Source organism: Polycyclovorans algicola TG408, from assembly GCF_000711245.1.
GTDB classification, from domain to species: domain Bacteria; phylum Pseudomonadota; class Gammaproteobacteria; order Nevskiales; family Nevskiaceae; genus Polycyclovorans; species Polycyclovorans algicola.
The window spans coordinates 2,962,283-3,422,581 of sequence record NZ_JOMH01000001.1 but is presented as its reverse complement, the minus strand read 5'-3'; the positions used below and the strand labels follow the sequence as shown (position 1 = coordinate 3,422,581).

Here is a 460,299-nt window from a genome sequence, read left to right as displayed (position 1 = left end):
GAAGAGCTGCGTTACCGCAAGAGTGAACTGCGTCCGCAGATCATCGCGGCGGTCGAAGAAGCGCGTGCCCACGGCGATCTCAAGGAGAATGCCGAGTATCATGCCGCCCGTGAGCAGCACGGCTTCAACGAAGGCCGTATCACCGAAATCGAAGGCAAGCTCAGCACGGCACAGATCATCGACGTGACTCAGCTCAACGCCCACGGCAAGGTGGTGTTCGGGACCACCATGGACCTGGCCGATGCCGATACCGGTGAGGAACTGCGCTACCAGATCGTCGGCGAGGACGAGGCCGACATCAAGGCCGGCATGATTTCGGTGAATTCTCCGATCGCCCGCGCGCTGATCGGCAAGGGCGAGGGCGATGTCGTCGATGTTCAGGTGCCCAGCGGCATCCGCCAGCTCGAAGTGGTGGCATTGCATTACATCTGAGCCTGCCAAGCGGTCGGTCCCGGGCGCACGTCAGCCATGAGCCGAAAGCGCAGCGCCAGTTCGGCGCGCTGGCTGTACGAGCACCAGAACGACCCTTATGTGGCCGAAGCGCGCAAGCGCGGGTACCGGTCACGCGCGGTGTTCAAGCTCGAGGAAGTGCAGCAGCGCGACCGTATTTTCAAGCCGGGCATGGTGGTGGTTGACCTGGGCGCCGCACCCGGCGGTTGGGCGCAGTATGCGCGGCCGCTGCTGGGGCCGGCCGGCCGGGTGTTTGCGCTCGACATTCTCGAGATGGACAGCCTGCCCGAAGTTGATTTCATCTGTGGCGATTTTCGCGAACAAACGGTGCTCGATGCCCTGCAGGCGCAGGTCGGCACGCGCGCGGTCGATGTGGTGTTGTCTGACATGGCGCCGAACCTTTCGGGCATCGGCACGGTCGATCAGACCGCCAGCATCTATCTTTGTGAGCTGGCGCTGATGTTCGCGCTTGAAAATCTCAAACCCGGCGGCACCTTCCTTGTGAAGGTTTTTCAGGGCGAGGGGTTCGAGGACTACTTGAAACAGGTGCGCGAGGGCTTTGCCCAGGTTGCCATTCGCAAGCCAAAGTCCAGTCGTCCTCGCTCGAAAGAAGTCTATTTGTTGGCGCGGTCCCGTCGTCAGGTGTAGTTTGAAGTCCAGAAGTGCCCAACTTTCAGGTATCCGGCATTGAACGATCTAGCGAAAAACTTATTGTTGTGGGTGGTCATTCTCGTCGTGCTGATGAGCGTGTTCCAAGGCTTTTCGGGCAATAACCGCTCGACACCGGAACTGGCTTATTCCGACTTTCTCACACAGGTTCGCAGTGGCAACGTGACCGATGTGGTGATCCAGGACCAGACCATCACCGGCAAACTGCAGAGCGGCAGCCCGTTCACCACCATCAGCCCCGAGACCGATAACCGGTCGATGATCGGCACGCTGATCGAAAACGACGTCAAGTTTGACGGCGTCGTCCCCCGTGAAACGCCGCTTTTACTGCAACTGCTGTTCAACGCCTTCCCGATTCTGCTGCTGATCGGCGTGTGGATCTACTTCATGCGCCAGATGCAGGGCGGTGGTGGCGGCGGCCGTGGCGCCATGAGCTTCGGCAAAAGTAAGGCCCGTATGCTCAGCGCCGACCAGGTGAAGATCACCTTTGCCGACGTGGCCGGTGTTGAAGAAGCCAAGCAGGAAGTGGGCGAACTCGTCGACTTCCTCAAAGACCCGGGCAAGTTCCAGAAACTGGGCGGCAAGATTCCGCGCGGCGTGCTGATGGTGGGCTCGCCGGGCACCGGTAAAACCCTGCTCGCCAAGGCCATTGCCGGTGAGGCTGGCGTGCCGTTCTTTGCCATCTCGGGCTCGGACTTCGTCGAGATGTTCGTCGGCGTCGGCGCGTCGCGCGTCCGCGACATGTTCGAGCAGGCCAAGAAGCATGCGCCATGCATCATTTTCATTGACGAAATCGACGCCGTCGGTCGTCATCGCGGTGCCGGTCTGGGCGGCGGTCATGACGAGCGCGAACAGACCCTCAACCAGTTGCTGGTCGAAATGGACGGCTTCGAGGGCAACGAGGGCGTGATCGTCATCGCCGCGACCAACCGGCCCGACGTGCTCGACCCGGCCTTGTTGCGCCCCGGTCGTTTTGACCGCCAGGTGGTCGTGCCATTGCCCGACGTGCGCGGCCGTGAGCAGATTCTGAAGGTGCACATGCGTGCCGTGCCGCTGTCCGATTCCGTCAAGCCGGGGATCATCGCGCGCGCCACGCCCGGATTCTCCGGCGCCGATCTGGCCAACCTGGTCAACGAGGCCGCGTTGTTCGCAGCGCGCGCCAGCAAGCGGCTGGTTGATCACGATGACTTCGAGCGTGCCAAAGACAAGATCATGATGGGCGCCGAGCGGCGTTCCATGGTCATGAACGACGACGAGAAGAAATTGACGGCCTACCACGAGGCGGGCCACGCGGTGGTCGGGTTGACCGTGCCGGAGCATGACCCCGTCTACAAGGTGTCGATCATTCCGCGCGGCCGCGCGCTGGGCGTCACCATGTTCCTGCCCACCGAAGATCGCTATAGCTACACCAAGACGCGGCTCAATTCACAAATTTCCTCGCTGTTTGGCGGGCGCTTGGCCGAAGAGATCATCTTCGGTCTTGACAAGGTCACCACGGGCGCCTCGAACGATATCGAGCGCGCCACTGAGATCGCCCGCAACATGGTGACGAAGTGGGGTTTGTCCGATCGCCTCGGTCCGCTGTCTTATTCCGAGGACAACGGCGAGGTGTTTCTGGGCCGCAGCGTCACGCAGACCAAGAGCATCTCGGACGAGACCTCGCATGTCATCGACCTTGAGATCCGTGAGGTCATCGACAGCAACTATCGCCGCGCCAAGCAGATTCTCGAGAACAATCTCGACAAGCTGCATTGCATGGCCGAGGCGCTGATCAAGTACGAGACCATCGACAGCGACCAGATCGCCCGCATCATGAAGGGCGAGCCGCCGGGCGAGCCGAGTTCCTGGTCGGAATCTTCGGGGCCGCCGCCGAGCGCGCCGACGGCGCCCTCCACCGACGTCGGTGACAGCCCGGCACCGGCACCCGGCTCGACGCCACGTCCGGCCAGCCAGCCCTGATCGAGGGATTGCGCGCAGTGACTTCAGGGCCGCTTAATGCGGCCCTTTTTCATGCTTGAGACCCTCTGACCTTGTTCCTGCAACTGAAAACCCGCCGTCTCGATTTGGACGCCCCCAAGGTGATGGGCATCATCAATGTCACGCCCGACTCGTTTTCTGATGGCGGCCGGCATCAAAGTGTCGATGCGGTTGTTGACCATGCACGGTGTCTGGTTGACGCCGGGGCGGCGATCCTCGATGTGGGCGGTGAATCGACCCGGCCAGGCGCCGCACGGGTGGACGAGCAGGCCGAGCTGGACCGGGTGATTCCGGTTATTGAGGCGCTGTCGTCGCGGTTTGATGTGGCCGTCTCGGTCGACACCAGCAAGCCGGCTGTCATGGTGGCCGCTGGTCAAGCGGGCGCCGAAATGGTTAACGACGTTCGCGCGCTGCAAGTGCCCGGCGCCCTGGACGCCGTGGCAAAGGCTGGCATGGCGGCCTGCCTGATGCACATGCAGGGAGAGCCGCAGACCATGCAGGCGGCGCCCAGCTATGGGCGGCCGATCGTTGATGAGATCTTCGATTTCCTCGCCCAGCGCCTGCAGCGGGCGCTGGCTGCGGGCATCGCGCTCGATCGCATTGCGCTGGACCCCGGTATCGGCTTTGGCAAGACGCTGGCGCACAATTTGGCGCTGCTGGCGGCCACGGAGCGGTTCGCGGCACTGGGGCGCCCTCTCTTGCTGGGCGTTTCGCGCAAATCCATGTTCGGGCAACTACTGGGCCTGGCCGTGGACGCGCGCGATCCTGCCAGCGCGGTGACGGCCGCGCTGGTCGTGGCACGAGGCGCGCACATCATCCGCAGTCATGAGGTTGCGCACACCGTTCACGCGCTCACCATCGCCAGCGCACTGCGCAACGCGCGATAATCACAACTGAACAATGGCAGTGAGGCGGGATATGGGGCGTCGTTACTTCGGGACCGATGGCATTCGCGGACGGGTTGGCGTCACGCCGATGACCGCCGAGTTTGCCGTCAAGCTCGGTTGGGCTGCAGGTCGGGTGCTGGGTGGTTCGGACGGCGCGCGCGTGGTCATCGGTAAAGACACCCGTCGCTCTGGCTACCTCCTCGAATCGGCGCTCGAAGCCGGACTGTCCAGCGCGGGTGTCGAAGTCCTGCTGCTGGGGCCGATCCCGACACCCGCCGTGGCCTATCTCACGCGGGCCTTGCGGGCTGATGCCGGCATCGTCATTTCGGCCTCGCACAATCCGCATCACGACAACGGCGTGAAGTTTTTCGGCCCGCAGGGCGGCAAGCTCAGCGACGCGATCGAGACTGAGATCGAAGCCCTGATGGAGCAGCCGATGGAAACCGTCGCGCCGGAGACCATCGGTCTGGCACGGCGCATCGACGATGCCCAGGGGCGCTACATCGAGTACTGCAAGGCCAGCTTTGGCGACGGCCGTCTCGACGGCCTGCGTCTGGTGCTGGACTGTGCCAATGGCGCGGCGTACCGCACTGCACCGGCGATATTCGATGAATTGGGCGCCGACATCGTCGAGGTGATTGGCGGTGAGCCGAATGGCTTCAACATCAACCTCGATTGCGGCAGCACCCACTTGCAGGCCTTGCAGGCCTCGGTACGGGCGCACGGTGCCGACCTGGGTATCGCACTGGACGGCGACGCCGACCGCTGCCTGCTGGTCGACGCCGATGGCGAGGTCGTCGACGGCGACCAGATTCTTTACGCACTGGCCGTTGACCGTCATCAGCGTGACCTGCTGCGCGGGCCGGTGGTCGGCACGCTGATGAGCAATCTCGGCCTTGAGCAGGCCTTGCAGGTGCGCGGCATCGGTTTCGAGCGGGCAGCCGTGGGGGATCGCTACGTCATGGAACGGCTGCTGGCCGGCGGCGGTTTGCTGGGCGGGGAGACCTCGGGACACACGCTGTGCCTCGACAAATCATCGACCGGCGACGGCTGTGTGACCGCACTGCAGATGCTGTCGGTCATGATCGGGGCGGGGTGTACACTCCGCGCGCTCGTCGAGGGCATGACCCGATGCCCGCAGGTGTTGATCAACGTCCGCGTGGCCGGATCGGCCAAGCCGCTGCTTGAAACCCCATCGGTCAAAGCCGCTGAGGCCGCCGCCAAGTCGGCCCTCGCCAAGGGTGGGCGTATTCTGCTCAGGGCCTCGGGTACCGAGCCTCTGATCCGTGTGATGGTGGAGGCGACCGATGCCGAAAGCGCCCACCAGCACGCCGAAAAGATTGCTGACGCCGTAAGGGATGCGGCGCAAACAGTGCACGCGTAAATCAGGAGAAGCCGCATGAAACGCAGCCTTACGGTGATGGGAAATTGGAAAATGAACGGCACGCGAGGTGACAACGAGTCACTGCTGCGCGAGCTGGTCTTCGAGGGTAAGAAGTTTCCGTCGGTCGAGGTGGCGGTATTTCCGCCGTCGGTGTTCATCGAGTCGGTGGCCCAGCAGCTGGTCGGCAGTCCGGTGCGGGTGGGCGCGCAGGATTTGTGTGAACAGCTCAAGCCTGGCGCGTTCACCGGCGAAGTTCTGGGTGCCATGCTCAAGGAGCTGGGCTGCCGTTACGCGCTGGTCGGTCACTCCGAGCGGCGCCACGTTTACGGCGAGACCGATGAGCGGGTGGCCGCCAAGTTCGTGGCCGCCCAGCACAGTGGTTTGACCCCCGTGCTGTGCGTTGGCGAACAGCTTGCCGAGCGCGAAGCCGGGCAGACCGAAACCGTACTCGACCGTCAGCTTCTGGCGGTAATCGATCAGGGCGGCGTCGCCAGCCTGCGCGGTGCGCTGATCGCGTACGAGCCGGTCTGGGCGATCGGCACCGGCAAGACCGCGAGCCCGGAGCAGGCACAGGCCGCGCATGCGCACATTCGCGGGCTGATCGCCGCGCGAGATGCTAAAATCGCGAATTCCATTTGCATTCTCTACGGCGGCAGCGTCAAGGCTGACAACGCGGCCGAGCTGTTTGCCCAAGCCGATGTTGATGGCGGCCTGATTGGCGGTGCATCGCTCAAGGCTTCCGAATTTCTTGCGATCTGCGCGGCCGCGCAGGCGCTACACGACGAGTAGATTTATTTCATGTACACCGCATTGGTCATTGTTCAGGTCCTCATTGCCATCGGGCTGGTCACGCTGATCTTGCTCCAGCACGGCAAGGGTGCCGATGCAGGCGCTGCGTTTGGTGCCGGCGCCTCCGGTACGGTCTTTGGTGCGCGCGGCGCCTCCAATTTCCTGTCACGCGCCACGGCGTGGCTGGCCACCGGATTCTTCGCGATCAGTTTGGCACTCGCCTATGTGGTGCAGACGGCCGCACCGGGCAGCTCAATTGTTGACCGCATGGGCGACACGCCCGAAGCCACCACCCCGGAAACCCCGGAAGCGCCCGCACAGCCGGTCATTCCGGAGTAAGGCGTTTTTCTGCGGTTCCCTTGGAGTTGGGCGCGATCTTCTCTATAATCCGCCACCCGATCAGGACCCATGTGGTGGAATTGGTAGACACGCTACCTTGAGGTGGTAGTGGCGAAAGCCTTGGGAGTTCGAGTCTCCCCGTGGGTACCAAGGTCGGGCGCTGTAACTTTCGACAAATTCAAAGGCTGCACCGAGATTCTCGGTGCAGCCTTTTTTTGTGGTCCGGTCTCAGCCGGTGATGTCGCGGCCAAAGATCTGCCGGGCAATCACCCAGTTCTGGATCTCGTTGGCACCTTCGTAAATCTCGCCAATTTTCGCATCGCGATAAATCGACTCGAGCGGGAAAGGCGTGCCCGGGCCGCGCAGCTCCTTGACAAAGCCGTAGGCGCCGCAGGCTTGAATCGCGTCGCGCGCCACATCGCAGGCGAGCCGGCTGCCCACCACCTTGGCCATGGCGGCCTCCAGATCAGCGCGGCCCTCCTTGTCATGGAGCAGGGCGGCTTTCTGATAGAGCGTGCGGGCCATTTCGATCTGCGTGGCGTGTTCGGCAAAGCGGAACTGCCAATGCTGGAACGCGGCAATGGGCTTGCCAAACACCTTCCGCTGGCTGATGTAGTGGGTGGAAAAATCGAAGGCCGCCTGCGCCATGGCCACGCCGATGGCGCCAATGCCCATTCGGCCCAGCACCAGGGCGCCGACCGCTGTTCGCAGGCCGCTGCCGACACTGCCGACAACGTGGTCGTCCGGCACGAACACCTTGTCCAGCGTGACGTCGGCGGTGAGCTGCACGTGATTGCCCATCTTCAGGTCTGGCGCGCTGACACTGACGCCCGGATGACGCATGTCAGCCAGCAACATGGTCAGCGACTCGCCCGCCTTGCACAGCACCAGAATATGATCGGCCACCGGCGAGTTCGTGATCCAGCGTTTGACGCCGGTCACGCTGAAGCCGCCTTCGACCTTCTCGGCGACGGTTTGCATCGAAGCGACCGACAGGTCGGTGCTGGCTTCGGGCTCGCTGGTGGCGAATGAACCAATGAACTCGCCGCGAATCAGCTTGGGCAAATAGACGTCACGCAGGTGGGCAGGTGCGCGCTCCAGGGTTTTGCCGACCAGAATGGCCTGCCCGTCGAACAGCGCCGAGGCAAAGCTTGGCGAGTAGTAGGCCAGCTCTTCGAGCACGGTTACGGTGGCGAGGGTGGGGAACTCCAGCCCGCGCCCGCCCACATCGGCGGCGTAGGGAATCTGATAAATGCCCGCCGCCGCCATGGCCTTGAAGGCGGCGTGCGGAAAGGCGTCGACCGACTCGGGTGTGGTGTTGAGCCGATGCGCGATGGGCCGCAGAACGGTGTCGGCGAAGTCACGCACCTCAGCACGGATGCGTCGGGTTTCGTCAGGAAACCAAAGATCACTGAACAGGGTGTCGGCGCGGCGTGGGGCAGGGGTTGTCATGGACTCTCGCTCGAATGGGCTTTGGCGTGCAGTGCGCGCCAGCGTCAGGGGTACTTCGCAATTATCACAGCCTGGCCGGCCGCCGGCCCCCCACTATGGAATGGTTGATTCGTCGCCCGCTCCCGGCATCGGGTCACAGGTCAGTCGCTCGACTATGCTTCGCCGCATGGGGTTTCTTTCGGAAAGGTCAGAATGAACGCGTCGCACGGTCGGCTGGAGCCACCCAACTTCTCGTTCCCGTTGGTGCAGACGGCTGCCCTCACGCGGCTTACGGGTGGCGGCCCCCTGGCCAAGCTGACCCTGATCGCTGCACCCACCGGCTACGGCAAAACCGTGCTGCAGACCGCGTTGTTCCGGCACATGCGTGCCAAGGGCCTGGCGGCGCAGTGGATCGGTCTGGATGAGCGTGACCAGACCGTTGAGGTGCTGCTGTCGCTGCTGGAAAGCAGCTTCTTCGAGGTCGGAGGTGCACTCGACACCACGCCCGCCATGCACCAGAGCGACGAGCCGCCGGACGAGCGTATTGAGGCGCTGCTCGGACACCTTTCGCGGCTCAGTGAGCCCTTGGTGTTGTTCATCGACAACATCAGCTTTTGCGATGACGAAACCCTGGGCCCGGTGATCGACGCCCTGGTGTTTCGAACCCCGGAGGACTTCAAAGTGATCATCGCGGGCACCCGCGAGCCACCCATGAACATGGCGCGCGCCCGCCTCGAGGGCAACCTTGCAGCCATCGGCTTCGCTGATCTGGCGATGGGCGAGGCCGAAATCAGCGCCCTGTTCGGTGCGCCTTTGTGTGCACGGCTCGGCGCCCCGGCACTACAGGCCATCGCCCGTCAAACCGAAGGGTGGCCGGCGGCGATTCGCCTGATGCAGATCATCTTGCAGGCGGCGCCCGACCCGCTGCAAACCCTCAAGGCGTTCAGCGGTGCGGACGAAGACCTCGCCGACATGCTCAACCGCCAAGTCCTCGCCGACTTTGACGCCCCGGCACGTCAGTTTCTGCTGGAAATCGCCTTGCTGCGCAGCTTCTGCGTGCCGCTGTGTCAGCACGCCACCGCCGACCCCCAAGCGGCTGAGCATCTGGCCCGCGTGCTACGACAAAACCTGTTCATCATTCCGCTGGACCGCAACCGCACCTGGTACCGGCTGCACGGACTGTTCCGTGAATTTCTGATTGGCGAAGCTGAGCGTGCCGTGAGCACAGAGCGCCGCCAGGCGGTGTTGCTGCGGGCCGCCGAGTGGTGCGAGCAAGCCGGGCACTGGAGCGACGCGGTCGACTACGTGCTCAGTGCCGGGGCCTTCGATGCCGCCGCCGGCATGCTCGAGCGGGTCGCAGCGCACTTCGTTCGTGATCGCGGTGACTTGCGGCGCTATATCCGTTGGATTGAGCGGCTCTACCAGGCCAACGTCGATCTCGGCTGGGAGGCGGCGTTTTGGTACGTCTGGGCACTGGTGTTTCATCGCCGCTACGAGGCGGCACGTCAGCAGGTCGAGCACCTGGCCGAGCGCGTCGAGCAGGGCGGCAGCGTGGAGTTGCTGCGCCGTATTGAGGTGATCCGCATCATCATTGCCACCTACACCGATCACTTGCGTGAAGCGCAGGCGCGCGGCCGGGCGTGGCTGGCGCAGCGTGGCGCCGACGACCCGTTCGACGTGGCCACCGTGGCCTCGGCCATCGGCATCAGCAACGGCGCGCATTTTGACCTCGCCTCGGCGCGCGAGACCTTTCTGGTCGCACAAACCAGCGTGCTACAGGCCAACAGCGCCTACGGCGTGGGCTGGGTCACGGCGCTGTCGACCATGGTGCAGATTCACGAGGGTGATTACGCCCAGGCGTGGCCGATCTTCGAAACCGCGCTTGCGCGGGTCCGCGAGGCCCTCGGTGACAGTGCGGGCATGACCGGCACGGTGGCGCTGGTCACCGCCAAATGTGCGGTTGAGCGCGGCCTTGATCGCGAGGCGCGTGACGCCCTGACCATCGGCATGCGCCGCGCGCAAAGCCACGGCGTGGCCGACACCGCCCTGTGCGGGCTGGATGCGGCGGTGAAGCTCTGGGCGTCGCCGTCCGGCGAGGGCATCTCAATCACCGAGCTTCGGGAAATCGCCGCCAGTTACGTGCCGCGACTCAGTCACATGCTGTCGTGCCTGATCGTGCAACGCCTGTTGCGGTTGGGGCGGCTCGACGATGCGTTGCTGGAAGCTGCGCAGATCGGGCTCCACCTGCACCCGGCAAAATCGCCGCCTGCGGCCCTGCTGGAATACCCGATTGGCCGCAGTCTCTATACCCACACCGCCATCGATCTCGACATTGCCACCGGCCGCCTGCGACAAGCCGAACAGCAGATCGCCGAAGAAGCGCGCCTCGCCAAGGCCGAAGGCCGCTGGGGCCATCTGGTCGAGTTGGCCCTCGCCGAGATGAGCGTCAGCCTCTGTACGCAAAACCCCGCGCCGGCCGCGCGGCATCTGACGCGCGCCATCAGCTATGCGGCCAAGCGCGGTTACAAGCGGCCGTTTCGCGACCGCGCCGAGCAGATCGCCAGCCTGGTCAATGAAACTCGGCCGCAAAGCTGGGGCTTTGCGCTGGACGAAGAGCGCAGCTTTTTCAGTGAAATCTGTCGCCAGTTGCCGATTGCCAACAGTCACCTGCTGGAGCAACTTGAAAGCCTCGACGTCAAGGCTACCCTGCTGGAAACCCCCACCTCGCGCGAGCTGGAACTGCTGTCACTGATCGAGGTAGGTCTGTCCAACCAGCAACTGGCCGACCGGCTGTCGGTGTCGGTGGCAACGGTCAAATGGCACCTTTACAACCTCTACGCCAAGCTCGGTGTGTCCAGCCGTTCGGCCGCCTTGGCGAAGGGGCGCGCGCTGGGGCTGCTCTCCCGTTAAAAATAGGGGAGATTCGGCTAACCCAACTATGGTTTGGGGCGTCTGGACCAAGGTGTGAAATGCTAATAACCACGAAAAAGCGCTGATTAGCTGATTGACGGCGCGCCCGCTTCCCGGCAGGAGAGATCACATGACCGACTACTTCAAATATTTACTGTCCCCGGCGATTCTCAGCCTCCATGCCTGGGGCATGTGGATGGGTGGCAACTACACCTGGATCGGGCTGGCGGCACTGGTGGGTGTGTTGTGCTTCGACGCCTTCTTGCCGCGCGACTACTCCATGCGCGATCAGCGTTACGTGCGGATCTATGACGTGATCTGCGCGATGACGGTGCTGGCCAGCTTCGGCAACATTTTTTTCTACGCGTGGCTGGTGGGTTCCGGGCATTTCGAGACCACCGCCTCGTCGATTGGCGCCTTTGTCAGCATGGTGTTCATCGGCTTCGTGATCGGTGCGCCACCGGTGCACGAGTTGTTTCATCGCGAGGAGTTCGTGCTGCGCTGGTTGGGCCGCACCGGCCAGTGCCTGATTTATGACCCCTGGCGTGAGATCACCCATGTGGTTACCCACCACATGCGTGTCGCGACCCCCGACGACCCCGACTACGCGCGTCGCGGCGACACGGTTTACGGCCACATTCTTCGGACCTTCCCGGGCCAGTGGAAAGAGGCCTATCACCTCGAGAAAATGATGTGGACCAAGCGCGGTCGCAAGTGGTTTGACCCGCGCAACGCCTGGGTTTACAAGGCGGCGACCCTGGTCATCTTCACCGGCATTCTTTACGCACTGGGCGGCCTGCTGGGTACGGTGCTGGCGATTCTCAGCCTGCTGCTGGGGCCGCGGATGATGCTGGAAGTGTTCAATTATGTGAATCACTACGGGCTGATTTCGGCGACGCCGGGGCGCTTCGAGAAACACCACACCTGGAACCACATCAGCCCGCTGACACGCATATTGGCGCTTGAGATCACCAACCACGCGGGCCACCACGAAGACAGCTACAAACCGTTCTACAAGCTCGAACCCGACACCAATGGCCCGGTACAGCCGCAGTTTCTGCTGGTGGTGCTGCTGGCCTTCGTGCCACCGCTGTTTTTCATGATGATCAAGCCGCTGCTCAAGCATTGGGACCAGCATTACGCGAGCCCACAGGAGCGCGAAATCGCGCGGCGTGAAAATGAACGCGCCGGCTGGCACGAGCTGAACCAGCCCGACCCGGTGAATGACTTGCCGCCCGGTATCTGGCGTGTCGCAGAAGCCTGACGGATCAACACCATGCTCAAGCAGAAAGCGCCGTCAGCGGCGACGCGGGCCGACCTGTGCCGGATCACCGTGCGCGGCAAGGACGGCAGTGAAGACGTTTTCGACATCCGTCGCAATGACCTGCTGCTCAAGGCCGCCATCGACCAGGGCATTGAATATCCGCACAACTGCCGAGTCGGCGTCTGTGGCACCTGCAAGACGCGGTTGATCTCGGGGCGGGTCAGTCCGATGGTCGACCTTGCGCTGTCACCGCTGAAGAACGCCGAAATCGAAGCGGGTTTCGTGCTTGCCTGCCAGGCCAAGGTGCGCGGTGATTTGGTGGTCGAGGTCAAGTTGGGGCATCACACCATGTTGCCGGTGACCACCGTGTCGGCGCGCGTCAGCCGCTGGCGCAAGTTGCCGGGCGAGGTCATCGACCTGCGGCTGGCACTCGATACCCCCGTACATTTTCATGCTGGTCAGTACGCAACGATTGCCGAGTCGGGTTCGTTCACCCGACGCAGCTATTCGTTCTACGACGCCCCCCCAATGGACAACGGCGCGCCGGCCAGCGAAGTCGGCTTTCTCGTCAAGCGCCTGCCCGGTGGGCGGTTCTCCGAATGGCTGTTTGCTGAAGACCGCAGCGGCACCAAGTTCTGGATGGAAGCGCCTTTTGGCGTGATGGGTGTCGACGAATACGACCGCGACGGGCTCTGCGTGGCCGGCGGAACCGGGATTGCACCGATCCTGTCGATCGTGGCGGATCGTCTTCGCCGCTCGACAACAGCCAAGTTCACCATCGTGCTGGGCGTGCGCAGCGCCACCGACACGTTTGCCGAGCCGTATCTGAGAGCCCTGGTTGACCAAGCGCCTGATCGGGTGCGAGTGGTGACCATCCTGTCGCACGAACCCGAGGGTTCGACGTGGGCCGGCCCGCGCGGCCTCGTGACCGAGGCATTGGGGCCGGAACTGGGGCTCGACTTTGCGCAAGTGTCGGCGTTCATCTGCGGCAATCTCGGCATGGTCGAGGCCGTCGAACGCAAGCTGATCGGCCTCGGTGTGGCGGAAGAACGCATCCACGCCGACAAGTTCATTCCCTCCGGCACACCCTAAATTGGCGGCGGCACAATGGCCGCCGCCCAACCTTCAAACTGCGGAGTTTTCATGTCGCTTGCCCTGCGCACGGTCGATGCCGAAACCGGCATCGCCACCATCACCGTCAACCGCCCCGAAGTGCTGAATGCGCTGGACGTGCCCACTGCCCGCGCCATCTGCGCGGCGGTGTTGCCGCTGCGCCAGATGCCGGACGTCCGCTGCGTGGTGTTGCGCGGCGCCGGGCGCGCGTTCATTGCGGGAGGCGATTTGTCGCGTTTTGCGGACGACTTCGACCAGGCTGCCTCGGTCGTCCATGACCTGCTCGACGCGTTGCACCCGGCGATCATCACGCTGCGCAGCTTGAATGCCCCGGTGCTGGGCGTGGTGCACGGCGCAGTGGCCGGCGCCGGCCTGTCATTGATGGCCGGTTGCGATCTGGTGCTGGCCGCACAGGGGACGCGCTTCGTGCTCGCTTATGACCGAATCGGCGCCGCACCGGATTGTGGCGGGACGTGGTTTCTGCCGCGCCTGCTGGGGCCGCGCCGCGCAGCCGAGTTGATGATGCTGAGCCCTACCTGGGATGCTGATCAGGCGCTGGCCTACGGCCTGATCAACCGCGTGGTCGCGGCCGAGCAACTCGACACCGAGGCCGCCACCGTCGCCGCGCAACTGGCCAAGGGGCCGACTGCCGCCTACGGACGCTATAAGCGGCTTGCCGATGCCAGCCTCGGCGCTGATCTGGTCACCCAGCTCGAAGCCGAGCGCGAGGCCTTTGCCTCCGGCACGCGGTCTGCCGACTTTCGCGAGGGCGTGAGCGCCTTTTTGGCCAAGCGGCCCGCCGATTTTGCCGGCCGCTGAGGACGACTGAATGAGCCTCTACACCGAAGACCAGCAAATGATTGCCGATGCCGCCGCGCGCTTTGCCCGCGAGGTGCTGGCCCCCGGTGCCGCCGCGCGTGAAGCTGCCGCTGCCATCGAGCCCGACGTGATTCGCGGCATGGCCGAGATCGGTCTGCTGGGCATGACGGTATCGCCCGACTTTGACGGTGCCGGTGCCGACTACGTGAGTTATGCGCTGGCCTTGATGGCGGTGGCCGAAGGCGACGGCGCGGTGTCGACGGTGATGAGCGTTCACAATGCACCGTTCTGCGCCATTCTTGAGCGCTACGGCAGCGACACCCAAAAGAACGATGTGCTGCGGCCGGCGGCGCGGGGTGAATTCATCGGCGCCTTCGCCCTTACCGAATCGCAGGCCGGGTCCGACGCCAGCGCGCTGCGCACCCGCGCGGTGCGTGACGGCGATCATTACGTGATCAACGGCGCCAAGCAGTTCATCACCTCGGGCCAACTGGCGCAGTGGACGGTGGTGTTTGCGGTCACCGACACGGCGAATCCGAAGCGCGGCATCAGCGCCTTTCTGGTGCCCACTGACAGCCTCGGCTACCGGGTGAGCAAGATCGAACACAAGCTGGGCCAGCGCGCCTCCGACACCGCCAGCCTCGCGTTTGACGACCTGCGCGTGCCGGCGGCGCTGCGTATCGGTGAAGAAGGCGAGGGCTACAAGATCGCCCTGTCCAGCCTCGAGGCCGGCCGCATTGGTATTGCCGCCCAGAGCGTCGGCATGGCGCAGGCCGCGCTGAAATGCGCCATCGGCTATGCCGGTGATCGCCAGGCTTTCGGCAAGTCGTTGATGGAACATCAGGCGGTGAGTTTTCGCCTCGCCGACGCCAAGACCCGCCTGGAGGCTGCGCGCCAATTGGTGTTGTCGGCCGCGCGACTCAAGGACGCTGGCCAGCCCTGTCTTGAACAAGCCTGCATGGCCAAGCTGTTTGCTTCCGAAACCGCCGAGGCGGTGTGTTCGGCGGCGATCCAGACCCTGGGTGGCTACGGCTATGTGGAAGATTTTCCGGTCGAGCGCATCTATCGTGACGTGCGGGTTTGCCAGATTTACGAAGGCACCTCCGATATCCAGAAAATCATCATCGGTCGCCATCTGGCGTCGGGACTTTGAGCGCGCCCATGGACGCGCTGGCGATACTGCCCAAAGACCTCTTCGCCGGAGAAGTCGCATTCGTCACCGGTGGTGGCAGTGGTATCAACTTCGCCATTGCCCGTGCTTTCGCGCGGCTGGGCGCCAAGGTGGTGATCTGTGGCCGCACGGCCGCGACCTTGGACGCAGCGGCCGAGCAGATTCGCGCACTCGGCGGCACCGTGCGCACCCAGGCGGCCGATGTTCGCGACGCCGATGCCTTGCAGGTCGCATTCGACGAAGTGCGGGCCGCATGGGGCCCGGTGCGACACCTTGTCTGCGGTGCGGCGGGCAACTTTGTCGCACCGGCTGAGCAGATGAGCCCCAAGGGTTTTCGCACCGTGGTCGACATCGACCTGATCGGCAGCTTCAATACCGCCCGCGTTGCCTTTGATCAGTTGCGCGAAACCGGCGGCACGGTCTTGTTCATTTCGGGCGGCCAATCGTTTGTGCCATTCATGTACCAGGCCCACGTTGCGGCGGCCAAAGCCGGCGTCGACATGCTGATGCGCACGCTGGCGCTGGAGTGGGGCCGTCACGGCATTCGCCTGAACGGTCTGGTGCCCGGCCCGATTGCCGGCACCGAAGGCATGGCACGGCTGACGCCCAAGGACAAGCCCGACTTCTGGACCGACATGGTGCCGATGGGGCGCATGGGCCAGCCCGACGAAATCGCGCAGATGGCCGTGGTACTGGCCTCGCCGTTGGGCAGCTATGTCAATGGTGCGCTGCTGACCGTCGATGGCGGCCAGAACCTGACGGGCTCGTCGCGATTCAACGACAGTGTTGGCGAGATGCTCGTGCCGCGCTAGGGTCGGCCCGTCAACTCCGTTAGGCTCGCTACCGCCAGCCCCTTAGGGTTGCGGACTGTTTTTCTACCATGCGGCGTTGGCGGCTCACGCGCCGTCAAGCACCAAGTGCACCACGAGGCCATCAATTGCGTCGCTGACGTTCAATTGGCAGCACAGTCGGCTGTTGGGGTTCACCTCCACCGACCCCTCCAACATCAGCGTTTCGTCCTCGCTGGGCGCGGGCAGTCGATCCAACCACGCCGAATCAATATGGGCGTGACAGGTCGCGCAGCTGCAGCAACCGCCGCAGTCGCCAAAGATGCCCGGCACCAGGTTGTCGACCGCAATCTGCATCACCGATTGGCCTGGCGCCGCGTCGACGATGTGGGTTGTCCCGTCGGGCTCAGTGAAGGTGATTTTGGGCATGGCCAATGTGGGTGCAGATTTGATGGTGGGCGGCGCAGCCTAGCGTCTCTGGGCCGGGATCGTCTGTTTGGCGCGTGGCGCAAATTGTTTCGGGAACAGGATCAACCTTAATTTTACGATTGATGCGGCACCCGTTGCGCCTGTCATCAACGCCGAGCGCGTCAAGTGATGGGTGCAAGCTAATGGGCGTGAGCCTCGCATCAACAGTAATGCCCTCCACTTAACCGAAGACCGGCTGTCAGCCGGCATAAAAAACCCCGGCACCAGGCCGGGGTCGTTGTCTGGCCTGTCGAGGCTCAGGCGGCTTGCAGGTGCAGTAGCCGAACGCGGGCACTCTGTTGCCGCAGATTGGTTTCCAGCGTGCGCAGTCGCTTGCGCATGTCGCTGTTTTCCCACTGATCGGCGAGTTGTTGTTTGGCCGCGTCAAAACGCTCGGACTGTAGCTGCGTCCATTCGGCCAGGGTATGGCTGAAATGCTGCCATTCCTGTTCCAGCAGGCCGTGCAGGCGCGCCAGCCGTGGATCGGTTTCCCGCCCCGCATGGCTGATGCGCTCGCGGGCGATCTCGAACTGACGTTGCAGGATCGCGCGTTGGATCACGAAGTTCGGCACACGCTTGAGGTCGCTCGCCAACCCGACCCAGCTTGATGCGGCGATCAGCCATTTTGTGGGATCGAAATGCCACCAGCGGATGCCGTTGCGATAGTCCCACTGAAAAAGATGGTGATAGTTGTGATAACCCTCGCCGTAGGTGACCAGGGCGAGAACGTCGTTGTCGCGCGCGGTGTTGGCGCTGGTGTACGGCTGGCGGCCCCAGTAGTGGGCCAGCGAGTTGATGAAGAACGTCACGTGTTGGCTGATCACCAAGCGCATCACACCCGCAAGCAGCAGGCTGCCCCACAGGTCGCCATTGATCCAGCCGAGCAGGGCCGGCAGACCAAAATTCATGCCCAGCGCCAGCGCCAGATAATGGCGATGCTGAAACATGACGATAGGGTCGTCCTTGAGGTCGCGCGCGTTTTTGTAGTCGAGTTCGCTGGACGGGTAATTCCGCAGCATCCAGCCCATGTGTGAGAACCATAGACCGCGTTTGGCCGAGTACGGATCGTGATCCTCGTCGTCGACATGCTTGTGGTGGATACGGTGCATCGACGCCCAGATGAGGATGCTGTTTTGCAGTGCCATGGCACCGAACAGCATCAGCGGAATCTTCATCAGGGGGTGTGCTTCGTAGGCGCGATGGGCCCACAGACGATGGTAGCCGGCGGTGATCGACAAGCCCGTGGCGCCAAGCAGCAGCACGAAGCTGATGACCTCGAACGTGTCGAAGCCCACGGTGATCAGGTACCACGGGAAGAGGGTCACGGCCGGGACGGTCGTGAGCACAAACATGATCACCGCTGGCCAGTTGAGCGCAGCGCGCTCAAAACTGCGCGTGGAGGGGGTCTGTGGCATCTGAACCTGCTGAAAACAAGAAAGAATCGTGAGAATACCAGTTCGCCGAGACACCACCATGACGAGGCGATGGGCGGGTAGGGCCAAGCTGACCTATCGGTTGCGCCAGTGCCGTACCACAAGGGGCAATTGCCAAGCGTTCTGTATTGCATAGCGGAGCAGCCTTGGCCAACGCCTCGGCGCCCGACATGTGCGTCTGACCAGCAGCCACGCAAAGGGTTTCACCGACCGTGCCTGCGCGTTCCTTTGCGGAGGGTAGAGCGCCCGACTGGTGTCAAAGAAGTCGTCGTCGCCCATCGCGTGGGCGGCCATCATGAGGCCCATCAACGCGTAGCGCTGGCTGGCACCCTCGGCGACGAAGCGCCGTGTCGAGGTGTGCAGCGCATCCGGCAGCAGGCGCCAGCGGGCCCGGGCGAACACGGCCTCGGACAGATGCACGTCTTCGAAGTAGGGGCGGGCCTCTCGGTAACCACCCAGTGCGTCAAAATCGTCGCGGTGAATCAGCAGCCCCTGGTCACCATGAATGGTGCCGGGGCGACCGCTACGGGTCTTGGCTTCCATGAACGCAAAAAGCCGCCGGTGGGCCGCTGGTGCATCGATAAAGCGCAACGGAAAGTGCCCCGCGATGCCGCGCCCCCCGGCCGTTTGCCACGCCTGCAGCGCGCGGGCCAGTTGGTCGGGGCGGCTGAGGCGCGAGTCTGCATGGAGGAAAAGCCGCATCGAGGGCTGCGCCCGGGCGTGGGCGCGGTTCATCTGCGCGCCGCGGCCGGGCGCTCCGCTCACCACCTGCGCCCCGGCGGAACGGGCAAGACTGACGGTGGCGTCGTCCGAGCCGCCGTCACTGATCCAGACCTCCAGGGTCACGCCGGTCTGCCTGCGCAGGTCCTCCAGCAGCGCTGGCAGGGTCAGCGCTTCATTAAGGGTCGGAATGATGACCGCGAGAAGGGGTGTCATGGCGTCGAAATGCTGCGGCGTTCCAAGCGCTGCGTGATAGCATTTTCACCCTTTTTATCGCGCAGGTTTGACGTCCCCATGCCGCCCCTGGTTGCCCGCCCGTCCGGACCCGTGACCAATGGGGAGTGCACCCAGTCATGATGGGCGTGGTGGTGGTCGATCGACTGACCGACTGGCCGATCAAAGTGCCGGGCGTCGAGGTCGTGACCGGCTGGACCTACCTCAATGACGAGGCGTTCGTAAAGCCGCGCCGTGCGCGGGTTTACAACCTGTGTCGCTCGTTTTCATACCAGAGCATTGGCTATTACGTGTCACTGCTGGCCAGTGCGCGTGGCCACGCAGCGCTGCCGGATGTCACCACCATCCAAGACCTGAAGCTGGCCGACAGCCCGCGCATCATCAATGACGAAGTTGACGACCTGATCAATCAATCGCTGGCGCGGCTGGGTTCGGAGCATTACTCGCTCAACATCTACTTTTCGCGGTGCATGGCCAAACGCCACGAGCGTTTGGCGCGGGCGCTGTTCAACCTGTTTCCCGCGCCGTTGCTGCAGGTCGATTTTCTCTGGCGCGACAACCGTTGGCGCGTTGATGGCGTGGCCGCGTTGGCGCTCGGCGAGGTGCCGGAGGGGCACCACGAATTTCTGCTTGAAGCGGCGTCGGATTATTTTTTGCGCAAGCGCGCGCCGCGGATCAAGCGCGAGTCGGCGCGCTATGACATCGCCATTCTGGTTAACCCCAACGAAGCCGAGCCGCCCTCCAACGCGCAGGCACTGAAGCGCTTCGAGAAGGCGGCGGTCGATCTGGGCTTTGACGTGGAGTTTCTCGACAAGGGCGACTATGGCCACGTGGCGGAGTTCGACGCCCTGTTCATCCGCGAAACCACGGCGGTGAACCACCACACCTACCGATTTGCCCGCCGCGCAGCACGCGAGGGGTTGGTGGTGCTCGACGATCCGCTGTCGATTTTGCGCGCGGCCAACAAGGTCTTTCTCGCCCAGGTGATGACCCGGCAGCGTATTCCGCAACCTGAAACGTTGATCGTCCATCGCGGCAACGTCAGTCAAATTGCCCGTGATCTGGGCTTTCCGTGCGTGCTCAAGCAGCCGGACTCTCAGTTCTCGAAAGGTGTGATCAAGGTCGAGAGCGAGGCCGAACTCAAGCGCCAAACACGCGCCATGCTCGAACGCTCGGACCTGATCATCGCCCAGCGTTTCACACCGACCGAGTACGACTGGCGCATCGGCGTGCTCGACGGCGTGGCCATCTATGCCTGCCGCTACTTCATGGCCAAGGACCATTGGCAGATCATTCGCCGCGACGCCGCCGGCGAAAAAGATGAAGGTGCCCACGAGACCCTCGCCGTCGAAGATGTGCCGGCCAACGTGTTGAGCATCGCCATCCAGGCGGCGAAGACGGTCGGGCAGGGGCTCTACGGGGTCGATCTGAAACAGTTCGGCAACGCGGTGACGGTGATCGAGGTCAACGACAACCCCAACATCGACTTTGGCATCGAAGATTTGGTGCTCAAGGACGCGCTGTACCAGCGGGTGATGGGCTACTTCATCAAGCGGCTTGAAGCGCGCACGCGCAGCGGATGAGCGTGACTTCGACCTGTCGGCCCGCGACCGACCGTGATCTGCCAGCGCTGCTGGACATGGAGGCGTTGTTCCCGGGTGACCGCATGACGCGCCGCAGTTGGCGTGCGCTGCTGCGCAACCCGCGTGCACGGGTCTGGGTGATCGACAACGATGCCGGCATGGTCTGCGCCAACCTCGTGTGCCTGAGCCGCTGCGACACGCATTGGTGGCGTGTTTATTCGGTGGTGGTGCACCCCGAAGCGCGCGGTCGCGGCCTTGCGCGGCGTCTCATACAAGCGGTCATGAACGCCGCAACGGTGGCCGACGCTGCCGGGCTGCGCCTCGAAGTGCGCGACGACAACGTCGCGGCGCGCGCCCTGTACGCGACATTGGGATTCGAGCTTCGAGGTCTGCGACCGGGCTACTACGACGACGGCGCGACCGCCGTGCAGCTGCAGTGGCGGGCGGTCTAGTGTCCTTTAACAAAAGTTCACTTTATTATTGATTCGATCAGAGAGGCGGGCGATAGCCGAGATGATTTCATCGGCGGATTTGCGCCATACGAAGGGTTTGGGGTCCTGGTTGTAGGTTTTGAGGTAGTGGCGGATGGATCGCTCAAGGTCGTTGGTACTGGTGTGGGCGTTACGTTTGATCCACCGCTGTGACAACAGCGAGAAAAAGCGTTCTACCAGATTGAGCCAGGAAGCTGAGGTCGGGGTGAAGTGCAGGTGATAGCGCGGTCTGGCGGCAAACCAAGCGCGGACCGCTTCGGTTTTGTGCGTGCCGTAATTGTCGAGAATGAGATGAATATCGAGGTGCTTGGGCACCTCACGATCCAGTGCGCGCAGGAACGCCAGGAACTCCGCACTGCGATGCCGCCGGTGCAAGCGACCAATGACTTCGCCGGTGGCGATATCCAGCGCTGCGAACAAGGTCGTCGTGCCGTGTCGCACATAGTCGTGGGTCGTGGTTTCGGCAGACCCGAAACGCAACGGCAAGCCAGGTTGGGTACGGTTCAGGGCTTGAATCTGGCTTTTTTCATCAACGCACAACACCAAGGCACGATCTGGCGGATTCAGATACAGACCGACGATGTCGTGCACTTTGTCAACAAAGTGCGGATCGGTCGACAACTTGAAGGTTTCCAGCCGGTGCGGCTTGAGCCCAAAGGCGCGCCAGATGCGGCTGACTGCCATGGCATTGAGGGCAGTCTCTTCGGCCATCAAAGTCGTCGACCAGTGCGTCGCCTTGGCTGGACGGCTATGCAAAGTCTTCTCAATGACTTCCGACACTTTGTCGTCGTTAATCGTGCGCGGTCGACCCGTGCGCGGCGCATCGCTCAATCCCGCGATCCGGTACTGCTCAAAACGCCGCCGCCACTTCGACACGGTTTGCGTCGTCACCCCGCAGCGCTGTCCCACTTCGCGGCCCGACAATCCAAGGCTGCACCCCAGAATGATCTGCGCACGCTGCTTGTCCGCCGACGGCGTCTTGCGACGACGAGCCCACTGCTCCAACTCCGATTGCTCGGTGGGTGTCAGCTCCAGCCCAATGGGTTTGCGTCCCGTCATCTCCGCATCCTCCCTCAAGTCAGGGAAGATGGACAACGGTCACTCATAATCGTTCTATGAACTTTTGTTAAAGGACACTAGTGCAGCGCTTCCAACAATTCATTCGTTCTGGCGGCGCGCTTGAGCACATCTCTTCGTTGCTCATCGTCGCGATAGTGCCCACTATCACTCCTCCTCGCGCCTCAATCTGCACTCAATCACACTCGCCAGCTCCTAACGCTTTGTCAGAAGCGCTGCACTAGCGGCGTCCGCTGTGGCGGCGCCCGCCGCCTCCACCTCCACCGCCGCGGCGACCCCCATCGCGACTTGGCGGGCGTGGCGGGCGCGGCGGGCGTATCAGGTCAGTGGCCAACCAGACTTCGTTGAGCGATTCGGTGGGAATGCGCTGCTCGATGTAGCTCTCGATCGCCGGCAGGCCATAGACCCAGCTCTCGCAGCAGAACGACAACGCGTCCCCGCTTTGCCCGGCGCGCGCGGTGCGGCCAATGCGGTGGACGTAGTCGGCGGCGTCCTGCGGCAGGTCGAAGTTGATGACATGCGACACGTCAGGAATGTGCAGGCCACGCGCGGCGACATCGGTCGCGACCAGAATCGGCAGCTCACCGGCTTTGAAGGCCTCCAGCAGTTTGATGCGCTTGGTCTGCGCGACGTCACCTGACAGGATTGCCGCGTTGAAGCCGTTGGCAATCAGCGTGCGCTCAATCTCTTCACCGGCGCGCTTGGTGTTGACGAATACCATTGTGCGATTCGGCTCGTGGACGCGCAGCCAGCCGACCAGCAGCGGCAACTTTTCGTCGTTGGCGACGTGAATCAGCTTTTGCTGTACCCGGTCGGCAGTGACTTGCTCAGAGACAATTTCGACGCGCTCGGGGTTGTTCATGTGCTCGTAGGCGAGCTCGAGCACGCGCTGGCTCAGCGTCGCCGAGAACAGGTAATTTCGGCGCAACTCCGGCTTGGGCATGCGCCGCAGCAGATAGCGAATGTCGTCGATGAAGCCGAGGTCGAACATGCGGTCGGCCTCGTCGAGCACCAGCACTTCGATTTCCTTGAGCGTGAACACGCCCTGCTTGAAGAAGTCGATGATGCGGCCGGGCGTGCCGATCAACAGGTCCACGCCCTCGGTCAGTTCCTGCCGCTGGCTGTCGTACCCGGCGCCGCCGTAGCAGACGGTGATTTTCACGCCGGTATTGACGCTCAGTCCGGCGGCATCCTTCTGAATCTGGATGGCCAATTCACGGGTCGGCGCCAGCGCAATGGCGCGCGGCGAAGTCCCGTCAGTGCTGTCGCTGCGCGGCTTGCTCATCAAGTGATTCAGGGTTGCCAGCAGAAATGCCGCCGACTTGCCGGTGCCAGTCTGCGCCTGCCCCGCCAAGTCTTCACCCCGCAATGCACGCGGCAGGGTTTCAGCCTGAATCGGCGTGCAATGGGTGAAGCCCAGTTGGGCGATGCTGCTCAGCAGCGTGGGGTGCAGCGGGAGTGCGTCGAAACGCAGATCGGACAGATGGTCAGGTTGTGTCATGCCGGCAGCCGGTAAAAAGTCATTGATCTGATATGACCGGCTTGCATCTGGCGCGCAGTTGGGCTCAAATAAAGCCATCAACTCGGCACCCGCGTGGCTTCTCAGCGAAAGCCAAGAATCATAAAACGCGGCAATCCGGACTCGGTTAATAACCCGTTACTCTACACCCTCAGGCGCCTCACGGCCGGGTTCCAGTGATGTGCTCTCCCCTTACTCAAGCCTCTCAACGCGCCGTGTTTGGCGTGCCCCAGCACTGAATCAAAGGAAACCTGCCATGAGCGAAAATGTCAGCGCGGTAACCGATGCCAGCTTCGAAAGCGAAGTCCTGAAATCAGACGTCCCGGTGCTGGTCGACTTCTGGGCCGAATGGTGTGGTCCCTGCCGCATGGTGGGTCCCATCGTCGACCAGGTGGCCGCCGAACAGGCTGGCAAGCTCAAGGTCGTCAAGCTCAACGTCGACGAAAATCCCGAAACACCCAACAAATTTGCCATTCGTGGCATTCCCACCCTTCTACTTTTCAAGGACGGCAAAGTCGCCGCCACGCAGGTTGGAGCCGTTGCCAAGGCCCAGCTGACTGGTTTCGTGACCCCGCATCTCAACGTTGGCTAATCAACCGCCTCCCCGCATGAAGCAGCGCCGTCGCCACCCGCGCGGTCGCAAAAACCCCAACGGTAACGGGGGCTCACCCGGCAACGTCGCAGACGTCGACGTCGCCAACTTGCCGGAGGACATCGAGGAAGAAGAGGTCGAGTTCGTCCCTCTCGATGCCGATGGCAATCCGATTCCGGTCGCCGACCGCCCGCCGCCCAAAGTCATTCGCGCGCTTGACCTGCGGCAGATGACTGCCGCCGGCCTGCTGGCGCTGGCCGAGAAAGAGGGGCTGGAAGGCATCGCCCGGGCGCGCAAGCAGGACCTGATCGTGCAAATCCTGCGCGCTGCGGCCCGTCGCGGCGAGCACATTTATGCCGAGGGCGTGCTCGAACTGATGCAGGATGGCTACGGCTTTCTGCGCGGTCCCGACGCGTCTTACGCGGCCGGCCCCGACGATGTCTACCTGTCGCCAACGCAGATTCGCCGTTTCGGCCTGCGCACCGGCGATTCGATTGCCGGCCGCGTGCGCCAGCCCAAGGAAAACGAAAAGTACTTCGCGCTGTTCAAGATCGACACGATCAATTTCGAGCTGCCCGAGGTCTCACGTCGCAAGGTCAACTTCGAAAACCTGACGCCGCTGTTCGCCACCGAGCAGTTCAAGCTCGAGCGCGGCAATGGCAGCACGGAAGACATCACCACCCGCATCGTCGATCTGGTCGCCCCCATCGGCAAAGGCCAGCGCGGCCTGATCGTCAGCCCGCCCAAGGCCGGCAAGACGATGCTCATGCAGAACGTGGCGCAGTCGATTGCCGCCAACTATCCGGACGTGTACCTCATCATTCTGCTGGTCGATGAACGTCCGGAAGAAGTCACCGACATGCAGCGCACGGTGCGCGCCGAGGTCATTTCATCGACCTTTGACGAGCCCGCCACGCGTCACGTGCAGGTGGCCGAGATGGTCATCGAAAAGGCCAAGCGCCTGGTCGAGCACAAGCGCGATGTGGTGATCATGCTCGACTCCATCACCCGCCTGGCGCGGGCCTACAACACCGTGCAGCCCAGCTCCGGCAAGGTGCTGACCGGTGGTGTCGATGCCAACGCCCTGCAGAAGCCCAAGCGCTTTTTCGGCGCGGCCCGCAACATCGAAGAGGGCGGCAGCCTCACCATCATCGCCACCGCGCTGGTCGAAACCGGCTCGAAAATGGACGAAGTGATCTACGAGGAGTTCAAGGGCACCGGCAACATGGAATTGCACCTTGAGCGCCGCATCGCAGAAAAGCGTGTGTTTCCCGCCATCAACATCAACCGCTCCGGCACCCGCCGCGAAGAGTTGATGCTGGATCCGGGCGACCTGAACAAGATGTGGATCCTGCGCAAGATCATCCACGACATGGATGAAATCGGCGCCATGGAAATGCTCATCGACCGCATCAAAGTCAACAAGACCAACGCGCAATTCTTTGACGCGATGAAGCGGAACTAGTCGCCCGACTCACCCGTCGTGGGTGCTGATTGGATGGAGTATTTCGCCCGGTCGTCACCGCCCACAAAAAAAGCCCGATTATTGATCGGGCTTTTTTGTGGGCGGATGCTCTGGTCAGGGCTTACTGGTTGTCCGGCCCGTCGTCGCCATCGTCAAACTGCGCTTCCAGCTGTGCGGTGATGCGCGCCACCTGCTCCAGGTAGCCTTTCAGTATCCGCTCGCCCAGGCCTTCTTCGACGAGCCGGTGTTCGACGGCGTTGCGCAGCGCGTCGGCGTCGAAATGGTCGTGCTCGGGATCGGTGATCTCGTCCAACTCACCGAGCTGGCGCTGCCAGAGTTCGGCGATGGTCAGCACGATGAGCTGGCCCTGATCGTCCGGGTCGCGCTCGACCGAGATGAAATCGAAGCGGTGCGAATGGCCGTCCCAGGTCAGCCACTGCGCTTCGCCACTGTCCAACCAGGTGAGCACGGCCTCGGCGTAGACCGCGGCGAACTTGCGGACTTGGGACTCTTCGATCTGAACGTCGTTCATGGGTCAGGCGGCCGGCTTGAGCACACCGTCGGCCTGTTGGTCGGCGTGGTAGCTGGAGCGCACCATCGGGCCGCTCGCCACATGCGAGAAGCCCATCGCCTCACCCACGTAACGCAGCCGGTTGAACTCGTCGGGGTGCACGAAACGGGCGACCGGCAGGTGATGCTTGCTCGGCTGCAGGTACTGACCCAGGGTCAGCATGTCGACGCCGTGGTCGCGCAGATCGCGCATCACCTGTTCGATCTCGGCAATCTCTTCGCCGAGCCCCAGCATCAGCCCCGACTTGGTCGGCACGCGGGGGTGCAGGCCCTTGAAGCGCTCGAGCAGGTCGAGGCTCCAGTCGTAGTCGGAGCCCGGACGCGCCTGCTTGTACAGACGCGGCACGGTTTCCAGGTTGTGGTTGAACACGTCGGGCGGGGTGTCGTTGAAGATGGTCAGCGCCGGATCCATGCGGCCGCGGAAGTCAGGTACCAGCACTTCAATGGTGAGCGCAGGGTTGAGCGCCCGCGACTCGCGGATGCAGGCGGCAAAGTGCGCGGCGCCGCCATCGAGCAGGTCGTCGCGGTCGACGCTGGTGATAACCACGTAGCGCAGCTTCATGTCGCGGATGGTCTGCGCCAGCTTCACCGGCTCGTCGACATCGAGCGCATTGGGGCGACCATGGGCCACATCGCAGAACGGGCAGCGTCGGGTGCAGATGGCGCCCATGATCATGAACGTGGCGGTGCCCTTGCTGAAACACTCGCCGAGGTTGGGGCAGCCGGCTTCTTCGCAGACCGTGTGCAGCGCGTTGTCGCGCAGCGCCGACTTGACCCGTTGCACCTCGGCGGCGTTGCCCAGCGAGGCGCGAATCCATGCCGGCTTGCGGGGCGCCTGGACGGTGGGTTCGATCTTGATCGGGATCCGCGCCATCTTTTCGGCGCCGCGGAGCTTTTCGCCGGCAATCAGTGGCGCCGGGCGGGTGGGGGTCGTGGCCTGCGACATGAAGCGACATCCGTTGAAGCGGAGCACAAGTTTACGCCAGCCGTTGCGCCTGGCGCCGAACCACCTGCGTTTCAGACGCATCGGACCACTTCGAGATTCGGCGGGGCCGTCGAGTGCTGGGCGTCAGTCCCAAGGTGCGCTCGATGGACTGCTGCGCGCTGCGCGCAAGGTCCTCACGGACGCCCGGGCTGCCCGGCGGCAGCGGAGGGCAGTAATGCAAGGCTGCCGTCAGTGACGGCACCGCCAACAGACGGCGCAGGTGGCTGAGCAGGTCGTCATCGCCGACGAATGGCGCGGGATGTTGGCCGTCGGCCGTCGCGCCATAGTGCAGTGCAACCGGTTGAACGACCGCGCCACTTTCCACTGCCGCAGCAAACAGCCGTGGGTGGAAGGGCAGGACCTGACGCCCGTCGGAGGTCGTGCCCTCGGGGAAGATCACCACCACGCCCCCGCTTTGCAGGTGCGGCACCAGGCGTTCCACCAGCGGCGCGGACGCGCCCTTGCCGCGCCGAATGTAAAACGTCCCCAGCGCATTCGCCAACGCGCCGGCGATGGGCCAGTCGCGAATCTCCGACTTGGCCACGAAGCGTGTCGGTTCGGCAGCCAGCAGAACAAAAATATCCAGCCATGACACGTGGTTGGCGACAATGACCCGGCCGCCCTCTGCAGCTTGGCCGTGGCAGGTCAGGCGAATGTTCAGAATCGTCAGCAGGCGTTGTGCCCACCACTGACCCAGCCGGGTCGGGTCGAGCCGGGCGGTCGGGTCGAGCTTGACCGCACCCGCCAGCAGCACGCCGCAGACGGTGTGGATCAGCAGTTGCAGGACACGCAGGCTGCGTCTTGCCCAGTTGAGGCGGGGCGGCACGCTCAGAGGATGGCCGGCAGCGTCGTGCTGCGGCGCTCGTCACGGCCGAGAAAGTGGCGGGCGTAGCGCGGGTTCAATTCCGACACATCAAGCAGCATGAACACGTCGGCGCAATTGAAGTCCTGATCCCAGTAAGGCTCGCCGCAGGCCTTGGCCCCGAGCGACACATAAGCCTTGAGCAGCGGCGGCAAACGTGGCTTGTCAACCGGGCGGGCGTCGGCCAGCGGCAGCATCTGGAAGGGCCGCACATGTTGGCGCTCGGGCGCCATGTACTTACCGCGAATCTGTTCGAGGATGGCGTGGGCGCTGCCGCCGCCGTCTTCGAGGCCGATGCTGGCACAGCCAAACAGATAGTCGTAATGATGGTCGATGACGTACGCCGCAATGCCCTGCCACAGGGTGGCGATGGCGGCGCCGCTGCGGAAGTCGGCATGCACGCAGGTGCGGCCGATTTCCATCACCCTGCCGGGCAGGCTGTCAATCATGGCCAGGTCGAATTCGCCAGCCGAGTAGAAGCCGCCCGCGCGTTCTGCCTGCTCGCTGGTCAGCAGACGGGTGCAGGCGATCAGTTGGCCGGTCTCGTTGTCGTGAACGGTGAGGTGCTGGCAGTAGGCATCGAAATGATCGATGTCGAGGCCATCACCGTCGATCTGGGCGCCGAGTTCACCGGCGAAGATCTGGTAGCGCAGCGCCTGGGTGGCGCGAACGGCGTCGGCGGTTTCAGCAAACCCCAGCCGGAAACGCGGGGCTGCAGGCTCGACGTTCGGGCGCGGCAGTTCGATCAGTTGCGTCATCGCGGTACCTCTGGTCAACAAGGACAGCGGCACTGTATTTCTGCGCCGTTGTGGCTTTGTGACGCTTGCGAGACGGTTTGATGACAGCGTGGACGGCAACCCTCAGGGCAGTGCGGCGCGGATGCGGTAGACCGGGTAAGGCCCGGTCCCGCTGACCTGCAAGGGCAGGCGGCCAGCGGTGCGGTCGATGGCCTTGTCGCTCCAGTACAGATGGCCGTCGGCGGAGAGTTCCAGGGCGCCGGGCCAGCCCAGCGCGCCCTCGACCCAGCTTTCGCGCTGACCCCGGACGTTCAGACGAACGATTTTTTGCGAGATCGGCGCAGCGGTTACCCAGTCGCCGCCGGGCAGGGCGACCAGGCCTTCACTGAACGGTTTGTCAGGGCTGACGTCGACCCGCCGCGACAGTTGCTCGGCGGTCAGAGCGGTGTTGCGCAGGTCGCTGAGCATCACCCGGGCGAGGCCGGTCTGGCTGGGCACGGCCCAACTGAGCCAGCGCTCGTCCGCAGAGATGGCCAGCGCATCGACCCCGGGCCTGACGCTGATCAAACCGAACAGCTCCATACGCCGCCGACCGACCCTTGGGGTATAACGCTCGGGTACGACGCTGACATCGCGCTCCAGCAGACGCCGCGCCTCGCGTCGCTGACTGTCGTAAATCACCAGTGCCGGCTGGCGGGCAACGTAGCTGGCATCGGCCATCACCACGGTGCGACCGTCGCGGGTCACAGCAAGGTCGCTGAGGTAACTGCCACGGGGTGCCAGCGCCCGCGGCAACTCGAAATCGTGCACCCGCGCGCCATTGGACAGATTGAAAGCCACCAGTCGCGCCGGATACAGGCCGTGCTCGCCGTGGTCCAGCACCCACAGCCGCGACTCGGCATCGAGCGCCAGGGCCGACACGGTGTGCAGCGCGTCGCCTTCGACCCGCTTGTCGAGCGGCGGGTAGGGCTGGGCGCTGCCGTCCACCCATTCGACCAGTGGTTGGACGCGGGTGCCGCGGACGTGCAGGCCGAAAAACAGCCGTCCGCTGGGCGCCGCGGCAATGGCGAGCACCGGGGTCGGCAACTGCGCGACGCGCTCGGCGGCGTCCAGCGCCAGGCGCGCGGGCGGCAGATGCGGTTCGGGGAAGCGTGCGCCGCCACCATAAATCACCTTGATGGCGGTGATGACGATCAGGCTGATCACGAAAAACCCGGTCGCGATACGAACCATCACCATGCGCACGCGGGGCGAGGCCATCGGGCTTACGCGTCGGGCGTCACGGCGGCGGCCGCAATGCGCGCTTTGGCAGCCTCGTAAAGCGGCTGCTGCGCATTGACCAGTTGGCAGAACAGCGCCGCCGTCTGCTCGGCGTCATAGATCGCGCTGTGTGCCTCATTGGTGTCGTAACTGAGATCGGCGGCCACCAGCGCACGGCCCAGCACCGTCTGTCCCAGCGCGGCACCGGCAAGTGTGACCGTGTCGAACACCGAGAACGGATGGAACGGATTGCGCTTGTAGCCGGTGCGCGCCACGGCGGCATTGATGAAGCCGAGATCAAAGTGGGCGTTGTGGCCGACCAGAATGGCGCGCTTGCAGCCGTTCTCGCTCACTGCACGGCGGATCGGGCGAAAGATTTTCTCCAGCGCCTCGCGCTCGTCAAGCGCCAGTCGCAGCGGGTTGTCAACCTTGATGCCGTTGAACTCGATGGCCGTCTTCTCGATGTTGGCGCCGTCAAACGGCGTCACGGCGGCAAACAGGGTTTCCCTGGGGGCGAGGTGACCGTGGGCATCGACCCCGAGAATGACGGCGGCCACCTCAAGGAGGGCGTCGGTCTGGCTGTTGAAGCCGCCGGTCTCGACATCAACGACGACGGGCAGGAAACCGCGGAAGCGGTGACCGATTTTGGGCTTGGGTTCTGGAGTCTCCATGTCGGAGCAGTGTAGCGGCAGCCTTATACTGTGCGCCCCTTTTTCTCGTCTGAAGGCAATTGATCTGCCATGGCATCTCCCATCAAGAAAGTCGCGCTGGCCTACTCCGGCGGCCTCGACACCTCGGTCATCCTCAAGTGGCTGCAGGACACCTACCACTGCGAGGTGGTGACCTTCACCGCCGACATCGGTCAGGGGGAAGAGCTCGATCACGTGCGGCCCAAGGCCGAACAGTTCGGCGTGAAAGAGATTTTCATTGACGACCTGCGCGAAGAATTCGTGCGCGATTTCGTCTTCCCGATGTTCCGCGCCAACGCCATCTACGAAGGCGAGTATCTGCTCGGCACCTCCATCGCCCGGCCGCTGATCACCAAACGCCTGGTCGAGATTGCCCGCCAGACCGGCTGCCAGGCCATCGCCCACGGCGCCACCGGCAAGGGCAACGACCAGGTGCGCTTCGAACTGGGCGCCTATGCCCTGTGGCCCGAGGCGCAGGTGATTGCGCCGTGGCGCGAGTGGGACCTCAACTCCCGCGAGAAGCTGCTGGCCTACGCCGCCGATGCCGGCATTCCCATCGCCAAGAAGAAGGACGGCAGCTCGCCGTACTCGATGGACGCCAACGCGCTGCATATTTCCTATGAGGGCGGCGGCCTCGAAGACCCGTGGTGGACGCCGGACGACAGCATCTGGCGCTGGACCACCGACCCGGAACAAGCGCCCGAGCAGGGCGAAGAAATTGTCATCGGCTTCGAGCGCGGGGATGCCGTCTCAATCAATGGCCAGGCACTCAGCCCGTTCGAGGTGCTCGACACCCTCAATGCGCTCGGCGGCAAGCACGGCATCGGTCGACTCGACATCGTCGAAAACCGTTACGTGGGCATGAAGAGCCGTGGCTGCTACGAAACCCCGGGTGGCACCATTTTGCTGCGCGCGCACCGCGCCATCGAAAGCCTGTGCCTCGACCGCGAACAGGCGCATCTCAAGGACGAGCTGATGCCCAGGTACGCCAGCCTGATCTACAACGGCTACTGGTTTTCGCCCGAGCGCAGCATGCTCCAAGCCCTGATCGACGAGAGCCAGACCCGCGTCAACGGCGAGGTCAAGCTCAAGCTGTTCAAGGGCGGCGTCACCGTGCTGGGCCGACGCTCCGACGATTCGCTGTTTGATGCGCGCCTGTCGACGTTTGAGGATGATCGCGGGGCATACAACCAGAAGGATGCGGAGGGCTTCATTCGCCTGAACGCGCTCCGTTTGCGGACGGGCGCGAACCGCAACGCGCGGTGAGGGTTGGCGCGCCCAATCATCGCCCGCTGGCGACCACTCGCTGATCCGGACGATCCCGCTGCGCCGGCCCCTCGTCCGGGCTCGGGTCGGCCGCTTCGTTCGGCACAACGACCGACGGATGCGAGCGGGCGCGAACTGCGAGGCGCGATGCAGAGCCTGCCCAGGTCACTTAGGGTTTCAAAACCCTCACCGCTGAATTGATGGTGCAGTTGGCCGGGACTGCCCCCGGCGGGGCAGTTCCTTTTCTTGCACCAAGAAAAGGAACCAAAAGAAGGTGCCCCACTGCCGGGCCCCGCTAACGCGGGGTGCCCTGCGCTTCTCGCAGAGGCGGGGCCTCGCGGAACTCGCTTCGCTCAGACAACCGCGAGTCTGATCCCGCCCCTGCTGCGATGCTCGGCCCGGTCAGACGGGGGTTGAACAGCAAAAGCCAAAGCGTCACCGGCGCGCTGCTTTTGCTTTTGCCTTTGACGTTCTCCCCCTTTGTTTCGGCCGAGCATCGCAGCGGCAGGCGATCAAGGCTTGCGCTTGTCTGAGCGCAGCGAGTTTGCGCAAGCCCGCCTGACGCGAGAAGCGCAGGGGCCTTTGGGCTACAAGCCCAAAGCCGAAACACGGGGTGGCTCTTTTGCTTACTTTTCTAGCAGTAGAAAAGTAAGTGCCCCGCCTGGGGCAGTCCCGGCCACTGAGCCCTCAAAACAAGCGTTGAGACGTCTGAAACCAACCAGTGGGGCCATCAAGCGGCCGGGGTCGTTCATTAAACCCACAATCGCGGGCTTATCAAGACGGGCCGAGCGGGCGCCGAAACCGGCAAGCGCCGGCATCACTACTCACCCCCAAGCCTTCTCGAGTATCGCCTCAAGCTGCCCAAGATCCGCTTCCTTGGGGTTGAAAATAATCGACCCGTCATTGAGCGCCCGGTCGGCAATTTCGCCCAGTTGATCGCGCCTGACCTTGCCGGTCTCCTGCAGGGTGCGCGGCAATTGGGTCTTGGCGTGGAGTTGGTCACGCAGTCGGCGAATGAAGTCGATGGCGGCCTGCGCGCGTTGTGCCGGCGGGGTTTTGGCATAGACCTCGGCGCCTGCCAGTGGCAACAGCAGCTCGCCGATGCGCGCGCCGTTGACCGACTTGTTGAATTCCAGCGCGTAGGGCAGGTAGAGGCTCATGCACAGGCCGTGCGGCAGGTGGCAAACCGCACCAGTGGCGTGGCCCAGCGAATGCACCAGCCCGACCATGGCGTTCGAGAAGGCGATGCCGGCCATGGTGGAGGCCTGCGCCAGCTCCAGCCGCGCGTCGGCGTTCTTCGGCTCGTCGATGGCGGTGAGTAGGTTGTTGGCGATCTTCTGGATGGCGGCGGTGGCGTAGGCATCACTAATCGGGTTGGCGGCCAGACAGGTGTAGGCCTCGACCGCGTGGGTCATGGCGTCCATGCCGGTCATCGCGGTGATGTGGGCGGGCAGGGTCAGCGTCATCCGCGGGTCAAGAATGGTCGCGTTGGGCATCAGGTAGTACGACGCAAACGGCAGTTTGACTGAGCGCTCCGGGTCGCTGATGACCGCTGCCAGCGTCACCTCCGAGCCGGTCCCTGACGTGGTGGGAATCACGAACTGGGGCTTGAGCGGGTGCGGCAGGTTGTGCGCGCCGGCATAGACCTTCAGATCATCACCGCCTAGCGAGACGAGAATGTTCACCGCCTTGCTGGTGTCGATCACCGAACCACCGCCGATGGCGAGAATGGCATCGCAGTCGTGCTCGCGATACAGGGCGGCGGCGGCGCGGACGGTCGCCAGACTGGAGTCGGGCGGTACGTCGTCGAACACCGCTGCAACCTCGATGCCGCCGCTGTTCAGCGCGGCTTCCACCGGCGCCAACAGGCCTGCCTTGCGCACGCCCGCGTCGGTGAGCACCATCGGTCGCTTGGCACCCAGGGTGCTCAGCTCGAAGGGAATGTGTTCCAGCGCGCTGTGGCCGGCGATGATTTTGACCGGGCAGAAAAATTCGTAATACGACTTACTCATCGCAGTCTCCTCCAAGAGTGAAAATCAGCGGCCGAAGAAGCTGGCGGCAACCCGTGCGTAGATGCCGCCGGCGGTGCGCAGCTTTTGGGTCAGCGGCAGTGGGCGGTATTCCTTGACGGCGCGCCGGGCGACCAAGCCGGGCAGGATCAGCGCCTCCATACGGTTCAGGCAGCGCACTAGGCGAATCGAGTCCGAGATATCCCCGTCGGCCACCATGCGGTCATTGGCAAAGGCGCGCGCCGTCCCTTCCTGAAAGGTGAACACCAGGTAGGCGTGGCTGATGTGCTTGAAGCGGATCACCAGATCGGCCTCGGCATCGCTGAAGTCACCGCGCACAAATCGGTGGTCGTCGCTCACCGAGAGGGCAAAGCGCGGCCCGTCCGGAAACACGGTCATGACGATGCGGTAGCCGGGGGCAAAGCGCGCGACCTCGCGGCGGACTTCGTCGTCGTTGATGCTGGCGGCGCACAGCCCGCGGCTGATGACCGTCATCATCAACGCCACGTAAGCGCGCTGGGCTCTCAGCGAAACAGGGTGGGCGGTCATTGGGCGGCTCCGGCGGTGTTGCGGCGCAGTGTAGTGGGACGCAGGCGCGCGCCACACTGGCCGTCGCGACAGCCGGGGCGGTACCGTTCAGCCCACGCGGTGACCGCCCGGCGAAGGGCATGCCGTACCGCTGATGGACGAGGGGACGTCGCCGCCCATTACACTGCGCGCCCTTTCAAGTTGTGAGTGCGTGCATGTTGCTGGCGTTTCGTGAAGTGTCGCTGCGCCTCGGCAGCACGGTGTTGCTGGACGCGGCTGACCTGACCATAGAGCCGGGCGAGCGGATCTGCCTGATCGGCCGCAACGGCGCCGGCAAGTCGACCTTGATGCGCGTCGCCAGCGGTGAGGTCAAGCCCGAAGACGGCGAAGTGGTGCGCATGACCGGTCTGAAGATCGCGCGGCTGGAGCAGGACGTGCCGCGCGCCGAGGTGATCAGTGTTTACGACATGGTCGCCCAGGGGCTGGGTGACCTGGGCGCGGTGTTGGCCGAGTACCACCATCTGACCTTGGACCCGGACCCGGATCTGAAGCGTATGGGCCAGTTGCAGTCGCGGCTGGATGCCGAGAACGGCTGGTTGCTCGAGGCCCGCGTCACCAGCGTCGTCGAGCAGCTGGAACTGCCAGCCGATGCCAGCTTTGGCGCGCTGTCGGGCGGCATGAAGCGCCGCGTGCTGCTCGGTCGCGCGCTGGTCAGCGAGCCGGATCTGCTGATGCTCGATGAGCCGACCAACCACCTCGACATTCCCAGCATCCAGTGGCTCGAAGGCTTTCTGAAGCAGTTTGCCGGCGCGATTCTGTTCATCACGCACGATCGCGCCTTCTTGCGCGCCCTCGCGACGCGCATTCTCGAACTCGACCGCGGCGAGCTGACCAGCTGGCCGGGTGATTACGACAATTTTCTGCGCCGCAAGGCCGAACGGCTGCACGCCGAAGAGCAGGACCGGGCCCGCTTCGACAAGCGCATGGCCGAAGAAGAAGTGTGGATTCGCAAAGGGGTGCAGGCGCGCCGCACCCGAGACATGGGGCGCGTCAAGCGGCTGATGGAAATGCGTCAGCAGTTTGCCGCACGCCGCAACGCGACCGGCGTTGCCAAGATGAACATTCAGGAGGCGGACCGCAGCGGCAAGCTGGTGGCCGAGCTCACCGACGTCAGCTTCGGCTGGGACGGCGCAACGCTGATCCGCAACCTGACCACCAGCCTGATTCGCGGCGACAAGCTCGGCATCATCGGTGCCAACGGAGCCGGCAAGACGACCCTGCTGCACCTGCTGCTGGGCACCTTGGCACCCACTTCAGGTGCGGTGAAGCTGGGCACCAAACTCGAAATTGCTTACTTCGACCAGTTGCGTGCCCAACTCGACCCCAACTCCGCGGTCATCGACAACATCGCCGACGGCAAGGACTTCGTCGAGATGAATGGCAAGCAGCGCCACGTCATCAGCTACCTGCAGGATTTTCTGTTCACCCCGGACCGCGCCCGTTCGCCGGTGCGCGCGCTGTCGGGTGGTGAGCGTAACCGCCTGTTGCTGGCGCGGCTGTTCGCCCGTCCGGCCAACCTGCTGGTGCTCGACGAACCGACCAACGATCTCGACGTGGAAACCCTGGAGCTGCTCGAAGAGCGGGTCACCGATTTCGAGGGCACCGTGATTGTTGTCAGCCACGACCGTGAGTTTCTCGACCGCGTGGTCACCCGCTCGTTGGTGTTCGAGGCCGAGGGCCGTGTGGTCGATGTCGCCGGCGGTTATGCGGACTGGCAGCGCGAGCGTGGCGGCACGGCACGTTTGGTGCGTCCCGTCGCCGCCGCGCCAGCCACTGTGGTGGTCGTCAAGCCCGCCCCCGCTGCCGCCAAGCCCGCGGTGGCCAGTCTGAGCAGCGATGAGAAACGCGAGCTGGACCGGCTGCCGCGCCGCATCGAAAAGCTGGAAGCCGAGCAGCAGCAGTTCGGTGAGGCCATGAGCCGACCGGAGTTCTTCAGCCAGCCCGCCGACAAGATCGAGGCCGCGCAACGGCGACTCAAGGCCGTCGAAGCCGAATTGGCCGAGGCATACGGCCGCTGGGAGTCGCTGGAAGGCCGTCGCGGCGGCTGAGCGGCACCCGCTGCTCCCCGCTGGTCGGGCCACCGTGGCAGCTCATGCGGCGGGCCGCCCTGCAACCTGGTGCATGGTGTTCAGATGGTGCCTGCCATCGGGAGTCGGGTTGAAAATTCCAAGCATTGAGTCGGTACGCGGGGTCGCCTGGATCGGTTCATTGATCCTCGCGGGCGCATTTGCGTGGCTGGCGCATCAGTCGACCCAGCGTAGCGATGCATTGTGGGACGCGCAGCATCGCCTGTGTGTCGAGGCTGCGGGCAGCCTTCCGGCCATGGTTGCGCGCTGTCCCGAGCTGCCCGCCCGCCAGGCGCAGCGCCAGCTGTCGTGGTCCCTGTGGTTTGGTGGCTATCTGGCCGCGCAGATTCTGTTTCTGGGCGCGCTGCAGCAGGTGGGACGGGCGACGTTGCGGCTGTCGTCGCGGCATGAGGCCGACCTGCTGGTTGAACAGCGGCAACGCGAGTCCACCCGTCGACGCCTGGAAAACCTCACCAGCCATGTGCCGGGTGTGGTGTTCGAGTTGACACAACGTGCAGGTGAGGACTTGACCGTGGCGTACGTCAGCGCCGGGGCGCTGGACGTCTTGGGCGATCCGCCGTGGGTGTTATTGGGTGGATTGAATCCACTCGCCGAACGGGTCCACGTGGATGACCAGTTGCTGCTCGCCGAGCAATTGCGGGCGTCGATGCGGCAGCTCACGGTGTGGGCATCCGAGTTTCGGTATCAGCACCCGACACGCGGCGAGGTGTGGCTGAGAGCCGAGGCCACGCCGCAGCAACACGCGGACGGCACGCACGCTTGGTACGGCGTGGCGGTCGACATTACCCATCGCAAGGGCATTGAGGCGCATGTGGCGCGGGTCTATGACGAAGTGCAGGTCGCCCGTGCGCAGACCGACGCCTTGATTGACAGCACCACCGGCACGGCCATCATGGTCACCGATCTCGAGGGACGCATCACCCGCTTCAGTCGCTCTGCCGAGGCGCTACTGGGCTGGGTCGCCGATGAAGTCGTCGATTTTGCCCGGCCGGCCAACTTCCTCGATGGCGTCGAGCAGCAAGCGGTGGACGCACAGCCCGGCAGGGGCTTGCTGGAGGGGCAGTCGACACGATTCGAAGGGCGCTTGCGCCACCGCAACGGGCGGCTGATTCCAGCCCGGGTGACGGTTACCCGAATTGCCAGCCCAGGCAGTGTCGACACCGACATGGCCTACCTGTGGGTGATGACCGATGTGTCGGAACTGGCGCGGGCCCTGCAGGATGCGCGCGACGCTGCGGCCCGTCTGCAGACGGTCACCGACAATGCGCCGGTGTTGATCAGTCAGTTTGATTTGCAGGGCCGCCATGTGTTCTGCAATCGTGAATACGCGCGTTGGTGGGGCATTGCGCCCGGTACCGCGCTGGGGCAAACCCAGGCCCAACTGTTGGGCGACGACGTCGCGGCCCTGCTTGCACCGTCGCAGGCCGCCGCGATGCGCGGTGAGCTGCTTGAGCAGGTCATTGCCCCCAAACCGGGACGCTGGCTGGAGATCCGCTACGTGCCGCATCGCGTCGAAACGCAGGTGGTGGGCGTGTTCTGGGTGGCCGTCGAGGTCACCGAGCGGTTGCAGCGTGAGGCCACGCAGAAGGCCTTTGTCAGTACCGTGAGCCATGAGTTGCGCACGCCGCTGACCGCCATCAACGGCGTCCTGGGACTGGTCAGCGGCGGCGCGCTGGGGCCAATGTCTGAGGAGATGGCCGAGATGCTGGCCCTTGCCGAGCAGAACGGGCAACGTTTGACGCTGCTGGTCAACGATCTGCTTGATCTGGATCAGCTCAGTCAGGGCAAACTGGCCGTGCGCCCCGAGCGGCTGTCGCTGTCGGTGGCGCTACACGAAGCGTTGACCCTCAATCGCGCGTATGCCGACACCTGTTCGGTGGCCCTGAGGCTCGAGCCGCCAGCGCATGCCCTGTTTCGCGCCGATGCACAACGCTTTCAACAGATCATGGCCAACCTGATTTCCAATGCCGCCAAGTTTTCGCCCGCCGGTGCGGAGGTGCTGATTTCGGCCGAGCGTCTCGATCAGGCCGTGCGCATCAGCGTCCGTGACCAGGGGGCCGGCATTCCGCTGCTGTTTCAGCCCAGGGTGTTCGACCGTTTTGCCCAGGCGGACAGTTCGGATCGTCGCCAAAGCCACGGCAGTGGTCTGGGGTTGGCCATTGCACGCGAGCTGGTGGAGCTGATGGGCGGTGAGATCGGTTTTGATTCGGTTGACGGCGTTGGCACGCGCTTCTGGTTCACCCTGCCGGCAGAGGTTTGACGGCCATGGCCAACACCCTGCGGCGAATCTTGCATGTCGAAGACGACCCCGCCATTCGCCGGATCGCGGCCTTGGCGCTGGGGCGCGTCGGCGGCTTTGAGGTGCGCAGCGCCGCCTCGGCGGACGAGGCGCTCACCGTTCTTGCGGAATGGCAGCCACAGTTGATCTTGCTGGACGTGATGATGCCGGTTGTCGACGGACCAATGCTGTTGACGTGTTTGCGTAGCGGCGCCGCAACAGCAGGTCTGCCGGTCATGTTCATGACCGCCAAAGGCCGTGAAGATGAGCGGGCGCATCTCAAGGGCCTGGGCGCGCTGGCGGTGTTGGAGAAGCCGTTTGATCCGATGACGTTGGCCAGTACGGTGCGTCAGCATTGGGAGACCCTGTCATGACCCCTGATACCGCAGCACAGATACATGCCGAGTTGGCGGCGCTTAACCTCGCCTATCAGGCGCGGCTGACGGACGACCTGCTGGCGTTGCAGGCCCAGGTGGCATCCCTGGTCGAGCCAGGCGCCCACCAAATCGACGTGCCTTACGCCACGTTGCTGCCCGCCTTGCATCAGCTGATCGGCTCGGCGGGCACCTTCGGCGAAGCGTCTCTGAGTGACGGTGCCCGTCAGATTGAGCACCTGCTGCGCAGCCGGCAGCGCGACGACCGACCGTGGACCGTCGACGACCGCGCGGCGCTGGTCGAGTCCGTGCACGGGTTGGCGCGGCTGCGTGCCGGTCGCGATCCACAGGCGGCCACGGTCATGCCGGGGGTCGGAAATCGTGAGGTTCGGCGCGTCGATGTGCTCGAAGATGACCCGTCGATTCTGAGCATCCTGACCAGTGCGCTGCGCAGCTTCGGCTATGTCGTGGAGGGCCATTCCAGCGTCGAAGCGCTGGAAGCATCGCTGTCACAGCGGCGCCCGGACGCGATGATTGTCGACGTGCACCTCGGGGCTGGTGGTAATGGATTGGCGCTGCTGGAGTCGCTGCAGGACCAGCGATACCCGCCGATTCCGACCCTGGTCATCACCACGCGCGATGACTTTGCCCATCGCCTGCGGGCAGTTCGGGCGGGCGCGGTGGGGTTTTTCAGCAAGCCGGTTGATCTTCCCCAGCTCGAGAACCGGCTGGAGCTTTGCTTCGACGATTACCGCGGCGAGCCGTTCCGGGTCGTGGCCGTTGACGACGACCCGATGTTGCTGGCGCGCTACCAACTGGTGCTGGGGCGCGCCGGCGTCGGCGTGTACCCGGTATCCGACCCGGAGCAACTGCACGAGACGCTCAACTCGGTGGTCCCCGATCTCTTGCTGCTGGATGTGCAGATGCCTGGCTGCACGGGTGCGGAGCTGGCGCAGATGGTGCGCTTCGACGAGCGCTGGATCGGGCTGCCGATCATCTATGTGTCCGCCGAGTCAGACCTGGGGCTGCAGACCGCCGCCATGGTGCGCGGCGGCGACGAGTTCATGATCAAACCGATCAATGACGCCATTTTGGTGGCCACGGTGCTGTCACGTTCGCGGCGCTCGCGGGCGCTGGCCAATGCGCTGGCGCGCGACAGCCTCACCGGACTGCTCAAACACGGCTCGGCCAAGGAGCAGCTCGCCCAGGCCCTGTCGCGTGCAACGCGCTCCGGGCAGCCTTGCGCGGTGGCCATGATTGACCTTGATCATTTTAAAAGAATCAACGACACCCACGGCCATGCGGTGGGCGACAAGGTCATTCGTTCGCTCGCCAGCCTGTTGAAGAACAGCCTTCGCAAGGACGATATCGTCGGCCGCTATGGCGGCGAGGAGTTTTTGGTGGTCATGAACAACATCGATGCGGCGGCGGCGGCGGACAAGCTGGACCGGTTGCGTGAGCAGTTCTCGGTGCTCGACTTTCAGGGGGTCGATGGTCTGTTTCGCGTCAGCTTCAGCGGTGGGGTGAGTGACTCCCGACGGTTTCCCGACGTCGCCGACGTGCTGGTCAAAGCCGATGCCGCTTTGTATCGCGCCAAGGCAGCCGGCCGCGACCGGATGGCGGTGGATGCCGGCGAGGAGGCCGGCTGATCAGTTGAGCACCCGGTAACCGCGTCCGCGAAGGCAGTTGCGCAGCACTTGGTCTTTTTCGCGCTCGCCGCCGGCCGCGCCCCGCGCACCGCCGACCACGCCGCCAGCGCCAGCACCGCGGGCCACGTCACTACTGTTGCCGAAGATCGCACCCAGCGCTGCACCGACGGCTGCCCCGAAACCCGCGCCTTTGGCGGCCTGGCCCCCGGTCGAGACCTGGCCGGCGTAGGTTTCGCACTCGGCATAGTCCTGTTCGTACTGCGCCATGTTGGTGTTTTTCGTATCGACGATCACCCGGTTGCGCGCGCAGCCAGCGGCACTGACGGTCGCGGCGACCAGCAAGATCAGCAGGCAGGATTTCATGGCTTGGCCCTCGTTTCGGTTTGCAGACACTGGTCCTTACTATGCGCCCGCAGGCTGAGCGCCAGCCAACTGATCGCGTCTTCAGTGGCCGCGTAGCGAGCGGATCGGCCAGCCGCGTTGCTCGGCTTCGAGTTTGAGCACCGGGTCCGGGTCGATGGCGACCGCCACATCGGCGGCCTCGAGCAGGGGCAGGTCGTTGCGCGAGTCGCTGTAAAAAGTGACGTGGTCGAAGGTTTGTGGATGGTCCTCTCGCCACTGGGCCAGGCGGATGACCTTGCCGTGCTGAAAATTGGCGACGCCGCTCAGGCGCCCGGTGAACTGGCCGTCCACCTCTTCCGGATCGGTGGCAATCAACGCGTCAACACCCAGCCGTTCGGCGATGGGCGCGGTGATGAAGCGGTTGGTGGCCGTCATGATCAGGGTGAAGTCGCCAGCGGCCTTGTGCTGGTTGATCAGCGGCACGGCGCCGGGGGCGATGACCGGTTCGATCTTGTCGGCGACGAAGGCCGCACGCCACGCCTCGAGCCACGCGCGCGGGTGCTCGGTCAAGGGTTTAAAGCTGAACGCGCAGAAGGCGGCCATGTCCAGGGTGCCCGACTGATAGTCCTGATAGAAGCGCAGGTTCTGTCGGGCGTAGGCGTCGGCATCAACCACCCCCTGCTGGCACAGAAACTGGCCCCAGAGAAAATCGGAATCGGCGGTGAGCAGGGTGTGGTCAAGATCGAAGATGGCGAGGCGCATGAGGGCCTTTGAGGCAGATGAATGGATTGCCGCGTCAGACCGCGCTGTGAAAGAATCGGGGCAATTGAATTAACTGATTTTCCTGCCCGTGATCGACGCTGAAGGCTTTCGCCCGAATGTCGGCATCATTATCTGTGATGGCCGAGGTCATCTGTTGTGGGCGAAGCGCGTTGGCCAGCAGTCGTGGCAGTTTCCGCAGGGCGGCATCGACGCGGGCGAATCCGCCGAGCAGGCGATGTACCGCGAGCTGCACGAGGAATTGGGGTTGCACCCCGAGCATGTGCGCGTCATCGGCGTGACGCAGCGCTGGCTGCGTTATCGGCTGCCGGCCCAGTTCGTGCGTCGCCGCCCCGGCCGCACGTGCATCGGTCAGAAGCAACGCTGGTTTGCCCTGCAGCTGGTGGCTGATGAGTCGCTGGTGCGTTTTGATGCCGCCGGTCACCCTGAATTCGACGGCTGGCGCTGGGTGGATTACTGGCACCCGCTGAGCGAGGTGGTGGCGTTTAAGCGCGATGTGTACCGTTCGGCGCTGCGCGAACTGGCGCCGCTGGTGATTCCGCGTCGCTTCGGGTCGGCCGGCTGAGACCTGCGACGCAGCGCTGGCGCTGCGCCGGCGGGGTCCTTATTTGTGAATTGCACGAGGCCGAACCACCCATGAGGGATGTTGCGCCCCTGCCGATCTGGCGGTCGATGCTGTTCGTGCCCTGTCATGTCGACAAGTACGTGAACGCAGCCCATCGTCGGGGCGCAGACGCTTATATCCTCGACTTGGAAGACAGCGTGCCGATGGCGCTCAAGCAGGTGGCCCGGACCAAGCTGGCGGCGGCGGTGCCGGCGGTGCGTCAATCCGGGGCTGCGGCGCTGGTGCGCATCAATGCCGATGTTGCGCATCGGGTCGCCGATCTTGATGCTGCCGTGCAGGCCGGCGTTGCGGCGTTGATGATTCCCAAAGTCGACACCGCCGAAACCTTGCGGACCATTGCGCTTGCGGTGGCCGCGCGGGAAGCCGAACGCGGCTTGGTGGCGGGCCAGATCCGCCTGATTGCGCAGATCGAAGATGTGCATGCCCTGGCGCGCATCGACGAGATTGCATCGGCCACGCCGCGCCTGATGGGGATGATTCTTGGCTCGGAGGATTTTTCGCTGTCGGCGGGCATGGCGCCGGTCACCGCCACTCTGATGGCACCCAACCAGCAACTGGTGTTCGCCTGCCGTCGCGCCGGCATTCTGCCGTTTGGCTTTCCGGGCTCGATCTCGGTGTTTCGGGACCTGCCCGCCTTTCGCGACACCATTCAATTGGCGCGACAGATGGGCTTTGTCGGCGCTTATGCCATTCACCCGGATCAGGTCACGGTGATGAACGAAGGGTTTCGACCCTCGGACGATGAGGTTGAGGCCGCCCGCCAACTGCTGGCAGCGGCGGCCCTTGCCGAGGCCGAAGGGCGCGGCGCTTTCGAATTTCGCGGCCTGATGGTCGACGCCCCGGTGATCAGTCGCGCGCGGGGGGTGTTGCGCAGAGTGGGTGGCTAGTGTTGCTGCGCGCTGCGCGAGTTCCAGCCACGCCTTTTTTGGCGTACTTTTCGGGGCTGGTTGCCCGCTGTTGACCCAGCGCCTGTTCGAATCGTGCAATACCGGCAAGTGCAGGCGTCATTGGCAGCAGTGGGCAGTAGCAATTCCCAGCCAAGTCGCTACAATACGCGGCCTTTTTTGGCGCCCTCCGGCCGCCAGCGTTATTTGGATTAAAGATCAATGGTTACGATTCGTTTGGCTCGTGCTGGCGCCAAGAAGCGCCCCTTCTATCACGTGGTTGCCACTGAAAAGAGCAGCCGTCGTGACGGTCGTTTCATCGAGCGTCTGGGCTTCTACAACCCGATGGCCCGCGGTCAGGAGCCCTCGCTGGTCCTCAACACCGAGCGTGTGACGCATTGGCAGAGCCACGGCGCGCAGATGAGCGAGCGGGTGGCCTTCTTGGTCAAGAGCAACGCCAAGGCAGCTCAGGCCTAAGCCATGGAGCGCATCACGCTCGGGCACGTGTCCGGCGTGTATGGCATCAAGGGTTGGCTGCGCATCACGCCGCAAACGCGGCCGGCGGAGCGAATTCTTGAATACCGGCGCTGGTGGATTGGTGACGAACAGGGCTTCATGAGCCGCGTCGTCAGCCACCGGATGCAGGGCAACGGACTGGTTGTGGAGTTGCTGGGGCGGGACGAAGAGCCGATCACCGACCGCGCCATTGCGCAGACGATGATCGGCAAGTCGATTTCCGTTCTGCGCTCAGAGATGCCGCCGCTGGCTGAAGGCGAGTATTACTGGGTGGATTTGCTGGGTTTGAAGGTGCTGGACGAGGCCTTGGAACCGCTGGGGGTGGTCACTGACGTGTTCAGTAACGGCGCCCAGGATGTGTTGACGGTCAGCGGTGAGGACAAGACGCATTTGATCCCCTTCGTCGTCGGCCCGATTGTGGTGTCGGTATCGATGGCAGATCGGCAGATTGTCTGTCGGTGGTCCCGCGAGTGGTGATGCAGGTCTCGGTGATCACGCTGTTTCCCGAATGGGTGGAGCAGGTCACGAAGTTTGGAATGCCCAGGGTGGCGGTGGAGCAGGCAGCGCTCTCGCTGAAGCTGGTGAATCCACGGGACTTTGCTGAAAACGCGTGGCGACGGATTGATCGTCGGCCTTACGGTGGTGGGCCGGGCATGGTGATGGAAGCTGAACCCTTGGCGCGCGCCATTGCCGCGTCTCGGGAGGGGAACGCAGGGCCCGTGGTGGCATTGACGCCCCAGGGTGAGCGGTTTACCCAGGCTTGGGCCGAGCGCTTCGTCGCCGGCGGAGGCATGACGTTGTTGTGTGGTCGTTATGAAGGGTGGGATGCGCGTCTGGAAGCGGGATCAGCGTCCGACGGGCAGATTGATGTGGAGCTGTCGGTGGGTGATGTGGTGCTGTCGGGTGGCGAGCTGGGCGCAATGATGGTGATTGATGCCTGCGCAAGATTGCTTCCCGGTGTGCTGGGCGATGAAAACTCCGCGATGGAGGACTCGTTCAGCAGTGGCGTACTCGATCATCCGCATTACGCCCGCCCGCCGGAGTGGCGGGGGCAGACGGTTCCCGAAGTATTGATGTCGGGTGACCATGCGGCGATACGCCGCTGGCGACGGCAACAGGCGCTGGCCCGAACCTGGGAGCGGCGCCCGGATTTGTTGGATGGGCTCACATTGAGTCCCGATGAACAGGAATGGCTGCGCGCCTATATTGCGCAGCACGCGATTGATGCCAAGAGGTAGGAACCATGGGTAGCAACAAAATTATTGCCGCGCTTGAAGCGGAACAGATGACCAAGGTCATTCCCGACTTTCGCGAAGGCGACACGGTCGAAGTCAAGGTCAAGGTCAAGGAAGGCGACCGCGAGCGTCTTCAGGCGTTTGAAGGGTTGGTGATTGCGCGCCGCAACCGCGGCATGAACTCCGCCTTCACGGTGCGCAAAATCTCCAACGGCGAAGGCGTGGAACGCGTGTTTCAGTCCTACAGCCCCAACGTTGCCGAGATTATCGTCAAGCGTCGTGGCCTGGTGGCCCGCGCCAAGCTGTACTACCTGCGCAACCTCGCCGGTAAGGCCGCGCGCATCAAAGAGAAGCTGGGCTAAGACTCAGGGCGCGAATCTTTCCGCGGCGCTCACGCGCTGCGGACGATTCGCAAGCGTTCGCTGACGTTTCGCGTCAGAGGTCCGAGGTCTGGAAGCGTCCAATCCCTGCCGGGTCGTCCGGCGGGGATTTTTGCGTTGAAGTGAGCGAGTGGCGCGGGTCCGCGAGCCATGCCATCCGACCAAAGTCGCGTGTCGCATTGCAGGGCGCCCTTGTAAATTGGCCACGGTCCCGGAAGTTTCGGGCGTGCGCTTGCAAGGAGAGTCCTCATGACAGAAGAAAAACGTGACGCAGCCGTCGCGTACTGGAAAGCCAACCTGCGTTTGCTGATAACGCTGCTGGTGATCTGGTTCGCGGTGTCGTTCGGGGCCGGCATTCTGCTGGTCGATGTGCTCAACAACATCCAGATCGGCGGATACCCGCTGGGGTTCTGGTTTGCCACGCAGGGGTCGATTTACACCTTCATCGTGCTGATCTTCGTCTACATGGCGAAGATGAATCAGCTCGACCGCAAGTTCGACGTGCACGAGGACTGAGCCGCCATGGACACCCAAACCTGGATTTACATCATGGTGTTCGGCACCTTCGCGCTCTACATCGGCATTGCGCTGTGGGCCCGTGCCGGCACGACCAGCGAGTACTACGTGGCGAGCAAGGGGGTCAACCCGGTGCTCAACGGCATGGCCACTGCCGCCGACTGGATGAGCGCGGCGTCGTTCATCTCCATGGCCGGCCTGATCGCCTTCCTCGGCTACAGCGGCTCGGTTTATCTGATGGGCTGGACCGGCGGTTACGTGCTCATGGCCCTGCTGCTCGCACCTTATCTGCGCAAGTTCGGCAAGTTCACCGTGCCCGAGTTCATCGGCGACCGGTTTTACTCGCAGACGGCGCGCGTGGTCGCGGTGCTGTGCCTGTTGGTGATGTCGCTGACCTACGTGATCGGTCAGATGCGCGGCGCCGGGATCGCGTTCTCGCGCTTTCTCGAAGTCGACATTTCCACCGGTCTCTACATCGGCATGGGCGTGGTGTTCACCTACGCCGTGCTCGGCGGCATGAAGGGCATCACCTATACGCAGATCGCGCAATACGTGGTGCTGATCTTCGCCTACACGGTGCCGGCGGTGTTCATCTCGTTGCAGCTCACCGGCGTGGTGTTGCCGCAACTGGGGCTGGGCAGCACGGTGAACGGCGAGGGCGTGTACATGCTCGCCAAGCTTGACCAGATTCTGGTCGACATCGGCTTCACCGCATTCACCACCAACGGCACCATCGACACCACCAACATGATGCTGTTGACCATGTCGCTGATGATTGGCACCGCCGGTTTGCCGCACGTGATCATCCGCTTCTTTACCGTGCCGAAAGTGCGTGACGCGCGCAAATCGGCCGGTTGGGCACTGGTGTTCATCGCCATTTTGTACACCACGGCCCCGGCGGTGGGTGCGATGGCGGCGTTCAACCTGATCAAGACCATTCAGCCGGGTGAGGTGGGCGCGGCCGAAGGCAACCTCGTGCTCGAAGAACGTCCCGAGTGGATGCGCACCTGGGAAACCACCGGCCTGTTGGCGTTCGAGGACAAGAACGACGACGGTCGCATTCAGTACTACAACGAGAAAAATCCCGAGTTTGCCGCGCAGGCCGAGGAATTCGGCTGGGCGGGCAACGAAGTCGTCAAGCTCGACAACGACATCATGGTGCTGGCCAATCCCGAGATTGCCGGGCTGCCGGGCTGGGTGATTGCCTTGGTCGCAGCCGGTGGTCTGGCGGCGGCGTTGTCCACGGCTGCCGGGTTGTTGTTGGCCATCTCGTCGGCCATCTCCCATGACTTGATGAAAAGCATCATGTTCAAGGACATGACCGACAAGAAGGAGCTGCTGGCGGGCCGCATCAGCATGGGCGTGGCCATTCTGGTCGCCGGCTACCTGGGCTTGAATCCACCGGGCTTTGCGGCGCAGGTTGTCGCGCTGGCCTTCGGGCTCGCGGCGTCGTCGCTGTTCCCGGTGCTGGTGATGGGCATCTTCAGCACGCGGATGAACAAGGAAGGCGCCATCGCCGGCATGCTCGCCGGTCTGGGCACAACCCTGCTGTACATCTTCTTGTACAAGGGCTGGTTCTTCTTCCCGGGCACCGCGATGCTGGTCGACAGTGCCGAGGGCTGGCTGTTCGGCATCCAGCCGCAGAGTTTTGGCACCATCGGCGCCCTCATCAACTTCGCGGTGGCGTTCACGGTGTCACGGATGACGCCACCACCGCCGGCACACATTCAGCAACTGGTTGAGGACGTCCGCATTCCCCGCGGGGCAGTCGGCGCTGTCGATCATTAAGACTGACGCGTGCGGTTGGTGAACCCTGGGCCCGCCGGCGATCCGGCGGGCCTTTTTCGTGAACCGCCCTCGGGTCAGAACGGCCAGTGAACCTGCACGTTGCCGCCACCGAACGCGGCGCGGTGCAGGCGCAGCGTGGGGTTAAGCGTCAACACGCCGCCGCGCGCCTCATCCAGCACATAGCGGAACGGCAGCGCCAGTTTGCCGTGGAGGTCGTTGTCATCCCGCTGTGGAACATCGCCGTCACCCACGGCCAGCATCTGGTCCTGGATCGCCCGGGCGCGACCGGCATACACGGTGGGCTCGACGGTCCAGCGCTCGCTGAGCCGCTGGCGAATGCCGGCGAATCCCAAGAGTTCGTCACGCGACTCCAACCCCGACGTGCCGCGTGCATCGCCAAACCAGCCCCGTTCGCGCAGGCGCAAATGATGGACGCCGCAAACCGGGCGCAGCCGCGCCTGACGGTGCTCGAACATCAGACGCAGGCTTTGCATCCGCCGCTGAAAGGTGTCTGCCTCGGGGGCCACACGGTCTGAAAAGGCGAACTCGCGATTGGCGTTGTCCACTTCAACCCGCGCCGTCGGGCGCAGCCCGGCGACAACCGGCATGTCCACCTGCAGCATCGCGCGGACTTGGTCGCCCCGGGCCTCGACGCCCAGAACCTGGTCATTGAACTGCGACGGCGGCGAGTAGGTCAGGGCGCTTTCCAGCGCCCAGCCCTCAGGGTCGCCAAACCGGGCGTGCGCGAAAAAACTGTTCGGGCTTTTCGTATATTCGCCGTCGGCACCCTCCTTGTCGTTGAAGAACGCGTCGGGTTGAATCAGCGCCAGCCTGACCCGTGACTGCGGGTCGGGTTGCCACTGCAGTTCGTATTGCACGTCGATTTCGGCCTTGTCGCCGCGCACGTCCCCGGCAATGGCCAGTCGCCAGTCCCCCAGATGGTGCCCGTAGCCGACAATCTGCCGGTCAAAGCGACCGTCGAAATCCTCGCTGCGCTGCATACGAATGAACGCAACGTGGCGTCCGTCGTCCGAAACCAGGCGCTTGTGCAGAAACATGTCGACGTAGAACTCGTCGCTGCGCGTGCTGCCCACCGTGCCGCTGAGACCGTCCTCATCGGAGTAAGGCGTCCGTGACAACTGGCCGAAGCTGAGGCGGTGCAAGAACGACTCAGTGTTGTAGTCGAAGCGGCGACCCTCAACCAGCGCTTCGCGTCGCACCGGGTTGGGCTCGGTCCAAATGTCGGCGGTTGCTGGAACTGATGACCACCCCAACGCCATGCCCCACAGTAGGCGGATCGGCTTCATGGGCAATTGCTCCCGCTCAAAGCTGAGCCTTCAGGCTACCCCTCTTGAGCGCGCGGCTGCCGGCTCTAAGTCCGGATCGACCGCCGAGGTGAGATCAAATGCCGGTTGCCGCTTGACCGGTCATGGCGGAGGCTCAGACCGGCGGACCTGCCATCCAACCGGTCACCAAGGCCGCAATCAGATAAGTGGCCGGTGACCACCAGAGATCACCACCGACCACCGCAGCGGATCGCCGTTGGGCCAAGGCCGCCGCGCCGTGGATGACTGCGGCGCCGGCCGCATGCAGGCCCCATATCTGCAGGGCCCATTGCGGATGGCTGCCCGAGAGCCACAGCATTAATGCTGCGGCATTGGCCAGAACGCAGGCCCCGGCGCAGTCGAACAGGATGTCGCCGTCGTCATGCCGCCAGCGGGTGAGGCTCCACAACAGCGTGGCGCACACCATCTGCAGGCTTGCGCAAATGTCAGCGACCACGGCGCGTGTCGTCGGCCGTTGCGGCGCCGGGTGCGCGCGGCCGGGCCGATGAGTCGCGTGCAGGTGCCGCACTCGACGTCTCGGTCCGTCTACCGCCGTCAGCAGCGGGCAGCATCAAACCGTAGCGCCGTCGCAACATGTCGCGAGTCTTGAGTCCGAATGTGGCCATGGCGATCTGTCTCCTGAAGGGGGCGAAAGCCAAACTCTATCAATAATAAGAATCATTATCATTAAATAATTGTGAGGTTCGTCCCTGGCTGGCGTGCCGCCCAAAAAAAACCCCGCCGGAGCGGGGGAGGTTTCCGGCCATGCCGGCGTCAGAAGCTGTATTTCACCGAGAACTGAAAGCGCGTCAGATCACCTTCGTCGCCGTTTTCGACTTCACGTTCCGCGTAGCGCAGTTCGCCCCCCACGGTCAGCGGCGGCACCGGTGAATACAGGAGGTTCACGGATGCGCTCTGTACCGACTTGGTGACGCCGGTGCCGGTGAGGGCGGTGTCGTGGTCAGCGCTGAAGGCCGACAGTGCCAGGGTGCTGCGCCATTTTTCAGTCCAGACCTGACGGTAGGCGATGAAGCCATTGATGACCTCGATGGCTTCAAGGTCACCGTTGGCCGCAATCTGCGCGTCGTTGACGGTGTTGAGGGCAAGGTAACGACCCGCGCCGTCACCCTGGCTGATGGTGAAACGAATGTCGTTTTTACCCAGCGGAATCTTCCCGGCGACGCTCACCGCATAGCCGGTTTCAGCGCCATTGCCATCGGTTTTCAGCTGGCGGGCCAATGCGGCAACCGACATTTGGGCGCTGCCCACCGAGAATCGGTAACGGGCATGAAGATCGGGCAGGGTGTTTTCATCTTCTGAGATGCGCGCCCCCATGCCGTCGGTAACCGTGGTTTGCGGGTTTTCCAGTGAAAGGTCGAGCCCGCCGGTGGTGTAACGCAGCAAGGCCTGGCGCATGAAGGGCGTGCCATCTGACGGCCAGGCGACGAAGTCCAGCGTTTCGGGCAGCGCCACCAGGTTTTGAAAGGTGGACCAGTCCTGCCCGGCCAGGAAGCCGCCGAAGGTCACGAAGGCGCGCCGCAGGCCGGGGTTGTAGGCGTTGGTGATGCGCTCGTCGGCGCCAGGGGTGCCCTGATTGACGATGAAGTCGGCCTCGATGTAACTGCCCACCTTGTAGCCGTTGAAGTCGGTGTTGGTGGCGAAGATCAGTCGGGTTTCCTTGGCGTGGGCGTCGAAACGGCTGCTGCTTTGAGCGTTACCCACCGGGATCAGACCCGGTACATAGAAATCACGGCCCAGGTCTGCATTCGAGCCGGGATCATTCTGCGAATAAATGAAGTCGAGCTTGACGAAGCCCCCGAGCGTGACCTCGGTGTTGCCAATCGTGGTTTTGAAGGCCTGCGCCGGGGATGCGGCGAGGGCCATGAATGCGGCCGCCCCAACTGCGATTGCGTGTTTTTTAATCATGGGTGACTCCTCCTTGGTGCAATAACAGCGTCGACAGTGCGCCCCCTGTCACAAAGCCGCCATTAGCCATTGGTCGATATCCGAAGACGACCAAGGTCGGATGGCACCGGCACCGGCTTCAACGTATAAACGTGCGCAAACGTCTTATGAAACGAACAGGAGAATCCGCATGAGCGAATCGGTTTACCCGGTCAAACCCGCCTGGTTGCAGGGCGCAAAAATTGACGACGCCGGTTATCAGGCGCTGTACCAAGCCTCCATTGACAACCCCGAAGCCTTCTGGGCCGAGCAGGGCAAGCGACTCGATTGGATCAAGCCCTATAGCCAGGTGAAAGATGTCAGTTACGCCGCCGAAGACCTGCACATCCGCTGGTTCCATGACGGCACGCTCAACGTGGCGGCCAACTGTCTGGATCGCCACCTCGCCAGCCGGGGTGATCAGGTCGCCATCATCTGGGAAGGTGACAACCCTGCCGAGGATGCGCGCATCACCTATCGGCAACTGCACGGCATGGTCGGCAAGCTGGCCAACGCGCTGAAGGCGCAGGGCGTGGTCAAGGGTGATGTCGTCACCCTGTACATGCCGATGATTCCCGAAGCGGCGGTGGCGATGCTGGCCTGCGCGCGCATCGGCGCGGTGCACTCCATCGTCTTTGGCGGCTTCTCGCCGGATGCGCTGGCGGGGCGCATCGAAGGCTGCGAATCGAAGTACGTCATCACCGCTGACGAAGGTTTGCGCGGCGGCAAGGTCGTGCCACTCAAGGTCAATGTCGACAAGGCGCTGGAAAAGCCCGGCGCGGCCAGCGTCAAGAAAGTGGTGGTGGTCAAGCGAACCGGCGCCGATGTGGCGTGGACCGAAGGTCGCGACGTTTGGTATGAGGCCATCACCGCCGAGGCCTCCAGCGACTGCCCGGCTGAAGAGATGAACGCCGAAGACCCGCTGTTCATCCTTTACACCTCGGGCTCCACCGGCAAACCCAAGGGCGTGCTGCACACCACGGGCGGCTATCTGCTCTATGCGAGCCTGACCCACGAATACGTCTTCGATTACCGCGATGGCGAGGTGTACTGGTGTACCGCCGACGTCGGCTGGGTCACCGGCCACAGCTACATTGTTTACGGGCCGCTGGCCAACGGCGCCACCACGCTGATGTTCGAAGGCGTGCCCAACTACCCCGACGTGAGCCGCTTCTGGCAGGTTTGCGACAAGCATCAGGTCAACATTTTCTACACCGCGCCGACCGCCATCCGCGCCCTGATGCGCGAAGGCGAAGGCCCGGTCAAGAAGACCTCACGGTCGAGCCTGCGGGTGCTGGGCAGCGTCGGTGAGCCGATCAATCCCGAAGCCTGGTCGTGGTACTACAAGGTGGTGGGCGACGAACGCTGCCCGATTGTTGACACCTGGTGGCAGACCGAAACCGGCGGCATTCTCATCTCGCCGCTGCCGGGTGCCACCGACCTGAAACCCGGCTCGGCGACGCGGCCCTTATTCGGTATCAAACCCGCGCTGGTGGACGCCGAAGGCAAGCCGCTTGAAGGCGCGGCCGATGGCAATCTGGTGATTCTCGACTCGTGGCCGGGGCAGATGCGCACCGTTTATGGTGATCACAAACGGTTCATCGAGACCTACTTTTCGACCTATCCGGGCACCTATTTCACCGGCGACGGCGCGCGTCGCGATGCCGACGGCTATTACTGGATCACCGGTCGCGTCGATGACGTGATCAACGTTTCGGGCCACCGCATGGGCACCGCCGAGGTTGAATCGGCACTGGTCGCCCACGCCAAGGTCGCCGAGGCGGCGGTGGTCGGCTACCCCCACGACGTCAAGGGGCAGGGCATCTATGCCTACGTCAATCTCAACGCCGGCGAGGAAGGCTCCGAAGCGCTCGAAAAAGAGCTCAAGCAATGGGTGCGGAACGAGATCGGTCCCATTGCCCAGCCCGACGTGCTGCACATTGCGCCGGGCCTGCCGAAAACCCGGTCCGGCAAGATCATGCGCCGCATCCTGCGCAAGATCGCCGAGGGTGAATATGCCGCGCTGGGCGACACCTCAACCCTGGCCGACCCCGGTGTGGTTGACACCCTGGTGGCCGAGGCCAAGGCCCGCAAGGGCTGAGCCGAGGCCGCACACGTGCCCACCCAACTGATCATCGCCGACGATCACCCGCTGTTCCGGGCGGCGCTGCACCAGACGGTGCAGCGGCTGTTTCCGGACGCCCGGGTGATCGAAGCCGAAGACATGGCCAGCCTCGAGCGTGCGGTGGGCCTGCACCCCGAGGCCGATCTGGTATTGCTGGATCTGCACATGCCCGGCGCGCACGGGTTCTCGTCGCTGCTGTTTCTGCGCAACCAGTCGCCGGGCACCGCGGTGATGGTGGTGTCCGGCGTCGAGGGGCAATCGGTGATCCGCCGCGCGATGGATTTTGGCGCGGCCGGGTTCATTCCCAAGTCGGCGCCGCTGGACACCATTGGCGAGGCCATTCGCACCGTGCTTGATGGCGGCCTGTGGTTCAGTCAAGACGTCGAGTCCATGCCCAGCGCGCCCGATGATGTCGACCTGGTCAGCAAACTCGCCAGCCTGACGCCCCAGCAGCAACGCGTGCTGATGATGATTGCCGACGGTCTGCTCAACAAACAGATCGCTTTTACGCTGGCCATCTCGGAGGCCACGGTCAAGGCCCATGTCACCGCGATACTGCGCAAACTGGGCTTGTACAGCCGCACCCAGGCGGCGGTTATCGTTGAACGTCTTCAGGCGCATGCGCCGCAGCTTGCGGCGTCACCCGTTGCTGTTGCAGCAACGCCCTCAGCGCCGCCGGCTTGACCGGCTTGGCGAGAAACGCCAGCCCTAACTGACGCGCCCGCTCGCGGACCTCTGGCGTGGCATCGCCGGTGATCAGAATGCCCGGCACTGCCAGCCCCCAGACTCGGCGCAGGCGGATCAGCGCCTTGATGCCGTTCTCACCGTGGTCGAGTTGGTAGTCGATCAACGCGGCGTCGGGCGGTGCGTCGAGGGTCTGGGCCCGTGCCTCGGCCTCGTTGAGCGCCGGCAACGGTAGACAGCCCCAGCGGCGCAACAGCCCGGCGGTCGCCTGCAGCGTGTCGGCATCGTTGTCGAGCACCAACAGCCGCAGTCCTTCAAGGCGCTGTGGCGCTGGCCGCGTGGGCAGGGTCGACGGCGGTGTCGTTGCGGCGTCGGTGGTGGCGACCGTCACGCTGAACACCGAGCCGCGCCCGATCTGCGACCGCAACCGCATCGGGTGCCGCAGCAGTCGGGCCATGCGCTCACTGATCGCCAGCCCCAGGCCCAACCCCTGTTCGCCGCCGTGACTGTCGGCGGTCTCGAAGCGCCTGAACTCCTCGAAGATCGCGCGTTGCCGCTCCTGCGGAATGCCCGGCCCGGTGTCGTGCACTTCGATCCGCACCGCGTCGCCGACCCGCCGGCAGCCGAGCACCACGCGGCCGTGGCGGGTGTAACGCACCGCATTGGCCAGCAGGTTCTGGACGATGCGCCGCAACAGCACCGGGTCGGAGTCAATCCACAGGCGGCAGGGGCGCACGTGAAAACCCAGCCCGCGCGCCTCGGCCATGGCGGTGAACTCTGAGCCCAGCGCATCGAACAGGTCCTGCACCGCGAAGGCCTTGCGGTTGACCGGCTGTGCGCCGGCGTCGAGGCGTGAGTATTCCGACAAGCCGCCCAGCAAGGACTCCATCGCCCCCAGCGAGCGCAGCAGGTTGCGAACGCCCTGTTGCACCTGCGGCTCGCGGCTGTCTTCCAGCGCGTGGGCGAATAGCCGCGCGGCATTCAGCGGCTGCGCCAGATCGTGCGTGGTGGCGGCCAGAAAGCGGCTCTTGGAGCGGCTGGCTTGTTCGGCGTCGGCGCGCGCCTGCTGGGCGCGCTGCTCGGTTTCGGCCAGCGCCTGAGTGCGCGAGGTGACGCGGGCCTCCAACTCTTCGTTGACCGACTGCAACATCGCCTCGGCGCGCTTGTAGTCGGTGACATCGGAAAAGGTCGAGACGAAGCCGCCGCCGGGCATCGGGTTGCCGGTGATCTCGACCACCTCGCCGCCCGGCATTGCCCGCTCGTGCCGGTAGGCCGTGCCCGCCTGCAGGTGACCGACGCGTTTACTGACCAGGTCTTCGATGTCGGCGCTGTCGAGCAGGCCGCGCTCGACATTGAAGCGAATCAGCTCGCTGACCGGCGTGCCGACCCGCATCAGTTCATCGGGGTAGTCGAACAGCCGCTGGTAGGCGGCGTTCCAGGCGATCAGCCGTAGCTCGGCATCGATGACGCTGACGCCCTGCGCCATGTGGTCGAGGGTGGAGTGCAGCAATTCGCGATTGAAGCGCACCGCGCGTGAGGTCTGCTCGATGATTTCGGCAACATCACCGCCGGCGGGCCGCAGTGCCCGGTCGATCATCGTGCGTGCCGAAGCACCGCCCAGCGCGCTCGACAAACGGCTCTGGCAGAAGTCGATGAACTCGGCGTCGGCCACCGCCCGCGCTTCCGGCGCCTTACCTTTCAGGGCGGCGTATTCGTTGGTGAAGGCTTGCGTGCGGTCGGCACCGAAAAAGCGCTCCAGCAACACCAGCAGATCGATGACGCGCGCGCCGGAGCCACGACGGTCATCCGGGGTTTGCCGTGTGCCCAGCAGCCGCGCGCTCTGCACCTGTTCGCTGAGCGATGGCGAACTGGCAATCGAGATCGCCGCCAGCAGCGCAATGTGGACGCCAAGACTCAGCGCTGCGCCTTGGATGACGTAATGCTGCGGATCGGCAAAGCTGATCAGGTCGGGAAACAGCGATGGCAGCAGCACGCTCATGGCCCAAGCGGCCATGCCGCCGGCCAGCCCCCCAGTGGCCCCGGCGCGGTTGGCCCGCGGCCACAGCACGCCGGCGATGACCGGCGGCGCCAGGTGCGCGATGGCGCTGAAGCTGATCAGGCCAATCACCGCCAGCGGCAGTTGCGTGTACAGCGTTCGATCGATCAGCCAGGCGGCAAACAGCAGGCCGGCGATGGTGATGCGCCGCACCCGGCGCAGCAGCGCACCAAGGTCATTCGAGGCCCGTTGGTAGCCGCGGCCGCGCAGCATCAGCGGCAGAATGACTTCGTTGCTGAGCATGGTCGCCAGCGCCACCGCCGAGACGATGACCATGCCGGTGGCGGCTGAAAAACCGCCCAGAAATGCCAGCATCGCCAGGCCGCTTTGCCCTTGCGTCAGCGGCAGCGCCAGCACGTGACGATCAGCCGCGCCGCCGCCGACATACAGCGCCCCGGCGGCGGCGAGCGGCAGCACCATGAGCGCAAAAATGCCCAGATACATCGGGAACACCCAGCGCGCGGTACGCAGCTCCTGCGGTCCGATGTTTTCCACCACCATGAGGTGAAACTGTCGTGGCAGGACAATGACGGCTGCGCCGGCCAGCGCGGTCTGCATCCAGAACGGCACCGTCAACAATTGTTCGGGTGCGAGCTGCGGCATGGTGCGCACCGCGTCGATGCTGGGGGCGATGCCGCCGAGCAGGATCATGGCAAAGACCCCTACGGCGACGAAGGCCAGCAGCTTCACCAATGATTCGAACGCCACGGCCAGCACCATGCCCTGGTGGCTTTCGGTACTGGCGATGTGCCGCGTGCCGAACAACATGGCGAACACCGCCAGCAGCACGGTGACGATGGTTACGGTCTGGATGTCTTCGATCATCACGCCGCTGTCGATGGTCAGCACGTCGAAACCCAAGGACACGCCGCGCAACTGAAGGGCCAGGTACGGCACGCCGGCCAACAGCGCGACACCGGTCGCCGCCACCGCCAGGGTGGCGCTGTTGCCGTAGCGGGCGCCGATGAAATCGGCCACCGAGGTCAGGCGCCCCGACTTGCACAACGCGATCAGCCGCTGCAAAAACGGGGCGCCGAACACAAACACCAGAATCGGGCCGAGATAGATCGGCAGATAGCTCCAGCCGTCGTCGGCGACGCGCCCCACCGCACCGTAAAACGTCCAGGCGGTGCAGTACACGGCCAGCGCCAGGGCATAAGTCCATGGCCTCGGCTGAAGTTGCGGCTTGCGCAGTGCGCGACGGTCGGCGGTCCAGGCCACGGCGAAGAGCAGCGCCATGTAGGCACTGGCAACGCTGAGTAGCTGCCAAGACGTGAACATCGGTTTCTCCCGCTGGCCAGCGCGACGCCGCTGTGGCCCCACCGGGTCTGCGCCCGCTTCGTTCGAGCGTCGAATGTAGAGCACCCCGCAGCAGACCGGAAGCCGGGGTGACAACCGGCGCGCTACATAACGCCATTAATCAATGGCAGTGTTACGCATATCTGTGTCATTATTCAGCTTTGGTCCGCAACCGGAGCGCCCCCATGTCTCGATTCCTACCGCCGCTGGTGCCGCGCAAAGTGGCTTTCGACTGGTCGGATACGCCGCTGGAATGGATTCCCGGACAGCCGTTCGCCAGCCACTTCATCAACGAGATCAACCTGCTGCTGCCGGCTGGGGAATTCTGGTTTTGCCGTGTCTTCAACCAGGCGCTGCCGTTGATTACCGACGACGCCCTGCGCAGCGAGGTCAAGGCCTTCATGCGGCAGGAGTCGATGCACGCGCGGGCGCACGCCGGCGCAACCGAGTCCTACCTGCATGCGCACGGCATCGAGACCGAAAGCAACACGCGCCTTGAAGACCAGTTGTTCGAAAAGCTGCTGGGCGATCAGCCGATGGGCTTCACGCTCAAGGGGCGGCCGGCGCGCCAATGGCTGGTGTTCCGGGTTGGCATCATCGCCGCCATCGAGCACATGACCTGTGTGCTGGGTAATTACATCATCCGTAATCGTCAATGGGATGAAGCGGGTGCCGACCCGACGCTGCTCGACCTGCTGCGCTGGCACGGGGCTGAAGAGGTCGAGCACCGCTGCGTGGCGTTTGACCTCTATCGGCATCTGGGTGGCGGCTACCCGTCGCGCTACTACCTTGCCAGTATCGTCATGCCGATTATCTTTGGACTCTGGGTGCACGGCGCCGCGCACCTGATGAAGCAAGATCCGCGCTTTGCCGACAAAAAGCCCAGCGTGTTCCGGCCTTGGATGTGGGGGCAATGGTTCAAACATGCGCGCGATGGCTGGCTGCCGTCACCGCTGTGGCTGATCACCAAGGAGCTGTCGTTTTTCGACCCCTGGTACAACCCCGAAAACGAAGGCTCGACCGAAGAGGCACTGGCCTACTTGAACCGGTCGCCCGCCGCGCTGGCCGCTGCTGCCTGAACCCCGCTTATCATGGCGCCTCGTTCTTGATTTGAATGCCATGAAAGCCTTTCTGCCGTGGGTCAAAGTGTTCTTGATGGGGTATGTCGCCACGCTGCTGGCGCATCAGGGTCTGTATGCGCTGCTGCACGCGCTAGCGATCGTGCCCAACCCCGCCTACAACCTCGCGCCGGTGCCGCCGCTCGGCATCCCCTCGGTGGTGTCGCTGGCCTTTTTCGGCGGACTTTGGGCATTGCCGATGTGGGCGCTACTCCGCACGCGCAGTCGTCAACAGCAGTTCATCGGCGCGGCGCTGTTCGGCGCGGTGCTGCCCACGGTCGTGGCGTTGCTGGTGGTGTTTCCGCTGAAGGGCTTGCCGGTGGCGCCCCTGACCTGGGTCATTGGCGCGCTGCTCAACGGGGCCTGGGGCTTGGGCGTCGCGGTGCTGATGTGGCTGTTCGACACCGCGCCAGCCGAGACCCCTTGATGGCTCGCTGATCGCGCTGTAGTGATCGGCTGGACAGTGACTCGGCGGTTGCTGGCTCGCGCCCGGTCCCATCCCCGTGCATCAATCTAGGGCGTGCAATACGCCAGGGCCTGCTGATGCAGGTCGGCGCGGTAACACCGGCTCAGGACGGTGGACGGCGACACCGGCACGCCGCCCCAGTCCTGCAACTGGTCTTCAAGCCACGCCATGTCGTCGGCGCGGGGCGCCCCGAGATCGTCACTGGAGAAGCGGCAGCCCGGATTAAGCGGCCCGTCGCGGTCTTCGGTGAGCGCCGCCTGCAGGATCTCGGGCGACACGTCCAGATAGGCGCCCGCCGCAAGGATGCGTGCGGCCTCTGTGCGATGGCCGTCGCGTTCCAGCCACTGGCCGGCTTCGATGAGTGCGGCAATCAGATGAAGGTGGGCTTGCGGATGGCGCTCGGCCCACTCACTGCGCACGCCCAGCACTTTTTCGACGCAGTCGGGCCGTACCCGGCACGTAGCGAGCAGGTTGCGGCCCACGCCCGCCGCTTCGGCCGCCATGCCCCAGGGCGCGCCGGCGCAAAAGCCGTCGATTTGTCCGGTGCGCAGACAATGCACCAGCAGCGGCGGCGGAATACTCGTCAACTGCAGATCGCGGTCGGCATCGATACCGGCGTTGCCCAGCCACTCTCGCAGCAAAAAGTGATGCGACGAATGCGGATAGACGTGCGCCAGCACCCGAGGCCGCCGCCCTTCGGCGCGGTCCTGGGCCAGCAGTGCGTGCAGCGCCTGTCCCTTGGCGGTGGCATCGGGTCCGGCGCTGGCCAGCGCCGCGTGCAGGGCGTTGGAGACGGTGATCATGTTGCCGTTGCGGCTCAGCGTCAGCGCCGAGACCAGCGGCACGCCGAAGCCGTCGAGCCCCAGTTGCGCCGCCAGCGGCATCGGCGCCAGCACCTGCGCGGCATCGAGCAGGCCGGCGGCCAGTTTGTCGCGGATGCCGGCCCACGAACCTTCCACTGAAAGGATCACGTCGAGACCGTGCCGCGCAAAGAAGCCACGTTCGCGTGCCACCACGACCGGTGCGCAGTCCACCAGTGGCACAAGGCCCATCCGCAGACGGCTTGTTTCAGGTTCGTGCATCAGAGCAGCTCCGCGGCGGAAATCAGGGCGCGCGCGGCATCACCGAGGCGCAGGTTACGGCTCATGGCCATGCGCCTGAGCAAGGCATAGGCGGCGGCTTCATCCAGGCCGCGACGCTGCATCAGCAGGCCCTTGGCCTTATCGACGTCGCGGCGGTCGGCCAACTTCAGGCGGGTGTCATCCAGCTCTTGCTGCAGCGCGCGAAACTCGGCGAAACGGGCAATCGCCACGTCCATCACCGACTGGATACGGTTGGTGGCCAGGCCGTCAACCACGTAGGCGCTCACACCGGCGTGGATGGCGCGGCGAATGGTGTCGTTGTCGGAATGTGCGGCAAACATCACCACCGGGCAGGGCTGATCCCGTTTGACCTGCACCAGCGATTCCAGGGTGTCGCGGCTGGGCGCGTCGACGTCAATCAGCACGATGTCGGGCTTGTGCAGTTGCACCGCTGCGACCAGCGGGTCCCGGGTGCTGACGTGGCCGGCCACGACATGCCCGGCCGCCGTCAGGGCGTCTTCGAGCAGGGCCAACCGTTCGGGATGGTCGTCGACCAGCATTACGCGCATGCCGGACTCCGCAGTGAAATGAGGGTCATACAAGCGTGGAGCAAAATCCGTGCCCTTGATTGGTGCGACTGACGGTGCGACGCCTCTCAGCGGAGCAGGGCGGAGATCTCGGGCACGCACGAACCACAGTTGGTGCCGGCTTTGAGGTGCTGCCCCACGGCTGCAGCAGTGGTCAGTTGGTGGGCCCGGATGGCCTCGATGATGCAGTTGCGACCGACTCCGAAGCAGGCACAGACCGCCGGGCCCTGATCGACGCCGGGGTCGGCCGGCCGGCCGGCGAGCAGCGCGGTGCGATCGTGGCGTTCAAGGCGGTCCAGCGCGAACAGGCCGGCCAGCCACTGGCGCGACGGCAGCGTTGGGGTTGGCGCGACAAACACCACCGCCTCCAGCCGCTCGTCGATCACCGCCGCGCCCTGATAGCGCTGCCGGGCCGGGTCGCTGGCCTCAATCCACTCGCCGTCCAATCCCGGTGCGAAGCGTCGCAGCCAGGGGGTCATGTCGGTCAGCGGCCGGTCGCCGGCGAATTCCAGCCGGGTATGGAAAGCGCCCTGTATACGGCTCCACCACGCCAGCGCTGGCAGCGTTTCGGGCGGGTGGCGCATCAGTGCGAAGCCGTACCAGCGCGCGGCAAACGGCGTCACCGTGACCGGCGTGTGCTTGAACTCCGGCTCGCCCGACAACGGATCCACCACCGGGTTGACCACCGCGCCGATGCGCGCCGCCGAAGCGTGGGTGCTGCCCCAGTGGATCGGCGCGAACACGTCGCCCCGGGTTTGCGCAGTGCTGACCTGCACGCGTAACACCGCCGTGCCCCACAGCGAGGTCACCCGCGCCAGCGCACCATCCTGCAGCCGGTGACGGGCCGCATCGGCGGGATGCACCGCTAGCTGCGGCTGGTCAATGTGCGCCGACAGCCGCGCCGAGCGCGCGGTGCGCGTCATGGTGTGCCACTGGTCGCGCAGCCGGCCGGTGTTGAGTCGCAGTGGATACGCCGCACTCACCGCGTTGCCGGGTGCGCGCACCGGGGTCGGCACCAGGGTCATTTGCGGCAGGACGAAATCGGGCGCTCCCGGTGCGGGCGGCACGCCGGTCACCGGCCAGCGCTGCGGCCCCATGGCGTCGTAACCGGCGTTGCCAAGGCCGGTCAGCCCGCCCAAATGCAGCACGCGCGGAATGTCGGTCACCGACGCGCCGGTGCTGCCCGGCAGCGGATTGCGGCAGGCGGTGAGTCGCGCGTGTTCATCGAAAATCGCCGCCGCATTGTCGAAGTTGAAACCGTCGGCAAAGCCCATGCGCTGGGCGAGCTGGCAAATGATCCACCAGTCGGCTTTGGCCTCGCCGGGTGTCGGCAAAAACGCGCGCTGGCGGGTGATGCAGCGTTCGGTGTTGGTCACCGTGCCGTCTTTTTCACCCCAGCCCAACGCCGGCAGCAGCACCGTGGCGCAGGCGTTGGTATCCGTGTCGCGGATCACATCGCTGACCACGACCATCTCGCACTTTTTCAGCGCACGGCGCACCTTGTCGGCGTCCGGCATGCTGACGACCGGGTTGGTCGCCATGATCCACACCGCCTTGACCCGCCCGGCGTCGATGGCATCGAACAGTTCGACAGCTTTCAGGCCCGGCCGCTCGGCGATGGTGGGGCTGGCCCAGAAGTCCTGCACCAGCGTGCGGTGCGCGGGGTCGGCAAGGTCAAGATGGGCAGCCAGTTGGTTGGCCAGCCCGCCCACTTCGCGCCCGCCCATGGCGTTGGGCTGGCCGGTGATCGAAAACGGCCCTGTGCCCGGCGTGCCGATGCGCCCGGTCAGCAGGTGGCAGTTGATGATGGCATTGACCTTGTCGGTGCCCGCTGATGACTGATTGACGCCCTGCGAAAACGCCGTGACCACCTTGGGTGTGGCGGCGAACAGGGCGTAAAAGCCGCGCAGCAGCGCGGGGTCCAGACCGCAGCGCCGTGCGACCGCGTCGGGATCGGACTGCGCTGCGCTGGCACTCAAGGCTTCGCCCAGCCCGGTGGTCCGCGCCGCGACAAAGCTGCGGTCGGTGCGGCCGTGGGCGGCGAGGTATTGCAGAAGTCCGTTGAACAGCCACACATCGGTGCCAGGCGTGAGCTGCAGGTGCAGGTCGGCGTCTTCGCAGGTGGCGGTACGGCGCGGGTCGATCACCACCACCTGCATGCCCGGTCGGGCGGCGCGGGCGGCCATCAGCCGCTGATAGAGAATGGGATGACACCACGCGGTATTCGAGCCGACCAGCACCACCAGGTCGGCCGTTTCCAGGTCGTCGTAGGTGCAGGGCACCAGGTCTTCACCGAACGCCCGCTTGTGGCCGGCCACCGCGCTGCTCATGCACAGTCGCGAATTGGTGTCGATGTTGGCGCTGCCGAGATAGCCCTTCATCAGCTTGTTGGCGACGTAATAGTCCTCGGTCAGCAACTGCCCCGAAACGTAAAACGCGACCGCGTCGGGACCATGCCGGTCGATGACCTGGCGAAAGCCGGCGGCGACGTGATTCAGCGCATGCGCCCAGCTCTGCCGCTGACCGTTGATTTCGGGGTGCAGCAGGCGGCCGTGCAAGCCCAGGGTTTCGCCCAGCGCTGCGCCTTTGACGCAGAGCTTGCCGCGGTTGGCCGGATGATCGGGATCACCCAGCACCGCCGCACTGCCGTCGGCGTTGGGCCGTGCCAGCACCCCGCAGCCGACGCCGCAGTAGGGGCAAGTGGTCTGGACCGCGTCGCTCATGCCGCCTGGCAGTAAGGCTGACCGAACAGCAGCGAGTCGCGAATGGCGCTGATGTCGGCGCCTGCCTGCAACTGCTCGAAATACCAGGGGCCGGCGGCAATGTCGCCGATCATCACCACCGATACGATGCGCCGGTCACGGATCAGCAGACGTCGGTAATGGCCCAGCGGTGGATCGCGATAGACCAGCGCCTCATCACCGGGGGCCGGTGTCACCGGGCCGGCAGAAAACACGTCGATGCCGCTGACCTTGAGGCGCGTCGCGACCGGGGTCAGCCGGTAGCGCCGGTGGCCCCATTCCGCCAGATGCGCGGCACAGACCTCTGCCTGCTGCCATGCCGGCGCCACCAGACCGACGGTCTGGCTGCGGTGCTCGGCGCATTCGCCAATGGCGTAAATGCGTGGGTCGAACGTCTGCATCGTGTCGTCGACGCGCACCCCCCGGCCGCATTGCAGACCGGCGGCGCGCGCCAGCGAGATCTCGGGGCGAATGCCCACCGCCATGACCACCAGGTCGGCCGGCAGTCGGCGGCCATCGGCCAGGACCACCGCCTGCACCAGCGTTTCACCTTGCAGCGCGGCGGTGTCGGCATTCAGTTGCACATCAATGCCGCGTGCCTGCAGCCGTTTGAGCAGGACCACCGCGCCGCCGGCGTCGAGCTGTTGGTTGAGCAGTGCGTCGCCACGGTGCAGCAGAGTGACCGCCATGCCGCGTTGGCGCAGGCCGTCGGCCGCCTCGATGCCGAGCAGCCCGCCGCCAATCACCACGGCACGCCCCCCCCCGGCGGCGCACGCCAGCATGGCATCGATGTCGTCCAGGTCGCGAAACCCCATGACGCCGGTTAAATCGGCGCCCGGCAGCGGCAGCCGCACCGGCTGCGAACCGGTGGCCAGCAGCAGGCGCTCGTACCCGACGACGCGACCGCTGCGGCTATGGACTTCACGGCGCACGCGGTCAATGCGCGTTACTGGGTCGTCGAGGTGCACCATGATGCCGGGCTGGGCGGCAAGCCGGATCGCCCCGGCGGCCTTTTCGCCCGACAGCACCGGCGACAGCAGAATGCGGTTGTAGGCCGCGTGCGGCTCTGCGCCGAACACCGTAACGGCGTAGTGATCTGGCGCGTAGGTTTGCAGGCGCTCAAGCGCGCGATGCGCGGCCATGCCGTTGCCGATGACGACCAGGCGGGGCTTCATGGAGGGCACTTCGCCGCAAGCGCGGTTTTGTTTTCCAGGCGCTGTCCTCGCGGGGGTTTCAAGGAGCCTGGGCGCTCGTTTTGAGGGTGCCCTTTTCGCCCTGTGGGGCGCCTTACTTTTCTTTGCTCGTGCAAAGAAAAGTAAGCAAAAGAAAGCACGCCCCTCGTTACGGTCCCGCTGCGCGGGCACGCGCTGGTGCTCGCGTGCTTGGGGTCGCCGCAACACGACATCCTGTCGTGACTGCGGCTCAGCCGGACGTCCCTGTCCGGCTGCCCCATTGCGCGCGCTGCGCCCACCGCTCCGTCTCGAAGGGGACCCGAAAAGCACGTGCGCGACGAAATTTGCAGCCGCCTTTGACTTTGGGCCCCGTCTGAAGGTGCCGAGCCTGTCGCTGCGCGCAGGGGTAAGCGGGCCGTGGATGGCCCGCTTAGGGCCGTGCGACAGGACGTCGCATCGGCCCGACCCCGAGCACAGCGGCAGGCTCGGGAACCGGCGCAGCCGGCACCTGAAGTGGGGTGCCCTTTCTTTTGGCGGCTACTCCACGGTGCCGCGCAGCGTGGGTGCGGGATTAGCCGCGCATGCCACCGCAATCGCAGAGGCCGCCTCACGCCGCCATGCCCCCGATCCCGCACCGTCGTGCTTTCGCACGCACCGTGTCGCGGTGGCCTTTTCTTTGGGCAAGCAAAGAAAAGTGACTCGCCCCGCAAGGCGAAAGGCAAGCTTGCAGAACGAGCGTCAAAGCCACTTGAAACGCCCATGCGCATCACCAGAACCCTGGATGCCGGATCAAGTCCGGCATGACGAGGTTGTACGAGGTTCAGCGCCTCAGTGCTGAGCCCCTCTTCGCCGATCACGACACCACCACACAAACCCGCCCCTCAACCACAAAGGCCTCATGGGCGCGGACCGATTGCGTCTCGTCCTCCAGGCACAGGCCGGTCTGCAGGTCGAAATGCTGCTTGTAGATGGGCGAGGCGACGCAGACCCGTCCGGCCAGACTGCACACCAGGCCGCGCGACAGCACGTTGGCGCCACTGAACGGGTCACGGTTGTCGATGGCGTGAACCTGCTCGCCATCGCCGATGCGGAATACCGCCACCTGTTGGCCGCCGGCGAGCACGCAGACGCCGGTGTCGGGGAGAATCTCGTCCAGCGCGCAGACCTCGGTCCACGTGGGCACTTCGGCTTTCTGGGGGGCGCCCATCAGGCCACCTCCGTGACGACCGGGATGTTCGCCAGCGCAGTTTTTTCGTCGTCGCGCGCCGGGCGTATCTGGCCGCGTTCGTTGACGAACTGCACGTTGCTGTCGGCCGCCTCGCTGTTGACGAAGTGCTTGAAACGCTTGCGCACTTCGGGGTCTTCGACGGCGATCTTCCATTCGCAGGCGTAGGTGCCGACCACGCTGGCCATTTCGCTTTCGAGCTCGTCGGCGATGCCGAGCGAATCGTTGAGCACCACGTCCTTGAGGTAATCGAGCCCGCCTTCGAGGTTGTCGCGCCAGACGCTGGTGCGTTGCAGCCGGTCGGCGGTGCGCACGTAGAACATCAGGAAGCGGTCGATAAAGCGGATCAGCGATTCATCGTCGAGATCGCCCACCAGCAGCTCGGCGTGGCGCGGCTTCATGCCGCCGTTGCCGCAGACATACAGATTCCAGCCGTTTTCGGTGGCGATGACGCCCACGTCCTTGCTCTGTGCTTCGGCACATTCGCGGGTGCAACCCGACACGGCGAACTTGAGTTTGTGCGGCGAGCGCAGGCCCTTGTAGCGGTTCTCCAGATCGATCGCCATCTTGGCGCTGTCCTGCACGCCATAACGGCACCAGGTGCTGCCGACGCAGGACTTAACCGTGCGCAGCGACTTGCCATACGCGTGGCCAGACTCGAAGCCGGCGGCGATGAGTTCTTCCCAGATCAGCGGCAGTTCGTGCACCTGGGCGCCGAACAGGTCGATGCGCTGACCGCCGGTGATCTTGGTGTACAGGTTGTACTTCTTGGCCACGCTGCCGATGGCCAGCAGCTTGTCGGGGGTGATCTCGCCGCCGGGCACGCGTGGCACGACGGAATAGGTGCCGTTTTTCTGGATGTTGGCGAGGTAGTAGTCGTTGGTGTCCTGCAGCTTGGCGTGCGGCTTTTTCAGCACGAACTCGTTCCAGCAGGAGGCCAGAATGCTGGCGGCGACCGGTTTACAGATGTCGCAGCCGTGGCCGCTGCCGTGACGGGTGATGAGTGCGTCAAACGTCTTGATCTGACCGACGCGCACCAGGTGATAAAGCTCCTGACGCGAGTAGGGAAAGTGCTCGCACAAATGGTTGTTGACGGCCACGCCCTGGCGTTTGAGCTCTGCCTTGAGCACCTGCGTCACCAGCGGCAGGCAGCCGCCGCAAGAGGTGCCCGCTTTGGTGCAGGTTTTCAGTGCGCCGACACTGGTCGCGCCGTCAATTACCGCCGTGCAGATGTCGCCCTTGCTGACGTTGTTGCAGGAACAGATCTGCGCGCTGTCGGGCAGGGCATCGACGCCAATGCCCGCTTTGGGCGCACCGTCGCTCGCGGGCAGAATCAGCGCTTCCGGCGCAGCGGGCAGGGCGATGCCATTGAGCATGACCTGCAGCAAGGTGCCGAACTCGGCGGCATCGCCGACCAGTACGCCGCCGAGCAGGGTTTTGCCTTCACCGCAGGTGACGAGCTTTTTGTAAACGCCCTTGCGCTCATCCACGTAGACGGTGCACAGACTGCCCGGCGTGATGCCGTGGGCGTCGCCGAGGCTGGCCACATCCACGCCCATGAGCTTGAGCTTGGTACTCATGTCGGCGCCCCGGAAAAGGACCGCCGCCGACGGCGGCGCAACTGCCCCTCTCCCCCCTGCGGGAGAGGGGGGGACCATCGGCGGAGCCGATGGTGGGGAGAGGGCCGCGCGGTCTGAATTACGATGACTGCTGGCAATGGCCACGATTTGACTCCCCTCTCCCGCAAGCGGGAGAGGGGCTGGGGGAGAGGGCTGCGCCGCAGGCGCGGTTTGGCTGCCACGACCACCGCCCCCCTCTCCCTGGCCCTCTCCCCCCGCTGGCGGGGGGAGAGGGGACTCCATTTCCAGGCCGCTCTGTAGGCGATCCACCAACTGCGCAGCCGCCACCCGCGCCATGTCGTAGCCGGGCGCCACCAGACCGTAAATACGCCCGCCGTGCAGGGCACATTCGCCGATGGCGAGGATGTTCGCGTCGCTGGTGGTGCAGGCGTCATCAATGAGGATGCCGCCGCGTTCGCCCATGGTGAGGCCGGCCAAACGCCCCAGTTCGTCACGGGGCCGGATGCCGGCCGAGAATACGACCATGTCGGTGTCGAGGTGGCTGTCGTCGGCGAACACCATGCGGTGCGTGCCGGTGTCGCCGTCGATGATCTCTGTGGTGTTTTTCTGGGTGTGAACGGTCACGCCCAGTGATTCGATCTTTTTGCGCAGCACGCGGCCGCCGCCGTCATCGACCTGCACCGCCATCAGCCGCGGTGCGAATTCGACCACATGGGTTTGCAGGCCCATGTCGTGCAGCGCCTTGGCGCATTCCAGGCCCAGCAGACCGCCGCCGACCACCACGCCGGTCTTCGAGCGGGCGCCGCATTCCTGCATGGCCAGCAGGTCTTCGATGGTCCGATAGACGAAACAATCTTTGCGGTCTTTGCCCGGCAGCGGCGGCACGAACGGGAAGGAGCCGGTGGCGAGCACCAGCCGGTCATAGGGCAGCACGGCGCCGCTGGCGGTGGTGACGGTCTGCGCGTCGCGGTCGATGGCCACGGCGCGGTCGTTCAGATGCAGTTGGTAGCCCGACTCGGCGAAGAAGTCCGGCGGCACCAGCGACAGTTCCTCGGCGGTGGTGCCGCTGAAAAAGGCTGACAGATGCACGCGGTCATAGGCCGGGCGTGGCTCTTCGCAGAGCACGGTCACATCGAACTGGCCGGAGGCCCGGGCGTGCAGTTCTTCGAGCAGTTTCTGGCCGACCATGCCGTGGCCGATGAGGACGAGCTTCATGGGCGGACTCCGGCGAGAAAAGCGTTCAACGCAAAGGCGCGAAGATCAAAAGAAATGACGCAAAGGAAAAGCGGGGAGAAGCCCTGAAGGGGCATGCCCAGAGTGCTTCTCGCTTCATCTCTAAACGTTTCTCTTTGCGTCCTTGTTTTTGCCCTTTGCGCCTTTGCGTTAAGAGCCGTTACGGTTGCCTTACCCATTCACCACCTTCTTTGCCAGCACCCGCAGCATCGGCTTCTTCGGTGCTTCGGCTTTTGGCGGGGCATCGTGGCCAGAGTGGCCGTCGTAGAGGAATCGCAGAATCTCGGCGCGGCAGTGGTGGTAGTCAGCGCTTTCGGCCAGCGCCAGGCGTTCACGCGGGCGCGGCAGGTCCACGTTCAGCACCTTGCCGATGGTCGCGCCGGGGCCGACGTTGAGCATCACCACGCGATCGGACAGCAGCACCGCTTCGTCGACGTCGTGGGTGACCATCAGCACCGTGCTGCCAAGGCGGGTCTGGATCTCCATCAGCGAGTCCTGAAGCTGGGCGCGGGTGAGGGCGTCGAGGGCGCCGAAGGGCTCGTCCATCAGCAGAATCTGCGGCTGCATCGACAAGGCCCGGGCAATGCCGACGCGCTGCTTCATGCCGCCCGAGATCTCGTGCGGGCGCTTGTCCATGGCGTGCGCCATGTTCACCAGTTCGAGGTTGTGCTCGATCCAGTCGCGTTGCTCGGCGCGGGTTTTCTTGCCGCCGAACACTTGGCGTACGGCCAGTGCCACGTTGCCGTAGACGGTGAGCCACGGCAGCAGCGAGTGGTTTTGAAACACCATGCCGCGATCTGGCCCCGGCGTACTGACTTCATGGCCGTTGACGATCACGCCGCCTTCGGTGGCCTTGAGCAGGCCGGCGACAATATTCAGCACGGTGGATTTGCCGCAGCCGGAGTGGCCGATCAGCGAAATGAACTCGCCCTTGGCGACCTTGAGGTTGATGTGACTTAGCGCGTTGAACGTTCCCTTGGGCGTCGGGAAATCCATGCACACGTCGGAGAGTTCGAGATGCGGTTTCATGGACGGGCTCCGGCGGGAAAAGCGTTCAACGCAAAGGCGCGAAGGTGAAAAGCAAGGACGCAAAGGAAAAGCGGGAAGAAGACGAGGAAATTAGTAAGCGAAACGTTTTTTGCTTCACCTCTTAAAGTTTTTCTTCGCGTCCTTGCTTTTGCTCTTTGCGCCTTTGCGTTGAAAGCGGTAACGCCTGGATTTCGGACGAGAGGCTGGTTCATGGCGAGCAAGCTCCTCATCGCAGTACCGCGTTTTTGTCCCAGCTCACGTTGCGTTGCAGCCACAACATGGTCCGGTCGAGGGCGAAACCGATCAGGCCGATGGCGATGACCGCGACCATGATCCGGCCCAGCGAGGCCGACGAACCGTTCTGGAATTCATCCCAGACGAATTTGCCGAGGCCGGGGTTTTGGGCGAGCATTTCGGAGGCGATGAGCACCATCCACGCGACGCCCAGCGAGGTGCGCAGGCCGGCGAAAATCATCGGAATGGCGCTGGGCAGCACCACGCGCCAAACATGGCTGAGCGCGTGCAGACGCAGCACGCGAGAGACGCTCACCAGGTCACTGGACACGGTGGAGGCGCCAACGGCCGTGTTGACCAGGGTCGGCCAGATGGAGCACAGCATCACGCACAGCATCGACACCAGATAAGACTTCGACACCGCCGGGTCGTCGCTCACGTAAACCGCGCTCACCACCAGCGTGACGATGGGCAGCCATGCCAATGGCGAGACCGGCTTCAGCAACTGAGTCACCGGGTTGCACATGGCGTACAGCGTCGGCGAAAGACCGATGGCGATGCCCAGGGGAATGGCGATCAGTGAGGCCAGAAAGAAACCACTCATCACCGTGAACAGACTGGTGCCAATCTGATCCACAAAGGTCGCCTTGCCGGGATAGCTGCGAAAGCGCAGCTCGGCCTCGGGGTTGGCCGCCAGCTGCTCGGCGTGGCGCACGTCCTGTCGCGCGTAAAAGGCGTCTGCCTTGTCACGCTCGGCGCGATGCTCGTCCCACAGGTTGCCGGCCTGCTCCCAGACGGCGACCGGACCGGGCAGGGCGCCGAGTGAGGTCTGCACCTGCCGCGCGCCCAGCTCCCAGACCAGCAACATCACCAGCAGGCCCATCACCGGCAAGGCAACGCTCTTGGCCAAGGGCGCCAAGGCTGGCATTTGCAGGGCCGCCAGCCGCTGTCGCAACGCTGAGGCGGTGGCCGAAGAAATCGAAGCGGCGAGGCTCATGGCGTGTCGTCTCCTTTCAGGCCAATGTCGAACTGTTCGAGGTAGGCGTTGGGTTGGCGGCCGTCGTAGCCGTGGCCGTCGATGAAGGTGGTGTGGGTGACCGGGCGAAAGCCGGTCTCGCTGGCAAAGTCGGGAAAGTCGCTGGCCTGCATCACGCCGTCGGCAATCAGCGCCTCGGCCGCCTGCTGATAGATGTCGGCACGGAACACCTTCTTGGCGGTTTCCAGATACCAGCTGTCCGGCTTCGCGTCGGGGATCTGGCCCCAGCGGCGCATTTGCGTGAGGTACCAGACGGCATCAGAGGTGTAAGGGTAGGTGGCGTGATAGCGGAAGAAGACGTTGAAGTCCGGCGCCGGGCGTACATCGCCTTTCTCGTACTCGAAGACGCCGGTCATGCTGTTGGCAATGACCTCGTAGTCGGCGCCGACATAGGTCGAGGCCGAGATGATGCGGGCCGCCTCCTCGCGGTTGGCGTTGTCGTTGGCGTCGAGCCAGTGGCCGGCGCGGATCAATGCCTTGACCATGGCGATATGGGTTTTGGGATTCTTGTCGGCCCACGCCTGGCTAACGCCCAACACCTTCTCGGAGACGTTGTTGCGGATATCGATGTCGGCAATCACCGGCACGCCAATGCCGCGAAACACCGCCTGCTGGTTCCACGGTTCGCCAACGCTGTAACCGAGAATGGTGCCGGCCTCCAAGGTCGCCGGCATTTGCGGCGGTGGCGTGACCGACAGCAGCACGTCGGCCAGCAATTGGCCGGAAACATCCCCCCGCTGTGGTGCGTAAAAGCCGGGGTGAATGCCCGCCGCCGCCAACCAGTAACGCAGCTCGTAGTTGTGCGTCGACACCGGAAATACCATGCCCATCTTGAACGATTCACCCTCGGCCTTGCGCGCCTCGATGACCGGTTTCAGGGCATCGGCACGAATCGGGTGCACCGGCTTACCGTCTTCCATCGGCACGTTCGGTTTCATCTCGTCCCAAACAGTGTTGGCCACGGTGATGGCGTTGCCGTTCAGGTCCATCGCGAAGGCGGTGATGATGTCCGCTTTGGTGCCGAAGCCGATGGTCGCGCCCAGTGGCTGGCCCGACAGCATGTGGGCACCATCGAGTTCGCCCGAAATCACCCGGTCGAGCAGCACTTTCCAGTTGGCCTGCGCTTCCAGCGTGACGAACAGACCTTCGTCTTCGAAGTAGCCTTTTTCGTAGGCAATGGCCAGCGGCACCATGTCGGTGAGCTTGATAAAGCCGAGTTTGATCTCTGACTTTTCCAGCGCCAGCGGCGTGCTTGCGGTGGCGGGTGTGACGGCCTCGGGGGTGGCGGCCTTGTCACCGCAGCCGACCATCGTGGCTGTCAGCAGGGCTGCAGTGGCCAAGCGTCGGGTGATGCGCAAGAAATGGAGCGTCATGTAAATCCTCTGAGCAAAAAAAAGCGTCCATGCACGGAAGAGTCGTGCATGGACGCCGTTGTCCTGGGGGCCTGCGTCGGCAGGGTGTTGCGAGTCAGCGCCGCCGTTGGCCACTGTCGGGTACAGCTAAGCAGGCTTCGTGCCAACCATCATTGGCCTTGATGGGCGGGCGTGTCGACGTGCCTGAAATTGAGGCGCACCTGTTCCAAAACGAGGCACGCTGCCGCATCGGACGAAAAAAGCACCGGATCGGTGCGTCAATGCACCAAAGCGGTTCGCCTTTTGGGCCGGTACGCGTTTGCCATTGCGCCACGGTCTCCAGTCGCGCACGCCCCGGGCGCGCCCGTCGGGGTGATTCGCACCGCTGGTCGGCGGTCATTGACCCAGATGGTATGGCACCCTACATTCGACCTTGCACGGCGCTGAACGGCGCGGCGTCTCCCGATGCCACCGGACTGCGATTTCGAGAGCGGTAACCCCCGAGCCTGATCGGCCAGATCACGGCGACGGACCTAAAAAATATCCGGGAGGAGAGACCATGGCCAAGAAGCATTCACCCGCCGAGCGGGTTGTTCGTCGCGTCACCGTGTTGTCGATCGCCGCGTGTGCGGCCTCACTTTATGGTCCCAGCCTTCACGCCCAGGGCGGCGAGGGTGAAATCGACTGGGACGAGTTCGAGTCCTCGACGGGTGCCGACGAGGCGGCCCCGGCGACCTCGCCTGAACCGGCCGAGGCCGAGGCGGCCCCCGCGCCGCGCAACGACTACGCCATTGAAGAGATCGTGGTCACCGCGCAGAAGCGCGAGCAGCGGGCACAGGACATTCCCATTGCCCTGTCAGCGTTCACCGACGACAAGGTGCGCGGCTTGGGCATCGAGTCCATCGAGAACGTCGCGCCGCGCGTCCCCAGCGTTTACTTCGGCAGCTTCGGCGCCGCGCGTCCGCAGTTGTACATTCGCGGCATCGGCACCCGCTCGTTCGACCCCGGCTCTGAGAGTTCGGTCGGCGTGTTTGCCGACGAGGTTTACCTGGGGCGCTCCACCGGCTCATTCGGCGCGCTCAAGGACATCGAACGCATCGAAGTGCTGCGCGGCCCGCAGGGCACGCTGTATGGCCGCAACACCATTGGCGGCGCAATCAACATCGTCAGCAAGGGCCCGACGCCGGAGTTTGAGGGTGAGGGCGAATTCGGCATCAGCAACTTCGGCGGTAACGAAGCTTTTGCCGCCGCCGGCGGGCCGTTGAATGAATCCGGCAACCTGCAATTTCGGGTCGCCGGTTGGCACGCCTATCGTGATGGCTACGTGACCAACCTGGCCACCGGCAACAGCTTCCAGGGCGTCGACAACACGGGTGGCCGCTTCCGGTTGGCCTATCTGCCCAGCGACGCGCTGCGCATCGACCTGAGTGTGGAAACGCTGCACGACGGCAACGAAGCGGCGTTTGGTGGCTTCAACCAGGGCACCGGGCCCTCGGCGGCCGGTGATCCGGCCAACCCGACTGCCACCTTTTTCACCCCTGCCGGCACCGCGGCGGTGGCCAACCCTGATCTGCGCCGCGGCACGGCCGACACCGACCCCACGCTGGATCGCGACGCGCGCGCTTATGTGGGACGGGTGAACTGGGATCTGGGCGACGTCACCCTGACCTCGGTGAGCGCTTTCCGCACGCTGGACATCGAGGACGGACGCGACCTGGAAGGTTCGTCGCTGTCGGTCATCGACCAGTTCAGTGCCGAAGAGTCCGACCAATTCACCCAGGAACTCCGCATCGCGTCCAACGCCGACGGCGCCTTCTCGATGAACGGCTTTCTCGACTGGATTGTGGGCGGCTTCTACTACGACGACCGCAGTACGCGTGAAGACCAGTTCTTCATCGGCGTCGACAGCGCGGTGCGGGCCGCCGCCGGCACCCCGGCGCTGGACGTGGCCAGCTCGGACTACAAGATCACCAGCTACGCCCTCTTCTCTGAAGTCACCGCGCACCTGACCGAGCGGCTGGACCTGACCTTGGGCCTGCGCTACACCCGCGATGACAAGGAGGCCACCCAGACCGGCACCACCACCGACGCGGCGCCGATCATCGCCACCGATTTTCAGGTGTTCAACAAGGCCGATTACGATTCGCTGGACCCGCGCGTCGTCGCCAACTTCAAGCTCACGCCTGACCAGAGCGTCTACGCCAGCTACAGCACTGGCTTCAAGAGCGGCGGCTTCCAGTACGTGCCGTTCTCGGCGGCGCAGGCCAACGTGCTGTTCGAGCCCGAAGAAATCGAAGCCTGGGAGATCGGCTACAAGTCGCGCCTGTTCGGCGGCCGTGCGCAGCTGAACATGGCAGTGTTCACCTACGATTATGAAGACCTGCAGGTGTCACGCATCATCGACGCCGGCGGCGCGCCGGTCAGTCTGATCAGCAACGCCGCATCGAGTGAAGTCATGGGTCTGGATCTGGAGTTCCTGGTGCGGGTCAATCAGCACCTCGATCTGAATCTCAGCTACGGCCATCTGGATGCCACCTACGAGGACTACGTGTTCAGTGCCGAACAGGACCTCAATTTCTCGGGCACCGACCTGGTTCGTGCGCCCGACAACACCCTGAGTCTGGGCGCCGAAACCTACTTCGAACTGGGTCGCGGCGAGCTGACCATGCGCGCCGACTACGCCTGGCTCAGCGATTTCTACTTTGAGCCTGGCCAGGGCGACAACCGCTTCGGCTCCGGCATTCCGCTGTCGGAAGAAAGCAGCTACGGCCTGCTCGACTTGCGGGTGGTTTATGCGCAGGACCAGTGGCGCGTCACCGGCTTCATGACCAACGCGCTGGATGAGGAATACCGCCGCACGGTGAATGCTCTGGGCAGCACCATCGTCGGCTTTGCCGGCCAGCCGCGCATTTATGGCGTGAAGTTTGGCTGGGAGTTCTGAGCGGCGCTCGTCGGCATGAATGCCGACCTACGGAAGCGGTGGAAACCGCTCCGTAGGTCGGGCCCCAGCCCGACGACCTTGCCGTGTGGACTGAGCTTGCTTCAGAACGAATAGCCCAGCCACGCCCACAACTTGTCGGTGTCCACCGCCAGGCTGTCGGCTGAATAGGTGCCGTATTTCAGCCCGCCATTGAGCTTGCCAACCAGCGGCCGGGTGACCTGTACGTTGAACTCACGGCCGTAGTCGGCATTGCCTTCGTCGGCGCTGAACTCATGGTACTTGGCCATCCACGCCACCTTGCCGATGCTGCCGCTGAGGCGAATGTAGGTGTCTTGCAGGCCGGTCAGCGGCGTCACCAGAAACAGGTCATTCCAGCCGTTGTGGGCGTGCAGCGTGGCCAGCGGGGTTTGCACCGCGTAGTTGCCGCCGTCGCTGCCAAGCAGCTCGTAGCCCAGCGCCAGCGAGATGCCCTTGAACCCCAGCGCCAGCTCGCCCAGCAGGTAGTCGGCGTCGAATTCGCCGGTCATCAGCGTGCCGTCCTGGCGCGCAAATTCGGCCACATAGCTGAGCTTGACTGCGGGTGTCAGCGGCACGCCGCCGGTGGCGCGCAGGCCGACGGTGTCGGGGTCGGGCGTGGCGGCGGTGATCAGTTCGTAGTCCAGCAGGTAGGCGTAGGCGGTCAGCGTTAGGGCCGGCACGGCCACCCACTGGGCGTTGAGCAAGACGCCTTCAAGGTCAATGTTGGTGAAAAAAATGCTGTTGATGTTGGTGATGAACGCGCCGTTGAGCGTCACTCCGGCCAGCGGCGTGGCCTTCAAAAAGTAGCCGTCGTAGGTCTGTTCGTTTTGCCGCCAGCCGACGTTGCCCACCCAGCGGGCGTTGTCGAGGATGAGCTTGCTGCGCCCCACGGTGGCAACCAGATTTTTGATGCCGGTGTAGCGAAACCCCCACTGGTTGACCTCGGTGCCCTCGGGGTCGGGCACCACCGAATGCTGTGCGGGCGGGGGCACGCCGGAATAGTCATCGACCAGCGCGTTGACGTTTTCCATTTCGACAAAGCCGCTCAGGCCGTTCCAAGACTGGGTGGTATAGCCCAACACCGTGCGCACGGTGAGCGCGTCGGCGTCCTCCAGCGCGTTGTCCTGCGCGACGCCTTCGTAGCGCAGCCGCAGGTCAAGGTTCACGGTGCCGCCGCTAAGGGCCGCCTCTAAGCGTGAACCGGGTGCGGGTGCTGCAGAGACGCCGGGGAGACTGCCGAAAGCCAGGGTGCTGCCGAGTACTGCCACTGCCAAACGATGCTTCACGTCTATGGACTCCTGCAAAAGAGATAAGAAAGGTCGGTGTTCCGGCCGGTGCAGGCCGACAACGGGCGCCATTGCCCTTCGGTCAACGGGGCCGACCCGCCGGCACTGGCGTTCGGGTTCCGTGTACGGCGGTACAGCAGATGTCGCGGCCCTGAGGCGACCATCGCCCACGACCGGACCGGCGCGGCGCGATACGGGGTCGCGGCGACGGGGGTTCGTCGGGTTGATGACGCCCTCAGGTCAGCGGGCGTGTCTCCGGTCCCCGGGCGCGTGGCGCCGGGCCCGGTGGGTCAGCCGCTAGGGGGTGGTGACCCGCGTGGCTGGCCGGTCAATGTTTGGCGCGTTCGGGCGCAGGCCGTCGTGCGTTCAAGGGGGTTGTGCATGGGTGAGTTCCAAAAAAAATCCACCGACACCCCAGGGGCATCGATGGACGGCGTTGTCCTGGGGTTCCGGCCGCCTTTGGCGCAGAACGATGTTTGTGTTGGTAGCGGGCAGCCTGTCCTGCCTCACGTGGGACAGCTATCGCAACCCGCGTGCCAAGTGCTTCCGCATGGTGCATGCAGGGGGTCGCGCGCCCTTTTCAGACGCACGTCGGGGGTGCGCGCACGGCAACGGTGCCTGCAGGGCGCAGCGCTGCCCCACCACGGGTCAGTGCACCGTGATGAGGCGTTTGACGTTGGGGAGTGTCGCCGTGTGGGCGGCATGGGTGGACCGCTCGGTGACGGTCACGGCAAAGCTGGGCACAACCGGGGGTTGCCTTCGGAGTGGCCTGCCTTGGTCTATCGCCATGGGGGGCGGCGTCAGCATTCAAGGCAACGCGGTGGCGGCGTCAGGTCAGCGCGGGCTCACGTGGGCGGCGCACCGGCGCGGTGGGCGCCGCGCGGTACGCCGCAAAGACCTGGATTCGAGGGGGTCAGGGACCGCGACGGTTGTTCATCTGCCGGCTGATGCGCCAGGTCATCCATACGCCGCTGATGCCCAGCCAGATCGCCAGGATGCCGACGATATTGACCACCCACACGCCAGTGTCGCCAAAGATGCGGCCGCTGTGCAGGTCGAGCAGGGTTTGTTCCAGCGACATGCTGGGACGCGAGAAGGGCGCCAGCATTTCGCGCTGGTCCTCGGTGAGGTCAGTTGGCTCTGACCACGTTACGTTGGTGTCGTCGGCTTGCGGCGTCCAACTCAGACCCCCGTCGTTGCTTGCGAAACGCCCTTCCGGGCTGTCGATGACCACGGTGGAGGCCTGCGTACCGACACGCAACAACTCGCGGACCGGAATGATGGGTGAGCTCATCCGCTCGTAGAGTTCACCGGTCGGCTTCACGGCGTAGAGCGCTTCGCGAGTGGCAATAAACAACAGCACCTCGCCGCCCGCGTCGCTGGACACTACGCCCAGCGGCGTGGGCATCTCAAACGGCAGTGCTGCGCCGTCGAGTGCGACCACGTCTCCAGACTTGGCCACCCAGCCGTCGGCGCCGACAAAGCCCTTTTTCGGCGGTGATGCCCTGAGTCCGTACAGTCCGGTAATCCAGGTCCAGTCAATTCGGGCCGTGTCGTAGCCCCAGGCAGAACTCTGGTTGATCAAAAAGCCGCTGGCGCCGAGCCAAATCATGAAGATGAACGCGGCAAGGCCCGCGCGTTTGTGCCACTGGCGCAAAAACATCCCAACATTGCTGCGACCCGGTGCAGTCTTGACGCCCTTGCGCGACCGCCACTGCCGAAGCCGTCGGGGCATCATCGCGCGGAAACGGCCTTTCGAGCCCGACTCGGCGGGGAGTTTGGGTTGCGCGTTGCCAGCGGAGCTCGGTGACATGGGCTCACTCCTTGACCAAGGCATCGAGCGTGATGGCGGTGCGCGCCATGCGCTGCATCATGTAAACCGACTCCGTGGCGCCGGTGATGGCGTCCACTTCGACGGTCAGGCCCTTACCGTCGGCCTTGGCGCCCTTGAGCTGTTCAAGGAAGAACTCTTCGCCAACTTCCTGACCGCGTGACTCGCGATAAACCAGCACCTGGGCGTCGATGATTTCGCCATCCTTGACCAGAAACGCGCTGGTGGTCGGCTGATAGCCCTTCTTTCCAAGGTCGTCGAAGATCCACGCGGTGTAGCCATCGGCGCTCCAATAGCGCATGCGCGGATCGGGGTAATAGCGTTCGAAAACGTCGCGAACGGCCTCCTTCTTGTCACCTTCAATGGCCAAGACGGAAGGCGATGGCGGCGTTGCGCCAAAGTGTTCGGACAAAAATTCTTCCGGCTCCTGAAAGTAAAAATAAAATTCAAAGCGTGCTTCTTTGGCCCACGCCGCGCCGGCCACTGTCACGGCGGCGGCGACCGACAGCGCTGATGCGCGCAACCAGAATGTGGCGCCGTATTGGGTTGAACCCTGCCGAGTGGCCTTCAAACGAAATGTATTAATAAGTTTGATCATTGATTGAATTCCACGAGTTACTAGAAAGTGCGGTTCTCATAACCGACAATGCCGGTTGACTCAAAGCTGTAGGCCATGAGTCAACCGGTTTTAGGCCCAATTGAATGAGGGCTGCAGACATCACAACCAACATTGATTACTGCGTGACAATGTCAAAGGTAAACGGCGCCAGGCCGGCAATAATCTGGTTGCACTGGTAGTAGTGATAGCTCACCGCGTCGCAGGCGTTGTAGGCTGCTTCAACCACCGCGTTGAACTCTTCCATAGTAATGCCCAAGTCGCCGTGGGCCGCCGTCATGCTGGCGCCCATATACTCTTCGCCATTACCCAGAACGCGCTGGACGAGCTGGGTATTGAGTGCAATTTGCCGCTCAATGTTGCCGTGCTCGATAAAAATCGGCGCAATGCGGTAATCAAGCAAAATATAGTGAAACAGTTGCTTGACCCAAAGGTTGATACCGGCTTCGCCGCCCATGGCTTCGACCGTGCCACTGGGAATGCCTGGGAAAGCCTTGGCCTTGCCGCTGGCATCAAATGCCGGTCCGTCTTGGGCGAAGGCGGGCTGGGTCCCTGCAACGGCAAACGCCAAGGCGGCTGTGGTGGCGGTGACTTTAAATGCAGACTTGATGTTCATGAAGCTTCTCCTGAATGCCATGGGAATGGCGAAGTTAAAAATGTGAGCGTCGGCACCGAGGGGGTGAGGTGCGAATGCCGATACTCACGAGGTGACGCTTAGAAGGACGCTTGGAATGACGCGTAGAAACCGTGCTGATCGGGGGTCAGCGTGATATTGCCGAGAATGGCGTAGGCAAAGGTCATCGAGAAGTTTTTGCTGGGGGCATAGGCGATGAAGAAGTCCATCCAATCGTCTTCGTCGAGCTGAGTTAGCGTCTCACCCAGGGCAACGCCCAGGCCGGACAAAAGTTCCGTGGCACCTGACAGGTCAAGCGCACCCACCCGGATACTGCGACCATCAAGGTTGTCGCCATGTTGGGCGTACTCCACCCCGATGGCGGTGCGTTTGTTCAGCAGGTGAGCAATCGACCCTTCAAAGCGGATCTCTTTATCATTGTCATCGCCGCCGCCAAACCCGGTCAGGCCAGTCTGGTTGGCCGAGGTGTAACGAGCGGTGACGTTAAACAGCGTGCTGATGGGAAAAAAGAGCTTGGTTGCCGAAAGATAAAGTTCGTAATCCTTCGCCTTGTTAGCTTGCAAAGTTCTGAGCAAGTTTTCGTTCTGGTTGTCTTTGTAAAAGCCACCAAAAGCGACCTGCGGAATGATTGTTTGCGAATTGTAAATGGCATCCCCAAACAGGCGAATCTTTGCCCCATAGATGTGCATCTTGATGGTGGTGTTGAAGGGTTCAATCCCCAAATTGTCTGATGCATTGAGTACATTCAGTGCCAAGCCAACCGTGTCAAATGTCCCGCCCGTGGGCAGCACGCTGTAGGCATAAGACAGTTCCAGGCGATCGTAGAATGCGAGGTTCAGGCCAATGGTGTTGAGGCTGTAGTCGGGAAGATAGGCAAAGGTGTATCGCATACTGGCGTTGATACCATCGCGGGTCCCGTACCCATTGATCACGGCCCAAGGCGTTACACCGCCACCGCCCGCGCCATCAATCGCGCCAACGCCCCCGGTTAACAGTACTTTGCCGTCGTCGTATTGACTCCATGCGGGAAAGGATGTGGTGATCAAGCTGACACCCAGACTCAGGCCAAGGGCCAGGGTCAGGCGCGCGGTTCGCTTGCTGAAGCTACTCACTGGGTTCATTTATAAAACTCCCTACTCTTAATGACGCCGTGGCGCCGATGGGTATGCTCAAAAGACGGGCAAAAAAAAAGCCTGCTTCCTGATCGATTGCCAGGAATGCAGACTTCGTTGTCAGATGGAGCAGCCGCGTTGCTGGTCCCGTTCCGGTTGTGAGGCGCCCGCTGTGGCGTTCACATGATCTTTAAAGCAAGCCGCGTGCCAACCGCGCTTTAGTCTAAAAAGTTAATAACTATCAGTATCTTGTTCGTTGCGAGTGTCAACGATGAGCTTTTTTGACCAGGGTTGAATCGCCCTATACATCCATCGTGTGCCGTCTTGTTGCACTGCGGCATCAATAGGTGCCGCAGTGCACCAATTGCGCGCCGACTTGTGCGTTATTGGACGGTGATCGTGCCCTTCATGCGCGGGTGCATGGTGCACGCGTACGGAAAGGTTCCCGCCGTGTCAAAGGTGTGCGCCCACTGCTTGTTCATGCTCATTCGGCCGCTGTGGGCGCCGTCAACCGTGATCTTGTGGTTGGACCCGTCGAGATTGGTGAAGACCACCGTCGTGCCGGCTTCAACGGTCAGTTCTTCGGGCGTGAACTGCATGAAATCGACGATTTCGATGCTGGCCTGTTTGCCGCTGATCTCCAGCGGTGCAGACGGCGTGGTGTCGGCAATGGCGGTGCCGCCCACGCCGACCAGAAAGGCCGAAAGGGTGAGCGCGGGCAAGAACGCGGCATGGTGAAAGCGGGTTTTGTGGCTCGTGGTCATTGGATGTCTCCGGTTTCAGGCAGATGAGAGGCCGGATAGGCCCGTGGGTGAAATGAATTCAGCGCTGCGCGGCAACGGCGGCGGGCTGCACCGTGCCGGCATCGTTGCCCCATGAGTTGCGGGTGTAGGTAATGACAGCGGCGATTTCGTCGTCGCTCAGGTCGTCCGCGAACGATGGCATGGCGCGCTTGCCGTTCAGCACCTGGCGGATCTGCGCCGCGGGCGGACCCTTGATCAGGAAGCTGCCCACCAGCGACGGAAATGCGGGCGGCGAGCCCTGGCCGTTGCTCTGGTGGCAGACGGCGCAGTTGTCGTTGAACACCGCTTCACCTTGGGCAATAAGGTTGTCCTTGCTGATTGCATCTTCCGGGGTTGCGGCCGCTTCGGCGACAGGTGTTGTCGGTGCCGCGCTGCTGCGTTCGGGCTCGGCTGCAGGTGTTGGGCTTGGCGTGGGTGCAGCGGTCGGCTTTGCGGTGGTGGTGACGGTCGAGCGCGGTGACGTTCGTTCCGAGATCATCAGTTCAACCCGACGGTTGCGTGCGCGGCCTTCGTCGGTGTCGTTATCGGCAACGGGTTTTGACTCGCCAAAACCACGGGTGGTGATGCGCTCGCCGGCGATGCCGTCGTCGACCAGGTAGGCCTTCACCGATTCGGCACGTCGCTCGGACAGGGCCTGGTTGTAGGCGTCCGGGGCGGTGCTGTCAGTATGACCGTGCACTTCGATTTTGATCTCTGGCCGATCTTTGAGCGCATCTGATGAGCGGTCGAGACTCGCCTGTTCGTCCGAACGAATCTCGGCGCTGTCGATCTCGAACTCCAGACCTTCAAGCACGATGCTGTCATTGATCTTGCAGCCGGTCAGGCTCAGGGGCTCGCCTGGCGCCGGCATTTCGCACGGCGGCGGCGCAACCACGCGCGGCGGCTGCGGCGTCGGGGTGGGCGGTGGCGGCAGCGGGTTGTTCGGGCGCGACGCCTTGCTGCCAAAGGGGATGTGCAGGCCCAGATTGAAGCGGGTTTCGCCCAGACTTTCGGTACTCAGATAAAGGGCCTCGGCGCGCAGACCCAGGCGGCCAATCAGCGCGCCAAAGTCGTACCCCAAACCCGCGTGGTACTGGGCATGATCGCCGCCCATGGCGTCAAGGTGCACGTACAGGCCACTGTCCAGCGGGTAAAAATTGAGGCCCAGCCCCACGCTGCCGACCGAGACGCTTTCGCTGGTGCAGCCAATGTTGAGCGTGGCGCACAGGGCCCCGGTTTCATCGCTGTCGCCGTAGTCGAGGTAGCTGGCGCGCAGCTCGGCCCCAAAAAATGACGAGAAGCGCCGACCGAAGGCCAGCAGGCCGCCGAAGGCATCGTCGGTCATCCGCTCGTCGTCGGCGATGACGTACGAAACCATGGGCGCGATGTAGCTGTGGTCCACGCCGTCTTCGGCCAAGGCAACGTGCCCGATACCGAGGGTCATCGGCGTGACCAGCATCAAGGCGCTGATCAGCCGCGACTTTTGCGAAGCGCGATGGGCCGTAAGGGTCTTCATGTGGGCGTACTCGTGAGGGGCGGCAGGGAAAGGGCGGCGCGGTGGACGGCCCCCGCACAAAAAAAATCCACCGCCCGCAGTTCTGCGAGCAGTGGACGTCGTTATCCGGGGCGAGGCCGTCGTTGGCGCTCTGGGTGCGGCGCCTGATCAAGCGCTCGCAACCGAGAGAGAAGCAAAAGCAGTGCCACGGTACAAAAGGCCTTTCGCCCGGCTTTTGTTGCGGCCGATGCGCGACGATGGCCCCATCGGTGAGCCACTTCGGATCAGCGCGCACCAACGGGGTGCCAGGCTGGCCCGCGACGCGAATGATCCAGGCCTGCGTCGACGTGCGGCCGCGCCCGATCGGGTGGCACGCGGTTTGCTCACCTTTGCCATGTGCCCCTCTCGACCCCCGTCGGCTGGGCTCGGCCAAAGAAGGCCGTATTTAAGGACACCGTCGTCCACCCGGTCACGCGCTCGCATCAGCGACGCGTGGCGGGTGGATTTTTTTTGGACCCAAGGTTATGCGGACTCTTCAATGCCACATCAAAGGACTCGCTGCAGCGTGCCTACTGGCGTTTGCGTCCGCCGCACCGGCCGGCGCGTCGCAGGCCGATGACAACGCCCGCGTGCTGGCCGACATCGCATCGGCTGCGTTGGCATTGGAACAGGCCATTGCGCAGCAGCCGGGTGCAATGGGGCTGGCGGCGCCGTTTAACGTTTACCTGCGGACGCTGCCGAACGGCCTGCGTCTGCACAGCGTGACCGCCACCTGGGGCACATCGTCAACCCACCAGGTCGAGCTCAATCATCAAACCGCTGAAGCGCTGCGCAGCGGTGCGGTGTTTGCTTTGCCCATCCCGCTCAGCGAGGCGGGAATGCAGCCGCTGCGCGTTGAGATTCTGGCCAGCCGCATGGTCAGCGGCGCGCGGATTGCCCGCTTGCGTTTGACCTATTCCGGCGACGTCGAGGTCGGTACGACGGGACGTCATATCGAGCTGGTGCTCCAGCAGGAAGGTCTGCGCAACCGCCATACCCTCACGTTGGCCGAAACGCCGTCGAGTGAACGCAGCCTGCGCATTGGTGTTGCCGAAATGCTGCTGGCCACGGGTCATCCTTACCGGGCAGCAGCCGAGCTGGCCGCCCTGAACGGCGTGCAGACCGATGTAGACGCCGCCTCGGCAGGCGCTGCGCTGTTGGCGCGTGCGCAGCAGGCACTGCATATCGAGGCAGGTCATGCGGCGTCGGGCGATGCCAACGCGGCGTCGATCGCCGGGCGTTACGCGCACGCCCGGCGGTTGTTGCGTGACGGCCTTCGCGACGAGGCCTTGACGGCGCTCAAGGCGGTGACCGAGCTGACCGATGACAGCCCTGCGGCGCGGGCAATGCGCGACCGCGCCAATCTCGCCCTCGCCGAGCAGGCGCTCTATGCCGGTCACGGCGACGAGGCCACGCAGCGGTTCGAAAAGGTGCACAGCCCCGGTCCCTATGCCAGCCGGGCCTTGCTGGGACTCGGGTGGTCCTACCTGCTGTCGGGCTCGGTTGCCGCGGGCGTCGATCAAGCCGGCACGCTCGTTGCGGCCCCGCGTCTTGAGGCCACGGCCAGCCTACGACCGGCCTCTGCCGATGAGACTGCCGAGCTGCGCAGAATGTCGCCGTTCCGGTACGCCGACGCGGTGATCAGAGGCCCCCGGCAAGACCGGCTGCAGCAGGCATTGACGGTCTGGCAGGAGCTGATCGGTCGCGACCCTGGTGACCCGGCCGTGCAGGAAGGCATGCTCGCCATGGCCTATGCCTTCGCGCATTTGGGCGCCCACGAGCAGGCCGTGCAGCGCTATCAGCGCGCCCTCGATCAGATGTTGACCATGCGCAGCCATTTGGGCGACGCCATGCGTCATGTCGAAAGCGGTGCGTTGGTGTCGGCCATGCGTCAGCACGATGCAAGCGCAACCAGTGACTGGTCGTGGTGGCTGCTTGAACGCCGCGACGCGCGCTGGTGGATGAGCGAAGACGTCGACGCCGCACCGCTGTTCTATGTCGAACATTTGCTGGAGCGCGATGACTTTCGCCAGACGCTGGGCGACTTCCAGAATCTGCAGTCCATCGCCGCCCGGCTTTTCCAGCTTGCTGCGGATGCGCCTCAGGGCTTGCAACCCCGCATTGCGGCCTTGCAGCAGCGTGTCGGCGCCGCCCTAGACCGATTCGAGGCGCAGATCGAAACCTTGGCCCTGGGCCAGTTGGCGCAGCAACGCACCACCACCGAAACCTATGTCGCCGAGGCGCATTTGGCCTTGGCGCGGATGTATGACCGACCCGCCGAGCCGGCCCAGCCCTACCTTGAGGCGGTCACGCCATGACCCATCGCCACCTGTTGCCGCCATTGCTGTTGCCGCTGTTGTGGCTGAACGGTTGCCAGTCGCCGCTGGTGCGCAGCGAGCCACCGCCGCGAACCGTTGAATCCATTGCCCAGAACACGACCACCGACAGCGGCATTGGCTGGTTGCTGGCGGGCAAATCCTCGATGGTCGCGCCGGTGTCATCCGCGCGGGTCAGCGCCGATCCTTACGCCGCCATCCGCCACTACGAGGCGCTACTGGACTACGCCCAAGCGCCGACCGTGCGCGCCGAGGCGATGCGCCGCGCCGCTTATCTGCGCATTCAACTGTTCGACTCGGGCGAGGCCGACGATCCGCGGCTGCTGGATGAGGCGCTGGCGCTCTACGCGCAACTGTTCGCCGAGCAGCCCGATGCGCCGGGCAACGATCTGGCCCGATATCAGCAGGCGCGGGCCCTGCACTTGGTGGGTCGCAGCATTGAGGCTGCCGGGGCCCTGCGAACCCTGACGTCGGCGTACCCGGACTCGGCGCTGTTTGCCGACGCCGCCTTCCGTGCCGGCGAGCTGTTCTACATCGAGCGCCAGCACGGGCCCGCGGCACAGGCTTACGCCGACGCCGCGGCCGCGCTGCCACCGGGCGACGTGCTGAAAGACATCGCCCAATACCGCATGGGCTGGGCGCACCTACAGGATGCGCAGTATCGCGAGGCGGCCACTGCGTTTGTCACCTTGCTGCAGCGGTCGTGGCCCAAGGACGAAGAAGTCCCCGGCGATGTCGAGGCGGCGCTGGCGACGATAGGCGCCCAGCGTCAGGAACTGGGCCGCGACGCCCTGCGCGGATTGAGCTTTGCCTTCATGAACTGGGGCGGCATCCCCGAGCCACAGCAACCCTGGGGCGGTGCCGAGGCCTTGGCCGCGAATGCCCCGGTGTACTACGCATCGCTGGGCGCACTGTTGCGGGAGCGTCAACGGTATACCGATGCCGCCACGACCTACGCCGCATTCACCGACCGTTACCCGCGGCATGCCGACGCGCCGGACTTTCAGCGACAGGTCATCGCCAGCCATGCTGCCGGCGGCTTTGTGGAACTTGAAGTGGCGGCGCGCGAAACCTACGCGCGCCGCTATGCACCGCAGGCGTCTTATTGGGAAGCGGCACCGCCCTCGGCTGAATTCGTTGCCGACTTTCGCGGTCATTTATTGAGTCTTGCGCAGCACCGGCACGCGCGGGCCCAGCAACTGGAGGACGACCGCACCGCGCGGCAGGCCGAGTACCAGGCGGCCGCGCACTGGTATCAGGAGGCGCTGGCCTTGGTGCCGGACGCCGACGATGCCACCGAAGTGCGTATGCGCTACGCCGATGCCCTGCTCGACGGCGAGAGGGTCGAGGACGCCGCCACGCAATACCGGCGTCTGGCCTTTGACCATGCGCCGCATGCGCGCAGCGAAGAAGCCGCCTTGGCCACCGTGCAGGCTTACCGCCAACTGGCCGACACCCAGCCGCCACAGGGTCGCGACGCCGCACACGCGCAGGTCATCGAAACCAGCCTGCGGCTTGCCGAGGCCTATCCCGACCATCCCGAACGTGCTCGGGTGATGCTCGGTGCCGCCGAATTGGCCTTCGACACCGGCGATCCGGCGCAGGCACGTGACATTGCCCTGGCCGTGTTGGCCCTGCCGGCAACAGCTGCCACCCTGCAGCAGGACGCCACGGCGGTGCTGGCCGACAGCCAGTTCGCCCTGGACGATTTCGTTGCCGCCGAAGCCACGTACACCGCTTTGCGGGCCACGCTGCGCCCGGCCGACGCGCGGCAGGACGCCGTCACCGAGCAATTGGCCTCGGCCATTTACCGGCAGGGCGAGGCGGCGCGTGACGACGAGCGCTGGTCCGATGCGGCCAGCACCTTCGCGCGCCTGCTGACCGTCACGCCGGGCTCGAAGCGCCGGCCCGGTGCCACGTTTGACGCTGCGGTGATGCACCTGCGCGCCGAGGCCTGGACCGAAGCGGCCAGTGGTTTCGAGACGTTTCGTCAGCGCTACCCGCAGCACCCGCAGGTTGCCGATGCGGACAAATGGCTGACCAAGGCCTACCTCGGCGATGGGCACAAAGGCCGCGCAGCCGTCGCCTTTGAGCGGGTCGCGGCGCGCGACACCGAAGCCGCCGATATTCGTGAAGCGGCAGCCTGGCAGGCCGCTCGTCTGCACCATGAGGCCGGTCAGTACCGCGCGGCCGGGCCGGCGTACGAACGCTATTTGCAGCGTCACGCAGCGTCGTCGCCCGACCGCGGCCAGGAAGCGCGCCAGCATCTGGCCGATCTTGCGCTGCAGGTCTATGGCGACCGCGACGGGGCGTTGGCTTGGATAACCGAAATTCTGCGTGCCGACGCCGCAGCCGGCGCACGCCGTACCGAGGTGTCACGCACGCTGGCAGCGCGCGCGCACCTCGCGCTGGGCCGCGACAGCGCTCGGCGGGCACAGCAGATTGCGCTGACCGCGCCCATCGCAGAATCCCTGCGGCAACGCACGGCGGCAGTGAGCGAGGCGGTCGAGCACCTTTCTGCGGCAACCGCGTCGGCCTATGCCGATGTCGTGCCCGAGGCGACATTCGAGATGGCGTCGGTGTACCTCGACCTGTCGGCAGCGCTGCTGGTCTCCGAGCATCCGCCTGACCTGGACGGCGCCGCGCTGCAGGAATACGTGCTCTACGTCGAAGAGCAGGCCTATCCGATGGAAGCGCGCGCCATCGCGCTGCACGAACGCAATCTGGCGTTGCTCGGTGACGGCCACTGGGACACGTGGATCCAGCGCAGTGCCCAGTCGCTGGCACGAATGATGCCGGTGCAGTACGGCAAACGGGAACAGCGGGAGACGCACTATGCAAGCCTGCAATAACGACATTCACCTTCTTCAGATGCGGCGCACCGACGCGCTGGTCTGGCTGCTGGGCGGCCTGATGCTGCTGACCGTTGGCGGCTGCAGCACCCCGGGTCGCAGCCTGTCTGGCGACACGGCCGGCCGCAGCCCGTCATTGCAGCAGACCGGCCTGTCGCGGCAAGAGATTCGTGACGCCGACGCGCAGTTCGAACGCGCGTTGGCGGCGCTGCAGGCGCGTCAGCACGACGAGGCGCAGGCGCTGTTTCGGGCGCTGTCGGAGGCCCATCCAGAGTTGTCCGGCCCGCTGACCAACCTCGGCATTCTCGATGCCCAGGGTCGCGACGTCGCCCAGGCACTGCGACACTTCAGCCGCGCGGTCGAGGCCAACCCCGACAACGCGGTGGCGTTTAACTGGCTGGGCATCCTGCAGCGTGAGCAGGGCGCCCATGCGCAGGCTGAGCAGGCATATCTGCGCGCCATTGCGCTGGACGATGGCTATGCCAGTGCTCACCGCAACCTCGGTGTGCTGTACGACGTGTACCTGCAGCGCCCCGCCGCTGCCGTGACCCATTACCGCCGCTATCTGGAACTGGAGGGCGGCAAGGACCTGATCGTGCTGGCGTGGATCCACGAGCTGGAAGACCGCGACGTGACCACCGCGGCCGTGTCGCCGGGGCAGGCGCCATGACCGCGCGTTTCCGATTGCTGTTGGGGGTGTTGATGGCTGGCCTTGCACCGCTGGGCGTGGCCGCCGACGACACCGAGACGGTCCCCGCCACTGCTGCGGCGGTCGGCACGACGATTTTTGGCGACCACGAACAGGCCTTGGGGCTGTACCTGATGCCGTGGAAAGAGGAAGCGGCCAGCGACATCGACCGCCCGCCGCAGTTGCTGCACCTGATGCCGGCCCTGGGCACGCCCGACGCTGCCCGAACCAGGGCGGTGCTCTACGAGAGCATCAACGCCTATCGGCACGCACAGGTTGGCAAGCGATAGCCAGCCCATGGCCCTGATGGCGGATTGGCCTGCGCGTTACGCCCGGTTCATCACCCTGCACAGCCGCGCGGTGATCGGGCTGATGGTGCTGCTGGTGGTCGTGCTGGGCGCCGGTAACGTGCTCGGCACCAAGGCCAAGGGCGATATTGGCGAGGCGGCGATGGCCTCGACCGAGCAGGACGCCCTCGACGAAATTGCCGCCGACTACCGCGCGCGGGAAACGGTTGAAGCCAAGATTGCGGTGCGTCAAACCGGCGGCAACGTGCTGACGCCCGAATCGTTGCGGCAAAGCCTGCATCTGCAGCGCGCGCTGCTCGCCGATCCGGTGATTGCCGACAGCCTGTATGTCGGTGAGCCGATCATCGGTCTGGAGAACCTGGTGGCTTTTGCCGCCGTCGCCGAGGACACCCTGCCGCCTGATCCTGAGGTGCCGATCACGCTGCGGACTTCGCTGACCGAGTTACCCTCCATCGACCGGCAGATCGCCGCGCTCGACGCACGCTCTGACGACCAGATCAAGACGCTGATCCGATGGGTAGTCGAACGCGAGACGGTGATTCCCGGCAGCAATCCCGGCACCTTTCTGCCGCGCAGTTATGAGCCCGGTAACACCGTTGCGGAGGCGCGGGTAACGCGGGTGTTCCAGAAAAATCCGCATGGCATGGACATCACCAACAAGGCCATCGACGCGGCCCAGGTCGCCATTGATCGGCAGGCGAGGGCGGCGTTCGACGATGCCTTTGTCCACGGCGACGGCATCGCCCGCAGCGTGTCGACGCGTGCGGTCGGCGACAGTTTCAAAATCATCACGCCGATTGCGCTGCTGTTGTTGGTGGGGGTGTTGGCGGTGGTGTTCCGCGACCTGATCGACATCGTCATCAGCCTGCTGGTCATGACCCTGGTGATCGTTTGCCTGAACGGCGTACAGGCGTGGTTTGCGATCCCCGCGACGTCGATTCTGATTGCCGTACCGTTCATGCTCATCGCCCTGAGCATCGATTATGCGTTGCACGTGGTGATGCGCTACCGCGAGGCGCGCGACCCGGCAGCGGCCGAGCCGGTGGCCCCCGACCGGGCGCTGCAAATCGGCCTTGCGGCGGTGCTGCTGGCCTTGATCAGCGCGTCGCTGACCACCGCCGTGGGCTTTCTGTCGAACGTGTTCAGCCCACTGCGCTCGATTCGCGATTTCGGCATTTTGAGCAGCGCGGGCATTGTCATCACCCTGCTGCTGTTTGCGGTGCTGCTGCCCGCGGTCAAGGTCGAAGTGGAGCGCTTTCTGGTCGGTCGCGGGTGGCCGCGGCGCAAGTTCGCGGTGGGCGTCGGCAGCGGTCCGGTGAACCGATTGATGTTGCTCGTGGCCAAGGCCTCGGCGCGCGTACCCGGCGCGATTGTGGTGATCTCGCTGTTGCTCGCCGGCGCCGGTCTTTACGCGGGCAGCGGCATCAATACTGAATTCAACCGCACCGACTTTCTGCCCGAGCGGGCACCCGCATGGATGCGCGCGCTACCCGCGCCCTTCGCGCCGGGTGCGTACGACGTGAAGGACAATATCGACTATCTGAGCGACAACTTCAGGCTGCACGGACGGATGATCGAGGCGCAGATTCTGGTGCGCGGCGACATCACCGACCCAGCGTTCATGCCAGCGCTGGAAGCGGTCGCCCAGCGCGCCACCGGCTTTGGCACGCTGGTCCGGGAGAGCCCGGCGTTTTTGCTGCGGCTGGTCGCCAGTGGCGATGCCGAGATCGCCGCCGCCATCGCCGCGCGCGACACCGACGGCGATGGCTTTCCCGACCGCGACGTCGCTGCGGTCTACGATCTGCTGTTCGAACGGGTGCCGGACCGCGCGGCAGAAGTGCTGCACCGCGACGAGGCGGGCGGCTACACCTCGGCGCGGCTGAGCATCGCGCTGCTGCTCAATGCTTCGGCTCACGCCATCGCGGCCGATGTGCGTGGCATCGCCAGCCGTATCGAAGAGCAGGCGCCGGTGACGGCAGTGGCCACCGGGCTGCCCGTGATCACTGCCGTGGTGCAGACCGCGCTGTTCGAGACGCTGGTGACCGGGTTTGCCGTCACCCTGGGGGTGATTTTGGCGCTGCTGACGGGACTCTACGGCTGGCGTCATCGGTCGCCGGGCTTGGGGGTTGTGGTGCTGCTGCCGGTGGTGATCGCCTTGGCTTGGCTACTCGGCACGATGGCGCTGCTGGACCTGCCGTTCAACAGTGAAACGGTGGTCATCACCAGCCTGGGCATCGGGCTGGGCGTGGATTACAGCCTGCATTTGGCCGAGCGCTTTCTTGCGGAGCAGGCGCGGCACGCGTCGCTGGCCGACACCTTGTTGACCACACTGTCGGGCACCGGCGGCGCGCTGCTGGGCTGCGCGCTGACCACCGCTTGCGGCTTTGGTGTGCTGGCACTGGCGATCTCGCCGCCGCTGCAGCGCTTCGGCATTGTCACCGGGCTGAGTGTGGTCTACACCTTCATCGCCTGTGTGCTGCTGCTGCCCAGCCTGCTGATGCTGCGCGAGCGCTGGCAGCAGCGGCGGCAGGCGGGTTTGGTGTTGACCTCGGGCTAGCGGCAACGCGCTAATCTTGGGCCTCATCTGGTCTGGATCGGTCATGCACTTGTCGCCCGTCGGCCTGCCATCGGCCCCTGCCGCCTTCACCACTGAAGGGCAACGGGTTAGCGGGATGTTTGCCGGGGCCATCGACGACCTGTCGACGGCGACCTGGGACGGGAATTGCGGGCTGTGCTCACCGCGTCGGCTGCAGCGCAAGGGCTGGCTCTACGTCGGGTTGACCGCGCCGCGTTTTCAGATCGGGTTTGCCGTGGTCGATGCCGGATTGATCGCCACCGCGTTCGTCTACATTTTTGATCGTGAAACCGGGCAACTGCACGAGGAAAAGTGTCTGCGGCCGCTGGGCTTTGCGGCCGTCTTCGCGCCCGATTGGCGTCGCCCCTGGCACGTCGAGTCGGGCGCCCGCCGTTGGCAGATGGCGCATGACGGCAGCGTTTGGCACCTGACCTTTGTCGGGCCGGCACTGCAACTGAAGGCCAGGGTCGAGGATCACGGGCGGGGCATCAGTGTGATCAGCGCGGCGCCCGGCCGGCCGTTTCACCACACCTACAAGTTGGGCGGGTTGGCGGCGCAGATGACGATGAATCGTGACGCCGGCACTGAAACCTTCGAGGTCCGCGCCAATGTCGACTTCAGCCTCGGTTATCCGCCGCGCGAAACGGTCTGGAACTGGGCGTCGCTCGATGGCGTAACCGACGAGGGCCAGCCCTTTGCGGTGAACCTGGTCGCACATTTTCTGAATGGTCTGGAAAACGCCCTGTGGTTGGGCGACGGGGTGGTTCCGCTACCGCAGGCGTTGTTCGACTACTCGCCGGATGACCCCTTGGCCCCGTGGCGCATTCGCACGGTCGATGACCGCATCAACCTGGTGTTCACGCCGGAAGGGCAGCGTCGTGAAAACCTCAACATCGGCTTGCTGAAAAGCATTTTCACGCAGCCTTTTGGACCGTTTTCCGGCCGTCTGACGACTGCCAGTGGGCGCCGCAGCATCAGCGGCCACGGCGTGGTCGAGGCCCACCAAGCGCGCTGGTGAGCGCTGGCCTCAGGCCACGCCCAGCCGGCCAATGGCCGCGAGAAACTCGGCCGGATCGGGCCGGATGCGGTAGTTGTCGGTGAGGTCGCAATAGACGATTTGGCCACCGGCATCGGTGATCAGCACCGTGGGCATGGGCACATCGCTGTCGTAGCCGAGGGCCTGCATGCCCATCGGCAGGCCGCCCTTGTCGAGAATGCCCAGCGCCTTGGCGGCGCGGTTGTCGGTGTCCTTGAGGAAGGTCATCGGCGCGTCGAATTTCTTGGCCAGCGCAACCGAGTTGGCCTCGGCCTGCGGGCTGACCAACAGCACCTGCACGCCGCGATCGGCGAGTGCGCGGTATTGCGCGGCCACTTCCTTGATCTGCGCCATACACAGCGGGCACCAGTTGCCGCGAAAGAACACCCACAGCGCGGGCGTGCTCATCATTGAGTGGCTGCTGACGGTCTGGCCGTCCAGGGTTTGCAGCGGCAGGTTGGGTAGCGGCTTGCCGACGGCCAGAATGGCCGAACTGCGGTCTCCGAAGCGCGAATACCAATGGATGTAGATCAGCGGCAGGAGGACGCAGACAACCGCGCTGGCCAACGCCGATGGCATGGCGCCGGTGGCCAGGGCGAGTCCTGAACAGACCGCACCCACGGCGGGCATCCACCACAGATTGCGTCCGGTACGGGCGACGTTGCCCACGAACACGTAAACGAAAAAGCCCATCGGCGCGCCTGCCGAAATCAGCAGTGTCCAGTGCGCCAACACGCCAGGCGCGTCAATCAACTGCCAGATGGCGACGCCCATGGTGACCATCAACGCTGTCATGAATCCGCTGATAAAGGCGGCCTTGAGCTGGTGCATGATGCCTTCCCCCTGCAATGACACGGACGTTTTGATTGCAACACCATCAGTCGTCTCGCGCCAAGGGGCGGACGCCGCGCCAGGACGATCAAACAGGCCGGCTGGCCAATTCGATCTGCGGACGGGCTACCGGGCTGGTTCGGCCGTTTCGTCGGCGTCGACCCGCTTCGCCGCGCGCAATACCAGGCTCAGCAGGCAGGGCAGTACGGTCAGCGTGATGACGGCAGTGAACAGCAGGCCGAACAGCACGATGGCGCCCACGCCGCGATACAGCTCGGTGCCGGCACCGGGAATCAGCACCAGCGGCGCCAGGCCGAAGGTGGTGGTCAGCGTGGTCATCAGCACCGGGCGGATACGCGAGGCCACGGCCTCCTTCACGGCATCGGCCACCGCCATGCCCTCGGCCAGACATTCTCGGGCGCGTTCGACGATGAGGATGGGGTTGTTGACCACCGTCCCCAACAGAATCAGAAAACCGAGCATGGTGATCAGGTCGAACGGCTGGCGAATGTCCGCCAGCGCCCCGCCCGCGGCATTGAGCACCCACAGTCCCATGATCCCGCCGCCAATGCCCAGCGGCACGGTGGCGAGAATGATCAGCGGGAAACCCCAGTGGCGGAAGATGGCGACCATCAGCAGGTAGCTCAGCGCCACGGCAATGAGAAAGTTTTCGAGCAGCGCGTCACGGGTGGCGTCGAGTTGGTCGGCGGCACCGGAGATATCGAGGCTGATGCCCGGTGGAATCTCGCCCGCGTCGATCATCCGGTCGATGACCTCGGTCTGTACCCGTTGCACCCCCGTCTCCAGCGCGATCGAGCGTGGCGGAATGATGTTGAGCGTGACGGTGCGCTGCGAGTTGATGCGCCGAACCGTGGCGGTGTCGACGGTCTCCACCCACTCACCGAGCGCGCCGAAGGGCACGACGCTGCCGCTGGGTGTGGACACCGGCAGGCCCTCAACCGCCGCCAGCCGCTGTGACTGGCCGGCGCTGCTGAAGAAGTAGATGTCGATCTTGTCATCGCCCTGGAAAAATTCTCCGACAAAGGCGCCGTCGGTCAGCGCCGACAGGGCGTAGCCGTAGTCGGCGGCGTTCCAGCCCACGGCAGCCAGCTGGCTCCAGTCGGGACGCAGTTCGATCAGCGGTTGGGCCAAGGTCAGGCTGCCCGGTTCAGAGTTGATCTGGGCGCCTTCAATCGCGTCCTCGGCGCGGCTGAACACACGCTCGGCGACGCTGTAGAGCGTCGCCAGATCCTGCCCGGCAATGTCGACGTTGACGCTGCGCGTACCGCCGTCGTTGCTGGAGATGATGGAGCCGCGCGCCGCAAAGGCGCGCATGCCCGGAAAGGTGCCAAAGTAATCGGTGAGCGCGTTCATCAGCAGGTTGATGTCGGCGGGGTCGACGGTCTCGGCGATGATGCGCAGGCTCTCGGCCTGGACCCGAAGGTTGAGATACGCCAGCGGCGGAAACGGGGTGTCGCCCGCGGCGAAGGCGTCGCGTTCGGCCTGTACTTCGGGCAGAAGGCGGGCCTCGACCTGCTCGGCGATCTGGTTCATCTCTTCGAGGCTGTAGCCCGGCGGGGCAATCATGCTGGCGAAGGTTTTGGCCTCTTCACCTTCGGGCAGGTATTCGGCGGCTGGGGTGAGAAACGCCAGCGCCAGCGCGGTGACGATCACCCCTACGGCCACGACCAGCACGGCCCGCAGCGGGGTGGCGATGAGCTTGCCGATACCGCCGGTGAGGCGGTCCATCACCGGGTGCCGCGCACTGGGCTTTTCGCGGGTGCTGATGCGCTGGCTGGCGACCGGCATCAGGGTGATGGCGGCAATCATTGACACCAGAATGGCGGCCGAGATGGCGACCGCAATGTCGGAATAAAGCTGCCCGGCTTCCTGCTCGATAAAGAAGATCGGGGCGAACACCAGAATGGTTGTGAAGGTCGAGGCCAGCACAGCGGTCCACACCTTTCGGACCCCCAGCACGGCGGCATTGAAACGGTCGAGTCCGCGTCGCCGCTCGGCCTCGATGCTTTCGAGTACGACAATGCTGTTGTCCAAGGTCATGCCGATGGCAAACGCCACCCCCGCCAGCGAGATGACGTTGAGCGTGCGTCCGGCCAGCAGCAGGCCGATGAACGCGGCCAGCGTGCACAGTGGAATGCCCATCATGCCGATGGCGGTGAGCGGCACCGAGCGGAAGAACAGCCACAACACCGCACTGGCCAGCAGCGCGCCGATGATCAGGTTTTGCCAGACATTGGCCACCGAGGCTTCGACGTAACGCACGTCGTCAGAAATGATGTTGATCGTGAGACCGTTGGGTCTGAGCAGCTCTTTGTCGACACGGTCGACGGCGGCGGTCATTTCGCGCTTGATGTCGATGACGTTGGAGCCGAGTTCGCGGCGCACCGCCAAGGAGATGCCGGGTTGCCCGTTGACGCGGGCAAGATTGCGGATTTCGAAGTGGTCAAAGACCACGGTGGCGACGTCACGCAGCCTGACCTCGGGGCGGTCGCCGCGGGTCAGCAGCGTGTCTTCAATCTCGCTCAGGTCGCGGTAGCGTCCCGATGCACGCAGCAGATAACGGCGCTTGCCGGTGTCAAGGTCGCCCGCCGAGACGTCCCGGTTGCGTTCGCGGATTGCATCGCGGACCTCGGTGATGCCCAGCCCGCGCGCGGCCAGCGCGGCGGGGTCGAGCAGGATCTGCACCTGGCGCTCGGCGCCGCCACGAACCTCCAATTGCGAGACGCCCGGCACGCGCTCCAGTCGCGGCCGCACAAAGTCTTCGATGAAGTCGCGCACCATGTCGATGTCGAGATCGGCCGGGTTGTCCGGCAGCGGCTGCACCGCGTAATACATGAAGGCGTTGGACGAAAACGAGTCGGTGAACAGGCGCGGATCGTCCACGTTCTCGGGATAGTCCGACACTTGGCTGAGCGCGTTGTTGACGCGAATCAGCGCCTCGGTCATGTCGACACCGAACGGGAATTCCAACTCGATGATCGCCTCGCCGGTGATCGCCGTGGACTTCATGCGCTGCAGGCTGGGCAGGCTGCGCAACACGGTTTCCTGCTCGATGAGAATCTCTTTTTCGACGTCCTGCGGCGTGCCGCCCGGCCACAGGGTCTGGACGCTGACGACGCGTACGTCGAGGTCGGGAATCATCTGCACGGGCACGCGAATGGCCGCCACCAGGCCCAGCAGGCAGATGATCAGCGTGGCCACCGCGACGAGAATGCCGCGGCGATAGATGGCGTCGAGCATCAGTCGCGCGCCTCGATGGCCAGTGTCTGGCCTTCGGTGAGGCGCTCGTTACCGCGCACCACCAGCATTGCGTCGTCGGCGAGCTCGCCGCGCACTTCGACCCAGTCCCCGCGCGGGCGCCCAGCCACCACATCGACGGCACGGGCCTGCGGCGGATCCGTGTCCATGTCGGCAACCCAGACGCGGGTGCTGCCGTCGGCACGGCGGATCAGCGCGTCGCGCGGCACCCGCGCGGTCTGCTCACCCCGCTGCAACGGCAGCGCGACAGTCGCCGACATGCCGGGCACGACATCTTCGGGCGGCTTGTTGAAGGCCACCCGCAGCAGGAAGGTACGGCCGTCCGAACGGGCGCTGGGCACCCGCGCGCTGATGCGACCGATCCGTTTTTCGTCCTCGGCATCTAGGCTGATCTGTACCGGTTGATCCAGGGCCAGTTCGCGGTAGGCCTGCTGCGGAACCTGCATGTCGAGGCGCAGACCCTTGAGGTCGATCAGCTCCAGGACGGGGGTGCCGGTGGCGACCCACTCGCCGGCTTCCGCGAGGCGCAGGCTCACCGTACCGTCGAACGGCGCGACCAGCGCGTGTCGGCGACGGGTCTCACGGACCTCGGCGGCCTCGGCCTGCAGACGGGCGAGGGCGGCGCGCGCCTGGCCGACGGCGGCTCGGCGGGTTTCGACTTCGCTGGCGGGGAGGTTGCCGCGCGCACCGAGGCGCTCGCCCTCGCTGAGCAGCCGCTCGGCCTCGGCAAAGGCGACGCGGGCTTCGTCGACCGTGGCATCGAGGCGACGTTCGGCAAGGCGCGCAAGGGTGTCGTCGAGGGTGGCCACGACATCGCCGGCTTTGACCTCGTCACCGGCGTCGACCGCCACTTCGGCGAGCAATCCGTCGACGCGGGCCGACAACTGCGAGGCGCGGGGTGTGCTGATGATGCCTGTCAGCTGCAGGCGCAGACCGTCGTCAGAGGTTTCGAGCGGGGCCACTTCGACCGGCGCCGGTTGGTCATCAGCGTGGGCAAGCGGTATGACGCAGACAAGCAGCACCGCGCCCAGCAGTCGGAGGGATTGCACCATGGTGTTTGGAGTTCTCAGCGGAGTCGTGACCACTATGCCCGGGCCTCGGGACTGTTGCCGACTTTTCCGTAATTGGTAAGGTACCGTATGATTTTTACTGCAGCGTCGCACATCAAAGTTCTGTGCCGCCTTGCCCCCGAGCCGTTGATAAAAACGCGCCAACAGCCATCGATGAGGAGTCCCCTATGATCAAACCGGAAGACGCTGAGTTCCATTTCAACAAGGATTCTCATTGGCAGTGGGTCGAAACCATTGCGCTCCCGTTCCATGTGCCCGGCACCACGGTCAGCGGCATCGTGTATTTCATGGCGCGGCCAATGTTGGGGGTGTGCATGTGCGACATCTCGTTGCACGACCGCATCACCGATCTTTGGGAAGAGCAGCTGTACATCGATAACCAGCAACATCTGCCGTGTCCGAAGTCGCTGTTGTCGTTCTCGTTACCCAATGGCTTGACCGTCGAGGCCAGCGACCCAACGCGCAGTTACAAGGTCAAGTACGAGGGCATTGACGACACGCGATTTGAGCTGGAGTTTGTCGCGCTGCACGAGCCCTACGATCTGAACGACCCCGAGATGGACCCGATGGCGGCCAAGCGCACTAACCCGGCGTGGGACACCTCGTGGTCGGGTCACTTTGACGTGACCTACCGCATCACCGGCGAGTTGATCGCCCGTGGCAAGCGCTACAAGGTTGATTGCGTTGACACCGGCGACCGCAGCTGGGGCCCGCGTCCCGAGCGCGACAATTCCTCGGTCATCTGGTGGCACGCCAGCTTTGATGAGGCCCTGACCGTGCACTTTTTCACCGGTCACGACATCGCCACCACTGACGCGATGGGACCGCACATCAGCGGCTATGTGATGGAGCACGGCAAGACCTACGGCATCGTCTCGTCCAAAGGCCGACAGGACTACCGCAAGGCGGTGCCGATGGGCGGCGAGTTGGAGGTCACCGATGTGCGCGGCAAAACCTTCGCGATGACCTACTCCGCCATCAACAGCAATTACTGGGCGCCGTATCCGTCGAACACCTACCTGCAGGCGTTCATGCGCGTCAATTGCGATGGCAGACTGGGCTACGGCGTTCAGCAGATGGGCCTCAGCCGGGCCTATTTGACGCGGCACCGGGATGCCATTCGCGCCCGTTACTAGGGCCTGTTAACAATTGCCGTATCGCTGCGTTGCCGTCTGTTTTCTTGCCAGGCAAGGCGCGACTGAGGAAATCTGGTTATTCCAAATGACGAAGGAGCAACGCCGCATGGCGGAAAAACAGACAGCAACCCGAAGGGGCCGGCCGGTTATGGCCCTGGACTTCGTTGGTCGTCGCTTATTTGGAATGACCAAACCTCGCTTCTCCCGCCTCGCCCAAGGCCAGAACCGACTCGGCCGCAGCGATGCGCCAATTGTTAAGGATGCACTGCACTGACGCATTCAGCCCCAGTGCTGGGCGTGGTTGATTCCGCATTTACAGTGGAGCCCGTGGTGAGGGCGCGGCTGTTGTCGGATTCCCGGCTCGATCAGGGGCGATTTGCCCGATTTCGAGGGCATTTCTCTGCAAAACCCGTTTCACGGACACACCTCGCCTGCCAGCATCAATCGTCGTCTGGCCTGAAACAGGTTGGTCAGAGCAAACAGGGTGACGATCTGAGCGCGGTTCTTTGCGAGGCCCCGGTAGCGGGTCTTCAGGTAGCCGAACTGGCGCTTGATCACCCGGAAGGGATGTTCGACCTTGGCGCGTATCCGCGCCTTGGCCTGTTCAATCTGGTCGATCAGTTTGCCCAGCGGGGTGTCCGGAAGCGTGCGCCGCTTGCCGGGTCTCATGGCGATGTGCCACTGCGTGGTGCTGCCCTGATGCTCCTGGCGCTTCTCAACGCCTTGATAACCCGCATCGCCAAAGGCTTGTTCTTCGTCTCCATGCAACAACGCATGGGCTTGGGTGACGTCGTTGACGTTGGCCGGGGTCACCACCACGCTGTGCGTCAGCCCCGAGTCGGCGTCAGTGCCGATATGGGCCTTGCAGCCGAAGTACCACTGGTTCCCCTTCTTCGTTTGGTGCATCTCCGGATCCCGCTGCCCGCTGCTGTTCTTGGTCGAGCTGGGCGCGTGAATCAGGGTGGCATCAACAATCGTTCCGGCCTTGACCATCAGGCCTTGCTCGACCAGCACGGCGTTGACCTCGGTCAGCAACTGATCGGCGACGCCGTGCGCTTCCAGCCGATGCCGGAACCGCAGGATCGAGCTTTCATCCGGAATCAGGTCATCACCCGCATCCAGCCCCGCGAACTGACGCATCACCAGCACGTCATGAAGCGCTTCCTCCATCGCCGGGTCCGACAGAGCAAACCACTGTTGCATGAAGTGAATCCGCAGCATGGTCTCGGCAGAGAAGGCTTTACGGCCACCCTTGCCACTGCGCTTGGGTTGAACCGGTTCCACCAGCACCATCAGCCGAGCCCAGGGAATGACCGCGTTCATCTCGGACAGAAACCGCTGACGCTTGGTCGCCTTCGGGCGACGGTCAAACCGGGTCTCAGACAAACTCCGCTGCTTCATTTGGCTCCCTTCAACGCGCCAGATCAGGTGCACGATTGTCGCCGATTGGGTGGGTTGTGCAGAGCATCCTTAACAGGCCCTAAAGCGCCCCGTCATTAAATAACGCGGTCACAAGAACAAGAGGAGATCGTATGCAAGCTGTGGACAAGAACCGCCCGGGCGCGGAGTGGATTGCGCATCTGCGCCAGCGCTACCCGTGCGAGACAGAGCTGGATCGGGTGCTGACCCGCAAGCTGGAGCGCCGCGCCGGACCGCCGTTTGAAAAGGTCACCCTCGACACCTTGCAGTCGGGCACCGAAGCGCTGATCCGCAGCCAGATCGGCGGTGACTTCACCCTGTCGAAAGCGCGCTGGCTGTCGGGTGGCGCGTCGAAGCTGCAGATGGCGTTCGTGCTCGACTGGGACCAGCCCGGCGTCGGACGCACCTCGACGCCGATGGTGCTGCGCATGGAGCCGTCGGAAGCCATTACCGAAACCAGTCGGCTGCGCGAGTTTCAGGTCATCAAGGCCATGGAGGGCGTGGTGCCGGTGCCGCCGACCTTCTGGATGGACCCCTATGGCGATTATTTGCCGTACCCGGCCATCGTTTACGGCTTTGCCCAGGGCGTGGCCAAGCCGACCGCGGGCGCGGGTGGCCCCAGTGGGGTGAGTACGTTCATACGGCCGGAGATTCGCCCGGTCCTCGGTAAACAGTTCGTCGACCTGCTGGCGGCCACGCACACCTTCGACTGGCGCAACGCCGATCTGTCGGCCTACGACGTGCCCGAGCTGGGGACGCAATCGGTGGAGTGGAACCTCAACCACTGGGAGCGGGTGTGGGAGGAAGACGCCAACGAAGACGTGCCGCTGATGCGTTTGGCGATGAGCTGGCTGCGCCGCAACATGCCGCCGGTGGACCATCTGTCGCTGGTGCACGGTGATTACCGGGTCGGCAACTTCCTGTTCACCGAGCCTGACTATCGCATCACCGCAGTTCTGGACTGGGAGCTGGCGTATTTCGGCGATCGCCACGAAGACTTGGCCTGGGCGGCGAAATCGCCCTTCGGTCACCTCGCTGAAGACGGCAAGACCTTCCTGGTCGGCGGCCTGATGACGCTGGCGGAATTCGGCGAGCGCTACGAGCAGGCGTCCGGTTTGTCCGTCAACCACAAGACCCTGCAGTACTACGACATTCTCAACAGCTACAAATGCATGGCCATTACGCTGGCCACCGGTATTCGTGCGCCGAGCAACGGCAAGACGCATCAGGACGTTCTGGTCGGCTGGCTGGCGGGCATTTCGTATCCGCTGCTCGAAGACCTACGCACTCAATTGGAAAAGGTGCTCTGACATGGAATTGCGCGCGACCTTTCAAATTCCAACGCTGATCAAGGCCATGACCGACGTGGTGATGCCGGCGGTTGATCCCGACAATAAGCTCGCCCAGGAGCAGGCGCAACTGATTGTCGGTTGCCTGCACCTCATGGCCCAGCGCCTGCCGTTGCAGTACCGCTACGACCGGCATGAACTGAAATGCTTCATCGCGCTGGCGACGGAGTTGCAGCAGGAAGTCGGGGGTAGCCCGGCGCTTGCCGAGGCTTTGGCGACCCTGAACCAGCGCGCGACGAGCGGGCAAGACGTGCTGGCCCGCGCGGGCGCTGAGCCGACCGAACTTGAGACGGCCAACCTGACCCTGCGCGACGCGGTGGGACAGTTGATTGTGGCCGCTTCGGTTGCCGATGACGATGCACGCCGCGTGGCCATCGACAAGGCGGTGATGGCCCACGCCAAGGACCAGTTGCTGCGTGAGCGGGCCTGGCTGGCGCTGCAGGGGTGGGAAGGCAAAGACGCCAAGCTGCCGGATGTCGAGTCGCTGATCAGCGGGTGAGGGCGGAGCCGATCGGATCAGGCTGCAAAAACACGAAACCCGCCTCTGAGGCGGGTTTCGTGTTCACGGATTAAATGGTCGGGGAGACAGGATTCGAACCTGCGACCCTCTGCTCCCAAAGCAGATGCTCTACCAAGCTGAGCTACTCCCCGACAAACCTACCTGTTCAACGGTCGCGGTATTGTGCCTCGACGCGTTCGTCCTGACCTTTGATGTCGACGCAGACCGTGGCCGTGGGGCGTGCCAGCAAGCGCGGGATGCCAATCGGATCACCGGTTTTCTCGCAATAACCGTATTCGCGATCAGCGAGACGCTTCAGCGCTTCATCAATCTTGCGCAACAGCAACGATTCGCGCTCGCGCAGTCGAAGATCAAGCCAGTGCTCTTCTTCGGCGGTGGCACGATCGGCCGGGTCGGCAAAGACCTCGCGCTGGTGCAAGCGCTCTTTGGCATCGACTTCACGCGACAGCACTTCGATGCGCATTTCGAGCAGGCGCGCACGGAAGAACGCGGTCTGCGCTTCGTTCATGTAGTCGTCTTCGGGCATTGCCCGCAGCATGGCCTCGGTCAACTCGCCCGCCGGCACCGGCTTGGCCGGCTTTTTGGTGGCCGCAGGCGCCTTGGCTGGCGCAGGCGCTGCCTTGGCTGACGCCTTGGCCGGGGCGCTTGCCGCCTTGGTCGCTTTTGGCTTCGCGGCGGCTTTTGCGGGCGCCTTCTTGGCCTTGGTCTCGGCGGCGGGAATGTCAGCTTCCTTCCGGGTCGCTCGGGAGGGCATTGGCCATCTCCTGTAGTGGTGGCACGTGACCCGCCATGACGTCATGGCGGATGGTGATCAGCGATGAGTAAGTGAAATCTTGGTTGTTGCGATCCGGGCAGGGGAGGCACTTGCCAGCGTGGTCATCGCGCCTCCAATGCTCGCGACCGAGCCGCGCATTGTGCCAGATTGCCCCGGCAACGGCGACATCGATTGCCGCATCCGGGCGGGCAGGGCGGCGCCACAGGGCCTCTTCAGCCGGGCAGTCGGGCAATTGCACGCCAGCCAATGTCGCTGCGGTGATGCGCGCCGCGCCAGCTGATGGCCGCAACACCCTGGTAGGCGCGCTGCCGGGCGGCACGGATGTCCTCGCCCAGGCCGACCACGCACAGCACCCGACCGCCATGGGTGTGCACCTCGCCTGCCTGCAGCACCGTCCCGGCGTGAAACACCTTGACGTCGCTGGGCACATTGCCGAGTCCACTGATGACATCGCCTTTGGCCGGGGTGGCCGGATAGTGCTCGGCCGCCATCACCACGCCAAGCGCCGCCCGGGGGTCCCAGTCGGCGTGGTGGTGATCAAGTTGGTGATCAACCGCCGCATCGAGAAGCGCCAGCAAGTCGCTGCGCAGGCGGCTGAGCAGCGGCTGCGTCTCCGGGTCGCCGAGACGGGCGTTGAACTCGATGACCTTCGCAGCGCCGTCGCCATCGATCATCAGTCCGGCGTACAGAAAGCCGGTGAACGGCGTGCCCTCGGCCACCATGCCGGCGAGGGTGGGTTCGATGATCTCGCGGCAGATGCGGGCGTGTATGGCGTCGGTCACCACCGGCGCCGGTGAATAGGCGCCCATGCCGCCGGTGTTGGGGCCGGCGTCGCCATCGAAGACGCGCTTGTGGTCCTGGCTGGTCGCCAGCGACAGGTAGTGGATGCCGTCGGCGACGACGATGAAGCTGGCCTCTTCGCCGTCGAGAAAATCTTCGATCACCACGCGCGCCCCGGCCTCGCCCAGCATGCTGCCGCCCAGCATGTCTTCCACTGCGGCCTCGGCCTCGGCCAACGTCATGGCCACCACAACCCCTTTGCCTGCGGCCAGGCCGTCGGCCTTGATGACGATGGGCGCCCCGCGTTCACGCAGATTGACCAGGGCCGGCGCGATCTCGGTGAAGACCGCGTACCGCGCGGTGGGGATCTGATGGCGGGCGAGAAAATCCTTGGTGAACGACTTGCTGGCCTCAAGCTGCGCAGCGGCCTGGGTGGGGCCGAAAATTCTCAGGCCGGCATCGCGGAACGCGTCGACCAGCCCCGCAGCCAACGGTCCCTCTGGCCCGACCACGGTCAGATGAACCTGCTCGCGTTGTGCCAGTGCGACCAGACCGTGCAGATCACTGGCGGCGATCTCGACGTTTTGGCAGCCGGGCTCGTTGGCTGTGCCGGCATTGCCGGGCGCGACCAGCACGCGCGCCACATCAGGCGACTGGGCCAGTTTCCACGCCAGTGCGTGTTCGCGGCCGCCATTGCCCACCACCAGGACGGTGTGGCCGGAGGGGTGGGGCGTTGTGTGGGTCATGGGCGGTAGAAAGGGAAGTGTCAGGAGAAGTAAAGCAGCGACAGCATCAGCGCGCCGGTGTAGCAGACCGGCGCAAGGCCGACCGCCCAGATGCGTTCGAGAAGGCCATCGTGGGCGGTCTTGCGATACAGCCAGAGCGCGGCGACGCAAAGCGCCATTTCAGCAGGAATTGGGTAAAGCGCAAACCCGGCGAAGGTGTCGACATTGCGCGGCGACCAGAGCTGCAACGGAACGGCCAGCCACTCGGCAGCGGTAAACGCCAGACCGCCGAGCAGCGCTGCGGCCAGGTAGCGCGCCGAGCGGCTGTGATCGGCGATCAACGTGACCGGGAACAGGACCATGACCCACAGGCCCATGAAGTAAACCGGCACCGCGTCACCGATTCGATAAATGCCGTGGTCATGAAAGTGCAAGGTCTGGGTGACCGAGACAAGCACCCAATCCGGCAGCACTTGCAGCGCTGATACGCCGAGCATGAACAGCCAGCGGTCTATCCAGCCTGGCTCGCCGCGAAACACGGCGTACAGCGGCAGTAACAGGTTGTAGGCGATGGCCAGGACCAGGACCCAACGGCCGAACTGGGCGGCGGGCGTGGCGGCGACGACCGCGGCCGCGAGCAGTCCGAAGCCGCCGTGGAACAACAGCACTTCTCGAACTGAACGGTTCATCGGCGCTCGGCAAGCCTGTCGAAGAATGGTGTCAGCGCGGTCCACACGCCGTCCGGGTCTTCCACCTGCGGATAGTGGCCGATACCTGGCAGGCTGACGGTGTCGGGCTGCGGCACCAGTTCGCGATAGCGCGCCACCATGTGGGCACCCGAGACCGGGTCTTCGGGGCCGTTGATCAGTCGTAACGGGCACTGCGCCTGCTGCAGGGCACCCACCCAGCGATCACGATGGGCAATGCGGTCATCGATGTAGCGGATCAGCCGGTGCAGTTGGCGATGGCCGTCATTGACCGTGACCAATGACCAAAACGCGTCCAGCTCTTCGCTCGTTGGTTGGGTGTTCGGGCCAAACACCAGCGAAAAGCCGCGGTTGAACGAGCGCTGTGTCGCCAATTGCACGATCAGCCCGCCCAGCGGCGAGCGCAGCAGTTTTTGCATGCGCGTCTGGCGATGGGTTTCGGGGAACAGGCCGCCGTTGAGCAGCGCAACACCGGCCAGCGTGAATGGCAACGTGCCGTCGATCTGCCGGGCCAACAGTTCCTGGGCGACGCTGACGCCGTAGTCATGGGCCAGCACCCGCACCCGCTTGAAGCCGTGATGCCGCGCCAGGGCGACGTGTAGGTCGGCCTGTTCCATCAGGTCGTAGCGTTGCCCGCGTGGTTTCGGCGCGCGGCCAAAGCCGAGCATGTCGGGGGCCACGACCGTGCCGTAGCGCTCGCAAAGTTGCGTCCACAGCGGCGCCCAGTCCCATGAACAGGTCGGAAAGCCATGAATCAGCATCACCGCGTCGTCACCGTCGCCGGCCACGCGGTAAGGAATGGCGTGCCCTTCAAAATCGAAGGTGTCGGCTTCGGCGTACCACGCCTGCGGTGTGACCGTGAGGGTCATTTCAGACAGGCCGCGACGAACTGGGCGAGGTGGCGCACCGCTTGTGTGGCTTCAGGCACCTTGCCGTTGAACACCTGCCAAACGTGCCAGAGGCCTGGCCAACTCTCGAGCGTTACGTCGACGCCAGCCGCCTTGGCGCGTGCCAGCAGGGCCGCGCTGTCGTCGGCCAGCAGCTCGGCGTCGGTCGATTGGATGAACAGCGGCGGCAGGCCGATCAGGTCGGCGAGCCCCGGCGACAGGCGCGGGTCGTCCAGCGGCAAGTCTCCGGCGTAGTGCCGCGCGGCCTCGCGGATCACCGCATGACCCAGAATCGGATCGCGGGCCGCCTCGCGGGTGAAGCTGTCGGCCTCGCAGCGCAGATCGACCCATGGCGAAATCAGGAAGGCGCCGCCCGGCATCGGCAAGCCGGCCTCGCGGATCGCCAGCAGCAATGCGAGCGCCAGCCCGCCGCCAGCCGAGTCGCCCCCCAGCACGATGCGGGTGGCGGGCAAGTCTTCAAGCAATGCGCGGTAGGCCGCCAGCGCGTCGTCAATGGCGGCCGGGCAGGGGTGCTCGGGGGCCAGCCGATAGTCGAGCACGCAGGCCTTGACCTGCGCCTCGCGGACAATCTGCGCGCACAGCGGCCGGTAAGTGGCAGGCAAGCCGACCACGTAGGCGCCGCCGTGCAGGTACAGCAGTGCGCCGCCGGCCTCGCCCGACTTGGGGCGCAGCCACTCACCGGGCACGCCGCCGACACGGGCCGGCTCAATGCGGACGCCGCCGGGTGGCAGCACGCCCATCAGCCGGGTCAACTGGCCGAGCTTTTGACGGCGCACCGGCAGGGGCATGTCGGGTGACGAGAAGATTCGCCCCAAGGTCGGGCGAGCGAGTCTGCGGCACAGATTGGCGCGCAGCGTCATTGGGTGTGGCCAGGGACGGGTCTGGGCAGTCACGTGATTGAAGCCTCGCGTTTCGGGACAGGGCGCACAGGATACGCAACCGTTGTGGCGGTGGCCGGTCGTGGCGGTCAGCAGGGTCGCCGGGGGCTGGGTATGCTCGACGCCCTTTTTTCTGCGCCCGGATTCCCTGCCATGACGCTGTCTCGCCCCTTGTTCCTTGTGACCGCGCTGGCCCTGATGCTGGGGCATTCCACCGCACAGGCACAGGGTTGGCGCGACGTGATGCGCGGCATCTTCGGCGGCGCCACGCAGAACACTGAAACGGGCACCCTGCTGGAGACCGAAATCGTTTCCGCCCTGCGTGACGCGCTGGCGCAGGGGACCACCGCGGCCGTCAATGAGTTGGGGCGGCCGGGCGGCTTCTGGACCGACGCCGCGCGACGGATTCCGCCGCCGCCGCTGGTGGCCCGCAGCGAATCTGCTCTGCGTGCGATGGGAATGGGGGCGTCGGTGGAGGCGTTTCACCAAACCCTGAACAGCGCTGCAGAGCAGGCGGTGCCCCAAGCCGCCGACATTCTGGGTACGGCGGTACGCGAGATGAGCCTGGCTGACGCGCGCGGCATTCTCGACGGTGCGGACGACGCCGCAACACGCTATTTCGAACGGGTCGCCGGCCCGTCGCTTCGGGCGGCATTCATGCCCATCGTCAGCGATGCGACCGCACGGGTCGGCGTCACCCAGCAGTACCGGGCCATCACCCGGCAGGCCGGGGCATTGTTCTCGCTGGGCGGCACGCCCGCCGCGCTGGACCTGGACACCTATGTCACCGACCAGGCCCTGGTGGGACTTTTTTCGATGATGGCGGAAGAAGAGCAGCGCATTCGTGAGAACCCTGCCGCGCGCGGCACCGAAATCATGAAGCGCGTGTTCGGCTCCCGGTCAGGAAACTGAAGACATCATTAACGCGGTGCCAATGAAGGCACACGCCGCCCGTCGTTCGGGGCGTCTTTAATCAATATTCAAAATCTTTCCCATGCCCCTGATCTCCCGATGTGTTGCCGTTGCCGTGTTGATGTTGTCCGTTGTGTCGGGCGCCACGGCCGAAAATCGTTTTGTTTCAGATGTGATCAACCTGTCGATTCGCGAGCGCCCGGCCAACGATGCCGGCGTGATTGGCCAGGTTTCCAGTGGCGAGTCGGTTGAGGTGCTGGAAGCCCTCGGGCCGGAGAGCTTCACCCGCATTCGTGATGCCAATGGCCGGGAAGGCTGGGTGACCTCGCGCTATCTCACCACCGAGCCCGCCGCCCGTGTCCAACTGGCCAAGGCCGAGGCCGAGCTGGCGGAGTCGAATCGCGCCCTCACCGACTTGCAGCGCGACTTTGATGCGGCGCAATCGCGCCTCGCCGATGCCGCCTCGGCGCTGGAGCTGGCCGATGAAAACGAGCAACTGAAAAGCGTAATCGCCGAGCTACAAGACAACGAAGCACGGTTGATCGCCGAGGGCGAGGCCGACCGCGAGCGTCGCGCGCTGATGCTCACCGGTGCCGGCCTGGTCGGCGGCGGGGTGGTGCTGGGGCTGTTGTTGCCGGCTTTGGGTCGCCGCAAGCGGCGTTACGGCGAACTCTGAGCGCGGCCGGCTTACCATGGCCGCTGGTTTGCCCTGACGGCCCTGTTTCGCCATGTCGATTGCTTACACGATTTGCCCCGCCGATCCTCGCGGGCATTGGTTTGACGTTGCGCTGCGGTTCGAGGCGGCGGCGGGCGCCACGCTGAGCCTGCCCAGTTGGCTGCGTGGCAGCTATCGCATTCGCGACTTCGCCAAACACGTCAGCGACATGTCGGTGGTCGATGCGCAGGGGGCACCGTTGCCATGGCGGCGTCTCGACAAGCGCCGGGTGCAGATTGACGGCACCGGCAGCCCGGTCACCGTGGCCTATCGGGTCTATGCCTTCGATCCGTCGGTGCGCAAGGCGTTTCTCAGCACTGATCGCGGCTTTTTCAACCCCAGCTCGCTTTGCTACCGCGTTGATGCCGAGGCGCAGTCGCCGGTCGAGTTGACCCTGGTGGCCCCGGAGGATGCGGACTGCGCCGGTTGGCGGGTTGCCACGTCACTGCAGGCGGTGGCGGTTGATGCACGCGGCTTCGGCCGCTTCCGTGCAGATGACTATGAAGATCTGATCGACCACCCGGTTGAGCTCGGTGATTTTGAGCGCGTCGACTTCGACGTCAACGGCATGCCGCACGCGCTGGTGCTGGCCGGGCATGACGCCGTTGACACGGCGCGGGTGACGCGTGACTTGGCGCGCATCTGCACGGTTGAGCACGCGCTGTTTGACGATACGACGCCGCTGGATCGCTACCTTTTTCTGACCCAGGTCACCGCCGGCGGCTACGGCGGTCTGGAGCACCGCTATTCCACCGCCCTGGTGTGCGCGCGCGATGACCTTCCGCGCCCCAACGAGGCGGGCCTCAGCGACGGCTACCGCAATTTTCTGGGCCTGTGTTCGCACGAATATTTCCATCTGTGGAACGTCAAGCGGCTGGTGCCACAGGCCTTTGCCGAAAGCGACCTCGGCGACGAGGCCTACACGCGCGATCTGTGGCACTACGAAGGGGTCACCAGCTATTACGACGACCTTTTTCTGCTGCGCGCCGGGGTGGTCGAGGCTGCCGAGTATCTGGACCTGATCGCCCGCCAGGCGACCCGCGTCTGGCGCACGCCGGGCCGCCATCGCCACAGCCTTGCCGAATCGAGTTTCGAGGCGTGGACCAAGTTTTATCAGTCGGACGAATCAACCCCCAATCTCACAGTCAGCTACTACGGCAAGGGCGCGGTCTTTGCACTGGGACTCGACCTGCGCCTGCGGGTGCTCGGCACGACACTCGACGAAGCCATGAAGCGGCTGTGGAAGGGGTTTGGTGCAGTCAACCGGCCAGTGCCCGAGGGCGAATTGTCACGGGTGATCATTGCGCTGGCCGGTGAGGTCGGCGGCGAGGCTGGCGAGCAGGCGCTGCAGCACTATTTCGAGCGTGGACTGTACGGCACCGACGACCTGCCGCTGGCGCAGGATCTGGCGGTGTTCGGTGTCGAGGCGGCGTTGCGCGTCAACCGTGGCGCCGCCGATCGCGGGGGTCGCAACACTGGCAAGGCCGAGTCCAACTTCATCGGCCTGCGCACCAAGCCCGTCGATGGCGTCGTGCAGGTCACCGGCGTGGTGGCCGACGGCCCGGCCGAGCGTGCCGACCTGGCGGTGGGCGACCGCTTGGTGGCCATCAACGGCCGCCAGGTCAAGGCGGCCAAATTTGCGGCGCAATGTTCGGCGCTGGTGCCCGGCGAGCCGGTGACGGTGCATCGCTTCCGCGACGAGAGATTGATCAGTTCGGTGCTGACGCCGCAGCCGCCGGCGTCCGACACCTGGGCGTTCACGCTGGTTGCCGACCCCGCGCTCGAGGTGGCGGCGCGGCGCAAAGCCTGGCTGGGGGTCTGACGGTGCTCACGCTCACCGGCTTGTGGGCCGTCGGTGTGACGGCACTGCTGGCCTACGCGGTCGGGCTGGTGATGGGCGGCATGGTGATGACGGCCATCAAAGGCGGCGCCGATCTGCGCAGCACCGGCAGTGGCAATGTGGGCGCCACCAACGCCCTGCGCACGCGCGGCAAGGGCTTTGCCGCCGGGGTGTTGGCGATTGACGTCGCCAAAGGCGTCATCGCGGTGTGGGTGTTGCCGCCGCTGTTGACCGCCGACCCGACGCTAAGGGCCATGCTCGGTTTCGTGGCGGGCGCGGCCGTGACGGTCGGGCACTGTTACCCGCTGATCTATCGCTTCAAGGGCGGCAAGGGCGTGGCGACCCTGGCCGGGGTTTTTGCCGTCCTGCTGCCGGGCGCCCTGCCATTGATGCTGGGCGGTTTCGTGCTGGTGGTGATTCTCAGCGGTTACGTCAGCTTGGCGACGCTGATGGCCAGCGCGCTGGCGCTGCTGCACGTGGCCTGCTTCGGCGTGGACGGGTTGTGGTCGCTGCCTGGCGCGTTCGTGACAGCCATGGTCGCCCTCGTGGTGTGGAAGCACCGCAGCAACATCGCCAACCTGATCGCCGGTCGCGAGCACCGCTTCGACAAGGCGCGGCTTTTGCATCAATGGTTGCGGCGCCCATGACCCCCATCGCCCCCAGCGATGATCTGCTGTGGCTGATTGATCGCCTTGCCGACGGCGCCTGGCATTCCGGCGAAGCCTTGGCCGCCGAGGCCGGCATTAGCCGTGCTGCGCTGTCAAAGCGGGTGGCGCTGCTGCCACGCTTCGGATTGCAGGTGGGCGCACGCAGCGGTCTCGGCTATCAGTTGCAGACGCCGCTCGAGCCGTTGGCGCTGGATGACTTGACGCTGCCCCCCAGCTTGCAGGGCAGCATCGTCCGCGTCACCGAATCCACCAATGCCGACCTGTTGGCCGCCGACCCTGCGCAGGACCCGCAAGCCCGTTTTGCCGAGTTTCAGGTGGCCGGGCGGGGCCGCCGCGGCCGGGTCTGGCAGGCGCCTTACGGACAACAATTGATGATGTCGATGGCGTGGTCATTCGACTCGTGGCCAGACGATCTGGGCTGTTTGCCTTTGGCCGTCGGTGTCCGCCTCGCGCAGACCTTGCAGGGTCTGGGTGCCACAACCGTGCAGGTGAAATGGCCCAACGATCTGGTCGTGGGGGGGTGCAAGCTTGGCGGCATCTTGCTGGAGCATCGGGGTGAAATCGGCGGTGCCTGCCGCGTGGTGATCGGTCTGGGTGTCAACCTGCAGCGCTTTGCCGATGACCACGCGCCTGACCAGCCGTGGGTCAGCCTCGATCAGTTGGTGGCCACACCCTTGTCGCGCAACGCGGTGGCTGCAGCTGTCAGCGGGGCCCTGTTTACCCTGTTGGCGGATTATCCACAGACCGGCTTTGCCGCCTGTCGTGACGCCTGGCAGCGCGTCGACGCCAGCCACGGTCGCGCGGTGCGTATCGTGGGTGTCGAGCCCGGCATCGAAGGCATTGCGCAGGGTGTCGACGCCCGCGGCGCGTTGCAGGTGATGACGGTGGACGGGCTGCGCAGCGTCTTCAGCGGCGAGGTGTCGATGCGATGGGCATGACCGGTGACCTGTTGATCGACGTCGGCAACTCCCGCGTCAAATGGGTGTTAACCGAGCCAGGGTCTGACGACGCCATTCCCGAAGGCTGCGCCGCGGCACACGAGGGTGATGTCGAACGTGTTGTCGAAGCGCTGCCGAACGGTCGTCCGGCGCGCGTGGCGGTGTCACAGGTGCTGGGCCCTGAGGTTGGCGTCGCGCTGTGCGCAGCCCTTCAGGCGCGCTACGGCGTGACCCCGGTCATGGCGCGAGTGCGCAGCGAGTGCGCCGGCCTGCAGATTGCCTACGCCGACCCGATGCGCCTTGGTGTCGACCGCTGGCTGGCCATGCTCGCCGCCCGCAGACGTGCGCCCGCAGAGGCGGTCGTCATCGCCATGGCCGGCACGGCACTGACCCTAGACGTGGTCGACCGCGATGGACACCACCGGGGCGGGCTGATCGCGCCCGGATTTCAGACCGCACGGCAGGCGACGCTGGGCGCGACCCGTTTTGAACATCAGGCGGGGGGTGCCGAGCTTGCCGGTCTGGGCACCACCACAGAAGCCTGCGTGGCGGCTGGGGCGCGGTTGGCGTGTCTGGGTGCCCTGGACCGCGGCGCCGCGCTGGCGTCCGAGGGCGCGCGCAAATGGATCGCCGGCGGCGATGCGGCCCTGCTTGCGATCGATCTGCCTGGCTGGCAAACCCTGCCCAATCCCGTGCTGAGCGGGCTCATGGCAATGTTGGACTCGACTGACTAAACTGCGCCCGCGATGCAGCGCGCCGGATTAGCACAGTGGCAGTGCAGCGGTTTTGTAAACCGAAGGTCGGGGGTTCAAATCCCTCATCCGGCACCATAAAAAACAAGGGCTTGGCGATTCTGCGGCCTTGTTTATGCGCAGAAATCGCCCGTCTGGACAAGATTCTGGACAGGAATAAATCGCCCCGAGTGCGACGCGTCGCCTGATCGCATCAATTGGCTTGCAGTTCAGTCCGCATGCGGGTGAGCGGCCGCAGGCTGCGTCGCGGCCGGACAGGCCAGTCGCTCAAGGAGGCAAGGTTTATGCATCAATCGGTCAGCAGCGCGGCGCAACAGGCGGCCCGATCGGGTCCGTTGTTCGTCGTCCTTAACGGCGGCTCGGGCAGGGGCGGTGCCGACGAGCGGGTTGAAGTCTTGAGCCGCGTTTTTGAAGCCGCCGGGCGTACGTTCGAGTTTTTACCGGTGTCGTCACCCGATCACATCTCTGCGGTGGCCACCAAGGCGGTGCGGCGTGCCAAGGCCGAGAAAGGCGTGGTGGTGGCGGCCGGCGGCGACGGCACCCTTAACGCGGTCGCGCAGGCAGTCCTGGGCAGTGGTTGTCCGTATGGCGTTCTGCCGCAGGGCACTTTCAACTACTTCGGTCGCGCGCACGGCATCTCGCAGGACATCGAGGTGGCCGCCGAGGCGCTGCTGCGCGCCAGCGTCGAGCCCGTGCAGGTCGGGGTTGTCAACGGCCGGGTGTTTCTTGTCAACGGCAGCCTCGGCCTTTATCCGCGCCTGCTTGAGGACCGCGAGGCCTACAAGCAGCAGCTTGGGCGCAGCCGCTGGGTGGCACTGTTCTCGGGGCTGAAGACGTTGATGCACGAGCACCGTCGACTCGATCTGTTGATCGAAAATGGGGGCGACAAACAGAGGCTGCGCACGGCCACGCTGTTTGTGGGCAACAACGCGCTGCAGTTCGAGCGCCTGGGTATGGACGCTGCGGCCGAGGCCCTTGGGCGCGGCGAGTTGGCGGCCGTGGCGCTGCGCCCGATCGGCACGCTGCCGATGCTGGGACTGGCCTTGCGTGGGGTGCTGGGGCAACTGGGTGAGGCTGAGAACCTGACCCGTTTCACCTTTCGTCGCCTGAGCGTGAAGACCCGCCGGCCCCGGATGATGAAGGTCGCGACCGACGGTGAAATTTATCGGCTGAAGACCCCCCTGGTGTTTGAGGTGGCGTCTGATCCACTGTTGCTGCTGGTGCCGTGTGAGGCTGACCGGGTGGCAGTCGCGTGAGCGCGACACCGATCATCAACACCCGATTCGGGAGGCGTCGATGAGCCTGCTGTTGCAGATCTCCGACACCCACTTTGGCACCGAGCAGCCGCGCGTGGTCGAGGCGCTGGTGGCCCTCGCGCAGGCCTTGCAGCCCGATCTGGTCGTGCTTTCGGGGGACATTACCCAACGTGCCCGGCGGTCGGAGTTCGCATCGGCGCGCCGTTTTATGGCGCGTCTAGACGGGCCGCCGACCCTGGTGCTGCCGGGTAACCACGATATCCCCCTGTTCAACCTCGTGGCGCGCGTGGTGAACCCGTATGGCAATCATCGGCGCAGCTTCGGCACGCCGTTGGCGCCGGTGATCGAAACGCCCGAATGTTTGGTGATTGGCGTCAACACCACGCGGCCATGGCGACACAAAGACGGCGAGGTCTCGGCGGACCAAATCGAGCATGTCTCGCAGCGCCTGCGTGTGGCCCCGCCCGAACAACTGCGTATTGTCGTCACGCACCAGCCGCTGCACGTGCCCGATCAGCGCGATGCCCACAACCTTCTGCATGGTCATGAGGCTGCCGCACGCGCCTGGGCAGCCGCTGGTGCAGATGTGGTCATGGGCGGGCACATTCATCGGCCCTATGTCCGGTCGGTGCGAGATCGGTTTCCTGACTTGTTGCGCGAGCTTTGGTGCGTGCAGGCGGGCACCGCTGTTTCATCACGCATTCGTCAAGAGGCGCCCAATTCAGTCAACGTGCTGCAGTACGACGCCCGTCAGCGGCCGTCGCAATGTGAGGTGACGCGTTGGGACTACGCCGCGGGCGTCGACGAAGGATTTAAACCCGTTGAATCGACAACGATCACGCTTGACCGCGCGGGCCTCCCGTCCACCCGTGAGGAACCTTGAGACTTGACCGCCGTGTGGTGCCCCGAGCAGGAATCGAACCTGCGACCTACCGCTTAGGAGGCGGTCGCTCTATCCACTGAGCTACCGGGGCAATACGGGATGTGCTTTGGGCGCTGCGCCGGGCAAGTTTACCCCGGCGTGCGCCGGTATTTGACGACAGCGGTCATGGGGCAGTTCTGCCCAGGTCGCGGTCTCGGTGGCGCGACGAGCCAGGGTTGACACCCTCAAGACGCGGCGGCACTGTTCGGGTTCACTCATTGTGAAGGGGTAACAACCATGATCAAGTCATTAATGTTGGCAATCATCGGTTTGGGGTTCACCTTTGCGGCGTGGGCGGCCGCAGTCAACGTCAACAATGCATCGGCCGCCGAGCTGTCTGAGAACCTGTCTGGGGTCGGCGAAACCATCGCCGAGCGGATTATTGAGGCCCGAGAAAGCGGAGGCCCGTTCAAAGACGCCAACGACCTGCGGAGTCGCGTCAACGGCATCGGGCCTGCCACGATTGAAAAGAATCAGGAAAATTTGCAGTTCTAGTTCAGCCAATGGCTGAGCCTCAAGGCCGGTCGCCGAGTATGGCAACCGGCTTTTTTTGTGCCCACAACCCCAGGTTTCACTAGAATCCGCAAGACGCGCCCGTAGCTCAGCTGGATAGAGCATCCGCCTTCTAAGCGGACGGTCACTGGTTCGAATCCAGTCGGGCGCACCACCGCACGCGGATGACCAGACGGCTTTTGATCGCCGTCACTCGAGGTCATGAAGGGCGCCGTGTCCGGGAGCCGACGTCCCCCCGAAATTGAGTAGCGTTGTGGTTTAGAGCGCAAGCCCCTGCGGGTTCACAGCCCAAAACTAACTTTGGAGTGCCATGTCACTGCCCCTGGATCGTCAGCCTGTCATTGTCGGCGTTGGTGAAGTTGTCGACCGCCCCCCCGTGCCGTACGAGGGTCGCGCACCTTTGGAGCTGATGCTGGACGCGTTGCGCGACGCTGAGCGTGACGCAGGTGCGCCGCTGCTGCGACTCATCGACTCCCTCGACGTGGTGCGTGAAGTGTCTTGGCCTTATCGCGACCCGGCAGGCCTGTTGGCCGAGCAGCTGCAGATCAAGGTGGGCCATCAGCGTCATGGTGATGACGGTGGCGAGTCGCCGATTCGCTTTCTGCACGAGGCGGCACTGCGCATCGAGCGCGGTGAGGCTTGCGTGGCGGCAGTGGTCGGCGCCGAGGCGGGGCACACCACGGCCGCGGCCTGGAAGGCGGGCGTGCAACTGGCCTGGCCGCATCGTGACCCCGCAGCCAAGCTGCCCAATGGTCGGGATCTGGTCGGCCCGTTGGCGATTGCGCACGGCGCGATATTGCCGATGCAGGTCTATCCCTTCTTCGAAAACGCGGCGGTGGCCCACTGGGGGCAGACTCAGGCCGAGGGTATCGCCGAGAGTGCCGCATTGTGTAGCGGGCTCTCACGGGTGGCCGCGACCCAAGAAAATGCCTGGTCACGCGCGGTCGTCGATGCCGCGGTCGTCGCCACGCCCGGCGAGCGCAACCGGATGATCGCGTGGCCCTACACCAAGCGCATGGTGGCCAACCCCATGGTCAATCAGGGTGCCGCCTTTGTGCTGACCAGCCGCGCAAGGGCCCGGGCGCTGGGGATTGCTGACGACAAGATGATTCATGTCTGGGGCGGCGCACATGCCAACGAATGCCGCGACTATCTTCAGCGCGACGCTTATCACCAGTCATCGGCGCAAAGCGCGGTATTGGGAGCGGTGAAGCAACGCGCCGGTGTCGAGGGCGGCGGGTTTTCAGCGGTTGAGCTGTACAGCTGCTTCCCCTGTGTGCCGAAGATGACGCGGCGGCTGCTGGGTTTGTCGGCCGAGCATCCGGTCAGTGTGACCGGCGGGCTGAACTGTTTTGGCGCGCCGCTGAACAACTACATGGCGCACGCGACGGTGGCCATGGTCCGCCACTTGCGGACCCGCGATGACCCGCGACCGGGGCTGCTCTACGGACAAGGGGAGTACGTCACCAAGCACCACGCGGCCGTACTGGCGCGAGTGCCGGACGAAGGGCGCTTTGCCGGCACCGATCCCAGCGTGCAGACCGAGGCCGATCAGATGCGCGGGGCGGTGCCCGCACTGAGTCTCGACTTTGAGGGCGAGGCCGCAATCGAGACCTTCACCGTCCTGTACGGGCGCGATGGCCAACCCGAGCATGGTGTGGTGATTGCCAAAACGCCGGACGGCAAGCGCCTCATGGCGCGCGTGCCGGCCGCCGATCACGACACCCTGTCGGTGTTGCTGCGTGACGGTGCCAGTCCGGTGGGGACGGCGGGCGAAGTGCGTCGTTTGGACGCGAACCGGCTCAGCTGGTCGGTGGCTTGAAGGGGCCTGCGACAAGCCACGAAAAAGGCCACCCCACGGGGTGGCCTTGATTTGACTGAACCGTCGACTCATGTGCTAGGGCAAAGCAGATCACCGAGCAGGGGCAGGTTGATGCAGGGGGTGTCCCCGCTACCGCCCAGCAGGCCGCTCAGCACGCCGCTGATGACGTCAACGACTGGCGCCAGCGGGGTGTTGGTGAGCAGGTCGCCGGTGCTGCCCGATGCCACCGGATTGCTGCCGAACTCCAGCGCCAACAGGTCCTGAATGGGGCCGAGCACCGTGTCCCGCAGCGGCGCGAGGACGCTGTCCAGCAGGTTCAGTGAGGTGCCGCCGGTGATGGGGTTGCCACCGGCAATCAGGCCGGCCAGGGTGCTGCCGAAATCTCCGACCGCCAGCGCATTCAGATCACTGAGTGCGCCGGGTTGGCCGACGCCGCCCTCGAGACCGCCCAGTGGGATCAGCCTGGTGGTGAGGTTGCTGGCAATGCCGCTTAGCAGGGCAGTCAACGAGCTCTGCAGGCCGGTGGCATCAAAGGTGGTGAGGCTGGCAAACACCGACTCCAGATCGTCAAGCGCGCCGCCAACGGTCAACAGCACGCCGCTGACCACCGGCGCGTCCTGCACCTCGTCCGGCAACATGGCCAGGCTGGTCTGCAGCGTGGTGTTGAACTGCTGGTAAGCGCTGACCAGGCTGGCAACCGGCAGGTCGGTGGCTGGCGTGCTGCCGCCGGTGGCGTCGAGCAGCTGCGAGAGCGCCGGGCCAAGCGTGGCGCCGAGCGATTCAAAAGGCGTACCAGCCAGCGGGTTGTCACCGGACAGAAGCTGCTGTGCCGGTGATGATCCCTCCACGCTGTTGCCGAGGCTGGCACAAGTTGATCCCTGATCGTTCAGTGACAGCAACAGTTGCGTGGTGTCGAAAGCGATGGCCCGAACGCGCTGGGTGAGCAGGTCAGGGTCCAGCGTCTGGTCGAGCGACGTGAGGTCGGCCGGGTTGGCGCTCAGCGCCAATCCGCCGGCGAGCACGTCCACGGTGTCGAGAATCTTGTAGTTGACCAATTCGTTGGCGCAGTCGACCACGCCTTCAAGCGGCGTGCCGGCCAATGCGGAGGCCAGCGGCGCGAGCACCGCACTTTCGAGTTGGGTCTGTACTGGGTCAAGCGGCCCTGCGGCGCGCGCGACGGGGTCGCTTGTCGGGGTGCCGGGGTCTGCGGTCGCGCCGCTGCTCCCACCGCCACCGCAGGCGGCCAGGGACAGGGTTGCGACTGCGGTTGCCAGCATCAGTGTGCGGCGTGGTGAGGTGACATTTTTGAAGGTCATTGGTGGGCTCCATGCACGTGAAAGGAAGCCAACGCTAGGCGGCATTCAAGTAGGAGAAAACCTACATTGACCCGCCGGTGACGCCGGGCCGACAGGCGGTAAGTTATTGAGTCGTGCTCGACCGTTGGTCCGGCTGATCGTTGCCGCTCGCGGTTGTGTTCAGCCGAACTTCGAGAGCATTTGCGCCCAGACCATCCCCTCGCTGCGTGCATCTTCCAGCGTCTCGGCCTGGTCCAGTGTCGCCACCAGCCGGCAGCTCACCATCTCAAAGAAGCTGCGGTCGAGCGCTTTGCGTGCGGCTGCAAGCTGCTGGGCGATCTTGTTGCAATCGTGACCCTGCTCGACCATCTGCTGAATCCCGCGAATCTGGCCCTCGACGCGCTTGAGCCGGTTGACCAGTTGCCGACGTTGGGTGGCCTCAATCTCTGTTGATGCGGTGGAAGCAATGGACTGGGACATGTCGTGTCTTGTGCGAAAAATGAGAAATCAATATACTCTACCCAGTATCAACAATCAGGAATCATTGATGGACATATTGATTGACTACCCGGCTTGGGGTCGTGGTCTGGCTGGCGGCGTGATGATTGGCGTTTCGGCCCTGCTGCTGATGGCCTCACAGGGCAAGATCGCGGGCATCAGCGGCGTCGTGGGCGGGCTGCTACCAGCCGGTCAGGCGGACCAACGCGGCTGGCGATTGCGCTTCTTGCTCGGCTTGTTGGGCGGCGCACTGTTGGTGCAATGGATGACCGGACAACCGGTCACCACGGCGATTCCGGCCCCGCTGGGCCTCATGGTTCTTGCTGGACTGGTGGTCGGTGTCGGCACCCGCATGGGCAGCGGCTGCACCTCGGGCCACGGCGTGTGTGGTCTGGGCCGGCGCTCGCCGCGATCGCTGGTGGCGGTCATGGTGTTCATGGGCGTGGCGGTGGCCACCGTATTCGTCATGCGGCACGTGGTGGGAGCTTGAGATGAAATCAACGTTGATGGTGGTGTTGTCCGGTCTGTTATTCGGCGCAGGGTTGGCCGTGGCGGGCATGACCGAACCGACGCGAGTGCTCGGTTTTCTTGACCTGTTCGGCACTTGGGACCCAATACTTGCGTTTGTCATGGGGGGCGGCGTTGCCGTCACCATGCCGGGCTTCGCGCTGCTGATGCGACAGCCACGCCCATGGCACGCGCTGCGTTTCGATTGGCCGACACGACGTGACATCGATCCGCGGCTGGTCGGCGGCAGTGCGCTGTTTGGGCTGGGCTGGGGGCTGGCTGGTTTTTGCCCCGGGCCGGCCATCGCGGGGCTTGTGACCGGATCGATGGCAGTCGTGGCTTTCGTGTTGGCGATGTTGGCAGGCATGATGGCGCACGACCGATGGCTGCGCGCCTGAGGATTTTTTTCGGTTCGCCGAATCACTGTTCAACCTGGAAATTTACATGCCACCGATTGCCATTGAGAAGTTGAGTTTGCCCCAACAGGGTCACCCCCTGGCCAACGTGGTCACGGCGGGCCAGCCTGATGCGTCTGAGTTCTCGTCGATCAAGGCTGCGGGTGTTTCAAAGGTGATTAATCTGCGGCCCGCCGCGGAGGACGCCGGTTTCGATGAGGCTGCAGTGGTGACGGGCTTGGGCATGGACTATCAGGTGATTCCTGTGGCTGGCCCCGGCGATCTGTCGATGAACACCGCCAAGGCACTCGACAAGGCGCTTTATGAGGCGGGCGATGACGGTGTGTTGATTCACTGCGCGTCATCAAACCGGGTCGGCGCGCTCTTGGCGTTGCGTGCGGCGTGGTTGCAGGGCGCGTCGAACGAGGCTGCTCTGGCGCTCGGCGAAGCGGGGGGGCTGACCAAGATGATGCCGATGGTGCAGCAATTGCTGGCCCAGCCGCACAAGGACTGATCGCGCCGGGTGGGTCGCCGGCCAGCGGCCTCTTGAACGCGAATGCGCATGCCCCCATCACAGGGGGCATCGTGTTTTTGCGGACAAGAGGCCGTAACCATGAGTGCCGAAGCCGAAGTGAACGCCGTCCCGCAGACCCACAGTTTTCAGGCTGAAACCCGTCAGCTCTTGAAGCTGATGATTCACTCGATGTACTCCAACAAAGAGATCTTTCTTCGTGAACTGATCTCCAACGCCTCGGATGCCTGCGAGAAGCTGCGGTTTCTGGCGTTGCAGTCTCCGGAAACCCTGGGCGATGTCTCGGACCTGAAGGTCACACTCGTCGTCGACAAAGACGCGCGCACCTTGACGATTGCCGACAACGGCGTCGGCATGAACGAGCAGGACGTGCGCGAGAATCTCGGCACCATCGCCCGGTCCGGCACTCGGCAATTTCTGACCCAGCTCAGCGGTGACCAGAAAAAGGACAGCCAGCTCATCGGCCAGTTTGGCGTCGGCTTTTATTCGGCCTTTATCGTCGCCGACAAGGTCGAAGTGCTGACCCGCAAGGCCGGTGACGAGGCTGCCGTGCATTGGGTGTCCGACGGCGAGGGCGAGTTCACCGTCGCGGCTGCCGACAAGGCCGAACGTGGCACCGAGATCACCCTGCACCTGCGTGACGACGAGGCGGAATTTCTTGAGCCCAGCCGCATTGAGCACATCGTGCGGCGCTACTCCGATCACATTGGCTTGCCGATCAGCCTCGACGGCAACACCATCAACCAAGCCCGCGCGTTGTGGACGCGACCCAAGTCGGAACTCAAGGATGAGGACTATCAGCAGTTCTACCAGCACATCGCCCACGACTGGGAAGCACCGGCGGTGTGGGCGCACCACAAGGTCGAAGGCAACCTCGAATACACGTCACTTTTGTACATCCCAAAGCGTGCGCCGATGGACCTCTGGGATCGAGATCAGGCGCGTGGGCTGCAGCTTTACGTCAAGCGCGTTTTCATTCTCGACCGCGCCGCCGAGCTGCTGCCGTCGTACCTGCGCTTTGTCCGGGGGCTGGTTGATTCGGCCGACTTGCCGCTTAACGTGTCGCGCGAAATCCTGCAGGGCAACCGCACGGCCGGGAAGCTGAAAAGCGCGCTCACCAAGCGGGTGCTCGATCTGCTCGACGATCTGGCCAAGAACCGCCCGGATGATTACGCCGAATTCTGGAAAACCTTCGGCGCAGTGCTGAAGGAGGGCATCGTTGAAGACGCGCCCAACCAGGCGCGACTGGCGGGCTTGCTGCGTTTCGCCAGCACCACGTCCGGCGAGCGCCAGTCGGTCACCTTGGCCGACTATGTGGCACGCATGCCGGCCGAACAAACCTCAATCTACTTCCACTCGGCCGACTCGCTGGCGGCGGCGCGTAACAGCCCGCACCTTGAGGGTTTTCGCAAGAAGGGTTTCGAGGTCTTGTTGCTCACCGACCGGATCGATGAGTGGGTCACTGCCCACCTGAGCGAGTTCGACGGGCGCAAGCTGGTGTCGGTCGCGGCAGCGGCAGCCGATGTCGAGGGCGTGATCGAGACCGCCGACAAGGCCAAGTTAGATGGCGACTTCGCCGAGACCCTGCCCAAGCTGCAACAGGCACTTGACGGCCGAATTGCATCCGCGCGTCTGTCCAGCCGCCTGACCGAGTCCCCATCGTGTCTGGTGGCGGCCGAGCACGGCGTGTCGCGGCGCTTGGAAGAGATGCTGCGACAGGCCGGTGAGTCGGTGCCAACCTCGCTGCCAATCCTTGAAATCAATGCCGAGCACCCGCTGGTCGAGCGGCTCAAGGGCTGCAACGACGAGGCTGATTTTGCCGACCTGGCAGAGCTGCTCCTGGGCCAGGCGGTGCTCGCCGAGGGCGGACAGCTCAGCGACCCTTCGCGCTTCGTGAAAAGCCTGAATGCCTTGCTACTCGGTCGCGGCGGGCAGGGCGGTGGCGCCGGTCTAATTCTGTAGCCGCTGCCCGGCGATGCGTGTCCATCCGTCCTTGCTGACATCGGATTCGAAGGTCAGATAAGGCGCGTACACCTCGTGCAGGGCCTCGGCCTGGCGGTCGAGTAGCCCTGCCAGTACCAGCCGCCCGCCGGGCTTGAGGTGTTCGCAGAGCGTTGGCGCAAGCGTTTGCAAGGGCCCGGCGAGGATGTTGGCAAGCACGAAGTTGGCGGGCGCCGCGCTGAACGCCTCGGGCAGGCAGGTTTCGATGCGCGCAGCCACGCCGTTGGTCGCGGCGTTTTGTTGTGTCGCCGTCAGCGCCTGCGGGTCAATGTCGACACAGATCACCCGCTCGGCGCCCAGCAGTAACGCGGCGATGGCGAGGATGCCGCTGCCGCAGCCGTAGTCGATGACGGTTTTCCCGGCCAGATCCTGACCGTCCAGCCATTCCAGACACAGGGCAGTGGTCGGGTGGGTGCCGGTGCCAAAAGCCAGTCCAGGGTCGAGTGTCATGATCACGGCGTTGGCGTCAGCGGGGATCTGGCCCCGCTTTTCTTCTGGCGTGACCCAGAGGCGTCGCCCGAAGCGCAATGGCTCCCAGTGCACCAGCCAGGCGCGGACCCAGTCCCGGTCCTCAATCAACTCGGTGTCAATTTGCAGCGCGGCGCCATCGGGGACCAGGGTGCGCAGCACCGTCTCGACCTCGTCGACCTTCACCGTCGGATCAAACAGGCCCAGCACGACGGTCTGTGCCCAAAGCGGTGTTTCGCCGGGGCCAGGTTCCAGCACCGGGTCGTCTGCCGCGTCGATGAAGCTGACCGACAACGCCCCTGCGACCATCAGGGCCTCATCAACAAATTCAGGGTGCTGGCTCGGGTGAATGCGAAACTGCAGAAACGACATGGCGACGTGTTCGTGTGCGACCTGCGCGGGGTGGCGAGAATACCCGAGGCGAGGTCACGAACGACGGCGAATACCGCGCCGACACCAAGCCGCGATACCGAGCAGGAGCAATAACCCGCCGTCGAGACTCCCGCCACCACCTCCACTGGCCCCGCTGTTGCCGCGTCCGTCTGAAGAACGTGAGGTGCCGCCCGATACCGGGTCCAGCGCATTGCGAATCGCGGCGCTGTCGTCCCAGGCGGCAGCCAGCCTGCCAAAGAAATCGCTGCCATCCGGGTTGCTGCAGGCACTGGCGCCACCACTCAGCACGCCGACCAAGGCGCGGTTCTGGTTCCAAAGCCCGCTGCCGGAAGAGCCTCCTTCCGTAACGCCCCGGCGCCATTGCACCCGCCAGGCGTCGACGATGAAGCCGGAACATTGCCCGAGCAGGCCGACGCCGCTAATGCACTGCCTGTCAGTCGCGGTGGCGGCGGTGCTGTAAAGGCTGATCTTTTTCTGGTCTCCGGCGGGGTGATGAATGCTGACCCCCGAGGTGGGCGTTGCGGGTGCTGCTGACCACGCACCGAGCACGGCGCCAAAGCGGTTGGGCACGTCACTGCCGAGGACCACCAGGGTGGTGTCAGCACGGGCCGACTCGCCCAGCCAGGTGCTGCCACTGATCATGTCGCGCATGTCGTGCCCATCATCGCCGCCCCCACAATTTGAGCGCTGAAAGTTGAAGACCGTGTTCATGGACGCCGCGTTGTTCGGGGTGACGCCGCAATGCCGGGCAGTGATCAGCAGGGGGCGGCCATCGTTGGCCGTGTTGTTGAGCAGGGCGCCGCTGCACAGTGACCGGCTGAGGCCGTTGCCGACGGTGATGAGCACGGTGGCGCGCACCGGGTCGTTCCAGCTGTTGGCCTCCGGGCAGGCCACGTCAATGTTGCAGGCCCCCGAATCGCCGGCCGCTCGGGCTTGTACCCCGTAAATGCCGCGGTAGCCGTGGTAGACCAACTCAAGTGTCAGGCGGGCGTCGCTGGGCAGGGCGTCTGCCTCCCAGCGCAAGCTGGCCATGTCGCCCGGCACATCGGGTAACCATCGGGTTTCATTCGAGCCAGGCGTGATGTGATGGACCACCTCTGGCGCCGCCGAACGCCACTGCAGCGGTTGGTCGCTTGGCCAGTTCTGCAGGCTGATGCGCAACCCCAGGCTGTGCGCGCCCGCCGAGAAGACGGTGACACCCCCGCTGCCGACATCGATCCTTTCAAGTGAGGGCGTGAGGCCGACGGCGTAGCGCAATGGAAATTCAGCGGAAGCTTCGACGGCATCCCGACGCTCGGCGTCATCGGTGGTGGCCATGGGCAGCGAGAGCGAAAGACTGACGCCGGTGGATGTGAGCAGCAGGGCGCCCAGAACAAGCTTGAATGTGGCAGCCCAGGTCGGTTTGAGCAGTGACATGGTTCGTTCTCGTTGTGTTGCGCAGGTCTGAAGGTGCCCACATCGTCGAGGTTACGAAGAAAGGTCTGGATCAGATGACCGACATGACGACCTTTGACTCGATCGTGCCGCCCGCGGGAGCCGCTCTAACCCGTCGTCGAATCAGCGCGCCAAGCAGTAGCATCAGAGTGGCGAGACCGGTGCCCCCACCGCCACTGCCCCCTTCCATCGAGGGGGGTGTTGGCGAGGGGGTCGGGCCGATTGAATTCAGGTCTCGCCCGCTGGCCGAGCGCGCCGTTCCGTCCGTCACCGGATCGAGTGCATTGCGGATGGCGGAGCTCTCGTCCCAGGCAACCGGCAATCTGCCGTAGAAATCGTCGCCGGTCGGAGTGTCGCAACTGTGCGACCCGCCGCTCAGCACGCCGACCAGGCGCCGATCTTGGTCCCATAGACCACTGCCTGACGAACCCACTTGGGTCGTGCCACTGTTCCAGCGCACCCGCCACGCATCGACATTGAAGTCGCCGACGGTCACGTTGTCGCTGACGGTTGCCGGTGAGGTGAACAGACTGATTTTCTTCTGATCGCCGTCGGGGTGATGAATCCCGGCGCCGCTGGAGGCGGGCTGGGCCACGGCCGACCAGCCGCTGAAGTGCGGATCAAATGCGCTTGGAATCTCGCGGCTGAGCTCCAACAATGTCGTGTCGCCCGACACGGATTCCCCCAGCCATGTGCTGCTGCTGATGGTGTCGAGCGAAACCCCGTCATTTGCGCCACCGCAGACTGAACGCTGGTAGTTGAATGTGGCGATCACCGAATTGGCATTGCTGCGGGTGATGTCGCAGTGTCGGGCGGTGATGAGCAGCGGCCGGGCATCGTTGGCTGTGTTGTTGAGCACCGCACCGCTGCACAGCGTCCTGGCATCATTTTCTTCAACTGTCACCAGCACCGTTGATCGCACCGGCTGGTCCCAGTCGATTTCCTCACAGACCGCGTCAATGTTGCAGGTTTGAGCGCTGCCGAGCGCGCGCGCCTGGTGGCCATGGAACGCCCGATACCCGTGGAACACCCGCTCCAGCGTGAGCGTGGCCCCAGGGGGCAGATCGTCGCGCGCCCAGGTGAGCGTCGCCATGTCACCGGGAACGTCCGGCAGCCATTGGGTCTCGGCGCTGCGGGGTGTGATCAGGTGCGGGGCTTCCATGCTGTCGGATTGCCATGCCAGTGGCACATCCGCTGGCCACTGTTGCAGGCGAATTCGCAAGCCCAGGGACAGCGCGCCTGCTGAGAAAATGCTGACCCCGCCGGTCACGCCATCGAACGCGTTCAGCGAGGGGCTCAGCCCTACCGCGTAGCGCAGCGCATCGTCAGCCCGCGACGCGAGGGCGGTCGCGCGCGCTGATTCGGATGTCACCACCATCGGCAGGTTTTGGGCGCTTAAGCCCCCGGGGACGACGAGCGATAGTCCGATTGCCGCGCTTATGACCCAGTGACAAGATGATTCGGCATGGCGACGCATCGGCGAGACCTCGGGGTGGGGGTTATGAGTCGTTGACGGCCGGCGGGGCAAAATAATCTAACGAGGTCGCGGGTTGATCAGGCGCCAGGTGTAGATCGCCAGCGGCAAACGTACTTCCCTGGACCACAGCCAGCCAGTGACCTTGGCCAGAGATCACCACGGCGTCGATGACTTCGCCAGCCGTGCCGTCATCATCGGCACGCATGACCCGCTGACCGGGCATGGGCGCCAGCGCCGAGGTGCCCCGGACCAGAAAGCGTTTGGCTTGCCCGAGGTAGTGCAAGCGCGCAATCACCTCTTGCCCGGTGAAACAACCCTTGGTGAAGCTGATGCCGTCGAGGCGGTCGACGCCGGCGTGCTGGGCAATGAAGCGATCTTGTGTTTCCGGCGCCAGATTGGGGATGCCGGCTTGGATGTCGGCGAGGCGCCAAGCATCGCTCAGGTCCTGTCCCTCGCTGGGCGGCCCATCGGGCGACCAGATCACCACACGGCGAGGGTGGCCCGGTCGCGGCATGGCCAGGCGGCCGTCGGTCAGCACATGCCCGGTCGTGATGGGGGCTTGCGGGTCGAGCAGTGGCGCCACGACCTCGTGCAACTGGGCGGGCAGGGCGTCAGCCGGCGGGATGCCGATTACGCCGATGGCGGTAGCGGCTTCCATCACCTCAATGCGCACGTCACTGCGCAGGACGAACATTTTCAGCCGCCGGTTGGCCGACTCGGCCAGGCTTTGGGGCAGGTCAAACCACCAGGTCTCAGGCGCCACGCGCATCAGAAACCCGGTGGCCAACATCCGGCCTTTGGGGCTGTTCAGCGAGGTGAATTGCTGCTGGCCAATGGCCAAGGCGGCCACATCATTGCTCAGTTGGCCTTGCAGCAGACGCTCGGCGTCAGCGCCCTCCATGCGAATCAGCGCGCGCTGAACAAGGTTGCCGACACCCCTTTTTACGTCTGGAACATTGCGAGTCATGCCCGAGATTGTCACAATCCGCGCCCGTGAAGCCAACCGCCATTCCGTCCAACGCATCACCCTCCGCTCCCCGGCCCGCACAACGCGATGCCGATGTGGTCCGGTTGGAGGATTTGTTGACGCCGCCGACGCCAGCCCCTTCGCCGGCCGTCAAGGTCTGGAACCCGGACGCCGAGAACAAGGTCAGAGAAATCGGCGGTCGCCAGAATGGTTTGGACCCGACCCGCTACGGGGACTGGGAAAAGAACGGCCGCTGCATTGATTTTTAGATCGGCTTATTGCGTCGGGGTGCGCCTTGGTGTGCCCGTGTCTATTACAGGGAGCATTCGATGAGTTCACCCAAGTCAGGGCCGCAGGCAAGACCGCTGTCACCCTTCATGCTGGGGCAGTACTACCGGTTTCAATTGACCTCGGTGTTGTCGTTTGCCCATCGCATCACCGGGCTGGGCCTGACCTTCGGCACCTTGCTGATCGCCGGTTGGCTGATCGCGCTGGCCAGCGGCCCCGAACCCTATGCCGCCTTCGCCGCGCATCTGACGGCCTGGTACGGGCAGGCGCTGCTGTTCGCATGGAGTTGGGCCTTTATGTATCACCTGTGCAATGGCATTCGGCATCTGGTGTGGGACGCAGGTTATGCCCTCGAACTTGATGCGGCCTACACCAGTGGTTATGTCGCGGTGGCGGCGTCCTTCATTGTCACGGCCTTGATCTGGGTCGTGGCGTACTTCGCTTAAGGAATCGGCCATGAGCTTGCGTTCACCGTTGTCACGCGCCAAAGGTCTGGGTTCGGCCAAGACCGGGGTGCATCACTTCTGGATGCAGCGGGTTTCCGCCATCGCGCTGGTGCCGCTGACCCTTTGGTTTGTCTTTTCGATTGCACGACTGGCCGGCGGTGATTACGCCAGTGTGCAGAACTGGGTTTCGGCGCCCAGCGTTGCCGTGGTCTTGATCCTGTTTTTGGTGGCCACGCTGTATCACTCGATGTTGGGCGTGCAGACCATCGTTGAAGACTACGTGGGCCATGAAGGCGCGCGCATCGGCGTGCTACTGCTGTCTAAGTTCGCACACGCGGCGGTCGCCGCTGCCACCATTTTTGCCGTTCTGAAAGTCGCGCTGGCCTGAGGCCGGCTGCCCACAGAGATTGCTCGAGAGACCGTTTATGGCTGCTTACGAAATTGTTCACCATGAGTACGACGCGGTTGTCGTGGGTGCTGGCGGCTCAGGCTTGCGTGCCACGCTAGGGATGGCCGAGTCGGGCCTCAAGACTGCGAACATCACCAAAGTATTCCCGACCCGCTCGCACACCGTGGCGGCGCAGGGCGGCATCTCGGCGGCGCTGGCCAACATGGGCAAGGACGACTGGCGTTGGCACTTCTACGACACGGTGAAGGGCTCCGACTGGCTCGGTGACCAGGACGCCATCCAGTACATGACGCGCGAAGCCATTCCCGCCGTCATCGAGTTGGAACACTACGGCGTGCCGTTTAGCCGCACGCCGGAAGGCACGATTTATCAGCGTCCCTTCGGCGGCATGACCACTGATTTCGGCAAAGGCCCGCCTGCGCAGCGCACCTGCGCCGCCGCCGACCGCACCGGTCACGCGATGCTGCACACGCTGTACCAGCAGTCGCTCAAGTGCAAAGCGCAGTTCTATATCGAATTCTTTGCGCTCGACCTGCTGATGGACGATCAGGGTCAGTGCTGTGGCGTGCTGGCGCTGGAAATGGCCACCGGCAAGATTCACCGCTTTCGCAGCCACATGACCATTCTGGCCACCGGCGGATACGGACGCGCCTACTTCTCGGCCACTTCGGCGCATACCTGCACCGGTGACGGTAACGCGATGGTGCAGCGAGCCGGCTTGCCACTGCAGGACATGGAGTTCGTGCAGTTCCACCCCACGGGCATTTACGGCGCGGGCTGCCTGATCACCGAGGGTGCGCGCGGCGAAGGCGGTTATCTGACCAACAAGGACGGCGAGCGCTTCATGGAGCGCTACGCCCCCAGCGTGAAGGACCTTGCGCCGCGTGACATGGTGAGCCGCTCGATGGCCACCGAGATTCGCGATGGCCGCGGGGTCGGTGATGAGGCTGATCACATTCACTTGCACCTTGAACATCTCGGCCCTGAAGTGCTGCACAAGCGCCTGCCGGGCATCACCGAGTCGGCGCAGATCTTTGCCGGCGTCGACGCCACCAAAGAACCGATCCCTGTCGTGCCGACCGTGCACTACAACATGGGCGGTATTCCGGCCCTGTACACCGGCGAAGTGGTCACCCTCAAGGACGGCAATCCCGACAGCGTTGTCCCCGGCTTGATGGCGGTGGGTGAGGCGGCCTGCGTGTCGGTACACGGCGCCAACCGGCTGGGCTCGAACTCATTGCTCGACCTGGTGGTGTTTGGCCGCGCTGCCGCCATTCGCACCGCGCAGATCGTCAAGTCCGGGCGGTCGCACAAGCGGATATCCAGTCGCTCCGAAGACGCGTCGCTGGCGCGTCTCGAAAAACTGCGGAATTCGAAAGGTGGCACGCCGACCGCTGCGCTGCGTCTCGACATGCAGAAGACCATGCAGAAGCACTGCGCGGTGTTCCGCGACGGCCCGCTGATGCAGGAGGGCATCGACAAGCTCAAGGGCATCATCGACGGCTTCGACAATGACCTGCAGGTCACCGACCGTTCGCTGATCTGGAATACCGACCTGATGGAAACCCTCGAGCTTGAGAACCTGCTCGGTCAGGCTCTGGTGACCATCGTCGGCGCCGACAATCGCCAGGAATCACGCGGTGCGCATGCCCGGGATGACCTCAAGGATCGCGACGATCAGCAGTGGCTCAAGCACACCGTGGCATGGCGCAGTGACCGTAGCGAGGTCAAAATTGATTACCGACCGGTGCACATGCAGCCGATGGACGCCGACGTCGACCACATCCCGCCGATGGCGCGTAAATACTGATTTCGTGAGGCGCCAGGCGTGAGGCGTGGGGCCCGACAGCCTCTTCCCCTCACGTCTTACCCCTCACTCCTCACGGAGCATCGAACATGGCCCAGTTTTCACTTCCGCAGAACTCGAAGATCAACAAGTCGGCCGGCAAGCATTTTCCGGCGCCCAGCGGCGCCAAGAATGTGCAGACCTTTAAGGTCTATCGCTACGACCCCGACACCGGCGCCAACCCGCGTGTCGACGTCTACGACATCGACATGGACGCCTGCGGGCCGATGGTTCTCGATGCCTTGATCAAGATCAAGAACGAGACTGACGCCACCTTGACCTTCCGTCGCTCATGCCGCGAGGGCATCTGTGGCTCGTGCGCGATGAACATTGACGGCGGCAACACACTGGCCTGCACCAAGCCGTGCAGCGAAGTGAAGGGCGACATCTCGATCTACCCGTTGCCGCACCTGCCCGTGGTCAAGGATCTGGTGCCGGATCTCACCCACTTCTATGCCCAGCTGGCGTCAATCGAGCCGTGGCTGAAGTCTGATACCGCCGCCCCCACGCGCGAACGTCTTCAGAGCGAGGAAGACCGCGCCAAGCTCGACGGCCTGTACGAGTGCATTCTCTGTGCCTGCTGCTCCACCAGTTGCCCGAGCTACTGGTGGAACGGTGACCGCTACCTGGGTCCAGCCGTGTTGATGCAGGCTTATCGCTGGCTGGTGGACTCGCGTGATGAAGCCACTGGTGAGCGTCTTGATGCGCTTGAGGACCCGTTCAAGCTCTATCGCTGCCACACCATCATGAATTGCGCCAAGACCTGCCCCAAAGGTCTGAACCCGGCCAAGGCGATCGCCGAAGTCAAGAAGATGATTGTCGAACGCGCGGTCTGAAATCGCCCGTCCCGACCCCCAAGGCGGCCCGCGTGGCCGCCTTTTGTTTGCTGGAGACGCTGTCATGGACGCCGCGAGACTGACCTGGTTGCTGCGCCGCGGGATGAAGGAGCTGGACGTGATGGCGACGCGTTATCACGCTGATCGTTACCCGCAAGCCCCGGCCACTGAACGACGGGCCTTTGAACGACTGCTGTCAGACGTTGAAGACCCGGACATCTGGGCGTGGACCATGGGGTATGCCGAAACCCCAGAGGAGTACCGGGATGTCGTCCGGGAATTTCGAATCTTCCGTTGAGCTCGTCCTGCGTCCATCGCGTGGCGCACTGATGATGGCGCTATGGGTGCACGCCCTGCCGGCGGCGCTGCTGCCGTTCACAGGGCTTGCGCCGCCGTGGATGATGGGTCTCGCCGGGCTGATTGCGCTGTCGTGGATCGCTTTGCGGCACCACCCCGCGCTGGGTTTTGGCAAGCGCGCCATTACCCGCGTGCGCTGGGACGCCGAAGGCCAGTGGTTTATCTGGCGAGGGGGGAAGCGTATCGAAGCCGAGCTGTTGGACGAAAGCGTGGTCCACCCGAAGATGGTGGTCCTGCGGTTCCGCATCGAAAAGCACAAGCGCCTGACGCGGCTGCTGACGGGCGACGAAATGACGCCGGGTAACTTTCGTCGGCTCAAGGCGCGGTTGTCTTTGCCCCGCCGCTGACTGATGGTCGGCCGGCGTTACCGGCTACGACCGGGGAGGATGGTCGGTGTGGCAACCGCCACGGTTTCGGGGTGATCGAGGTTGTAGTGCAGGCCGCGGCTTTCGTCGCGCTGCATCGCCGAGCGCACGATCAGCTCTGCGACGACGACCAGGTTGCGCAGCTCCAACAGGTCGGGCCCGACCCTGAAGTTGACGTAGTAGTCGGCGATCTCATCGGCCAACATGCGCACGCGATGCAACGCGCGTTCAAGCCGCTTGTTGGTGCGCACGATGCCGACGTAGTCCCACATGAAGGTCCGCAGCTCCAGCCAGTTGTGGGCCACCACGACCTCTTCGTCCGAGTCGGTGACCTGACTGTCATCCCAGCTTGGCAGCGGGTACTTGGCGGTTGGCGGGGGCGGCTGAGACAGGATGTGCTGGGCCGCCGATTCGCCAAAGACCAGGCATTCGAGCAGTGAGTTGGACGCCAGTCGATTGGCGCCGTGTAGCCCGGTGTAGGCGACCTCGCCGATGGCATAAAGGCCGGCAAGATCGGTTTGCCCGTCGAGGTTGGTGATCACCCCGCCGCAGGTGAAATGGGCCGATGGCACCACCGGAATCGGTGCTCGCGTGATGTCCAGCCCCAGCGTCAGGCACTCCCGGTAAATGCTTGGAAAGTGATGCTGGATGAAGGCCTCGGACTGGTGGCGAATGTCGAGGTAGACGTACTTCAGCCCCAGCCGTTTCATCTCGTGGTCGATGGCGCGCGCCACGACATCGCGCGGCGCCAGCTCGCCGCGACTGTCGAAGCGCGGCATGAAGCGCTCGCCGGGGGTATTGTCCTCGTCAGGCAGGCGCAGAGTCGCGCCCTCGCCGCGAAGCGCTTCGCTGATCAGGAAGTTTCGCCGGTCGGGGTGATAGAGGGTGGTCGGGTGAAACTGCATGAATTCCATGTTGGCGACGCGGCAACCGGCCCGCCAGGCCATGGCGATGCCGTCGCCCGAGGCGCCATTCGGATTACTGGAATACAGGTACACCTGGTTGGCACCGCCGGTGGCCAGCACCACTGCGCTCGCACCTTGCGAGTGGACCTTACCGTTGTCGATGTCGAGCAGGTAGGCGCCCCGGATGCGGCCGGTCGCCGGGTCTTTGATCAGGTCGACGGCCACATGGTGCTCGAGGGCGGTGATCAGCGGATGCTGCTCGACCAGGGAGCACAAGGTGGTTTCCACGGCCAGACCCGTGGCATCAGCGGCATGGACGATCCGACGATGCGAGTGCCCGCCTTCCCGGGTTAGATGTAGGCGGCGTCGCGGGTCGGCTTCGTCAATCGAGAATTGAACCCCGCGCGCCATCAACCAGCGGATACAACGCGCGCCGCGCGTCACGGTGAAGCGCACGGCCTCGGCGTCGCATAACCCTGCGCCGGCCGCGTGGGTGTCGCGGATGTGATTTTCCAGCGAATCTTCAGCATCTAGGACCGCAGAGATCCCGCCCTGGGCCCACAGCGTGCTGCCGCCGGCCAGCGGCCCCTTGGACACCACGCAGACCTTTTGCCCGCCCTCTGCGAGACGCAGGGCGCAGCTCAGACCGGCCGCACCGCTACCAATGACGAGAACCGCTGGCTCCTGCATTGCCTGCCTTTCAGTACACTAAGAGGGTGGAATCGCGCTGCGTTTGCCGCTCGCGCCATCTGATTTTTTGTTGAAGATGATTGCCGCCCTCAAGCATCTCTCCATTCGGATTGTAGCGATACATCATCCCAGCAGGCGGTCATCTCAATTTCCAAGGATTCATGAGCGAAGCCAGCGTTGACGAGCAATTGGTGGCCCGTGCCCAGGCTGGGGACGTCCGAGCGTTCGAACTACTTTTCCGGAAGTACCAACACAAGATCGTGCAACTGGTCTCCCGACTTGTGGGCGACGCTGACGCGCCCGACGTGGCCCAGGAAACGTTTATCAAGGCCTACCGCGCGCTCGGTGGCTTCCAGGGCAACAGCGCCTTTTACACCTGGCTTTATCGCATCGGCATCAACACCGCAAAAAACCATCTGGTGTCGATGGGGCGGCGACCTTCCGGTCGAGACAACATCGATGTGGCCGATGCCGAACTTTATGGCCATACCGAACATCTAAGCGACGTTGATACGCCAGAAGCCAACTTGTTGTCCGATGAGATCAAGCAGAAGGTCATGGACGTGATTGCCGCATTGCCCGCCGATCTGCGACGCGCCATCACGCTCCGAGAGTTTGAAGGCCTGTCGTACGAAGAGATTGCCGAGGTCATGCAATGTCCGATCGGAACCGTCCGCTCGCGGATTTTCCGGGCACGGGAAGCCATCGATGCCGTCGTCGGACCCCTGATGCGCAATGACTGATCAATCGGTTCACAATCCGTTCACCCAACATATGTCTCTGCCTGGGATGTCTGCATGAAAAATGACGAAATGCTCTCCGCCGCCCTCGATGGCGAATGTACGTCCGAGGAACTCGATCAGCTGTTGGCCGACCTGACCAACGACCCGGCAGCCGTTCAGCGTTGGCAAACCTGGGCGGCCGTCAAGGCGTCGATGGGCGGTGCGCGCGTCGGCCGGGTCTCGGCCGATTGGTCCAACGCCGTGATGAAATCAATCTCGATGGAGGCCCCGCCGGTCATGCTGGCGCCGGCCACCAAACCGCGTCCTGAGCCTGGCGTGCGGGTGGCGCAGGCACCGCGTCGGCGCCGCCGTTCGGCATGGGCCGCTGCCGGTGCTGCCGCGTCAGTCAGCGCGGTCGCGCTGGGCTGGATGTTGGTCAGCAACCCGGCGGCGGTCAGCGAAACACCCGGTTTTGCCGACGTCACAACCGAGCGGCCTGCACCCGCCCAGATTGCGCAGTTGCCCGACAGTCGCGTGTCGCAAATGCCAGTGGATACGGCAGCCCGTGACCGGTGGTTACTCAATGAATACCTGATGGAGCATCACCAGTTCGCTGGCTCTCGCGGCATGGGCAGCACCCTCCGCCAAGCGCAGTTTGACGTGATGGCCAGTAACGTCTCTTTCGAGGAGTCTCGGCCTTGAGGCATCGCGGTGCCCTGCTGGTGGTGGTTTGCGCCGTTGCGCTCATCCCCGTTCGGGTTGCCGCCATTGACGACAAAAGAGCTTGGCTGGTCGATGTCAGCGAGGCTCAGCGGCAAAGCAATTTCGAGGGCGTGCTCCTGTATCGCAGCGGCGACAGCATTGACTCGTTCCGCGTCACCCACCGCTACAAGAACGGCGAAGCGCGTGAGCGTCTTCAGACCCTGACCGGCGAACAGCGCGAGGTCGTGCGCCGTGGCGACAAGGTCATCTGCCTCGTGCCGCCGGGTCACCGCCTGCCATCTTCGGCGCTGCACGGGGTGCCGCAGTCGATGATCCCCAGGCTTGACGAGGCGCAGCTGCAACGTATTGAGAAGAGTTACATCCTTTCGGAGTTGGGCGAACAACGGATTGCGGGACGCCGCTGTGAAGGCATGTCGATCACGCCGCACGATCCGCTGCGCTATGGCTACGAGGTATGGGCCGACAAGGAGACCAAGGTGCCGCTCAAGGTGCTACTCAAGGGCAGCGACGGCAAGGCGATCGAGCAGATCATGTTTACCGAGGTGCGTTTCCCCGACGCGATCGCCGACGACGTGTTCGACATTACCCCTCAGCTTGACCAGGGGTATCAGTCCATCGCACAAGATCAGATTCAGTCTCTGGGCAGCCAGGCGGGTGCGGTGTTGCCCGGCGCCGGAACATCTGACGCGCAGCTGAGTCTGGTGTCGATTCCCGAAGGCTTTGAGGTCGTGATGTTTACGCAGCGCGACTTGCCGGGTGGCAGTGGCACTCTGCGCCACTGGATTATTTCTGATGGCCTGACCTTCGTGTCGATTTTCGGTCGGCAGAATGTGGGTGAGCGACGTGCGGCGTCGATGCCACACTCGGCCACGGCCGTCGGCGCCATGCACGCCTATCGGCAGATCGTCGGCTCGGTGGAGATCACGGTGGTCGGCGAAGTGCCGTCGAGAACCGTACAGGTCATCGCCGAAGGCACCTCCCAGCGTCTGAGCAACGACGCGCAGCGCCCCTGATGCTTGAAGAACGCGCCGTCGTCAGTCGTGTCGAAGACGGCCAGGTCTGGGTCAAGCCCTTTGCCAGCGAAAGTTGTGCCCGCTGTCAGCGTGGCCAGGGCTGCGGTGGTGGGGTGATCGGCCGGCTGGTCAGCCGTCGGCGGGTCGACATTGCCGTGGCCTGCATCGGCGCGACGCCCGCGGTGGGGGCAGTCGTCCGCGTCGGCGTTGAGGAAGGGGCGCTGATGAAAGCTGCGCTGGCCATCTTTGCCTTGCCGATCGCCGGATTGTTGGCGGCCGGCGCCTTCGCCCACCAGTTGCTCGGCGCGCATGACCTGCTGGTGGCCGCGTTTGCAGCCATCGGCCTCATCGGTGGTTTTCTGGTGACCCGCTGGCTGGGCGAACACTGGCAGGCACTGGGCCAAACGCAGCCGCGTATTCTTGGACCGGCGCGCAGTGACGATCCCTGCGCACCGATCGACGCGCCCCGCTGAACATCCGAGCCTGGCCGGCGAAACCCGGCCGTTCGACGCGGCGCCTGTCTGCCGCTGATAATGGGGTGATGTTCCACCTGTCCTCTTCCCTTAGAGCCATTGCGCTGCGGTGGTTGTTGCCGCTGGTCATCCTGGCCCTAAGCGCCTGCGGGCGTGAGCCGTCGCCGCCGGCACTGCCCGACCTGGTCGAAACATTGTTGCCGGCTGTGGTCAACATCAGCGCCGTGCCCGCACCTGGCCAGGGTGCCGGTCAATCGCTCGGCAGTGGGTTCGTCTGGCTCGCGGACGGCCACATCATTACCAACGCCCATGTTGTTGCGCACGCGCCGCAGGGGGTCGTCGTGAAGCTGCACAACCGCCACGAATACCCTGCGCGGCTGATCGGCGTCGATCAGGCTAGCGATCTGGCCCTGCTGAAGATTGATGCCCCCGACCTGACGGCGGTGACCGTGGCCGATGCGACGCCGTTGCGCGTCGGCATGGCGGTGGTGGCCGTCGGGGCGCCTTACGGCTTCGACCATACGGTGACCACCGGCGTACTCTCGGCCAAGGCGCGCAGCCTTGCTGACGACCCTTACGTGCCTTACCTGCAGACCGATGCCGTCATCAGTCCGGGCAACTCGGGCGGCCCGCTGTTTGACGCACTTGGACGGGTGGTGGGCGTCAACACGCAAATGTTGGCGGACCGGCAGGGCGCCGCGACCGGGGTGGCGTTCGCCATCCCCATTGATGTTGCGCTACGCTCGGCCGAAGCGCTCCGCGACCATGGCCGGGTGCGCCGCGCTTGGCTGGGGCTGGTGGTTGAGGGCCTGGATGCCGCGGCCGCCGACGCGCTGGGGCTGGACACCGTCACCGGTGCGCAGATCACTGAGGTCACGCGCGCATCGCCGGCTGCCGAATCAGGCTTGCGGGTCGGTGATGTGGTGCTGGAAATCGACGGTCGGCCCCTGCGCGGTTCGCGTGAATTGCCGCTGCTGATTGGCCAATTGACGCCCGGGGCAATGGTCAACATCGAGCTGCTTCGCGACGGTCGTCCCGTGCAGATACGGGTTGAGCTGGGTGAGACCGAGCCAGAGGCGCCGCGCGCAGCCGCCACGCAGCCGCCACCGTCGCTTTGGGGCGCCCCGGGCACACCGTCCAGCACCCCGCAGCCGCGCGAATCCGAGCGCGCCGATGGCGCAGAACGCCAAGAAGGGTCGGGCGACAACCCGCTGGGTATTGCCGTTGCGGCCCTTGATGCCGGACAGCGCAACAGCATTCCGTTGATGAGCGGCGGGGTGCGCATCGTGCGTGTCGATGGCGAATCGGCGGTCAGGGCCGGTCTGCGGATCGACGACCTGCTGCTGCAGGTCAACGGGCAGGCGGTGAACTCGCCTGAGCGCTTTGACGAAGTGGTTGACCGACTCACCCCGGAGGCCTCGGTGCCGCTGTTGGTGCAGCGCCGCGGCTCGCCGCTGTTCCTGACGCTCGACATGCCGCGCCGTCCATGACCGTCACGTTGACCGTGCTGGCGCGGCCCGATTGCGAATTGTGCGAGCACCTGGGCTTTGCGTTGCAGCAACATCTGCAAGGGCGCGCCGAGCTTGTCTGGCACGACGTTGACGAGCGTGACGATTGGCGCCGCCGCTACGGGCTGAAAATCCCGGTGGTGCTCGATGCCAATGGCCTGCTGTTGATGAGCGGCGCGTTCGACGCGACGCGGTTGCCTCCGGCGCTGCGTTGAGCCTGCTGCGGTCGCCCTGCAGGCGACAGGCTTTACAAACCCCTTCGGTATACTGCGCGTCGTCCATAGTCAGTCCCCAGGGTCAGAGCTGACCCGGCTGCGGCGATACGCTGATTGTCAACAGGCCCTAATGAAGCAAACCATTTCGCATATCCGCAACTTTTGCATCATCGCGCACATTGATCACGGCAAGTCGACTTTGGCGGATCGCTTCATCCAGATCTGCAAGGGGCTTGAGCTCCGCGAGATGCAGGAGCAGGTGCTCGACAGCAATCCGATCGAGCGCGAGCGGGGTATCACCATCAAGGCGCAGGCGGTGTCGCTGGATTACACCGCCGCCGACGGCAAAACCTACCAGCTCAACCTGATCGACACCCCCGGGCATGTTGACTTCAGCTACGAGGTCTCGCGTTCGCTGGAAGCCTGCGAAGGGGCCTTGCTGGTGGTCGATGCCTCGCAGGGCGTTGAAGCGCAATCGGTGGCCAACTGCTACACCGCGCTGGAACAAAACCTCGAAGTGCTGCCGGTGCTGAACAAGGTCGATCTGGCCAACGCCGAGCCGGAACGCGTCGCGGACGAGATCGAGCAGGTCATCGGCATCGAAGCTAAAAATGCGCTGCGTATTTCGGCCAAGACCGGCCTCAACGTCGAAGCCGTACTCGAAAGCCTGATCGAGAAGTTGCCGGCGCCGCAGGGCGATCCGGATGCCCCGTTGCAGGCGCTGATCGCCGACTCGTGGTTCGACCCTTATCTGGGTGTGGTGTCACTGGTGCGCATCATCAACGGCTCGCTGCGCAAGGGTCAGAAGATTCGCATCTGGACCACCGGTCGTGACCATGAAGTCTCCGTGCTGGGCGTCCATACCCCGAAACGGGTCGTGAAAGACCGGCTCAACACCGGTGAAGTCGGCTTCATGGTGTCGGGCATCAAGGAGATTTTCGGTGCCCCGGTCGGCGACACCGTCACCGATGCTGGCAAGCCTTGTGCAGGGCCACTGCCGGGTTTTCGTAAGGTGCAGCCGCGCGTCTTCGCAGGCATGTTCCCCATTGATGCCGACGACTTTGAGGACTTCCGCGAGTCGCTGCAGAAGCTGCGGCTGAACGACTCTGCACTGCAGTTCGAGCCGGAAAGCTCCAGTGCGCTGGGCTTTGGGTTTCGCATCGGGTTTCTCGGCATGCTGCACATGGAAATCGTGCAGGAGCGTCTGGAGCGCGAGTACAACCTCAACCTGATCACCACCGCGCCGTCAGTGGTTTACGAAGTGCTGATGAACGATGGCTCGGTGACCAAGATCGAGAACCCGTCTGACCTGCCGACGCCGGGCGAGTACAACTCACTTAACGAGCCCATCATCAATGCCCGGGTGCTGATGCCGCAGGAGCATGTCGGTTCGGTGATGCAGCTGTGCATGGAAAAGCGCGGTGTGCAGAAAAACCTGCGCTATCTCGGCGCTCAGGTGCAGATGGAAGTCGAGATGCCCATGGCCGAGGTCGTGGTTGATTTTTTTGACCGCCTCAAAAGCGTTTCGCGCGGATTTGCCAGCTTCGAGTACGAGTTCGTCCGTTTCCAGGCCGCTGACCTGGTGCGCCTCGACGTCTTGGTTAACGGCGAAAAGGTCGACGCGCTGGCCAGCATCGTGCACCGGGACACCTCGTACAACCGCGGCCGTGACCTCTGCGAAAAGATGAAGGAGGTGATTCACCGGCAGATGTTCGACGTGGCCATTCAGGCCGCCATCGGCTCAAAGATCATCTCGCGCAGCACCGTGAAGGCGCTGCGCAAAGACGTGATTGCCAAGTGCTACGGCGGCGACGTGTCGCGCAAGCGCAAGCTGCTCGAGAAGCAGAAAGAAGGCAAGAAGCGCATGAAGCAGGTCGGCAGCGTCGAAATTCCCCAAGAGGCCTTCCTGGCCGTGCTGGGCATTGACCGGCGCAAATAGCAGCGGTTTTCTCAAACAGTCGCGGGTCGTGGAGTCATTGATGTCGCAGTTTCATTGGGATTTCATGGTGTTCTTGAGCATCGCGGCCGCGATCACCGGCGTGGTGTGGGCGCTGGAAACCTGGCGCTTTGCCCCTGCACGTCGCGCATCCGGCGGTGCCGAAAAAGCCAACGGTGTGGTTGAGTTCTGCCGCTCGTTCTTCCCGGTGATCATCATCGTGCTGGTGTTGCGCGCGTGGATTGTCGAGCCGTTCCGCATTCCTTCGGGGTCGATGATCCCGACGCTTAATGTGGGGGATTTCATCCTGGTGAACAAATTCACCTATGGCCTGCGCGAACCCGTGACCCACCATAAATTGCTGCCGCTCGCCGGGCAGCCGCAGCGCGGCGACGTGGTGGTGTTTCGCTGGCCGGTGGACCCGTCCAAGGATTTCATCAAGCGTGTCATCGGCCTGCCGGGGGACCGCATCCAGTACCGCGACAAGCAGCTCATCATCAATGGCGAGCGCGTTATTCAGGAACAAGATGGCGCGTTCAGCAGTCCGGTGGGCCGAATCGAGCGGTTCGAGGAAGCGCTGGCCGATCGTGGCAGTCACCAGATCATTCTCACCAACGACCGGCGCGGTCAGTCATTCGACTTCACCGTGCCGCCGGGTGAGTATTTCGTGATGGGCGACAATCGTGATGGCAGTGATGACTCGCGCGGCTGGGGTACGGTGTCCGAGGCCAATCTGGTCGGCCGGGCATTTTTCATCTGGATGAGCTGGGACGGCGAGAACAATCGCGTTGATTTCAGCCGTATTGGTATGCGGATTCGCTAGGGCCTGAACATGATCAATCGTCATCGGCAGCGTGGACTGGGTTGGTTTGGCTTGCTGTTCGTTTTCGCCGGACTGGGCTTTGTGATGCTGATTGCCTTCAAGTGCATCCCGATTTACCTCAATCAAATGAAGATCAGCCGTGCGGTCAGCGCGGTGGCAATGGACGCTCCGGCCTCGGTGACGGAGATCCGCAGCTCATTGCAGCGCTACTGGGACATCGAAGACATTGATGACCTCACGCCGCGCGACGTCAAAGTGGTGCGTGCCGCCGATGGCCGCCGCTTGAGCTACGACTACGAAGCGCGGCGGCATTTGTTTGCCAACGTATCGCTGGTGCTGGAGTTCGGCGCCGACGTGCCGATTTCTGGCCCGATGCGTTGACGGCACTCGACGGCCTTCAGTCGCGCCTCGGGTATCGCTTCAATGATCCGCAAAGGTTGTTGCAAGCTCTGACCCATCGCTCGATGGGCGGCATCGACAACGAGCGCCTGGAGTTTCTCGGTGATGGGCTGCTCAATGCACTGATCGGCGAGGCGCTTTATCTGCAAAACCCACGTCACGACGAGGGCGCGCTGTCGCGTCTGCGTTCGAGTCTGGTGCGTGAAGCGACCTTGTGTGATCTGGCCCGTCATTTTGACCTCGGCCCGCACCTGCGGCTCGGCGAGAGCGAGCGTAAGTCGGGCGGGCAGCGACGCGATTCGATTCTCGCTGATGCGGTCGAGGCGATTCTTGCGGCGATTTACCTCGATGGCGGTTTCGATGCCGCCCGGCAGAGCTGTCTCCGCTGGTTCGACCAGTCTCTGGCCGACCTGCCAGACCCTGAAACGCTCAAAGATCCCAAGACCCGCTTGCAGGAGTGGCTGCAGTCCACTGGACGCGCCTTGCCGATTTACCGGGTCATCGACGCCTCCGGCCCGCCGCATCGCCGAACCTTTGTCGCACGCTGCATCCTCACCGACACCGACGAGCAGGCCGAAGCCACGGCGGGCTCGCGGCGTAATGCCGAACAACAGGCGGCCGAACGGCTGCTGCAACAACTTACCGAGAATTCACCCCATGCTTAGCGCCATGATTGCCGTGGTGGGACGCCCCAACGTGGGCAAGTCGTCACTGGTTAATGCGCTGGTCGGGCAGAAGGTCAGCATCGTCAGCCACAAACCGCAGACCACCCGGCATCAGATTCAGGGTGTGGTCCATGACCCGCGCGGCCAATTGGTATTTGTTGACACGCCAGGCATTCACGGCGACGGCAAGCGCGAACTCAACCGCATGATGAACGAGGCCGCCTACTCGGCCTTTGAAGGGGTTGATGTGGTGCTGTTCGTGGTCGATGCCAACCGCTGGACCGACGAAGATCAGCAGGTCCTGAGCCGGCTCAAGGGCTTGCAGACGCCCGTGGGGTTGGTGATGAACAAGATTGACCGTATGGACGACAAGGCGCGCCTGTTGCCCACCCTGCAGCGCCTGCAGGCGCTGCACGACTTCGCCTTCATCGTGCCGGTGTCGGCGCTGCGCCGGGTGCAGCTTGACGCGCTCGAAAACGAACTGTTCAGCCGCGCCGTCGAAGGCCCGGCGTTCTATCCCGAAGACATGGTGGTCGGCCACGATCAGCGCTTCGCGCTGGCCGAGCTGATCCGTGAAAAAGTGGTGCGCAACCTGCACCAGGAAATGCCTTACGCCACCGCGGTGGGCATCGAGCGCTGGGAAGTTGAAGGGCGTTTGGACCGCGTTCACGCGGTCATCTGGGTTGAGCGCGAAGGCCAGAAGGGCATTGTCATCGGTGACAAGGGTCAGCAACTGCGCAAGATCGGCGAAGCTGCGCGTCGTGAGTGGGAGCGCACCACCGACCGCAAGTTATTTCTTCAGTTGTGGTGCAAGGTCAAGGAAAACTGGAGCGATGACCTGCGCGCGCTGGGACAATTCGGATTACGTCCTGGCGGTGATTGACTTCGACGACGCACATAAAAAAGGCCCCGATGATTCGGGGCCTTTTTTATGCGAATTGCCGATCAGCGACGCCGCGCCAGCCGATTGAGGTTGGCGGGTTCGAAGTGGCGGTCTTCGTAGGTGATGTCGAAGTCGGTCACTTCATCTTCGTTGGCCAAAGTGGTCGCGAAATAGCGCTTCGACTGCAGGTCGTAGATGAACTCGGGAATGCCCGTGGTGGTGGGCACGAACGGGGCAGTCAACAGGTGCCCCTCCTGCACTTTCCAGAGCTCGCCCCGACCGTCGTAATTGTCGATGACCGCGACGCTCCACGAGTCTTCGTCGATGTAGAACACGCGCTTGGCGAAGTTGTGCCGGGTGCCGGGCTTGAGGTTGGCTTCGACGACCCAGACGCGGTGCTTTTCGAAGCGGGTGTAGGCCGGGTTGGCGTGGTTGGGAGTGAGAATGTCCTTGTAGGTGACCAGCGGCGAGTTGATCTCGTAGGAGTTGTAGGGAATGTACATTTCCTTGCGACCGACCAGCTTCCAGGTGAAGCGGTCGAGCGCGCCATTGAACATGTCGATCTGGTCGTTGTACTGCTCGTTGTCGGTGCCCACCGCAGGATTGTCATAGCCGACATCCGGGGCGCGGTTGACGCGGCCCAGGCCGGGCGAGAACAGCCATGCGGCGCGGCCACCCGAGGCCTGGTCGGCGGTCTCGTGCACCAAGGTCAACTGACCAGCGACGCGGGGCGGGGCGATGGTGGTCGACAAGTAGAAGGCAATGATTTTGCTGGAGCGCTCGTCCTGCTGTTCAAGGTTGGCGTACTTGAATTTGACGTCTTCGATGATCTTGGTGATCACGTAGCTGCCATTGGGCTGGACGATGGCCTGGTTGTTGTAGCGCTTGGCCGCCGAGCCGCGAAACTTCAGTTTGTGGTTCCAGATCACCTCGGCGCCGCTCTGCGGAATCGGGAACGGGAAACCGAGCACGGCGTCCTTGACGTTGTCGGTACCTTCCAGGCTCGCGCGCGTCGCGTTCAACTTGGTTTCGGCATAGATTTTGTCAGGGAAGAACGCGGTCCGGACGGTGGGGTAGACCGGAATTTTGAAGGTCGGGTAGGCCGCAAACATGGCCTTGTGACCCTCGGTGACCAGGTCAGCATGCTCATCAAGGTTCTCCCGAGTGATGGTGAAGATCGGCTTCTGCAGGTCTTCGTCCATTGAGCCACGAAACTGGGCGACCAGCTCGTCAGGCTCCTGGGAGCGCAGGCGTTCAAGCTCGTCGCGCGTCATGTCGATGGTTTCTTGCGGGAAGTTGGCTTTGCCGGTCCATTCCGGGATGCTGCCGTCTTCGTTGCCGGCGTGAATGGCGCCGACCGGCGTCAGGTCTTTGCCCAGACGCTCGGCCTCTTCGGCGCTGACCCCGGCGATGGCCAGCGTACTGAGGCAGGCCGCGCCGCAAGTCGCCAGTAGCAACAGTGTTTGTGACTTCATGAACCTTCTCCTGAAATGAAAATCTGGCACCGGCGTGCGCGTCAGGCGCGACGTTTGGCGGTGGGGCGGCTGGCGGGTTCTGCCCCCTTCTTTTGGTCTCGATACTGCACCGGCGTCAGCCCCGACCATCGTTTGAAGGCGCGGTAGAAGGTGCTGGGTTCTGAGAATCCGGTGAGGTAAACGATGTTATCGATGGTTTCATGGGTCTGTGCCAATAGCCGCCGCGCCAGTCGATAACGAAAGTCGGCCAATAGCTGGGTGAAACTGGTGCCGGCTTGCGACAGCTCAAAGCGCAGTCGCCGCTCGCTGAGGCCCAGAGCGCGGGCGATGGGTTCGAGTTCGCACTGTTCGGTTTCGAGACGCAGCGCGATCTGCGCCTCCACCTTTTCGATCAGGTCCTGGCGCTCGATTCTCAGCAGGCGGCGCTCGGCAACTTCTTCGTGGACGCGCAGCAGGTCGGGGTCCCAGCGGGGCGAAGTCCAGTCGAGCAGGCCGGCAGGAAAATCAATCTCGCAATGCGGGGCGTTGAACGCCACCGGGCAGCCGAACAGCTTTTCGTAGTCGGTGATTGGCGATCTCTGTTCGTAGCTCAGACGAATCGCCGTGGGCTGAAATGCGCCCTCGGTCGCAGTTTTGGCGAACTGGATGATGCTCCAGACTGCGCAGATTTCAGTGTGTCGCAGCACCGGCGTGCGCTCGGGCGAGCTGACGATGACCAATCGTGCCGGGCCGTGCGCATTTTCGACCCGCACGTTGAGGGCATCGCTGACCAACCGCAGGTATTTGAAGGCGCGGTTGCAGCCTTCACCCATTGTTGGGCTGGAATACATCAGGTATTCGAGCACCTCGGCGCGATACGGTGGCAGGTGCGGACAGATTTTTAATGCGATGTCACGCTCGCCGGTCAGCGATTCCACCGTCTCCCAGAACACCACCTGCATCGGGTGGTGCATGCGGATCTCCTTGAACGGCAACCCCTCGGCCTGGAACCCCAGCTCGCGGTAGATTGCGTCCACGTCATATCCGGCCTTGACCAGTCCGGTGTGCACCAGCAGCAGCAGTTGTCCTGAATCCCGCATCGTTCGAGTTGTAATGGATTTCACAGACGCAGTGGGGTGGCGTTGCCGCCAACGTGAATGACAATAAATAGTGTTGCACTATCAGCGAGCGCTGATACCTTTAGCACATATTGCCCGGCAAAATGAAGTGTGGTGGGCGCGTGCCACGGCAGCAGAATCACACAATAATGAGGGAGAAAGCCATGAAATGTTGCGGACTGTCGGTCGCCGCAGCGCTGCTGCTGTCGTCTTTGCCAGCGGCAGCCTTCGAAGTGGAGTGGGGCCTGTTCTCGGCCACCAGCAAAAATTTTGTCAGTGGGGGCTTGGGCGTTCGCATGCAGGACCCGGCCACTGATCTGCTGGGCAAGACCAACGTGCCGGGGCAACAGGATCTATGTTTTGACAACTGCATCTCGCTGTCGGGCGATCCGGCCCCCAACCAACGGCTGATCGGTGCGCCAGGCGCGTTCAGCGGCGTCAATCAGGATGACGGCAACCTCAACTACCAGAAGCACGACCTGATCTCGGCCCCGCTGAAGCTCAGTACCGACTGGTCGTTTGAGCTGGGCGAATGGTTCGGCCGGTTTCGTGCGCTGGCCTTTTACGACCCGCTTAATGTTGATTTTCGCGAGCGCAATACCGACACGCGCTTTCAGCCCGCGCGGGTTGATCGGCCTGGCCGGGTTGAGGACGTCAGCGCTTTGGGCGTCGAGCTTTTTGAGGCGTTCATCTCCCGCGAGTTTTTACTCGGTGAGCGGTTCGTCAATTTCACCATCGGCAATCAGTATCTGCGGTGGGGCGAAAGTACCCTGGTGGCCATCAACTCGATCAATGAGGTGAGCCCGCCCAACCAGGCCTTTCTGCGTTTTCCCGGGGTCGAGTTCAACGAGATTTTCCTGCCGGTGCCGCTGGTGACCTTGGGCATCGAGCTGGCACCAAGCTTGTCGGCCGAGGTGTTTTACCAGCTGCAGTGGAAGCCGGCGCAACCCGATGCGCGCGGTCAGTTCTTCTCAGACCTGGATTTGATTGAAGGCGACTTTGCGGCCGTGTCGCTGGGTCAGTTTGGCGAGGACCCGAATCAGGAATTCCGTTTCGCCGGTGCGTTGGGGCAGATTTCCAGCAGCTCGGCGACCACCCGGCTGGGTTCCGAGATCGACCCGCGCGACAGCGGCCAGTTCGGCGCCAAGATCAGCTACTACGCCGAGTGGCTGAATGGCGGCACCGAGCTCAACGCGTATGCGATGAACTACCACAGCCGTCTGCCGCTGGCGCAGGTCACCGCCACCGATGCGTCCTGTCTGCGGGTTGAGACCAACGGCCGTGCCGACTCGACCAACCTGCTGGAGGCCGTGGCCGACTGTCAGGGGTTCAACGGGGCCCTGCTGGGGCGCCAGGACCAGAACAATCCCGAGCGCGAGCCGCTGCCCATCGACACGCTTCAGGCCAGCCTTTTTTACCCCGAAGACATCCAGATGTACGGCGTCAGCTTCAATACCAACGCCGGGCGCTGGTCGCTTGCTGGTGAGTACGTTTACCGGCCGAACCTGCCGTTGCTCGTGCAATTGACGGATGTCATTTTCTACGGGCTGCAGCCGGCGTTCCCGGTGGGTCAGATTGACGCCTTGCCGGTGGCAGGGGACCTGCTTGGCGCTCTGGCGCCATTCGGCCCCGACCTGGGGTTGGCTGACCTTGGGGCGCTGGCCGAATTGGGCGCCTCGACGTTTCCGTCCTCGGCCGACGGCATTCCCAGCTTTCTGCAACGTTATCGCGGAGACGAGCGGGTGGCGCCGGGGCAAGTCATCAACGGGTGGGAAGAGATGAAGGTTCACCAGATGGGCCTTACCGGTATTCGTGGCCTGTCGTCTAACCCCATCGGCGCCGACCAGTTGTTGATCATTGCCGAGGTGGGCGCCACCTATGTGCAAGGCATGCCGAGTCGCGACGTGCTGCAGTTTGAGACGGGTTATATCAACCGTACCCACGCCAGCCCTGGTGCCGACTGCAGCGGTACGCCCGATGCGCCGGTGGAGGAGTGCACGCGCAGGCTCAACCCGACGCAACAGACCGACGGCTTTGCCACGCCGTTCTCCTGGGGGCTGCGCACCATCATCCGGGGTGAGTACAACAGCAGGCTGTTTGGCTTCAATTACTTTCCGCAGTTGATTGCCGGCTGGGACGTGGGCGGCACCGCGCCATTCCCGTCGCAGAATTTTGTCGAGGGTCGCAAGGAAGCGATCTTGTCGACCAATGTGGTGATCGGACAGGATTTGAGCGTGCGTTTCCAGTACCAGTGGTTCTGGGGCGGCGGGCAGTTCAACACCCGGCGTGACCGCGACAACGCCGCAGTCAATGTGACTTACAACTTCTGAGGTGCTGGCCACAAAAAAGCCCGCAACCGGTGACCGGTTGCGGGCTTTTTTGTGGCGATCAGCGACCGACGAGCGACCGCGCGATCACCTCCTTCATGATCTCCGAGGTGCCGCCGTAGATGCGCTGCACGCGTGCGTCAGTCCAGAAACGGCTGATGGGATATTCGGCCATGTAGCCGTAGCCGCCAAACAGTTGCAGGCAGGCGTCGGTCACGCGGCCTTCCATCTCGGTGGTGGCGAGTTTGATCATGGCTGCAAACGGCACGTCGAGCTTGCCCTCGGCGTAGAGCGCGTTGCACTTTTCGACGAAGGCGCGGTGCACTTCGATGTCGGTCTTGCACTTGGCCAGCTCGAAGCGGGTGTTCTGAAAGCTGGCCAACGCCTGGCCGAACGCCTTGCGCGTGGTGGTGTACTCGATGGCGCGATCCAGCGCGCCATCGGCGTGGCCCACCGCGCTGACTGCAAGGGCGAGCCGCTCGCGCGGAAGCTCGTCGACCATGTGACCGAAGCCGCCGCCCACGCGGCCGAGCACTTCGTCGGCGCCGACCTTGATGTCATCGAAGAACAACTCCGAGGTGTCCGCCGCGTGCTGGCCGATTTTTTCAAGGTTGCGACCGCGCTTGAAGCCCGGCAGTGAGGTATCCAGCGTGAACAGCGTTGTCCCCTTGGCGCCGGCACGCGGGTCGGTTTTGGTCGCCAGCACCACCACGCCGGCGTGCTGGCCGTTGGTGATGAAGGTTTTCGAGCCGTTGATGACAAAACCATCGCCGTCAGGCTGCGGCATTGCGTTGGTTTTGATGCCCTGCAGGTCGGATCCGGCGCCCGGCTCGCTCATGCCGATGGCGCCAATACACTCACCACTGGCCATGCGCGGCAGGTACTTGGCCTTCTGATGGTCGTTGCCCAAGTGCAGGATGTAGGGCGCGGCGATGTCGGAGTGCACGGACAGGTTGGACGCGAGGGCCAGAAATCCGCCACGCGCCACTTCTTCGATGACCAGCATCGAGTATTCGAACGGCGCTCCCATGCCGCCAAACTCTTCAGGCATGTCGACACACAGCAGGCCGTTGTCGCCCATCTGCCGGTACAGCGCGGCGGGGAACTTGCCGGCTTTTTCCCAGCCGTCATAGTGCGGCTCGACGGCCTCGTCGAGGAACCGTCGGACGTTGTCACGGAACAGCTCGCGCTCTGCAGACATGGGGACCCTCGACCAAGTGATTGACCGATAGTTTAAGGCGCCTGCACAGTCGCAGGGGCCCGCAGGCTCATCGATAATCCGCCCCGATGGACACGATTCAAAATGATGATTGGCCGACTGTTATGCGAATGATTATTGTTTGCCCTTAAAATTTCGCCGGGCAATTCCATGACCAAAACTTTGAGTTTCGCCGCCGTTCATCTCACCGTGGCGTTTTCGGTGGCCTACCTGCTCACCGGCAGCTGGGTTGCCAGCAGCGCCGTGGCGCTCGTCGAGCCCTGCGTTAACACCGTGGCCTATCATTTTCATGAGCGGGCGTGGTCGCGGTGGAGTGTGGTGAATCGTGCGTCAATGACGCAGGCTGCCCGCATGACCTGAGCGGCCCTTTGCAGCTGCGCAATCAGCGGTTGCCGAGCGTCCGGCCTTCCTGGCGATACAGTTGGCTGTCCTGCTCAAACACCGACTCGCGCTCGATTAACAGGTGGGCGTGCACGCTGTCGCCCACCGCTGTCCATGGCGCATGATTCAGACGCACCGTCCCGCCGCGACCATTCCAGTCGGGCAGGTAGAGGAAATACTGGTCTGAATCCTGATGGAACGGGCGGCCCACGATGCGACGGGGTTGATTCGAGACGAAATAAAGGTAGGTGCCCGGGTGAAAGCTCACGGCTTTCCAGTGCGGACCGCTGGCCAGCAGGATGCCGGGCGTGCCAGGGACGATGACAATTTCTTCAATCGTTTGGCCGTCGGCGCTGAAAAGGCGGCCACTGCTGATGCCCTGCTGGTTGCCGGAAAAGCTGCGCACCAGACGGATCTCATCCGAGAGGTAGTACTGCAACGCTTGGGCGCTGCTGGGGTTGAGGTTCCATTGCTGGGCCAGGCCGTCGGTCAGTGCCAGACGTTCGGCGTGGGTCTCTGCCGGCGCCGAAGCACAGCCCGCCAGCAGTAATGCCACCGCACCAATGACCGATCCAATCCGTTTCATCGCCTCTCCCGGTGAATCGGCGAAGTGTAGCGTGGCCTCCGGTTATCCTGAGCGCATGAAAACCCGTCAGGATGACCCGGTGACTTCACCGTGTATCAAGCAGTGCGAGCTCACCAAGAATCAGGTGTGCCTCGGTTGCGGGCGCCACTTGGACGAGATTGTCGGTTGGCAGATGGCCAGTACAGACCAGCGGCGGATATGGTGCGCTGACGCCCGGCAGCGGCTGTCTATAATCGAGGCGTCAATTTCACCGTCGGGGCCAAGATGAACCGAATCCTCGCGCAAGCGGGCTTGCTGACGTACGTGCTTGCGGCCATCGCCGTGTTGCTGGTGTGGATCCCCAACTTCGTGGTGGTCAACGCGCAGATCGCGGCAGAGTGGAGCTGGCGTTATGTCGCCGCCTCGGGCATTCCGCTGGGATTGCTGCTGACCATCATCGCCGCGCGACAGTCCGTGTCGCCCAGTTTCAAGCTGTTGCTGCTGCTCGAGGGGCTGGCGGCGATTCTCGTTTGGATGTTCTGCCTCAAATCATTCAACTATCCGCCACAGGCCAACTTCTTCTGCGCGTTGCATGTTGGCCTGTGCGTCGTGTTCGGTGCCGTGAACCTGATGGGTTATCGCCGCGACGTGAAGCAGATCGACCGCGCGCGTCTTCGCGCCTGAGGTGGGCATGGCGCGCATGCAAATTGACCGGGCGCAGTATGGTTTTTGGCACGCGGTGCCGACGCGATGGGGCGACCACGACCAGTTGGGGCACGTCAACAACACGCGCTTTTACGTGTTCGATGAAGACGCACGTCTGGCTTACTTTCAGTCGCTGTGGCGTGACGACCCCAAGTTCTGGCACGAGTACGGGTTCATCCTCGGCCGTTTGGCGTGCGATTTCATTGCCCAGTTGAAGCACCCGGCGTCCTTGGACATCGGCTTTCGCATTCGCCGTCTTGGTGGCAGCAGCATGGTCACCGAAGCGGCGATGTTCAACGGAGATGACCTGGTCGCGGTGACCGAAGGCGTGCTGGTCTGGTTCAACTACCAGACACAGAGAACCGAGCGGATTCCCGAGCACGTTCGTGAGCAGGTCATCGGGCGCGAGCCGGTCGCGCCCGAGCACTGAAAAGCCTTAGAGATTTTCCGCCTGCTCCTTGGCATTGCCCACATAGTCGCCTGGGGTCATGGCCATCAGGCGCGCTTTCTCGGCATCGGGCAGATCCAGCGTCTGGATAAAGCCGCGCAGTGCGTCGCGACCCAACCTTGTGCCGCGGGTCAGGCGCTTGAGCTGCTCGTAAGGCTCTGGCAGGCCATACCGGCGCATGACCGTCTGGATGGCCTCGCCCAGCACCTCCCAGTTCTGGTCAAGGTCTTGCCCCATGCGCCACGCGTCGGCCTCGAGCTTGCCAATCCCCTTCAACAGGGACTCATAGCCGACGACCGTGTGGGCAATGCCGACGCCGAGGTTGCGCAAGGTGGTCGAGTCGGTGAGGTCGCGCTGCCAGCGGGACACCGGTAGTTTTTCGGCGAGGAAGGTCAGCACCGCGTTGCCCATGCCGAAGTTGCCCTCGGCGTTTTCGAAGTCGATGGGGTTGACCTTGTGCGGCATGGTCGAACTGCCAACTTCGCCAGCGACGGTGCGTTGCTTGAAGTAGCCCAGCGAGATGTAACCCCAGACATCCCGAGCGAAGTCGACCAAGATGGTGTTGGCGCGCGTCAGCGCATGGAAGTACTCGGCGATGTAATCGTGTGGCTCGATCTGGGTGGTGGCCGGACTGGGGGTGAGCCCAAGGCCACCAATCACACCGGCAGAAAACGCTGCCCAGTCGACCTCGGGATACGCGGCGAGGTGGGCGTTGTAATTGCCCACTGCGCCATTCATTTTGGCCAGCAGTGGCACGGCGGCGAGCTGCTCACGCTGCCGAGCCAGGCGTGCTTTGAAGATCACCATCTCTTTACCCAAAGTCGTCGGCGACGCCGGTTGGCCGTGAGTGCGCGAGAGCATCGGTTGTTCTGAATAGCTGCGTGCAAGTGCCTCGAAGGCCTTGAGCGTACGGTCGATCAGCGGCAGCAGCACCTGCTTGCGGGCGTCACGCAGCATGAGCGCGTGAGCGAGGTTGTTGATGTCTTCCGAGGTACAGGCGAAGTGGATGAATTCCTTGATCGCGGCCAGCTCGGGCTGTGAAGCCACTTTTTCCTTGAGGAAGTATTCGACGGCTTTCACGTCGTGGTTGGTGGTCTCTTCAATCGTTTTGACCCGCTGCGCGTCATCGATGTTGAAGTTGTCGACCAGGGTGTCGAGCTTGGCCACGGCGGCGGGCGACAGTGCCGGGACTTCCGGAATGCCGGGGTGCGCCGCCAGTGCCTGCAGCCAGCGCACCTCACTCATGACCCGGTAGCGGATCAGGCCGTACTCCGAAAAAATGGCGCGCAGGGCAACGGTTTTAACCGCATAGCGGCCATCAATGGGGGAAATGGCCGAAAGTGACGTCAGGTTCATGGGGGCACGCTTGGTAGTCTGGTCACCATTTTAACGTCAAGGACAGTCATGACCGGCACCGCGACCCTTTGGGGCTCCCAGACACAACTGGCCGTCGAAAACTTTCCAATTTCGGGCGAGCGCATGCACCCCGCCTTCATCCGCGCGCTGGCGGCGGTCAAGGCCGCTGCGGCGGGCGCCAACCGAGACCGCGCCGTATTGGCGTCCGAGGTGGCCGACGCCGTCATTGCCGTGGCGGACGCTATCGCCGCCGGCGAGCACGCCGACCAGTTTCCGGTTGATGTGTTTCAGACGGGGTCGGGCACCTCGACCAACATGAACGCCAACGAGGTCATTGCTGCGTTGGCCAGCCGCGCGCTGGGGCAGTCGGTGCATCCCAATGACCACGTCAATGCCAGCCAGTCGTCGAACGACATCATTCCCACTACGGCGCACGTCGCGGCAGCAGTCATGCTCGACACCCAACTGCTGCCGGCGCTGTCCGGTTTGCGCGCGGTGATTCAATCGCGTGTGGATGAGCTGGGCGACACGATCAAGACCGGTCGCACCCACTTGATGGACGCCATGCCGGTCAGTCTGGGGCAGGAGTTGTCCGGCTGGGCCCAGCAGGTGGCGAGCGCCGAAGCACGATTGGGCGCGGTGCAGGTGCGTCTGCACCGGTTGGCCGTGGGCGGCACGGCGGTGGGCACCGGGCTCAATACGCCGCCAGGCTTTGCCGACGGCGTGTGCGCCGCGCTGCAACAACGCTACGGCCTGGCGTTTCGCCCAGCCGAGAATTACTTCGAAGCGCTGGCCAGCGTCGACACGCTGGCCGAGCTGTCGGGCCAGCTCAAGGTGCTGGCGGGCAGCCTGATGAAGGTTGCCAACGACCTGCGCTGGATGAACAGCGGGCCGCTGGCGGGACTGGGCGAGATTGCCCTGCCTGCCTTGCAGGCGGGGTCCAGCATCATGCCCGGCAAAGTGAACCCGGTGATTCCCGAGGCGGTGTGCATGGTCTGCGCCCGGGTGATTGGCAACGATGCCACCGTGACCATCGCCGCGCAGTCCGGCAACTTTCAACTCAATGTCATGTGGCCGGTGGCCATTCACAGCGTGCTCAACAGCCTGACCTTGCTCAGCGCGGCCTGCCAGCAGCTTGGCGCGCAGGCCATCGCCCGGTTCACCGTCAACCAGGCGCGGCTGGCCGATGCGCTGCGGTGCAATCCGATTCTGGTTACCGCGCTCAATTCACGCATTGGCTACGAGGCCGGCAGCCGTATTGCAAAGCGGGCTTATGCGGAGGGACGCCCGGTACTCGATGTGGCTGAAGAAGACACCGGCCTCTCGCGCGAAGAGTTGAGTCGTCTGCTGGACCCGGCAGGGCTGATCCGACCGGCAGACAAGCCTGCGGATTAGCGGCGGGGAGGACGCTCTCGGTACACTGGCCGCCCGATTTTCAAGCAAGCTCCCCAGTCGATGACCACCATCCGCCAGGCTGACTTCATCCAGTCCATCGAAGACGCGTTTCAGTACATCAGTTGCTATCACCCGCTGGATTACATTCAGGCGCTGGGCAAAGCCTGGGAGCGGGAGGAAAGTCCGGCCGCCAAAGATGCCATCGCGCAGATTCTGACCAACTCGCGGATGAGCGCCGAAGGGCGACGGCCGATCTGCCAGGACACCGGCATTGCCACGGTGTTTCTGAAGGTCGGCATGCACCTGCGCTGGGACGCCACACTGAGCGTCACCGACATGGTCAACGAAGGCGTGCGCCGCGCCTACAACAATGTTGATAACAAGCTGCGCGCCTCGGTGCTGGCCGACCCGGCAGGTGCGCGCAAGAACACCCAGGACAACACGCCCGCCGTCATCCACACCGAGATCGTGGCAGGTGATGGCCTTGAAGTGATCTGCGCGGCCAAGGGCGGCGGCTCCGAGGCCAAGGCCAAGATGGCGATGCTGAATCCGTCTGACTCCATCGTCGACTGGATCGTGAAGACCGTACCGACCATGGGCGCGGGCTGGTGTCCGCCGGGCATTCTCGGCATCGGCATTGGTGGCACGCCCGAGAAGGCGATGTTGATGGCCAAGGAATCGCTGATGGCCCCGGTCGATATTCATGAGCTGATTGAACGCGGCCCCGCCAACCGCGCCGAAGAACTTCGCCTGGAGTTGTTCGACAAGGTCAATGGCCTTGGCATTGGCGCGCAGGGGCTCGGCGGCCTGACCACCGTGGTCGACGTGAAAGTCCTTGATTGCCCGACCCACGCCGCCAACCTGCCAGTGGCGATGATTCCCAACTGTGCGGCGACGCGCCATGTGCACTTTCATCTGCACGGCGATGGTCCGGCCGAGTTGCCCGTGCCGCGTCTTGAAGACTGGCCGCAGATCACCTGGAAGGCCGACCTCGAAACCTCGACCCGCGTCAATCTCGACACGCTCACGCAGAATGAGGTGGCGAGCTGGACGCCCGGCCAAACCCTGCTGCTCAACGGCAAGATGCTCACCGGTCGCGACGCGGCCCACAAGCGCATCGCCGACATGTTGGCCAAGGGCCAGAAGCTGCCGGTCGATTTCACCAACCGGGTCATCTATTACGTCGGGCCGGTCGACCCGGTGCGCGACGAGGTGGTGGGCCCGGCCGGCCCGACCACGGCCACGCGCATGGACAAGTTCACCGAGACCATGCTGGGCCAGACCGGGCTGATCGCCATGGTCGGCAAGGCCGAGCGCGGACCGACGGCCATCGAGTCGATCAAGAAGCACCGCAGCGCGTATCTGATGGCCGTGGGCGGTGCGGCTTATCTGGTCGCCAAGGCCATCCGCAGTGCCAAAGTCGTGGGCTTTGAGGATTTGGGGATGGAAGCCATTTACGAATTCGACGTGCAGGACATGCCGGTGACCGTGGCAGTGGATGCCACCGGTGAGTCGGTGCACGAAACCGGCCCCAAGCTGTGGCAGGGCCGCATCGGCAACATTCCGGTGGTGGCGGCATGAGGCACGCCTACCGGCCAATGCAGTTTCTCGGTGCGCTGGCCTGCGTTGCGGGCCTGGGCTTTGCGCTTTATCTGGAGCACTTTCAGGGGTTGGAACCTTGCCCCATGTGCATCTTTCAGCGGGTTGCCATGCTGGCAGCGGGCTTGATGTTTCTACTGGCCGCGCTGCACGGCCCACGAGGGGGCGGCGCCCGCAGTGTGTACGCGCTGCTGACCGTGCTCATGGCCGCTGCCGGGGCGTTCATTGCCGGTCGCCATGTGTGGCTGCAATCATTGCCCGCCGACCAGGTTCCGGCCTGCGGACCAACGCTGGATTACCTGATGGACGTGATGCCGCTGGCCGAGGTGCTGGGCACGGTGCTGCGCGGCGACGGCAATTGCGCGGTCATCGACGCGGCGTGGCTGGGCATCAGCCTGCCGGGCTGGACCTTGATTGCGTTCATCGGTCTGGGCGTGTACGCGTTGGCCGTTCCCATCCTCACGCGTCAGCCTTTTGACCGGCTCGACTGAACCCGACTTTTGGAGCTTCGCCATGACCGCTTTTGCCACCACCGACCTTTGCGATGACCATCCCGGCCTTCAGGTCTGTGAACCGATCTTCCTCGACTTTGGCGGCGCCATCGCCTTCGCCGGACCCATCAAAACCCTGAAGGTGTTTGAAGACAATGCCCTGGTGCGCAGCACGCTGGAGCAGCCGGGCGGCGGACAGGTGTTGGTGGTGGACGGCGGCGGCTCGCTGCGTTGCGCGCTGGTGGGCGGCAACATCGGCGCGCTGGCCGAGAAGAACGACTGGGCCGGACTCGTCGTCAACGGCTGCGTGCGCGACAGCGAAGAGCTGGCCGAGCAGGAAGTGGGTATCAAGGCCTTGGCCACGCACCCGCGCAAAAGCGAGAAAGGCCTGCACACCGGGCATGTGGACCGCACCGTTGAATTTGCCGGGGTGCGCTTCGAGTCGGGCGCGTGGCTCTACGCTGACGCCGACGGCATCGTGGTCGCGGCCTCGCCGGTCCACAGACGCTGAAGATCGCCATTTGATAGGCCCTGGTCCTCCGGTCGTAGTGTTGCAGTGCAGTAACCGGCTATAATGTTCGACTTTGTCGTGCCAGTCGCGCAGGCGGCTGGCTGACAGGCCGGCAGCGACCCCGCGCATTGATCAAATGTCCCGGCACGCTTGCCGGGTCGGGGTCTGCTGAACGTGGTGACCGAGGGTCGGGTATTGCGGTTTCCACCCGTCCGGTCAGCCGGTTCAGCCGATTCCGGATTGCAGGCGAACCCCTCACTTTCACCCACAGGAACGGTTGAACATGACCCGTGACGAGCAGATCAAAGCCCTTGAACAAGACTGGGCAACGAACCCCCGCTGGAAAAACGTAAAGCGCAATTACAGCGCCGCCGACGTTGTGCGTCTGCGCGGTAGCCTGAACGTCGAGCACACGCTCGCCAAGCGCGGCGCCGAGAAGCTCTGGAAGCTCGTTAATGGCGAAGCCAAGAAGGGCTATGTGAACGCGTTCGGCGCAATCACCGCCGGTCAGGCCATGCAGCAGGCGAAGGCCGGCCTCGAAGCCGTGTACCTCTCCGGCTGGCAGGTTGCTGCCGACGGCAACACCAGCGAAACCATGTACCCCGACCAGTCGCTGTACGCGTACGACTCGGTTCCGACCATGGTTCGCCGCATCAACAACACCTTCAAGCGCGCTGACGAAATCCAGTGGGGCCGCGGCATCAACGTCGGCGACAAGGAATTCGTCGACTACTTCCTGCCGGTCGTGGCCGACGCTGAAGCCGGTTTCGGCGGCGTGTTGAACGCGTTCGAACTGATGAAGAACATGATCACCGCCGGCGCTGCCGGTGTGCACTTCGAAGACCAGCTCGCCGCTGTGAAGAAGTGCGGTCACATGGGCGGCAAGGTGTTGGTGCCGACCGCCGAAGCCTGCGAAAAGCTGACCGCTGCGCGTTTTGCCGCCGACGTCATGGGCGTGCCGACCATCGTGCTCGCCCGTACCGATGCCGAAGCGGCCAACCTGATCACCTCCGATCATGATGCCAACGACAAGCCGTTCCTCACCGGTGAGCGCACCCAGGAAGGCTTCTACCGCGTCAAGAACGGTCTCGAACAGGCCATCAGCCGCGGCGTCGCATACGCCCCGTATGCCGACCTCGTGTGGTGCGAAACCGGCGTACCCGACATCGGCTTTGCCCGTGAATTCGCCCAGGCTGTGCTCAAAGAGAACCCCGGCAAGCTGTTGAGCTACAACTGCTCGCCGTCGTTCAACTGGAAGAAGAACCTCAACGACAAGCAGATCGCCTCCTTCCAGGAAGACCTGTCGGCGCTGGGCTACAAGTACCAGTTCATCACCCTGGCCGGCATCCACGTCAACTGGTACAACACCTTCCAGTTTGCGCATGCCTATGCCCGCGGTGAAGGCATGAAGCACTACACCGAAATGGTGCAGGAACCCGAATTCGCCGCACGCGAAAAGGGCTACACCTTCGTGTCGCACCAGCAGGAAGTCGGCGCCGGTTACTTCGACGACGTCACCACCGTCATCCAGGGCGGTTCGTCATCGGTCAAGGCCCTCAGCGGCTCGACGGAAGAAGAGCAGTTTCACTGAGAAATCGCTGTCGCGTGATCGCTTGAGTCAGGCGTGTCGCGCGGTAGGATTGCTGGGATAAGAAGTCAAAAAAGGCCGCTGATTTCAGCGGCCTTTTTCGTGGCTGCCGACGACCCGGTTAGCCCGACTCGGGAACAGCCTCCGTCGCACCCAGGGGCAGCCACAGCGCGACTGTCGTGCCGTGCGGCGTGTTCGGTTCGATGCGGAGTTGTCCGCCCAGGGCTTTTGCACGCCATTTCATGTTCGAGAGGCCGCGGCCGCCGTCCGGCGCCAGCGTGTCCAGCGGTGGAAGCCCCCGACCATCATCGGCGATGCGCACACAGACGCCGGCGAGGCCCTCCGGCGAGGTGCCCGTATCGGTGGAGACGCTGACCCGCGATGCGCCGGAGTGCTGGATTACATTGCTGAACGCCTCTTGCGCAATGCGCAGCACGTGCAAGGCCTGGGGCGCGCGCAGCCAGGTCAGGGCTGGCAGGGCGGTGACGTCCCAGGCAACGGTGATCCCCGCCTGCTTCAGTTGTGGTGTCAGCCGGTAGCGCAAGTTGCCGAGCAGGCTCAACAGATCGCCATCGACCGGCTCCAGCGAATCGACCGTGAGTTTCAGGTCGGCAATGGCATGACGTAAGGCGACTGCGGCGGTGTCGTCGGGCTCGCCACGGCGCTCGACGGCGGCCAGGGTGGTGACCAGGTTGGCGCCGATGCCGTCATGAATCTCCCGCATCAGCCGCTGCCGCTCGTCGGCCAATACCGATTCCTGCGACAGCTGGCGGAGCCACTCAAAGCTGGCCTCCAGGGTCGCCTGCCGTTCCTGGACGCGCATTTCGAGGATCCGGTTCATCTGTTTGATCACGCCCAGCGATTCCACGTACCGCGCCGCCAGCGCCAGTGAAAAACACAGGAACAGAATCGAGGCGCCCACCGGCATCAGATAGGCGCGCTCGATACTCAGCACGCGGGTGATGATGGCAAGGTCATAAACGCTGATCACCACCGTCACGCCGTAGCCTGACGCCAGCAGCAGTTCCGGCAGACCGCGCGTTCGCCATGCCCGCTGGAAAAGCAGCCCTGCCGAGGCGACCGACACCGGCGCCATCACCCAGTAGGCCAGCGACGCGTGCTCGTACGCATCAAACCCGATACCCGGCAACAGGAGCAGCGTGACCGCAATCGCCGCAAGCAGTAGCAGTCGCTCGACCACGGCGTGTCGAAGCTTGTAGTAACGAAACGCAAAGAAGAACAGAAACACCATGGCCCAAGTCAGTGACGCAATGGCCACCCACCAGAACAGTGCCGGTGAGTACAGTGGGCCGTCGACGTGGTAATGCAGCATGCGCAGCGAGAACATGCCGGCGCCCAGCCCCAACAGCAGATGCAGCGGCTCATCCTTACGCACCCACCAGATACCGATGGAAAACACGCAAAGGCCCGCCAGCATCCAGGTGCTGGCCGCGGGTGCGCTGACCCGCAAACGGTGCTGACGGTCGTAGGCCGGCTGCAACATGTGCAGCGGCCCTACGCGCAGCCGCGACATGTTGATGACCTGTGTCCACGGCGCGTCGAGACCGAACAGGATCTGGTTACGGCCAGGCTGCAGGGCCAGTGCCGGAATATTGACCAGCAGCGGACGGTTCCAAGCGTGCTCGATGCGGTCCACGTTGACGAAGCTGCGCATGATCTTCTCGCCGTTCACCCAGACCCGCTTGCGGTCGGCCACGCAGGGCAGGTAGACCGCGAGACCTTGCTGTGGCACCGATTCAATTTCAATCTCGAAGCGATACCAGTGCAGCGGCGCTTCACCAAGCGGCGGACGGACGTCGGAATGCGCGCCGTCGTGGCGTGCGTGCGCGGTCGAGTCAGGCAACCTGACCGTTTGCCAGTCGGCGTTCGCCGCCGGCAGTGTGCCAGCCGGGCTGACGGTCCACTCCGCTTGGTCGAACATCATCACCTTGCCGTTGCCTAGGGCATCAACATTGGCCTGCGAGGCGCCGACCCCGCTGGCCAGCAGTCCTACCCCCAGCCACATTCGCCACGCCGCTGCCACGCTGACGCTCAATGCGGCAGCAGGTGCATGCGCTGCGCTTCAAAAACGGCTTGGCCCCGCGAGGTGACCTGCAGCTTCTCGTAAAGACGCCGCACGTAAGTGCGGACCGTGTGGGTCGAAATACCCAGCAGTTCGGCAATTTCCTGGTACGCGAAACCCTTGGCCAGCAGATTGAGCACTTCGCGTTCGCGGTCGGACAAGGAGGTCGTCGGGTCTTCCGGACCCGGTGTGGGGGGTTGCAGACGCACCAACAATTGGCGGGCGATGATCGGCGTGATTGGTGAACCGCCATCGCGCAACTCGATGATGCGTTCAACGAAGTCGTCGGCGGTGTCATCTTTAAGCAGATAACCGCTGGCGCCGGCTTCGATACTCGCCAGCACATTGCGCTGATCGCCGAAGACGCTGACCACCATGATCTCGCAGCAGGGGTGCAGGGTTTTGGCGCGGCGAATGACGGTAATGCCGCTCGCATCGGGTAGTCCCAGATCCACCAGCAGCACGTCGGGCGTCGTCTCGTCGAGCAGCGCCAGCGCGTCGGCAGCGGTCGCGGCCCAGGCGACGACTGCGACAGCCGACGAGGCCTCGAAGGCGCGCTGAAAGCGCGACTGCATCTGCGGGTCGTCCTCGACCACCATCAAGCGGATTGCATCACTCATTAGGGGGTGCCCGGAGGCTTGAACAACCACGACGGTTGGCGCCGTTTGTACTGTGCAGTATCCAGCACCCAGCGGTCAGGTCGTTCATTGAGCGCCTCTTGAATTAATCGCGCGAAAACGGCGGGACGAGATTCATTTCGCACAGGCTAGCGGATCACCGGTGCCTTGGCGTGACCTGTCATATGAAATGCTGACAGTTCACCAGCGTGATGATTACTAAGCTTCGGCCTCCCCATTCTCGGGTCAATTCGCCTTCAAAGAGGTCAGTACCATGGATTTCAATCACGTAGTCCGGTTCGCTTCCCCGGCACATGCCGCGATCATTTCGGCATTGGCGCTCGCAGCGTGCGGCGGCAGTGGCGGTGGCGGCGGTGGCGGTAGTGCGTTGAGCGTCACCGACAAAGCGGCCGCGGCCGGCTTTAGCGGCGTTTATTTTGCGCTGGATTCGAGTGAGTTGGCCGGGCAGGCTGGTGAGCAGAACGATCCCCAGGCGGCCAGTTTCAGCAGAGCGGCCGCCAAAGCCATGCAGCAGATGCGCGTCGAAGCCAAGAACACCCAAGCCTGCTCAAGCGGAGGGAGTATCACCGAAACTGCGAGCACTGCCGAGTCGTTGTTCGCCGGGTCCATCGCGACCCAGCGTGTTGTCGCTGACAACTGTGAGGAAGTGATTCCCGAAGCACAGTTTTCCCTCAGCCAAAACGGGATCGTTGAAGTGGGTGAAGTCGAGGGTGGCGCCGTACTGTACCTGCGGACCAGCGGCCCCAGCGACGACCCTGACGGTAGCGATACCTACAGCAGTCGCTCAAGCAGCCCAGATTTCGTCAGCGAGATCGACATGCGTGGTTTGGTTGAGGTTTGTGATGGCTGCTCTGCGCCGCAATCCGGCGGCACGATCGAACAGGTGGTCTATCTGCAAGCGCGCTTTCTGTTTGACGGGCAGGCGTTTGAGCTGAACGTCGGTGAAGGCAGCGCCAGCCCACTGCAGTTGGTCGGAACGCTCAGCGGCAGCACCTTCACCGCAGATCTGAATGGCCTGTTGGGTGTTGATGTGACCGGCACACCCTGTGCGTTTTCCGCTGACTACGAAACTGTCGAAGACCTTGTCTTCGAAAATTTCAACGGGCAGGAAGAGCGCATTACGGGCGGCGAGATGAACATCACCGTTGACGGCGGTGCCCCGCTGGCCGTGGTCTTTCAGGCAGACGGCAGCTTGACGGTTGATGGGCAGACCTACACCGAAGCCGACCTCAAAGCCTTCGACCAACAGTGTGGCTTCGAGGCCTAAAGCAGCAGCTACTGCCGGGTGGGGTTCTCCCCACCCCCACGGCCGCCCGAAGCAAATAGCGCCCCGATGGGGTAGATCGTCACCACGACGCCGTAGACCGACGAGAGGCACGCCGCACTCACCGGCTGGCGCGTGCGGCGTCGGCATCGGTCGGGCACGGCCGGCGTCAGTCTCGCTTTGCTGAGACATCGACACGGCAGTTGTCGAAGTTCAGGAAGGGCAAGTTGCCGCATCGTGGCGACCGAGCTCGGATGCCGCGAAACCGTGGTTCGGCAGATTGCCTGCCGGATTGACGGAGAGAGATATCGCCGCATTGCCATGCCGGACAACGGTCAGACGCCCGGCAGTGTTTCTGCGACCAGCGCGGCGGCCAGCAGCGCGACGGCAGCTTGGCCACATCGGACAAGAGCCCGACCTTTCCGCGCGCACGGAAGTCGCTGACAGCCCATCCGGCGTTGGGGAAGTTATCCCGTTACACCGGGCGCGACCCGTGTTTACATATTGCGCCGGTAACGCCCCCCCACCTCGTACAACGTATGGGTGATGTCGCCCAGCGAGCAGACGCGCACCGCGTCCATCAGCACTTCAAAGGTGTTGTGCTCCTCAATCACGGCCATGCGCAGCCGGGCGAGCTGGGCCTTGCCTTCTTTCGCGTTGCGCTTCTGGAAGGCCTTCAGACGTTCGATCTGGCTCTTTTTCTCGTCGTCGGTGGAGCGCGCCAGTTCAATCTCGAAGGCATCACCATCACCCTTGGGGTTGCGGAAGGTGTTGACGCCGATCAGGGGCAGCGAGCCGTCGTGCTTCTTGTGCTCGTAAAGCATCGATTCGTCTTGAATCTTGCCGCGCTGGTAGCCGGTTTCCATGGCGCCGAGCACGCCGCCACGGTTGGCGATGGCTTCAAATTCGCGCAGCACGGCCTCTTCGACCAGATCGGTCAGTTCGTCGATGATGAAGCTGCCCTGCAGGCCGTTCTCGTTTTTGGCGAGGCCGAACTCGCGGTTGATGATCAGCTGGATCGCCATGGCACGGCGCACCGATTCTTCGGTGGGCGTGGTGATCGCCTCGTCGTAGGCGTTGGTGTGCAGTGAGTTGCAGTTGTCGTTGATGGCGATCAGCGCCTGCAAAGTGGTGCGGATGTCGTTGAAGTCCATTTCCTGGGCGTGCAGCGAGCGGCCCGAGGTCTGCACGTGGTACTTGAGCTTCTGGCTGCGCTCGTTGCCGCCGTACTTGTTCTTCATCGCCACCGCCCAGATGCGCCGGGCGACGCGGCCGATCACCGAGTATTCCGGGTCCATGCCGTTACTGAAGAAGAAGCTCAGGTTGGGCGCGAATTCGTCGATGTGCATGCCGCGTGCGAGATAGCTTTCGACATAGGTGAAGCCGTTGGCCAGCGTGAACGCCAACTGCGAAATCGGGTTGGCCCCGGCTTCGGCGATGTGATAACCCGAGATCGACACCGAGTAGAAGTTGCGCACCTTCTGGTCGACGAAATACTGCTGGATGTCGCCCATCATTTTCAGCGCGAATTCGGTGCTGAAGATGCAGGTGTTCTGGCCCTGGTCCTCTTTCAGGATGTCGGCCTGCACCGTGCCGCGCACGTTGGCCAGCGTGAACGCCCTGATCTGCGCATGCTCGTCGGCGTTGGGCGCACGGCCCTTTTCGGCAGTGAACTTGTCAACCTGCTGGTCGATGGCGGTGTTCATGAACATCGCCAGAATCATCGGCGCCGGACCGTTGATGGTCATGCTCACCGAGGTGCTGGGCGCGCACAGGTCAAAGCCGTCGTAGAGCACTTTCATGTCTTCGAGGGTGCAGATCGACACGCCGGAGTTGCCGATCTTGCCGTAGATGTCGGGGCGTTCGGCCGGGTCCCAGCCGTAGAGCGTCACCGAGTCAAACGCGGTGGAAAGGCGGTGCGCGGGCATGCCGTCCGACAGGCGCTTGAAGCGGCGGTTGGTGCGGAAGGCATCGCCTTCACCGGCGAACATGCGGGTGGGGTCTTCGCCTTCGCGCTTGAATGGAAACACCCCGGCGGTGAACGGGAAGTACCCCGGCAGGTGTTCCTTCATCAGGAAGCGCAGCAGTTCGCCGTCGTCGCCGAAGCGGGGCAGGGCGACCTTGCGCACCTTGGTGCCGGCCAGCGACTCGGTGGTGAGGATGGTGGTGAGCTCTTTGTCACGCACCTTGGTGATGTGTTGGTCACCGCTGTACTGCGTGACGATCTCCGGCCAGCCGCTGAGCAGCTTGCGCGGGGCGGGCAGAAACTCGCCGTCCTTGGCGTCCAGCGCCGGCGCCAGTGCGGCGGTGGCGGCGCTGTTGTCCTTGAGCAGATCGTGGCTGATGCGCAGTGCCTGGCGCTCACGGGCGATCTGCACCTGCGTGTCGACATCCTTGTGATAGCCACGAATGGTTTCGGCGATCTCGGCGAGATAACGCACGCGATCGGGCGGGACCACCGCCTGGCGGCTGGATGAGCAACTCACGGCCACCGGCTTGAGGAAGGATTTTTCGGGCTTGAAGCCTTTGTCCACCAGCACCGGCAGGATCGCCTGATAGAGCGCGGTGACGCCGTCGTCATTGAAGCGCGAGGCCATGGTGCCGAACACCGGCATCTTGTCGGGTGACTCGCCGAAGCGCTCACGGTTGCGCTGGTACTGCTTGCGCACGTCGCGCAAGGCGTCTTCGGCGCCTTTGCGATCAAACTTGTTGAGCGCGATGAAGTCGGCGAAATCGATCATGTCGATCTTTTCCAGCTGCGAGGCGGCGCCAAACTCGGGCGTCATCACATACAGCGAAGTGTCGACAAACGGCACGATGGCGGCGTCGCCCTGACCGATGCCCGAGGTCTCGACGATGATCAGGTCAAAGCCTGACAGCTTGCAGGCGGCGATCACGTCGGGCAGCGCGGCCGACAGCTCACTGCCGGTGTCGCGCGTCGCCAGCGAGCGCATGTAGACGTTGGGCGTGTCGATGGCGTTCATGCGAATGCGGTCGCCCAGCAGCGCGCCGCCGGTGCGCTTGCGCGACGGATCGATGGAGATGATCCCCACCTTGGGCTTGTCGTGCTGATCCAGCCGCAGACGCAGCACCAGCTCGTCGGTCAGCGACGATTTGCCCGCGCCGCCAGTGCCGGTAATGCCGAGACGCGGCGTGGTGACCTTGTCGGCCGCCTTGCGCAGCTCGGCGCGCAGCTTCTCGGAGTAGTGACCGTTTTCGATGCCGCTGATCACTTGTGCCAGTTGCCGGCGGTCGCCGCTTTGCAGCGCTTCGATCACCTTGTCGGCCTTGGGCGCGGCTGCGGTCACGTCGTAGTCGGCGCCCTTGATCAGATCGTCGATCATGCCCTGCAGGCCCAGCGTGGCGCCGTCGTCGGGCGAGTAGATGCGCGCCACGCCGTAGTCCATCAGTTCCTTGGTTTCGGTCGGCACGATCACGCCGCCGCCGCCGCCGTAGACCTTGATTTTCTCGCCGCCGTTTTCGCGCAGCAGGTCCACCATGTATTTGAAGAACTCGGTGTGGCCGCCCTGGTACGAGGTGATGGCAATGGCTTGCGCGTCTTCCTGCAAGGCGGCGTTGGCAATTTCTGCGGCCGAGCGGTTGTGGCCCAGATGCACCACTTCGGCGCCGGAGGCCTGCAGAATGCGGCGCATGATGTTGATCGAGGCGTCGTGGCCGTCGAACAGCGCCGTCGCCGTCACCAGGCGGATCTTGTGCTTGGCCTTGTAGGGCTCGGGCTTCTTGAAGGCGGCAGGGTTGTTCATGGCAGGTGCTCCGGCAGGCGCGTACGGGGGGTAACGACCTGGCATCCTAGGTCATCACGCCTTGGTTGCCGATGCCCGAAGGGCCTGTGATACCTGAGCGAAGTTGCAAGGGTCTGGCGGCTTGCGGCAGTCTACCCGCCATGGAACGCGACAGTATCTCGATGGCCTTCGTCAGGGAGGCGCTGGACGGCGTAAAAGCCCTGGGCGGCGATACCGAAGCCTTGCTCATCGCGGCGGGTATTGCCCCCCAACGCCTGTCGCTGCCGGGCGAGCGGGTCAGCGCCGCAGCCTTTGGTCGGTTGTGGCGTGCGGTGGCGGCAACACTCGGCGACGAGTTTTTCGGTCAGGACGGCCGCCGCATCAAACCCGGCAGCTTTGCCACCATCTGCGAGTTGTCACTGCACGTCCGCAACCTCAAGCAGGCGCTGCAACGTGCGCTGCGGCTGTTCAATCTGTTGCTCGACGATGTGCATCCCAGGCTGGAAGAACGCGGCGGCGTGGCCATCATCACCCTGACTGATCGCCGCAATCCGGTACCGGTGTTTGCCCACGAAACCCTGCTGATTCTGCTGCAGGGCCTGATCTGCTGGCTGGTGGACCGGCGCGTCACCCTGCAACACGCCGCCTTTGCTTACCCGGCGCCCTCCTGGGCCGACGAGTACAGCCGCATCTATGCCGGCAACGTCACCTTCAATGCCCCGGTCACTGCCTTCAGTTTTCCCGCATCGGACCTGCGTGCGCCGGTGGTGCAAACCGAGCGCACCCTGCGTGAGTTCTTGCGCGGCGCGCCGACCAACATGGTGGTCAAGTACCGCAACCCGCGCAGCCTTGGCGTACGGCTGCGTCACGCGCTGAAATCGCGGGCGCAGGGTCTGCTGATGCAGCAGGAAGATTTTGCCGAGGAGTTGGGTATCAGCGTGTCCACCCTGCGGCGACGGCTGGATGCCGAGGGCACCTCGTTTCGCCTGATCAAGGACGGCATTCGTCGTGACATGGCCATCCGCCAGTTGCAGCAAACCCGGCGCAGCTTGCCGGAGATCGCCGAAAGCCTCGGCTTTGCCGAACCCAGCGCCTTCCATCGCGCGTTCATCAAGTGGATGGGAATTTCTCCCGGTCAATTCCGTCAAAGCGGATCGGTCGATACGGTCATCTGAAAAGTGTCGCCGCATCAGGCGGGTCGCGGGTCTTGGCGCAGACACAGGTTCGGAGTGGTGTAATCAACACATGAAAATGCAAACGATGTACACCGCAGTTCTGGGTGGGGCGCTTGCCCTGAGCGTCATGCCTGTAGCGTTTGCGCAGGATGTAGACCGGCCATTGCGCTTGCCGGAAATGGTCGAGCTACCGGGCGGCAGCTTTCAGATGGGCGACCTCGATGGCTTGGGCACCGCTTACGAGCGCCCGGTGCGCACGGTACAGATCGCGCCGTTCGCCATCGGCAAGTACGAGGTGACCTTCAACGAATGGGCGCCGTGCATGGCTGCCGGTGATTGTGAGCATCGACCCTCTCACGAAGGCTGGGGGGCCGACGGCCGCCCGGTGATCAATGTCAGCTGGAATGACGCCAAGGCCTATGTGCGCTGGTTGAGCAAGGAAACCGGTGACACCTACCGGCTACCCTCCGAGGCGGAGTGGGAATACGCCGCGCGCGCCGGCACTGAAACGCGCTACAGCTGGGGCGACAGCTCGGAGTGGATGTGCGACAAGGCCAATGTCTTCGACCGCGATGGTCTGGCCAAAAACCCTGACTGGAACTGGCACGTGCAGTGCAAGGACGGCGAGCCGTTCACCGCGCGCGTGGGGCAGTACAAACCCAACCCCTGGGGCCTGCACGACATGCTGGGCAATGTCTGGGAATGGACTGAGGACTGCTGGCACCCGGACTACACCGGTGCACCCACCGATGGCAGCGCTTGGATTGACGGTGGTCAGTGCGGCAAGCGCGTCAACCGCGGTGGTGGCTGGGGCAATCACCCACGCACCATGCGCTCGGCGACGCGCGATGCCGACAACGTCGGGGACCGCAGCGACGGACTCGGCTTTCGTGTGGTGCGGGAGCTCTCGCGCTGACCGGTGGCCCGGCCTGACGACGCGACACCCGCCCGCACCTTCCCGGTCGACTACAGCAGTTCGCTCGCGTCCCAGGTCATCATCATGGTCTGGGTGTCGCCGCGGGCTTCAGGGTCAACGGGGAACGGGCTGGACTTGTAGATCGCGCGAATCACCGAGTCGTCAAAGGTGTCGTTCCCTGATTTTCGGGTGATTTCGGTGTCGGTGACTTCGCCGCGCGCATTCAGGGTGATGCGCACGTCGCAGCTCAGGCTCGAGCTGATGCCCGGCGGTAACAGCCAGCGGCCTTGCACCCGGTCGAAAATGCCCTTTTCTCGTGAACTTGCGAAACGCTCGGCGTCGGTCTCGCCGTCTTCAGCGGCGGGCGCAGCCGGTTTGGGCCGTGGCGTCGCGGTGGGGCGCTGGGTGGGTTGTGGTGTCGCCGGCGGGGTCGGTGTCGGCGTGGGGGTCACGGTCGGGGTCGGTGAGGGCTCAAGGCCAATCACGTCTTCCTCTGGCGGCGGCGGTGTAGGCGGCGGTGTGGGCTCTGATTCTGGCGTCTCGGGTTCGGGCTCGGGCGCCTGCACCTCTTCGGTGAGCATCACCACCTCCATCACCGATGGCGGGCCCGGGTCGCGTGTGCCCCACAGCAGATCCGGCACCAGCAGCGTGATGAGAAACGGGCTCAGGTGCAGCGCCAACGCCCACAGGGTTGCCCGTCGGTCAGGACGGGCCGGGTGCGCATAAGGCGGCGTCTTCTTTGGTGCGACGAGACTCAAAATCCCAGCGGCAAACCCGCACTCCAGTAAAGCAGCAAAAACACGGTCCAGACCGTCATAAATGTTGCCGCGTAGGGCAGCATCAGCGCGGTCAACGTGCCGATACCGGTGCCGCGCACATAGCGCTGGCAGAACACGACAATCAGCGGAAAATACGGCATCAGCGGTGTGATGATGTTGGTCGACGAATCACCGATGCGATAGGCCGCCTGGGTCAGATCCGGCGAAATGCCCAATTGCATCAGCATCGGCACCAGCACCGGGCCCATCAGCGCCCATTTCGCCGAGGCCGAACCGACAAAGAGATTCAGCAACCCGGTGAGCAACACCATCCCCACTACTGTAACCGCTGCGGGCAGGGCGAGCGCTTGCAGCGCCTGCGCGCCTTTGAGCGCCAGCAGCACGCCGAGGTTCGAACTGCCGAACGCGGCGACGAACTGGGCGATGAAAAACATGATGACCAGGTAGTAACCCATGCTTTGCATCGCCCATGTCATGCCGGCTATCACGTCACGGTGGGTCGTCACGGTGCCGGCGACGATGCCGTAGATCACGCCGGGCAGCAGGAACAGGATGAAGATCAGTGCCACCAGCGAGGTCATCAGCGGAGCGCGTGCTTCGGTGAGGCCGCCGTCGGGTCCGCGCCACGGCGAGCCGCCGGGCAGTGTGGTCAGCACCAGCGTGATGACGCCGCCGAGCATCACCAGTCCGGCGGTGCGCAGCGCGCGCCGCTCGGCGTCTGTCAGGGGGCTGAGCTGCGGCAGGTCGGCGGTGTCGCCATCGACCGCCGTGCCACGAAGCCGGGGCTCAACGACACGGTCGGTGATCCACCAGCCAAGTCCGACAATCAGCAGGCAAGAGGCGGTGGTGAAAAAATAATTGTTTAGCGGGTTGATGCTCAGCTCAGGGTCGATCAACTGCCCGGCGGCTTGGGTCAGGCCGGCGAGCAGGGGGTCGAGTGACGACGGCAGAAAGTTGGCCGAATAGCCGCCCGACACCCCGGCAAACGCCGCACCAATGCCCGCCAGCGGGTGTCGCCCGGCGGCATAAAACAGCACGCCGCCGAGGGGAATCACCAGCACGTAGCCGGCATCCGCGGCGCTGTGGCTGGCGATGGCCGCGAGGATCAGCATCGGTGTCAGCAGACGCGGCGACGTCACCGCCAGGAGGCCACGCAAGCCGGCATGAATGAAGCCGGTGCGCTCGGCGACGCCGATGCCGAGCATGGCCACCAGGACCACACCCACCGGATGAAAGTGGGCGAACACCGGCACGACGTTGGCGGCAAAGGAGGTCAGTGCCTCCCCGGTGAGTTGATTGTTGACGGTCAACGCGTCGCCGCTGCGTGGATCGGTGAGCTGCCAGTCGACACCGGCCAGCGCCCACGAAGCGACCCAGACGATCATCAGTAACCAGACAAACAGGATGGCGGGATCGGGCAGTCGATTACCCAAGCGTTCAATGGTGGCGAGCATGCGGTGTTATCGCCCGGCGGCAGCGTTGGTGTCCAGCGGCCTGCGCGTCGCGTCGCTTTCGGCGAGCATAGAGGCCCCGGTTGCCGAGAGACTTCAATGTTTGCCTGCCTTCGCGCCGCTGCACTTTCACTGCTGTTTGTCTTGGGCCTCGCGGCTTGCCAGCGCGACACACCCGTGGCCGACGCCATGGTCGCCGATGCGGGTGAGACCGCGGACCCGTCCGCGGCGGTCGTCACCGTCAGTGATGCCTGGGTGCGTGCAACGCCGCCCGGTGCAGCAGTGGCGGGGGGCTATTTCACCCTGACCAACAACTCGACGCAGCCGCTGCGGTTGGTGGCCGTCGAAACACCGGCCGCGCCGGGTGTCGAGATCCACGAAATGCGCTCGGTCGACGGCGTGATGCAAATGCGCGAACTCAATGAGGGCGTGGTGCTCGATCCGGGCCAACCGGTGACCTTGGCGCCGGGCGGCATCCACCTGATGCTGATGGCGCCGCCGACGGCGCTGGCGGCGGGCGATGAGGTGACCCTGCGGTTGGTTTTTGAAGGCGCCGATGCCATCGAGGTGCAGGCGCCGGTGCGAACCGGGGCGCCGACCTCGGGTGACGCCGCACACCACTGATGTCGTGGAGCCTAAAGTCCGTCGATCAGCGTTTGCATCTCGACCGGGTCGGTACACGCCAGTAGCCGTTTGGCACGGCGGCGCAGGTCCTGGACGCGTGATTCGCGAATGATGCGCTTCACCTCCAGCACGCTCGACGGGTGCATCGAGAACTCGGTCAGCCCCAGCCCCAGCAGCAGGCGGGTGAAGCGCGGATCACCCGCCATCTCGCCGCACATGGCCACGGGAATGCCGGCCTTGGCGCCCGCCTCGATGGTCATCGCGATCAGCCGCAACACCGCCGGGTGCAGCGGGTCGTAAAGATAATTGACCTCGTCATCGACACGATCAATGGCCAGCGTGTACTGAATCAGGTCGTTGGTACCGATCGAGAAAAACTGCGCCGAACGGGCCAGCATCGGTGCGGCGATGGCCGCGGCGGGCACTTCGATCATCGCGCCAATCTCCACCGCCTCGCCCAGGGCGGCGCCTTCGGTGAGCAGCTCCTCGCGCGCTGCGTCGATCAACGCAGTGGCTTGTCGATACTCGTGCAGGCTGGAAATCATCGGCAGCATGATCTTGACCTGCCCGTGACGCGCAGCGCGCAGCAGGGCGCGTACCTGGGTGCGGAACAGTTCCGGCTCTTTGAGGCACAGGCGGATCGCGCGCAGACCCAGCGCCGGATTGTTCGGCGTCGGGCCCTGGCTGCGGCCGGAGTCGACCTGTTTGTCGGCCCCAAGATCGAGCGTGCGGATGGTGATGGGGCCCTGCACCGCCGAGACAATGGCCGAGTAGGCTTCGTACTGTTCGTCCTCGGTCGGCAGGCCCGCGCGGTTCATGAACAAGAATTCGGTGCGGTAGAGACCCACGCCCTCAGCGCCGTACTCGGCGGCCATGGCGGCGTCGCCGGCCATTTCGATGTTGGCGAGCAGGCGGCAGGCCACGCCATCCCGCGACAGGGCCGGCTCGTTCTTGAGCTTGATCAACTCGGTGCGATACGCCGCCTGCTGCGCCTGCTTGTCGCGGTAGAAGGCTTTGGCGGATTCTTCCGGCGCGGCCAGCACGTGACCGGCTTCGCCGTCGACGATCACCCACTCACCGTCGGTCAGCAGGCGGCGCGCGTCGCGCAGCCCGACGATCGCCGGAATGCCCAGCGAGCGCGCCAGAATTGCCGTGTGAGACAGCGGCCCACCGAACTCGGTGACCAGGGCTGCGACCTGTTGCTGGGCCAATAGGATGATGTCGGCGGGGGTGATGTCGTCGGCAATCACCACCAGCGGGTCGGCGAGCTCATTGCGCTCGGGCAGTTGCCGCTCGCTTTTCAGCAGGATGCCCAGCACGCGACCGCAGACGTGCTGCACGTCATCGCGGCGGGTGCGCAGGTACGGATCATCCATCTGCTCGAACACCGCCATCAGCGCGTCGCGGGCGCGGCGCAGCGCGGCCTCGGCGTTGATTCGCTGCTCGCGAATGGTCTGCATCGTCGCTTCGCTGATCGAGCGGTCTTCGACCATCAGCAAATGTGTGTCAATGAAAGCCGTGATGTCGCCGGGCGTGCCGCCGGGAATCTGCGCCTTGACCGCCTGCAGCTGGGTTCGCGCACGCTGGATCGCCAGCGCGAAGCGCGCGACCTCGGCTTCAACCTCGTCGGGTGCAAGGCTGTACTCCGGCGCGTCAAGATCGGTGCCGTGCAGTTTCTGCACCCGGGCGATGGCGATGCCGCGCGAGACGCCGATGCCCGACAGCCAGAGACTCATGCGCGCGGAGCCTTCACGAGTCTTCGCCGAAACGGTTGGCGACCAGCTCGGCCATGCGCTCGAGTGCGATGTCGGCATCGTCGCCAACGGCAATCAGCGTGATTTCGCTGCCCTTGGCCGCCGCCAGCATCATCACGCCCATGATGGATTTGCCGCTGACCTCTCGGTTGCCTTTGCGCACCCGAATATCGGCGCGAAACAGGCTGGCCATGGTGACCAGCTTGGCGGCCGCGCGGGCGTGTAACCCGAGGCGGTTGACGATTTCGACAGTACGTTCCATGTGCGGGTGGGGTTCCGGGTAGGGCGTCAGCAAACGACGTCGGCGCAATGAAAAACCCCGCGTCGACCCCCGTCAACCGCCGTGCGGGCAAGTTCGGTCAGGGATTGGTCGGGGTAGTTGAAGATACGCATCAGCATCGGCAGGTTGAGGCCGGCCACCACGGGCAGGCCATGCAGCTCGCCCAGCTTGTTGGCGATGTTGCTTGGGGTGGCGCCGAAAACGTCGGTGAGCACCAGCACGCCGGCGCCACGGTTCAGTCGCTCGATCATCTTGCCGCCCTGCATCAGCAGAATGTCGTGGGACTGCACGCGGCGCACTTCGAGCACGTCGGTCGGTAGCGGCAACGGCAACGGCATCATTTCACGCAGCGTTTCAAGCAACACGTGACCGACCTTGCCGTGGGTCACCAGCAGGACGCCGACGCCGCCTGCGGCTGTCACGCCGAACCCCGCAGCTCGCGGTGGCGGACGACGAGCTTGTCGAACATGGGGCGCAGTGCGTCGGCCAGCGACTCGACCAGGTAAACGCTGCGGTGCTGACCGCCAGTACAGCCGATGGCAACCGTCAGATAAGCCCGGTCCTGGGCGCGAAAGGCGGGCAGCCAACGTTCGAGCAGCGTGAGCAGGTCGCTGCGCATTTCGAGCACTGCCGGCTGCTCTTCGAGCCAGTTGCGTACGGTAGCGTCACGGCCGGTCTGGCTGCGCAAGGAGCGGTTCCAGTGCGGGTTGGGCAGACAGCGCACGTCAAATACAAAGTCGGCATTGTTCGGTGCGCCATGCTTGAAGCCGAACGACATCAGCGTGAGGGCCAGCGTGTCGCGGCCGCCGCCGGGAATTTCGCCATGAATGCGTTCGCGCAATTCGTGCAGGTTGAGCGGGCTGGTGTCGAGGACGGTGTCGGCGGCGTTGGCAATTGGCGCGAGCAATTGTTGTTCGAGGCGGATGGCCTCGATCAACGGCCGCTGGTGGTCACTCAGCGGGTGGCGGCGACGGGTTTCGCTGTAGCGCGACAGCAGGGTGTCTTCGTTGGCGGTGAGAAACACCACCCGGGTGGTGACGCCGCGCGCCTGGATCTGCTCGAGATAATGGCTGAACGCGGCGATTAGCTCGGGGCTCTCGCGCGCATCGATGCCCAGTGCCAGCTCTTCATAGCGCGGGCTGGGGCGTGCCAGCGCGTCGATGACCAGCGACTCCAGCAGGTTCAGCGGCAGGTTGTCGATGCAGGTATAGCCGAGGTCTTCGTACTGTTTGAGCGCGACGGTCTTGCCGGCACCCGAAAGCCCGCTGACGATCACCAGCTTCATCGGCGCAACCGGGTAAGTCGGTGAATCGAAAGGGCGCGGTTCATGGCACGGGGTCGGGTGGCGTGTCGGCCTGGGTTTGGCGGATGGCGCGCAACTGGCGGGCGGCGAAGTCGCGGTCGGCGCGATAGCCGCCGTTGCGAATCTGTTGGTCGCGGCAGGCCGTCTCAACCAACACCGCCAGATTATGCCCAACGCGGATGGGAATCGAGAGCTGCGGCAGCTCGACGCCGCACAGGCTTACTGTTTCGCGGCGGCCCATGATGCGTTCCATGCCGTCACTCCACCATGGACGCTCGGGATCCGGTGGCGGGTCCAGCGAAATCAGCAGCCCCAGCGCTGCGGACGCAATGACCGCGCGTGGACCGAAAATCTTGCGGATGTTGAGAATGCCGAGACTGCGGGCTTCCAGAAAACCGGAGATCACTGCCGGGCAGTGGCCGATCACATGAGGTCCCTGGCGGATGAACTCGGTGGCATCGTCAGCCACCAGCGGATGGCCGCGGGCGAGCAGTTCGAGCGCCAACTCGGACTTGCCGACACCGGAATCACCCATCAGCAGCACACCAAGACCCCAAACCCGCATGAACACGCCGTGGCGGGTGACCGGCGCAGCGGATGTGGCCACGGGCGGCGCTACTGCGGCGGCTGGTATTGCGTCACCAGCCCGTGCAGCGGTGCACTGTCTTCGGTGCTGCGCAGGCGGGCGCAGAACGCCTCGTCGGAAAACATTTCGGCGATGGCGGCGAGGTGTTTGAGGTGTGCTTCGGTGGCGGTTTGCGGCACAAGCAGGCCAAACATCAGGTCGACACGGGTGGCGTCGTGGGCATCGTAGTCCAGCGGGTGCTTGAGGCGCATGAAGGCACCGATGGCCTTGTTGACGCCGGCCAGTCTGCCGTGGGGAATGGCGACGCCGCGTCCGAGACCGGTGCTGCCGAGTTTCTCGCGGGCGGTGAGGCTGCCGAGGACATCGCTGGCCGACAGTGAGGGTTGGCCCAGGGTCAGCAGATTGGAGAGTTCTTCAAGCGCCTTCTTCTTGCTTGTGAACGTGACACCGGATACGACGCGATCCGCTCCCAGAATGTCGCTGATGGTCATGCAGTCCGCCGTTGTTCTCGGTAAAGGGCCCGGGCGTCGCCGATCAGCGGCGCCCGGGCGGTAAAGCTTACTGGATGGTCATGCGCTTATGCGCTTCTTCCTGATGATGATCGCGCACCTTGTCCTTGTGGCGGCGAGTCTGGCGGTCGAGCTTGTCCATGAGACGGTCAATGGCCGCATACATGTCGGTTTCGGTGGCTTCAGCGTGCAGGTCGGCACCCGAGGCGTGCACGGTGGCTTCGGCTTTTTGGCGGTCTTTTTCGACCGTGAGCACGATTTCCGCGCTGATGAGGTGATCGAAGTGGCGCTCCACCCGCTTGAGTTTTTCGTGCACGTATTCGCGCAGCGCGGGGGTTAAGTCGACATGGTGGCCTGACAGATTAAGGTTCATCTAGACGCTCCTGCCTTGAATGCCGGGGGAAGCCCGGCGGGTTGAACGCGTGTCACTTCGTGGGGGGTTGGCGAGCCCTCACGAAAACACGCTCCTGCGTTCGTGCGACGGTGCAATGCCAAGACCTTCGCGGTACTTGGCGACCGTGCGACGAGCGACCTTGATGCCCTCGGCCAGAATCTGGTCTGAGAGGGCGGAATCGGACAAGGGTTGGTCTGCGGGCTCGGCCGCCACCAACCGCTTGATGATGGCTTGGATGGCGGTCGCTGACGCGGTGCCGCCTTCGGTGGTCGAGACATGGCTGGAAAAAAAGAACTTCAGCTCGAAGAGCCCGCGCGGTGTCGCCATGTACTTGTTCGCGGTGGCTCTCGACACGGTGGATTCGTGTATCCCCAATTGCGCTGATATGTCGCGTAACACCATCGGCCGCATGGCCTCCGGTCCATATTCCAGAAAAGCACGTTGGCTTTCAACTATGGCTTGGGCAACGCGCAACAGCGTTTCGTTCCGCGCCTCAAGCGCATGGATGAATTGCCGGGCTTCCTGCAGATGACCCTTCATCAGCTTCTGGTCGGGGCTAGCGTCGGCGCGCTTGATCAGCTGCGGATACACCGAATTGATGCGCACCTTGGGCCGGTGCGCCGGGTTGAGGCTGACCTGCCAGCGGTCCTTGTCGCGGCGGACGAACACGTCGGGCGCGACGTAGTTGGACTCATGGTCCATGAACGGCCTGCCGGGGTGCGGCTGCAGGCTGCGGATCAGCGTGCGGGCATGGTCGATTTCGCTGACGCTGACCTTGAGTTGATTGGCCAAGGTCGCGTCGGGCGTCTGCGGCAGCCGCGCCAGATGGCCTTCAACCAGCCGCAGTGCGGTGGTCGCGCCTGGCGTGCGTGACGACAGGTTCCAGAGTTGCAGTTGCAGGCATTCGCGCAGATCGCGTGCGGCAACGCCCGAAGGATCAAAGCCCTGCACGGTTTCAAGCGCCTCGTCGATTTGCGCGTCGCTGACGCCGTAGCGCTTGCGCAGGTCGTCGGCCACCGACTCGAATTCGCGCAGGTAGCCTTCGGCATCCACCGAGTCGATCAGATGAAGACCGATGTCGGCCATCACGCCGCGCAGTTCGCAGAGTTGCAATTGCTCAAGCAGGTGGTCGTAAAGGGTGCGCGCGGCCGAGCGATTGGCATCGAGGAATTGCTGCAACTCGTCGTTGGGCGTGCCGCTGCTGGGGCTGGGGTCGAGGTCGCAGCAGTCGCTCCAGTCGGCATCGACCGGCAGGCTTTCGCCCAACACCTCGGCATCGCCAAAGACCTCCGCCTCGGGGCCCTCGCGAACCGTCACGCCGGTGTCGTCAGCGGCTTCGTCGATTTCGGCGGGCGCGCTGTCGTCCGTGCCTTCAGCCTCGTCGCGCTCCAGCATCACGTTGCCGTCCAGAGCCTGTTGAATCTCCAGTTCAAGGTCGAGACTGGACAATTGCAGCAGCCGGATGGCCTGTTGCAGGGCAGGCGTCATCGACAGCGATTGGCCCATTCGTAGGCTTAGCGCGGCTTTCATGACCAGGGTTCAGCGTTGATCGGGACCATGTCCGCATCATAGCCAGAACCGGCATGAATATTGCAAGTAAGTTGATTGTCAAGGCCGCCAAACGGTGCTTGCACGGCCCCTCAGTGGTTGGCCGACCGGGTTATGGTAGCGCTCCCCCCGGTCTGGAGTTGCCCTTTGAAAGCCATCGTTTGTACGCAGTTCGGTGGTCCTGCGCTGCTCGACTTGCAGTCACTGTCCGACCCCAAGCCGGGTCCGCGCGAGGTGCGCATTGCCGTGGCGGCCGCAGGGGTGAATTTTCCCGACACGCTGATCATTCAAGGCAAGTATCAATATCGCGCCGAGCCGCCGTTCGTCCCCGGCGCCGAAGTGGCGGGCGAGGTGGTCGAGGTCGGGGACCAGGTCAGCCGCCTCAAGGTAGGCGACCGCGTGGCGGCCTTTACTCCGGTCGGCGGCTACGCCAGTCAGGCGGTCGCGCCCGAAGCGGCCTGCGTGCCGCTGCCGGCCGGCATGTCGCTGACCGAGGGCGGCGGTTACGGTTTGGTGTACGGCACCGTCAGCCATGCACTGATTCAGTGCGCGGCACTCAAGGCGGGTGAAACGCTACTGGTGCTCGGCGCTGCCGGCGGTGTCGGGCTGGCGGCGGTGCAACTCGGCAAATTGATGGGCGCCCGCGTGATCGCGGCGGCGTCCAGCGACGCCAAGCTGGCACTGGCCCGAGAGCAGGGCGCCGACGACGGCATCAATTATCGTGACACCTCGCTCAAGGATTCGGTCAAGGCGTTGACGCGCGGGCAGGGTGTCGACGTGATCTTCGACCCCGTCGGAGGCCCGCTTGCACGCGACTGCCTGTCGGCGGCCGGCTGGGGCTGCCGCTACCTCATCGTCGGTTTTGCCGAGGGCAATATTCCCGAGTTGCCGGCCAACCGTCTGCTGCTCAAGGAAATGGCTGCCAAAGGCGTGTTTTGGGGTGCGTTCACGGCGCGCGAACCGGCGACCAACGCCGCCAACTTTGCGCAATTGGCCGCTTGGTACGACGCCGGCCGTTTCAAGCCGGTGATTTCGCAGACCTACGCGCTCGACCAGGCGCCGCAGGCGCTGCAGGACCTGCTCGACCGCAAGGTGACCGGCAAAGTCGTCTTGGTGCCCTGAAGACACGCATGCTGCCACCGGCGTTGCGGTGGGGGGCACGACAGCGGCCGACAAAAAAGGCGCGAAGGAACAGTCAAAAACATAAAATCCTGCCGCTGCCGGTTTTCATCCGTGTGTTCGGCGCCCGCGCCGGATGCCTGTTGGAAGTGCCCCACCGCAGCTCAGGCTTGTATTTAAGGATTGGTCTTCACGATGTTCAACAATATCCTGGTGCTGTGCACCGGCAACATATGTCGCAGTCCGATTGCCGAGGCGCTGCTCAAGGCGGCGCTGCCGGCGCGGCAGGTGCATTCGGCCGGTATCGGCGCGATGGTTGGCTGGCCGGCCGATCCACACTCGGTGTCGGTCTGCACCGACGCCGGCGTCACCCTCGACGCGCATCGTGCGCGGCAGCTCACCGGCGAGATGATGCAGGCCGCCGATCTGGTGCTGGTCATGGATCAAGGTCACGTCGATGAACTCACGCGGCGCTACCCGCAGCATCGCGGCAAAGTGCAAAAGTGGCTGCGCTGGCAGGGCAACGTCGATGTCGACGACCCCTACGGCATGCCACGCCGCGAATTCGAGCGCATTTACGCCGAGATCGAGAGCGGGACGTCAGACTGGGTCAAGCGGCTCTGAGCGCGGCGTCACCGGCCGCAGCCGGGCGCCCGTTATACTGCGCGCCGTTGCGTCATAGTCCCCAGCATGTCCAAAAAGCTTTACCTCATCACCTACGGGTGTCAGATGAACGATTACGACTCGGCCAAGATGGCGAGCGTGCTCGATGCCTCGCACGGCTACACCCGCACGCAGGATGCGGACGAGGCCGATCTGCTGCTGCTCAACACCTGCTCGGTCCGTGAAAAGGCCCAGGAGAAAGTGTTCTCCGAGCTCGGCCGCTGGAAGGACTGGAAAGCCGCCAAACCGGACCGCGTCATTGGCGTCGGGGGCTGTGTCGCCAGTCAGGAAGGTGAGGCCATCGCCAAGCGCGCCCCAATGGTCGACCTGGTGTTCGGGCCACAGACCCTCCATCGCCTGCCCGAACTGCTCGACACCACGCGGCGCACCCACAAGCCTGCCGTGGACATCAGCTTTCCCGAGATCGAGAAGTTCGATCGTCTGCCGGAGCCGCGTGCCGAGGGCGTGACCGCGTTCGTCAGCATCATGGAAGGCTGCTCGAAGTACTGCACCTTCTGCGTGGTGCCCTATACCCGTGGCACCGAAGTCAGTCGTCCGCTGGACGACGTGCTCACCGAGTGCGCGCAGTTGGTCGATCAGGGCGTGAAGGAAATCAACCTGCTCGGTCAAAACGTCAACGCTTACCGCGGCCCCATGGGCAAGAGCGGTGAGCTTTGTGACTTGGCGCTGCTGATCACCTATCTGGCGCGCTTCGACGGCCTCAAGCGCATCCGCTACACCACCAGCCATCCGGCGGAATTCACCGACGCGCTGATTGACTCGTTCGCCGATGAGCCCAAGCTCGCCAGCTATTTGCATTTGCCGGTGCAAAGCGGCGCCGACCGCATTCTCGGGATGATGAAGCGCGGTTACACGCGCGCCGACTATCTCGCCAAGATCAAACGTATTCGTGCCGCGCGGCCCGACATCTCGCTGTCATCGGATTTCATTGTCGGGTTTCCGTCTGAGTCGGACCTCGATTTCGTTGAAACCATGGACTTGATCGCCGAGGCCGGTTTCGACGGCGCCTTCAGCTTCGTTTACAGCCCGCGTCCCGGCACCCCGGCATCGAATCTTCGCGACAACGTGCCGCCCGAGGTCAAGAAGCAGCGCTTGAGCCTGCTGCAGAATCGTATTCGCGGGCTCGACACCGAGTTCAAGGAAGCCCTGGTCGGCAGTCGACAGACGGTGCTGGTCGAAAAAATTGCCAAGAAGGGGGGCGGGCAGATCGCCGGCCGGACCAGCACCAATCGCTGGATCAATTTCGAGGCGCCGGAATCGCTGATTGGTCAGTTCACCGACGTGGTGGTAACCGAGTCTCAGCCCAACTCGCTGCGCGGCCGCTGGGTTGCCCCGACCCCATGACGTCTCCCACACGGCCTGCCCAGGCCCGGATTGATGTGGTGCTGGCGCCGGATGACGCCGGTCGGCTGGCCAACCTCGCCGGGCCGTTCGACGCTCACCTTCGGCAGATCGAGCTGCGGCTGGGCATCGAGATCCGCAATCGCGGCAACCTGTTCCAGTTGGTGGGGACCCGTGCCGATGCGCAGCGTGGCGAAGCGGTGCTCAATAGCCTGTTCAATCTGACCTTAGAGCAGCCCATCGGCACCGAACAGGTGCACCTGGCGCTGGCCGAGCACACCGAACCGGCCGAAGCGCCGCTGGCCTCGCAGGAAGAAACGGTCGAGGGGGAGGTCATCATTCGCACCAAGCGCGGCGTGGTGCGCGGCCGCAGTGTCCAGCAGAAGGCGTATCTCAGTGCCATTAACCGGCACGACCTGAATTTTGGTGTCGGGCCGGCCGGCACCGGCAAGACCTACCTGGCCGTGGCCAGTGCGGTGAACGCGCTCGAGCGCGACCGCGTGCGGCGCATCGTGCTGGTGCGCCCAGCCGTAGAGGCCGGCGAAAAACTCGGGTTTTTGCCCGGCGACATGGCCGACAAAATCAACCCCTACCTGCGGCCGCTCTATGACGCCCTTTACGAGATGATGGGCTTCGAAAAGGTCGCGCGGCTGACCGAGAAGAACGTGATCGAGGTGGCGCCGTTGGCCTTCATGCGCGGCCGCACGCTCAACGAGAGTTACGTGATTCTCGACGAAGCGCAGAACACCACCCTGGAGCAGATGAAGATGTTCCTGACGCGCCTGGGTTTCGGCAGCGTCGCGGTGGTGACCGGCGACGTGACGCAAATCGACCTGCCACGTCATGAGAAGTCGGGCCTCAAGCACGCACTGAACATTGTCGCCAACATTCCCGGTGTCAGCGTCACCCACTTCAAGAAAGAAGACGTGGTGCGCCACCCCCTGGTACAGGCCATCGTCGAGGCCTACGAACAGTTTGAAGAGCAGAACCCGGATGGCGCGCATCCCTAATGTCCCGAGCGTCAAGATCACCGTGCAACGGACGGTTCCGGCGCGCGGCATCCCCAGTGCCGACAGCCTGCGCGGATTTGCCCGCGCCGCCTTGCAGCCCGGTGCAAGCGGTGAATTGACGATTCGTATTGCCGACCCCCTTGAATCGCGCGAGCTGAATCGCAGTTATCGCGGCAAGGACAAACCGACCAATGTGCTGTCGTTTGGCTACGATGTGCCGGACATGCTCGGCGACCTGCTGATTTGCGCTGACGTGGTGGCGCAGGAAGCCGCCGAGCAGGGCAAAATGCCTCGCGCTCACTGGGCGCACATGGTGGTTCACGGCTGCTTGCATTTGCAGGGCTTTGATCACGAATGTGAGCCGGAAGCGGCCCACATGGAAGCGACGGAAACAGCCATCCTGGCTGCTTTGGGGTTTCGCAACCCCTATTGAGAATGAACGACGACGAACCTCCCAGTACACCCGCTTCAGACGATACCCCGATAGGCCGCTGGTGGCGCCGCGTGACGCAGTCGTTTGCGCACGCGCCCGAGACCCGTGAAGAGCTGATGGCGGTGCTCATCGAAGCCCGCGACGCCGAGCTGATGGACGCCGACGCCCTGACCATGTTTCAGGGCGTGCTTGAAACCGCCGACACGCAAGTCAGCGACATCATGGTGCCGCGCTCGCAGATGGTGGTGATCGAGGCCGACCTGCCCATGGAACAACTGCTGCGGTTGGTGGTGGAGTCGGGCCACTCGCGCTATCCGGTGATCGGCGACTCCCGCGATGAAGTGATCGGCGTGCTACTGGCCAAGGACCTGCTGCAGTACGCGGCCATCATTCCTGACCTGGGACCGGGCGAACTGGCACTGCGCGACATCCTGCGGCCCGCAGTGTTTGTGCCCGAGTCGAAGCGCGTCAATGTGCTGCTCAAGGACTTCAAGCGCGGTCGCAACCACATGGCCATCGTCGCCGACGAGTACGGCGGCGTCGCCGGGCTGGTCACCATCGAGGACGTGTTGGAGCAGATCGTCGGTGAGATCGACGACGAACACGACGAAGCCGAGGGCGCCACCATCCTGCGTCAGGACGAGCGGCGCTTTCAGGTCAATGCTTTGACGCCGATCGAAGACTTCAACGAGTACTTCGAGTGCGAACTGCCTGACGACGAGTTCGACACCATCGGTGGGCTGGTGGTGCATCACTTTGGGCACATGCCGCGACGCGGTGAGACGCTGCAACTCGGCGGCTTCAATTTCAACGTGCAGCGTGCCGATTCGCGGCGCCTACACCTGCTGCAAGTGATGCGGTCGGCAAGCTGATGTGGCGGCGGGCGCCGTGGTTGCTCCTGCTGCTGGCACTGAACGGTGTCGCCGGCGCCCAGTCGTCGCCGCCCGCAGCACCGCAAATCAGCCTGCTGACGTTTCAACCCGGCGAGGTGTATTGGCAGCGTTACGGTCACAACGCGCTGCGCGTGGTCGAGGCGCGCGGTGAGGCGGTCTACAACTACGGCATCTTCGACTTTGGCCAGAAGAACTTTGCGCTCAACTTTGCGCGCGGCCGCATGCAATACCGGCTGGCCACCGAACCTTTTGATTACACCCTGGCGGTGTACGCCGAGCAGGGCCGCTGGGTGAACGAGCAGGTGCTCGATTTCTCGCCCGAACAGGCACGCCGGGTGGCACGGTTTCTGGCGCACAACGCCCTGCCGGAAAATGCCGAGTACCGCTACGACTACTTCACCGCCAATTGCAGCACCCAGGTTCGTGACGTGATCAACCTCGGCAGTGATGGCGCGCTCGAATCTGCGCTGACCCCGGTGATGACGCCTGCCACCTACCGCAGCGATGCCGCGCGGATGATGGCGCCGCTGCCCCCCATGATGTGGCTGACCGACGTGCTGCTGGGGCCGTCGACCGACCGACCGATCACGCTTTGGCAACGCAGCTTTCTGCCTGAGGTCTTGATGGACGGCGTGCGCCAGGTGCGCCTTGCCGATGGCCGCCCGCTGGTGCGCAGCGAGCAAATGCGGGTGCCCGGCGATACGTCGGGCGGTGTTGATTCGGCACCGAAGCTGGTGATGCCGTTTGCCGTGAGTGGTCTGACCGGCGCGGGCGCCTTGTTGCTGCTTGCCGGCTGGGGCGCACAAACGGGGCGGGGCGGGGCGACGGCCGCCGCCCGCTTGGCCTGGACTTTCGCGTTTCTTGCCGTGCTGGTCAGTGGACTGGTCGGCTGGGTGCTGCTACTGGGCTGGACGCTGACTGATCACGAGGTGATGCACGGCAACCTCAGCCTGATGGCGTTTTCGCCGGCCTCGCTGTTGCTGGTGCCGATGCTGATCGTCTGTGCCTGTCGCCGGGCCCCGCTGAGGACGCTGGGTGTCGGGCTGCTGGTCTTGCCGGTGGCTACAACGCTGGTGGCGCTGCTCGGCCAGCTACTGCCCGCCGCCCAGCAGCACCTGCACTGGCTGCTGTTTTGGCTGCCGCTACATCTGGCAGTGTTGGTTGTATTGACCACGCTACGGCGCCCGCGATGACCTACTTCACCCCCAAGACGCTGCGTTTTCTGGCCGATTTGGCCGCCAACAATCGTCGCGACTGGTTTGAGGCGCATCGGGCGGCCTATGAGCGTGACGTGCGAACGCCGGCGCTGCGCCTGATCACGGCGATGGAGACGTTGATCCGCGAGGTCCATCCCGCGTTCATGGCCAGCCCGAAGAAGGTCGGCGGTTCATTGTTCCGCATTCACCGCGACACCCGTTTCAGCGGCGACAAGACACCGTACAAGACCCACATCGGCATCACCTTTTTTCACGCAGCAACGCGTGCGACGGCACGCACCGCCGATACCGGCAACGCGGCGCGCGGCCGCCTTGATGCCCCGGTGTTCTACCTGCACATTGCGCCGGGCGCGAGCTTCATGGGCGGTGGCATCTGGCATCCACAGGCACCGGCCTTGCGGCAGATTCGCGAGTATCTGGTTGACAACCCGGCGAGCTGGCGTTCGGTCACCCAAGGTGCGGACTTCACGCAGCGCTACGCCCTCGGCGGCGATGCGCTGGTGCGACCGCCGAAAGGCTTTGATCCGCAGCACCCGCTGATCAACGATCTGAAGCGTAAAGACTTCATCGCCTCGACCGATGTCGCCGACGAAGCGCTGATGCGCGCTGATCTGCCGCAGTGGCTGGTGGACCGCTATCGTCCCTTGGCGCCACTGGTTGATTGGCTGTGTGATGCCTTGACCCTGCCGACCGACGGCGACTGATAGGCGCGCAGAAACATCTCGACCACATCGTTGACATGTTGCTTGCGTTCGGCAGTCGTCAACGGCCCGCGACAGGCCATGAGCACCTGCAGGTGGTGCACGCCCTTCAGCAGGCAAAAAAAATGTTCGGCGGCAGATTGGGGATTATCGACCCTGAGCTCGCCGCTTTCGTTGGCGCTGCGCAGCAATTGCGCGAACTGGCGCAGCGTCGGTGCCGGGCCGGCGGCGTAAAAGAGCTTCCCCATGCGGTCGTCGGTGCGAGCTTGCGCCGCCATCATCCGGTAGAAGCTGACCACCTCGTCGTCCATCACCAGATCGACAAAGCCCAGGCCGATCTGTGTCAGACGGGCACGCAGTGGTTGTGGGCGACTGGGGTCAAAAAAGGCCGGCGGTGCGTGGGCCTCGCTCGTTGCAATCACCGCCGCCACAAACAAGGCGTCCTTGTCGGCAAAGTGCGAATACAGCGTGAGTTTGGAGACGCCCGCAGCGCGGGCCAGCGCGTCCATGCTGGTGTCGCCAAAGCCTCTTTGCGAGAACAGGGTCTTGGCAGCCTTGAGGATAGCAACGCGCTTTTCGGGGTCTTTGGGGCGTCCACGGCGGATCGGTGCCGCAGCAGGTTTGGCCGGTTTGCCGACGGGGGCGGTGGTGGGATGGGGTACGTCTTTGGGCAAGGTTTACGCCTTTCGTTGACGTCGGATAAAGATATACCATACCGTACAGTTTATTAAGTCGATAGTCAGGGGCGAGCGCTCCACACAGGATTCAAGAATGCCTCAGGCACCGCAGGTCAGGCGCAGTCACAGGGCTCTTTTGGTCACCGGGGCAAGCGTGTTGTTGGCATTGGGTTTGCTGGGGTGTGACGCGCCGGCAGCGCCTGACACGTCGCGGCGTCCGATCGTGGTCGAGCCGGTGGTTGCGGTGGATCAGGTGGGCGTCAAGCTGTATCCCGGCACGGTGACCGCGCGCGATGACAGCGTGTTGAGTTTTCGGGTGTCCGGCGAAGTGACAAAGCTGCCGGTGGACGCCGGTGATCGGGTCGAGGCCGGTGACCTGCTTGCCGAACTGGACCCACAGGATGCGCGCCTGACCTTGCGTGCCTCGGAAGCTGCCGTGACCGCCGCCGAGGCCGATGCGCGATTGGCCGAAGCCGAGATGCGCCGCTACCGCGACCTGCTTGATCGTGGCTTCATCAGTGCTTCCGGTTTCGAGCTGCGCGAGAATCAGTACGCGCTCGCCAAGGCCCGGGTTGACCAGGCCAAGGCCGAAGCGGCCGTCAACCGCAACCTGTCGCGCTACACCCGGCTGGTGGCGCCTCAGCAGGGCTTGGTGACCTCCACGTCGGTTGAGTCGGGCGAGGTGGTCAGTGCCGGGCAGCCGGTGCTGCGCTTTGTTCCCGACGACGGTCGCGAAGTCGAGATTCAGGTGCCAGAAGGCCGCTTGGGCCAGTTTGACGTGGGCACCGAGGCCAGCGTTGGGCTTTGGGCCCATCCTGACCGGCGCTATCGCGCCTCCGTGCGTGAAGTCACCCCGCAGGCTGATCCGGCGACCCGAACCCATCGTGTGCGGCTGCAATTTGTTGATGCCGACGATCAGGTGCAACTGGGCATGACCGCCAACGTGCTGGTGGACCGCGCCAGCACCGAGACCTTGTTCCTGGTGCGCCACTCGGCTGTCGGTGAGCACGATGGCAAACCCGCCGTGTGGCGCGTGGTCGACGATGTGGTCGAGCCGCAGGCCGTCGAGGTGGTGCGCTACCAGGAAGCCGGCGCCGTGTTGCGTGGCCCTTTGCAAGTGGGTGAATCGGTGGTTTCTGCCGGTGTGCACCGGCTGATGCCGGGGCAGGCGGTGACGGTCAGTGAGCGGCCCTATGCCGAGCGCGACGAGGCCAAGGTCGACGCGAGGATCGAGGCCCGGGTCACGCCATGAGTCTCAACCTGTCGGACTGGGCGCTGCGCCATCGCGGCATCGTGGTCTACCTGATGGTGATCTTCGCGCTGCTCGGCAGTTACAGCTACCTGACGTTGGGGCAGAGCGAGGACCCGCCGTTCACCTTTCGCGTGATGGTCATCACCACGCTGTGGCCCGGTGCCACGGCCGAAGAGGTCGAGCGGCAGGTTACCGACCGGGTTGAGGAGAAGCTGCAAGAGAGCGCCTATGTTGATTTTTTGCGTTCTTACTCGCGGCCCGGCGAGAGCCAGGTGTTCGTCGTCATGCGCGAAGACATCGACCCGAACCGCACCGAGGACGCGTTTTATGAAATGCGCAAGAAGGTCGGCGACATCGCCCACCTCATGCCGCAGGGCGCCGTCGGACCATTTTTCAACGACGAGTTCGGCGACACGTTCGGTAACATCTACTCGCTGACCGGCGCCGACTATTCAGCAGCCGAGCTCAAGTTTTACGGTGACCGGATTCGTGACGAGCTGCTGCGCGTCCCGGACGTGGCCAAGGTCGAGTTCTTTGGCAATCCCAGCGAAACCATCGAAATTCAGCTCGCCAACACGCGGCGCAGCCAGTTGGGCGTGCCGGCCGAGCGGATCATCGAGGCGGTGCGCGCTGCCAACGCGGTCAGTCAGGCCGGTTATTTCGAGTTGGGCGACGACCGCATCTACCTGCGGCTGAACGATCGCATCGACAGCGTCGACAGGCTGGCCGATACGGTGATCAGCTTTGATGGCCGTAGCTTCCGCCTGGGCGACATCGCCACCATCCGCCGCGGCTACGCCGAACCCCAGGACCCGCAGGTGCGCTTCAATGGCGAGCCGGCGTTGGGTTTCGGCGTGTCGATGGAAAAAGGCGGTGACATCGTCGGGCTGGGTCGTGCCCTCGACGCGGCGTTTGCCCGCATCGAGGCGGACTTGCCGCTGGGGCTGACGCTGTCCCGCGTCGCCGATCAGCCGCGCGCGGTGCGTGCCAGCGTCAACGAGTTTGTCACCGTGCTGGCCGAGGCCGTTGCCATCGTTCTGGTGGTCAGCTTTTTCTCGCTGGGGCTGCGCACCGGACTGGTGGTGGCCCTGTCAATTCCGTTGGTACTGGCGATGACGTTTCTGGCGATGAAGCTGCTGGCCATCGACCTGCACAAAATCAGCCTCGGCGCTCTGGTGCTGGCGCTGGGTCTGCTGGTCGATGACGCCATCATCGCCGTCGAGATGATGGCGGTGAAAATGGAGCAGGGCTGGGAGCGGGGTCGTGCCGCAGCGTTCATGTACACGACCACCGCATTTCCGATGTTGTCGGGTACCTTGGTGACGGCGGCCGGCTTTTTGCCCATCGCGCTGGCGCAAAGCGGCATCGGCGAATACACCCGCGCAATCTTCCAGGTGGTCACCCTGGCGTTGTTGATCTCGTGGTTTGCGGCGGTGATCTTCGTGCCCTATCTGGGCTACAAGTTGTTGCCCGAGCGCAAAGATGTCGAGGCCCACGACCCTTACCAGACGCGCTTTTACCGGCGGCTGCGGCAAATCATTGCCTGGTGCGTCGATCACCGGTACGTGGTCATCGGCGGCACCGTGGTGATGTTCGTTGGCAGCCTGGTCCTGTTCACCAAGGTGCCGCAACAGTTCTTCCCCTCGTCCACCCGGCTGGAACTGCTGGTCGACCTGAAGCTGCCGGAGTCGGCCAGCCTCACGGCAACGCAGGAGGCCGCGCGCAAGCTTGAACACCTGCTGCAAACCGACGCGGTCGTGCAGGACGGCGTCGAGCATTACGTCGGCTATGTGGGCACTGGCGCGCCGCGCTTCTACCTGCCGCTGGACTTGCAGTTGCCGCAGCCCAGCTTCACGCAATATGTTCTGAATACCCGCAACATTGAAGCGCGTGAAGCGACTCTCAAGCGCCTGATCGAAACCATCCCCGATGCCATTCCCGAAGCCCGGTGGCGCGTGCTGCGGCTGGAACAGGGTCCGCCGGTCGGTTATCCGGTCCAGTTTCGTGTCAGCGGTCGCGATACCGAGGCAATCCGTGAGATCGCCGATCAGGTCGCCAGCCTGATGCGTGCGCATCCCGACCTGGCCAATGTGAATCTTGATTGGGACGAGCCATCAAAGGTGGTCCGCATCAAAGTCGACCCCGACCGCGCACAGGCGCTGGGTGTCAGTGTCGAGTCGGTCTCGCAGTTTCTTGGCAACTCGCTGCTCGGCGCGCGCGTGACCCAGTTTCGCGAAGACAACAAGCTGATTGATGTGTTGTTTAGAGGGCCGAAGGACGAGCGCGCGCGCCTTAGTCTGCTCGAATCGACCAGCGTGCCCACGGCCGATGGCGGCAGCATTCCGCTCAATCAGGTGGCGACGTTTGAGTACGGGTTTGAGCCGGGCATCACCTGGCGCCGTGACCGCATTCCCACCATCACCGCGCGCGGCGACGTCTACACCAATGTGCAGGCACCGGTCATCACCGCACAGTTGTCCCGGCAACTACAACCAATCCGCGAGGCGCTGCCGCCGGGGATCTTCATCGAGGCGGGCGGCTCGGTGGAAGAAGCCGGCAAGGGACAAAGCTCGGTCAACAAGGGCATGCCGGCGTTCGTGGTGGTGGTGCTCACCTTGCTGATCTTTCAGCTCAAGCGCTTTTCGCTGGTGATGATGGTGGTGTTGACCGCGCCGCTGGGCATCATCGGCGTGGCGCTGTTCCTGCTGGTGCTGCAGGTGCCGTTCGGCTTCGTGGCCATGCTGGGCACCATCGCGCTGAGCGGCATGATCATGCGCAACTCGATCATCCTCGTCGACCAGATCGAGCACGATCTTGGGCTCGGCGCCAAGCCTTACGACGCGGTCATTGACGCAACCGTTCGCCGTTTCCGCCCCATCGTGCTGACCGCGCTGGCAGCGGTGCTGGCGATGATTCCGCTCTCGCGCAGCGTCTTCTACGGCCCGATGGCAGTGGCCATCATGGGCGGGCTGATTGCCGCCACGGGTCTCACGATCCTGTTCCTGCCGGCACTTTATGCCGCTTGGAATCGCATCAGGCCCGACACTCCGGCATCACCGGCCACGCGCGAGGCGCTGGATTAGCCCGCCGGGCGGCTCGGTCTGGCGCGTGGGATCGGGCCTGCTGTGGGGTGTGGTGGGGTCATGTCCGCCGCCAGCGCTGGCCGTCCTTGCTGTCTTCCACCGCGACGCCCAGCGCCTTGAGTTCGTCACGCAGGCGATCTGAGCCCGCCCAGTCCTTCGCGGCGCGTGCCGTCACACGTTGGGCCAGCAGGGCCTCGGCGCCGTCGGGCAAGGCTTCGTCCTCACCGCCCGCAAACCATTGTTCGGGCGTCATCTGCAGCAGGCCCAGCGCAGCGCCGGCGCTCAGCAGTTGGGCCTTGAGTCGGGCCTTTTCAGCCAGTGCCGTGGCTTTGTTGGCGTCGCGTGCGAGCTCGAACAGCACCGCCAGCGCCTGCGGGGTGTTGAGGTCATCGTCCAGCGCCGCGCTGAAGGCGTCGGGAAGCGCTATATCGCGGGCCGCTTCGACGTCCGCCAGCGTGCGCAGCGCGCCATAAAGTCGGTCGAGCTTCTTGTTGGCCTCGGGAATCACGTCGTCGGTCCAGTCCAAGGGCTGACGGTAGTGCGCCGTCATGAGCACCAGGCGGATGGCTTCGCCCGGCCCCTGCTTCAACAGCTCGCGCACCAGCAGCACGTTGCCGATGGACTTGCTCATCTTCTCGGCGTTCACGTTCACAAAACCGTTGTGCACCCAGTAACGGGCAAACGGGGCACCGCCGTGGGCGCAGGTGCTCTGCGCGATTTCATTTTCGTGGTGCGGAAACACCAGATCGTGGCCCCCACCGTGAATGTCGAGCGTCTCGCCCAGCAGCGCCTCGGCCATGGCCGAGCACTCGATATGCCAGCCGGGGCGGCCGCGCCCCCAGGGGGAATCCCAGCCGGGTTGTTCGGCGCTCGACGGCTTCCACAGCACGAAGTCGCCGGCATCCTTCTTGTAGGGCGCAATCTCGACGCGCGCACCGGCCTGCAGACTTTCTTCATCGCGGCGCGACAGGGCACCGTAATCGGCGTAGCTGCGGGTGTGAAACAGCACATGGCCCTCAGCCGCGTAGGCGTGGCCGCTGGCGATCAGGCGCTGGACCATATCGATGATCTGCGGCAGATGCTCGGTGACCCGTGGCTCAAGGTCGGGCCGTGCGACGCCGAGGGCCGCCAGATCTTCGTGATACGCCGCCGCATAGCGGTCGGTGATCACGCGGATGTCGACGCCTTCCTTGGCGGCGGCGGCGTTGATCTTGTCGTCGATGTCGGTGATGTTGCGGACGTAAACCACCTGTGGATATTGCCGCCGCAGCCAACGCGTCAGCACGTCGAACACCACGGCCGGGCGCGCGTTGCCGATGTGCGCGTAGCTGTACACCGTGGGGCCGCAGACATACACCGTGACGCGCGCCGCGTCTTGCGGGGTAAACGGGGCCTTGCTGCCGGTCAGTGTGTTGTAAAGCTGCATGCGTACGGACATCACCAAAAATTGACGGCGAAGCATACCGTTCCCGGTCATCGTCGGCCTTGCAAGGCGGCGCTATGCTGCCGTCATGGATCGACCCCCGCACCATCGACCGCAGGGATTCTGTAACCCGCACAGCCTCGACCGTCACGGCAGCGCGGGGTTGGCATCTTTTTTGTGGGAGTGGGCGCGCAACCGGCCGGCGGGACGACCCCCCGAGGTGCAGCGGCCCGACCTGAGTTTTCTGCGCGGCAACCGGTCGGTGGCCACGGCCACCTGGTTGGGGCACGCCAGTTTTCTGGTGCAGCTGGACGGGCTCAATATCCTCACTGACCCGCATCTGTCGCCGCGCGCGTCACCACTGGGGTTTGCCGGTCCCGAGCGCCTCATTGCGCCGGCGATCGACTTGCCCAACCTGCCGCCCATCGACGCGGTCCTGCTGTCACATGACCATTACGACCATCTGGATGCGCCGACATTGCGCGCGCTGGCCGAGTCGCATGAGCCGGCGGTGATTGCACCGCTGGGCCATGCCACGCTGCTCGCTGAGCTGGGCTGTCGCCGGGTCACCGAGCTGGACTGGTGGGCTTGTCACAAGCGTCGCGGCGTCAGTGTCACCGCCGTGCCGGTTCAGCACTTTTCCGGGCGCGGGCTGGGCGACCGTAATCGGCGATTGTGGGCGGGCTTCGTCCTTGAAGCGGACGGGCGCAAGGTGTTCTTCGCGGGTGACACCGGCTATTCCCCCGACTTCGCCGAGATCGGGCGACGCTTCGGACCCATCGACCTGTCGCTGATTCCCATCGGCGCCTACGCGCCGCGAGACTTCATGCGCCCGGTGCACGTCGATCCGGAGGAGGCGGTGAAGATTCACCAGGATGTCGGCAGCCGACTGTCGCTGGCGATGCATTGGGGGACATTTCGCTTGACCACCGAACCGCTGGACGAGCCGCCGCAGCGTCTGCGTGCAGCCCTGGCGGCGGCGCATATTGATGACAGTACGTTTCGGGTTGTTGATCCTGGAGAGACGGTTTACTGGTAGGGCGGGGTGGCCTTAGTGGCTGGGTCCATGGCCGACGCTGGACAGATTGATGGACCCTCTTGTGAGTTACATGGGCGACATCACCAGCTTTGTTGGCTCAGTGGCCGGGACTGCCCCCGGCGGGGCACTCACTTTTCTACTGCTAGAAAAGTAAGCAAAAGAGCCACCCCATGTTTCGGCTTTGGGCTTGCAGCCCAAAGGCCCCTGCGCTTCTCGCGCCAGGCGGGCTTGCGCAAACTCGCTTCGCTCAAACAAGCGCAAGCCTTTTCGCCTGCCACTCCGATGCTCGGCCGAAACAAAGGGGGAGAACGTCAAAGACAAAAGCAAAAGCAGCGCGCCCTGACGCTTTGGCTTTTGCTGTTCAACCCCCGTCTGACCGGGCCGAGCATCGCAGCAGGGGCGGGATCAGACTCGCGGTTGTCTGAGCGCAGCGAGTTGAAGCGAGGCCCCGCCTCTGCGAGAAGCACAGGGCACCCCGCGACAGCGGGGCCCGGCAGTGGGGCACCTTCTTTTGGTTCCCTTTTCTTGGTGTCAAGAAAAGGAACTGCACCGCCGGGGGCAATCCCGGCCAGCAGGCCCATCAAAACCGGCGGTGCCGGTCATGAAACAGAGCGAACGGACGGTCAAGAGTCCGCCAACCGAACAGGTCAACCCGCCCCAAACGCCGCGCAACAAAAAACCCGCCCCGGCAAGTCACCGGGGCGGGTTCACAAAAACGACGAGTCAGCTCAGCGGCGCGTGGGCCGCAGCTCCACACGGCGGTTCTCTTCACGACCTTCTTCCGTGCTGTTGTCAGCAACCGGCTGGCTACGCCCGTAGCCGACGGGCGTCATGCGATCGGCTTCGATGTCTTTGTCGATCAGGTAGGCCTTGACCACCCGCGCGCGGCGCTCTGACAGGCTGAGGTTGTAGGCATCGCTGCCGAGCTGGTCCGTGTGACCCTCGACGTCGACGTCGACGTCCGGATAGGCCGCCAACACCTCGGACACTTCGTCAAGAATGCGCTTGGCCTTCTCGGTGAGCCGCTCAGAGTCAAACTCGAACTTCACGCCGCGCAGCACGAATCCAGGGTTCAGGGCGCAGCCGTTGTCGTCGACTTCTTCACCGTCACGTGGCGTGCGGCAGTCACCGAACAGGGCGCAACCGTTGTCGAGCACCTTGGCGCCGGCCGGTGAGTTGGGGCACGCGTCCTCGGTATCGCGAATGCCGTCGCCGTCGCTGTCGATCGGGCAACCCTGGGCGTCCACTTCGAGGCCGTCCCGCGTTTCGGGGCACTCGTCCTCGTTGTCGGGCACGCCGTCACCGTCGCTGTCGACCGGGCAGCCGGTGTCGTCAACCGGCACGCCACTTTCGGTGTTGGGGCATTGATCGACGGGGTCAGGTACGCCGTCGCCGTCAGTGTCGACGGCCATGCGGTCCGACTCGGTTTCGCCAAAACGGTAGATGGCACCAAGACTGAAAACGCCGTCGTAGAAGTCGCTGTTGTCGTTGGGCTGGATGCCCGCCTGATCTTCGTTGTGCGAGTCGACGCGGTACAGCGCCTCAGCACGAATCGCGAGTTTGCGTGCCACCGGGAAGAGATAGCCGACGCCGACGTCGAAAATGGTGGTGTCGTAGTCAGCAACCAGGCCAGGTGCGCTGTCGGCTTCGCCGATCATCAGATTCACGCGGCTGTAAAGGTTCGGCAGGTTGGAGACCGGGAACACCATCGCCCCGACGCCCAGACCATAGAGCTGGAAGTCGCCGTTGTCGGCCAGGCCGGTGCCGCTGTCGGTGCCGAGTTGTGCGAAAGCACCGACCAGTTCCAGGGTCAGTCCCGAGGTGACTTTTTTGCCGAATGACAGCGTGGCGCCAAAGCCGTCATCGGTGCCGCGATCACCGTCGGCGATGATGTAAGACACGGCCGGCGAGATGTAATAGGGCCGCTCTTCAAGAAACGGCTTACGTTGTCCGTCACCCGTGTCTGATTGCGCGGTTGCGGTCGATAGGGCGACCAGACCCAGCAGCGCGAAGGCTGCCTTGAAGCCGTTGTTCATCGTGTTTCCCCGATTGAAAACCAAAAAATCCCGATAAAGCATAGCCCGAGCGTCGTGGGCTCGGCATGGGGCAAGCAACACGGGTCGGTACTTTTGTGGCGACTGGGGGTGATGCTCAAGTCCGGCCTGCCTTCGGGGCGGGGTGCCCACCCGTACCTTTTGAACAGGCGCTTGGGGCGGTGGCATACTCCGCGCCCCCAAAGACGATCAGTCCCGATGGAACTCAATCATTTAAAAGGCGGTATTGCAGCCCTGCAGGCGCGTTTCGACGCCCTGCGGGGCTATCTTTGACTACGACGTCAAGCAGGACCGTCTCGTCGAAGTCAACGCCGAACTGGAAAGTTCGGAAGTGTGGAACAACCCTGATCGCGCCCAGAATCTCGGCCGCGAGCGGGCCCGGCTGGAAGGGGTTCTGGAGCCTATTCGGGTTGCCACCCTGGGTCTGGCCGATGCCGCCGAACTGTTCGAACTCGCCAGCGCCGAGAACGACACCGATGCCTTGATGGAAATCATCAAGGACGTCGAACGCTTCGAAACTTTCGCCGAAGAGTTGGAATTCCAACGCATGTTCAGCGGCGAAATGGACACCGCCAATGCGTATCTGGATGTGCAGTCCGGCTCGGGCGGTACCGAGGCGCAGGACTGGGCCGAAATGCTGCTGCGCATGTACTCGCGCTGGGGCGAGCGACGCGGTTTCACGGTGGAGCTCATGGAGCGCTCCGACGGCGAAGTGGCGGGCATCAAGTCGGCGACCTTGTTCATCCAGGGCGATTACGCCTATGGCTGGTTGCGCTCTGAAACCGGTGTGCACCGGCTGGTGCGCAAGAGTCCGTTCGACTCCGGCAACCGTCGTCACACCAGCTTTTGCGGCGTGTTTGTGAGCCCCGAGGTGGATGACAACATCGACATCGAGATCAACCCGGCCGATCTCGAGATCGGCACCTTTCGCTCCTCCGGAGCCGGCGGTCAGCACGTCAACAAGACCGAGTCGGCGATCCGCATCAAGCACGTGCCCAGCGGCATCGTCGTCGCCTGTCAGATGGAGCGCAGCCAGCATGCCAACCGCGACCGGGCCATGAACATGCTCAAGGCCAAACTCTATGAAAAGGAGTTGCAAGAACGCAACTCGGTCAAGCAGGCCATTGAAGATGCCAAGGACGACATCGGCTGGGGCAGCCAGATTCGCTCCTACGTGCTCGACCAGTCCCGTATCAAGGATCTGCGCACCGGCGTCGAAATTGCCGACACCGTCAAAGTGCTGGATGGTTACCTTGACCCCTTTGTCGAGGCCAGCCTCAAACAAGGCCTGTAAAGCAGACTCTTATGAATGATTCTCCCGAAGCGCCGCAAGACGAGAACCACCTGATCGCCACCCGCCGCGACAAGCTGGCGCAGTTGCGCGCGCAGGGCCAGGCCAATGGCAACGGTTACCCCAACAGCTTTCGCCGTGACTGCCTCAGTGATCATCTGCATGGCGCGTACGGCGAGATGGACAAGGAAGCGCTGGAGCCCATCGAAACACGCTTCAAGCTCGCCGGGCGTCTGATGGCCAAGCGGGTCATGGGCAAGGCCAGCTTTGGCCAGTTGCAGGACAGCGCCGGTCGCATCCAGATTTTCTTTCAGCTCAATTCGCTGGGCGAGGACGTTTACAACATCTTCAAGACCGCCGACGTGGGCGACGTCATCGGTGTCAGCGGGCGCATCTTCAAGACCAAGACCGGCGAGCTGTCGATCTGGGCCGAGTCGCTGGAATTGCTGGTCAAGAACCTGCGCCCGCTGCCGGAAAAATGGTCGGGCCTCACGGACACTGAGGTCCGTTACCGCCAGCGCTACGTTGATCTGATGGTCAATCCCGAGGTCAAGGAAACCTTCGCCAAGCGCGGCAAGACCATTCGCTTCATTCGCCAGTTTCTCGATGCCATCGGCTTTGAAGAAGTCGAAACGCCGATGCTGCAGGCGATTGCCGGCGGCGCCGCGGCGCGCCCCTTCGTGACCCATCACAACGCGCTTGACCGTGACCTTTATCTGCGCATCGCCCCCGAGTTGTATCTGAAGCGCCTGGTGGTCGGCGGCATCGAGCGCGTTTACGAGATCAATCGCAATTTCCGCAATGAAGGCTTGTCGACCCGGCACAACCCCGAATTCACCATGCTGGAGTTCTACCAGGCCTACGCCGACTACGTCGATGCGATGGATTTGGTCGAGACCCTGGTGCGCGACTGTGCGGTGACGGTCAACGGCACCGCGCAGTTTCCGTATCAGGGCCGCGACTACGATTTGGCGCAGCCCTTCGCCCGCTGGACCATGCGCGAGGCGGTAGCGCGATTCAATCCAGCGTTCAGCGGCTTTGATGACCGAGAGGCGCTCGCCGACTACGCCAGGGGTCTGGGTTGCGAGGTCAAACCGGGTTTCGGGGTGGGCAAATTACTGACCGAGATTTTCGAGAAGACTGTCGAGGCCAAGCTGCTCGACCCGACCTTCATCACCGCCTATCCCACGGAAGTCTCACCGTTGGCACGGCGCAGCGATGCCGATCCCGACGTGACGGATCGTTTCGAATTTTTCATCGGCGGTCGGGAAGTGGCCAACGGCTTTTCGGAGCTCAACGACGCCGACGATCAGGCCACGCGCTTCCGCGCCCAGGTCGCCGCCAAAGAGGCCGGTGACGACGAAGCCATGGTCTTTGATGCCGACTACATTCGGGCACTGGAATACGGTCTGCCTCCCACCGCCGGGGTGGGGATTGGCATCGATCGACTGGTGATGTTCCTCACCGACGCCGCCAGTATTCGCGACGTGCTGCTTTTCCCACAGATGAAGCCGGAAAGCTGAGACACGCCGACGGGCCAATTCGTGACAAGCTGCGATTTATAGCGAGTGGCGCAACCTAACGGAATGAACCGATGATCAAAATCATGCTGGTCGATGACCATCGTCTGGTGCGGGCGGGCTTGAAGCGCGTCCTGCTCGAGATGGCCGACATGGAAGTCGTGGCCGAGGCCAGCACCGGCGAAGAAGCCCTGGAGTTGGTTCGCACGATGCCGGTCGACATTGTGCTGCTCGACATCAACATGCCCGGCATCGGCGGCCTGGAAACCACGCGGCGCCTCAAGCAGCGCCTGCCGGACGTGAAGATCATTGTCGTCTCCATGCACCTCGAAGAACCTTACCCCAGCCGCTTGCTGGGTGCAGGCGCCTCGGGCTATCTCAGTAAAGACTCTGCGGCTGATGAAGTGGTGGCGGCCATTCGTCGCGTCAACACGGGCGGTCATTATGTGGCGGCTGACGTGGCCGGCAACCTCGCGGCCAGCTTGGTCAAGGGCCGCTCCGACTCGCCGTTCGAGCAGCTTTCCCAGCGTGAAACCCAGGTCATGCTGATGGTCACCAAAGGGCACTCCACCCAGGATATCTCCGACCGTCTGCACCTCTCGCCAAAGACCGTCAGCACCTATCGCTACCGCCTGTTTGAAAAGCTGGGCGTGTCCAACGATGTTGAACTGACGCGCATGGCGATGCGCTACGGACTGCTCGACGAGAACGAGGAATCGCCGCACTGATTCCGACAGGTTATGCATCGCGACGAGACTGATGACCGAGGCTAAGGCCCCCGACGCACCGGGTGATTTTGACGCGCGGGGCTTCCTGCAACAGCTGACCACCCAGCCTGGCGTGTACCGCATGCTCGGAGCCACCGGCGATCTGCTCTACGTCGGCAAGGCGCGCAACCTCAAAAAGCGCGTGTCGCAGTATTTCTTGCGGGCCTCGGGTGATCCGCGCATCGAATCGATGGTGTCGCAGATTCGCCACATCGACATCACGGTGACCCACACCGAAGACGAAGCGCTGATTCTCGAAGCGACGCTGATCAAGGAGCTGAACCCCCGCTACAACATTCTTTATCGCGACGACAAGAGCTATCCGTACCTGCGCATCTCGTCGCACGCGTATCCGCGCATCAGCTACTACCGGGGCGAAAAGCGTGGCAGCGACCAGTACTTTGGTCCGTTTCCCAGCGCCGGCGCGGTCCGTGAAACCCTGGTCACGTTGCAGAAGCTTTTTCAGCTTCGGCCCTGTCGTGACAGCTTTTTCGCGCATCGCGACCGGCCCTGTCTGCAGCATCAGATCAAGCGGTGTTCGGCACCGTGCGTGGCGCTGATCGAGCGTGACGAATATGCCCGTGACGTCAATGACGCCAAGCGCTTGTTGGGCGGGCAGGCCGATCAACTTGCCGCCGAGCTGGCACAGCAAATGGACGCCGCCGCCGAAGCGCTGGAGTTCGAGCGCGCCGCCAGGGTGCGTGATCAGATCGCCGCTCTGCGGCGCGTGCGCGAGAGCCGCAACATGACCGGCGGTGCAGCCGACCTCGACGTGATTGCGGTGGCGCTGCACCCCGCACATTCCTGCGTGGTGGTGATGTCGGTTCGCAACGGCATGAACCTGGGGCATCGCAGTCACTTTCCCCGCCACCCACCCCATGCCGAAGCCGAAGCCTTGCTGGAAAGTTTTCTGGGCCAGCATTATCTGGACCTGCCGGCGCCCGCCGAGATTCTGCTCAGCGATGCGCCGCAGGAGCTGGCGTGGATTGGCGACGCGCTGAGTCAGCAAGCCGGACGCCGCATTGTCTTGAATCGCCCGCAGCGCGGCGCGAAGTTGCGCCTGTTGCAGATGGCCCAGAACACCGCCAATCAGGCGTTGTCGGCCCATCTGGCCGATGCCGCCAGCATGGACACCCGTTTCCTCGAACTGCAACAGGTCTTCGGGCTGGACACGCTGCCGCGGCGCATCGAGTGCTTCGACATCTCGCACACCGGCGGCGAGCTGGCGGTGGCGTCGTGCGTGGTCTTCAACGAGAAAGGTCCGGCCAAGGCTTCTTACCGCAAGTTCAACATCGAAGGCATCACCCCCGGCGACGACTATGCGGCGATCAAGCAAGCCGTCATGCGCCGCTTTCTGCGGGTCAAGTCCGGCGAGGTGCAGCGCCCCGACCTGCTGCTGATCGACGGCGGCAAGGGGCAATTGTCAGCGGCACTCGAAGGCCTGGAAGCCGCCGACTGTCTCGGCGTGCGTATTGCGGCGGTGGCCAAGGGGCCGACGCGACGCGCGGGCATGGAAGAAATCATCGTGCCCGAGCGCTCGCTGCCCATGCGCCTGCCGCCGGACTCGCCCGCCCTCAACCTGATTCAGCGGGTACGAGACGAGGCGCACCGGTTTGCCATCACCGGCCATCGGTCGCGGCGTGACAAGGCACGGCTGACCTCCGACCTTGACCAGATTGAAGGCCTGGGGCCGGCCCGCAAACGCGCGTTGCTGGCCGCGTTTGGCGGACTGGCGGCGGTTCGGCGCGCGTCGGTAGACCAGTTGGCCAAAGTGGATGGCGTTTCGCGGACATTGGCAGAGCGCATCTATGCCGCGTCGCGTGGATGACCGCATCATTCCGGGTTGAATTGCCCTAAACCGCGCCTCAAATGGGCATCAACGCTCTACACTGACCTCGATGAAGCTGACCCTGCCGCTGAGCCTCACCCTGCTGCGTGTCGCGGCCATCCCCGTGGTGCTGCTGCTGTTCTACTGGTCGGTGCCTTACGCACGACAGGCGGCCACCATTGTTTATGGATTGGCCGCCGTCACCGATTGGCTGGACGGCTATCTGGCCCGAAAATGGAATCAGACCTCGGACTTCGGCGCGTTCCTGGACCCGGTCGCCGACAAACTGCTGGTTGCCGTTTGCCTGGTGATGCTGCTGCGCGAGGATCCGTCTGGCGAGCTGGCAATTCTGGTCGCCATCATCATCGGCCGCGAAATCACCGTGTCGGCACTGCGCGAATGGATGGCCGAGCTCGGGCGTCGCGCGAGTGTTGCGGTGAGCTGGATCGGCAAATGGAAGACCGCTTTCCAGATGACTGCCATCGGCATGATGCTTTGGGAAGTGCCGACCTTCGGGGTCGACTGGTACGCACTGGGCTTGGGGCTGATGTTCATCGCCGCTGCGCTGACGCTGTGGAGCATGATGGCGTATCTGCGCTCGGCGTGGCCGTTGATGCGCGGGTAGGGTGTCGATTCGCTGAGCTTGCTCAGCGCACCACGAGATTGTCGCGATGGATCAATTCCGGGTCGCCCGGATAGCCCAAGCGGGCTGCGATGTCGGTGCCGCGCGCACCCAGCAGGCGGTTCACTTCGTCGGTGTTGTAATTGCTCAGGCCGCGCGCCACCTCCTGACCGTCTGGGGCGATGCAGGCCACCACGTCTCCGCGCTGGAAACGTCCTTCAACCCGGGTCACGCCCACCGGTAGCAGGCTGCGTCCGGTGCTTTCCAGCGCGTCGGCAGCGCCACTGTCGAGGTGCAATTTCCCGCGGCGCTGCAGTTGGTCCGCAATCCAGCGTTTGCGGGCGGGCAGCCCGGCACGCGGGTCGCGCGGCATCAGCAGGGTGCCGATGACGTCGCCGCGTTGTGCCGCGCCCAAGACGTCGTCATGGTGACCATAGGCGATCAGCGTGGCGGCGCCGGAGCGGGCCGCCATCTGCGCGGCTTCGAGTTTGGTTTTCATGCCGCCACGGCCCAGCGTGCCTTTGCTGTCGCCGGCCATGTCGGTCAGGGCGTCGTCATCAATCATCGCCTCGTGAATTAACGTGGCGGTGCTGTCGGTACGCGGGTCTGCGGTATACAGGCCCTGCTGGTCGGTGAGGATCACCAGCACGTCGGCCTCGATCAGCCCGGCGGTCATGGCGCCCAGGCGGTCGTTGTCGCCAAGGCGAATTTCGTCCACGGCAACGGTGTCGTTTTCGTTGACCACCGGCACCACGCCGAAGGCCAGCAGCTCACGCAGGGCATTGCGGGCATTGAGATAACGCTGGCGGTTACCGACGTCATCGTGGGTGATGAGGATCTGCGCGGTGGTGATGTCGTGGCCGCCCAGCGCCGTTTCCCAGGCGCGTACTAGACCCATCTGACCGACGGCGGCGGCGGCCTGCAGGGTATGGACCGCCTTGGGGCGCGACTTCAGCGCCAGTCGCGCCATGCCTTCGGCGACCGCCCCGGAGGACACCACCACGACTTCGCAACCGCTGGCGCGCAGCGCCGCGATCTGACTGCTCCAGCGGGCAATGGCGTCATGGTCGAGGCCGCGGCCGTTGGCGGTCAGCATCGAGCTGCCGATCTTCACCACCCAGCGCCGCGCGTCGCGCAGCACGTGGCGGGGGTCGGTTTTCGGTACGGGTTTTTTCACGGCCAGTTGCCGCTCAGTCGGCTGGTTGCGCCGGTTGCACCGGATCGCTTGCCGCATCGGCGGCGGCATCGTCGGATGGGTTGGCGCGGGCGTCCTCGATGGCCTCATCGGCCGCCGTCCGCTCGGCACGTTCGTCGACCCAGCGCTGCGCTGCTGCGCACAGGGCCTCGCAGCCGGCGCCGGTGACCGCCGATATCGCAAACCAGGGCAACTCATGGCCCAGCGCCTCACGAAAACCGCTGACCAGCGCAGCTGCCTCATCCGGCGGCAACTGGTCAATCTTGTTGAACACCAGCCACTGCGGGCGCGCGGCCAGCTCCTCGCTGAACTGCGCCAGCTCCTGATTGATGGTCTGCACGTTGCTGACCACATCACTTCCGTCTGGCGGCAGGATGTCGATCAGGTGCAGCATCAGTCGCGTGCGTGACAGGTGCTTGAGAAAACGATGGCCCAGGCCGGCACCGTCGGCGGCTCCTTCGATCAGTCCGGGAATGTCGACCATCACGAACGACTGGAAAGGCCCCACCGACACCACGCCCGGCTGCGGGTACAGCGTGGTGAACGGGTAGTCGGCAATCTTTGGACGGGCGGCCGAGACCTGCGCGAGCAAGGTCGACTTGCCGGCATTGGGTAGGCCCAGCAGGCCGACGTCGGCCATCAGCGACAGTTCAAGGTGCAGGTCGCGCTGATCGCCCGGCGAGCCCTTGGTGTACTGGCGCGGCGCGCGGTTGACCGATGACTTGAAGCGGGTGTTGCCCAGACCGTGAAAACCGCCCTGGGCGATTTTCATGCGTTGGCCGTCGCGCGTCAGCTCGCCAATCAGCTCGGCAGTGGTCTCGTCGACAATACGGGTGCCCAGCGGCATCGGGATTTCGAGGTCTTCGCCGTTGCCACCCCGGCAGCCCGAGCCGCCGCCGTTGCTGCCGCGCTGGGCGTTGAAGCGCCGTGTGAAACGGAAGTCGGCCAGGGTATTGAGGTTGGCGTCGGCCACGGCATAGATGCTGCCGCCGTCGCCGCCGTCACCACCATCCGGGCCCCCGAAAGGGATAAATTTTTCGCGGCGAAAGCCCACGCAGCCGTCGCCGCCATTGCCGGCTTCGACGCGGATACGGACTTCATCAACGAATTTCATGACGCTCTCAGTGTAAACGGGGGCGATGCCGGCTGGACACAAAAAAGCCCCGGTTGCCGGGGCTTTTCGGCGTTACTTTGACAGTGCCTCAGGCGGGCAGCACGTCGATGAACGTCTTGCCGCCGCGCGGGCCGCGCGTGTTGAAGGTGACCTTGCCTTCTGCGGTGGCGAAAACCGTGTGGTCCTTGCCCAGACCGGCGTTGACGCCCGCGTGATAACGGGTGCCGCGCTGACGGATGATGATGTTGCCGGCAATCACGTGCTCGCCGCCAAATTTTTTGACACCGAGGCGTTTGCTTTCGGATTCGCGACCGTTGCGGGTAGAGCCGGCGGCTTTTTTGTGTGCCATTTCAGGTTTCCTTTGTTAAGTGAACGAGGTGGCGTCAGGCGCCGACAATCTCAGTAATCTTCACTTCGGTGAAGTTCTGACGATGTCCCTGTTCCTTGTGATAGTGCTTGCGGCGGCGGTGCTTGATGATGCGGATCTTCTCGCCACGACCGTGGGCGAGGATTTCGGCATTGACCTTGCCGCCGCTGATCATAGGGGCGCCGACGGTGATCTGCTCACCTTCACCGATCATCAGCACTTCGTCGAACGACACCGTGGCACCGACTTCAGCGGCCAGGGTTTCGATCTTCAGCCGTTCGCCTGCGACGACCTTGTATTGTTTGCCACCAGTTTTAATCACCGCGTACATCGTTAGGCCACCTTTTACGGATAGGGAGTCGCAGCCGGGCCCGATGGGCAGACCGCGAGAAGCGTGCGATTCTAGGGGTGTGGGCCGCTCCCGTCAATGAAAAGCCGCTCGCGCCCACCCGCGCCGCAAAATCGACCATCATTCGCGCCTGAACGAGATTCCACCCCGAGCAATCGATGGCCCTGCCGCAACTTTTGGACCTGATCGCCGACGATATGGCGCGCGTCGACCTGCTGATTCGACAGCGTTTGTCGTCCGAGGTCGCGCTGATCGACCAGATTGGCGCGCACATTATTCATGCGGGCGGCAAGCGCCTGCGCCCGGCGCTGGTGCTGCTCAGCGCGGCGGCGCTGGGCCGGCGCGACGCACAGGTCGACCTGCTGGCCGCGACCATCGAGTTCATCCATACCGCAACGCTGCTGCACGACGATGTGGTCGATGCCTCCGGCCTGCGCCGCGGTCGCAAGACCGCCAATGCCCTTTGGGGCAACGAAGCGGCGGTGCTGGCTGGCGACTTCCTTTACTCCCGCGCCTTTCAGTTGATGGTCGAAGTGGGGCGCATGCCGGTGATGCAGGTGATGGCCAATGCCACCAACGCCATCGCCGAGGGCGAGGTGCTGCAACTCCTCAATTGTGGCGACCCCAAGGTCGCTGAAGCGCGGTACCTGCGGGTGATCGAGCTCAAGACCGCGCGGTTGTTCGAGGCCGGTTGCCGTGTCGGCGCCATCGGTGCCGACGCCACGGACGACCAGATCGACGCCGCCGCGCAGTTTGGGCACCACTTGGGCATGGCTTTTCAGTTGGTCGACGACATCCTTGATTACGTCGCCGACCCCGGCGAAAGCGGCAAGGCGGTGGGCACCGATCTGGCTGAAGGCAAGCCGACCTTGCCGTTGATTCACGCGCGTGATCACAGTGACGCCACCACCCGGAATCTGATTGAACGGGCCATCGAAACCGGGACCGTCGACGACTTCGAAAAGGTCCTCGCCGCAATTGAATCCAGCAATGCGATCCCGTACACTCGCGTGCTTGCCGAGGCCCATGGGGCCAAGGCCGCAGCGGCCCTGGAGCGACTTCCCGCGTCTCCATCACAACAGGCCATGCGTTCGCTGATTGCTTACAACCAATCACGAGGCGGTTAGCAGTTTCAGTGTCGGGGCGTAGCTCAGCTTGGTAGAGCGCCTGCTTCGGGAGCAGGAGGTCGTAGGTTCGAATCCTGTCGCCCCGACCAAACAATCAAGACTTCTCAAACGTCAGCAAGAGCCCGAAAGGGCTTTTTTGCTTTTCGGGCACGGGTGTCATCGGCGTTGGGTCCGAACCCGATAAAATCGGCGGATGAGCACGATCAAACTGAACAGCATCCCCAACTTTCGCGATGTGGGCGGCTTGCCCGTTTCCGGCGGTCGTCGCATTGCCGGTGGCCGCATACTGCGCGCCGAAGCGGCCGCCAGGTTGGCCCCCGAGGACAACCAGGCCCTGGCCGCACTACCCACGTTAAGCGTGTTTGATTTGCGGTCGGTGCGCGAGCGCAACGAGCTGAGCAGTCCTTATATGGTGAACGCGCGGGCCAAGTTGCTCACGGTGGATGTGCCCCACTCAAGCGGCGCGGCCGACATGGTCAAAACCATGAACGAGATGATGGATGCCGAGCCCGGTGCGCTTGAGTCGTACATGCACGTCACCTACCGGCAGTTTCCGCAGCAGTTCGCCGAGACCCTGCGTGATCTGCTGCAGCGGTTGCTCGGCGGCGATGCGCCGGTGCTGGTGCACTGCACCGCCGGCAAAGACCGCACCGGGTTTGTCTGCGCGGCGTTGCTGCATGCGCTGGGGGCGTCGGCCGAGGCCATCGAGGCCGACTACATGCTCAGCGATACGCATTTTGGCCGTGAACGCATCGCGCGAATGGTGCGCGAGCACTGGGGCCGCAAAGAGGCGCCGTTGCATATCCTCGACGCGCTCAGGGTCAAGAAGGACTACCTCGAAAGCGCGCTCACCGCCGTCCAGCAGGGCTTTGGGTCAATGGACGGCTACCTCGAATCGCTGGGTCTGGACGATGCCGGCCGACGGGCGTTGCGCGAGCGGCTCACGGTCCCCGCCTGATTCCTCTCCGCCCCTCGCGGTGTCACCTTATCGGACGAAGCGCCAGGGAAGTCACCGGTATGACACTCTGGGTAAGTCTGACTCACCAACGAGAATCCCATGCCCGACAGCACCAACATTGATGACCGCCCGTCCGTGATGCAGGCCTTCACGGGCCTTTCCACCGACGAAATCGAGATCCTCGCCCAAGCCGACAAGTTCGCCCAGAACGAGGTGTACCCGCTGGCGCAGCGGATGGACAACGAAGAGTGGTGGCCCGACCAGATTTTCCCCAAGATCGGTGCCACCGGATTCTTCGGTGTCACCGCGCCCACCGAGCTGGGCGGCGCGGGCATGGACGTGTTCACCTCGGGTTTGATTTTGCAGGCCATCAGCCGCTGGAACCACGCGCTGGGGCTGGCGTGGGTGGCGCACGAAAACCTGTGCCTGCACAACATTCTGCGCAATGGCAACGACGAGCAGAAGCGCAAGTACATCCCCGGCATGTGCAGGGGCGAGTTGATTGGCGCGCTGGGCCTCACCGAACCCGGTGCGGGTTCTGACGCCTTGGGCTCGATGCGCACCACCGCGCGCCGCGAAGGCGGTCATTACGTGCTCAACGGCACCAAGATTTACATCACCAACGGTCCGGTCGCCGACGTGCTGCTGGTCTACGCCAAAACCGACAAAGAGAAGGGCGCGCAGGGCATCAGCGCCTTCATCGTTGAAAAGGATTTTCCCGGCTTCAAAGTGGCGCAGAAGCTGATCAAGATGGGCTTCCGCGGCTCACAGACCGCCGAGCTGGTGTTTGAAGACTGCAAAGTGCCGGTCGAGAACCTGGTGGGCGGCGAGAACCGCGGCGTCAAGGTGGTGATGTCCGGGCTCGACCTGGAACGCGCGATGATTTCGCCCATCTGCCTCGGCATTGCCGAGCGGGCGCTGGCGCTGTCGATTGACTACGCCCGGCAACGCAAGCAGTTCGGTCGGCCGATTGCCGATTTCCAGATGATCCAGTCCAAGCTCGCGCAGATGTATGTGTGGGTGGAATCGATGCGCCTGTTCACCTACCAGACCCTGCGCGCCGCCAACGTGATGGGTGACGATGACGGCGGTCGCGGCGAGATCCACAAGCTCACTGCCGCCAGCGTGATGTTCGCCGCCGACACCATGAACCAGGTGCTCAACGAGGCAGTGCAGATTCACGGTGGCACCGGGTATATCTGGGAATCGGAAATCAACCGCCTGTACCGCGCCATCAAGCTGCTGGAAATCGGCGCCGGCACCACCGAAGTGCGCAAGATGATCATTGCCAAGGAACTGCTGGCCTCATGAGTTCCGAATTGCTGGAGGGTTTGTGGGCCGCGCCCACCGCCTTTCGCCATGACCTGTTTGCCGGGCAGATCGCGCTGGTCTGCGGCGGCGGCAGCGGCATCGGTCGCGCCACGGCACTCACCCTGGCGCGGCTGGGCGCAACCGTCGTCATCACCGGTCGCACCCAGGAAAAGCTCGATGCCGTGACCGCCTTCGCCCAAGGCAAAGGTGCGGTCATGCACGGCTTCGCCACACAGTTGCGCGAGCACGACAACGTGGTCGCCCTGTTCGAAAAAATCGAGTCCGAGGTGGGCGTGCCCGACCTGCTGGTCAACAGCGCTGGCGGGCAGTTTCCGCAAAACGCCATCGACATCAGCCCCAAGGGCTGGAACGCCGTGGTCACCAACAACCTCAGCAACACCTGGTTTGTGATGCAGCGCGCCGCGCAGCGCTGGCGCGACCTGGAGCGCGGCGGCTCTATCGTCAACGTCATTGTCGTGCTCGAACGCGGCATGCCGGGCGTGGCGCATACCCAGGCCGCGCGGGCAGGCATCGTGGGCGCCATGCGCACGGTGGCGGTTGAGTGGGCGCCGCTGGGCATTCGCGTCAACTGCGTGGCGCCCGGGCTCACGGCCAGTGAAGGGTTGGACGTTTATCCGCCAGAAGCCGTGGCCGAGTTTCCACTGGCCAACCCGCTGAAACGCCCCGGCACGCCGATGGAAATTGCCGAAGCCTGTGTGTTCCTCAGCAGCCCCAGCGCCAGCTTCGTCACCGGCGAGGTAATGACCGTCGATGGCGGCGGCAAGCTCTGGGGTGAGCTGTGGCTGGCGGGGCGGCCGGATTACTACAAGGTGTGATGTGGGGCATCGCGTCAGCATGTTTCGTGATGTGACGCAGGGGTCGTGAGCTTGCCATGGGCCGTCACAATGTGGGTCTTGCTTCAAGCCCGGTATTATTCGCATAAATATCCGCATGCGAAAACCATGTAATTTTTTCGGATTGTCAATAAGTTCAAATAATTTAGTGTCTTGCAACGTAGAATAAAACGCAGAAATTTCCGCAAAATTATATTGCATGAACCTAGTTACATCTGTTGATTGGCTGGAACCATTGCTGCCTAAAAGCAGCATCCCTCAGTCTCTGCTGGATAAGTGTGACCAACTTCAGGTGGCCACCGTCCGGCTTGACGCGTCCATCCCCGCAGAGACAGCCAAACCTCTGGGTGTATTGCTGCGTGCGACCAATAGCTTCTACAGCAACCTGATCGAGGGGCAGTACACGGAGCCGCTGGAGCTGGCGGCGACTGCTCCTAAGCGCGACCGCAAGCAACTCACGGAACTTGCGGTTGGGCATGTGCATGCTCAGATGCTTGCCGAGCGATTCCTGGGTATCCAGCGAGTGGGTGGAGGCGCGAATTGGGCGTGGCTATTTTCGCCAGTTTTCGTGGGAACCATGCACAACCTGCTGTTCCGGTACGCGAAGCCCTCAGATTTGAGGCTTCAGGATGGAACGTCGATGTCGCCCGGTGCGTTTCGTGGGCGGGACGTGACCATTGGGGAGCACATCCCTCCATCGCATGCGGCGGTGCTGGAGATGTTGCATCGAATGCAACAGGTCTATGGGACAGAGGTGGATTTTCGATATCGACTCCTGGGTGCGATGGCCTATCACCACCGGTTGTCGTGGGTGCATCCATTTCCTGATGGGAACGGCAGGACGATGCGGCTCATCACGCACCTCCACTTGACCTGGCTCGACTTGGCTTCAGATCTCTGGTCCCTTTCACGCGGACTTGCACGGCGTCAGAGCGAGTATTACGTGCGACTTGCGAACGCTGACAGCGAGCGGCGGGGCGCGCTGGATGGGCGGGGCACGTTGAGCCAGAAAGGACTTTTCGATTTTGTGGATTTCATGCTGGACACCTGCCTAGATCAGGTGGAGTACATGGCACGATCGTTAGCGACGCATGACCTGCGAAGCAGACTTGAAGCCATCATATTGACGAATGAACATTTCCGGCGCGCGAAGATTCGTGCGGAGTCGGGGCGTGCATTGCATCTTCTGATCACTCAGGGGCGCGTCAGTCGTAGTGATTTCAAGGTCTACTTGGGTGTGGGGGACCGGCTGGCAACGGAGCAACTGGCACAACTGATCAGCCTCGGGGTCGTCAATAGCCCAACGCCCCGAGCTCGTGAGATATACCCGGCCTTTCCGGGATGGTTTGCTCAACAGGTGTTTCAGGATCTGCACCGCAGGTTTGACTAAGGGGTCGGCCTGCCGTGCGCACCTGTTCGGGGAAAAGGAGAAAAAGAGGAGAAAGAGGGCCAGGGTCGAATTAAGCTTTAATTCGAAACTTGGCCCCTTTCACGCCCGACGCGAGCTTCCCTTCGTCGCGGCCCGCCGCACCTAAATGATTGCTTGCGGTGATCCCTCCGCAACTTGAATCTGCACCGAAAAATCCAGGCGGCTGGTGGCACCGGGGCCAACGAAGGGCCCGCTGACGGGCATGGTGTCGCGGGCATGCGCGGCGGCGGCGATGGTCACGTGGGTGTCGGCCAGTGCGGTGCCATGGGTCGGATCAAAGCCACGCCAGCCTGCGCCGGGCAGATACACCTCCGGCCAGGCGTGCAGGTCGCGGCGATCACTCTGCAGGTTGCCCCGCTGGTAGCCACTGGCAAACCTCGCCGGTATGCCCTCGGCCCGGCAGCAGTCGACAAATAACACCGCCAGATCGCGGCAGGCACCGCGCCGGGTGCGCAAGGTCTCGAATGGCGTTTGTGGCGCCCCTTCCAGCCGGTGGATCTGCTCAAAGGTCTCGAACATGTGTCGGCAGAGCCGTTCCAGAAAGCGGACCGTCTCCCGTTCGACGGCCAGACTCTGCTCCGCCGCAAAGACGGTGACCGCATCGTCCGGTTGGCCCCGATGCAGGTAGGCCTGCACCGAGACTGCGTCGTGCGCATGGGGGATGGGCAACACCAGGGCTTCAGGTGCCAGCACAAAGTCGAAGGCATTGCGCCGCAGGGTTTCAACCTGCATCTGCACGTTGATCTCGAAGCGGTTGGTCTCGCCCGCAAACCAGGCCTGCGTGATGCGGTTGCCTTCGAGATCCAGGTGCTCGTTCCAGCCCTGTGGCTGCGGATGGACCGTCAGACCATGGCTGATGACGCGCTGGGCACCGTCGCAACGCGGGTGAAAACGCAAGCGTTGCGGGCCCAGCCGAACCAAGCCCGAGTACGCGTAGGTGGTGCGATGTTGAATCGTGAAAAGCACGGATCATCCTTGGTGGCGCGACTTGGCCGCGCGTGTAGCCTGCGGCGGCGTCAGTCCGGCAGACGCTCGACATTGACCGACTGGTGAGTGGCAAAGGACGCCGGCCCAAACTGGTTGAAGACCGCCACATCGGCTGCATCGCGCCCGTAGCCCAGGGCGACGTAGCCACCGGTGAGTTCCGCCTGCGTTGCATCAAAGGTGTACCACCGGCCGCCCACGTAGGCCTCGAACCAGGCATGCAGGTCCATCGGTTGCAAGCCGTGCAAATAGCCGACGACCATGCGCGCCGGGATGCTCAAGGCGCGACACAGGGCGATCCCAAGGTGCGCAAAGTCGCGACAGATCCCGATGGTTCTGGCGTTGACATCAATCGCCGACAAGGTGTCGCCGGTGCTGCCAGGCACATATTCGTAGGTCTGCCGCAACCAGGTTTCGATGGCGGCAACCTGGTCATAGCCCAGCCAATATCCGGCAGTGATCGAGGCGGCCATCTCGTTGAAATGATCGGATTCGCAGTAGCGGCTGGGGAGCAGAAAATTGAGCACGCCATCCGGCAGCAACTGCACATCGACAAAAGGCGCGTCGGGGGCCCTGTCGACCCCATCGCTGGTGATGACCTCGGCCACCGTATGCACCGAGAACTGGCCGGGCGGCGCAACCAGGCGTTGGCACAAGTTGCCGTAGCCGTCGGTGAACTCGAAGACCGGGACGCGGGGCGTGATCTCGTACTCTTCCCGCGCGACCCATTGGTGCGCGCCACTGCGTGGCCGCAACATCAGAATGAAGGCGGTCGGGACGGTGATCTCGAAATGCAGTTCACATTGGGTACGTAGCCGCATTCGTCAATCTCAGGCCGAAGCCAAACGTGCCTCGGGACCGCGGCGGTGCCGAGTCCCGGGCGAAGAAGAGGGGGTGTTACGTCGAGCATACGCGGTGCCGAGGGGGAAGAAAGGCGCGAGGCTCGAATTGACGCACCAAACGGCTGTGCTGCTCAAGCGGACTCCGTCATCAAGACCAGGCGCCATGACCGCTTGGCGCAAACCTGGCTGGCGACATGGCGGACCGACGCGGCAATGCGCTTCAGTCAGTCATCCTGCGCCGCAACTGCGGGACCGAGGCTCAAGGCATCGACAAACCCGAACTGCGTCAGATCACGAATCCGTCGCGGGTAAAGCACGCCATCCAGATGGTCGCATTCGTGCTGCACCACGCGGGCATGAAAGCCACTCACGGTGCGGTCAATGGCGTTGCCCTGGGCGTCGAAGCCTGTGTAGCGCAGCCGAGCATGGCGCGGCACCAGACCGCGCAGGCCGGGCACACTCAGGCAGCCTTCCCAGCCCTCTTCCATGTCGTCGCCGAGCGGTGTGAGCACGGGGTTGCACAGCACCGTGAAGGGCACGGCTTCGGCGTCGGGATAGCGGGGGTTATGGGTAAAGCCGAAGATCACCACGCGCAGCGGCACGCCAATCTGCGGCGCGGCCAGGCCGGCGCCGTTGGCGGCTTTCATGGTGTCGATCAGGTCAGTGATCAGCGCGTCGAGATCCGGTGTATTGAAGTGCTGCACCGGCTCAGCGACGTCCAGCAGCCTGGGGTCGCCCATGCGCAGGATGTCTTTGATCATGATGCGCGCCTACTCATCGTCCAGCGCGTGTTGGGCCTCAACTCGGCCGCGTTCGCGCGCTGCCTGTTCGCGCTTGGCGTCTTCGATGGTTTCAAACACCGAATCCAGATCAGCCGTGTGTTCGTCCAGCTCGAAGGCGCCGGTCAGGGGCGTGTCGGGGTGCAGCTCGCTGGCCTGGAACAGCGCCCACATTTCGTGGGCGTAGCGCGTGTCGAGCAGGTCCGGAGCGGCGCGGCCGAGGGTGGCGCGCAGGTTGTGCAGGTCGCGCTCCAGCAGGCGGAACGCCTGATGGTTGGCGCTGGCATTGATCACCTGTGGCAAGTCGATGATCACCGGCCCGGTGTCGTCGACCAGCACGTTGTATTCCGACAGGTCGCCGTGAATCAGCCCGGCGCAAAGCATGCGCACCACGTCACGGACCAGCTTCCGGTACCAGAGGCGGGCAGTTTCGGCGGAGAAATCCACGTCGATGAGTCGCGGCGCAACGCCGCCATCGGCATCGCAGATCAGTTCCATGATCAACACGCCGCTGAACATGCCAAACGGCTGCGGCACGCGCACGCCGGCATCGCTCAGGCGATACAGGGCGTCAACCTCGGCGCTTTGCCATTCGGTTTCCTGCACGGCACGGCCGCGACGGCTGCCGCTTTTCATTGCACGCTCGTCGCGTCCGCCGCGCCGTTTGCGGCCTTCCTGGTAGGCGGCGAGTTGCTGAAAGCCGCGCTGTTCGGCGGCCTTGTAAACCTTGGCGCAGCGCAGCTCGTCGCCGCAGCGCACCACGTACACGACGGCTTCTTTGCCGCTTTTCAGCGAGCGCACCACCGCATCGATGATGCCTTCGTCAATCAGCGGTTGTAAGCGTGGGGGGGCTTTCACTCAGGGGTCCGGCAACTTTGGGTCGCCAGCATATCTGTCCCCGCGTCACCAGTGGACGGGCGGCGGCCCCAACGGCTGTCCGCAAGCCGAGCCGTCGTGTGGTTTGGGATAGGCATTGTTCTGCCTGCCGCAGGCTTGGCAGGCCATCATCACCGGCCTGGCGCGCTGGCAGGCGTCAGAGCAAGCCGATCTGCGACCAAGGCCCCAGCCCGGCAGATGAGCGGTCTCAAAGATTCTGGTGCCAAGCCGATAGTACTGGTGTACCTGAAACCGGTCATCGTCATGAAGCTTGAACTCCCCGCGCAATGCCTGCTCCCCGACGCACAGTCTCTGTCGCGCGTGCTGCTGGACGCCCTCAAGGCCGGTGAATCCATCGAGGTCGACGGTCATGCCGTGACCCGCATCGGCACCGCCGCCCTGCAACTGCTGTGGCTGGCGCGTCGCGATGTGACCGAGCAGTCCCACGAATGGCAGTGGACTTCGGTGTCCGAGCCGCTGCGGCGCACCGCCAAGCAACTTTTCATGAGCGATGCCTTGGGCCTGCCCCGAGATGCCGTCGCCGCCGCGCAACCCACCTGATGAGACCCGGAGCAATCCATGCCCCATATTCTTGCCGTAGATGACTCCTCCTCAATGCGTCAGATGGTCAGCTTCACGCTGGCCAGCGCGGGCTACGCGGTCACCGAGGCCGAGGACGGCGTGGTGGCGTTGGGCAAGGCCAAGGGCGGTCAATACGACCTGGTCCTGGCCGACGTCAACATGCCCAACATGGACGGCATCAGCCTGATCAAGGCGCTGCGCGCCCTGCCGGCCTACCAGTACACGCCGATGCTGATGCTCACCACCGAAGCCGGTGACGGCAAAAAGCAGGAAGGTCGCGCGGCCGGCGCCACCGGCTGGCTGGTGAAGCCTTTCAATCCGGACCAACTGTTGGCCACCCTCAAAAGAGTGCTGCCCCAGTGAGCGCGCCGACACGGTGTCTGCCCGTAGGGCAAGGGGTGCGGGAGGCGCGCTTTTGCTCACGTCCAAGCACTGGCCGCCATTCTGACCACAAGGTGAGCCCGTGAGCATCGACATCCGGCAGTTCCATGCCGGGTTTTTCGAGGAAAGTCTCGAAGGCCTGTCGATCATGGAAGGCGGCCTGCTGGCGCTGGAATCCGGTCAAGCCAGTGAGGAAACACTACACGCCATTTTCCGCGCCGCGCACTCCATCAAGGGCGGCGCCGGTAGCTTCGGCTTTGCCCGCATCAGCGAGGCCACCCACCACCTTGAAACCCTGCTCGACGAGCTGCGCGCCGGCCATCGCAGTGCCGATGCCGACGTGCTCAAGGTGCTTTATCAGTCGGTAGACGGCGTGCGCGCCATGATCACCGCGGCACAGGCCGAGCAGCCCTGTCCCGAAGCGCAGGTGCAGGCGTTCGAAGCCGCACTGAAAGTGGTGCTGGGCAAAGCGCCCGTCGCCGATGCCAGCGCCGAACCCGCCGCCGTGGCGGCGCCGCGAACCACGCTGAAAACCTGGCAGATTCACTTCGCCCCCACGCCCGGCCTGCTGGCCACCGGTAACGAGCCTTTGTTGCTGATGCAGGCACTGGCCGAGCTGGGTGAACTGCAAGGCCAACTGATCGAGCCGCAGGGCGAAGACGTGGCGCTGGAAACCCTGTCAGTCGACGACTGCCGCCTGGCCTGGGACCTGACCCTGACCACGGATGCCAGCGAAGCCGTCATTCGCGATGTGTTTTCCTGGGTTGATGACTGCTGCAAGCTGCGCATCACCGAGTTGGCGCCGGTGGTGGCGGCGGTTATTGCACCGCAACCCGAAGCGGCAGCCGGCCCGCTGGCGATGGTGAAGAAGCCGGTGGCCGCCGCTGCAACTGCGGCGGCACAAATCCCGACGGCGTCCATCCGTGTTGGCGTCGACAAGGTGGACGCGCTGATTGATCTGGTCGGCGAACTGGTGATCACCCAGGCGATGTTGCATCAGGCTGTGGCCGGGCTGGACCCGGTGCAGTTCGAGCGCCTGCATTCAATGTTGGAGCAACTGGAGCGCAACACCCGGTCCTTGCAGTCGTCGGTGCTGGCGGTGCGCATGTTGCCGGTGGGCACGGTGTTTTCACGCTTCCCGAGGGTGGTGCGCGACCTTGCCGACAAGCTCGGCAAGCGTGTCAAGCTGGTGCTCGAGGGCGAGGCCACCGAGCTCGACAAGGGCATGATCGAACGCATCACCGATCCGCTGATGCACCTGCTGCGCAACGCGCTGGACCACGGGCTGGAAACCATTGAAGAACGCCGCGCCGTTGGCAAGCCGGAAGAGTGCCGACTCAAGCTCAGTGCCCGTCACGCCTCGGGGTCGATCATTCTCGAAATCGAGGATGACGGTCGCGGTCTGAACCGCGAAAAAATTCTCGCCAAGGCCCTGGAGCGCGGCGTGATCACCGAGCGCCCGGCCACCGATGCCGACATCGACAACCTGATCTTCGAACCCGGCTTTTCCACCGCGGATGTGGTGACCGATGTCTCCGGTCGCGGCGTGGGCATGGACGTGGTGCGCAAAAACGTTGCCGCCCTTGGCGGTCGCATCGAGCTCAGTTCCACGCCCGGTGTCGGCACCCGCGTTTCGGTGCGCTTGCCGCTGACACTGGCCATCCTCGACGGCATGAGCGTCGCGGTGGGTGACGAGGTGTTCATCGTGCCCATCGCCAGCGTGATGGAGAGCTTCCAGCCCACGCCCGGGCAGATGCCGCCCATCGGCGGCGAGCAGCGCCTGGTGAAGGTGCGTGACAACTACCTGCCGCTCATCCGCCTCAGCGAACACTTTGGTCTGCCCACCGCCTACCAGGGCCCGGGCATTGCAGTGGTTGTGGAAGCCGACGGACGCCGTCTGGCGCTGATGGTGGATGCACTGGTGGGACAGCAACAGGTGGTCATCAAGAGCCTGGAGCAGAACTACCGAACGGTGGCCGGGGTTGCCGGCGCCACGATTCTCGGGGATGGGCGCGTCGCGCTGATTCTCGATGTTGCAAGGCTGACGGCCGTATCGGCCCTGGCGATTGCCGCATGAACCTTATTGACCGGAGCGCGTGATGGATGCAACCCAAAGCCTGATGGAACCCCAGCGCCAGAGCGACAGCGGCGACCCCTGCGCCGAGTTTCTGACGTTTTCGCTGGGGGATGAAATCTACGGCGTCGACATCCTCAAGGTGCAGGAGATTCGCGGCTACGACACCGTGACCCGCCTGCCCAACGCGCCGGACTTCATCAAGGGCGTGATCAACCTGCGCGGCACCATCGTCCCCGTGGTCGACATGCGGCTGAAGTTTCAGCTTGGCCGCGTCGACTACAACGAATTCACCGTGATGATCATTCTCAATATCGCCCGTCGTGTGGTGGGGATGGTGGTCGATGGGGTGTCCGACGTGATGCAACTGACCCCCGAACAGATTCGTCCGGCCCCGGATTTCAGCGGCGCCGTCAACACCCGTTTCATCACCGGCATCGGCGCCATTGACGATCGCATGCTCATTTTGGTGGACATCGAAAAACTCATGTCGGCCTCCGACATGGCGTTGATGGACAGCTCAACCCAAGCCCTGCAGTAAGCCCCTCTTAGTCCCCAACCCCCTCCCCTTACTTCCCGGCGGACCCGAACATGAAAACCCCTGCAAAAAAGACTGCCCCCGCAAAGAAACCTGCTGCCAGCCGCAGCCGGGTCGCGTCACCCGCCAGCCGCAGCAAGACTGAAGTCGTCACCAGCCGGACGCGTGAGGCCGCCGCCAGCCGCGCGCGGGAAGTCGCCCTGGAGCGCGCCAATCTCGAAGGCCAGATCGCCGCCATTCACCGCTCACAAGCGGTGATCGAGTTCGACCTGAAAGGCAACATTCTTCAGGCCAACGACAACTTCCAGAAAACCATGGGCTACTCCGCCGAGGAAATGCGCGGCAAGCACCACAGCATGTTTGTTGACCACGCCACCCGCGTCAGTCAGGAATACGCAGTGTTCTGGGACAAGCTCGGCCGCGGCGAATACGACAGCGGCGTGTACAAGCGCCTCGGCAAGGGCGGCGTCGAGGTTTGGATTCAGGCCTCCTACAACCCCATTTTTGACATGGACGGCCGGCCGTTCAAGGTCGTCAAGTACGCCACCGATGTTACCCAGCAGAAGCTGCGCAACGCCGACTTTGAAGGCCAGATTGCCGCCATCGGCAAGGCCCAGGCCGTCATCGAGTTTGACCTGAAGGGCAACATCCTCAGCGCCAACGACAATTTCCTGAAAACCCTGGGCTACGCCCGTCACGAAATCATCGGCAAGCACCACAGCGTGTTCGTGCCGCTACCCGAGCGCACCAGCCTTGAGTACCTGGCGTTCTGGGACAAGCTGGGCAACGGTGAATTCGATGCCGGCGTGTACATGCGCATGGGCAAGGGCGGCCGCGAAATCTGGATTCAGGCCACCTACAACCCGATTTACGACATGAATGGCCGGCCGTTCAAGGTCGTCAAATATGCCACCGACATCACCCAGCAGAAGCTGCGCAACGCCGACTTTGAAGGCCAGATTGCCGCCATCGGCAAGGCCCAGGCGGTCATCGAGTTTGACCTGAAAGGCAACATTCTCAACGCCAACGAAAACTTCCTGCGCGCCCTGGGCTACACGCTGGAAGAAGTGCAGGGCAAGCACCACGCCATCTTCGTCGAGCCCGATCACCGCACCTCCAACGAGTACCGCGACTTCTGGGCCAAGCTGGGCCGCGGTGAGCATGATTCGGGCGTTTATCGCCGCATCAACAAGGCGCAGCGCGACGTCTGGATTCAGGCCACCTACAACCCGATCTTCGACATGAGCGGCAAGCCGTTCAAGGTCGTCAAGTTCGCCACCGACATCACCCAGCAGCGCATCCGTGACCTGGCTGCCATGCGCGTCAAGACCGGCCTCGACACGGTGGTCACCAACGTGATGATTGCCGACGCCGACCTCAACATCGTCTACGTCAACAAGTCCATCGTCGAGATGCTGACCACCGCCGAAGAAGACATCCGCAAGGACGTGCCGAGTTTCTCGTCCGACTCGGTGGTCGGCACCAACATCGACACCTTCCACAAGAATCCGCAGTTTCAGCGCGGCTTGCTGAAGCGGCTCAACAACACCCACAAGGCCAAGCTGCACCTGGGCGGTCGCACCTTTTCGCTGATTCTCAACCCGATCAACGACCCGGAAGGCACGCGCCTGGGCTACGTCGTGGAGTGGAAGGACCTGACCATCGAGCTGGCGCAACTGGCCCGCGAGCAGCAACTGGCCATGGAGACCGCGCGCATCAAGCAGGGTCTCGATTCGGTGGCCACCAACGTGATGATCTCGGACGCCGATCTCAACATCATTTACACCAACTCCGCGATGGACACGATGCTGCGGGTGGCCGAGTCTGACCTGCGCAAAGAGCTGCCCAACTTCGCCGCCAAAACGGTGATCGGCACCAACATTGACACCTTCCACAAGAACCCGGCGCACCAGCGCGGGCTGCTGGGCCGCATGGTAGGCACCTTCCGCACCAAGTTGCTGGTGGGCGGTCGCAGCTTCTTCCTGGTGGTGAACCCGATCAACGACGCCGACGGCAAACGCGCCGGCTATGTCGTCGAGTGGCAGGACCGCACCGTTGAAGTGGCCGTCGAGAAGGAAGTGGGCGACATCGTCAGCGCTGCGGCCGACGGCGACTTCACCCGTCGCATCGCCATCGAAGGCAAGGAAGGTTTCTTCCTCAGTCTTGCCGAGCGCATCAACCAGCTCATGCACACCAGCAATGTCGGCCTCAACGAAGTGGCCCGGGTGCTGGGCGCCCTGGCCGAAGGCGACCTGACGCAAACCGTGGAAGGCGACTTCAAGGGCACCTTCGGCAAGCTCAAGGACGATGCCAACACCACCGTCGAACAGCTGACCCGCATCATCACCCAGATCAAGCTGGCCACCGACACCATCAACACCGCGTCGTCCGAAATTGCCGCCGGCAACCTCGACCTGTCGCGTCGCACCGAACAGCAGGCCGCCAGCCTGGAAGAAACCGCCAGCTCGATGGAAGAGCTGACCAGTACCGTCAAACAGAACGCCGAGAACGCCAAGCAGGCCAACCAGCTCGCCATTGGCGCCACCGATGTCGCCGGCAAGGGTGGCGCGGTGGTCTCCAAGGTGGTCACCACCATGGCCGAGATCAACGAAGGCTCGAAGAAGATTGCCGAGATCATCGGCGTCATCGACGGCATTGCCTTCCAGACCAACATCCTCGCGCTGAACGCGGCGGTGGAAGCGGCACGCGCCGGTGAACAGGGCCGCGGCTTCGCGGTGGTGGCCTCCGAAGTCCGCTCGCTGGCACAGCGCTCGGCCGCGGCCGCCAAAGAGATCAAGACGCTGATCTCCGACTCGGTCACCAAGATTCACGGCGGCTCCGAGCTGGTGGAACAGGCCGGCAAGACCATGGACGAGATCGTCCAGTCGGTGAAGCGCGTCACCGACATCATGGGCGAGATCAGCGCGGCCAGCCTTGAGCAAAGCCAGGGCATCGAGCAGGTCAACCAGACCATCACCTCGATGGACGAAACCACCCAGCAGAACGCTGCGCTGGTCGAAGAAGCCTCGGCCGCCGCCCGCTCGATGGAAGAGCAGGCCGCCGGTCTGGCCGAACAGGTGGGCAGCTTCCGGCTCTCGGCCGATGTCTCGGCCCCGGCCGCCAGGCCGTCCAAGGTCACACCGCTGAACGCACCCCGCACGGGCGGCAGCGCCGGGTTCCGACCCGCGGCCGCCGCTCCGCGCGGTGTCGCCGCCAAGGCCCTGCCGGGTCGCGGCACGGGCAAGGCCAGCGCCTCGGCCGCCGCCACCAAGGCCGATGACGACGACTGGACCGAGTTCTGATCCGGCGCGTCGTGTGTCACCGGTCGCTTAGTTGATTGCCCCCTGCAGACGTGGCTGAGTCTGCAGGGGTTTTGCACCCCCTCTCGGAGTTCCCCATGCGCTTGCCCGGCACCACCCGCTACGGTCGCTACTGCCCCTCACAGTGGTTGATGCACCTTGCCAACTGGGGCCTCAGTCTGGCCGGCGCGCCGGTGGCGTTCACCGCCACCCATCGGGTTGCCGGTTGCCCGCTGCGGCGGCTGGTTGAGACCGACGCCAGCTGCGTCGCCTGACCGCCTCCTGCGCCGAGGACGACACGTGACCACGCTGGCCCAGGCGCCGCCCGGCACAGATGCCCGGGACTACCGTTTCACCACGGCCCATTTTCGGTTTGTCCAGCAACGCATCCATCAGTTGGCCGGCATCGCCCTGCTGGATTCCAAACAGGACATGGTTTACAGCCGCCTGATGCGCCGTTTGCGGGCGCTGCGTATTGACGACTTCGACCAGTACCTGGCCATTGTCAAAAACGACGCCCACCCGGAGGTGGAGGCCTTCGTCAACGCGCTGACCACCAACCTCACCGCTTTTTTTCGCGAAGCGCACCACTTCGAACGGCTGATCACCCACCTGCGCCGCAGCAACGCGCCGCGCCCGCTGAAGATCTGGTGTGCCGCCGCCAGCACCGGCGAGGAGCCATGGTCGCTGGCCATCACCGCCTGCGAGGCCTTCAACACCCTGCGCCCACCGGTGGAGATCATCGCCACCGACATCGACACCGATGCGCTTGCAGCGGCGGCGTCAGGTCGTTATCCGCTGTCGCGTCTCGCGCCCCTGAGTGTCGATCAGAAGCGCAATTTCTTCCTGCGCGGCAAGGGCGCCCATGACGGCTTCGCCCGCGTGCGGCCCGAGCTGACCGGCTTGATTCGCTTCGAGAACTGGAATCTGTTGTCCCGCCAGCCGCCGCCATGGCGCGACGTGGACGCCGTGTTTTGCCGCAACGTGATGATCTATTTCGACAAGCCCACGCAGTTGCATGTGCTGGAGCAGATACGCGCGGTGATTCGGCCCGACGGACTGATGTTTGCCGGCCATTCGGAAAGCTTCTTTCACGCCCAGCATCTGTTCCGCTCGCTGGGTCAGACGGTCTACGCGCCCGTGGCGGCCCACAAATGATGGCGGCCAATCCCTCGATCCGCACGGGCTCGCCGGTGATCAAGATTCTGCCCGGCGGTTATCACGCCGACCCCCGCGACGTGACCCTGACCACCACCCTCGGCTCGTGCGTGAGCTGCTGTCTGCACGACCCCGGCCTGGGCATCGGCGGCATGAACCATTTCATGTTGCCGGAGGGCGGTGCCGAGTCCAACGGCTCGGCGCGTTACGGCATTCACGCCATGGAATTGTTGATCAACGCCCTGCTGCAACTGGGCGCGCGTCGCGACAAACTCACCGCCAAGATCTTTGGTGGCGGTGCGGTGCTGCGCGGCATGACGGCGATGGACGTCGGCAAGCGCAATGTGCGCTTTGTTGAAGACTTCCTGCGGCTGGAAAAAATTCCGGTGCTGGCCCGCGACCTGCTCGACGTGCACCCGCGCAAGGTGGCCTTCCACACCCATTCCGGCAAGGCGTTCGTCAAGCCCCTTCCGATCACCGCCCGCGAACCCACGCTGGCCGAAGAAACCCGCTACCGCACGCAACTGGTGAGTGCGCCCATTTCCAGTGGCACCGTGGAGTTGTTCTGATGGCCACCCGTGTTCTGATCGTTGATGACTCGGCGATGATCCGCAAATTGCTGACCGAGCTGCTCGGCTCGGACCCGCGGATCAAGGTGGTGGGCTCAGCCAATGATCCGCTCCAGGCGCGTGAGATGATCAAGCAGCTCAAGCCTGATGTGATCACGCTCGATGTCGAGATGCCGAAGATGGACGGGCTGACCTTTCTCGATCACCTGATGCGCCTGCACCCGATGCCGGTGGTGATGGTCTCGTCGCTGACCCAGAAGGGCGCCGATGCAGCGATCCGCGCGATGGAGTTGGGCGCGGTCGACATCGTCGCCAAGCCGACGTTGGGCATTGCCGATGGCCTGCGCGAAGCCGCCGAAACCTTGTGCAACGCAGTGGTCGGCGCCGCGCAGGCGCGGGTCGGCAACCGCGAGCGCGCCGCACCGCGGCGGGTGCAGGCCTTGTCGTTGTCGACCGACTTCTTCTTTGTGCTCGGCGCCTCCACCGGCGGCACCGAAGCGCTCTACGACGTGTTGACGGCCTTGCCGCCTGACGCACCCGGTGCGGTGGTGGTGCAACACATTCCCCCGGTGTTCTCGCGCAGCTTTGCCGAGCGCCTCGATCGCGCCTGCGCGGTACGGGTGGGCGAGGCCTTTGATGGCGCGCGCCTTGCCACCGGGCAGGTGTGGATCGCCCCCGGCGGCTATCAACTGCGCGTGGTGCGTGATGGTGCGCGCTACATCTGCCGCATTGGCGAGGCGGATCGCGTCAATGGTTTTGCGCCGTCGGTCGACGTGATGTTCAAGTCGGCGGTCACCGCCGCTGGCAGCAACCTGGCCGCCGGGTTGCTCACCGGCATGGGCGATGACGGTGCACAGGGCTTGCTCGCGCTACGCCAGCACGGCGCCTTCACCTGCGTCCAGGATGAAGCCACCTCGGTGGTCTGGGGCATGCCGGGCGCCGCCTTCAAGCTCGGCGCCGCCGATGCCGTGCTGCCGCTGCACCAGGTCGCCGAACGGTTGATGGATGCGGCCAGACGGCACCACAGCCGCTTAAGCCAGGGCGAAAGCCGCCGATAACACTCATTAAGGAACTTCTGAAAAACGTAGCGAGCGAAGCTCAGTTTGCGTTTCGCCGGAGCACAGGAAACGGAATGTATTGAAATACATGAGTATTTCGAGCACCGCCGGAATGCGAAATGACGAGCGCAGTAGTTTTGCAGAGGTTCCTTCAGATCTCTTCATACCCGCCACGGAGCTTTGCCCATGACCCTCAAGACCGCCCACGTTGACCTGCTGCTGCTGGCTGCGCCGGTCACCCTGTCGGGGCTGCATCTGTACTTGCTGCTGGTCAGCAATCAGCCGGGGTGGGTGTATCTGAGTGCCGCCGCCACCGTCGTGGCGTGGTCGCTGGCCTACCTGTTCCGCTACCAGATGACCCACCACGGCGCCGCCCATCAGGCGCGAAAAAGTGGTGCCGAACTGGTGAGTGAAATGCGCGAGTTTGTCGTCGCCGAAATTCAGGGCACGCACGCCGAGATCACCCGTGCCCGCGGCCTGGTCAGCGATGCGGTCAAGCGCCTGGGTCACAGCTTTGAGGGTCTCAACACCGAATCACGCGGCCAGGCCGCACTGATGAGCAACATGGTCGAACGCCGCGGCAACGGTCCGGGCACCGGCAACGTTCGCGAGTTTGCCGACGAGGCACGGCAACTGATGGAGCGCATGGCGACCGCGCTGGGGCAGGTGTCCAGCCAGTCGGGCATGACCGTGCAGCAGATCGACGAAATGTCGAAAAAGCTCGACGGCATGTTCGTGCTGCTGGAAGACGTGAAAACCATCGCCGACCAGACCAATCTCTTGGCACTCAACGCAGCCATTGAAGCGGCGCGTGCCGGGGAGGCGGGGCGCGGCTTTGCGGTGGTCGCCGACGAGGTTCGTTCGCTGTCGCAGCGCTCGAACACCTTCAACGAGCAGATTCGCGGTCTGGCCTTGGGCGCGCGTGAAGCGGTGTCGACCGTGCGTGCCACCGTCAGTGCCATGAGCCAGCGCGACGGCTCGCTCAGCGACGAAGCCCACAGCGGCACGACCCGCCTCATCGGCCATGTCGAAGCCCTGAACCAAACCCTGGGCGAAACCCTGCAGCAGGCACAGGGCTCGGCGCAGCGTATTGGCCAGTCGGTCGCCGAGGCAGTGCGCGCGCTGCAGTTCGAAGACCTGACCAGCCAGGCGCTAGGCGCTGCCGAAATGCACCTGTCGCGGCTCGAAGACATTGAACGCGAGACGGCCGCACTCGAAGCCCTGCAGTTCAATGGCGGGCAAGACGTGGTGCCCGAACTTGAGCGGGTGATGACGCGGGTGCGCAATGTCAAGGCGCAGGTGGTGGTGGCGCCGCACAAGCCGGTCACGCAGGTGGCGATGCAAGCGGGCGGGGTCGAGCTTTTCTAAGGAACCTCCGCAAAACTACTGCGCTCGTCATTTCGCGTTCCGGCGGTGCTCGAAATACTCATGTATTTCAATACATTCCCATCGCAGCACTGCGAAGCGGTGCTTCGGTCACTGCTCTGTCTGCGCTCCGGCGGAACGCGAACTGAGCTTCGCTCGCTACGTTTTTCAGAGGTTCCCTGACTAAGCCTTGCCTGCCAGCAGGCCGCCATCACCGCCCGTCATCGCTGGCTTGACGCCGCCAGGGGTTGCGGCAACCTGTCGGCATGAACGCTCCATTGAACTCAGCGCTGTTGCCTTCAGCGGCAACACCGCCCTGCCTGCTGGCCGAGACGTCGCCACTGAGCGTCGTTGGCTTTGATGCCAAGGGCGGGGAGGTGTACCGCAACCGGGTCGCGGCGGCCGGTTCCGGACCGGACTGGCAGGTGCACGCCGACGACCACGCCAGCCTGCTCGCGGCACGCCAAGCGCTGAAGGCGCCCGGCGATCGCTACCAGCAGACCTACCGCTGGGTGAGCGCGGGCGGTGAACGACGCTGGATCAGCGAGACCGCAGAACGTCTGCCCACCGAGATCGACGGCATCGTCGTCATCGCCCATCAGGCTGACATCACCGTAGCGCTGGACGAAACGGCGCGACTCAACGCGCGGTTGTTGCGCCAAGAAGGCATCGTCGCCTCGGCGGCCGATCCCATCATCACCCTGGATGCCGACCTGCAGGTGCTGTCGTGCAACCACGCCGCGAAGCGCCTGCTCGGCGTGTCCGGCAACGAACTACTGGGGCAGCCGGTCCATCGGTGGTTGCGGCCTGTCGAGACCGGCCCCGACGGCCTTCTGTCGCCGGGCAGTGGCCAGACGATGACGGCGCATCACGCCAATGGCGCGCAAGTGCCGGTCACGGTGTCGGTGAGCACCCTGCAACTGCGCGGCGAGCGGGTGCATACACTGATCGTGCGCGATGCCCGCGAGCAGCAGCGCATCCGCCAGCAGCTCGAGGCCTCACAGGTGCAGCAAGGCCTGGTGTTACAGGCGGCCGGCATGGGCAGTTGGCAGTTCGATGTCGACGCCGACCGGCTGCGGGTCACGCCCGAGGCCCGCGCGGTGCTGGGCTGCGCGGCCGATGAACTGATGGAGGGCTTCGAGCACCTGACCCTGCACATGCACCCGGCTGATCGCGCGTCGGCACGCGCCCGCTGGCAACAGGCTGTGGCGGATGGCTGTGCGTACGAACAAACCTATCGGGTCATCGACCTTGCCGGCGACACCCGCTGGGTCAGTGAGCGCGGCCTGTGTCTGGCCCAAGCACCGCTGCGGCGGCTGTTGGCCGTGGTGATGGACGTCACCGGGCAACGCCAGCGCGAAGCCGAGCTGGCGGCCATGGCCGAGCGCTTGCGCGCCCTGGGCGCGCAACTGGTGCAGGTCCAGGAACACGAGCGCCGTCACCTGGCGCGCGAACTGCACGACGAAATCGGCCAGCAACTCACCGCGGGCTTGATTGAAGTCCGCAATCCCGCGCTGAAACTGCCGCAAGCGCTGCGCCGCCGCTGGATCGAGCAATTTGGCGGGCTGATTGAACAGGTGCGTACGCTCTCGTTGGATCTCAGCCCGGCCATGCTGGATGACCTGGGCCTGGTGCCGGCGCTGCGCAGCTACGCCCAGCGCCTGGCCGAACGTGGCGGGTTGACGCTGACCCTGGCGCTGGAAGACGCGCCCGGACGTTTCGGCCCGGCACTGGAAAACGCCCTGTTTCGCATCGCCCAGGAGGCCACCACCAACGTGCTGCGCCACGCCGGGGCCACGCGGCTGACGCTGTCACTGACCCGCTCCGACTGCGAGTGGGTGCTGGTGATTGAAGATGACGGCGTCGGCTTGCCGGCCACGCCCGCCGCAGCGCCGGCGCATTTCGGCATGCTCGGCATGCGCGAGCGCGCCGCCCTGCTGGGGGGCCAATTGCAGGTGACCTCAGGCAAGCCCCGGGGCCTGCGAATTGAGGCCCGGCTGCCGGTAAGTTGCTAGCGCCGACTTTGTAGGTCGTCTGGGTCAGACGCGCGCACCAGCCCCGTGGACTAGAGTAACGGTGGCCGTTCACAACGGGATCGCTGATCAAGCGCATGCGAGGGTTTCGGGGAGTCGGGAAATCATGGGTTGGGCTGGTCGTGATGCTGCTCACGGCGGGCACCGCCGTGCACGCGGCGGACGCTGATCGCGACGGCGACGGCATTCCCGATGGTTTCGATCTTTGCCCCGACACGCGACCCGGCACCCCGGTGGACGTGTTCGGCTGCGCAGCGCCGACGCCCGAGACGCGCGACAGCGATGCCGACGGCATTCCCGACATCGCCGACCTATGCCCCGATACGCCGGCCAACACCGTCATCGACGCCTTTGGTTGTCCGCTGCAGATCGACAGCGATGGCGACGGCGTGCCCGATCATCAGGACCCATGCCCGCAAACCCCGCCGGGCGCGCAGGTCGATGCCAGCGGCTGTGCCATCGACAGCGACTTTGACGGCGTGCCCGACGGCCTTGACCAATGCCAGGGCACCCAGCTCGGCTTGCCCGCCGACCGTGTTGGCTGCGCCAAGGATGGCAGCGACCGGCGCGGGGTTGACGTGCGGGTTGAGCTGCCCGGCATGCCGGGTGTGCCGGCCCGCGCCACACCCACGGCGACGGCTCAGCCTGCCCAACCACCACCGACCGTGACACCGCCCACGCCGAGCCTGACGGCAGCGCCGACGGCGTCCAGCGTCCCCACCGCGACACCGCAGCCGACGTTCCGTGGTCTTATCGTGCCAAGCCCAAGCCCAAGCCCAAGCCCAAGCCCAAGCCCAAGCCCAAGCCCAAGCCCAAGCCCAAGCCCAAGCCCAAGCCCAAGCCCGAGTCCGAGCCCAAGTCCGAGTCCGAGTCCGAGTCCGAGTCCGAGCCCCACGGTGCCGCCGAGTCTGACGCCGACGCCATCACTCGCTGCCGTCACCGAGCCGGCCGCGGAAGGTGAGTCGCCATCGCCCAGCCCGCAAGCCACGCCCGGACCTGAAATCGTCCCGCAGGTGAGCGCCGAGTCAGTCCCGGTCGTGCCGCAGGCGACGCGCATGGAGCCGGCACGTCCGGTAAAAAATTCCGTCGTGGCCGGGCCGGCGCCCGGGGGCACGCGCGTCTGGCGGCTGACGTTCGAGGCGGGCAACGACTACGAGGTCTCGCCCGAGCAGGTCGGCGGCCTGCGCCAAGGCTTGGAACCTTACCGCGAGGCCCTGCTGCGCTCGGGTCGTGGGCAGGTCCAGTTGGTGGGCATTGCCACTCAGACCAACGAGGTCAGCACGGCGCGCCGCGCCCGGCTGTCGCGAGGCTTGTTGATGGGCCTCGGTGTGCCCGGCGACCGCATCATCTATGCCGTGCGCACCGCACAGCCCGGCGAGATCCCCGGCGTCATCGAGGTGTACGTGCGCGGTATCGAGCAGTAGCGCTAGCGCCGTGCCGGGCTCAGGCGGGCTACAGCCCCTTGATATGGGCGCCGGGCAGCACGCGCGCCACGTTTGCGAGGCGCTGATCGACCTCGGTGGCGGCGTCGGTGCTGGCGTCCCAGCCCTGCAAATGGCGGCGGGTCAGCGTTGCCAAATAGTCGATGTGATCAGTCTCGGCGTTCAGTGCCGGGATGTAGCGCAGCGCAGCGCCGCCGGCGTGGGTGAAGGTTTCGCCGTAGCCGATGGCGACTTCTTCCAGTGTCTCAAGGCAGTCGGCGGCAAAGCCGGGGCAGATCACGTCCAGCTTCTTGATGCCGCGCTGCGCCAACTGGGTGACGTGCTGGTCGGTGTAGGGCTGCAGCCACGGCATTTTGCCGAGCCGGCTCTGAAAGCTGAGGCTCATCGCGGCATCGTCCAGCCCCAGCCGTTCGCGCAGCAGGCGGGCGGTCTTGTGCGCCTGGCAATGGTAAGGATCGCCGCGCAGCAGGTTGCGCTGCGGGATGCCGTGGAATGAGCACAGCAGATGATCGCCACGCCCGTGCTCGGCCCAGTGACGTTCCACCGAGCGTGCCAGCGCGTCGATGTAGCCCGGGTCGTCGTGGTACTGGCGGATGACACGCAGCGCCGGCGGGTCGCGGTCTTGCATGAGCACCCTGAACACCGCGTCGGTCACCGCAGCCGTGGTGGTCGCCGAATACTGCGGGTACAGCGGCAGCACCAGCAGCCGGTCGACGTCCTGTGCTTTCAGGCGGGCGAGGGCGTTGCCAACCGACGGCTCGCCATAGGTCATCGCCAGTTCGACCACGGCGTCATCGCCCATGGCGGCCTTGAGCGCGGCGTGCTGCTGGCGGCTGATGACCATCAGCGGCGAGCCGTCCCTGTGCCACACCGAGCCGTAGGTTTTGGCGAGCTTGATCGGCCGCAGCGGCAGGATCAGCAGATTCAGGATCAGCCACCAGATCGGGCGCGGCACTTCCACCACGCGGCGGTCGCTGAGGAACTGGCGCAAGTAGCGGCGGATGGCGCCGGGGGTTGGTGATTCGGGGGTGCCGAGATTCACCATCAACACGCCGATGCGGCGTCCCCGACGATGGGGGGCAATCAGCGAATCGGGCAGGGCGGGGCGGGCAGCTTGGTTCATGGCGGCAAGTGTGGCGCAAAGCAGTCTCGCTGGCGCATATTCAGCCACACGGCAGAACATTAAATCCGAGCAGGAGCGCCCCCGTGAAACGCATCGTGATCTGTGCCGACGGCACCTGGCAGAGCCCTGAGTCCGAGCACCCGACCCATGTCATGCGGCTGGCGCGCGGCATCGCGCCGGTCGATGCCAGGCGCCAAAAACAGGTGGTGTTCTACGACTGGGGCGTGGGTTCGGAGGGCGACCGCATCAAAGGGGGTGCCACCGGCGCGGGCATCGACAAGAACATCATGGATGCTTACCGCTTCATCGTGCACAACCATGACGCCGGCGATGCGCTGTTCTTTTTCGGCTTCAGCCGCGGCGCCTACACGGTGCGTTCGCTGGCTGGTTTTATCCGCAACTGCGGTGTGCTCAAGCGGGCGCATGCGGCACGCATTCCCGAGGCCTATGAGCTGTACCGGGCGCGCCACAAAACCTCCGCGCCGGGTGAAGATCGCGCCACCTTATTTCGCCGCGACTACGCCGTCGCCGACCGCACGGCCATCGCCTTCGTCGGCGTCTGGGACACGGTGGGCGCGCTGGGCATTCCCGCGCCCTTCATCGGCACGCTGAACACCGGGCGCTATCTGTTTCACGACGCCGAGCCGAGCAGCATCATCGAATGCGCCCGCCACGCGGTGGCAATCGACGAAAACCGCCAGGACTTCGTGCCGACCTTGTGGACCCGCAAGCCCGGTCTGGACCTTAAGCAGGTGTGGTTTTCCGGCGTGCATACCGACATCGGCGGCGGCTACGCCAACCACGCGCTGGGCGACCATGCCGGGGTGTGGATGGCGGGCGAGGCCGAGCGCTGCGGTCTGCGTTTTGAGCCGCACTTTGGCGCGCAGATGCAGCCCGATTACCGCGCCCCACAGCACAACGAATACAAGGGTGCCTACAGGCTGCTGCGCCGGTCCGCACCACGCGCCGTCGAGCCCTGCGTGCACGTCAGCGTGCGTCAGCGTTTCGAAGACCCGGCGCTGACCGTGCGCAGCCCGGCACTGCGTGCCTTGCTCGACTCGGTGGACAACGACTGGTCGAAAATTGTGGTGGACGGGTGAGCGGCCCCAGCCTGAACCCGATTCGCAATCTGCACGATTTCATCGATGATCTGCCGCCCTCGGTGCGCGCCGACATTGACGCCGTGAGCCGCTATCGAAGCGTTGTCGCCGGCGCGCGAATTCTGCGACGGGGTTCGTTGCCGCGCGACGTGTTTCAGGTGCAGGCCGGGCGTGTGAAGTATTGCTCGTGGGACCACGAAGGCCGCGAAGAGGTCCTGACCTATATGCAACAGGGCGACTGGATCGGGTTGTCTGAATTGTTCACCGACCTGCCGGCGTCGTGGGACGTGGTGACCCTGTCGCCGGTGACCGTGCGTGTGGTGAGCCGTCGGCAGTTTCACGACCTGCTTGACGCCCATCCGGCGCTGTCGAAGGCGCTGCTGCGGGTGTTTGCCCTGCGCTTCAGTCTGCACCGGCTGTTCGGTCTGGACCACAGCGCGCTGACGCTCAAGCAGCGCCTGATCAAGATGCTGTACTTCCTGTCTTTCAGTCATGAGAAGGCGGCCACGGACGCACAGCCGATCAACCTGAAGCTGTCGCAGGAAGAGCTGGGCAAAGTGGTCGGCGCGTCGCGGCAAAAGCTCAATCCGGCATTGAAGGCCCTGCAGCACGAGGGCTTGCTGACGGTGCGTGTTGGCGGTGTCATCCTGCACAGCCGGGCGCGCATCGTCGAGCGTTACGGCCATTTGCTGGGCCTGCCCACGCCAGACAAAGCCTGAGGCCGCCGTGTCACCCGGGTGACAGTGCGCGCCACCCAGGCTTGGGCAGTATCAGTCCCCAGGCGAAGATCGCCCGCTTGCCAATTCCTTTCCGGAGAGACCGATGACCCGCAAACTCGAAACCCTGCCACCCGTGCCCGACGCCCACGCCTTCCGCCACGCGATGAAGCCCGGTGGTCGCGAGTCGCTGGCCCACATGCTGATGTTTCCCGAGCACGGGATCGCCGGATTCATTTATCCCGCCGTGCTGGCCGACGGTTCGGCCAAAGCCAAGATGACGCTGTTCGGCGCGGGCCTGTCGGCACCGATCCACGAACAGTTCGATGAGGTCGTGTCCGACACCATGAACTTTGATGACTGGCTCTCCGGCCCGCTGCGCATGGCGGTGACCCAGCCGCATCAGCGCGTCGAACTGGAATGGAACGGCGAGCGCATCCGCTTCAAGGGTGCTTTTGAGGCCCTGCACCCGCCGTATCTGTTCAGTTCAAACCCAGCCGGCAATCCGCCGTATTACGGGGATGACCGCACCGAACAGCACGGTCGCCTGACGGCCGAGCTTGAAGTGGAAGGCCGCAACCTGGCGCTTAGTGGTTACCTGATTCGCGATCATTCCTGGGGGCCGCGCATCTGGGGGCTCAACCAGCACTACAAGTGGTTCCATGCCGCCACGGAACATTGCTCGGTGCACTTCTTTGAGATGCTGTCGTTTGGTCGCCGGCAGCTGCGCGGCTTTGTTTTCAAGGATGGCGTCATCCAGCACCTCACTGAGGCCGACTACGACTTCACCTACAACGACCAGATGATGCAGCAGACCTTCCGCGCCGAAGTGGGCGATGCCGCCGGCCGCAAGGTGGTGATCAACTGCAAGGCCTTCGCCAACATCCAGTTGGAATACGACCCCATGGTCTATCTCAACGAAGCGCCGGTGACGGTTGAGATTGACGGTCAGCCGGGTGCCGGCTGGTGCGAGTTCTGCTTCAACCGCAATTACTTCGACTTTGCCCGCCAGCACGTGACGCAGTACGGGTAACCTTTGGCTCCGAACCCGCGTGCCGCAAAGACGGCGCCGGCTGATCAACGTGCAGCCAGGAGAATCACCCGTGTCGAGCTTTCATCCGTTTCAACCCATCGTGCCGGTCGATAGCGTCACGGCCGAATGGATGACCCAGGCGCTGACCGCAGCCGGGCGGCTTGCCGGTGCGCGCGTGGTCGGCGTCCGCCATGAGCCCTGCGGCACCGGGCAGTTGGGTGACTCCTTTCGTTTCACGATGACCTACGAACCGGCCGGTGCCGGCCCGGCGACCCTGGTCGGCAAGTTCGCCTCCAAGGACGCGACCAGCCGCGAATTTGGTCGCAGCTCGGGCTACTACCGCAGCGAGATCGGCTTCTACCAGAAGCTGGCGCCGGGGCTGTCGATGTCGATTCCCACCGCCGTGCATGCGGCGCTGGCCGACAACGACACCGACTTTGTGCTGCTGATGGAAGACCTCGCCCCGGCCCGGCAGGTCGATCAGTTGATTGGCTGCAATGCCGACGAGTCGGCACGCGTCATGGAGCAGGCGGCGGCGTTGCACGCGGCCACCTGGCACGACCGCGACCTGGCGCAGCAGGACTGGCTGCACGGGCCGGTGGGCATTTTCACCCACGTCAGCGATCATTTTGCCGGCCTGCTGGAGACCTTTCCGCAACTCTATGGCGACCTGGTCCCCGAAGCGGACCTGAAGGAAGCCGCCAGGCTGGTCGATCACACCGACGCCTGGAAGCAGATCTTCAGCGACCCGCAGTGCCTCTGGCACAGCGACCTGCGGGCCGACAACGTGCTGTTCGACGCCTGCGGCGACACCCGCCCGGTGGTGGTGCTCGACTGGCAGGGCGTCGGCTTTGGCCGCGGCAGCATCGACGTCGCCTACTGGCTGGGCACCAGCATGGCCGTGGAAGACCGCCGCAAGCACGAACGCGATCTGGTCACGCACTACCACCGGGCACTGGTCGGCCATGGCGTGTCCGGCTACAGCGCCGCGCAGTGCTGGGACGACTACCGCATCCACGCCATTCATGGCCTGCAGGTGGGCGTCTTCGGGCTGGGCGCGGTCAAGCGCACGCCGCGCGGCGACACCATGTGGAAGTCGTGGATTGAGCGCACGGCCCAGCAGGTGCGCGACCTCGACAGCTTCAGCGCGCTGGCCGGGCGTTAGTCCGCCGCGCTGCACATGGCAACGGTCCGAGCGACGAACGCCGATGCACGTTGACGCCGCCACGGACGCGGATCACGAGCGCCGGATCATCACCGCGTGGCACCACAACGCCGCGCCGTGGACTGCCGTGGTGCGCGATGGCCGCATCGCCAGCCGTCGGCAGGTGACCGATGCAGCGGTGATTGATGCGGTCTGCAACCTGCAACCCGCCACGGTGATTGACCTTGGCTGCGGCGAGGGGTGGCTGATGCGGGCATTGACGGCGCGTGGCTTGTCGGTGCTCGGCGTGGATGCGGTGCCGGCCCTCATCGACGCGGCCACGGCGCAGGGTGTCGGTCGCTTTACCTGTCTGGATTACGCCGCGATTGCCGACGGCGCGCTCACCGAAACCGCCGATGTGGTGGTCTGCAATTTCGCCCTGCTGGGCGGCGACTCGGTTGCCAAATTGCTTGCCGCGGTGCTGCGACTGCTCAACCCCTCAGGGGCGCTGATCATCCAGACCCTGCACCCGCGCGCCGCCTGTGGTGACGGCCCGTATCAAGACGGCTGGCGCGACGGCACCTGGGCCGGTATCGAAGGCGACTTCGGCCCTGCGCCGCCGTGGTATTTCCGCACCGTGGAAAGTTGGGCGCGACTGCTGCGCGACAGCGGCTTCAGTCACCTCACCTGCCACGAGCCGTGTTGGCCCGAGTCGGGTGAACCAGCGTCGCTCATGTTGGTGGCGCGGGTTTGATGCGTGCCCTCCAAGCTCACCGTCGGTCAATCTCCTGCGCATCCAGCCGCTGGATGTAGTCGCGATAACTGCGCATAGCGTGGTGGCCAAGCAGCACGAGTAGTGGCAGGTTGATGAACAGCATGAAGCCCATCGCCACGGTGGAAAGCGAATCAATCTCGACGTCGGTGCGAATCAGTCCCACCGTGGCCAGCACGATCAATCCGCACCAGATGACACGAAATGCGGTCACACCGCCGGTGCCCATCAGGTACACCAATCCCTGTTCGCTGTAGTAGCTCCAGGTGATCAGCGTGGACAGCGCAAACAGCCACACGGCAATCACCACCATCCAGCGGCCGAGGCCGTCAAAGGCGTGGTCGAAGGCCCGCGCCGTGAGCGTGGCGGCGGGGTAGTCGGCGAACAGGCCGCGCTCGGCCAATTCCGGTGCCTGTGCGGCAGCGTGCGGACGCCAGGTGAGGGCGCCGTCGCCGGCCACGGTGGCAAAGATTCGGGCACGGTCGGCCCCATCGTTCACCACCACGAACACGGATGAACTGGCGCGCAGATCCATGCCTTGCGGCACGGCGGCAACATCTGGCTGCCACTGACCGGGCGCGACTTCGGTGAAGGCGGGCGGGGTGGCCCACTGCGCTTCGGCGGGGCGGTTCCACACGCCACTGACGAGAATGACCAGGGCGGTGAGCGTGCACACCACGATGGTGTCGATGAACGGCTCCAGGCCCGCGACGATGCCTTCGGTCGCGGGCTCCGGCGTCTTCACTGCCGCGTGGGCGATGGGCGCCGAGCCGAGGCCGGCTTCGGAGGAAAACAGCGCGCGCTTCATGCCGAAAATGAAGGCCACGCCAATGCTCGCGCCGAGGAATGCGCCACCGGCCTGGGCGGGCGCGAAGGCGCTGCGGAAGATCAGGCCGAACAACTCCGGCAACTGCCGCCATTCCATCCCGAGAATCACCAGCGCTGCCAGCACATAGATGCCGCACATCACCGGTACCAGCATCGATGCCACGCGGCCGATGCGCTGGATGCCGCCGAGAATCACCAGCCCCACCACCGCCGCCAGAATCACGCCGCTGATCCAGGTGGGAATGCCGAAATAGCTGTGTGAAATCTCGGCCACGTTCCACGCCTGAAACATGTTGCCGCCGGTGATGCCGAACAGGATCAGGGGAATACAGAACGCGGCACCAATGAACGGCGCAATGCGGCGCAGACCCGGTATATTTTTCAGCCCCTCGCGCGCCACATACATGGTGCCGCCGCGTGGGTTCGCGGGGTCCGAGGTATCGCGATAGAGCATGGCCAGCCACACCTCGACGCTCTTGATGGCCATGCCGACGATGGCGACCAGCCACATCCAGAACACCGCGCCGGGCCCGCCCAGTGCGACGGCAATCGCCACGCCGCCGATGTTGCCCAGCCCCACCGTGGCCGACAGCGCCGCCGACAACGCTTGAAAGTGAGTGAGCACGCCCTCGCCATGCCCGGTCTTGATGCCGCGCCCCGTCACCAAGGCCACGCCGTGGGTCAGCGCGCGGTACTGGCTGAAGCCGCTCCAGAAAGTGAAACAGACGCCCACCGCCAGCAGGGCCAACAGCACGGGCACCGACAGCATGACGGCGTTGAGGGCGTTGATCAGCGAAAAGAATGCATCCAAGGGGGAAGACCTTTGATTGAGAGTTTCAGGAACCGCCCACCGCCTGCCACACCAGCGCGGCGATGGCGACCGGCGCGCCAATACGCAACAGCCAGATCCATGCCGACAGCCACGGCAGGCACAACGTGCCGTCGTTTGACAGGTGCGCGCGCGCCGGGCCTGACCAGCGCCAGCCGATGAAGCTGGCTACCAGCAACCCGCCCAGCGGCAGCATCACGTTGTTGGCCAGAAAATCCATCCAGTCGAAAAAGGTTCTGCCTGCCAGTGTCGCGTCACTGAGCGGCCCGAACGACAGAGATGCGGGAATGGCCAACAGCAGGCAGACCAGTGACGCCACCAGGGTTGCGACACCGCGGCGAATACCGTGCTCGTCCACTGCCCAGGCAATCATCGGTTCGAGTATCGACACCGCCGAAGTGAGCGCGGCAATGGCCAGCAGGCTGAAAAACAGCACGCCGAACACCTGCCCGAACGGCAGGCTGGCGAACACCGCGGGCAGGGTGATGAAGGTCAGGCCCGGCCCGGCGCTGGGGTCCAGCCCCACGGCAAAAACCGCCGGCAGCACCATCAGCGCGGCGAGCACCGCAACGCCCACATCGAGCAACACGATGATCAGCGTCGAACGCGGAATGTTGACGTCGCGTTGCAGGTACGAGCCGTAGGTGATCATCACGCCCATGCCGATCGACAGCGAGAAAAACGCCTGCGCGGTGGCGCTGATCACGGTGTTCATGTCGACCCGCGAGAAATCCGGCGTCAGCAGAAACGCCAACCCCGCGTCGGCGCCCGGCATCGTCACCGAGCGCGCCACCAGCGCCAGCAACAACACGAACAACAGCGGCATGAGCACCTTGCTGGCGCGTTCTATCCCCTTGCCGACGCCGCCCGCGACAATCCACGCCGTCATCGCCATGAACACCGCGGCGGCCAACAGCGGCGCGAAGGTCTGGCTGGTGAAGTTGCCAAAATGCGCACCCAGCACGGCCGACTCGGTGGTCGCCAACTCATTGCCCGCCATGAACACGATGTAGGCCAGCGTCCAGCCCGCCACCACCACGTAGAACGACAGAATCACGAAGCCGGTCAGCACCCCCAGGCCACCCGCGAACGCCCAGCGTGGACCGCCCAGCGCGCGAAAAGCCCCCACCGGATTGCGCTGCGTTGCCCGGCCCAACACCATCTCGGCCATCACCAGCGAAATGCCGAAGCTCAGTACCACCGCCAGATAAATCAGGATGAACGCCGAGCCGCCGTTCTCGCCCGCGATGTACGGGAAGCGCCAGATATTCCCCAGCCCAATCGCTGACCCGGCCGTGGCCATGATGAAGCCGAAACGGCTGCCCCAATGTTCACGTGCGGCCAGCATGGTGAGTCCCCGAGATCAATGAATCGCAGGCTGATTCTGCCGTGTTGGGGGAGTAGGCGTGAGGGTGACGCGCGGGGGCGTCTCACTAAATGAGACTGGGGCGGGGTAGGGTGCAGGTCTGCGCCTGCCACTTTGAGTTCCGAGTATGTCCACCATCGGCCGCAAGGATGACTTTTCGCCCACTGACCTCAAATCCATCCTGCACTCGAAGCGGGCCAACATCTATTACCTCCAGCATTGCCGTGTCTTGGTCAACGGCGGACGCGTCGAATACGTCACTGACCGGGGAAAGGAATCTCTGTACTGGAACATTCCGATTGCCAATACCACCACGGTGCTGCTTGGAACGGGCACCTCCATCACCCAGGCGGCCATGCGGGAGTTGGCCAAAGCGGGGGTCCTCGTCGGTTTCTGTGGTGGCGGGGGCACACCGCTTTTCTCTGCCAATGAAATGGATATCGAGGTGGCGTGGTTCTCGCCACAAAGCGAGTACCGGCCAACTGAGTACCTTCAAGCCTGGGTGCGGTTCTGGTTCACCGACGAACTACGCTTCGAGGCTGCACGCGCCTTTCAGCGGGCCCGGATCGAACGCATCCGTAAGCAATGGACCCATCGAAGCCGGCGAGACGCTGGATTCACGCCCGCCGCTGAACGGTTGGACTCCCTGCTTGATCGATCTATGCGGCAGTTGGACCACCTTACGGACACAACGGCGTTGCTCACGGAGGAAGCCCGGCTAACCAAAGCACTGTTCAAGGTTGCGGTGGATACCGTCGGCTATGGTGATTTCACGCGCGCCAAACGAGGAACGGGAACAGACCCGGCCAATCGCTTTCTCGATCACGGCAACTATCTCGCCTACGGACTTGGCGCCACCGCGACATGGGTGCTCGGCCTGCCGCACGGCCTTGCAGTCCTGCACGGAAAAACGCGACGTGGTGGGCTGGTGTTTGATGTCGCGGATCTGGTCAAGGACGCCAGCATTCTTCCGCAGGCCTTCCTGTCCGCCATGCGCGGTGATGACGAACAGGCGTTCCGGCGCAACTGCATCGAAGCACTGACACGCAGCGAATCGCTGGACTTCATGATCGACACCGTGAAGGCGGTGGCCATGGATACGGCGGGGCTCGTGGAATGAATGTACTGCTGGTCAGCCAATGCGATAAACGTGCGCTCACCGAAACCCGGCGCATCCTCGATCAGTTTGCCGAACGTCGAGGCGACCGCACTTGGCAGACCCCCATTACCCAGGCCGGGCTGGATACCTTGCGCAAGCTGTTGCGCAAAACCGCTCGCAAGAACACCGCAGTGGCCTGCCATTGGATCAGGGGGCGCGATCACAGCGAGTTGCTATGGGTCGTCGGTAACGCCAGCCGATTCAACGCCGAGGGTGCAGTGCCCACCAATACCACTCGGAGGAATGTGCTCAGGCGCGCTGACGAGAACGACTGGCACACCGGAGAAGCCATCTATCTGCTGTCGTCGCTGGCGGCGCTGATGCATGACCTTGGGAAAGCGTGTCGAGCGTTTCAAGATCGCCTGAGACCGGGTGCGCCTCGGGAACGAAATCTGTATCGCCATGAATGGATCTCGCTACGCCTTTTTCAGTCGTTCGTCGGCAATTCCAGCGATACGGAATGGCTGCAACGTCTGATCGCGCCAACGCCGGAAGATGACGTGAGTTGGATATCGAGGCTGCAACGGGATGGCATTGATGCAGCGGCGTCTGCCCCCTTCTGCGAGATGCCGCCGATGGCGCGTGCCATCGGCTGGCTTGTCCTGACGCACCATCGACTCCCGGTCGCGCCGCAGTCTGGGGCGGATGCATCCCGTCCGATGGGCGCACGGGTGCTCGGTTTCCAGAGCGCCCAGCTCCGGGACGTGTGGGCCGCCATCGACGCCGGGTGGAATGAACGCTGCGACGAGACAGACCCAAAGAAAATCGCCGCCTACTGGCAGTTTCAACATGGCTTGCCCGTCGTGACGTCACGGTGGCGCAGAAGTGCCGCGCGCCTCGCGACGCGACTGAAAGTTTATGGGGAGCGGGCTGATGCCCCGCTCTGGACCGACAACCTTTACCTGATGCATCTATCTCGGTTGGTTCTGATGCTCGCCGATCATCACTATTCCAGCCTCGAAGACCCGAGCCTTCGAACGCGCGGTGAGGTGGACTATCCGCTAATGGCAAACACCATCCGCGGCACAGGGGCCCCCAAGCAGCGGCTGGATGAGCACTTGCTGGGCGTGGCCCAGCACGCCGCACTGCTCAGTCATGCATTGCCCGGCTTCGAGCATCAGCTTCCACGATTGGCCCGGCACAAGGGGCTGGTTCAGCGGAGTCGTGATCCTCGATATCGATGGCAGGACCGGGCGGTCGATTTGGCCACGTCCATGCGTGTCCGCAGCACCCAGCAAGGGGCTTTCATCGTCAACATGGCGTCCACGGGCTGTGGAAAGACACTCGCCAATGCCAAGGTCATGAATGCGCTGGCAGACCCCCAACAAGGATTCCGCTGCGCGTTTGCGCTGGGCCTGCGCACACTCACGCTGCAAACCGGACATGCGTTCCGCGATTTGCTCGGGTTGGCGGACGATGATCTTGCCGTCCGCGTCGGAGGCAGCGCCAGCCGCGCGCTGTTCGAGCATTTTGAGGCCGTGGCCGAGGACCATGGGTCCGGGTCCGCCCAAGCGCTGATGCCCGAAGATTCGCATGTGCGCTTTGAGGGCAATCTGGAGCACCCGCTGCTTCAGCGTATTGGCCATGATCCGCAGATTGCCCGCCTACTGATGGCGCCTCTGCTGGTGTGCACCATCGATCATCTGGTCCCGGCAACCGAGAGCCAGCGTGGTGGACGGCAGATTGCGCCGATGCTGCGATTGATGAGCGGCGACCTGGTGTTGGATGAGCCGGATGATTTCGATTTGGGTGATTTGCCGGCGCTGACCCGGCTGGTCCACTGGGCGGGGCTATTGGGCGCCCGGGTGCTGCTCTCGTCTGCGACCCTGCCGCCAGCGTTCATCGAGGGCCTGTTTGACGCCTATCGGGCCGGACGGTCGGACTATCAGCGCAACCGGGGCGAACAGCCGGGGCTGACCCCGACGATCTGTTGCGCCTGGATGGACGAGTTCGGGCAGCGCCAGGTGGACTGCCCGACTGCGCAGGACTTTCAGAAGGCGCACCTCGCCTTTGTTGATCAGCGCGTCGAGCGTCTCGGTGCTGCCGAAGTTCGACGCCGCGGCGAACTCATCCCAATTGCGATCGCTGCGGAGCATCGGCACGAGATCCGCCGTGAGTTCGCCCGCGCCGCGTTAGAGGCCGCCCTGAAACTGCACCGTGACCATCACGAGTCGGACCCCGCAACCGGGAAACGCGTCAGCTTCGGACTGGTGAGAATGGCCAATATCGTGCCCCTGGTGGACGTGGCGTTGGCGCTTTACGCAATCGGCGCCCCCCAGGGCACGCGCATTCACCTCTGCGTCTATCACTCGCAGTTTCCGTTGTTGATTCGCTCAGCCATCGAGCGACAACTTGATGACGTTCTGAATCGCCGTTCACCAACAGCGGCCTTCTCGCACCCATCCGTTCGCAAGGCACTGGATCAAGGCCCCGAAGCCGACCACCTGTTCATCGTGCTCGGCTCGCCGGTCACCGAAGTCGGGCGTGACCACGACTACGACTGGGCGGTTGTGGAGCCCTCATCGATGCGGTCCCTGATCCAGTTGGCAGGGCGGGTTCGTCGGCATCGGCCGGGACCCTGCAGCACACCCAATGTTTTGATCTTCGACACCAACCTCAAACATCTTGAGCGTCCGGGGGAGGCCGCCTACTGTCGCCCGGGCTTCGAGAGTGATGGCTTCAAATTCGACAGTCATCGGCTCACGGATCTGCTTCCCGAAGATGATCGATCGGTGATCGACGCAAGGCCGCGCGTTCAGTCGCCGCCTGCGGCTGATCTGAAGCCACAGCAGCGTTGGGTTGACCTTGAGCACCATCACTTGCGGGCGCTGATGCTGACGGCTCCCGTTCGACCGCTGACGCCTCGTGAGATCCGCAAAGGCTTCCAGCCGATTGTGGCGCCACTCAACGCGAGTAGTTGCTGGCAGATGCCTCAGGCAATGCTCACGGGCGTGCTGGCGCAGCAACAGCCATTCCGGGACGACGACGCAATACGGGATGAATTGGTCCTGCGGCTTAACGAGGAGGAAGACGATGTCGTTTTGCACAGGATTGATCCTGGCAAGCGCCGCTTCGACCCGATCTTCGTCGTGGTGGAAAACAGCCACAACCACCGGATCGACGACGCCTTGGTCAAGGGCGATCGCATCAGTCCATGGCAAAGCGTCGACTATATGGAGGTGCTGACACCGCTGGCGGACGCGTTGGACATGCCGCTGGCGCAGTGCGCGGAGACCTTCGGAAAAGTCACCCTTCGCCGAAGAGAACAGGGCTGGCGCTTTCATCCGGCGCTCGGCTTTGTGGATCGGACATGACCGGACAGTCTTGCTGCCGGGCCTCAGCGCGGTCAGTCGTGCAATTCCGACTCGGCATCCCGTATGACACTCGGGAGCTTGGTGAGCAGGTCTGGCAGTGCGGTCATCACGGTTTCCCACACCACATCCACCGCGATATCGAAATAACCGTGGGCCAGCCTGTTGCGCATGCCTTTCATGCTGGACCACGGAACATCAGGGTGACGGGACACAAAAGCTGCATGTTGGCTCGACAGCCGGGTCGCCGCCTCGCCCAGAATGATCAGGTTCAGGATCACCGCCTGCTGGGTCCGTTGGTCGGCCATGAACGCCGCTTCATCCAGTCCCTCGACGTACGTGCAGGCCAAGGTGCCCGCCTCCTGCATGTGCTGAAGGTAATCGAGAAGGCGAGGGCTCATATCGGACGGGCCTCGGCCAACACGCGCGCCCTGAAAGCGGGCGGCAGATCGCCTGGCGTAAGCAGGTCTACCGGCATCCCCAGCAAGGCTTCAAGCTCGGCCTGCAACCCCCCAAGGTCAAACAAGGTGGTGCCGGGCAGCGTGTCGACCAGCAGGTCAATGTCGCTGCCATCGTGGTCACTGCCGTGCAGAACCGAACCGAACACGCGCGGATTCGCTGTCCGGAAGCGCGCGACGACACTTCGGATGGCGAGACGGTGTTGGTCTAGGGCAATGGAAGAGTTCATGGTTCTGCCTATACGGTGGGCAATCGGTTTGGACGACATTCCGCAAATGTTTCTGAGCTGCCTACGGGGCAGTGAGGATCAATATCTTAGTTAAATCGACTGAGTTCGGAAGAATTTGATACGACATTACATAAGTCGGGGACGAGTACTGTGAGGCTGTCCAAGGCGCCTTGAGTAAACCCGGTGGCGTAACGGCGACCGTCCCGCAACCAGCCCTCAGCTCGGCATTGCATTGGGGGGCTTTGCACACCCGCTTCAACTGACAGGAAGGATCCGACATGAGCAACCCATCGCCCGAACGCAAAGCGCTATTCAGTGCTGCGATCAACGCCTTCCTGATGCAGCGATGCCAGGACAAACGAGACAAACTCCCCCCCGATGACCCCAGGCACGAGGCGCTGCTTGCCCAACATGCGCCGCCAGTCTGGCTGGAAGACGCTGCCCGCCGGGTGATGCAGATTCAGGCGGTGACGCACACCCTGAAGGCTATCCACCCGGAGGCAAGGGGGACCAATCTTTACTGTCCGCCCCAGACGCTGTCGCCGCGCACCGAGGTTGGCAGTCACAGCCTCACCGCAGGGTTTTCTGGCGATGTGGTCGGAAACGCCGCCGCGCTGGACGTCTACAAATTCCTCAAAATCCAGGTGGATGGTCTGTCAGTTCTTGATGGTCTGCGTGGGGGCGATGTCGATCTTCTGGCAGCGTTGAGTCACGACCCCCAGCAAGCCGAGGCTTGGCGAGCAGCCTTTGTCAGCATCACCCTGCCACGGGGTGATGCGGCAACGCATGGCAAGGCCAAGCAGCTCTATTGGCTGGTCGGCGACGACCCCCAGCGCAATGATGACTTCCACCTGCTGGCGCCCCTGTACGCCAGCTCCCTGGCGCACGCGGTGTACCGCACGATTGATGAAGATCGGTTCGGCGATGCCGCCAAAGCGGCGCGGACGGCGCGGCGGGAGCGCAGCGAGCATCCCGGCGTTGTCCGCGAGTATCCGCAGCTCGCCGTACAGAAGCTGGGAGGGACCAAACCGCAGAACGTGTCTCAGCTGAACAGCGAGCGACGCGGCAACAACTACCTGCTGGCATCGCTGCCACCCACCTGGAAGTCGCATGACCTAAAGATTCCGCATCACGTCGAATCCATCTTCCCGATATTTGGGCGGCTTCCAGAGGTTCGCCGACGCGTGATTGCGCTCCGTCGGTTCCTGCTAAGCGATCCCGATCCCACCATTGAGACCCGTGATCGACGGGATTACGAGATTGAGGGGGTAATCGACGAACTCGTGGCCTTTGCAGCAGAGCGCCAGAGCCTGCTGACGCCTGGGTGGAGTGCGGCACCTGCATGTGATCTTGCGGAGCCCGAGAAACTCTGGCTCGATCCCGGACGCATGGCGTCCGACGCCGAATTTCGCGCCTCCTGGCGTTGGATGGATTGGCCCGATGAAATTGGCAAGCGATTCGGGAACTGGCTCAACGGACAATTGAGCGGGCACCTGCCGGTCGGCGATATCGAGCAGCGTTTCTGGGCCGATGAATTGAGCGTCGATCCCGAGTGGGCCGCGCGAATGGATCGTCAGCGAAAGAAAATCAGCCGCGACGAGCCGATGGCCTCGGGAGGGCATCAATGACCGAGATTCCCGACATTGGCGGGCTTCTCATCCTGCCGCGCCTCCGTATTCAGAACGCCAATGCCATTTCGAGCCCGATGACGCATGGCTTCCCGTCGATTACGGCCTTTCTGGGGCTGATGTGGGCGCTCGGGCGAAAGCTCCCTGATCATCAATCACCGCTGTTCGACGGCATCGGGGTGATCTGTCATCGCGCCGAAGAGCAAGTCACCAAAGGCGGCTATGTCAGGACATTCCGACTGACCCGCAATCCTGTGGAGAAAGATGGTGGGACCGCTGCAATCGTTGAAGAAGGCCGCATCCATCTGGAGGTATCACTGCTTCTGGCGATCCGCTCAGGTGATCCGGTGCTGGAATCCACGGACGTGCAACGTCAGGCGGTGGCAGACGCTGTTGCAGACGAGGTGAGCCGGTCGCGGATTGCGGGGGGCAGTGTCTTACCGTCAGCGGCCCAGCCCTGGCAAGCCCGGCCCAAGCTCATCAGGCTGGATCAGGAGCCAGCCGCGCGAGCTCGGCAGATTCGACATCTGCGGCGGCAGTGGTTGCCTGGCTTCGCATTGGTGTCACGGGATGATCTGCTACAGCAAAGGCTCGAAGCGCTGCGTCTCGATCACCCCGAAGCAAGTGCTCTGGACGCCTGGCTGGATCTGTCGCGATTCAATTGGCGCGCCGTTCAACCCGACCCGGACGATGAAGCGCCCGGCGCTGCCAGAGGGGCTGTTGAATGGCGGCCCGATACCCGCAAAGGATGGATCGTCCCCATTCCTGTGGGGTACGGCGGGCTGGGTGCGCTTCAGCCCGCCAGCACTGTCGCCAATGCGCGTGATGCCGAAACGCCGCTGCGTTTTGTGGAGAGCCTGTATTCGATTGGTCAATGGGTGAGCCCCCACCGCATTAACGACCTCAGTGCGCTGCTCTGGTACGGCGACGCGGACCAGTCTCGCGGCCTCTACCGCGCGCGCAATGCTTATACCCGCTTCGTTCCGTCTGCCCAAGACTGATTTCAAGGAGATACATCATGTCCGACAACAAACTGAAAACCGCCTCCGTCCTTGCATTTGAGCGCAAGCTGGATCCCTCTGACGCGCTTCTGCACTCCGGTAGCTGGGCCGCACGCCAGGACAGCGGCGCCTGGGCCCCGGTCACCCTGCGCGAGAAATCTGTCCGCGGCACGATTTCCAATCGCCTGAAAACCAAGGATCAGGACCCGGCCAAACTCGATGCCGCCATCGAGAACCCAAACCTCCAAACCGTCGATGTCGCCGCACTGCCGGCCGCTTCTGACACGCTGCGCGTGCGTTTCACCCTGCGGGTGCTGGCGGGCACCGGCAAGCCCTCGGCCTGCAACGATGCTGACTACCTGGCCAAGCTACTGGCGACCGTGGGGGGCTACGTTGATGCGCAGGGCTTCGGCGAGCTAGCGCGACGCTATGCGCACAACCTTGCCAACGGCCGCTTCCTGTGGCGCAACCGCATCGGTGCCGAACAGGTTGAAGTGCAGGTTGCACACGTCGAGAACGGCAATGCGCGCGAGACCTGGACCTTCGATGCGCTGAAGCTCTCGCTGCGCAACTTCCAGACGCCTGACGGCATGGAAAAGAACATTGATGCCCTGTCGTCCCTGATTGCCGACGGACTCTCCGGGAAGCGTCATGTGCTGCTTCAGGTCACGGCATTCGTACGCATGGGCGCCGGCCAGGAAGTCTTCCCGTCACAAGAACTGATTCTCGACCGTTCGAGTGGAACGAAGAGCAAGACTCTGTACGACGTCGATGGCGTTGCCGGCATCCATTCACAGAAGCTCGGCAACGCCATCCGCACCGTCGACACTTGGTATCCGGATGCTCAGGACCTGGGCCCCATCGCCGTCGAGCCTTATGGCTCGGTGACCACTCAAGGCAAGGCTTATCGCCAGCCAAAAGCCAAGCTCGACTTCTACAACCTGCTGGATAGCTGGATTCTTAAGGATCAGCAGCCCGAAGTAGACCAACAGCATTTCGTCATTGCCACGCTGATTCGCGGCGGTGTCTTTGGCGAGGCGGGCTAAGACAATGGACCACTACGTAGATATCCGTCTGCGTCCTGATCCGGAGTTTCCTCCCCACCAGCTCATGGACGCCCTATTCGCGAAACTGCACCGCGTCTTGGTGCAGACCGACAGTGCCGACATCGGCGTCAGCTTCCCCGATGTCGGCAACATCAAGGTGGGGCTGGGACAACGTCTGCGCTTGCATGGAGCACAACCATCGCTCCAACGGGTGATGGACATGCCTTGGCTGACCGGCATGACGGATCATGCTGAAGTCACCGATGTCAGCCGCGTACCGACGGACGCCAAGCATTGCCAAGTCCGTCGAGTTCAGGCGAAGAGCAGCCCAGACCGCTTGCGGCGGCGTCAGATGAAGCGGAAAGGATGGACGGAGGAACAAGCGCGTGCAGCCATCCCGGACAGCGCCGCTGAACAGCTCAAGCTGCCCTACCTAACCGTACGAAGCGCCAGCACCGGGCAATCCTTCCGGTTGTTTGTTCGCCAAGAGCCAGCCAGCGGGCCTGTCCCGGACGCTTTTAACTCTTATGGTTTCAGCGGCTGCGGAACCGTAGCCTGGTTCTAACCCTTTTTTCATGCCGCCCCGTAACTGTTTGATTTATCAGATAGTTACGGGGCCCTTTTGGAAGAATGGGTCGCTGACCAAAAACGCGCCCGAATGCCCGCCGGTGCGGGATATGCTGGATGCAAAATCTAGTTCACTGCCGGATAGGCAGCTCAGAAATCAAGCGTGTCGCTGCTGTTGTCGTCTACGGCGTTCACTGCCGGATAGGCAGCTCAGAAAGCCGATGCCGCCGAGACCCACACGCTCAGCCTGTTCACTGCCGGATAGGCAGCTCAGAAATTGTCGAGGCCCTTGGGCCAGTATTCCTTTTCGTTCACTGCCGGATAGGCAGCTCAGAAATGGAGGGAAAGTGTGAGCTGGCACAGGCCGACGTTCACTGCCGGATAGGCAGCTCAGAAATTAGTGGGCTTCAGCACCGAGCTGATGATGCCGTTCACTGCCGGATAGGCAGCTCAGAAATGGTTGCCGATATTCCAGCCCGCGCTCCAGCCGTTCACTGCCGGATAGGCAGCTCAGAAAGCAGGGTGGCCAGGGCAGCGCTGAGGTCGCGCGTTCACTGCCGGATAGGCAGCTCAGAAATACTCCGCGCCAGCAAAGTGCAGAACCCGGAGGTTCACTGCCGGATAGGCAGCTCAGAAATCATGGCCATTCTTGCGGGCCAGGCCGACAAAGTTCACTGCCGGATAGGCAGCTCAGAAACGCCGAGAAAAGCTCGACCTGCCACTGGCAGAGTTCACTGCCGGATAGGCAGCTCAGAAAACTAAAGTCGATGCAGATTGAGTGTGGAATATGTTCACTGCCGGATAGGCAGCTCAGAAAGCGTGCCAATCACGGTGCTCATGCGCCCAGATGTTCACTGCCGGATAGGCAGCTCAGAAAACGTTCGCGCATAGATTGGAGCACGTCGGGGCGTTCACTGCCGGATAGGCAGCTCAGAAAACATGCACCACCGCCCAACGCTCGCCAACGTAGTTCACTGCCGGATAGGCAGCTCAGAAAACGAAGCGGTAGCGAACCGACTCAAATAAGGTGTTCACTGCCGGATAGGCAGCTCAGAAAAACATCTTCGAGACCGTGCGCAGTGCTTTGAGGTTCACTGCCGGATAGGCAGCTCAGAAAATCCGCGCCATAGGTCCGTAGGCGAGCCAATCGTTCACTGCCGGATAGGCAGCTCAGAAACAAATCGCCAAACCCAAAACTTCTTACCACGAGTTCACTGCCGGATAGGCAGCTCAGAAAAAATTGCGTGTCTAGCTCTTTCAATATCAGAGGTTCACTGCCGGATAGGCAGCTCAGAAAAAACCCGCATCAACGAACTGATGCGCGCGGGCGTTCACTGCCGGATAGGCAGCTCAGAAAAGCATGGTGTCGATTGCGGTTCGCAGCCCAGCGTTCACTGCCGGATAGGCAGCTCAGAAACGACGATGAATTGGCGACAGGACAGGAATACGGTTCACTGCCGGATAGGCAGCTCAGAAAATGACCGACCGCGAAGTGATGCAGATGGCTCTGTTCACTGCCGGATAGGCAGCTCAGAAAATATGGGGAGCGCACTTGATCGGCGCGTATTGGTTCACTGCCGGATAGGCAGCTCAGAAATGGAGCACCTGGGCGAGCCGACGTGGACATTATGTTCACTGCCGGATAGGCAGCTCAGAAACGAACGGACGCGAAGAGTTTGCGCGGGTCCGGGTTCACTGCCGGATAGGCAGCTCAGAAATCTTTGTGCAGATAGATCGTCAGGTTATTGGCGTTCACTGCCGGATAGGCAGCTCAGAAAATGGATGGTCGTGGAGCGCGCGGTCTTCGTCGGTTCACTGCCGGATAGGCAGCTCAGAAAAAATGGGTCGAAAACCATGTCGCCCTTGTTGCTGTTCACTGCCGGATAGGCAGCTCAGAAAAGATTCCAGTACGTCGGGCTGGTGGCTTTTACGTTCACTGCCGGATAGGCAGCTCAGAAAAAGACCGCCAAGCCAGCTCAGTCTCGGGGCGCGTTCACTGCCGGATAGGCAGCTCAGAAATTCTTATCGCGCTCGATCACAGCGGGCGGAAAGTTCACTGCCGGATAGGCAGCTCAGAAAATTACGGAATCAGGGAACACTGTCCCGAATACGTTCACTGCCGGATAGGCAGCTCAGAAATTTGCAAAAAGGCAAGGCTCGCGCTGGCTGTGTGTTCACTGCCGGATAGGCAGCTCAGAAATGACTTGTCTTCGTGCATGGTGGCCCCGCTGCGTTCACTGCCGGATAGGCAGCTCAGAAATTAAGGCAACGCAGCGCCCACTTGTTGCCGAAGTTCACTGCCGGATAGGCAGCTCAGAAACGAGTCGCGGCGTGTTCAAGCGCACAGTGCTGGTTCACTGCCGGATAGGCAGCTCAGAAATGTTCCGCGCCTTCCGTCGCGCATAGGCCCCGGTTCACTGCCGGATAGGCAGCTCAGAAAATTCTTCGACCGTCACGTCAGGCGTTACCGGCGTTCACTGCCGGATAGGCAGCTCAGAAAAGCCAATTTGTGAATCTAGCGACGTTCAGATTGTTCACTGCCGGATAGGCAGCTCAGAAACCAACGATCTCGACTCCGTTGCGTTTCAGCCCGTTCACTGCCGGATAGGCAGCTCAGAAATTATGGCGTGGCATCCGTTACGCCGATCATCAGTTCACTGCCGGATAGGCAGCTCAGAAAAGTCTGCGCAGCGTTCTTGCCGTCGCTCAGTTGTTCACTGCCGGATAGGCAGCTCAGAAATTCCACCGGGCCGCCTCCGAACGACGTGAAACGTTCACTGCCGGATAGGCAGCTCAGAAATCAGGGGCAGCCGCAGCGCTAGGCTGTCCTGCGTTCACTGCCGGATAGGCAGCTCAGAAAGCATCGAGTTCTGCCACACCGGTCAGCTCGCCGTTCACTGCCGGATAGGCAGCTCAGAAATGCGCATCGGTCAGGCTCAACAGGGTTTGCGCGTTCACTGCCGGATAGGCAGCTCAGAAATGATGGACATCAAGTGCGCCGCGTTCCAACGTGTTCACTGCCGGATAGGCAGCTCAGAAAACTTCGTATCGGACCTTGCGATAACCGCGATAGTTCACTGCCGGATAGGCAGCTCAGAAACCCGAGCCAACGCCCGCCGAAGTCTGCGCGCAGTTCACTGCCGGATAGGCAGCTCAGAAATTGACGAGATACTTTGAAACGCTCTCGGCACGGTTCACTGCCGGATAGGCAGCTCAGAAACTCGGGGTCCGTGCATTGTTCCAGCTCGCGGAGTTCACTGCCGGATAGGCAGCTCAGAAAACGAGAAAACCAGACGGCGATTTTTTGACCGAGTTCACTGCCGGATAGGCAGCTCAGAAACGAGCCATGACCGTGCTTGAAGGCTTGCGCAAGTTCACTGCCGGATAGGCAGCTCAGAAATCCGCCCCTACCAAACCGACATAACCGAACGCGTTCACTGCCGGATAGGCAGCTCAGAAAGGCTCGAATCCGGCAGCGAACGGCACGCCGCGGTTCACTGCCGGATAGGCAGCTCAGAAAAGCACGCCGGTAACAGGGTCAGTCGCGAAGACGTTCACTGCCGGATAGGCAGCTCAGAAATCCATGGCGCTGCTGTAGATCGTCACGTCTACGTTCACTGCCGGATAGGCAGCTCAGAAAATACCGATGCCCGCGAGGATGATCTCGTCAGCGTTCACTGCCGGATAGGCAGCTCAGAAATTCACCGTTTCGACGGCAGCGACGAAGACCGCGTTCACTGCCGGATAGGCAGCTCAGAAACGCAGCGTCAAGGAATTAATTGCCGAAGCCGAGTTCACTGCCGGATAGGCAGCTCAGAAAAGTACGCGCAACCCGAGCATCGGCGACGAGGTGTTCACTGCCGGATAGGCAGCTCAGAAATGTAACTTCGCCTCAAACTCGGCGGGTGGGTAGTTCACTGCCGGATAGGCAGCTCAGAAATACGAAGCCACCGGCGGCGAGGAATCCGGCGAGTTCACTGCCGGATAGGCAGCTCAGAAAACCCGGGGGACGAATTGGAAGGCGAACCCGCTGTTCACTGCCGGATAGGCAGCTCAGAAAAATCTCGAACTGCGGGCAACGGATGATCACGCGTTCACTGCCGGATAGGCAGCTCAGAAAAGACTCGACAACGATGCGGATGGCGTCACGCTGTTCACTGCCGGATAGGCAGCTCAGAAAGGTAGGAATGCGAAGCCTAGGCCCTGGTATTCGTTCACTGCCGGATAGGCAGCTCAGAAAACTGAGGAAACATTCTGATGAACGTATTCACAGTTCACTGCCGGATAGGCAGCTCAGAAAATTTAAGGATCAAAAATCATGACTGACATTCTGTTCACTGCCGGATAGGCAGCTCAGAAATTGACGAGATACTTTGAAACGCTCTCGGCACGGTTCACTGCCGGATAGGCAGCTCAGAAACCATGCGCCGCCGGGGAGGTCCACTGCGACGCGTTCACTGCCGGATAGGCAGCTCAGAAAATGGAGGGCGCAGTGCTGGCAAACCTCAAACGGTTCACTGCCGGATAGGCAGCTCAGAAAATATCAGTCTGGGCCACGCCGGTGCTGCTCAGGTTCACTGCCGGATAGGCAGCTCAGAAACTCTACGCCATCGGGCAACACGTTGTCACCGGGTTCACTGCCGGATAGGCAGCTCAGAAATGGAACATGGATGACACGCCCAACCGTTCCGCGTTCACTGCCGGATAGGCAGCTCAGAAATTCGATTACACCGACCCGACCGAAGTCGATTCGTTCACTGCCGGATAGGCAGCTCAGAAAATTCCGCGCGGCGAACGACATCGCCATGCAAAGTTCACTGCCGGATAGGCAGCTCAGAAATGCCGATGCGGAGCCAATGTCGGGGCTATGGAGTTCACTGCCGGATAGGCAGCTCAGAAAATTGCCACGGTCTGTGACAACGCTGGCACGAAGTTCACTGCCGGATAGGCAGCTCAGAAACGAAGCAGCACGTTGATAATCAGCAGGCCCTGGTTCACTGCCGGATAGGCAGCTCAGAAAATGGATGGTCGTGGAGCGCGCGGTCTTCGTCGCGTTCACTGCCGGATAGGCAGCTCAGAAAGACAGCATCGTCGGCGTTTTCTGTTTTGAATTGTTCACTGCCGGATAGGCAGCTCAGAAATGAAAAAGCAATGTAAGCGCAATCAACGCTGTGTTCACTGCCGGATAGGCAGCTCAGAAAGGAACTGGTCGAACTCTAGAATCATGCGCGAAGTTCACTGCCGGATAGGCAGCTCAGAAAGACCAACAGCGTGAGGCCATTCGCATCGTCGTGTTCACTGCCGGATAGGCAGCTCAGAAATTTGCGACTACAAAATACTGGCGCCTGAATCGGTTCACTGCCGGATAGGCAGCTCAGAAAAACACGGTGGCGGTGGAATCCGTCGACCACTTGTTCACTGCCGGATAGGCAGCTCAGAAAGCCGTTCATGGTGAAACAGCTTTCCTCGGGTGGTTCACTGCCGGATAGGCAGCTCAGAAATCCCAGACACGCCGCGCGAAGATCACGCGATCGTTCACTGCCGGATAGGCAGCTCAGAAATCAAAGCGTCCGTCATGACCTCGTTCTAGGTGGTTCACTGCCGGATAGGCAGCTCAGAAATGCCCGACATTCTCGTGCCGGCATCTTTCGGCGTTCACTGCCGGATAGGCAGCTCAGAAAACCTCGACCAGAAACTCCCGCTGCGGGCCGCTGTTCACTGCCGGATAGGCAGCTCAGAAAGCTGCCTGACCATCGAACTGCCGTGGCTGGACGTTCACTGCCGGATAGGCAGCTCAGAAAATAAAGGTCGTCGAGCGCGGGGACCAGATCGAGTTCACTGCCGGATAGGCAGCTCAGAAATACAAAACTCAGCCCTATATGCACAGAAGAACGTTCACTGCCGGATAGGCAGCTCAGAAATGCGCGATGCCGCGCTGGTATACCGTCTCGATGTTCACTGCCGGATAGGCAGCTCAGAAAGACCTTCCGGCGAACCTCGCTGAACATGCTGGGTTCACTGCCGGATAGGCAGCTCAGAAATGCTGATGCGGAGCCGTTTGCTTTTTCAGTGCGTTCACTGCCGGATAGGCAGCTCAGAAAATGAAGATCATCAAGGCTTGCAGCAAAGAGATGTTCACTGCCGGATAGGCAGCTCAGAAATGCAAGTCACGGAGCTTCTGTTGAAGGCGTTCGTTCACTGCCGGATAGGCAGCTCAGAAACGAACCGCTACAAAGAGCTGATCCACTATGCCGTTCACTGCCGGATAGGCAGCTCAGAAATTGACCCGACTGCCGCGAAGGCAGCCGACCAGGTTCACTGCCGGATAGGCAGCTCAGAAATGAAGCCGCCTAAAAGGAAGCAAGAATTATGAGTTCACTGCCGGATAGGCAGCTCAGAAATGTGCATCAGCGACGACCCGAGCGACGCGGGCGTTCACTGCCGGATAGGCAGCTCAGAAAAGTTCGACTCGTTCGTGACGTCTCTGTCGGCCGTTCACTGCCGGATAGGCAGCTCAGAAAGATAAACGGCCGCAGCGCGGCTTGGTCGGCCTGTTCACTGCCGGATAGGCAGCTCAGAAAACCCACACCGACGACCAAGTGCGCCGCGCCCGGTTCACTGCCGGATAGGCAGCTCAGAAAGACTGGTACGCCTACTTTTTTGAGCCGGTGACGTTCACTGCCGGATAGGCAGCTCAGAAAAGCATCGGCGAAGCGGTTGCCGCCAACACGGCGTTCACTGCCGGATAGGCAGCTCAGAAAACGCCCGAACAGGCGCCCCATTCAAAAGCCCCGTTCACTGCCGGATAGGCAGCTCAGAAATGATCTTCGCCCTGGCCAAGTACACGCGTGGCGTTCACTGCCGGATAGGCAGCTCAGAAACTCAGAAATGGAGTATCCCGTGCTCGAAAAACGTTCACTGCCGGATAGGCAGCTCAGAAATCTACGCCGGCGGCATTGAACGCCCGCGCCATGTTCACTGCCGGATAGGCAGCTCAGAAAAAAGCCCGTGGTGATTCATGACCACCCGCGGCGTTCACTGCCGGATAGGCAGCTCAGAAACAGCTCAGTGGCGGTGCTGGGGTTCATGGCCAGTTCACTGCCGGATAGGCAGCTCAGAAATACGCGCCGAGAGCGCCCGCTTTATCGCGTTGGTTCACTGCCGGATAGGCAGCTCAGAAACGTGGCTTCGCATCAATCGGTCTGCACAACCCGTTCACTGCCGGATAGGCAGCTCAGAAAATGAAACGGTGCGGCGAGATATGGCTGAGCATGTTCACTGCCGGATAGGCAGCTCAGAAACCCAGCACGTCCTGAATGTCGGACTCGGTGAGGTTCACTGCCGGATAGGCAGCTCAGAAATTGCTCGAATACCTGCCGCAGCAAGACATGCTGTTCACTGCCGGATAGGCAGCTCAGAAAAAACTGGAAAGCCAGATGAAGACCATCAGCCGGTTCACTGCCGGATAGGCAGCTCAGAAATGCGAGTTTATCGACGACATCTGCATCTCGATGTTCACTGCCGGATAGGCAGCTCAGAAATTTGAGTTCGCCAGCGAACTCGAAAACCGCATGTTCACTGCCGGATAGGCAGCTCAGAAATGGCTGGTGAGGGTGCCGCCGAGGATGGCCTTGTTCACTGCCGGATAGGCAGCTCAGAAAATGCAGAGTGGCATGCTGGGCGGATTCAAATCTGAAGTGCAACACCTTGGTTTCAGTGGATGAGTGATGAGTGCTGCGTGGATTTCAGGAGTAATTCTCGATAGACCACGAGCGGTGATCGTACGCCCAAGCCCTTTCGGGGTCTGCCGTTGATCTGATCGGCGATGGCATCGAGTTGTTCTTGGCTGTAGACCGATAGATCGGTGCCTTTGGGCAGGTACTGCCGTACCAAGCCGTTCATGTTCTCGTTGGAGCCGCGCTGCCAGGGGCTGTGCGGGTCACAGAAGTACACCGCGATGCCTGTGCGTTTGCTCAACTCCTTGTGCATGGTCATCTCCCGGCCCTGGTCATAGGTCATGCTCTGGCGCATCGGTGCGGCAATGCTCAACAGCTTGTCGGTGAAGGCTTGCATCACGTTGGCGGCGCTGGCTGGCTTGAAGTCGGGCAACTTGACCAGCATCACCAGACGGCTGGTGCGCTCGACCAGGGTGCCCACGGCGCTGGCGTTGGCCGCACCTTTGATGAGGTCACCTTCCCAGTGACCGGGAAACTGCCGGTCTTCGATCTCCGGTGGGCGCAGATGGATGCTGAGCATGTCCGGGATTTGTCCGCGCCGGTCCTGGCCTTTGCTGCGTGGCACGCGCTTGTTGTGCGCGTGTCGCAAGGTCGCGATCAGCTCGCGCTTGAGCTCGCCCACGGGCTGGGCGTAGATGCAGTTGTAAATGGTCTCGTGTGACACGCGGTGCTCATGGCCTTTGGGGTACACCGCTGCCAGTGTCAGGGCAATCTGCTCGGGTGACCACCGCAGGTCCAGAAAATGACGGACGATCCCGAACAGGAGGCCTTCACAGTGCAGCTTGTGTGGAGGGCGGTTCAGCCTGCGCCGCCGCTGGACAAAAGCTCGCGCTGCGGCACTGCCATAGCCCGCTGGCGATCGATTGCGAGACAGCTCCCGGCTGATGGTGCTGGGCGAACGAGACAACACTCGCGACATCGCACGCACACTGAATTTCTGGTGGACCAAACTGGCCAGCGTCACGCGCTCTTCAGGCTGGAGTTGCTGGTAACGCTTCGGTGAAATGCTCTGCATGCGCGAACCTTACTCGGTAGCAGGTGTTGCACTTCAGGTTTGAATCCGCCCTGTGTCGCCCGGTGGCGTTCACTGCCGGATAGGCAGCTCAGAAACCACGCGGCCGGTGCGGAACTGCGGTTTGAACGTTCACTGCCGGATAGGCAGCTCAGAAAGCCCAGCTGTAGGCGGTGCTGAGGTACGCGACGTTCACTGCCGGATAGGCAGCTCAGAAAAAAGCGTTGGGCGGTGGATGGAGTTGAAGAAGGTTCACTGCCGGATAGGCAGCTCAGAAAGAACAGGCAGCTCAGAAGAACTTGCGAAACGTGTTCACTGCCGGATAGGCAGCTCAGAAAAACCGATCCACTGGGTTTTGCTGCCCTTGCCGGTTCACTGCCGGATAGGCAGCTCAGAAAGATTGAATGGCTTGTCGATCTGCTCGACCTGATGTTCACTGCCGGATAGGCAGCTCAGAAAAACGAGCTGGACCTGCAAGACCCCGAGCCGGGGTTCACTGCCGGATAGGCAGCTCAGAAATCAGCGATGAGCAGGCCAAGGTGCTGGCGGCCGTTCACTGCCGGATAGGCAGCTCAGAAAAGCTCGCTGCGGGTGACGTAGGGTGACGCGCCGTTCACTGCCGGATAGGCAGCTCAGAAATTGACCCCTGCTCGATGCTGGTGCTGACCGCAGTTCACTGCCGGATAGGCAGCTCAGAAAAAGCCCGATCCGTGCGTTGGGTATCCGCAAATGTTCACTGCCGGATAGGCAGCTCAGAAAAGCGTCAGGTACTCACGCTCAAGGGCGGCAGCGTTCACTGCCGGATAGGCAGCTCAGAAAAGGTAGGCGCGCTGGTCGACATCAACGACAGCGTTCACTGCCGGATAGGCAGCTCAGAAAAGGCCAAACCGGTGTTTGGTGGATTGGGTGTGGTTCACTGCCGGATAGGCAGCTCAGAAATTAATAATCCGCTTGCCGTCTGGATCAACGCCGTTCACTGCCGGATAGGCAGCTCAGAAAAAGGGGCGGGTCTTCCGCCGGGTTGAAGGCAAGTTCACTGCCGGATAGGCAGCTCAGAAAGTTCCACTCGCCAGCCGTTTCTTCCACGTCCGGTTCACTGCCGGATAGGCAGCTCAGAAAACCACGTTGCCACCCGCCCGCACTGCCGAGCGGTTCACTGCCGGATAGGCAGCTCAGAAATCGGTTTCAAGCAGCGCGATTGCGGCCGTGTTGTTCACTGCCGGATAGGCAGCTCAGAAAGTCAACAGCGGCACTTTGTCAGTCATCGTTCTGTTCACTGCCGGATAGGCAGCTCAGAAAGGCTCGCCTCCGAACGACATTAAACGAATGAAGTTCACTGCCGGATAGGCAGCTCAGAAAACCCGGAATGGCGGTGCCGACGATCTGCAGCGGTTCACTGCCGGATAGGCAGCTCAGAAAAGGTCCTGCACGGCATCGTCCAGGCCGGCAATGTTCACTGCCGGATAGGCAGCTCAGAAACTGCTGGGTGACTGTGGTCTGCAGGCCGCCGAGTTCACTGCCGGATAGGCAGCTCAGAAAAATGCCGACGCGATCACCGCCGTGACGACCGAGTTCACTGCCGGATAGGCAGCTCAGAAACTATTGGGTCACCGTCGTCGTCAGGCCATCAAGTTCACTGCCGGATAGGCAGCTCAGAAAGTCGTAAGCCTCAAGCGGGCTCAGATAATCCAGTTCACTGCCGGATAGGCAGCTCAGAAATTGGTGGTGTTCTCGAAATTGACCGGCTGCGGGTTCACTGCCGGATAGGCAGCTCAGAAACCGTGGCCGCAGGTAGCACGGCGGGGCAATGTGTTCACTGCCGGATAGGCAGCTCAGAAACGAAAGGCGGGCATGTAGCGCACGGACTCGATGGTTCACTGCCGGATAGGCAGCTCAGAAACTGCGCACCCTCTTCGCCCAGGGCCGCATCGTGTTCACTGCCGGATAGGCAGCTCAGAAAAGATAGCTGATGCCCGGGGCCGCGAATGCAAACGTTCACTGCCGGATAGGCAGCTCAGAAAAGTCCTGCCGGATGCGCGACGGCGTCTGGTGCGTTCACTGCCGGATAGGCAGCTCAGAAACGTTAAACAGCATGGGTGTGGTTTTCATTCATGTTCACTGCCGGATAGGCAGCTCAGAAAAGTAGCAGCCCTGGGCGATTTCGAGGCGGATCGTTCACTACCGGATAGGCAGCTCAGAAAGCACGCCCACGTAGCGTATGCCGTTGCTGCGCGTTCACTGCCAGATAGGCAGCTCAGAAAATAGGCGAGAAACAACAGGGCTGTCTTGCCGCGTTCACTGCCGGTAGGCAGCTCAGAAACGGAGATTCGTCATTGATGTTGCTCCTAGAAAGTTCACTGCCGGATAGGCAGCTCAGAAAAGATTGATGCGGATGCCGTTCGCGATTCGGTTGCCCACGCTAGTCTTGCCCGGCTGATCAACCGACTGCGGCCGTGGAGCCACGGCTTCAGTGTCTGAAGTGCCGCACGCCGGTGAACACCATGGCCATGCCGGCCTCGTCAGCGGCGGCGATCACTTCGCCGTCGCGCATCGAGCCACCGGGTTGAATGACGGCTTTGATGCCGGCGGCCGCGGCCGCGTCGATGCCGTCGCGGAAGGGGAAGAAGGCGTCCGAGGCCATCACGCTGCCGGCGACTTGCAGCTTTTCATCGGCGGCCTTGATGCCGGCAATTTTGGCCGAATAGACGCGGCTCATTTGTCCTGCGCCGACGCCGATGGTGCGTTCGTCGCGGGCGTAGACGATGGCGTTGGACTTGACGAACTTCGCCACGCGCCAGCAGAAAAGAAGGTCGCGCAGCTCGGCCTCGGTGGGCGCGCGCTGGCTGACCACCTTCAGGTCGGGCCGTTGTACGACGCGGTCGTCTACGCTCTGCACCAGCAGGCCGCCGCCGATGCGTTGAATGTGGAAGCGGTTGTCGCCGTCGCCGGTCGGAATTTCCAGCACGCGCAGGTTGGTTTTGGCGGCGGTGATGGCCAGGGCTTCGGGCGTGACGGACGGCGCCAGAATCACTTCAACGAACTGGCGGCTGACGATGGCTTCAGCCATGGCCGCGTCCAGCGGGCGGTTGAAGGCGATGATGCCGCCGAAGGCCGAGGTCGGGTCGGTGGCGTAAGCGGCTTCGTAGGCGGCCAGCGGTGACTCGGCACGCGCGACGCCGCAGGGGTTGGCGTGTTTGACGATGACGCAGGCGGGCGCGTCGAACTGGCGCACGCAGGCCCAGGCGGTGTCGGCGTCGGCCAGGTTGTTGTACGACAGCGCCTTGCCCTGGTGCTGGCGATACGTTGCCAGCGTGCCGGCCGCGGGCGATTGTTCGCGATAGAACGCGGCTGACTGGTGCGGGTTTTCGCCGTAGCGCAGGTCTTCCACCTTGCTGAAGTGCAAGTTCAACTGTGCGGGAAAATCGCTGCGTGCAGCGATGCCGGTGGCGGATTCGTCCAGGGTCAGTGACGACAGATAATCGCTGATCGCCGCGTCGTACTGGGCCACCCGGTTGAACGCACTCACCGACAGTGCAAACCGCTCGGCGCGCGTGAGCCCGCCGTGTTCACGCAGCGCCGCCAGCAGAACGTCGTACTGGTCGGGCGCGGTGAGCACCGTCACATCGGCCCAGTTTTTGGCGGCTGCACGTAGCATCGCCGGACCACCGATGTCGATGTTTTCGATGGCGTCTTCGAGCGTGCAGCCAGGCTGGGCGACCGTTGCTTCGAACGGGTAAAGGTTGAGCACCAGCAGGTCGATGGGCGCGATGCCCTGCTCGGCCATCACCGCGTCGTCGGTGCCGCGACGGCCCAACAGGCCACCATGAATTTTCGGGTGCAGGGTTTTGACCCGGCCGTCCATGATCTCCGGCGAGCCGGTGTGCGCCGACACTTCGGTCACCGGCAGGCCGGCGGCAGTGAGGGTCTTGAAGGTGCCGCCGGTGGACAGCAGCGCCACGCCGAGGTCGTGCAGGGCGGTGGCCAGTTCAACGATGCCGGACTTGTCGGACACGGAAAGCAGCGCGCGGCGGACGGGCGTCCGTGCTGGAGAAGACGTCATCAAAAATCTCAGGCGTTGGGGTCGAGTTTGTGTTGCTGGAGTTTCTTGCGCAGCGTGGCGCGATTGAGTCCCAGCCACTCCGCCGATTTCGACTGATTGCCGCCGGTGTGCTTCAGCGTGATGCTCAGCAGGGGCACTTCAATCTCGCGCAGGATCGTCTCGTACAGCTCGCAGGGCGGGGTGCCATTGAGCGTGCTGAAGTAGTCTTCTAGGGACTCGGTCAGAGCCTGAGCCAGGGGCTTGATGTCATGACCGGGGGAAGAGCGCATCGATCAAAAATCCTGAGTGTCCGGGCCAGAGCCAGAACAAGAGGGCGACGGGGGAGGGCGATGATACGCCTCGCCTGCGGACGTGCAAAGCCATCGCCAGCGCAGTTGTGCGAACACGGTCCAATTGGCGGGCGTCGATTGCGGGAATCGAAGGCCACGCAGCAGGATCAGCGTGGCGTATTGGCCCCTTGGCCCTGCCAGTGCCCGACCAGGGCGCTGAACAGCATCAGCGCACTTTCGACGACGTCGGCGCGCGACGCGCGGTAACCACTCATCACCCAGTGCATGGTGATCTGCACCACGGCGCCGACCATGCCGGTCGACATCAATTCCATCTGTACCGGGGTGCGTTGGGCAACGGGCGCGACGGCCTGCATGACGCCGGCAATCAGTTTCGCAAAGCGACCCATGCGGGTGCGGTAGCAACGGTCAATGGCCGGGCTGACGCCAAGAATTTCGAAGTGCGTGACGCGTGCGACGCGCTCGTCTTCGCAGTGGCGGTAGTAGACGTCGAGGGCGGCGTGCGACATCGCCACCGGGTCGGGTGCCGCGCCATCGACGGCGGCGACGATGCGTGCTTCCAGGTCATTCGACAGCTTTTCGTACAGCGCCTCCAGCAAGGCTTCGCTGTGGGCGAACGATTCGTAGAAGTAGCGTTCGGTCAATCCGGCGGCCTGGCACACGCTGCGAACGGATGTGCCGTGGTAGCCGGCTGTGCCGAAGCATTCCAGCGCGGCGTCGAGCAATTTGCTGCGGCGTTCGGCGCGACGCACATCAAGGCTCTCGCCTTTGTAGGTGCGACGACGGACGTGGGTGGTCTGGGTGTCGGTGATGTCTGACATGGTCTGAGGTTGACATTGTTTGATGTCAGAATCAAACTGACATTAATCATTGTCACTTATGGTGCTGTCATGCCCCGTTCATCACCCCAGCCTGAAGCCGTCCCGCATCACGACGTGGTCATTATCGGCACCGGCTTTGCCGGCCTGTGCATGGCCATCAAACTGAAAGAAGCCGGCCAGAACGACTTCATGCTGATCGAGCGTGGCGGCGATGTCGGCGGTACCTGGCGCGACAACCAGTACCCCGGCGCGGCCTGCGACGTGCCCTCGCACCTGTACTCCTTTAGCTTCGAGCCGAATACCGATTGGTCGCGCAAGTACCCGACCCAGCCGGAGCTGTTTGCCTATCTGCGCGGCGTTGCCGACAAGCATGGTCTGCGGCCCAACATTCGCTTCAACACGCACTTCGAAGGCGCCGAGTTCGACAGCGCAAACCAGCGTTGGACGGTGCGCACCAGCGGCGGCGTCTTCACCGCGCGGGTCGTGGTGTCGGGCAGCGGCGGCCTGGCCGAACCCAAGCTGCCAGAGATTGCGGGTGTCGAAACCTTCAGGGGCGACACCTTTCACTCGTCACGCTGGAACCACGACATTGACCTTGCCGGCAAGCGCGTCGCGGTGATCGGCACCGGCGCCTCGGCGATCCAGTTCGTGCCGGAGATTGCCGCGAAAGTGGGGCGGCTGGACGTCTATCAACGCACGCCCAACTGGATCATTCCGCGCCCCGACCGCGCCTACAGTGGCATCGAGAAAACCCTGTTCGAGAAGCTGCCCATCACCCGGCAGATTCACCGCTCGGTGATTTACTGGGGGCACGAAGCTCGCGTGGTCGGGCTGGTGCTCAACCCGGCGTTCATGGTGTTGTTCCAGAAGATCGCCGAACGTCACATCCGCAAGCAGGTTGCTGACCCCGCGCTGCGCGCCAAGGTGACGCCGGATTACACCATCGGCTGCAAGCGCATTCTTATTTCCAACGACTGGTACCCGGCCATCTCGCGCGACAACGTCGACGTGATCACCGATGGCATTCGCGAGATCAAGGCGCACAGCATCGTCACCGCCGACGGCACCGAGCGCGAGGTCGACGTCCTGATTTTTGCCACCGGCTTTTACGCCACCGAGAACCCGATTGCCGACGTGATTCGCGGCGCCGACGGACAGACCTTGGCGGATGTCTGGGCCGAGGGCGAAGAGGCGTTTCTGGGCGTGCAGGTCAAGCGCTTTCCCAACCTGTTTTTCATCGTCGGCCCCAACAGCGGGCTGGGCCACAGCTCGATGGTGTTCATGATCGAGGCGCAGGTGCGCTACATCAGCGAGGTGCTGGGCCTGATGCGCGACCGCGAGGCCCGCAGCGTCGACATTCGACCCGAGGTGCAGGATCAGTTCAACGCAGGCTTGCAGCAGCGCTTGGGCGGCTCCATCTGGGCCACCGGCTGCCAGAGCTGGTACCAGCACCGGTCCGGCAAGATCACTGCACTATGGCCGGGCTTCACCTGGGAATACTGGCTCAAGACGCGTCGCATCAACCCCAATCATTACCTGACCGCCTGAGGAGGCGACCCGATGAAATCTTTCAATAACAAAGTGGCCGCCATCACCGGTGCCGGTTCCGGCATGGGCCGCACCTTGGCGCAGAACCTTGCGGCGCAGGGCTGTCATCTGGCGTTGTCTGACGTCAACGAGGCCGGCCTGGCCGAAACCGTGGCGCTGCTGAAAGACAGCGGCGTGCGCGTCACCCACCAGCGACTCGACGTCGCCGACCGCAAAGCGATGTTCGCCTGGGCCGACCAAGTGGTGGCCGATCACGGCAAGGTCAATCTCATCTTCAACAATGCCGGCGTCGGCCTCGCCGCCACCGTTGAAGGCATGAAGATTGAAGACTTCGAGTGGTTGATGAACATCAATTTCTGGGGCGTGGTGCACGGCACGCAAGCCTTCCTGCCCAAGCTCAAGGCGGCGGGCGAAGGGCACATCATCAACACCTCCAGCCTGTTCGGGCTGCTGGCCGTGCCATCGCAGTCGGCGTATCACGCCAGCAAGTTCGCGGTGCGCGGCTTCACCGAAAGCCTGCGTCAGGAGCTGGACATGACCGACTGCGGTGTGTCGGCCACCTGCGTGCATCCGGGTGGCATCAAGACTGCCATCGCCCGCAACTCGCGCATGGACGCCAGCATCCAGGCACTGGGCATGGACGAGAAAAAGGCCGGCAAGAAGTTCGAGCAGAACTTCATCACCACCGCTGAAAAGGCGGCGGCCATCATTCTCAAGGCGGTGCAGAAGAACGATCGCCGCGTGCTGGTGGGCCCCGACGCAAAAATGCTCGACAAGCTTGCCCGGCTGGCACCCTCGGCTTACCCCCGGGTTCTGGCCAAGCTGATTAAGCGATAAGCATGCTGATTAACCCCTCTCCCGCAGGCGGGAGAGACCGCCGCAGCGTGGCGGTGCCGACTATTTCCCCGGAACGCTGCGGCGGTCTCTCTCCCTCTCCCACCGCCCGCTCCGCGGACGGTCCCCCCTCTCCCGCTGCGCGGGAGAGGGTAGGTCGGAGGCGGTCTGCGACCGCCGGTTCCTGGGTAGGGGAGGCGACTTGCGGGTTCAGATCTCGCTGGCAGAACGCAGACCCCCACGAAGCGTCTCTTCTCTGACATCGCGTCGCAGCGTCTGCGGTACCTGGCCAAACACGCGCCGAAAGCTGAGGCGCATGCGGTCGGCATCGGTAAAACCCACCGAGCGGGCGATGACCTCTAGCGGCTCGCGCCCCTCTTGAATGCGCGGCCGGGCGGCTTCCACCCGAAGTCGCTCGACCAGCTTCGCGGGCGTGGTGCCGGTGGCCTGCGAAAAGGCGCGACCAAACTGGCGGATGCTCAGGTTCGCCACGTCGGCGAGCTTTTCCACCGGCAGCGGCTGGGCCAGGTGCTCACGCGCGAAGGTCAGCACCTTGTGGATGCGGTCGGCATCAGGCGCCAGTTGTAACAGGGCCGAGTGCTGCATCTGCCCGCCGGCGCGCCGGTGATACACCACGAGCAGGCGCGCCACCGCATTGGCGATGTCCTTGCCCAGATCGTCCTCAATCAGCGCCAGCGCGAGGTCGATGCCGGCCGTAATGCCGGCTGAGGTCCAGATGGCGCCGTCGCGGGTAAAGATGCGGTCACCGTTCACACGGACCCGTGGGTAGCGGGCTTGCAGATCGGCCGCATAGCGCCAGTGCGTGGTTGCCCGTCGGCCGTCGAGAAGACCGGCTGCGGCCAGAATGAATGCGCCCACGCAGACGCTGGCCATGCGCCGCGTGTCGGTCGCCGCGTGGCGCACGAAGCGCAGTTGTTCGGCGGGGGTGTCGTACACCGAGCGTTCGCCGCCAATCACGAACAGCGTGTCGAGCGGCTCGGGCCCGATGGCCTCGCTGTGCATCGCCACCCCGGCCGAACTGGTCACCAACCCCGGCGTCAGCGACAGCAGCCGCAAACTGTAGCTGCCGGGTTGAACCCGGTTGGCGATATGAAAGGCCTCCAGCGCGCCGCTGAGATCGAGCAACACGAACTCGGCGTGAATCAGAAAGCCGATGGTGCGCGGCGGGGTGGGCGACATGGAGCGGCACCGGTGCGGGGAGGCTGCAAGCCTAATCGACCCCGGCGCGCAGGACTCGTCGATGGCCGAAAAAGACGGTTATTCGTCCTTGAGCGTATGTCCTGTCAAGGCGAAGCTGGCGCCACCTTCACCGGAGCTTGACCATGAAAATCGCCTGCTTTCTCTACCCGCAGTTCACCTCTATCGACATGATCGGGCCGATCACCGCGTGGCACTTCGCACCCGGCGTTGAGTTTGAATTCATTGCCGCGCAAACGGGTCCCATCGTCACCGACACCGGTCTGGCCTTCGTCGCCACCCACGACTACCAAAGCGCGTCGGCCAACCCCGACGTGGTGTTTGTGCCCGGCGGCGGCCTGCCCACCTTCGAGGCGCTGCAGGACGATACCCTGCTCGATGCCATTGCCCGCGCCGGCGCTCACGCCCAGTGGGTCACCAGCGTCTGCACCGGCTCGCTGCTGCTCGGCGCGGCAGGTTTGTTGAACGGCTACCGGTCGGCATGCCACTGGTACGCGCGGCCGTGGCTGGAACAATTTGGCGCCATCCCCGACCCGGCGCGGGTGGTCATCGACCGCAACCGTGCCAGTGGTGGCGGCGTCACCGCCGGCCTCGATTTCGGCCTGCGCATGGCGGCCGAGTGGGGCGGTGAGCCGGCCGGTCGACTGGTCGAACTGGTCATGGAATACGCGCCCGAGCCACCGTTCCAGACCGGACGTCCGGAGCTCGCGGATGAGATGACGCTTGCCACGGCACGCGGAATGTTGGCGCCGCTGATGCCGGAAGCGCTGGTGGTCAAGGCCGCGCAGCGTCGGCGCGGATGAGCGCTTACTTTGCCTGGCGGCTCGGCTCGGTCGATTGCTTGCCGTCGCCAAGATACTTTTTGAAATACCCGGCCTTGGTGGCGTAGCCCAAGGCGCGATAGAAGTCCGCCGCGCCGATGGTTGCCAGCGACGCTAGCTTGCAGCCAACATCGTCAGCCCATGATTCGAATGCAGTCATCAGCGATCGCCCGACGCCCATGCGCCGCCCGTGATTGACAACGAAAATCTCGTCCACCCAAGCCGTGTCACCCGCCGCATAAAACGCCGAATGCTTGTGGCCCGACACATAGCCAACGAGCGTTTCGCCTTGTCGGGCTACCGCAATCAAGGCGCATGGATCGTCGAGCTTGCGTTGAAACATGCGGGCATAGGCATCGGCGCTGATCGGAGTGGGCGTCGGGAAGGCGCGTATCAATTCCCAGAGCGCCGCTTCGTCTCTCGCTTCAGCCGAACGAACCTCAATCACCCTCACATACCCCGCGCCATCAACAAGCGAATCCCGCCGGCCACGGTCAATAGCAGACCCACGCCAAGGCGACGCTCGATTTTCTCTTTTGCCACGGCGCGTTCGCCGACGATCTCCGCGCGAACCTGTTCGCGCATCCGGGCCCGGGTGGCATCGTCGGGTTGCAGGTGGGGGCCGCGTCGGTTGAGGTCAAGCGCAAGGTTGATCTCGACCGACTGTTCGATCTCTTCGTCGGTCAGGTCTTCCCACGTCATCAACTCATAGCCGTAGTAGGCACTCAGGCTGAGGCCGATGATGGCGATGATGTGAAACAGGCCGAAGCGGGGTTTGTAGCCGGTGGGGATCATGGCGTGAGCGGTGCGGGCCAGTCGGCCGGGGCGGGGGTCTTGGGGCGATGGTCGCACAGGTCGATGACTGCGCAGCGCCAGCACTCGGGCTTGCGTGCCTTGCAGACGTAGCGCCCGTGCAGGATCAGCCAGTGGTGCGCGTCGCGCGCGTACTCGGCCGGCGTGACCTTGACCAGACGGTCTTCCACCGCACGCACGGTTTTGCCCTTGGCCAGCCCGGTGCGATTCGACACCCTGAAGATGTGCGTGTCGACCGCAATGGTCGCTTCACCGAAGGCGGTGTTGAGCACCACGTTGGCGGTTTTGCGGCCAACGCCGGGCAGGGCTTCGAGGGCATCGCGGTCACGCGGGACCTGGCCGCCGTGCAGGTCGATCAACTGCTGGCACAGGCCCATCACGTTCTTCGCCTTGGTCTTGAACAGGCCGATGGTCTTGATGAAGTCACGCAGCCGTTCTTCGCCCAGCGCAAGAATCGCCTGCGGGGTGTTGGCCACCGGAAAGAGTCTGGCCATGGCCTTGTTGACGCCGACGTCGGTCGCCTGCGCCGACAGCACCACCGCCACCAGCAGCTCGAAGGGCGAGTTGAATTTCAGCTCGGTGGTGGGTGCCGGATTGGCCGCCTGCAGGCGCCGGTAGAACTCGGCACGACTGAGCTTGTTCATGCGCCGGCGGGGGCGGCGGCGGACGCGACGGGCGACGGCTGGCGCCAGCGTTTGACGCGCGCGTCGATGAAGTTTTTCAGGGCAATCAGCAGGCCCAGGCCAATGAACGCACCGGGTGGCAGCGCGGCCAGCAGCAGGCCGTCGGTGTTGGGAATCAGCGTCCAGTAGGCGTCTTCAAAACCGGCGCCCAGCAGCAGGTTCAGGCCCTGGCCGAGCGTGCCCAGCGACAGAATTTCACGCGCGCCGCCCAACACCACCAGCACCAGCAGAAAACCCAGCCCCATCATGAAGCCGTCGATCAGCGCCGGTCCGACACGGTTCTTCGAGGCGAAGGCTTCGGCGCGGCCGATGATGGCGCAGTTGGTCGTGATGATCGGCAGGAAGATGCCAAGGATGTCGTAAAGCGTCTGGAAGTAGGCGTTCATCACCAGCTCGACCAGGGTCACCAGTGAGGCGATGACCATGACGAACACCGGAATGCGAATCTCGGGGCGCACGACGTTGCGGATGGCCGACACGGTCAGGTTGGAGGCGGTCAGCACAAACAGGGTCGCCAGCCCCAGCGACAGCGCGTTGACGAAGTTGTTGCTCACCGCCAGCAGCGGGCACAGGCCCAGCAATTGCACCAGGCCGGGGTTGTTGGTCCACAGACCGTCACGGACGAGCTTGCTCAGGTTCATGGCGTGTCGCGGGCCTCCGGGTCAGGGGTCGTGGCGGGCGCATCGTCCCACCATTCGTGCTGGCGTTCGGCGGTAACGGTAAGCGTGCGGGCCACGGCCGCAACCACCGCACGCGGCGTGATGGTCGCGCCGGTGAACTGGTCGAAGGCGCCGCCGTCCTTGCGGACGGTCCATCGCTCAGCCGCCGGGTCGCCCAGCGAGCGGCCGGTGAAGGCCAGAATCCAGTCGTTCTTGCGCAGTTCGATCTTGTCGCCAAGGCCGGGGGTTTCGCGGTGCTCGGTGACACGCACGCCGGTCACGGTGCCGTCGGGCGTGACGCCCACCAACAGGCGGATATCGCCGCTGTAACCGTCGGGTGCGACGACCGTAAAGATGCTGGCGGCCGGTCGGCCATCAAGGCGCGCGCGGTACACCGTGCTGCGCCCGCCGAGGCGCGGGTCGTCCAGGGTCAGCGTGTCCAGCGCCAGGTCATTGTCGTAGCGTTCGGCCGACAGCACCGCCTGCAATTCGCGCAGCAGACGCGCCTGCTGCGCGGCGGCGATCTGGTCTTTGGTGAGGCCGTAGACGCCGGCCAACAGTGCGGCGGTGACCACACCGAAAGCCGCCAGCAGGCCGCCGGATTTCAGCATTTGCCGGACGTGCACGGCGCCGCTCATGGACGTTCCATCCGGCGTCCGGTGCCGTATACGCGGGTCGGCGTGTAGCGGTCGATGGTGGGCGCGAGAATGTTCATCAGCAGCACCGCGAAGGCGAAGCCGTCGGGGTAGCCGCCCCAACTGCGGATGATCCAGGTCAGCACGCCGACACCCAGTCCGAAGATCAACCGGCCGCGCGGTGTGGTGCTGGCCGACACCGGATCGGTGGCAATGAAGAACGCGCCCAGCATCGCTGCGCCGCTGGTCCAGTGAAACAGCGGCGAGGCGTAACGGTCGCTGTCGATGCCCCAGAAAATCAGCGCCATCAGCCCCATGCCCAGCAGCACGCCGAGCGGAATCTGCCAGCGGATGGTGCGTTGCTGCAGCAGGAACAATCCGCCGACCAGGTAGGCCAGCGACACCCACAGCCAGCCGCGCACGCTGGCGCTTTCAAAGCCGGGGTCGGCAAATACTTCGGTCAGGGTTCGGCCCTGGGTGAGCGCGGTGCGCGCATGATCCAGCGCCGTGGCCTGGCTGACCGCGTCGGTGGCCCAGCCGAGGTTCGGGCTGGGCCACGCGGTCATCGCTACCGGAAAGCTGATCAGCAACACCACATACCCAACCATGGCCGGGTTGAACGGATTGAAGCCGATGCCGCCATAAACCTGTTTGCCCAGCGACACGGCAAAAAAGCCGCCAAGCACCGGCAACCACCACGGCGCGTCGGGCGGCAGGGCGAGCGCCAGCAGGGCGCCCGTGAGCACCGCGCTGCCGTCAACAATCACTCGCCAGTCGCGGCCGCGCAGCGCCATCACCGTGATCTCGGTGAGCACCGCCGCTGCAATGCACCACAGCAGATTCAGCAGCACGCCCGGGCCGAACAGGCCGGTGAACACGGCGATGCCGGGCAGCAGCGCAGCGAGCACCCGCAACATCACGCCGCGCACGTTGGGCTGCACGCGCAGATGGGGTGAGCTGATCAGGTCGCGGTTCATTCGCGGTTGTCGGCGGCGGTGTCGCGCGCCGCCTTGCGCGCCTTCGCAGCGGCGATGGCCTTGGCAACCGGGTCTTCGGCATCGGACTCGGTGGCCGGGGCGTCAGGCGGTATCTCGGTTGCCGCCGCCTTCGCCGCTTTGCGCGCCTTGGCCGCGGCAATGGCCTTGGCCACCGGGTCGTCTTCCGCCGGCGCTTGAGGGGCCTCGGAGGGCGTCGGCGCCGCTGCTTCTTTCGCGGCCTTGCGTGCTTTGGCGGCAGCGATGGCCCTGGCCACCGGATCGTCGTCGGCAGGCGTTGGCGGGTTCGTCTCGGCGGCGGTGGGTTCGGTTTCGACTGACGCCGGGGCGGGCACGGCGTTGTTGGCGCTGCGACGCGCCTGCGCACGGGCCATGGCGATGGCGACCGGATCGTCGTCGCCCGTCGGTGCAGTGGCCGGGGCGGCGGCGGGCTTGGCGGGTGCCGCATCAGGCGGCGGTGTGGGCGCGCCCGACTTGGCGGCTGCCAGCGCCGCTTTTTTGCGTGCGCGGGCTTCTTCTTTGGCCCGCTCTTCGCGTTCGATACGGGCCAGACGGGCCTCGTGGCGCAGGCGTGCGGCGTCGGCCTCGCGCTTTTCGGCCTCGGCGGCGTGAATCTCGGTCTTGGCGAAGCGGTAGTACTGCACCAGCGGAATGTGGCTGGGGCAGACGATGGCGCAGCAGCCACATTCAATGCAGTCAAACAGATTCAGATTTTCGGCCGCCTCGAACTCGCGGGCGCGGGCGTGCCAGTAAAGCTGTTGAGGTAGCAGGCGCGACGGACACACGGTGACGCATTCGCCGCAGCGGATGCACGGCTGGGCTTCGGGCGTCGCGCGAATCGTTTCCGGCGCCAGCGCCAGCACGCAGTTGGTGGCCTTGATCACCGGCACGTCGAGGTTGGGCAGGGCAAAGCCCATCATCGGTCCGCCCATCAGCAGTCGTCCGGGTGTGCCTTTGAGGCCGCCGGCCTGTTCGACCAGGTGGCGCATCGGCGTGCCCAGCCGCACGCGGAAATTGCGCGGTTGCGCCACGGCCTCGCCGGTGACGGTGATGATGCGTTCGATCAGCGGCTCGCCCAAGCACACGGCGCGGCCCACGGCGCGGACGGTGCCGGGGTTGTGGCAAACGATGCCGAGGTCCAGTGGCAGGCCTTCACTGGGCACTTCGAGACCGGCCAGGGTCTGGATGAGCTGTTTCTCGCCGCCTTGCGGGTAGCGGGTCGGCACCACCACGACGTGGATGTGGGCGTCCTTCTCGCAGGCGCGCGACAGCGCACGAATGGCCGCAGGCTTGTTGTCTTCGACGCCGATCAGACAGCGCGGCGCGCCCAGCGCATGCAGCACCACGCGAATGCCGAGGACGATTTCGTCCGCCTGTTCGGTCATCAGCATCTGGTCGCAACTGATGTAGGGCTCGCACTCGGCGCCGTTGATGATCAGCGTGTCGACGACGCGGCCCGGATTGAGCTTGATCGCCGACGGGAACGCCGCGCCACCCAGGCCGACGATGCCGGCGGCGCGTGCGATCACGCGAATCTGCTCGCCACTGGCGGCGGTGAAGTCGGGCAGCGGCGTCCATTCCGGCGCGTCCAGCCACTGGTCGAGGCCGTCGGGTTCGAGCACCACGCAGTCGGCCTTGAGGCCGGACGGGTGCGGCACGCGGCGTGGTTCGATGGCGACGATGCGCCCCGAGGTCGGGGCGTGCACCGGCGACGACACCACGCCCTGCGGGTCGGCGACGGTTTGCCCGCGACGCACCACGTCACCGACCTTGACGCGCGGTTTGGCCGCGCCGCCGATGTGCTGCGACAGCGGCAGAATCAAGGCGTCCGGCAGCGGCACCTCGCCAATTGGCTGACCGGTGGCCAGCGACTTGCGGTCGTCCAGGTGCAGGCCGCCGTGAAAGCCATACAGCCGGATCGGCGCCTCGGCAATCACGCGGCCTCCCGCTCGCCGGGCGGCAGCGGCCAGCGCCAAGTTTTCACTGTGTCGGCGACCGGCTCCATGGTGATGCAGTCCACCGGGCAGGGCGGCAGGCACAGTTCGCAGCCGGTGCAATGGCTTTCGATGACGGTGTGCATCTGGTTGGCGGCGCCAACGATGGCGTCCACCGGGCAGGCCTGGATGCACTTGGTGCAGCCGATGCACACCGCCTCGTCAATCAAGGCGAGGGTCTTGACGGTCTTGGCGACGCCGTTGTCGGCGTTGAGCGGCATCGGATCGCGGCCGAGCAGCTCGGCGAGTTTGAGCACACCTTCTTCGCCGCCGGGCGGGCACTGGTTGATTTCGGCCTCACCGCCGGCAATGGCGGTCGCGTACGGCTTGCAGCCGGGAAAACCGCATTGGCCGCATTGCGTCTGCGGCAGGATCTTGTCGATCTTCTCGACCAGCGGATCGCCCTCCACCTTGAAGCGGATGCTGGCGTAACCCAGCACCACGCCGAAGGCGGCTGCGAGCAGCGTCAGGGTGAGGACGGCCGTCAGCATGTGATCAGGCCAGCCCCGCGAAACCGAGGAAAGCGAGACTCATCACGCCGGCGGTGACCAACGCGACGGGTGCGCCTTTGAACGACTTGGGTACGTCGGCCACGGTCAGTCGTTCACGCAGGCTGGCAAACAGCAGCAGCACCAGCGAGAAGCCGAGGCCGGCGCCGATGCCGGTGAGGGCCGATTCCAGAAACGTGGACGACTGCCGCACGTTGATCAGCGCCACGCCGAGCACGATGCAGTTGGTGGTGATCAGCGGCAGGTAAATACCCAGCACCTGATACAGCAGCGGGCTGGTTTTCTGCACGACCATTTCGACGAACTGCACCACGCCGGCAATCACCACGATGAAGACGATGGTGCGCAGGTATTCCAGCCCGAAAATGGCCAGCACCCACGTGTCGATGACATGGGTGACCACGGCGGTGAGGGTGAGCACGAAGGTGGTGGCCAGTGCCAGCCCACCACTGGTTTCGACCTTTTTCGAGGTGCCCATGAACGGACACAGGCCGAGAAACTGCACCAACACGAAGTTGTGCACGAGCACCGCGCCAAGAAGGATGAGGAGCACGTCAGACATGGGCGTCTAGGATGCGCCGCCGCTTGTGCGCCCACAAGATTTGGTCATGAATATGAATAGGCTTATGCGCTTTCGAAATTAAGGCTTTTCGCCCTTATTTGATCCGCATTCCGGGCTCGGCGCCTTCGTCCGGCCAGAGTAGACAGGGGCCAGCGCTGTCGTTGCTGGCGGCCAGCACCATGCCTTCAGACATGCCGAACTTCATCTTGCGCGGCGCCAGGTTGGCGACGCAGACCGTGAGCTTGCCGACCAGCAGTGCGGGGTCGTAGGCCTTCTTGATGCCGGCAAACACCTGCCGCGTGCCGAGCGGCCCCAGATCGAGTTGCAGGCGCAGCAGCTTGTCGGCGCCCTCGACCGCGCCAGCTTCGGCGATGCGCGCCACGCGCAGGTCGACTTTGATGAAGTCGTCGATGGAGATTGTCTGACTCCCCTCTCCCGAAATCGGGAGAGGGGTTGGGGGAGAGGGCGTCGCCGGAACGGCGGCGGGCAATTGGGACGGCGCACCGCGCTCGGGCGCGGCCCTCTCCCCAACCCCTCTCCCGCCTGCGGGAGAGGGGCTATTACCGGCTTCGGCGGCAAGCAGCGCGTCGGTCTGGGCTTTCTCGATACGGGTCATGAGCGGCTGGTACGGGTTGATGGCGTGATCGAGCAGCGGCGTGGCGGCGTCGGCCCAGTTCAGCGGGGGGATGTTGAGGAAGGCTTCGGCCTGCTTGGCGAGCTGCGGCAGGATGGGTTTGAGGTAGAGCGTGAGTAGGCGGAAGACGTTAATGAAGGTGGAGCAAATCTCATGTACTTCGTTACGACTACCTTCCTCTTTTATCCGCTTCCATGGTGCGAGCTTTTGAAGCTCTGCATTGGCTTTGTCAGCAAGCCACATCACCGATCTCACAACAGTAGAGAGCTCTCCTGATTCGTACCGAGCTTTAATTTCATCGCCGTAGTCCAGTACGAGGGCATGAATTGATTCCGGGGTTTGGAAGAGTTCTCGGCTCAGCTTGCTGTCGAACTGCTTTTCAATGAACCCGGCACAACGGCTGGCAATGTTCACGTACTTGCCCACCAGGTCGCTGTTCACCCGCGCCGCGAAGTCGTCGAGGCTCAGGTCCAGGTCTTCCGGCCCGCTACCGAGTTTGGCGGCGAAGTAGTAGCGCAGCGCCTCCGGCGGCAAGTGGCCCAGCCAGGTCCGTGCCTGAATGAAGGTGCCGCGGCTTTTGCTCATTTTCTGACCGTTGATGGTCAAGTAGCCGTTGACGTGCAGTTGCGTGGGCGTGCGAAAGCCTGCGCCTTTGAGCATCGCCGGCCAGAACAGCCCGTGGAAGTTGACGATGTCCTTGCCGATGAAATGGTGAATCTCGTGAGGCGTGAGGGGTGAGGGGTGAGGCGCACCCCAGTATTCGTCGAACAGTTCCGGCTTGCCAAGCTTCGCGGCGTGTGCAGCAAAACTTGCCATGTAGCCGATGGGCGCATCCAGCCATACGTAAAAATACTTGCCCGGCGCATCGGGAATCGCGAAGCCGAAGTAGGGGGCGTCGCGCGAGATGTCCCAGTCCCTTAGTCCGGCATCGAGCCACTCCTTCAGCTTCGCAAGCATACTTTTGTGGGCGGCTAAGCGCGGTCGCCAGCTTTCAGTGCCTGAGACCGGCGCCTCCGGGAGACTCTCCTGTAAATAATCTGTTACGAAATCTTTAAAGTCATTGAGCTTGAAGAAGTAATGCTCCGAATCCCGCAGCTCCGGCGCCGCGCCGCTGACAACCGAACGCGGGTTCTTCAGGTCGGTGGGCGCGTAGGCGGCGCCGCAGACTTCGCAGTTGTCACCGTACTGGTCGGCCGCGCTGCACTTGGGGCATTCGCCCTTGATGAAGCGATCCGGCAGAAACATCTGCCGCTCGGGGTCGTACAACTGCCGCACGTTGCGCTGGGCAATGTGTCCGGCGTCGCGCAGGCGGGTGTAGATCAGTTGCGAAAGCCGCTCGTTTTCAGGGCTGTGCGTTGAGTGGTAATGGTCGAATTCGACGCCAAAGTCGGCAAAGTCGGCCATGTGCCGCTTGCGGACGCTGTCGATGAAGTCCTCAGGGGCCAGACCGGCCTTCTCGGCGGCCAGCATGATCGGTGTGCCGTGGGCGTCATCAGCGCAGACGTAATGGACCTCGTGCCGGCAGAGCCGCTGAAAGCGCACCCAGATGTCGGCCTGCACATAGCCGACGAGATGGCCGAGGTGGATCTCGCCGTTGGCGTAGGGCAGGGCGTTGGTGACGAGGATGCGACGCATGGCGGCAGTCAGCGGTTCAAAACAGGGCGCGAATTATGCCACCCGCTGGACGGGGGTCGTTTTGACTGGCACGGCGTCAAAGCGTTGGCGCGGCCATGACGTCCACTGGGGCGTGAATGGCACGGGTCATTTTGCGCTGTACGCGCTAAGCCGCGTGGCCCAACTCGCGATCGGCATCCGCCAATGGCTTGATCTTGGCGATAACACTCCCGGCGGCGTCCTCCGCGCACTTCACCTCATAGTTGGCTTGCAAGTTGATCCAGAACTGATGGGAGGTGCCGAAGTAACGCGCCAGCCGCAGCGCGGTATCGGCGCTGATGCCGCGCCGCCCTCTGGCGATTTCGTTGATGCGCGCAGGCGTCACCCCCAGGGCACGGGCCAGGGCGTTGCTGGACAGGCCCAGCGGAATCATGAATTCCTCTCGCAACTGCTCGCCGGGGTGGATGGGTTTGAGCTTTCTACTCATGATCGATCTCCGTTGTTGGTCATCAGTGGTAGTCGACGATTTCAACGTCTTTCGGGCCCTGGTCGGTCCAGATGAAGCACACCCGCCACTGATCGTTGATTCGGATGCTGTGCTCACCGGCTCGGTTGCCACGTAGCGCCTCAAGTCGGTTCCCCGGTGGGGCCGCCATGTCGCGCAAGGTGCCGGCGGCATCCAACTGATCCAGCTTGCGCCGCGCTACGGATTCAATGTTGACGAAGCGTGCAACCCGGTGGCGCCCATGCAGCGCTTCAGTTTCGCGGGATCTGAACGACTGGATGGCCATTGGGCTTACTTTATATCGATACGCGATACAAAACAATCGAATTGGTTTGTCCAATGACAACATTCAAAGAGCCCAGCCGCAGGCCCGCGAACATCAATCCCGGCAGGGCTGCTGCGCCAGTTCTACAGCGGCAACCCCGCATCCATCGGCCAACTCTTCAGGTCCACCAGCAGGCGCAGCTTGTCGGGATCGTTGATCTCGCGCATGCGCTGGTCGATGAGGGCCTGATAGGCCTCCAGGGTCATTGATGCCAGCCCGGTATCCACCTGCAGCTTGCGCTGCACGAACTGTTGCCATTCGTCCTGCTCGGCGGCGTTGAGCGTGTGCGGGGCGTGGCGCGCGCGCCAGCGGAACAGCAGCATGTTGAGGCGTGCGTCTTCAAAGCTGCCATCGAAGGATTCCACCGCACCGGGCCCGGCCTTGCGCACCTGCTCGCAGCGCGCACGGTCGGCATCGCTGACAAAGCCGGCGTAGAGCGAACATTCGGCGTCCTGCTCATCAAAATCCGGTTGCACGAAGATGGCCTGCACCTTGTCGCGCAGCGCGTCGCCCACCCCCAGCAGGGTCGCATGGTGCTCGCGAATCTGGGGCAGGTCGAACTGCCAGCGCTCAGCCGCCTCGGCGCTGAGCGTGCCCATGGGCGCCAGCATCGGTGACTTGTTGAGGTGGATGCCTTTCAGCGCCAGCCGGTCGATGCCTTCGGGCAGTTCGGCGGCGGGGGTAAACAGCCGGTCTTGCAGCTCGTCCACGTCAAGGCTGAGCAGTGCGGCGGTGTCTTGGCGCAGGTCAAAGCAGATGACGCAGTTTTTATTCACCGGGTGCACCGCCAGCGGGATGACGGCGGTGATGCAGCCCAGCGTCGCCGGAATGCGTGACGACACATGCAGCACCGGCTGCGGGTCGCCCAGCTTCAGCAGATTGGCGGCGATGCGCTTGTCACGCAGCTTCAGGGCGTGCTCGAACAATCGCGGCTGGGCGGCCTTCAGCTTCTGCGCCAGCGCCAGGGTCGCGTACACGTCGGACAGCGCATCGTGGGCGCGCTCGTGCACCAGGCCATTGGCGGCGCTCAGGTGTTCCAGCTTGAAACTGGTGGCGCCCTTGTCGTTCACCGGCCATTCCAGCCCCTCGGGCCGCAGCGCGTGCCACAGGCGGACCACGTCAATCAGGTCCCAGCGGCTGTTGCCGCCAAACCACTCACGGCGATACGGATCTATGAAATTGCGCCAGAACAGGTGGCGGGTGAATTCATCGTCAAACCGAATCGAGTTGTAGCCTACGCCGCACACATTGGGGCCGCTGAAGGCCTGGTGGATGCGCTCGGCAAACTGGTACTCGGGCAGGCCGTCACGCTCGGCAATCTGCGGGCTGATGCCGGTGATCAGCGCGGCGTCGGGATGCGGCAGCACGTCCAGCGTCGGCTGGCAGTAGAACATCAGCGGCTCGCCCACCGGGTTCAGGTCGGCGTCGGTGTAGACACCTGCGAACTGCGAGGGGCGATCGCGCGCAGCGTCGGCGCCGAAGGTTTCGTAGTCGTGCCAGAGGAAGCGATCTTTGGAGGTGCTCATGGTGTCGATACCTTGGTCTCGACGGGCTTCAGCTGGTTGCCGATATGCAATTTGGCTGCCGTGGAAAAATTTAAAAGCGGGATGATTGGCTGGAAGGCGTCAAGAAAGGGTTTTCGGAGGAAATTGCAGTCAGCGTACGGTTTACTCTGTGCTTGGGCGGCGCGCATAGCTATGATGTCGGCAGGTCGCTTGTCGTGCGCTTGGCATTCGTCCAGCACCTGTGTCAGCCAATACTTCCCGTCGTTCTCCCCGCAGAGTTTGGCTTTGTAGCGCTCTTCAATACCGTACACGTCCTTCCAAGTATCAAGTTCTTCAGCCACCGCCGCAGGGCCGAAGTGCATCGTGATGTCAGCAGGCAGCAATTTATCTACATCTGCGTGTTTTAGAGTGATCTGGATTTGAATCGTATGACTGGCTGCGGCATAGGGATTGAAAGCTTTGCGCCGCCCAGCCAGGTTGTGCGCGGGATCCTTGCTGAGCTTATAGGTGCTGTTGCATTCGTGGCAGGCGGGTGCAAGATTGCGAAAATTCATCGAGTTGAATGGGTACAGCGCCTTGGGCAAGTAATGGTCGTAGGCCTCGCGTTTGGTGTGGTGCGTGCCCTTGATGTCGCCGATGCCGCAGAACGGGCATTTTCCAGCCGCGTTGGTCGATACAAAGGTTTGATAGTGGTTAGCGATGTCACCGATCTTGTCTCGTAGTACAGCAAGATCCAAAAACGATTGTGCGTATAGCCCCTTGAAGAAAACCGCCAGTTGCTCGCCAAGGTCTTGATGGGCAGCCGCGATGTCGGTGTACCGGACGAGATGTGTAGCCGGATCATTGGCGCACACCTTCTCCAAATCGTTATTGCCCTGATACCACCGCTGAAACTGGTTGATCTGCGCGGCGTCAAGCGCCGAAAACAGGCCGTATATTCGCTCTACATGGCCATGGAAGAAATCGGCACCCTGCGTGTCGGAGTAATAAAACGCTTCCATCACTTCGCGCAGCTCAGTGTTGGCGTCAAACAGGTGCAGGCCAAAGGCGCCGCTTGCCGGAGCCTTGCACCAAACCTCATGAAAAATGAAGTCGATGAACGCCTGCATCTTCTCCATCTTGTGTGGCACGTAGATGTACGGAAACAGCATCAGTCTTGCGCCCCATTGTTTCCCGGCTGACCGCTGTCGAGAATGGCCTTGATCAGCAGCAGCTTCTCCACCGAATCACCGAGCTGCTGATGGATTTCCGTGATCAAGGTTTCCTTGTCTTCCGCACCCACTTCAAAGCGCCGACGCAGATCGTCCAGTAGCGCCTGCGAATGGCCACCGATGGTTTCGCGCTTACCGAAGGTTTTCATGGTGATCTGGTTGATCGACGCGCCCAGGGTGTTGTAGTCCGGGTGGCTGATGCTGACAGTGCCGTTGGTGTTGTTCTTGGAGAACACCAGCACCTTGTCCGGCTTGCTATCGGAGATCAGGAAAGGCGTGTGGGTGGTGATCAGCATTTCCTGCGCGACATTATCCTTGCGCGGCAGGCATTGGCGCAGTCGCGTGATGAAGTTGGCGCGCCAGTCTGGGTTGAAGTGGGTTTCCGGCTCGTCGAGGAGGAACACGCTGTTGGTCTCCCGAAATAGCAGGCACAGGCCGAGGCTGTGCAGCAACTGGTGCTCGCCATCCGACAATTCCTTGAGCATCATCGGCTCGGCCACACCCTGCTTGGTGAAGCGCACGAACTTGAAGCGCGTGATGCGCTGGTCGGATGCCAGGGTTGGCACCGTCTCGCCGACGTAGTGGCTGGTAGAGGTGTAGAGATCGGACTTCAGCGCGTCGCTGACGGCATGCAGGTTGAGCGTCAGCAGGACCTGAAACGCCTGGAAAAGCGCCAGCGCCGAGCCATCGAAGTTCTCTCGGAATGCCTGCCGGGTCGCGTCATTCACCCAGTAGTCGAGCACCAGCGCATCGCTGGCATCGTCGATGTAACTCAGCGTGGCACAACGCTTGAGGGCGCTCACCACCAGCGACGACTTCTCGTCAGCCTCCAGCAGCTGCAGCAAGTTCAGGCGGTAGCGCGTACTTACCGGTTCATCAGTTTCCGAGAGCGCGGGGTTGTCTTTGATGATCTCGCGGCGAACCCAATCGTCAACTGACTGGCTGATATCAGACTCTGAGAGTCCGCGTGTTCGAGCTTCCGCCTGTATTCGATTTCGTCGCTCGCGCTTCTGATCTTCATCAGCTAGGTCGAAGGCTTCCAGTTGTATTGTGTCGATCGGAATTCGGCGGCGCAGGATGATGCGGAATTCCCGCAAAGCCTCGATGCCCACATCCTCGCGGAAGGGCTGCAATGTGGCCTCGTCCTGAAACAGCAGGTTGCACAGCAGAATGGCTTGGCTGAAACCGCTGTCCAGATAGGCCAGTCGCGTCTCCGGGTGGCCGGGATAACTCAATTGCCGGGTCAGCGCATTCCAGTATTCGTCGAACTGCACAAAACGCAGCTTGAGGAAGGGCAGGCTGAGGATTTCGTTCTCGCCAGACGAGTAGCCCAGCACATACTGGGGCAGCAGGATGTTGGCGTGATCACCCTTGAAAGCCTCAGAAACATCCGTGTCGAAGTCGCTCTGGTTCTCCCACAAAATGCACACCGATTCACCTGGTATTTTCCAGACGTACACCTTCGCCCATACCTGGCCACCGGGGCGAACGTATTCGGGTGGTACCCGAATCAGATAAGCCAGTTCAAACGCCGCAGGCGACAAGTCCTGATCGGTGTTTTGCAACATCTCGGGCAGAAAACTGCGGCGCACTCGCAGGATTTCCAGCTGAAAGAAGATCGCAGCCAGCGCTTCTAGCAGGTTGGACTTGCCGCTGCCATTGGGGCCGGCGCACACGAAAGGCGCAAAGCCTTCGGGCTGGGCCAGTTCGTCCTGCAAGCTCCATTCGGTGCGAAAGTAATGCTCAAAACCACCGGGCAGGCTGCGAAAGCCTGCCGGGTCGGTGATCTTGAGGCGCAGCAGCTTCATGCCTGCACGGCCTTGAGTTCAATGCGGTTGCCCGCGTCATCAAACGCCTGCGCCAGCGTGCCAGCGGCCAGCGCATCGAACACCCAGGCCTTGATGTGCTCGTAGTCGTTGGCACCCAGTGCGAAGTCGTTGTCCGGGTACAGCTCCGCCAGCCGCGTTTGCGCCGCCGCCGTGAAGTGCTGCACTGAAAACGGCGTGTCGCTGAGTTGGCCGCGATAGGCCACCAGCCACTGCGCGATCAAACCCTCGCGCACCTCAGCGCTCACAAGCGCATCGAGTAAGTTGTCGGTGTCAGGCAAGTGGATGGCCAAGCCTTGTTCGGCGGGTGCGTGCAAGGGTTCTGCTGCCACGGTTTGCTCATCTTCTGGTTGTATGCCCGGCATCGGCACGCGCGACAGATCCAGCTCGCCCTTGAAGGCCTTCTGGCTCAGCACGCCGTAGAGGGCTTCGAGGTCGGTGAGGCTTTGCTGGTGGCGGAATTTGATGCCTTCGATCTTTTCAACGACGGTGGCGAACTGGTTTTGTAGAAGAATCGGAGGTTTCGGAACCTCCAGGTTGCGCAGAATCTCAAGATTGATGTTCTTCTGCGCTGCTGCTGGCGCATTCTTTTCCAAGATGGACTGGAAGAACCAGAACAGGCCGTGAACATAAAGAGGATTGGCCTCATTTGCGTCTGCGATAAATCCAACCACACTATCCGGGAAGCAGGCTTCAAACATCAAAATGCCAGTTTGGGCAATGTTTGCAGCAATCGTGATGCACAGTGTGCCAACTGGCCACTGCTTGCTCTGAGAAAAACCTATTTCCGAATAAGTTTGCGTGTATGTCGTGATATAGGTGCCCGCATTCGACACTTCGCCCGTTTGAATCAGTGGATACTTGCCGCCCAATAATTTCGGATCGTTTCTTGGGCGGTGTTTGGATACTCCGCGATTGACGGAGCCAAGCTTTTCAAGCGGTGCTTTATCCCACCCCCTCTCATTCCGAACCGGATCGCCAAACATGTCCAGAAATACGCTCTTGAGCAGGTCGTCGAGTTGTTGCAGGTGTTGTTTGCGCTGGGCGATCAGCCCTTCCACTTTGCCGAGCAGATGGGCAATGCGGATTTGGTCGTCGAACTCTTCGGGGACAGGGATTTCGATTTCAGCAACCTGTGCCGGGCTTGCTCTAAGAAGTGATCCTCCCACTCCCTTCACAGTGTTCATGAATTGTCTATGAAAACGGTTTGATATCAAGTACAGCCGTAGGTATTCTGGAAATAAATCATCGCCCCGAAATTGGATCCATTCGCCGGAAGCGATCTGCCGTTTGTCAATGCGCTCGGGAACAATCCAGCAGCGCCGGATATGAGGGACTATTTTTGACAGCAAGACATCACGAGGCTCAACGATCTTCTTGGAGGACCCAATCTTTTCGCCCTCGACAACATCGGGACTCCCTTGATCGAATGCGGGAATGCTTAAAAGCTGAAACGTCTCATTTTTAAATTTGGAGGGGTCGACAGAGCCTCCCCGTTTAACCATAAATTCATCGAGTTTGCGGAGCCTCATCCCACCATCCCCTTCAACTCCAGCAACTCGCGCACGATGCCGCCTTGCACTTTGGCAAGTTCTGCCTCGTCCACATCCCCCACCTCGGCCTGAATCAGTCGCTCCAGAATCACGCCCGGCGCGTCGTAGTGCACGTCTTCGAACACATCGGTTTTGTAGCGGGAAAGAGAGAGGTCGTAGTTGTTTTTCTCATCCGCGATCTCGGCACGCGGCACCATGAAGCACTTGGCGGTGCGGTCGATGTCGGTGGCCGGATTGCGGGCGTGGTATTTGGCGATGATGTCCTGCAGGTCGCCATTGCCCTCCTGCTTGCTGCGTTTGTCGTCCAGCGAGTAGCCGTCAGCGGTCATTTCGTAGAACCAGACGTGTTCGGTGGCGGGCTGGGTGACGTTGTCCTTCGGCCCCCAGACTTTGGTGAACAGCAAAATAGCGGTGCTGACCCCGGCATAAGGCCTAAACACGCCGCTGGGCATGGTGATGACGGCCTTGAGGTCGCAACGCTCCACCAGCAACTGGCGCAGGATCTTGAAAGCGCCGCCGGAGCCGAATAGCACGCCCTGCGGCACGATCACGCAGGCGGTGCCGCCTTTCTTCAGCAGGCCGTAGATGGTTTCGACAAACAGCAGTTCGGTTTTTGTAGTGCCGAGTTGCAGGTTTTCGTTGATGTCGCCCTTGTCGATGCTGCCGGTGAAGGGCGGGTTGGCCATCACGATGTCGTACTCAGCCTCTTGGTTGTAACTTTTGCTGAGGGTGTCTTTGTAGTCGATGTGCGGCTCGTCGATGCCGTGCATCATCAGGTTCATCAGCCCCAGACGAACCATGGTGCTGTCAATGTCATAGCCGTAAAGGGTTTCTTGCAGGATGGCTTGCCGCTTTGCATCAAATGCGGCAGCAACGGAAGTCCGTAAAAAACCGTCTTCGTCTGGTGCGAGATTCTGTGTGCCCGCATTGATGGCGAGCTGGGTGACGACATACTGATAGGCGCCAAGCAGGAAGCCACCCGTGCCACAGGCTGGATCGGCAATCTTGTGGCCGAGCTGTGGGCGCACCAAATCCGCCATCAGTTTGATTATATGGCGCGGGGTACGGAACTGGCCGTTTTTGCCGGCAGAGGCGATCTCGGATAGCAGCATTTCGTAAACATCGCCCTGGATGTCCTGGAAAGCCTGACCGTTTTCGCGCGAGTCGCGCTCCATCACTTCGAAAATGTCGTCGATGGTCTTGACCGCCTCCACCAGCAATTGTGGCTTGGGGATGATGAACACCGCGTTCTTCATGTGGTGGGTGAAGTTGGACGCCGATCCGTTCAGGTCCTTGAGGAAAGGGAATACCTTGCCCTGCACGTGCTGCAGCATCTCTTCGGCCTGCAGGCGCTTGAATTCGCTCCAGCGCAGCGTGCGCTTGTTGATCGGCCTCTGCTCGGCCACCGGCCAGTTGCGCTCCTCCGGTGGAATCCATTGGCCCTCGAATTTGGACGTATAAATATCACTCGTCCATTCGGCATCTGCTTGACGCTTTTGATCGAGCTCGTCTAGCCGCTTCATGAATAGCAGGTAGGTGATCTGCTCAATGGCGGTGAGCGGATTGCTGATGCCACCACTCCAGAATTTGTTCCAGAGCTGATCGATCTTGCTTTTGAGTTCGGGGTTGTTTTGCAGCATGGGGTGCCTTGTTGTTTAGGCAGCCAACCGTTCGGTCAGCTGAAGGATGTCGTTGATTTCGGCCGTGCTGAACACGCCACGGATGCCCTGCGGGTGGATGACCGTAAAGGGGGCGTTGATCAGGTCTCTCTTCTCCACCATTTCGCGCTCGATGATGAAGTTCTTCAGCAGGTTGAGGAAATCCATCTGTCGGCTGCTGAGCGTTGTGTGGGCACGGATGAATTGGTCGAAGGCGGCGCTGACTTCATCCGGAAAGCTCTGAAGTAACTCAATGCCCATGATGTGGCGAATGAACTGAATGAAGCGCGCCTTGCGGTTCTTGTAGACCTGCCGCAGCAGATGTTCGGTGATATGTGGATGTTCTTCATGCAGCAGTTCGGCTAGTCGGTTGGCGTCATCTGCACTTACTGCCTCGCCGTTCTTGATCTTCTGCAGTACCGGATTGTGCTCGGTGAGGTCGGCAATCAGCGCCTCGACCATTTGACGGTAACGACTGATGCTCACCGCCTCGTGCTGCGGGCCGAATTCCACCCGTTCTTTCTTGTGCAACTCATCGAGCAGGTCGAGGTGGGTTTGCTCCTGGCCGGTGCTTTGCTCGCGGAATTTCATCAGTGGACCGAGCTTGGCGACCAATTCATCGAAGGCATCTTCATCCGCCTTGACCCAGTAGCGGCTGGTTTGCGCGGCGCGGATCAGGGCTTCTTCCTGCTTCACGAAGCTGACCGAGAGCGGCAGTTCACTGATCTGTTCGACGATGCCTGCCTTGATGGCGTCGGCTTGTGCTTTGTCTTCATTCAGCACGGCCAGCGAGTATTCCAGCAGATCGCGCTCAAAACGCATGGCCTTGAAGTCGGCCTCGGAGACGGTACGGAACAGCGGCTTGATTTCAGCGCGCAGGAACTCCAACCGGTCGTGGCTGAGGCTGATCCAGAAATTTTCATCTTCCAGCCGCGCCAGCACAGCGGCGGCTTCTTTGATCACCACCGATTCCTTGGGCAGCGCAGTAATTTGCAGGCGGAGCTTGGCGATTTCACGACCAGCAATGTCGGCATGGCCGCTGTCGTTGGCCTTCTCGATCTTGTCGAGCCGCAGACCTACCAAACGCACGGGCAGTGGCAACTGTGGCTTGAGTTCCTTGCCCTTGGGATTGAGCTTGAAGTATTCAAAGTTGTCCCAGCAGTCGAGGATCAGGAACACGTCTTTCTCAAGGCACCAGGGTTTGGGCTTGCTCGTTTCCAGCAAGCGTGTGCCGCGTCCGACCATCTGCCAGAACTTGGTGTAGGAATAGACCGGTTTGGCGAACACGAGGTTGACGATTTCGCGCACGTCGATGCCGGTGTCGAGCATGTCCACGCTGATGGCAATGCGTGGCATGTCGTTGTTGGTGAACTGATCGAGCAGACCGCCCTTGCCGTAGACGCGCGGGTCGTCCGACACCAGCACCTTGGCCAGCTCGCCCTTGTACTGCGGATAAAGCTTGTCGAAGATTTCTTCGATGCGCCGGGCGTGGGCCATGGTGGCGCAGAAGAAGATGGTTTTGCCCGGCAGCACGCCGTTGGCGTCCTTGATGGATTCCTCCATGAACTCGCGGACGATCAGGGTGTTGGTGCCCTTGTTGATCACCTGCTTTTCGAGCTGCGAGCCTTCGAAGTTGATTTCGTCAACCTCCTTGCCTTGCAGGATCAGCTTTTTTTGGTCTTCCAGCGAAATCGTGCGTTTGCTGATGCCTTCCATCTGGAACTTGGTCTGAATCTTCATGACCTGGAAGTTGCAGAGGTAGGGCGGCACGTTGTTCACGGCCTCTTCGAAGGTATAGGCGAAGGTCGGCAGGCCGTCTTCGCAATGGAAAAGCTGGAAGGTGTTGTGATCGATGATGTCGGTCGGCGTGGCCGTCAGACCCAGGGTGATGGTTTTGAAGTAGTCGAGCACTTCGCCGAAGGTGTTGTAGATGGAGCGATGGCTCTCATCGACGACGATGAAATCGAAGAAATGCGGAGACAAGTGCTGCGCCTTGTCCCGGATGATGTTGAGCATCGTGGGATAGGTGGCAACGTAAATGCGGCGGTCTTTGGCGATCAGTTTTTCGCCCATATTGGGCCAGCGCGGCTCGTTGGGCATGTGTTCCTTGAAGGCCGCCAGTGCCTGCTCGCGAAGTGCGATGCGATCGACCAGAAACAGCACCTTCTCAGCGTGGCCAGCGCGCATCAAGGCATCGACCATGGCAATGCAGGTGCGGGTTTTGCCGGTGCCGGTGGCCATCACCAGCAGGAAGTCACGCTTTTTCTGCTCAATGCCTTCGAGCACTGAGCGAATCGCACGGATTTGGTAGTCGCGACCTGCAATCGAGGTGTTGATGAACTCTTGCGTCAGTGGCTTGCGATTGCGGCGGATGTAGGCGAAGCGTTCTAGGTCGTCACGGGTGGGAAAACCGACCACCTTGCGCGGTGGGGCATTTCCCAGATCCCAGAAATAGGTTTCGTGACCGTTTGTGTAAAAGCAGAATGGCAGCTCACCGCCCAATTGCTTCTGGATGTTGTGGCAATACTGCTTCGCTTGCTCACGACCAATGGCAGCATCTCGGCTTGTTTTTTTGGCTTCGATTACCGCCAGTGGCTTGCGGTCTTTGCCCAGCAGGACATAGTCGCTGAACTGGTGGCCTTCGTAGCGCGTACGCGGTTCGGCCGCCCCCTCTGGCAAGACGGTCAAGATGTCGAATTCTTCGATGACCTGCGTGGGGTCCTTGATGTTCCAGCCAGACTGGGCGAGGTGCTGGTCAACCAGCTCTGATCGGGTTTGAGCCTCGGATTTGGTCATGAGTTACCGTTTTCCCTGTCTGGTGCGTAATGCACCAAGATTCCATGCTGTTCTGCTATCGCTGGCAGGACGCAAGCTCTTCGATTGCGCTCTCGGGAAGGCACTTTGGCTCAAGTCTCGCTTGTGGACCAAAGCAAAACTCTTGGCGGAATAAATCGTTAGCGTTCGAGTCGGCCCGTTTGGCGCATTAATTTGGTTCAGGCTGGGCGGATATGGCCGCTTTTGAGCCAAATCAGGGGAGGCGGTAGCGTGTGCCATTGCGCCCCCCTTCTGAAGCAGTTCGCCGTCTTTGACCAGTTGCTCAACAGCACGCCGTACCCGAGAGCGCGGAATTTCTGCCCCTACCCGCCGATGAAGGTCGCCCATCTTGGTGTCAGGGTAGCGGCCCGCGCTTTGGATCAAAGCCCATTCCAGCCATCGCTTGATCCAAGATTGCAGCGTCTCGACCGAAGGCAGCTCATGACCATCTTCGATGCCGAGTGGCAGGCGACCACCCGTCGCGTTGGCGAACGCGACGCAATCTTTGACCGGCTCGTTCCAGTCGGCACTTTTGCCGGTGACTGATCGCAAAAAATTTTTATCGAGGAGTTGTCCTTCGAGGCTCACGCGACCGCTTCTCCGAGGCGCTTCATTGTCGTCGGCTTGCTCCCTCGCGCATGATTCACCCAGCCGATCTTGATCCTTCAATGAAGTCGAGCTGATCACATCTCAAGAGCAGGGCAATGATGATTGCGGGTGCCCCAAGGGTTCCCATCTGCGGCAAAAGTTTTTTTGAGGCTTGTAGCGTACTGCAAACCTTTTGGGCGTCTCGATCCGTATCGGTGCGCATCACATCCTTGTTGACCCGAGAGCTAATCAAACATGACGATTTTCGACCATCTGATGGCAGGCGCGCTGCCCGCCAGCTTCGTGCATCAGGACGAAGAATGCGTGGCCTTCATGGACATCAATCCGATCACTCGTGGCCATGTGCTGGTGGTGCCGCGCAAGTCGGTGGCGACCCTGGATGAACTGGATGCCGACCTGCGGGGGCACCTGTGGGAAGTCGCGCGGCGCGTGGGTGTTGCCCAGCGTCAGGCGCTGGGCAGCCTTGCGCAGCACCTGCTGGTGAACGACGGCAAGGGCGCCAGCCAGACGGTGCCGCACGTGCACATTCACGTCATTCCGCGCTACGGCGGCGACACGCTGCGCACGGTGACGCGGCTGATCTGGCACATCAGTCTGCTGGCCGCCAAGCGCCGTCCGCGCGAGAACGGGCGCGATGCGCTTGAGGCGTTGGCGCAACGAATCGCCGCTGCCATGCCAGCAACGGGCGGTTGAGCCCGGTTGATGTGCGCTCGTCTCGGGTTACTGGTCGCCTGCGCGACGCCCGAATGACACCGCGTAGGCGCCCGGCCGAGCGTGCAATACCGGGTCGTCCGACGGCGCAATGCCCTCGGGCAGGGTCAGCGGGTTGAACATCATCTTGTCGCAGGCCCCGCCCACACCGGGCGTAGTGGCGTCGATCACCAGGGTGCCCGCCAGCACGCGTGGATTGCTGTCGGGCCAGATTGTCGTGGCATCGACCCGCGAGTCGTCTTCGGTGGCCAGTTGGAAATGAAAGTCGAAGGCGACCGGCCCGTCTTCAAGGCGCCGGGCCAGGTCATCGGCCAGAAAATCATCACCCAGCTTGGCGAGCCTGGCCACATCCGGCGGGGCAAGCTCGACCTGCGGGGTGAACGACCAGCGCACGAACTGGCTTTCGTCCTCGGCATCGGTCAATTCGAAAGCGTTGACGCCCCAGTAGCGGTAGCCGGCGTAGCTGCCGCCGATGGGTTGCTCGGCCAGCCACGCCGCCTGCTTGAGCGTCTCGGGGTGCGCCTTGCTGAAGGCGGCGAGTGCGTCAGGATCGGGCTTGCTGGTGGCTGGGTCGGGCGCGCGGGCCAGCACGAAGGGCGCAAACAATTCGGGCTTGCCGACGAAGTACAACGGCGCCGAAATGTTGGCCATTTGCCATTGCTCGCCGTTCGGCAGGGTCATCTGCAGCGCCAGGCCGCGCGCTGACTTGGATTGATCGGTGGCGGTCGGGTTGCCGCCCCCCACCGAGAAACGCGCCACCACCGCGTGCTTGTCGCCCGAAAAGGCGCTGGCCTTGCTCAACCCCCTGCCCGCCTCGGTGCCGACGAAATGACCACTGGCACATACGCCCTTGGCCTGGCCACGACGAAAGCCCGGATGCTTGCCGGCCAGCGCTTCCAGCGCATCAACCTGCGCGACGGGGTCGTTGGCCAGGGCGGACCCGGTCAGGCCACCGGCTGCGATCAGTGTGCCGACCATTAACGGGGTCGACCAGAAACGGTGCGATGACATGGAGGCACTCCGGGTGAGGTGGGGCAACAGCGTCGTCACTCGGATGAGCGACGCCCTTCATACGCCCGTGGGCGCACTGCCGGATGCGCGCCGATGTCGCACAATGCAGCCCCATTTTTCGCGGGCGCCGTGATGCAGGATTGTTCCCCCGAGGTGCTGGCCGCACTGGACGACTACCAACACCCGTTGATCGGGCAAGGCCTGGTGAGCGCCGGGGTGGTCGGCGGGTGTGTGGCGGATGGCACGGGCTGGCGACTGCAACTGAACCTGCCGATTCCGGCGCGCAGTCTTGCCGCCACGCTGCAAGCCGATCTGCCGAAGGTGTTGGCCACGGTGTTGGAAGGGCCCATAACTGTTGATGTGAGCAGTGTGATCGGCACTGCCACCTTAGGCGGCGCGCTCAAGGCCTACCCCGGCATTCGCAACATCATCGCCGTGGCCAGCGGCAAGGGCGGAGTGGGCAAGTCCACGGTGTCGGCCAATCTGGCGCTGGCGCTGCACGCCGAGGGCGCGCGCGTGGGCCTGCTGGATGCCGACATCTACGGCCCCAGCCAGCCGCGAATGATGGGCGCCGATGCCACCAAGCCCAGCTCGCCCGACGGCAAAACCATGCTGCCGGTGATGGCGCACGGCGTGCAGACGATGAGCATCGGTTACCTCATCGACGCGTCGCAGGCGATGATCTGGCGCGGGCCGATGGTCAGCCAGGCACTGACCCAGTTGATCACCGAAACCCGCTGGGACGACCTGGATTACCTGGTCATCGACCTGCCGCCGGGCACCGGCGACATCCAGCTCACCTTGTCGCAGAAGATTCCGGTGTCGGGCGCGGTGATCGTCACCACGCCGCAAGACATCGCGCTGCTGGACGCGCGCAAGGCGCTGGCCATGTTCAACAAGGTGTCGGTGCCGGTGCTGGGCGTGGTCGAGAACATGAGCACCCATGTGTGCAGCAACTGCGGCCATGAAGAAGCGATCTTCGGCAGTGGCGGCGGCCAGCGTATGGCCAATGACGCCGGCATTGCGCTGCTGGGCAGCCTGCCGCTGGACCTGAGCATTCGCCTCAACGCAGACGGTGGCCACCCCACCGTGGTCGCCGAGCCCGATGGCGCGTTGGCCCGGCGCTACCGCGACATCGCCATCAGCGCGGCTGCAAAGCTGGCCTTTGGCGCGGCTGGAAGCTTCCCGACCCTCGAAATCACCGACGACTGAAGATCGCACTCACATGAGCATCAAATCTGACCGCTGGATCACCGAAATGGCCCGCAAGGGCATGATCGAACCGTTTGCCGAGGGGCAAACCCGCGAAGTCGACGGCCAGAAGATCATCAGCTACGGCGTGTCCAGCTACGGCTACGACGTGCGCTGCGCCGATGAATTCAAGATCTTCACCAACATCAACAGCACCATCGTCGACCCGAAGAATTTCGACCCGCGCGGCTTCGTCGATGTGAAGGGGCCGGTGTGCATCATTCCGCCCAACTCGTTCGCGCTGGCACGCACGGTCGAATACTTCCGCATTCCGCGCAGCGTGCTGACCATTTGCCTGGGGAAAAGTACCTACGCGCGCTGCGGCATCATCGTCAACGTCACGCCGCTGGAGCCGGAATGGGAAGGCCATGTGACCCTGGAGTTCTCCAACACCACGCCGCTGCCGGCGCGCATTTACGCCAACGAGGGCGTGGCGCAGATGTTGTTCCTGGAGTCGGACGAGATTTGTGAGACCTCGTATAAGGACAGGGGTGGCAAATACCAGGGCCAGCAGGGTGTGACCTTGCCCCGAACCTGAAAGGACGCCAACGGGCGGCTTCTGGCAGGCTGCGGCCATGACGCTACTGATTGTTTTTCTGCTCCTGGCGCTGGTGATCTCTTTCGCGTGCTCGATGTGGGAGGCGGTGCTGCTGTCGGTGACGCCCAGCTATGTCACCGGCGCTATCGCCAAGGGCAGCACCACCGGCAAGTTGCTGGCCGAGTTCAAAAAAGACATCGACCGTCCGCTGTCGGCGATTCTCACGCTCAACACCACCGCGCACACCGTGGGTGCGATCGGCGTTGGTGCGCAGGCCAATGTGCTGTTTGGCAGTGCTGGTCTGGACCTTTTTGGCCTGTCTCTGAGCTTCGAGGCGATCATTGCTGGGGCCGCGACCCTGGCGATTCTGGTCTTCTCCGAGATCATTCCCAAAACCCTGGGCGCCAGTTACTGGCAAAAGTTTGTGCCGTTCACGGTGACTAGTCTCAAGGTGTTGATCTGGGTGCTCTACCCGTTGGTGCGGATGAGCGAAGGGCTGACCCGGCTGCTGAAAAAGGACGGTGACCGGCCGGTTTTCTCGCGTCACGACTTTCTGGCGATGGCCGAGCAGGGCCAGAACGAAGGGCGGCTCGACGACAGCGAAACCGAAGTGATCCGCAACCTGATGGCGTTTCGAGAGACCACGGCGCGCGCGATCATGACGCCGCGCACGGTGGTGCAGGCGGTACGTGCCGACACGGTCATCAGCGACTTTCTGGCGCGCGATGACTCGGCCACGGTGTCACGTCTGCCGGTGTATCGCGACGAGATTGGTACGGTGAGCGGGTTCGTGCTCCGTGATGACCTGCTCGCCGCCGCCGCGCGGGGTGAGCAGACACAGCCCGTCAGCAATTACCAGCGCGAGGCGCTGTTCGTGCTCGACCGCATGCACCTGCCGGTCCTGGTCAAACGGCTGACCCAGAGCCGCACGCACCTGGCCGTGGTGGTTGACGAGTACGGCGTGACCCAGGGTGTGGTCACCATGGAAGACGTGATTGAAACCCTGCTGGGGCTGGAGATCATGGACGAGGCCGACACGGTGGCCGACATGCAGGCGCTGGCGCGCGAACGGGTGGGGGCCTCGCAGGCCGGAACGCCCTAAAGCATCGCAGCCAGCGGTGGATCGACCCGCACCGCAAACGGCAGGGTGATCTCGTAGGTCACGCCGCCCAACCCGAATGCGGCCGGCAGGCCATTGCGCAGCGCCCGCTGGCTGGACACATACAGCCGCCGGCCATCCGGTGAAAAGGCCGGTCCGGTGACCTCGGTCACGTTGGCATTGCCCGGCAGCCGCAGCAGCGGAATGGTGCTGCGATCGGGCAGCAAGACCATGGCGCGCATGTCACCGCCGTCTTCGACCACGATCATCTCGCCGTCGAGGGTCATGCAGATGTTGTCGACGCCAAACATCGCCGGCTCAGCGGGGTCGACCGGCGAGCCGATGGGGCCATCGGCCGGGTTGTAGATGCTCTCGACGGTGCCGCCAAGGGTGTCGATCACCCAGATGTTGTCGTCGCTCTTGGTCGAGAAGAAAACGAAATCGCGCAGAAACCACACGCCCTCGTTGCCGGCGAAGATCGTCGACTCGGGTGGGTAGACCTGGTTCTGTGGGCGGCCGTCGTCAACGGCGTTAACCCAGCGGATGGGCACCGGGCCCTGTCGTGCCGCCTCGAGGCCGGCATCGACTGCCAAGACCTGCAGCACGCCCTGCGCGTAGTCCGGCTTGCCGCCGCTGGGCCACGCCTGTGCATCAAACACGGTGCGGTAGAAGCGATCGTCGCCGCTGATGTCTTCGGTGTGGTAAATCGCCCGGCCGGCAACGTCCACTGCCGCCATCTCGTGGGCTTTGCGACCGAATCGGTCGAGGCGGATCGGCGTGCCACCGTCGCGCAGTGGGCTGCACTCGAACATGAAGCCGTCGGCAATCTCTTCGCCGTTGATCCACGTGCCCCAGGGCGTGACACCGCCGGAGCAGTTGGTGGTGGTGTTGCGTTGAACCGGGTAGGCGTCGACGAGGGTGCCATCGGCATCGAAGCGCAGCGCGCTGACCCCGCCGGCAAACGGCACGATCAACGGCGGACTGAGCGGCAACAGACCGGTGATAGGGCCCAGCACGCTGTTGAGCACTTCCAGCGAATCGCGGCTGGCGAGGCTTTGCAGGTCGGCCGGCAATTGGCCGAAGGCGGTCGTGGCATCACGCGCCTCAGAGTTCGAAAGCAGAATCCACCCGCCATCGTCAGTGCGGAAGACGCCCGCACCATCAGGGTCGGAATGCCACAGAAAGCTGGGGTTGCTGGCCACGGGGGGCTCGCCGAAGACGGCGACGACCCGCGAGGTGAAGCCGGCAGGCAATTGGACCCCGTTGTCATCGGCCGGCAGCAGCGGACCCATGTCTGCGAAGGGGCTGCGGCGGCCGCTTTGGCTGCCAGGCATGGTGCCCGACGAGCCACAGCCGGTCAGCCAGGTGGCCGCGCTAACGCTGCCGGCGGTCAACAGCAGGTGCCTGAGGAAAACGCGGCGCGACAGGCCCTGTGCTTCGATGGGGTGCAAGAGAGGGTTCATCGGTCGCATTGGGTCCAAGGCCTGCGATAAGCCTAGCAGGCTGGTGAAAAAGCCCCAGCCCTCTGATTTGACACGATTATTGCTTGTTGAAGGGTGCCGCAGGAGCGGTGACTTTGGGCGGATCGATGCGCGGAACCGACACGGGACAGTTCGCGATGTTCAGCTACATCACTCTGGAACGCCGGGTGCCGGAGGATCATCCGCTGCGGCGGCTGCGGCCCCTGGTGGATGGCTTGCTCGCGAGCATGGATGCCGAGTTTGAGGCGGTCTACTCGCACACCGGGCGCCCGTCGATTCCACCCGAGCGGCTGCTGCGGGCACTGCTGCTGCAGATTCTCTACACCGTCCGCAGCGAGCGGCTGCTGATCGAGCAGCTGGACTACAACCTGCTGTTTCGGTGGTTTGTCGGGCTGCAGATGGACGACGCGGTGTGGGATCGCACCGTTTTCAGCGCCAACCGCGACCGGCTGTTGTCGACCCAGATGGCGCGCGCTTTCTTCCAGCGGGTGCTCTATCTGGCCGAATGGCAGCAGTTGACCTCCGACGAACATTTCAGCGTCGACGGTTCGATGATTGAAGCTTGGGCCGGCCACAAGAGCTTCGTGCGCAAGGACGGCGGCGGCCCCCGTGGCGGAGGCGGTGGCCGCAACCCCGAGGTGGACTTTTCGGGAGAGTCGCGCAGCAACGCCACCCATCAAAGCACCACCGATCCGGAATCCCGGCTCTACAAGAAGGGCACCTACGCGGAAGCCAAGCTGCGCTATCTGACGCATGCACTTTCCGAGCACCGCAATGGCCTGATTGTCGATGTGGAGACCACCCAGGCCGACGGACGGGCCGAATGGGTCGCCGCCGAGCGCATGATCCGGCGCAGCATTCGCAAGTCCGGTGCGACGGTGGCCGGAGACAAGGGCTATGACACCGAGGCCTTCGTCGGTTTTCTCAAGAAGCAGGGCTTGAAGGCCCACATCGCGCGCAAGAAGACCGGCAGTGCCGTCGACGGCCGCGCAGCCCGTGGCAAGGCCTATGCCCTGAGCCTGAACCGGCGCAAACGCATCGAAGAAGCCTTTGGCTGGATCAAGACCGTCGGCGGGCTGCGCAAGACCCGGCACAAGGGCGTCGAGCGCATCCAGGGACAGGCGCTGCTGACCTTTGCCGCCTACAACCTGGTGCGCATGCTCAGCCTGCTGCAGCCGCAGACGATCCGGGCATAGGCGAGATCCGTCCAGAGGTGCCCCAAGGGCGCCGTCGGACACCGCAACACCCGCGAGATCAGCTCGCACGGCGTCTCTCCCGCGCCGAAAAATCCAGGGAGCATGAGAAAGTCAGGGGAAGAGGAGAGATTTTCACCAGCCTGCTAGCGCCTGACGTTGACGCTGCCATGACATCCGGGCCCCAGGCGGCGGTAAATTCGGCCCAGTTCCGTGGCGGCTGCAGGGCGCCTGGCGTCGCTTTTCGTTGCGCCGCCACGCCGAACTGTCTAGGATTCGCGCCCTTATGCGACACATCATTACCCTGCTGCTGCAAAACGAGGCGGGCGCGCTGGCGCGCGTTGCCGGCATGTTTTCGTCCCGCGGTTACAACATCGATTCACTCTCGGTCGCTCCCACCGAGGATCCCCACGTGTCGCGCCTGACGCTGGTCACCTTCGGCTCGGATGCGGTGGTGCATCAAATCGTGCAGCAGACCCGCAAGGTGGTCGATGTGGTCGACATTCGCGACCTGTCCCTCACCGACCATCTCGAGTCCGAGCTGGTGCTGGTCAAGGTGCGTGCGGCGGCCGGTCAGGCTGACGCCATTGTCGAGTGCGCACATCGTCATGGCGCCGTGGTTCTCGACGATCAGGACGGCATCCAGGTGCTCAAGCACTCCGGCACCGTGCTGGAAAATGACCTTTTAATCAGTGACCTTACCGAGCGTGCCAGCCTGATCGAGCTGGTGCGCAGTGGCCTTGCCGCCATCGAGCGCGGCGGCGCCTGTCTTGCAGTGCCGCAGACCGCCGACGCTGCCGATCAATCTTCTCAACCTTAATCAGCCGCGCTGCGGCCTGCTGGAGTGACCCCCGTGAGCATTACCGTCTATTACGACAAAGACGCCGACCTTTCCCTGATTCAGTCGAAGAAGGTCACCATTCTCGGTTACGGCTCGCAGGGTCACGCCCACGCGTTGAACCTGAAGGAATCGGGCGTTGACGTCACCGTCGCGCTGCGCAAAACCTCGAAGAGCTGGGCCAAGGCCGAAACCGCCGGCCTGAAGGTGCTCGAAGTTGCCGATGCCGTGAAGCAGGCCGATCTGGTCATGATCCTTGCCCCGGACCAGGACCAGCGCAAGATCTATGAAGATTCGGTGGTGCCCAACCTCAAGCAGGGTGCCGCACTGGCCTTCGCCCACGGTTTCAACATCCACTTCAAGCTGATCGAGCCGCGTACTGACCTCGACGTGATCATGATTGCGCCCAAAGGCCCCGGCCACACGGTGCGTTCCGAGTTTCTGAAGGGCGGTGGTGTGCCCAGCCTGATTGCCGTCCATCAGGACGCATCGGGCAGTGCCAAGCAGATTGCGCTGTCGTATGCCTCGGCCAACGGCGGCGGCCGTGCCGGCATCATCGAAACCAACTTCCGCGAAGAAACCGAGACCGACCTGTTCGGCGAGCAAGCGGTGCTTTGCGGCGGCGCCACGGCGCTGGTGCAGGCCGGCTTCGAGACCCTGGTGGAAGCCGGCTACGCGCCCGAAATGGCCTATTTCGAGTGTCTGCACGAACTGAAGCTGATCGTCGACCTGATGTACGAAGGCGGCATGGCCAATATGCGCTATTCGATCTCGAACACTGCCGAGTACGGTGACTATGTGACCGGCCCGCGCATCGTCACCGAAGAGACCAAGAAGGAAATGAAGCGCGTGCTGCTCGACATCCAGTCAGGCCGCTTCGCAAAGGATTTCGTGCTTGAAAACCAGGCCGGCCAACCGACCCTGAAAGCCATGCGCCGGATCGGTGCCGAGCATCAGATCGAAGAAGTCGGCGCCAAGTTGCGCGCCATGATGCCGTGGATCGCCAAGAACAAGCTGGTCGACAAAGCTAAAAACTGACGTTTCACGCAGTACGATGTGGGCGGTCACAACCGCTGACATTTCGACGGATACGACGGCGGAACGTTTCGACGTTCCGCCGTCTTCATTTGGGCCGCTCTGGCCCCAACGGCCGGGCGCTGGCCGAGGTGCCCCTTGACCCGTTACCGGCAGCGGCCCCTCTGGGCTGGCCGGGCCTACTCGCCGCGACCCGCCTGTGACCCATCATCCGCGACTGGCCGAGCATCCCCAGTGACCGGTTAACATGAGCGGATGAATTCCCCTGATCCGCAACCGAGGCAGCGCAAAGGCATTTACCTGCTGCCCAACCTGTTCACCACCGGCACCCTGTTTGGGGGCTTCCTCGCCATCGTGTCAGCGATGAATGGCAATTTCGGTATTGCCTCAATGGCAATCCTCGGGGCGTCAATTGCCGATGCCCTGGATGGCCGCATCGCGCGCATGACCAACACCCAGACCGACTTCGGCAAGGAATACGACTCGCTCTGTGACATGGTCGCGTTCGGCGTGGCGACCTCGGTGGTGATGTACGCCTTCAGCCTCCATCATCTCGCTGACTACCGCTGGCTGGGCGGCAAGCTGGGCTGGGTGGTCGCCTTCACCTTCACCGCGTGCACGGCGCTACGGCTGGCACGCTTCAACGTGCTGGCCGCCATCGCCGGCAGCAACAAGGATTTTTTCGGCCTGCCCAGCCCCGCCGCCGCCGCGGTGGTGACCTTCTTCGTCTGGTCGGCGCACAGCGCAGAACTGCAGGGTGATGACCTGCTGGTGCCGGCAACGATACTGACCGTCGTCGTTGCCTTGCTGATGGTGAGCAACTTCCGCTACCCGAGTTTCAAGCAGGCGCCGCTGTCCGAGCGCGTCCCCTTTGCCACCCTGCTGATTGCCGTGGGGCTGATCGTGGTGGTCGCCATTAACCCGCCGGTGGTGCTGTTTGTGACCTCGTTCATCTATGCGATGTCGGCGCCGGCCGCCGCGCTGTGGCGCTGGTACAAACGGCGGCGACGCACGGTTGCCGATGAAGATGGCTGAGCTATACTGCTTCCTGTGCCAACGTCCGATGCCAAGCAATTCTGGTTAAGCCCTTTGATGGGTGCGGGTTCGTTGTGCCGTCTGCTCGGTCGACTTCTGCCGTAAGGCAGACTTCCATCAGCGCCAGCGCGGGGCCTCTACCGCGCGCATCCCGAATCCTGTCTCCGCCCGTTCTCTCGGCCGCCGGAGTTCATGTTTTGCGCCGCGTGGTTTGCTGCGTTGCGCCCCCGATGAGTGACTGCCATGACCTTGTTGACTGACCCTTCGAAGAAATATCGCCCCTTCGCGCCCGTGCACCTGCGCGACCGCACCTGGCCCGACGCGGTGCTCACCCGGGCCCCCATCTGGTTGTCCACCGACCTGCGAGACGGCAACCAGGCGCTCATCGAGCCGATGAACGCCGAGCGTAAGCTGCGCATGTTTGAATTACTGGTGCGGGTCGGCTTCAAGGAAATCGAGGTCGGTTTTCCGTCGGCCTCGCAAACCGAGTTCGATTTTCATCGGCACCTGATCGACAAGGGCTTGATCCCCGACGACGTGACCATCCAGGTGCTGACCCCGGCGCGCGACACCCTGATTCGCCGCTCCTTCAAAGCCTTGAAGGGTGCGCCGCGCGCGATCGTCCACATCTACAACGCGGTGGCGCCGGTGATGCGCCGCGTCGTGTTCAAGATGAGTGAGGACGAGGTCGTTGACCTGGCGGTGTCGCATATCCGCCTGGCGCGCGAATTGGCGGATGCCAACCCGGAAACCGACTGGCGCTTCGAGTATTCACCCGAGATGTTTTCGGGCACCGAGCTGGCGTTTTCCAAGCGTGTGGTCGATGCCGTGGTCGACGCCGCCGGGGCGACACCCGAGCGGCCGATCATCATCAACCTGCCATCGACGGTGGAGCACTCCACGGCAAACATTTTTGCCGACATGGTCGAGTGGATGCACCGCAATATCGCCCGCCGCGATTCGGTGATCATGTCCATTCACCCCCACAACGACCGCGGCACTGGCATCGCCGCCGGCGAGTTCGCGCTGATGGCCGGCGCCGACCGCATTGAAGGCTGCCTGTTCGGCAATGGGGAGCGCACGGGCAACTTTGACGTCGTCAACCTGGCGCTGAATCTGTACACCCAGGGTGTGCATCCGGGACTGGATTTTTCCGACATCGACGAGGTGCGGCGCACGGTGGAGTATTGCAACCAGTTGCCGGTCCACCCCCGGCACCCCTACGTGGGCGATCTGGTGTTCACATCGTTCTCCGGCTCGCACCAGGATGCGATCAAGAAGGCCTTTGATGCCCGGCAGCCCGACGAGATCTGGGACATGCCGTATCTGCCCATCGACCCGCTGGACATCGGCCGCTCCTACGAGGCGGTGATCCGCGTCAACTCCCAGTCGGGCAAGGGCGGCATCAGCTATCTGCTGGAGCACGAGTACGGCTTCAGCCTGCCGCGCCGGTTGCAGATCGAGTTCTCGCAGGTGGTGCAGTCGTTCACCGACCTGTCGGGCAAGGAAGTGCGCGCTGCCGACATCTGGCAGATTTTTGAGCAGCATTATCTGCGCCCGGGACGCCATCGCTACGATGCCCATCATCTGGTCGAAGATTCAAAAGCATCGTCGGTGAAGCTGGCGTGTGAGCTGGTGATTGACGATGTGCCGGTGGCGCTGCAGGGCCAGGGCAACGGTCCCATTGATGCGTTCGTCGAAGCCCTGTCGCGGCAGACCGGGCACGGCATCTCGGTGATCGATTACCACGAGCACGCACTCACCGGTGGCGCCAATGCACAGGCGGTGACCTATATCGAGCTCAAGGTCGATGATGGGCGCGCGCTGTTCGGTGTCGGGGTGGACGCCAACATCGTCACCGCATCGCTGAAGGCGATTCTGTCGGCATTGAACCGCGCGCTGCAGGCCTGAGCGGATGAACGATGCGCGAAAGCGGCGACTGGCCCGGCTGGGGGTGGATTCGTGGGCGCTGCGCGACGGCGCGCCCGCGACAGCGCCAACGGCAGACGTGTCAGCCGCCGCCGGTCCCGTCGAGGCGGCTGCGCCTGATCGGGTGACGACCCCACCGCCATCATCACCGCCGCGCGCCGATGTCCGGCCGCCGGCCCAGCCGTCTGCGGCAGCGTCAGGCATGGACGCCTACGCCGACTGGGCCACGCTTGAAGCCGCCGTCGCGTCATGCACCCAATGTGGTTTGTGCCCGACCCGAACGCAGACCGTCTTTGGAGCGGGCGCACGCGATGCGCCGCTGATGATTGTCGGCGAAGGTCCTGGCGCCGATGAAGACGCCTCTGGCCTGCCCTTCGTCGGCCGTGCGGGCAAGTTGCTCGATGAAATGCTGGCCGCCATTGACCACAGTCGAGAGCGCAACGTGTTCATTGCCAACGTCGTTAAATGTCGGCCGCCGGGAAACCGCGACCCGGCGACCGATGAGGCCGAGGCGTGCCGCCCTTATCTGGAAGCGCAGATCGCCTTGATCAAACCGCGTCTGATCGTTGCCCTGGGGCGGGTCGCAGCGCAGCGTTTGCTGGCAACCGACCAGCCGCTGTCGCGTCTGCGCGGCCCGCTGCACCACTACGGACCGCTGCAGACGCCGCTGCTGGTGACGTATCACCCGGCGTACCTGCTGCGCAGTCCGCGCGAAAAAGCCAAGAGCTGGCAAGACCTCAAAGGCATTTGGCAACGCGTCAATGGCGCTGTCGACTGACGGCGCGCCGGGCATCCGGCCGATGCACGAACAAGACTTGTCGGCCGTGATCGCGCTGGAGCTGCGGGCTTACCCCAGTCCATGGACCGAAGGTATCTTCATCGACTGCCTGCGCGCGGGCTATTCGGCCTGGGTGATGCGTGACGCCGACGAGCATCTCGTGGGCTATGCCCTGATGAGCATGGCGGCGGGCGAGGGGCATGTGCTCAATGTCTGCGTCGATCCCGCGCTGCAGGGTCAGGGCCATGGCCAGCGCTTGTTGGCGCACCTGATTCACATCGCCCGCCATGCCGGCACCGAAGTGCTGTTTCTTGAAGTGCGGGTCAGCAACCGGCGCGCCGCGACGCTGTACCTTGCGGCCGGTTTCACGCCCATTGGCCGGCGGCCTGGTTATTACCCGTGTCCCAACGGCGGGCGCGAGGATGCCGACGTCTACTCGCTGACGTTGTAAGGCGCAGCAGATTCGGCGCTTGAAACGCGCCTCAGGTTGTCGATGCCGGCGCTTTGTCTTTCACAACCGTTGGCATGCCGGTAACCGGGTCGACGTATTCAATGCGGCCGGGGTCGATGGCGCCGTTGTTTTCGACGGCGGCCAGAAAGTCGTCGCCCCAGCGCGCCACGCTGTGATAGTTCACATCGTCGTACAACTGACGCAGGCGTGACTCGGCCTCGGCGCGGCCCATGTTCAGGGCCAGGTACAGGCTGGACACCAGGTCTGCGGTGTCGTGCGGGTTGGTGAGAATGGCGCCCTTCAGTTCGGCCGCGGCGCCGGCAAATTCCGACAGCACCAGCACGCCGCGTCCCTGGGTCAGGCCCTGCACCGCCACGTACTCCTTGCAAACCAGATTCAGGCCGTCGCGCAAGGGCGTGATCCAGCTCACGTCGGCCATCGCGTAGTAGGCGCAAATTTCATCGAACGGCATGCTGCGGAAGAAGAACTGCACCGGCGTCCAGCCGACCTGTGAATAGCGGCCGTTGATGCGGCCGACGGCCTGCTCGATCTGCGTCTGGAGCTCGTCGTAAACGGTCATGGAACTGGCGGCCGGCACGCACACGGTCATCAGCGTGATTTTGCCGAGCAGTTCGGGGTAGACCTCTAGCAGCTTCTCGAAGGCCACCAGCTTTTCCAGCGTGCCCTTGGTGTAGTCGAGGCGCTCGACCGAAAGGATCAGCTTGACGCCGGTCAACGGCTTGCGCAGGGCTTCGAGGCGGCCTTTGGAGTCGGCCTCTTTCAGGGCATCCTTGATGCGTCCCATGTCGATGCCGACCGGGTGCGCGCCGAGCTGGATGCGCCGGCCATGCACTTCAATCTGGCTGGTCATGTTGTCCAGCCCCACGGCGCAGCCATAGGTTTGGAAGCGTGGCGCGCAGCTCTCTTTGGCGATGGTCTTGAACGGGAAGGCGCCGCGCGCGGCGTCGACAAAGTTCTCGACCTGACGCGGGATATGAAAGCCGATGTAGTTGCACTGCAGCAGGCTGCCGATGATCTCGCGCCGCCACGGCACCACGTTGAACACGTCGGCCGACGGAAAATACGTGTGGTGAAAAAACGCGATGCGCAGGTCTGGACGGCGCTCTCGCAAGTACGCCGGGACCATCCACAGGTTGTAATCGTGAATCCACACCGTGGCGCCCTCGGCGGCCTCGTCGGCGGTGGCTTCGGCAAAACGCTTGTTGACCTCGAGATAGAGCTGCCAGTCCTCTTCGCGAAAACGCGCACGCTCCCAGAAGGTGTGCAAAGTCGGCCAGAAGGCTTCTTTTGAAAAGCGCTTGTAGAAAATGTCGACGTCGTGATGGCTCAGTGGCACGCGGCGCACGGTGAGTTTGGGGTAGTTCTCGGGCTCGAAATCGGTGTGGGTTTCGAACCGCCCTTTGCCTTCGTGTGTTGACCATGCGACCCAGGTGCCGGCGTGCTCCCCTTTGAAAAACGACAGCAGCGACGGCAGGATGCCGTTGGGCGAGCGGTGCCGGCGGCGCACCGGCTTGCCGTCGACCACCGCCTCTTCGTAAGGCAGACGGTGGTAAACCATCAGCAGTTTCGACTTGCCGAACGGCCTCTCAGGATCGGCCTCCGAGCGGATACCGGCTTCGCCGAGAAAGCCGAAGTAGGCCAGTGCCTCGAGAATGCCGCCGCAACCGGGCCGCTCGGCCTGCAGCACCAGACCTTTGCCGCGGGTGGCGTCGAGCAGCGGCTGCTCCGAGTCGCCCACCGCCACAGCCTTGAACCCGCAGGCCAGCATCGACAGGTCGTTGAGCGTGTCACCGGCGGTCAGCACGCTGGACTCGGGAAGCCCCAGGGTGGTCACCAGCCCTTTCAGCGTTGCGCCCTTGTTGACGTCTTTCGGCAGCACGTCCAGATACACGCCGTTGGAAAACAGCAGGTCGCAGCCCAGGGCCTCGACGCGTTTGCGCAGCGTATCGGTGACGGCCGTCTCGCGGCAGAAGTAAGAGCAGCGCCGCTCTTGGGGAAATTCCTGCCGCTGGATGTCGGGTACATCGGCCAATGCCATGGCGATGGCGGATTCGCCAGGCCAGCGGTGGTCGATGTCGGACTGCAGCGGCTGGATCGGTTGTAGCGTGTGGCCGTCGACCACGGTCGCCCCCACGTCGCAGACGATGTAGTCCGGGCGCGGCAGGATCGGGTCGGAGAGCAGCGGCAGGACCGACTCCAACCCGCGGCCGGTGACGAAGGCCAGTTGAATCTGCGGGTGGCGGTTGATCAGCTGATAAAGGCGTTGGCGATCTTCGTCCGAGCCGGCGAGAAACGTGCCATCAAGGTCGGTGGCCAAAAGCATTGCAAGTACCTGATTCTGCGGGCGCAATGTTCGTCAAGGGACGCCCGTATTCAAATTGATGTCGAGCCTGAGCTTAGCACGCTGCACTGCAGCAATTCCCATCCCGCCGCCGCGATGGCGCCCTGCGACTCAATGTGCCGCAGGGTTTTTGTTACGCGCGTTGGCGGTCGATTGCGACATCAGTCGGTCGGTCCAGGCAATGCCCAGCGCCGAGACGATGAAGGCCATGTGGATGATCGTCTGCCACATCACGCCCGCCTCGGTCGTCGTGGTGCAGCGCACGCCGGCGGCCACGTCAGCACACAGCGGATAGGCGCCCAGCGAGCCGGCCTCGATGAAGGTTTTTAGCAAGTGAATCGACGAGATGCCGATGATCGCCATCGCCAGTTTGACCTTGAGCACCGAGGCGTTGACGTGGCTCAACCACTCGGGCTGGTCGGGGTGGTTTTCCAGCCGCAGTCGCGAGACGAAGGTCTCGTAGCCGCCGACAATGACCATGACCAGCAGGTTGGAAATCATCACCACGTCGATCAGTGCCAGCACGATCAGCATCACCGCCTGCTCGTTGAGCTCGAAGGCGCCATGAATAAGGTGCCAAAGCTCTTTGACGAACAGAATGACGTAAACACACTGCGCCACGATCAGTCCCAGATACAGCGGCAACTGTAGCCAGCGGGACGAGAAAATGAGCGTCGGCAGCGGGCCGAGCGCTTTGGGCAAGGGGGTTGACATGCAGGGGTTCCGGAGCGTGGGGCGGCGCGGAGTCTAACAGCCGCACATCACCGTTGAACGCTGCCTCAATGGTTATGCTGGCGTGATGAAAACAAGTTCATTGATCGGCAGTCGCGGCCTCCGTCTGATGGCCGATATTGCTGGGCCGCCTCATGGGCCGGCGGTCGTGTTGTTGCACGGCGGCGGTCAGACGCGACACGCATGGTCGCGCGCTTTCGGCGAGTTGGCGGCTGCGGGCTATTACGTGCTGTCGTTCGATGCGCGCGGTCATGGCGAGAGTGACTGGGCCGAAGATGGCGACTATTCCAGCGATGCCTCCGTGGCCGACCTGCGGTCGGTCATTGCCACCCTGGACCGGCCGCCGGCGCTGGTCGGTGCATCGATGGGCGGCATGGCTGCACTGATCGCCATGGGCGAGGCGGACCTGCCCATTGCCAGCGCCCTGGTGCTGGTCGATGTCGCGCCCAGGGTCGAGCGTGACGGCGTCGAGCACATTCGTAAATTCATGAGCGCGAACCTCGACGGCTTCGCGTCGCTGGACGAAGTGGCCGATGTCGTCGCCGCGTACAACCCCAGTCGCCCGCGCCCTCGTGACCCCTCGGGGCTGATGAAGAACCTGCGTCGCGGCGATGACGGGCGCCTTTACTGGCACTGGGACCCGCGGCTGATCGACACCCGCTTTGAGGAGCATCTGGCCTATCTGAAGACGTTCGAAGCCCGCATGGAGGCCGCCGCCGCGCGAATTGCTGCGCCCACCCTGCTGGTTCGTGGTGGCCAGAGTGATGTGGTGAGTGAAGCCGGTGTCACCGCCTTTCGCCAGCAGATGCCCCATGCCGAAGTCGTCGACATCGCTGAGGCCGGGCACATGGTGGCCGGTGATCGCAACGATGCCTTTAGCGCGGCGATGATCGCCTTCCTTAAACGTCATTATCCGGCTGACGCGCCGCGCTGAGGCGTCCGCATGGGACAATGTGCCCCCCGGTCGTGAATCCCGTCGATGCTGCGCCTTACCGAACTCACACTGCCCGTCAATCACTCGCCCGAAGCACTGGCACCGGCCATTCAGAAGCGTTTGCGCCTGCCGGACGGTGATCTGTTGCGCTTCATCGTGTTCAAGCGCAGCTATGACGCGCGCAAGAAATCGGCCGAGCTGAGTTTTGTTTACACCGTCGATTGCGAGCTGCGTGATGAGGCTGCGGTGCTGGCCAAGTTTGAGGGCGATGCGCACGTGCGCCCGGCGCCGGACGTCACCTACCACCCGGTCGCCCACGCACCCGCCGGCTTTGCCAACCGTCCGCTGGTCATTGGCTTCGGGCCCTGCGGAATTTTTGCGGCGCTGATGCTGGCGCAGATGGGCTTTCGCCCCATCGTGCTCGAGCGCGGTCAGCCGGTGCGGCAACGCACGCAGGACACTTGGGGGCTGTGGCGCAAGCACACGCTCAATGCGGAATCCAACGTGCAGTTCGGCGAGGGCGGTGCCGGCTTGTTCAGCGATGGCAAGCTCTGGAGTCAGGTGCGTGACCCCAAGTTCCACGGCCGCAAGGTGCTGAACGAGTTCGTCAAGGCGGGCGCGCCGGAAGAGATCCTTTACGTCAGCAAGCCGCACATCGGCACCTTTCGCCTGACCGGCGTGGTGACGCGCATGCGCGAAGAAATCGAAGCGCTAGGGGGTGAGGTTCGGTTTGGTCAGCAGGTGACCGACGTGCTCATCGAGGCGGGGCAGATGCGTGGCGTGACCCTGGCCAGCGGCGAGACCGTGCGCGCCGACCATGTCCTGCTGGCACTGGGCCACAGCGCCCGCGAGACATTTCGCATGCTTCACGAGCGCGAGGTATTCATGGAGGCCAAGCCGTTCTCGGTGGGCTTTCGCATCGAGCACCCGCAGTCGCTGATCGACAGCGCGCGGTTGGGCAAGTTTGCCGGCCACCCGCTGCTCGGCGCGGCCGATTACAAGCTGGTGCACCACGCCCGCAATGGCCGTTCGGTGTACAGCTTCTGCATGTGTCCCGGCGGCACGGTGGTCGCGGCCACCTCAGAGCCGGGCCGGGTGGTGACCAATGGCATGAGCCAGTACTCGCGCAACGAACGCAACGCCAACGCCGGCATCGTGGTCGGCATTTCGCCCGAGGATTATCCCGGTGGCGTGGCGGCTGGGCCCTTGGCGGGTATCGCCTTGCAGGCGCAACTCGAATCACAGGCCTTCGTGCTTGGCGGCCGCAACTACGAGGCGCCGGCGCAACTGGTCGGCGACTTCCTTGCCGGACAGCCGTCCACGGCGCTGGGCAGCGTCTTGCCCAGCTACAAACCCGGCGTGCGCCTGGGTGATCTTGCTTGCGCGCTGCCGGCCTACGCCATCGAAGCGATACGCGAGGCCTTGCCGGTGTTCGACCGGCAGATCAAGGGCTTTGCCCGCCACGATGCGGTGCTGACCGGCGTCGAAACCCGCACCTCGTCACCGCTGCGCATCACCCGCGATGCCGACTACCAGAGCCTGAACACCCGCGGCCTGTTTCCGGCGGGCGAGGGCGCGGGCTATGCCGGCGGCATCATGTCGGCGGGGATTGATGGCATACGCGTCGCCGAAGCGCTGGCGCTGAGCCTGCTCGCCGAGGGTGGACGGCCCCAATGAGTGTGATTTGCCCCCTGTGCCGCCTGCCGCTGGCGCGCGAGCCGAAAGCCTGGCGCTGTGAACAGGGTCACAGCTTCGACGTCGCGCGCGAGGGCTACGTCAACCTGTTGCCGGTACAGCAGAAGAAGAGTCGCGACCCCGGCGACGACGTGCGGATGGTGCACGCGCGCCGGGCGTTCTTGCAGGCCGGCCACTACCGGCCACTGCGTGACGCGGTGTTGGCGATGTTGGCGCCACTGAAAGCGACCCGCGTGCTCGACATCGGCTGTGGTGAGGGCGATTACACCGGTGCGTTTCCCGCCGTGGCGGGCGAGGTCATCGGCCTCGACATTGCCCGCCCGGCGATACGCCTGGCGGCCAAACGCTATCCGGCCATCACCTGGCTGGTCGGCAGCGGCGCGCACTTGCCACTGGCGGACGCCTCGGTCGATGGGGTCACCAACCTGTTCACGCAACTGCACGTGGCCGAGATGCGGCGCGTACTGCGCCCCGGCGGCCATGTGCTGGTGGTGACGCCGGCGGCCCGGCATTTGTGGACCCTGCGCGAACAGTTGTTCGATGTGGTGCAGGCGCATGCACCCGATAAATTCAGGGTCGGTTTCGAGACCGATTTTGAGGCGGTGACCCAGCAAACGGTGTCCGTGCCGCTGCAGCTCTCACAGGCCGACTTGCAGCATTTGCTGCTGATGACGCCCTATGCCTGGAAGGCCAGGCCCGAGCGGCGCGAGGCGATGAATGCGTTCGCAGCGTTTGAAACCGAAGCTGCCTTTTCGCTGCTGTTGTTCAAACGCAAGCCGCAATGAAACTGCGCCCGGCGGGTTTTACCGCCGGGCGCCGCAACTGCAGGTCCGCACTCAGTCGTTGATGTCGGGCAGCACCGCAAAGTCAATGTTGATCGGGATCAACGAGGTGTTGATACGGCTGCCCATCACCGTCTCACCGCCGCCGGAAACGTCCAGCAGGCTGATGCCCGGCGCCTCAGTGTCGGCGCGTGCGACCCACAGACGATTCAGCGGATCGACCGCCAGCGCGCCCAGTTCCTGATCGATGAAGCCGTCAACCGCAACCGGGTCGGCATCGGTGGTTGGGTCGAAGCGGTACAGGGTTTGCGCGGCAAACGGTTCGCCGGCGGTGAAGTAGGCCTGCGTGCCGCTGATGGCCACCAGCTCGCCGAACTGGCCGAAGGGTGCGCTTTCGGCGCTGCCGTCGTCGAGCAGCAACTCGGCGGTGAACGTGCCGGTATCGATGCGGGCAATGCCGCCCTCGAACACCGGTGTGAAGCTGCCGTCGAAGCCGCCGCTGCCGATGGCCAGCAGGTCAAGGCTGGCGGGATCGATGATGAGGCCGGTGGGGCTTTGCAGCGGCAATTCGATGCCCGGCAGGTCGGGGTTGTTGCCGGTGTCGACCTCCTCGTCGCTGCCGATGTCGATCACGGCGACATAGCCGCTTTTGACCGACGCGAAGTTTTCGAGCCGCTGCATGGCGATAAACAGCAGGCCCCGGTCGATGACCCCGGTAATCATCTCCGGCACGCCATCGGCGTCGTAGTGCGACAGGTCGATTTCACCGGTCTTGAATCCGGCTTCAGTGGTGGCCGACGGGTTGACGATCCATACCGTGCCCGACCCGTAGCGCAGCAGATAGCCCTTGGTGGGGCTGACCATCAGCAGGTCGGCGGGGTTGCTTTGCGCCGTGTCGTCAGGGTCCTGGGTTGAGGCCGTCAGGTTGGGCGTGTTGGGCATGTCGAGGTCGAAGCGCTTGACCGTGTTGCTGTCGAAACGCTCGATGACGAAGAATTGCTCGCTTGCGGCGCGGACCCGAATGTCGGACGTGGTCGGCGCCAGGTTGTTCTGCCCGGTCAATGTTTCGGCATTGATCAGCGATACGGCGCCGCTGCTGAAGTCTGACGCGCGGGTGGCGACCACGGCACTGACGTCGCTGGCATCCGGGGTGCCCCTGAATTGGTTGTCGCCACTTGAGCAGGCCGAGATCAGCACGGTGACCAGCAGGCCGATGGCCGCGCGCGGCGTGAATTTCAAAAGGGTCATGAATCGGTTACTCCTTGGGTGAATCGGGGGACATGATGGCGGGATAGCTCAGGGTCAGCCGTAAATGGCGCCCGGGCGTGGGAAAGCCGTTGAACTGTTCGGGGTTGTCATCGCGCAGGTTCAGCGCCTGCACCGACCAGCCGACGCGTTGCCATTGGCCGCGCACGCCGATGTCATGGCGACGTAGTGGCGCAGCTTTCAGCAGGTTTGGGCTGTCGTAAAACTGGCCGTGTTCAAAGCTGAAGGCGTAGTGCCAGCGCAGGGCCCAGAACTCGGTCTCAAGCCGTGCGTTGATCTGTTCGGTGTAGCGCCCGGGTAATTGTTTGCCGCGCGCCGCGCCGGGGCCGCTGCGGTTTTCGGTGCTCTGAAGGGTGCCGCCGATCTGCCCCTGCCAGCGACCAAGCCGGGCGGTGCCACCCCACTCGACACCGTAGATTTCGGCGCGCTCGGTGTTGATCGAGCGGCCCACACCCTGCGCGTTGAAGGTGGGGCTGATGGCATCACGCAGGTCCTGGCCGAATACCGCCGCATCGACGGTCCACGCACTGCCGACTGGCGCGCAGCGGGCGCCCAGATCAGCATAGTCGGCGCGCTCAGGACGCAGCTCGGGGTTGCCGCGAAACAGTCCGCGGTCACCGTAGCGCTCAAAAAAGGTTGCGAGGCGCTCGCGACTGCCGAGGTTGCCTGCGGCAATGCAGGGGCCAAGTCGCCGTGTCAGACCCACGGCAGGCGCCCATTGCCAGTGCTCTTCCTGCTGGCCGTCGGCGCGGTCTTCGGACCACTGCACGCCGAGGCTGGCGTTGGCGCGCCATGCACCGAGATCGCCAAAGGTTTCAGCCGCACCACCCAGTTGCAACCGCTCGGCGTCCTGGGTGGGAACATCACCAATCCGGTCTTCGGCGCGGTAGCGGGTATGCCCGGCATCAAGCACCGCGAGGCTGCCGTCTCCGAAGTGGAAGCGGCTCTGGCCGTCGATGCCGAAGGTGCGGCTGCGGCTGTCTTGCGCACCGAGGCCGATCTGGCTGTCGCGGTCGCGAAAGCGCTCGTCCAGCCAGCGCGTCGACAGCCGGTGGTGCCAGCGCGCCGACGTGTCGCCGGCGATGCTCAGGCCGTACGCGCGAGTGTCGAGTTGCGCGGTCTGGTCGGGCAGGTTGAGACGGGTGGGCAGCGATTGCGCGTCATCAATGACATGCGCCTGCACCCGCAGCGGCGCGCGCAGGCTCAGCAGGGCGTAGCGCTGCGCCGTGTCGGCATTGAGGCGCAGCTCGCGGCGACGGCGGTCGGGGTCGGTGGGGTCGAAGGGCTTGAAGGCGTTGCGGTACTTGAAGTCGTTGTCGGCCTGTTGCAGACCGGCGGCGAGCTGGACGTCAGTCGCCAATTGCGCGGCGGCATGCGCCTGGCGCTCGCCGAAGCTGCCGAGGCTGAAGCTGCCCAGCAGCGGCGCGCGCAGCACCTCAGGGGTGCGCAGATTGATGCTGCCGGCCAGACCGCCGGCAAGGTCGACCGGCACGCGGCCTTTGTGCACGGTGACGTCGTGCAGCATCAGCGGGCTGATCAGTGCCAATGAGGTGGCTTCGCCGCCGCCGCCGTCCAGCGGCTGGCCGTCGAGCAATATCCTGACCTGACGGCCGTTGCTGCCACGCAGACTGGCCTCGCTGTAGGCGCCCAGACCACCGCTGCGACGCACCTGTACGCCGGGCAGGGTGGCGAGCAGGCTCGGCAGGTCGCTAGCCAAAAGCGGATCGACCGGCACCCGCAGCTGCACGCCGCTCTGGTCCAGCTCGGCGTTGACTCCGGCTACCGTCAGCGGCGGCAGCGCAGTGTCGGCAAACGTGGTCAGCGGGCAGCACAAGGCGGCCGCAAGCGACATCGGGTGAAGCGGTTGAATCAGGGACCGGATCAGGCGCACGGGTCGTCCATCTGCAATCGACAAACCGTGGCCGCATGGCAGTTGCCATCCGTCAGGTTCGCCCTCCGCGACCACGGCACCTACCTCAGGCCGGTCTCCGGACTTATGGCGTGCTGGGTTGCGGCCTTCCCGTCGTCAACCGGACAGTGGCGTAAAGCGCAACCCCGAACCATTCACCGTTGCGGGGGCAGCGTCCGATTTGCACGGACTTCCCGTTTCACCGACCTGCAAGGGTCGGCACCTGAGGGCGCGCAGCATACGCCAAGGTCTCAGTGCTTCGCGAGCAGGTCCTCGATGTCGGAGCGGATGGCCTGCAGCGAGACGCTCATGGGAATGCCCTTGCGGTCCGCGCCGTTGACGATGACCGCGAAGGCCATCCAGCCCCCGTCCTTTTTGCGCAGATAGCCCGCCGTGCCGAACACCGAATTGGGCTCGGTCAGAGTCCCGGTCTTGAGCGCCACGCGCTGGCGCCAGTCGGTGTTGCCACGGCGCAGGGTGCGGCTTGGTGCTTCACCCGGCACCACCAGCCCGGCATAAAACAGCGGGAAGCGCTGCACCTGCCGGTACTCGTCGCGTAGCAGGGCCACCAGGTCTTCGGCCGAGACACGATTCTCGGGGGTCAGGCCGCTGCCGCTGTGCAGCACGATCGGCGTGTTGGGCGTCGGCGCGTTGGTCAAGCCGACCGCAGTCCGCGCCCGCTGCAAGCGCGCGGTCAGTAGCTGCGAGGCTTCGGCCAGCGTGCTGATCGGTTGCGGTGTGCGCTGCAGCGCAAGGCCCAGGGTCAGCATGTCGGAGATGTAGTTGTTGGAATAGCGCAGCAGGCCGGCGACCTGCTCACGCACCGGCGCGCCCTCGTGGCCGGCGAGCATGATCAAGTCTGAAGGCGCGGCTGCTTGGCTGACCCGCACGCCGCCCATCACTTGAATGCCCAGTTCGGTCAGGGCCTGCCGCAGCAGCAGGCCGGTGCCCAGTGCCGGGTCGCTCATTGAGCGGTAGAGGCGGGTGTCGCGGCCGATGTCACCGCCCATCACCAGTTGGTCGTCGCCGAGCACGCTGCGCCGGTCCAGCCACATGGCGCTGCGGGTGCCGGGCTTGCGGCTGGCGATGGTGCCGTCGAGGGGGATGGGCAGCTCAAAGGCGGCGCAGTGGCTGAGGGCGGCCTGCTGCCCCGGCAATTGTGGGGCCAGATCAATGCACCAGGTGCCGTAGTCCACGCCCACGGCCGACAGGGGCGCGTCGTAGGCGGTATGGGTGCGGCGCTTAGCGTCGCAGCGGTCCTTGACCTCGCATTCGAGGTGGCCGAATGGCGAGGCGCTGGTGACCACGTCGCCGTTGATCTGCGTCACGCCGCGCTGTTTGAGGCGCGCCGCCAGCAGCCACATGTCGCGGTGCTCGACGCTGGGATCACCTTCACCGCTGACCCACAGATCACTGTCGATCACGCCGTCGGTATCGGGTAGCGCGCCGCCCAGGCGGGTGACAAAGCGGTGGTCGCCGGGCCATTGTTCAAGCACGGCGGACGCCAGCACCAGCTTGCTCAGTGACGCCGGTGACAGCCGCTGTTGCGGCGCCATGACGGCGAGCGGTGTCTCGCTGCCCAGGTCATAGACCAGGGCGGTGACGCGGGCATCGCGCTCGTCTTGCAGTTTCTGCAGGGCGGGCCATTGCGCCATCGCCAATGTCGGACTTGCCGCGCACAACAGCATCGCGCCCCAGCGGGTCATCGCACTCGCATTCCTCACGCCTTGTCGCACTGATTTGCTCTGTAATCTCATCTTCAGAGTGTAGCGAGCGAGGGCCTGTCTCGGGTCCAGAATGTGCCGGTCCGGGGAGCGTTCATGGAAGGTGTCGAACAGGCGGTACGCGAGTGGCTGACGGCGGTGGTGATCGGCCTCAACCTGTGTCCGTTTGCCGCAGCGACCCTGCGTGGCCAGCGTCTGCGTATCCACGTCAGCGGGGCGACCGACGAGGTGTTGCTGCTCAACGAGGTGCAGGCCGAGATCAACCGGCTCGACGACACGCCGGCCGCTGAGCTTGAAACCACGTTGATCGCGATCCCGCAGATGCTGTCGCGCTTCGATGCGTATCTGGCATTTCTGGACCAGGTCGATGCGCTGCTGCGTCGGCAGGGACGCGTCGGCGTCTATCAGGTCGCGAGCTTTCACCCGCGCTATCGCTTTGACGGCCTGCCGCCGGATGACCCCAGCCATCTCACCAATCGTTCGCCGCTGCCCTTGATTCACCTGTTGCGGGAAGATGGCGTGGCCGCCGCCGTGGCTCGGCATCCGGCTGCCCACGGCATTCCCGAGGTGAACATCCGGCACATGCGGGCGCTCAGCGCTGAGCGGCGACGCGCGCTATTCGGCAGCCGCGTCGATGACTGAATGGCGTATTGCGCTGGGGGTGCTGGCGTCGCTGGTTGCCACCGCGTTGGAAGCCGACGACACCTTGCGATGTGGGTCAAGGCTGGTGGCGCTGGGCGATGACCGGGCGCAGGTGCGTGCGGTCTGTGGCGAGCCGGCACTGATGGACCCCTGGGATGCGGGCGTTTCACAGGTGCCGGGCAGGCTGCAGGTCACTGAGGAATGGACCTACGACTTCGGGTCGCGGCAGTTGCTGCGGGTGCTGCGCTTTCGCAACGGTCGACTGCGGGCCATCGAGGCTGCGGGCTACGGCTTTAGCCGCCCGCCCGACGGTGATTGCGCGCCCGAGATGATCAGCCAGGGCATGACCAAGTACCGGTTACTGCGCCACTGCGGCCAGCCGCAAAGTGCCGAGGCCGTTCACCTGCTGGCGCCGCCGCGCCGCGCTGACGGCGCCCTGGATGGACTCGCCTTCTCGCAAGGCCAGGTGGTCGAGGTCTACCGCGAACGCTGGCGCTACGACTTCGGCCCGCGTCGGCTACAGCGCGAGGTGACACTGGAAAACGGCCGCGCGGTGGAAGTGCGTGAAGGCGAGCGCGGCACGCAACGTGAACGTCAGCCCTGACGGGGTCATCCTTCCGCTTTCCCGAGCTGCCGAAGGGTCCGGCTTGAAGGCAGAAGCGGAGCGCCCGATGATAAGGCACGATGTTCATCAATTCGACTCCCCGGTCGCGGCAGCTCAACGGCCTGATACGGGGGGCTGCGGTTTCCCAAGGAGAAGCGACAACATGAATTCCCCCGACAACGGCCCGCTGATCAAGGTGATGGCCTACTCCGGCATGGTGCTGGTGGTGGCCTTGGCGCTGTCCCAAGGCTGGCTGATGGGCTTTATTCCGCCGCCTTCACCGGCACTCGACGCTGAATCGCTGAAGCAGATTTTTATTGATCGCAAGATCGGTATTCGCGCCGGCACGGTCATCCAGTGCATTTGCTACACCTTCTATCTGACCTGGGCCATGTCCATCGTCATGATGATGCGCAAGATGGAGCGCGGCACACCGGTACTCACCTATCTGTCGGTCGCCAACACCGGCGGCGGCTACGTGTTCTTTCTGCTCATGCCGATCACCTGGGCGATGATGGCGTTTCGCCCCGAGGCGATGGGCGCCGATTTCATGCAGATCATGAACGACTGGGTCTGGTTCATCTTCATTCTCAGCTGGCCGCCGTTTGCAGTGTTCATGGTGTCGATTGCCATTGCCATTTTTCGCGACCAGAGCGTGCCGACGGTTTACCCGCGCTGGGTGGCGTTCTTTAACCTTTGGTGTGCGGTGCTGATTTCGCCGGCCGCATTGATTGAGCTGTTCAAGACGGGCCCGTTTGCCTACGACGGACTGATCTCGTTCTGGTTCATCTACATCGTGTTTTTCGGCTGGATCATGATCATGAGCACGGTCACCATCAAAGCGGTGAATGCCGAGAAGCGGCGCTCCGGGACCGGTTTTGCCTGACACCGTGGCGTCAAACCCCGCTGCCGATCCCCCACGTCAGGGGCACATTCCGGGCGAGGGGGGCGTGTGGATGCTGATTGCCGGTGACGGCATTCTGTTTTCGCTGCTGTTCGGGCTGTTCCTGTTTTATCGCGCCGACAACCCGGCGATGTTTGCCGAGTCGCAGGCTTTGCTCAGCACCGAACTCGGCTTGCTCAATACCGTGCTCTTGCTGACCAGCTCCTGGCTGGTGGCGTCGGCGATTCGTGCGGCGCGCGCTGGCAAGCCCGGTGTCATGCGCGGCTGCCTGACCTGGGCCATCGCCTGCTCGCTGGGCTTCATGGCGGTGAAGGCGGTTGAGTACACGCCGAAGATCGCCTCGGGCATCACCCTGAGCAGCAACGACTTCTTCATGTTGTATTACGTCTACACCGCCATTCACCTGATCCACGTGGTGATCGGCACCGGCGTGCTGCTGACCATGCGCGCCTACGCCGGTGAAGCGCCCTACAGCGCCAACGCGCTGCGCAACTTCGAGTCGGGCGCCAGTTTTTGGCATCTGGTTGATCTGTTGTGGATCGTGTTGTTTGCACTGCTGTTTCTGATCAACTGATGGCCTGGCTGCTGCGATCGCGTTATACGGTGATCTGGCTGGCGCTGGTCGGCGCCACGCTGCTGTCGTGGGCGCTGGGCGGCGGCGCCGGCGATGACAAAACCCTGGCGGCCAGCGGCATCATTCTGGTCAGCCTGATCAAGGTGCGATATGTGGTGCTCGACTTCATGGAGCTGCGCCACGCGCCCAATCTGATGCGCCTTGTGGCCGAGCTGTGGATCGCACTGCTGGCCATCGTGCTGGTGACGATGTTGTGGGTGGAGTTGCCGCCCGTCTCCTAAAACATGCCGTTGTCGTTGGCCGACTCGGCGGGCACCACCTGCAGCACGTCCCAGTGCTCGACGATTTTGCCGTTTGCATCCAAGCGAAAAATGTCGATGCCCGCCCATTCGCGATGGGCATCGGTGGGCCAGGTTTGCTGGCAGTGCAGGATCACGTAGTCCCCCTCAGCGAAGACCCGCTTGAACTGCACCCGCTTGCCGGGAAATTCAGCCGCCATCCGCTCAAAGTAGGCAATGAAGGCCGCTTTGCCGTCGGCGACGTGGGGGTTGTGCTGGCGGTAGTGGTCACCGGCGTAAAGGTCGATGGCCTCGGCCGGCCGGCACTGGTTGAACATCAGGTCATAGAAGGCGGTCACGGTCTGTTTGTTGCGTTCGAGTGTGTCGGTCATCTGACCTCCGGTTGGGGGTTTGGTCAGGCCTGCTGCATCAGCTGCATCAGCGCCTGAGCGGCGCCCGACAGGGTTCGGCGCTCGTGCCAGACCATGCCCAGTTGGCGGGACATTGCCAAGCCGGGAATCTGCAGTCGGATCAGGCTGTCGTCGATCATCGAGTCGGGCAGTACGCTCCAGCCGAGGCCAATGCTGACCAGCATTTTCAGCGTCTCAAGATAATTCGTCGCCAGCCGAACCCGCGGCGCCACGCCCCTGGCCTTGAAGGCCTCGGTGATGATGCGATGGGTATAGGTGGCGGCGTCGGGCAGCACGGCGGGGTGCTCGGCGAGTTGTTTCAGGCTCGTTTTGCGGCTCTGCGCCAAGGGGTGGCTCGCGGCGCAGACCACGGTCAGCGGGTCCGGCCATACCGCCCGCGATTGCAGATGCGGCAACGACTGCAGCGGCAGAGTGACGATGCCCAGCTCCAGCTTGCCGGCCAGCACGGCGTCGCAGGCCACTTCCGAGTCCATGAAGTGAATGTCCAGATCCACCTGAGGATAGTCACGGGTGTAGGCGCCCAATACCGGCGGCAGCCGGTGCAGCCCGATGTGGTGGCTGGTGCCGATGCTCAGTCGCCCGCTGACATGGCCTTCGAGCTGCGACAGCGCACGGCGGCCGTCTTCGATGTCTTGCAGCACCTTGCGGGCGTAGGGCAGCAAGGTGTGCCCGGCGTCGGTGAGCGAGATGTTGCGCCCGACGCGGTCAAACAACGGTCGGCCGATTTGGTCTTCCAGCGCGGTAATGCGTTTGCTGACCGCCGGTTGGGACAGGTGCAGCACATCGGCCGCGCGCGTGAACGACTGGCTGTCAGCCACTTCGATGAAGGCAGTGAGAAGTTGCGTGTCCATGGATCAGCGATCGTATTGGTATTCCGTTAGAGAATCATAACCATGAAAACGATTCATTGGAGTTATTCAATGTCGAGGCCTACCATGCCGTCATTGTCCCGCCAGCCCGGAGCCAGCGATGAGCGTCCAAACCCCGCAAACCCTGTACGACAAAGTCTGGAACGCCCACGTGGTGACCGATGCCGGTGACGGCTCGGCATTGATCTACATCGATCGCCATCTGGTGCACGAAGTCACCAGCCCACAGGCCTTTGACGGGCTGCGCCTCAACGGCCGCAAACCGTGGCGCCTGGCGGCGAACCTGGCAGTGCCGGACCACAACGTGCCCACCGAAAACCGTGCCCAGGGCATCAAGGACCCGATTTCCCGCGCCCAGCTGGACGCCCTGGACAGCAACTGCGCCAAGTTTGGCATCACCAAATTTGATTTGATGGACGTGCGCCAGGGCATCGTCCACGTCATGGGTCCCGAGCAGGGCGCCACCCTGCCGGGCATGACGGTGGTCTGCGGCGACTCGCACACCTCCACCCACGGCGCGTTTGGCGCGCTGGCCTTTGGTATCGGCACCTCCGAGGTCGAGCACGCGCTGGCGACCCAGACGCTGATGCTGAAGAAGGCCAAATCCATGCTGATCCGCGTCAACGGCCATGTTGGCCCCGGCGTCACCGGCAAAGACATTACGTTGGCGATTATCGGCCGCATCGGGACCGCCGGCGGCACCGGTTATGTCGTGGAATACGCGGGCGAGGCCATCGAAGATCTGTCGATGGAAGGCCGTATGACCCTGTGCAACATGGCCATCGAAGGCGGTGCGCGCGCCGGCCTGGTGGCGGTGGACGACAAGACCATCGCCTACGTGAAAGGCCGTCCGTTTGCGCCCAAGGCCGAACATTGGGACGCCGCCGTGGCCTACTGGAAGACGCTGAAGTCCGACCCCGACGCGGTGTTCGACAAGGTGATCGAGATTGACGCCGCCGACATCGCCCCGCAGGTCACCTGGGGCACCTCGCCCGAGATGGTCGGCCCGGTAACGGCCAGCGTGCCTGACCCCGCCACCGTCACCGATCCGGTCAAGCGCAGTGGCATGGAAAAGGCGCTGGCCTACATGGGCCTGACTGCCAACACGCCCATTGAGCAGATCCACATCGACAAGGTGTTCATCGGCTCGTGCACCAACTCGCGCATCGAGGATTTGCGCGCCGCCGCCAGCGTGGTCAAGGGCCGCAAGAAGGCCGACAGCGTCATGCTGGCCATGGTTGTGCCCGGCTCCGGGCTGGTGAAGCAGCAGGCCGAGGCCGAGGGGCTGGACAAGGTGTTTCTGGACGCCGGATTTGAATGGCGCGAGCCCGGGTGCTCGATGTGCCTGGCGATGAACGCCGACCGCCTGGAGCCGGGCGAGCGCTGCGCCTCGACCAGCAACCGCAACTTCGAAGGGCGTCAGGGGCAGGGCGGGCGGACGCACTTGGTTTCTCCGGCGATGGCGGCGGCTGCGGGCATCGCCGGTCATTTTGTCGACGTGCGGCAGTACACATGAAGACTGCCGCAGGCGATGCCGCATCCCCTCGCCCGCATCGCGGGAGAGGGGGGAACCGTCCGCGGATGCGGGCGGAGGGGAGCGGGCGCGGGCACAGCCTGCGTGTCGGCCTGCTGAGTTGCGAGGTCTGCCCATGAACCCCCTGCACAACGTCAATGCCGAAACCGGTCAGGCCTACTTTGTCGACGTGGTACCGCACAGTTGTGAATTGGGTCTGCGCTATGTCGAGTCAGCGCCGGGCCGTCTGCAGTTGAGCCTGCCGTGGCGTGAAGACCTGGTGGGGGACCCCGACACCGGCGTGATTCACGGCGGCGCCATTACGACCTTGTTCGACGCCACCTTCGGCGGCGCGCTGTTGTCCGAATTGTCCGAGTTGCGCCGCATCGCGACCTTGGACCTGCGCATTGATTACTTGCGTGCGGCCCAGTCGGGCGCCACCGTGTTCTGTGACGCGCGAGTAGATCGTTTGACCAAACATATCGCTTTTATCCGTGCGGTCGCACATGACGGTGACCCGGAAGACCTGATCGCCATCGGTGTCGCTTCGTTCGTCGTGTTTCAGGACCAGGTTTCGGGTCATGCCCGTGAGGGTGATCCCACCACCTGGAAGGTGCACCGTGTCGCTGATTGAACAAATGCAGCACGTGCACACCGTGGCAGAGCTGCGACCGCTGATCGTGCAGATTCCCTATGCACGGTTCTTGGGGTTTTCAGTTGAAGGCGAGGACACCGAGTTGATCGGCCGCTTGACCTGCAACCCCTCGCACTACGGCAACGCGCTCATTCGCGCCGTGCACGGCGGCGCCATCGGCGCGCTGATGGAACTCACCGCCACCGCGCAGTTATTGCTGCTGCCCGAGCTACAGCGCATGCCGAAAATCATCAACGTCACGCACGAATACCTGCGTGGCGCGCAGGACACCGACTTTGTGCTGGCCCGCGCCAGCATCACCCGCCACGGCCGCCGCGTGGCAACCGTCAACGTCACTGCCTGGGTGGACAACCCCGACAAGCCGGTGGCGGCTGCCAATGCCCATTTTTTGTTGGCGGATTGAGAGATAAAAGCTCTTAACGCAAAGGCGCAAAGGGGAGAAGCAAGGACGCAAAGCCGAAGACTTGGGGTGAAGCGGGAATTGTCGCTGAACACAAAGAAGTTTTTTGTTTTCTTGTTTTCTCTGCGTCCTTTCTTGGCTGTTCTTTGCGCCTTTGCGTTGAAGCATTTGATGTTGTTTTTTCACTACTTTTGAATCGTTTTTTCGAGGTGAGCCATGAAAGCCTTTACCCAAGTCACCGCCAAGGCCTTGCCGCTGGATCGTCCCAACGTGGACACCGACGCGATCATTCCCAAGCAGTACCTGAAGTCGATCAAGCGCACCGGCTTCGGGCCGTTCCTGTTTGACGACTGGCGCTACCTCGACCCCGGCACCCTGGATGTTGACCCCGCGACGCGGCGGCTGAATCCCGACTTCGTGCTCAACGATGCCAAGCACGCGGGCGCCGAGATTCTGCTGGCGCGCGACAACTTTGGCTGCGGCTCGTCGCGCGAGCACGCGGTTTGGGCGCTGGACGACCAGGGCTTTCGCGCCGTGATTGCGCCCAGCTACGCCGATATCTTCTTCTCCAACTGCTTCAAAAATGGCTTGCTGCCGGTTGCATTGAAAGAGGACGAAGTGCAGGCATTGTTCGAGGTCGTGAACGCCGATGCCAACGCAAGTATCACCATTGATTTACCGGCTCAGCAGGTGCGTCTGCCCGATGGACGAAGCTTCGCGTTCGACATCAATCCGCACCACAAGCACAACCTGGTCAATGGCCTCGACGAGATTGGCCTGACCCTGCAAAGCGCCGATGCCATCCGTGCCTACGAGGCCAAGCGTCGCGCGCAGACGCCTTGGTTGTTTGCCTGACGCCGCACTTCACCACGACTGACGAGACGCACTATGAGCAAGAACATCCTCATCCTCCCCGGCGATGGCATCGGCCCCGAAATCATGGCCGAAGCGGTCAAGGTGCTGGAACTGCTCAAGGCCGAGGGCGAAGCCCTGAACTGGTCGTTCGGCCTACTCGGCGGCGCGGCGGTGGACGCCGAAGGCCACCCGTATCCGCAATCGACGCAGACGGCCGCGCGCGCCGCGGACGCCATCCTGATGGGCGCGGTCGGCGGCCCGAAGTACGACGACCTGCCGCGCGAGCTGCGCCCCGAGCGCGGCATCCTCGGCATTCGCAAGGATCTGGCTCTGTTCGCCAACCTGCGCCCCGCGCTGGCCTATGAAGCGCTGGCGGCGGCCTCGTCGTTCAAGCCCGAGATCATTGCCGGACTCGACATCTTGATTCTCCGCGAGCTCACCGGCGACATTTACTTTGGTCAGCCGCGCGGCCGTCGCACCAATGCCGACGGCGAAGACGAAGGCTTCGACACCATGCATTACGCGCGCTCTGAGATCGAGCGCATCGGTCACGTCGCCTTTCAGGCCGCACAAAAGCGCAGCAAGCGGCTTTGCAGTGTCGACAAGGAGAACGTGCTCGACACCTCACGGCTGTGGCGTGAAGTGATGATCGGCCTGTCGTCGCAGTACCCCGACGTCGAGCTGACCCACATGTACGTCGACAACGCCGCCATGCAGTTGGTGAAACGGCCGAAGCAGTTCGACGTGATGGTCACCGGCAACATTTTTGGCGACATCCTGTCTGACGAAGCCTCGATGCTCGGTGGCTCCATCGGCATGCTGCCCTCGGCCTCGCTCGACGTGAACAACAAGGGGCTTTACGAACCCATTCACGGCAGCGCGCCCGACATCATGGGCCAGAACAAGGCGAACCCGTTGGCGACCGTTCTGTCGGTGGCGATGATGTTCAAGTACAGCTTTGATCGTCCCGACGTGTCCGGCCGCATTGAAGCCGCCGTCAAGGCCGTGCTGCAGGCGGGCCACCGCACCGGCGACATCGCCATGCCAGGCGAGCAGGTGATCGGCACGCGCGAAATGGGCGCGGCGTTTTTGGCGGCGATGACGGGCGGTTGAGAAGAGTCAAAAACATTTCAACGCAAAGGCGCAAAGAGGAAAGAAAGGACGCAAAGAAGAAACCGATGAGGAAACTGTGCGCACTGACAGGGTCTTCCCTGATTTTTTTGTTTCTCTTCGCGTCCTCGCTTTTTCCCTTTGCGCCTTTGCGTTAAATATTTTGATTTGTGTGTTGGAACAGAACAGCAGCCAAGTAGGTCGGGTTTCAACCCGACAGGCAAGGTTCGAAGTCGGCCTGAAGGCCGACCTACATGAGCCCTTTGAACGTAAAACAGGATGGACGTGATGACCAAAGTCGGATTTGTCGGGTGGCGCGGGATGGTGGGGTCGGTGCTGATGGCACGCATGCAGGCCGAGGGTGACTTCGGGCTGATCGAGCCACACTTTTTTTCGACCTCGAACGTCGGCGGCGCCGGTCCGCAGATTGAAGGCTGCACCACGCAAGCCCTGAAAGACGCCAACGAGGTTGCTGCACTGGCGGCAATGGACGTGGTCATCACCTGCCAGGGCGGCGACTACACCCACGCCGTGTTCCCCAAGCTGCGCACCAGCGGCTGGAACGGCTACTGGATTGACGCCGCCTCGACGCTGCGCATGAAGGACGACGCGGTCATCGTGCTTGACCCGGTCAATCGCCAGGTGATTGATGACGCACTGGCGCGCGGCATCAAGAACTTCATCGGCGGCAACTGCACCAACTCCATCCTGCTGATGGGTGTGGGCGGGCTGTTCCGCGAAGGATTGGTGGATTGGGTCAGCTCGATGACCTATCAGGCGGCGTCGGGTGGCGGGGCCAACCACATGCGCGAGCTGCTCACCGGCATGGGCGCAGTACACGGCGCCGTAGCCGCCGAGCTGGCCGACCCGGCCTCGGCCATTCTCGACATCGACCGCAAGGTGGCTCAGGCCATCAACAACGAAGTGCCCACTGAATACTTTGGTGCACCGCTGGCGGGTGGGTTGATTCCATGGATCGATGCCCAGCTCGACAATGGCCAGAGCAAGGAAGAATGGAAAGGTCAGGCCGAGGTCAACAAGATCCTCGGTAATGCCAAGCCGGTGCCGGTGGACGGCCTGTGCGTGCGCATCGGTGCCATGCGTTGCCACAGCCTGGCACTGACGTTGAAGCTGCACCAGGACATCCCGCTTGGCGAGATTGAGCGCATCATCCGCTCCGGCAATGACTGGGTGAAGTGGGTACCCAACGAGCGCGAGGTCACGGTCAAGGAGCTGATTCCCGCCGCCATCACCGGTGGGCTGGAGATTGGCGTGGGGCGCGTCCGCATGCTCAATCTTGGCCCGCAGTACGTGTCGGCCTTCGTGATTGGCGACCAGTTGCTGTGGGGCGCCGCCGAACCGCTGCGGCGCATGCTGCGCATCCTGTTGACCACGCCCGGTCTCAAGGCTTGAGCGCCGATCCGCTGATCGCCGTCCTCGGCGCCGACAGCCCGGTCGGCGAATTGCTGATTGACGCCCTGGCCGACGCGGGTCATGCGCGCCGTGCGGTGCTGGCGGTCAACGCCGCTGATATTGACGACGACTTGCCCGACGGCATCGCTGCGGCCTGCGCCGACGGCTCGGTGCCTGGGGCAGCGGCGCGACTCGCGACCTTGGCCAGGCAGGGCGTTGCCGCACTGGGGTTGAACGATGCGGGCGAAGACGGCTGGCCAGTCATGGTCGCGGCGGATGACCCCCTGCCGTCGCAGCGCTTGCAACTGGCGAGCAGTGGCTGGGTGGTGCTCGCGAAGTTGCTACGTCCTTTGCACGCCGCGTTTGGCGTCAGTGCCGTGACGGCCTCGGTGATGCAGCCCGCCTCGGAACGGGGCAGCGCCGCGCTGGAGATTCTTGGCCAACAGACCGCTGCGGTCTTGAACTTTCGTGACCCCCCCGCCGGGGTCTATCCGCAACGCATCGCCTTCAACACCCTGCCGGTCGCCCCGGCGCCGGAGCGGCATGCCGCGGCTGCCGCAGCCTTTTGGTCCGGTGCCGAGCGCCGCATCCAGTTGCAATGCTGGGATGTGCCGGTGTTTGTCGGCCTGTCGATCAGCGTCTTCATCACCCTCGAGAGCGACACGATTGACGCCGCAGCCGTGTGCGCCTGTCTGGCGAAAATTCCCGGTGTGGTGGTCAGCGACGCCACAGACGAGGTGCCCTCGCCGGTCACCTTGATGGCGTCCGACGGCGGCGTACGGGTACGCGATGTGCATGTTGCAGAGCGCCGGTTACAGTTGGCGGTGGTGGCCGACAATCTGGGAATCGGCGCCGCCGAACCCGCTGCACGCTTGCTGCGACGGCTGTGCGGTTCTACAGTCCGGTAGTTTTTCAGCCAATTGAAGGAACTGCGGTTTAAAGTTCGTGTGATCTATCAGGGCTGACCGCGTCAGGTTGCCAAGCCGCCTGAATCCAAGGGAGAGGGAAATGCGTCGTTTTTGGGTTGCGTCACTGAGCGTTGCCGCTCTGATCGGTACGTCGACCGCCATGGCGCTCGGCTTGGGCGAGATACAGGTGCGGTCCGCGTTGAACCAACCGTTCGTGGCGCAGATTCCATTGCTGGCCGTGCCCACCGACGACGTCGATGCCGTGCGCGTCAAGCTCGCCGACGGTGCCGATTTTGAGCGCATGGGCATCGAGCGCGCCGATTACCTCAGCAACCTTGAGTTCAAAGTGGTCGCGGGCAGCCCGCCACGCATCGAGATCAACGCCTCGCGCGCCGTGCGCGAACCATTTCTGACCTTCTTGCTTGACGTGCGCTCGGCCACCGGCCGCGTGCTTCGCGAGTACACCGTCTTGCTTGACCCGCCGCCGCCGATCATTGCCGGCCGCAGCAGCGACACACCCGCGCCGCCCCCGACACTTCCGCGCCAAGTGGCCACGCCGTCGCCGACCACGCGGTCGCCCGCCCCGACGCCCGTGGTCGCCACGCCAGCACCGACGGCCGCACCCACGGTAACGCCAACCGAGGTGTCGACCGCCGCGCCAACGGCTGTGCCCACCCGCGCGTCGGCAACCCCGCCCGCGAAGACGACCGCCAGCGACGCGCCTTCGCCGACGCCGTCCGCGACCCAGCAGTACACCGTCAAGCCGCGCGAAACCCTGTGGGGTGTGGCCACCGCCGTGCGCCCGGACGCCGACGTCGAGATGAACCAGGTCATCTATGCGCTGATCATGGCCAACCCGACGGCGTTTGATCGGGGTCGGTTTGAAGGCCTGATGAAGAACGTCACACTCGATGTCCCCAGCCGCGACGCCATGCTCAGGACCTCGGCGCAGGAAGCGCAGGCCGCCGTCGCCGCCATGCGTCGCAGTGGCCGTATCGACGGCCGAGCGGCGTCTGCCGCGCCGCGCCAGGCGCCGGCAGCCACGGCCCGGCCCATCGCCACATCGACACCCACCGCCACATCGACGCCCACCGCGACCCCGACGGCCACGCCGACGGTGACCGCCACCCCCAGTGCAACGCCGGCGCCGATGGCGGCTGACGACAACCCCGACGATGCCAGCGCGGCTGCTCCGGCCGTTGATGGCACCCTACCGGGCGCCCCTGCCGAAGCGGATGCCGACGCTGACACCGCTGCCGGCACAGCAGACCCGTCGGCGATGGACGATGCCGAAACCGGCCTCGATGATGCGGGTCTTGGCCCGGATTCCGACCTTGACACCGGCGCGGAACCTGATGAAGCCCAAACCGGCGGCGTTGACGGCGTCGGCGACGTCGATGACCCGCTGGCGGTCGACACCGAGCGCGACGCTGCCGAACCCGCCGTCAGCGGCTCGGGCGCTGATGCGTCGCCTGGCGTGCCGCTTTGGCCGTTATTGCTGCTGGTGATCGTGGTCGGCTTGATTGTCGTGCTGCTGGTTCGCCGCCGCCGCCAGGCAAGCGCCGACACGGCCAGTGTCGTTCCGCCTCCGCCTCCGCCTGCGCCGAAGAAGTCGTCGCCCAACCTCAATGCTGCCCCCGCTGTCGGGGGGGGTGCTGCCGTCAGCGCGGCACCGCCGGCCTCGGTTGAGGCTGCGCAGCGCCAGGCCGACGAAGCCGAGGCACTGTTCATGGCTGCCTATGCCGAAGAGCAGGCCGATGCCGAGCGGACCCGTGCGCAGGCCGACCCCGCCAACCTTGACGACATTCCCGATTTTGACGCCGCACAGGTGATTGACGCGCCTGCCGACAAGACGTCATCGCAGCGTGATCCAGTCGAGTCCGATTTCAACGATGATTTTGATGCCGGTCTCGACCCTGAGAGTGGCTGGGCCAAGGCGGACGCGCTGCTGTCAGAGCTTGACGCGCCGACACCAACGCCGACACCCGAACTTCCCGACATTCCGGCCGACACCACGCCCGCCGCGGCGATCGATGATGATCCCTTGGCGCAGGCCGACGCGCACATGTCCTTTGGCCTTTACGACGACGCGCTCGACGCGCTCGACACGGCGCTGGAAGGTGACCCGTACCGCGCCGAATGGCTGGTCAAGCGCGCCGAAGTGTTGCTCGATGCCGGGCGCGTGCGCGCTTTCATCGCTGCCGCCAAAGACGCCAAGCCCCACGTCAATGACGCCCAGTGGCAGGCGCTGGTCGAAGCCGGCCGCCGGGTCGCGCCTGACGCGCCGCTGTTTGCTGCCGATGCGGCGGCGCAGGACGCCGTTGTTGATGTGGAGTCGCCCGCGGCCCCGCTGCCGGACGATGGCGGCCTCGACTTCAGCCTCGACGACCTGCCGTCGCCCGATCCGTCCGACGTGCTGCAAGCCCCGGGCGCCACCCCTTCGGCGCCGGAAAACTTCATTGGCTTCGACCTAAAGTTTGATGCCCCCGAGCCTGCCGCAGCCCCTGCAGCCCCTGCAGCCCCTGCGACTCCGCCGGCGGCAGAAGGCGACGACCCTGGCGTCGATTTTGACCTCAGCGGTTTCGACGACGCGCCGCCGCCCGCAGTGCCGACGACCCCGTTGCAGGCCGCCGAGCCGGGTCCGGCGATTGATGAGCTGGATGCCCTTGATGACTTCAAGCTCGACGACTTCGCGCTCGACAAGGAGCTGACGCCAGAGACCGACGCCGAAGCCGACAGCGATTCGCTGGGAACCGGTGACGAAGCGGCCACCAAGCTCGATCTTGCCCGTGCCTACGTCGACATGGGCGATGCCGAGATGGCGCGCGCGCTGCTCGGCGAAGTGCTGGTCGAAGGAAACGACACCCAGCAGGACGAGGCGCGCAGCCTGATGTCGCGGCTGGGTTGAGCGTGGTGGCGGGCACCGGGCGTGGCTTGCGTCCGCTCACCCGGGTGTTGATGCTGATCATCATCGCGCCGGCGCTCAGCAGCCTGCCGCTGGCCGATCTGCTGGTGCTGGCCTTCGGTTTGATCACCGCTTATGCCGTCACCGAGCCCGGTGCGCTGCGGCGGCTTCGCTTCGGTGTGATGCGGCTGCGCTGGCTGCTGCTCAGTATTGTCGTGCTCTACCTCGGCTTTACCCCTGGCGAAGCCCTGACGCCCTGGACACCCGGCCTCAGTTGGGAAGGCTTGTGGGAAGGCAGTCGGCGCATTCTGGTGTTGGTCAGCCTGTTGGCGGCGGTCTACTGGTTGCTGTCGGTCACCCCGGTGCCGCAACTGGTGGCCGCCCTGGACCAGTTGCTGACGCCGTTGTCGCGCCTCGGCGTGCCGACCGGCCGCGCCACGGCGCTGCTGGCCTTTACGCTGTCGGCGGTTGATGGGGTTGAGGCGCGCTACCGCAAGCTCAAGGCGCAGGGGCTCAAGGGGCTGGACCTCGCGGCAGCATGGATTGCAGAGATTGAGCGCCAGCCGCCGACCTCGACGCATCACGTGCTGGCCTTGCCCTGGCCACGGCTCTGGGAGTGGGGACTGCTGGTGCTGCTGGTGCTGGGGGTCTGGCTTTGGCCGCGATGAATCAGCGCTGGGCTGCGGGCGTCGAATATCTGGGCAGCGGCTATTCCGGCTGGCAGCGGCTGCCCGACCAGACGACCGTGCAAGGCACCGTCGAGGCGGCCTTGAGCACCGTCGCCGATCATCCGGTGCAGATCGTGACCGCCGGACGCACCGATGCCGGCGTACACGCGCTGCAACAGGTGATTCACTTCGACAGCAGTGCCGCGCGGCGTCCCTACGCATGGCTGCTGGGCACCAACAGCCTGCTGCCGCCCGATGTCAGCCTGCGCTGGGCGATGCCCGTGTCGGATCGCTTTCACGCCCGCTTTGAGGCCAGTGCCCGCGAGTACCGCTATCTGATCCTCAACCAACGCGCGCGCAGCGCCCTGTGGGGTGGGCGCGCCACCTGGGAGATGCGCCCGCTCGACGAGGTCGCCATGCATCGTGCGGCACAGGCGCTGGTGGGGCGGCATGACTTTTCCAGCTTTCGCGACACCCGCTGCCAGGCGCCCAACCCGGTGCGCGAACTGGCCCACGTCAATGTCGTGCGCGACGGCGTCATGATCGGGATCCACGTCCTCGGCAACGCGTTTTTGCACCACATGGTGCGCAACATTGTCGGCAGCCTGGTCGAGGTGGGTCTCGGCCGCCGGCCCGAAACATGGATCGCCGACGTGCTGGCGGCGCGTGACCGCCGCCTCGCCGGCATGACCGCCGCCGCCGATGGTCTGTACTTCGTCGGACCGCGGTACCCGCTCGCGTTCGAGATTCCTGCACCGCCGCCCTGGCCTTACCCGGCGGGCTCATAATTGCGCCATGAATGACGCCGCACAGTTACGCCCCCACCGCACCCGCATCAAGTTTTGCGGCATCACCCGCGCCGAAGACCTTGATCTGGCCGTGGCCCTGGGCGTCGACCTCGTGGGCTTCGTGCTGGTGCCGCAAAGCCCGCGCGCGATCAATGCCGGGATCGCCGAGACCCTGCGTCACCGTCTGCCGCCGGGGGTGGCGAGCGTGGCCTTGTTCAAGGACGCCCCGGCCGAGTGGATTGACGCTGCGCTGGCAACGTTCTCGCCCGACTGGTTGCAGTTTCACGGCAGCGAGTCTGCTGCCGACTGCGCGCGCTTCGGTCGGCGCTGGTTCAAGGCGCTGGCGATGAAGGGTGGGGCCGATCTTGTTGCCGCGTCCGCCGCGTTTGCCGGCGCCGGGGCGTTGTTGCTAGACGGTCATGCACCGGGGGCAATGGGCGGCAGCGGTGAAACCTTTGACTGGCAAGCTGCGCAGCAGCGCCTGCCGATGCCCCTGATCGTGGCGGGCGGACTGCACCCAGGCAACGTGGCCGAGGCCATCGCCGTCGCGCGACCATTTGCGGTGGATGTCTCCAGCGGCATCGAGTCGCGGCCGGGCATCAAGGATTCCGGCAAAATGGTGGACTTTGTCGCGGCGGTGCGCGCTGCGGACGCATTAGGTTGAACGCTATGCCCTATGACTTTCCGGATGCCCGCGGGCATTTTGGCCCCTACGGCGGTCAGTTTGTCGCCGAAACCCTGATGGAACCGTTGGCGCGGCTCAGCGAGGCCTACGCGCGTCTCAAGGACGACCCGACGTTCCTGGCCGAGTTGGACAACGACCTCAAACACTATGTCGGCCGGCCCAGCCCGCTATATCACGCCGAGCGCCTGACGGCGAAGTGGGGCGGTGCGCAGATCTGGCTCAAGCGCGAAGACCTGAACCACACCGGTGCGCACAAGATCAACAACACCGTCGGTCAGGCCCTACTCGCCAAGCATTTGGGCAAGACCCGCATCATTGCCGAGACCGGCGCCGGCCAACACGGCGTGGCCAGCGCCACCATCGCCGCGCGCCTGGGTCTGAAATGCGTGGTCTACATGGGCGCTGAAGACGTCGAGCGGCAGTCGCCCAACGTGTATCGAATGAAACTGCTGGGCGCAGAGGTGATTCCGGTTCGAAGTGGCACGCAGACGCTCAAGGACGCGCTCAACGAGGCGCTGCGCGATTGGGTGACCAACGTCGACGACACGTTTTATGTGATCGGCACGGTGGCCGGCCCGCACCCGTACCCGATGCTGGTGCGCGACTTCAATGCCGTGGTCGGCCGCGAACTGCTGGTGCAATGCCCGGCGCGCATCGGTCGCATGCCGGACGTGCTGGTCGCTTGCGTCGGCGGTGGCTCGAACGCCATCGGCATGTTTCACCCATTCATCGGCATGGACGGCGTTGAGTTGGTCGGTGTCGAGGCCGGCGGTTACGGCATCGACACGCCCGACCATGCTGCACCACTGTCGGCCGGAACGCCCGGCGTGCTGCACGGCAACAAGACCTACATCATGGCCGACGCTGACGGCCAGATTTCGAACACCCATTCGATTTCGGCGGGCCTGGACTATCCCGGCGTCGGCCCCGAGCACGCGTGGCTTAAGGACAGTGGGCGCGCCCGCTATGTGGCGATCAACGATGACGCCGCGCTGGCCGCCTTCCATGAGTTGACCCGCGTCGAGGGCATCATCCCGGCGCTGGAACCGTCCCACGCGCTGGCTTACGCCAAAGTGCTGGCGACTGAGTTAGGGCCTGATCGGCACATCGTGGTCAACCTCTCGGGTCGCGGCGACAAGGATATTTTCACCATTGCCAAGCGCGAGGGCATTTCCCTCACATGAGTACCCAATCCTCGGCGTCTGGCCGCTTGAACGCCACCTTTGCGCGGCTTCGGGCCGACGGCCGCAAGGCCCTGATTCCGTACATCACCGCCGGTGACCCGCACCCCGGTCACAGCGTCGCGTTGATGCACGCTTTGGTGGCCGGCGGGGCCGACATCATCGAACTCGGCATGCCGTTCTCTGACCCGATGGCCGATGGCCCGGTGATTCAACTGGCCTGCGAGCGGGCGCTCAAAGCCGGCACCACGTTGCGGCGCACCCTCGCGCTGGTGAGCGAATTTCGCCAGACCGATGCGCAAACGCCGGTGGTGCTGATGGGGTATCTCAATCCTATCGAGCGCTTCGGCTTGGCCGACTTCGCCGACGCGGCCGACCATGCCGGGGTCGATGGCGTGCTGATTGTCGACCTTGCCGTTGAAGAAGCCGACGCTTATCTGCCGACGCTGACCGCACGCGGGTTGGCGCCGATCTTCCTGGTGTCGCCCACCACGCCGATCGCGCGGGTCGCGACCATCGCTGAGCACGCGGCGGGGTACCTGTATTACGTGTCGCTCAAGGGCGTCACCGGCGCCGCCAATCTTGATGTCGATGCAGTGGCGACCCAGGTCGCCGCACTGCGCGGGGTGACGCAGATTCCCGTGGCCGTTGGTTTTGGCATTCGCAGCCCGGAAACCGCCGCCGCCGTGGCGCGCGTTGCCGATGGCGTGGTGGTCGGCAGCACGCTGGTCAACCAGATTGCCGAAGGCGTCGATCAACCGGATGGGCTGCCGGCACAGTTGACGGCAACATTGGCGGCACTGCGCCGTGCCATGGATGCAGGGTAGGGTGGTGGGTAAGCCGTATGATTCCCGTCCGTTTTCGGAGGTTCGGTCTTGAGTTGGCTCGATAAAATTACCGGTTCCAAGCTGGTCAGCGCCGCGCAGCGCACGCGCAACGTGCCCGAAGGCTTGTGGATCAAGTGCGACAGCTGCCACGCGGCGCTGTACCGCACCGAGTTGGAGCGCACCCTTGAGGTGTGCCCCAAATGCAGTGCCCACCGACCGATTCGCGGTCGCGCGCGCTTGCAGCAGTTTCTCGACGAAGACGGGCGTGAAGAACTGGCGATGGACGTCAGCCCGCTGGACCCCCTCAAGTTCAAGGACGGTAAGCGCTACAAGGACCGTATCAAGGCCGCTCAGTCCAGCACCGACGAGCGCGATGCGCTGATCGTGATGCGCGGTCGTCTGCACGGCCTTCCACTGGTCGCCAGTGCGTTCGACTTTGCCTTCATGGGCGGGTCGATGGGGTCGGTGGTCGGTGAAAAATTCGTTCGCGGTGTCGAGGCCGCCATTCAGCAGGGCAGTCCCTACATCTGCTTCTCGTCCTCGGGCGGCGCGCGCATGCAGGAGTCGCTGTTCTCGCTTTTCCAGATGGCGAAAACCTCGGCGGCGCTGGCCAAACTGTCGGACCGTGGCCTGCCGTTCATCTCGGTATTGACCCACCCCACCACCGGCGGCGTGTCGGCCAGTCTGGCGATGCTCGGCGACGTCAACATTGCCGAGCCCAATGCCCTGATCGGTTTTGCCGGCGCGCGCGTGATTGAGCAGACCGTTCGCCAGAAGCTGCCGGAAGGCTTTCAGCGCGCCGAGTTTTTGTTGGAGCACGGCCACATCGACCTGATCATCGACCGCCGCGAAATGCGCGAGCGGGTGCACCGTCTGTTGGCGATCCTGACCCACGCGTCGCCCTTGCCCAGCAGCCCCGCCGCCGCATGATCGAAGGCCTGCATTCGGAGTGACCACCGACTTGGCGGCCTCGCCCGGACCGCACGCCAGTCTCGCGCTGTGGCTGGACTGGCAACTCGCCCGGCACCCCACCGAGATCCAGTTGGGTCTTGATCGGGTGACCGAGGTCGCTGACCGCCTGGGCCTGCGGCAAGCGCCGCCGCTGACCGTGACGATTGGCGGCACCAACGGCAAGGGCGCCGCCACCCGGCTGGCGGCTGACCTGCTGCAGTTGGCGGGTCAGTGCGTGGGTCAGTTCACTTCGCCGCACTTGCATGACTACACCGAGCGCATCGTCGTCGACGGTTCGCCGGTCAGTCCGGCGACCATCGTCGAGGCGTTTTGCGCCATCGAGTTGGCGCGCGGCGACACGCCGCTGACCTATTTTGAGTTCGGCACGCTGGCGGCGCTGTGGGTGTTCCGCGCGCGCGGCTGTACCGCGCAGGTGCTGGAGGTGGGCCTGGGCGGGCGGCTCGACGCGGTCAATCTGCTCGACGCCGACGCCGCGCTGGTCACCAGCATCGGCACCGATCACGGCGACTGGCTGGGCGAAAGCCGCGAGGCCATCGGGGTTGAGAAGGCCGGCATCTTTCGCGCCGGGCGTGTGGCGGTCTGCGCCGAACACGCGCCGCCCGTCAATTTGGCACCGCACCTCGCCCAGGCAGGCATCACGCCGCTGTGGATCGGCGATGATTTTTCGGTGATCGACAGCGGCGGCGTGCAATGGCAATGGCAACGCAAAGGCGGCCAGACGCGGCGACTGTCGAAGCCGCCACGGCTGCCAGGCCTGCATCAATTGCGCAATGCCGCGGGCGTGATCACCCTGCTCGACGGTCTGGCGCCGCGTGTGGCCCTGACCAATGACCTGATCGACACCGCCCTGCGCCGCTGGCAGTTGCCAGGGCGCTTTGAGCGCGTCGGGCGCCATGTGCTCGATGTGGCGCACAACGCCGAAGCGGCGTTGGCGCTGGCGGCGCTGCTGCCCGGCCTGCCGCAGCCGGTGCATCTGGTGCTGGGCATGCTCGCCGACAAACCCGCCGATGCCGTGCTGGCGGCGCTTGCCCCACAGGTGCAATCGGTGTTGCTGGTCGACACGGCGGGGCCACGCGGCCAGTCGGCGCTCGCGCTGGCGCAACGCTTGGCCGCTGCGTCGGAGACGCTGCCACGGCAGCCCGAAGTGATTGGCGACCTGGCCAGCGCATTGGCGCGCGCTGCCGAAGGTGACGGCACGGTGCTGGTCAGTGGTTCGTTCATGACCGTTGGCGCGGCCCGCGCCATGCTGATCGGCGAGGAGGCGGCGAGTGGATGAGGGTCTGATACGCCGCCTGCTGGGCGGGCTGGTGTTGATCGTGCTGGCATGGCTGGCTGCCGCCTTGCTGCCGCCCCCGAAGCCGGTCACCGAGCGCGATGAAGACACGGTGGTGATCGACCTGCGTCCGGCTGAAGCGCCGGCGCCCGGCGTGTCGGCGCTGCCGTCTGCTGAGCCGACCTCGGCGGAGACCGTCGAGACACCTTTGACGACGCCGGTGCCGGTGGCCACCCCGGTGGTGCCGACCGCGCCGGCGGCCACGCCACGGCCGACTGCGGCACCGACCCCGGCGGTCCGACCCAGCCCGACCGCCGCGCCACCGCCAGCGCCGACCGCTGCACAGGCGCCGCCGGCAGCCGGTGACTTCTGGGTTCAGGTCGGCGCCTATGGCACGCGTGAAAGCGCCGAACAGGTGCGGGAGTCGCTGGGCGTGGCTGGACTTTCAGCGCGGGTGATCAGCGCTGATGTCGGGGGCAAGCAGGTGCATCGGGTCCGCGTCGGGCCGTTCAAGTCGCGCGCCGCGGCCGAGTCGGCACACGCGCGCGCGGTGTTGCTCGGCTACGACAATGCGCAGGTGGTGGGGTCGTGATCCGACGGCCATCATCGTGGTCGCGGATGATAAAATCTCGAATGGCTGAGACACAGGGCGCCCGATGAATTGGTTGGACTACGTGATTCTCGCGACGCTGGTGCTCTCGACCCTGGTCGGCGTGATTCGCGGTGTGGTGCGCGAAATGTTCGGCCTTGGCACCTGGGTTTTTGCCTTCGTGATGGCTTTTTACTTTGCCGATGCTGCAGCCTCGGCGCTGTCAGGGCTGATTGGCGATCCAGCCTTGCGGGTGCTGACCGCCTACGCGGGTGTGTTTCTGGCGGTCCTCGCCATCGGCGCCATCTTGACCGCGCTGCTCGCCAACTGGATTCGCCAAACCGGCCTTTCGGCGGCTGATCGCACCCTGGGCGGTGGTTTCGGTCTGGTGCGTGCGGTGCTGTTGGTGGGCGCGGGGGCCTTGCTGGTCGACCTTGCCGAGGCCCAAGACGCCTCTTGGTGGCAGAACTCCGATCTGGCCGGTCATTTCGACATTGTCCGGCGGGCCATCGCAGCCATGCTGCCCGAGGCCTGGCTGGACGCACTGCGGCCCGACCCGGTGGACACGTCGGCGCCGCAAACCTGACGTTCGCTGTTCTCTTTTTTGCTTCTAGCGCGGAGTTGCCATGTGTGGAATCGCCGGAGTCGTCTCGCAGTCCGGGCCGGTGGCCCAGGAGCTGTTTGACGCGCTGACCATGCTGCAGCACCGCGGGCAGGACGCCGCAGGCATCATCACCAACAACTTGCAACGGCTCTACCTGCGCAAGGAAAACGGTCTGGTGCGCGACGTGTTTCACAAGGAAGAGCACATGGTCGGCTTGATCGGCCCCATGGGCGTTGGGCACGTTCGCTACCCGACCGCGGGGCGCTCCAGCATGGCCGAAGCGCAACCGTTTTATACCAACACGCCGTTCGGCATCTCGCTGTCGCACAACGGCAACCTGACCAACGCCGACGAGCTGAAGCAGGCCCTGTTTGCCGAAGACCGGCGACACCTGAACACCGACTCCGACTCGGAAGTGCTGCTCAACGTCTTCGCCCACGAACTGATGATGCGCAACACCCAGCGACTGGTGCCCGAGGACGTGTTTGCGGCCGTCTCCGGCGTGCACCGCCGCTGCCGGGGGGCCTACGCCTGCGTGGCGATGATCACCGGCTACGGGCTGGTGGGCTTCCGCGACCCGTTCGGCATTCGGCCGGTGGTCTACGGCAAGCGTGAGACCGCACACGGCGTCGATTATCTGATCGCCTCCGAAAGCGTCGCGCTTGATGCGCTGGGCTACGAGTTGCTCGGCGATATTTTGCCCGGCGAGGCGATTTACATCACCCTTGAAGGCGTGCTTCACAAGCGGCAGTGCGCCGTGAATCCGATCTACTCACCGTGCATTTTCGAGCACGTGTACCTCGCCCGGCCCGACTCGGTGATGGACGACATTTACGTTTACAAAGCCCGGCTGCGCATGGGCATCAAGCTGGCCGAAAAGATTCTGCGCACCTGGCCGGACCACGACATTGATGTCGTGATCCCGATTCCCGACACCTCGCGCGTTGCCGGCGCCGAATTGGCCGCGCGGCTGGGCGTGAATTACCGCGAAGGTTTCATCAAGAATCGTTACATCGGCCGCACCTTCATCATGCCCGGCCAGGCGCAGCGCAAGAAAAGCGTGCGCCAGAAACTCAACCCGGTGCCGATCGAGTTCAAGGGTAAAAACGTGATGCTGGTGGACGACTCCATCGTCCGCGGCACCACCAGCCAGGAGATCGTACAGATGGCACGCGAGGCCGGCGCCAACAAGGTGTATTTCGCCTCGGCGGCGCCGCCTGTCCGGTTTCCCAACGTCTATGGCATCGACATGCCGTCGGCCTCCGAACTGGTTGCCCATGGCCGTACCGATGCTGAGCTCGAGCAGTTGCTCGGCGCCGACCGGCTGATTTACCAGGATCTCGAAGACCTGATCGATGCGGTTCAGCACAAGGAGTCGAAAATTCAGCGCTTCGACACCTCGGTGTTCACGGGCGAGTACATCACCCAGGACATCACCCATGAGTACCTCAGCCAGCTGGAATTGTTCCGGTCTGACGCCGCCAAACAGCAGCGCGACCGCAGCAACCAGACACTGATCGACATTCATAACGCTTGAGCCGCGCGGCGGTTTGGGCGTAAGGTCTCGCTCGCGCCGATTTGAGCCAGCTTGCGGGCGCGTTATAAATGCCGCTAAACGTGCGCCAAGCCCGTTTGAGCACATCGCTGCTGGCGGGCTTTTTTGTTGTGGAGTGTTGTGAGATGACCCTACCGATTGACCCTGACTGGTCCACCGCGACGCTGGGCGTTCGCGCCGCAGCGCCCGAGACGCTGAGCCGTGATCACTCACTGCCGATTGCGCTGACCTCGAGCTTCACCTTCGAATCGGCGGCGCAGGCGGCTGCGTCGTTTGCCGATCCGGACCCTGATGCGTTCATTTATTCGCGCTTTACCAACCCCACGGTGCAGGCGTTCGAGCAGCGACTGGCGGCGATGGAGGGCGGCGAATCCTGCATCGCCACCGCCAGCGGCATGGCGGCGATCTTCACCCTGTGTCTGGCGGTGATGAAAACCGGCGATCACCTGCTGACGTCGCGGGGGTTGTTCGGCTCGACCACTCAGGTGTTTAACAACTGGCTGTCGCGGGTGGGCATTTCAGTGACCTACGTCGACATGGCCGATCTGCAGGCCTGGGATGCCGGCTTTCGCGACAACACGCGGCTGGTGTTTGTCGAAACCCCATCGAACCCGCTGATGCAGCTGGTGGACATCGCCGGCCTGTCAGCCTTGTGCAAGACGCGCGGCGTGCCGCTGGCGGTGGACAACTGCTTTTTGACGCCCATCCTGCAAAAGCCGCTGGCGCTGGGCGCCGACTTTGTCATCCACTCGGCCACCAAGTACCTCGACGGCCAGGGTCGCTGTGTGGGCGGCGCCATCGTCGGTGACGCGCAGCGCGTCGGCAAAGACATCTTCGGCTTCATGCGCAATTGCGGTCCGTGTATGAGCCCCTTCAATGCCTGGGTGTTTTTCAAGGGGCTGGAAACGCTCAAGGTGCGGATGGACGCCCACGCCCGTCACGCCAACGAGGTGGCCCTGTGGCTGGCGCAGCACCCCAAGGTCGACACCGTGCATTTTCCGGGTCTGCCGCAGCATCCGCAGTACGCCCTGGCGCAGGCACAGCAACGCACAGGCGGCGGCATCGTCAGCTTTGAGGTCAAGGGGGGGCGCGACACGGCGTGGCGCTTCATCGATGCCACGCGGCTGTGCTCGATCACCGCCAATCTGGGTGACGCACGCACCACGGTCACGCATCCGGCATCGACCACGCACGGGCGCATTTCGGCCGAGGCACGCGCTGCTGCGGGCATTACCGAAGGGCTGGTGCGCATCGCCGTGGGGCTGGAAGACCCGGTTGACCTGATCGCTGATCTGGATCGGGCGCTTGGCGGCGCATGAGGGTTTGCAAGAAGACCGACGCCGTTCTTCGGCCGGGCCTCGGCCAGACACGGCTGCGCACGGGATGAACGCCGTCTGGGCCGCGCTGGTGGCCCGCGACCCTGACGACAAATGCGCCCGTGTCGCCGCCCTGCGCTGTCCCGAGGCGGGCTTCGACCGCGACGGTTGGACGGGTCGCTGGGCACAGGTGCCGGGCCGCCCCGACCTGCCGCGCCTGGTGGCGCCGCGCGAGGTGCCGCATCGCGGCCTTGGCAGCGTCGAGGGCCGCGCCGCGTTGATTCATGCGGTGGCGCACATCGAGTTCAATGCCATCAACCTGGCGTTGGACGCGGTCTGCCGCTTCGGCAATCTGCCGCCCGCGTTTGACCACGACTGGTTGGCCGTGGCGCAGGACGAAGCCCGGCACTTCGGCTGGCTGACCGCGCGGCTGGCGCAATTGGGCCATGCATACGGCGACTTTCCGGCGCACAACGGCCTGTGGGAAGCGGCCGAGAAAACTGCCCACGATCCACTGGTGCGCATGGCTTGCGTGCCGCGCGTGCTGGAGGCGCGCGGGTTGGACGTGACGCCCGGCATGATCGCCAAACTCGAACAGGCGGGTGACCTTCAAACCGTGGCCATCCTTCACGACATCCTGCGCGAAGAGGTGGCGCACGTGGCGGTGGGCACGCGCTGGTATCGCTGGCTGTGTGCGCAACGCGGGGTCGATGCCGACGCGCTGTTTCCCGCGCTGTTGGCGGAGTACGACATGCATCTGAAAGCGCCATTCAACTGGGTGGCGCGCAAGGCGGCTGGCTTCAACCCGGCCGAGATGGCCCACTGGAAGATGCCGGCTTGAGCGCGAGCAGGTCGGCGACGGCATCGTCCGCAAATGCCGAGCCGGCTTCCTCGTAGATGTGAAACACCGCATTGGCGCCGAGTGCCCGCAGGGGCTCGATTTCGTCCTGATACTGGACGATGGCGGCGATGCGCCCGCTGAAATTCCGATGCTTTAGGCGGGTCAGCGCGTACAGGTTGCCGGAGTGCTGGGGCATGGCCAGCAGAATGAGCTGAACCCGGTCGGCGATGACCAGCTTGTCCCAGAAGTCCGAGTCCACCGCGTCGCCCTCGATGACCCGATGGCCGGCCTTTTTGTGCAGCGCCAGCTTGGCCGGGCTGTTGTCGATGCCGAGCACGCGATAGCCATGCTTCTCGCTGAGCCGCTGATAGGCGCCGCTGCCGATGCGCCCCATGCCCAGCACTACGGCATCGACGCCTTCCAGCGTGATCGGCTGATCGGCGGCCATCAATTCGGCAGACTCGAATCGCTTGAGGCGGTCGCGCAGTGTCGTGTACAGCCATTCACTGGCACTGTTGAGGGCGCTGGCGGCGACGAAGCTGGTGGCCAGTGCCAGCGAAATCACCACCAGCCAGTCCTCGGGCAGCCACCCGGCCGAGATGGCGATGGCGGCCACGATCAGGCCAAATTCTGAATAATTGGTCAGCGACAGGGTGGCCAACAGGCCTGTGCGGGTGCGCAACTTGAAGCGCATCAGGATGAAAAAATACAGCGCCGACTTCAGCGGCAACACCGCCACCAGCAGCAGCGCCATGATCACCATCGACACATCCGGCATCGCGCCGAGGCCGATGTTGAGAAAGAAGCCCACCAGGAACAGTTCTTTCAGGTGAAAGAGTGACTTGGCCAGCCCTGCGGTGGAGGCATGCGAGGCGAGCAACATGCCGATGATCAGGGCGCCCAGATCACCCTTGAGGCCGACCGCCTCGAAGAAGCTGTAGCCCACCACCAGCGACAGAAAGGTGCCGTACAGCACTTGCAGCTCGCCGTGGCCGACGCGGGTCAGCAGCATGCGCATCACCCTTGCCGCCGGCCACAGCAGAATCAGGCTCAGCGCCCACGGGCTGGGGGGTTCGCCGCTCGATGCGGCGAGAAAAACCACTGCGAAAAGGTCCTGCATGATGAGGATGCCAATCGCCACCACGCCGTAGAGCGAGGTCAGCTCACTCCGGTCTTCCAGCACTTTGATCGCGAACACCGTGCTCGAAAAGCTCAGGGCGAAGCCGAGCACCAGCAATCCGGTGGCGTCGAGGTCGGTCATCATCGCCATGCCGGCGAACTTGGCAGCGGCCAGTACCGCCATCAGCGCCATCGTCGAGGCGACCATGTTCAGGGAGGCGGCACCCCATATTTCGGCGCGCAACAGGCTGCGAATGTCGAGCTTGAGGCCAATGGTGAACAGCAGCAGGGTGACGCCCAGATCGGCAATCAACTGCAGCGCCGGGCCGCTCTCCAGCCCCAAGCCGTTGAGCATGAAGCCGGCGGCGAGAAAGCCGATCAGTGGGGGCAAACCCACCCAGCGGGCGGCAAACCCGGCGGCGAAGGCCAGGGCAATCATCAAGGGTTCCATCGTGTCCCCGGCCGAATCTCAAGCGCCCGAGTATCGCAGGGGCGCCCTGCTCACGTGCACGCGGCGGGCCGTTAACCGCCGGGTGTGGTGGTGGGTTCGGGGCGTAACGTCACCGTCTCGGCGCGGGCGCCCAGGGTGGCAATCTCAGCACGTAACCCGCCGCGGTCAACGTCGGGCTGGTCTTGCAGGGACAGCATCATCGCCGGCCGCACGATCAGGTCTTTCATCGGCTCGCAATTGGGGGTGCGCGGCGAGGTGGGGAGGATGCCCTGGTCGAGGTAGTCGCGGCGGATGTCGGAGGGCGACAGGCTGTCCCAGATCAAGGCAATTTCGAGCGTCGCCGCCAGATATGACTCGCAGTGCGGGTAAAGATCCAGGTAGTCCGGCAACAACTTCAGCGACTGGTCGAGCAGGTCGCTCGTCGTCTCCCGCAAGGCGTCGACGGGTGCGTCGCCATCGATCTCGGCGAGCAGCGTGCGGGTGCCTTCGACATAGCGCGCCAGTCGGTCGGCAGCGCCCGGCGGTAATGGCACCGGGGTGGCCGTTGGCGCGGTCGGCGCCGGTGTTGGCGGTGCGGCGATGATCGGCACGTCACACCCACCCAGCAGCAGTGTCGCGGTGATCAGCAGGGCGGCAGGCAAGGTGCGCAGCATGGGGGTCTCCTCGAGGTTCAGTGCTCGACGAAGGCCCGCTCGAACACGTAATCCCCGGGTGTGCCAATGCGCGGCGAAGGCGCAAAACCGCGCTGGTCGAGCACGGCACGCAGGTCGGCGAGCACCGTGGGGCTGCCACAGATCATCGCACGGTCGTGCTCGGGATCAAGCGCCGGCAGGCCCAGGTCGGTGCACATCTGGCCGCTGTCGAGCAGGTGCGTGAGGCGGCCCTGATGCTTGAAGGGCTCACGGGTCACAGCCGGGTAGTAGTGCAGTTTCTCGGCGATGCTCGGACCCAGCCATTCGTGACGGGCAAGCTGGTGGGTCAGCGCGTCCTGGTAAGCCAGATCCGACAGGTGGCGCACGCCGTGGGCGACCACCACATGCTCGAAGCGCTCGTAGGTGGCCGGGTCGCGAATCACCGACAACCACGGCGCGAGGCCCGTACCGGTGCCCAGCAGGAACAGCGTGCGGCCGGGGTGCAAGTCATCAATCAGCAGCGTGCCGGTCGGCTTGCGGCCCACCAGCACATCGTCGCCCACCGACAGATGCTGCAGACGCGAGGTCAGCGGGCCGTCCTGCACCTTGATGCTGAAGAAATTCAGCTCGTCTTCCCATGCGGCCGAGGCGATCGAATAGGCGCGCATCAGCGGGCGATCGTCGACCAAGAGCCCCAGCATCACGAATTGGCCGCTGGCAAACCGGAACTCTTCGCTGCGGGTGGTGGTGAAGCTGAAGTAGGCGTCGGTCCAGTGATGGACCTCGGTGACGCGCTCGACGTTGAAATTGCCGACGCGGCGCGGCGCGGCGTCAATCAGGTTTTCTGGGTTCATGGCGGTATTTTCGCAAGATTCGGTTGGGACTGTTGAGATCGACCGGCGCAAAAAGAAACCCCGGGCAATCCCCGGGGCGAGTTCCGCACGGTTGGATGACGCGCAAGCGCGTTTGGAGACCGGTACGGGAGGAGAGTCATGGCTCCGCGGCGGCTTACTTGTGCAGCAGTAACTTGCCCTGGCGCGTCAGCCGCAGCCGGTAGCACTGGTCACCGTGATCGATCAGAACTTCCGACTGCCCGTCGCGGAACAGACTTTCTGAGCGTAGACGCGGGCGCGGATCGTTGCTGGCTGCGGGTCGGGGGCGGGCGGTCGCGGAGTTGAGTTGCGGGGCTGCGTCGGCAAAAGGCGTCATGGTCAGGCTCCGGAGAAGAGGTGGGCAAGACCGCATTATACGCAAATAGGAATGATTAACAAATAAGAAGCGATGCAAGGCAGCAGGGTCGATTAGGCTGCGCGCCTGCATTTGTTCCAATCAGGATGACTTACATGGATGTCGCTGGAACTATCAACTTTCGCATCGTCGAGCAGCACGATGACCAGGTGGTGGGCGAGATGCCCCTGGACACCGGCTTGCTCAACCCATTTGGGACGGTGCACGCGGGCGCCATTCTCTGGTTTGCCGACGTTTGCGCCACGGCACTGGCCTTTGGCAATCGCGACATGACCGAAGGCATCTCGGGGTTTCCCTTGGCCGTCTCACTCAATGCCAACCTGCTGGGCAATCAGAAGAGCGGCACCTTTCGCGCCACCGCGCGATTCGTGAAGAAAGGTCGGCGGCTGACCGTGGTGCGCACGTCGGTGACCGGCGCCGACGGCCGGATCATCGCCGAGGTGACCACCACGCACGTGCCGGCCTGAGCCCGTGAAGCGGGCACCCGTGACGAGGCCGCGTTAAGGTTGTTGGGGGTCTCGGGCGACAAGCTCGGGACCTTGCCGGCCGCGCGACGACACGCCGCCGCGCCCGGACGACATCCGAACCGGAGGAATGGCATGGACAACGACCCCCGTTTTCGCCGTCGCTGCGGCACCCTGATTGCCTTGCTTGGCAGCGGCATCCTGATGATCACCGCCCTGGCACACGCCGGGGCGCCCCCTGAGCAGCAGACCGAGTCGGGCGTGACCTACCGCGCAGGGGGTCTGGGCGCCCGTGAAGCCGACGAGATGCGCCGGCTCAGCGATGACTATCCCCTGGCGCTCACCTTCACTGAACGCGCCGAAGACGGCCGTGACATGTTTTCGGCCAACGTCGCGGTCCGCATTCTTGATGCGTCGGACGAGGTGATTTTCGAAACCAAAGCCCCCGGCCCGTTGATGCTGGTCGACCTTGAAGAGGGCCATTATACCGTCGAGGCGACGTTGCGCGGCGCCGTCGAGACCCGCGAGGTCACCCTCGAAGCCGGCCAAACGCAACGCCTGACACTGGCCTGGGCTTACCAGGCGCCCGACATCGCGCCCGCTGATCCGACGCGGCCGTGAGGGCTCAGCCGTCTGCGCGGCGGCGCGCCTGTCTCAGGGTCACCATCAGGGTCAGCAGCGTCAGCGGCAGCACGAAATAGAGCATCGCGGTCTTCACCACCGGCAACACGCTGCTGTTGGTGGCGGCGAGCACGAGGTAAGCCGTGTAGGCCAGGTAATAGCCAAACAGGAGCGCGCCTTCGCCGCGACTGATCTCGCCGCCGGTGAAGAAGATCGGCAGGCAGGCAAAGGCCACGGCCATCATCACCGGCAGGTCAAAGGTGATCACCGCCGGTGTCACCGCCATGCCGGCCGGCGCCACGACGCTGGCAATGCCGAGCACGCCCATCAGGTTGAACAGGTTGCTGCCCACCACGTTGCCGACTGCGATGTCGCGCTCGCCACGCAGCGCGGCGATGATCGAGGTCACCACCTCGGGCAGCGAGGTGCCGGCCGCCACGATGGTCAGGCCGACCACCAATTCGCTCACGCCCAGATGGCGGGCGAAGGTCACGGCGCCATCGACCAGCCATTTCGAGCCGACTACCAGCAGCACAAGGCCCACGGCCACCAGCCCCAGATTGACCACCCAGGTCTTGGCGGTGGCCTTCGGTGCAGGGGTCTCACCCGGTGCGGCGGCGGCCGTTTCGCGGCGGCTGTGGACGATCAGCAGCCCGATGTAGGCGGCGAGCATTGCGCACAGCGCCAGCCCCTCGACCCGGCTTAGCGTGCCATTGAAGGCAAACAGCCACACCAGCACCGACACCGCGATCATCAGCGGCACGTCGCGGCGAATCAGCGCGTGGCTGACGGTCAGCGGCACGATCAGTGCGGCGGCGCCGAGAATGAACAGCACGTTGAAAATGTTGCTGCCGACCACGTTGCCCAGCGCGATGCTGGCCTGGTCATTGAGCGCGGCGTTGATGCTCACCGCCAGTTCCGGCGAACTGGTGCCAAAAGCCACCACCGTGAGGCCCACGACCAGAGATGAGATGCCAAACATCGCCGCCAGCCGCGAGGCGCCGCGAACCAGCGCCTCAGCGCCGATGATCAACAGCACCAAGCCCAGAACAAACAGAACGATGACCATGGCGACGGGTTGACCTCATAGAGAGACGGCGCGCCAAAGTTTGACGCAGGTCGACAGTTTGGGGCCGTCCTGCCGCGACGGAAGGGCTCACTCAAGAATTATTTTTTGGCGCGGCGACCTGCGGCTCAGCCGCCGAGACATGCCGCAATCAGCAGACCGATCCCGACAATGGCGGCAAGCCGGCAACCCACCCACGTTGGCCGGGGCCAGGCCCGGGCCATCGGCACGTAGACCGGGCCGGTGATTGACAACGCCGCCAGCGGCAACACCAGTGCCAATGCCCACCCTGCGTGCTGGCTCAGGGCGGCCATCGACAGCAACAGACTGAGCCACACGGCGAGATGAATCTGTTTTCGCCGCCGGGCCGGTAGCGCTGCAGCCCGCGGCCCACCGCGTGAGTGTCCAAGGTGCAGCAGGGCGCACTGCGCCGGGGCCAGCAACGCGATGCCCAGTGGGCATGCCGATTCGATCATCGTGCAGCCCCGTGCTTCAGACGCAGGCCCATGGAGGCCACCGACAGGGCGAGGGCGGTCAGACAAATTGTCAGGCTGGCGCTGCCGGGGCTGAACTGACCGACGGCGATCAGCAGGGCGATGGCGACACCGAGCAGTGCCAGCCGTGGTGCCCAGTAGGCCGCCGAAAGCGCGGGCACCACCACCAGTCCGCAGACCAGTAGCAGCACTGCGCCCCGCCCACGCAAGTCGGCATCACCACCGAGCCACGCCAGGGCGAAGCTACTGACCAGGCTGGTCATGGCCGAGCCCCAGCCAAGCAGTAGCCATGCAGGCCGCGCGGGTCGGGGGCGCGGCGCGGTCGTTGCCTTCCGGCGCCCGGGGCGCTGTTTGCGAACCTGAGCCCGCTGCAGCAGCACAAACATTCCGAGCATGACGGCGGCCAAGGTCAGCAAGGCGAGGCGCATCAGTAGCCCACCCTGTTCCACCCCCAACCCGGCCAGCGTCAACAGTCCTGCCGCCGTCAGCCCGCAGGTCAACTGCCACGCCCGCCGCGCCTCGCGCGGCAGCGCCACCAGCGTGCCCAGCAACAGCCACCCGACCAAGAAGGCCCAGCGACCACCACCGACGTCGGGTGACAGCAGGGGCAGCGCAGTGCCCAGCGCGAGGCTCAGCACCGACACCGCCAGCAGTGACAACCACGCGCCGGCATGCAGGCCGAGCAGGCCGCGTTCCAGCCGGGTCATGAGGGATCACTGCCTTTGCCTTGGCGCTCAATCCACAGCCAGGTGCCGGTGATCGACAATAGCGCCGGGGTGAGCCCGAGAAAGAAGTACAGCCATTTCAGTGTCAGGCCCCCAAAGTCGCCGAAGTGCAGCGGCTCCATCCAGCCGTTGACGCGCGCCCAGAAGTCGGCGTCGCGCGGGTCACGGCGTCGCACCTCGTCGCCGTCGGCCGCCCTAAGCGTGACGTCGCCAAACAGGCCACCCCCCGTGCTGGCGGGCCCCGAGAACTGGGTGCTTGCCGCGGGCGTGCCCCAGTCCACCAGCCGCAGCGACTGCAGCTTCACCGATGGCAGCGCGGTCTGCGCCCGGTCGAACAACGTGTCCAGTGACAGCGGGTCATCTCCGGCGGCGGCCGCTTCAAGGGCGGCGGGGGTGAAGCTCGGCGGCGGCCGGTCGGCGAGGTGCCGCGCGGCGGTCATCACCACCGGCGCCAGCCCCAGCCATGCACCAGTCACGGCAATGAGGATGTGAAACAGCAGTGCCCAGACGCCGATCAGCTTGTGCGCGTCCGACAGCATCAGCCGCAGGCTACTGGTCCAGCGCTGGGTGAACAGGTCCTTGAGAATTTTCTGGTGGATCAGCACACCGGTGACAATCGACACCAGCATCACCACGCCCATGAAGCCGACGATCCAGCGCGGGCCGAACAGCAAAAACACATGCAGGCTGCGGATGAACTGGCCCAGCTCGCTTTCGACCGGTCCCAGCAGTTCGCCGGTTTGCGGGTGCAGCGCCAGCTTGACGCGGGTGCCATCCGGTTCGGAGATGAAGCTGGTGAATGTCGGCAAAGCATCGGTGGGCAGGTTGACGCTGTCGATACGCGCGTCCGGCCTTGCGGCCTGCAAGGTCGCCACCACGGTGTCCAGTGACGCCAGCGGCGGTGCGGCCGAGTAGGCCTGCAGGCCGGGGTTGGCCCACAGGTCCAACTCATGCTTGAACACCACCACCGCGCCGGAAAAGCAGATCACGAACAACAGCAGGCCGGTGACGATACCGGTCCAGGCATGGACGGCGTACAGCGCCTTGGTGGTGGCCTGCTTCAAGACTCAGAACTGCGCGCTGAGGCTGGCGTAGAGCGTCCGGCTCTGACCGGGATTGATTCGCAGGCTGCCGCCGCTGGACGGGAAGTAGTCCTCGTCCAGCGCGTTCTTCAGGTTCAGTTGCGCGCGAATGGGCGCCCAGTCGGTGTTGAACACGTAGGCGGCGAACAGGTCCACCACGGTGTACTGCGGGACATTGAAAAACTCCGGCCCGCCGGGCGATGCGCCAGGGTTGGCGCCGCCGTCGCGGTCATCGACATACTGCCCTGAGGCGCCCAACGACAGCCCGCCCAGCGGCCCGGCGCCAACGCGGTAGGCGGTGGTCAGGCCGAAGGTGTGACGGGCGACGTTGGTGAGGGGGCGGCTCTCGCCGTCGTCGCTGTCCTGGTAGGCGTAGGCGGTCTGAACGCTCAGGCCATCGACCGGCTCGCCGGCTAGGTCGATCTCGAAACCTTCAACCTCGGCCGAGTCGATCAGGTTGGGCACCATGTCCTGCACTTCCAACACGTTGGATTTTTCGGCCTTGAACACGGCGGTGGTGAGGCTCACGCCGGCCACGTCGAACTTGACGCCGGCCTCTTGGCTCTTGCCCTGTTCCGCGTCGAACGAGGTGGGCGAGCCGGGCACGAAATTGTCGGGCGTGAAGACGTTGGGCGAAAAGCTCTCGGAGTAGCTGACGTAAACCGACACCCACGGCTGCGGCTGATACACCAAGCCGGCGCGCGGCAGCACGGTGCTGTCGTCACTGACCGTGGCGGCGTCGACGGTGGCGGTGCGCTGCGCGCTCTCGTACTGCTCGTAACGTCCACCCAGCAGCACGGTCCAGCGCGGGCCGATGCTGATCACGTCCTGCAGATAGACCCCCAGCGTGGTGTTGTCGCCGCGGAACGGGCCAGTCGCAAGCTCTGTGAACACGTTGGGGTCCAGGGCACCGTAGACCGGCGCGTCGATGACCAAGGCTTCTTCGGCTGACTCGTCCGGGCCGACGAGGAATCCGGCGCGGCCGTTATCGCCGTGTTCTTGGTCGACGCCGACCAGAATCTGGTGGTCCAGCCCCGCGGTGGTCAGGCTCTGCAACAGGCTGGCTGACAGGTAGCGGTTCTGCTCATAGCGGCCGAAGGTGCCGTCAACGCGGCGTCGCAACACGTCCTGGCCGGCAGCGTTCTGGGTGACGAAGCGCGGCCGGGCCTGAAGGTCGTCGCTCTCGCTGTCCTGATAGACCGCACTGAAGCGCAGCGTCGTGGTCGGGCGCAGTGCGTACTCGGCCTGCAATTCACCGATGTGCAGGGTCTGGGTGAGTTTCTCGAAGGCTTCGCCGAGTCGCCGGGTTTGCGGAATGTCGGCAATACGGTCGCCGACCACCACCGTGCCGCGGTCAAACGGGCCATCGTTGTCGATAAATTCGTAGGCGACCGTCAGACTCAGCTTGTCACCGCGCCACGACAGTGACGGCGCGATGAAGGTGTTGTCGTACGCGCCAAAGTTGCGCCAGTAGTCCGAGCTGTCCTGGTCGGCGACCAGCCGCCACGCCAGCTCGCCACCCGCGAACGTGCCCATCGGCGCGCCTGCATCAAGGCTGTACCGATTGCCGCCACGATTCGAAAACTGGTAGCTCAAGGTGGCGAAGTGATCTTCGAACAGGGGCCGCTTGGTGATCACGTTGATCAGCCCGCCCGGCTCGACATCGCCGTAAAGCAGCGACGACGGACCCTTGAGAATTTCGATGCGCTCGGTCGACGGCGTCAGGCTGCGCGAGGCCAGCGTGCGCGTGCCGTTGCGAAAGTAGCTGCTGGGCTGAAAGCCGCGAACGGTGACGCCGTCCCCGGTGTTGCCAAAGGTATTGGTCTGGTTGATGCCGCTGATCGAGCGCAGCGCGTCATCGAGAAAAATCGGCTGAAAATCGGCCAGCGTGGCGCCGGTGACAATCTGCACCGCCTGGGGCGTTTTCATCAGATCCATTGGCATCTTGCCGGCACTGGTGCTCTGGTTGCTGCCGTACGCCGAGTTTCGATTGCCGGTGACGGTCACCGTGTCGATCAGCCCGGGCACTGCGGCGTCGTTCTTGTCGACAGATTCTGCGGTGACGGCGCCTTGCGCGAACGCCTGAATCGACAGCAGGCAAAGGCTGCTGCCCAGCAGTCGTGAGTAGTGATGCATCGGTCATGTCCCTTGATGTGGCCGACCGATTCCGGACGGTGGCCTGTGGGGTGGCTGACCGGACCACGCGTGTCGCAAAGCGTGGCGGGTTTGGCTGAATGGCCATGCGGCGGCATGGCTCGGAATCCCAGAGTTGCGAATGATAACGATTATTATTCGTAGTGCAAGTCATCCGGGGGCAGCATCTGCGCAGACGGATCAGGGCATCGCCTTAAACGCTGTGCCTTGCCGGTCGCTTCCTGCTTGATCTATGGTCAGGCCGCTCGCTCGCGCAGTCGCGCGACAAGGGCAATAACGACATAAATCAACAGGAGAAACCCAGTGACTTCACTGACGCGATTGGGCGGGTGCGCCGCCCTGTGTGCCGGCCTCATGTCCGCCCCCGCTGCCACGGCCGGCAGCACCACCGGTTATGTCAGCGCCTTGAGCGAATACGTTTATCGCGGCATCGTTGCCGAGGGCGGTGCGGCGCTGCATGCACTGGTCCACCACCACGCCGACAACGGCCTGTTTGGCGGGTTGTTCGCCGCCAACGCCAACCAGTTTGGCGGCAGCGAATTTGATGTCTATGCCGGTTACGCCCACACCTTCAATGAGCACGTGGTTCTTGAAGGTGGCGCGCTGTATTACTTTCTGACCGAAGCCAAGGAAGACCTGACGCTCAATCCCGGACGACGCAATCTGGACACCCTCGAGGCCTATCTGGCTCTGCATGCCGGCCCGGTGCAGTTGGATTTTTATTACTCGCCAGACTATTTCGCCACTCGCAGCGAGGCCTACTATTACAGCGCCACCGTGTCACACGACGTCGGCGAACTGTTCAGCGTCGCCCTGCAGGCGGGCTACACCGAAGGCAACGGCGCGATTGCGCTCTACGGTGACCGGTATGTCGATTACAGCCTCACGGCCAGCCGTGTCATCGACGAGGGCCTGACCCTGTCGCTGGCCTTCATTGGCACCGACCTTGAAGGCGGCCCGCTGTTTCCCGGCACCCGCGATGACCCCAAGGCGGTGGTGTCGCTGCAAAAGGATTTTGCGTTCTGACGGCAGCATGCCCAGCGCTGCTGGCTGAGCGGCAACGGGTCGGAAGCCTCTCAGTCAGCGGCGCTGGCCCGATCGTGGCAGGAAGACCGGCAGTCCATCGACCGTGCCGCTGGCCAGTGGATGACCGTAGAGACTCTCCAGCGCGGGCAGCGTGAGCATGTTGGCGGCGGGCCCCCAGCAGGCTTCGCCGCCGGGAAACAGCAGCAGAATATGGCTGCAGTAGCGCGCGGCGAGGTTGAGATCATGCATCGCCATGACGGCCGCATGCCCGCGCGCCGTTTCGTTGACGATCAGTTCGAGCAGGGCAATCTGGTGATGTAAATCGAGATGGTTGGTCGGCTCGTCTAAGAGGAACACGTCGGGCGCCTGCGTCAGCAGGGTGGCGAAGGCCAGGCGCTGGCGCTCGCCGCCCGACAGGGTCTGCACCGAGCGGTCACGCAGGTCCTGCAGGTCGACGCGCGCCAGCGCCGCAGTGGCGAGCGCGTAATCGTCTGCGCCTTCCATGGCCCAGGCCCGCAGGTGCGGGTGGCGACCCATCAGCGCGGTTTCGATGACGGTGGCCGGGAAGCCATCATGGTGCTGTTGAAACACCACGCCAACGCGCCGGGCGATGGCAGCGCGGGGCAGGACGCCCAGTGCGTCGCCCTTCAGCCGGACCTCACCGCCACGCGCGCTGCGCAAGCCCGCCAGTGTCATCAGCAGCGTGGTTTTGCCGGCGCCGTTGGGTCCGAGCACGCCCCAGCGTTCACCGGCCTGCACCGGGAATGCCAGCGCGCGACCGTCGGGTCGGCCGGGAATGTTGATGACCAGATCGTGCAGGCTCAGCGCGGCGCTCATGCGCGGCTCCGCTGTAGTAAAAACAGGAACGCCGGCACGCCGAGCAGCGCGGTGATCACCCCTACCGGAAGTTGTTCGGGCGCGATCAGGGTGCGAGCCAGCGTGTCGGCCAGAACCAGCAGAACCCCGCCCACCAGCGCCGAAGCCGGCAACAGCACGCGCTGGTCGTTGCCGATGACCAGGCGCAGCATGTGCGGCACGATCAGCCCGACAAAGCCGATGCTGCCGGCAACCGTCACGGCGGTGGCGGCCAGCAGCGCAGCGGCCAGGTGCAACAGCCACTCGCTGCGGCGCACCGACACGCCCAGAGCAGCGGCCTGCTGCGGACCCAGCGCCAAAATGTTGAGCGTACGGCCGAACGGCACGGCCACCAGCACCACCAACAGCAAAATGCTCAGCGGCGGCCATGGATTGCGGGCGTGGGCCATGTCGCCCATCAGCCAGAACAGCATGCCCGGCAGCTCGGTGCTGGGACTGACCGCCAGCATGAAACTCACCACCGCACCCCAACCTGCGGCGACCACAACGCCGGTCAGCAGCAACCGCACCGGCGACCAACTGCCCGTGCCGTGGGCAATGCCAAACACCACGAAAGTGGAAGCCAGCGCGCCGGCGAACGCCGCGCCGGCGACCAGCATTACGCCCGCGCCTGCCAACATGGCGCTGAGGGCGCCCACCGACGCGCCGCCCGACAAACCGAGCACATACGGGTCGGCCAGCGGGTTACGCAGCAGAATCTGCATCAGCGCCCCGGCCACGGCCAACAGCCCGCCGACAGCGAACGCCGACAGCGCGCGCGGCAGTCGCAGGTCAAACAGCAGCGTCTTGTGCAGCGCCGCCCCGTCGCCGCGCAGCACCGCCCAGAGCTCGGTTGGGGCAATGGTGACGCTGCCGATGGCGACGCCCACCACCAGCGCCAACAACGCCACAGGGAGCAGCACGGCCAGCACGACCCAAGGCCGACTCACTGCGACGTGGACCGCTGCTGCCGCGTCTGCGCCAGGGCGTCGCAGAGCATCGAAGCGCCTTCCAGAAAGCGCGGGGTGTGACGTTGCAGCAACGAAGGCGGGATGAAGCGCAGTTGTTCGTCACCGACGGCGCGCAACTCGGGCCATCGCTTCCAGGCATTGAGCCAGTCGTGGTTGGCCTCGCCCATGCCGCCGGCGATGATCACGTCCGGGTCCAGCGCGAGCACGTTTTCGACACTGATGCGCGGGATCAGCGTGTCCATGTCGCCGAAGATGTTGACGCCGCCGCACAGACGAATCGCCTTGGCGATCAGGTGCCGGTCGCTGACTGTCATCAGCGGTTGGTCCCAGACCTGATAGAACACGGTCACCGGCTCGGCGTCGGCATGGCGCGCCCCAAGCGTCGCAATGCGCGCGCGAAAGCCTTCCGCCAGCGCCTTGGCCTCGTCATCACGACCAGTGAGGTGGCCGATGCGCTCAAAAGTGCTGGCCAGTTGTTCAAAGGTATGACTGTCGGAGTAATAGACCGTCATGCCCATCGCCTCGAGTCGCTCGGCCTGCTTGCGGTTGCCGGTGCTGACCCACGAGAGGATCAGGTCCGGCTTGAGGGCGATGATCTTTTCCATGTCCAGCGACCCGTGGTTGCCGATGCGCGGCACCGCCTCCGCCGCGTTGGGATAGTCGCTGTAACTCACGGTGCCGACCAGTTGGGCGCCGGCGCCGATGGCGAACAGGTTCTCGGTGATGTGCGGCGCCAGTGCAACGATGCGCTGGGCAGGCGCGGCCAGGCTGACCTTGCGGTCACGGTCGTCGGTGACGGTGCGGGTGGTATCGGCCGCAATGGCGGGCGTGAGCAGCAGGCAGGTCGTCAGCGTGACGAGCAGGCGGGCGTGTCGGAAAGCGCGGGTCATGGGCGTTATTGTGAATGTTGCGGCGTCCTCACGAGGCTAGGGAACCTCTGCAAAACGACTGCGCTCGTCATTTCGTGTCCCCGCGGTGCTCGAAATGCTCATGTATTTCGCCGCCTCTAAGCCGTCCGCCATTCCGCTTCCCGGATTTATAGCGTTACGGGCCCGCCCCGCCGTCCTGTCTTAATGGGATCAACATCGCGTGACAGTTAGTAACGTTGTAAGCTTCGTGCTACATACTTGGCTAATTTGTAGTGCGAAGATTTCAAGATGCCTACACCACACAATCCTCCCGCCGCTGTGCGGCGCGCCCTACGCAAGTTGGGTGCGGACATCCACGATGCCCGTCGGCGTCGGCGGCTGCCCATGGCCGTCGTCGCGGAGCGTGCCTTCACATCCCGCTCGACCCTGCAAAAGGTCGAGGCCGGGGACACCAATGTCAGCATCGGCATTTATGCGGGCGTCCTTCAGGCGCTGGGCCTGCTCGACGGCCTGGGCGAGATCGCCGACATCGGCAACGACCTGGTTGGACAGGCGCTCGCCAGTGCGGAACTGCCCAAGCACGTCCATCTCAAGCGAACAGCCGGATCAACTCGCGATGTCTGACTTCGAGGTCCATATCGACCTGGACGGCCGCACGCGCCCCATTGGACTGGCGAGGAGCAATCGTGTTCGAGGCGCCGAGACGATCCTTTTCGAGTACGACGGCGCGTGGCGCGTCGATCCCGACCGGTTCTCGCTTGAGCCTGCCCTTGCCCTGACCCGCGGTGCCTTTGCACCTCCAGCCGGACTGGCGGTTTTTGGTTCCATCGGAGACTCAGCGCCCGACACATGGGGGCGCCGTCTGATGCAACGGGCCGAGCGCCGTCTTGCCGAACGCGAAGGCCGCGCCGTTCGCACCCTTACGGAAAGCGACTACCTGCTCGGCGTCGCCGACGAGACCCGCCTGGGCGCCCTCAGATTCCGCTGGTCCGGCGACGAGATGTTTCAGGCGCCTATGCGCGCCGGCGTCCCCGCTCTGATCGAACTCGGGCGGTTGCTCCAGATCACCGAACGGATCCTCCGCGACGAGGAAACGGACGAGGACCTACAACTCATCCTCGCACCCGGCTCCTCGCTTGGCGGCGCGCGGCCGAAAGCGTCGGTCATCGACCAGCACGGACACCTCTCCATCGCCAAGTTTCCGAAGGAGACCGACGACTACAGCATGGAAACCTGGGAGGAGATTGCGCTGCGGCTGGCCGAGCAGGCCGGCATCACCACGCCGCACCATGAGCTGATTCAGGTAGCCGGCAAGGCGGTGATGCTGTCGCGGCGCTTTGATCGTTCCGGCGCGATCCGCATTCCTTTCCTGTCAGCGATGGCGATGATGGGCGCCAAGGACGGTGAGCGCGGCAGCTACCCGGAAATCGTCGACGCGCTTGCGCAACATGGCGCGCAGGGGAAGACCGATGCCCATGCTCTCTATCGGCGGGTGGTCTTTAACGTACTGATTTCCAATGTCGATGATCACCTTCGCAACCATGGTTTCCTTTGGCTCGGCAAGGCGGGATGGTCGCTTTCTCCCGCCTATGACCTTAACCCTGTCCCCACCGATCTCAAGGCGCGTGTGCTGACAACCAACATCGACTTGGACGAGGGCACCTGTTCGCTCGACCTGCTTGAGGCGGCTTCGTCGTTCTTCGGCCTCACACTGCTGCAGGCCCGCGCAATCATCAAAGAGGTCGCAACCGTGACCGCAACGTGGCGCGAAACCGCCAAAGCGGCAGGTGCCCGCCCCACCGAGATTGTCCGGATGGCCAGCGCGTTCGAACACGATGATCTCAGGCGGGCGCTGGCGCTGTGATCCAGACCACCGTCGACGGCAGCTGTGTACCCAGTCATCGGATAGGCCCACATCTCCCAATTGTGTCGACTCGCCTTGCTGCCGATCCCCACTCCGTGGGGCCCCTCGGCAGGTAGCTCGCGGCGCTGCATCCCCAACTTTGTTGGCGCGGTTGGAAATGAGCAGCACGGGTTGATCGTTCCTGAACTCCTGATCGCGCCACGCCCCTTGCCGTCGATCCCGCTGCGCGGGTCCCTCGACGGGTGGGTCGCGGCGCTACTCCCATTCAATCGTTGCAGGTGGTTTGCCGGAGATGTCGTAGACGACGCGGGAGATGTTGGGCACTTCGTTGACGATGCGGCGCGAGCAGACGTCCAGCAGTTCGTAGGGCAGGTGGGCCCAGTGGGCGGTCATGAAGTCGATGGTTTCGACGGCGCGCAGGGCGATGACCGGGGCATGGCGGCGGCCGTCGCCGGTGACACCGACGCTTTTCACCGGCAGGAACACGGCAAAGGCCTGGCTGACGCGGTCGTACCAGTCGGCCTTGCGCAATTCTTCGATGAAGATGGCGTCGGCACGGCGCAGGGTGTCTGCGGCGGCGCGGGTTACTTCACCGAGGATGCGCACGCCCAGGCCGGGGCCGGGGAAGGGGTGGCGCATCACCATGTCGCGCGGCAGGCCCAGTTCGAGGCCGATCTTGCGCACTTCGTCCTTGAACAGTTCGCGCAACGGCTCGACCAGTTGCATGCGCATGTGCGCAGGCAGGCCGCCGACGTTGTGATGACTCTTGATGACGTGGGCCTTGCCGGTCTTCGCACCCGCACTCTCGATCACGTCGGGGTAGATCGTGCCTTGGGCCAGAAAGTCGACGTCGGTGAGCTTGTTGGCTTCGGCCTCGAACACGTCGATGAACGCGCCGCCAATCACCTTGCGCTTGGCCTCGGGGTCGTCGATGCCGGCCAGTGCGTCCATGAACTGATCCTGCGCATCAGCGCGGATGACTTTCACACCCAGGTGTTCGGCAAACACCTTCATCACCTGATCGCCTTCGTTGAGGCGCAGCAGGCCGTTGTCGACAAACACGCAGGTCAACTGGTCGCCAATGGCCTCGTGCAGCAGGGCGGCAACGACGCTGGAATCAACCCCACCCGAGAGGCCCAGCAACACCTTGCGGCTGCCGACTTGCTCACGCACTTTGGCGACCGCGTCGCTGACGATGTTGGCCGGTGTCCATTCGCGGCCGCAGCCGCAGATAACGTGCACGAAGCGCGACAGGATCGCCTGGCCCTGCTTGGTGTGGGTGACTTCGGGGTGGAACTGAAGACCGAAGTAGCCGCGCGATTCATCGCCCATGGCGGCAATTTCAAGGTCGCCGGTGTTGCCGATGCGGCTGAACCCGGGCGGCAATTCACACACGTAGTCGCCGTGGCTCATCCACACGTCAAGCAGGCCGTGGCCCTCGGCGGTGCGATGGTCTTCGATGCCGTCAAACAGTTTGGAATGGCCGCGCGCCCGCACCTGCGCGAAGCCGAATTCGTGCACCGTACCGGGCGCGACCTTGCCGCCCAGTTGTTCGGCCATGGTCTGCATGCCGTAGCAGATGCCCAGCACCGGCACGCCCAGCGACCACACGGCATCGCTGGCGCGCGGGCTGCCCGCTGCCGTCACCGACTCCGGCCCGCCGGACAGGATGATGCCCTTGGGCGCGAACTCGCGGATGGCGGCGTCGCCCACGTCCCACGGCATCAGTTCGCAGTACACGCCGGCTTCGCGGACGCGGCGGGCGATGAGCTGGGTGACCTGCGAGCCGAAATCCAGAATCAGGATGCGGTGGGCGTGGATGTTCATTGTTTCGACGGGCCGACGTGATGAGGAGGCGTGACGATCAAGCGCGCTGTTCTGGCATGCATCGACTTGAAGGAATCAGGCGTCAGCCGCCATCCACCCGATAGTTCGGCGCTTCCTTGGTAATCGACACATCGTGCACATGGCTTTCGCGCATGCCGGCACCGGTGATTTTTACGAAGCGGGTGATGGTGCGCATTTCTTCAACGGTGGTGCAGCCGGTGTAGCCCATCGAAGCGCGCAAACCGCCGACCATCTGGTGCAGGATTGACGCCATCGGCCCCTTGTAGGGCACGCGGCCTTCAATGCCTTCGGGCACCAGCTTCTCGACTTCGTCGGTGGTGTCCTGGAAGTAGCGATCTTTCGAGCCCTGTGCCATTGCGCCCAGCGAGCCCATGCCGCGATAGCTCTTGTACGAGCGTCCCTGATACAGCTCAACCTCGCCTGGCGCCTCTTCGGTGCCGGCCAGCATGGAACCGACCATCACGGCGTAAGCGCCTGCGGCGATGGCTTTGGCGAAGTCGCCGGAGTAGCGGATGCCGCCGTCGGCAATCAGCGGAATGCCACGATCCTTGAGCGCCGCCGCGACCGCCATGACTGCGCTGATCTGCGGCACGCCGACGCCCGCGACGATGCGCGTGGTGCAGATCGAGCCCGGACCAATGCCCACCTTGACCGCGTCGGCGCCGGCGTCAGCCAGCGCGATGGCGGCTTCTGCCGTGGCAATGTTGCCGCCGATGACCTGCACCTGCGGAAAGCGTTGCTTGACCAGCCGTACACGGTCGAGCACGCCTTGTGAGTGACCGTGTGCAGTGTCGACCACGATCACGTCGACGCCCGCCTCAATCAGCCGCTCGATACGTTCGTCGGTGTCGCCGCCGGTGCCGACGGCCGCGCCAACGCGCAGGCGGCCCTCGCTGTCCTTGCAGGCTAACGGGTGATCGGTGGACTTCTGGATGTCCTTGACAGTGATCATGCCGCGCAGCGCGAAATGGTCGTTGACCACCAGTACCTTTTCGATGCGATGGCGGTGCAGCTTGTCGAGCACTTCCTCGCGCGAGGCGCCCTCGGGCACGGTCACCAGCCGTTCCTTGGGCGTCATGATGCGCGACACCGGCTCGTGAAACTGGGTCTCGAAGCGCAGGTCGCGGGCGGTGACGATGCCCACCAGATGCTCGCCATCGACCACCGGCACGCCGCTGATTTTGTGCGCGCGGGTGAGCTTCAGCACCTCGCCGATGGTCATGGTCGGATCGACGGTGATGGGGTCGGCAATCACGCCGGACTCGTGCTTTTTGACCGCACGGACCTCGTAGGCCTGGGCCTCGGGCGGCAGGTTTTTATGGACGATGCCCATGCCGCCTTCCTGGGCGATGGCGATGGCCAGCGACGCCTCGGTGACGGTGTCCATCGCGGCCGACAGCAGCGGAATGTTCAGCGTGATTTCGCGCGTCAACTGGGTCCGGGTTGAGACCTGACGCGGCAAGACATTGGAATAGGCCGGCTGCAGCAGAACATCATCGAAGGTCAGCGCTTCGCGCTCGATTCGGTCAAACATGGGGTCCGGCACTCCGGCAAAAACTTATTATAGGGGATGCAACCGCTTTCCCTCCCGACCGTCTACGCCGTTTCCGAACTGAGCCGCCTGCTGCGCGACGTCATCGAATCCAACTTCGGCACGGTGTGGGTCGAAGGTGAAATCTCCAACCTTGCGCGCCCCGCTTCCGGCCACTGGTACTTCACGCTGAAGGACGGCGAAGCCCAGTTGCGCGCGGCGATGTTCAAGCCCGCCAACCGGCTGGTCAAACCGGTGCCGAACAATGGCGATCAGGTCCGCGTGCGGGCGCGGCTCAGCGTGTATCCGGCGCGCGGCGACCTGCAACTGATCTGCGAGCACATGGAGCCCGCAGGTCTGGGCGCCAAGCTGGCTGCGCTGGAGGCGCTGAAAGCGCAATTGCAGGCCGAGGGATTGTTCGACCCGGTGCTGAAGCGGGCCATTCCCGTCCTGCCGCGCCGCATTGGGGTGATCACTTCGGCCACCGGCGCCGCCGTGCAGGATGTGATGACCACGCTGGCGCGTCGGTTTCCGCTGGTGCCCGTCATCTTGGTTCCGGTGCTGGTGCAAGGCGAGGGAGCTGCGCCGGCCATTGCTGCGGCGCTGCGCGACGCGCGTTGGGGCGCCCGGGCGGATGTGCTGTTGCTGGTCCGTGGCGGCGGTTCCATCGAAGACTTGTGGGCCTTCAACGAGGCCGAGGTGGTGCGGGCGGTTCGCGCCTGCGCAGTGCCGGTCATCACCGGCGTGGGTCACGAAACCGACACGACGCTGGTGGATCTGGCGGCCGATTTGCGCGCACCGACACCGACAGGTGCAGCCGAGCGCGCTGTGCCCGATCAGCTCGAGATCAGACTGGGGCTGCGGCGGTTGACCGAGCGTCTGGCGCTGACCACCTCGCGTGGGCTCATGGAGCGGCGCCAGCGTCTTGATCGTTTATCGGCCCAGTTGGTCCGGCAGCGCCCCACCCATCGGCTGCAAGCCCTGGCACAGCGGCTGGATGAGTGGGTGCTGCGTCTCGAGGCCCATCAGCGCCGCGCACAGTCACAGCGGCTCCAATTATTGATGGGTCTCAGACAGCGCTTGCTGCGCCGCGACCCGCGTGCCCGCACGGCCGAGGCAATCGCCCGTCATGCCGAGTTGGATCGTCGTTTGCACATGGCCGTGCAGCGCGGGCTGCGCCATCAGCAGCAGCGCTGGCAGATGGCGCAACGCACCTTGCAGGCACTGTCGCCGAGCGGCGTGTTGGCGCGCGGCTTTGTGCTGGTCCGCGACGCTGGTGGCACGGTGCTGACGCGCGCGGCGCAGGTGCGCCTGGATGCCCCGCTGACGCTGCAATTCCATGACGCCAGGATCACCGCAACGTCCACCGATACGCCATCGAAACCATGAAAAAGGCCCCGGCAGTGCCGGGGCCCCGTTGCTGCGAGTAGCCGTCCGCCGCTTCAGGAAAACGCGAAGTCGGCTTCGGGCATTGCAGTCATGGACCTGCTGGGCTTGGTCATGGATGCGGCATGGCCCTTGGCGCGCGGCAGCAGGTGATCGAAGTAGAAGGTCGCCGTGGCCAGCTTGGCCTTGTAGAACTCGGCCGTTTCGGCGCCGCCGCCTTCGACCAGCTTCTTCTGCGCCACGGCTGCTTGCACCGCCCAGAAGTACCCCATCATCACGTAGCCGGAATACATCAGGAAGTGGTGCGAGGCCGACGACACCACGTCACGGTCTTTGCGTGCGGCCAGCATCAGGCGCACGGTCAGCACGTTCCATTCGGCGGCGTAACGACCGATGTCGCTGGCGAAACGACGCAGGCCGTGATGGCGCAGGTTTTCGATTGCGAAGCGTGCCATCTGGCCGGTGAATTCACGGACGCAGGCGCCGCGGCTGGTGAGCAATACCTTGCGGCCCAGCAGGTCGAGGCCCTGAATGCCGGTGGTGCCTTCATAGAGCGTGGCGATACGCGCGTCGCGGGCGATCTGCTCCATGCCGTGCTCCCAGATGTAGCCATGGCCGCCAAACACCTGCATGCCCTGGTTGGCCGCCTCCAGACCCATTTCGGTGAGGAAGCCCTTGAGGATGGGGGTGAAGAAGCCCAGTTTGTCATCCCACTTTTTGAACTTGGCGTCGTCGCCCTCGATGATGCCGTTGACCATGTGATCGGCGTACTGCGCGGCGAAGTAGATCATCGCCCGGCCGCCCTCGGCGAAGGCTTTCTGGGTGAGCAGCATGCGCCGCACGTCGGCGTGGTGGATGATCGCGTCGGCGTTCTTCTCGGGTTGTTTCTTGCCCGAAAGCGCGCGCATCGAGCGGCGATCCTTGGCGTAGGCCAGCGAGCCCTGGAAGGCCAGCTCGGCGTGTGCAACGCCCTGAATGGCGGTGCCGATGCGGGCGGTGTTCATGAAGGTGAACATGGCCTCCAGCCCCTTGTTGGGTTCGCCAATCATGTAAGCCGCCGCGTCGTCAAAGTTGAGCACGCAGGTTGCCGAGGCCTTGATGCCCATCTTGTGTTCCAGCGAGGCCACGCTGACACCGTTGCGCGCACCGACGCTGCCATCGGCGTTGGGCAGAAACTTCGGCACGATGAACAAAGAAATGCCGCGCGTCCCCGGCGGGGCGTCGGGCAGGCGCGCCAGCACGATGTGGACGATGTTCTCGGCCAGATCATGGTCGCCGGAGCTGATGAAAATCTTGGTGCCGGTCATCCGGTAGCTGCCGTCAGCCTGTGGTTCGGCCTTGGTGGTGATCTGGCCCAGGTCGGTGCCGCACTGCGGCTCGGTGAGGCACATGGTGCCGGTCCAGCGACCCTCGGTCAGTGGCGGCATGTAGGTGGCCAGCTGCTCGGGATTGCCGTATTGCATGATGGTGTTCATGCAGCCCATCGACAGGCCGGGGTACATCAAAAAGGGCCAATTGGCGGTGCCCATCATCTCGGTCTTGAGCAGGCCCAGGCTCATCGGCAAGCCCTGACCGCCGTACTCAGCCGGGTGCGAAAGACCCTGCCAGCCGCCTTCGACGTACTGCGCGTAGGCCTCCTTGTAACCCTTGGGGGTGATGACCTGACCGTCTTCAAGGCGGCAGCCCTCGGCGTCGCCGGTGAGATACAGGGGCGACAGCACTTCTTCACAGAACTTGCCGCACTCGTCGAGGATGGCGTTGACGGTGTCCGGATCGGCATCTTTGCCGTTGCTCAGTCCGGCATAGTGGCCCGGAAAATCAAAGACTTCGTTGAGCAGAAATCGGGTGTCGCGCAGCGGGGCTTTGTAAGCGGGCATGGCTTGTCTCCAAGCAGGAAAGTGAACAAGTGCACACTAACCTGATTGACCGTGGCGACAATGGCCGGCGGAACACTCCAATGCTGCGGCGCGGCAAATGGCGTCGAGGGTGGACGCTTGCCTTGCGAGGCTTTAACGCCGAAACCGCTTCACCAGGTCCCCGTACGCATCAATTCGTCGATCCCGCAAGAATGGCCACCAACGGCGAACCTGTTCGCTGCGGGCGAGATCAACATCGACGCGCAGCACATCGGGTTCGGCACCGAGTTGGCCGAGAAACTCCCCCTGTGGCCCGGCAACAAAACTGTTGCCCCAAAACTGGCTGCCGCTGAGTTGGCCGGTGGGGTCGGGTTCGTGTCCGACACGGTTGCAGACCAGCACCGGCAGGCCGTTGGCGACGGCGTGGGCGCGCTGAATGGTGATCCACGCGTCGCGCTGCCGTGCGTGTTCCTCGGGGGCATCGTCCGGGTTCCAGCCGATGGCGGTCGGGTAGATCAGCACGTCGGCCCCGGCCAGCGCCATCAGCCTTGCGGCCTCGGGGTACCACTGATCCCAGCAGACCAGTACACCCAAGCGGCCCACCGAGGTGTCAATGGGCTCGAAGCCCAGGTCGCCGGGCGTGAAGTAGAACTTCTCGTAATAGCCCGGATCGTCGGGAATGTGCATCTTGCGGTAGGTGCCGACCAGACGGCCGTCGCGCTCCAGCACCACGGCGGTGTTGTGGTAAAGCCCCGGCGCGCGGCGCTCGAACAGCGAGCCGACGATCACCACATTCAGCTCGGCAGCGAGCCCGCCCAACCACTCGGTTGATGGGCCGGGAATGGGTTCGGCCAGGTCGAACAGGTCGGGGGACTCGTGCTGGCAAAAGTAAAGCGAGGTATGCAGCTCCTGCAGCACGATCAACTGCGCACCCTCGGCGGCGGACTTGCGAATGCCGGCTTCGGTGCGCGCGGTGGTTTCGGCGCGGTCGGCGCTGCAGGCGTGCTGGACGAGGGCAACGGCAAGGGTGTTGGGGGTCGGTGTGGTCATGACGCTCTCAGCGGGGCACTTGCATGGTGACGCAGTGCAGACTGCCGAACTGGCGGATCAACGCGCAACAGTCCACGCCGATGACCTCACGCTCCGGAAAGGCGGGCCGCAAGCGTTCCAGCGCGATGGGGTCGTTCACCGGGTCGTCGTAGGTCGGCACCAGCACGGCACCATTGACGATCAGAAAGTTGGCATAGCCGGCGGGTAGACGCTGGCCTTCTTCATCGAAATGGGCGCGCGGCAGGGGGAGCGGAATCAGCGTGTAGCGCGTGCCGTCGGCCTTCTTCAGCGCGCGCAGTTCGTCGGCCATCGGCTGCAGCAGGGCGAAGTGCGGATCGGCCTCGTCGTCGCAGGCCTGGTAGGCGATGGTGTCGGGCGTGCAGAAGCGGGCAATGGTGTCGACATGGCCGTCGGTGTCATCGCCCAACAGGTCACCGTGCTTCAGCCACAGGATGCGGCTGAGGCCCAGCCAGTGGGCGAGTTTCTGCTCGATGGTGCCGCGTCCCAGCTTCGGGTTTCGGGTGGCGGCGAGCAGACAGCGCTCGGTGGTGAGCAGGGTGCCCAGGCCGTCGGACTCGATGGCGCCGCCCTCCAGCACGAAGTCCAGCGTGTCGATGCGGCCGGGCAGGGCGCCCAACTCGGCGAGTTGCTGGGTGACGGTGTTGTCGAGGTCGGCGTCGAACTTGCCGCCCCAGCCGTTGAACTGGAAGTCGAGATGCGTGGGCGTGCTGCCGCGCAGGATGGTGATCGGCCCATGGTCACGCGCCCAGACGTCGTTGGCGCGCACTGGCAGCACGCTGAGGTGTTCGGGTGGAATGCCCTCGGCCAGCAGGCGGCGGTGTAGCGCGTCGGCGTCGTCGGGACAGGCGATCAGCACCGGCTGAAACTGACCGATGGCGACGGCAATGCGAATGAAGTTGGCCTCGACCTCGCCGAACCAGCGCGAGAAATCACCCTCGCGGCGGGGCCAGGTCAGTTGCACGAAGGCTTGCGGCGCCCATTCGGCGGGCAGGCTGGGTTTCATTGAGATCTCGGTCAACAGTGTTGAGGGGCATGACTGCCGCCTTGGGTCAGGGGCCGGAACGCAGCGCTTCGGTGTTTCTGAGCGGTGCCGGCGAGTCTTTCACAACGGCGTCGATGACCCATTCGCGTTCGAAGAAGACCGAAAAATTGGCGTAATCCCAGCGGGTGATCGGCGGGTGCTGCGGCTTGCCGCCACCGACCGGGGCGAAGCGTTTGGCGGGCGTCCCGAACTGGGCCTGCACGGCGCTCATGCGCTCGCCGCGTTGCGGCAGGGTGACGGTCGATGACGATGCGTCGCGCTGCGAGGGCAGGTTCAGGACGTCTGCGTGCGCGGCGTGGCCGCAACAAAGGGCAATGGCAATTAGGCTCGCGCGCAGCATGATGATCGTCTCAGGGCCGGGTTGGCGTGAGCATAGCAATGGCGGGTGACGTTGCGCGTCGCGCCGCGTGGGCGTTGGGTCAGGCGCGATGGGCGGTGGATTCGGTCGCGCACAAAAAAGCACCGGCGCGAGGCCGGTGCTTTCCGGGTGATGCATTCAGTGGCCTAGAAGCGGTACTGCAGATTGACCGAGCCCATGTCAACGTCGGCGTCGTCAATTTCCATGCGGTCATATTCGATGCGCATCTGCAGGCCGGGACCTTCACCGATACGCAGACCCACGCCATAGAACGTGTCGTTGCCATCCGCGCTCGATGACAGCGCCGGGCTGAGCGGGCCGCCGGCTTCGACATCGCGGTCAACATCCCACCACAACTGACCGATCTTGGCGAAGGGCGCAAAGCTGCTGCTGATGGGCAGGTGGACCAGGGCTGCGGCGAAAGCGCCGTCGGAGCTGAACTTGAGCGAGCCGTCATTCAGATCGCCAAAGTCGACGTAGCCGCCTTCGAGGCTGAAGACCGGGTTGAGTTGGGCGCCGACCTGGGCGCGCCAGCCGGTGCGGTTGTCCTTGAAATCGTCATCCTCGTCGAGGAAGTCGTCGTCGTTGAGCCGGAAGTAGCCAATGCCGCCGCCGCCGTAAATGGAAGGCCCGGTCTGGGCGACGGCGAAGCTGGGCACCATGGCCAGGCTGCTGGCCAACATGAAGCCGGGGGCAATCAGAGCAAGTTTTTTCATTTTGTGAACATCCTGTCGGTATGGAGTTTGTCGCGACAGGGGGGAGCCTACGGGGTGGGTATGAGTCGACCCTGAACCGCCAGTCGACGCGTGCCGAGGCGGCATTTTGATCAGACAAAGGTCACGCCCCGTCCGAATCGGGCGGGGCGTGACCCAAGCGGCTACTGCGCGTTAAACGTCTTGACCGCCTCGTTGAACTGCGCGCCCACGGCCTGCATCTCCTCCACCATGTCGTTGAATTCGTCGGTGTACTCGGCTTGCACGGCCTCGTCGTCGGGCGTTTCGGGCTCGCCCAGCGCCTTGGCCTCGGCGACCAGGCAATTGCGGTAGTTGTCACCTTCGCCAATAAACGCCTGAACGGCCTCTTGTGCGTCTACCAGTTGGGTTTCGGTTGCTTTGGCGCCGTCTGGAACCGCCGGTGCCTCGGGGCGGCTGCATTCGGTGTCCAGCGCCATGGCGGCCGACATGGGCATCAGCACGGCGAGCAATCCTGCGCGAAGTGGCGTCTTCATGGATAGGGTTTCTCCGTTGTTCATTCGAATGGGTGTTCGAGCGGCCGTCGAAAATTGCGTCGATACGACACGCTCGCTCAAACCCTAGCAAGCGAGGCCAATAGACGCCAACCTCGGCGAACAGCGTGCAACGCTTGAAAATCGCGGCGCCATGCCCGCGGTCGGGGTCAGCGTTTTTGCCCCACGCAAACGATGTAGCGCAGCACCCGTTCACGACAGGCCCAGCGCATGAAAGCGGCCGTAGCGTCGTATTTGCGCCAATTGATGCGGGCCCTGAGCGCGGGCGCAAGGCTCTGTTTATAGCGGCGCAGCCAGTCACCAAACGGCAGCATCACCTGCTCGCTGATGTCGACAAAAGCCGGTTCGGCAAACCCCGCCTGCCGCCACTGGGCGCGGTAGGTGTCTGCGGTGACCAGGTTGGCACGCGGGATGCGGGCACTGCGGGTCATGAACATCAGCGCTGCGGCGTGTCGCCACGGACGCGTGTCCCGGGCCAGTACCAAGTCGGTGACGCCAAGCTGCCCGCCGGGGGCGAGCACATTGGCTGCGTCGGTCAGGAAGCGGGTGCGCGATTCAAAGTGATACGCGCAGTCCAGCGCAATCACGGTGTCGGGCCGCGCCTGCCCGCCGGCGGTTGCCTGGGGGACCAGGTCGCGTGCGCTGCCCACCATCAAGGCGGCGGCGATGTTGGGATGACCGGCATCGGCCAGCCGCTGGCGGGCGAAGTCAGTCTGGCTTGACGACAGGTTGAGTCCCGCCAGTTGGCGCACACCGTAGTGGCGAACCCAGTGCAGCAATTGATCGCCGCAGCCGAAGCCGACATCCATCACGCGGGATCGGGCGCTCAGGGCCAGTCGCGTGCCGAGTTGATCGGCAAGCGCCGTGCACGCCGCCGGGTAAGTTTGCGCGGTCTGCCAGTCGCCAAAATTGCCCCAGGCAGTCGCGCCACCCGACTCGTGGTTCAACTGCCGCTCGGCAAGGTCATGAAATTCGCGCGGCATGGGCAGCTCGACTGAATGGCGTTGGGCACCTCAAACCCGGATCGACGTTTGCGGCGGCATGCCCGAGGCATTCGAGAATAAGGGTCTTCACCGCCCGAGGCGACCGGACGCGCAGGTGAAATTGCCGCGGGGAATCACTAATCTCTGGCTCAAATGACCTCGCGCTCGCAAGGCTGGCCGCTGGCTCCCGTGGCGTGGATGACCGCGCTCTGGCCGGTGCTGATCATTCATCTTGCGTATTTCAACTCGGCGGCAGGCGGTCATCTTTCGTGGTGCTGGCCTTACTGGGACGGCTGCACCTCCATTAGCGCGGCCGCGCGTTCGGGCAGCTCGATCTACCTGTTTCGCGCGGCGATGATGCCTTGGGCGGCCCTGATGGTCTTGTATTGGTGGCTGGCTGCCCAGTGGTGCCGTGACCGCGCACCGCACGCCTTGGTCAGGCGCTGGCTGGTCCTGGCGTGTGGCTGGGGCGGCACGCTGTTCTATCTGCTTTACGCGACATTCTTGGGCGAAGACGGTGACGCGCCGCGCCTGCTGCGGCGCTATGGCATCAATCTGTATTTTGCCCTCACGGTGTTGGCGCAGATGTGGCTGATCAGCGTCGCCGTGGGGTCTGGCGTGCTGTCGCGCGGGCAGCGACGCAGCTTCTTGAGCGTGTTCGCCGCGCTCATTCTGCTGGGGCTGGCCAGCCTGCCGTTGCAGTTCATCGTTGATGACTGCCGCGCACTGCTCAACGCCATTGAGTGGTGGTATGCACTGCTGATGATGGTCACCTACGCGCTGATGGGGTGGGTCTGGTGGCGCGAGAACTGGCGTTTTGGCCTGCGCTGAGCGCAGAGCGTTTCGCCGATGAAAGCGAAGCGCTCCCCACACCGGTGGTGGCCTCAGAATGGCGGACAGCCTGCGGCAAGGGCCAGTGGTGCAAGCTGGCGTCCAATCAATCAACTTTCGGCACACACGGCATGAAAATCATTTCACTATTCGTTGCTGTCGCCCTACTGAGTGGCTGCTCTATGTTCGGACCCAAACGCGACCCCATTCCGCTCGTCCCCGAGGTTGACCTGCCGCGCTTCATGGGCACCTGGTACGAGATCGGATTTACGCCCATCTTCCTGGTGCGCGACGCCCACAACGGCGTTGAGCACTACGAATTGAATGACGACGGCACCATCGCCACCACCTATCAGTACCGCGATGGCGCGTTTGACGGCGAGCTGAAAACCGATACGCCGAAAGGCTTTGTCGAGCCCGGCACCAACAACGCGCTGTGGGGCATGCAATTCGTCTGGCCGTTCAAGGGCGAGTACCGCATCGTGCACCTTGAGCCCGACTACTCGGTCACCATCATTGCCCGCAACAAGCGCGACTACGTGTGGCTCATGGCCCGCGAACCCGACATGAGCGAAGCCGATTTCGAACGCTATCGACAGATGATTGGCGACATGGGCTACGACCTGACCGAGTTCAAGCGCCACCCCCAGCAATGGCCGGAGTCATCGCCCAGGCCGCCGTTGACGGATTGATAAGCAGTCATGCGGTGCGATGGGCCGATTCCGCAACAACCGCAATGATGAAGACCCGGATGCAGAAGGCGAGGTCCGCTACGTCACCCTGGGCATGAGCATGTCGCTGAGCTTGCTGGTGGTGGTGTGGACCGACAGGACGCCCCACATCATTTGAATTATTTCGTTCAAGTGATCGCCATGCGCAATAACCACGACTTCGTCGTCCCTGAAGAATTCACTCTGCCCGTCACCTGACGGCGCTTGTGATCGGGAATTGAGCTTGATGTCGGTCTTGAACTGCTGACATCGATTTCAGTACCCACAGGATTTGGGCCCAAGAAAGGGCGATCCATCGCATTAACCATCTGATGTTGTAGCCGGCAGCGGCCAATACGGCGTTGAGGGCATCGCCGAGTTGTCCCTTCAAGTGACAGCGCCGCATGCGGTGTTCGTCCTTCAGGTGGCCAATGGTCGGTTCGACCGCCTGTCGTCGTTTGAGCAGTTTGACCTGCGGGGGTTTGAGGGTCTTGCGCTTGCCTCGGTGAACAATGGTGATGTTGTCAGGCTGCCTGCCGCGATAACCCAGATCGACGATGGCGGTCTTGGGGCTGACGCCGGTGAGGATGGCGGTCTGTTCAAGATGCTCTTCGAGGGTGTCGCCGTCATAGGGGTTGCCCGGAAAGCTGCGGGCCCCGACGACCAGGCCCTTCTTTGCGGTGATGGCAATGCCGACCTTGACGCCGAATTCGTAGGGTTGGCGGGCGCAAGCCCAAAGCCAATGCACTCCACTTCCGGGGCATGCAGGGCGTAGAGCTTGTTCTTGTCTTTGGGCTTTTGGGTACGCAACCGCTCGGCGCGCTCCAGCACGGTGGCAAGCCGCTGCAGTTGATCTGCATGGGCCTTGCGATGCAGCTCCCGAATCAGGCGCCCCAGCAGGGTACGCTGGCTCTTGAGCGTCCGGCGCAGGCGCTTGAACTGCTTGGCGTGGGCATAGCGGCCTGCTTTGAATCTGAGCGCCGGGCCGATACGGGCGTAGCTCTGTCGCAGGGTGATGCCTTCAGCCTTGGCGGCCTTCACCAGCTTGTGCCGGGCAATCTCCAGCAAGCGGCTGTCGGTGGGGTAAGCGACGTTCTTCTCCTGCACCGTGGAGTCGATGATGATCTGTTCCAGATCGGCACTACGCACCGCCTTCAAACCCTTGGCAGCCTCGATGGTCTGGGCCAGCAGTTCTTCGACGCCGGCTTCTCCCAACCGCTGACGGAAACGCGTCAGTGAACTGGGGTCACAGGGGAAGCGGGTCTGGAAAAACACCTCTCCGCAGAAGAACTGCCAATAGGGGTTCTCCAACCAGCGGGCACAGACCTGCTCATCAGAATGGTTGTAGGCGTGCTTCAAATACAGCAAGCCGATGATCATCCGCAACGGCAGAGCGGGACGCCCTGCGCCAGCGGGCGCGGGGGGCAGCACACTTGAGAGTTCGCGCTCCAAGGTCTCCCAGGGCATGACCGCAGCCAACTGGATCAGGGGGTGGCGCATCTCGATCATCTGGTCCAGGCGTGATCGAAAAAGATCCTCAGACCGGGCTTCAGGCCCGTCGACCGGTGAACTGCGATGACGCATGTCCAACACCTCAGAATTTGCCAGTTTCTGAATGCAATTATCGCAAATATCGGCGATTCACGAAGCTACAAAACAGACATTTCTCAAATATATTCAGATGGTTGGGGATTTTTCAGGGGCGACGACTTCAGCAATGCAAAGAGTGCCAAGGGTGTTCCCGCGCTTGCGCGCCTTCAGAAGGCGAATGAGGGCAAGGAGCGAATCACCATCCGGCTGGATGCCGACGTGCTGGCCTGGTTTCGCGACCAGGTGAAGGGCGGCGGCAACTACCAATCACTGATCAACGAAGCCTTGCGCATGCACATCAGTGAACGTGACGGCACGCTGGAGCGCACGCTGCGGAAGGTCATTCGGGAAGAGCTACGGACTGCGGCCTGACGCTTTCAAGGCCGCTCGGCTCATCAGCAGTCCAGCGTGAGTTTGAAGGGTTCGATCATCCGGGACCTGACAGTTAGGGATCATCTGAAAAACCCATGCTGAGACGGGCTGCCAAGCGTGCGGTGACGAAAGTCGGGTCTGAGGCTCGAGATTCGACGCTTCGCATTGCCCGTTTTGGCTTCGAATCGCTGCATAACCTCGGTTTTGGTACTCATCAGGCGCACCTATCCCGCAACCATCAGTCGTCGCCTCACCATCCACAGGTTGGAGAGGGCAAACAGGGTTTGCAGTTGGGCGGTGTTCTTGGCCAATCCCCGGTAGCGCACCTTGGTGTAGCCAAACTGGCGCTTGATCACGCGGAAGGGGTGTTCGACCTTGGCGCGGATGCGGGCCTTGGTCTCTTCCAGCTTTCGCATGATCTGGCCCATCGGCGTGTCTGGCAGCGCCCGGCGCTTGCCCGGACGCATCGCGACCTGCCACTCAACGTTGTGGTGCTTGAGTTCTTCGCGCTTGTCGATGCCCTGGTAGCCCGCGTCGGTATGTACCTGAGTCTCCTCCCCATGCAGCAGCTCATCGACCGGCGTCAGGTCGTGAACGTTGGCGGCAGTACCGGCAACGGAGTGCACCAGCCCGGAGTCGGCATCTATGCCGATATGGGCCTTCATGCCGAAGAACCACTGGTTGCCCTTCTTCGTTTGATGCATGTCCGGGTCCCTTTCGCCGCTGCTGTTCTTGGTCGAGCTGGGGGCGTGAATCAGGGTGGCGTCAATGGCGGTACCGGCTTTGAGCATCAGCCCCCGCGTGCGCAGCAGCTCGTTGATCAGTTGCAGCATGGCGGGGGCCAGCTTGTGTTGTTCGAGCAGATGCCGGAAGCGCAGGATGGTGCTCTCGTCGGGCAGACGATCAGCGCCGGGATCAATGCCGATGAACTCCCGATACATGGGCACATCGTGCAGGGACTCTTCCATCGCCGGATCGGAGTGTCCGAACCACTGTTGCAGGAAGTGAATCCGCAGCATCAGCTCGCAGGCAAAAGGCGGGCGCCCCGTCGTCGACTTGCCCCAGTAGTGCGGTCCGATCAGCGCCACCAGCTCCTGCCAGGGCACCACCCGATCCATCTCCTCCAGAAACACTCGCTTGCGCGTGCGCTTGGAAGACACTTCAAACCCAGACGCAAGGCTCAACTGCTTCATCAGATTCAGGCGCTCAACAGGTCATCGACGAGACATGAATTGTCCCATGAAGAGGGGTTTTGCAGATGATCCTTAGAGAGCAGTCTCAGCCCCGGCTGGCGATTGGGGGTTTACCCAAAGAACGAGCCCCTCAAGATTATCCAGTTTATACGGCAAGGCCATGATATCGAAAGGAAGATCTTTTTTTATGACCTCTGTCAGCGGTTCGTCAAGCAAGTAATTTTCATCGCAGTACCTTGCAACAAGCTTTAGATATCGACGTAGTAATAGAATGGATGGCCGCATTTCTTTGGAATGCAACCAACGCAGAACATCCCTATCTCTTTTCGAGCTATTACAAGAACGACAAGCCCATACAAGATTGTCCGCGCTATCGCTACCGCCATTTATTCTTGGGATGAGATGATCCATATGGATTTTATGCTCTGAGCCGCAGTACTAACCTTTTAGAAAGTATTGTCATAATATGAGACAATACGGCCATGAAATGCAAGCGCTCATCGGATGGTCGTTCTATCGATCATCATTCATTGCAGGTAATGCGACAGCAGGCGATCAAGGCCATGCGTGAAGGCCAGCCTGCGGCAAGTGTTGCTGCGGCTTTTGGTGTGAACGTTCGCAGTGTTCACAGGTGGTTGGCTGACTTTGTCAATGGCGGGCAGAACGCGCTGCTGGCCAAGCCCATCCCCGGCAGACCACCAAAGGTCAGTGCTGACGAGATGCGCTGGCTCGCACAGACGGTACGGGATCACTCGCCGTTGCAGTACCGCTTTCAGTTTGGCCTTTGGACGCTGTCGCTGATTGCCGAACTGATTCGCCGTGAGTTTGGCAAGAAGCTGTCGCTGGCCTCTGTCAGCCGAATCATGAAGCTGCTGGGCTTCAGTGCACAGAAGCCGTTGTATCAGGCTTGGCAGCAGGATGCGGCGTTGGTGCATCAATGGGAACAGGAAACCTACCCCGCCATCCGGGCCGAGGCGCGTGCAGCGGGCGCGACGATCTACTTTGCCGACGAGTCCGGCATTCGGTCGGACTACCACACCGGCAGCACCTGGGCGCCGCGTGGGCAGACCCCGGTGGTGCAAGTCACCGGACGACGCTTCTCGTTGAACATGATCTCGGCGGTGAGTCCACGCGGAGATTTCCGATTTATGGTCCATGAGGGCTCAGTGACTTCGCAGGTGTTTCGGGAATTTCTGAAGCGGTTGATGATCGGGGCCGAGCAGCCGGTTTTCGTGGTGGTCGACGGTCACCCCATCCACAAGGCAAAGCTGATCAAAAACTACGTCGACAGCCTGAATGGACAGCTCAAGCTCTTCTTCTTGCCGCCCTACTCGCCGCAATTGAACCCCGACGAACAGGTCTGGGCCCATGTGAAACGGCAGGTCTCGCGCCAGTTGGTGCAGAGCAAAGATGAAATGAAGCGCCTTGCCATCGGTGCGCTCCGACGAATCCAGCGGCTACCCGAACTCGTGAAATCATTCTTCCGACAGCCCGAGTGCAAATATGCGGCAGGGTGACATTTCTTTTGAGAAGGTTAGTAACAGCAAGATTTTGGATATTGATACTTTATTCGCTCATCGTCAAAGGTTGAGCGCATGCTCATCTTTCCAGATACAAGCCCCTTATTTAACCGCGCCCTGATCATGTAGTTCAGGCGGCTGTACTTCTTGGCGCCAGACTCTACCGCTGAATGAGCGCAGGCCAAGTTTGCGTACGACCACGCTAAGGATCATCTGAAAAACCCATGCTGAGACGGGCTGCCAAGCGTGCGGTGACGAAAGTCGTACCGGAGGATCGAGATTCGAGGCTTCGCATTGCCCGTTTTGGCTTCGAATCGCTGCATAACCTCGGTTTTGGCGCTCATCAGGCGCACCTATCCCGCAACCATCAGTCGTCGCCTCACCATCCACAGGTTGGAAAGGGCAAACAGGGTTTGCAATTGGGCAGTGTTCTTGGCCAATCCCCGGTAGCGAACCTTGGTGTAGCCAAACTGGCGCTTGATCACCCGGAAAGGATGTTCGACCTTGGCGCGAATGCGCGCCTTGGTTTTTTCAATTTCGCTGATCAGTTTGCCCATCGGTGTGTCGGGCAATGCCCGGCGCTTGCCGGGGCGCATCGCGACCTGCCACTCAACGGTGTGGTGCTTGAGTTCTTCGCGCTTGTCGATGCCCTGGTAGCCCGCGTCGGTGTGCACATGCTCTTCATCTCCATGCAGCAGCTCGTCGACCGGCGTCAGGTCATGGACGTTGGCAGCAGTACCCGCAACGGCGTGCACCAGCCCGGAGTCAGCATCCACACCGATGTGGGCTTTCATACCAAAGAACCACTGATTCCCTTTCTTCGTTTGGTGCATTTCCGGATCGCGCTCGCCGCTGCTGTTCTTGGTCGAACTGGGGGCGTGGATCAGGGTGGCGTCAATGGCGGTACCGGCTTTGAGCATCAGCCCCCGTGTGCGCAGCAGTTCATTGATCAGTTGCAGCATGGCGGGGGCCAGCTTGTGCTGTTCGAGCAAATGCCGGAAGCGCAGGATGGTGCTCTCGTCGGGTAGACGATCGGCTCCGGGATCAATACCAATGAACTCGCGATACAGCGGCACATCGTGAAGGGATTCTTCCATGGCGGGATCGGAGTGCCCGAACCACTGTTGCAGGAAGTGAATTCGCAGCATCAGCTCGCAGGGAAACGGTGGGCGACCCGTCGAGGCTTTACCCCAGTAGTGGGGCTCAATCAGCGCTACCAGCTCGCGCCAGGGCACCACCTGGTCCATCTCTTCAAGAAACACCCGCTTGCGCGTGCGTTTAGAGGACACTTCAAACCCAGACGCAAGGCTCAACTGCTTCATCAGATTCAGGCGCTCAACAGGTCATCGACGAGACGTGAATTGTCCCATGAGGAGGGGTTTTGCAGATGATCCCTAAATGCTCCCTGACTGTTTGGACCTCTCGCATCATAGATTTCCCGTTAACTTTTAATCAGAAGGAATCCGTCGATCCCGGCTGCCAATTTTGTAAATTAAGTAGACGCGTCTCTCGCGCTCAGGGCAAGCGGCAGCGGCCAAAAACAAGAATGCCCGCAGGAGCGGGCATTTTTGTTGCAACGTGACGCAGGGCCAGAGGCTTACTCGAAACGCGAACCTTCCTTGGCCATTTTCACCAGAATCGGCGCCGGCTTGAAGCGGTCGCCGTATTTCTTGGCGAGTTCTTTCGAGCGTTTGACGAACTTCTCAACACCGTAGGCGTTGATGAACTGCAAGGCGCCGCCCTGGAAGGGCGCAAAGCCCCAGCCGAAGATGGAGCCGATGTTGGCATCGCCCACCGCTTCCACGACTTTTTCGGCGTAGCACTTGGCGGCTTCGTTGGCCTGGGCAAACATCAGTCGGTCCATGAGCTCTTGCTGCGGCAGTTGCTCGGCCAGCGGGAAGGCTTTGGCCAGACCCGGCCACAGGGCCTTCTGGCCACCTGCGGGGTAGTCGAAGAAGCCTTTGCCGGCCTTCTTGCCGGGGCGGTCGAGTTCTTTGCACATTTTCTCGATCACCGGGTTGGCGGGGTGCTCAACCATGGGCTTGCCTTCGGCAGCGAAGTCTTTGCGGGTTTGCTCCAGCACGTGCAAGGACAGCGAGATGGCCACTTCGTCTTGCACGGTCAGCGGGCCAACGGCCATGCCGGCCTGCAAACCGGCCATTTCGATGGAACGCGGGTGCTGACCTTCGGCCAACAGCGCCATGCCTTCAAGCGGGTAGGTGGCGAAGCAGCGGCTGGTGTAGAAGCCGCGCGAGTCGTTGACGACGATGGGCGTCTTCTTGATTTGCTGCACAAAGTCGAAGGCCTTGGCCAGCGTTTCCTTGCTGGTTTTCTTGCCTTTGATGATTTCCACCAGCGGCATCTTGTCGACCGGCGAGAAGAAGTGCAGACCGATGAAGTTTTTCGGCCGTTCGCTGGCTTCTGCCAAGCCGGTGATCGGCAGCGTGGAGGTGTTGGAGGCGAACACCGCGCGCTTGTCGAGCATGGCTTCGGCCTTCTTCGTCACGTCTGCCTTGATGCTGCGGTCTTCAAACACGGCCTCGATGACCAGATCGCAACCCTTGAGCAGCGCGTAGTCGGTGGTGGGCGTGATGCGGGCCAGCAGTTCGGCTTTGGCTTCGTGGGTGCCGCGGCCCTTCTTCAAAGCTTTGTCGAGCAGGCCTTCGGAATAGGCTTTGCCCTTGTCGGCGGCGTCTTGCTTGGCATCGAGCAGGATGACGCTGACACCCACCTTGGCCGACGCATAGGCGATACCGGCGCCCATCATGCCGGCACCGAGAATGCCGAGTTTGGTCACCTTGGCGCGTTCCACGCCATCGGGGCGTGAGCTGCCCTTGTTGATGCCGTTGAGCTGGAACCACAGCGTGCCGATCATGTTTTTGCTGACCTGGCTGACCACCAGTTCAGCGAAGTAGCGCGACTCAACGCGGCAGCCGGTGTCGAAGTCGGTGATGCCGCCCTCGAACACGCTGCTCATGATGTTGGTCACGGCCGGGTAGTTGCCAAAGCTCTTGGCGCTGGCCATGGACGGCGCAATGGCCCACAACTGGCCGTTGGCGGGTGACTTGGAATCACCGCCCGGCCATTTGAATTTCTTGTCGTCCCAGGGCTGCACGGCCTTGGGATTGGCGGCAATCCATACGCGTGCCTGAGCGAACATTGCGTCGGCGGTTTCGACCACCTCGTGGATGATGCCCTGCTGCTTGGCCTTCTCAGCATTCAGCTCTTTGCCTTCGAGCATCAGCGGCAGGCTGGGCTGAATGCCGATCAGGCGCGGCAGGCGCTGGGTGCCGCCGCCGCCGGGCAGCAGGCCGAGTTTGACTTCCGGTAGGCCGAACTTGGCCTTGGGGTTGTTCAGCGCGATGCGGTAATGGCAGGCCAGTGCCAGCTCAAGCCCGCCGCCGAGCGCCGTGCCATTGAGTGCGGCCACCACGGGGCGGCCGCACTTTTCGAGGCGGCGCAGCAGCACTTTGAACTGCTCGGCCATCTCGTAGGCTTCGGCCGGGTCGCTGATGCCGTAAACCTTTTCGATGTCGGCGCCGGCAAGGAATTCTTTCTTGCCGGAGGTGACGATCACGCCGGTGACGCTGGCGTCGCCTTCGATCTTGCCCAGCACGTCATTGAACGGCGCGAGCAATTCTTCATTGAGCACGTTCATCGAACGGCCCGGCATGTCGAGGGTGAGGGTCACGACGCCGTTGGCGTCTTTGTCGTATTTCACTGCGGTCATGTTCTATGTTTCCTGACGGCTTAAACGCGTTCGATGATGGTGGCGATGCCCATGCCGGCGCCCACGCAGAGCGAGGCCAGCCCGGTCTGCTTGTTCTGGCGTTCCAGCTCGTCGAGCAGGGTGCCCAGCACGATGCAGCCGGTGGCGCCCAGCGGGTGGCCCATGGCAATCGAGCCGCCATTGACGTTGACCTTGGCGGGGTCGATGTCGAGATCCCGCTGCGCGCGCATCACCACCGCCGCGAAGGCCTCGTTGATTTCGAACAGGTCGATGTCCTTGGCGCTCATCTTCGCCTTGCCCAGCGCCTTCTTCGAGGCCGGGCCAATGCCGGTGAGCATGATGGTGGGCTCGGAGCCAATCACCGCCGTCTGTACGATGCGGGCGCGCGGTTTCAAGCCCAGCTTGCGGCCCATTTTCTTGCTGCCGATGAGCATCAGGCCGGCGCCATCGACGATGCCGGAGCTGTTGCCAGCGTGGTGCACGTGGTTGATTTTTTCCAGCGTCGTGTACTTGCGCAGGATGGTGGCGTCAAAGCCCATCTGGCCCATCGCTTCGAAGCTGGGCTTGAGCCCGCTGAGGCCTTCCAGCGAGGCGTCGGCGCGGATGAACTCGTCGTTGTCGAGCACCACCATGCCGTTGATGTCGGTGACCGGAATCAGCGACTTGCTGAAGTAGCCTTTCTCACGCGCGTGGGCGGCTTTCTTCTGCGAGGCGACGGCAAAGTTGTCGACGTCTTCACGCGACCAGCCTTCCAAGGTGGCAATGGTGTCGGCGCCAATGCCCTGCGGCGCAAAGCCGGTTTGCTGGTTGACGCGCGGGTCCATCGCCCAGGCGCCGCCGTCGGTGCCCATGGCCCAGCGCGACATGCTTTCCACGCCGCCCGCGACCACCAAGTCTTCAAAGCCCGACATCACCTTCATCGCGGCGAGGTTCACCGACTCCAGTCCTGAAGCGCAGAAGCGCGATTGGGTCACCCCGGCGACGCTTTCGGCCCACTTGGCGTAGATCGCGGCCACGCGGGCAATGTCGGCGCCCTGTTCGCCCACCGGGGTGACGCAGCCCAGCACGATGTCATCGACCAGCGAGGTGTCGAGGTTGTTGCGCTTTTCCAGCGCCCACAACAGGTTGGCCACCAGATGAATCGGCGTGACCTGATGGAGGCTGCCGTCTTTCTTGCCCTTGCCGCGGGGGGTGCGGACGGCGTCGTAGATGAAGGCTTCAGTCATGGGCTCTCGTCTTGGTCTGAGAAGTGGGTAAGGATCGTAACCTTACTGAGGGAATCAGGGCTGTCACCGGACGAAAGTCTGGTGGCTTGCCCCGCCTGAAAGGGGCCGGTAGCTTACGCATCCGGCTTGTTTATGGTCAATTCAAGCTTGGCGCTGGACTACACTGACCGGTAACCAGTATTTCCAACTGATCATGAGATGTCATGGAACCACACACCAAACGACGCGCTGGCAGCCCTGACACCGACCTCGGCACCGAGCGCGTCAAGCTAGATCCACAAACCCGCCAGCGCATCGAACAGGCGGTGCTCGATATTTTTGCCGACCGTGAATTTCACCGCGTGGGGCTCATCGAGGTCGCGCGCGGCGCCAACGTATCGCTGCAGACCATTTATAAGTATTACGGCAGCAAGGAAGCGTTGCTGTTCGCCACGCTCGACACCTGGCTGGGCAAGCTCTCGGTGCGGATGATCGATCACCTGCAGGGCATCGAGGACTACAAAGAGCGCTTCCGCAAGGTGTTCTGGGTGACGCTGGATTTTTTCGAGCACCACCCCAAGGTGGGCCAGATCATCATGTCCAGCGTCTATGTGAACACCTGGCGCAAGCAGGCCAACTACGCCAATCCCGAACTGTTTGGCACCTTTCTCAAAGTGCTGGGCGAGGGCCGTGCGCGCGGCATTCTCAATGACGAGGTCGAAGAAAAATACCTGCTTGACGTGATTATGGGCGTGCTCGGCCGGCTGGTGCAGATGCACATTCACCGCGGCATGAAAGAACCGCTCACCGCCCAGGCCGGGCCGCTGTTTGAAATGCTCTGGCGGGCGATTGCCAAGCCGGTTTCGTGACGGGTCAGGCAACAGGCGTGAGGTGTCCGGTATTTCGCCTCACGCCATATGCCGCGTGAAGAACGCTCCTTGATCGGCCACGACCTGCTTGAAGCCTTCGCCCACGTAAATGTCGAAGTGCCCAAGCGGGTAGCGCTTCACCTCGGCCTGTTCGCCGGCCAGGCGCGCGGTGTCTTCCATGGCGGCGGGCGGCACGATGTCGTCGTGCTCGGGAATGCAGATCAGTGCCGGACATCTGAGTCGTGAGGCCATGCGGTTGGGGCGAAACAGCGGCAGAGTCAGCGCCCAGCTCAGGGTGATGGCGTTGACCCAGTCGGGCGGCGTAATCGCGCCGTAGCCCGGCACCGCGTCCGGCGTGGTCAGCACCGCGTCGCTGCCAGGCGCCCCGACCACCGGCCAGGTGATGCGCTCGGCGCGCAGCCGTCCACGCAGCGCGTCCAGCGCGGCCTTACGACTGAGCTTGAGAACCGCCGCCAGGCCGTTGCGCTGCAGCAGGTGCTTGAACGTGGCCAAGCCATCGAGCATTGCGCCCTGCGCCGAAATCGCCGCCACATCGCCGTCTTCGACCGCCGCTGCGACGACCAGACCGCCCGAGAACGAGCTGCCCCAGAGGCCGATGCGGGTCGGGTCTACGTCGGGTCGGCTGCGCACGTAACTCAGCACTGAATGCCAGTCATCGATCTGCATGCGGATGTCGACGCACTGACGCGGCACACCCTCGCTCTCGCCAAAGCCGCGGTAGTCGAAGCACACCACGCAGAAGCCGGCGTTGGCGAAGTGACGGGCGAATGGGTCCAGCCCCGCCGCACGCGTGCCGCCCAAGCCGTGACCCATGATGATGCAGGGCAAGCCCTTGGCCGCTTTCAGCGTTGACGACGCGGGTTGGTAGACCCCGGCACGCACGGTGATGCCGTGGCTGAGCAGCTCGACCTCTTCGACTGCGACGCTCATGACGATGCATTCCAAGGCTGAAATCCAGCCCACAGCATACCGGCCCCCAGCGCCACCAAAAGCAGCGCCATACCGCGCTGAATGAGGTCGGTATGGCGCTGCAGTCGCGCCTGCACGCCCGGCGCGCTCAAGGTCAGGGCCACGAAGGCGAACCAAGCGAAGGTCGTGGCGACGATCCACCCGGCCAGCGCCAGGCGCAGCGCGATCGAGGTCTGGGCGCTGATCACCGAGGTGAACAAGGCCACGAAAAACAGGGCCGCCTTGGGATTGAGCAGGTTGGTCGCGAAGCCGAGCCCGAAGCGGCGCAGCGGATTGCCGTCGCGCCCTGGCTCTCGCGCGGTGGCCGTGTTCGCAGCGGGACGCAGCGCGGCGGCGCCCATCAGGATCAACACCGCACCGCCGGCCAGACGCAGCCCGTCAAGCAGGCCCGGCACATGTTGGGTGATCCAGCTGAGGCCAAACAGGCCGTAGGCCAGGTGGATGACGATGCTGCTGGCGATGCCCGCCGCCACCAGCACGCCCGCGCGGCGGCCGAAGCGCAGGGTCTGCTGGGTGACCACGGCAAAGTCAGGGCCGGGGCTCATCATTGCCAGTTGATGGGCCACCGCCACGGTGAGGAACAGCGCCCAGGCGCTCATCAACGGGTGCGCGTCAGGCGACCTTGCTGGCCAGACCGCGCGCCGACAGCACCTCGATCCAGTAGCCGTCCGGGTCCTTGATGAAGGCGATGTTCTTCATGGCGCCGTCTTCCGGCCGCTTGGCGAACGCGACCTTCATGCGTTCAAAGTATTCGCAGGCGGCAATGACGTCAGGGACGGTGATGCCGATGTGGCCGAAGCCGCGCGGCTCGGTGTTGCCGTTGTGGTAGCCGGCGAAGTTCGGGTCATTTTCGGTGCCCCAGTTGTGCGTCAGCTCAATGGCGCCCTTCTGCAAAAACGTGAACTCGGCGCGTGCCTTTGGATCGTCCGGTAGCGGGCCGTCTTCCTCGCGCAGGTAGCCGACGAAGTACAGCGAAAACTTCATCTCAGGGAAATCAAACTGACTGAGCAGGGTCATGCCCAGCACGTCGACGTAAAACGCCAGCGATGCCTTCGGGTCGCGAATGCGCAGCATCGTCTGGCTGAGGATGAACTCGCCGGTCGGCGCGGGGGCGGTGTCAGTCACGAAAAATCTCCGGTCCAAGGGTGATGCCATGAGCCTACGCAATTGCGGGCCGCAGGGTGCTTTCCCAGATGCACGTCGCCCGATGATGTCGAAAGGGTCGGGGCGAAAACCCGCCTGCCGAGCCCGCCACCCCCGCGTGCCGATTCACCCGCAGTTGGGCGTGGGTCGTTACCCTAGTCAGCGAACTCGTGTGAGGAATCATGATGAAACAGACCTCAGTTGCAGGTGTGTGCGGCATCTTGTTGCTCTTGGCCGCGTGTGGGCCCAGTGACGAGCAGCAGGACTTGTTCGCCGAGGAAGTGGCGGCGTTGAACGAGGAGGCCGAGCAGGATTCGGCATCGGAGTCGCGCGAGCGCGGCTCGATGGCGGCAGCCGGCGATGCGGACGATCCCGGCGCAGCGGCGGCCACGTCGGTGACGCTGCCCGACAATTTCCCCGATGACGTGGTCCTTTATCCGGAAATGGAGCTTGCGTCGGTGACCGGCATGTCGGACACGATGATGCTGCAGGGCGCCGCCGAAGGCGACATGGCGACAATCAGCAGTTTCTATCAGCGCGAGATGGCCGCGCAGGGCTGGGTCGACGAGAGTGATCTGACGGGCGCTGACATCGGGATGCAGCGTCTGCGATTCGCCAAGGAAGACCGGGCGGTCGATGTGACACTGACGCCCAGCGGCGACCGGATTTCGGTCAACATCGCCTTGTCGCCGCGGCTCTAACCAGCGACGGCGGAGCGCAATGTGACCAGCAGCTCGCGGCCGGACCAGTCGCGTTTGCCGCCGGCTTCGGCGTCACGAATCAGCGCCACCAGCTTGGCGTTGACCGGGGCGCGGCGCTGATGTTTGACCGCCAGGCGCACGACCTCGCCGTTGATCCAGTCGACCTCTGTGCGGCGACCGAGTTGCAGGTCGTCCCACATGGATGACCGGGCCAGAGGGTCGATGGCCAACATGCGGTTGCCCAAGGCTTTGAACAGGGCGTCGGGGGTCGATAGCGCCGCGGGTAGCCATCCGGGCGGTAGCGGTGTGAGCTTTGCCGGGGCAATGCCCTCAAGCGCGAGAAAGCCCAAGGCTTCGCGCTGCGCCAGCGCCAGGCAGCGGCGATAGCTGCGCTGTGCAAGTTCGGCTTTCAGCGGCAGGCCTGACAGGGCGTTGATGGCGTTGTTGAGGTTCATCAACAACTTGGCCCACTGCACGGCGCGCATGTCGGCGTGCACGGCCAGCGGCATGCCGGCCTCGGCGAAGGTTTTTTGCCAGGGCGCGAGCGCGGGGTGCGTCGACACCGCCAACACGCCGGCAGACCCCTGGTGAAAGACGCCCTCGCCGTGATCAGCAATGTTGTACGGCACCATGCCGGTGAGCACGGATTGTTGCCCCAGCACGGCGGCGAGCTGTGCGGCGTTGTCGAGACCGTTCTGCAAGCTGATGACCACGGCACCCGGTTTGATCACCGGCGCAAGACCTTTGGCGATGTCGCCCGTTGCGGCCGATTTGACCGTGACCAGCACCAGGTCGGCGGCGGTGGCGGCGGCGAGGTCGGTGCTGTAGCGAATGGCCGAAGGCGCCACCCGCCAGGATTGACCCTCCAGATTGGTCAATGTCAGCCCATGCCGCGCAAGGGTGTCGGCGAGGCGCTGACGGCCGATAAAGCGCACGTCGCAACCGCTGGCCGCCAGTCGCCCACCGATGTAGCAGCCGACACTCCCGGCCCCGACCACCGCAATCGTGGCGGTTGCGGCGCTCAGGGCGTGTCGACGCCGGGTAGCGGCTTCAGGTCGCGGGGCAACTCGGGCGCCTGGATGTCGGCCAGACCGGCGCGCATGGCGTCCTGCTGGGCCTGCGGCAGCTGGTTCAGGGCGTTTCGGGAGTAGGGGCGCCGTGCGCAGTCGCTGTCGTAAGCGTCACGCACTTTGCTGTTGGCCGAGATCTCGTCGCGCAGCTTTTGAATCTCGCGGTTCAGCGCCAGCGCGTCGCCATTGAGTGCATTGCGTTGCCGGCGAATCTCGAGACCGGCTGCAAGGTCATCTTTGTCGCGCGACATCGAAGTGGTGTCCAGCGCGCGGCGCCGGGCAAGGATTTCATCGCGGCGGGCATCGTGGTCGGCGTTGCGTTGCAACAGCTCGGGCGACTGTTGGCGAAGCTGCTGCACGCGCTGCGCGCAGACGGTCAGCTCCTCGGCACTGAGCGGTGGCGTGGTCGCGAAGGCGGCAGTGGCGGTGCCCACGAACAGCAAGGCGATGGCGAGGGAATGAACGTGGAGCATGGTGGCGCCGGGTGATGGAACGGCGCTGACGCTCGCCCAGTTGACGTGCCCTGTCAAGAATCTGCAGTGCGCCGTTCAGGCGCCAAGCGCCAGTTCATTGAGCGGCCTTGCGGCGGCAAGGCCACGGGTTTGCCGGTGGGCGTCGAGGTGCGCCACCACATGCGCGGCATCGCGGGCGACGCCCGAGAAGCGCCCCGAGCCCCAGGTGTAGAGCCACGGCAGGCCGAGAAAATACAGGCCGGGTGCGGGGGTGATGCCGCGCGTGTGGGCCGGGTAGCCGAGGCCGTCAAACACCGGCACGTCGATCCACGAAAAGTCCGCGCGATAGCCGATGCACCAGATCACACTGCCGATGTCGGCGGCTTTCAGGTCCAGCGGCGGGTCGTTGGCCTCGGGCTGCCAGCAGGGGTGATAGGGCGGGTCAAGCGGCGCGTTGATGCCTTCGCGCTCGATGTACTGGTCGATGGTGGCCTTGATGCTTTCGGCCACCGCATCGGCGTGGTCAAGGTTGCGTCGCAGGTCGTCGCCGAAGTGCAGGTGCAGGCCGCCCGTGCTTGCCTCGATGTCGGTCAGCCGGCCGTGCAAGCGCATGCCTTCGGCGGCAAAGCGCCGCAGGTCGATTTCGCGCCCGCCGTCGCGGCCGGTGAGGTAGTGATTGGCCTTGTGGCGCACCGTGTCGCGCTTGGGGTGCTCATCCAGGGTGATGTCGTAGTAGCCCATCGCATCCAGCCATTCGACCGCGTCCTTGCCGCGGTACTGCCGAGGCGCGCGCGGCGCACCGCCGACGCAGAGGTGGACGCGGCGACCGGCCAGATGCAGGTCTTCGGCGATCTGACAGCCCGACTGGCCGGTGCCCACGACCAGCACGGCGCCGGGTGGCAGCGCGTCGGGGTTGCGGTAGTCCGGCGCGTGCAACTGCATCAGCCCCGGCGGCAGGCGCTCGGCCATGCGCGGCACGATGGGCCGGTGATAGCCGCCGACCGCGACAATCACCTGATCGGCGGTAAAGCGGCCGGCGCTGGTGTCGAGCACGTAGGGGCCGTGCCCGCGACGCGCGAGTCGGGTCACGGTGACGCCCTCGCGCAGCGGCGGCTTGAACGAGGCGGCAAAGCCCTCGACATAGCGGACGATCTCGTCCTTCAGCATGAAGCCCTTGGGGTCCGGCCCGCGATAGGGGTAATCGGGCAGTTGGCACTGCCAGTTGGGCGTGACCAGGCAGAAGCTGTCCCAGCGGCGGTTGCGCCACTCGTGGGCGAGCCCGTGCTTTTCGAAGACCAGATGCGGAATCTCGCGCCGCGTTAGGTAGTGACTGGCCGACAGACCGGCCTGGCCGCCGCCGATCACCAGCGCGGGGTAGTGCGATGTTTGTGACTCGGGAACGGCGGCGGTCATGCGGGCGGCTCGAAGTTGATGACGGTGACGTGGGCGCCGGGCAGATCGGCAAAACGCGCGGCGGTGGTTTCGATCTCCTGCAACTGCGCCACCGCACTGCTGCAGGCGAAGCCATAGCGGGCGCGCACCCGTTCGCTGGCGAGGTGAAAGGCCTCGCGGCAGCGGGTGACAAACTCGGACAGCGGATACACCTCACCAGCGGAGAAATGCTGGCGCAGCGTCGACGAGGGCGAGTAGCAGCGACTGAAGCTGCCGTCGGGCCAGCGCAGCGAAAAATGTAGTTCAGGCATGGGCGGTCTCGGGCTGTGACGCGGGCGCTCGGCCGCAGCCCATCAGCGTCTGCCGGGTGCCGTCCCAGGCGAGCGCGCTGCGGCCCCCGGCACGCAGGTGCAGCTGTTGATGCGGCTCGCAGACGCCCACCATCGCCGCCGTGATGCCGCGTGCCGAAAAGCGTTCGAGTACCGCTGGCACCGCGCCAGGGGCCACCGACAACCAGTAGCCAAAGCTGGGAAAGGTGTGCAGCCACCAGCGCTGCGGGTCCACATCGGGCGGACGGGGAATGGCGTCGAGGTTCACTGTGGCGCCGACGCCGGAGCACTCCAGCAGCATCAGCAAGGTGCCGAGAATGCCGGCTTGCGAGATGTCCTTGCCAGCGGCACTGAGGCCGTCTTCGGCGATGGCGGGCAGCAGTTCAAGGTCGCCGCGCAAGCGGATACCGGGTGCGGTCGAGGCGGCATCCCAGTTGGAAAAATGCGGTCGGTAGCCACCACGCAGATCAATCGCGGCGATCAGCACCTGGCCGGGCTGGGCATCGAAGCTGGTGAGCAGGCGGGTGGCGCGGCCGAGAATCGCCACCGCCAACTGGTCGCGACCCGCGCGCAAGTTGCTGTGACCGCCGACCACCGGCACGCCGTAGCACTTTGCGGCCGCGGCCAGGCCGGCCAGCACGGTGTCAGCGGATGTCGCACTGGCGCCCCACAGCGCGTCGACCACCGCGATCGGCCGGCCGCCCATGGCGTAGATGTCGCTGACGTTGACCATCACGCCGCACCAGCCGGCGAAGTAGGGCTCGGCGGCAACGAATTCGTTCATGAAGCCTTCGATGGCGAGCAGCAGCCAGCCGTCACCGTCGGCAATGGCCGCACAGTCATCGCCCACGGGCACCGGCGCCCGTGCCGAAGCATCGAGCCCCAGTTGCGCGATGACTGCGGCGATGTCGTGCTTGTGCGCCAGCCCGCGCGTGCCCTGCAACTGCTCGGCGATGACGGCGGGGTCAATCACGCGGCGCGCGCCGTTGCCGACAGCACGCGCGGCTGCGCAAGCCGCGCCGGGTAGTGAGCGAGGTCGGCCTGCATGCGCAGGTGCGGCGCGCCCTGCACGGTGATCGCCGCCTGTGGCTGCCAGTGCAGGCGCTCGAACAGGTGGCGGTGGCGCAACTGCACTTGCGCGGTGAAGCGCGCTGCGCCCCTCGCCGACGCGGTGCAACCCGCGAGTTGAATCAGCCCGGTGCCGAGTGCGGCGAGGCGCCGGCAGTCACGGGCCACCGCCAGTCGCGAGCCTTGCCAGTGAAGACCCGAAAGGCGGTGAATGCGTACCGTGCCGACCACGCGATCCGGCATGCCGAAGACGCAGGCCAGCGCCACCAGCACCGTGCAGTGGGCATCGACAGGGTCGCGGTCATCGCCCTCGAACAGGCCCTGCTCGACGCAGAACACGGCGCGGCGCAGGCCGCGTGCACCGGCAAGTTCCCAGGCTTCGGTGGCGGGTTTGATCCAGTAATCACCCGGCGGTGAGTCGGCTGTGGCCAGGCCGTTGGCGGCGGGCAGCCAGTCGCTGAGCACGGCATCAAACGACATGGGTCACCTCCCGTGCGGCCTGCTCGAAGCTGGACAGTGACGAGCAGGCACCGCACTTGCCGCAGCCGGCCTTGATGTCGGTGGCGGTGAGTCCGGCCGTGACCAGCATCTGCCCCAGCGGTGCCAGCAGGCTGCGCATGGCCAGCGCGTCTGGCCCACGATGCTGCGCCAGCGGCGTGCCGCCAACCGGCACGAACGGCACCACAAACGGGTAGACGCCGAGGCCGATCAGGGTTTCGCACATGGCCAGAATTGCCTCGTCGCTGTCGCCCAGCCCGGCCAGGATGTAAGTGCTGACCTGGCCGCGACCGAACACCGCCACGGCGTCGGCAAATGCGCGCAGATAGTCGTCCACGCCCACGCTGGCCTTGCCCGGCATGATGCGCTGGCGCACCTCGGGCGTGACCGCTTCAAGGTGCATGCCCAGCGCGTCGACACCCGCATCGCGCAGCCGCGCGAACCACGCCGGATCATCCGGCGGCTCGCACTGCGCCTGGATCGGCAGGTTCACCGCCGACTTCACGCCGAAGGCGCTCTCGCAAAGGATCGCCGCGCCGCGGTCGGTGAAGTTGGGCGTTCCGGTGGTCATCACCATGTGGCGCACGCCGTCGAGCAGCACCGCCGCGCGTGCCACCTCGCCAAGCTGCTCGGGCGTCTTGCGGTTGATGGTGCGGCCTTCGGCCAGCGACTCGCCGATGGCGCAGAACTGGCAGGCGGTGCTGCGCCGACCGTAGCGGATGCAGGTTTGCAGCACGGTGGTGGCGAGCACGTCGCGACCGTGCAGCTGGGCGATCTTCCAGTAGGGCACGCCGTCAAAGGTCTGCTGGGCGTAGAAGCGCGGTTGCTTCGGAAAGGCGATGCGCGCCACCGGAATGCCGTCGCGTTCCAACTGGCTGTGGCCGTCGGCGTCGGGGCGGCGCGCAAAGAACGGCGAGCGCCGCGCGCTTTCGTGCAGCACCGGCACCATGATGGTGCGGCCATCGACGCTGACGGCCTTGTGATCGGTCGGCCCGGCGCCGCCTTTACGGGCGGTGATGCCGGTATCTGCCGACTCCAGGCGCAGGCCGCTGGCCTGCAGCGCACTGATCAGCTCGGCAACCGGCATCGCCTGCATCGCAGCTTGTGGGCGGCGCAGATCCTGCAGCGACAACGTGCGGGTGGTGAGCGTGCTCATGAGGCGCGCGCCATCATCTGCGCCAGTGCGGCGAGGTAGTCACCCTGCGGGCCGCTGGCGGGCGCGGGTTGCTGCAGCAGCCGCGTGACCTGCTGCAGGTCTTCGACGTCACGCGGGTCGGCGCGGTGCACGGGCGCGGCAGTCGCTGCGGGCGCGTCTTGTTGCAGCGGCGTGTGGGCTTGCGTGTCGAGGTGCAGGCGCAGCAGGTCCGGCCGCGCGTAGTGGCCCACCGAATCCATCATCCGTTTCCGTTTGGTGATCAGCGCGAAGTCGAGCTCGGCAATCACCAGCCCTTCGCCTTCGCGCAGCGGCTCGGCCAGGTGCTTGCCCTCGGGCGAGATCACCGCCGAGTAGCAACCGCCGCTGAAGGCCTTGAGCAGCTCCGGTGTCGGCGCGAGTTGTTGCTTCTGCGCGTCGGTCAGCCATGCGGTGGCATTGACGACGAAGGCGCCGGCCTCCAGCGCGTGGTGGCGCATCGTCACTTCCATCTGTTCGGCAAAGATCGGCCCGACCAGCGAGCCGGGGAATTGGCTGCAGTGAATCTCTTCGTGCTGCGCCATCAGCGCGTAGCGCGCCAGCGGGTTGTAGTGCTCCCAGCAGGCCAGCGCACCAAGCCGGCCGACGGCGGTATCCACCGTCTTCAGCCCCGAGCCGTCGCCCATGCCCCAGACCATGCGCTCGTGATAGGTCGGCGTGATCTTGCGGCGCTTCAATGCCAGCCGGCCGTCGGCGTCGAAGATGAGCTGCGTGTTGTAGAGCGTGCCGTGATCACGCTCGTTGACGCCGAGCACCACCACCATCGCGTGCTGACGGGCGGCGGCGGAGATGGCGTCGCTCAGTGGCCCGGGCACCGTGGGCGCGTGCTCGTACAGTCGCAGGTGCGCCGGGCCCATCGTCACCGCCGGGGTGACGAAGGAAAAGTAGGGGTAGTAGGGCACCACGGTTTCGGGAAACACCATGAGCTGCACGCCCTGCGCCGCGCCGTCGGCGAGGGCCAGCAGCACCTTGTCGGCGGTGCCGTCCGCCGAGTCCAGCACCGGATTGAGCTGGACGGCGGCGGCACGGATGCGGCGGGGCGTGCTCATGGCCGGCGCCTCACACCGTCCAGGTGTGGATCATGAAGGCGTCGTCGTTGCGGTGAATCAGAATCAGGTCGAGGACGTCCAGCGGGTTGATCGGCACGATGCCGGGCACCAGCGAATGCTCGCCGTGGCCGTAGAGCATCTGCAGCGCGAAGCGGCAGCAATAGACCTTGCCGCCTTCGCCCATGAAGGCTTCCAGCTGTTTGGTGAAGTTCTGGGCGCCCGGAAAGGCTTCATCGCCGATGGTCGGAAAGCCGCGCTGAATACCCAGGGTCACGCCCGGCCCATAGAGCAAAATCGAAGTTTCGAAACCCTTGCGCATCAACCGCTTGGCCTGAAGGATGTTGACGAGGCCAATCGAGCCTTCGAAGGCGACGGTGTGGAAGGTGACCAGGGCCTTCTCGCCCGGTTTGGCTTTGACGTCTTCAAACACCTTTTCTTCGTAATCGACGAAGAAATCACCTTTCTTGGTGGGGGTCGTGCTGACTGCGGGCATGGCGTGCTCCTGAGGGTTAATGAGGCTGCCCCGGGACCCACGCAACCGATGTGCCGCCGGGTCGTGTCGGCGGCCGATCAAGCTCCGATCAGTTGTCGAAGCCATTGGCTGATTTGAGTTTTTTGTTTGCGCGGCGCGGCAAAGACGGGTCAGCCATGGTTGGCACTGCGGGCAGGACATCAACGACTGGACGGTCCTTGCACCGAGTTGATGCGATCTGCCCTGGAATGGTTGGCCCATTGATTGCATGGACGCCGTATTGATTGCATTCATCGGCCGGGAGGCCCGCCATGCCCGACAGCGCTCGACGTTGGCAGCAGCGTTTGATCGGTACCGGTCAACCTGCGTACCTGGCGTTGGCCGAGGCCATCGCCGATGACATCCGCAATGGCGTGCTGCAAGCGCGCGACCGACTGCCGCCGCTACGCGCGGTCGCCACCGCGCTGCATCTCAACTACACCACGGTGGCGCGCGGCTATGCCGAGGCGCAGGCGCGCGGGCTGATCGACAGTCATCCCGGCCGCGGCAGTTTCGTGCGCGCCCAGGCGGCGTCGGGCCCGGCCCGCAGCGTCCGCAGCCTGGGGTTGGTCGAGATGACGATGAACCTGCCACCTGAGCCCGACGACCCGGTGCTGATGGCGCGCATGCGACGTGGTCACGAGCAGGTCATGGCGCGGCACGATCTGACCGTGCTGCTGCGCTATCAGCCCTTTGGTGGTGACGCGCAGGCGCGCGAGGCCGGTGCGCGTTGGCTGGCGCCGCTGTTGCCGGAGGTCGCGGCCGAGCGGGTGCTGGTCTGCCCAGGTATTCAAAGCGCATTGGTGGCGGTGTTCAGCTTGCTGGTGCGGCCGGGCGAGGTGTTGTGCTGCGAGGCGATCACCTATCCCGGCGTCAAGGCCATCGCCACCCAGTTGGGCGTCAAGCTGCAGGGGTTGGCAATGGACGCTGACGGCATCCGTCCCGACGCATTTGAAACCGCCTGTCGCGTGCACCGGCCCAAGGCGCTGTACCTCAACCCCACGCTGCAGAACCCGACCACGCTGACCGTGCCGCTGACGCGTCGCAGCGAACTGGCGCGCATCGCTTTGCAGTACGGCATTCCGGTGATCGAGGACGACGCCTACGGCCTGCTGCCAAGCGACAAGGTCGCCCCAATTGCGACACTTGCGCCGAGCCTGACCTACTACCTCACCGGCATGGCCAAGCATGTCGGCGCCGGTCTGCGGATGGCCTATCTGGTTGCGCCGGACACCTCCGCCGTGCAGCGGCTGTCGGCCGTGTTTCGCGCCACCACCATCATGGCGCCGCCGATGACGGTTGCGTTGGCCACGCAGTGGATCGACGACGGCACCGCGCACGCCATGCTGCGCGCGCTGCGTGCCGAGTCGCGCCGGCGACAGGCGCTCGTGCGGCAATGGCTGCCGGCCGCGCAAGTCCGCACCCATGCCGATGCATTTCACCTGTGGCTGGAACTGCCGCCGGGGTGGAACCGCCACCTGTTCGCAATGCAGTTGCGCAGCATCGGTGTCGGGGTGGTCGCCAGTGATGCGTTCGTGGTCAGCGGCGTGCTGCCCGAGGCCGTGCGCTTCTGCCTTGGCGGCCCGATGAGCACGCAGGACTGTGGTCACGCGCTGGAGGCCATGGCCGCGCTGATGCTGCAATCACCCGACAGTATTGCCGGCGTGCATTGATGGCGGCCCGGCCAAGGTGACGGTGTGGCGACGGGTCTAAGCTCCGGCACTTTGAATCTGGAGCAGTCGATGGATTTGGCAACCTTGCAGGCTGCTGCGCCGACCCCTGACACCGCCATGGCTTTTTATGACGGACTGGCCTCGGTCGAGGTCGATTTCATGCTCGGGCGCTGGCGCGGCGAAGGCTTGAACACTGGTCATCCCATGGACGGCACGCTGGAGCGCTTTGGCTGGTTCGGCAAGGAGTTCGTCGATGCCGAGCAGGTCCATCCGCTGCTGTTCAAGGTGGGCCAGGAGGGCACCCGAGCGCTTAATCCCGGCCTGATGCCAATGGCATTGGCGCTGCGCTATCCGTCATTGAACAACCGCGCCGTGGCCGCCGTGTTCCGCGTGATTCAGCCGCTGATGACCACCCGCACGCCGCGCGCTCGACTGCGAATGGTCGAATATCGCGGCGTCAAGACGGCGGCCATGGTCTATGACCAACTCGCCATCATCGACGTGTTCCGCAAGGTCGACGACGACACCGTGCTGGGCGTGATGGACATGAGGACCATGGATCAGCCGTTCTTTTTCGTGTTGCGCCGCGCGCGGGTTTAGTTGCCCCTGGATAATTCACTTTGCCCATCACGTGACGCAGGGCTGATGGCGAACTGAGCGACCTGTCGTCGCTTGAGCAGCTTGACTTGCGGAGGTTTGAGGTTCCTGCCCTTGCCTCGGTGGGTCATGGTGATGTTGTCAGGCTGTCTGCCGCGATAACCCAGATCGACGATGGCGGTTTTTGACATCACGTCGGTGAGGATGGCTGTCTATTCAAAGCGCTCTTCGAGGGTCCATCAGAGCGAGGGCCAGGCACGAAAATGGCAGCTTTTGCGGCGCGCCGAAAGTTGACCATCACAGGCGATCGGCCCTCAAACGGTTGACGCGATCGTCAGCAGGCAAAACCATGTGCATCGCATCTGCAACACAATGGAAGGCCCCATGAAATCCGCGACCCTCCCGCCGCTCCGAGTCACGCCGGAACTGCGCAGCGCAGCCGAAAGCGTACTCACTGAAGGCGAAAGCCTGTCCAGCTTCGTCGAAGCCTCGGTGCGCCAGCAGATTGATCATCGCCGCGCGCAGAAAGAGTTCATCGCCCGTGGCCTCGCCTCACGTGAAGAGGCCAAGCGAACGGGGGTGTACTTCACCGTTGAGGAATCCATGGCCTCGTTGAACGCCATCCTCGAAAAGCACAAGGCCAAGGCCGGGTGACGTATCGCGTCAGAATCAGCAAGGCCGCCCAGGAGGACTTGGAACGGCTGCTGGATTTTCTTGCACCCAAAGATCCTCGGGCCGCTGTGCGGGCCAGCGCCGCCATCGCCAAAGGCTATGCGCAGCTTCAGGACATGCCCTTCACCATCCGCAAGGCTGACCCCACCAACCCCTTTTTGCGTGAACTGATCATCTCGTTTGGCGGCGCAGGGTATGTGGCGCTATTCGAAATCGACAACGACACCACCGTCACTGTGCTCGCCGTGCGACACCAGCGCGAGAACGATTACTACTGAGGTAAGGCAACCCCGCAGCCTGTCCGCAACGCCGTGAAGTCTCTAAAACATCATGCGGCAAGACGTGGGGCCGGACGGCGATGCGCAGCGCCTCTCTCAGCGCTGCTGATCGAGCCGCCGATATTTCGGCTGTACCCCCGTTGAGACCCCCGTACGGGCGGTATCTGCCGGATTAAGAAGGCCGATGGCGGGCACAAAAAACCCGCCTTTTCAGCGGGTTAGGGTTTGAAAAGAACAATGTTGAATCAAAAATTGGTGGAGATGGCGGGAATTGAACCCGCGTCCGCCAGCCTTCCGCCTACAGATCTACATGCGTAGCCCGTTCATTGATTTTCGTCTTCAGCTCCCGGAAGGGCACGGATCGCTGTCGCTTATCCCCTTAGGGTTTTAGTACGTTGGTTAAGGGCGAACCATTGCACGAGTTGGTAAGAGTCGACACCTGATTCAGCGGTACCAACACCAGCTGGTCAGATGCTCACCGGATTAAGCGGCGAGGGCGTAGTTGTCGTCGTTCGCAACTAGCTTGTTTGCAAACCGTTTAACGAGCAGATTTGCAGCTCGGCATGCACCGCGAGTTTCAGCACCGACGTCGAAGCCAGTCATCCCCTTTGAGTACGGCGCAAGAATAGCACGCGCGCAGCGTCGTGCCCTCAGTCTCGAACGCTGGTGCGCATGATGCGGCCCTGCTGGCGCTGCCAGTCGCGGTCCTTCATGTCGGCGCGCTTGTCGTGCTGCTTCTTGCCTTTGGCCAGGCCCACGGCGAGCTTGGCGCGGCCGCGGTTCCAGTGCAGGTCCAGTGGCACCAGGGTGTAGCCGGCACGTTCGACCTTGCCGATCAGGGTGGCGAGTTGTTTGCGGTGCAGCAGCAGCTTGCGGGTGCGGGTGGAGTCGGCAATCACGTGGGTGCTGGTCTGGGTCAGCGGCGTGACGTGCGCGCCGATCAGGTAGGCCTCGCCATTGCGGAGGATGACGTAGGCCTCGGCGATTTGTGCGCGGCCCGCGCGCAGCGATTTCACCTCCCAGCCCAGCAGCGCCAGACCGGCTTCGTAACGCTCTTCGATGAAGTAGTCGTGCCGCGCCTTGCGGTTGAGGGCGATGGTGTCATCGTCTTGCGCAGCTTTGGTTTTTGCACCCATGTGCCAAGTATACGGGCCCGCCTTGGCACTACACTCTGGTCATGAACATTCCTGAATCACGCACGGGGACCTGGTCCTCTCGCGGGGCCTTTGTCTGGGTCGCCGTGGGCAGTTGCGTGGGCATGGGCACGATGCTGCGCTTTCCGGCGCAAGTGCAGTCGTTTGGCGCGATTCCGTTTCTGTCGGCCTATCTGTTGTGCCTGTTGCCGATTGCCTGGCCGATTCTGGCGGCGGAATGGGGCTTGGGCCGGTGGATGCGCGGCGACCTGGTGAGCGGCTTTGCCAACACGGCCACCACGGCAGGGCTGACCCGCAAGTGGCGCTGGCTGGGTGGGGTGATGGTGGTCACCGCGGCGCTGGTTTTGTCCTACTACAGCGTGATTGCCGGCTGGGGGATGGCCTACCTGGTGCGCGCGGCGGGCGGCGTTCTGAATGCGCAACCGCTGCCCGCGCTGGTCGACAACTACCAACAGCTGGTTAGCGAGCCCGAGCGCGGTCTGGCATGGCACACGCTGTTCATGGTGGTCACCTGCGTGGTGGTCTCGCGGGGTTTTCGTTCTGGGGTCGAGCGCTTGGCGATTCGGGTCTTGCCGGCGTCTATGCTGGTCACCGCACTGCTCGTGCTGGTGCTGCTGTTCCGCGATGCCCCGGCGCCAGACTGGCGGGCACTGCTGGCCGCCAAGACCTCGCCGCTGGATCTCGAGCTGTGGCTGACCGCGATACGCGAAGCCTTCATCACCGCTGGACTGGGCCTGGGCGCAATGATGACGCTGGGCGCCTACCTGCCGGGTGAAGTTCGCCTGTTGTCAACGGCAGGCATCGTCCTCGGCCTGGACGTGATGTTCGGCATTCTCATCACGCTGGTGCTGTTCCTGCTCGGCGGCGTCTCGGCCGGGACCGGTTTCGAGTTGGTGTTCGTCGGCTTGCCGCAAGCCTTGCCCGAGGGGCTCAACGGTGTGTTGATCGGCACCGTGGTCTACGGTCTGCTGGTGGTGATGAGTCTGACCTCGGCCGTCGTGCTGCTGGAGGTGGTCACCCGTTTCGCGATGGAGCGTTGGCGTCACACGCGCATCGATGCGGCGACGACCTCGGCGGCGGTGATCTGGGCGCTGGGTGTGGCCTCTCTGCTGAGCTTTTCCGGGCCGGCGTCACTCGACGCCGAGCAGTTTTCGATCTTCGACGCGCTGATCATCGCGACCGCGCAACTCGCCGCGCCGATCTCGGCGTTGGCGGTGTGCGTGTTTGCCGGGCGGATGATTCCCAGCGACCTGCGCCGCGCGGTCTTTGGTGAGTCCGGGGGTTACTCGGTTTGGGCGGCGCTGCTGCGCTACCCGGCGCGGGTCGGGGCGGTGGTCATCGTGCTCGATGCCATCGGCGTGTTCGCGGCGATCAGGGCGCTTTGGTTTTGACAGCAGGTAAAGACGGGTATGAGCGGTGAACTGATACAGGTGGAAGTGGCTTACGCGTTGCCGGCCGAGCAGGTGGTGCTGCGGGTCGACCTGCCAAGCGGTGCGACGGTTCGCGACGCGGTGTCGCGGTCGGGCCTTTTAGGTCGCTATCCCGACATTGATCTGGACCGGCAGCGGGTGGGCATTTATGCCCGGCTGGTGTCACTCGATGACGCGGTGAACGCCGGCGACCGGGTCGAGGTTTACCGCCCGCTGCAGGCCGATCCCAAGGCCGCGCGGCGGGCCAATGCCAAGGCGAAAGCTAAAGCGAGCTCGGATCGGTAGGCGAGCTGCGACCCGGATCGCGCTGGGTCTCGGGACGGTCTGCGGGGATCTCGACATCGTCTTCATCGCCGCTCGGGCGCCCGTAAACGGTGCTCGGGTCGATGATGATGGCGTCGGCGCCCTCGGCCTGAAGCCCATCCATGCGTGCCAACTGACCATCACGGAAGTGCAGTGACACGATGCGCTTGGCTTCGGCGCCACGCGGTGCGCGGTAGTAGCCGAGGTAGTCCCAGCGATTGCTGTCATAAGGATCTGCGGCGATTGGCGTGCCGAGCAGGAAACGGACCTGTTCTGGCGTCATGCCGACTTCAAGCTGGTCGAGTTTGTCCTGCTCGATGAAATTGCCCTGCCGCGTCGGTAACTTGTAGACCAACTGGCATCCCGTCAGAGAGACCAGAAGAATTGTTGCCAGGGCACTGTTGATCCAAAAACGCATTGCGGTTCATTGCGGGGTCGAAGCCAACGGTCATAATACGGCATTACTTGGAGTGCACTCATGGAATCATCCGACCTTCGCAACGCTGGCCTCAAGGTCACCCTTCCACGGCTGAAAATTCTGCAGATTCTCGAAGCCAACGCTGATGCGCATCTGTCGGCCGAAGACATTTACCGTCTGCTGCTGGAATCCCACGAAGAGATCGGGCTGGCCACCGTGTACCGGGTCCTGACCCAGTTCGAAGCCGCCGGTCTGGTGGTGCGGCACAATTTTGAGGGCGGTCATTCGGTTTTCGAATTGGCCAGCGGCGAGCACCACGACCACATGGTTTGCCTTGAGACCGGCAACGTCATTGAATTTGTCAGTGACGAGATCGAAAAGCTGCAGCACGAGATCGCCAAAAAGCACGGCTACGACGTACACGATCACAGCCTGGTGCTGTACGTGAAGCCGTTGAAGTCGAAATAAGGCGGGCCCAGCACTGCGGCGGCCGCCAGTGGGTCAGGCGTCGCCTGCAACCTGATCGAGCAGTTCGGCGGCGAGCTGTCGCGCCGATGCAGTGATGGTTTGCCCGCCCTGCAGGCGCGCCAGCGCGTCGATGCGGGCGCTGCGGTCCAATGGCGTGACGCGGGTGAAGGTCTTGCCGCCGGTCACGTCCTTGTGGATCGACAGATGCTGATGGGCCTGCGCCGCGACCTGTGCCTGATGGGTCACGCACAAAACTTGTCGTCGGGTGCCCAGCGCCCTGAGCTCTTGTCCGACACGCTCGGCCACCGCACCGCTGATGCCGGCATCGACCTCATCGAAGACCATGGTCGCCACGCCGCGCAATTGAATGGCCACCACCTGCAGTGCAAGCGACACGCGCGACAGCTCGCCGCCGCTCGCGACTTTGCTCAGCGGTCGGGGTGACTGACCGGGGTTGGCGCTGAATTCAAAGCTGACCTCGTCGAAGCCAATGCTGCGCACCGGTGTGCGCGGGTCGGCGGTCACTGCAATCTGGAAGCGCGCGTTGGCCATGCCCAGGCCCTGGACGATGGGCGTGGCGCCGTCGGCCAGTCGCTTGGCGGACTTTTCACGCGCCTTGCTCAGTGCGCGGGCGACAGTCTGATACGTCGTCAGCTGACCCTCGCGCTGGCGGCTGAGTGAGGCCAAGCGCTGTTCGTGGTTCTGGTTGCGGTCGAGTTCTTCGCGCAGCGTCTCAAGGTGTTCGGCGAGCGCTTCCGGTCTAACGCGGTGTTTGCGCGCGGTGTCGTGAATCGCGCTCATGCGGCGTTCCGCACGTGCCAGCTCACCCGGGTCGAGGTCGAGCCGGTCGAGCGCGCCGCGCAGGGCGTGGATGACGTCCTGCAGTTGGGTGCGCGCCGACTCCAGCGTCGGTGCCAACTCGGCAAAGGCCGGATCCAGATCGGCCAGGGCGTCGAGCAGTTGCTGGGCGCGGCTGATGGCGGCATCGGCCGCCGCGTCGTCCCCCGCCAGACTGCTGAGCGCAAGGTTGCCGTCTTCAAGCAGGCGTCCGGCATTGGCCAGCCGCCGATGCTCGGCTTCCAGCTTTGGCAGTTCGTCGGGTTGCAGCGCCAGCGCTTCGAGTTCCTGGATCTGAAACTGCAGAAAGTCCAGTCGGGCAGGGTCGCCCTGACCTTGCTTGCGAATCGACTCGATCAGTGCGTCTGTCTCGTGCAGGGCTTCCGCCGCTGCGGCGACCTTGGCCAGCGCGGCGCCGTGCTGGCCAAAGGCGTCCAAGGTCTGTCGTTGGGTGTCGCCGCGCAACAGCGTCTGCGACTCCGACTGACCATAGATTTCGATCAGGCAATCGCCGAGCTCGCGCAGGGCGCTGGCATTGACCGGTTGGGCGTTGACGAAGGCGCGGGTGCGACCCTCGGTAAGAATTACGCGGCGCAGCACCACCAGATCGGGGTCGTCTTCGTCGACCAGCGACTGCGCCTGCAGCCATTTGCGGGCGGCCGATTCGTCATCGGGCGGCAGCTCGAAGGTGGCGGTGATGTCGGCTTTCTCGCAGCCGTCGCGCACCATCTGGCTGTCAGCGCGGGCGCCAGCCAACAGGCCCAGCGCGTCAATCAGGATTGACTTGCCGGCACCGGTCTCGCCGGTCAGCACGGTCAGGCCGGGACCGAATTCCAGTGCCACCGAGTCGATGATGGCGAAGTTTTGAATGGTCAGTGATTTGAGCATTACGGCCCGCGACCCCAGTGCAGCTTGTTGCGCAGCACGTTGAAATAGTCGTACCCGACGGCGTGAATCAACTGCAGCCGAACGCCGGCACGCGCCACCAGCAACTCGTCGCCGGGGCGCAGTGCCTCGTGAGAGTGACCGTCGCAGGTCACGGTCGCCAGCGTGCCCGTGCCGCCGCCCAGACGAATCTTGATCGGCCGGTCGGCGCCGACCACCAGCGGGCGGTCGGACAGCGTGTGCGGGCAAATGGGCACCAGCGAAATCGCATCGAGTGCCGGGTGGATCACCGGGCCGCCGCTGGACAGGGCGTAAGCGGTCGAGCCGGTCGGCGAGGAAACGATCAGACCATCGGCACGGTGCTGGCTGATGAACTGGTCGCCCAGCCACGTCTCGAATTCCAGCATGCGGATCGAGGCCTGGTTGCGAATCACCACGTCATTGACCGCCAGCAGCGGGCCAGCTTCACCATGCGTGCTGATCACCCGGGCCTCGAGCAGCAGGCGGCTTTCAGTGGTGTATTGGCCCGCCAGAACGGCACTGATGGGGGTCTCGAACGCGTCCGGTGGCACGTCCACCATGAAGCCCAGGCGACCCTGGTTGATGCCGAGTATCGGCACGCCGCGCGGTGCCATGACCCGGGCCGCCGCCAGCAGGGTGCCGTCGCCGCCGACCACGAGCACCAGATCGCAGCGCGTGGCCAGCAGGTCACGAGGGCAGAAGCGCTCAGCCGGGCGGTCGAGGTGCGGGCTCAGTGGCTGATCGAGCAGCGGTGCATGGCCGATGGATTCCAGCCAGGCGACCAACCGGTCGACCGTTTCAAGGGCTTTGCGGTCCTGCTTGCCGATGATGCCCAGCCGGGTAAATGCTTGCGTCAAGCGCGAATGACCTGGAAAGTTTTAACAGGTGACTAGTGTAGAGCTTCGGTATTGGCAGACCTAGGGCCTGTTAACAATTGCCGTATCGCTGCGCCAACTGTTAACAGGCCCTAGTGTCCTTTAACAAAAGTTCATAGAACGATTATGAGTGACCGTTGTCCATCTTCCCTGACTTGAGGGAGGATGCGGAGATGACGGGACGCAAACCCATTGGGCTGGAGCTGACACCCACCGAGCAATCGGAGTTGGAGCAGTGGGCTCGTCGTCGCAAGACGCCGTCGGCGGACAAGCAGCGTGCGCAGATCATTCTGGGGTGCAGCCTTGGATTGTCGGGCCGCGAAGTGGGACAGCGCTGCGGGGTGACGACGCAAACCGTGTCGAAGTGGCGGCGGCGTTTTGAGCAGTACCGGATCGCGGGATTGAGCGATGCGCCGCGCACGGGTCGACCGCGCACGATTAACGACGACAAAGTGTCGGAAGTCATTGAGAAGACTTTGCATAGCGGTCCAGCCAAGGCGACGCACTGGTCGACGACTTTGATGGCCGAAGAGACTGCCCTCAATGCCATGGCAGTCAGCCGCATCTGGCGCGCCTTTGGGCTCAAGCCGCACCGGCTGGAAACCTTCAAGTTGTCGACCGATCCGCACTTTGTTGACAAAGTGCACGACATCGTCGGTCTGTATCTGAATCCGCCAGATCGTGCCTTGGTGTTGTGCGTTGATGAAAAAAGCCAGATTCAAGCCCTGAACCGTACCCAACCTGGCTTGCCGTTGCGTTTCGGGTCTGCCGAAACCACGACCCACGACTATGTGCGACACGGCACGACGACCTTGTTCGCAGCGCTGGATATCGCCACCGGCGAAGTCATTGGTCGCTTGCACCGGCGGCATCGCAGTGCGGAGTTCCTGGCGTTCCTGCGCGCACTGGATCGTGAGGTGCCCAAGCACCTCGATATTCATCTCATTCTCGACAATTACGGCACGCACAAAACCGAAGCGGTCCGCGCTTGGTTTGCCGCCAGACCGCGCTATCACCTGCACTTCACCCCGACCTCAGCTTCCTGGCTCAATCTGGTAGAACGCTTTTTCTCGCTGTTGTCACAGCGGTGGATCAAACGTAACGCCCACACCAGTACCAACGACCTTGAGCGATCCATCCGCCACTACCTCAAAACCTACAACCAGGACCCCAAACCCTTCGTATGGCGCAAATCCGCCGATGAAATCATCTCGGCTATCGCCCGCCTCTCTGATCGAATCAATAATAAAGTGAACTTTTGTTAAAGGACACTAGTTGCGTCGCGAATAAAATTGAAGGGTTGCGCGCGGGTCTTCCGCGGGGCCGCTGTGCGTTGCGGCCCGGGGCAGGCGATGATGCGGCAGATTGTTCGCGGCGCTGCGGTCGTCGTGAACACGCTGCCCCATGGCCGGAACGTAGGGATGATGGATGACCGAACCACTGAACGAACGGGCAGCTGATTTACTCAATCTGCTGATCCAGCGCTACATCCAGGACGGCCAGCCGGTGGGCTCACGCACCCTGTCGCGCGCCGCAGGTCTGGGGCTTTCGGCCGCGACCATCCGCAATGTGATGGCCGACCTCGATGCGCTGGGCCTGGTCGCGTCGCCGCATACCTCTGCTGGACGCATTCCGACGCAGCGTGGCTATCGCTACTTCGTTGACACCCTGTTGTCGCCAGAGCCACTGGACGTTTTGACCCGCAACCGGCTTGAGGAAACCTTCGGCGGAGGTTCACTCAAGCAAGGGCCTGACCTGGCCAGGGCGGCCAGTGACCTGCTCTCGCAACTCACGCAGATGGCGGGCGTGGTCACCGTGCCGAGACGCAACCTGGCGACCCTGCGTCGCATCGAATTTCTGCCGCTGTCGGACCAGCGCGTGCTGGCGATACTGGTGGTCAATCAACACGAAGTGCAGAACCGTGTGCTGCAAATGGACCGCAGCTACGGCGCCGACGAGCTGACCCTTTACGCCAACATCCTCAACGAGCATTACGCCGGGCGGGAGCTGGGCGTGTTGCGGCAGGCGCTGCTCGACGAGGCCATCGATGCCCAGGACCGCGTCAACGTGATGCTCCGCGATGCCGCGTCGATGGCTCGCAGGGCGATGTCGCCCCACGACGCACCCGATTTCGTCCATGCCGGCGGCAGCAATCTGCTGGGCTTTCAGGACCTCACCGACGTGCAGCGGCTGCGCGGCCTGTTCGATGCGCTTGATCAGAAGCGCGACCTTCTAGGCTTGTTCGACCAGTGCCTGGCCGCCGATGGGGTGCAGGTGTTCATTGGCCAGGAGTCGGGTTACCGGGTGCTTGACGAGGTCACGGTGGTCACGGCGCCCTATTTCGTTGACGGCGCCGTGGCCGGCGTCCTGGGGGTGATCGGCCCGACGCGTATGGCCTATCAGCGGATCATCCCCCTGGTCGGCGAGGCTGCGCGGATGCTGTCACGCGGCCTGGCGGACGGGTGAAGTGCAATGGGCGATGACCGTAGCCCTTGAAATAGGCGGGGCCACCACCAGCGTCTGAGCCATGTCGGTCGGGTAAGCCCGGCGACGATCCCCATTCCAACCTGAAATCGGCCTATGACCTCCACTAAGCCACCTTCCGCTTCGCCTGACGCCGATCCCGACGTCGGCCCCCACGCCGCAGAAGATGCTGGCGTGACGACCGAGGCCGAGATTCCCCTCGAAGCCCAACTGGTCGCGCTGGAATCGGCGCTGGCCGAGGCCGAGCAGGCTGCCGCACAGGCCAAGGACGCGCAGTTGCGCGCTGCCGCCGACTTCGAGAACACCCGTCGTCGTCTTGAGCGCGACGCACAGCGCACCGCCCAATACGCCACCGAGAACCTGCTCAAAGAGCTGCTCGCCGTGGCCGACTCGGTCGAGCTTGGCCTCAAGGCGGCGCTGAAGCCCGACGCTGAAGTCGCCAAATTGACCGAGGGCATGGAGCTGACGCAGCGCCAGGTGACCAGCTTCCTCGAAAAGCAGGGCGTTACCGCGGTGGACCCCGCAGGCCAGCCCTTCAACCCGGACGAGCAGCAGGCCATGAGCATGATCGAGAGTGTCGATGTCGCGCCCAATCACGTGCTGGCCGTGATGCAGAAGGGCTATCGCCTGCACGATCGGCTGCTGCGACCGGCCATGGTCATCGTCGCCAAGGCACCGCCCGAAGCCGACAAAAACTGAGGCACCGCGCTGCACGCCCCTTGAATCCGGGCGATGCGCGCCCACCTCATTCCACAAATCCGTATTGCAGAATTTTTCAGGAGTTCCCCCATGGCAAAGATCATTGGCATTGACCTCGGTACCACCAACAGCTGCGTCGCCATCATGGACGGCGGCACCGCCAAGGTCATTGAAAACAGCGAGGGCGAGCGCACCACGCCGTCCATCGTTGCGTACACCGACGACGGCCAGACCATCGTCGGCCGTTCGGCCAAGCGTCAGGCGGTCACCAACCCGCACAACACTCTGCACGCAGTGAAGCGGCTCATCGGCCGTCGTTTCGACGACGCCGTGGTGCAAAAAGACATCGCCATGGTGCCTTACAAGATCGTCAAGAACGACAATGGCGATGCTTGGGTCGAAGCCCGTGGCAAGCGCATGGCGCCGCCGCAGGTCAGCGCCGAAGTGCTGATGAAGATGAAGAAAACCGCGGAAGATTATCTCGGCGAAAAGGTCACCGAAGCGGTGATCACCGTGCCGGCCTACTTCAATGACGATCAGCGGCAGGCGACCAAAGATGCGGGCAAGATCGCCGGCCTTGAAGTCAAGCGCATCATCAACGAGCCCACCGCTGCGGCGTTGGCGTTCGGCATGGACAAGGTCAAGGGCGACCGCAAGATCGCCGTTTACGACCTGGGCGGCGGTACGTTTGACGTATCGATCATCGAAATTGCCGAAGTCGATGGCGAGCACCAGTTCGAAGTGTTGGCGACCAACGGGGACACCTTCCTCGGCGGCGAAGACTTCGACATGCGCGTGATCGACTATGTGACCACCGAGTTTCAGAAGGATCAGGGCGTCGACCTGAAGAAGGATCCCCTGGCCCTGCAGCGTTTGAAGGAGGCGGCCGAGAAAGCCAAGATCGAGCTGTCGAGCACCACGCAGACCGAAATCAATCTGCCGTACATCACCGCCGATGCCTCCGGCCCCAAGCACCTGGTGATGAAGCTGTCGCGCGCCAAGTTGGAGTCGCTGGTGGACGAGTTGATTCAGCGCTCGGTTGAGCCCTGCAAGGTGGCGTTGAAAGACGCCGGCCTCAAGGCGGGCGACATTCAGGAAGTGATTCTGGTCGGCGGTCAAAGCCGCATGCCCAAGGTCCAGGAAATCGTCAAGAACATTTTTGGCCGTGAGCCGCGCAAGGACGTGAACCCTGATGAGGCCGTCGCCGTCGGCGCCGCCATCCAGGGCGCCGTACTCGCCGGCGACGTCAAAGACGTGCTGTTGCTTGACGTCACGCCGCTGTCGCTGGGCATCGAAACCCTCGGCGGCAAAATGACCAAGCTGATCGAGAAGAACACCACCATTCCGACCAAGAAGTCCGAAACCTTCACCACCGCCGACGACAACCAGACGGCCGTGACCATTCAGGTTTACCAGGGCGAGCGCGAAATTGCCGCAGCCAACAAGAGTCTTGGCCGGTTTGACCTGGCTGACATTCCGCCGGCCGCGCGCGGCGTGCCGCAGGTTGAAGTGACCTTCGACATTGACGCCAACGGCATTCTCAACGTGTCGGCCAAGGACAAGGCGACCGGCAAAAGCCAGTCCATCGTGGTCAAGGCCAACTCCGGCCTGTCGGATGATGAGATCGAGAAGATGGTCAAGGACGCCGAACTGCACGCCGAGGAAGATCGTCAGTTCAACGAGCTGATCACCGCGCGCAACTCGGCCGACCAGATGATCCATGGCGTCGAGAAGTCGTTGAAGGATCTCGAAGCCGACGTTGACGCAGAAGAAAAGACCCGTATCGAGGCTGCGATCAGCGAACTACGCGACGTGATCAAGGGCAGCGACAAAGCCGCCATCGACACCAAGACCGCCGCGCTGGCTGAAGTGGCCACTAAGCTTGCCGAGCGTGCTTATGCCAAGGCCGGCGGTGGTGACCCGGCGGGTGCCGCTGCCGACCAAGCCGCAGGAGGTGCCGGCAACGCCGACAGTGACGTGGTGGATGCCGAGTTCACCGAAGTCAAAGACAAGAAGTAAGCCGCAAGGGAACCTCTGAAAAACTTAGCGAGCGACGCTCAGCTCGCGTTCCGCCGGAGCGCGAAATGAGGAGCGCAGTAGTTTTGCAGAGGTTCCCGAGGCGTGAGGGATGGGGCGTGAGGCAGCCTTCCGGGCTGCCAGCGGCCCACCCCTCGCGTGTTTCCTTCACGTGATGTTCTGAAATCGGGATCTTTCCAGGATGACCCTGCCGCACCTCGCCCCACGCCTCTTGCCCCACGTCTCGACATGAGCAAGCGCGACTACTACGACGTATTGGGCGTACCCCGTGACGCTGACGACGACGTCCTGAAGAAGTCCTACCGCCGGTTGGCCATGAAGCTGCATCCGGACCGGAACCCCGGCGATGCGGCGGCCGAAGAGAAGTTCAAGGAAGCCAACGAAGCCTACGAAGTGCTTACCGATCCGCAGAAGCGGGCGGTCTACGATCAGCACGGTCACGATGGGTTGAGCCGAAGCGGCGGAGGTGGTGCGGGCGCGGGCGGCTTCTCCGACATTTTTGGCGACGTGTTTGCCGACATTTTCGGCGGCCGTGGTGGTGGCGGCGGTCGCGCGGGGCCGCGGCGCGGCGCGGATCTGCGTTTCATGATGGACCTTGATCTGGAGCAGGCCGCCGCCGGCACCGAAGAAACCATCCGCATCCCCAGCTGGTCGAGCTGCGAAAGCTGCGACGGCCACGGCACGGCCGACGGCAAGCGCCCGGGCACCTGCCCCAGCTGCCATGGCAGCGGTCAGGTGCGCGTGCAGCAGGGCTTTTTCGTCATGCAGCAGACCTGTCCGGCCTGCCGGGGTCGGGGGACGGTGATCACCGATCCGTGCAAGCCGTGCCGCGGCGCCGGCAAAGTGCAGAAAGAAAAAACCCTGAGCGTCAAGATTCCCGCCGGGGTCGACACCGGTGACCGCATTCGCCTGTCGGGTGAAGGCGAGCTCGGTGAGAAGGGTGCTGGGGCCGGGGACCTTTACGTGCAAATCAATGTGCGGCCCCATGATTTCTTCGACCGAGATGGCAATGATCTGCACTGCACCATCCCGGTTGACATGACCACCGCTGCCCTGGGTGGCGAAATCGAGGCGCCGACGCTGCTGGGCGCCGTCACCCTGAAGATTCCCGAAGGCACCCAGACCGGCAAGACCTTTCGGTTGCGCGGGCGCGGCGTCAAGTCGGTGCGCGGCGCCGGGCAGGGCGACCTGCTCTGTCAGGTGCGCGTGGAAACACCGCGCAACCTCGGGCGTCGCCAACGTGAGCTGCTGCAACAACTGCGCGACTCGATGGACGGCCGAGGTGCGACCCATAGCCCCGAGACCGCGTCATGGCTCGACAAGGCCAAGCAGTTTCTTGAGGCACACCTCAAGCCCTGACGGCTTCTCTTCGCGAGACGGAGGTGCCAACGCTCAGGCGTAGCCTTCGATGGTTTGTCTTAGCCATTGATAAGGCTTGAGATACGCTCTATGTTGATCGCGGTGCGGATCGAGTCCCGAATCCCCAGCGCGGAGCGCAGCGTCAGCCATGAGCGACATCGAACAGCAAAGCCTTCGCTATTTCGTCCAGCGAGGATGCGACCCGCAATGGCAGGATTTTCTCCATGCCATGTCGCGCGAGCTCGCTGCCCAGTTGTCGGTCCCCGAAATGCGTGGATTCTATTTTGCAGTCGGCGCCCGTATGGCCAATGCCTCGCCGGTGTCGGCTGGCGCCTCACTGACCGAACTTGAATCGGCGTTCAACGATTGGTTGGCCCAGCGCGACTGGGGTTTCGTAAGCATTCGAGACCGGCAGAGCGTTCTTGATTTCAGCCATGCCTGTGCGCCGCTGCGTGCCGCGTTTGGTGAGTCTGGCATGACGGCCGCCGGCGCAATTCTTGAAGGCTTGTACGGCACCTGGTTGGGTCAGTTGGGCGTTGATGACCAGCTTGAGCTGCGTCAGATTGGCGATGCCGAAGGGCCGGCTGATGTTCTCAAATTCCGCCTCGCCCATCAAAGCCTTTTCGCCTGATCGTCATGAGCAACCGCAATGACGACATCAAGCACCTGTTCGCCCATCTCGGTCTCAATGCCGAGGACTATCTGGAGTTGCGCCGTCAAAGTGGCGGCACCGAGACCGGTCAGCCGGTGGCGTCCAATGCGCCGCCCGGCACTCGGCGGCCGGCCGGTGGGCCGCCGCTTGGCAGTGGCACGCCCAGCGGTCGCTTCAATGCCAGTGAGCAGCCCAAAGTCTTTCTGCCCGGCTTGACACCTGATCTGGGGGCGCCCGAGCAAACGCCGCCGGTGATGCGTGCCCGTGTTGCACCAACGGTTGATGCGCAGGTCGTGCCGCCGCCTGATGCGCAAGAGCGTTCGCTGTACGCCGGTCCGTCACGGCCGGCGTCGCGTCGCTGGGCGATGGTCGATGCTGCGGCCCAGGCGGTGCCGGCGGTGGCCAAAATTCGCCCGAAGGAAACGGCACCCGAACCAGTGACCAGCGTGTCGCCTGAGGCAAGGGCGAAGCCCAAAGCGCCGCCGTATGTCGAGCCGGCCCCGTCCACCGCAGGGGCAGGGGATGCCGAGCGCGTCGCCGCCCCCGAACCCGGCACCGGCGGCAGTCATAACGAAGCGGGCCTTGGCGCCGTGCTGACCCGGCTCAAACATCCCGAGATGACCGCCACCGACCGTCTTGGCGCACCGCGACTGCGCTACGCCCCCCGGCCTTTGGCAGGCCGACAGCCGGGCGAGGCTGCCGCTGCAGCATCTGAACTCGACGCGGTGCTCAGCCGCCTGGGCCGCGCGCGACGTTAGGGTGTGTTCACACGATTGGCATCGCTGCGTTGCCGGCTGTTTTTTCGCCAGGCAATGCGCGACTGAGGAAATCTGGTTATTCCAAATGACGAAGGCGCAACACCGCATGGCGGGAAAACAGACAGCAATCCGAAGGGGCCGGCCGGTTCTGGCCCTGGGCTTCGTTGGTCGTCGCATATTTGGCGTGACCCAAGCGCGCTTCTCCCGCCTCGCCCTGGGCCATAAGCGACTCGGCCTCAGCGAGCCCAATCGTGTTAACAGGCCCTAGTCGCAAGTCATGCGCGATGCCGAGCTCAGCCTGATTGCCGTCGTGTCGCCCAAGGGGGGCGTCGGCAAGACCACCGTGACGGCAAACCTTGCGAGGTGCTTGGCGGCGGACGGACACCGGGTGCTGGTGCTTGATCTCGATCCGCAAAACGCCCTGCGACTGCATCTGCAGCTGTCTTTCGATGACGTTCGCGGACTGGCCGTGCAGTCACTGAATGACGCGCCCTGGTCTTTGGCGATGCAGGTCAGCCCGTCCGGGGTCAGCGTTTTGCCATTTGGCGCGCTTGATGAGGGTGCGGTGGCGCAGTTCGAAGCGCTGTGCGCCGACGATCCCGACTGGCTTCTGCGCGGGCTGGCGTCGCTGAACCTTGCGCCGCAGACCTTGGTGCTGGTGGACACGCCGCCCGGCAGTGGACCGCAGGTGCGGCAGCTGTTGTCGTTGACGCAAGCGATGTTGGGTGTGTTGCTGCCCGACACCGCCTCGTTGGTCACCGTTTCGACGCTGGAACGCTGGTTGGCGACGTACTGCCTGGGCAGGCCCGATTTCATCACCGCCGCTTGCGTTATCAATGCCGTGCCCGACGCCGATGGGCTGGCGGCCGAGGTTGCCGAGCATTTGTCCAACCGCCTTGCCGCCCACATGGCAAGCCTCACCATCGGTCACAGCACGCCGCTGCGGGAATCATTTGCAGCAGCGCAGAGGCTGTCCGAGTACGCCCCGGCGGCGGCGGTCGAGGCCGACTTTCGCGACCTTGCCCAATGGTTGGTGACCCACATATGAGCGACAAAAAGACCGGGCAGCCCAACAAGCGCAGCCTGCAGAACCGCAACTTCGACCGTCGTGTCGAGCGATTTGTCGAGCAGCCGATCTGGGGGATTCCGTTTGCGCTGCCGCTGGTGCTGCTGATCTGCCTGATCCCGGTCATCGCCTTCATTTCGACGCCGTTGTCCGTCACCCAACAAGGTGTCATGGGCGTCGGCACACTGTTTCTGGCGCTGTGGTTCAACCGCACGGACGGGCGTCTGGCGTCACTGGCGATGATCACCCTGTCGATCCTGGTCAGCACCCGTTACATGTTCTGGCGACTGACCGAAACGCTGGGCTGGGGCATGGCTCACCGTGACGGGCTGGACACATTCTTCTCGTTCGGGCTGGTGGCCGCCGAGATGTACGCATTCATCGTCCTCTTTCTGGGTTATTTTCAGGTGCTGTGGCCGCTGCAGCGCAAGCCGGTGGCCTTGCCGCGACAGGTCGACGAATGGCCAACGGTCGATATCTACATCCCGACCTACAACGAGCCGCTGAGCGTGGTGCGGCCGACGGTGCTGGCCTCACTCGACGTGGACTGGCCGCGCGAGAAACTGCGTATTTACGTGCTCGATGACGGGCGTCGCGATGAGTTCAAAGCCTTTTGTGAGGAGGTCGGCGCCACCCACATCACGCGTGCGGACTCCAAGCACGCCAAGGCCGGCAACCTCAACCGTGCCCTGGCCAAGACGCAGGGTGAGTTCATTGCCATCTTCGACTGCGATCACATTCCGACGCGGTCGTTCTTGCAGGTGGCGATGGGGTGGATGGTCAAGGACCCCAAGCTGGCGATGATGCAGACGCCGCACCATTTCTTCTCGCCGGACCCCTTCGAGCGTAACCTCGGCACGTTCCGCAAGGTGCCCAACGAGGGCGAACTGTTCTACGGCCTGCTTCAGGACGGAAACGATTTCTGGAATGCCACATTTTTCTGCGGCTCCTGCGCGGTCATGCGCCGCACTGCGTTGGACGATGTGGGCGGCATCGCCACCGAAACCGTCACCGAAGACGCGCACACGGCGCTGAAAATGCACCGCCGGGGGTGGAAAACCGCCTACTTGAATCTGCCACAGGCGGCCGGTCTTGCCACCGAGTCGCTGTCGGCGCATGTCGGTCAACGAATTCGTTGGGCACGCGGAATGGCGCAGATCTTTCGCATTGACAACCCGATCATCGCCAAGGGCCTGTCGATCGGTCAGCGGCTTTGCTACGCCAACGCGATGCTGCACTTCTTTTATGGCCTGCCGCGTCTGGTGTTTCTGACCGCGCCACTGTCGTACCTGTTTTTTGAGGCGCACATCATCGAGGCTTCGGCGCTGGCCATTGCGGCTTACGCCGCACCGCATTTGGTGCACGCCAACATCACCAACTCGCGATTGCAGGGTGCCTTCCGCCACTCGTTCTGGGCCGAGGTTTACGAGACGGTGCTGGCCACTTACATCCTGATTCCGACCACGGTGGCGCTGATCAATCCGAAGATGGGCGCATTCAACGTCACGGCCAAAGGCGGGCTGGTCGACAAGGATTATTTCGATCGGTCTATTGCCAACCCGTACCTCGTGCTGCTGGCCCTGAACCTGGCCGGCTTCTGCTTTGGGATCGTCCGGTTCCTGTTCTGGAACACCCATGAGCTCGACACAGTGCTGCTCAACATGTTTTGGACGGTGTACAACGCTGTGATTCTGGGCGCTGCAGTGGCCGTGGCCTGGGAGTCGCGACAGATTCGCCGCACCATCCGCGTGACCGTTGAGGTGCCCGCGCGGCTGCGGCTGGCGGATGGTCAAGATGTACCGTGTGTGACAAGAGACATTTCCGAGGGCGGTGTGGCGCTTAGAATCGGCGCATTGCAGGGCGTCACCAGCGGGACGGACGTGGAGGTGGCGCTGCTGCCGCAGCAGCGCCTGGTGTGGACCAAGGCCCGGGTGGTGCGCAGCAGCGACGGGGTGCTGAGCCTTAACTTTTTGCCGCTCAGCCTTGATCAGGAACGGCAACTGGTGGCGACCATCTTCGGTCGCGCGGACGCGTGGATGAAGTGGTCAACTGAACGGCGTCAAGATCAAATCGGACAGTCGTTTGGTGAAGTGGCGCGGTACGGGGTGTCGGGCATTGCGCGCATCGTTCGCTTTGGGGTAACCAACTTGGTCGAAACCATGAAAACAAAATTCGCAGCAATGGCGGGCACCCTGCGGTCTCGACGGGGTGGGGGCGTCGCATTGGCGGTGATGCTGGGTTTGGGTTTGATGGCGGCCCAGAGCGGTGCCTTCGCTCAGGACGACGAGGCCCGCGCCACGCGTGCTGAAAGTCGCACGTTGACGTTTGAGGACCTCGGTATCGATCGGCCGATCCGCCTGCGTGGCACACAGGGCGAGATCGCCATTCCCCTGAGCATTCGCGATGACGAAATCGTCCGCCGGGCACGGTTGACGATCAAATACGCGCACTCCCCATCGTTGATCTTTCCCCTGTCGCACCTCAACGTGTTCATGAACAACGAACTGTCGGCAACCGTGCCCACCAGCCCGGAAACCGTCGAGGGTGCCGAGAGGGTGATCGACCTCGACCCTCGTCTGTTCGTTCGCTTCAATCAGGTGGGTTTGCAGTTCATCGGTCACTACACGATGGACTGCGAAAACCCCTTCCATAGCGCCCTGTGGTCGGTGATCAGCAACCAATCCACGTTGGAGCTCGACATTGAGCCCCTGAATCTGGTCGATGACCTGGCGCTGCTTCCGCAGCCGTTCTTCGACAGCCGTGACCAGCGCCGCCTGGTCCTGCCCATCGTCTTCGCCGGGCCGCCGAGCGTCGATGAGTTGCGCGCCGCTGGTGTGGTGGCGTCATGGTTCGGTTCATTGGCGGCCTATCGCGGCGCGGAGTTCCCGGTGCGCATCGGTGAGCTGCCCGAGGGTCACGGTATTGTCATCAGCAGTGGCGGCGCGGCGCCACAAGGGCTCAGTCTGCCCAGTGGCGGGAACAGCAGCGTCTCGATGGTGGCGAACCCGCGTGCACCCAATGCCAAGCTGCTGGTGCTGGCCGGCGTCGACGGCGATGCGCTCAATACGGCCGCCAAGGCGGTCACGCTGAAAACAGGGTCACTGTCGGGCGGGCGCACGCAGATTCGCGAGTTCACCGATCCCGCCCCGCGCGAGCCTTACGACGCGCCGCGCTGGTTGCCCACCGATCGCGCGGTTGAATTAGGCGAGCTTTACCCGTTTCCGCTGGTCGCCAGCGGCGCTTACCCCGACCTGATCCGGGTGCCTTTCAGCCTGCCGCCCGATCTGTTCACCTGGCGCAGCAAGGGTCTCAAGCTGGACCTGAAGTACCGCTACACGCCATCGGTCGGCAGCAAGTCGACGCTCAACGTCAACGTCAACAATGAGTTTGTCGAGGCCATTGCACTGTCGGTGACCAACGAAGACCGTTATTCCGAAGACCGGATCAACCTGCCGTTCGTGTCGCAATACGAATCGGTGGACGCCGCCACGGTCTACGTCCCTGACTACAAGTTCGGCGCCGACAACGAGCTGCAGTTTCAGTACTACTTCGAGCGCGAACGGGTGGGTGCCTGTCGCGATGTGGTGCTCGACAACCTGCGCGGCGGTATCGACGAAGACTCGACCATCGATCTGCAGGGCTTGCCGCACTACACGCAGATGCCGGATCTGTCGAAGTTCGCCAGCTCGGGCTGGCCGTTCACGCGCATGGCCGACCTGTCCGAAACCGCTGTCATCCTGCCGGACACCATGGCGGTTGGTGATGTTGAGCTGTTCCTCGCGCTGATGGGCCGTATCGGTCGCTCGACCGGCTTTCCGACCCATCGTGTGCGACTCGGGCGTGCAGATGACATCAACCAATTTCGCGACGCCGACCTGTTGGTACTCGGCACCGGCGCCACACAGCCACTGCTCAGCCGTTGGTCGAATGAGATGCCCATGACCTTCACCGCCAGCGACATGCGGATCAATGTCATCGGTCCCATCGACCGCTTGCGGGCGCGTTGGGAAAGCCGAGATGTGTCGGGTGCCCAGCGCCACGCGGGCAACATGGTGCTCGATGCATCCGACAACCTCGGCGCCATCATGGGCTTCAAGTCGCCACTGGACGGCGACCGCTCGGTGGTGGTCATCGCCTCATCGACCCCGGGGGGACTGGTGCACATGTCCGACGTCCTTTCCGACCCGGGCAAGAGCCAGTACGTGCGCGACGAATTGGTGTTGGTCAGTGGCGACGTGGTCAATCACTACGACCTGGGCTCGCGCTACGCCATGGGCAAGCTGCCGTTTATTCTCGGGATGCGCTGGTGGTTGTCCCATCAGCCGGTGATGCTGGTCTTGATTGGTCTGATCGCCTCGCTGCTGATCGCGCTGGTGCTCTACCGCGTGCTGCGACGTATGGCGTTGTCGCGTAAGGAAGCGCGAACCTGATGGTCGGTCTGACCGCCCCGGCCGGCTTGCGGGTGTGACGCCCGGGATGCGCAAACGGCTTCCGTGGGTCATGTGTGGCGTGCTGGTGCTTGCGCTGGCGTCAGGTCTCTGGTGGTGGCTGGGCGAGCGCCACCGCCACTGGCCAGCCTGGGAGGCGTTTGCCGAAGGCTTTATCCAGGCCGATGGCCGCGTGGTTGACCACACGGCCGGGGGGCGAACCGTCTCGGAAGGTCAGGCCTATGCGGCGTTTTTCGCCCTGGTCGCGAACGACCGTGAGCGCTTCGACGCGGTGGTGAGCTGGACCCGGAACAACCTCAGCGATGGCAGCTTCGCCACCCGGCTGCCGGCCTGGCTTTGGGGTGAGAAGGACGACGGCAGTTGGGGCGTGATTGACGCCAACCCGGCCAGCGATGCCGATCTTTGGTTGATCTTCGCCTTGTTCGAAGCCGCACGACTCTGGGGCGCGCCCGACTACAACACCATGGCGCAACAATTGTTGATCCACGTCAAAGGCAAGGTTGTGCCGGAGCTGCCGGGTGTCGGCTCGATGCTGATTCCCGCGCCTGAGGGTTTCCTGCTCGAGAGCGGACACTGGCGTCTCAACCCCAGCTATCTGCCGGAATTTCAATTTCGTTACCTGCAGGAACGAGACCCCGAAGGCCCGTGGATGGCGATCTGGCGCCATCACCTTGCACTGATGCAGACGCACCTCACCCAAGGTCTGGCGCCGGACTGGTACGAGGTCGACGACAACGGTACGCCGTCGGTCTGCAGTGTCACTGGCAGCATCGGCAGCTACGACGCCATTCGCGTCTACCTGTGGGCGGCAATGGCGCCCACCCAGTCAAGCGGGCAGGGGATGATGCCGATCCTCGCCGCAGCAGCGCCGGTTCTGAGGCGCGCAGTGACTGGTGAGCCAATTGAAAAGGTGGACACCCTCACCGGCGAAGGCCAAGGGACAACGCCTGCCGGCTTTGCCGCAGCGCTGTTGCCATACTTCGACGCCTTGGGCGACGATTCTGCGGTTGCCGCATTGCGCGAGCGGCTGAAGGCAGACCGACACGACGGACATCTGGGGCAGCCGGCACATTATTTTGAACAGGTGCTCGCGCTGTTTGGCGAAGGATTCTTCGAACGGCGATTCGGTTTTGACGGTTTGGGCCGCTTGAATACAAGGTGGATGCATTGACACAGCGAGATGCATGGCGGGGATTGATCGCGGCCGGGCTCATCAGCCTTGCGACAGGCGGCTTCAGCGCGCAGGCGCAAGGTGCGGACCCCGAGATCGAATTATCGAATCAGGCCCGGCACTGGGAAGCGCAAGGTCGTGATGACCTGGCCCGCGACAGTTGGTTGCGCCTGTTGCGGGTGTCACGCGACAGCCCCACTGCGCTGGCCGGTCTGGCAATGGCCGAGGCGCGTACCGGTCGTCAATCGGCGGCCGGTGTCTACCTTGAACGGTTGCGCAAGGTGGCGCCCGAGCATCCCGATATTCCCCGCGCGGAGGCGGCCATTCGGGCCGCGTCATTCGACCAGAAGCGCCTCGATGACCCGCGCAAGCTGGCGCAGGAGGGGCGCTTTGACGACGCCATCGATTCTTACGAGCGCGCCTTTGATGGCCAGGTGCCCAACACCCGACTCGGGCTTGAGTACTACCAGACGCTTGCCGGTACCGAAGGCGGCTGGACACCCGCCAAAAATGGCCTCGAGGGCCTGGTCAAAGCAAACCCCGACGACGCCATTTACAAGGTTGCGCTGGCCCAGCACCTGACGTATCAGGAATCAACCCGTCGTCAGGGCGTGCAGCAGTTGGCCGCGCTGGCGGATGACGGCACGGTGGATGTCGAGGTCAAGCAGGCGTGGCGACAAGGGTTGATCTGGCTGTCGGCGACGCCGCGCGACTTGCCGCTGTATCGGGGCTTCGTCGAGAAATTTGGCAAGGACCCCGAGATCGACAAGCGCCTGGCTGCGCTGGAAAAAGTCGGACCGGGCGGCACCGTCGCCACCCTGGAGACCGGCGAGGTCAGGAGCTACCCCGGCGCGCAGGCGCGATCGGCTGCGCAAAGCGGAGGCGAGATACAGGCGCCCAGCGGTCCGACCGTCGAAGAGGTATTCGGCAGCCGAATCCGTGAGGCCTTCGAGGTGCTCAACAACGGCGATCTTGCAGGCGCCGAGCAAAGCTTCGCGCAACTCCTGGCCGAACAGCCCGGCAACGCCGACGCCCTGGGGGGCATGGGCATTGTCATGCTGCGCCAAGAGCGCTACGCCGAGGCCCGCAACCTGTTAGACCGTGCCAGCCAGTCCGAACCGAACACCGCCCAGCGGTGGCGCGAGGCCCTGCAATCGGCCCGCTTCTGGGAGGCGGTGCGCAGTGCCGCCACCGCCCGCGAGGCGGGTCGCACCGACGAGGCGCTGCAACGTTTGCGCTCGGCGATTGATGCCAACCCGCAGGTCGCCGAGCGGCAGCCGGAGGTCAAATCCACGCTCGCCGACATGCTGGTCGAGCGCGGTCAAAGTGGTGAGGCCGAGCAGATCTACCGCGAGCTGCTGGCGCGCGATCCCGAAAACCTCACGGCCATTCGCGGGCTGGTCAGCGTCTACTCGCAGACCAACCGTCTGCAGGAGGCCATTGCCCTGGCCGAACGTCTGCCCCGACGATTGCAGAACGAGGTCGGCAATCTCAGTCAGCTGCGCGGCCAGTTCCTTCGCGATGAGGCCGACAAGGCGATTCGCAATCGCGATGACGCGACCGCTCAAAAGCTGCTCAAAGAGGCGTTGCTGCACGACCCGGAAAGTCCCTGGACCCGCCTGTCGCTGGCGCGAATCTACCAGCGAGAGGGCCGCACCCGTGACGCCAACACGCTGGTTGATGGGCTCATTACCGACGGCAAGCAGTTGGCCGACGCTTACTTCATCAAGGCGATGTTGCTGTCCGAGCAGCAGGATTGGTTTAACGCCCTGCAGGTGCTTGAACGCATCCCTGCCGTCAACCGCAATGACGACATGGCTTCCCTGCAGCGGCGGCTGTGGATTCGTTACGAAACCGAGCGCGCCTCGGTGTTTGCCCGCTACGGCCAGCTCGAAGAAGCGGTGCAGATTCTCGCCGTGGTCGAACCTTACGTTGACGAAACCCCCGAACTGCTGGGCGCGCTGGCCACCGCGTGGGCGGCAATCGGTGACGAGCCGCGCGCCATGAGTTACATGCGCCAGGCACTGTCGCGAGTGCCCAACCCCGACATTGGCATGCGCCTGCAATACGCCGGGCTGCTGTTTTCCCTGCGTCAGGACGCCGAGTTTGAGGTGGTCATGGAAGACCTGCTGCAGCAGACCGGCTTTGATGATCAGCAGTCGCTGCAGCTTGCCAACATGCGCATCGCCTATCGCCTGCGCCAAGCCGATCTGGTGCGCGAAGACGGTCAATTGGCACAGGCCTACGAGTACCTTGAACCGTTGCTGCGGGTGAACCCCAACGACCCACGGGTGCTGATGGCATTGGCGCGGCTCTATAACGACGCGCGCGACTACGATCGGGTGCTGGCGTTGAATCGCCGGGTCATCGACGTCGACCCGGAAAACGCCGATGCCTATCGCAGCGCCATCAACGCGGCACTGGCCATGGAAGATCTTGATCAGGCTGAAGTGCTGCTTGACGACGCGTTCGCCCTTGATCCCAACAGCTCGCGCCTCTACGCGCTGGCCGGGCGGGCTGCGCGCGCGCGCGGTGAAGATGGCCGCGCACTGCAACTGTTCCAGCACGCCCTGCGACTCGATCAGGAAGCGGGCGGTGCCGAAGGCGTCAGTGGCGACGGCACCTATTCGCCGCAGTTGTTCCTCGTCGACCCCCAGCAGTCCCCCGCCTACCGACAGGACTTCATGGGCGCAGCGCCCTTCACAGGGTGGTCGCTGCCGAACGTGAACTCGGCAAAAAAAAAACCGCATGACGCCGGTGCACACGGCTTAACCGTCTCATCCGCCACCGCGCGGCCCCGCAGCGACTATGTTGCCGATGCCTGGACGCCGCCACAGGGCACGCACTGGGTGCGGGTGACAACCCTCGCTGACAGCCGCGGCGCTGCCGTGCAAACCCGCGGTCTGCCCGGCGCCGAGGGGGGTGTCTGGGTCCAGCAGAGTGACGATGTCTACGTGTTTCAGCCTGGGCAACCCGCGCGTCAAGCGCCCGCTGTCCCACAATACCGGGACGCAATGGGCGTCGCGCAAGACCCGCGTGCGTACGGCACGATTGCGCCGCAAGCGGCCCAACCGAGCTGGCAGCCCCCGCAGGATGGGCCGGTTTTCCCCCGACAGGCGCCACCTGCCGCGAGCCCGCAGCAGCGCATTGGCAGCGAGGACCGCTTTCGCAGTGATGTGATGGGTGAGATTCAGTCCATCACCGGCCAGGCCGAAACGGGTGACGCGCCGCAAGTCCGGCAAACCTATCCCGCCGGCTTGTCGACGCAGCTTAGCAACCGACCCTCGTCGCAGCAGTACCCGGCCCCAGTCCCGCAGGTTTATGGTTCACGCGCTGCGTCCGCGCCCGGTGTGCCGGTGCAGGCGGGGGCGTTGAGCGTCGCGCCCGGCTTGCAGGTTGAAACCATCCAGCCCCGCAATGAGGTGCAATGGGGCGCGCCGGCCGAAAGCTACGAGGCCCAGGGGCTGCGACTCGGCCCTGCAGGGATGGCGCAACAGTTGTCGGCGCCGGTTTATCGGCAACCGCAGCCGGTGCAGCAACAGGTGCAGACCCCGGCATTTTCGGCGAGAAGTCGGGCTGCGCCCGACATTCAGCTGCGCCAAGATCCGCTGTTGTCCCGGCCGGCATTTGCGGGCGGCGGGCGACCGGTGATGCAGCAGGATGCGCCGGGCAACGCGCTGATGCGCGACATCGCCGACCTGCGTGCCAAACGCAGCGCATGGGCCAGCATGGGGCTCAGCATTCGCAACCGCGATGGTGTGCCCGGGCTCGATGAACTGACCGATATCGAGATGCCGGTCGAAGTCAGTTTTGCCGGTGAACGGGCCGGGCGGATTCGCCTGCGCGCGGTGCCGGTGTTCCTTGATGCCGGCACGGTGTCGGGTGCCCAGCTACCGCTGTTTGGCGCGCTGGCGCTGGTTGACCCTGATGTTTTGGAGGGACGTAGCTTCGGCCAGAGCGAGGACGGAATCGCGGTCGGTGCGGCTTACGAGGCCGGGCCGTTTCGCGCCGACGTGGGCAGCTCGCCACTCGGATTTCCGGTCGAAACCATTGTCGGTGGCCTCAACTGGCAACCCAAGATTGATGACACCAGCTTCAAGATCGACCTCGCCAGGCGCTCGGTGACCGACAGTTTGTTGTCCTACGCCGGAGCGTTTGATCCGGGGCTGGGCGAAGACTGGGGCGGGGTAACCAAGACCGGTGGCCGGCTGGACATCATTCAGGGTCTCGGTCAGTACGGCATCTATGGCAACGCCGGCTATCACGTCTATGACGGTGAAAATGTCGCCCGCAACCAGTCCTATGAGCTGGGTGCCGGGTTCTACGCCCGCGCCATCGAGCGGCGCGACATGCGCGTCACCTGGGGCCTTAACCTCACGACCTTCGCCTACGACGAGAACCTGCGCCGCTTCACCTTCGGTCATGGCGGCTACTTCAGTCCGCAGTCGTATGTGGCGTTGGCGATCCCGGTGGAGTGGGTCGGCGGGCGAAACCGGTTGTCGTACCGACTCAACGCCTCGCTGGGCATCCAGGGGTTCCGCGAAGACGGCGCGCCGCTGTTCCCCAACGACTCTGCCCTGCAAACGGCGGTCGACGAGCTGGTGCTCGACAACCCCGACCTTGAGTTTTCGGGCGGTTATGCCGGGCAGAGCTCCAGCGGCGTCGGCTTTTCGCTGGGCGGTGCCCTGGAATACCTGATCACCTCGCAACTCGTCGCCGGCGCGCGCTTCGGTCTCGACAACGCACGCGATTACGACGAGGCCTACGCCTCGGCCTACATCCGTTACCTGATGACGCCGCAAGGGCGGGTGTCGATTCCGCCGGCACCCTTGCTTCCTTATTACAACTTCGGGGATCCCCGGCTATGAGCGTCTTCCGAATCTGGGTCACGCTGACCGCAGTGTCGCTGGCCGGCTGCGCCAGCACGGCGTCCGAGCGTCAGATCATTCCGGTCGGCGACGCCGACTACCGCGTTGAAACCGCCGGGCCACTGCGCAACACCTACCCGGTGCCCGTGCGCGAAACGCCGTTCGAGCCCGAGGGCCAGTCGTCGTTCGTGACCCAGGACATGGTCGCCCGGCAGTATCTGGCCGAAGGGCAACCCGATGCGGCCGAGCAGGCCCTGCAGGAAGCGCTGCAAGTCAACCCCTTCGATCCCGCGGCCATCAACAACATGGCGGTGGTGCGTAGCGAGCAGGGGCATTACTACGAAGCCATCGAACTGCTCGAGCGCGCCTCGCGGCTGTCGCCCGACGATCCGGAAATTGCCGCCAACCTGGCGCGATTGCGGCATTGGGTGCAGGCCTATGGCATGAGCGCCAGTGATCCTTACGGTGTGGTGCCGCATCCGAACGATGGGGTTCCCACCCTCAATCGGCCCAACGTGCCGCCCCCGGCGCCGCCACTGTGGAACGCTCAGCCCGTAAGATACTGAGCCGAGTCAGGTGGCAAGGCCACCCGCCCGCGTCTCGACGACGCTGGCGGGTTTTTTGTGTGTGATCAGGAGCGTCAAGCGTGTTGAAACACAGCGTCTACTTCGAGGGTGCGGTGCAGAGTGTCGGCTTTGAGCGTCTCGGCCGGCGCGCCAGTGTCGGCGTGATTGAACCCGGCAGTTACCACTTCGGCACCGAGGCCGCCGAACGCATGACCGTCGTCAGCGGCGCGTTGCGGGCCAAACTCGATGGCCGCCACGAGTGGCTGAGCTATCCGGCGGGGACCTGCTTCGAAATTCCCGCGTCCAGCGGCTTCGACGTCGAAGCCGTGGGCGGCCCGGCCGCTTACCTCTGCGAGTTTCTGTAGCCTTCAGGCGCCAATTCTGACGCGGAATATCGCCCAAGGGAGTTGACGTTGAATTTCGATGAATACCGACAGCTGGACGGCCTAGGCCTTGCCGAAATCGTCGCCAGCGGCCAGACCACGGCGGTCGAATTGTTGGCACTCGCCCGGGCGCGGTCGGCGGCGGTCAACCCGCAAATCAACGCCGTCATCGTCGACATGGCTGGCGAGGCGGAGGCGCGCGCCCGGCAGCCGCTTGATGGCCTTTTCGCCGGTGTGCCGTTTCTGATCAAGGACCTGGTCCAAGACTACGCCGGCGTGCCGACCGCCTGCGGATCGCGGGCGCTGCGCGACAACGTGCCGTCGCGCCACGCCCACATGGTCGAGCAATGGCTCAAGGCCGGGCTGGTCATTTTTGGCAAGACCAATACCCCGGAGCTGGGACTTAAAGGCACCACCGAGCCGCTGCTGTGGGGGCCGACGCGCAACCCCTGGCAGCTTGACCTGACGTCGGGCGGTTCCAGCGGCGGCTCGGCCGCCGCGGTGGCGGCGGGCATCGTGCCGATGGCGGGTGCCAATGACGGCGGCGGTTCGATTCGCATCCCGGCGGCCATGTGCGGCCTGTTCGGCTTTCGCCCCGGTCGTGGCCGGGTGTCGGTGGGCCCGGCGCAGGGCGAGGTCTGGGAAGGCGCCAGTGCCGACGGCGTCGTCAGCAACAGCGTTCGTGACGCGGCCGCCATGCTTGACGTCATGGCCGGGCCGCAAGCGGGCGAGCCGTATCCCTTCACGACCGGCGCCACGCCGTTTCGGCAGCAAAGTGCCAGGCCGCCCGGGCCCCTGCGCATCGCCTTCTGCGAGCACTCGCCGTTGGGCACCCCGGTCCACGCCGAGCATCGTGCGGCGGTGGAACGAACCGCGGCGCAGCTGGTGGCGCTGGGGCATCACGTCGAGGCGGCCGCGCCGGACATCGACGGTCAGATGCTGGCCCGCGCCTACTTTCATTTGTATTTCGGTCAGGTTGCCGCCAGTGTTGCCGAGGCGGTGGCGGCAGGTGCCGACGAAGCGGACTTCGAGCTGGAGACGCGCGTACTGGCCCTGCTGGGTCGGGCCATCAGCGCTGCCGACTATGTGCAACAGCGGCGGCGCTGGAACGACTTCAGTCGCGCCCTCGGCGCGTTCTACCAGCACTATGACCTTTACCTGACCCCCAGCCTGGCCCAGCCACCGGCGCGCATCGGCAGCCAGGACATGCCGGCGTGGCAGCAATGGCTGGTGAAGCCGCTTTTGGCCGGCAACCTGGGGCGTGCGCTGCTGAAAACCGGCGTGGTGGACGAGATGACCAACACGCAGCTGGCGCGGGTGCCTTTCACCCAGTTGGCCAACCTCACCGGCACGCCGTCGATGAGCGTGCCACTGCACCAGGCGGCGGACGGCCTGCCCATCGGCGTCTTGTTCAACGGCCCGGTCGGCGGTGAGGCGGTGATGTTGCAATTGGCGGCCCAGCTTGAGGCGGCGCACCCCTGGGCGCAGCGGCGGGCGCTGCCATGAGGCCGGCGCTGCAGGCCAGCCCGTGGCTAGCGGAATGGGCGCAGCTACGTCCAGCGTGGTTCACCGACGATGTGCTGGCGGCGCCTGAACTGCACTGGACACAGCCGCCGCCTGAAGATGAGGCGGCCGCGATGCGCTATTTGCGCGAAAACGTGCTGCGCGAGCGAATGCGTCTTGCGGTGCGGGATCTGGAGGGGCTGGACGACCTTGACACCACGCTGGCCGGCCTGAGCGATCTGGCTGAACAGGCTTGCGAACTGGCCCTGACGTTTGCCCAGCAGGCGGTGGCCGCCGCCCACGGTTGGCCGCTGGATGCCGCCGGCGAGCGCATTCGGCCGATGATTCTCGGCATGGGAAAACTGGGGGGGCGCGAACTCAATTTCTCCAGCGATATCGATCTGATTTTCACCTTCAGCGGACACGGCGAGACCGACGGTGCGCGGACGCTCGACGCCGGCAGCTTTTTTGCCAAGGTGGTGCAGCGTTTCACCCGCCTGCTGGCCGAGCGAACCGAGGATGGCTTCGTTTACCGTGTCGACTGGATGCTGCGCCCCTTTGGCAGTGCCGGCGCCGCCGCCGCCAGTTTTGCCGCCATCGAGGATTACTACCAGGTGCACGGCCGCGAGTGGGAGCGCTATGCGCTGATCAAGGCGCGGCCCATCGCCGGTGACCTGCAGTCCGGGCGGCGCCTGCTGACCAACCTGACCCCGTTCGTTTATCGCCGCTATCTCGATTTCGACGCCATCAACAGTCTGCGCGAGCTCAAGCGACTGATCGAAGACGAGGTGACGCGCAAAGGGCTGGAGGACCACGTCAAGCTCGGGGCTGGCGGCATCCGCGAGGTGGAGTTCATCGTCCAGAGTTTTCAGCTGGTGCGCGGTGGACAGGACACGGGACTGCGCTCAACACAGCTCAGGCCGACGCTGGCGCTGTTGGCCGAGCAGCGGCTGCTGGAGGCCGACCGCGCCCGCCAGCTCGATGCCGATTACGTGTTTCTGCGACGGCTGGAAAACGCCATCCAAATGCAGGCCGACGAGCAGACCCATCGCTTTCCGGCCGACCCGGCGGCGCGCCAGCGGCTGGCCGGCCCGCTGGGGGCGGCGGACGCCGCCACGCTGGCCGAGACCACCCGTGCCGTGCGGGCGCGGGTGCGCGCCCTGTTCACCGAGGTGTTCGCCGAAGATCAGGTTGATGACTCGCCACTGATGCGCCTGGTGGGCCTGGTGTTTGATCACCGTATCGAGGCCGAAGCCGCCGCCGAGGCGCTGCACGATGCTGGGTTGCGACCGGCCGAGCCGCTGGCGCGGGACCTTTTATCGCTGGCCGCTGACCGGCATCTGACCCTGCTGCGCGCCAGCTCCGTCGAGCGCCTGCGCTGCCTGGTTGGCCAGTTGCTGGTTGAAGCACTCAAGGTGGACCAGCCCGGCATCACCGCGCGCCGCGTGCTGAGCATTGTTGCGGCCATTACCGGTCGCAGCACCTACATCAGCCTGCTGCGCGACGCGCCCGTGGCACGACGTCAGTTGCTGCGGCTGGCGGCGGCGAGTCCGTGGCTCAGTGAGTATTTGGCCGGCAGCCCGGCACTGCTCGACCAGTTGCTGGACCCGCGCACGCTGCTAGCGCCGATGACCCGTGACGATATCGCCCGCGAGCTCGAAGACCGACTTTCGACACTGCCGCCGGAAGATCCCGAGGGCCTGAACAACGCATTACGACGTTTTCAGAAAGACATCTCTTTGCGCGTGGCGGCCGCCGACCTGCTCGAAGATCTGCCGCTGGTGCAGGTCAGTGACCGACTGACCTGGTTGGCAGAGTGCCTGCTGGAAGTTGCGCTGGACCAAGTCACCCGTGCCATGACCGCCGAGTTTGGCCGCCCGGTCAAGGCCGACGGCAGCCCTGCCGGCTTGGCGGTCATCGGCTACGGCAAGCTCGGCGGCATCGAGATGGGCTATGGCTCCGACCTCGACCTGGTCTTCATTCACGATGCCGACGAGCCGCAGGCCGAAACCGTTGACGGCCGGCGCACACTCGACGTCAGCACCTGGTTTGCCCGCTGCGCGCAACGCATGATCAACCTGCTGTCGACGCGGACTGCCGCCGGTCGGGTGTACGAAGTCGACCTGCAGCTTCGTCCCAACGGGCAGTCGGGGCTGGTGGTGATCTCACTGTCGGGGTTCGCTCGCTACCAGCGTGAATCGGCGTGGACCTGGGAGCATCAGGCATTGACCCGCGCGCGCTTTCTGTGTGGGCCGGCAGGGCTCGCCGCGTCGTTTCAGGCAATCCGCGCCGAGACCCTCGCGCAGCCGCGCGAGCAGGCCGAGCTGGCACGCGCCATCGTCGAAATGCGGCAGAAGATGCGCGCGAGTCTGGACCGTAGCAACGACACCGAGTGGGACATCAAGCATGGTGTCGGCGGTCTGACCGATGCCGAGTTCATCACCCAGTACCTGGTGCTGCGCGAGGCCGCGAACGTTCCGGCGGTCTTGCAGTGGTCCGACAACTGGCGGCAACTCGAAGTGCTGTCCGAGGCACAGGTGATCTCGGCCGACTTCAAGGAGCGCCTGATTGCCGCCTATCGTGAATTGCGCGATCTGGCCCATGGCCGGGCGTTGGAAAACGTCGGGACCCGCGTGTCGCGCGAGACGGCCACTGGGCCGCAGGCGGTGATTGCGCAGGCTTGGCAGGCGACCTTTAACGGGGTGGTGAACGCGTCGTAACTCTCGGGCGTCGCGATCTTTATAATGATCGGCTTGCCCGCAGCCGGCGGCTCACTCTTTGAAGGATTGACACGCATGACCTCTTTTGCCGATCGCGACGGCTTCATCTGGTTCGACGGTGAACTCAAGCCCTGGCGCGAGTGCACGACCCACGTCCTGACGTATTCCCTGCACTACGGCGTCGGCTGCTTCGAAGGGGTTCGCGCCTATCAGACGCCCGACGGCACCGCGATTTTCCGGCTTGAAGAGCACACCAAGCGGTTGATGAACTCGGCCAAGATCATTGGCATGGGCATGCCGTACACCGCTGCCGAACTTAACGAGGCGCAGAAAGAGGTGCTACGTGCCAACAAGCTCGCCAGCGCCTACCTGCGGCCCATGGCGTTCTATGGCTCCGAAGGCATGGGTCTGCGCGCCACCGGGCTCAAGACCCACGTCATCGTTGCGGCGTGGGAGTGGGGCGCCTATCTGGGCGCCGAGAACATGGAGCGCGGCATCCGCATCAAGACCAGCTCGTTTTCGCGCAACTACGTCAACGCGTCGATGTGTCGTGCCAAGGCCAACGCCAATTACCTGAACTCGTCGATGGCGCTCAACGAAGTGCTCAAGGATGGCTACGACGAGGCGCTGATGCTTGATCCCGATGGCTATGTTGCCGAGGGCAGCGCCGAGAACATTTTCGTGGTCACCAATGGTGTGATTTCGACGCCTGACGTGACCAGCGCGCTGGACGGCATCACCCGTCGCACGGTGATGACCCTGGCCGAAGACTTCGGTTACACCGTGAAGGAACGTCGCATTACGCGCGACGAACTTTACTGCTGCGATGAGGCGTTCTTTACCGGCACGGCGGCTGAAGTGACACCGATTCGCGAAGTCGACAACCGGCCGGTGGGTGATGGCGGCCGTGGTCCCATCACCGCCAAGCTGCAGGCGGCGTATCTCGACGTGGTGACCGGCAAGGCGCCGCGCTACGCCTCTTGGCTGAGCGCCATTTAATGGGACGGCTGGTCCGCCGGCGCTGTTGATCGGACCCAACGGCGCCCAGCGGGGGCCTGTCGTGCTGGGTCCGATTTCCTAGCGTCGCGATGTCCAAGTGGTTGATCTTCCTAGCGGGTTGCGGCGCAGTCGGCCCTAAAATGGGGCCGCGAAACCCGCTCAACCATTTGCGTCAGGAGTTGGACATGGACGGAACGTCTCCCCGGTGGTCCCTGCTGCTGAAGAACGCGCTGGTCTTCGACGGCACCGGCGCCCCGGCCCGCAAGACCGATGTTGCGATCGCCGGCGGTGTTATCGACGCCATCGATGCCCACTTGCCGAGCGAGCGCGCCGAACAGACGCTGGACCTTGAGGGCCAGTGGCTGATCCCGGGCCTGCTGGACGTGCACACCCATTTCGACCTTGAGGTCGAGCTGGAGCCCGGTCTGCCCGAGGCGGTACGTCATGGCACGACCACGGTCATTGCCGCCAACTGCTCGCTCGGGGTGACTTACGGCCATCAGCGACGCAATGGCGAAGACCCTATCGTCGACTGCTTTGCCCGGGTCGAGAACGTGCCCAAGCCGGTGCTGGCCAAGGTTGCCGATCAATGCACGTGGACCACCTCGGCGGCGTATCTCGATCACTTTGATGCGCTTGCGCTGGGGCCGAATTTTGTCACCATGATTCCCCATTCGATGTTGCGCATTGAGGTGATGGGGCTCAAGGCGTCGGTCACCCGCAACCCCACGGCCGACGAGCTGGCGCAGATGAAAGCCTTGCTCGAGAAAGGGATGGAAGAAGGCTACGTCGGCTTTTCAACCGACGCGCTACCGTTCCATTTCTTGGCCAACCAGCCGCACACCGACAAGCAGATTCCCACCCAATTTGCGCCCTACAGCGAACTCAAGGCGCTCACCGGCGTGGTACGTCGCTGGGGCCGCGTCTGGCAGGCGACCCCGCCCAAAGACGACAAGCTCGCGGTGGTGCGCAACTTTTTGCTGACCTCGGGGCGCCTGCACGGCAAAGCCCTGAAGGTGACGGCTGTTGCGGCAATTGATGTTGCGACCAACCGCTCCATCGTCAAGCTGGGGCTGCTGTTGTCAAAGATTCTCAATTCCCGGTTGATCAAAGGCCACTTCCGCCTGCAGGCGCTGGCCGCCCCGTTCAAGACCTGGAGCGACGGCGTGGTGACGCCGCTGTCGGAAGAGATTCCGGAGCTGCGCCGCCTCAACGAATGTGACCTCGATGACCGCGCCGCGCGCATGGCCATCCTCCACGACCCGGCGTGGGTCAAGTCTTATCGGCGCATGTGGTTCAAGGGCAAACGCGGCTTCAATCTGGCCAATCTGCTGCGCCTGCTGAAGCGCGAAGACATCGTGCTGTCGCGGCGGCTCGACGACATGACCATCGACCGCTGCCCGCAGGCCGAGTGGAATGGCACGCTGATGCAGACCGTCTTCGACCGTCTGCAGCAGTGGCAGCGCAGCGGCGCCGGCGCGGTTTCGGTGGCCGAAGCCGAGGCTTTTGCGCGCTTCCCCAAGCCTTGCGATGACGCCGATTTTTTCCTGCACTTGCTGCGTGAGTTCGACACGGCGCTGCGCTGGACCACGGTCACCGCCAACCGTGACCCCAAGGTGGTGCGCGACCTGTTGTTCAACCCGCTGCTGCTGCCGGGCTTCAACGACAGCGGCGCTCACCTGACCAACATGGCCTTTTACGACGGCAATCTGAGGATGCTGAAGATCGCCCAACAGGAGGGCCTGGCGCAGGTTGCGTACGCGGTGCATCGCCTGACTGAAGAGCCGGCTGAGCTCTTCGGGCTGGACGTGGGCGTGCTCAAGGTCGGGGCGCGTGCTGACCTGGCCGTGATCGATCCCGAGGCTCTGGCGGCCTATGATTCCGAAGCCAACGTGCAGTATCTGTACCGCGAGGCCTTCGCGCATCACCAACTGGTCAACCGCAGCGACGGGGTGGTCCGCTATACGCTGATCAACGGCAAGGTCGCGTGGGGCAACGGCGCCTACGTCCCGAGCTTTGGCCATGAGCGCTTCGGCCAGTTGCTGCGCCACAAGGCGCACACGCCGCTCGCTGCCGGGGTCAAGCTGGCCGCCTGAATCGGCCCGCCGGGTAGACACACGGACCTGCTATGGTCGCCCGCCCTGATCTCCGGTAGCCGCTGAAATGGCCATCACCAAGGCATACAAGAACGAGGTTTTTCTCAACAGTGAAAAGGCTCGGAGTATTCGCATCCTCTGCGAGTATTCCGAGCCCGAGCAGCGTTTTGACCGACTCGGCGTCCGTCAGGGCGTGATCTTTTTCGGCTCGGCGCGCACGCGGTCGATTGACGGCCAGCGCGATTACTACCGCGAGGCCGCCGCGCTCGGTGAGCGTCTGGCGCGCTGGACGGTCGACACCCACGCCGCTGCAGATCGTTTTCACCTCATCACTGGCGGGGGCCCCGGCATCATGCAGGCGGGTCATGAGGGCGCGGCGCGGGTTGATCGCAGCCTCAATATTGGTTTGAACATCTCATTGCCGTTCGAGCAGCACGTCAATCCGCATGTTCAGGAAGATCATGCAGTGGAGTTTCACTATTTCTTTCTGCGCAAATTCTGGTTTCTGAAGCTGGCGCGCGCGGCGGTGATTTTTCCGGGCGGCTTCGGCACCCTTGACGAATTGTTCGAGTTGCTGACGTTGACCCAAACCGGCAAGTCGGCGCCGATGCCGATCATCCTCTACGGCAAGGAGTTCTGGGAGGGCGTGGTCAATTTTCAGATGCTGGCGGACCGGGGGCTGATCAGCCCGGAGGACCTGCAGCTTTATAGCATTCAGGACGACGTCGACAGTGCGTTCGAGCGGCTGCGCGACGGCTTGGAGGCACCGCCGCTGGACGCCTAAACCTTCGGCGGCAACTCAGATATCCAGATCGTCGTCGATCAGCGCCCGCAGCCGACGCTCCTCCTTGAGCCGCTCGACGTCGCGCCAGTCCCGTGTCTTGACGGCCGGAGGTGTGGGTTCGTCGATGTCGATGTCTTCGCCGTCGCCGTCGAGGTCATCGTCGGGCAGGTCGTCATAGTCCTCATTGGATTCGGCTGGTTTTCCGGTCGGTTTCGCGGCAGGTTTTTCAGCGGCTTTTTTCGGTTTGCGGGCCATGACTGTCCGTTCGAGGGTGCGGTTGAAGCTTTCGGGCGGCTATTTAGCAGGGTTTTCCAGTTTCGGGAAGCCCTGGCCAAAAATGTGGTCGGCCGGGCCGTGATCGATCACCCGGTTCGTCCGTCCACACGCCTCAGAAGTGGTCCTTCCAGGCCCTGATTTCGGCGAAAACCTGTGCCTCGGATGGCAGCGCCTTGCCCGCTCTTGCGCTTGCCGCGGCGCGTACGGTTGGCTGGTTGGCGCGCAAAAACGGGTTCAGCGCGCGCTCGCGTGCCAGGGTGCTGGGCAGGGTGGGTTTCCCCTGTGCGCGCAGCGCCTCGGCGTCGACGCGAAAGGCTTGAAGGTCGGCGTTGTCGGGTTCCACCGCAGCGGCGAAGCGCAGATTCGACAGGGTGTACTCGTGGGTGCAGGCAACGTGTGTGGTGGGCGGTAATTCGGCAAGGCGGTTGAGCGAGGCCAGCATCTGTTCGGGCGTGCCTTCAAACAATCGCCCGCAGCCGCCGCAAAACAGCGTGTCGCCGCAAAACAGCCAGTCGTCAATCAAGAAGGCGATGTGGCCCAGGGTGTGGCCGGGCACGTCGAACACTTGCGCGCGGCCAATGGGCAGGTCGAGGACCTCACCGCCACCCACCTTTTGGCTCAGTGTCGGGATGCGGGCCGCCTCGGCCGCCGGACCGATGACCGGACAGGGCATGGCCGCCAGCAAGTCAGGAATGCCGCCAATGTGGTCGGGGTGCCAATGCGTGACCAGAATGCCGCCCAGCGTCCAACCGTGGGCCTTCAGGTGCGCGAGCACTGGCGCCGCATCGCCGGGGTCGACCACCCACGCAGTATGGCTGTCAGGCGCGGGCCAACACCAGACGTAGTTGTCCTGAAAGATGGGGATGGGATGCGCGCTGCTCATCATCGATCTCGTCAATTGAACCGGCCCCGAGCATATCGCGGCGGCAACCGCGCTTATCATGTGAAACCCATGCGCAAGGATCGAAATCTCATGGCCACATTGTTCACGCCGTCGTTGCCTGGCCTGCAGCGGCTCTACCAGATGAGCGAACAACACCTGCGCCAGGTGCTGCCCGAATTATTCGGCCGCCTGTTGGTCCAGGTTGGTGGTACCGAGGTGGCCGGCGCCGTACGCGAAGCGGCGCTGATGCCGACCATGGTCATCGGCACGCCGCGCTCGGCACATGCCGACGTCTGGTCGCAGCTCACCGCCCTACCACTGCGCAACGCCGATGCCGATGCGGTAGTGCTGCCATTCACGCTCGGGCAATGCGGCGCGCCGCGTGAAGTGGTGCGCGAGGCGCACAGGCTGCTCAATGACCGCGGCCGCCTGGTGGTGGTCGGGCTCAATCCGTGGAGCCCGTGGAACTGGCGGCTGCGCTGGGGCTGGGCCGCGCAGCGGGTACCGGTTCTGCGCAGCACGCCGTCTTTGCATCGTTTGCGCGACTGGTTGGAGTTGCTCGATTTCGAGGTCAGCGACACCCTGCGCTTCACGCCGGGTTGGCGCGGTTTGACGGCGCTGCGCGACGGCGAGGGGGCCTGGCTGCGACGCCTGATACAGCCCCTGCAGGGCGCTTACATTTTGACCGCACGTAAACGAGTGATTCCGATGAACCGGTTGCCGCAATCACCGCGCCTGCGCGGTCGGGCCGCCATCGGCTTGCCGGTCGGTGAAGGCGCTGCCGTCGCACGTCTGCCGCAGCGCCCGCAATGAGCGCCGACACGCCTGAAAAGAAGGTGTTGATCTACACCGACGGCGCCTGTCGCGGTAATCCAGGCCCCGGCGGCTGGGGTGCGCTGCTGATTTACGGCGATCGCCGCCGCGAACTCACCGGTGGCGAGACGGCCACCACCAACAATCGCATGGAAATGATGGCGGTCATCGAGGCGTTGGACGCACTCAAGGACCGCTGCGCCGTCACGCTGTGCACCGACTCGACCTACGTCATGAAAGGCCTGACCGAATGGTTGCCGGGCTGGAAGCGGCGTGGCTGGAAGACCGCGGCCGGCGCGCCGGTGAAGAATCAGGACCTGTGGCAGCGGCTCGACAGCGCCTGCCAGCGACATCACATGGACTGGCGCTGGGTGAAAGGCCATGCCGGCGATCCCGGCAACGAAGCAGCTGACGCCCTGGCCAACCGGGGACTTGAGGGCGCGCGATGACGCACCCGGCCCATCGACAGGTCGTGCTCGACACCGAAACCACCGGTCTGGAAGTGGGCGAGGGCCATCGCATCATTGAGATCGGCTGCATCGAGTTGGTCAAACGCCGGTTCACCCGCAACGACTTTCACCAGTACCTGAACCCTGATCGCGAGATCGACGAGGGTGCGGTTGACGTGCACGGCCTGACCACACATTTTCTGGCCAACAAGCCGCGCTTCGCCGAGATTGCCAAAGACCTCTGGGCCTATCTTGAAGGCGCCGAGCTGCTGATTCACAACGCGCCGTTCGACATGGGCTTTCTCGACTCGGAGTTTGCCAAGGCCGGCTTCGAGCGCCGGCTCTCCGAGGTCTGCACCGTCACCGACACCCTGACGATGGCGCGGCAACAGATGCCGGGCCAAAGGGTGAGCCTGGACGCGCTGTGCAAGCGCTTCAGTGTCGACAACTCGGGCCGCGATTTTCACGGCGCGCTGCTCGACGCGCGGCTGCTGGCCGACGTGTTTCTGACGATGACCGGGGGCCAATCCGACCTTGCCCTGGTGTCCGAGCAGGGTAACTTCGGGGCATCGCGCTTTCTCGAGCACCTCGGGCCACTGCCCGACGGGCCAATGCCGGTGATCGCCCCCAGCGACGCCGAGTGGGCTGCGCACCGCGCGCGGCTGGCGGCCATCGCCAAGAAGGGTCCGCTGCGCTGGGTTGAAGACAGCGTTTGAGGGCTTGGGGAGCGCTGATCAAGTCTCACGTCTGCGCCGGAGGTCATTTTGAAGCAGGGCGAGGCGCGAGGGGTGCGGCGTACAGGTGTACGCAAACCCCCGAGTAACGACGACCCTGCTTCAAAATGGCCCCGGCCCTTCGGGTTGCGGCCCAAATCGCGCCATGTGGCGTCAATCGGCGCTTATTTGGAATGACCAAAACTCGCGCCTCTTTCCTAGGCAGTGTCGTCACGAGATTGTGAGCCAAAGGACCATGCATCGAATCTGGGCAGCGGCGAGGAAAGAGGACAGGTTCTTGGCGTAACGCGTGGCGATGCCACGCCATTGCTTGAGATGCAAGAACGCATTCTCGACCAAGTGCCGCTGACGATACAGGTGCTTGTCGAATTCGCGTAGCACCTTGCGGTTCTTGCGCGGGGGGATTTCCGCCCGCATTCCTTGTGCTTGAGCCTGCTCAATGATTGTGTTGCTGTCATAACCCTTGTCAGCGATCAGGTGCTCGGCACTGAAGCCTTGGATCAGGGTTGAAGCTTCCACACAATCCGCTCGGGTAGCTTCTGTAGCAAGGATTCGGACCGGCATACCATGCGCATCCACGGCCAGATGTATCTTGGTGTTGAGCCCCCTTTTGTACGACCGATGCCTTGATTGCCCCCGCGAGCACCGGCCGCATGAGGGTGAACCTTGCAATGGCTGGCATCAATCATCAACCACTCGAAGTCAGGCTCGTCGATCAAGCGGTCGAGCAAGGCTTCCCACACGCCGCTATCGCGCCAGCGACAGAAGCGTCGATGCGTGTTTTTCCAATCGCCGTAGGCCGGAGGCAAGTCGCGCCAAGGAGCCCCCGTCCGCACAATCCACAGGACCGCATTGATGAACTGGCGATTGTTCTTGGCGACGCCGCCCCACTGCCCGGCTTGACCAGGCAGATGGGGTTCAAGCAACGCCCAGTCTCGATCCGAAAGATCGTGGCGACGAAAGGACTCCTTCATAAGATCGCTCGTTGTGGCCTTAAGGAGCGCTTATCATATCTCGTGACGACACAGCCTAGTGTCCTTTAACAAAAGTTCACTTTATTATTGATTCGATCAGAGAGGCGGGCGATAGCCGAGATGATTTCATCGGCGGATTTGCGCCATACGAAGGGTTTGGGGTCCTGGTTGTAGGTTTTGAGGTAGTGGCGGATGGATCGCTCAAGGTCGTTGGTACTGGTGTGGGCGTTACGTTTGATCCACCGCTGTGACAACAGCGAGAAAAAGCGTTCTACCAGATTGAGCCAGGAAGCTGAGGTCGGGGTGAAGTGCAGGTGATAGCGCGGTCTGGCGGCAAACCAAGCGCGGACCGCTTCGGTTTTGTGCGTGCCGTAATTGTCGAGAATGAGATGAATATCGAGGTGCTTGGGCACCTCACGATCCAGTGCGCGCAGGAACGCCAGGAACTCCGCACTGCGATGCCGCCGGTGCAAGCGACCAATGACTTCGCCGGTGGCGATATCCAGCGCTGCGAACAAGGTCGTCGTGCCGTGTCGCACATAGTCGTGGGTCGTGGTTTCGGCAGACCCGAAACGCAACGGCAAGCCAGGTTGGGTACGGTTCAGGGCTTGAATCTGGCTTTTTTCATCAACGCACAACACCAAGGCACGATCTGGCGGATTCAGATACAGACCGACGATGTCGTGCACTTTGTCAACAAAGTGCGGATCGGTCGACAACTTGAAGGTTTCCAGCCGGTGCGGCTTGAGCCCAAAGGCGCGCCAGATGCGGCTGACTGCCATGGCATTGAGGGCAGTCTCTTCGGCCATCAAAGTCGTCGACCAGTGCGTCGCCTTGGCTGGACGGCTATGCAAAGTCTTCTCAATGACTTCCGACACTTTGTCGTCGTTAATCGTGCGCGGTCGACCCGTGCGCGGCGCATCGCTCAATCCCGCGATCCGGTACTGCTCAAAACGCCGCCGCCACTTCGACACGGTTTGCGTCGTCACCCCGCAGCGCTGTCCCACTTCGCGGCCCGACAATCCAAGGCTGCACCCCAGAATGATCTGCGCACGCTGCTTGTCCGCCGACGGCGTCTTGCGACGACGAGCCCACTGCTCCAACTCCGATTGCTCGGTGGGTGTCAGCTCCAGCCCAATGGGTTTGCGTCCCGTCATCTCCGCATCCTCCCTCAAGTCAGGGAAGATGGACAACGGTCACTCATAATCGTTCTATGAACTTTTGTTAAAGGACACTAGCTTTTAGGGCGCAGCGCCAGCGCCGTCACCACTTCGAAATACGGTGGCCGCAGCTCCCGCGAGGTGACGCGGCAGGCATTGACCTTGAGCTTGTTGGCGGACAGCAGTTTGCGCAGCGCCGCCGGCTCAATGCCCATGTTCTGGTGGTCGAACGCGGCCATGGCCGCCTCGTGTTGATGCGATTTGAGTGCCACCACCACCAGCCGACCGCCCGGCGCCAATACCCGGCAGGCATTGCCGATCACCTCGGCGGGCATGCGACTGTAGGCCAGCGCGTGCATCACGAACACGGTGTCGAAACTGGCGTCGGCGAACGGTAGATCGTGCATGTCGGCGCAGTGAAAACGAACGTTGGCATGGTGGGCGAGTCGGGCTCGGCCGGCCGCCACCACGGCTTCACTGATGTCGACGCAGTCGACTGACGTGGCCTCTTCGCTCAGCAATTCGGCGAGCACGCCGTCACCGCTGGCGATGTCGAGCACCCGACCGGGTTCGATCAGGCCAATCAGGCCGCGAGCGGTGGCCTCCCAGGTTCGACCGGGGGAGTAGTGCAACTCCATGCGTCCGGCCACCGACTCGGCCCAGGTCCGGCCGTGCTTGCGCGCCAGGATGCACTCGGCGGCGCGTTCGCGATCAAGCAGCGCCTGCGGGTCGTCCAGCCCCTCGCGCAGCAGCGCCCAAACGGGCTGCGCTGCCCCGTCCTGGGTGGCGCTGTAGCGCGCTGAAGCGCCGCTGCGTTGATCGTGGATGAGCCCGGCGCGTTTGAGTCGCGCGAGGTGGGTCGACACGCGGCTTTGTGCCAGTCCGGTGACGGTGGTTAGTTCGGCGGTGGTCAGCTCGAACTGCTCGAGCAACAGCAACAGGCGTTGGCGGCTGGCATCACCGAGCAGTTGGCACAACGCGGTGCTTTGTTCGAGGGTCAGGGGCATCCGCTCATTGTGCCGCCAGGGCCGGCGTGCCGTGCGATTCACAGGCTGACGCCGGCCCCGGCGCGGGGCCGCTGCGTGTCAAGCAGCGCCCGGCTCGTCAGGCTTGCGGGCCGCTGCGGCCTCGGCTTTGGCTTGTTCCTTTGCAATACGCTTGCCGCGCGATGTCGCCATGAACGCGCGCGACTCCGGATTGGGGCGAATGGCCTGCATGGCGGTGCCAACGCGGATGCGTGCGCTGTCGGCCATTTCGCGGGCCTTGGTATGGCCGTTGAACAGCGGCACCCTGACGGCGCTTTGCACCGCGCTGCCAGCCTGCTTGACCTTGCTTTTGGCCTGCTCGACGTGCGGCGCCGCCTGCTTGGAGACGGCTTTGCCGGCCGCCTTGGCGGTCGTGCTGACCTGCTTGGCGGCGCTCTGCGTGCTGGCCTTGGCCGACTTGCCGGCGTCGCTTACCCGGTCAGAAGCCCGCTTGGCCAGTGATGACGGCTTGGCAGCAGGCTTGGTTGCGCGTTTGGCGTTTGTTTTGGCCTTGCCGGCGGCGGGCGCCGCGGGTGTGACTTTGGCGGGCTTGACGTGCTTGGCTGGCTTCGAGGCGGCCTTGACCGGGGCCGGCTTGGCCGCTTTCACGGGCTTGGCTGCCGTCTTGGTCTTGGCCGATTTGGCGACGGTCGCGGCTTTCGCCGGCTTCGTCGTAGGATTGGTCATCCCTTTTGCCCTCGCCGGTGCGCCGGCTTTCGTCTTGGATTGCGGTGGGGTCTTTTCTCGAGTGGCGGATGAGGCCGCGGCTTTGGCGGGTGCCGCTTTGCCGCCTTTGGCCGGAACTGCAGCGTTGCGCGTCGTGGTCAGCGACTTGGCCTGGTCAGTGCCCTTCTGCACGGCCTTCCTCAGTGCACCCAGTAAACCCTTGCCAGCCTCTTCGCGTTTTGTCGCCATGTGATGTGCCTCAATCGGTAATAAAACAGGACAACGGGTGGCGCGCCGGGGGCCCGCTCCTCGAATGACGATGGTTTCCCTTGCCACTGCGGAACCTGGGCCCGCCCCAATGCAGTCGCCTTGACAAACGACGGTTTTAGTGCTTCGCGAGGGTAAAGACTGTTGGGGATAAAGTCAAAAAATACCCGGCGATTCACAGGCTTGGGGCGGCTGGCTCATTGTTGGCTCGGCCGACCGGCGCGAAGGCTTTTTGGCGGCGCGCCAAAGTGCTTGCGAAAGGCGCGGGTGAAGTTGCTGGCGTCGCTGTAGCCAAGCTCCAGGGCGATTTCGGTGACGCTGAGGTCACCTGCCATCAACATGTCGCGGGCGCGGTCCATGCGCTGTGCCAAGGCCATCGCGCGGAAGCCGGGGCCTTCGCGCTGTAGGTAGCGGTCCAGCGTTCGCGGCGAGCGGTTGAGGGTGCGAGCAAGGTCGGACAACTGCGGAATGCCACCGTGGGCCTCGCGCAACATCATCCGCGTCCAGCTGGCCACGCCATCCTGGCCGCGTTGGCCCCTGAGCAGAATGCGACACTGCGCTTCGGCAGCGCGCAGCGCGCTGTGATCGGCCATCGCCGGGGCATGCCGACTGAAGTCGGCCTCGAACTGCAACCGAACAGCCGGGGCCTCGCCCGCGAGAAAGTGGCACCGGGCGTTCTCCAGCCCTGCGTAGAGGGCGACGTGTGGCGGTTCGGGAATCGACAGGCTTATCCGGTGTGGCGGCATCGGTGCCGCCAGCAAATCGCGCACCTCATGATGCGCCGCGACGGCAATGGCTTCGAGATGAAAGTGCAGATTGAGCGTGCTCATCGGCTGCACCGGCTCAAACAGCAACTCGGCGCGGCCACCGCCGCTGCGGTAACGCATGCGGAAGGTGGGCATCACCAGCTTGAAATAACGCGCCACAAAACGCAGCGCATGGTCGACCGTCGGACTGCTGAGCATGCCGTAGCCGACCAAGCTGTGGGCGCTGGGCTTGAGGCTGCGTCCCAGGTGAAACGGCAGGGCGCTGTCAGGTCGAAGGGTCATCACCGCCGCCAGCAGCGTTTCGAGCTGAGACAGTGTCAGGCTTGCATCAGGCAGTTGTAGCGCGGCCGGGCGCAGGCCCACCGACTGCAGCAGCGCGGTGACATCGACGCCTTGAGTGACCAGCAGCTCGGCCATGCGCAGGTAGTAGCGCGCCGGGACGCGAGGTTCCAGTACACCGGTAGTTGTCTGAATATGATCAGTCATTGTCGGTAAATGACAGGTTTTGCGGTCGGGCACAAGCCTAAGGTGACAGCCTGTGAACCGTGACCCAACGGTCGTGCAAGGAGAAACCCATGAATACGACAACGCTTCCGGCCGCCGCAACGCGCTGGCGTGACCCGAAGAAGGCGCTGTGGCTGGTCAGCCCGGCGATTCCGCTTGTTGGATTGGTCGGCCCGTTGCTGGGTGGGGCCACAGGTCAGGTGTTGTGGTTCTGGGCGCTTCCAATCCTCTTTTATGTGATCTTTCCGTTGCTCGACTGGTGGATTGGCGAAGACGCCGCCAATGCGCCCGAGTCGGCCGTGGCGGGTCTGGAAGCTGATCGCTATTACCGCTTTATCGTTGCTGCCTACATTCCGCTGCAGTACGCCACCACGGTGCTGTGCGCGTGGTGGGCGGTGAATGGTGGGGTGACCTGGCTGGCACTGCCCGGCTTGCTGTTCAGTTGCGCCATCGTGAACGGCGTGGGTATCAACACGGCCCATGAGTTGGGGCACAAAACCAACGGCTTGGAACGTTGGCTGGCCAAGGTGACTTTGGCCCCGGTGGCTTACGGGCACTTTTTCATTGAGCACAACAAGGGGCACCATAAAAACGTCGCGACCTTGGAGGACCCCGCGAGCTCGCGCATGGGCGAGTCGTTCTGGGCCTTTTTGCCGCGCACGGTGCTGGGCAGCCTGCGTTCTGCGTGGGGTATCGAGCGCGACCGGCTGGCGCGCAATGGCAAGTCGGTCTGGTCGTGGGACAACGAAAATCTGCAGGCTTGGGCAATGACGGTTGTGCTGTTCGGCGCGTTGACGCTCTGGCTTGGGCCGTGGGCGCTGCTGTTTCTGGTGGCGCAGGCGATTTGGGGTTTCAGCCTGCTTGAGGTCGTGAACTACATTGAGCACTACGGTCTGCTGCGCAAGAAGCTGCCGAATGGCCGCTACGAGCGCTGCGCACCGCGGCACTCGTGGAACAGCAACCACGTCGTCACCAACCTGGCGCTGTACCAACTGCAGCGGCACTCGGACCATCACGCCAACCCGACGCGGCGCTATCAGGCTTTGCGGCATTTCGAAGAGAGTCCGAAGTTGCCGTCGGGGTATGCGTCGATGCTGATGGTCGCCTACCTGCCGCCGCTGTGGTTCCGGCTGATGGACAAGCGCGTGGCGACGCATTTTGGCGGCGAGATTGAGCACGCCAATCTTCACCCGCCGAAGCGCGAGGCCTTGTTGCGGCGCTGGGGGCGGGTGCTGCCCAGTGGGGCAACGACCTCGGCCGAAGCGCGCCCGGTGCATACCGACGCAGAGGTGGCGGCGAAGCGTCACGAATGCCCCAACTGTTACTTCATCTACGACGACGCCTTGGGCTACCCGCACGAGGGGTTTGCGGCCGGTACGGCGTGGTCAACACTCCCGCTGGATTGGACCTGCCCGCAATGTGCGGTCCGCGAGAAGCCCGACTTTCGCGCAGTTGTGGGGGGTGTCACTTCGGCCTGACCGGCAGGCCGAGGCAAGCAATCGACTGATCGTTTAGTTATGCTCTGCCGGCCGGCGCAGCCCGGCGGTTGAGGTTTCTGATCACGCTGTATCTTTTTTGCCGTACGACAGGCTGTCTGTACAAAACCTGGCGGCGCGCATTTTCTGGACGAGAACTAACACGCATGCAAGCGGATACCCGGGGACGTTTCGCACAGGCCTTTGTTCGCCTCACCGAGCCCATGATTTTCAACCGTCGCGGCGTCACCCTTGGGGTGATCGCGGTGGTGACCGTGCTCTTGGGGTGGCAGGCCACGCACCTGAAAATCGATGCGGGTTTCGAAAAGCAGATTCCGCTGCAGCACCCTTACATTCAGATTTACAAGCAGTACGAGCGCGAGTTCGGCGGTGCCAACACCACGCTGGTGGCGCTGACCCAGAAGGAAGGGGAGATTTACACCCCGTCATTCATGCGGACCCTGCGTGATCTCACCGACGCGGTTTACTTCACGCCAGGGGTTGATCGTTCGCGGGTGAGCTCGATCTTCACCCCCAATGTCCGTTATCTCGAAGTGGTCGAGGGCGGGTTTTCGGGCGGTAACGTGGTGCCGGCTGACTTCAGCCCCAGCCCCGAAATGCTGGCGCGGGTCAAGTCCAATGTCGAAAAGGCCGGCATCATCGGCAGGCTGATCGCCAACGATCAGACCGGCGCCATGGTGTTCTCCGAGCTGTTGGAGCGCCATCCCGTCACGGGCGAGCGCCTCGATTACATCGTTACGGCACACCGGTTGGAGGCAATTCGCGGCCGTTTCACGTCGCCGAAGAAGTTTGAGATTACGCTCAAGTCGGCGGTCGGCTCGCTTGAAGCCGGCGCCGTCATTCGCACCGATTACGCCGATCCGCGCGGCGGGTCATTCCCCATCTCGTCGATCGACGCGGTTGAAGAGCTTGAGGACGGCACCGAGGTTATTCATCCGCTTCGCGGTTGGGATGTCGAGGTCACTGAGTCGGACAATGCCGACTACAACCCTGACATCGACGTTCACATCATCGGCTTTACCAAGGCGGTCGGTGACATCGCCGACAGCGCGCTGGAGGTGTTCAGCTACTTCGGCATCACCGTGTTCCTCGTCTGGCTGCTGCTGTCGTGGTACTGCGGCTCGTTCAAGGTGGCGGCGATTCCGACGGCATGCGGTCTGCTTGCGGTGACCTGGGAGCTGGGCCTGCTGCATTTGTTTGGTTTCGGGCTCGACCCGTTCGCGATTCTGATGCCGTTCATCGTGTTGGCCATCAGCACCTCGCACGGCATCCAGATCACCAATTTCTGGCTCAACGAGTCGGCTGAAGGTGTCCCCGCATTCGAAGCGGCGCGCAACACCTACCGGCGTCTGGTGATTCCTGGCATTTCGGCGCTGGCGACCAACTTCGTCGGCTTCGGCACGATCTTTCTGATTCCCATCGACATTATTCGCGAGATGGCGGCCAACGCCATGTTCGGGCTGGTGGCCATCGTCCTGTGCAAGAAGGTCTTGCTGCCCTGCCTGCTGTCGTTTGCGACCCTGAAGAATCCGGCCAAGTTCATGGCCCACCAGCAGCGGCGCGACGAACGCCTGGCGCCGATCTGGCACGGCCTTGCCGGCGTGACGCGCAAGCCGGTGGCCGCGACCGTGCTGCTGATTGCTGCCGGACTCTGGGGCTATGGCCAGTGGGTTGCCCAGGACTTGAAGATTGGCGAGTTACACGACGGCGTGCCTGAGCTCCGGCCGGACGCCCGCTACAACCTCGACTCGGCGCGCATCGTCCAGGAATTCGCCATCGGTGTGGATGTGCTGAAGGTGGTGGCCGAAGGCGAGCCCGACGGCTGCATCAATCACGACATCATCTCGTTGATGGATCGGTTTGCCTGGCGGATGGAGAACACCGCCGGGGTGCAATCAACACTGTCATTGCCGACCCTGCAGCGCATCGTCTACAACAGCTACACCGAGTCCAACCCCAAGTTCAACGCCTTGCCACGTGAGAGCGGTGCGTTGGTGGTCACGGTGCAGCCGTTCCCGAGTTCGACGGGTCTGCTCAACGAAGACTGCAGCGCCATGCCGGTGCAGATCTTCACCCAGGATCACAAGGCCGAAACCATCGATCACATCATTGAAGAGATCGAACGGTTCATTGCCGAGCAGCCCGATGACGCGCCGGTGAGCTTCAAATTGGCGACCGGCAACGTCGGTGTCATGGCGGCGGTCAATGACGTGATCGAGCAGACCGAGCACACGGTGCTGTTGTGGCTGTTTCTCGGTATCGGCGTGTGCATCTTCCTGTCATTCCGCAGCTTTGCCGCGCTGGTCTGCGTGATGGTGCCGCTGGCGCTGGTGCACATCGTCAGTTACGCGGTCATGGTCTGGCTGGAAATTGGCGTCAAGTTCTCCAACCTCGCGGTGGCGGCGTTTGCCGCCGGCATCGGCGTGGACTACGGCATCTATATTTACAGCGTGCTTGAAGAGAACGTGTTGCAGAAGCGCATGGCGCTGCGCGAGGCCTATGCCAACACCCTGCACCAGACTGGCAAGGCGGTGATCTTCACCGCGCTGACGCTGGGGGCGACGGTATGCACCTGGTTGTTCTCCAACCTGCAGTTCCAGGTCGACATGGGCATCTTGCTGACCTTGATGTTCTTTGCCAACGCCATTGCGGCCGCGGTGTTGCTGCCAGCATTCGCAGCGTTCTTGCTCAAGCCGGGCAAGCATCCACCCGAGGCTTTGGACGGTACCCATGTCAAGGGTCAGGTGAATTGACCTGGCCCCACCAACCGCGCCGCAAGGGTCTTGCGGTGCATCGATTGAGTTAGTCATTGAGGAGTTGAACGATGAAAATGAGACGAATTCACCATTGGGCGCTGGGCGCCCTGCTGGCCATTCCGGCCATGGCCATGGCGCAAGTCAGCGCCGAAGAAGCGGCCGAGCTGGGCAAAAGCCTGACGCCAGTCGGCGCCGAGCGCGCCGGCAATGAAGACGGCACGATTCCTGAGTGGAAGCCGCAGGCGGCGCGCGGTGAGCTCAGCGGCGTGTTCCCAAGCAACCCCGACATCGACGATGAGAAGCCGTTGTTCACCATCACGGCGGAGAACATGGGCGAACACGCCGACCTGCTGATGGAGGGTCACAAGGAGCTGCTGCGCCGCTTCCCCGACACCTACAAGATGAACGTGTACCCGTCACATCGACTGGCGACCTTCCCCGACGAGGTCCTCGAAGAAACGAAAAAGAATGCCACGCGGGCGTCTTTGGAAGGCGTCGACAACCCGCAGGGTGCGTTCATCGGGTTCCCCTTCCCGATTCCCAAGAAAGGCAACGAACCGCTGTGGAACCATCGTGTCAAATGGCGCGGCGAAGAAGTCCGCCGCTACAACAACCAGATGATCGTGCAGCAGGATGGCAAGTTCACGCTCACCAAGATCGTCGAGGACGTCGGCTTCAACTACGCCAACCTTGAAAAGGAATCGCCGGACGAATTGAAGCCAGGCGCCGAATTCCTCCGGTACCTGTCCGAAACGGTGTCGCCGCCGCGCATCGCCGGCACCTACATTTTGGTTCATGAAAAGGCCGGCTTCGGGACTGAAGGTCGCTCGGCGTGGCTTTACGCGCCGGCACTGAAGCGCATTCGTCGCGCGCCGGCGGTGTGCTGCGACAACCCGTACGAAGGCACCGATGGTCACCAGTTTTACGACCAGGTCGATATGTACAACGGTGTGTTCGAACGCTTTAGCTGGAAGCTGGTGGGCAAGAAGGAGATGTATGTCCCCTACAACGCCAACCGCATTTCGGGTCCGGACACCAAGTACGCCGACATTGCCAAGCCCAACCACGTCAACCCCGAACTGCCGCGCTATGAACGGCATCGTGTGTGGGTGGTCGAGGCCGAGAACCTGCCGGGTCAGCGCCACACCTTCAAGTCGCGCCGGTTCTATGTCGATGAAGACACCTGGACGGTGCTCGGTGTCGATAACTACGACCAGCAGGGCGAGCTGATGCAGTTCCAGGAAGGGCATCTGGTGAGCTATTACGCCGTGCTGGCCCACACCACCCAGCCGGAAGTGATTTATCACTTCAACTCGGGACGCTACTTTGTGACCACTATGGCCAACGAAGACCAGCCTTACGACAACACCGTGACCTACGCCAATAACTTCTTTGAAGCCAACACGGTGCAAAACCGCGCTTCAAAGTAAGCAAGAAGGGTTTGACGCCCCACCGGGAAAGGCTGGTGGGGCGGTTAAAAAATAAAACATTTGTTGCGGATTGATTGCGACGAGGAGACTACAATGCGCGCTTTAAAGGGAAGTTGCTTGGGGTTGATGCTCGTGCTGTCGTCGGTACCAGCGATGGCCTTCGAGTTTAATTTCGAAGCCTTTGGCAATCGGGTCGATGCGGTGGTCAACAATGCCACCACGTTTGGTTATTCGTGGCGCTTGCATGACCCGGCGTCCGACCTGATTGGTAAAAGCAACCTCGATCCCGACGTCTGTGCCGATCAGTTTCAGGCCTGCCAAGGCTTACACCGTCTGCAGACGCACCCGGCCGAACGGCTTGCCGCCGCGCCCGGCGCGCCGTCGATCAACTTTGACGATGGCAACCTGAACTACGACAAGGGTGACGTCGTACAGGCGCCCTTCAAGCTGACGCAGGACATTCGTTTTCTCTTCGGTAATTTCGGCATTTTTTACCGAGCGATTGGTATCTACGACTACGTCAACTACAACAGCTTCGAAACCACCAATCCCAACCTGATCACCCCGGAGAACTTTGAGCGGGTTGGGCAGACGGGCAATTTGGGCGGCAGTCGCTTTTTTAACCGTGTTTATGGGCCGGGCGAGTTCACCAACGGTCGCCGTCCCAATGACGAGGCTGAAGAAGCCGGTCTGCGCTACGACATTCTCGACTTCAATTTTTTTGGCTCAATTCCGTATGACGATGGCGCCAAGAACCTGACATTTCGCATCGGGCGTCAGACGGTGAATTGGGGGCAGAGCACGGTCGCGGTGGTCAACAGCCTCAATCAGGCACAACCGGTCAACGCCAATGCACTGTATCGCCTCGGGTTCGGCTTGCTGGAGGAATTGTTCGTGCCGGTCGGCATGATCCGCGCCAGCACCGAGATCGCCACCGGCCTGACGATGGAAGCGTTCTACCAGTTCGAATGGCTGCCGGTCGAAATTCCGACCGCCGGCAGCTACATGTCGTTTGTCGACATCGGCACCGACAACCAGCGGACCACGGTCAACGCAGCCTTTGGCGGTTCGGCAGACGATCCATTTAGCCTTACCGGGGGGCGGCTGAACAGCGCCCTCACGGCCATCACCCCCACCTCGCTCACGATTCAACGCGATCCTGACCGCGAAGCCAGCGACCAGGGCCAATACGGGGTGTCGTTCAAGTACTACTCGGACAACATCAACTACGGCACCGAGTTCGGCTTCTATGCGATGAACTATCATTCGAAGTTGCCGTATGCGAGCTTTTTCGCCACCGATGCCAGTTGCGCACGGCGTGAAGGCAATGCACAGGGTTTGGATGCTCGCAATACGCTGCAGTTTCTTGATGTGTGTCCCAACCTGCCAGTGACCGCACCATCGGCGTCCTTGCAGCTCACCCTCGACACGGTCGCCCTGCTGGCACAGCGCCCGGGCGTGAGCACCGATCTGGGTTTGCTGGACGGCGGCAATCCACTGGCACTGTCTAACCTGTTACTGCCGCGCCCCAACCTGCCGAACAGTGACGCTGTGCCGTTCGACACGGCCCGGCTGATGCTGGAATACCCGGAAGATTTACAGGTGTACGGGCTGGACTTCACGACCACGTTCGGCGACTACTCGTTTCAGGGGGAGGTGTCGTACCGCCCCAACGTGCCGCTGCAGGTGTCGTTGATCGACCTGGCGTTTGCTTCCTTCGGTCCAACACTGACGCGTTGCCACGATCAGTCGCTAGATTGTGGAGGCTCAACTGCGGGCTTGGGGTTCGATGTGGACGGCAACTACGTCATTTACGACGGCAACGACTTCGTCAACGGTGAGGGGGCTAATCCCTATGCCGACACACTGAATCTCGTGGTGGGTGCGGCGCCGGGTTCGGCGCGCGCGTTCCCGAACTTCATCATGCCGTATCGGGGCGTTGAGGTCGGCGAGACTGAGCCCAACAGCTACATCCGCGGTTACATCCCCGGCAAGGTGGCACAGTACAACCTTGGTGCAACGCGCGTGCTCGGCGCATCCGAGAACTGGATTGGTGCCGATCAGGTGATCCTGATCTACGAACTGGCCGCGACGCACGTACTGAACATGCCGGACTTCGACGAACTGCAGATCGAAGGGGCGTTTTCGCCGACCACTCATGCCAGCGCCGGCGCCGATGGCAGCGGAGCCGACGGTTCACGACTGGCCTGCTCGACCAACACGGCCTGCACTGTCGGTCCTGACGGTTTGCGGTTCAATCCATATCAGGCATCGCGCAACCAGTTTGCTGATGCGTTCTCGTATGGTTATCGCATCGTCGGTCGTATCTCTTACGAGTCGGTGTTGCCCGGCATCAGCATCCAGCCGCTGTTCATCTGGTCACACGATATCGGCGGAGATTCTCCTGGGCCAGCCGGCAACTTCGTGCAGGGGCGCAAGGCGCTCAATTTCCTGCTCGAAACCCGCTATGAGAAGGCGCTGTCATTCACCGTCGCTTACAACACGTTCTTTGATGGCGGCACCAATAACGTTTACCGCGACCGTGACAACCTCGGCTTCTTCGTCAAATACCTTTTCTAAATGCGAGTTTTCATGAGCCTCAATCAACCGATTTTGTTGGCCTTGTGGGCAAGCGCCGCGATGACTCCGCTGACCGTCGCCGCCGCGCCCGACACGGCCCCCGCCGAGATCGCCCGCAAGGCCGACCAGTCATTGCTCGTGGATCTGAGCCGGGCGGGCGACCGACTGTTGGCGATTGGCAGTCGCGGGCACATTCTGGTTTCGGACGATCAAGCCGAAACGTGGCAGCAGGTCGCGGTGCCGGTGAACAACTTGCTGACCGCAGCCTACTTCGCCGGCGACCAGCGCGGCTGGGTCGTCGGCCATGACGCCACGATTCTGGCCACCGAGGACGGCGGCGACACCTGGGTGGTGCGGCATTTCGACGCGTCGATGGAGCCACTGCTCGACATCACCTTCTTCGATGATCAGCGTGGCCTTGCCATTGGTGCGTTTGGTCTGGCGATGGCGACGACCGATGGCGGCGCCAACTGGTCAATGTTGGAGTCGGATCTGACTGCCGAGGGCATGCATCTCAACGCCATGACCCGGCTCAACGACGGCAGCTACCTGGTGGTCGGGGAAGTCGGTCTGATGGCGCATTCCACCGATCAGGGGCAGACCTGGACCATGCTCGATTCACCCTATGAAAGCTCGCTGTTCTCGGTCGCGCCCATGGGCGACGGTGGCGCCATCATCGGCGGCTTGCGCGGCAACGCGTTTGCCGCCAGTGACGTGGCTGGCGGTGCGTGGCGAGAGCTACAAACCGGCACAGTGCAGTCGGTTTTCGGCATCTCTGATGACGGCGCAGGTGGATTCTGGATGGCCGGCCTCAACGGCAGCCTGCTTCATGCCGATGCCGAGCTGAACATCAAGCCTGCCGACACGCGCGCGGTCAACGGCCTTGATGACACCCTGATTGCCACCGCCATCGGTGGCGTCGCCTACGCCGACGTCTTGACCTTGGAAGGTGACCTTCTTGTGGTGGTGGGCGACGCCGGCGTTCGGCGCATGGCCTTCAGTCGTTGAGACGGCGCTCCTAAAACAATTGCGCGGGCGACCTTGGCCAGGCATTCGCTACGCCGCGTCGGGCCCCAGGGGCAGAATGCGTGATGTTTCAGACACGAAAGCCGGTGCCACGCGCCGGCTTTCGTGTTTCCACAGAGGCCAACCGGGGTGGCTATCATGCAGGTCCTTTCGATGTGCGACCGCGATTTTTGTGCCGCGATGCGATGGCCGCGCACCGTGGTCACTGACCACCCATTTCTTTGATTGAGGAGCTGCAAATGTACTCAGGACAGACCGTACGTCTGACGTTGCACGAGGGCGGCATTGCCGAGCTCTGTTTCGATCGGCAGGGCGAGAGCGTCAACAAATTCGACAAGCTGACACTGGGCGAGCTGCGCGAAGCGGCCGACAAGCTGGTGGCCGCGCCCGAGCTGGCCGGTTTGGTGGTGACCTCCGCCAAGAACGTGTTCATCGTCGGTGCCGACATCACCGAGTTCGGCAAGATGTTTGAAGGCACTGAAGAAGAGATCGCGGGCTGGGCCGGCCAGGCCAATGACATCTTCAACACGCTCGAGGACCTGCCGTTCCCCAGCGTCTGCGCGATCAACGGCGTCGCCTTGGGCGGCGGCTTCGAGATGGCACTGGTCGCCGATTACCGCGTCATGAGCGAGACCGCGTCGGTGGGTCTGCCCGAGACCAAACTTGGCATCATTCCCGGCTTTGGCGGCACCGTGCGCCTGCCGCGCCTGATCGGTGCCGACAACGCCATCGAGTGGGTCGCCAGCGCCAGCAACAACAAGCCCAAGGTGGCGCTTGCCGTCGGGGCGGTAGACGCCGTGGTCAAGCCGGAAAAACTGTTTGATGCGGCGGTGCGTCTCATCAAGCAGGCCAACGACGGCAAGTACGACTGGCAGGCGCGCCGCGCCCAGAAAAAGGCCCCACTGAAGCTCGACATGATTGAGCAGATGATGGTGTTCTCGACCGCCGAGGCGTTCATCGCCGGCAAGGCAGGCAAACACTACCCGGCGCCGGTGGCGGCAGTGAAGGCGATTCAGAAAGCTGCGAGTAAAGGCCGCGATGATGCCTTGAAGATCGAAGCCGCAGCGTTTGCCAAGCTCGCCAAGACCACCGTCGCCGACGCATTGGTGGGCCTGTTTCTCAACGACCAGTTCTTGAAGAAAACTGCCAAGGCACAGATGAAAGGTGCAGTCGACTTCAAGCAGGCAGCGGTATTGGGCGCCGGCATCATGGGCGGCGGCATCGCCTTCCAGAGCGCCTCCAAAGGCACGCCGATCATCATGAAGGACATCGCCGACAAGGCGCTCGATCTGGGCATGAGCGAGGCCAACAAGCTGCTTTCCAAGCAGGTCGAGCGCAAGAAACTCACGCCCGAAAAGGCCGGGGCGATTCTGTCGACCATTCGTCCGACCCTGAACTACGGTGACTTCGGCAACGTCGACATCGTCATCGAGGCCGTTGTCGAGAATCCGAAAATCAAGAAATCGGTGCTTGCCGAGACCGAAACCAAGGTCAAGCCGGGCACCATCATTGCGTCGAATACCTCGTCGATCTCGATTGATGAATTGGCCACGGCGATGAAGCACCCGGAGAACTTCCTCGGCATGCACTTCTTCAACCCGGTGCACAAGATGCCGCTGGTGGAAGTGATCTACGCCGAGAAGACCTCCAAGGAAGCGATCGCCACCACCGTGGCGCTGGCGACCAAGATGGGCAAGACCGCCATCGTGGTGAAGAACTGCCCCGGCTTTCTGGTCAACCGTATCCTGTTTCCGTACTTCGGCGGCTGGGAGCACCTGATCAACGCCGGCGCCGACTTCGTCAAGGTCGACAAGGTGATGGAAGCTTTCGGCTGGCCGATGGGCCCGGCATATCTCGAAGACGTGGTCGGCATCGATACCAGCCATCACATTGGCCCGGTGCTGGCCGAAGGTTATCCCGACCGCATGGCGCGCACCCAGCGCACCGCCATTGACGTGATGTTCGAGGCCGAGCGCTACGGCCAGAAGAACGGCAAGGGCTTCTACAAGTACGAGACCGACCCCAAGGGTAAGCCGAAGAAGACTGCCGACCCCGAGGCCTATGCACTGCTGAAGCAAGTGCAAAAAGACGGCCAGAAGGAGTTTGCCGACGAAGAAATCGTCGAGCGCCTGATGCTGCCGATGATCATCGAAGCGGCGCGCTGCCTCGATGACGGCATTGTCGGTTCCGCGATCGAGGCCGACATGGGCCTGATTCTGGGCCTCGGCTTTCCGCCGTTCCGCGGCGGTGCGCTCAAGTATTGCGACACGCTGGGCATGAAGCACGTCATCGAGCGCTGCAAGGCCTACGCCCATCTCGGCAAGATCTACGAGCCCACCGAGTCGATGTTGAAGATGGCTGCCGACGGCAAGACGTACTACGTCAAGTAAGCCGCCCTCATCCCTAATTCCGGAGTAATGAAATGACGACCGACGTCGTAATTGTTGATGCAATGCGGACCCCGATGGGCCGCTCCAGGGGCGGTAACTTTCGCAACGTGCGTGCCGAAGATCTGTCGGCGCACCTGATTCGCGGCATCCTCGCCCGCAACGAAGCGGTGAAGCCCGCCGATGTGGAAGACGTGGTCTGGGGCTGCGTGCAGCAGACCCTGGAGCAGGGCTTCAACATTGCCCGCAACGCCGCGCTGCTGGCCGGCCTGCCGCAGACCGTGCCGGGGCAAACCGTGAACCGCCTCTGCGGCTCGTCGATGAGCGCCATCCATATTGCCTTTGCCAGCATCCAGGCCGGCATCGGCGACACCTACATCTGTGGCGGCGTCGAGCACATGGGCCATGTCGCCATGACCCACGGCTTTGACGGCAACCCGGCCATGAGTCTGACCACCGCCAAGGCGGCGGCAATGATGGGCCTGACCGCCGAAATGCTCACCCAGACCCACGGCATCAACCGCCAGCAGCAGGACGCATTTGCCCTCGCCAGCCACCAGAAAGCCGTCAAGGCCAACCAGACCGGCGCCACCGCCAAGGAGATTTTGCCGCTGGCCGGGCACGACGCTGATGGCGCGCCGATCATGGTCGACTGGGATGAAGTGGCGCGCGCCGACGCCAGCCTCGAAGGCCTGGGCGGATTGCGCCCGGCCTTCAACCCCAAGGGCTCGGTGACCGCCGGCAACAGCTCCGCCATTTCCGACGGCGCGTCCTGCGTGCTGGTGATGAGTGCCGACAAGGCGAAGGCCCTGGGCCTGAAGCCGATGGCGCGCATCGTCTCGGTCGCCGCCGCCGGGTGTAGCCCGTCGATCATGGGCATCGGCCCGGTGCCGGCGACCCAGAAGGCGCTTAAGCGTGCCGGGCTGTCGATCGACAACATCGACTACTTCGAACTCAACGAAGCCTTCGCCGCGCAGTCGCTGGCGGTGATCAAAGACCTGAAGCTCACCGAGCGCATGGACCGCATCAACCTCAAGGGCGGGGCCATTGCCCTCGGCCATCCGCTGGGCTGTTCGGGTGCGCGCATCACCGGCGCACTGGCCCATGTGCTGGGTGAGCAGGGCGGCCAGTTTGGTGTGGCCACCATGTGCATCGGCATGGGGCAGGGGGTCGCCACAGTGCTGGAACGCATGCACTGAGCAGTCCGGAGATACAAAAAAGGCGGCCATTGCGGGCCGCCTTTTTTATGATTCGCGTTGATGCTTATTCAGTGGTTTCGACTGGAACTTCTTCGTCAATGACCGCGAAGTCAAATTCGCTGACGGTGTCACGAATGATTTCCACGTCACCGGGCTGAATGAAGACAATGTCATCATCGCTGGGCGCCGGCAGGTCATCACCCGCCTGGCAGCTCAGCGCCACGGTGTAGTTGCCTTCGAGCAAGAAGCCCACTTCGTAGCTGAAGTCGACCAGCGCCCCGTCAAGCATCTCGGGTTGCAGCAATGCAGTGGTCAAAGGCTCGGGATCGGTTCCATCGAAATCGTCAGGCGTTACACCTGAGCCGCTGTAGACGTAGACCGCGGCGCCCGCGCCCGAGACCGGGTCAGCGGTGCAGCTGGAATCGGCCAGCAGCGCTGGATCCACTGAGCCGGTCAAGGTGCCAACTTCAGCGTTGTCAACAACACGCAGGACCGGGCGCAGGTTGTAGCAGCCGGTGGCACCGCGCTCGGCAATCGACTTCCGCAGATCGAAATCGACGGTATAGGCGGCGCTGCCGCCGGCGGCAATGGTGAGCGGTCCGCGCACCTTGAGACCGGTCTGGGCGCCACTTGGGACGATCAACGGATAGTCGACGCCGTCCACGGTGATGTAGGACGGACGGTTCGGGTTGGCCTGTGCGGCATTACAGCTGGCGTTTGACTGCTCCGCGACAATCAGGCGAACTTCTTCGTAGACGCCCGAGGGAATCTGCTCGTCCTGAATCAGGAAGAACTGGTTGTCGCCCTGCTGCTCAAGTAGGTCGACGGTTTGGATTTCATCGAAATCGAAACGCAGCGCAACGCCACCGTCGGCATCCAGCAGTTCAACGGCACTGAAGCCGACGACCACCGCATCGGCATCGTCGACCGGGGCGTCTGTCACCCCCAACGAAAGCGCGCCGGTCCCGCCGCCCGAGCCCGAATCACTGCAGCCTGCCAGCAAGGCCAAACCCAGTCCGGCCACCCAAATATGTCTGAACATGATCATTTCTCCCGATCTTCAAGATTGACTGTCTCGGTCACGCGAACACTTGGTGAGCCGCCGCTGACGAACAGTTGAACGAAGGTGTCACGTGAACATGAAGCGCCGCTGAGCCTGATGGTGGTCGCGCTTTCAGAAGTGCGAAAAGTCCGGCTTGCGCTTTTCGGCGAAGGCGGAGAAGGCCTCGCGCGCTTCGGGTTGCTGCAGCATCGGCATGAAGTGGTCGGCCTCAAAATCCATCGCCTCGCGCGTTTGCTGTGCCGGCCAGCGGCGCATCAGCGCCTTGGTTACTTTCAGGGCGTTGGGCGGCAGTGCCACCAGTTCGGCGGCTGTGGCGCGGGCTTGCGCCTCGACGTCGGCGTTGGGCAAAACCGCGTTACACAGCCCGATTCGCTCGGCCGTGGCGGCGTCGAAAAAGCGGCCCAGCATGAGCAGCTCGGCGGCTTTGGGATGGCCGGCCAGTCGTGGAATCACGAAACTCGCAGCAAATTCGGGGCAGGCACCGAGGCTGACAAAGGGCATGCGCAGCTTGGTTTTCTCGCCGACGTACACGAAGTCACAGTGCAGCAGCAGGGTGACGCCGATGCCGACCGCCATGCCGCTGACGGCAGCAATCACCGGCTTTTCGGCGTCGAGCAAGGCCCGCATGAAGCGGCCGACAGGTGAGTCTGAGGAGGTTGGCGGGTTGTTGAGAAAGTCGGCCAGATCATTGCCCGCCGAGAAGCAATCCGGCGAGCCGGCAAACAGAATCACCCGCACGTCGTCATCGGCCGCCGCCTGGGCCAGACCCTCGGTCAGGCGGTCGTACATGGCGTTGGTGAAGGCGTTCTTCTTGTCGGGCCGGTTGAGTCGCAGGGTCAGAACGCGGTCCGCTTTTTCGATCAGGACATCGGGGGTCATTGAGGGCTGCCGGAAGGTGGAAGGGTAGGCGTCAAAGCCTACCCTTTGGCGAGCTTTGCCGGGGCGTTAGCGCGGCCTTTCACTCACATACATGTTGATGTCGGCCTCGACCACGACGACCCCGTTCAGGTCACAGACCTTGACCGGCATGATGACGTCGCCCGGCTGGCTCATGACGGCCATATCGATTGCAACGGTGGCCGCCAGGTCAGTCTCGGCCTTTTTCAGATACCGCACGGTCATGCTCTTGGGAATCCAGCGGAGATGCGCCGGCAGGGTGGCCTCGATCAGGGTGCCGGCGGCGACTTCGCAGAGATTGCAGCAGGCGATGGCATGCACCGTGCCGATGTGGTTGTGGACCGCCCGGCGTTTTTTCATTGAGACGCGGATATGCCCTTCGTCCAGCGCCTCGATCAACGGTCGAATGGTCGCGAAGTACGGCGCCTTGCGGCTCACGGCAGCCGAAAACAGGCGCTTGCCCCCGGGGAGTGCGGCAAGTCGGCGATAGGTGGTGAGCAGGTTCATGTGGGTCAGTGTGGTTCCGGTTTGGATTGCAGCCAGTCTAAGGGCAGCCGCCACAGGGCCTCCGGCATGCGCGACGAAAAGAAATGAAGGTGGCCAATGCCGTTCAGCCCGTAAGTTGAGGGCAGGACCAATTCCCGGGTGACTTGGGCGCGGTGATAGAGCGCCAGTTGCGCACCGACATTGGCGTCGGTGGCGATGGCGTCGTCCGGGAATGTCAGTGACAACAGGGGCAGCAACAGGTCGTCGAAGGCGGTCTTGCCCTGTACGGTCAGCAATTCGGCGTAATAGTCGGGGCGCTGGCACCAGGTAAACCAGTCTTCGGCGACACCGCGCGGCAGATCCTCGCCCCAGCCGAGCCGACGTTGCGGCGCATAGCCAACGCTGCGGTAGAGCAGGGGGCCGAGTCCTGAGATCAGCGCTTTCACCATCCAGCCGTAAGCGCGCGGCATGTTGCGCCAGTAGCCGAAGCCCGAGGCGATCAGTACCGCCTTCTCCACCTGCTGGCGGTTGGGCATCAAGCCGAGCATCTGGCCGCCGACGCTGTGACCCAGAAAGTACAGGGGCAGCTTGGGCGCGTTGACCTGCAGGTGATCCAGAGCGGCGGGGAGGTCCAGGAGCCCCCAATCGCGCATCCGTGCCGGGTCCTGGCGCAGCGGCCGGTCTCTTGAGGCGCCGATGCCGCGATAGTCAAAGGTCAGCGTGGTGACCCCCTGTGCGGCCAGCCATGTGGCGTAGGCCGAGTAGAAGCGTTGCGGCACGCCGGTAGCGCCGGCCAGTAACAGCGCGCCAGATGGATTTCGTCCCGCTTCAAACAATCGGCCTTGAAGGGCGCGACCATCCTCGGCAGTGAAGGTTGTGGAGCGTCCGGCGGCGACCGGCTCAAAGGCCGCGTGCAGATCGGCCAGGTGGGGTGACTGCGGGGTGTCGAGCACTGCGTCCATGATCACGATGTCCTGAAAGCCGGATTTCAGGCTAGGCGAGGACCTTCGGTGCGACAAACGATCATTTGAAGCGTGATAAGTGAGGATTTCTCACCCATCCTTGGGCAAGGTCTCGCGCAACCATGCCAGCAGGGCCGCGATGGCGGGCTCGTCCTGTTCGCCCGGGCGGTGGACGAACCAGTAACCTGCGGCGGGGCGCGCCGTGCCGGGCCAGGGTGCCACCAGCCGTCGCTGATCCAGCCAACGATTGACCAGCGGCGTGAGCCCCAAGGCCACGCCAAGTCCCTGGCTGGCGCTTTGCAGCAAAGCCAGATAGCTGTCGACCCGCATCTCGGCGGTGGGCGCCCCGAGCGTGCAGCCCATCACTTTTTCCCACTGCGCCCAGGCATCCGGCACGGCCATGGACTGCAGCCTTGGCAGTCGACCCAGCACCGCCAGTGTTGCCGGCTGGTCGCCGAGCAGTGTCGGGCTGACCACTGGCGTCGCGTAAACATCGAGCAGGTGGACGGCGGTCAGACCCGGCCAGTGACCGCGGCCGAAGCGCAGGGCCACGTCGATGTCTTCGCGCATCAGGTCGCGCGATCGCTGCGAGGTGTCGAGTTGCAGGTCGATCTCGGGGTGTGCCCGAGCGAACCCAGCCAGATTCGGCAGCACCCATTCGTCCGCCACGAAGCTGCCCATGGTGACACTCAAGGACGACCGCGCATGATGGGCCAACAAGGTCTGGGTTCCGCGCGCCAGTTGGGCAAACGCCTGGTCGACCACCGCCGCGTAGTCACGCCCTGCCGCCGTGAGGGTCAACTTGCGGACTTGCCGCTCGAACAGCGGAATTCCCAGCTCGGCTTCCAGCGCCCGAATCTGGTGACTGACCGCTGACGGCGTCAGGTGCAACTGCTCGGCGGCGGCCTTGAAGCTGCCCTCAGCCGCTGCGATCCGGAAGGTGTCGAGCTGGGTCAGCTTGGGCAACCGCCGCTTCACTTTACGGCTCTAGAACAGATCGGCCTTGTCGACGCTTTCGGCGGTTTGCAGGGCGTCGCGCGAGGTGATCCAGTCGCCCGTGATCATCTGCGCGTAGCTCATGCCCGGCCCGACCATCGGATACACGCCGGCGTCGCCGTCGATGTGCACTTCGAGGAACGCCGGCCCTTTGAACGCGACGAACTCGGCAATCACCGACTCAAGCTCCTCCTTGCGGGTGATGCGCTTGGCGAACGCATAACCGTCGGCCTCTGCGGCCTTGACGAAATCCTTCTGGTGCAAGCTTTTGTCGGACGCTGCGTAGCGGCTGTCGAAGAACAACCGCTGCCACTGGCGCACCATGCCGTCGCCGAAGTTGTTCAGCACCACGACCTTGACGGGCAGGTTGTAGGTGGTGACGGTTTCCAGCTCGCCGAGATTCATGCGGATGGAGGCATCGCCGTCAATGTCGATGACGATCTTGTCGGGCCGCGCAAACTGCGCACCGATGGCCGCGGGCAGACCAAAGCCCATGGTGCCCATCGATCCCGAGGTCAGCCACAGACGTGGCTCCTTGAAGTCGAAATACTGCGCTGCCCACATCTGGTGTTGACCCACGCCGGTGGACACGATGGCCTCGCCGCCGGTGAGGCGGTTGATCGCTTCAATGACGGCATAAGGCTGGATCGTGGCGGCATCGCGGTCGTAGTTGAGCGCGTGCTGTGACTTTAGCGCCCCGATGTGCTGGTGCCACGCACGATAGTCAGGCTTGAAGCCGCGCGATTGCAGGTGTGCATGCAGGTCGTCGATGGCAAGTGCCAGCGCGCCCACATGGTGCCACTGCACCCGCTTGACCTTGTTGATCTCGGCGGGGTCGATGTCAAAGTGGGCGATCGCCTTGGCGTGGGGCGCGAACTTGTCCGGCACACCGGCCACACGATCATCAAAGCGTGCGCCAAGGGTGATGAGAAAGTCGCAGTCTTCGACCGCGTAGTTGGCGTAGGCGGTGCCGTGCATGCCCAGCATTTGCAGCGACAGCGCGTCGGTGGTGTCTACCGTGCCAATGCCCATCAGGGTGGTGGTCACCGGCAGGCCGTAGGCTTCGGCGAACCGACGAATCGCTGGCGCGGCGTTGCCATTTATGGCGCCACCGCCGACGTAGAGCAGAGGTCTTTCAGAGGCCTTCAGCAGCGCTTCGAATTCGCTGCATGCCTTTGCACTGAGGCGGTTGCGGTTGACTTCGGCCAAGCGCGCACGGTAGCCGGGGATGGGCAGCACACCCTCGCCCTGGAAGACCAGGTTGGCGTTTTGCACGTCTTTCGGAATGTCGATGACCACCGGGCCGGGCCGCCCGGTGCGCGCCACTTCAAATGCAGTGCGCATCGTGGCTTCGAGCTTAGAGGCATCGGTGACCAGAAACACGTGCTTGGCGCACGGCGCCATGATCGAACTGATCGGCGCTTCCTGAAAGCCGTCCGAGCCGATGGCAGCGGTCGGCACCTGGCCACAGATCACCACGATGGGAATCGAGTCGGCCATGCAGTCGCGGACCGGCGTGACCGTGTTGGTCGCGCCCGGGCCCGACGTCACCAGGCAAACGCCGACCTTGCCAGAAGCCCGGGCATAGCCGGCGGCCATGAAGCCAGCGGCCTGCTCGTTGGCGGGGACGATCAACGGCATCTTCTCGGCGCCCTCGGCCGTGCGATGCTCGCGGTTGAAGCGAAAGACGGCATCGTAGGTCGGCAAGATGGCGCCGCCCGAATAGCCGAAAATGACCGACGTGCCCTCGTCAGCGAGAACCTGCACGACAATGTCGGCACCGCTGAGCGTCTGAGAAGCGAGAGGATGTTTGGCGAGAGGGCGCGACATCGTCATGACCGATGAATTCCAAGGTAAGGCTGAAAACCGCGCTTTATACCACGTCGCTACCTCGGCAATCGCCTGTTCAGGCCACGGGGCGCAGCTTCTTCACAGGCGTTCATCAGTGGGGCGCTCAATGGCGGCCAGTACATGACGGGTGGGCTAATTTTGGGGTGGTTGCCCGAGGGTGCATCTGAAATACTGTTTCGCACTGCATGCAACACCACGCTGCAACAAGAACGAAGTTCCACGTTGAGGAGGATTCATGATCAAGCGAGTATTCACGGCATCTGCCGTGGTGGCATTGATGACCCTGCCACACCTTTCATCCATTGCGATGGCCAACGACGCGGCCGAGCTGGGCAACTCGTTGACGCCCATGGGCGCTGAAATGGCCGGCAACAAGGACGGCAGCATCCCCAAATGGGAAGGCGGCCTGCAGATGGAGCGCCCCGCCAAAGGCAAGGAGCGTGATCCGGCTCAATATCCGACCAGCAGCGACAAACCGTTGTTCACGGTGACGTCGTCCAACCTCGACGAGCACCGCGACATGCTCACGCCGGGGGCGCTGGCCCTGTTCGAGAAATTCCCTGACTCGTACAAGATGCCGGTGTACCCGACGCGGCGAACGGGCAACGCGCCGGACCACGTGTATGCGGCCACCAAGAAGAACGCCGAGAGCGCCAGCCTTGAGAACGATGGCGAATCGCTGGTCAATGCGGCTGTGGGGATTCCGTTTCCGGTTCCCGAAAGCGGCAAGGAAATCATCTGGAACCACAAGGTTCGCTACCGCGGCGAAGGCCTGCAGCGCTGGAACGTGCAGTTGGCGGTCCAGACCGGCGGCAGTTTCGTCCCCTACAAGATCCGTGAAGACGTGCGCTTTCACTACAATTTTTCGGATGCCACGCCCGAGAGCCTGAACAACGTCATCATTTACTTTCTGCAGTTCACCACCGCCCCGGCACGGCAGGCCGGCAATGTGCTGTTGGTGCACGAGACCGCCGACCAGGTGGCCGAAGCGCGCCGTGCATGGCTCTACAATCCCGGTCAGCGCCGCATTCGCCGCGCTCCCAACGTCGCCTATGACAACCCGGGCACCGGGGCTGACGGCCTGCGCACCAACGACCAGCTCGACTCGTTCAATGGCGCCACCGACCGCTACACCTGGAACATTGTCGGCAAGCGCGAAATGCTGTTGCCTTACAACGCGCACAACCTTGCCGACGACTCGGTCAAATACGACGACATTGCCCAGCGCAATCACCTGAACCAGGACCTGACCCGCTACGAGCGCCGCCGCGTCTGGGTGCTTGACTCCAACCTCAAGCCGGGCACGACGCACCAGTACAAGCGCCGGACTTACTACGTCGATGAAGACACCTGGACCGTCCTCGCAGTCGACATCTACGACGGTCGCGACCAGCTCTGGCGTGTGCAGGAGTACCATCCCATCATGGTGCCGTGGCTCAAGGCCGTGGGCCCGGCGCTGGCCACGGTTTACGACCTGAATGCCAACCGCTATCTGGTGATGGAAGCGTCCAACGAAGAACCGTTGTTTGAAGAGCGCGACTGGAACACCGACCATTTCACGACCGGCTCGGTGCAGCGCATGGCCACCCGCTGATCTCAGCAGGCTGAACCACAGAAACCCCGCCCCGGCGGGGTTTCTGCTTTTTGAAGACCGCCCTCTCGGTTACGCTCTGCCGCCATGTTGACCATCAACGACCACCTTGTGCTGCCGCTGGCCGAGATCGAGCTGGACGCGATTCGGGCTCAGGGCGCGGGCGGGCAGAAAGTCAACAAGACCTCCAGTGCCGTGCATCTGCGTTTTGACATTTCCGCATCGTCGCTTCCGGACGACTGCAAGCAGCGCTTGCTGGCCCGCCGAGACCGGCGCATCAGCAGCGACGGTGTGTTGGTCATCAAGGCGCAGCGCCACCGCACCCAGGAGGCCAACCGCGACGACGCCTTGCAACGGCTCGCCGAGTTCATTCGTCGCGACGCCAGTGCGCCGGTGCCGCGCAAGGTCACGCGGCCGACGCGGGGCGCCAAGATCAGGCGGGTCGACGCCAAGGTTCAGCGCGGCAAGCTCAAGGCGCTGCGGGGTTCAGTCGGGGATTGAAGGCTGCGACACCGCGTCCGTTGACGTGGGTCTCAAACCAACTGCAGCAGATTGCGAATCTGCGCGGCGTCGGTTTCGTCCGCCCGGTGAATCAGGCTCAGGCGCGCCTTGGGCACCGTGCCTTGAATGGGCCGGTAGCTCACACCATCGATCTGTGCCTGCTGCATTGACGCCGGGACGATGGAGACACCAATACCGGCCGCCACCAAGTTGACGATGGACGTGACCTGCGAGGTCTCCTGCACCACCCGCGGCAGAAAGCCGACGCGGTGGCAGGCCCGCAGGATCTCTTCATGCAGCCCCGCGCCCACGGCGCGCGGGAACAGCACGAAGGGCTCCAGCGAGAGGGCCATCAGCGGCAGTCGCTTGCGGCGGCTCAGTGGATGGTCAGCGGGCAAGGCAATCACCAGGTCTTCGCTCATCAGCGGTGTTTCGATCAGCCCGTCTGCTGCGGCCAGCAGCGGGCGCACAAACGCGGCATCCATGCGTCTTGCCGCGATGGCAGCCGCCAGTGCCGGCGTCGTGCCTTCGTCCAGGGTCAGGGCCACGGTGGGGTAACGGCGACGAAACTCGCGAATCACGCCGGGGATGAGCGGGTGAAAGGGCGCCGAGTTGATCATGCCCAAGCGAAGGCGCCCCAGCTCGCCTTTGGCCACGCGCCGAACCCGTGCTTCGGCTTGTTCGGCCTGACGCAGCAGCGTGCGGGCATCGTCCAGCAGTGCCTCGCCTGCCGGGGTCAGCTCGACGCCGCGCGGGAGACGACGGAATAACGCTGTGCCCAGATGCAACTCCAGCGCCTTGATCTGCTGCGACAGTGGCGGCTGCGCCATGCCCAACTGCTGGGCGGCACGAGTGATATGCCGCGCCTCGGCTACGGCGACGAAGTAACGCAGGGCGCGCAGATCCAATGACATACGAAAATCATATGACAAAATGCAAAAACATATATTGGACGTCTTGATAGTTCGGGGCTTAGAGTCGGCCCATCACCAGCGAGGAGAAAGACATGGCGGAGCCGACGCCCGAACGCGACCCCAACGAAACCCAGGAATGGCTGGCAGCGCTCGACGATGTTTTGCGTGAGCAAGGCCCTGCGGTTGCCCATGCGCTTCTGGAAGAACTGATCACCCGGGCACGCGGCAAGGGCGCCTTCATTCCGTTCTCGCCGAACACGCCGTACGTCAACACCATTCCCACCGCGCTTGAAGCCCAGTCGCCTGGTGATCATGCGATGGAGTGGCGCATCCGCAGCCTGACGCGTTGGAACGCGACCGCCATGGTGGTCAATGCCAATCGCGAGCACGCCGGCATCGGCGGTCACATTGCCAGTTTTGCCTCCAGCGCCACTTTGTACGACGTGGGCTTCAACCATTTCTGGAAAGGCGCTGACCATGAAGATGGGCAAGATCTTGTGTATATCCAGGGCCATGTCACCCCCGGCATTTACGCGCGCGCCTACCTCGAAGGCCGCCTCACCGAGACACAGTTGCAGCGCTTTCGCATGGAGGCGCTGGCGCCGGGGCTGTCCAGCTATCCGCATCCGTGGTTGATGCCGGACTTCTGGCAGTTCGCGACCGTCAGCATGGGCTTGGGGCCTATCATGGCGATCTATCAGGCGCGACTGATGAAGTACCTCGCCAACCGCGATCTGGCGAAGAACGATCAACGCAAGGTCTGGGTGTTCTGCGGCGACGGCGAAATGGACGAGCCGGAAAGTCTTGGCGCCATCGACATCGCCGCGCGCGAGCAGCTCGACAATTTGATCTTCGTCGTCAACTGCAACCTGCAGCGGCTCGACGGCCCGGTGCGCGGTAACGGCAAGATCATCCAGGAACTGGAAGGCAGCTTCCGTGGCGCCGGCTGGAACGTCATCAAGGTGGTCTGGGGCAGCGGCTGGGACGCGCTGCTGGCGCAGGACACCAGCGGCAAGCTGCTGCAACTGATGAATGAAACCGTCGACGGCGAGTACCAGAACTTCAAGGCCAAGGGCGGCGCCTACACGCGCGAAAAATTCTTTGGCAAATACCCCGAGACCGCGCGCTTGGTCGCCACCTGGACAGACGAACAGATCGCCGCACTGCAGCGCGGTGGACACGACCCGCACAAGGTCTACGCCGCGTATCACGCCGCCGTGAAACACACCGGCACGCCCACGGTGATCCTCGCCAAAACGGTGAAGGGTTACGGCATGGGCGAGGCCGGCGAGGGGCAGAACATCACCCACCAGCAGAAGAAGATGGGCGAGGACGCGCTGAAGAAATTCCGTGACCGATTCCAGATTCCCGTCACCGACGAACAGATCAAGGACACGCCGTTTTATCGACCCGCTGAGGACTCCGATGAGATCCAATATCTCAAGGCGCGGCGCGAAGCGCTGGGCGGTCCCCTGCCCAGCCGCAAGGTCAAGCCGGTCAAGCTGACGCTGCCGCCGGCGTCAGCCTACGAGCGATTGCTGACCGACACCGGCGAGCGTGAAATCTCCACCACCATGGCCTTCGTGCAATTGCTGCAAACGCTGATCCGCGACAAGAAGATCGGCAAGCAGGTCGTGCCCATCGTGCCCGATGAAGCGCGCACCTTCGGCATGGAGGGTATGTTCCGCGCCCTGGGCATCTATTCCATCGTCGGGCAAAAGTACGAGCCGCAAGATGCCGACCAGCTGGCCTATTACAAGGAAGACGTGAAAGGTCAGGTGCTGGAAGAAGGCATCACCGAGGCCGGCGCCATGTCGAGCTGGATCGCCGCGGCCACCAGCTACGCCAACCACGGCGTGCCGCTGTTGCCCTTCTACATCTACTACTCGATGTTCGGCTTTCAGCGTGTCATGGACCTGTGCTGGGCGGCGGGCGACATGCGCGCGCGCGGCTTTCTGCTCGGTGCCACCGCCGGACGCACCACGCTCAACGGCGAAGGCCTGCAGCACGAAGACGGGCACTCGCAGGTCATGGCAGCGCAAATTCCCAACTGCCGTGCCTACGATCCGGCGTTCGCTTATGAATTGACCGTGATCATCCAGCACGGCATGCAACGCATGTTCGTTGACGGCGTTGACGAGTACTACTACCTGTCGCTGTACAACGAGAACTACAGTCATCCGGCGCTGCCGCCGGGCGTTGAGACCGGCATCGTCAAGGGCATGTACCTGCTGCGCTCGGCCGAGGCCGCCAAACACGATCTGCACGTGCAGTTGCTCGGCTCAGGTGCGTTATTGCGTGAAGTCATTGCCGCCGCCGACCTGCTCGCCGAGGAGTGGGGCGTGACCAGTGACGTGTGGAGCGCGCCCAGCTTTTCGGAGCTGGCCCGCGAAGCCTGCGAGGTCGAGCGCTGGAATTTGCTGCACCCCACCGAGACGCCGCGCGTCGGTTATGTCACCGAGTGCCTCAAAGGCATGATGGGTCCGGCCATTGCCAGTAGCGACTGGGTTCGCGCCGTACCCGAGCAGATCCGGGCTTACGTGCCCATGGCCTATCACGTGCTCGGCACCGACGGTTTCGGGCGCTCTGACAATCGCCCTGCGCTGCGCGATTTCTTCGAGGTCGATCGCCGCTGGATCGTCGTCAAGGCCCTGCATGCGCTGGCGCAGGAAGGCGCGCTGCCCATGGAGCGCGTCAAGCAGGCCGCGCAAATCTACGGGCTGGCCGCCAATCGCTCAGCCCCCTGGACGGTGTAAACCATGGCCAAGACAATCGAGGTGAAGGTGCCCAACATCGGCGATTTCGAGTCGGTGCCGGTGATCGAGTTATTGGTGGTCGACGGCGACATGGTCGAAAAAGATCAGGCGCTGATGGTGCTGGAGTCTGACAAGGCGACGATGGACGTGCCCAGCCCCGCTGCCGGCAAGGTGAGCGGGCTTAAGGTCAAGGTGGGCGACAAAGTGGGCGAGGGCACCCTGCTTTGTTCGCTCAGCAGTGACGCCGATGCCGCGCCGAAGGCGGAGGCCAAGGCCAAGGCCGACAGCCCGAAAGCTGACGACGCCAAGAAAGAACCGCCCGCCGCCCGGCAGGGCGACGACCAACCCGCCAAGCAATCTTCAGCGAGCGAGAAAAAGTCCGAGAGTGCCAAGCCTGCCTCGAGGCCGGCCGCGAAAAAGAGCGGTGGCGCGCTCACCGTGACCGTGCCCAACATCGGTGACTTTGAGTCAGTACCGGTGATCGAACTGTTGGTTGCCGAAGGCGACACCGTCGAGAAAGACCAGGCGCTGATGGTGCTGGAGTCCGACAAGGCGACGATGGACGTGCCCAGTCCGGCCGCCGGCACGGTGACGTCGCTCAAGATCAAGGTCGGTGACAAAGTGGGGGAGGGCACCGAGGTCTGCGTGCTCACGACCGCCGACGAAAGCGCCGACGAAGACGATACGCCTGCAGACGACCAGGCCGACGAAGCGCAAGAGGCGCCGAAGACCGACGAGAAGCCTGCCAAGGCGGCCGCTGAAACGCCTAAGGCAGATGCGCCATCACCCGCAACCTCCGCGCCCGTCACCCAGGCCGACGGCGAACCCTTCTACGCCGGCCCGGCCACCCGCAAGGTGGCGCGACAGTTTGGGGTGGACCTTTCCAAGGTCCGTGGCAGCGGTGCGCGGGGCCGTATCGTCATTGAAGACGTGCAGGCCTACGTCAAGGCCGAGTTGGCCAAGCCGGCGAACGGCGGCGGTGGCAAGGCGGCCGGCAGCGGCATTCCGCCGATTCCGGTGCCCGACTTCTCGCAGTTCGGTCCGGTGGACACGCAGCCGCTGGCACGAATTCGCAAACTGTCGGCCGCACACCTGTCGCGGTCGTGGCTCAACGTACCGCACGTCACCCAGCACGACGACGCCGACATCACCGAGCTCGAGGCCTTCCGCAAATCCGCGGGCGGCTACACCGAGGCCAAGCTCACCCTGCTGCCGTTTCTCATCAAGGCGGTGGCGCTGGTCATCAGGCGCTATCCGGAGTTCAACAGTTCGCTGTCGGCCGACGGGGACTCCATCGTCCTCAAGGGGTATTGCAACATTGGCTTCGCCGCCGAGACGCCGAATGGGCTGGTGGTGCCGGTGGTCAAAGACGTGTGGAACCAGTCGGTTGGTGAGCTTGCCGCTGACTGTGCGCGCCTTGCCAAGGCGGCGCGAGACGGCAAGCTCAAGCCTGATGACATGAAGGGCGGCTGCTTTTCGGTCTCCAGCCTCGGCGGCATCGGCGGCAAGTACTTCACCCCCATCGTCAACGCGCCCGAGGTGGCGATATTGGGCGTGTCACGGTCCAGTCTGCAGCCGGTGTGGGACGGGAGCGGGTTCGGCCCGCGTCTGATGCTGCCGCTGTCGCTGTCGTATGACCACCGGGTGATAGATGGCGCGGCGGCGGCTCGGTTCATCGTGCTGCTGGGCGAGTTGCTGGCCGACGTGCGTCGCTGGGTGTTGTAGCCCGCCTACAAAAAAGCCCGGTATCGCGAGGCGACGCCGGGCGTTCTGCAACCGTCGAGACGATCAGTTGCCGAAGAGCTTTCCGAAGGCCTTGTCCATGGCCTTGTCGACCATTGAGTCGGTGGCTTCGTCGACCTCTTGGTCGGAGCGCTGTTCAACGCGCTCCTGCTGGCGTTGCGCCTTCTGGCCAAAGAGGCTGCCCATGAAGCCGCCGCCCGACGCCTCGGCGCCGGCTTCAGCGTTGGCGCCGCCGCCCATCTGGCCCTGCATGTTGGGCATGGATTGCGGTGCCGACGGCAGCTCGAAGCGGCTGGCGGCCGGAGCGTCGTTAAAGCTGACCACTCTGAAGTCGCTGTCGGCCCGCAACATTCCGTACCCCCTCAACGCAGCCTCAAATTCGGCGCCGCCCGCTGGCATGGGATTGCCGGTCAGTTGCGCCATGGTTTCGGTCATGTTCGAGAACGCCTTCATCAATTCAACCGCGCGCGGGTCCTTGGACAGCACCAGCTCCCTCGACTGCGTGTTGCCCTCGCCATCGACGTAGGTCAGTACGTGTACCTCGCCATTGACGCCCGCGACGGTTTCGCTGCGCCCACTGGCCTTCAGCGACTTGAACTGGTCAACAACGTCCGGTCCCAGCGCCGGCATCTGCTGGCCGACCATGCTCATCATGCTGCCGGCATCAATCACCGTGTCACCGCTGATCATGAACATCTTGCCGTCGCGCAGCACCATGCGATCACTGCCGGCGCCGACATTCATGCTCAGCTTGTCGTCGAGGTAATCCATGCGCACCGTTTCGCCGTCACTGCTGCTGATGGTGGCGCTGCCGGCTGCGTGCGCGGTGCCGATCCCAAGGCTCAGCATCAGCAAAAAAAGCGCGTTTGTTAATAAGCGTTGCATGCTCATCCTCCTGATTGGCTCAAGTCGGCACGCTAGCGCTTTGTCGAAAGCCAGGCCATCCCCCAAATGGGCGACAGTGGCTCTGTGTCTGCGACGTTGTCAGTGATGGCTTGCATTGGGTCAGCCACGGCGGCGTGTTTGGCGCGGGTACCCCGCGCAGCCGGGCTCGGGGTTCAGCGCTGTTGCCGCGGGCCTGAACGGACGATCCTGCCAGTGGTAATCCGCCCTGCCTGCCCTCTGATGATGTCGACTCATTTTCCAATGGTTCGCCACCCGCTCCACGCGGGGGGTGGGCACTGGTTGCAACTTGATCAAGTCCTCGGACTGCAGGGTGACCCGTGGCTGTCCGATCACTGCCTGGGCGGCGAGGCGGTGTTGCCGGCGGCGATGGCGGTCGAGTGGATGGCGCAGGTTGCCGCGTGCTGTTTGCCCACATTGCAGGTGGTCGAGGCGCGCAACCTGCGCGTGCTGAACGGCGTTCGCCTGGTCGATCATCACGACCGGCGGCTGATGGTGCGCTCGCAGCCTGCAGGTGTGCCAAACGCGGGCGAGACGCTGCTCGACGTCGAGATCGTCGATACCGCAGCCCTGCATCGAGTCTGCTACCGCGCAACGATTGGCCTCGCGCACCGTCTGCACCCCGCACCATGCTTGCCGGCGCTGCTGCCACCCGTGGCACCGAGGCGTACCGGTGCCGAACAGGCCTATCGCGACTACCTGTTTCACGGACCTCGGTTTCGCGTGCTTGAGGGTGAGCTGTTAAGCAATCAGCACGGAATTGATGCCACCGTGCGTCGCAGCACGCCCACGTCATTTGGGCTGGGGGGTGGCCACTGGCACTTCGACCCGGCGCTACTTGACGCGATGCCGCAGCTCGCCATTGTCTGGTCGCGTCTGCAATTCGACACCACACCTTTGCCGTCCGCCATGGCGCGTATTCGGCGGTTTGCGGCCGATGGTGACGGCCCCCTGCGGCTGTTCTGGCGGACCCGCAGCGACGCGGCCGCCCACTGGACCCACTTTGACGCGTGGGTGGCCGATCCTTACGGCCGCGTCGTCCTGCAGGTCGAAGGCGCCGAGGGTGCGGCATCCGCCGCGTTGAACCGGCTGGCGGCGTGACGCGTCGCGCGCCGGCCTATCGCCAGCAATCCACACCGTCACTGCCACTGGCCTGTTTGCGACCGCTGGCAATGACGCTGAGCGTGCCGCAACGCGCGTCATCTGCCTGGGCGCCGACCGGGATGGCTTCGAGCCGATAGCCCTTGACGGTGACCTCGCTGAGTTCGAGGCGGTAAATCGACCGGTCCATCTCCTCCGTCTCGGGTTCGCCGGTCGCGCTGATCCAGGTTGGATTGGCCGGGTAGCCGAGCGCGGTAAGTGTGGCGGCGTAGCGGCGCCGGTCAACGTAGTAACCGTCTTGCCGCGCCTGAAGCTCGACCAGCGCGGTCTTGGCCGCAGTGCGGTTCGCCTTGAGGATGTAGTTGCGATAGCTGGGCAGGGCAATCGACACGATGATGGCGAGGATTGCAACCGCAATCATCAGTTCGATCAGGGTGAAACCTCGGTTTGGCGGTGTGGGCATCATCAGTCCTGCGGAATGGGACGCTCATCTTCGCCGCGTCGCTCGCGCCAGTAAATCGGGACGAAACGCGGCACCTCGGCATCGAGCAGCTCGGTGCCGCTGCGCGCGGTGCCCACGTCGGCCATCGACAGCGCGCCCGGCAAGCCCGGTGCGCGCGCCTCAACCGAGCGCGCGCCGCTGCCACCGGCGGCGGTGATGCGGTCGGCGGCCGGTCGGCCATCCAGCAACGACACGCCGTAGAGGCGGCTGCCACCCTCGTCAACTTCGCAGACGACGCTGCCGGGATCGGTGGGCACAAAGGTCGAGAAAAACACCACATTGCCCAGCGTCAGCGGCTGCGAAAGGTTTTTCTCACCAGGGCGAATCAGCTCGAT

406 protein-coding genes, 6 tRNA genes, 1 other RNA gene, 5 pseudogenes, 2 CRISPR repeat arrays and 2 riboswitches (2 of these 422 only partly in view) are annotated in these 460,299 nt (G+C 63.7%); of the genes and pseudogenes, 234 read left to right on the top strand and 184 right to left on the bottom strand.

Going from position 1 to position 460,299, the window contains the following annotated elements:
* From greA to U741_RS0116260, 8 genes are all read left to right on the top strand, one after another.
* A protein-coding gene (gene greA / locus U741_RS0116295) for a transcription elongation factor GreA (protein WP_029891508.1) crosses the window boundary here: on the top strand, positions 1–432 show its 3' portion. The gene continues 45 nt to the left of window position 1, outside the view; only the last 432 of its 477 coding nucleotides appear in the window; its start codon lies beyond the left edge, outside the window; it ends in the stop codon at positions 430–432.
* Positions 433–468: 36 nt separating this feature from the next.
* The gene (gene rlmE, locus U741_RS0116290) at positions 469–1,098 is read left to right on the top strand and encodes a 23S rRNA (uridine(2552)-2'-O)-methyltransferase RlmE (RefSeq protein ID WP_029891507.1); all 630 of its coding nucleotides are present in this window, start codon (positions 469–471) and stop codon (positions 1,096–1,098) included.
* A 39-nt stretch (positions 1,099–1,137) separates the two neighbouring features.
* The gene (gene ftsH, locus U741_RS0116285) at positions 1,138–3,078 is read left to right on the top strand and encodes an ATP-dependent zinc metalloprotease FtsH (protein ID WP_029891506.1); all 1,941 of its coding nucleotides are present in this window, start codon (positions 1,138–1,140) and stop codon (positions 3,076–3,078) included.
* Between the two features lie 71 nt (positions 3,079–3,149).
* Positions 3,150–3,983, top strand: a complete 834-nt coding sequence (gene folP / locus U741_RS0116280) for a dihydropteroate synthase (RefSeq protein WP_029891505.1) — start codon at positions 3,150–3,152, stop codon at positions 3,981–3,983.
* A gap of 31 nt (positions 3,984–4,014) precedes the next feature.
* Complete coding sequence (gene glmM / locus U741_RS0116275; RefSeq protein ID WP_029891504.1) at positions 4,015–5,367, top strand: phosphoglucosamine mutase; 1,353 nt, start codon at positions 4,015–4,017, stop codon at positions 5,365–5,367.
* Positions 5,368–5,382: 15 nt separating this feature from the next.
* The gene (gene tpiA, locus U741_RS0116270) at positions 5,383–6,156 is read left to right on the top strand and encodes a triose-phosphate isomerase (protein WP_029891503.1); all 774 of its coding nucleotides are present in this window, start codon (positions 5,383–5,385) and stop codon (positions 6,154–6,156) included.
* Positions 6,157–6,165: 9 nt separating this feature from the next.
* Positions 6,166–6,495 (top strand): preprotein translocase subunit SecG, encoded by a 330-nt coding sequence (gene secG / locus U741_RS20045; protein ID WP_029891502.1) that lies wholly within the window; start codon positions 6,166–6,168, stop codon positions 6,493–6,495.
* A 65-nt stretch (positions 6,496–6,560) separates the two neighbouring features.
* A tRNA-Leu gene (locus U741_RS0116260) sits at positions 6,561–6,645 on the top strand.
* A 78-nt stretch (positions 6,646–6,723) separates the two neighbouring features.
* Here U741_RS0116260 and U741_RS0116255 read toward each other — a convergent pair.
* Entirely contained in the window at positions 6,724–7,947 is a 1,224-nt protein-coding gene (locus U741_RS0116255) for an acyl-CoA dehydrogenase family protein (RefSeq protein ID WP_029891501.1), read from the bottom strand.
* A 192-nt stretch (positions 7,948–8,139) separates the two neighbouring features.
* Between U741_RS0116255 and U741_RS19795 the strand changes: the two genes are divergently transcribed.
* The 6 genes from U741_RS19795 (at position 8,140) to U741_RS0116225 (ending at position 16,015) form a co-directional block, all read left to right on the top strand.
* Positions 8,140–10,836, top strand: a complete 2,697-nt coding sequence (locus U741_RS19795; protein ID WP_029891500.1) for a winged helix-turn-helix domain-containing protein — start codon at positions 8,140–8,142, stop codon at positions 10,834–10,836.
* A 130-nt stretch (positions 10,837–10,966) separates the two neighbouring features.
* Positions 10,967–12,100: a fatty acid desaturase gene (locus tag U741_RS0116245; protein ID WP_029891499.1), complete on the top strand. Its 1,134-nt coding sequence runs from the start codon at positions 10,967–10,969 to the stop codon at positions 12,098–12,100.
* Between the two features lie 12 nt (positions 12,101–12,112).
* Positions 12,113–13,192 (top strand): 2Fe-2S iron-sulfur cluster-binding protein, encoded by a 1,080-nt coding sequence (locus U741_RS0116240; RefSeq protein ID WP_029891498.1) that lies wholly within the window; start codon positions 12,113–12,115, stop codon positions 13,190–13,192.
* A gap of 51 nt (positions 13,193–13,243) precedes the next feature.
* Positions 13,244–14,032 carry an enoyl-CoA hydratase/isomerase family protein gene (locus U741_RS0116235; protein ID WP_029891497.1) on the top strand — a complete coding sequence of 263 codons (789 nt, stop codon included), beginning with the start codon at positions 13,244–13,246 and terminating at the stop codon, positions 14,030–14,032.
* Positions 14,033–14,042: 10 nt separating this feature from the next.
* Positions 14,043–15,185 (top strand): acyl-CoA dehydrogenase family protein, encoded by a 1,143-nt coding sequence (locus U741_RS0116230; protein ID WP_029891496.1) that lies wholly within the window; start codon positions 14,043–14,045, stop codon positions 15,183–15,185.
* Positions 15,182–16,015 (top strand): SDR family oxidoreductase, encoded by an 834-nt coding sequence (locus U741_RS0116225; protein ID WP_200872747.1) that lies wholly within the window; start codon positions 15,182–15,184, stop codon positions 16,013–16,015. The genes U741_RS0116230 and U741_RS0116225 overlap by 4 nt, the downstream gene beginning before the upstream one ends.
* 84 nt (positions 16,016–16,099) lie before the next feature.
* Here U741_RS0116225 and U741_RS0116220 read toward each other — a convergent pair whose 3' ends face one another.
* From U741_RS0116220 to U741_RS0116210, 3 genes are all read right to left on the bottom strand, one after another.
* Positions 16,100–16,420: a 2Fe-2S iron-sulfur cluster-binding protein gene (locus U741_RS0116220; RefSeq protein ID WP_029891494.1), complete on the bottom strand. Its 321-nt coding sequence runs from the start codon at positions 16,418–16,420 to the stop codon at positions 16,100–16,102.
* Positions 16,421–16,716: 296 nt separating this feature from the next.
* Positions 16,717–17,874, bottom strand: a complete 1,158-nt coding sequence (locus U741_RS0116215) for an acyl-CoA desaturase (protein WP_029891493.1) — start codon at positions 17,872–17,874, stop codon at positions 16,717–16,719.
* 93 nt (positions 17,875–17,967) lie between these two features.
* Positions 17,968–18,828 (bottom strand): TIGR04283 family arsenosugar biosynthesis glycosyltransferase, encoded by an 861-nt coding sequence (locus U741_RS0116210; RefSeq protein ID WP_052378919.1) that lies wholly within the window; start codon positions 18,826–18,828, stop codon positions 17,968–17,970.
* 125 nt (positions 18,829–18,953) lie between these two features.
* Between U741_RS0116210 and U741_RS0116205 the strand changes: the two genes are divergently transcribed.
* Complete coding sequence (locus tag U741_RS0116205; protein WP_235200562.1) at positions 18,954–20,429, top strand: RimK family ATP-grasp domain-containing protein; 1,476 nt, start codon at positions 18,954–18,956, stop codon at positions 20,427–20,429.
* A complete protein-coding gene (locus U741_RS0116200; RefSeq protein ID WP_029891490.1) occupies positions 20,426–20,881 on the top strand; it encodes a GNAT family N-acetyltransferase in 456 nt (151 codons plus the stop codon). Before U741_RS0116205 ends, U741_RS0116200 begins: the two co-directional genes overlap by 4 nt.
* Positions 20,882–20,887: 6 nt before the next feature.
* On the opposite strand, the gene U741_RS0116195 is transcribed toward U741_RS0116200, so the two are convergent.
* Together U741_RS0116195 and U741_RS0116190 are read right to left on the bottom strand one after the other, a co-directional pair.
* Complete coding sequence (locus U741_RS0116195) at positions 20,888–21,979, bottom strand: IS630 family transposase (RefSeq protein ID WP_029889557.1); 1,092 nt, start codon at positions 21,977–21,979, stop codon at positions 20,888–20,890.
* Positions 21,980–22,217: 238 nt separating this feature from the next.
* On the bottom strand, positions 22,218–23,498 hold the full coding sequence (locus U741_RS0116190) for a DEAD/DEAH box helicase (RefSeq protein ID WP_029891489.1): 1,281 nt from the start codon (positions 23,496–23,498) through the stop codon (positions 22,218–22,220).
* 274 nt (positions 23,499–23,772) lie between these two features.
* Between U741_RS0116190 and trxA the strand changes: the two genes are divergently transcribed.
* Positions 23,773–24,108, top strand: coding sequence for a thioredoxin TrxA (gene trxA / locus U741_RS0116185; protein WP_029891488.1), 336 nt, complete (start codon positions 23,773–23,775; stop codon positions 24,106–24,108).
* A 16-nt stretch (positions 24,109–24,124) separates the two neighbouring features.
* Positions 24,125–25,573 carry a transcription termination factor Rho gene (rho, locus tag U741_RS0116180; RefSeq protein WP_436240155.1) on the top strand — a complete coding sequence of 483 codons (1,449 nt, stop codon included), beginning with the start codon at positions 24,125–24,127 and terminating at the stop codon, positions 25,571–25,573.
* A gap of 121 nt (positions 25,574–25,694) precedes the next feature.
* Here rho and U741_RS0116175 read toward each other — a convergent pair whose 3' ends face one another.
* The 6 genes from U741_RS0116175 to rnt all read right to left on the bottom strand — a co-directional run bounded on the left by U741_RS0116175 (position 25,695) and on the right by rnt (position 30,658).
* Positions 25,695–26,105 (bottom strand): hypothetical protein, encoded by a 411-nt coding sequence (locus U741_RS0116175; protein WP_029891486.1) that lies wholly within the window; start codon positions 26,103–26,105, stop codon positions 25,695–25,697.
* Positions 26,106–26,108: 3 nt separating this feature from the next.
* Positions 26,109–27,089, bottom strand: a complete 981-nt coding sequence (gene lipA / locus U741_RS0116170) for a lipoyl synthase (protein ID WP_029891485.1) — start codon at positions 27,087–27,089, stop codon at positions 26,109–26,111.
* 31 nt (positions 27,090–27,120) lie between these two features.
* Positions 27,121–27,954: a lysophospholipid acyltransferase family protein gene (locus tag U741_RS0116165; RefSeq protein ID WP_052378918.1), complete on the bottom strand. Its 834-nt coding sequence runs from the start codon at positions 27,952–27,954 to the stop codon at positions 27,121–27,123.
* 2 nt (positions 27,955–27,956) lie between these two features.
* Positions 27,957–28,748 (bottom strand): GNAT family N-acetyltransferase, encoded by a 792-nt coding sequence (locus U741_RS0116160; protein WP_029891483.1) that lies wholly within the window; start codon positions 28,746–28,748, stop codon positions 27,957–27,959.
* Positions 28,749–28,850: 102 nt separating this feature from the next.
* Positions 28,851–29,987, bottom strand: coding sequence for an L-dopachrome tautomerase-related protein (locus tag U741_RS0116155; RefSeq protein ID WP_029891482.1), 1,137 nt, complete (start codon positions 29,985–29,987; stop codon positions 28,851–28,853).
* A 5-nt stretch (positions 29,988–29,992) separates the two neighbouring features.
* Positions 29,993–30,658 (bottom strand): ribonuclease T, encoded by a 666-nt coding sequence (gene rnt, locus U741_RS0116150; RefSeq protein ID WP_084154961.1) that lies wholly within the window; start codon positions 30,656–30,658, stop codon positions 29,993–29,995.
* A 69-nt stretch (positions 30,659–30,727) separates the two neighbouring features.
* On the opposite strand from rnt, the gene U741_RS0116145 reads away from it, so the two are divergent.
* On the top strand, positions 30,728–31,942 hold the full coding sequence (locus U741_RS0116145) for an argininosuccinate synthase (protein ID WP_029891480.1): 1,215 nt from the start codon (positions 30,728–30,730) through the stop codon (positions 31,940–31,942).
* An 824-nt stretch (positions 31,943–32,766) separates the two neighbouring features.
* Here U741_RS0116145 and U741_RS0116140 read toward each other — a convergent pair.
* Together U741_RS0116140 and U741_RS0116135 are read right to left on the bottom strand one after the other, a co-directional pair.
* Complete coding sequence (locus U741_RS0116140) at positions 32,767–33,954, bottom strand: iron-containing alcohol dehydrogenase (protein ID WP_029891479.1); 1,188 nt, start codon at positions 33,952–33,954, stop codon at positions 32,767–32,769.
* A 24-nt stretch (positions 33,955–33,978) separates the two neighbouring features.
* Positions 33,979–34,500, bottom strand: coding sequence for a hypothetical protein (locus tag U741_RS0116135; protein WP_029891478.1), 522 nt, complete (start codon positions 34,498–34,500; stop codon positions 33,979–33,981).
* Positions 34,501–34,694: 194 nt separating this feature from the next.
* Here U741_RS0116135 and U741_RS0116130 point away from each other — a divergent pair, with 194 nt between their 5' ends.
* The 4 genes from U741_RS0116130 (at position 34,695) to U741_RS0116115 (ending at position 40,927) form a co-directional block, all read left to right on the top strand.
* Positions 34,695–36,587 carry an ATP-binding cassette domain-containing protein gene (locus U741_RS0116130; protein WP_029891477.1) on the top strand — a complete coding sequence of 631 codons (1,893 nt, stop codon included), beginning with the start codon at positions 34,695–34,697 and terminating at the stop codon, positions 36,585–36,587.
* Between the two features lie 109 nt (positions 36,588–36,696).
* Positions 36,697–38,886: a PAS domain-containing sensor histidine kinase gene (locus tag U741_RS18740; RefSeq protein WP_052378917.1), complete on the top strand. Its 2,190-nt coding sequence runs from the start codon at positions 36,697–36,699 to the stop codon at positions 38,884–38,886.
* A gap of 5 nt (positions 38,887–38,891) precedes the next feature.
* The gene (locus U741_RS0116120; RefSeq protein ID WP_029891475.1) at positions 38,892–39,278 is read left to right on the top strand and encodes a response regulator; all 387 of its coding nucleotides are present in this window, start codon (positions 38,892–38,894) and stop codon (positions 39,276–39,278) included.
* Complete coding sequence (locus U741_RS0116115) at positions 39,275–40,927, top strand: GGDEF domain-containing response regulator (protein ID WP_043110315.1); 1,653 nt, start codon at positions 39,275–39,277, stop codon at positions 40,925–40,927. Before U741_RS0116120 ends, U741_RS0116115 begins: the two co-directional genes overlap by 4 nt.
* Here U741_RS0116115 and U741_RS0116110 read toward each other — a convergent pair whose 3' ends face one another.
* Positions 40,928–41,290, bottom strand: coding sequence for a hypothetical protein (locus tag U741_RS0116110; RefSeq protein WP_029891473.1), 363 nt, complete (start codon positions 41,288–41,290; stop codon positions 40,928–40,930).
* 81 nt (positions 41,291–41,371) lie between these two features.
* On the bottom strand, positions 41,372–42,031 hold the full coding sequence (locus U741_RS0116105; RefSeq protein WP_029891472.1) for a histidinol-phosphatase: 660 nt from the start codon (positions 42,029–42,031) through the stop codon (positions 41,372–41,374).
* Positions 42,032–42,119: 88 nt separating this feature from the next.
* Here U741_RS0116105 and rppH point away from each other — a divergent pair, with 88 nt between their 5' ends.
* The 8 genes from rppH to U741_RS0116065 all read left to right on the top strand — a co-directional run bounded on the left by rppH (position 42,120) and on the right by U741_RS0116065 (position 47,993).
* Entirely contained in the window at positions 42,120–42,614 is a 495-nt protein-coding gene (rppH, locus tag U741_RS0116100) for an RNA pyrophosphohydrolase (RefSeq protein ID WP_029891471.1), read from the top strand.
* 71 nt (positions 42,615–42,685) lie between these two features.
* Positions 42,686–43,561 carry an HpcH/HpaI aldolase/citrate lyase family protein gene (locus U741_RS0116095; protein WP_029891470.1) on the top strand — a complete coding sequence of 292 codons (876 nt, stop codon included), beginning with the start codon at positions 42,686–42,688 and terminating at the stop codon, positions 43,559–43,561.
* Positions 43,562–43,780: 219 nt separating this feature from the next.
* Positions 43,781–44,035: a 30S ribosomal protein S16 gene (rpsP, locus tag U741_RS0116090; protein ID WP_029891469.1), complete on the top strand. Its 255-nt coding sequence runs from the start codon at positions 43,781–43,783 to the stop codon at positions 44,033–44,035.
* A 3-nt stretch (positions 44,036–44,038) separates the two neighbouring features.
* Positions 44,039–44,551, top strand: a complete 513-nt coding sequence (rimM, locus tag U741_RS0116085; protein WP_029891468.1) for a ribosome maturation factor RimM — start codon at positions 44,039–44,041, stop codon at positions 44,549–44,551.
* The gene (trmD, locus tag U741_RS0116080; protein ID WP_029891467.1) at positions 44,551–45,312 is read left to right on the top strand and encodes a tRNA (guanosine(37)-N1)-methyltransferase TrmD; all 762 of its coding nucleotides are present in this window, start codon (positions 44,551–44,553) and stop codon (positions 45,310–45,312) included. Before rimM ends, trmD begins: the two co-directional genes overlap by 1 nt.
* Before the next feature lie 5 nt (positions 45,313–45,317).
* On the top strand, positions 45,318–45,671 hold the full coding sequence (gene rplS / locus U741_RS0116075) for a 50S ribosomal protein L19 (protein WP_029891466.1): 354 nt from the start codon (positions 45,318–45,320) through the stop codon (positions 45,669–45,671).
* A gap of 267 nt (positions 45,672–45,938) precedes the next feature.
* Positions 45,939–46,205: a DUF4212 domain-containing protein gene (locus U741_RS0116070; RefSeq protein ID WP_029891465.1), complete on the top strand. Its 267-nt coding sequence runs from the start codon at positions 45,939–45,941 to the stop codon at positions 46,203–46,205.
* Between the two features lie 6 nt (positions 46,206–46,211).
* Complete coding sequence (locus U741_RS0116065; RefSeq protein WP_029891464.1) at positions 46,212–47,993, top strand: sodium:solute symporter family protein; 1,782 nt, start codon at positions 46,212–46,214, stop codon at positions 47,991–47,993.
* Positions 47,994–48,067: 74 nt separating this feature from the next.
* On the opposite strand, the gene U741_RS0116060 is transcribed toward U741_RS0116065, so the two are convergent.
* The 4 genes from U741_RS0116060 to U741_RS0116050 form a co-directional block, all read right to left on the bottom strand.
* Entirely contained in the window at positions 48,068–49,300 is a 1,233-nt protein-coding gene (locus tag U741_RS0116060; RefSeq protein ID WP_029891463.1) for a hypothetical protein, read from the bottom strand.
* Positions 49,301–49,433: 133 nt separating this feature from the next.
* Entirely contained in the window at positions 49,434–49,775 is a 342-nt protein-coding gene (locus U741_RS0116055; protein WP_152551648.1) for a hypothetical protein, read from the bottom strand.
* Positions 49,765–49,944: a hypothetical protein gene (locus tag U741_RS19335; protein WP_152551647.1), complete on the bottom strand. Its 180-nt coding sequence runs from the start codon at positions 49,942–49,944 to the stop codon at positions 49,765–49,767. Before U741_RS19335 ends, U741_RS0116055 begins: the two co-directional genes overlap by 11 nt.
* A 148-nt stretch (positions 49,945–50,092) precedes the next feature.
* On the bottom strand, positions 50,093–51,244 hold the full coding sequence (locus tag U741_RS0116050) for a DcaP family trimeric outer membrane transporter (protein WP_029891461.1): 1,152 nt from the start codon (positions 51,242–51,244) through the stop codon (positions 50,093–50,095).
* A gap of 169 nt (positions 51,245–51,413) precedes the next feature.
* Here U741_RS0116050 and acs point away from each other — a divergent pair, with 169 nt between their 5' ends.
* Both acs and U741_RS0116040 read left to right on the top strand, forming a co-directional pair.
* Positions 51,414–53,363 (top strand): acetate--CoA ligase, encoded by a 1,950-nt coding sequence (gene acs / locus U741_RS0116045; RefSeq protein WP_029891460.1) that lies wholly within the window; start codon positions 51,414–51,416, stop codon positions 53,361–53,363.
* Between the two features lie 15 nt (positions 53,364–53,378).
* Complete coding sequence (locus tag U741_RS0116040; protein WP_052378914.1) at positions 53,379–54,071, top strand: LuxR C-terminal-related transcriptional regulator; 693 nt, start codon at positions 53,379–53,381, stop codon at positions 54,069–54,071.
* Here U741_RS0116040 and U741_RS0116035 read toward each other — a convergent pair.
* Positions 53,983–57,408 carry a PAS domain-containing hybrid sensor histidine kinase/response regulator gene (locus U741_RS0116035; RefSeq protein ID WP_084154955.1) on the bottom strand — a complete coding sequence of 1,142 codons (3,426 nt, stop codon included), beginning with the start codon at positions 57,406–57,408 and terminating at the stop codon, positions 53,983–53,985. The two genes, U741_RS0116040 and U741_RS0116035, sit on opposite strands and share 89 nt — an antisense overlap.
* A gap of 203 nt (positions 57,409–57,611) precedes the next feature.
* Between U741_RS0116035 and U741_RS0116030 the strand changes: the two genes are divergently transcribed.
* Entirely contained in the window at positions 57,612–58,505 is an 894-nt protein-coding gene (locus U741_RS0116030; protein ID WP_029891457.1) for a metal-dependent hydrolase, read from the top strand.
* A 40-nt stretch (positions 58,506–58,545) separates the two neighbouring features.
* Complete coding sequence (locus tag U741_RS0116025) at positions 58,546–58,971, top strand: hypothetical protein (protein ID WP_200872746.1); 426 nt, start codon at positions 58,546–58,548, stop codon at positions 58,969–58,971.
* 86 nt (positions 58,972–59,057) lie between these two features.
* On the opposite strand, the gene U741_RS0116020 is transcribed toward U741_RS0116025, so the two are convergent.
* From U741_RS0116020 to U741_RS0115980, 10 genes and pseudogenes are all read right to left on the bottom strand, one after another.
* Positions 59,058–60,092, bottom strand: coding sequence for a CmpA/NrtA family ABC transporter substrate-binding protein (locus U741_RS0116020; protein WP_084154953.1), 1,035 nt, complete (start codon positions 60,090–60,092; stop codon positions 59,058–59,060).
* Positions 60,092–60,661, bottom strand: coding sequence for an ANTAR domain-containing response regulator (locus U741_RS0116015; RefSeq protein ID WP_029891454.1), 570 nt, complete (start codon positions 60,659–60,661; stop codon positions 60,092–60,094). The genes U741_RS0116020 and U741_RS0116015 overlap by 1 nt, the downstream gene beginning before the upstream one ends.
* 86 nt (positions 60,662–60,747) lie before the next feature.
* The gene (locus U741_RS0116010; protein WP_052378911.1) at positions 60,748–63,402 is read right to left on the bottom strand and encodes a nitrate reductase; all 2,655 of its coding nucleotides are present in this window, start codon (positions 63,400–63,402) and stop codon (positions 60,748–60,750) included.
* Positions 63,399–64,595 (bottom strand): NAD(P)/FAD-dependent oxidoreductase, encoded by a 1,197-nt coding sequence (locus U741_RS0116005; RefSeq protein ID WP_052378910.1) that lies wholly within the window; start codon positions 64,593–64,595, stop codon positions 63,399–63,401. Before U741_RS0116005 ends, U741_RS0116010 begins: the two co-directional genes overlap by 4 nt.
* A gap of 850 nt (positions 64,596–65,445) precedes the next feature.
* Entirely contained in the window at positions 65,446–65,799 is a 354-nt protein-coding gene (nirD, locus tag U741_RS0116000) for a nitrite reductase small subunit NirD (RefSeq protein ID WP_029891451.1), read from the bottom strand.
* Positions 65,799–67,415 (bottom strand): annotated as a pseudogene (gene nirB, locus U741_RS20105) (nitrite reductase large subunit NirB); the annotation flags it as partial. The pseudogene nirB and the gene nirD, both read right to left, overlap by 1 nt.
* Before the next feature lie 288 nt (positions 67,416–67,703).
* Positions 67,704–68,612: pseudogene (locus U741_RS20100) on the bottom strand (FAD-dependent oxidoreductase); the annotation flags it as partial.
* Between the two features lie 189 nt (positions 68,613–68,801).
* A complete protein-coding gene (locus tag U741_RS0115990) occupies positions 68,802–69,659 on the bottom strand; it encodes an ABC transporter ATP-binding protein (RefSeq protein ID WP_052378909.1) in 858 nt (285 codons plus the stop codon).
* Between the two features lie 226 nt (positions 69,660–69,885).
* Positions 69,886–70,890 carry an ABC transporter permease gene (locus U741_RS0115985; protein ID WP_029891448.1) on the bottom strand — a complete coding sequence of 335 codons (1,005 nt, stop codon included), beginning with the start codon at positions 70,888–70,890 and terminating at the stop codon, positions 69,886–69,888.
* On the bottom strand, positions 70,887–72,302 hold the full coding sequence (locus tag U741_RS0115980) for a CmpA/NrtA family ABC transporter substrate-binding protein (RefSeq protein WP_200872744.1): 1,416 nt from the start codon (positions 72,300–72,302) through the stop codon (positions 70,887–70,889). Before U741_RS0115980 ends, U741_RS0115985 begins: the two co-directional genes overlap by 4 nt.
* Positions 72,303–72,840: 538 nt before the next feature.
* Here U741_RS0115980 and U741_RS0115975 point away from each other — a divergent pair.
* Positions 72,841–75,222 carry a TonB-dependent receptor gene (locus U741_RS0115975; RefSeq protein ID WP_052378908.1) on the top strand — a complete coding sequence of 794 codons (2,382 nt, stop codon included), beginning with the start codon at positions 72,841–72,843 and terminating at the stop codon, positions 75,220–75,222.
* 101 nt (positions 75,223–75,323) lie between these two features.
* Here the strand turns inward: U741_RS0115975 and U741_RS0115970 are convergent, their stop codons facing one another.
* The 7 genes from U741_RS0115970 to U741_RS18730 form a co-directional block, all read right to left on the bottom strand.
* Positions 75,324–76,526 carry a hypothetical protein gene (locus U741_RS0115970; protein ID WP_152551645.1) on the bottom strand — a complete coding sequence of 401 codons (1,203 nt, stop codon included), beginning with the start codon at positions 76,524–76,526 and terminating at the stop codon, positions 75,324–75,326.
* Between the two features lie 913 nt (positions 76,527–77,439).
* Positions 77,440–78,339 carry a PepSY-associated TM helix domain-containing protein gene (locus U741_RS0115965; RefSeq protein ID WP_029891444.1) on the bottom strand — a complete coding sequence of 300 codons (900 nt, stop codon included), beginning with the start codon at positions 78,337–78,339 and terminating at the stop codon, positions 77,440–77,442.
* Between the two features lie 4 nt (positions 78,340–78,343).
* On the bottom strand, positions 78,344–78,955 hold the full coding sequence (locus U741_RS0115960; RefSeq protein ID WP_084154949.1) for an FMN-binding protein: 612 nt from the start codon (positions 78,953–78,955) through the stop codon (positions 78,344–78,346).
* A gap of 136 nt (positions 78,956–79,091) precedes the next feature.
* Complete coding sequence (locus U741_RS0115955) at positions 79,092–79,589, bottom strand: group I truncated hemoglobin (protein WP_029891442.1); 498 nt, start codon at positions 79,587–79,589, stop codon at positions 79,092–79,094.
* Between the two features lie 98 nt (positions 79,590–79,687).
* A complete protein-coding gene (locus U741_RS0115950; RefSeq protein WP_052378905.1) occupies positions 79,688–80,728 on the bottom strand; it encodes a DUF3034 family protein in 1,041 nt (346 codons plus the stop codon).
* Between the two features lie 374 nt (positions 80,729–81,102).
* Positions 81,103–81,483 carry a cupredoxin domain-containing protein gene (locus U741_RS18735; protein ID WP_052378904.1) on the bottom strand — a complete coding sequence of 127 codons (381 nt, stop codon included), beginning with the start codon at positions 81,481–81,483 and terminating at the stop codon, positions 81,103–81,105.
* A 58-nt stretch (positions 81,484–81,541) separates the two neighbouring features.
* Positions 81,542–83,017 (bottom strand): OmpA family protein, encoded by a 1,476-nt coding sequence (locus tag U741_RS18730; protein ID WP_052378903.1) that lies wholly within the window; start codon positions 83,015–83,017, stop codon positions 81,542–81,544.
* A gap of 503 nt (positions 83,018–83,520) precedes the next feature.
* Between U741_RS18730 and U741_RS0115930 the strand changes: the two genes are divergently transcribed.
* Genes U741_RS0115930 through U741_RS0115905 form a run of 6 tightly spaced genes read left to right on the top strand, consistent with a single transcriptional unit; the run spans position 83,521 to position 92,812 of the window.
* Positions 83,521–85,353 (top strand): outer membrane protein assembly factor BamD, encoded by a 1,833-nt coding sequence (locus U741_RS0115930; protein ID WP_029891438.1) that lies wholly within the window; start codon positions 83,521–83,523, stop codon positions 85,351–85,353.
* Complete coding sequence (locus tag U741_RS0115925; RefSeq protein WP_029891437.1) at positions 85,350–88,223, top strand: tetratricopeptide repeat protein; 2,874 nt, start codon at positions 85,350–85,352, stop codon at positions 88,221–88,223. The genes U741_RS0115930 and U741_RS0115925 overlap by 4 nt, the downstream gene beginning before the upstream one ends.
* Positions 88,207–88,893: a tetratricopeptide repeat protein gene (locus tag U741_RS0115920; protein ID WP_084154947.1), complete on the top strand. Its 687-nt coding sequence runs from the start codon at positions 88,207–88,209 to the stop codon at positions 88,891–88,893. Before U741_RS0115925 ends, U741_RS0115920 begins: the two co-directional genes overlap by 17 nt.
* A complete protein-coding gene (locus U741_RS0115915; protein ID WP_029891435.1) occupies positions 88,890–89,201 on the top strand; it encodes a hypothetical protein in 312 nt (103 codons plus the stop codon). Before U741_RS0115920 ends, U741_RS0115915 begins: the two co-directional genes overlap by 4 nt.
* A gap of 7 nt (positions 89,202–89,208) precedes the next feature.
* The gene (locus tag U741_RS0115910) at positions 89,209–91,776 is read left to right on the top strand and encodes an efflux RND transporter permease subunit (RefSeq protein WP_152551644.1); all 2,568 of its coding nucleotides are present in this window, start codon (positions 89,209–89,211) and stop codon (positions 91,774–91,776) included.
* A 43-nt stretch (positions 91,777–91,819) separates the two neighbouring features.
* Positions 91,820–92,812: a DUF2804 domain-containing protein gene (locus U741_RS0115905; RefSeq protein ID WP_084154945.1), complete on the top strand. Its 993-nt coding sequence runs from the start codon at positions 91,820–91,822 to the stop codon at positions 92,810–92,812.
* Between the two features lie 9 nt (positions 92,813–92,821).
* Here the strand turns inward: U741_RS0115905 and U741_RS0115900 are convergent, their stop codons facing one another.
* The 3 genes from U741_RS0115900 to U741_RS0115890 all read right to left on the bottom strand — a co-directional run bounded on the left by U741_RS0115900 (position 92,822) and on the right by U741_RS0115890 (position 97,992).
* Entirely contained in the window at positions 92,822–93,661 is an 840-nt protein-coding gene (locus tag U741_RS0115900; protein WP_029891432.1) for a peroxiredoxin-like family protein, read from the bottom strand.
* 126 nt (positions 93,662–93,787) lie between these two features.
* Positions 93,788–96,922 carry an efflux RND transporter permease subunit gene (locus U741_RS0115895; RefSeq protein WP_029891431.1) on the bottom strand — a complete coding sequence of 1,045 codons (3,135 nt, stop codon included), beginning with the start codon at positions 96,920–96,922 and terminating at the stop codon, positions 93,788–93,790.
* Complete coding sequence (locus U741_RS0115890) at positions 96,922–97,992, bottom strand: efflux RND transporter periplasmic adaptor subunit (protein WP_029891430.1); 1,071 nt, start codon at positions 97,990–97,992, stop codon at positions 96,922–96,924. Before U741_RS0115890 ends, U741_RS0115895 begins: the two co-directional genes overlap by 1 nt.
* 185 nt (positions 97,993–98,177) lie before the next feature.
* On the opposite strand from U741_RS0115890, the gene U741_RS18725 reads away from it, so the two are divergent.
* Positions 98,178–99,146, top strand: a complete 969-nt coding sequence (locus U741_RS18725; protein WP_052378901.1) for a DUF7064 domain-containing protein — start codon at positions 98,178–98,180, stop codon at positions 99,144–99,146.
* A gap of 414 nt (positions 99,147–99,560) precedes the next feature.
* On the opposite strand, the gene U741_RS0115880 is transcribed toward U741_RS18725, so the two are convergent.
* Positions 99,561–100,547 carry an IS5 family transposase gene (locus U741_RS0115880; protein ID WP_029891428.1) on the bottom strand — a complete coding sequence of 329 codons (987 nt, stop codon included), beginning with the start codon at positions 100,545–100,547 and terminating at the stop codon, positions 99,561–99,563.
* Between the two features lie 131 nt (positions 100,548–100,678).
* On the opposite strand from U741_RS0115880, the gene U741_RS0115875 reads away from it, so the two are divergent.
* Both U741_RS0115875 and U741_RS0115870 read left to right on the top strand, forming a co-directional pair.
* Positions 100,679–101,875 (top strand): phosphotransferase family protein, encoded by a 1,197-nt coding sequence (locus U741_RS0115875; RefSeq protein ID WP_029891427.1) that lies wholly within the window; start codon positions 100,679–100,681, stop codon positions 101,873–101,875.
* Position 101,876: 1 nt separating this feature from the next.
* Positions 101,877–102,413 carry a hypothetical protein gene (locus tag U741_RS0115870; RefSeq protein WP_029891426.1) on the top strand — a complete coding sequence of 179 codons (537 nt, stop codon included), beginning with the start codon at positions 101,877–101,879 and terminating at the stop codon, positions 102,411–102,413.
* A gap of 75 nt (positions 102,414–102,488) precedes the next feature.
* Here U741_RS0115870 and U741_RS0115865 read toward each other — a convergent pair.
* The 6 genes from U741_RS0115865 to U741_RS0115840 form a co-directional block, all read right to left on the bottom strand.
* A tRNA-Pro gene (locus tag U741_RS0115865) sits at positions 102,489–102,565 on the bottom strand.
* Positions 102,566–102,579: 14 nt separating this feature from the next.
* Complete coding sequence (gene dksA, locus U741_RS19085; protein ID WP_084154943.1) at positions 102,580–103,188, bottom strand: RNA polymerase-binding protein DksA; 609 nt, start codon at positions 103,186–103,188, stop codon at positions 102,580–102,582.
* Between the two features lie 233 nt (positions 103,189–103,421).
* A complete protein-coding gene (purD, locus tag U741_RS0115855; protein WP_052378900.1) occupies positions 103,422–104,735 on the bottom strand; it encodes a phosphoribosylamine--glycine ligase in 1,314 nt (437 codons plus the stop codon).
* A gap of 20 nt (positions 104,736–104,755) precedes the next feature.
* Complete coding sequence (locus U741_RS18720) at positions 104,756–105,403, bottom strand: DUF6989 domain-containing protein (protein ID WP_029891423.1); 648 nt, start codon at positions 105,401–105,403, stop codon at positions 104,756–104,758.
* Complete coding sequence (locus U741_RS0115845; RefSeq protein ID WP_052378899.1) at positions 105,400–106,290, bottom strand: alpha/beta fold hydrolase; 891 nt, start codon at positions 106,288–106,290, stop codon at positions 105,400–105,402. The genes U741_RS18720 and U741_RS0115845 overlap by 4 nt, the downstream gene beginning before the upstream one ends.
* Positions 106,287–107,189 (bottom strand): alpha/beta hydrolase, encoded by a 903-nt coding sequence (locus U741_RS0115840; RefSeq protein ID WP_043110314.1) that lies wholly within the window; start codon positions 107,187–107,189, stop codon positions 106,287–106,289. The genes U741_RS0115845 and U741_RS0115840 overlap by 4 nt, the downstream gene beginning before the upstream one ends.
* 171 nt (positions 107,190–107,360) lie before the next feature.
* Between U741_RS0115840 and U741_RS0115835 the strand changes: the two genes are divergently transcribed.
* The 9 genes from U741_RS0115835 to U741_RS0115795 all read left to right on the top strand — a co-directional run bounded on the left by U741_RS0115835 (position 107,361) and on the right by U741_RS0115795 (position 115,171).
* The gene (locus tag U741_RS0115835) at positions 107,361–108,119 is read left to right on the top strand and encodes a DUF4197 domain-containing protein (protein ID WP_029891420.1); all 759 of its coding nucleotides are present in this window, start codon (positions 107,361–107,363) and stop codon (positions 108,117–108,119) included.
* 82 nt (positions 108,120–108,201) lie between these two features.
* Entirely contained in the window at positions 108,202–108,795 is a 594-nt protein-coding gene (locus tag U741_RS0115830; RefSeq protein WP_029891419.1) for a TIGR04211 family SH3 domain-containing protein, read from the top strand.
* Positions 108,796–108,847: 52 nt separating this feature from the next.
* Positions 108,848–110,656 (top strand): M61 family metallopeptidase, encoded by a 1,809-nt coding sequence (locus U741_RS0115825; RefSeq protein WP_029891418.1) that lies wholly within the window; start codon positions 108,848–108,850, stop codon positions 110,654–110,656.
* 2 nt (positions 110,657–110,658) lie between these two features.
* Positions 110,659–111,321, top strand: a complete 663-nt coding sequence (gene plsY / locus U741_RS0115820) for a glycerol-3-phosphate 1-O-acyltransferase PlsY (RefSeq protein ID WP_235200560.1) — start codon at positions 110,659–110,661, stop codon at positions 111,319–111,321.
* Positions 111,318–112,280 (top strand): biotin--[acetyl-CoA-carboxylase] ligase, encoded by a 963-nt coding sequence (locus U741_RS0115815; RefSeq protein ID WP_029891416.1) that lies wholly within the window; start codon positions 111,318–111,320, stop codon positions 112,278–112,280. The genes plsY and U741_RS0115815 overlap by 4 nt, the downstream gene beginning before the upstream one ends.
* Positions 112,277–113,014, top strand: coding sequence for a type III pantothenate kinase (locus U741_RS0115810; RefSeq protein WP_161776259.1), 738 nt, complete (start codon positions 112,277–112,279; stop codon positions 113,012–113,014). The genes U741_RS0115815 and U741_RS0115810 overlap by 4 nt, the downstream gene beginning before the upstream one ends.
* 21 nt (positions 113,015–113,035) lie before the next feature.
* Positions 113,036–113,110, top strand: a tRNA-Thr gene (locus U741_RS0115805).
* Positions 113,111–113,316: 206 nt separating this feature from the next.
* The gene (locus tag U741_RS0115800) at positions 113,317–114,288 is read left to right on the top strand and encodes a diacylglycerol/lipid kinase family protein (RefSeq protein WP_029891414.1); all 972 of its coding nucleotides are present in this window, start codon (positions 113,317–113,319) and stop codon (positions 114,286–114,288) included.
* A 40-nt stretch (positions 114,289–114,328) separates the two neighbouring features.
* A complete protein-coding gene (locus U741_RS0115795) occupies positions 114,329–115,171 on the top strand; it encodes a metallophosphoesterase family protein (RefSeq protein ID WP_029891413.1) in 843 nt (280 codons plus the stop codon).
* A gap of 15 nt (positions 115,172–115,186) precedes the next feature.
* Here U741_RS0115795 and U741_RS0115790 read toward each other — a convergent pair.
* Positions 115,187–115,262, bottom strand: a tRNA-Arg gene (locus U741_RS0115790).
* A 185-nt stretch (positions 115,263–115,447) separates the two neighbouring features.
* Here U741_RS0115790 and U741_RS0115785 point away from each other — a divergent pair.
* The 3 genes from U741_RS0115785 (at position 115,448) to U741_RS0115775 (ending at position 117,545) form a co-directional block, all read left to right on the top strand.
* On the top strand, positions 115,448–115,705 hold the full coding sequence (locus tag U741_RS0115785; protein ID WP_029891412.1) for a ComEA family DNA-binding protein: 258 nt from the start codon (positions 115,448–115,450) through the stop codon (positions 115,703–115,705).
* Positions 115,706–115,800: 95 nt separating this feature from the next.
* Positions 115,801–115,877 (top strand) — tRNA-Arg (locus U741_RS0115780).
* A gap of 156 nt (positions 115,878–116,033) precedes the next feature.
* A complete protein-coding gene (locus U741_RS0115775) occupies positions 116,034–117,545 on the top strand; it encodes an acetyl-CoA acetyltransferase (RefSeq protein ID WP_052378898.1) in 1,512 nt (503 codons plus the stop codon).
* A gap of 68 nt (positions 117,546–117,613) precedes the next feature.
* Here U741_RS0115775 and U741_RS0115770 read toward each other — a convergent pair whose 3' ends face one another.
* On the bottom strand, positions 117,614–118,861 hold the full coding sequence (locus U741_RS0115770; RefSeq protein WP_029891410.1) for a hypothetical protein: 1,248 nt from the start codon (positions 118,859–118,861) through the stop codon (positions 117,614–117,616).
* Between the two features lie 159 nt (positions 118,862–119,020).
* Positions 119,021–119,320 (bottom strand): metal-sensitive transcriptional regulator, encoded by a 300-nt coding sequence (locus tag U741_RS19865; RefSeq protein ID WP_043110313.1) that lies wholly within the window; start codon positions 119,318–119,320, stop codon positions 119,021–119,023.
* A 67-nt stretch (positions 119,321–119,387) separates the two neighbouring features.
* Between U741_RS19865 and U741_RS0115760 the strand changes: the two genes are divergently transcribed.
* From U741_RS0115760 to htpG, 4 genes are all read left to right on the top strand, one after another.
* A complete protein-coding gene (locus U741_RS0115760) occupies positions 119,388–119,828 on the top strand; it encodes a YeeE/YedE family protein (RefSeq protein ID WP_029891408.1) in 441 nt (146 codons plus the stop codon).
* 1 nt (position 119,829) lies between these two features.
* Positions 119,830–120,243, top strand: coding sequence for a DUF6691 family protein (locus tag U741_RS0115755; protein ID WP_029891407.1), 414 nt, complete (start codon positions 119,830–119,832; stop codon positions 120,241–120,243).
* Positions 120,244–120,289: 46 nt separating this feature from the next.
* A complete protein-coding gene (locus tag U741_RS18040) occupies positions 120,290–120,754 on the top strand; it encodes a protein tyrosine phosphatase family protein (protein ID WP_052378897.1) in 465 nt (154 codons plus the stop codon).
* Positions 120,755–120,853: 99 nt separating this feature from the next.
* Positions 120,854–122,734 carry a molecular chaperone HtpG gene (gene htpG / locus U741_RS0115745; RefSeq protein WP_043110311.1) on the top strand — a complete coding sequence of 627 codons (1,881 nt, stop codon included), beginning with the start codon at positions 120,854–120,856 and terminating at the stop codon, positions 122,732–122,734.
* Here htpG and prmA read toward each other — a convergent pair.
* The 4 genes from prmA to ygfZ form a co-directional block, all read right to left on the bottom strand.
* Entirely contained in the window at positions 122,723–123,613 is an 891-nt protein-coding gene (gene prmA / locus U741_RS0115740) for a 50S ribosomal protein L11 methyltransferase (protein WP_029891404.1), read from the bottom strand. The two genes, htpG and prmA, sit on opposite strands and share 12 nt — an antisense overlap.
* Before the next feature lie 54 nt (positions 123,614–123,667).
* Positions 123,668–125,050 carry a trypsin-like serine peptidase gene (locus U741_RS0115735; RefSeq protein ID WP_029891403.1) on the bottom strand — a complete coding sequence of 461 codons (1,383 nt, stop codon included), beginning with the start codon at positions 125,048–125,050 and terminating at the stop codon, positions 123,668–123,670.
* A gap of 70 nt (positions 125,051–125,120) precedes the next feature.
* A complete protein-coding gene (locus U741_RS0115730; protein WP_494951207.1) occupies positions 125,121–126,008 on the bottom strand; it encodes a trypsin-like serine peptidase in 888 nt (295 codons plus the stop codon).
* Positions 126,009–126,567: 559 nt separating this feature from the next.
* Positions 126,568–127,512, bottom strand: a complete 945-nt coding sequence (ygfZ, locus tag U741_RS0115725) for a CAF17-like 4Fe-4S cluster assembly/insertion protein YgfZ (RefSeq protein ID WP_161776257.1) — start codon at positions 127,510–127,512, stop codon at positions 126,568–126,570.
* Positions 127,513–127,538: 26 nt separating this feature from the next.
* Between ygfZ and U741_RS19585 the strand changes: the two genes are divergently transcribed.
* The 7 genes from U741_RS19585 to U741_RS0115690 all read left to right on the top strand — a co-directional run bounded on the left by U741_RS19585 (position 127,539) and on the right by U741_RS0115690 (position 132,041).
* The gene (locus tag U741_RS19585; RefSeq protein ID WP_235200542.1) at positions 127,539–127,781 is read left to right on the top strand and encodes a DUF1674 domain-containing protein; all 243 of its coding nucleotides are present in this window, start codon (positions 127,539–127,541) and stop codon (positions 127,779–127,781) included.
* A gap of 60 nt (positions 127,782–127,841) precedes the next feature.
* A complete protein-coding gene (sdhC, locus tag U741_RS0115715) occupies positions 127,842–128,246 on the top strand; it encodes a succinate dehydrogenase, cytochrome b556 subunit (protein ID WP_029891400.1) in 405 nt (134 codons plus the stop codon).
* A gap of 10 nt (positions 128,247–128,256) precedes the next feature.
* Complete coding sequence (gene sdhD, locus U741_RS0115710) at positions 128,257–128,634, top strand: succinate dehydrogenase, hydrophobic membrane anchor protein (RefSeq protein WP_029891399.1); 378 nt, start codon at positions 128,257–128,259, stop codon at positions 128,632–128,634.
* Between the two features lie 37 nt (positions 128,635–128,671).
* Positions 128,672–130,465 (top strand): succinate dehydrogenase flavoprotein subunit, encoded by a 1,794-nt coding sequence (gene sdhA, locus U741_RS0115705; RefSeq protein ID WP_029891398.1) that lies wholly within the window; start codon positions 128,672–128,674, stop codon positions 130,463–130,465.
* An 86-nt stretch (positions 130,466–130,551) separates the two neighbouring features.
* Positions 130,552–131,337: a succinate dehydrogenase iron-sulfur subunit gene (locus tag U741_RS0115700; RefSeq protein WP_029891397.1), complete on the top strand. Its 786-nt coding sequence runs from the start codon at positions 130,552–130,554 to the stop codon at positions 131,335–131,337.
* A gap of 64 nt (positions 131,338–131,401) precedes the next feature.
* Positions 131,402–131,635, top strand: a complete 234-nt coding sequence (locus U741_RS0115695) for an FAD assembly factor SdhE (protein WP_029891396.1) — start codon at positions 131,402–131,404, stop codon at positions 131,633–131,635.
* Between the two features lie 31 nt (positions 131,636–131,666).
* Complete coding sequence (locus U741_RS0115690) at positions 131,667–132,041, top strand: protein YgfX (RefSeq protein ID WP_029891395.1); 375 nt, start codon at positions 131,667–131,669, stop codon at positions 132,039–132,041.
* A gap of 17 nt (positions 132,042–132,058) precedes the next feature.
* Here the strand turns inward: U741_RS0115690 and nadB are convergent, their stop codons facing one another.
* Positions 132,059–133,654 (bottom strand): L-aspartate oxidase, encoded by a 1,596-nt coding sequence (gene nadB / locus U741_RS0115685; protein WP_029891394.1) that lies wholly within the window; start codon positions 133,652–133,654, stop codon positions 132,059–132,061.
* A 161-nt stretch (positions 133,655–133,815) separates the two neighbouring features.
* Here nadB and rpoE point away from each other — a divergent pair, with 161 nt between their 5' ends.
* The 11 genes from rpoE to era all read left to right on the top strand — a co-directional run bounded on the left by rpoE (position 133,816) and on the right by era (position 143,014).
* Positions 133,816–134,397: an RNA polymerase sigma factor RpoE gene (gene rpoE / locus U741_RS0115680; RefSeq protein ID WP_029891393.1), complete on the top strand. Its 582-nt coding sequence runs from the start codon at positions 133,816–133,818 to the stop codon at positions 134,395–134,397.
* Positions 134,398–134,451: 54 nt separating this feature from the next.
* Positions 134,452–135,078, top strand: a complete 627-nt coding sequence (locus U741_RS0115675; RefSeq protein ID WP_029891392.1) for a sigma-E factor negative regulatory protein — start codon at positions 134,452–134,454, stop codon at positions 135,076–135,078.
* Complete coding sequence (locus U741_RS0115670; protein ID WP_029891391.1) at positions 135,075–136,112, top strand: MucB/RseB C-terminal domain-containing protein; 1,038 nt, start codon at positions 135,075–135,077, stop codon at positions 136,110–136,112. The genes U741_RS0115675 and U741_RS0115670 overlap by 4 nt, the downstream gene beginning before the upstream one ends.
* Positions 136,112–136,585, top strand: coding sequence for a SoxR reducing system RseC family protein (locus tag U741_RS0115665; RefSeq protein WP_029891390.1), 474 nt, complete (start codon positions 136,112–136,114; stop codon positions 136,583–136,585). Before U741_RS0115670 ends, U741_RS0115665 begins: the two co-directional genes overlap by 1 nt.
* A 68-nt stretch (positions 136,586–136,653) precedes the next feature.
* Positions 136,654–138,075 carry a trypsin-like peptidase domain-containing protein gene (locus U741_RS0115660; RefSeq protein ID WP_084154933.1) on the top strand — a complete coding sequence of 474 codons (1,422 nt, stop codon included), beginning with the start codon at positions 136,654–136,656 and terminating at the stop codon, positions 138,073–138,075.
* A complete protein-coding gene (locus tag U741_RS0115655; RefSeq protein WP_029891388.1) occupies positions 138,072–138,308 on the top strand; it encodes a glutaredoxin family protein in 237 nt (78 codons plus the stop codon). Before U741_RS0115660 ends, U741_RS0115655 begins: the two co-directional genes overlap by 4 nt.
* A gap of 130 nt (positions 138,309–138,438) precedes the next feature.
* On the top strand, positions 138,439–140,247 hold the full coding sequence (lepA, locus tag U741_RS0115650) for a translation elongation factor 4 (protein ID WP_029891387.1): 1,809 nt from the start codon (positions 138,439–138,441) through the stop codon (positions 140,245–140,247).
* A 40-nt stretch (positions 140,248–140,287) separates the two neighbouring features.
* A complete protein-coding gene (gene lepB / locus U741_RS0115645; protein WP_029891386.1) occupies positions 140,288–141,067 on the top strand; it encodes a signal peptidase I in 780 nt (259 codons plus the stop codon).
* Between the two features lie 9 nt (positions 141,068–141,076).
* Positions 141,077–141,448, top strand: a complete 372-nt coding sequence (locus U741_RS0115640; protein WP_029891385.1) for a DUF4845 domain-containing protein — start codon at positions 141,077–141,079, stop codon at positions 141,446–141,448.
* Complete coding sequence (gene rnc, locus U741_RS0115635; protein ID WP_029891384.1) at positions 141,445–142,131, top strand: ribonuclease III; 687 nt, start codon at positions 141,445–141,447, stop codon at positions 142,129–142,131. The genes U741_RS0115640 and rnc overlap by 4 nt, the downstream gene beginning before the upstream one ends.
* Positions 142,124–143,014 carry a GTPase Era gene (gene era, locus U741_RS0115630; RefSeq protein ID WP_029891383.1) on the top strand — a complete coding sequence of 297 codons (891 nt, stop codon included), beginning with the start codon at positions 142,124–142,126 and terminating at the stop codon, positions 143,012–143,014. The genes rnc and era overlap by 8 nt, the downstream gene beginning before the upstream one ends.
* Before the next feature lie 62 nt (positions 143,015–143,076).
* On the opposite strand, the gene U741_RS0115625 is transcribed toward era, so the two are convergent.
* Both U741_RS0115625 and U741_RS0115620 read right to left on the bottom strand, forming a co-directional pair.
* Complete coding sequence (locus U741_RS0115625; RefSeq protein WP_029891382.1) at positions 143,077–144,489, bottom strand: DUF1329 domain-containing protein; 1,413 nt, start codon at positions 144,487–144,489, stop codon at positions 143,077–143,079.
* Between the two features lie 41 nt (positions 144,490–144,530).
* Positions 144,531–145,568: an AraC family transcriptional regulator gene (locus U741_RS0115620; RefSeq protein ID WP_043110310.1), complete on the bottom strand. Its 1,038-nt coding sequence runs from the start codon at positions 145,566–145,568 to the stop codon at positions 144,531–144,533.
* A gap of 182 nt (positions 145,569–145,750) precedes the next feature.
* On the opposite strand from U741_RS0115620, the gene U741_RS0115615 reads away from it, so the two are divergent.
* On the top strand, positions 145,751–147,916 hold the full coding sequence (locus U741_RS0115615) for a DUF1302 domain-containing protein (RefSeq protein WP_029891380.1): 2,166 nt from the start codon (positions 145,751–145,753) through the stop codon (positions 147,914–147,916).
* Positions 147,917–147,974: 58 nt separating this feature from the next.
* Here the strand turns inward: U741_RS0115615 and U741_RS0115610 are convergent, their stop codons facing one another.
* Positions 147,975–149,114, bottom strand: a complete 1,140-nt coding sequence (locus U741_RS0115610) for an acyl-CoA dehydrogenase family protein (protein ID WP_029891379.1) — start codon at positions 149,112–149,114, stop codon at positions 147,975–147,977.
* 168 nt (positions 149,115–149,282) lie between these two features.
* Between U741_RS0115610 and U741_RS0115605 the strand changes: the two genes are divergently transcribed.
* Positions 149,283–149,492 (top strand): DUF2061 domain-containing protein, encoded by a 210-nt coding sequence (locus tag U741_RS0115605; RefSeq protein ID WP_029891378.1) that lies wholly within the window; start codon positions 149,283–149,285, stop codon positions 149,490–149,492.
* 22 nt (positions 149,493–149,514) lie between these two features.
* On the opposite strand, the gene U741_RS0115600 is transcribed toward U741_RS0115605, so the two are convergent.
* Complete coding sequence (locus U741_RS0115600; RefSeq protein WP_029891377.1) at positions 149,515–150,099, bottom strand: hypothetical protein; 585 nt, start codon at positions 150,097–150,099, stop codon at positions 149,515–149,517.
* Here U741_RS0115600 and U741_RS20040 point away from each other — a divergent pair.
* Genes U741_RS20040 through U741_RS0115590 form a run of 3 tightly spaced genes read left to right on the top strand, consistent with a single transcriptional unit; the run spans position 150,077 to position 151,213 of the window.
* Complete coding sequence (locus U741_RS20040; RefSeq protein ID WP_366504366.1) at positions 150,077–150,367, top strand: DUF1289 domain-containing protein; 291 nt, start codon at positions 150,077–150,079, stop codon at positions 150,365–150,367. The genes U741_RS0115600 and U741_RS20040 overlap by 23 nt on opposite strands.
* The gene (locus tag U741_RS0115595) at positions 150,364–150,762 is read left to right on the top strand and encodes a hypothetical protein (RefSeq protein WP_029891376.1); all 399 of its coding nucleotides are present in this window, start codon (positions 150,364–150,366) and stop codon (positions 150,760–150,762) included. Before U741_RS20040 ends, U741_RS0115595 begins: the two co-directional genes overlap by 4 nt.
* Before the next feature lie 7 nt (positions 150,763–150,769).
* Positions 150,770–151,213 (top strand): acyl-CoA thioesterase, encoded by a 444-nt coding sequence (locus U741_RS0115590; protein WP_152551641.1) that lies wholly within the window; start codon positions 150,770–150,772, stop codon positions 151,211–151,213.
* Between the two features lie 6 nt (positions 151,214–151,219).
* On the opposite strand, the gene purB is transcribed toward U741_RS0115590, so the two are convergent.
* Positions 151,220–152,587 carry an adenylosuccinate lyase gene (gene purB, locus U741_RS0115585; protein ID WP_029891374.1) on the bottom strand — a complete coding sequence of 456 codons (1,368 nt, stop codon included), beginning with the start codon at positions 152,585–152,587 and terminating at the stop codon, positions 151,220–151,222.
* A gap of 48 nt (positions 152,588–152,635) precedes the next feature.
* On the opposite strand from purB, the gene U741_RS0115580 reads away from it, so the two are divergent.
* From U741_RS0115580 to aceA, 5 genes are all read left to right on the top strand, one after another.
* Complete coding sequence (locus U741_RS0115580) at positions 152,636–153,982, top strand: class II fumarate hydratase (RefSeq protein WP_052378895.1); 1,347 nt, start codon at positions 152,636–152,638, stop codon at positions 153,980–153,982.
* Positions 153,983–154,042: 60 nt separating this feature from the next.
* Entirely contained in the window at positions 154,043–155,563 is a 1,521-nt protein-coding gene (locus U741_RS0115575) for a fumarate hydratase (protein ID WP_029891372.1), read from the top strand.
* The gene (locus tag U741_RS0115570) at positions 155,560–156,072 is read left to right on the top strand and encodes a disulfide bond formation protein B (protein ID WP_029891371.1); all 513 of its coding nucleotides are present in this window, start codon (positions 155,560–155,562) and stop codon (positions 156,070–156,072) included. The genes U741_RS0115575 and U741_RS0115570 overlap by 4 nt, the downstream gene beginning before the upstream one ends.
* 22 nt (positions 156,073–156,094) lie before the next feature.
* The gene (gene rraA / locus U741_RS0115565) at positions 156,095–156,583 is read left to right on the top strand and encodes a ribonuclease E activity regulator RraA (protein WP_029891370.1); all 489 of its coding nucleotides are present in this window, start codon (positions 156,095–156,097) and stop codon (positions 156,581–156,583) included.
* A 283-nt stretch (positions 156,584–156,866) separates the two neighbouring features.
* Positions 156,867–158,174 carry an isocitrate lyase gene (gene aceA, locus U741_RS0115560; RefSeq protein ID WP_029891369.1) on the top strand — a complete coding sequence of 436 codons (1,308 nt, stop codon included), beginning with the start codon at positions 156,867–156,869 and terminating at the stop codon, positions 158,172–158,174.
* Between the two features lie 118 nt (positions 158,175–158,292).
* Here the strand turns inward: aceA and U741_RS0115555 are convergent, their stop codons facing one another.
* Entirely contained in the window at positions 158,293–160,197 is a 1,905-nt protein-coding gene (locus tag U741_RS0115555; RefSeq protein ID WP_029891368.1) for a sensor histidine kinase, read from the bottom strand.
* 26 nt (positions 160,198–160,223) lie between these two features.
* The gene (locus U741_RS0115550; protein WP_029891367.1) at positions 160,224–160,874 is read right to left on the bottom strand and encodes a response regulator transcription factor; all 651 of its coding nucleotides are present in this window, start codon (positions 160,872–160,874) and stop codon (positions 160,224–160,226) included.
* A gap of 271 nt (positions 160,875–161,145) precedes the next feature.
* Between U741_RS0115550 and U741_RS0115545 the strand changes: the two genes are divergently transcribed.
* Positions 161,146–162,159, top strand: a complete 1,014-nt coding sequence (locus U741_RS0115545) for a hypothetical protein (protein WP_029891366.1) — start codon at positions 161,146–161,148, stop codon at positions 162,157–162,159.
* Positions 162,160–162,653: 494 nt separating this feature from the next.
* Here U741_RS0115545 and icmF read toward each other — a convergent pair whose 3' ends face one another.
* The gene (icmF, locus tag U741_RS0115540; RefSeq protein ID WP_029891365.1) at positions 162,654–165,920 is read right to left on the bottom strand and encodes a fused isobutyryl-CoA mutase/GTPase IcmF; all 3,267 of its coding nucleotides are present in this window, start codon (positions 165,918–165,920) and stop codon (positions 162,654–162,656) included.
* A 140-nt stretch (positions 165,921–166,060) separates the two neighbouring features.
* Here icmF and U741_RS0115535 point away from each other — a divergent pair, with 140 nt between their 5' ends.
* Both U741_RS0115535 and U741_RS0115530 read left to right on the top strand, forming a co-directional pair.
* Positions 166,061–167,074, top strand: a complete 1,014-nt coding sequence (locus U741_RS0115535; protein WP_029891364.1) for an AraC family transcriptional regulator — start codon at positions 166,061–166,063, stop codon at positions 167,072–167,074.
* A 70-nt stretch (positions 167,075–167,144) separates the two neighbouring features.
* On the top strand, positions 167,145–167,990 hold the full coding sequence (locus U741_RS0115530; protein WP_052378894.1) for a formylglycine-generating enzyme family protein: 846 nt from the start codon (positions 167,145–167,147) through the stop codon (positions 167,988–167,990).
* 50 nt (positions 167,991–168,040) lie between these two features.
* Here the strand turns inward: U741_RS0115530 and tolA are convergent, their stop codons facing one another.
* Together tolA and U741_RS0115520 are read right to left on the bottom strand one after the other, a co-directional pair.
* On the bottom strand, positions 168,041–168,748 hold the full coding sequence (gene tolA / locus U741_RS18715) for a cell envelope integrity protein TolA (RefSeq protein WP_152551639.1): 708 nt from the start codon (positions 168,746–168,748) through the stop codon (positions 168,041–168,043).
* Positions 168,745–170,223, bottom strand: a complete 1,479-nt coding sequence (locus U741_RS0115520; protein ID WP_029891361.1) for an AbgT family transporter — start codon at positions 170,221–170,223, stop codon at positions 168,745–168,747. The genes tolA and U741_RS0115520 overlap by 4 nt, the downstream gene beginning before the upstream one ends.
* 96 nt (positions 170,224–170,319) lie before the next feature.
* On the opposite strand from U741_RS0115520, the gene U741_RS18030 reads away from it, so the two are divergent.
* On the top strand, positions 170,320–170,844 hold the full coding sequence (locus U741_RS18030; protein ID WP_043110309.1) for a copper chaperone PCu(A)C: 525 nt from the start codon (positions 170,320–170,322) through the stop codon (positions 170,842–170,844).
* 11 nt (positions 170,845–170,855) lie between these two features.
* On the opposite strand, the gene ptsP is transcribed toward U741_RS18030, so the two are convergent.
* The 8 genes from ptsP to U741_RS0115475 all read right to left on the bottom strand — a co-directional run bounded on the left by ptsP (position 170,856) and on the right by U741_RS0115475 (position 177,200).
* The gene (gene ptsP, locus U741_RS0115510) at positions 170,856–172,580 is read right to left on the bottom strand and encodes a phosphoenolpyruvate--protein phosphotransferase (protein WP_029891359.1); all 1,725 of its coding nucleotides are present in this window, start codon (positions 172,578–172,580) and stop codon (positions 170,856–170,858) included.
* 13 nt (positions 172,581–172,593) lie between these two features.
* Positions 172,594–172,860, bottom strand: a complete 267-nt coding sequence (locus U741_RS0115505; RefSeq protein ID WP_029891358.1) for an HPr family phosphocarrier protein — start codon at positions 172,858–172,860, stop codon at positions 172,594–172,596.
* A gap of 26 nt (positions 172,861–172,886) precedes the next feature.
* Positions 172,887–173,300: a PTS sugar transporter subunit IIA gene (locus U741_RS0115500; protein ID WP_029891357.1), complete on the bottom strand. Its 414-nt coding sequence runs from the start codon at positions 173,298–173,300 to the stop codon at positions 172,887–172,889.
* Complete coding sequence (rapZ, locus tag U741_RS0115495) at positions 173,297–174,163, bottom strand: RNase adapter RapZ (protein ID WP_029891356.1); 867 nt, start codon at positions 174,161–174,163, stop codon at positions 173,297–173,299. The genes U741_RS0115500 and rapZ overlap by 4 nt, the downstream gene beginning before the upstream one ends.
* Before the next feature lie 40 nt (positions 174,164–174,203).
* Positions 174,204–174,788 carry a hypothetical protein gene (locus U741_RS0115490; protein WP_029891355.1) on the bottom strand — a complete coding sequence of 195 codons (585 nt, stop codon included), beginning with the start codon at positions 174,786–174,788 and terminating at the stop codon, positions 174,204–174,206.
* An 8-nt stretch (positions 174,789–174,796) separates the two neighbouring features.
* Positions 174,797–175,258 carry a PTS sugar transporter subunit IIA gene (locus U741_RS0115485; RefSeq protein ID WP_029891354.1) on the bottom strand — a complete coding sequence of 154 codons (462 nt, stop codon included), beginning with the start codon at positions 175,256–175,258 and terminating at the stop codon, positions 174,797–174,799.
* A gap of 67 nt (positions 175,259–175,325) precedes the next feature.
* Positions 175,326–175,649: a ribosome hibernation-promoting factor, HPF/YfiA family gene (hpf, locus tag U741_RS0115480; RefSeq protein WP_029891353.1), complete on the bottom strand. Its 324-nt coding sequence runs from the start codon at positions 175,647–175,649 to the stop codon at positions 175,326–175,328.
* 78 nt (positions 175,650–175,727) lie between these two features.
* Positions 175,728–177,200 (bottom strand): RNA polymerase factor sigma-54, encoded by a 1,473-nt coding sequence (locus U741_RS0115475; protein ID WP_029891352.1) that lies wholly within the window; start codon positions 177,198–177,200, stop codon positions 175,728–175,730.
* Positions 177,201–177,365: 165 nt separating this feature from the next.
* On the opposite strand from U741_RS0115475, the gene U741_RS0115470 reads away from it, so the two are divergent.
* The 8 genes from U741_RS0115470 to U741_RS0115435 all read left to right on the top strand — a co-directional run bounded on the left by U741_RS0115470 (position 177,366) and on the right by U741_RS0115435 (position 184,619).
* The gene (locus U741_RS0115470; RefSeq protein ID WP_029891351.1) at positions 177,366–178,340 is read left to right on the top strand and encodes an NADPH:quinone oxidoreductase family protein; all 975 of its coding nucleotides are present in this window, start codon (positions 177,366–177,368) and stop codon (positions 178,338–178,340) included.
* A 192-nt stretch (positions 178,341–178,532) separates the two neighbouring features.
* The gene (locus tag U741_RS0115465) at positions 178,533–178,961 is read left to right on the top strand and encodes a low molecular weight protein-tyrosine-phosphatase (RefSeq protein ID WP_029891350.1); all 429 of its coding nucleotides are present in this window, start codon (positions 178,533–178,535) and stop codon (positions 178,959–178,961) included.
* 66 nt (positions 178,962–179,027) lie between these two features.
* Positions 179,028–180,365, top strand: coding sequence for a tRNA (N6-isopentenyl adenosine(37)-C2)-methylthiotransferase MiaB (gene miaB, locus U741_RS0115460; RefSeq protein ID WP_029891349.1), 1,338 nt, complete (start codon positions 179,028–179,030; stop codon positions 180,363–180,365).
* A complete protein-coding gene (locus tag U741_RS0115455) occupies positions 180,362–181,372 on the top strand; it encodes a PhoH family protein (protein ID WP_029891348.1) in 1,011 nt (336 codons plus the stop codon). Before miaB ends, U741_RS0115455 begins: the two co-directional genes overlap by 4 nt.
* Positions 181,356–181,805, top strand: a complete 450-nt coding sequence (gene ybeY, locus U741_RS0115450) for an rRNA maturation RNase YbeY (RefSeq protein WP_029891347.1) — start codon at positions 181,356–181,358, stop codon at positions 181,803–181,805. The genes U741_RS0115455 and ybeY overlap by 17 nt, the downstream gene beginning before the upstream one ends.
* 2 nt (positions 181,806–181,807) lie before the next feature.
* Complete coding sequence (locus tag U741_RS0115445) at positions 181,808–182,677, top strand: CorC family transporter (protein ID WP_029891346.1); 870 nt, start codon at positions 181,808–181,810, stop codon at positions 182,675–182,677.
* Positions 182,678–182,697: 20 nt separating this feature from the next.
* Positions 182,698–183,891, top strand: coding sequence for an Lnb N-terminal periplasmic domain-containing protein (locus U741_RS0115440; RefSeq protein ID WP_161776255.1), 1,194 nt, complete (start codon positions 182,698–182,700; stop codon positions 183,889–183,891).
* Entirely contained in the window at positions 183,888–184,619 is a 732-nt protein-coding gene (locus tag U741_RS0115435) for a DUF2461 domain-containing protein (protein WP_029891344.1), read from the top strand. Before U741_RS0115440 ends, U741_RS0115435 begins: the two co-directional genes overlap by 4 nt.
* Here U741_RS0115435 and U741_RS0115430 read toward each other — a convergent pair.
* Positions 184,550–185,290 (bottom strand): TetR/AcrR family transcriptional regulator, encoded by a 741-nt coding sequence (locus tag U741_RS0115430; RefSeq protein WP_084154929.1) that lies wholly within the window; start codon positions 185,288–185,290, stop codon positions 184,550–184,552. The two genes, U741_RS0115435 and U741_RS0115430, sit on opposite strands and share 70 nt — an antisense overlap.
* A gap of 157 nt (positions 185,291–185,447) precedes the next feature.
* Between U741_RS0115430 and U741_RS0115425 the strand changes: the two genes are divergently transcribed.
* On the top strand, positions 185,448–186,545 hold the full coding sequence (locus U741_RS0115425; RefSeq protein WP_052378893.1) for an efflux RND transporter periplasmic adaptor subunit: 1,098 nt from the start codon (positions 185,448–185,450) through the stop codon (positions 186,543–186,545).
* A complete protein-coding gene (locus U741_RS0115420) occupies positions 186,542–189,628 on the top strand; it encodes an efflux RND transporter permease subunit (RefSeq protein WP_029891341.1) in 3,087 nt (1,028 codons plus the stop codon). The genes U741_RS0115425 and U741_RS0115420 overlap by 4 nt, the downstream gene beginning before the upstream one ends.
* A 58-nt stretch (positions 189,629–189,686) precedes the next feature.
* Here U741_RS0115420 and cysS read toward each other — a convergent pair whose 3' ends face one another.
* A complete protein-coding gene (cysS, locus tag U741_RS0115415; RefSeq protein WP_029891340.1) occupies positions 189,687–191,066 on the bottom strand; it encodes a cysteine--tRNA ligase in 1,380 nt (459 codons plus the stop codon).
* Positions 191,067–191,139: 73 nt separating this feature from the next.
* On the opposite strand from cysS, the gene U741_RS0115410 reads away from it, so the two are divergent.
* Positions 191,140–192,090, top strand: coding sequence for an MBL fold metallo-hydrolase (locus U741_RS0115410; protein WP_084154925.1), 951 nt, complete (start codon positions 191,140–191,142; stop codon positions 192,088–192,090).
* Between the two features lie 728 nt (positions 192,091–192,818).
* On the opposite strand, the gene U741_RS18710 is transcribed toward U741_RS0115410, so the two are convergent.
* On the bottom strand, positions 192,819–194,126 hold the full coding sequence (locus U741_RS18710) for an OmpA family protein (protein ID WP_052378891.1): 1,308 nt from the start codon (positions 194,124–194,126) through the stop codon (positions 192,819–192,821).
* Between the two features lie 216 nt (positions 194,127–194,342).
* Between U741_RS18710 and prfB the strand changes: the two genes are divergently transcribed.
* From prfB to pgsA, 5 genes are all read left to right on the top strand, one after another.
* A protein-coding gene (gene prfB / locus U741_RS0115400; RefSeq protein WP_152551637.1) for a peptide chain release factor 2 occupies positions 194,343–195,438 on the top strand; the annotation gives its coding sequence in 2 pieces (ribosomal slippage) (positions 194,343–194,414 and positions 194,416–195,438; 1,095 coding nt in all).
* A gap of 11 nt (positions 195,439–195,449) precedes the next feature.
* Entirely contained in the window at positions 195,450–196,958 is a 1,509-nt protein-coding gene (gene lysS / locus U741_RS0115395) for a lysine--tRNA ligase (protein ID WP_029891336.1), read from the top strand.
* Between the two features lie 71 nt (positions 196,959–197,029).
* The gene (gene uvrY / locus U741_RS0115390; protein ID WP_029891335.1) at positions 197,030–197,683 is read left to right on the top strand and encodes a UvrY/SirA/GacA family response regulator transcription factor; all 654 of its coding nucleotides are present in this window, start codon (positions 197,030–197,032) and stop codon (positions 197,681–197,683) included.
* A 31-nt stretch (positions 197,684–197,714) separates the two neighbouring features.
* Entirely contained in the window at positions 197,715–199,550 is a 1,836-nt protein-coding gene (uvrC, locus tag U741_RS0115385) for an excinuclease ABC subunit UvrC (RefSeq protein ID WP_029891334.1), read from the top strand.
* A gap of 70 nt (positions 199,551–199,620) precedes the next feature.
* On the top strand, positions 199,621–200,175 hold the full coding sequence (gene pgsA, locus U741_RS0115380; protein ID WP_029891333.1) for a CDP-diacylglycerol--glycerol-3-phosphate 3-phosphatidyltransferase: 555 nt from the start codon (positions 199,621–199,623) through the stop codon (positions 200,173–200,175).
* Positions 200,176–200,197: 22 nt separating this feature from the next.
* Here the strand turns inward: pgsA and proB are convergent, their stop codons facing one another.
* The 4 genes from proB to rplU all read right to left on the bottom strand — a co-directional run bounded on the left by proB (position 200,198) and on the right by rplU (position 203,179).
* Positions 200,198–201,355 (bottom strand): glutamate 5-kinase, encoded by a 1,158-nt coding sequence (proB, locus tag U741_RS0115375; protein WP_436240269.1) that lies wholly within the window; start codon positions 201,353–201,355, stop codon positions 200,198–200,200.
* 7 nt (positions 201,356–201,362) lie between these two features.
* Positions 201,363–202,481, bottom strand: a complete 1,119-nt coding sequence (gene cgtA, locus U741_RS0115370) for an Obg family GTPase CgtA (RefSeq protein ID WP_052378890.1) — start codon at positions 202,479–202,481, stop codon at positions 201,363–201,365.
* A gap of 88 nt (positions 202,482–202,569) precedes the next feature.
* Positions 202,570–202,830, bottom strand: a complete 261-nt coding sequence (rpmA, locus tag U741_RS0115365) for a 50S ribosomal protein L27 (RefSeq protein WP_029891330.1) — start codon at positions 202,828–202,830, stop codon at positions 202,570–202,572.
* A gap of 34 nt (positions 202,831–202,864) precedes the next feature.
* Positions 202,865–203,179, bottom strand: a complete 315-nt coding sequence (rplU, locus tag U741_RS0115360; RefSeq protein ID WP_029891329.1) for a 50S ribosomal protein L21 — start codon at positions 203,177–203,179, stop codon at positions 202,865–202,867.
* Positions 203,180–203,355: 176 nt separating this feature from the next.
* Between rplU and U741_RS0115355 the strand changes: the two genes are divergently transcribed.
* From U741_RS0115355 to U741_RS0115330, 6 genes are all read left to right on the top strand, one after another.
* Positions 203,356–204,324: a polyprenyl synthetase family protein gene (locus tag U741_RS0115355; RefSeq protein WP_029891328.1), complete on the top strand. Its 969-nt coding sequence runs from the start codon at positions 203,356–203,358 to the stop codon at positions 204,322–204,324.
* A gap of 12 nt (positions 204,325–204,336) precedes the next feature.
* Positions 204,337–204,413, top strand: a tRNA-Pro gene (locus U741_RS0115350).
* A gap of 104 nt (positions 204,414–204,517) precedes the next feature.
* Entirely contained in the window at positions 204,518–205,282 is a 765-nt protein-coding gene (locus U741_RS18705; RefSeq protein ID WP_052378889.1) for a tyrosine-protein phosphatase, read from the top strand.
* A gap of 99 nt (positions 205,283–205,381) precedes the next feature.
* The gene (locus U741_RS0115340; protein WP_029891326.1) at positions 205,382–206,593 is read left to right on the top strand and encodes an acyl-CoA dehydrogenase family protein; all 1,212 of its coding nucleotides are present in this window, start codon (positions 205,382–205,384) and stop codon (positions 206,591–206,593) included.
* On the top strand, positions 206,590–207,429 hold the full coding sequence (locus U741_RS0115335; protein WP_029891325.1) for an SDR family oxidoreductase: 840 nt from the start codon (positions 206,590–206,592) through the stop codon (positions 207,427–207,429). Before U741_RS0115340 ends, U741_RS0115335 begins: the two co-directional genes overlap by 4 nt.
* Before the next feature lie 217 nt (positions 207,430–207,646).
* Entirely contained in the window at positions 207,647–208,837 is a 1,191-nt protein-coding gene (locus U741_RS0115330) for a Fic family protein (protein WP_029891324.1), read from the top strand.
* Positions 208,838–208,978: 141 nt separating this feature from the next.
* On the opposite strand, the gene U741_RS0115325 is transcribed toward U741_RS0115330, so the two are convergent.
* From U741_RS0115325 to U741_RS0115310, 4 genes are all read right to left on the bottom strand, one after another.
* Entirely contained in the window at positions 208,979–209,842 is an 864-nt protein-coding gene (locus U741_RS0115325) for a transglutaminase family protein (protein WP_029891323.1), read from the bottom strand.
* A gap of 50 nt (positions 209,843–209,892) precedes the next feature.
* The gene (locus U741_RS0115320; protein WP_029891322.1) at positions 209,893–210,681 is read right to left on the bottom strand and encodes a transglutaminase domain-containing protein; all 789 of its coding nucleotides are present in this window, start codon (positions 210,679–210,681) and stop codon (positions 209,893–209,895) included.
* Between the two features lie 245 nt (positions 210,682–210,926).
* The gene (gene def / locus U741_RS0115315) at positions 210,927–211,463 is read right to left on the bottom strand and encodes a peptide deformylase (RefSeq protein WP_029891321.1); all 537 of its coding nucleotides are present in this window, start codon (positions 211,461–211,463) and stop codon (positions 210,927–210,929) included.
* A gap of 9 nt (positions 211,464–211,472) precedes the next feature.
* A complete protein-coding gene (locus U741_RS0115310) occupies positions 211,473–212,339 on the bottom strand; it encodes a PA4780 family RIO1-like protein kinase (RefSeq protein WP_029891320.1) in 867 nt (288 codons plus the stop codon).
* A gap of 216 nt (positions 212,340–212,555) precedes the next feature.
* Between U741_RS0115310 and U741_RS18025 the strand changes: the two genes are divergently transcribed.
* The 12 genes from U741_RS18025 (at position 212,556) to U741_RS19580 (ending at position 226,838) form a co-directional block, all read left to right on the top strand.
* Complete coding sequence (locus U741_RS18025) at positions 212,556–212,918, top strand: STAS domain-containing protein (RefSeq protein WP_043110307.1); 363 nt, start codon at positions 212,556–212,558, stop codon at positions 212,916–212,918.
* 18 nt (positions 212,919–212,936) lie between these two features.
* A complete protein-coding gene (locus U741_RS0115300; RefSeq protein WP_029891319.1) occupies positions 212,937–213,302 on the top strand; it encodes a response regulator in 366 nt (121 codons plus the stop codon).
* 100 nt (positions 213,303–213,402) lie between these two features.
* Positions 213,403–215,397 (top strand): chemotaxis protein CheA, encoded by a 1,995-nt coding sequence (locus tag U741_RS0115295; RefSeq protein WP_029891318.1) that lies wholly within the window; start codon positions 213,403–213,405, stop codon positions 215,395–215,397.
* A gap of 43 nt (positions 215,398–215,440) precedes the next feature.
* Positions 215,441–215,935, top strand: a complete 495-nt coding sequence (locus U741_RS0115290) for a chemotaxis protein CheW (protein WP_052379037.1) — start codon at positions 215,441–215,443, stop codon at positions 215,933–215,935.
* Between the two features lie 50 nt (positions 215,936–215,985).
* A complete protein-coding gene (locus U741_RS19890; RefSeq protein ID WP_084154921.1) occupies positions 215,986–219,234 on the top strand; it encodes a methyl-accepting chemotaxis protein in 3,249 nt (1,082 codons plus the stop codon).
* Positions 219,235–219,329: 95 nt separating this feature from the next.
* A complete protein-coding gene (locus U741_RS19445; protein WP_161776253.1) occupies positions 219,330–219,506 on the top strand; it encodes a hypothetical protein in 177 nt (58 codons plus the stop codon).
* A gap of 25 nt (positions 219,507–219,531) precedes the next feature.
* Positions 219,532–220,389 (top strand): CheR family methyltransferase, encoded by an 858-nt coding sequence (locus U741_RS0115275; protein WP_235200480.1) that lies wholly within the window; start codon positions 219,532–219,534, stop codon positions 220,387–220,389.
* Positions 220,386–220,958, top strand: coding sequence for a chemoreceptor glutamine deamidase CheD (gene cheD / locus U741_RS0115270; RefSeq protein ID WP_052378888.1), 573 nt, complete (start codon positions 220,386–220,388; stop codon positions 220,956–220,958). The genes U741_RS0115275 and cheD overlap by 4 nt, the downstream gene beginning before the upstream one ends.
* Positions 220,958–222,016, top strand: coding sequence for a protein-glutamate methylesterase/protein-glutamine glutaminase (locus U741_RS0115265; RefSeq protein WP_029891313.1), 1,059 nt, complete (start codon positions 220,958–220,960; stop codon positions 222,014–222,016). Before cheD ends, U741_RS0115265 begins: the two co-directional genes overlap by 1 nt.
* Positions 222,017–222,202: 186 nt before the next feature.
* Entirely contained in the window at positions 222,203–223,384 is a 1,182-nt protein-coding gene (locus tag U741_RS0115260; protein WP_029891312.1) for a methyl-accepting chemotaxis protein, read from the top strand.
* A 263-nt stretch (positions 223,385–223,647) separates the two neighbouring features.
* Positions 223,648–225,396 (top strand): sensor histidine kinase, encoded by a 1,749-nt coding sequence (locus U741_RS0115255; protein ID WP_029891311.1) that lies wholly within the window; start codon positions 223,648–223,650, stop codon positions 225,394–225,396.
* 143 nt (positions 225,397–225,539) lie between these two features.
* Positions 225,540–226,838 (top strand): thrombospondin type 3 repeat-containing protein, encoded by a 1,299-nt coding sequence (locus U741_RS19580; RefSeq protein ID WP_235200685.1) that lies wholly within the window; start codon positions 225,540–225,542, stop codon positions 226,836–226,838.
* 28 nt (positions 226,839–226,866) lie between these two features.
* Here U741_RS19580 and hemH read toward each other — a convergent pair whose 3' ends face one another.
* On the bottom strand, positions 226,867–227,979 hold the full coding sequence (gene hemH / locus U741_RS0115235; protein WP_043110305.1) for a ferrochelatase: 1,113 nt from the start codon (positions 227,977–227,979) through the stop codon (positions 226,867–226,869).
* Between the two features lie 83 nt (positions 227,980–228,062).
* On the opposite strand from hemH, the gene U741_RS0115230 reads away from it, so the two are divergent.
* The 5 genes from U741_RS0115230 to U741_RS0115210 all read left to right on the top strand — a co-directional run bounded on the left by U741_RS0115230 (position 228,063) and on the right by U741_RS0115210 (position 232,726).
* A complete protein-coding gene (locus tag U741_RS0115230; RefSeq protein ID WP_052378887.1) occupies positions 228,063–229,079 on the top strand; it encodes a T6SS phospholipase effector Tle1-like catalytic domain-containing protein in 1,017 nt (338 codons plus the stop codon).
* The gene (locus U741_RS0115225) at positions 229,076–229,798 is read left to right on the top strand and encodes a Crp/Fnr family transcriptional regulator (protein WP_029891306.1); all 723 of its coding nucleotides are present in this window, start codon (positions 229,076–229,078) and stop codon (positions 229,796–229,798) included. The genes U741_RS0115230 and U741_RS0115225 overlap by 4 nt, the downstream gene beginning before the upstream one ends.
* A 103-nt stretch (positions 229,799–229,901) precedes the next feature.
* On the top strand, positions 229,902–230,828 hold the full coding sequence (locus U741_RS0115220; protein WP_029891305.1) for a DUF7064 domain-containing protein: 927 nt from the start codon (positions 229,902–229,904) through the stop codon (positions 230,826–230,828).
* Positions 230,829–230,898: 70 nt separating this feature from the next.
* Complete coding sequence (locus tag U741_RS0115215; RefSeq protein WP_052378886.1) at positions 230,899–231,993, top strand: phosphotransferase; 1,095 nt, start codon at positions 230,899–230,901, stop codon at positions 231,991–231,993.
* Positions 231,994–232,036: 43 nt separating this feature from the next.
* A complete protein-coding gene (locus tag U741_RS0115210) occupies positions 232,037–232,726 on the top strand; it encodes a class I SAM-dependent methyltransferase (protein ID WP_029891303.1) in 690 nt (229 codons plus the stop codon).
* A 16-nt stretch (positions 232,727–232,742) separates the two neighbouring features.
* Here the strand turns inward: U741_RS0115210 and U741_RS18700 are convergent, their stop codons facing one another.
* Both U741_RS18700 and U741_RS0115200 read right to left on the bottom strand, forming a co-directional pair.
* Entirely contained in the window at positions 232,743–234,383 is a 1,641-nt protein-coding gene (locus U741_RS18700; protein ID WP_052378885.1) for an alanine/glycine:cation symporter family protein, read from the bottom strand.
* Positions 234,384–234,408: 25 nt separating this feature from the next.
* Positions 234,409–235,749, bottom strand: coding sequence for a sodium-dependent transporter (locus U741_RS0115200; protein ID WP_029891301.1), 1,341 nt, complete (start codon positions 235,747–235,749; stop codon positions 234,409–234,411).
* Positions 235,750–235,894: 145 nt separating this feature from the next.
* Between U741_RS0115200 and cas1f the strand changes: the two genes are divergently transcribed.
* Both cas1f and cas3f read left to right on the top strand, forming a co-directional pair.
* Entirely contained in the window at positions 235,895–236,887 is a 993-nt protein-coding gene (gene cas1f / locus U741_RS0115195; protein WP_029891300.1) for a type I-F CRISPR-associated endonuclease Cas1f, read from the top strand.
* On the top strand, positions 236,884–240,240 hold the full coding sequence (cas3f, locus tag U741_RS0115190; protein ID WP_029891299.1) for a type I-F CRISPR-associated helicase Cas3f: 3,357 nt from the start codon (positions 236,884–236,886) through the stop codon (positions 240,238–240,240). Before cas1f ends, cas3f begins: the two co-directional genes overlap by 4 nt.
* A gap of 32 nt (positions 240,241–240,272) precedes the next feature.
* On the opposite strand, the gene U741_RS0115185 is transcribed toward cas3f, so the two are convergent.
* Positions 240,273–240,638: a HepT-like ribonuclease domain-containing protein gene (locus U741_RS0115185; RefSeq protein WP_029891298.1), complete on the bottom strand. Its 366-nt coding sequence runs from the start codon at positions 240,636–240,638 to the stop codon at positions 240,273–240,275.
* Positions 240,635–240,925: a nucleotidyltransferase family protein gene (locus U741_RS0115180; protein WP_029891297.1), complete on the bottom strand. Its 291-nt coding sequence runs from the start codon at positions 240,923–240,925 to the stop codon at positions 240,635–240,637. The genes U741_RS0115185 and U741_RS0115180 overlap by 4 nt, the downstream gene beginning before the upstream one ends.
* 278 nt (positions 240,926–241,203) lie before the next feature.
* Between U741_RS0115180 and csy1 the strand changes: the two genes are divergently transcribed.
* The 4 genes from csy1 to cas6f are packed head-to-tail and all read left to right on the top strand — an operon-like array spanning position 241,204 to position 245,165.
* Positions 241,204–242,553: a type I-F CRISPR-associated protein Csy1 gene (gene csy1 / locus U741_RS0115175; RefSeq protein WP_029891296.1), complete on the top strand. Its 1,350-nt coding sequence runs from the start codon at positions 241,204–241,206 to the stop codon at positions 242,551–242,553.
* Positions 242,550–243,554, top strand: a complete 1,005-nt coding sequence (gene csy2 / locus U741_RS0115170; protein WP_029891295.1) for a type I-F CRISPR-associated protein Csy2 — start codon at positions 242,550–242,552, stop codon at positions 243,552–243,554. Before csy1 ends, csy2 begins: the two co-directional genes overlap by 4 nt.
* Positions 243,555–243,571: 17 nt before the next feature.
* Positions 243,572–244,600, top strand: coding sequence for a type I-F CRISPR-associated protein Csy3 (gene csy3, locus U741_RS0115165; protein WP_029891294.1), 1,029 nt, complete (start codon positions 243,572–243,574; stop codon positions 244,598–244,600).
* Between the two features lie 4 nt (positions 244,601–244,604).
* Positions 244,605–245,165, top strand: a complete 561-nt coding sequence (gene cas6f / locus U741_RS0115160; RefSeq protein ID WP_029891293.1) for a type I-F CRISPR-associated endoribonuclease Cas6/Csy4 — start codon at positions 244,605–244,607, stop codon at positions 245,163–245,165.
* A 131-nt stretch (positions 245,166–245,296) separates the two neighbouring features.
* Positions 245,297–252,828: a CRISPR direct-repeat array (repeat unit 28 nt; unit sequence GTTCACTGCCGGATAGGCAGCTCAGAAA).
* Positions 252,829–252,880: 52 nt separating this feature from the next.
* On the opposite strand, the gene U741_RS0115155 is transcribed toward cas6f, so the two are convergent.
* The 4 genes from U741_RS0115155 to U741_RS0115140 all read right to left on the bottom strand — a co-directional run bounded on the left by U741_RS0115155 (position 252,881) and on the right by U741_RS0115140 (position 259,086).
* On the bottom strand, positions 252,881–253,918 hold the full coding sequence (locus tag U741_RS0115155; protein ID WP_029891292.1) for an IS30 family transposase: 1,038 nt from the start codon (positions 253,916–253,918) through the stop codon (positions 252,881–252,883).
* A gap of 66 nt (positions 253,919–253,984) precedes the next feature.
* Positions 253,985–256,176: direct repeats of the CRISPR family, unit length 28 nt; unit sequence GTTCACTGCCGGATAGGCAGCTCAGAAA.
* Positions 256,177–256,382: 206 nt separating this feature from the next.
* Complete coding sequence (purH, locus tag U741_RS0115150; protein WP_029891291.1) at positions 256,383–257,975, bottom strand: bifunctional phosphoribosylaminoimidazolecarboxamide formyltransferase/IMP cyclohydrolase; 1,593 nt, start codon at positions 257,973–257,975, stop codon at positions 256,383–256,385.
* 8 nt (positions 257,976–257,983) lie between these two features.
* Complete coding sequence (locus U741_RS0115145) at positions 257,984–258,244, bottom strand: helix-turn-helix domain-containing protein (protein WP_043110304.1); 261 nt, start codon at positions 258,242–258,244, stop codon at positions 257,984–257,986.
* A gap of 167 nt (positions 258,245–258,411) precedes the next feature.
* Positions 258,412–259,086: a TetR/AcrR family transcriptional regulator gene (locus U741_RS0115140; RefSeq protein WP_052378884.1), complete on the bottom strand. Its 675-nt coding sequence runs from the start codon at positions 259,084–259,086 to the stop codon at positions 258,412–258,414.
* Between the two features lie 69 nt (positions 259,087–259,155).
* Between U741_RS0115140 and U741_RS0115135 the strand changes: the two genes are divergently transcribed.
* Together U741_RS0115135 and U741_RS0115130 are read left to right on the top strand one after the other, a co-directional pair.
* Positions 259,156–260,634 (top strand): flavin-containing monooxygenase, encoded by a 1,479-nt coding sequence (locus U741_RS0115135; RefSeq protein WP_052378883.1) that lies wholly within the window; start codon positions 259,156–259,158, stop codon positions 260,632–260,634.
* 12 nt (positions 260,635–260,646) lie between these two features.
* Positions 260,647–261,471 (top strand): SDR family NAD(P)-dependent oxidoreductase, encoded by an 825-nt coding sequence (locus tag U741_RS0115130; protein WP_029891287.1) that lies wholly within the window; start codon positions 260,647–260,649, stop codon positions 261,469–261,471.
* A 207-nt stretch (positions 261,472–261,678) separates the two neighbouring features.
* Here U741_RS0115130 and U741_RS0115125 read toward each other — a convergent pair whose 3' ends face one another.
* Positions 261,679–262,668, bottom strand: coding sequence for a GlxA family transcriptional regulator (locus U741_RS0115125; protein ID WP_043110303.1), 990 nt, complete (start codon positions 262,666–262,668; stop codon positions 261,679–261,681).
* A 143-nt stretch (positions 262,669–262,811) separates the two neighbouring features.
* Between U741_RS0115125 and U741_RS0115120 the strand changes: the two genes are divergently transcribed.
* On the top strand, positions 262,812–263,489 hold the full coding sequence (locus tag U741_RS0115120; protein ID WP_043110302.1) for a DJ-1/PfpI family protein: 678 nt from the start codon (positions 262,812–262,814) through the stop codon (positions 263,487–263,489).
* Between the two features lie 4 nt (positions 263,490–263,493).
* Here U741_RS0115120 and U741_RS0115115 read toward each other — a convergent pair whose 3' ends face one another.
* The 10 genes from U741_RS0115115 to metG all read right to left on the bottom strand — a co-directional run bounded on the left by U741_RS0115115 (position 263,494) and on the right by metG (position 272,578).
* Positions 263,494–263,961 carry a GNAT family N-acetyltransferase gene (locus tag U741_RS0115115; protein ID WP_152551636.1) on the bottom strand — a complete coding sequence of 156 codons (468 nt, stop codon included), beginning with the start codon at positions 263,959–263,961 and terminating at the stop codon, positions 263,494–263,496.
* The gene (locus U741_RS0115110; RefSeq protein WP_029891283.1) at positions 263,958–264,302 is read right to left on the bottom strand and encodes a hypothetical protein; all 345 of its coding nucleotides are present in this window, start codon (positions 264,300–264,302) and stop codon (positions 263,958–263,960) included. Before U741_RS0115110 ends, U741_RS0115115 begins: the two co-directional genes overlap by 4 nt.
* Positions 264,299–264,964, bottom strand: a complete 666-nt coding sequence (gene nth / locus U741_RS0115105; protein ID WP_029891282.1) for an endonuclease III — start codon at positions 264,962–264,964, stop codon at positions 264,299–264,301. Before nth ends, U741_RS0115110 begins: the two co-directional genes overlap by 4 nt.
* Complete coding sequence (locus tag U741_RS0115100) at positions 264,961–265,644, bottom strand: electron transport complex subunit E (RefSeq protein ID WP_029891281.1); 684 nt, start codon at positions 265,642–265,644, stop codon at positions 264,961–264,963. Before U741_RS0115100 ends, nth begins: the two co-directional genes overlap by 4 nt.
* Positions 265,641–266,300, bottom strand: coding sequence for an electron transport complex subunit RsxG (gene rsxG, locus U741_RS0115095; protein ID WP_029891280.1), 660 nt, complete (start codon positions 266,298–266,300; stop codon positions 265,641–265,643). The genes U741_RS0115100 and rsxG overlap by 4 nt, the downstream gene beginning before the upstream one ends.
* On the bottom strand, positions 266,297–267,274 hold the full coding sequence (locus tag U741_RS0115090) for an RnfABCDGE type electron transport complex subunit D (protein WP_029891279.1): 978 nt from the start codon (positions 267,272–267,274) through the stop codon (positions 266,297–266,299). Before U741_RS0115090 ends, rsxG begins: the two co-directional genes overlap by 4 nt.
* On the bottom strand, positions 267,271–269,229 hold the full coding sequence (rsxC, locus tag U741_RS18015; protein ID WP_084155119.1) for an electron transport complex subunit RsxC: 1,959 nt from the start codon (positions 269,227–269,229) through the stop codon (positions 267,271–267,273). The genes U741_RS0115090 and rsxC overlap by 4 nt, the downstream gene beginning before the upstream one ends.
* Complete coding sequence (gene rsxB, locus U741_RS0115080; RefSeq protein WP_029891277.1) at positions 269,226–269,777, bottom strand: electron transport complex subunit RsxB; 552 nt, start codon at positions 269,775–269,777, stop codon at positions 269,226–269,228. The genes rsxC and rsxB overlap by 4 nt, the downstream gene beginning before the upstream one ends.
* A 4-nt stretch (positions 269,778–269,781) precedes the next feature.
* Positions 269,782–270,357, bottom strand: coding sequence for an electron transport complex subunit RsxA (gene rsxA, locus U741_RS0115075; protein WP_029891276.1), 576 nt, complete (start codon positions 270,355–270,357; stop codon positions 269,782–269,784).
* A gap of 94 nt (positions 270,358–270,451) precedes the next feature.
* Positions 270,452–272,578, bottom strand: coding sequence for a methionine--tRNA ligase (metG, locus tag U741_RS0115070; RefSeq protein ID WP_235200684.1), 2,127 nt, complete (start codon positions 272,576–272,578; stop codon positions 270,452–270,454).
* On the opposite strand from metG, the gene U741_RS19775 reads away from it, so the two are divergent.
* Positions 272,474–272,725, top strand: coding sequence for a hypothetical protein (locus U741_RS19775; RefSeq protein WP_235200691.1), 252 nt, complete (start codon positions 272,474–272,476; stop codon positions 272,723–272,725). The two genes, metG and U741_RS19775, sit on opposite strands and share 105 nt — an antisense overlap.
* Positions 272,726–272,771: 46 nt before the next feature.
* On the opposite strand, the gene U741_RS0115065 is transcribed toward U741_RS19775, so the two are convergent.
* The 9 genes and pseudogenes from U741_RS0115065 to U741_RS20095 form a co-directional block, all read right to left on the bottom strand.
* Positions 272,772–273,092, bottom strand: coding sequence for a HigA family addiction module antitoxin (locus tag U741_RS0115065; RefSeq protein WP_043110301.1), 321 nt, complete (start codon positions 273,090–273,092; stop codon positions 272,772–272,774).
* Positions 273,093–273,114: 22 nt separating this feature from the next.
* Positions 273,115–273,396 carry a type II toxin-antitoxin system RelE/ParE family toxin gene (locus U741_RS0115060; protein WP_029891273.1) on the bottom strand — a complete coding sequence of 94 codons (282 nt, stop codon included), beginning with the start codon at positions 273,394–273,396 and terminating at the stop codon, positions 273,115–273,117.
* A 122-nt stretch (positions 273,397–273,518) separates the two neighbouring features.
* The gene (gene sbcB, locus U741_RS0115055; protein ID WP_029891272.1) at positions 273,519–274,961 is read right to left on the bottom strand and encodes an exodeoxyribonuclease I; all 1,443 of its coding nucleotides are present in this window, start codon (positions 274,959–274,961) and stop codon (positions 273,519–273,521) included.
* Positions 274,958–276,091, bottom strand: coding sequence for an HNH endonuclease (locus tag U741_RS0115050; RefSeq protein WP_200872742.1), 1,134 nt, complete (start codon positions 276,089–276,091; stop codon positions 274,958–274,960). The genes sbcB and U741_RS0115050 overlap by 4 nt, the downstream gene beginning before the upstream one ends.
* The gene (locus U741_RS0115045; protein ID WP_029891270.1) at positions 276,091–277,959 is read right to left on the bottom strand and encodes a restriction system-associated AAA family ATPase; all 1,869 of its coding nucleotides are present in this window, start codon (positions 277,957–277,959) and stop codon (positions 276,091–276,093) included. The genes U741_RS0115050 and U741_RS0115045 overlap by 1 nt, the downstream gene beginning before the upstream one ends.
* On the bottom strand, positions 277,956–279,509 hold the full coding sequence (locus tag U741_RS19065) for a restriction endonuclease subunit S (protein ID WP_200872740.1): 1,554 nt from the start codon (positions 279,507–279,509) through the stop codon (positions 277,956–277,958). Before U741_RS19065 ends, U741_RS0115045 begins: the two co-directional genes overlap by 4 nt.
* Positions 279,506–281,170, bottom strand: a complete 1,665-nt coding sequence (locus U741_RS0115035; protein ID WP_029891268.1) for a type I restriction-modification system subunit M — start codon at positions 281,168–281,170, stop codon at positions 279,506–279,508. The genes U741_RS19065 and U741_RS0115035 overlap by 4 nt, the downstream gene beginning before the upstream one ends.
* Before the next feature lie 15 nt (positions 281,171–281,185).
* The gene (locus U741_RS0115030; protein WP_029891267.1) at positions 281,186–283,984 is read right to left on the bottom strand and encodes a type I restriction endonuclease subunit R; all 2,799 of its coding nucleotides are present in this window, start codon (positions 283,982–283,984) and stop codon (positions 281,186–281,188) included.
* A 232-nt stretch (positions 283,985–284,216) separates the two neighbouring features.
* Positions 284,217–284,590, bottom strand: a pseudogene (locus U741_RS20095) (AlbA family DNA-binding domain-containing protein).
* A 255-nt stretch (positions 284,591–284,845) separates the two neighbouring features.
* On the opposite strand from U741_RS20095, the gene U741_RS0115020 reads away from it, so the two are divergent.
* A complete protein-coding gene (locus tag U741_RS0115020; RefSeq protein ID WP_029891266.1) occupies positions 284,846–285,304 on the top strand; it encodes an HIT family protein in 459 nt (152 codons plus the stop codon).
* A 27-nt stretch (positions 285,305–285,331) separates the two neighbouring features.
* On the opposite strand, the gene U741_RS0115015 is transcribed toward U741_RS0115020, so the two are convergent.
* Entirely contained in the window at positions 285,332–286,333 is a 1,002-nt protein-coding gene (locus U741_RS0115015; RefSeq protein ID WP_029891265.1) for a catalase family peroxidase, read from the bottom strand.
* A 93-nt stretch (positions 286,334–286,426) separates the two neighbouring features.
* Here U741_RS0115015 and apbC point away from each other — a divergent pair, with 93 nt between their 5' ends.
* The 3 genes from apbC to U741_RS0115000 are packed head-to-tail and all read left to right on the top strand — an operon-like array spanning position 286,427 to position 289,224.
* On the top strand, positions 286,427–287,545 hold the full coding sequence (apbC, locus tag U741_RS0115010; protein WP_235200478.1) for an iron-sulfur cluster carrier protein ApbC: 1,119 nt from the start codon (positions 286,427–286,429) through the stop codon (positions 287,543–287,545).
* A gap of 13 nt (positions 287,546–287,558) precedes the next feature.
* Positions 287,559–288,122, top strand: a complete 564-nt coding sequence (gene dcd / locus U741_RS0115005; RefSeq protein WP_029891263.1) for a dCTP deaminase — start codon at positions 287,559–287,561, stop codon at positions 288,120–288,122.
* Between the two features lie 37 nt (positions 288,123–288,159).
* Positions 288,160–289,224 (top strand): CNNM domain-containing protein, encoded by a 1,065-nt coding sequence (locus U741_RS0115000; protein ID WP_029891262.1) that lies wholly within the window; start codon positions 288,160–288,162, stop codon positions 289,222–289,224.
* Here the strand turns inward: U741_RS0115000 and U741_RS19055 are convergent.
* Positions 289,221–290,684 (bottom strand): alkaline phosphatase PhoX, encoded by a 1,464-nt coding sequence (locus U741_RS19055; protein ID WP_152551634.1) that lies wholly within the window; start codon positions 290,682–290,684, stop codon positions 289,221–289,223. The genes U741_RS0115000 and U741_RS19055 overlap by 4 nt on opposite strands.
* 125 nt (positions 290,685–290,809) lie before the next feature.
* Here U741_RS19055 and U741_RS0114990 point away from each other — a divergent pair, with 125 nt between their 5' ends.
* From U741_RS0114990 to rimI, 7 genes are all read left to right on the top strand, one after another.
* A complete protein-coding gene (locus U741_RS0114990; protein WP_029891024.1) occupies positions 290,810–291,898 on the top strand; it encodes an IS5 family transposase in 1,089 nt (362 codons plus the stop codon).
* A gap of 283 nt (positions 291,899–292,181) precedes the next feature.
* Positions 292,182–292,715 carry an acetolactate synthase small subunit gene (ilvN, locus tag U741_RS0114985; protein WP_029891260.1) on the top strand — a complete coding sequence of 178 codons (534 nt, stop codon included), beginning with the start codon at positions 292,182–292,184 and terminating at the stop codon, positions 292,713–292,715.
* A gap of 39 nt (positions 292,716–292,754) precedes the next feature.
* On the top strand, positions 292,755–293,771 hold the full coding sequence (gene ilvC / locus U741_RS0114980; RefSeq protein ID WP_029891259.1) for a ketol-acid reductoisomerase: 1,017 nt from the start codon (positions 292,755–292,757) through the stop codon (positions 293,769–293,771).
* A gap of 252 nt (positions 293,772–294,023) precedes the next feature.
* On the top strand, positions 294,024–294,803 hold the full coding sequence (gene pssA, locus U741_RS0114975; RefSeq protein ID WP_029891258.1) for a CDP-diacylglycerol--serine O-phosphatidyltransferase: 780 nt from the start codon (positions 294,024–294,026) through the stop codon (positions 294,801–294,803).
* Positions 294,804–295,046: 243 nt separating this feature from the next.
* Positions 295,047–296,714, top strand: a complete 1,668-nt coding sequence (gene leuA, locus U741_RS0114970; RefSeq protein ID WP_152551633.1) for a 2-isopropylmalate synthase — start codon at positions 295,047–295,049, stop codon at positions 296,712–296,714.
* Between the two features lie 4 nt (positions 296,715–296,718).
* On the top strand, positions 296,719–297,510 hold the full coding sequence (locus tag U741_RS0114965; RefSeq protein WP_029891256.1) for a uracil-DNA glycosylase: 792 nt from the start codon (positions 296,719–296,721) through the stop codon (positions 297,508–297,510).
* Positions 297,494–297,961, top strand: a complete 468-nt coding sequence (gene rimI, locus U741_RS0114960; RefSeq protein WP_029891255.1) for a ribosomal protein S18-alanine N-acetyltransferase — start codon at positions 297,494–297,496, stop codon at positions 297,959–297,961. Before U741_RS0114965 ends, rimI begins: the two co-directional genes overlap by 17 nt.
* Positions 297,962–297,992: 31 nt before the next feature.
* Here the strand turns inward: rimI and ggpS are convergent, their stop codons facing one another.
* Positions 297,993–300,305 carry a glucosylglycerol-phosphate synthase gene (gene ggpS, locus U741_RS0114955; protein WP_052378879.1) on the bottom strand — a complete coding sequence of 771 codons (2,313 nt, stop codon included), beginning with the start codon at positions 300,303–300,305 and terminating at the stop codon, positions 297,993–297,995.
* Between the two features lie 129 nt (positions 300,306–300,434).
* The gene (locus tag U741_RS0114950; protein ID WP_029891253.1) at positions 300,435–301,037 is read right to left on the bottom strand and encodes a TIGR00645 family protein; all 603 of its coding nucleotides are present in this window, start codon (positions 301,035–301,037) and stop codon (positions 300,435–300,437) included.
* Between the two features lie 127 nt (positions 301,038–301,164).
* Between U741_RS0114950 and U741_RS0114945 the strand changes: the two genes are divergently transcribed.
* The 3 genes from U741_RS0114945 to U741_RS0114935 are packed head-to-tail and all read left to right on the top strand — an operon-like array spanning position 301,165 to position 304,469.
* On the top strand, positions 301,165–301,989 hold the full coding sequence (locus U741_RS0114945) for an alpha/beta fold hydrolase (RefSeq protein ID WP_235200466.1): 825 nt from the start codon (positions 301,165–301,167) through the stop codon (positions 301,987–301,989).
* A gap of 45 nt (positions 301,990–302,034) precedes the next feature.
* Entirely contained in the window at positions 302,035–303,666 is a 1,632-nt protein-coding gene (locus U741_RS0114940) for an NAD(P)/FAD-dependent oxidoreductase (protein ID WP_029891251.1), read from the top strand.
* Positions 303,663–304,469 (top strand): putative RNA methyltransferase, encoded by an 807-nt coding sequence (locus U741_RS0114935; RefSeq protein ID WP_029891250.1) that lies wholly within the window; start codon positions 303,663–303,665, stop codon positions 304,467–304,469. The genes U741_RS0114940 and U741_RS0114935 overlap by 4 nt, the downstream gene beginning before the upstream one ends.
* Positions 304,470–304,520: 51 nt before the next feature.
* Here U741_RS0114935 and U741_RS0114930 read toward each other — a convergent pair whose 3' ends face one another.
* The 3 genes from U741_RS0114930 to dacB all read right to left on the bottom strand — a co-directional run bounded on the left by U741_RS0114930 (position 304,521) and on the right by dacB (position 309,347).
* Complete coding sequence (locus U741_RS0114930) at positions 304,521–305,714, bottom strand: NHL repeat-containing protein (protein ID WP_029891249.1); 1,194 nt, start codon at positions 305,712–305,714, stop codon at positions 304,521–304,523.
* Positions 305,715–305,721: 7 nt separating this feature from the next.
* Positions 305,722–307,584, bottom strand: coding sequence for a TonB-dependent receptor plug domain-containing protein (locus U741_RS0114925; RefSeq protein WP_029891248.1), 1,863 nt, complete (start codon positions 307,582–307,584; stop codon positions 305,722–305,724).
* Positions 307,585–307,694: 110 nt separating this feature from the next.
* A riboswitch (cobalamin riboswitch) is annotated at positions 307,695–307,883 on the bottom strand.
* A gap of 9 nt (positions 307,884–307,892) precedes the next feature.
* Entirely contained in the window at positions 307,893–309,347 is a 1,455-nt protein-coding gene (dacB, locus tag U741_RS0114920) for a D-alanyl-D-alanine carboxypeptidase/D-alanyl-D-alanine endopeptidase (RefSeq protein WP_029891247.1), read from the bottom strand.
* Positions 309,348–309,461: 114 nt separating this feature from the next.
* On the opposite strand from dacB, the gene U741_RS0114915 reads away from it, so the two are divergent.
* The 5 genes from U741_RS0114915 (at position 309,462) to U741_RS0114895 (ending at position 312,370) form a co-directional block, all read left to right on the top strand.
* Complete coding sequence (locus tag U741_RS0114915; RefSeq protein WP_029891246.1) at positions 309,462–310,007, top strand: DUF1415 domain-containing protein; 546 nt, start codon at positions 309,462–309,464, stop codon at positions 310,005–310,007.
* On the top strand, positions 310,000–310,611 hold the full coding sequence (locus U741_RS0114910) for a DUF2845 domain-containing protein (protein WP_029891245.1): 612 nt from the start codon (positions 310,000–310,002) through the stop codon (positions 310,609–310,611). The genes U741_RS0114915 and U741_RS0114910 overlap by 8 nt, the downstream gene beginning before the upstream one ends.
* A 163-nt stretch (positions 310,612–310,774) precedes the next feature.
* Positions 310,775–311,497 carry a hypothetical protein gene (locus U741_RS18690; RefSeq protein WP_029891244.1) on the top strand — a complete coding sequence of 241 codons (723 nt, stop codon included), beginning with the start codon at positions 310,775–310,777 and terminating at the stop codon, positions 311,495–311,497.
* Between the two features lie 4 nt (positions 311,498–311,501).
* The gene (locus tag U741_RS0114900; protein WP_029891243.1) at positions 311,502–312,089 is read left to right on the top strand and encodes a cytochrome c oxidase subunit 3; all 588 of its coding nucleotides are present in this window, start codon (positions 311,502–311,504) and stop codon (positions 312,087–312,089) included.
* Positions 312,089–312,370, top strand: a complete 282-nt coding sequence (locus U741_RS0114895) for a cytochrome C oxidase subunit IV family protein (RefSeq protein ID WP_029891242.1) — start codon at positions 312,089–312,091, stop codon at positions 312,368–312,370. Before U741_RS0114900 ends, U741_RS0114895 begins: the two co-directional genes overlap by 1 nt.
* Here U741_RS0114895 and U741_RS0114890 read toward each other — a convergent pair.
* Positions 312,367–312,759, bottom strand: a complete 393-nt coding sequence (locus U741_RS0114890) for a nuclear transport factor 2 family protein (RefSeq protein WP_029891241.1) — start codon at positions 312,757–312,759, stop codon at positions 312,367–312,369. The genes U741_RS0114895 and U741_RS0114890 overlap by 4 nt on opposite strands.
* A 23-nt stretch (positions 312,760–312,782) precedes the next feature.
* Positions 312,783–313,649 (bottom strand): LysR family transcriptional regulator, encoded by an 867-nt coding sequence (locus tag U741_RS0114885; RefSeq protein WP_029891240.1) that lies wholly within the window; start codon positions 313,647–313,649, stop codon positions 312,783–312,785.
* 118 nt (positions 313,650–313,767) lie between these two features.
* Between U741_RS0114885 and leuC the strand changes: the two genes are divergently transcribed.
* The 20 genes from leuC (at position 313,768) to U741_RS0114785 (ending at position 334,725) form a co-directional block, all read left to right on the top strand.
* Positions 313,768–315,183, top strand: a complete 1,416-nt coding sequence (leuC, locus tag U741_RS0114880) for a 3-isopropylmalate dehydratase large subunit (RefSeq protein WP_029891239.1) — start codon at positions 313,768–313,770, stop codon at positions 315,181–315,183.
* A gap of 133 nt (positions 315,184–315,316) precedes the next feature.
* Positions 315,317–315,814: a PaaI family thioesterase gene (locus tag U741_RS0114875; protein ID WP_052378878.1), complete on the top strand. Its 498-nt coding sequence runs from the start codon at positions 315,317–315,319 to the stop codon at positions 315,812–315,814.
* On the top strand, positions 315,801–316,238 hold the full coding sequence (locus U741_RS0114870; RefSeq protein ID WP_161776251.1) for a PaaI family thioesterase: 438 nt from the start codon (positions 315,801–315,803) through the stop codon (positions 316,236–316,238). The genes U741_RS0114875 and U741_RS0114870 overlap by 14 nt, the downstream gene beginning before the upstream one ends.
* A gap of 213 nt (positions 316,239–316,451) precedes the next feature.
* On the top strand, positions 316,452–317,090 hold the full coding sequence (leuD, locus tag U741_RS0114865; RefSeq protein ID WP_029891236.1) for a 3-isopropylmalate dehydratase small subunit: 639 nt from the start codon (positions 316,452–316,454) through the stop codon (positions 317,088–317,090).
* A 33-nt stretch (positions 317,091–317,123) separates the two neighbouring features.
* Complete coding sequence (gene leuB, locus U741_RS0114860) at positions 317,124–318,203, top strand: 3-isopropylmalate dehydrogenase (protein ID WP_029891235.1); 1,080 nt, start codon at positions 317,124–317,126, stop codon at positions 318,201–318,203.
* A gap of 285 nt (positions 318,204–318,488) precedes the next feature.
* Complete coding sequence (asd, locus tag U741_RS0114855) at positions 318,489–319,613, top strand: aspartate-semialdehyde dehydrogenase (RefSeq protein ID WP_029891234.1); 1,125 nt, start codon at positions 318,489–318,491, stop codon at positions 319,611–319,613.
* Positions 319,610–320,521 (top strand): Asd/ArgC dimerization domain-containing protein, encoded by a 912-nt coding sequence (locus U741_RS0114850; RefSeq protein WP_029891233.1) that lies wholly within the window; start codon positions 319,610–319,612, stop codon positions 320,519–320,521. The genes asd and U741_RS0114850 overlap by 4 nt, the downstream gene beginning before the upstream one ends.
* Before the next feature lie 100 nt (positions 320,522–320,621).
* Entirely contained in the window at positions 320,622–323,429 is a 2,808-nt protein-coding gene (locus U741_RS0114845; protein WP_029891232.1) for a motility hub landmark protein FimV, read from the top strand.
* Positions 323,430–323,455: 26 nt separating this feature from the next.
* Positions 323,456–324,094, top strand: a complete 639-nt coding sequence (locus tag U741_RS18685) for an energy-coupling factor transporter transmembrane component T (protein WP_152551632.1) — start codon at positions 323,456–323,458, stop codon at positions 324,092–324,094.
* The gene (gene truA / locus U741_RS0114835) at positions 324,091–324,882 is read left to right on the top strand and encodes a tRNA pseudouridine(38-40) synthase TruA (RefSeq protein ID WP_043110297.1); all 792 of its coding nucleotides are present in this window, start codon (positions 324,091–324,093) and stop codon (positions 324,880–324,882) included. Before U741_RS18685 ends, truA begins: the two co-directional genes overlap by 4 nt.
* A gap of 7 nt (positions 324,883–324,889) precedes the next feature.
* Positions 324,890–325,546, top strand: coding sequence for a phosphoribosylanthranilate isomerase (locus U741_RS0114830; RefSeq protein ID WP_029891229.1), 657 nt, complete (start codon positions 324,890–324,892; stop codon positions 325,544–325,546).
* Between the two features lie 5 nt (positions 325,547–325,551).
* Entirely contained in the window at positions 325,552–326,751 is a 1,200-nt protein-coding gene (gene trpB, locus U741_RS0114825) for a tryptophan synthase subunit beta (protein WP_029891228.1), read from the top strand.
* Positions 326,748–327,575, top strand: a complete 828-nt coding sequence (trpA, locus tag U741_RS0114820; RefSeq protein WP_029891227.1) for a tryptophan synthase subunit alpha — start codon at positions 326,748–326,750, stop codon at positions 327,573–327,575. Before trpB ends, trpA begins: the two co-directional genes overlap by 4 nt.
* Positions 327,576–327,623: 48 nt before the next feature.
* On the top strand, positions 327,624–328,505 hold the full coding sequence (gene accD / locus U741_RS0114815; protein ID WP_029891226.1) for an acetyl-CoA carboxylase, carboxyltransferase subunit beta: 882 nt from the start codon (positions 327,624–327,626) through the stop codon (positions 328,503–328,505).
* A 19-nt stretch (positions 328,506–328,524) separates the two neighbouring features.
* The gene (locus tag U741_RS0114810) at positions 328,525–329,823 is read left to right on the top strand and encodes a bifunctional folylpolyglutamate synthase/dihydrofolate synthase (protein ID WP_052378875.1); all 1,299 of its coding nucleotides are present in this window, start codon (positions 328,525–328,527) and stop codon (positions 329,821–329,823) included.
* Complete coding sequence (locus tag U741_RS18680; RefSeq protein ID WP_052378874.1) at positions 329,816–330,412, top strand: SPOR domain-containing protein; 597 nt, start codon at positions 329,816–329,818, stop codon at positions 330,410–330,412. The genes U741_RS0114810 and U741_RS18680 overlap by 8 nt, the downstream gene beginning before the upstream one ends.
* A gap of 64 nt (positions 330,413–330,476) precedes the next feature.
* Complete coding sequence (locus U741_RS18005) at positions 330,477–330,995, top strand: CvpA family protein (protein WP_052378873.1); 519 nt, start codon at positions 330,477–330,479, stop codon at positions 330,993–330,995.
* A gap of 40 nt (positions 330,996–331,035) precedes the next feature.
* Positions 331,036–332,550: an amidophosphoribosyltransferase gene (gene purF / locus U741_RS0114795; protein WP_029891222.1), complete on the top strand. Its 1,515-nt coding sequence runs from the start codon at positions 331,036–331,038 to the stop codon at positions 332,548–332,550.
* Positions 332,551–332,573: 23 nt separating this feature from the next.
* Positions 332,574–332,648: riboswitch (SAM riboswitch) on the top strand.
* A 45-nt stretch (positions 332,649–332,693) separates the two neighbouring features.
* On the top strand, positions 332,694–333,887 hold the full coding sequence (locus tag U741_RS0114790; protein WP_029891221.1) for an O-succinylhomoserine sulfhydrylase: 1,194 nt from the start codon (positions 332,694–332,696) through the stop codon (positions 333,885–333,887).
* A gap of 64 nt (positions 333,888–333,951) precedes the next feature.
* A complete protein-coding gene (locus U741_RS0114785; RefSeq protein ID WP_052378872.1) occupies positions 333,952–334,725 on the top strand; it encodes a ferritin-like domain-containing protein in 774 nt (257 codons plus the stop codon).
* Here the strand turns inward: U741_RS0114785 and U741_RS0114780 are convergent.
* The 4 genes from U741_RS0114780 to hemP form a co-directional block, all read right to left on the bottom strand.
* Positions 334,685–336,295, bottom strand: coding sequence for a cation:proton antiporter domain-containing protein (locus U741_RS0114780; protein ID WP_029891219.1), 1,611 nt, complete (start codon positions 336,293–336,295; stop codon positions 334,685–334,687). The two genes, U741_RS0114785 and U741_RS0114780, sit on opposite strands and share 41 nt — an antisense overlap.
* A gap of 71 nt (positions 336,296–336,366) precedes the next feature.
* Entirely contained in the window at positions 336,367–336,948 is a 582-nt protein-coding gene (locus tag U741_RS0114775) for a hypothetical protein (RefSeq protein ID WP_029891218.1), read from the bottom strand.
* Positions 336,949–336,965: 17 nt separating this feature from the next.
* On the bottom strand, positions 336,966–337,781 hold the full coding sequence (locus U741_RS0114770; protein WP_052378871.1) for a ferredoxin--NADP reductase: 816 nt from the start codon (positions 337,779–337,781) through the stop codon (positions 336,966–336,968).
* 154 nt (positions 337,782–337,935) lie between these two features.
* Positions 337,936–338,136 carry a hemin uptake protein HemP gene (gene hemP / locus U741_RS0114765; RefSeq protein ID WP_029891216.1) on the bottom strand — a complete coding sequence of 67 codons (201 nt, stop codon included), beginning with the start codon at positions 338,134–338,136 and terminating at the stop codon, positions 337,936–337,938.
* A 134-nt stretch (positions 338,137–338,270) separates the two neighbouring features.
* Between hemP and U741_RS0114760 the strand changes: the two genes are divergently transcribed.
* Positions 338,271–338,642, top strand: a complete 372-nt coding sequence (locus tag U741_RS0114760) for a PaaI family thioesterase (protein WP_029891215.1) — start codon at positions 338,271–338,273, stop codon at positions 338,640–338,642.
* A gap of 132 nt (positions 338,643–338,774) precedes the next feature.
* Complete coding sequence (locus tag U741_RS18000; protein WP_052378870.1) at positions 338,775–339,260, top strand: peptidase associated/transthyretin-like domain-containing protein; 486 nt, start codon at positions 338,775–338,777, stop codon at positions 339,258–339,260.
* 4 nt (positions 339,261–339,264) lie between these two features.
* Here U741_RS18000 and U741_RS0114750 read toward each other — a convergent pair whose 3' ends face one another.
* The 5 genes from U741_RS0114750 to U741_RS17985 all read right to left on the bottom strand — a co-directional run bounded on the left by U741_RS0114750 (position 339,265) and on the right by U741_RS17985 (position 344,763).
* Positions 339,265–340,329: a calcium/sodium antiporter gene (locus U741_RS0114750; protein ID WP_029891213.1), complete on the bottom strand. Its 1,065-nt coding sequence runs from the start codon at positions 340,327–340,329 to the stop codon at positions 339,265–339,267.
* A gap of 125 nt (positions 340,330–340,454) precedes the next feature.
* Positions 340,455–340,802 carry a hypothetical protein gene (locus tag U741_RS0114745; RefSeq protein WP_029891212.1) on the bottom strand — a complete coding sequence of 116 codons (348 nt, stop codon included), beginning with the start codon at positions 340,800–340,802 and terminating at the stop codon, positions 340,455–340,457.
* Positions 340,799–341,527, bottom strand: a complete 729-nt coding sequence (locus tag U741_RS18675; RefSeq protein ID WP_029891211.1) for a hypothetical protein — start codon at positions 341,525–341,527, stop codon at positions 340,799–340,801. The genes U741_RS0114745 and U741_RS18675 overlap by 4 nt, the downstream gene beginning before the upstream one ends.
* Positions 341,524–342,609, bottom strand: coding sequence for a PepSY-associated TM helix domain-containing protein (locus U741_RS0114735; protein WP_029891210.1), 1,086 nt, complete (start codon positions 342,607–342,609; stop codon positions 341,524–341,526). Before U741_RS0114735 ends, U741_RS18675 begins: the two co-directional genes overlap by 4 nt.
* A 3-nt stretch (positions 342,610–342,612) precedes the next feature.
* Positions 342,613–344,763, bottom strand: coding sequence for a TonB-dependent siderophore receptor (locus tag U741_RS17985; RefSeq protein ID WP_043110294.1), 2,151 nt, complete (start codon positions 344,761–344,763; stop codon positions 342,613–342,615).
* A gap of 321 nt (positions 344,764–345,084) precedes the next feature.
* Here U741_RS17985 and U741_RS0114725 point away from each other — a divergent pair, with 321 nt between their 5' ends.
* Positions 345,085–345,807 (top strand): TorF family putative porin, encoded by a 723-nt coding sequence (locus tag U741_RS0114725; RefSeq protein ID WP_268844382.1) that lies wholly within the window; start codon positions 345,085–345,087, stop codon positions 345,805–345,807.
* Between the two features lie 54 nt (positions 345,808–345,861).
* On the opposite strand, the gene U741_RS0114720 is transcribed toward U741_RS0114725, so the two are convergent.
* The 3 genes from U741_RS0114720 to U741_RS0114710 are packed head-to-tail and all read right to left on the bottom strand — an operon-like array spanning position 345,862 to position 348,523.
* Entirely contained in the window at positions 345,862–346,644 is a 783-nt protein-coding gene (locus U741_RS0114720) for an ABC transporter ATP-binding protein (RefSeq protein WP_029891208.1), read from the bottom strand.
* Entirely contained in the window at positions 346,641–347,612 is a 972-nt protein-coding gene (locus tag U741_RS0114715; protein ID WP_029891207.1) for a FecCD family ABC transporter permease, read from the bottom strand. The genes U741_RS0114720 and U741_RS0114715 overlap by 4 nt, the downstream gene beginning before the upstream one ends.
* Complete coding sequence (locus U741_RS0114710; RefSeq protein WP_029891206.1) at positions 347,609–348,523, bottom strand: cobalamin-binding protein; 915 nt, start codon at positions 348,521–348,523, stop codon at positions 347,609–347,611. Before U741_RS0114710 ends, U741_RS0114715 begins: the two co-directional genes overlap by 4 nt.
* Positions 348,524–348,790: 267 nt before the next feature.
* On the opposite strand from U741_RS0114710, the gene U741_RS0114705 reads away from it, so the two are divergent.
* Both U741_RS0114705 and U741_RS0114700 read left to right on the top strand, forming a co-directional pair.
* On the top strand, positions 348,791–349,126 hold the full coding sequence (locus tag U741_RS0114705; protein ID WP_029891205.1) for a helix-turn-helix domain-containing protein: 336 nt from the start codon (positions 348,791–348,793) through the stop codon (positions 349,124–349,126).
* Positions 349,119–350,366, top strand: a complete 1,248-nt coding sequence (locus U741_RS0114700) for a type II toxin-antitoxin system HipA family toxin (protein ID WP_029891204.1) — start codon at positions 349,119–349,121, stop codon at positions 350,364–350,366. Before U741_RS0114705 ends, U741_RS0114700 begins: the two co-directional genes overlap by 8 nt.
* A gap of 255 nt (positions 350,367–350,621) precedes the next feature.
* Here U741_RS0114700 and guaA read toward each other — a convergent pair whose 3' ends face one another.
* A complete protein-coding gene (gene guaA, locus U741_RS0114695) occupies positions 350,622–352,193 on the bottom strand; it encodes a glutamine-hydrolyzing GMP synthase (RefSeq protein WP_029891203.1) in 1,572 nt (523 codons plus the stop codon).
* 82 nt (positions 352,194–352,275) lie between these two features.
* Positions 352,276–353,748, bottom strand: a complete 1,473-nt coding sequence (guaB, locus tag U741_RS0114690; RefSeq protein WP_029891202.1) for an IMP dehydrogenase — start codon at positions 353,746–353,748, stop codon at positions 352,276–352,278.
* Positions 353,749–353,784: 36 nt separating this feature from the next.
* On the opposite strand from guaB, the gene xseA reads away from it, so the two are divergent.
* Positions 353,785–355,134, top strand: coding sequence for an exodeoxyribonuclease VII large subunit (gene xseA / locus U741_RS0114685; protein ID WP_029891201.1), 1,350 nt, complete (start codon positions 353,785–353,787; stop codon positions 355,132–355,134).
* A 53-nt stretch (positions 355,135–355,187) separates the two neighbouring features.
* Here the strand turns inward: xseA and U741_RS0114680 are convergent, their stop codons facing one another.
* The 7 genes from U741_RS0114680 to U741_RS18665 form a co-directional block, all read right to left on the bottom strand.
* Complete coding sequence (locus U741_RS0114680; protein ID WP_029891200.1) at positions 355,188–357,008, bottom strand: acyl-CoA dehydrogenase C-terminal domain-containing protein; 1,821 nt, start codon at positions 357,006–357,008, stop codon at positions 355,188–355,190.
* A 132-nt stretch (positions 357,009–357,140) separates the two neighbouring features.
* The gene (locus U741_RS0114675; protein ID WP_029891199.1) at positions 357,141–358,037 is read right to left on the bottom strand and encodes a carbon-nitrogen hydrolase; all 897 of its coding nucleotides are present in this window, start codon (positions 358,035–358,037) and stop codon (positions 357,141–357,143) included.
* Between the two features lie 7 nt (positions 358,038–358,044).
* Positions 358,045–359,061, bottom strand: coding sequence for an agmatine deiminase family protein (locus U741_RS0114670; protein ID WP_029891198.1), 1,017 nt, complete (start codon positions 359,059–359,061; stop codon positions 358,045–358,047).
* Positions 359,062–359,107: 46 nt separating this feature from the next.
* Positions 359,108–359,440, bottom strand: coding sequence for a hypothetical protein (locus U741_RS0114665; protein WP_029891197.1), 333 nt, complete (start codon positions 359,438–359,440; stop codon positions 359,108–359,110).
* 164 nt (positions 359,441–359,604) lie between these two features.
* The gene (locus U741_RS0114660) at positions 359,605–360,174 is read right to left on the bottom strand and encodes an outer membrane beta-barrel protein (RefSeq protein WP_029891196.1); all 570 of its coding nucleotides are present in this window, start codon (positions 360,172–360,174) and stop codon (positions 359,605–359,607) included.
* Between the two features lie 161 nt (positions 360,175–360,335).
* The gene (locus tag U741_RS18670) at positions 360,336–360,686 is read right to left on the bottom strand and encodes a hypothetical protein (RefSeq protein WP_152551630.1); all 351 of its coding nucleotides are present in this window, start codon (positions 360,684–360,686) and stop codon (positions 360,336–360,338) included.
* A 167-nt stretch (positions 360,687–360,853) separates the two neighbouring features.
* A complete protein-coding gene (locus U741_RS18665) occupies positions 360,854–361,687 on the bottom strand; it encodes an SAM-dependent methyltransferase (RefSeq protein ID WP_052378868.1) in 834 nt (277 codons plus the stop codon).
* A gap of 198 nt (positions 361,688–361,885) precedes the next feature.
* Between U741_RS18665 and U741_RS0114645 the strand changes: the two genes are divergently transcribed.
* From U741_RS0114645 to U741_RS19440, 3 genes are all read left to right on the top strand, one after another.
* Positions 361,886–362,518 carry a hypothetical protein gene (locus tag U741_RS0114645; RefSeq protein WP_152551629.1) on the top strand — a complete coding sequence of 211 codons (633 nt, stop codon included), beginning with the start codon at positions 361,886–361,888 and terminating at the stop codon, positions 362,516–362,518.
* Positions 362,519–362,700: 182 nt separating this feature from the next.
* Positions 362,701–363,210, top strand: coding sequence for a lipocalin family protein (locus tag U741_RS0114640; protein ID WP_235200461.1), 510 nt, complete (start codon positions 362,701–362,703; stop codon positions 363,208–363,210).
* A gap of 19 nt (positions 363,211–363,229) precedes the next feature.
* Positions 363,230–363,367: a BrnT family toxin gene (locus U741_RS19440; protein ID WP_161776249.1), complete on the top strand. Its 138-nt coding sequence runs from the start codon at positions 363,230–363,232 to the stop codon at positions 363,365–363,367.
* Positions 363,368–363,439: 72 nt separating this feature from the next.
* Here the strand turns inward: U741_RS19440 and U741_RS18660 are convergent.
* A pseudogene (locus U741_RS18660) lies at positions 363,440–364,812 on the bottom strand (IS5 family transposase).
* An 87-nt stretch (positions 364,813–364,899) separates the two neighbouring features.
* Here U741_RS18660 and U741_RS19050 point away from each other — a divergent pair.
* Positions 364,900–365,190, top strand: a complete 291-nt coding sequence (locus U741_RS19050; protein ID WP_366504379.1) for a BrnA antitoxin family protein — start codon at positions 364,900–364,902, stop codon at positions 365,188–365,190.
* Between the two features lie 224 nt (positions 365,191–365,414).
* On the opposite strand, the gene U741_RS0114620 is transcribed toward U741_RS19050, so the two are convergent.
* Positions 365,415–366,383, bottom strand: coding sequence for an IS5 family transposase (locus U741_RS0114620; RefSeq protein WP_029891190.1), 969 nt, complete (start codon positions 366,381–366,383; stop codon positions 365,415–365,417).
* Between the two features lie 72 nt (positions 366,384–366,455).
* A pseudogene (locus tag U741_RS20035) lies at positions 366,456–366,809 on the bottom strand (HNH endonuclease); the annotation flags it as partial.
* A gap of 56 nt (positions 366,810–366,865) precedes the next feature.
* Between U741_RS20035 and U741_RS0114610 the strand changes: the two are divergent.
* Positions 366,866–367,900 (top strand): IS630 family transposase, encoded by a 1,035-nt coding sequence (locus tag U741_RS0114610; RefSeq protein ID WP_029888535.1) that lies wholly within the window; start codon positions 366,866–366,868, stop codon positions 367,898–367,900.
* Positions 367,901–368,256: 356 nt separating this feature from the next.
* Here U741_RS0114610 and U741_RS0114605 read toward each other — a convergent pair whose 3' ends face one another.
* The 3 genes from U741_RS0114605 to U741_RS0114595 all read right to left on the bottom strand — a co-directional run bounded on the left by U741_RS0114605 (position 368,257) and on the right by U741_RS0114595 (position 372,859).
* Positions 368,257–369,225: an IS5 family transposase gene (locus tag U741_RS0114605; RefSeq protein ID WP_029889639.1), complete on the bottom strand. Its 969-nt coding sequence runs from the start codon at positions 369,223–369,225 to the stop codon at positions 368,257–368,259.
* 275 nt (positions 369,226–369,500) lie between these two features.
* Positions 369,501–371,633, bottom strand: coding sequence for a 3-hydroxyacyl-CoA dehydrogenase NAD-binding domain-containing protein (locus U741_RS0114600; RefSeq protein ID WP_029891189.1), 2,133 nt, complete (start codon positions 371,631–371,633; stop codon positions 369,501–369,503).
* Between the two features lie 20 nt (positions 371,634–371,653).
* A complete protein-coding gene (locus U741_RS0114595) occupies positions 371,654–372,859 on the bottom strand; it encodes an acetyl-CoA C-acetyltransferase (protein WP_029891188.1) in 1,206 nt (401 codons plus the stop codon).
* A gap of 203 nt (positions 372,860–373,062) precedes the next feature.
* Here U741_RS0114595 and U741_RS0114590 point away from each other — a divergent pair, with 203 nt between their 5' ends.
* Positions 373,063–373,707: a TetR/AcrR family transcriptional regulator gene (locus U741_RS0114590; protein ID WP_084154904.1), complete on the top strand. Its 645-nt coding sequence runs from the start codon at positions 373,063–373,065 to the stop codon at positions 373,705–373,707.
* Between the two features lie 39 nt (positions 373,708–373,746).
* On the opposite strand, the gene U741_RS0114585 is transcribed toward U741_RS0114590, so the two are convergent.
* Genes U741_RS0114585 through gloA form a run of 3 tightly spaced genes read right to left on the bottom strand, consistent with a single transcriptional unit; the run spans position 373,747 to position 375,771 of the window.
* On the bottom strand, positions 373,747–374,658 hold the full coding sequence (locus tag U741_RS0114585) for an alpha/beta hydrolase (RefSeq protein ID WP_029891186.1): 912 nt from the start codon (positions 374,656–374,658) through the stop codon (positions 373,747–373,749).
* A complete protein-coding gene (locus tag U741_RS0114580; RefSeq protein WP_029891185.1) occupies positions 374,655–375,296 on the bottom strand; it encodes a LysE family translocator in 642 nt (213 codons plus the stop codon). The genes U741_RS0114585 and U741_RS0114580 overlap by 4 nt, the downstream gene beginning before the upstream one ends.
* A gap of 13 nt (positions 375,297–375,309) precedes the next feature.
* On the bottom strand, positions 375,310–375,771 hold the full coding sequence (gene gloA / locus U741_RS0114575; RefSeq protein ID WP_366504378.1) for a lactoylglutathione lyase: 462 nt from the start codon (positions 375,769–375,771) through the stop codon (positions 375,310–375,312).
* 335 nt (positions 375,772–376,106) lie between these two features.
* On the opposite strand from gloA, the gene U741_RS0114570 reads away from it, so the two are divergent.
* A complete protein-coding gene (locus U741_RS0114570; RefSeq protein WP_152551628.1) occupies positions 376,107–376,541 on the top strand; it encodes a hypothetical protein in 435 nt (144 codons plus the stop codon).
* Here the strand turns inward: U741_RS0114570 and U741_RS0114565 are convergent.
* From U741_RS0114565 to U741_RS0114525, 9 genes are all read right to left on the bottom strand, one after another.
* Positions 376,538–377,539: a 2-dehydropantoate 2-reductase gene (locus U741_RS0114565; RefSeq protein WP_200872738.1), complete on the bottom strand. Its 1,002-nt coding sequence runs from the start codon at positions 377,537–377,539 to the stop codon at positions 376,538–376,540. The two genes, U741_RS0114570 and U741_RS0114565, sit on opposite strands and share 4 nt — an antisense overlap.
* 23 nt (positions 377,540–377,562) lie before the next feature.
* A complete protein-coding gene (locus tag U741_RS0114560) occupies positions 377,563–378,084 on the bottom strand; it encodes a hypothetical protein (protein ID WP_029891181.1) in 522 nt (173 codons plus the stop codon).
* A gap of 75 nt (positions 378,085–378,159) precedes the next feature.
* Complete coding sequence (locus U741_RS0114555; RefSeq protein WP_029891180.1) at positions 378,160–379,476, bottom strand: MSMEG_0569 family flavin-dependent oxidoreductase; 1,317 nt, start codon at positions 379,474–379,476, stop codon at positions 378,160–378,162.
* The gene (locus U741_RS0114550; protein WP_029891179.1) at positions 379,473–379,766 is read right to left on the bottom strand and encodes an MSMEG_0570 family nitrogen starvation response protein; all 294 of its coding nucleotides are present in this window, start codon (positions 379,764–379,766) and stop codon (positions 379,473–379,475) included. The genes U741_RS0114555 and U741_RS0114550 overlap by 4 nt, the downstream gene beginning before the upstream one ends.
* Complete coding sequence (locus U741_RS0114545; RefSeq protein ID WP_029891178.1) at positions 379,759–380,757, bottom strand: sll0787 family AIR synthase-like protein; 999 nt, start codon at positions 380,755–380,757, stop codon at positions 379,759–379,761. Before U741_RS0114545 ends, U741_RS0114550 begins: the two co-directional genes overlap by 8 nt.
* Complete coding sequence (locus U741_RS0114540; protein WP_052378866.1) at positions 380,754–381,332, bottom strand: MSMEG_0567/Sll0786 family nitrogen starvation N-acetyltransferase; 579 nt, start codon at positions 381,330–381,332, stop codon at positions 380,754–380,756. Before U741_RS0114540 ends, U741_RS0114545 begins: the two co-directional genes overlap by 4 nt.
* A complete protein-coding gene (locus U741_RS0114535) occupies positions 381,322–382,437 on the bottom strand; it encodes an MSMEG_0568 family radical SAM protein (protein WP_029891176.1) in 1,116 nt (371 codons plus the stop codon). The genes U741_RS0114540 and U741_RS0114535 overlap by 11 nt, the downstream gene beginning before the upstream one ends.
* 65 nt (positions 382,438–382,502) lie before the next feature.
* Entirely contained in the window at positions 382,503–383,591 is a 1,089-nt protein-coding gene (locus U741_RS0114530) for a Nit6803 family nitrilase (protein ID WP_029891175.1), read from the bottom strand.
* Between the two features lie 10 nt (positions 383,592–383,601).
* Positions 383,602–384,084, bottom strand: a complete 483-nt coding sequence (locus U741_RS0114525; RefSeq protein WP_029891174.1) for an MSMEG_0572/Sll0783 family nitrogen starvation response protein — start codon at positions 384,082–384,084, stop codon at positions 383,602–383,604.
* A gap of 290 nt (positions 384,085–384,374) precedes the next feature.
* Between U741_RS0114525 and U741_RS0114520 the strand changes: the two genes are divergently transcribed.
* From U741_RS0114520 to U741_RS0114500, 4 genes are all read left to right on the top strand, one after another.
* Positions 384,375–385,775 (top strand): aminotransferase-like domain-containing protein, encoded by a 1,401-nt coding sequence (locus tag U741_RS0114520; protein WP_029891173.1) that lies wholly within the window; start codon positions 384,375–384,377, stop codon positions 385,773–385,775.
* Between the two features lie 69 nt (positions 385,776–385,844).
* Positions 385,845–386,375, top strand: a complete 531-nt coding sequence (locus tag U741_RS0114515) for a DUF4334 domain-containing protein (protein WP_029891172.1) — start codon at positions 385,845–385,847, stop codon at positions 386,373–386,375.
* A 381-nt stretch (positions 386,376–386,756) separates the two neighbouring features.
* Positions 386,757–387,026, top strand: a complete 270-nt coding sequence (locus U741_RS0114505; RefSeq protein WP_029891170.1) for a YlcI/YnfO family protein — start codon at positions 386,757–386,759, stop codon at positions 387,024–387,026.
* Positions 387,023–387,322 carry a type II toxin-antitoxin system RelE/ParE family toxin gene (locus tag U741_RS0114500; RefSeq protein ID WP_029891169.1) on the top strand — a complete coding sequence of 100 codons (300 nt, stop codon included), beginning with the start codon at positions 387,023–387,025 and terminating at the stop codon, positions 387,320–387,322. The genes U741_RS0114505 and U741_RS0114500 overlap by 4 nt, the downstream gene beginning before the upstream one ends.
* A gap of 253 nt (positions 387,323–387,575) precedes the next feature.
* Here the strand turns inward: U741_RS0114500 and ssrA are convergent.
* Positions 387,576–387,929: a transfer-messenger RNA gene (gene ssrA / locus U741_RS19040) on the bottom strand.
* A 43-nt stretch (positions 387,930–387,972) separates the two neighbouring features.
* Positions 387,973–388,458, bottom strand: coding sequence for an SsrA-binding protein SmpB (gene smpB / locus U741_RS0114495; protein ID WP_029891168.1), 486 nt, complete (start codon positions 388,456–388,458; stop codon positions 387,973–387,975).
* A gap of 41 nt (positions 388,459–388,499) precedes the next feature.
* On the opposite strand from smpB, the gene U741_RS0114490 reads away from it, so the two are divergent.
* On the top strand, positions 388,500–389,867 hold the full coding sequence (locus tag U741_RS0114490; RefSeq protein WP_029891167.1) for a sodium-dependent transporter: 1,368 nt from the start codon (positions 388,500–388,502) through the stop codon (positions 389,865–389,867).
* An 18-nt stretch (positions 389,868–389,885) separates the two neighbouring features.
* Entirely contained in the window at positions 389,886–390,191 is a 306-nt protein-coding gene (locus U741_RS0114485) for an RnfH family protein (RefSeq protein ID WP_029891166.1), read from the top strand.
* On the opposite strand, the gene U741_RS0114480 is transcribed toward U741_RS0114485, so the two are convergent.
* Entirely contained in the window at positions 390,169–390,627 is a 459-nt protein-coding gene (locus U741_RS0114480; RefSeq protein WP_052378864.1) for an outer membrane protein assembly factor BamE, read from the bottom strand. The two genes, U741_RS0114485 and U741_RS0114480, sit on opposite strands and share 23 nt — an antisense overlap.
* 60 nt (positions 390,628–390,687) lie before the next feature.
* Here U741_RS0114480 and fur point away from each other — a divergent pair, with 60 nt between their 5' ends.
* Positions 390,688–391,095 (top strand): ferric iron uptake transcriptional regulator, encoded by a 408-nt coding sequence (gene fur, locus U741_RS0114475; RefSeq protein WP_029891164.1) that lies wholly within the window; start codon positions 390,688–390,690, stop codon positions 391,093–391,095.
* A gap of 33 nt (positions 391,096–391,128) precedes the next feature.
* Here the strand turns inward: fur and recN are convergent, their stop codons facing one another.
* Complete coding sequence (gene recN / locus U741_RS0114470) at positions 391,129–392,820, bottom strand: DNA repair protein RecN (RefSeq protein WP_029891163.1); 1,692 nt, start codon at positions 392,818–392,820, stop codon at positions 391,129–391,131.
* Complete coding sequence (locus U741_RS0114465; RefSeq protein ID WP_029891162.1) at positions 392,820–393,695, bottom strand: NAD(+) kinase; 876 nt, start codon at positions 393,693–393,695, stop codon at positions 392,820–392,822. Before U741_RS0114465 ends, recN begins: the two co-directional genes overlap by 1 nt.
* 191 nt (positions 393,696–393,886) lie before the next feature.
* Between U741_RS0114465 and U741_RS0114460 the strand changes: the two genes are divergently transcribed.
* The 18 genes from U741_RS0114460 (at position 393,887) to U741_RS0114370 (ending at position 422,306) form a co-directional block, all read left to right on the top strand.
* Positions 393,887–394,978, top strand: coding sequence for an IS630 family transposase (locus tag U741_RS0114460; protein ID WP_029890621.1), 1,092 nt, complete (start codon positions 393,887–393,889; stop codon positions 394,976–394,978).
* Positions 394,979–395,141: 163 nt separating this feature from the next.
* A complete protein-coding gene (gene hrcA, locus U741_RS0114450; RefSeq protein ID WP_029891161.1) occupies positions 395,142–396,179 on the top strand; it encodes a heat-inducible transcriptional repressor HrcA in 1,038 nt (345 codons plus the stop codon).
* 114 nt (positions 396,180–396,293) lie between these two features.
* On the top strand, positions 396,294–396,896 hold the full coding sequence (gene grpE / locus U741_RS0114445) for a nucleotide exchange factor GrpE (protein WP_029891160.1): 603 nt from the start codon (positions 396,294–396,296) through the stop codon (positions 396,894–396,896).
* A gap of 90 nt (positions 396,897–396,986) precedes the next feature.
* Positions 396,987–398,915 carry a molecular chaperone DnaK gene (gene dnaK / locus U741_RS0114440; protein ID WP_029891159.1) on the top strand — a complete coding sequence of 643 codons (1,929 nt, stop codon included), beginning with the start codon at positions 396,987–396,989 and terminating at the stop codon, positions 398,913–398,915.
* A 246-nt stretch (positions 398,916–399,161) separates the two neighbouring features.
* Positions 399,162–400,292, top strand: a complete 1,131-nt coding sequence (gene dnaJ / locus U741_RS0114435; RefSeq protein WP_029891158.1) for a molecular chaperone DnaJ — start codon at positions 399,162–399,164, stop codon at positions 400,290–400,292.
* Between the two features lie 148 nt (positions 400,293–400,440).
* The gene (gene bcsD, locus U741_RS17960; protein WP_052378862.1) at positions 400,441–400,923 is read left to right on the top strand and encodes a cellulose biosynthesis protein BcsD; all 483 of its coding nucleotides are present in this window, start codon (positions 400,441–400,443) and stop codon (positions 400,921–400,923) included.
* Positions 400,924–400,928: 5 nt separating this feature from the next.
* Positions 400,929–401,702: a hypothetical protein gene (locus tag U741_RS0114425; protein WP_029891156.1), complete on the top strand. Its 774-nt coding sequence runs from the start codon at positions 400,929–400,931 to the stop codon at positions 401,700–401,702.
* A 277-nt stretch (positions 401,703–401,979) separates the two neighbouring features.
* Positions 401,980–402,750, top strand: a complete 771-nt coding sequence (gene bcsQ, locus U741_RS0114420; protein WP_052378861.1) for a cellulose biosynthesis protein BcsQ — start codon at positions 401,980–401,982, stop codon at positions 402,748–402,750.
* Positions 402,747–407,198 (top strand): UDP-forming cellulose synthase catalytic subunit, encoded by a 4,452-nt coding sequence (gene bcsA, locus U741_RS0114415; RefSeq protein WP_052378860.1) that lies wholly within the window; start codon positions 402,747–402,749, stop codon positions 407,196–407,198. Before bcsQ ends, bcsA begins: the two co-directional genes overlap by 4 nt.
* Positions 407,199–407,244: 46 nt before the next feature.
* A complete protein-coding gene (gene bcsZ, locus U741_RS0114410; RefSeq protein WP_052378859.1) occupies positions 407,245–408,387 on the top strand; it encodes a cellulose synthase complex periplasmic endoglucanase BcsZ in 1,143 nt (380 codons plus the stop codon).
* Positions 408,375–413,255 carry a cellulose synthase subunit BcsC-related outer membrane protein gene (locus U741_RS0114405; protein ID WP_152551627.1) on the top strand — a complete coding sequence of 1,627 codons (4,881 nt, stop codon included), beginning with the start codon at positions 408,375–408,377 and terminating at the stop codon, positions 413,253–413,255. Before bcsZ ends, U741_RS0114405 begins: the two co-directional genes overlap by 13 nt.
* The gene (locus U741_RS0114400; protein WP_029891151.1) at positions 413,252–413,821 is read left to right on the top strand and encodes a tetratricopeptide repeat protein; all 570 of its coding nucleotides are present in this window, start codon (positions 413,252–413,254) and stop codon (positions 413,819–413,821) included. Before U741_RS0114405 ends, U741_RS0114400 begins: the two co-directional genes overlap by 4 nt.
* Before the next feature lie 80 nt (positions 413,822–413,901).
* Positions 413,902–414,186, top strand: a complete 285-nt coding sequence (gene ppnP, locus U741_RS0114395; protein ID WP_029891150.1) for a pyrimidine/purine nucleoside phosphorylase — start codon at positions 413,902–413,904, stop codon at positions 414,184–414,186.
* Between the two features lie 48 nt (positions 414,187–414,234).
* A complete protein-coding gene (locus U741_RS0114390; RefSeq protein ID WP_029891149.1) occupies positions 414,235–415,710 on the top strand; it encodes an amidase in 1,476 nt (491 codons plus the stop codon).
* Positions 415,707–418,427, top strand: coding sequence for a bifunctional [glutamate--ammonia ligase]-adenylyl-L-tyrosine phosphorylase/[glutamate--ammonia-ligase] adenylyltransferase (glnE, locus tag U741_RS0114385; protein WP_052378858.1), 2,721 nt, complete (start codon positions 415,707–415,709; stop codon positions 418,425–418,427). The genes U741_RS0114390 and glnE overlap by 4 nt, the downstream gene beginning before the upstream one ends.
* A gap of 75 nt (positions 418,428–418,502) precedes the next feature.
* Positions 418,503–419,426 (top strand): branched-chain amino acid transaminase, encoded by a 924-nt coding sequence (locus U741_RS0114380; protein WP_029891147.1) that lies wholly within the window; start codon positions 418,503–418,505, stop codon positions 419,424–419,426.
* A gap of 185 nt (positions 419,427–419,611) precedes the next feature.
* Complete coding sequence (locus U741_RS0114375) at positions 419,612–421,522, top strand: N-acyl-D-amino-acid deacylase family protein (protein WP_029891146.1); 1,911 nt, start codon at positions 419,612–419,614, stop codon at positions 421,520–421,522.
* 67 nt (positions 421,523–421,589) lie between these two features.
* Positions 421,590–422,306, top strand: coding sequence for an LOG family protein (locus U741_RS0114370; protein ID WP_029891145.1), 717 nt, complete (start codon positions 421,590–421,592; stop codon positions 422,304–422,306).
* A 15-nt stretch (positions 422,307–422,321) separates the two neighbouring features.
* Here U741_RS0114370 and U741_RS0114365 read toward each other — a convergent pair whose 3' ends face one another.
* Positions 422,322–422,561, bottom strand: coding sequence for a hypothetical protein (locus U741_RS0114365; RefSeq protein WP_029891144.1), 240 nt, complete (start codon positions 422,559–422,561; stop codon positions 422,322–422,324).
* 133 nt (positions 422,562–422,694) lie between these two features.
* Positions 422,695–423,465, bottom strand: coding sequence for a hydroxyacylglutathione hydrolase (gene gloB, locus U741_RS0114360; protein ID WP_029891143.1), 771 nt, complete (start codon positions 423,463–423,465; stop codon positions 422,695–422,697).
* Positions 423,466–423,555: 90 nt separating this feature from the next.
* Here gloB and U741_RS18655 point away from each other — a divergent pair, with 90 nt between their 5' ends.
* Genes U741_RS18655 through dnaQ form a run of 3 tightly spaced genes read left to right on the top strand, consistent with a single transcriptional unit; the run spans position 423,556 to position 425,443 of the window.
* Entirely contained in the window at positions 423,556–424,278 is a 723-nt protein-coding gene (locus U741_RS18655; RefSeq protein ID WP_152551626.1) for a class I SAM-dependent methyltransferase, read from the top strand.
* Positions 424,275–424,727 (top strand): ribonuclease HI, encoded by a 453-nt coding sequence (gene rnhA / locus U741_RS0114350; protein ID WP_029891141.1) that lies wholly within the window; start codon positions 424,275–424,277, stop codon positions 424,725–424,727. Before U741_RS18655 ends, rnhA begins: the two co-directional genes overlap by 4 nt.
* Entirely contained in the window at positions 424,724–425,443 is a 720-nt protein-coding gene (gene dnaQ, locus U741_RS0114345) for a DNA polymerase III subunit epsilon (RefSeq protein ID WP_029891140.1), read from the top strand. The genes rnhA and dnaQ overlap by 4 nt, the downstream gene beginning before the upstream one ends.
* 228 nt (positions 425,444–425,671) lie before the next feature.
* Here dnaQ and U741_RS19035 read toward each other — a convergent pair.
* From U741_RS19035 to U741_RS0114315, 5 genes are all read right to left on the bottom strand, one after another.
* A protein-coding gene (locus U741_RS19035; protein ID WP_152551462.1) for an IS5 family transposase occupies positions 425,672–426,435 on the bottom strand; the annotation gives its coding sequence in 2 pieces (ribosomal slippage) (positions 425,672–426,063 and positions 426,063–426,435; 765 coding nt in all).
* 65 nt (positions 426,436–426,500) lie between these two features.
* A complete protein-coding gene (locus U741_RS0114330; protein ID WP_029889557.1) occupies positions 426,501–427,592 on the bottom strand; it encodes an IS630 family transposase in 1,092 nt (363 codons plus the stop codon).
* A 77-nt stretch (positions 427,593–427,669) separates the two neighbouring features.
* A complete protein-coding gene (locus U741_RS0114325; RefSeq protein WP_052378857.1) occupies positions 427,670–428,602 on the bottom strand; it encodes a metalloregulator ArsR/SmtB family transcription factor in 933 nt (310 codons plus the stop codon).
* Between the two features lie 78 nt (positions 428,603–428,680).
* Positions 428,681–429,535, bottom strand: coding sequence for a hypothetical protein (locus U741_RS18650; protein WP_052378856.1), 855 nt, complete (start codon positions 429,533–429,535; stop codon positions 428,681–428,683).
* 215 nt (positions 429,536–429,750) lie between these two features.
* Positions 429,751–430,806, bottom strand: coding sequence for an AraC family transcriptional regulator (locus tag U741_RS0114315; RefSeq protein WP_029891136.1), 1,056 nt, complete (start codon positions 430,804–430,806; stop codon positions 429,751–429,753).
* Between the two features lie 89 nt (positions 430,807–430,895).
* On the opposite strand from U741_RS0114315, the gene U741_RS0114310 reads away from it, so the two are divergent.
* The 7 genes from U741_RS0114310 to fadA all read left to right on the top strand — a co-directional run bounded on the left by U741_RS0114310 (position 430,896) and on the right by fadA (position 443,698).
* Positions 430,896–432,302 carry a fatty acid desaturase gene (locus tag U741_RS0114310; protein WP_029891135.1) on the top strand — a complete coding sequence of 469 codons (1,407 nt, stop codon included), beginning with the start codon at positions 430,896–430,898 and terminating at the stop codon, positions 432,300–432,302.
* Positions 432,303–432,466: 164 nt separating this feature from the next.
* On the top strand, positions 432,467–435,073 hold the full coding sequence (locus U741_RS0114305) for an efflux RND transporter permease subunit (protein ID WP_052378854.1): 2,607 nt from the start codon (positions 432,467–432,469) through the stop codon (positions 435,071–435,073).
* 71 nt (positions 435,074–435,144) lie between these two features.
* Positions 435,145–436,506: a DUF1329 domain-containing protein gene (locus U741_RS0114300; RefSeq protein WP_029891133.1), complete on the top strand. Its 1,362-nt coding sequence runs from the start codon at positions 435,145–435,147 to the stop codon at positions 436,504–436,506.
* Positions 436,507–436,599: 93 nt separating this feature from the next.
* Positions 436,600–439,086 (top strand): DUF1302 domain-containing protein, encoded by a 2,487-nt coding sequence (locus tag U741_RS0114295; RefSeq protein ID WP_029891132.1) that lies wholly within the window; start codon positions 436,600–436,602, stop codon positions 439,084–439,086.
* Between the two features lie 12 nt (positions 439,087–439,098).
* Positions 439,099–440,094 (top strand): WD40/YVTN/BNR-like repeat-containing protein, encoded by a 996-nt coding sequence (locus U741_RS0114290; protein ID WP_052378853.1) that lies wholly within the window; start codon positions 439,099–439,101, stop codon positions 440,092–440,094.
* Positions 440,095–440,351: 257 nt separating this feature from the next.
* Positions 440,352–442,502, top strand: a complete 2,151-nt coding sequence (gene fadB, locus U741_RS0114285; RefSeq protein ID WP_029891130.1) for a fatty acid oxidation complex subunit alpha FadB — start codon at positions 440,352–440,354, stop codon at positions 442,500–442,502.
* Between the two features lie 32 nt (positions 442,503–442,534).
* Positions 442,535–443,698 (top strand): acetyl-CoA C-acyltransferase FadA, encoded by a 1,164-nt coding sequence (gene fadA, locus U741_RS0114280; RefSeq protein ID WP_029891129.1) that lies wholly within the window; start codon positions 442,535–442,537, stop codon positions 443,696–443,698.
* Between the two features lie 64 nt (positions 443,699–443,762).
* On the opposite strand, the gene U741_RS0114275 is transcribed toward fadA, so the two are convergent.
* The 6 genes from U741_RS0114275 to ilvB all read right to left on the bottom strand — a co-directional run bounded on the left by U741_RS0114275 (position 443,763) and on the right by ilvB (position 449,932).
* Positions 443,763–444,740, bottom strand: coding sequence for a DUF4382 domain-containing protein (locus U741_RS0114275; RefSeq protein ID WP_161776247.1), 978 nt, complete (start codon positions 444,738–444,740; stop codon positions 443,763–443,765).
* Between the two features lie 132 nt (positions 444,741–444,872).
* Positions 444,873–445,640 (bottom strand): enoyl-CoA hydratase, encoded by a 768-nt coding sequence (locus U741_RS0114270; protein WP_029891127.1) that lies wholly within the window; start codon positions 445,638–445,640, stop codon positions 444,873–444,875.
* 66 nt (positions 445,641–445,706) lie between these two features.
* Entirely contained in the window at positions 445,707–446,165 is a 459-nt protein-coding gene (locus U741_RS0114265; RefSeq protein ID WP_029891126.1) for a hotdog fold domain-containing protein, read from the bottom strand.
* Between the two features lie 5 nt (positions 446,166–446,170).
* Complete coding sequence (locus tag U741_RS0114260; RefSeq protein ID WP_052378851.1) at positions 446,171–447,106, bottom strand: alpha/beta hydrolase family protein; 936 nt, start codon at positions 447,104–447,106, stop codon at positions 446,171–446,173.
* A 90-nt stretch (positions 447,107–447,196) separates the two neighbouring features.
* Positions 447,197–448,084 carry a LysR substrate-binding domain-containing protein gene (locus tag U741_RS18645; RefSeq protein WP_084154896.1) on the bottom strand — a complete coding sequence of 296 codons (888 nt, stop codon included), beginning with the start codon at positions 448,082–448,084 and terminating at the stop codon, positions 447,197–447,199.
* A 9-nt stretch (positions 448,085–448,093) separates the two neighbouring features.
* Positions 448,094–449,932 (bottom strand): biosynthetic-type acetolactate synthase large subunit, encoded by a 1,839-nt coding sequence (ilvB, locus tag U741_RS0114250; RefSeq protein WP_052379033.1) that lies wholly within the window; start codon positions 449,930–449,932, stop codon positions 448,094–448,096.
* A gap of 256 nt (positions 449,933–450,188) precedes the next feature.
* Between ilvB and U741_RS0114245 the strand changes: the two genes are divergently transcribed.
* Both U741_RS0114245 and arfB read left to right on the top strand, forming a co-directional pair.
* Positions 450,189–451,547 (top strand): DUF1329 domain-containing protein, encoded by a 1,359-nt coding sequence (locus U741_RS0114245; RefSeq protein ID WP_043110293.1) that lies wholly within the window; start codon positions 450,189–450,191, stop codon positions 451,545–451,547.
* 84 nt (positions 451,548–451,631) lie between these two features.
* A complete protein-coding gene (arfB, locus tag U741_RS0114240; protein ID WP_029891121.1) occupies positions 451,632–452,045 on the top strand; it encodes an alternative ribosome rescue aminoacyl-tRNA hydrolase ArfB in 414 nt (137 codons plus the stop codon).
* A gap of 32 nt (positions 452,046–452,077) precedes the next feature.
* On the opposite strand, the gene U741_RS0114235 is transcribed toward arfB, so the two are convergent.
* The gene (locus U741_RS0114235; RefSeq protein ID WP_235200440.1) at positions 452,078–452,959 is read right to left on the bottom strand and encodes a LysR family transcriptional regulator; all 882 of its coding nucleotides are present in this window, start codon (positions 452,957–452,959) and stop codon (positions 452,078–452,080) included.
* A 92-nt stretch (positions 452,960–453,051) separates the two neighbouring features.
* On the opposite strand from U741_RS0114235, the gene aceE reads away from it, so the two are divergent.
* Complete coding sequence (aceE, locus tag U741_RS0114230) at positions 453,052–455,715, top strand: pyruvate dehydrogenase (acetyl-transferring), homodimeric type (protein ID WP_029891119.1); 2,664 nt, start codon at positions 453,052–453,054, stop codon at positions 455,713–455,715.
* Positions 455,716–455,718: 3 nt separating this feature from the next.
* Positions 455,719–457,440: a dihydrolipoyllysine-residue acetyltransferase gene (aceF, locus tag U741_RS0114225; RefSeq protein ID WP_029891118.1), complete on the top strand. Its 1,722-nt coding sequence runs from the start codon at positions 455,719–455,721 to the stop codon at positions 457,438–457,440.
* A gap of 63 nt (positions 457,441–457,503) precedes the next feature.
* Here the strand turns inward: aceF and U741_RS0114220 are convergent, their stop codons facing one another.
* On the bottom strand, positions 457,504–458,343 hold the full coding sequence (locus U741_RS0114220) for a hypothetical protein (protein WP_152551625.1): 840 nt from the start codon (positions 458,341–458,343) through the stop codon (positions 457,504–457,506).
* Between the two features lie 300 nt (positions 458,344–458,643).
* Here U741_RS0114220 and U741_RS0114215 point away from each other — a divergent pair, with 300 nt between their 5' ends.
* A complete protein-coding gene (locus tag U741_RS0114215) occupies positions 458,644–459,462 on the top strand; it encodes a polyketide synthase dehydratase domain-containing protein (RefSeq protein ID WP_161776245.1) in 819 nt (272 codons plus the stop codon).
* Positions 459,463–459,478: 16 nt separating this feature from the next.
* Here the strand turns inward: U741_RS0114215 and U741_RS0114210 are convergent, their stop codons facing one another.
* On the bottom strand, positions 459,479–459,925 hold the full coding sequence (locus U741_RS0114210) for a type IV pilin protein (protein WP_029891115.1): 447 nt from the start codon (positions 459,923–459,925) through the stop codon (positions 459,479–459,481).
* A gap of 2 nt (positions 459,926–459,927) precedes the next feature.
* Positions 459,928–460,299: the final stretch of a pilus assembly protein gene (locus tag U741_RS0114205; protein ID WP_029891114.1), read on the bottom strand. 3,297 nt of this gene lie beyond the right edge of the window; 372 of the gene's 3,669 nt are visible here — the last part of the coding sequence; its start codon lies beyond the right edge, outside the window — the gene reads right to left on this strand; its stop codon occupies positions 459,928–459,930.

Coding starts and splice junctions, on each gene's coding strand:
- U741_RS0116115 (WP_043110315.1), top strand. CDS start 39,275: ATGACCCCTGATACCGCAGCACAGATACATGCCGAGTTGGCGGCGCTT.
- U741_RS0116070 (WP_029891465.1), top strand. CDS start 45,939: ATGACAGAAGAAAAACGTGACGCAGCCGTCGCGTACTGGAAAGCCAAC.
- U741_RS0114290 (WP_052378853.1), top strand. CDS start 439,099: ATGAGCCTCAATCAACCGATTTTGTTGGCCTTGTGGGCAAGCGCCGCG.
- U741_RS18025 (WP_043110307.1), top strand. CDS start 212,556: ATGAGCGGTCTCAAAGATTCTGGTGCCAAGCCGATAGTACTGGTGTAC.
- tpiA (WP_029891503.1), top strand. CDS start 5,383: ATGAAACGCAGCCTTACGGTGATGGGAAATTGGAAAATGAACGGCACG.
- U741_RS0114310 (WP_029891135.1), top strand. CDS start 430,896: ATGAATACGACAACGCTTCCGGCCGCCGCAACGCGCTGGCGTGACCCG.
- U741_RS0116015 (WP_029891454.1), bottom strand. CDS start 60,661: ATGCGCGTAATGCTGGTCGACGACCATCCCGAACGGTTGGCCCTGCTC.
- U741_RS0114305 (WP_052378854.1), top strand. CDS start 432,467: ATGCAAGCGGATACCCGGGGACGTTTCGCACAGGCCTTTGTTCGCCTC.
- rimM (WP_029891468.1), top strand. CDS start 44,039: ATGGAGCGCATCACGCTCGGGCACGTGTCCGGCGTGTATGGCATCAAG.
- U741_RS0114265 (WP_029891126.1), bottom strand. CDS start 446,165: ATGAACCTGCTCACCACCTATCGCCGACTTGCCGCACTCCCCGGGGGC.
- U741_RS0115870 (WP_029891426.1), top strand. CDS start 101,877: ATGGAATTGCGCGCGACCTTTCAAATTCCAACGCTGATCAAGGCCATG.
- U741_RS0115135 (WP_052378883.1), top strand. CDS start 259,156: ATGCCCCGTTCATCACCCCAGCCTGAAGCCGTCCCGCATCACGACGTG.
- U741_RS19055 (WP_152551634.1), bottom strand. CDS start 290,684: ATGAACCCTCTCTTGCACCCCATCGAAGCACAGGGCCTGTCGCGCCGC.
- lepB (WP_029891386.1), top strand. CDS start 140,288: ATGTCGCAGTTTCATTGGGATTTCATGGTGTTCTTGAGCATCGCGGCC.
- U741_RS0114480 (WP_052378864.1), bottom strand. CDS start 390,627: ATGCGTTTTTGGATCAACAGTGCCCTGGCAACAATTCTTCTGGTCTCT.
- U741_RS0115220 (WP_029891305.1), top strand. CDS start 229,902: ATGACCCGCAAACTCGAAACCCTGCCACCCGTGCCCGACGCCCACGCC.
- U741_RS18670 (WP_152551630.1), bottom strand. CDS start 360,686: ATGAAGACGCCACTTCGCGCAGGATTGCTCGCCGTGCTGATGCCCATG.
- ptsP (WP_029891359.1), bottom strand. CDS start 172,580: ATGAGTCTCTGGCTGTCGGGCATCGGCGTCTCGCGCGGCATCGCCATC.
- U741_RS18710 (WP_052378891.1), bottom strand. CDS start 194,126: ATGAACAACGGCTTCAAGGCAGCCTTCGCGCTGCTGGGTCTGGTCGCC.
- sbcB (WP_029891272.1), bottom strand. CDS start 274,961: ATGAGCACCTCCAAAGATCGCTTCCTCTGGCACGACTACGAAACCTTC.
- U741_RS0114680 (WP_029891200.1), bottom strand. CDS start 357,008: ATGCCCGCTTACAAAGCCCCGCTGCGCGACACCCGATTTCTGCTCAAC.
- U741_RS0114640 (WP_235200461.1), top strand. CDS start 362,701: ATGTTCGGACCCAAACGCGACCCCATTCCGCTCGTCCCCGAGGTTGAC.
- nadB (WP_029891394.1), bottom strand. CDS start 133,654: ATGCAGGAGCCAGCGGTTCTCGTCATTGGTAGCGGTGCGGCCGGTCTG.
- truA (WP_043110297.1), top strand. CDS start 324,091: ATGAATCAGCGCTGGGCTGCGGGCGTCGAATATCTGGGCAGCGGCTAT.
- U741_RS18720 (WP_029891423.1), bottom strand. CDS start 105,403: ATGAACCGTTCAGTTCGAGAAGTGCTGTTGTTCCACGGCGGCTTCGGA.
- U741_RS0114665 (WP_029891197.1), bottom strand. CDS start 359,440: ATGCTGCGCGCGAGCCTAATTGCCATTGCCCTTTGTTGCGGCCACGCC.
- rplU (WP_029891329.1), bottom strand. CDS start 203,179: ATGTACGCGGTGATTAAAACTGGTGGCAAACAATACAAGGTCGTCGCA.
- aceE (WP_029891119.1), top strand. CDS start 453,052: ATGGCGGAGCCGACGCCCGAACGCGACCCCAACGAAACCCAGGAATGG.
- U741_RS18675 (WP_029891211.1), bottom strand. CDS start 341,527: ATGACCCGGCTGGAACGCGGCCTGCTCGGCCTGCATGCCGGCGCGTGG.
- U741_RS0115700 (WP_029891397.1), top strand. CDS start 130,552: ATGGCCCAGTTTTCACTTCCGCAGAACTCGAAGATCAACAAGTCGGCC.
- U741_RS0114925 (WP_029891248.1), bottom strand. CDS start 307,584: ATGTCGCTTGCGGCCGCCTTGTGCTGCCCGCTGACCACGTTTGCCGAC.
- U741_RS0116005 (WP_052378910.1), bottom strand. CDS start 64,595: ATGAAGCCCCGCCTGGTCGTCATCGGCAACGGCATGGCCGCGCATCGC.
- leuC (WP_029891239.1), top strand. CDS start 313,768: ATGAGCGTCCAAACCCCGCAAACCCTGTACGACAAAGTCTGGAACGCC.
- secG (WP_029891502.1), top strand. CDS start 6,166: ATGTACACCGCATTGGTCATTGTTCAGGTCCTCATTGCCATCGGGCTG.
- U741_RS0116155 (WP_029891482.1), bottom strand. CDS start 29,987: ATGGCCTCGCCCCGCGTGCGCATGGTGATGGTTCGTATCGCGACCGGG.
- U741_RS0114260 (WP_052378851.1), bottom strand. CDS start 447,106: ATGGACGCAGTGCTCGACACCCCGCAGTCACCCCACCTGGCCGATCTG.
- U741_RS0115595 (WP_029891376.1), top strand. CDS start 150,364: ATGAACCGAATCCTCGCGCAAGCGGGCTTGCTGACGTACGTGCTTGCG.
- U741_RS0115120 (WP_043110302.1), top strand. CDS start 262,812: ATGAAAATCGCCTGCTTTCTCTACCCGCAGTTCACCTCTATCGACATG.
- U741_RS0114675 (WP_029891199.1), bottom strand. CDS start 358,037: ATGACCACACCGACCCCCAACACCCTTGCCGTTGCCCTCGTCCAGCAC.
- U741_RS19865 (WP_043110313.1), bottom strand. CDS start 119,320: ATGTCCCAGTCCATTGCTTCCACCGCATCAACAGAGATTGAGGCCACC.
- U741_RS19890 (WP_084154921.1), top strand. CDS start 215,986: ATGAAAACCCCTGCAAAAAAGACTGCCCCCGCAAAGAAACCTGCTGCC.
- U741_RS0115125 (WP_043110303.1), bottom strand. CDS start 262,668: ATGTCGCCCACCCCGCCGCGCACCATCGGCTTTCTGATTCACGCCGAG.
- U741_RS0115210 (WP_029891303.1), top strand. CDS start 232,037: ATGCACGTTGACGCCGCCACGGACGCGGATCACGAGCGCCGGATCATC.
- U741_RS0114710 (WP_029891206.1), bottom strand. CDS start 348,523: ATGACCCGCGCTTTCCGACACGCCCGCCTGCTCGTCACGCTGACGACC.
- U741_RS0115330 (WP_029891324.1), top strand. CDS start 207,647: ATGAACCTAGTTACATCTGTTGATTGGCTGGAACCATTGCTGCCTAAA.
- htpG (WP_043110311.1), top strand. CDS start 120,854: ATGAGTGCCGAAGCCGAAGTGAACGCCGTCCCGCAGACCCACAGTTTT.
- U741_RS0115100 (WP_029891281.1), bottom strand. CDS start 265,644: ATGAACCTGAGCAAGCTCGTCCGTGACGGTCTGTGGACCAACAACCCC.
- hpf (WP_029891353.1), bottom strand. CDS start 175,649: ATGAACCTTAATCTGTCAGGCCACCATGTCGACTTAACCCCCGCGCTG.
- U741_RS0115895 (WP_029891431.1), bottom strand. CDS start 96,922: ATGCTCGACGCCATCTATCGCCGCGGCATTCTCGTCGCGGTGGCCACG.
- U741_RS0115800 (WP_029891414.1), top strand. CDS start 113,317: ATGCATCAATCGGTCAGCAGCGCGGCGCAACAGGCGGCCCGATCGGGT.
- U741_RS0115180 (WP_029891297.1), bottom strand. CDS start 240,925: ATGAACTCTTCCATTGCCCTAGACCAACACCGTCTCGCCATCCGAAGT.
- rpoE (WP_029891393.1), top strand. CDS start 133,816: ATGAGCGAAGCCAGCGTTGACGAGCAATTGGTGGCCCGTGCCCAGGCT.
- dnaQ (WP_029891140.1), top strand. CDS start 424,724: ATGACGCACCCGGCCCATCGACAGGTCGTGCTCGACACCGAAACCACC.
- U741_RS0116030 (WP_029891457.1), top strand. CDS start 57,612: ATGTCTCGATTCCTACCGCCGCTGGTGCCGCGCAAAGTGGCTTTCGAC.
- apbC (WP_235200478.1), top strand. CDS start 286,427: ATGTCGCACAATGCAGCCCCATTTTTCGCGGGCGCCGTGATGCAGGAT.
- cysS (WP_029891340.1), bottom strand. CDS start 191,066: ATGTCCGTACGCATGCAGCTTTACAACACACTGACCGGCAGCAAGGCC.
- U741_RS0115810 (WP_161776259.1), top strand. CDS start 112,277: ATGACCGGTGACCTGTTGATCGACGTCGGCAACTCCCGCGTCAAATGG.
- U741_RS0115690 (WP_029891395.1), top strand. CDS start 131,667: ATGATGGCGCTATGGGTGCACGCCCTGCCGGCGGCGCTGCTGCCGTTC.
- dacB (WP_029891247.1), bottom strand. CDS start 309,347: ATGACCCGCTGGGGCGCGATGCTGTTGTGCGCGGCAAGTCCGACATTG.
- U741_RS0115640 (WP_029891385.1), top strand. CDS start 141,077: ATGATCAATCGTCATCGGCAGCGTGGACTGGGTTGGTTTGGCTTGCTG.
- U741_RS0116255 (WP_029891501.1), bottom strand. CDS start 7,947: ATGACAACCCCTGCCCCACGCCGCGCCGACACCCTGTTCAGTGATCTT.
- U741_RS0115545 (WP_029891366.1), top strand. CDS start 161,146: ATGGATTTCAATCACGTAGTCCGGTTCGCTTCCCCGGCACATGCCGCG.
- rpmA (WP_029891330.1), bottom strand. CDS start 202,830: ATGGCACACAAAAAAGCCGCCGGCTCTACCCGCAACGGTCGCGAATCC.
- U741_RS0116235 (WP_029891497.1), top strand. CDS start 13,244: ATGTCGCTTGCCCTGCGCACGGTCGATGCCGAAACCGGCATCGCCACC.
- dnaJ (WP_029891158.1), top strand. CDS start 399,162: ATGAGCAAGCGCGACTACTACGACGTATTGGGCGTACCCCGTGACGCT.
- ygfZ (WP_161776257.1), bottom strand. CDS start 127,512: ATGACTCGCAATGTTCCAGACGTAAAAAGGGGTGTCGGCAACCTTGTT.
- U741_RS0115665 (WP_029891390.1), top strand. CDS start 136,112: ATGCTTGAAGAACGCGCCGTCGTCAGTCGTGTCGAAGACGGCCAGGTC.
- leuB (WP_029891235.1), top strand. CDS start 317,124: ATGAGCAAGAACATCCTCATCCTCCCCGGCGATGGCATCGGCCCCGAA.
- U741_RS0114670 (WP_029891198.1), bottom strand. CDS start 359,061: ATGAAACCCAGCCTGCCCGCCGAATGGGCGCCGCAAGCCTTCGTGCAA.
- ybeY (WP_029891347.1), top strand. CDS start 181,356: ATGGCGCGCATCCCTAATGTCCCGAGCGTCAAGATCACCGTGCAACGG.
- xseA (WP_029891201.1), top strand. CDS start 353,785: ATGCAACCGCTTTCCCTCCCGACCGTCTACGCCGTTTCCGAACTGAGC.
- U741_RS0115300 (WP_029891319.1), top strand. CDS start 212,937: ATGCCCCATATTCTTGCCGTAGATGACTCCTCCTCAATGCGTCAGATG.
- U741_RS0115835 (WP_029891420.1), top strand. CDS start 107,361: ATGACGCTGTCTCGCCCCTTGTTCCTTGTGACCGCGCTGGCCCTGATG.
- U741_RS0114950 (WP_029891253.1), bottom strand. CDS start 301,037: ATGTCAACCCCCTTGCCCAAAGCGCTCGGCCCGCTGCCGACGCTCATT.
- U741_RS0115960 (WP_084154949.1), bottom strand. CDS start 78,955: ATGATCAAACTTATTAATACATTTCGTTTGAAGGCCACTCGGCAGGGT.
- rraA (WP_029891370.1), top strand. CDS start 156,095: ATGACCGCTTTTGCCACCACCGACCTTTGCGATGACCATCCCGGCCTT.
- rnhA (WP_029891141.1), top strand. CDS start 424,275: ATGAGCGCCGACACGCCTGAAAAGAAGGTGTTGATCTACACCGACGGC.
- U741_RS0114775 (WP_029891218.1), bottom strand. CDS start 336,948: ATGCTGCGCACCTTGCCTGCCGCCCTGCTGATCACCGCGACACTGCTG.
- U741_RS0115555 (WP_029891368.1), bottom strand. CDS start 160,197: ATGTGGCTGGGGGTAGGACTGCTGGCCAGCGGGGTCGGCGCCTCGCAG.
- ggpS (WP_052378879.1), bottom strand. CDS start 300,305: ATGCTTTTGGCCACCGACCTTGATGGCACGTTTCTCGCCGGCTCGGAC.
- U741_RS0114790 (WP_029891221.1), top strand. CDS start 332,694: ATGACCCTACCGATTGACCCTGACTGGTCCACCGCGACGCTGGGCGTT.
- U741_RS0116200 (WP_029891490.1), top strand. CDS start 20,426: ATGAGCGTGACTTCGACCTGTCGGCCCGCGACCGACCGTGATCTGCCA.
- U741_RS0116065 (WP_029891464.1), top strand. CDS start 46,212: ATGGACACCCAAACCTGGATTTACATCATGGTGTTCGGCACCTTCGCG.
- csy2 (WP_029891295.1), top strand. CDS start 242,550: ATGACCGAGATTCCCGACATTGGCGGGCTTCTCATCCTGCCGCGCCTC.
- U741_RS0115355 (WP_029891328.1), top strand. CDS start 203,356: ATGGCCCTGCCGCAACTTTTGGACCTGATCGCCGACGATATGGCGCGC.
- U741_RS0115830 (WP_029891419.1), top strand. CDS start 108,202: ATGCCCCTGATCTCCCGATGTGTTGCCGTTGCCGTGTTGATGTTGTCC.
- U741_RS0114830 (WP_029891229.1), top strand. CDS start 324,890: ATGAATGACGCCGCACAGTTACGCCCCCACCGCACCCGCATCAAGTTT.
- U741_RS0114720 (WP_029891208.1), bottom strand. CDS start 346,644: ATGAGCGCCGCGCTGAGCCTGCACGATCTGGTCATCAACATTCCCGGC.
- U741_RS0116210 (WP_052378919.1), bottom strand. CDS start 18,828: ATGACACCCCTTCTCGCGGTCATCATTCCGACCCTTAATGAAGCGCTG.
- U741_RS0115185 (WP_029891298.1), bottom strand. CDS start 240,638: ATGAGCCCTCGCCTTCTCGATTACCTTCAGCACATGCAGGAGGCGGGC.
- U741_RS18735 (WP_052378904.1), bottom strand. CDS start 81,483: ATGACCACGAGCCACAAAACCCGCTTTCACCATGCCGCGTTCTTGCCC.
- U741_RS0116050 (WP_029891461.1), bottom strand. CDS start 51,244: ATGATTAAAAAACACGCAATCGCAGTTGGGGCGGCCGCATTCATGGCC.
- U741_RS0114585 (WP_029891186.1), bottom strand. CDS start 374,658: ATGAGCGTCGCAGTCGAAGAGGTCGAGCTGCTCAGCCACGGCATCACC.
- lepA (WP_029891387.1), top strand. CDS start 138,439: ATGAAGCAAACCATTTCGCATATCCGCAACTTTTGCATCATCGCGCAC.
- gloB (WP_029891143.1), bottom strand. CDS start 423,465: ATGAGCAGCGCGCATCCCATCCCCATCTTTCAGGACAACTACGTCTGG.
- trpB (WP_029891228.1), top strand. CDS start 325,552: ATGCCCTATGACTTTCCGGATGCCCGCGGGCATTTTGGCCCCTACGGC.
- bcsD (WP_052378862.1), top strand. CDS start 400,441: ATGAGCGACATCGAACAGCAAAGCCTTCGCTATTTCGTCCAGCGAGGA.
- U741_RS0115265 (WP_029891313.1), top strand. CDS start 220,958: ATGGCCACCCGTGTTCTGATCGTTGATGACTCGGCGATGATCCGCAAA.
- U741_RS18040 (WP_052378897.1), top strand. CDS start 120,290: ATGCCACCGATTGCCATTGAGAAGTTGAGTTTGCCCCAACAGGGTCAC.
- U741_RS0115815 (WP_029891416.1), top strand. CDS start 111,318: ATGACCCCCATCGCCCCCAGCGATGATCTGCTGTGGCTGATTGATCGC.
- U741_RS0114930 (WP_029891249.1), bottom strand. CDS start 305,714: ATGACCCTTTTGAAATTCACGCCGCGCGCGGCCATCGGCCTGCTGGTC.
- cgtA (WP_052378890.1), bottom strand. CDS start 202,481: ATGAAATTCGTTGATGAAGTCCGTATCCGCGTCGAAGCCGGCAATGGC.
- U741_RS0115260 (WP_029891312.1), top strand. CDS start 222,203: ATGACCCTCAAGACCGCCCACGTTGACCTGCTGCTGCTGGCTGCGCCG.
- U741_RS0116245 (WP_029891499.1), top strand. CDS start 10,967: ATGACCGACTACTTCAAATATTTACTGTCCCCGGCGATTCTCAGCCTC.
- U741_RS0115890 (WP_029891430.1), bottom strand. CDS start 97,992: ATGGTGCAATCCCTCCGACTGCTGGGCGCGGTGCTGCTTGTCTGCGTC.
- U741_RS0115530 (WP_052378894.1), top strand. CDS start 167,145: ATGAAAATGCAAACGATGTACACCGCAGTTCTGGGTGGGGCGCTTGCC.
- U741_RS0115020 (WP_029891266.1), top strand. CDS start 284,846: ATGACGATTTTCGACCATCTGATGGCAGGCGCGCTGCCCGCCAGCTTC.
- U741_RS0114275 (WP_161776247.1), bottom strand. CDS start 444,740: ATGTTCAGACATATTTGGGTGGCCGGACTGGGTTTGGCCTTGCTGGCA.
- U741_RS18005 (WP_052378873.1), top strand. CDS start 330,477: ATGAATTGGTTGGACTACGTGATTCTCGCGACGCTGGTGCTCTCGACC.
- U741_RS0114890 (WP_029891241.1), bottom strand. CDS start 312,759: ATGACCGACACACTCGAACGCAACAAACAGACCGTGACCGCCTTCTAT.
- U741_RS0115145 (WP_043110304.1), bottom strand. CDS start 258,244: ATGCGCTCTTCCCCCGGTCATGACATCAAGCCCCTGGCTCAGGCTCTG.
- rlmE (WP_029891507.1), top strand. CDS start 469: ATGAGCCGAAAGCGCAGCGCCAGTTCGGCGCGCTGGCTGTACGAGCAC.
- acs (WP_029891460.1), top strand. CDS start 51,414: ATGAGCGAATCGGTTTACCCGGTCAAACCCGCCTGGTTGCAGGGCGCA.
- U741_RS0115445 (WP_029891346.1), top strand. CDS start 181,808: ATGAACGACGACGAACCTCCCAGTACACCCGCTTCAGACGATACCCCG.
- U741_RS0115755 (WP_029891407.1), top strand. CDS start 119,830: ATGAAATCAACGTTGATGGTGGTGTTGTCCGGTCTGTTATTCGGCGCA.
- U741_RS0114425 (WP_029891156.1), top strand. CDS start 400,929: ATGAGCAACCGCAATGACGACATCAAGCACCTGTTCGCCCATCTCGGT.
- miaB (WP_029891349.1), top strand. CDS start 179,028: ATGTCCAAAAAGCTTTACCTCATCACCTACGGGTGTCAGATGAACGAT.
- U741_RS0114610 (WP_029888535.1), top strand. CDS start 366,866: ATGAAATGCAAGCGCTCATCGGATGGTCGTTCTATCGATCATCATTCA.
- U741_RS0115770 (WP_029891410.1), bottom strand. CDS start 118,861: ATGACCTTCAAAAATGTCACCTCACCACGCCGCACACTGATGCTGGCA.
- U741_RS0115200 (WP_029891301.1), bottom strand. CDS start 235,749: ATGCTGGCCGCACGTGAACATTGGGGCAGCCGTTTCGGCTTCATCATG.
- asd (WP_029891234.1), top strand. CDS start 318,489: ATGACCAAAGTCGGATTTGTCGGGTGGCGCGGGATGGTGGGGTCGGTG.
- U741_RS0114560 (WP_029891181.1), bottom strand. CDS start 378,084: ATGCTCCACGTTCATTCCCTCGCCATCGCCTTGCTGTTCGTGGGCACC.
- U741_RS0114550 (WP_029891179.1), bottom strand. CDS start 379,766: ATGCCTGAACTACATTTTTCGCTGCGCTGGCCCGACGGCAGCTTCAGT.
- U741_RS0115435 (WP_029891344.1), top strand. CDS start 183,888: ATGACCTACTTCACCCCCAAGACGCTGCGTTTTCTGGCCGATTTGGCC.
- U741_RS0116140 (WP_029891479.1), bottom strand. CDS start 33,954: ATGAGTAAGTCGTATTACGAATTTTTCTGCCCGGTCAAAATCATCGCC.
- bcsQ (WP_052378861.1), top strand. CDS start 401,980: ATGCGCGATGCCGAGCTCAGCCTGATTGCCGTCGTGTCGCCCAAGGGG.
- U741_RS0115925 (WP_029891437.1), top strand. CDS start 85,350: ATGACCCATCGCCACCTGTTGCCGCCATTGCTGTTGCCGCTGTTGTGG.
- uvrC (WP_029891334.1), top strand. CDS start 197,715: ATGACCGAGGCTAAGGCCCCCGACGCACCGGGTGATTTTGACGCGCGG.
- grpE (WP_029891160.1), top strand. CDS start 396,294: ATGACCTCCACTAAGCCACCTTCCGCTTCGCCTGACGCCGATCCCGAC.
- U741_RS0116120 (WP_029891475.1), top strand. CDS start 38,892: ATGGCCAACACCCTGCGGCGAATCTTGCATGTCGAAGACGACCCCGCC.
- U741_RS19440 (WP_161776249.1), top strand. CDS start 363,230: ATGGGCCGATTCCGCAACAACCGCAATGATGAAGACCCGGATGCAGAA.
- U741_RS0115965 (WP_029891444.1), bottom strand. CDS start 78,339: ATGTCACCGAGCTCCGCTGGCAACGCGCAACCCAAACTCCCCGCCGAG.
- cas6f (WP_029891293.1), top strand. CDS start 244,605: ATGGACCACTACGTAGATATCCGTCTGCGTCCTGATCCGGAGTTTCCT.
- hemH (WP_043110305.1), bottom strand. CDS start 227,979: ATGAACCAAGCTGCCCGCCCCGCCCTGCCCGATTCGCTGATTGCCCCC.
- U741_RS0115605 (WP_029891378.1), top strand. CDS start 149,283: ATGACCAAAACTTTGAGTTTCGCCGCCGTTCATCTCACCGTGGCGTTT.
- smpB (WP_029891168.1), bottom strand. CDS start 388,458: ATGGGTGCAAAAACCAAAGCTGCGCAAGACGATGACACCATCGCCCTC.
- U741_RS0114490 (WP_029891167.1), top strand. CDS start 388,500: ATGAACATTCCTGAATCACGCACGGGGACCTGGTCCTCTCGCGGGGCC.
- U741_RS0115795 (WP_029891413.1), top strand. CDS start 114,329: ATGAGCCTGCTGTTGCAGATCTCCGACACCCACTTTGGCACCGAGCAG.
- U741_RS0116240 (WP_029891498.1), top strand. CDS start 12,113: ATGCTCAAGCAGAAAGCGCCGTCAGCGGCGACGCGGGCCGACCTGTGC.
- U741_RS0115930 (WP_029891438.1), top strand. CDS start 83,521: ATGCGGACTCTTCAATGCCACATCAAAGGACTCGCTGCAGCGTGCCTA.
- rimI (WP_029891255.1), top strand. CDS start 297,494: ATGGCGCTGTCGACTGACGGCGCGCCGGGCATCCGGCCGATGCACGAA.
- U741_RS0115625 (WP_029891382.1), bottom strand. CDS start 144,489: ATGAAGTCACAAACACTGTTGCTACTGGCGACTTGCGGCGCGGCCTGC.
- U741_RS0114520 (WP_029891173.1), top strand. CDS start 384,375: ATGCCCGACAGCGCTCGACGTTGGCAGCAGCGTTTGATCGGTACCGGT.
- rapZ (WP_029891356.1), bottom strand. CDS start 174,163: ATGAAGCTGGTGATCGTCAGCGGGCTTTCGGGTGCCGGCAAGACCGTC.
- U741_RS0114505 (WP_029891170.1), top strand. CDS start 386,757: ATGAAATCCGCGACCCTCCCGCCGCTCCGAGTCACGCCGGAACTGCGC.
- hrcA (WP_029891161.1), top strand. CDS start 395,142: ATGACCGAACCACTGAACGAACGGGCAGCTGATTTACTCAATCTGCTG.
- U741_RS0115255 (WP_029891311.1), top strand. CDS start 223,648: ATGAACGCTCCATTGAACTCAGCGCTGTTGCCTTCAGCGGCAACACCG.
- U741_RS0115465 (WP_029891350.1), top strand. CDS start 178,533: ATGTTCAACAATATCCTGGTGCTGTGCACCGGCAACATATGTCGCAGT.
- U741_RS19580 (WP_235200685.1), top strand. CDS start 225,540: ATGCTGCTCACGGCGGGCACCGCCGTGCACGCGGCGGACGCTGATCGC.
- U741_RS0114645 (WP_152551629.1), top strand. CDS start 361,886: ATGACCGCGCTCTGGCCGGTGCTGATCATTCATCTTGCGTATTTCAAC.
- csy3 (WP_029891294.1), top strand. CDS start 243,572: ATGTCCGACAACAAACTGAAAACCGCCTCCGTCCTTGCATTTGAGCGC.
- era (WP_029891383.1), top strand. CDS start 142,124: ATGCTTAGCGCCATGATTGCCGTGGTGGGACGCCCCAACGTGGGCAAG.
- U741_RS0114485 (WP_029891166.1), top strand. CDS start 389,886: ATGAGCGGTGAACTGATACAGGTGGAAGTGGCTTACGCGTTGCCGGCC.
- U741_RS0115155 (WP_029891292.1), bottom strand. CDS start 253,918: ATGCAGAGCATTTCACCGAAGCGTTACCAGCAACTCCAGCCTGAAGAG.
- rho (WP_436240155.1), top strand. CDS start 24,125: ATGAAGCAGCGCCGTCGCCACCCGCGCGGTCGCAAAAACCCCAACGGT.
- trxA (WP_029891488.1), top strand. CDS start 23,773: ATGAGCGAAAATGTCAGCGCGGTAACCGATGCCAGCTTCGAAAGCGAA.
- U741_RS0114535 (WP_029891176.1), bottom strand. CDS start 382,437: ATGCCGGTTGCCGAGCTGATCAGTGCGCTGCAGGCCAGCGGCCTGCGC.
- U741_RS0114210 (WP_029891115.1), bottom strand. CDS start 459,925: ATGCCCACACCGCCAAACCGAGGTTTCACCCTGATCGAACTGATGATT.
- U741_RS0114375 (WP_029891146.1), top strand. CDS start 419,612: ATGGACGGAACGTCTCCCCGGTGGTCCCTGCTGCTGAAGAACGCGCTG.
- U741_RS0114380 (WP_029891147.1), top strand. CDS start 418,503: ATGACCTCTTTTGCCGATCGCGACGGCTTCATCTGGTTCGACGGTGAA.
- U741_RS19065 (WP_200872740.1), bottom strand. CDS start 279,509: ATGAGGCTCCGCAAACTCGATGAATTTATGGTTAAACGGGGAGGCTCT.
- U741_RS0115320 (WP_029891322.1), bottom strand. CDS start 210,681: ATGCGGCTACGTACCCAATGTGAACTGCATTTCGAGATCACCGTCCCG.
- U741_RS0114875 (WP_052378878.1), top strand. CDS start 315,317: ATGAACCCCCTGCACAACGTCAATGCCGAAACCGGTCAGGCCTACTTT.
- U741_RS18725 (WP_052378901.1), top strand. CDS start 98,178: ATGATCAAACCGGAAGACGCTGAGTTCCATTTCAACAAGGATTCTCAT.
- U741_RS18000 (WP_052378870.1), top strand. CDS start 338,775: ATGGACAACGACCCCCGTTTTCGCCGTCGCTGCGGCACCCTGATTGCC.
- U741_RS0114235 (WP_235200440.1), bottom strand. CDS start 452,959: ATGTCATTGGATCTGCGCGCCCTGCGTTACTTCGTCGCCGTAGCCGAG.
- U741_RS0115050 (WP_200872742.1), bottom strand. CDS start 276,091: ATGCTGTTTCCGTACATCTACGTGCCACACAAGATGGAGAAGATGCAG.
- glnE (WP_052378858.1), top strand. CDS start 415,707: ATGAGGCCGGCGCTGCAGGCCAGCCCGTGGCTAGCGGAATGGGCGCAG.
- U741_RS0115735 (WP_029891403.1), bottom strand. CDS start 125,050: ATGTCACTGCTCAAACCGACCTGGGCTGCCACATTCAAGCTTGTTCTG.
- U741_RS0116175 (WP_029891486.1), bottom strand. CDS start 26,105: ATGAACGACGTTCAGATCGAAGAGTCCCAAGTCCGCAAGTTCGCCGCG.
- def (WP_029891321.1), bottom strand. CDS start 211,463: ATGATCAAAGACATCCTGCGCATGGGCGACCCCAGGCTGCTGGACGTC.
- U741_RS0115590 (WP_152551641.1), top strand. CDS start 150,770: ATGGCGCGCATGCAAATTGACCGGGCGCAGTATGGTTTTTGGCACGCG.
- U741_RS0115485 (WP_029891354.1), bottom strand. CDS start 175,258: ATGACCATCAGCGACATTCTGGGAGCGGATCGCGTCGTATCCGGTGTC.
- dnaK (WP_029891159.1), top strand. CDS start 396,987: ATGGCAAAGATCATTGGCATTGACCTCGGTACCACCAACAGCTGCGTC.
- dksA (WP_084154943.1), bottom strand. CDS start 103,188: ATGCCCTCCCGAGCGACCCGGAAGGAAGCTGACATTCCCGCCGCCGAG.
- U741_RS0115760 (WP_029891408.1), top strand. CDS start 119,388: ATGGACATATTGATTGACTACCCGGCTTGGGGTCGTGGTCTGGCTGGC.
- U741_RS0114220 (WP_152551625.1), bottom strand. CDS start 458,343: ATGCAACGCTTATTAACAAACGCGCTTTTTTTGCTGATGCTGAGCCTT.
- glmM (WP_029891504.1), top strand. CDS start 4,015: ATGGGGCGTCGTTACTTCGGGACCGATGGCATTCGCGGACGGGTTGGC.
- U741_RS0114770 (WP_052378871.1), bottom strand. CDS start 337,781: ATGAACCCAGAAAACCTGATTGACGCCGCGCCGCGCCGCGTCGGCAAT.
- U741_RS0114940 (WP_029891251.1), top strand. CDS start 302,035: ATGCTGCGCCTTACCGAACTCACACTGCCCGTCAATCACTCGCCCGAA.
- prmA (WP_029891404.1), bottom strand. CDS start 123,613: ATGTCGTTTCTGCAGTTTCGCATTCACCCGAGCCAGCACCCTGAATTT.
- U741_RS0116160 (WP_029891483.1), bottom strand. CDS start 28,748: ATGACGCAACTGATCGAACTGCCGCGCCCGAACGTCGAGCCTGCAGCC.
- U741_RS0114590 (WP_084154904.1), top strand. CDS start 373,063: ATGGAACCACACACCAAACGACGCGCTGGCAGCCCTGACACCGACCTC.
- U741_RS0114400 (WP_029891151.1), top strand. CDS start 413,252: ATGAGCGTCTTCCGAATCTGGGTCACGCTGACCGCAGTGTCGCTGGCC.
- U741_RS0114705 (WP_029891205.1), top strand. CDS start 348,791: ATGCCTACACCACACAATCCTCCCGCCGCTGTGCGGCGCGCCCTACGC.
- U741_RS0115785 (WP_029891412.1), top strand. CDS start 115,448: ATGATCAAGTCATTAATGTTGGCAATCATCGGTTTGGGGTTCACCTTT.
- U741_RS0116095 (WP_029891470.1), top strand. CDS start 42,686: ATGAGGGATGTTGCGCCCCTGCCGATCTGGCGGTCGATGCTGTTCGTG.
- purH (WP_029891291.1), bottom strand. CDS start 257,975: ATGACGTCTTCTCCAGCACGGACGCCCGTCCGCCGCGCGCTGCTTTCC.
- U741_RS0114990 (WP_029891024.1), top strand. CDS start 290,810: ATGCGCGGAACCGACACGGGACAGTTCGCGATGTTCAGCTACATCACT.
- U741_RS0116135 (WP_029891478.1), bottom strand. CDS start 34,500: ATGACCGCCCACCCTGTTTCGCTGAGAGCCCAGCGCGCTTACGTGGCG.
- lipA (WP_029891485.1), bottom strand. CDS start 27,089: ATGTCGCAGGCCACGACCCCCACCCGCCCGGCGCCACTGATTGCCGGC.
- U741_RS0116060 (WP_029891463.1), bottom strand. CDS start 49,300: ATGAAGCCGATCCGCCTACTGTGGGGCATGGCGTTGGGGTGGTCATCA.
- U741_RS0114785 (WP_052378872.1), top strand. CDS start 333,952: ATGAACGCCGTCTGGGCCGCGCTGGTGGCCCGCGACCCTGACGACAAA.
- bcsA (WP_052378860.1), top strand. CDS start 402,747: ATGAGCGACAAAAAGACCGGGCAGCCCAACAAGCGCAGCCTGCAGAAC.
- U741_RS0115620 (WP_043110310.1), bottom strand. CDS start 145,568: ATGCGGGATTCAGGACAACTGCTGCTGCTGGTGCACACCGGACTGGTC.
- U741_RS0114555 (WP_029891180.1), bottom strand. CDS start 379,476: ATGACCGCCGCCGTTCCCGAGTCACAAACATCGCACTACCCCGCGCTG.
- U741_RS0114600 (WP_029891189.1), bottom strand. CDS start 371,633: ATGACCGCAGTGAAATACGACAAAGACGCCAACGGCGTCGTGACCCTC.
- cas1f (WP_029891300.1), top strand. CDS start 235,895: ATGTCCACCATCGGCCGCAAGGATGACTTTTCGCCCACTGACCTCAAA.
- U741_RS0115045 (WP_029891270.1), bottom strand. CDS start 277,959: ATGAAGCTGCTGCGCCTCAAGATCACCGACCCGGCAGGCTTTCGCAGC.
- U741_RS18730 (WP_052378903.1), bottom strand. CDS start 83,017: ATGAAGACCCTTACGGCCCATCGCGCTTCGCAAAAGTCGCGGCTGATC.
- U741_RS0115990 (WP_052378909.1), bottom strand. CDS start 69,659: ATGAAACCGCATCTCGAACTCTCCGACGTGTGCATGGATTTCCCGACG.
- U741_RS0116190 (WP_029891489.1), bottom strand. CDS start 23,498: ATGACACAACCTGACCATCTGTCCGATCTGCGTTTCGACGCACTCCCG.
- aceA (WP_029891369.1), top strand. CDS start 156,867: ATGACCCGTGACGAGCAGATCAAAGCCCTTGAACAAGACTGGGCAACG.
- U741_RS0114525 (WP_029891174.1), bottom strand. CDS start 384,084: ATGCCCGCAGTCAGCACGACCCCCACCAAGAAAGGTGATTTCTTCGTC.
- U741_RS0114745 (WP_029891212.1), bottom strand. CDS start 340,802: ATGATCGAATCGGCATGCCCACTGGGCATCGCGTTGCTGGCCCCGGCG.
- U741_RS0115920 (WP_084154947.1), top strand. CDS start 88,207: ATGCAAGCCTGCAATAACGACATTCACCTTCTTCAGATGCGGCGCACC.
- U741_RS0115455 (WP_029891348.1), top strand. CDS start 180,362: ATGACGTCTCCCACACGGCCTGCCCAGGCCCGGATTGATGTGGTGCTG.
- U741_RS0116230 (WP_029891496.1), top strand. CDS start 14,043: ATGAGCCTCTACACCGAAGACCAGCAAATGATTGCCGATGCCGCCGCG.
- purB (WP_029891374.1), bottom strand. CDS start 152,587: ATGAACCTGACGTCACTTTCGGCCATTTCCCCCATTGATGGCCGCTAT.
- U741_RS0115775 (WP_052378898.1), top strand. CDS start 116,034: ATGTCACTGCCCCTGGATCGTCAGCCTGTCATTGTCGGCGTTGGTGAA.
- U741_RS0115090 (WP_029891279.1), bottom strand. CDS start 267,274: ATGAACCGCGACCTGATCAGCTCACCCCATCTGCGCGTGCAGCCCAAC.
- U741_RS0114580 (WP_029891185.1), bottom strand. CDS start 375,296: ATGAGCGCCTGGGCGCTGTTCCTCACCGTGGCGGTGGCCCATCAACTG.
- U741_RS0114315 (WP_029891136.1), bottom strand. CDS start 430,806: ATGACTGATCATATTCAGACAACTACCGGTGTACTGGAACCTCGCGTC.
- U741_RS0116195 (WP_029889557.1), bottom strand. CDS start 21,979: ATGACGGGACGCAAACCCATTGGGCTGGAGCTGACACCCACCGAGCAA.
- U741_RS0114325 (WP_052378857.1), bottom strand. CDS start 428,602: ATGCCCCTGACCCTCGAACAAAGCACCGCGTTGTGCCAACTGCTCGGT.
- U741_RS0116215 (WP_029891493.1), bottom strand. CDS start 17,874: ATGCCACAGACCCCCTCCACGCGCAGTTTTGAGCGCGCTGCGCTCAAC.
- U741_RS0115675 (WP_029891392.1), top strand. CDS start 134,452: ATGAAAAATGACGAAATGCTCTCCGCCGCCCTCGATGGCGAATGTACG.
- U741_RS0115060 (WP_029891273.1), bottom strand. CDS start 273,396: ATGGCCATCCAGTCGTTCAGATCCCGCGAAACTGAAGCGCTGCATGGG.
- U741_RS0115875 (WP_029891427.1), top strand. CDS start 100,679: ATGCAAGCTGTGGACAAGAACCGCCCGGGCGCGGAGTGGATTGCGCAT.
- U741_RS0114965 (WP_029891256.1), top strand. CDS start 296,719: ATGAACGATGCGCGAAAGCGGCGACTGGCCCGGCTGGGGGTGGATTCG.
- U741_RS0114915 (WP_029891246.1), top strand. CDS start 309,462: ATGGAAGGTGTCGAACAGGCGGTACGCGAGTGGCTGACGGCGGTGGTG.
- U741_RS0114460 (WP_029890621.1), top strand. CDS start 393,887: ATGACGGGACGCAAACCCATTGGGCTGGAGCTGACACCCACCGAGCAA.
- guaA (WP_029891203.1), bottom strand. CDS start 352,193: ATGAACATCCACGCCCACCGCATCCTGATTCTGGATTTCGGCTCGCAG.
- U741_RS0114700 (WP_029891204.1), top strand. CDS start 349,119: ATGTCTGACTTCGAGGTCCATATCGACCTGGACGGCCGCACGCGCCCC.
- U741_RS0115615 (WP_029891380.1), top strand. CDS start 145,751: ATGAAATGTTGCGGACTGTCGGTCGCCGCAGCGCTGCTGCTGTCGTCT.
- U741_RS17985 (WP_043110294.1), bottom strand. CDS start 344,763: ATGCATCACTACTCACGACTGCTGGGCAGCAGCCTTTGCCTGCTGTCG.
- U741_RS0114780 (WP_029891219.1), bottom strand. CDS start 336,295: ATGGAACCCTTGATGATTGCCCTGGCCTTCGCCGCCGGGTTTGCCGCC.
- icmF (WP_029891365.1), bottom strand. CDS start 165,920: ATGAACAACCCTGCCGCCTTCAAGAAGCCCGAGCCCTACAAGGCCAAG.
- rsxA (WP_029891276.1), bottom strand. CDS start 270,357: ATGTCTGACGTGCTCCTCATCCTTCTTGGCGCGGTGCTCGTGCACAAC.
- U741_RS0114365 (WP_029891144.1), bottom strand. CDS start 422,561: ATGGCCCGCAAACCGAAAAAAGCCGCTGAAAAACCTGCCGCGAAACCG.
- U741_RS0115570 (WP_029891371.1), top strand. CDS start 155,560: ATGAGGCACGCCTACCGGCCAATGCAGTTTCTCGGTGCGCTGGCCTGC.
- trmD (WP_029891467.1), top strand. CDS start 44,551: ATGCAGGTCTCGGTGATCACGCTGTTTCCCGAATGGGTGGAGCAGGTC.
- U741_RS0115290 (WP_052379037.1), top strand. CDS start 215,441: ATGGAACCCCAGCGCCAGAGCGACAGCGGCGACCCCTGCGCCGAGTTT.
- U741_RS0115140 (WP_052378884.1), bottom strand. CDS start 259,086: ATGTCAGACATCACCGACACCCAGACCACCCACGTCCGTCGTCGCACC.
- U741_RS18655 (WP_152551626.1), top strand. CDS start 423,556: ATGGCCACATTGTTCACGCCGTCGTTGCCTGGCCTGCAGCGGCTCTAC.
- U741_RS0115015 (WP_029891265.1), bottom strand. CDS start 286,333: ATGTCATCGCACCGTTTCTGGTCGACCCCGTTAATGGTCGGCACACTG.
- U741_RS0114540 (WP_052378866.1), bottom strand. CDS start 381,332: ATGTCGTTTGATGCCGTGCTCAGCGACTGGCTGCCCGCCGCCAACGGC.
- sdhC (WP_029891400.1), top strand. CDS start 127,842: ATGAGTTCACCCAAGTCAGGGCCGCAGGCAAGACCGCTGTCACCCTTC.
- U741_RS0115535 (WP_029891364.1), top strand. CDS start 166,061: ATGGAACGCGACAGTATCTCGATGGCCTTCGTCAGGGAGGCGCTGGAC.
- U741_RS0114760 (WP_029891215.1), top strand. CDS start 338,271: ATGGATGTCGCTGGAACTATCAACTTTCGCATCGTCGAGCAGCACGAT.
- U741_RS0115880 (WP_029891428.1), bottom strand. CDS start 100,547: ATGAAGCAGCGGAGTTTGTCTGAGACCCGGTTTGACCGTCGCCCGAAG.
- U741_RS0115505 (WP_029891358.1), bottom strand. CDS start 172,860: ATGGAACGTACTGTCGAAATCGTCAACCGCCTCGGGTTACACGCCCGC.
- U741_RS0115550 (WP_029891367.1), bottom strand. CDS start 160,874: ATGAGTGATGCAATCCGCTTGATGGTGGTCGAGGACGACCCGCAGATG.
- U741_RS0114910 (WP_029891245.1), top strand. CDS start 310,000: ATGACTGAATGGCGTATTGCGCTGGGGGTGCTGGCGTCGCTGGTTGCC.
- rplS (WP_029891466.1), top strand. CDS start 45,318: ATGGGTAGCAACAAAATTATTGCCGCGCTTGAAGCGGAACAGATGACC.
- gloA (WP_366504378.1), bottom strand. CDS start 375,771: ATGCTGCGCATTCGCGACCCGAAGGCATCGCTGGCGTTTTACGTCGAC.
- U741_RS0115000 (WP_029891262.1), top strand. CDS start 288,160: ATGACGCTACTGATTGTTTTTCTGCTCCTGGCGCTGGTGATCTCTTTC.
- U741_RS0114845 (WP_029891232.1), top strand. CDS start 320,622: ATGCGTCGTTTTTGGGTTGCGTCACTGAGCGTTGCCGCTCTGATCGGT.
- U741_RS0115695 (WP_029891396.1), top strand. CDS start 131,402: ATGGACGCCGCGAGACTGACCTGGTTGCTGCGCCGCGGGATGAAGGAG.
- U741_RS0114515 (WP_029891172.1), top strand. CDS start 385,845: ATGGATTTGGCAACCTTGCAGGCTGCTGCGCCGACCCCTGACACCGCC.
- pgsA (WP_029891333.1), top strand. CDS start 199,621: ATGAAGCTGACCCTGCCGCTGAGCCTCACCCTGCTGCGTGTCGCGGCC.
- U741_RS18690 (WP_029891244.1), top strand. CDS start 310,775: ATGAATTCCCCCGACAACGGCCCGCTGATCAAGGTGATGGCCTACTCC.
- U741_RS0115420 (WP_029891341.1), top strand. CDS start 186,542: ATGAGTCTCAACCTGTCGGACTGGGCGCTGCGCCATCGCGGCATCGTG.
- U741_RS0114605 (WP_029889639.1), bottom strand. CDS start 369,225: ATGAAGCAGTTGAGCCTTGCGTCTGGGTTTGAAGTGTCCTCTAAACGC.
- U741_RS0116010 (WP_052378911.1), bottom strand. CDS start 63,402: ATGAGCGACGCGGTCCAGACCACTTGCCCCTACTGCGGCGTCGGCTGC.
- U741_RS0115660 (WP_084154933.1), top strand. CDS start 136,654: ATGTTCCACCTGTCCTCTTCCCTTAGAGCCATTGCGCTGCGGTGGTTG.
- aceF (WP_029891118.1), top strand. CDS start 455,719: ATGGCCAAGACAATCGAGGTGAAGGTGCCCAACATCGGCGATTTCGAG.
- U741_RS0115825 (WP_029891418.1), top strand. CDS start 108,848: ATGTCGATTGCTTACACGATTTGCCCCGCCGATCCTCGCGGGCATTGG.
- U741_RS0114895 (WP_029891242.1), top strand. CDS start 312,089: ATGGCCTGGCTGCTGCGATCGCGTTATACGGTGATCTGGCTGGCGCTG.
- cheD (WP_052378888.1), top strand. CDS start 220,386: ATGATGGCGGCCAATCCCTCGATCCGCACGGGCTCGCCGGTGATCAAG.
- U741_RS0115915 (WP_029891435.1), top strand. CDS start 88,890: ATGACCGCGCGTTTCCGATTGCTGTTGGGGGTGTTGATGGCTGGCCTT.
- sdhD (WP_029891399.1), top strand. CDS start 128,257: ATGAGCTTGCGTTCACCGTTGTCACGCGCCAAAGGTCTGGGTTCGGCC.
- U741_RS0114370 (WP_029891145.1), top strand. CDS start 421,590: ATGGCCATCACCAAGGCATACAAGAACGAGGTTTTTCTCAACAGTGAA.
- U741_RS0115030 (WP_029891267.1), bottom strand. CDS start 283,984: ATGACCAAATCCGAGGCTCAAACCCGATCAGAGCTGGTTGACCAGCAC.
- csy1 (WP_029891296.1), top strand. CDS start 241,204: ATGAGCAACCCATCGCCCGAACGCAAAGCGCTATTCAGTGCTGCGATC.
- U741_RS0116035 (WP_084154955.1), bottom strand. CDS start 57,408: ATGTTCACGTCTTGGCAGCTACTCAGCGTTGCCAGTGCCTACATGGCG.
- U741_RS0114530 (WP_029891175.1), bottom strand. CDS start 383,591: ATGAGCACGCCCCGCCGCATCCGTGCCGCCGCCGTCCAGCTCAATCCG.
- U741_RS18665 (WP_052378868.1), bottom strand. CDS start 361,687: ATGCCGCGCGAATTTCATGACCTTGCCGAGCGGCAGTTGAACCACGAG.
- rpsP (WP_029891469.1), top strand. CDS start 43,781: ATGGTTACGATTCGTTTGGCTCGTGCTGGCGCCAAGAAGCGCCCCTTC.
- ilvB (WP_052379033.1), bottom strand. CDS start 449,932: ATGTCGCGCCCTCTCGCCAAACATCCTCTCGCTTCTCAGACGCTCAGC.
- U741_RS0115905 (WP_084154945.1), top strand. CDS start 91,820: ATGCACTTGTCGCCCGTCGGCCTGCCATCGGCCCCTGCCGCCTTCACC.
- U741_RS0114300 (WP_029891133.1), top strand. CDS start 435,145: ATGAAAATGAGACGAATTCACCATTGGGCGCTGGGCGCCCTGCTGGCC.
- arfB (WP_029891121.1), top strand. CDS start 451,632: ATGTTGACCATCAACGACCACCTTGTGCTGCCGCTGGCCGAGATCGAG.
- U741_RS0115410 (WP_084154925.1), top strand. CDS start 191,140: ATGGATCGACCCCCGCACCATCGACCGCAGGGATTCTGTAACCCGCAC.
- U741_RS0115575 (WP_029891372.1), top strand. CDS start 154,043: ATGACCACCATCCGCCAGGCTGACTTCATCCAGTCCATCGAAGACGCG.
- rnt (WP_084154961.1), bottom strand. CDS start 30,658: ATGGAGACTCCAGAACCCAAGCCCAAAATCGGTCACCGCTTCCGCGGT.
- nirD (WP_029891451.1), bottom strand. CDS start 65,799: ATGGGCGCCCCCCAGAAAGCCGAAGTGCCCACGTGGACCGAGGTCTGC.
- U741_RS0116145 (WP_029891480.1), top strand. CDS start 30,728: ATGGCATCTCCCATCAAGAAAGTCGCGCTGGCCTACTCCGGCGGCCTC.
- U741_RS0115655 (WP_029891388.1), top strand. CDS start 138,072: ATGACCGTCACGTTGACCGTGCTGGCGCGGCCCGATTGCGAATTGTGC.
- U741_RS20040 (WP_366504366.1), top strand. CDS start 150,077: ATGACCGATCCAATCCGTTTCATCGCCTCTCCCGGTGAATCGGCGAAG.
- leuA (WP_152551633.1), top strand. CDS start 295,047: ATGACCTTGTTGACTGACCCTTCGAAGAAATATCGCCCCTTCGCGCCC.
- U741_RS0115955 (WP_029891442.1), bottom strand. CDS start 79,589: ATGAACATCAAGTCTGCATTTAAAGTCACCGCCACCACAGCCGCCTTG.
- U741_RS0116105 (WP_029891472.1), bottom strand. CDS start 42,031: ATGCGCCTCGCCATCTTCGATCTTGACCACACCCTGCTCACCGCCGAT.
- U741_RS18705 (WP_052378889.1), top strand. CDS start 204,518: ATGAGCACGATCAAACTGAACAGCATCCCCAACTTTCGCGATGTGGGC.
- nth (WP_029891282.1), bottom strand. CDS start 264,964: ATGAACAAGCTCAGTCGTGCCGAGTTCTACCGGCGCCTGCAGGCGGCC.
- U741_RS0115130 (WP_029891287.1), top strand. CDS start 260,647: ATGAAATCTTTCAATAACAAAGTGGCCGCCATCACCGGTGCCGGTTCC.
- uvrY (WP_029891335.1), top strand. CDS start 197,030: ATGATCAAAATCATGCTGGTCGATGACCATCGTCTGGTGCGGGCGGGC.
- U741_RS0115910 (WP_152551644.1), top strand. CDS start 89,209: ATGGCCCTGATGGCGGATTGGCCTGCGCGTTACGCCCGGTTCATCACC.
- U741_RS0115975 (WP_052378908.1), top strand. CDS start 72,841: ATGGCCAAGAAGCATTCACCCGCCGAGCGGGTTGTTCGTCGCGTCACC.
- rsxB (WP_029891277.1), bottom strand. CDS start 269,777: ATGCTGACGGCCGTCCTCACCCTGACGCTGCTCGCAGCCGCCTTCGGC.
- U741_RS18030 (WP_043110309.1), top strand. CDS start 170,320: ATGTTTGCCTGCCTTCGCGCCGCTGCACTTTCACTGCTGTTTGTCTTG.
- guaB (WP_029891202.1), bottom strand. CDS start 353,748: ATGTTTGACCGAATCGAGCGCGAAGCGCTGACCTTCGATGATGTTCTG.
- purF (WP_029891222.1), top strand. CDS start 331,036: ATGTGTGGAATCGCCGGAGTCGTCTCGCAGTCCGGGCCGGTGGCCCAG.
- U741_RS0115340 (WP_029891326.1), top strand. CDS start 205,382: ATGCCCGACAGCACCAACATTGATGACCGCCCGTCCGTGATGCAGGCC.
- U741_RS0115840 (WP_043110314.1), bottom strand. CDS start 107,189: ATGACGCTGCGCGCCAATCTGTGCCGCAGACTCGCTCGCCCGACCTTG.
- U741_RS0116025 (WP_200872746.1), top strand. CDS start 58,546: ATGAAAGCCTTTCTGCCGTGGGTCAAAGTGTTCTTGATGGGGTATGTC.
- U741_RS0115335 (WP_029891325.1), top strand. CDS start 206,590: ATGAGTTCCGAATTGCTGGAGGGTTTGTGGGCCGCGCCCACCGCCTTT.
- U741_RS0114295 (WP_029891132.1), top strand. CDS start 436,600: ATGCGCGCTTTAAAGGGAAGTTGCTTGGGGTTGATGCTCGTGCTGTCG.
- U741_RS19795 (WP_029891500.1), top strand. CDS start 8,140: ATGAACGCGTCGCACGGTCGGCTGGAGCCACCCAACTTCTCGTTCCCG.
- rsxG (WP_029891280.1), bottom strand. CDS start 266,300: ATGAGCGGCGCCGTGCACGTCCGGCAAATGCTGAAATCCGGCGGCCTG.
- U741_RS0115845 (WP_052378899.1), bottom strand. CDS start 106,290: ATGACCCTCACGGTCACACCGCAGGCGTGGTACGCCGAAGCCGACACC.
- U741_RS0114595 (WP_029891188.1), bottom strand. CDS start 372,859: ATGACTGAAGCCTTCATCTACGACGCCGTCCGCACCCCCCGCGGCAAG.
- U741_RS0115475 (WP_029891352.1), bottom strand. CDS start 177,200: ATGAAAGCCGCGCTAAGCCTACGAATGGGCCAATCGCTGTCGATGACG.
- U741_RS0115035 (WP_029891268.1), bottom strand. CDS start 281,170: ATGCTGCAAAACAACCCCGAACTCAAAAGCAAGATCGATCAGCTCTGG.
- U741_RS0114245 (WP_043110293.1), top strand. CDS start 450,189: ATGATCAAGCGAGTATTCACGGCATCTGCCGTGGTGGCATTGATGACC.
- U741_RS0114620 (WP_029891190.1), bottom strand. CDS start 366,383: ATGAAGCAGTTGAGCCTTGCGTCTGGGTTTGAAGTGTCTTCCAAGCGC.
- U741_RS0116220 (WP_029891494.1), bottom strand. CDS start 16,420: ATGCCCAAAATCACCTTCACTGAGCCCGACGGGACAACCCACATCGTC.
- U741_RS0114330 (WP_029889557.1), bottom strand. CDS start 427,592: ATGACGGGACGCAAACCCATTGGGCTGGAGCTGACACCCACCGAGCAA.
- fadB (WP_029891130.1), top strand. CDS start 440,352: ATGTACTCAGGACAGACCGTACGTCTGACGTTGCACGAGGGCGGCATT.
- ilvN (WP_029891260.1), top strand. CDS start 292,182: ATGCGACACATCATTACCCTGCTGCTGCAAAACGAGGCGGGCGCGCTG.
- fadA (WP_029891129.1), top strand. CDS start 442,535: ATGACGACCGACGTCGTAATTGTTGATGCAATGCGGACCCCGATGGGC.
- lysS (WP_029891336.1), top strand. CDS start 195,450: ATGAATGATTCTCCCGAAGCGCCGCAAGACGAGAACCACCTGATCGCC.
- U741_RS0115980 (WP_200872744.1), bottom strand. CDS start 72,302: ATGACGCTCCATTTCTTGCGCATCACCCGACGCTTGGCCACTGCAGCC.
- U741_RS0115610 (WP_029891379.1), bottom strand. CDS start 149,114: ATGTCTGCAGAGCGCGAGCTGTTCCGTGACAACGTCCGACGGTTCCTC.
- U741_RS0115950 (WP_052378905.1), bottom strand. CDS start 80,728: ATGAACCCAGTGAGTAGCTTCAGCAAGCGAACCGCGCGCCTGACCCTG.
- sdhA (WP_029891398.1), top strand. CDS start 128,672: ATGGCTGCTTACGAAATTGTTCACCATGAGTACGACGCGGTTGTCGTG.
- bcsZ (WP_052378859.1), top strand. CDS start 407,245: ATGCGCAAACGGCTTCCGTGGGTCATGTGTGGCGTGCTGGTGCTTGCG.
- U741_RS0115110 (WP_029891283.1), bottom strand. CDS start 264,302: ATGATCCCCACCGGCTACAAACCCCGCTTCGGCCTGTTTCACATCATC.
- hemP (WP_029891216.1), bottom strand. CDS start 338,136: ATGACGCCTTTTGCCGACGCAGCCCCGCAACTCAACTCCGCGACCGCC.
- U741_RS0114660 (WP_029891196.1), bottom strand. CDS start 360,174: ATGAAAAAACTTGCTCTGATTGCCCCCGGCTTCATGTTGGCCAGCAGC.
- U741_RS0114935 (WP_029891250.1), top strand. CDS start 303,663: ATGAGTGTGATTTGCCCCCTGTGCCGCCTGCCGCTGGCGCGCGAGCCG.
- U741_RS0115520 (WP_029891361.1), bottom strand. CDS start 170,223: ATGCTCGCCACCATTGAACGCTTGGGTAATCGACTGCCCGATCCCGCC.
- U741_RS0115900 (WP_029891432.1), bottom strand. CDS start 93,661: ATGCACCAGCTCAAGGCCGCCTTTATCAGCGGATTCATGACAGCGTTG.
- U741_RS0116110 (WP_029891473.1), bottom strand. CDS start 41,290: ATGAAATCCTGCCTGCTGATCTTGCTGGTCGCCGCGACCGTCAGTGCC.
- U741_RS18650 (WP_052378856.1), bottom strand. CDS start 429,535: ATGGCGACAAAACGCGAAGAGGCTGGCAAGGGTTTACTGGGTGCACTG.
- U741_RS0114750 (WP_029891213.1), bottom strand. CDS start 340,329: ATGGTCATCGTTCTGTTTGTTCTGGGCTTGGTGCTGTTGATCATCGGC.
- dcd (WP_029891263.1), top strand. CDS start 287,559: ATGAGCATCAAATCTGACCGCTGGATCACCGAAATGGCCCGCAAGGGC.
- leuD (WP_029891236.1), top strand. CDS start 316,452: ATGAAAGCCTTTACCCAAGTCACCGCCAAGGCCTTGCCGCTGGATCGT.
- pssA (WP_029891258.1), top strand. CDS start 294,024: ATGAATTCCCCTGATCCGCAACCGAGGCAGCGCAAAGGCATTTACCTG.
- fur (WP_029891164.1), top strand. CDS start 390,688: ATGGAATCATCCGACCTTCGCAACGCTGGCCTCAAGGTCACCCTTCCA.
- U741_RS19445 (WP_161776253.1), top strand. CDS start 219,330: ATGCGCTTGCCCGGCACCACCCGCTACGGTCGCTACTGCCCCTCACAG.
- trpA (WP_029891227.1), top strand. CDS start 326,748: ATGAGTACCCAATCCTCGGCGTCTGGCCGCTTGAACGCCACCTTTGCG.
- U741_RS0115065 (WP_043110301.1), bottom strand. CDS start 273,092: ATGAGTAGAAAGCTCAAACCCATCCACCCCGGCGAGCAGTTGCGAGAG.
- U741_RS0115600 (WP_029891377.1), bottom strand. CDS start 150,099: ATGAAACGGATTGGATCGGTCATTGGTGCGGTGGCATTACTGCTGGCG.
- U741_RS0116020 (WP_084154953.1), bottom strand. CDS start 60,092: ATGCACGAACCTGAAACAAGCCGTCTGCGGATGGGCCTTGTGCCACTG.
- cas3f (WP_029891299.1), top strand. CDS start 236,884: ATGAATGTACTGCTGGTCAGCCAATGCGATAAACGTGCGCTCACCGAA.
- U741_RS19335 (WP_152551647.1), bottom strand. CDS start 49,944: ATGGCCACATTCGGACTCAAGACTCGCGACATGTTGCGACGGCGCTAC.
- U741_RS0115580 (WP_052378895.1), top strand. CDS start 152,636: ATGACCGGCACCGCGACCCTTTGGGGCTCCCAGACACAACTGGCCGTC.
- U741_RS0116130 (WP_029891477.1), top strand. CDS start 34,695: ATGTTGCTGGCGTTTCGTGAAGTGTCGCTGCGCCTCGGCAGCACGGTG.
- purD (WP_052378900.1), bottom strand. CDS start 104,735: ATGACCCACACAACGCCCCACCCCTCCGGCCACACCGTCCTGGTGGTG.
- U741_RS0114885 (WP_029891240.1), bottom strand. CDS start 313,649: ATGGACACGCAACTTCTCACTGCCTTCATCGAAGTGGCTGACAGCCAG.
- U741_RS0115985 (WP_029891448.1), bottom strand. CDS start 70,890: ATGAGCCTCGCCGCTTCGATTTCTTCGGCCACCGCCTCAGCGTTGCGA.
- U741_RS0114270 (WP_029891127.1), bottom strand. CDS start 445,640: ATGACCCCCGATGTCCTGATCGAAAAAGCGGACCGCGTTCTGACCCTG.
- recN (WP_029891163.1), bottom strand. CDS start 392,820: ATGCTCAAATCACTGACCATTCAAAACTTCGCCATCATCGACTCGGTG.
- U741_RS0114945 (WP_235200466.1), top strand. CDS start 301,165: ATGGCCGATATTGCTGGGCCGCCTCATGGGCCGGCGGTCGTGTTGTTG.